Here is a 461,373-nt window from a genome sequence, read left to right as displayed (position 1 = left end):
AACGGGAAACTAGATTTGTCGCAAGCTGAGGCTGTAGCCGATTTGATTTCGTCTGACAATGAAGCTTCACACCAAATTGCGATGCAACAAATGCGCGGCGGTTTTTCTAACGAAATTGCCAAACTGCGAGAGGAACTTCTAAATTTTGCTTCACTTATTGAACTTGAACTGGATTTTGCAGAAGAAGACGTAGAATTTGCAGACAGAACTCAATTTCATGAATTATTGAATAGAATAGAATTTGTCCTGAAACGTTTAATTGATTCATTTGCTGTGGGGAATGTTATCAAAAACGGAATTCCGGTGGCAATTGTGGGAGAACCGAATGTGGGAAAATCTACTTTATTGAATGCTCTTTTGAACGAAGAACGAGCCATTGTTTCGGAAATTGCAGGAACAACCCGCGATACCATTGAAGATGAATTAGTGATTGGTGGAATTGGTTTCAGATTCATCGATACTGCAGGTATTCGTGAAACGGCTGATGTCGTGGAAAGCATAGGAATTAAGAAAACCTTCGAAAAAATAGAACAAGCACAAGTGGTTATCTTTCTATTTGATGGTTTAAAATTTCAAGTCTCAAGTTTTGAATTTGTTTCTGAGATTGAACAAATCAAAAATAAATATCCACTAAAACCTTTGATAATTGTAGTAAATAAAAAAGATATATTGTCTGCTGATGAAGTTTCAAACATCACATCAAAGCTTGAAAATCTGAATGCAAAACTGCTATTGATTTCAGCTAAAGAGAAAATTGGTGTTGATGATTTAAAGAATGAATTACTTTCTTTTGTTAACACAGGAGCGCTTCGAAATAATGAAACAATCGTAACTAACACAAGACATTATGACTCTTTATTAAAAGCTTTGGATGAAATACAAAAGGTAAAATTCGGATTGGAAACCAACTTATCTAGTGATTTAATGGCATTGGATATCCGAGAAGCTTTGTACCAATTTGGAATGATCACAGGCCAAGTCACAAATGACGAACTGTTGGGTAATATTTTTGCTAACTTCTGCATCGGAAAGTAACCACCATTATTCAACAGATACCAAAACACAACAAATAACAACAAACCGCTGTTTATCAGCGGTTTTTTTTATACCTTTAATATTGTTTGTTAATATTTATTAAGTGTTAATTAAGTATTTATTTGTACCTTATTTGTACCTTTGACATATTGAGGTACAAATTTAGCATCAAAATATTTTTATTAGTTTACAAAGTTTACACTTTTGAACAACTTATTACACAAACAGACAAAATGAGTTCAAATATCCAAGTACAAAGAATTTGCGAACATTGCAAAAATGAATTTACAGCAAAGACTACTGTAACACGTTTTTGTTCCATGAAATGCACTAAAGCATCAAGCAAACAAAAAATCAGAAATACCAAAATTGAAATAAGTAATCAAGAGACTAAAAAAATAAAAAATGAACCAATTGAAAAATTAAAAGAAAAAGAGTTTTTAAGTGTTACTGAGGTCTCTAAATTAATTGGATGTTCCCGCCAGAATGTTTACAAACTTATAAATCACGGAAAATTAGATGCTACAAATATTTTAGAGAAGAAAACTATTGTTAAGCGTTCAGATCTTGATAAACTATTTGAAAAACCTCAACATATTCCTGTAGAAGCAGAACCAATAGAATACGATCTTTCAGAATGCTACAACCTTACAGAAATTAAATTAAAATTCCGAATTTCTGAAAGTGGAATTTACGGTTTGATTAAAAAACACAATATCCCAAAAATAAAGGATTGGCGATATGTGTATGTCCCCAAAAACATCATTGATAAGCTATTAACCTAAATTCGATTTATTTTCTTTTATACAACTACATTTTCACACTTTCTAGATTAATTTAATTAAAACTATGGCAACTAAAGTAACATTAAGGCAAAAACCTATAAGTAAAGGGCGTAAAAGTTTGTATTTAGATTTTTACCCACCTATTACCGTAGCCGGATTAGACAAACCAACACGAAGAGAGTTTTTAGGTCTTTACATTATAGATAACCCGAAAAATCCATTGGAAAAACTTGGTAATAAGGAAACGTTATTAGTTGCAGAACAGATTAGGCAAAAGCGTGAGAATGAACTAACAAAACCCGAGGTTTATAACGCCTTTGAAATAGAGCAACTAAAAGCTAAAGAAAAAGGAGAACTCTCTTTTATCGCTTATTTTGAGCAACTAATGGAAAAAAGAATTGGCAAAAATTATGATGTGTGGTTTTCATCTTTATTCTATCTAAAAGAATTTACTAAAGGCAGTTTAAAATTTATAGATCTCAACGAAAAATTTTGTAATGATTATAGAGAGTATCTATTAAAAACAAAGAGCCGAAGAACCGGAACTACAAATCTTTCACAAAACACCGCCCACAGTTATTTTAATAAATTCAAAGCAACTGTGAAACAAGCGTTCAAAGACAGTTTAATTCCTATCGATTTAAACGGTAAAATTGAACCTATAAAAGAAGCCGATTCCAATAGATTGTTTTTATCTATGGAAGAACTCAATCAACTGGCAAAAACAGATTGCCCCAACCCTATTCTAAAACAAGCTTCTTTATTTTCAGCACTGACAGGCTTAAGATTTTCTGATATTGAAAAATTAACATGGAGCGAAGTGGTATATAAAAACGGGCAAGGCTATTTTATATATTTCCAACAAAAGAAAACGAAAAGCAATGAGTATTTACCAATTTCCGAACAGGCATACACATTACTTGGAACTCGTAAAGAAGCAAACCATCAAGTTTTTGAGGGATTAGTTTATTCAGCACATCAAAATACTGTATTGTTAAAATGGGCAATGACCGCTGGAATACAAAAGCATTTAACCTTCCATAGCTTCAGACACACCTATGCCGTATTACAGCTTCAAGCAGGTACAGATATTTACACAATTTCAAAAATGTTAGGACACCGGGAGCTAAAAACGACCCAGGTTTATGCCAAAATAGTTGACGAAACCAAACGAAAAGCAACGGATAAAATAATTTTAAATTTTAATCAAAATGAATATTAACGATTTAAGAGAACTTGACTACTCAAATGCCATTTCATTACCCAATGCAATACGGAAGGAACTTGAAAAAGGAGGATATGGATTTACCGTTGAACTTGATGGGACATACTATTCTCATAACGTTTTCAATAATCTAAATGCAGATATTTCTTTAGCCTCAGACGAAGCTAAATTAAAATTATATGTTGATTTCAATAAAAATTTATCCTTAACAAATGCTCAATACGTAGCTGGATTTAGTGATGGATACCGCGATCGAAAATTTCTTAAAGGATATCCAGAAAATGAAAACAAAATATTTCAAATATTTTTTGGGGTTTACAATAAAGGCAATCACATTCATAACCCAAACATATTGAGATTCAAAAAAAATGCTCATACCTATAACGACTTAAAATTCCTACAAAAACAATTCTATGATTACGGATATGAAGTAGGCTGCTTCATTAGAAACTGGACAATTATTTTCAATAATGTTAACCTATTTGAAAGCATTTTTAACACTCATTATTCGGTGAAAAATGACCTACTAGGAAATCAGGAACTTGAGAATATTGAACAAAGCAAAACAAAAAAGATTAGATCAAAACCGATCGAAAAAATAGATATTAAAAAATAAAAGACATAATAAAACCCCTAAGCGGTTACTGGAACAAAAAACTAATTTTGAATGAAAATGACTTTCTTAGATTAACTAATTACATTTTTTTTATCATAGAAAAGCACTGTTTACCTGAAGAAACACTCCAATTTAACTTTACACCTGCATCTATTGAATTTATAAGAAAGACCGTCCATCTTGTTTATATTGAAATAGGAAAGAGAGATAAAGAAGTGTTTGTTTTATTGATTCACCTATTCAAACAGTTAGAAAATACAAATTCGGAGACAACTAAAACCAAGTTTTCAGTGTATTCAGGTGAGTATCAAAATGACATAAAAAACATGATTACTTATTGATTAGTAATTTTGGTAATCGCCAAATTACCAATTGATTACCAATAAATTACCATTTTTATTTGCGGTATTAATTTTCAAAAATATCGCCATGGAATTACTAAAATTCGAGCAATTACCATATGTAATCGCAGAACTAAAAACCGAGGTTAAAGAAATGAAAAACCTTTTACTCCAAAAGGTAGAACCTCAACCCGAAGCTGATGATCCGAAAAACATCAATGAAATTTCGAAACTAACCGGATTTAAAAAAAACACTCTCTACGATTATTGCAAACGCAATGAAATTCCTTATCACAAAAAAGGAAACAAATTGTTTTTTTTCAAATCTGAAATACTTGATTGGATCCGAACTGGTAAACAAAAAACAATTAAGGAGATCCAGGAAGATGCTAATGCTTATCTATTAAACAATAAAAAAGGCTTAAACTATGGAAAATAATATTTTACCTCAGCTAAGCCCCTTCCATATTTGTAATAGACAAGACAAATATACAGGTAAAACCAAACAATATCAAGTATTTACAATACAAATAAGTATTGATACTTTAGACCAACCACGCGTTTATAATATCTGGGCTGATATAATTCTACTGCCATTAACTAATCAATTATTTTTTTAGACAATGGAAAGGGATAATTTAAAAAAGCTAATTACAAACGATATTGTAAAGCTTGAAAACAGCATTGAGCCAATTCAAAAGACAACTGATGACATTTTACAGGAACTTTTAAAGTGTATCGGAAAAATAGACTTTCAAACATTGGCTTTTCCTGAAAGTGAAGATATTCAAAAGCAATATAGCATTTTGGAATCAATTCTTTTAAATAAAGGCGTATTATCCGAAAGTCAGCAAACTGAATTTGAGAAACTTGCTAAAAAGTTAAAAACATTCAAACTTGCTAAAAAACATTACTTAATTCTTTGTATTGAGCAACTCATAGCAATTGCCGAAGCAAATCAATGGGGATTATGCAAGAATAACGGCTTTATTTATTTGTTTAATGCTTGTTATTGGGTTGAAATAGACAAAGAATGTTTTCAATTTTTTTTGGGAAATGTGGCTTTGAAAATGGGAGTTGAAAAATTCGAAGGCAAAATTCACACGTTCAAAGAAGACCTTTATAAACAATTTATGGCAGATGTATATTTGCCTACACCTAAAGGAAAATTAAACTGTACCCTAATTAATTTTTTAAATGGTACACTTGAAATAACACCAAAAGGTAGGATCTTTAGAGAATTTAGACAGGAAGATTTTATAACATACCAGTTACCGTTTGAGTATGATCCTGAAGCCACCGCCCCACTATTTCAAAAGTTTTTAGATGAAGTTTTACCCGACAAAGACAAGCAAAAAGTACTTGCTGAATATTGCGGTTACATTTTCATTAAACAGAGTGTTTTAAAACTTGAAAAAATGTTACTCCTTTTCGGAACTGGCGCCAATGGAAAAAGTGTATGTTTTGAAATAGTTACTGCATTGTTTGGACGTGAAAATGTAAGCAATTATTCATTGCAAAGTTTAACAGAAGAAAAGGGATTTTACCGAGCAAAGATTGCCAACAAGTTAGTAAACTATGCAACGGAAATAAACGGAAAATTGGAAACAAGTTTATTTAAAGCGTTGGTTTCAGGCGAACCCGTTGAAGCCTGTGCAAAGTATGGGCAACCCTTCACAATGGTCGACTACGCAAAGTTTATTTTCAATTGTAATGAACTACCGAAAGATGTAGAACATACAAACGCCTACTTCAGACGGTTTTTGATTATCAATTTTGATGTAACCATTCCCGAAGACAAACAGGATAAACAGCTTTCACAAAAGATAATTCAAAATGAACTCCCTGGTGTGTTTAACTGGACATTGCAAGGACTTGACAGAGTATTGGAGCAAAAGAATTTTAGTAAATGTGAATCGGTGGACAACGCCCGCAGCGATTATGAAAAGCAAAGTGATAGCGTTCAGTTATTCATTAGCGAAATGGAATATAAGGTCTCAGCTACTGATTATATTTTAATTTCCGAATTATTCCCGAAGTATAAAGCATTTTGCATTGAAGACAATTACAGACCAGTTGGGAAATCAAATTTTATCAAACGATTGAAGCATTATAAGATTGAGGTTAAAAAGATTAACAAGGGTAATGTAGCTTATTTAACTCATGATAATTATTGAAAAAAAAGATTGTTTTTAGAAGCGCACTTTTTGCACCTTTTGCACCAGTCCAATTTCTTAAAGTGCAAAAGGTGCAAAAAGTGCACGCAAAACAAAACATTTATTATTATGGAAAATTTAAGATACAACCTCGATAAAAGCAGTAAAAAATTTATTTGTCCTAAATGTAACCATCGAACTTTTGTTTTGTATGTGGACATCGAAACTGGCAACTATTTACCTGATGCTTTTGGATGGTGCGACCGCGCAACAAACTGTCACTATCACAATGCACCTCCAAATGGCAAAAAGGCTTTTTGCATTCCTTTCTTGTCCTTAAAAAGTATTTCAGAAAAGGCATATAAATTGACCGATTCAAATGGTATTATTTCAATAATTCCAAAATCGCAAATACTGGAGCAAGCGAAAAATAATTGTTGGATTACAGAATGGTTTTTAAAAAACAGTATAATTCTATATCTATCAAACGAAAGCAAATATTTTATTACTGATGAAATTGGTTTTATAAATGTAGTCACACCGACAGAACAACCTCCAAAACTTCCTCCTAGTTTTCACAGTTTGCAACAATTGGACGAAATGTATATTAAAAATGCACAGATCGATAATTTAACCGAGTTCCTCCTAACTAAATTTTCTAAAGAAGAAGTTTTTACAGTAATGCAAAAATTCTTCATCACCGGAACTAATCATTTTTGGAAAAATGCAACGGCTTTTTTTCAAATTGATGATAAAGTGGAAAAAACGGTCAAATTGACCACCTCTTTCCAGTATAAATTGACCACCAGTTCCAGAGCAAACTGACCACCCCATTCCAGTTCAAATTGACCACCTAATTTTGGGGTAAATTAATTATTAAAAACTACAGACTTTTTCATGTCGTTAGAACCATACATTCGCAAAAAAAAAGCGGATTATGGCAAACAAAATAACAGACATGAGTAAAATTAGAAAAGTAATTAAATTCTATTGTGATGGAAAAAGTAAGTTATTTATAAGTAGCTACTTATCCCTTTCTAGGAATACGGTAAAGAAGTATATTTCTTTATTTGAAGTTCTCGGATTAAACTTTGAATTTATTGATAAAAAAACAGATGCTGAACTAGAACTTTTGTTTTCACAGACTACTGTGGAATCAATTAGTCCCAAATTACAAACACTCCATAATTATTTTCCTAAAATGGAGCGTGAGCTAAAAAAAGTTGGCGTTACCATACAACATATGTGGGAACAATATGCTGCCATAAACCCTGATGGTTACAGGAGTTCTCAATTTGCTCATTATTACAAAGTATGGAGTAAACAAGTCAATCCAGTGATGCATATGAATCATAAATCCGGTGATAAAATGTATGTTGATTATGCTGGAAAAACACTATCCATTATTGATAGCGACACTGGAGAAATCAAAGAAGTACAATTCTTTGTGGCTATATTAGGGGCTAGTCAATACACCTATGCTGAAGCTTCTATGAGCCAGCAAAAGGAAGATTTTGTTACTTCTGTAGAAAATGCCATGCGCTTTTTTGAAGGCACTCCTGCAGCAATTGTTCCAGATAATTTAAAATCTGCAGTAATAAAAAGCAGTCGTTTTGAGCCAACAATTAATGAAACTTTAGCCGACTTAGCGGAACATTACGAAACTACAATCTTGCCAACTAGAGCTTATAAACCTAGAGATAAGTCATTAGTTGAAGGGGCTGTAAAGATATTATACAGAAGAATTTATGTAACACTAAAAGAAACCAAATTCTTTTCTCTAGAAGAATTAAACCAACAGATATGGGATTTATTAGACATTCATAATAATCGAAAACTAACAGGTCGTCCTTACTCACGAAAAGAATTGTTTGTAGAAGATGAGAAACAAAAACTGCGTCCACTACCACAAGAACGCTTTGAAATCAAATATCAATCCTTTGCAACGGTAATGCAAAATGGTCATGTCCAATTAAGTCAAGACAAAAATTATTACAGCGTTCCGTATCAATATGTAAAGAAAAAAACGAAACTCTTGTACACAAGATCAACCGTAGAGATCTATTATAAATACAATCGAATAGCGGTTCATCAGCGAAATTACAAACCTTATGTCTATACCACAACTCCAGAACATTTAGCCAGTTCACATCAGTTTGTAGCTCAGTGGAGTGCTGCTCGATTCATTGATTGGGCAGGTAGTATTGATGAGTCAGTAGGAGAATATATTATGCAGATAATCGAAAGCAGAAACCATCCTGAACAGGCTTATAAAAGTTGTTTAGGAATACTAAACTTTGAAAAAAAGGTTGGTAAGCAGCGATTAATAAATGCCTGTAAACGAGCGCTTGACTTTAGAATTTACAATTTTAAGACCATCCAAAATATTTTAGAAAACAACTTAGATCGTATTGATTTAGAACAGGAACCTGAGCATGAACTTCCGAACCACGGAAACATAAGAGGCAAACAGTATTATAATTAAATTAAATCTTAAAAACATGAATGAATCCACAGTAACAAAAATGAGACAAATGAAACTTTACGGAATGTTTAATGCTTTTAAAACAGCGATTGAAAGCGGAAGAACAGACCACTACACACTCGATCAATTTGTATCGATGATTATTGATGCTGAATGGGACGAAAGGCACAATCGTCGTATAGAACGCAGTATAAAGAATGCTAAATTCCATTACAAATCAAATATTGAAAATGTCAATTTTGATGTATCCCGCAATCTTGACCGGAATACAGTTCTTCGTCTGGCAGAATGCGAATTTGTTGAAAAAAATGAAAACATCTTAATCACAGGAAGTACAGGTGTAGGCAAAAGTTATTTAGGTACCGCATTGGGTTACCAAGCCTGTATTCATGGCTATAAAGTAAGCTATTTTAATACTTCGAAGCTGTTTGCTAAATTAAAAATGGCCAAAGCAGATGGTTCTTACCTAAGAGAACTTGCCAAAATTGAAAGGCAAGACGTTATCATACTTGACGATTTTGGACTCCAGGCATTAGATAGTCAAAACCGAATTACACTTTTGGAGATTATTGAAGACAGGCATAATAACGGTTCTATAATTGTTACATCGCAAATTCCTGTACAAGGTTGGTATGATATAATTGGCGAAAAAACTATAGCTGACGCAATTTTGGATAGACTTATACATCAAGCCCACAGACTCGAATTGCATGGGGAATCTATGAGAAAGAAAAGAGGAATAAACAAGGAATAATATTTTAAGTATATTTGAGTACTAATTAGCGCATGAAAAAAAGTAGTTTTTTATGAAAACGGGGTGGTCACTTTGCTCCGGAATTAGGTGGTCATTTTGAATTGGAATCAGGTGGTCACTTTAAATTGGAATTGGGTGGTCAATATCACTGGAATTTACACTTATTACATTACCGATGAAGATTTAAACTTATCATCATCACCCCCACCGCTAGATAATACAACTAAATTTGTTTATCATTCTTTTGGCAAGAGCTCTACAATTGATAAATTACTTACACTTGATGAAATTCTATCAATAATAAAAAATGGAGATAAGAATCTATCTGACTTACTTTTTATAAGAAAACTTGGAAAAAATCATCCAAAATATATAGATTTAAAAATTACACTACCAACAGTTAGATTTAATTTTTCATTCAAACATAAAGTTTCTAATGAAAATATTATTGGTTCAACAGGTTATATTTATATCGATGTTGATAATAATGATAATATTAATTTATCCAATCCATTGATAGTAGCCGCATGGAAATCTCTATCTAATACTGGATATGGAATACTTGTTAGAGTGAATGGATTAACTACTGATAACTTTTACGATTCCTATGATGCTATTTCTAAAGAATTAGGTTTATCTAGTGACGTAGGTGCTAGAAAACCTACTCAACCTAATATATTATCATATGACCCAAATATTTATATTAATTATGACTATATAGTATTTGAAGCTATAGAAAAGGTATCATCTGTCTTATATAAAGAAGATTTTAATAAAAAAGTATCATCTGTCTTATATAATGAAAATATCAATAAAAAAGTATCATCTGTCCCTATACAGTATGATATGGAAAAGGTATCATCTATCTTATATAATGAAAATATTAATAAAAAAGTATCATCTGCCTTATATAATGAAACTATTATTAATAATGAATTATTATCTTTTGATAATAATATTAATAGTGTTTTAGCCCCGCAGGGTTTAGAGAGAGAAAAGACTTATCAGACAAATGATACTTTTTTAAAATCAAGTAAAATAAGATTTTCCAATATTGATGAATATTTTGTTGGAGAAAATTATAATAAGAAATATATTGTTTTTGACACCAAAGAATTAATATGTAATCCATTTATTCCAAGAAGAATACCAGCAGGTAAAAGAAATATAATTATGTATTATAATTTATCTATGTATGCATTACTTAATCCAAATTGTGATTCCAAATTATTAATAGCTTGTGGTAATTCAATCAATAAAAATTTCATTGAAAAATATACACTAGAAAAAATTATAAGCATAGTAAATGCTATACTTAAAAAAAGAGAAAATAATACACTTGAAATGTTTAAAAACCAAGAACGATTAATTCTATTCAACCCAAAATATAAATTAACTAGAGAAGAAAAATATAAAATAATTGGTGGAGTAATGGGAAAAAGAAAAATAGATAAAACTCAATCAGAATTATATATAATAATAGAACAATGGGATTTTGTGAATAATGGAAAAATTAGTCAAATTAAAGTTGCAGAAGAATTAAAGAAAACTATAATTACAGTTAAAAGACATTGGCACGTAGTAAAAGACTTAGTGAAACAAATGAATGCGGATTTCAAAAATGGAGTAAAATATTATGATTTAAAGAACGAAATATTCAATGACAAAACAATATCTATTCAACATGGAATAATCCAACCTGAACCAGCTATTGAAGTGGTAAAGGAAATTAAAATTGAAGTTGCGAATGAGTTAAAAGAAGTAGAGAAGAATAAACTTATATTTGAATTTGAAATGGCTAATGAATCCACATATGAAGAATTTTATAATTCTTCAAATACAAATAAGTATTCAAAGATAGAGTTTGAATTATTGAATGGATGTATAGTTTATGTTCCAACTATATTTACTGAAGAATGGGGTAAAATAGCACCTAATTCAATTCGTATGAATGGTTTTAGAAAAAATGAGAATCAGCACCAGTTTGATAAAAATTTGTTTAGTTGGCAATTATTATATAAAATAATTTAAATTAGATTGGTTTCCAGAATCTAATATATTGAAGATGGATGAACAATTCATGAGATAATTTATGTTTTTAGGGCACTGAGGATGTGAATTTCCTCAGTACTTTAATCATTCACCTATCATTTACTTTACATAATTATATTATTCCATTCCAAGGTTTCTATGCATTTCTGCCCATTGCTTTCCAAATTCAATAGCTTCTAAAGCTGATTTTCGCCTAACATCAGGCAAACATTGAATACAGGTTGGATACTGAATACCTTTGTAATGTGTTTTACACTTGGGACATAATTCCAAATTGTATAAATCAGCGTAAGATGCACATTTTTTGCAAGCAGTAATTGTATCTTCAAAGGATAGATATTTTATATTATCGTCTAAATAAAGTAACATTGCTTCTTTTTCGATGCTATCAATGTCTTTATTTGTTGTCTTTTCTCTTTGAAACCAATACTTTAAACTTGATAAGTGAAACTGATTTTGCCATTTTTTAGATACAAAACATTTATCACGAACCTCAATAGCTTCATCATTTTTATAAAAAGTTTCCACCAGCTCCGTTTCTGTTTTATAGTTAGGTTTATCAAACTCGTGCTTACATTCTGTACATCTATATTGAGGTTTTTTTCTTACTCTATGGCTAGGATTTCTACCCTCACAATTTGGACACAAAAGGATTGGATAATAATCATAATCACTATTTATAAATTTCATAAATTCAATTTTATCAATGCTATCATCTGATTCTTTGTAGATTTGAACATATTTTTTAGTTACCTCACTTTTATATTCATTGAATTTTTTGGGATGAGATAAGTGCTGTATTGTTAGTGTATCAGTACTGTCACATAGTTCACATTTATCTTTTAAAAAATCTACTCTTCTGTCTTTCCAATCTTTCGTATGCCATGAACGTTGACCCTCAGTTTTATCTTTCCAAAGTAATTCTTTAGCGGCTGCTAATGTAATCTCATCATTAGCCAACTTTTCCCTTAATTCTATATGTTCATTATATGTTAACATAATCAATTTAATTTTATAAGATGATGCTGGTTTCTAACTTGTTCCTACTTTATTTATTTGAGTAACAAACAACACAAAGCTAATTAAACCAAGATAAATTATATTTAAATTTAATCAATAAATAACATATTTTACAACCACATATTAAATTAGTGTAACATTTGTTATATAAAAATGCGGCTGAAAAACCAATAAAGAAAAAGCTTCCAACCCCCTCACACTAAAATATTTTCGAAATAATTTAACCAAATTAAAAAGATTACAAAACTAACTCTACTATTGCCTCTAAGATATTGTTGATAACAATATTACAACTTCTTAGTAAGCATTGTCTTATTTATACTATTTTTTCATAAAATTGTAAATAAAATTGAATATTTACAAATTTTTATGAACGTAACCAATATAAATAGTACTTCCGAAATAGACAAAAGATTACTAAAAGCTTTTTCGGTGGAGTCATTAAAAGTAATTTTTAATCTAACGGATAGTAAAGAAAGACAAGCTGGATTACTAAAAAGTATTATTAATTCTAATAGTAAGAAAATAATCTACAAGACAGTTTTTAAACATTTTTCATTATTAAAACAGCACGTTTATTTATATGAATTTAAAGGAGCTTTAGCAGATAATTGGTTGAACAATCATCCTGCTTTTATTAATACCGAAAAAGTAACAAATTCTCATTCAATTTTTAATTTATTAATCCCAGTTAAGTATGAAGGATTTAATAAAACAAAAGGTATAATTGAAACATTTGATTTTCTAGTTCCAGTTCAAATTCACAAAAAGAAAACAATACTTATTATACATATTAATATTCTTGAGAGAGATATATCAACAATTACACCTGATAAAATTCTAAGTCCAACACGTGATATAAATGATGAAAAAATTTTAGAAGGAATATTTCCTTTTGCCAATCCAGTTCATTTATTCAAATATGATTTAAATAAAGGAATAAAAGAATTATGGCACAATGATGAAATTGATGCTTTAAAAGTTCAATTTAAAAAAGCAAAATCTACATCACTAGAAGTGATGGATGAAGACAACTTAATAAAAAAAGATATGTTGCTTGTATATAATGAATTAATTAAAACTCAATTACGTAGCACGACATTTAAAATATTGAAAAAAAAGAATTTAGTTAATTTTTTCATTGTTAATCCGTCATCAGGAATTTTTAGTTTTTCTATTTTCCCCCAATATCTTAATGGCATAAATGATTTAATTGATTTAGTACTTACAAACAATTAATATGTTTAAAAGTTTTAGAGAGAAACAGGCACAAATTATTGAAAATACTGACCCTGATAGAATCTATATTGAAAATATCAGAAGTTTTTTCAATATACCTACACGTTGGGCAAAATTCCTATGTAAGCTAGCTGTTAGACAAGGAATATTTCGTAAAAAATTCGCAGTTGAATGTAAAAATGAAAATTGTAACAGAATTATCAAAGTTTACGATAATGAAGAAGAAATTCCAACTGACTTATCTTGTTTAACTTGTGAACTTGAAGGTCAAACCGATTTTTCATTTAAAACAAAAGACTTAAATATTGTAGAATATTACCAATATATAGAAAATGGCAACACAAAAACAAGTTGATTTATATCGAGAACTTAATGATATAAAGCTAAAAGCAACAATCACAATAGTGGTATTATTATGTTTTGTGATTGGTTTTCTATTTGTTATTTATTTAATTTGTTCAAAGCACCCTTGGCAAAATACAGCATTAGTTGGTACATTAGATGGATTAATAGCGATGTCATTTCCTTATATATTAAAACATCATTTCCCTAACAGAACCACATCTTAGTAATTAACTAATTTTAAAATAATTATAATTTATTTCATCTACCACACATTTTATATAAGAGCAACATTGTAGCACCTAGTGTGAGATACTAAAGCCCCTACTTTCAATGACTAACACCTCCACACATTCATTAACTTTGAGATTAATAATATAAGAACGGAAATTTTAAAGCTAATTCTTCTTTAAATTTTATTCTTAATGAAATTGTTGGAAACTCAATAGAAAAAACTAATCCGTCTTTAGTTGGAGTTTCTTCAAAATAACATTGATATGAAATAACAAGTCTTTTTATTTCAGAATTATATTTTTCTTTTGAATCTGGTATTGTAAACATAAAAATATCCATTTGTAATTATTTTAATTAATTAATTCCCCTATTTTTTTTTATAAAGATAATATAATTGAACCATTATTATTATCGTTCCAACCGTCATTATTATTCGATACATTAATCTTGATTGTTTGTTCATATTCCTATTTTATTGAGATTTACACATCCACACATTATATAAGTGTTACATTCGAAATAGTGTGATGCGGACTACGAAATGGCCTCTGATTCATCAATCCTACTTCCTTCAGTTTTCCAGCCACGCTGTGAATCTTTGTTGTTTCCAATGCTTCACGCAACGTCATTGGAGGCAAAATACTCGGTAATCGCTTGGCAAGCATTGTTTTTCCGGCGCCAGGTGGACCGATGAGAATTATATTATGACCACCAGCTGCCGCAATTTCCATGCATCGTTTAATACTTTCCTGTCCTTTTACGTCACTAAAATCGAATTCGGGGAAATCAAGTGTTTTATAAAATTCGGCTCTAGTGTCAATAATTGTGGGTTCCAAAGTTCCTTTTCCTTCAAGAAAATCAATCACTTCCTGCACATTAGAAATGCCATAAACATCAAGCCCCGATACGATTGCCGCTTCATTTACATTTGCCAAAGGAAGAAAGAAACCTTTAAAACCCTCTTCTTTGGCTTTTATCGCTATCGGCAAAGCACCACGTATGGGTTGCAAACTCCCATCAAGTGACAATTCGCCCATGATAACATATTGTTCGTAGATATCCGTTTTTATTTGTCCCGAAGCCACCAAAACCCCAACCGCCAATGTTAAATCATAGGCTGAACCTTCCTTACGCAAATCGGCTGGCGCCATGTTGATGATTATTTTTTTACCGGGCATTTCGTAGCCGTTATTCTTAAGTGCGGCTGCAATTCGGTAACTGCTTTCCTTTATGGCATTATCTGGCAACCCGACCAAATGATAGCCTATTCCCTTGTCCATATTTACCTCGACAGTAATCGTGGTTGCTTCTACTCCAAAAACGGCACTTCCGTAAACTTTGATTAACATATAAAATAGTTTTGAATAAATGTAAATACTATTTTACAGTAAACCAAAAATATTTAATCAAATTCTTACTTATCAGTGGTTAATTATGACCTTTTGAAGAATAATTATTTCTGTTTATTAACACTAAGGTTTGTCTCTCCCGATAAACCGTTCCTTTCCTAGCAAAAATTTTACGGCTCTCAAAACATTTTTATCAATGGATTCTTCTGTTTTTAAAAAAGAAATATACCGAACGATTTCCAATTGTAACGAAGGCCTCAAACTGTCGAATATATTTTGTGCTTCTGGATTTTCCTTTAAAGCTTTGCTTAATTTGGGATGCATGGGAATCACTCTTTCTTCTGGGTCAAAAGCGATTTCAAAGTTGGCTGTGTCTCCAACTTCTTTTTTAGCCATTTTTCTCATGGGAGTGTTTAGGTACAATCGCCAATGTCCGCTATATTTTATCAAGGTTTGGATAAATTCGTGCCCTTCAATTTTTATTTTGACAGGGATTTTTCCTTTGTTTTTATTCGCATCACGAAAAATGGACTCCAAAACAACATCAGGCAAAAAAACAAACGGATTCACACCTATTATGAATATTTCTGCCGAAAATGTATAAGTCTTACTGTTATTCATTTTTAAATTTTATCCCGAACGAAAATACGAATTTATAACTGAAATTATTTTGATTTAAAGTGAATGAAAAATATTTTATAAGTATTATTCTCTATATTTGAAAGAAAGAATATATAACAGTTATCATATTTACCTTAAATTTGAGGGATTTGTTATGATTATGACATATATTAAATAAGTTGGCAAACATTATAAAAAACACACTTCAATGACAATCACTAAGATTATTTTGATTTTTTTATGTCTTTTTTTCTTTGAGTATTCAGTAGAAGCTCAAAAATTAAATATTTTTTCATCATTTAAAGATACAATGTTACTTAAAACAGAAAAGATAAAAGGTTTTGGAATGATGGGTTATGGAGCACTGCCCCTCGAATTTTCAGATATCTCTAAATTTAATGATTTTTCGATAATGTATCCTAAAAACATTAATAAAATAAGAATTGCATATGAATTAATTGATTTTAAGCCTTCTCAGTATAGTCGTTTAAAAAAGAATAAATCAGAATATCTTACTTCTTTTTTGAAAAGCTATGTTCCTCAAAAAATTGATACTTCAAATATTCCAAAACTTAAAGACAATACATTTGTAGTATTGACAGGTGAACAAAATGGGCATCAAATTTTTATTGTCGATGAAAATAACAACAAAGATTTAAGAGATGACTCAATTAGGTCGTATAAAAATCTTAAAAAAATAGCTATTCAGAATAAGCCAATAAAAGTTAAGTACAACATATATAATGGGGCAAAATTGGTTGAGGATTTTGGTTGGGTAATTGTTGCTGAAAATAAGACAAATACGTTATCTCTCATAATTTCACGCCATTTAGAGTCAAGCTTTACTATTGGCAAAAACACTTACAAAGTCCAAGTTATTAACGGATTGCCTTTTTATCGTTTTTGTTTTGAGAATCCCATAATTGCATTGGTTGGTCAAAATGGAGTTTATAAAGACTCCATTATGGAAGGTGAAAAAATAAATCAAGGGGAATATCTAAAATTGGAAAACAAATATTATCGTTTTGATGATGTTTCTAATGATGGTCGCTTTATTAAATTGGTAATTGAAAATAATGTGGGAAGTAAAGTTGGTACTCAGGTAGGTTTTATTGCACCCACGTTTAATTGCCGTACTATTGACAATGATTCAATTTTGTCAAGCAATTATAAAAGGAAATATATGTTGCTTGCAAATGTATCGCCTTGTTGGTCAGAGAAATCTAGTTATGAGTATTTTAAAGAATTAAGTGAAGCTTATGGTTCGCAAATTAGTATTCTTGGAATTGACAACTCTCCAAATATTTTAGAACAAAACATTAAAAATCTTAAACTAAATGGGCCGTTTGTTATAGCTGACAATAATCCTACAATTAAGAATAGTTATAGAAAAGATTTTTGTTCAAGGACTTGCTTTTTAATAAATCCAGAAGGTCGAATTATAGATAAATTTGAAATAGATGATTGGAAAACAAGATTAAAAGAAACAATTGGAGATAAACAATAACGCCTGACAACATCTTCTACAACTCATTTTATGAAATAGGCTTAATCGAAAGATGGTTTTGCATTTGGAATGATTCTGTTAATCTCAATTTCACACATTATCATCAACAACAAACCATACACTTCAAAAAATTACAAACATGAAAAAAACTCAACAAATTATACTTTTATCAGCGATTTTTTTTGTTTTGAGTTTAAACGTGAGTGCTCAAAATTTGAAAAATTATTTTTCGATTCCTGAGATTTCGTTATCCAATACCGTTTATAAACTGGCGTGGAGTTCACATCCAAACGCTATTTATTATAAACACGAATATTTATCGGCAGGAGAAAAACCTGAAAGTTTTAAAACAATGGTAATGATGGAAGCAATAACTAAGGATTTGCCAATTGAAAAAGTTGTTGGATTAAAAGAATCAGAACTGCAGGAAAGAAAAAAAACAGATAAAGTTTGCAACTACCAAATTACGACTAATTCGAAAACAGGCGAATATATGATCGATTTCTTAATGAGTTCTGGTGATATTGTGGAATGGAATGCTTACAGATATAAAAAGATTTCAGACGCAAAAGGGAATCCAACGATTCTACTATTTGCCTTGACCAAAAGAGGTTATGGCAACGATATAACAAATTTCTTAAATGGATTAAAAACTAATCGAATAGATTGGATAAATTTGACATGGAACTATAAGTTGCCAACAATTAACCTGAAAGATTAAAAAAAATTTGCTTCCTAATCGCAACGCTTATGAAATCATTTAACAGTGCCTCAAAATCATTTTATGCATTGTGTCGAGTTCTACTCTTCTATGTCCTAAGTATTGCGATCTTCGCCGCTGTTTCTGGTTTTTGCAAAAAATTACATTTGGACGATTATTTGTCTATTTCGATTACATCAATTCTCACCTTCGTTTTAATCCTACTTTTTGCAAAAAGGGACAAACTGACTTTAAGTGATATTGGTCTAAAAATTAAAAGCACCCACTTTCCAAGATTTCTAAGCGGTTTCGGACTTGGATTTATTTTGGTACTAATTCAGGCGCTAATTGCGAGTAACTTTGCTGAAATAAAATTTAATTTATCAGGAAACATATCGGTTTTAAGCATTATTTCGTCTTTGGGACTTTACTTTGTCATTGCGTTACGGGAAGAATTGGTCTTTCGCTCTTACGCAATGCGAAATCTAGCCAATTCAATAAATCCTGTTTTTGCTTTAGTTTTTATAACCATAATTTTCATATTGGAACATGTCATTTCTGGAATGTCTTGGAAAATGTCAATAATTGGATCCGGGCTTGGCGGAATTTTATTTGGTTTGTCAGCACTTAAAACAAAAGGCATTGCGTTACCACTGGGAATACATTTTGCGTGGAATTTTACACAATGTCTGTTGGGTTTTAAGAGTAACAGCGGTATTTGGAAAGAAGTGGTTGAAAAAGGTCACGAAGCTCATGCCGAAAATGTTGCTTTAATCGGTTTTGTTATTGCCATGACCATTGGTATTTCCTTCATTCTTTTATTTTATAAAAAGGAAAAAATATAACCGAGTAAATACGGTCCAATCTTCGATTTTGACCCAAATTGTAATGCCAAAACAAGTAATTTCTTTAAATTTGACTCCAAATAATATATTAAAAAAATACCATGGGACTATTTAATGCCATTTTGGGCAACGCATCAGAAGTGAATCTTGAAAATCTTTCAAAGGAATATGAACCTTTATTGATTGAAGGTGAAAAAATCGAAAAAGGATTCAAAGTAATTAAGGATATGTTTGTTTTTACGAATAAAAGAATGATTTTGGTCGAAAAACAATTAGTGGGAAGCAAGGTGGATTATCTTTCGATTCCATATTCATCGATCAAAAAATTCTCCAAGGAAAGTGCCGGAATTCTAGATATGGATGCCGAATTAAAAATTTGGCTGACTGGCGAAGCCGCTCCTATTTCGAAACAATTTGGCAAAAGTGGCAACAATATCAATGAAGTGTATCAAATTTTGAGTAAACATATTTTGAAATGATTTTAATCAATTGTTGGTTTTAAGCCAACATTCCTTAATTGGTCTAAAAAAGCCAATTATATTTTTGCTTTATAATTATATTTCAAATATACCATAACCCGTTGGGTGAAATTCAGTTTAAATAAAAAATGAAACACATAGATACATAGATTTAATAGCAAATCATTAAAGATTGAATAGAAATAGAACTATTTTTCACATAGATTAGCTATGTGAGAAGTAAAACGACTATCAAATCCTTTTTTAAAAACAATAAATTCTATGTATCTATGTGTTAAAAAATAATTACACCCAACGAGTTACCATAGTAGTCAATTACAAAATTGGTCAAAAAATAGCAATTTGCAAAAAATGGCTTTTTTTGACCAATTTTTGTATATTTGTGTAAATTCAAAAAAACATGGTAGCAGTAATTACAGGAGATATAATAAATTCCCGAAATGTGAATTCTGAAATTTGGCTTCCAAAGCTGAAAGAATATTTTTCGGAAATTACATTAACCACAAAAAAATGGGAAATATATAGAGGTGATAGTTTTCAGATAGAAGTTACTCCCGAAAATGCCTTAGAAATTGCAATCGGCATAAAAGCTTTGATAAAATCAAACAGCAAATTAGACGTTAGAATGTCGATAGGCATAGGAGAAAAAAGTTTTGAAGGAGAAAAAATCACTGAATCAAATGGTTCTGCCTATATAAATTCAGGCGAAAGTTTCGAAAAGATTAAAAATAATACATTAATTCTAAAGAGCCCTTTTCAAGAATTTGATGACTACTTAAATCCAATATTACGATTATTGAGTTTTATTGGCAACAACTGGAAACCTGTTACCTCCGAAACAATATTCTATACTTTAAAAAATAAAGAACTGCTCCAAAAGGAAATAGCTGAAAAATTATCAAAAGATAAAACAACAATAAATAAAGCATTGAAACGAGGAGGATATGACGAAATAACAGAAATCTTAGATTTATATTCAAAAAAGATAAAGCAATGTTTGAATTAATATTAAAAATTACATTAGCCCATTTAATTGGAGACTTTGTTTTTCAAACCAATAAAATGGTGGAGAGTATTGCAAATAAGAAACTTAAATCAACCTTTTTATACCTCCATATTTTAATACATTTAGTACTGATTCTATCTATTACTAAATTTGAAAAGCAATACATTTTACCTGCAATTGTTTTGGCAATCTCACATTTAGTAATAGATATAATAACCAAAATAGTAATCAAAAATAAAATTAGTACCGTTGGTAATTTGGCACTCGACCAGGCATTACACGCAATCACAATCGGTCTATTTATCAATCACTTCTATGAATATAAAATAGATTTTGACATTATATTTAATTCTAAAAATTATTTATTATTTATAGCATTAGTATGTATCACATTTGTTTCGGCAATTGTAATAAAAAAGATAATGGAAATGTTCAATTTTCCTTTTCCAAATAACGGAATAAAAGACGCCGGTAAATACATCGGAATGTTGGAACGCTTATTTATTTTTGTCTTTGTGACCACTTCATTTTGGGAAGGAATTGGATTTTTATTGGCTGCCAAATCAATTTTTAGATTTGGCGATTTAAAAGAAAATAAAGAAATTAAATTAACCGAGTATATATTAATTGGAACTTTAATCAGTTTTGGCATTGCAATATTAATTGGTGAAGTTTATTTAAAATTAAAAAATTTCACCTAACTGTAATTTTCTTAGAGATTAAAGCAATAAATTAGTTATCAAATAAAATCTATTGTCTATGAAAATAATCATTCGCACTTTTAAACTCCAGTTAAGGCACACTTTCACAATTTCGAGAGAGTCACACGACATACAGCCTACTTTGATTGTAGAATTGCAAAGTGATGGATTTTCGGGTTTTGGTGAGGCAACTTCAAATCCATATTATAACATCACAGTGGATAGTATGAGAGCCAATCTGGAATCTATCATTCCGTTCATAGAAGCGCATAATGACGAAACTCCCGAGGAATTTTGGGATAGTGCTTCGGCTTTATTAAAACACGATATGTTTGCTTTATGTGCGTTGGATATGGCTTACAATGATTTGTATGCCAAGAAAAAAGGCAAAAAACTATACGAACTTTGGGGCAATTCGCCTTTGCACAACCCAAAAACCGATTATACTATTGGTATTGATAAAATCGATAAAATGGTGATGAAGCTGAAAGAAATGCCTTGGCCAATTTATAAAATCAAATTGGGCACCAAAGACGATATCGCCATTGTTACCGAATTACGCAAACACACCAATGCGCGTTTCCGAATCGATGCCAATTGTGGTTGGACGGTAACCGAGACAATTAATAATGCAATTGCATTGAAAAAACTAGGAGTTGAATTCCTTGAACAACCAATGAAAGCAGACCAATGGGCGGCACACAAAGAGGTTTTCAAACATTCTGTTTTACCAATCATTGCCGATGAAAGCTGTATTATTGAAGAAGATGTTGCCAAATGCCACAATCATTTTCATGGAGTAAACATAAAGCTCGTAAAATGTGGTGGCCTCACCCCTGCCCGAAGAATGATTGCCGAGGCCAAACAATATGGCATGAAAACTATGGTGGGTTGTATGACAGAATCTTCTATCGGAATATCTGCCATAGCCCATTTATTACCGGAGTTAGATTATGTAGATATGGATGGTGCTTTATTATTATCCAATGATATCGCGATTGGTGTTACCATTACAGACGGTATCGTTCACTATGCAGAAGGAAACGGAATAGGCGCAGCATTACTAAAACACTAAACCAATGCAGGTAAACGAGATTCCTAACAGAGTGTTTTACAAAGACGGGGAAGAATTCCTGTACTTTGGCGGAACCAATTATCTTGGAGTCACAACACTTCCCGAGTTTCAAAATATGCTGTTGGCCGCTTTCCAAAAATGGGGAACGAGCTACGGTAGTTCCCGTTCGGCAAATATACAATTGGATATTTACGATATTGCCGAAAATTTACTTGCCCAACAAATGCAAACCGAAGCTGCCGTTACGGTTTCATCCGGAATGCTGGCAGGAAAACTGGCATTGGAACAATTACATCATACCACCGACCTGGTTTTTCATTTCCCAAATACACATCCAGCCTTATTGCATCCTTTTTCGCTGCCGCTGATTCAAAATGGAAAGCTAAACCCCTTTATTTTTGACCCTACCGTTTCAAAAATAGGAATAGTTGCCGATGCCATTCCGTCTCTGGAAGTTACCCCTATTAATTTGGATATTTTAAAAAGTATTCCAAGTGACAAAGAAATCACTTTACTACTTGACGAATCACACAGTATAGGAATTCTCGGAAATCAAGGACAAGGTGTTTTGAATCAATATGAACTTCCAAATGTTTATTGTAAAATAAGTATTGCATCTCTTGGAAAAGCCATGGGTCTTTCGGGCGGAATAATTTCTGGAAATTCCCAATTTGTAAACCAAATAAAGAAACAGCAAAATTTTATTGGAGCCTCAGGAATGAATCCTGCTTTTCTGGAAACCTTTGTAAATGCACAAACTATTTACCAAACTCAAAGACAACAACTTAAAAACAATTTAAATTATGTTTCCACTAATTTAATTCCCAATACTTGTTTTACGTTTACCAATAGCTATCCTGCAATTTATTTTGACAATGACGAACTGCTCCAACTGCTCTTGGATAACAATATTATACCAACTTCTTTTCCGTATCCTACGGCATCCGGAAAATTGAGCAGAATTGTCATCAGTGCTCATCATTCTGAAACCGACTTGGAAAAAATGGTGCAACAACTGAATATTTTTACACAAATGAATAGCGGATTGGACGGAGACATGCGATTTAATTTGTAATTTAAAATCATATCGGCGGAAACAAGAATCAAAATATTTTTTTTTATATGCTTGTCCGCTATGTTGCCTAAAAGCCGAAGATAAGCCATAGATTGAACGGATTAAACGGATTGTCACAGATTTTTTTGATGCTTACATTTTTTAAATTTGCGCTAATTCGTGTAATTTTTGGCAAAAAAACTTATTAGATACGATTACGGACAAGCATATTTTTTTATAACAAAAGGAAATAAACTTATTAAATTTATAACTCTATTTTAATAATATCAATAAAATCAAGACAAATAGTTGCAATTCATAAAAAACATGTTCTATTTACAGCCTAAAAAACTGCCTTAAATTAAATTATTATTATTTTTTAATACCTTTTACATTACCCCCTAAAATTATAGTGGGTACAAAATAAAAAATCAATAAAAATCATCATCAAACACTCCAATAAGAAGGGTAATCGAAATGATTTTATATTTTTGCACAAAAAAAATAAAAATACAGTCAAAAATGCGGAAAATAGTTTTAAGTTTGATTCTCATCACGGTTTTGGTACTATCTTATACCTCACATTACTTTTTAACAAAAAATCCAACAAACCTCGCTGAAATTTCAAAATTCGATACCGGAGACATTGCATGGATGATAGTCGCTTCGGCACTAGTCCTATTAATGACTCCTGGATTAGGTTTCTTTTATGGTGGTATGGTCGGCAAAAAAAACGTTATTAGCACCATGCTTCAAAGCTTCATGGCCATGATTATAGTAACTGTTTTATGGGTACTTATCGCCTTTGGACTATCCTTTGGACCATCAATTGGAGGCGTAATAGGAAATCCAATACCTAATATCTTTTTTCAGGGAGTAGGTACTGGCACTTCATGGAAATTGGCCCCAACAATCCCTTTTTTACTTTTTGCATTATTTCAGGCAAAATTTGCCATCATAACTCCCGCCATAGTAACAGGAGCCTTCGCAGAACGTATCCGTTTTTGGGCTTACCTATTATTTATGGTATTGTTTATTTTATTCGTTTACACTCCATTAGCTCATATGACCTGGCATCCAGACGGTTTGCTATATAATTTAGGAGTACTGGATTTTGCCGGAGGAACAGTCGTACACATGAGCGCAGGATGGGCAGCCCTTGCTGGTGCAATGTTTCTTGGAAAACGAAAAGTTCCGAGAGAAAATCCTGCCCGCATCACTTATGTATTATTAGGAACCGGATTATTATGGTTTGGATGGTTTGGATTCAATGCAGGATCCGCTATGGGAGCCAACGGACTTGCCGCACAAGCATTAGGAACCACAACTGTAGCAGCCGCATCTGCCTCTATGGCCTGGGTATTTATAGACAAAATTATGGGACACAAACTTTCGGCAATGGGAGCTTGTATAGGAGCTGTAGTGGGATTAGTAACCATTACCCCTGCCGCAGGATTTGTCAGTATGCCACACGCAATCACAATAGGAATTATAGGAAGCCTTATCAGTAATGTAATGGTTAGTAAATTTCCAAAAGGAAAAATCGATGACGCATTAGATGTTTTTGCCTGTCACGGTGTTGGCGGAATGGTAGGAATGATGCTGACCGGAGTTTTTGCCTCCAAAGATATTAATCCTGCAGTTGTCAACCAGGGACTTGCCTATGGCGAAACCAAATTATTCATCCATCAATCGATTGGATTAATAGGTGTTTCAATATTTGCGTTCACAATGTCCTATTTCCTTTTTTATATAGTTAACAAAATAACACCTTTAAGAGTTTCTGAAGAAAAAGAACAACTCGGTCTTGACATTACTCAGCACGGAGAGTATTTATAAAATTCGCATTTCAACAATAAACCAAAACACCCTTTTACGGGTGTTTTTTTTGTTTCATTTTTCACAAAAGCAACACTTAAAAAAAAACACAAACAGCTAAAAGTCAAAACTAAATAAACAACAGTCAAGAAAATACACTATTCCAAACTGAATTACCGATTAGTAATCCAGACAAAATCAGCAATCAATAAATCTTCAATATTTTTTTTAAATATTAACATATTTTTAATAAATTTAACAAAATTAACACCGATTGCAAAAACCACCGATTCGTTCCAAAAATTCACAAAAGATAAAAAACCATCTTAAAGAACAAATCACAGTTCTATCTAAAAAAAGCCAACTGTGATCAATATTTTATATTATCATTAACAAAAAAGCCGTTCAGCTACCAAAATATCCGATAATTCTGCAAATTTCACATTAATTAAGAAATAAAACTAAAAGAAAACTTAAAATCATATTGACACATTCTGTTTTTTAGCTTTAAAAATTAAATACCCCATAAAATTGACAGGGGTCAAATTAAAAATTCATAAAAATAACAATACTAACCCCTTATTTTTTGGAGGGTATAAAATCATTTGATACTTTTATAAAAAATTAAAACCAAAAAACTATGCGAAAAATTATTTTATGTGTGATACTTATCACAATCTTGGTACTATCCATTTTTTCAATTTATTTAATTGCTGAATCGCCAACATTAGGAGCTCATGTTGTTCAATTAAAATTAGACACGGGAGACACAGCTTGGATGATTGTAGCTACAGCCCTTGTTTTATTAATGACTCCTGGCCTTGGATTCTTCTATGGTGGAATGGTAGGCAAAAAGAACGTCATCAGTACTATGCTACAAAGTTATATGGCTATGGTAATCGTAACAGTATTATGGGTTCTTATAGGTTTTGGACTTTGTTTTGGACCTACAATTGGAGGTTTTATAGGTAATCCAACTTCGAATTTACTTTTTAATGGAGTAAACGCTAGCACAGCATGGGAATTGGCACCAACTATTCCTTTCATTTTATTTGCCCTGTTTCAAGCAAAATTTGCTATCATCACACCCGCTTTGGTAACTGGAGCTTTTGCAGAAAGAGTACGTTTTTGGGCATACTTATTATTTATGGTATTGTTCATATTATTTGTATATGCGCCATTATGCCACATGACTTGGCATCCTGACGGAATGTTCTTTAAATGGGGAGTATTGGATTTTGCCGGTGGAACAGTAGTACACATGAGTGCTGGTTGGGCTGCATTGGCAGGAGCAATTTTCCTTGGAAAAAGAAAAGTTCAAAAAACAAATCCAGCTCGTATTACTTATGTATTATTAGGAACTGGTTTATTATGGTTTGGATGGTTTGGATTCAACGCCGGATCTGCTGTAGGAGCAGGAAGCCTTGCTGCACAAGCATTGGGAACAACCACTGTAGCCGCTGCAGCTGCCGCAATGGGATGGGTATTCCTTGATAAGATTATGGGACACAAACTTTCGGCAATGGGAGCTTCAATCGGTGCAGTAGTAGGGTTGGTTGCCATTACCCCAGCTGCTGGATTCGTAAGTATTCCGCATGCAATTGCAATTGGTATTATTGCTAGTATCGTTAGTAACCTTGTGGTAAGCAAATTCCCTAAAGGAAAAATTGACGATGCCTTAGACGTATTTGCCTGTCACGGTGTTGGTGGTATGGTTGGAATGCTTTTGACTGGTGTTTTTGCATCAAAAGCAATAAATCCAATTGTAGGTGATAACCAAGGTTTAATTTTTGGTGACCCAACTCTATTTTTAATTCAATTGAAAGCATTGGTTCTCGTTTCCATATTCGCTTTCACAATGTCTTATGTTTTATTTTTCATCGTAAACAAAATTACTCCTTTGAGAGTTACTGAAGAAAGAGAAGAACTAGGATTGGATATTTCTCAACACGGAGAATACTTGTAAAACTCGATTAATAATAAAAATACCCCCCTTAACCAAAAACAGGTTGTCTCAAAATAGAGACAACCTGTTTTCTTTTATATAACCACCCTCTTATTGTAAAATATATGATGACTTTAACAGAGACAGAATCATAATATTCTTAAATTTAATATCCCCTTTCGCAACCATAAATTAAAGCCCTTTATTATCATCTAAAACACATTATCAAGAATAAATAAATTATACGATTATGGAATTAGAAATAGAACAAATCAGGGATCAACAAAAAGAAACATGGAATAAGTTTTCTCCCGGTTGGAAAAAATGGGATGAACTCACCATGGATTTCCTAAAACCCATGGGAGACGAAATTATTAAGTTAATAAGTCCAAAAAATGACGCAATAGTTCTGGATGTAGCCGCCGGAACCGGAGAACCAGGACTGACTATTGCTTCGCATTTAAACGGTGGTAAAGTAATCTCCACAGATCTGGCCGAAGGAATGCTCGAAGTGGCTCAGGAAAATGCAAAAAAGAGAGGGATCAAAAATTTTGAAACCATAGTTTGCGATGTTTGCGAACTTCCCTTTGCAGATAATACTTTCGATGCGATTAGTTGTCGCTTTGGATTCATGTTTTTTCCTGACATGCAATTGGCGATAAAAGAAATGACGCGAGTTCTTAAACCCGGAGGCAAAATTGCAACCGCAGTTTGGAACGTACCAGAAAAAAACTTCTGGATAACCGCCACCATGGGAACTATCGGTAAAAACATGGAAATTTCCCCTCCTCCACCTGGAGCCCCTGGAATGTTTCGCTGCGCAAAAGAAGGATTCATGTCGGATTTATTTTCGCAGGCAGGCCTAAAAAACATTTCTGTAAATGAAGTTACGGGAAAATTAAACTGTAAAACAACCGATGTATATTGGAGTATGATAAACGATGTTGCAGCACCTGTAGTTGCAGCCCTAAGCAAAGCAGACGATACTTTGAAAGAAAAAATTAAAAATGAAGTATATTTATTAGTGAATCAAAAATATCCTGACAACAATGTCATTATTGACTCGAGTGCACTTGTTATTTACGGAGAAAAATAAAACACTCCTTTGATTGAAATCAAGCAACAAATCAAAAATAAACTCCGATTTGCGACAATACAAAACCAGCAATAAAACCTATGGAAACACAAATTGTAAAAGTACTAAAGGCATTTTACATCAACCATGACGTAAAATGTTTTGTAACCGAAAAACCTTCTGGATACGATTTCATTCCAGGACAGGCTACAGATGTTTCCATAAATCTTCCCGAATGGAAGGATAAATTGAGACCTTTTACTTTTACCAATTTAAGGGAACAGAATTATCTCGAATTCATGATTAAAATTTACAAGGATCATGAAGGTGTGACCAACAAGTTAGGAAGCATCAATGCCGGAGCCGAATTAATTCTGCATGATGTTTTCGGGGCAATTCAGTACAAAGGAAAAGGAACTTTTATTGCGGGAGGCGCTGGAATTACACCCTTTATTTCAATCTTTCGAGATTTATACAAAAAACAGCAAATACAGGGAAACAAACTCATTTTCAGCAATAAAACAGCCGAAGATGTAATTGTGCCCGAAGAATTGCAAAAAATGCTAAAAAAAGACTTTTTAAACGTATTTACCCGAGAAAATGTGGTAGGTTTTCAAGAAAAAAGAATCGATCGAAATTTCTTGATTGACACCATTGCAGACTTCAGCCAAAACTTTTATGTCTGCGGCCCTTCAGAATTTGTAAAAAACATCACTAATCACCTATTGGATCTTGGAGCAACAGCAAATACAGTAGTTTTTGAGAAGTGATTTTTTTATAATCTTAGTTCAATTAATTAATTTTTGGAGCAGAAAAATTAGGCATTTTCAACAGGCATAAGTCCCGCTATCCGTTTCAATCTTTTGTACCGAACCCCGGCACAAAAGGATTTTCACTACTATCGGGGCTAAAGAGAGAGAGATTTGCTTCGCCTGTTCGCTATCGCTCGGGTTGCTTTTTTTTGTAATCATCTCCAAAAGAAAAAAAGGGCTGCCCATATTTGGACAGCCCTCAACAAAAGTTATATTTATTTATTTCTTAATTACGTTTACTGCTTTTTGATTTTCTCCCTGACGAATCAGAACAAGATATTCACCAGCAGGCAAATCCTCACCAAACAGAATAGTTTTTTCATTGCTTTTTTCTATTCTTTTTACCAATCTAGCAGACATATTATACACCAAAACTTCCACTTTTTCATTACTATCACTTGTTACAGCCAATGAAAACTGATAATTGGATGGATTAGGGTAAGCAATGACTTTGAATTGCAGAATTTCTGGTGTTGCGATACTTTCTTTTTCAGCAATTTTACTTGTGTTTTTCTTAACTTCATGTATTACAATGGAACCACCTCCAAGTACAGTAGATGCCTCTACATTATCCGCTTGACCAATCTGATTATCATAAACAACACCTCCTGTATTCCAAATTTTAATTCTAAATTTATCCAAAACACTTGTTGATTTCTTATCTCCATCGACAACTGAAACCATAAAACTATATCCTGCAATACCATTTATAGTCCCTTTCCCTTTGTAAATAGCTTGTGCTCCAGCAATTACTAATGACATGTCATCATGCGAACTGCTTTTGAAGTTAAGATTCCCGGTCTGAAATTGAAACTCCGTATTTCCATCCACCTCATTATTTCCTTTTTTGTATTTAGCATTAAAACCGAAATTGGCTTTACCTGTTAAATATTTGTCTGCTACATATGCACCAGCTGGAGAGTTAATCCAACCACCACCAGTTACAAAGCCACCATTTGGATCGTATACTGCAAGATAAGCTGTGGAGCTTTGACAATTATTCTCAGGGACTGCCCTTACGAGATAAACTTCTGTTGGTAGCCCTCCTGTTACTGTACAAGTTGCTATTCCGTCAGGAGAAGTAGTAATACCTGTCCCAATTGGAGTAGAGCTATCGTCAAGATAGAAATTCACAGTTATGCCTGCAGCAGGTGGTGTTATTTTTGCACTTAATGCAAAGGTGGTAGATACTGCTACGGTTTTATTACTTGCGCCTGCATCGATAGATAAGCAATCAATTGTTAGAATTCCGTTATTAAAGGTAATCGCATAATTGTTTGAAGTCAATCCTCCGGGGGTAATCACGTATGACCCAACATTGATCGCTCCTTGTGATGTTCCTGAGTAGGCCAATGTGCCTCCTAGTACGGATGCCGTTTCATTGTTGACAAAACCTGAGTAAGCAACTCCGTTACCTCCGCTGTAAGCCAAACCATCATAAGTTTTGCCGGCTGCATTTGCCGTTACGCTTAAAGGTGCAGTTCCTACTGTTAGAATTCCGTTATTAAAGGTAATCGCATAATTGTTTGAAGTCAATCCTCCGGGGGTAATCACGTATGGCCCAACATTGATCGCTCCTTGTGATGTTCCTGAGTAGGCCAATGTGCCTCCTAGTACGGATGCCGTTTCATTGTTGACAAAACCTGAGTAAGCAACTCCGTTACCTCCGCTGTAAGCCAAACCATCATAAGTTTTGCCAGCTGCATTTGCCGTTACGCTTAAAGGTGCAGTTCCTACTGTTAGAATTCCGTTATTAAAGGTAATCGCATAATTGTTTGAAGTCAATCCTCCGGGGGTAATCACGTATGGCCCAACATTGATCGCTCCTTGTGATGTTCCTGAGTAGGCCAATGTGCCTCCTAGTACGGATGCCGTTTCATTGTTGACAAAACCTGAGTAAGCAACTCCGTTACCTCCGCTGTAAGCCAAACCATCATAAGTTTTGCCAGCTGCATTTGCCGTTACGCTTAAAGGTGCAGTTCCTACTGTTAGAATTCCGTTATTAAAGGTAATCGCATAATTGTTTGAAGTCAATCCTCCGGGGGTAATCACGTATGGCCCAACATTGATCGCTCCTTGTGATGTTCCTGAGTAGGCCAATGTGCCTCCTAGTACGGATGCCGTTTCATTGTTGACAAAACCTGAGTAAGCAACTCCGTTACCTCCGCTGTAAGCCAAACCATCATAAGTTTTGCCAGCTGCATTTGCCGTTACGCTTAAAGGTGCAGTTCCTACTGTTAGAATTCCGTTATTAAAGGTAATCGCATAATTGTTTGAAGTCAATCCTCCGGGGGTAATCACGTATGGCCCAACATTGATCGCTCCTTGTGATGTTCCTGAGTAGGCCAATGTGCCTCCTAGTACGGATGCCGTTTCATTGTTGACAAAACCTGAGTAAGCAACTCCGTTACCTCCGCTGTAAGCCAAACCATCATAAGTTTTGCCGGCTGCATTTGCCGTTACGCTTAAAGGTGCAGTTCCTACTGTTAGAATTCCGTTATTAAAGGTAATCGCATAATTGTTTGAAGTCAATCCTCCGGGGGTAATCACGTATGGCCCAACATTGATCGCTCCTTGTGATGTTCCTGAGTAGGCCAATGTGCCTCCTAGTACGGATGCCGTTTCATTGTTGACAAAACCTGAGTAAGCAACTCCGTTACCTCCGCTGTAAGCCAAACCATCATAAGTTTTGCCAGCTGCATTTGCCGTTACGCTTAAAGGTGCAGTTCCTACTGTTAGAATTCCGTTATTAAAGGTAATCGCATAATTGTTTGAAGTCAATCCTCCGGGGGTAATCACGTATGGCCCAACATTGATCGCTCCTTGTGATGTTCCTGAGTAGGCCAATGTGCCTCCTAGTACGGATGCCGTTTCATTGTTGACAAAACCTGAGTAAGCAACTCCGTTACCTCCGCTGTAAGCCAAACCATCATAAGTTTTGCCGGCTGCATTTGCCGTTACGCTTAAAGGTGCAGTTCCTACTGTTAGAATTCCGTTATTAAAGGTAATCGCATAATTGTTTGAAGTCAATCCTCCGGGGGTAATCACGTATGGCCCAACATTGATCGCTCCTTGTGATGTTCCTGAGTAGGCCAATGTGCCTCCTAGTACGGATGCCGTTTCATTGTTGACAAAACCTGAGTAAGCAACTCCGTTACCTCCGCTGTAAGCCAAACCATCATAAGTTTTGCCGGCTGCATTTGCCGTTACGCTTAAAGGTGCAGTTCCTACTGTTAGAATTCCGTTATTAAAGGTAATCGCATAATTGTTTGAAGTCAATCCTCCGGGGGTAATCACGTATGGCCCAACATTGATCGCTCCTTGTGATGTTCCTGAGTAGGCCAATGTGCCTCCTAGTACGGATGCCGTTTCATTGTTGACAAAACCTGAGTAAGCAACTCCGTTACCTCCGCTGTAAGCCAAACCATCATAAGTTTTGCCAGCTGCATTTGCCGTTACGCTTAAAGGTGTTTTGGTTACAATAAGCGTTCCGGTGGATTCTACAAATGTTGTTTTATTACCTTGAGTATTTGAAGCTTTTACTGTAAAAGTATATGAGCCAGCATTTAGGTTACTCGTAGTCGTAATTGTAAGTGTTGTAGTCGGATTTGGTGTAGTATCACTTGCGCTTAATGGGCTAACTGGAGAAAAAGTAGGTATCGCACCGACAGGCAATCCAGTAATTGAAAGAGAAATAGGTCCTAAATTACTTGTTCCACCACCACTAGCAGTAGTAAAAACTGTGACAAGAAATGTAGGTGATCCAGCTGTTCCATAAGTTGCTGTACCCGCCTGGGAACCAACAGTAAGCGAATTAAAATCTCTTTGCCCATCCGTAAAAAACACCTTATAAGTATACCCAGACAATAACCCATCAGCATTAAGCAAAAGGTTAGCCCCCAATTCATATTCCGTAACAACCCACGAAGCAGTAAAATTTCCAGAGCTATCCGCTTCAACAGTCCAAGGAAGATGAGGATCGGGCGTTCCATGATCAGGAATAGGTTGACTAAGATGATCAACCTGCAAATTAATTATTTCATTAGAATGCCAGCCAGTTCCAGTAATATAAACTGTTTCTCCTGGGGCGTAATCCAAATCAGCCTGATCAAGTGATACAGTCTGCCCGAAACTTACAGTTGCAAAAAACAAATTTGCAATCAGAAAAATAAACGTTAAAAATGGTGATTTAGGTAGAAGTTGTTTCATAATCTATTCGGTTTTAAATATTATAATAAAGAATATGGATATGCCAATTATAAAATATCAACCAATAGATGGGGCTATCTATTTCTGGTTTGTAAAGAAAAAAGTGTTTTTGAAGAAAAATATTTCAACACGTAAAATCAAATTCAACGACCTACTTTCCAAACACTTAAGCACTAATTTATAGAATTAAGAATACATTAATCTACTTTTTATTACATTTTCGATTAAATGAATAAAAAAAACTACTAACTGCATCTTTTCATATTTTGAAAGAAAACCAATATCTACAAAATTTAGATTCAAACAAAAAATAAAAAAACAGTAACAGAATTTCGAAAAAATTGGACATAAAAAAACCTGTCCATTTTGTAATGAACAGGTTTCATGGTTTAACTTAATCCCTAAGCTTATTTCTTAAAATTCGAGATTCCTTCTTTCAGCCAAGCTTCGTATTCTTCGACACTCACATAGCTTATGGTAGGCTTTTTTTCGTTGAGATTATTTCCATCCAAGTCGGTTAAAACGTATAAAGGCTGTGTGTTTGTATTGTACTTGGAAATCATAAAATCGGTCCATTTATCGCCAATTGTTTCAATTTCAGAACCTGTAAGTTTTGATGTAAACTGCTCGCTTTTTGGCAATGGTCTTTTGTCATCCACATATAATGAAATGACCACAACCTCTTTTTTTAGGATTGGAAGTACACTTGCATCAGACCAGACGTTGTTCTCCATTTTACGGCAATTTACACAGGCATGACCTGTAAAATCAAGCATTATAGGTTTGTTTACCGTTTTGGCGTAAGCCAATCCTTTATCATAATCATTAAAAACAACGATTTGATTTGGCCCTAAAACTGCTCCTTCCGGCAAAGTTACGGCTGAAGCGTTTCCATTATTCAAATTTCCTAAACCCAGCGGACTTTCGCTGTATTCCATTGGGGGAGGAAACGCACTGATCAATTTTAGAGGTGCACCCCAAAGTCCCGGTATTAAATAGATGGTAAAAGACAAAACTAATAATCCCAAAGACAATCTTCCAACCGAAATATGTGTTAGCGGACTATCATGAGGCAGCGTAATTTTTCCGAATAAATAGAAAGCCAAGGTTCCAAAAATGGCAATCCAAATTACCAAAAACACTTCTCTTTCCAATAAATGCAATTGTAAAACCAAATCGGCGTTGGACAAAAATTTGAATGCCAAAGCCAATTCCAAAAATCCCAAAACTACTTTAACCGTATTCAGCCATCCTCCTGATTTTGGCAACGAATGCAACCATCCCGGGAACATTGCAAACAACATAAAAGGTAAGGCTAGCGCCAATGAAAACCCAAACATACCAATTACTGGAGCGATTCCCCCTTTGGAAGCAGCGTCTACCAAAAGCGTTCCAACAATAGGCCCTGTGCAGGAAAACGAAACAATCGCCAAAGCCAAAGCCATAAACAATATCCCAACTATTCCTCCTCTATCCGCTTGGCTATCTACTTTATTTGCCCAAGAATTTGGCAACATGATTTCAAAAGCACCAAGAAACGAAACGGCAAATACCACCAATAATATAAAAAACAAAATATTAAACCAAACATCTGTGGATAAAGCATTCAGCGCATCGGCACCAAAAATCCAAGTCACAAACAATCCCAGCAACACATAAATCAGTATAATCGAAATTCCGTAAATAATTGCATTGCGAATTCCGGCTGCTTTATTTTTACTTTGTTTGGTAAAAAAACTAACCGTCATTGGGATCATTGGAAACACACAAGGTGTTAGCAAAGCTGCAAAACCGGAGAAAAAAGCAATGAAAAAAATAGACCATAACCCAATTTCGGCAACTGGTTTTGACTGTTCTGTAGCTTTGTTTTCGACTTTTTCTACTGTCGCAGTTTTTTTGGTAACAACTGTAAATGTGCTTGCCGTGTCTATTTTGGCAGTATCTTTCTTTTCTGTAGAAACTGGCGTTGTTACAGCTGCTGCAGGTTCTGTAGTTGGAATTTTGAAAGTGAATTTCTTTTCCTGATTGATGCAAACTTCTTTACAAACCTGATAACTCAATTCGGCTTGAATGGAAGCAGTTTTAGGGTTTACCAAAGTAATTTCCTGCTGAATCTGCGCCTTATCATGGAAGAAAATTTCATCAACACCAAAAACATCATTGAAAGCCTTTGTCGTTTTACTTTCTTTGGCTTTGCCAACCAAATTAAAATTCCCTTTTTGATCCTTGAAAACTACCTCCAATGGAAGCGGTCCTCCATCTGGAGTGAATTGGGAATACATATGCCAATCTTTTTCAATAACGGCACTGAATGTCAAAATATAATTGGTTTCTGATTTCTTCTCGATTGATGTTGTCCATTTCACTGGATCCAAAACTTGTGCATTTACTTTGGCAAAAGCCAAAAAAGCAAAAAGTATAAAAAATATTTTCTTCATTATTGGGATCTAAATTAATTCAATTTTAAGTATATTTTTGGTTGCATTTAAGGTTTTAAAACGATGATCGGCTCTTAAACCAATGACCCAAACAATTTGATTATTGGAGCATAAAAGCCATGTATTTTCTTTTTCGATCAAAGATAATTTTTCGTCTTTAAAAAATTTACTCAGCTTTTTGGATTTCCCATCCATTCCAAGTGGGTGAAAAACATCACCAGTTTTCCACTTGCGAATTACCAACGGAAATTCCAATTGATTTTCGTCTACAAATATAGCTTTATTTGAAGCTTCACTGATGGTTGATGCTTTAGAAAAAATCATGTTTAAGGGAATCTTAACTTCTGTATTATCTTTATCAACTTTAAATTCCAAATTTTCCTCGAAATTTGAAATAGACGATAAAATAAGAGAATCTCGGTCTTTCAACAATCTATAATCCGCTGCAAAAACTTGTTTACCAGATTGGCTGGCTACCAAATCGTAAATATCATCCCAAGCGGTAAAACCATACTCTTTCAGCCATTGGTACAAATACGCCTGATAATTGGGCAATTGCAACAGTTGTTTTAATTTAAACCGAATTTGGTCTCCCTCTTCAATAGCGACTTGCTGATAAACCATCGATGCGGCATCCTCGACCATTGCCAATGATTCTTGCAAATAGCCTTCGGTTTTCAAAAATGAACTCATAAAATGGGGATTCAACTCCTTCAAAACGGGAATTAAATGATGTCGTATTTTGTTCCGAACATATTTATCCGATGCGTTGCTACTGTCCTCCCGCCACTGAATATCATTTGCCTTAGCATAATTTTCGATTTCTTGTCGAGACAAAAAAAGCAAGGGACGAATCACCCTGTCATTTTGCACCGGAATCCCAGTCAATCCTTCCAATCCTGTTCCTCGTGTAAGGTTAATCAAAAAAGTTTCAAGATTGTCATCGGCGTGATGAGCGGTGAGTATATAATCAAAATTTTCGGTTTCCAATAACTCGTAAAACCAATTGTATCGTAATTCCCTAGCAGCAACCTGAGTCGAAAATTTATAATCTTTGGCGAAAGCCTCGGTATCAAACTGGGTTACAAAAATGGGAATTTCATTGGCTTCGGCATAATCCTGCACAAATTTTTGGTCACCAAAACTCTCCATTCCCCGGAGCTGAAAATTGCAATGTGCAATGGCAATATCACATTTCATTTCCTGAAATAAATGCAATAAAACCATACTGTCCAAACCACCACTTACTGCGAGAAGCAGTTTTTTTTGCTTCAAATAAGGAATTTCTTTGTCAATATGATTTTGAATTATGTTTTTCATGCACCAAATTTAATTATTTTTTCACACAACTTTAATTTTGAAAAAACATGGACTTTATTTTGAATTTACACAATTAAAATCACATCAAAACTTCATGCATTGCTTTGGCTTTCAGCAAACATTCATCATATTCTTTTTCGGGGATAGACAGTGAAGTTATGGCGCTTCCTACAGAAAAAGACACGTATTTATTTTCCTGATTGTAGAGAATGCTACGAATAACCACATTAAAATCAAAATCTCCAGAGGGCGAAAAATAACCCACTGCCCCACTATACAATCCGCGCTTGGTTTCTTCGAGCTCCTCAATGATTTTCATTGCAGCATACTTTGGAGCTCCCGTCATGCTTCCCATAGGGAATGTGGTTTTGAGCGCATCAACTGCCGCATATTGAGAATCGATTTTAGAAGTTATGGTCGAAATCATTTGATGTACCTGCAGGAAAGAGTAAATTTCGCAAAGTTCTTTCACTTCAACAGTCGATTTTTGTGCCGTTCTCGACAAATCATTTCGAACCAAATCGGTTATCATAATATTCTCGGCTCTTTCTTTGGGGTCATTAGCCAAATTATTTTTGGATATTTCATCTTCAACAGGATCCGAAAATCGTTTGGAAGTTCCTTTTATCGGTTGCGAAATGAGATTATCACCTACTTTTTTCAAATACCTTTCCGGTGATGCCGAAAGTAAAAATTGTTTATTATTTTTAAAAAAAAAAGTAAACGGAGCTTTTGAAATTTCATTAAGCCTAAAGAATTTTTCCAGTGGATTGATTATTGCATTTTTAGAAAAAAACTCCATACAAAAATTGGCTTCATACAAATCGCCACGATGAATATGTTCTAGTAATTTATTTACTTTCTCAATATAATGTTGCTTCGAAATACGCTGCTCGATAGTGATTTTTTCATGACCTTCAACTTTCGACTTTTGACTTTCGATTATATCGTTAAAATCCTCTTCAACTTCATCATCACACATATTGAGATATTGAATTTCGAGCTGATTTCCTTTCAACAAAAATATTTTTTTAGGCTGATAAAAAAACAAATCAGGAAAATCCAATCCATCAAAATTATTGGAATCCAAATGCTCTATATCATTTTTTAAATCATAGGATAAATAACCAAACAGCCAGTCTTTTGTAGCCTGTTGGTATTGTTTTAAATCTTCAAAAGCATTGTAGTAGTCTGTTTTTATAGATGTAAAAGCATCTACAGCCAATACACAGTCAAAACTAGAATATTTGTCGGAAAATGAATTACTGTCCAGAAAAGTTATCTCTCGAAATTGTTGTCCCCAAATAATAAGCTGCTGCTTAAAGTGTAATGGTTCCTCAATAATTTTATGAATAGAAGTTCTCAAAAAAATAGCTGTTTTTTATGAACTTCAAAATTACAATAAAAAAAACCGCTTCTCAATAGGAAATTTCACAAAACCGAGTCTTAGTTAAATAAACCAATTTAACATAAATCCATATATTTTGTTGGCAAACTGAAAATAGGTAAGGTTACTTCGCCTATTTATCAGACACGAATTGTCACTAATTAATTTGTTCAAATTGGTATAATTTGCGGTTAAATATCTTTCGAAACTAAAAACCTTTTTATTTTTCCTGACTTCCCATTTACTATCCAAAATCCCTATTCAACCAAAAAAAACTCACACAAACAACTCAATTCCAAAGAAATATACCCAAGAAAATAATGAAAAAACGAATAAATAAGAAAAAAATTAACTAAATTTGTTAATGAAAGGGACTTAGTTTTTTTGCCTCCGAAAGCTATCAATGTAAGTAAATGGATGAAGGTTGATTAACCACATAATCACGCATTATCACTTAAACATTTAACTTCTTAAATACTCAAAATATGAAAACTGCAACTTTCTTTATTCGCACAATAATTGGGTTATTATTAATTTCTATGTCAATAGCCTATTTTTTCAACTTAATGCCTGAGCTTGAAAGTACAGAAAATTTCAAAGCTTTCCATGTTGGATTGATTTCTTCTGTTTATCTGATGCCATTGATTAAAACAATAGTGCTATTGTGCGGGGTTTCATACCTGTTTGGCCAATACGTAGTTTTAACCAACATTGTTATTTTACCGGTAAGCACAAATATTTTATTCATAGATTTCTTTTTAAACCCAAATGGATTACCGCTTGCCATATTTATTTTTTTAGGAAATTTATTTCTAATATATGCTCACTGGAAAAGCTATAAAAGTCTATTTACCAGAAAATCTGTTATGCATTTTGATTAATAAATACGCATTATAAACAACTACCCCTAAAAACAAAAACCTACAAAACATGAGAATTGCAACTATCATCATTCGTTCATTAATTGGACTGCTATTACTATTTGCATCCATAAGCTATTTTCTCCATCTGTTTCCAGAACCGCCCTTGACAGGAAACATGAAAACATTCAATGAAGGAATAAAAGCTTCGGGGTATTTAATGCCTTTGGTAAAAACAATTGAGCTAACCTGTGGTCTTTCATTTATCACCGGAAAATCCAACCGACTGACTTATATTCTTTTAGTGCCGATTTCTGTGAATATCATTTGCACACATATATTTCTAGCTCCAGAAGGAATTCCGGTAGCGTCCTTTTTATTACTGGGAAATATTTTTCTGCTTTACAGCAAATGGGACAACTACAAAGGATTATTTATACCATAAATCTGCGTACAGACGCGATTTATCGCGTCTCTATTCCCCATTGGCACATCTTTTTATCATAAACACAAACCCCGCCTTGTTTTGAACAAGGCGGGGTTTTATATTTTTTGAAACGCAGTACAGACGCGATTAATCGCGTCTCTACGCTTTATCGCAAATTACACGTGCAAAGCTCTATTTTCAGTAGCTGCCAAAGCCGCTTCTTTTATAGCTTCCGCAAATGTAGGATGCGCGTGTGACATTCTTGAAATATCTTCAGCAGAAGCTTTAAACTCCATTGCGGTAACCGCTTCGGCAATCAAATCGGCAGTTCTTGCTCCAATCATGTGAATTCCTAAAACTTCATCCGTTTTTTCATCAGCAAGGATTTTCACAAAACCATCAAGATCACCACTTGCACGAGCACGACCCAAAGCTTTGAAAGGAAAACTTCCCACTTTATACTCAGCTCCAGACGCTTTCAATTGCTCCTCAGTTTGCCCAACAGCAGCAACTTCAGGCCAAGTGTAAACAACACCTGGAATCAAGTTATAATCAATATGTGGTTTTTGACCCGCAAGAATTTCGGCAACCATAGTTCCTTCTTCTTCCGCTTTGTGCGCCAACATCGCTCCACGAACCACATCTCCGATAGCATAAATATTTGGAACCGAAGTTTGCAAATGATCATTTACTTCCACTTGTCCTCTATCCGAAATTTTTACTCCGGCTTTATCAGCATTCAATCCATCAGTATAAGGACGACGACCAACAGAAACCAATGAATAATCTCCTTCAAGGGTAATAATTTCACCTTTGGCATTTTCAGCTTTCACAGTAACTACATCTCCTGCTCTTTCAACCGACTGAACTTTGTGCGAAGTATAGAATTTCATTCCTTGTTTTTTCAACACTTTAGTCAATTCTTTAGACAAAGCACCGTCCATTCCTGGAATAATTCTGTCCATATATTCCACAACCGAAACTTCTGCTCCCAATCGCAAATACACTTGACCTAATTCAATTCCGATTACTCCACCACCAATAATAACAAGGTGTTTTGGAACTTCTTTAAGTGCCAAAGCCTCTGTCGAAGTAATGATTCTTTCTTTATCAATTTTGATAAAAGGCAAAGAAGACGGTTTTGAACCTGTGGCAATGATAATATTTTTAGCTTCAATTGTTTCCGAAGTTCCGTCGGCTTTTGCAATGGCAACGTGAGTCGCATCCACAAAAGAACCCAAACCATTAAAAACAGTTACTTTATTTTTATCCATTAGGAAATTAATACCACCCGATGTTTGATCCACCACACTTTGTTTGCGGGCGATCATTTTCTCCAAATTCACTTTTACCTCACCGGAAAGTTCAATTCCGTGGTCGGCAAAATGCTTAATTTCAGCATAATGGTGAGATGAAGACAACAACGCTTTCGATGGAATACAACCAACATTTAAGCAAGTTCCACCCAAAGTTGAATATTTTTCGATAATTGCAGTTTTGAAACCCAATTGCGCACAACGAATAGCCGAAACATATCCGCCAGGCCCAGAACCTATAATGACTACGTCAAATGAACTCATAGTATGTGTTTTATAATTTTAGCGAAGCAAAAGTAAGGAATAAAGTTTTGTTTAAAGTTTAAAATTTAAGCTTTTTTGTTCGAATTATAACGATTTCTTCAAGGATTACAGACAAACCCTTTTAATAACTCAAGCAAATTCAACAAACTAATTAATTGATTTTTTGGAGCAGAAATTTTGGTACTTATAAGACGATTTCTCCCGCTGTCCGTTTCAATTCCCGATTTAGAAAACTGCGGCAAAAAAGCCTTGTTTTCTAAATCGGGGATTTCCACTTCCATCGGGGCTATTTTACAAGTTTTGTTTTTCATAAGGACAGGAATATGCAATAAAAAAACACTATGAGCTAAATACAAAAGGTTACGACTATAAAAAGTTCTTTTGCCGATTTGCAATCTTTTTTAATTATTTTTGAAAAACAACAAAACGATACAAACCTTCGTCAATAACTATTGTAATAGAAGGACAAAAGAAGGTTTGTTTCCCATATAAACTAGTTACCAGCAATAAACAACCACAATCATCAATGGAATATCCTATTATAGAAGCCTTAAAAAAATACAAAACGCATTTTAATGCAAATCAATTCATAAGTTTAAATCCTAATAGTGATTTTGGAAATCTTAATTTAGTGTGGTCACAAATTATTATACGTATAGAATGCGTTAATATGCAAATCGTAGACTTGTATGAGAAATTTTATGAGCAAAAAAAACATGTCGAAATGGGGTTTTATATGTCTAATTTAGACGATTCATATTTAGATATAATGATTACTGAACAGATTTTTTATTGGTTAAGAAAAACAGCAGACGAAATAATTTCTTTAATTTCTATATGTTCAGATTATCAAAGAACTGGTAAATATCCTAAAAAGATAAACGTAAGCTCAATTGGAGAATTCATAAAATTAAAAACGCCTTTTAATAATACTATTGAAAAATATCGATACTTATTACAACAACTAAATGAAACATCTAATGCTTACAAACACTCATTTATAAATCCACAAATTATTGCATATAAAGGCTCTGAATATCCAGTAGTTTTTGCGTATAACTTACACTTTAATGACAGAGCAAACCAGCCAAAATTTATTAATCTTGACTTTAGAGTTTTTTTGAATAATTATAATGATTTTCTTTCTGATGTTAAAAACCACATTTCCGAAAGTTATAGTGTTAAATAAATTTTACTGCTGGTAACAGCTACCCCGCTAGCGCGAGCGTCACGCTCGTGACCGCAATCCTTAACAAAATTTATTTTTCATTTGTATAATAAAAAATATTAGTTTGTCGACACGAGCGTGACGCTCGCGCTAGCACGGGGAAAAACAACAAAACGATACATACCGTAGTCAATCACTCCTGTAATAGATGGACAAACGAGGGTTTGTTCCCATACAAACTAGTTGGTAGCAATTATAGCACTCAGCGGTTGTAACAAACTATTTTTTTAAAGACTAGTTAAAGAAAAAGAAAATATGGAAACGAACAGAAGACTTTGGCTGAAAAAAATTGGAATTGGAGTAGCTGGTATTGGACTTACAAACATAAATTCATTTGCTTCTCCTCTTGTATCAGAAAATTTAATTAATAGTTTTGAGAATGATGCTAACTTAATTTTTTTACGCTCAAATGAAAACCCCTATGGTCCGTCTCCATTAGCAAGGAAAGCATTTGTAGACAATGCGAATATTAGTAACAGATATAATTGGGATGTTGCGACACAACTGATTTCTGACCTTGCAAAAAGAAATAGTGTTAAAGACGAAAATATATTGCTAGGAGCTGGTTCAACTGAAATTTTAGATTTGGTTGCAAAATTTGTATCACTAGACAAAGGAAATTATGTGATCGCAGACCCCAGCTATGATTATTGGACAGTAACATTAGATAATTTAGGTTTAACGAAAAATAAAGTACCTCTTACAACCGACAAGAAAATTAATTTGCAAGCTATGTTGGAAGCTGTAAACCAAGATACAAAACTTGTTTATATCTGTAATCCAAATAACCCAACAGGGACAATTTGTGAAAGAGAAGCATTGGTAGAATTTGTAACCAAGATTTCACAAAATACAATTGTATTAATTGATGAGGCCTATTTGGAATTTACTAAACAGCAATCCCTTAGCAATATCGTTAATGACCACAAAAATATTATTATCGCCAAAACATTTTCCAAAATATATGGTTTGGCTGGAGCACGTATTGGGTATGCAATTGCGAACAAAACAATAATTGATAATTTGGCAAATTTGCAATCCAATACAAATAATAGTGTTAGTGTATTATCAAAACTTGCTGCTATAGCTTCGTTGAAAGATGATAAATTTGTTTCAAATTGCTTCTTGCTAAATGAAAATGTAAGACAATATACAATCAGCGAACTCAAAAAATTAAATTGTGAATGCATTTCTTCTAATACAAATTTTATCTATTTTTCACTTGAAAAATACAACAAGGACTATTTCAAGCAATTAGAAAACAACAATATTCAAGGGGGAAGAATATATGAAGAACAAGGTAAATGGACAAGAATTACAGTGGGTAAAATGGATGAAATGAAAGAATTTATTAAAGCAATACAATAAAAAACTGCCACCAAAAGCAAATTGCTCTAGCCTAAAAAAACCAGATAGTACGGATTAATTTAGTCCAAACCTGATGTAGTACAAGAACTTTCTAGGCAAGCTCTAAAAAAAAACAAACTATAAACGAACGAATATGAGAATCCCATTTTTATTGACATTATTATTTTTATTAACAGCAAGTAATTATGACAAGAGTGATAGTGAAAGCATTTCTGACGAATCGAACTATTTAAGTGATGCAAAGAAAGAGCTCATAAAAGAATGGCCGAATAACCGGACTATTAATCTGGTATTTCACGGGCATAGTGTGCCAGCAGGCTATTTCAAGACACCTAATGTTAACACATTTGACTCATACCCATTTCAGGTACTTAAACGATTAAAAGAAAAATATCCATTTGCTGTAATTAATATCATTATTACCTCAATAGGCGGAGAAACTTCAGTGGGTGGTCAAAAAAGATTTGAAACAGAAGTTCTAAATCATCAACCCGATATTTTGTTTATCGACTATGCATTAAACGATAGAAAGGTTGGACTTGAAGACTCAAGGAAAGCATGGGAAAAAATGATTACAAGAGCTAAACAAAAAGGAATAAAAATAATTTTACTAACACCATCGCCTGACTTAAAAGTTAATTTATCCGAGAATGGCAATGAACTAGAGCAACATTCCAATCAAATAACTGCATTAGCTAAGAAATACAACATCGGTCTTGCTGACAGCTATTCCAGATTTAAAAAAATAAAGGCAGATTGTGAATGCTTAGACGATTATATGTCACAAAGTAATCACCCCAATGCACTGGGTCATTCAATCATTGCAGAAGAAATCATCAAATGGTTTTAAATGAGTAAAAGTAGATTTAAAAATTGATTGTTTTCAAATTCGTACGAGCAATTAAAACTGAAAATTGGTTGTCTGATACACCATAAGTATTTAGAATCATGAAATTCAATTGCCTCCAGCTTTAGCTGGAGTTACTTAAGTTCAAAGGCAAATTGGCTTTAGCCTAAAAAATCAACAACTTTATTTGGCTAAAGCCAATTATTCCTCCCAAAATACTAATCCTCCAGCTGAAGCTGGAGTCAAAACAATAATAACAAACTCAGGTTTCCCCGCTAGCGCGAGCGTCCCGCTCGTGCCCAAAATCAAACAGAAGTTTTTTTCACAGACTACCGTTTGCAGAAATGCTAAATAAATTTTGAGAAAATAAAAATCTATTTTTTTTGTGTAACTTTGAAATTATAATTAATTCAAATGAACTTAATAGAAAGCCATAATAAAGACATCCTGAACTTGTGCAAAACGCATAAAGTAAAATCTTTGTATGCTTTTGGTTCCGTTTTAACTGATAAATTCAACAATGAAAGTGACATAGACTTAATTGTAGATTTTGAACAATTAGATGTTCTTGATTATGGAGATAATTATTACAATCTTAAATTTTCATTGGAAAATATTTTCAAAAGAACTGTTGATTTATTAGAAGAAAAAGCAATAAAAAATCCTTACTTTAGAAAAACTCTAAATCAAAATAAAAAATTGATTTATGGATAACAATATTAAAACATGGCTATTTGACATTTTAAGTTCAATAAACGAAATTGAAAGTTATTTTATCGAAACTCCAAAAATGTTTGAAATCTATCAAAATGATTTAAGAACAAAAAGGGCCGTTGAAAGAAACATCGAAATTATTGGCGAAGCAATGAGCCGAATTTTAAAACAGGAAAACAGAATCGAAATTTCAAATTCCAGAAAAATTGTTGATGTCAGAAATAGAATAATTCATGGATATGATTCTGTTTCTGATGATGTAATTTGGGGAATTGTGATTCGAAACTTACCCATTTTACAAAAAGAAGTTGAAACTTTATTAGAAGAATAAAAACTGACTCCTATGACTATTACCAACTCTTCCCTAAATTTTAAATCAAACAAAAAAATATAAAAACCAACCTCGTTTAAGGCAATTAAAGCGATCTTAATTTTCAATAAGATTAGAAAAAAAATGCCCTGCATTTTAAAACACAGGACATTATATATTCTAAGTCATTAGAACTATTCTCTCTCCAAATTCAGCTTACTGTTTTTTCGGCTGTAGGTAAAGTAGATAATCAATCCTATTAGTAACCAAATCGTAAAATAAATCCAATTCCAAACGCTCAATTCTGCCATCATATACAAACAGCAAACCAAACCTAAAAGCGGAATCAAAGACAAATTTTCTTTGTAAGCCCAAAAAGCCAATCCAACTACTACAAACAAGAAAATCCACATCGGAATTTTGTGTTTAAACAAATCAAAACCACTTTCGTATTTAACTGTATCCGATATTGGTAATCCTGCCACAACACTGGCATATTTCGTTTCATCTTCCTGATATTTACTCAACAAATCCTCAGCATCCAATTTTTCGCTCACACTTATTTTCCCTTCAATACTCAAAAGGTAATCATATACTTTTTGGGTTTCTTCTTTATTTAAAGAAGTAATAATGGCCTCCGAATCATTAATTTTAGTTTCATTAGTAATAAAACCCATTGTTGCTTTTTCATTATATTTAAATGAAACTACCAAAGCAATTACAATCAATAATGGGAAAATATATTTGGAATTGATGTAAGGCGTTTTGAATTTTCCTCTTGGAATATCGGTTCTATTTTGCAACGCCAAAACTCCCGCACAAACCAAAACAAAGGCAAATAAAGTTCCGATGCTGCATAAATCGGTAACCATCGTCAAATTCATAAACAATGCAGGAATCGCCACAACAAAACCAACTACAACAGTTGCAAATGAAGGCGTTTTGAACTTTGGATGCACATTAGAGAATTTCTTTGGCAACAAACCGTCACGGCTCATACTCATCCAAATACGCGGTTGCCCTAATTGAAAAACCAACAATACGCTCGCCATAGCAACAACGGCACTCACAGCAACAATACCCGACATCCATTTTAAATGTAACTCATCAAAAACAAATGCCAAAGGATCTCCAACATCCAAGGACTTATAACTCACCATTCCGGTCAAAACCAAAGTAATGGCGATATAAAGAAGTGTACAAATAATAATTGCCCACATCATACCACGAGGCAAATCACGCTGTGGATTTTTACATTCCTCGGCAGTCGTAGAAATAGCATCAAATCCGATATAGGCAAAGAAAACTGCCGATACTCCTTTTAAAACTCCAGAAACTCCATTTGGAGCAAAAGGACTCCAATTATCTGTATCCACATAAAATATCCCGACAGCAATTACCAAAAGAACGATACATAATTTGACTACTACCATTAGATTACTAGCGTTACGAGATTCTTTCATCCCTCTATAAATCAACGCGGTAATAAAAACAATAATTAACAAAGCAGGCAAATCGGCAACAACATGAAAAGAACCTATCACAGGCGAAGTAGTCCAGGCTGTATAAGCATCTTGCAATCCGGCGCTCAAATTCTCAAAAGATTTCCCGCCTTCCATCAAGGCCGTAGCATCCCTAAAACCATTAGAAGCTGTAAGATAATCCATTTGTACCCATTGCGGCAAATGTATTCCCCCGCTGGAGAGTAGCCCTGTGAAATAATCACTCCACGATATGGCGACCGTTATGTTTCCGACCGAATACTCCATAATCAGCGCCCAGCCAATAATCCAGGCAATCAATTCTCCAAAAGCAACATACGAATAAGTATAAGCACTCCCAGAAACCGGAACCATCGAAGCAAATTCTGCATAAGCAAAGGCAGCAAAACTACAGGCTATGGCAGTAAACAAAAACAGGAAAATTACAGCTGGTCCTCCGTCAAAACTTGCTTTTCCGATGGTACTAAAAATACCGGCACCAACAATAGCGGCAATTCCAAAAGCAGTTAAATCCCTAGTCGTCAAATGCTTTCCCAACGATTCATGCCCTTCCAATTCGTTTTTTTCGACCTGCTTTAAAATATCCTGAACTGTTTTTTTTCTAAAAAGATCTTTAAATGCCATATTGTATATTTTATATTAGAAACAATTAAAAAGTATTTTATTCGTTGTTTTTTTAAGTGAATAAAAAAAGTACATTATCAAATATAACCAAATTCAATCTTTAAAATCGTGATTGCCTTTTTTCTATATTTTTGAGTTAAAAACAATATTTTCTATTTTTTTATTAAAAAAATCAAATATACATTCAAAAAGTACATATCAAAAAAATATTATTTAACATTATTACAATTTTAAAATTTAACAGAAATTTCAAAAAAATAATCCCAATTTATTCCAAATGACTTATCTAAAACAATGCCAAATAATTAAAGATTTTGTTTTTTATGTTTTTTTTAAAAATAAAGAACCAAAAAAATATCAAAATTTAAGGCTGGCAATCCAATCCATTTATCGCTTTTTTCAATCAAATTTTATTACTAATTAATTGAATAAACTTCACTAAAAAAACTACTTTTGAATCCTGCATAAAAACATCAAAAATGAATTTAAAAAAGTCGCTACTATTCTCTATCATATATCTTTTATTTTCAACGATTATTGGGTATTCCCAAAAGAGAGAAATGAATCCAAAAAACGAATTTCGTGCTGTTTGGATTGCTACAGTTGTCAATATCGACTGGCCAAAAATCAATACTGACCCAGTTGAAAAGCAAAAAGCCGATTATCTGGAGATTCTGGATACTTATCAAAAACTCAATTACAATGCTGTCATTGTTCAAATACGCTCCGTGGGTGATGCTTTGTATCCAAGTATGTTGGCACCGTGGTCACGTTATCTGACTGGAAAAGAAGGCAAAGCACCAAATCCTAATTTTGATTATCTCGAGTGGATGATTACCGAAGCTCATGATCGTGGCTTTGAATTTCACGCCTGGCTCAACCCCTATCGTGCCACTTTTGACTTAAAAACCGAAACTTTAAGTCCCAACCACGATTATTTCAAGCATCCCGAATGGATGATTGAATATGGCGGTAAATATTATTACAATCCTGGATTGCCAGAAGTGCAACAACATCTTACATCGGTAGTTGAAGAAGTGGTAATGAAATATGATGTTGATGCGATTCATTTTGATGATTATTTTTATCCTTATAAGATAAATGGAATAGCATTTAATGACACGGATTCTTATCAAAAATACGGAAACGGACTTTCACTTGCTGATTGGAGACGTTCTAATGTGACTACTTTTGTCAAAAACATTTCTTTTACAATAAAAAAAATAAAACCTTGGGTACAATTTGGCATCAGTCCTTTTGGAGTTTGGCGCAACAAATCGGTAGACCCAAAAGGCTCCGACACACAGTCTGGACAAACCAATTATGACGATTTATTTGCCGATCCAATGGACTGGATGAATAACAACTGGATCGATTATATTCTTCCGCAACTCTACTGGAGTATTGACCACAGAACAGCTTCGTATGCCAAACTGATGAAATGGTGGTCTGAAAACACGCCAAGCAATACGGCACTTTATGTAGGAAACGGTATTTACAAAATCAAATCCGACTCTGATAAAAAATGGAACAACAAATTTGAAATTCCGAATCAGATTGACCTTACCCGTTCTTATGCGAATGTACAGGGAAATGGTTTTTATAGTGCCAAATGGTTTGTTGGCAAAAATCAGGATGTTGTAAAACTGCTTCAAGAAAACGAGTATAAATATCCTGCTCTGCCGTTGCCTGTCCCTAATTTCAAAAAAACACTTACAGAAAGTCTGTTGATTAATTCCATCACAAAAGATACAGCCAATTATTACATTTCTTTTCAGAAGCCAAAGCAATTAGCCAAAGTGAGATACATAGTCGTGTATGGTGCCAAAGATGTTTCAAAAATAAACATAAAAGATGCTTCGCAAATTCTGGATAAAATTGCCGTTGTAGAAGAGAATAATGCGTTCGAAATCGAAGTTCCTACTTATAAAATGATAGGCAAAACAGCTTTTGCCTTTACTTTTGTCGATTATTACGCCAACGAAAGCCCCGAAACAGTAATCGATTTACAGGTAGAAACGCAAACAAAATAAAGGTAAGATTGTTTATGGTTTGTTGTTTATCGTTAAAATTGTCAAAGTTTAATAAAAAAACTGAAAACATTAGGCACAAACAACAAACCACAAACCACAAACCACAAACCATAAACCATAAACCATAAACATAAGCAAATGAGAGAAAACAAGCCTTGGTATTGGATTCCGTTTTTGAATTTCGCATCGGGATTTCCGTATGCCATCATCATTTCGGTTTCAGTAATTATGTACAAAGATTTGGGTATTAACAATGATGACATTGGTTTTTACACCAGTTTACTGTATCTGCCTTGGGTTATAAAACCGTTATGGAGCCCTTTCATTGACTTGTATGCCACCAAAAGAAAATGGTTTTTGGCGATGCAGCTTGTGATTTCGATAGTATTCCTAATCGTGGGATTATCCATTAGTACAAATCAATTTTTCATGATGAGTTTGGCGCTATTTTGGGTAGCGACTTTTGCTTCGGCGTCCAATGATGTTGCCAGTGACGGATTTTATATGATTGCTTTAGCCAAAGAAGAGCAATCCTTTTTCCTCGGAATCAGAAGCACTTTCTATAGACTTTCAATGCTTACCGCCAATGGTTTGATGGTAATTTTGGCGGGGTTTTTGGAAGACAAATTTGGGGACAAGACAAAAGCCTGGTCCTACACAATGGTTTTTGTAGCGATAATAATGATTTTGCTTACCGTATATAACTTTTTCATCACCCCAACGGTCGAAGAGAATTCTGAAGCCGAAGTAGCACATAAACATAGTTTTCAAGAGATTTTCACCTCTTTTTTCCAAAAAAAACAAATTGGTATCATTGTAGCTTTCGTTTTGCTTTTCAGATTGGGTGAATCCCAATTATTAAAAATGCTGACTCCTTTTATGATAGACCCTAAAGGATATGAGCTAGTAGAAAAACCAAATGATGTACAACAATTAAACGCATTAAATATATTTAACACAAAAGTTAAAAAAGGAATTTATCTATCCATTCCCGAAAAAAATCTATTGTATTATTATTTACCTATTACGTCTGTAATGCGAAATGAAAATATTCCATTTGACACAAAACCGGTAAATAAAAATGATATTCACAAATTTGATAAAGATGTTAAACCGAAAAGAGCAATACTAATCGATATTTTAATAAAATCCAAAGGCGATCTCAATGCGATAAAAAAAAATGGTATGGGATTAGCAACCGAAGATGTCGGAATTATATATGGAACATTTGGCGTTTTTGCTCTTGTTATTGGAGGAATATTAGGCGGAATCATAATTTCCAGAGGCGGCTTACGTAAATGGATGCTGCCAATGTTCCTGGCGATGCATCTTCCTATCATTGGATTTATCTTATTGGCACACTTTCATCCAACCTCAATTTACTATATTTATGCAACAGTTGTTGCAGAGCAATTTGGATATGGCTTGGGCTTTTCGGCCTTTATGATGTATTTAATTTATGTAGCCGAAGGCGAATCAAAAACAGCTCACTATGCAATCGCAACCGGTTTTATGGCTTTGGGAATGATGCTTCCCGGTATGGCGAGTGGGTTTATACAGGAATATTTAGGATATGGAAATTTCTTTATTTGGGTATTTTTGGCAACATTTCCAGGATTAATTTTATCCCGCTATTTAATTTTCCCGAAAGACTACGGAAAAAAAATAGATTCTTAATTTTTTTTAAATAATGACACTAGAACAAAAAATAGGGCAATTCTTTTTTCCTGCAGTCTTTATCAACGACACAGAAGAAAATATTCAGGAAACGGAAAGTTTAATCAAAGAACACAATATTGGTGGGTTGACTTTTTTTCATAGCCGAGCCAGTGCGGCAACAAACTATGAGTCTAAGAAAAAAGTAGTATTTAATGATGAAAGCTTTCAGCGTTTAAAAGATTTGATAGTTCGTTATCAAAAATGCGCTCCTACTCCTTTATTAATGTGTATTGATGCCGAATGGGGTTTGGCCATGCGAGTTGAGAAAACACCTCAATACCCCTACGCCATCACCCTTGGCGCATTGCCCGAAAGAAAAATCAATCTGGTATATGAAGTTGGGAAACAAATTGCATTAGACTTAAAATCGGCTGGAATTCATTACAATCTGGCTCCATTGGCAGACATTAATAATAATCCAAACAATCCGGTGATTGGGTATCGTTCTTTTGGTTCTAATAAAGAAAAGGTCGCCCAATACGCTTTGGAATACCTTCGCGGAATGTCGGATGCTGGAATTTTGGGCTGTCTGAAACACTTCCCAGGACACGGAAACACAAGCGTGGATTCCCATTTGGGACTTCCCGTTTTACATGAAAATTTGGAGCAATTATTAGAAAACGAATTGGTTCCGTTTATAAAAGGGATCGAAAATCAGGTCGATTCCATCATGATTGGACATTTGGCCGTTCCGTCACTGAATGAAGGGAAAGAAACTTCGGCCACTTTATCCAAAAATATCATTGAAAAACTTTTAAGAGAACGATTGGGTTATGATGGTTTGGTGATTTCGGATGCTTTAAATATGCATAGTGTCTCCAAATTATACGAAACTAAAGGCCAACTGGAATGGGAAGCTTTCAATGCCGGAAACGACGTTCTCTGCTTTGCCGAAAACGTAGCCGAAGGAATCCAGGAAATTCTTAAAAATGCAACACCAGAACGAATAGAAGCCAGTTTAAACCGCATCTTGAAATGCAAACAAAAGGCAGGACTTTTTGATCCAAATCCAAGTTTCGCAGCTGATTTTGACTTTAAAACTACTTCAGAATTAAACAGAAAGATTGCCGACTATTGCATTACCGAAATCAAGGACAAAAATAGTTCAATCCTTCTTTTTGATGCCAAAAACAGGGAGCGACTTGCCAAATTATGCGTTTACAAAACTATCGAAAACCCTTTCTTTACAAACTTGGCAACCGTTTTGCCTTCTCCCGAATATGCTATCGAAAATGCCGATGATTTAAGTGAAACCTCAATAAAAGAGGATCTTCAACCATTTGACACTATTCTCGTTTCTTTATTTGTTCCAAAAGCAAAACCTTTGAACAAATTTGATTTGGAAGATTCGGTTTTGGAATTTCTAGGGCAATTATTTGAAACAAAAAAATGCATTCTTTATGTTTTTGGAAATCCATACGCTTTACAGGTGATTCCAAACATCGAAAAAACATGCGGAATCGTTATGATGTATCAAGATTTTAAAGAATTTCAAGAAAGTGCGGCCCAACAATTATTGGAAGACAAAAAAGGAAAAGGAAGTCTACCAGTTTCATTAACAACAATCTAACCCAAAACCATAAAACAACACTATCGCTTTATAAATAATAATAATAAAAATTTATTTATAAGCTCTTTTTAGATGCTTTATATTTGCACCAATAAAAACAACAAATAATAATAAATCAATTTAATATGTCATTAGTAGGTAAAAAATTCCCAAGTATTGCAGTAGACGCTATCTCAGAAATGGGTGATAATTTAAAAATCAACATCTTCGAAGAAGCTACAAATAACAACAAAAAAGTACTTTTGTTTTGGTACCCAAAAGATTTCACTTTTGTATGTCCAACAGAATTACATGCTTTCCAAGCTGCTTTACCAGAATTTGAACAAAGAAATACAATCGTAATCGGAGCTTCTTGCGACACAAATGAAGTTCACTTTGCTTGGTTGAACACTCCAAAAAACAATGGAGGAATTGAAGGTGTTACTTACCCAATCCTTGCAGACACCAACAGAAACTTGGCAAACATTTTAGGAATTCTTGATGTTGAATCTACAAGCTACAGCGAAGAAACAGATTCAGTTATCATCGAAGGTTCAAACGTACCTTACAGAGCTACTTACTTAATTGATGAGACTGGAAAAATCTTCCACGAAAGCGTAAACGATATGCCATTAGGACGTAACGTAAACGAGTATTTACGTTTGGTTGATGCTTACACTCACATCCAAACCAAAGGTGAAGTTTGTCCTGCAAACTGGGAAGCTGGTAAAGAAGCAATGACTGCCGACAGAAAAAGTACTGCAGAATATTTAAGCTTAAACTAATAAAAAAGTTACTAAGATTCTAAGTTTCTGAGTCGCTAAGACTTTCTGAAACTTAGAATCTCAGAAACTAAAAAAATCTCAAATCTTATTAATAAATTGAAGTTGCTAAGTTTCTAAAAAACTTAGAATCTCAGAATCTTAGTAACTTAGAATCTCAGAAAATTATGTTAATCGAATTAAACGAAGACACGTTAGCCGCTTTAATAGCGCAAAACGAAAAAGTAGTGGTACAATACTCCGCTACATGGTGTGGTAATTGCCGAATCATGAAGCCAAAATTCAAAAAACTGGCTTTGGACAACGACGGAATTTCATTTGTATTGGTTGATGCTGAAAGCTCACCAGAATCAAGAAAACTGGCCAACGTAAGCAACCTGCCTACATTTGCCACTTTCGTAAACGGAAAATTGGTAAACGAAACCCAAACCAACAAACAGGAAGTTTTGATCGAATTGGTTAATGAAATTGCTTAACAGTTTATAGTTTAGAGTTAGTGGTTTATTGTTGAATCCCTAACAACAAACAATAAACTCAAAACAACAAACACGTAAATAAATGAAATTACCCGTAATAAAACACCTGACGCAATTCATTGAAGATAACGACCAGGATTACATCATCGAAACGCTTGAAGTACTGGAAGCCATGACCGAAATTCCTTCCCTGAAAGATGAAGAATTAGATGTCATTGGAGAATTGATATCAAATATGTACGGCGCCCTTGAAGTACACAAAATGACCCAACAGGGAACCGACAAAAAAGAAGCCTTGAATACTTTTATGAAAAGAGTTCTCGGATCAATAGACAAATAACCAACTACTATATATCCCCAAACGCAATCTGTAATAGATTGCGTTTTTTTTTGTTTTAAACCATTTGGGCGAGCCACCATCCCGAAAAAAGGGCAAAATTCTCTTTACGGTTATACGCCCTTTTTCCGGGATGCTGTCAGGCTATCCGCGCTACTTTGGTAGCTTGCTCCTATCCTTCTCGCGGAAAAGAAAAAGCAGAAAACAGAAAGCAGAAAACAGAAAGCAGAAAACAGAAAACAGAAAACAGAAAGCAGAAAACAGAAAACAGAAAACAGAAAGCAGAAAGCAGAAAACAGAAAGCAGAAAGCAGAAAGCAGAAAGCAGAAAGCAGAAAGCAGAAAGCAGAAAGCAGAAAACAGAAAACAGAAAACAGAAAACAGAAAACTGAAAACTGAAAACAGAAAACAGAAAACAGAAAACTGAAAAAAACAAATTCTTTTAGATTCAAATATTAATCCTTACTTTTGAACCTCACAAAAAAACAAACATTTATGGCTACAATAACATTAGGAGGAAACCCAATAAACACTTCAGGTGATTTACCAAAAGTAGGATCAAAACTAGCTGATTTCAAATTGGTTCAAAGCGATTTATCAATAGCAGATTTAAGCACTTTTGCGGGTAAAAAATTAGTTTTAAATATTTTCCCAAGTATCGATACAGGAACTTGCGCAACATCAGTTAGAAAATTCAACGAAACTGCAAGCAAATTAGAGAACACAAGCGTTTTGTGCATTTCAAGAGATTTACCATTTGCTCAAAAACGTTTCTGTGGAGCTGAAGGTTTAGAAAATGTGATTAACCTATCTGATTTTCAAGAAGGAAGTTTCGGAAAAAGCAATGGTTTAAACATCGTTGATGGTCCATTAAGTGGTTTACATTCACGTGTAATCATCGTTGTTGATGAAAACGGAGTTGTAAAACACACTGAACAAGTTGCGGAAATTGCAAACGAACCTAATTACGAAGAGGCTTTAGCAGCACTTTAATAATAATGACTATCGGTTAATAATACCAATCCAAAATGTTGGTGGTTTATTAAAAAATAAAGTTGTTTTTCTTTTAAAACCATTAAAATATTAAGGTTCATTAAGCCCAAAAACTTAATTTTCTTAATCTCTTAATGGTAAAAAAACAACATTCCTTTTTTTGGTCTGATTAGCAGATAGTCATAATTAATAATTTATAATGGAATTTCAAAAAGACAATACATTACTTACCGGCCGATTGAAAAGCGTAAAATACGCTTTTCTGGGCGCCGTAAAATTAATTACCACCGAGCACAGCATTATGGTTCAGTTTTCAATTGGAATCTTAATGACAATTGCCGGTTTTTATTTTCATATCACTTCCACCGAATGGCTTATTCAAACTATGGCCATCGGTTTAGTCATGAGTATTGAGGGGCTAAATACGGCTGTAGAAAAAATTGCCGATTTTATTCACCCAAATTATCATGAAAGAATTGGTTTCATAAAAGATATTGCAGCTGGTGCAGTATTTTTTGCCGCATTAACTGCGATTGCAATTGGTCTAATTATTTATGTCCCAAAATTTTTATAGGTTCAATTAATTTCTAGAATGGCAAAATCAACAAAAAAAGAATCTTCAGATAAAAAAAGCACAACCGAAACTGCAGCACCAAAATCTTGGGGAATCTCCAAACAACATAAAATTGTTTTGGGATTTCTTTTGGTATTGTTCTCTGTAGCTTTATTGGTCGCATTTGTTTCCTTTTTCATTTATGGACAAATTGATCAAAGTGCACTTTCTGAATTAACAAACCGTAAAGAAGAAGTTCAGAACTGGCTGGGTAAATTTGGCGCTTATCTTGCCGATTTATTTGTTTATCGTGGCTTTGGTATCGCATCCTTTTTATTTGTTCGCTTATTTTTCCTGACTGGAATGTACCTGATTTTGAATCTTTCGATTAAAAAACTAAAAAGTGTTTGGTTTTGGGATTTATTCGCCATCATCATTTTATCCGTTTTGTGTGGTTTCTTTGCCACTTCGTTACCTGAATTGGGAGGGACAATAGGTTACGAATTGAATTTATTTGCACAAGACTATGTTGGCAAAACCGGAACGCTTCTATTACTAATTTTTGGGTTGATTATTTATTTGATTTTCAAATTGCAGGTATCACCAGAAAAAGTGCAATCCTTTTTTGAAAAAACAAAAAAAGAAATTAGTGAAGACTTGGCTGTTACACCATTATCAGCACCTGAACCTAATGAAAGTGCCTATAATTTAGAAGAATTTGCCGTTGAAGAAAAAGAGGAGGAATGGGATAATATCCATTTAAAGAATGCTGGAACTCAATTTGAAATCAATAAAGAAGCCTTGAAACCAACTATTTCAACTGCTTCTGAAATCAATTTGGAGCCTACACTAAAACCACTGCCTATACAACCCGAACCAATCGCTGAACCTGAAAAAAACGAAGCTTTTGTGATTGAAAAAGCCATAGAAGAAGACATTATCGAAGACAATTTGGCGTCGAGATTGGTATCAGATTTTGGATTGTTTGATCCAACTTTGGATTTGTCTAATTACAAATTCCCAACCATCGATTTGTTAAAAGAATATTCTACTGGCGGAATTACCATCAACCAAGAAGAACTCGAAGAAAATAAAAATAAAATTGTCGATACCCTTCGCAATTACAAAATAGAAATCGCACAAATTAAAGCGACAGTAGGCCCATCGGTAACTTTGTATGAAATTGTTCCCGAAGCTGGAATCCGCATTTCCAAGATCAAGAGCCTAGAAGATGATATCGCTTTGTCATTATCGGCATTGGGAATTCGTATCATTGCTCCTATTCCTGGAAAAGGAACCATTGGTATCGAGGTACCAAATAAAACTCCAACAATGGTTTCCATGAAAAGTGCCATTGGCTCGGCTAAATTTCAGGAAGCCGAAATGGAACTACCAATTGCACTTGGTAAAACCATTTCGAATGAAACTTTTGTTGTCGATTTGGCCAAAATGCCTCACTTATTGATGGCGGGAGCGACCGGACAAGGAAAATCGGTTGGATTGAATGCGGTTTTAACTTCGCTTTTATACAAAAAACATCCTGCCGAAGTAAAATTCGTTTTGGTTGACCCGAAAAAAGTTGAACTTACGCTTTTCAACAAAATAGAAAGACATTATCTCGCCAAACTGCCGGATACCGAAGATGCCATTATTACTGATAACGCCAAGGTAGTCACCACTTTGAATTCGCTTTGTGTGGAGATGGACAACCGTTATTCCCTGTTGAAAGATGCGATGGTGCGAAACATCAAGGAATACAACGAGAAATTCAAAAACCGCAAACTGAATCCGGAAAACGGACACCGTTTTTTACCTTATATTATATTGGTTGTTGATGAGTTTGCCGATTTGATTATGACCGCCGGAAAAGAAGTTGAAGTACCTATTGCCCGTTTGGCGCAATTGGCTCGTGCCATTGGTATTCACTTAATTATTGCCACGCAAAGACCTTCGGTGAATGTAATTACGGGGTTAATCAAAGCCAACTTTCCTGCGAGAATCGCTTTTAGAGTAACTTCCAAAATTGATTCCAGAACCATTTTGGATACTCAGGGAGCTGACCAATTAATAGGACGAGGTGATTTATTGTATTCGAACGGAAATGATGTTGTACGTGTACAATGTGCCTTTGTGGATACTCCTGAAGTAGAAAAAATTGTTGATTTTATAGGTTCTCAAAAAGCGTATGCCACCGCTTATCTGCTTCCAGAATTTATTGGGGAAGACAGTGGTATTAATCTGGAAATGGACATTTCTGAAAGAGATAGTTTGTTTAGAGAAGCGGCCGAAGTTATTGTAAACGCACAACAGGGATCGGCTTCGTTATTGCAGCGAAAACTGAAACTAGGCTACAACAGAGCGGGTCGATTGATTGACCAACTCGAAGCTGCCGGAATCGTTGGCCCTTTTGAAGGAAGTAAAGCCCGAAGCGTAAACATACAAGACATGACAGGATTGGATCAATTTTTTGAAAATGAAAGTTAGTTAATTAGAAAATCTGACAATTTGATAATTAGATAATTTTGGATTTGAAATTTGAAATTTAGATATTGAATTTTAGCTTTTTATTAAATAATACTTAAGATCTTACTTTTGCACCAAACTAAATTATTGCACGGAACCGCGTGAGGGATAGAAGCTAGCTACCAAAGTAGCGCGGATAGCCCGACCTCGATTAACAAAGGGGCCGAATAAGCGGTTTCAGAATAAGGCCCCTTTGTTAATCGAGGGCACGCCCAAATGTAAAACACCAAACTCAAACACATTTATTAAGCATACAACAACAAAAATGACACTACAAAACAAAATAGGAATGAGAACTATAATAGGAATTTTGGCCGTAATTTTAATTGGATTTTCGGCACAAGCGCAACAAGATGCACAAGCAAAAGCTTTACTAGACAAAGTAACTGCCAAAGTAAAGAGTTATGATAATATTACAATCGATTTTAAATATTCGCTGAATAATGCCAAAGAAAACATCAATCAGGACAGCAAGGGAACTGTGGTGATGAAGGGAAATCAATTTGTGCTTAATTTCATGGGAATCACTAAGATTTTTGACGGTAAAAAAACATACACAATTGTTCCGGAAGATGAAGAAGTTACGGTTTCGACTGTAAATGAGAAGGACGATGCGGCTATAACTCCTTCAAAAATGTTAACTTTTTTTAATACTGGTTATAAATTTTCGATGGATATCATTCAAAATGTTGGTGGCAAAAAAATACAATACGTGAAACTGGTTCCAACTAATGCTAAGGATCAAAGAAAAGAAATTTTGGTAGGTATCGACACGAAAATGAACAATATCTACAATGTGATTGAAATTGCCAAAAAAGGTACTAAAACAACATTGACAGTTAATTCTTTTAAAACAAACCAAACATTGCCAAAAAATCAGTTTACCTTTGTTGCAAGCAAATATCCTAATTATTCCATCAACAAATTAGACTAATTATCTAGGTGAAAATTATAGACCGATATTTATTAAAGACATTTCTGGGTACATTTGCCACGGTATTTGTTATCCTTTTTTTCGTGTTTATTCTTCAGACCGTTTGGCTATTTATTGCCGAATTGGCCGGTAAGGATTTGGACTTTGTGATGGTTATCAAATTCTTGGCTTTTTCGATGCCTCGAATTGTGCCTTTGGTACTTCCACTTTCTATATTGCTGGCTTCGATTATGTCTTTTGGAAACTTGTCTGAGCATTATGAATTTGCAGCCATGAAATCATCAGGGATTTCTTTGCAACGAACCATGAGAAGCTTGACGGTTGCAATTACAATATTGAGTATTATTGCTTTTTTCTTTGCCAATAATGTGATTCCGTATGCCGAATTTAAGTTCATCAATTTCCGAAAAAACATTGCTCAGGCTAAGCCGGCTCTTGCTATTACGGAGGGTCAATTTAGCGATGTAGGCGCATACAATATTAAGGTAAACAAAAAATGGGGGGAAAACGGCAATCATCTTACTGGAGTTACCATTCACCAAAAAGCCACAAACGGAGACGGAAGCAAAACGGTAATTCGAGCTAAAACCGGAGAATTAATCAGCAGTGATAAATCCAGTATTCTGCAATTGGTGTTGAATGACGGTAATTACTATCAGGATATTGTTCCAAAAAAATACGAAGACCGCGGCAAATTGCCTTTTGCCAAAAGCTCCTTCAAGAAATACCGCATTAATATTGATTTGTCTGAATTGAATAAAGTGGACACCAAAGACGAATCGGTTTCCAATACAAGTACGATGCTAAATGTGAATGATTTGAAATACACATTGGATTCGCTTACCAAAAACCGAAATACGGAAATCATATCATTCTCAGAAAACAGTGTCTCCAGACTGGGTACATTTACGAACAATAATGCTCCTGTAGTAACAAAGAAAAAAAGACATATCAAAGATTTACTGTCCATCTACGATAACAAAAAAAAGTTAGAAATCCTTACTTCAGCCAGCAGTACTACTGAAAGCATGCTCTTCTCTATTGATGCGACCAAATCTGAACTGGACTTTAAAAAGAAAAATATAAACAGCCACATCATATCACTCAATGAAAAATTTGTGATTGTTTACGCCTGTTTTCTAATGTTTTTTATTGGGGCACCATTGGGAGCTATCATCCGAAAAGGAGGTCTTGGTTTGCCAATCGTATTTGCAGTAATGATTTTTATTTCATTCCATTTTATCAATACTTTCGGGAAAAGGATTTCTCAGGAAGACGGTTTACCCCCTTTCCTTGGAGCTTGGATGGCGTCAATGATTCTTACACCTCTAGCTATTTTATTGACCTATCGCGCCACCAATGATATTGGTTTAATCAACATGGACGTAATACTAGCTCCGATTCAAAAAGTATTTCAAAAAATAGTACACAAAATATTTCCATCTCTAAATAAAGAATAAGATGTCTACCACAAAAATACAGCTCAACACCATAGAAGAAGCCATAGAAGACATTCGTCAAGGCAAAATAATCATTGTTGTTGATGATGAAGACCGTGAAAATGAAGGTGATTTTTTGGCTGCAGCAGAAAAGGTTACTCCAGAAATGATCAACTTTATGGCTACTCACGGACGCGGTTTGATATGTACACCACTTACAGAAAGCCGTTGTAAGGAACTCGACTTACGCGCGATGGTAACTAACAATACAGACCATATGGAAACTGCTTTTACAGTTTCGGTCGATTTAAAAGGAAATGGAGTTACCACCGGAATATCAGCAGCTGATCGTTCTAAAACGGTACACGCATTGGTTGATGCTAATACAAAACCACACGATTTAGCCCGTCCTGGACATATTTTTCCCCTTATTGCCAAGCAAGGTGGTGTTCTGCGAAGAACGGGGCATACAGAAGCTGCAATTGATTTTGCAAGATTGGCAGGTTTTAAACCCGCTGGTGTTATCTGCGAAATTTTGAATGAAGACGGTACAATGTCGCGACTTCCTGAATTGCTAAAAGTAGCTAGAAAATTTAATTTGAAATTGGTTTCTATCGAAGATCTGGTTGCTTACAGAATGCAACATGACAGTTTGATTGTGAAGAAAGAAGATTTTGATATAGAAACTCGTTTTGGTACTTTTAGGCTTAGAGCTTACGAACAAACTACAAACAAACAGATTCATATTGCTTTGACCAAAGGAACTTGGAATCTTGGAGAACCTATATTAACCCGAATTCACTCTTCACAAGTGAATAATGACTTGTTGGGCACTCTAACCAATAATGCGGATCAACAATTGGATGATATGTTTAAAATCATTAATCAAGATGGAAAAGGTGCAGTGATTTTTATCAATCAGGATATGACGGCCGTTAACCTATTAAACCGAATTTCCGAATTAAAATCACTACAATCAGAGGGTACTATGAAAGCACCCAAAGTTGTTATTGACACCAAAGATTATGGAATTGGGGCTCAAATTCTTCATGATATTGATATTTCTAAAATTCGCCTTGTGTCAAATACACAACAAACCAAACGTGTAGGGATGATAGGATACGGCTTGGAAATAACCGAATATGTAAATTATTAAATATTATTGAAAATTTTTTCTATTCTAAAACAAAGTAAATGAAACAATTAAAAAAAACCTTTAAAAATAAAGGGGATTTTTCTAAAAATACATTTGCATAACCAAAAAAGGTTCTTATATTTGCACTCGCAATCAGGAAATGAGAGCAACATACTGGAGAAATGGCAGAGTGGTCGATTGCGGCAGTCTTGAAAACTGTTGACTGTAACAGGTCCGGGGGTTCGAATCCCTCTTTCTCCGCTGAAAGCGAAACCCCTAGTAAACACTAGGGGTTTCGTCGTTTTTAGCCGGAGCCCAAAACTCCGCAACCCTCCTTTTCAAAAAATACTCTTTCACCAAAAAACCAGCAAATACAGGACTTCACGAAACTCCCCTTGATTTCGGTTTATCATATCTCCCCAAAAAACCAAAAGCTGAGTGTACCTATCAGTGTACCTTTTTTTTGTTAATACCGTAAGGTTTTTACCTTAAAAAAACACTCGTTTTTTGTTCATTTTTAGGGATTCCCAGGGAATTCCCTAAAAAATAACAATTATTCTGTTGATTCTAAATTAATTTTACGTATTAACCTAAAAAAAAAAAATGAGTTATGCTAAAAATTTATTTTTATTTGAAACCAGGAAAAGCTGCAACAGGAAAAGAATCACCGATCTATGCGCGTCTGCGATACAAACAGCAATCATTAGCAATATCAACGGGAAAATACATTTCAAAAGAGCGATGGGATTTTACCCAAAAACTGCGAAATGTACTTAAACTGGAGAAAGAGAAAGTTATTCGTCACAGCTTGGATACGCAACAACTTTGCATCGAGAAAAAATTCATAGAAATGTTTAAAAAAGATGGCGACATTTCATTAGTAAATCTCAGAGACGAACTAAGGGGTAAAAACACGAGCAAACCGAATGAAATTTCAATTAATGAAATTTTGGAAATCCACATCAAACACTTCAGCAAGAAAGTTTCGACAGCCGAAAGATCCAAGGCATCGCTCCAAAAATACGAGCGTTCCAAAGAACTGCTCACATCCTTTATCCAAAAAGAATATCATGAGTCAAATATTCCATGGAACAAAATCACCACCTCTTTCGTATATAAATTAGAATCTTTTTTAAAACACGAAAGCCCTTTTAAGAGCAAAACAGGTATTAAAAATAATTCCGTGGTAAAATACATGAGAATGTATAAAACAGCCTGTAATTACGCTTTAAAAATGGAATTGATAAACAAAAATCCCTTTGGTCTCTACGATGGAAAAATAATCAATAAAAACGTCATGTATCTTTCGCAAAAAGAATTAAGCCTTATTGAATCCAAAAGAATCACGCTGGAGCGGCTGGAAAAAGTCAGGGACATTTTTATTTTTTGCTGCTATACGGGATATGCTCCCATTGACGCATCAGCTCTAACCACCAATAATCTAACTACCGACAATAACAATAAGCTTTGGATTCAAACCACCAGAGCAAAAACGGCAATCAGTTCCAACGTACCAATTCTTTCACCGGTGAGAAAAATAATCGATAAATATAACGGCCAACAAATTGGTTTGATACCGCCTATATCCAATCAAAAAATGAACGAATACCTTAAAGAACTTGCAATCTTATGCAAAATCAACAAGAATCTTACTTGGTATACTGCCAGACATACCTTTGCGACAACGGTTACTTTAGGAAATGGCGTACGAATAGAAAATGTTTCGGCAATGATGGGACACACCAATATTTTACAGACCCAGCATTATGCAAAAGTTTTAGACTCAAATATCATGGAAGATATGGAGAAACTAAATGAGAAAATGGAAAATTCAAAATTGTAAAAGAAAAAAGCGGAAGGATTTTTAAAAATCATTCCTCTTTTTTTATTAAATCCTTTTTGGATATGCAAACAAAAAGTAGAGAGTTAGTTGAGGGAAAACTATCTTATCTTTAACTCTTCTTTTTGTTTGCATATCCAGCTCTAATGTGATTCTAGGACTTCCATACCGTTGCTTGGACTCAAAATAAATCAACTTTATTAGTTCTTTTATGTCGATTTTTAGTTGCATCCTAGCAGTAATTCTTTGTTTTTTCCATCGGTAATAACTTCCACTGCTTACTTGTAGAACTTTGCACATTTTTTCAATCGGAAATAGTTGCTCATTGTTTTTTATGAAGCTATAAATCATCGACCGCTCATGGAAAAAATGCCGATTGCTTTTTTTAATATATCACGCTCTAACTCGGCATCTTTGAGTTTTTTCTCTAACTCATGATTTTTTTCTTGTTCGGGAGTTAGCTTTAAATTTCCTTTTCCAGGAAAACTTCCAGCACCAAACTCCTCGTATTCTCTACGCCATTTATATAACTGTGGTGCTGTTACTCCTAACTCTCTGGCGAGTTCTGATATATTGGTTCTATCATAACTCAATTGGACAGCTTTTTCTTTAAAAGCTTTGTCAAAGATTTTGCGGACTTGTTTCATAGGTTAAAATTAAGATTTTATTCTTAACTCTCTGTGAAGGCTAAGTTAGCATGTCCATAAATCAGACAATTTTGTTTTAAAGGTTTGGAATAGAAATTTTCAGGTTTTGTTGATTTTCGTAATTCTGAAAGAATTAATTCATAACTTTCTTTCAAGTTGCTCTTTTTTGTAATTAACTGGCAATCATTACAATTTAACACATTTTGGTGATTTAAGCAACTTTTTTTATAATGCACTACGGGTTAAATAACTAATTTTTAAAAATTTCAAATCAATATTTATTTTAATAGTTAACCCGTAGAGCGTATTCATTATTTCTAAAAAAAACTTTTTTTTCTTCCCTTTAAAATTTCAAATCTATCTGCTTATTAGGTTTCAGATTGATCTTTTGCATCTTAGAATCATATAATAATTGGGCCACCCCTCCCTTTTTGGAATAAATAGTAGCCTTGATCAGATGTTTATTTTTCCAAACCATACTTACTTCAAAACCCCCACGAGCACAAAGTCCTTTTACCTCTCCATCTTTCCACGCCTCAGGTAATGCCGGTAAAAGGCGAATTATCCCATTATGCGATTGCAATAACATTTCAGCAATACCGGCTGCACCACCAAAATTCCCATCGATCTGAAATGGTGGACATGAATCAAACAAATTATTTTGGGTTGATTTTGATAAAAGTTTCAATATATTTTCATACGCTTTTTCGCTATTTTGAAGTCGTGCATAAAAATTAATTATCCAAGCCGTACTCCATCCCGTATGTCCTCCACCCTTCGCTAAGCGCCCTTCGATGGAATTGCTGGCGGCCTTGAATAAGTCCGGTGTTTCTGGCGTGAATTGTGATAGCGGAAACAAACCCAGCAGGTGTGACATGTGCCTGTGACCAGGCTCCGGTTCTTCAAAATCTCGAATCCATTCTTGTATGCGGCCTTTTGAATTAATTGCTATGGGAGGAAACTGTTTTTGGGCAACTTTCAATTTCTTAATAAAATCGGCGTCAACTTTTAATATTTCAGCTGCTTGAGAACAATAATCAAAAAGAGCATTGGCAATTTCAATATCAATTGTTGCTCCATAAGTAAGTTTCGACTGGGTTTTAGCAATCGGATCATAGAAAGTGTTTTCGGGTGAATTAGAGGGATTGGTAACAAGATATCCTTCGGGTGATTTAACCAGAAAGTCAAGAACAAATTCTGCCGAACCTTTGAGCAAAGGGTAAGCCGTTTTACGTAAAAAAGTGGTATCTCGGGTAAACAGGAAATGCTCGTAAATAGGAAATGTCATCCAAGGACCATTCATCGGGGTGATTCCCCAAACACCGTCAGCAACTCCTGTTCTTCCAAAAACATCAGTTAAATGATGTAAAGTCCATCCTCTAGCACCATACATCTCTTTTGCTGTAACAGCACCTGGTTCGGATATTTTTGTCATAAAACGAGAAAGAACAGCAGTGGTTTCCGATAAATTACAATTCTCGGCTAACCAATAATTCATTTGCAAGTTGATGTTGGTATGAAAATCTGAATTCCAAGAGGCATTCATCTCTTTATTCCAAATTCCCTGAAGATTGGCAGGCAATACTCCCGGTTTTCGGGATGAGCCCATGAGTAGATACCTTCCATATTGAAAGTACAAAGCAATCAGCCCATTGTCAGAACCTCCGCTTTTCACCAAGTTCAATCGCTCATCAGTAGGGAGCTTGCTTAATAAATCTGTTCCAAAATTAAGTTTCACTCTGCTAAACATCGGTTGATATTCATTCAAATGCCTTTTTTCCAGAGCACTGGATGAAAATTTAACCGCTTTGTCCAGAATAATTTCACAGTTAGTCTCCGGGTTGATTGCTCTATCAAAATCTAACTTTTCAATATTGTAATCAGTAGCAGCAGTCAGTATAATTGTAACACTTTTTGCATTACTGATTATTAATTTATCCTTCTCCGCTTTTACGGTTCCATTAATTGTTTTTAACCGCAATTCTTCATTAAACTTCATATGGGCACCACCAGGACCGCTTTTAGCGTCATCAACATCTATAATTTGACCTTTTAATTTTATAGTACCATTTGCAAATGCAGTACATACTGCATCTATATCTCTTTGTAAACCAATCGTTGCGTTAATTTCTCCCTGATTTTCTGCATCCAGTTGAACTACAATTATATTATCTGGCGCTGATACATATACTTTTTGAGAAAATCTATTACCATGAACATCAAAACTTGTTGTGACAACACCTTTATCCAAATCAAGATTACGATTGTAGTCTGTAGGTTCTATGTCCCATTTATAATCAATTAGTAAATTACCAAGAGTTTGGTAGCTTCGAACTCTTGGGGGGGTCCCAACAAAATAAGTACTACCAATGGCTAGAGCTTCTTTGTATTTGCTTTCAAAAATAGTTTGTTGAAAATCTTTTAAATGTTTAAGTGCCTCAGTATTATTATTATTTATTTTGCTGCCCGCCCAAATAGATTCTTCATTTAGCTGAATTATTTCGTTGGTCGTGTTACCAAACACCATTGCACCAAGTCGGCCATTACCCACTGGTAAAGCTTCGTTCCATGTTTTGGCAGGTTGTTTGTACCATAATTTGTTGTAATTGGTTTGCGATTGGACGCTAAAGCAATAAAAAAGCACTATTATTCGGAATAATAAACCTTTCCTTAATCTTTTTGTTTTTTGATAAATACTATTCATATAAAAATTCATTTTTTTATAACTCGATTATATTATCCCTGCCCCCTGAGAGTCCTTGAAAACTCTCTCTGCCAAAGTCATTTTCGAAATCAAATCATTTATATTTTCCTCATAAGAAGGATTTGTTGATTTTTTTGTGCCTGTAAATATCCCATAAGCAATTAACGGCAGAAAATACACAAGCTAATAAATATGCACTCAGCATCAAAAATAATACTGAGCGTTTGTATCGATTGGTTAATGAATTATTAGATTTTAGGAAAGCAGATTCTGGAAACCTACATCCTCATTTCTTCCAAGAGGATATTGTAAGTGCCTTAAAAGAAATTTTTAATCATTTTCAAACAATTGCCGAAGCAAAAAATATTCAGTACACTTTTGAAAGCAGCGATTCCTCTATTTTGGTTTATTTTGATAGAAACCAAATGGAAAAAGTGTTTTTTAATTTATTGTCAAACGCTTTCAAATTCACACAAAATGATGGCTCTATAAGTCTGAAAATTGCCTCAAACGATCAACAAGTGGAAATTACAGTAACTGATAACGGTAAAGGTATCGCTATTGATACAATCGATGATATTTTCAAAAACTTTTTTCAGGTTGGGCAAAATATTGGAACAGGTATTGGTTTAGCACTTTCAAAAAGCTTAGTCGAACTTCATAAAGGTAAAATCAGCGTTACAAGTAAACCTGAAACAGCAAACGAAGCAGGAAAAACTACTTTTACGGTAGTATTACAGTTAGGTAAAAATCATTTGAACGAGAGTGATATTTCTCCAATCCCTACTATCGAAAAAACAATTTATCAAGAGATTGATGATTATGATGCAGAAGTTTTTATCGAAAACCCGATTATAGATGATAAAGATAAAAAAGCGCATATTCTAATCGTAGAAGATAACGATGATGTAAGAGAATTTATCAAACAATCTTTAGAAAATCAATATCATGTTTATGAAAGCAAAAATGGCATGGAAGGTTGGGAAAACGCTATTCAAACCCTTCCTGATTTGATTATTAGTGATGTTATGATGCCGATTATGGATGGTTTGGAACTTTGTAAAAAGTTAAAAACTGATGTTCGCACTTCTCACATTCCTGTAATAATGCTAACAGCCAAGTCTGCCCAAATACACCAAATACACGGTTTGCAACATGGTGCCGATGCTTATATCACCAAACCATTTAGCGATCAAATTTTACAACTTAATATTCGCAATCTTTTATCGTTAAAAGCTGCATTGCAAAAAAAATATAGCGAACAATTATCAAAACTGCCAATTATAACCAATGCAGATTCATCACAAGACGAAATATTCCTACAAAAACTACAACAAATTATTGAAAACAATATTTCCAATTTAGATTTGGATCTCAGCTTTATCACTTCAAAAATTGGAATGAGTAAAACTGTTTTGTACAAGAAATTTAGTGCACTTACCAATCAATCTTTGAGTGAATATATTAGAGCTCAACGTTTGAAACGTGCAGTTGAAATTTTCCAAAAAGGAGAAAGTTCTGTCACATCTGTTTCTTTACAAGTTGGTTTCAATGATCCCCAATATTTTAGTCGCGAATTCAAAAAAACATACGGCATTACCCCTACTAATTATATTAGGAATAAAAAACAGTAGCAAATGAAACCTTAACTACTATTTTTTATTTTTGCTAATCCTTTACATCTTTTCGGGACTAGACAGTTTGCCCCAAAAAAAGTCGAGAAATTTTTATTTTTTTTTATCTTTAATTATTAATTTTAACGTTAAATTTATTCACAAATAGTTGTCGTTCAAACAATGATTACAAATTTACTTTGATAAAGAATTACGAATGAGGATATTTATCCCTTTTAACATAAAAACCCTCTTCTTTTTTTTTAATTTATGAAACAACTCTTCCAATTATTTTATAACCTCTAAACTATAAATTGTTTAGGAAGCATTTTTTACAGGATTTAAAAGAAGGTAAGCAATCTATAAAATCAAATTAATCGGATTCAAACCCACACCTTGTCCAATTGAGTTCTTTTTATAAATGTCTTGTAAAGATATATCTTTGCTTGGAACAAAGATGTTATTCATCAGAAAAACCACATAAAAATATAATTATAACAAAAAAAGCATCAATTTTATTGTAAATTTTTAATTCTAAAAGATTATGAGAACCAAATTACTTTTATTCTTTCTAATTGCTAATAGTATGGTAGCGAATGCTTCCCAAGTAGATACGCTCAAAATAAATAGTACAGCTATGAAAAAGATAATCCCAAATTTAGTAATCACCCCTAACAGTTACTCAACCTCAGGTAAAAAATTTCCAGTTTTATACTTACTTCATGGTGCTGGCAATACATACAAAGATTGGGCAACAAGAATTCCTAAAATCAAAGATTATGCAGACCAATACAATATCATCATCGTATGTCCTGATGGAAAGACCAGCTGGTACTTTGACAGCCCGATTGACAAGGAAATGCAATATGAAACCTATATCACTAAAGAACTTGTTAGTACTATAGACAAAGAATACAATACCGTAGCACAAAAAAGTGGAAGAGCAATTACAGGCCAGAGTATGGGCGGACATGGTTCCTTTTATTTAGCATTCAAACATCAAGACATTTGGGGAGCGGCAGGAAGTTTGAGCGGAGGTGTGGATATACGACCATTTCCAAACAATTGGGATATTTCCAAAAGATTGGGTAGTTATTCCCAAAACCCTGACATTTGGGAGAAAAACACTATAATTAATATGCTATATTTATTGAATGCGACGGATTTAAAACTAATTTTTGAATGTGGCACAGGTGATTTCTTCTATGATGCCAATAAGAGACTCCATTTAGCAATGATCGAAAAAAACATACCCCATGACTATACTGAACGTCCTGGTGGACATAATTGGGATTATTGGACAAATGCCATAAAATATCAATTGATTTTTTTTGATACTTTCTTTCAACAGAATAAATAAATTTCACAATTGTAAATTTCAATTTAATGGGTTAACTCCTAGAAAAGACATCCATTGAGGTGGAAAACCATTCAAACTGACCATCCCTTTCCAGTTTAAATTGACAAAGTGGAAAAAAGGTCAAATTGACCTCCTCTTTCCATATAAAAATTTAAAAAATATTATTTTAATTTAGAATTCCCTATCCTTGTTTAATTTCTTCAAATCATCCATAAAATGGTTCGAGAATTCTACCGTTAGGGCTACAAAAGGTAAGCCCTAACTAATCAAATAGTTAGGTTTTTTTGGTTTTAATGGATCCATCATTCTTCGGATTCCGCTTAGGATCTACATTAACCTTACTGGCATCCGAAACGGAGGTATATTCGTAACTATACCAACCCGCATCAAAATGGATATACTTCAAATGTCTTTTTACGGCAAAATCGATCAGTTCCTTAGAGCCAGCTCTCGATAAAGTTGTTTCGCGCATTACTTTGCCTGGTTTTATCCAAGAAATATTTTCAATAGCACAAGGTGGATTTAAGTTCAAAATAATATCGTTGTTTTCTAGAAGTTGTCCTGGCTTCTCAGCAATAATAATCACTCTCCATGGCGTACTGAAAGGGGAAGCCATTTTTTTTCAAACTTTTCTTAAAAATACATTTTAATCTTTAAGTCTCCTTTCTCATAAACAAACCAAGCATTCCTTCTGAAACTTTACCTAAAAAACTACACTTTACCAAGTCGCAAAAAAACCATGCTAGACCAGCAGTTTTGATTTTTAAATCGCTTAACATATCTACTCCAATCATCCTGCTTTACAACGTCTTTTATCGTCGAATCATCAATTAAAGAAATTAGCTGTATGCAAACAGATTTAGTCGAAAATATCTATTTTTGCTCAACTCTTTTTTAATATTACAAAAGTACATTTAACAACAGGCGATGAAAATGTAACACAAATTATTTCCAATGAAATTCCAATAGTTCTCTCGTTAGACAACTTTTGCACATTATTCTAAGTTCAATCACAATACTATGAAAACAGAATTAACAAGTCTTCTCTACCATTACATATCAGCATATTCCCGAGAGAAATCTTTAATTAGACTATCCTTATTCCTAATATTCAGTTTTTTTTCTGTAACCGTTTTTGCTCAAGGCAACCGGTCAATACAAACGCTAAACGCCGGATGGAAATTTCATAAAAGTAATACCTCAGAACTGCAGGCTGTACTTCGTGAAAAGGAAGATTGGGAACAAGTAAATCTTCCACACTGTTTTAATGCCGAAGATGGTGAAGATGAAAAATATGGTTATTACAGAGGCGGTGCCTGGTATTTTAAAGAAATTTCTATTGACTCTTCTTACCAAAACCAGCGAGTATTCATGTATTTTGAAGCAGCCAATCAGGTTTGTGAATTATTTGTAAATGGTGTTTCAGCTGGAAAACATATAGGCGGATACACTTCATTTTGTTTCGAAATTACTTCACTTCTAAAATTAGGTGCAAAAAATGTCATAACTGTGCGGGTAGATAATAGTCATAATGAGAATATTCCTCCTTTAGATGCTGATTTCTCATTTATGGGAGGCCTCTACCGGGATGTTTACCTGATTACAACTAATAACGTTCATTTCGACTTGCTCAATAATGGCTCTAATGGAGTTTTCATCGAAACACCGACAGTGACAGAACAAACCGCAACAGTGCGGCTTCGTGCTACAATAAAAAACGACGGAAAAGCCAAACAAAAAATACTCCAGTATACCCGCATTACTGATGCTGGCGGCAAAATGGTAACGACAAAATCGACTGCAGTTACAATTTTACCAGGTCAAATATATCAGACTGAGCAAAATGGATTTTCGATTCCTAATCCCCATTTATGGAGCCCCGATTCGCCTTATTTGTATACTGTCACGACAGAAATTAGGGATTCGAAAGGACATCTTATTGACCAGATTTCCAATCCACTTGGCTTACGCTGGTATACATTTGATGCGAACAAGGGATTTATCCTGAACGGGAAGCCACTGAAATTAATTGGTGTAAACCGTCATCAATATTATTCACACCAGGGCTTCGCTTTGAGCAACGAACAACATGTTCATGATATTGAACTACTGAAACAAATGGGAGGCAATTGTTTACGGATAGCCCATTACCCACATGACCCTGCGATACTGGAAGCATGCGACCGTTTAGGTATCATTGCAACAGAGGAAATTCCCATTGTCAATTACATCAATGAAAACAGTAATGATTTCCGTTCTAACTGCTTGAACATGGCCGTAGAGTTGGTACGCAGGGACTACAATCATCCCAGCGTATTTGTTTGGGCCTACATGAACGAAATGCTGAACAATAACAAACCGAAGAAGCCTGAAAATTTGAGACATTTAAACAAATTGGCCATTTCAATTGACAGTATACTGCACAAAGAAGACAAAAACCGTTTTACGATGATTCCGAATGCTGAATGGTTCGAAGGATATCGTGATGCTGGCCTGATTGATTTACCTCAAATCTGTGGATGGAATATTTATGAAGGCTGGTATGGCGAAAAGCTCAGTGACTTTGAACAATTCATGGATACATTTCATAAAAAATACCCAAACAAGCCAGTAATGATCACAGAATATGGTGCAGGCGCCGACCCTCGGGTACGCAGCTTCGCACCTGAGCGATTCGACTTCTCAATGGAGTATCAGAATGCCTATCACGAGCATTATCTCAAAGCTATAATGGAGCGGCCATATATTGCTGGTGCGTTTGCATGGGCATTTGTCGATTTTTTTGCGGAACCGAGAGTGGATGCCACACCACATGTAAATAATAAAGGCCTAATAACCTTAGACCGTGAGCTCAAAGATTCTTACTTTTTATACCAAGCTTATTTACAAAAATCTCCTATGGTATCGATTGCTTCCAAGGGCTGGGAGCAACGGGAGGGCAGTGCTGCCAGCATGGAAGAAGATTTCTGTAAACAGCCTGTAACCATCTATTCGAATCAACTGGAAATTGAGTTGTTTCTGCAAGGAAAGTCATTGGGTAAAAAAACAGTTGTTAATAATAAAGCTGTTTTTGAAGTGCCATTTGCGAATGGTAGCAACCTGCTTGAGGCGGTTTGTAAAATCGGTAGCAATGTGATAAAAGATGTAGCAACCATTCAATTCAGACTTTGGGATTTTCCGTTGAACAAACATCCGGAATCGTTTCCTTTCATACATGTAAATGCCGGCTCAAATTATTCCTATTACGATAAAAAGAATCATTGCACATGGATGGTTGACCAGCCATACAGCAGAGGAAGCTGGGGTTATACTTCGGGCAAAAGATACCGTGCAGGCAGTCGGCCGGCATCCCAGCGTGAAATCAGCTGTACAAAGGATGAGCCTTTATATCAAACGCAACAAATAGATCCCGGCTCCTACCGTTTTGATGTTCCAGATGGTACATATGAAGTGAGCCTTTATTTTGCAGAACTCTTATCGGAGGCCCAAATGCAGAAATCATTATACAACCTGACAGCAGATGCAACCGTTGATAAAGCAGTGAAAAGAATTTTTAACGTAGATATCAATGGCTATCCCTTTCTTCGAAATTTAAATCTGAAAGAACAATATGGCGAAGCAGTGGCAGTACCCTTTAAGTACATCATTGACGTAAGAGATAGCAAAGGGATTGAAATTAAATTCAGTGCTTTGGCTGGTGTACCTGTGATCAATGCTTTATCAGTTGTAAGAATAAAATAGAGGCATTCAGAATAAAATAAGTTATTACTTATCGACAACATACATTCAAAAACAACATAAACAAACCCCAAAATAGTCCCTTTTAGGTCAATTTTGTGGTTTTCTATTATTTTGAATTAGCAATAAATTTGGAATGAGTGCTTTTTTATTTGAAATATCGACTTATGGAATGGATAGATCAACTAAAAAGACTCCTTACTTGGGGCAAAATCCCTATAAAGAGTTACTGAATGGCTTGGACAAAAAACACACCATTATTTTAGATCTCTTTGGGGAGTCTAATGCGGATCTGGGTTAAAAAAAAATTCCCAATCAAAATTTAAAAAACAATTTTGATTGGGAATATACTTAAAACATTGTAATTAATTATTGTTTGACAATCGTACTCCTAAAAGTCTCGACACCATTCTGAACAACGATAATATAGTTTCCGGAAGGCAAATCACCAACGATAACATTTTGAGGTACAGCAGTAAAGCGAACCTGACGAATCTTGTTACCAAGTATATTGTAGATACCGATTGTTGCATTCGGGTCTAGCTTTGATGCTATGCTAACACTAAAGTTGTCCTGTACAGGATTCGGATAGACAGTAAAATTGGAAGAATTTGTTGCTTCCTCTTTAGTTGCCATTTTTGCCGTACCATTGCAAGAACCAAGGTTATCTCCATGATTCAAATGATTTTGAACTGCAGATTGTGCCACACAAATAACATTATTATTATGGCAAATCATCACTTTGTCATTGTTCATACCACATCTTACATCAAGCGTATTGATAGTAATGGAAGACGTAGATTGACATCCTCCCGCATACGAAGCCGTAACAGTATAGGTACCCGCCTCTGAAACTGAAATCGATGGCGTATGTGCCCCAGTGCTCCAAGTATAAGTGTAATCTTGATCGTCTTGTACCAATGAATTAAGAGTAAGCGATGTAGGACCGTATCCTAGGTAAATGGTATTTACATCATCAATGGCAGGATTCATTGCATACACATCCGGAATGGATAACTGTACGGTTGGACAAACTACATTTATAGAAACAACTGTAGAAGTTGCTACAGCACCATTATTATCGGTAACTTTTGCGGTTAATGCATACCAATCTGAAGCAACGTTATTCCAATCAAAGCTGTACGGCGCAATTGAATCCTCACCCAACTTAGTTGCCCCATTGAAGAATTCAACTTTGCTCACGCTACCGTCAGTATCTGCTGCTTCAGCAGTAATTGTAATAGTTTCAGCGGTATTATAACTTCCATTTGCTAAAGGCGAAGTAACTGATACTACAGGCAAAGCATTTACGGTAACATTCACAATTTCAGAAGTGGTTACTGCGCCATCATTATCGGTAGCTTTTGCTGTTAAATCATAAGAACCAGCAGCTACTTCATTCCAATCAAAGCTGTAAGGAGCTGCAGTGGCTTCTCCCAATTTAGTTACTCCTTGGAAGAATTCTACTTTCCTTACTGAACCGTCAACATCTGTAGCATCTGCAATGATTGTGATATTTGCAAGTGCGTCATAGCTTGCATTTGCCAATGGCGAAGAAATTAATACAGTTGGTTCTGTATTAACCCTTAGTATTTGTTCTACCACTGTGGCAACATCATAAATACTATTTCCTTCTTGAAAAGCTTCAATAATTGCGGTACCTTTCCCTACGATTGTTACAGTGCTTCCACTAATGGTAGCCACATCAGTATTGGAACTAATATAACTAACCGGTAAATTTGATGAAGTCGTAGCCGTCAAATCAAATGCAGGATCACTGATTGCTTTTGTAGGTATCGCGTCAAAAGTAATGGTTTGTGTCACAGGATTAACGGTTAGTGTTTGTTCTACCGCTTCGGCAGCTCCATAAATATCATCACCGTCCTGTTTGGCCGTAATAGTACTCGTCCCTTTTCCAACAATAGTCACGGTGCTGCCGCTTACTGTAGCCACTTCAGAATTGGAACTGGTGTAACTAACCGGTAAACCTGATGAAGCCGTAGCCGTCAAATCAAATGCCGCATCATTGGTTGTTTTTGCAGGCAATGCCTCAAAGGTAATTGTTTGTGGAGTCAAAATACGGCTCAACACAATTTCAACCGGTAATCCATCCACGGTAGTAAACTGAATAGTAGTTTCTCCGTTTGCCGTGCCAGTTATACTTGCATTAGCATTGGGCTGGGAAATTTGCCAATTTGTTCCTTTTATGGTTATGTTTATTATTCTGGTTATTGATGGGTTATTTGCCCTTAAAACGAATCCAAGATCCGGATTATTAACCGCCAGTTTAAGGTTTTTCTGTGCTGCATCATACTGTGACATCACCAAACATGGATAATCTGCACCGGTCAATTGCCCTGTATTATTTATTCCTGAAAGTGCACTGAAAAAAGCATATCCAAAAATGGAATTTGACGTTGCAGTAGGTTTGTATTCCACGATGTGCGCCATTTCATCTTTACGATGTACCGTATAAGGTTTGTTTCCAGCATCAATTTGACTGCTAAAAATAGTCATGTCAGAGGCAGAGGATTTTGGCATACAAACATATTCATATCCTTTGTTTGTAGGAGCTGTTCCATGATCTATATAACCAATTGCGTAATTCCCTACTGGATTTGCCGAAACATTAGTTGGAGTATTTTGGCTGTGCTGAGGAACTTGTTGGTCAACTCTGGTTAACTTGACGTCACCACTGCCGGTGAACACATAAAAACCGGTACCATAATTATCCACAATCCAATGGTTGCCACTACCTGAATAATTGTTGTCATAAGTCCCTTCTTGTAACAAATTACCGTCAACGTTTACTACATCTTTACCTACCGCTGTCGTTTTACGTTGATACAAGGTAGTCAATGTCGTATTGGTAGCATCATTATTACCAATCCCTGAACCAAGACAAATCAGCATATTGTCGAATGTAAATACGGATTTCTTGAAAACAAAGCTTGGATTATGGTTTTCAGGAAATATAGTGCCAGAAAATCCTTTGCCTGTCGCTTCTTGAAAATCCATGGCAAACATACCATAAGTACCGTGAATCGCTTTTAAAAAATTACTATTCTTATTTTCAAAACTTAAGGAACCAACAAATCTTTTTTGCTGTATTTCATCTAACCTCCCCATTTCGGCAGCAAGCTTATCCCATGGAAGACGGATAACGGTAGTACCCGGGTAGTAATTCCAGTTCCATGTTGCAAGATCGAAACCATTTCCTGTAGGGCTGTCTCCCGGGTAAATAATATCAACCGCTCCATAACTTTGATAACGACCGTAACGATTCTGACCACTATATGCCTCCGTACCAAACATATTATTGCTAAACCCCTTACATACCGCTATCCAGTTATCTTTGCGATAAACACCCGCCATGCTGTGGTTAAACTGAAAATATCCCTCATTAAAAGAAGCTATAGTACTATTTTCTAATGATTCGTCACTCCCCCAAATACGATTGTGATAGGTCGCTAAAACCGGATCGGATGCACCAGTCCCCATAATACTGCCTCCAGCTATCGCCAGATTGCGGAAAGCGTTTCTGGAAACAGCCATGTATAATGCATCAGGGCGGCGACCAGACATTGATAAGGAATGTAATAGATTCTCACTATGAAACATAGCTTGTGCCATAAAAGCATCCCTATAACGAAGATAAGCCTCACTGCTAACCTGAAAAGAGGTTTCTCTCAAATAATAAACAATATCACATGAAGAGTTAAAATCATACGCATAGGCCGGATAAGCCATTTGGTGATGAAACCCTGAACCATCCGGTTTAATCCCATCTGAAGTTCCACTTGTATGACTCATGAATCTTTCCATAAAGCGTTTAAAACCTTTCATGTAACGGTAACGCTCATCTGCAGAATCGATCCATTTTACATAACACATATTAGTCCACACAGTGTTTCCTATATGATCTATATTAATACCGTAGTCATAGGTTGTACCCCATAAATAATCAAAATTATGATGCTTATATAGCACATTTTCGAATAAACTCTTTACATAAAAGTTATCCTTGATACTGGGGATTAATATGGCATTATTTGCAAATGCTTGGTAATCATATTGATTGAGATCTACGGCTATCTGGTTGTCGCAAAAACGTTCTGATACAAGCCATACCGCATTAAGAGCCTTTGTGTAGGTATCCGTATCGTCAGGATTGAACTTCAATTGTTGAGCAAAGGTTCTCAAAAAACCCATCTGGGAATAGCTGGTAAGAGGAGTCCCGCTAGCAGAAATACTATTGCCGATTGCTGTAATACCAAGTGCATTATAACTGTTTACTGCAGTGGCAAGTGCTTCGGCAGTTGGAGCAGTAGTTCCCAAATACGAGTCGGAGAAACGTTGTATAATTGTATTAATCTGTGCATCTATCTCCGGTGTAGAGGCTTCCAGGGGTATATCAGGGTTCAAATCAGGCAATGAACAAGCCGGAGGCGGTGGAGGAAGTTGTGGCCCAGCTAACTCGCACACCACTGAATTGGAAGGATAAGTAAGTATACCCGTAAAATTTACCCGAGGTACTACTGTAGCAAAACTCCCGGTAAGAGTGCCTGCCGTTGATTTCACGAAAGCAATCTGTGCAGTTGGATAGGAGTACGTACTAATTGGGTTAAACTTAAATGTTGTTGAACTGCCTATCGTAATATTTCCGGTCACACTTAATAGGTCGTAACTTCCTGCCGTTGCACCCTTCGCCTGTACGTATAAAGTACCATTGTCTCCCAATGAAAAATTACCGTTAACCTGCAGTGTTCTTGTGTTTATAGCGGTGGGAACGCCAAAATCCAACAATGAGTTTACCGTAAGATCCGTACCTATAGTAACGCCAGATGTACCTGGCCACAATCCATTGTTAATGATAAAGCTATTCAATATCTTGCCCGAAGGGTCAAAAGCTATCGTAGAAGCCCTAGTTGTTCCAATGGTAAGATTCGAGGAGGCATTCCCTTTTATCATTCTGCTTCCAGCCACCCCTCCTTGAATACTGGATACCTCCAAATTGTAGCCGGCAAGGTCCAATGTTGCACTCGTATTATAATACAAAGCATCATGCCACTTACAATTACCAGCTAATGCATGGTTAGTCACTAATTGAAAACCGTTAAAATTTGTATTAACGACACCGGCGGCCTGAGTAAGATTAATGGTTTTGTTAGTTCCTCCCAAATAAATTCCTTTGGGACTGCCAGCATCATGAATGGCCGTGGTTCCAATAATATCACCGTTTACGTTAAAAAAAGTTCCCCCAGATTTTATGCTTCCATTCCAGGTAAGCAGTCCGTAAATGTTGAAGGCTCCAGCGTTGTGGATAATCGCTCCTCCCTGGTTAATAGTCAATGCGACAATATTCATTGCTGCCGTAATGGTGGCAGTACCGCCACTCAAAATAACAAGGTTATCAGCTCCTGTAATAGCGACTGTGCCTAAGTTGGTAATTCCATCTGGATTAAGGGTCCAGTTGGCGTTGACCGCCCCACTGTTTCCAGCGAGCGTTGCATTGGGTGATGCCGTGTAATAAGTACCCGTAGTAGTAGTTAAGGTAACTCCTTTGCTGTTCGGATAAGTGAGGGTTCCAGCGTACGCTATTGACGGCTGCAGACTTGCAAATGTGCCGGTTATGCTTCCGCTTGAAGCTGCAAAATTGAACTGCGATCCTTTTATAGGAACAAATGAATTAACTGAATCTACCTTTAAGGCTGTCCCTGTTCCTATACTGATGTTTCCTGCTACATTTAATTGATCGTAGTCAGTTCCAGCTGTCATCCCTCCCGCTCGTACGTGCATAGTTCCATTGCTGGCTAATGCAAAATTACCGTTTACCTGCAGGATTCTCATACTAGTTGTAGTAGGAACGCCAAAATCCAACAATGAATTTACAGTAAGATCCGTGCCTATAGTAACAGCCGATGTACCTGGCCACAATAGATTGTTTATGCTAAAACTGTTCAGCGTCTTTGCTGTAGGATCAAAAAAGATGGTAGAATCCACAGTCGATCCAATGGTAAGATTGGAGATTGTATTCCCTTTTATCAGCCTGGAAGTAGTTCCCCCTTGAATACTGGATACCTCCAAATTGTAGCCGGCAAGATCCAATGTTGCATTCGCATTATAATTCAAGGCATCATGCCACTTACAATTACCAGCCAATGCATGGTTAGTTACTAATTGCAGACCGTTCAAAGATGTATTAACTACACCTGAACTCTGAATCAAACTAATGGTTTTGTTAGTTCCTCCCAAGTAAATTCCTCTGGTACTGTTACCATCATGAACGGCGGTGGTTCCAGTTACATTTCCATTTGCATTAAAAAAACCTCCATTTGTTGTTTTTATAGTTCCATTCCAAGTCAGTGTTCCACCAATGTTTAAATCACAATTAGCACCGCTGAGGTGATTAAGTGTCCCTCCTTGATTGATAGTTATATCATTAGCACTTGTAGTGGCAGTAACTGCAACTGCTCCTCCATCTAAAATAACAAGATTATCGCCAGCCCCAATAGTGATTGAAGTTAAGCCAGTAGTCCCATCCGGATTGGTAGTCCAGTTATTTGAACCTGTCCCATTTCCTGCAAGAGTTGCATCGGGTGAAGCCGTATAATAAGCATTAACTGGTGGCACAGTAGCAGTTAATCTGACTGTGTTGGAAGGATATGTCAGGGTTCCTGTATATGAGGTGGGCAATACAAGATTTGAAAATGTGCCGCTTAACCCAGTTGATGTTGCAAAATTGAACTGTGATCCTGCTGAAGGAGTAAAATTAACATAATCAACCTTTAATGTTGTCGCAGCTCCTAGACTGACAGTTCCGGTCACACTCAATAAGTCGTAATTACCTGCTGTTGTTCCCTTTGCCTGTACGTGTAAAGTACCATTGTCTCCCAATGCAAAATTACCGTTTACCTGCAGGGTTCTGGTGCTTGCAACAGTGGGAACGCCAAAATCCAACAATGAATTTACTGTAAGATCAGTGCCTATAGTAACGGCAGATGCACCCGGCCACAATAGATTGTTTATGCTAAAGGTGTTCAATATCTTGGCTGAAGGGTCAAAAACTATCGTAGAAGCCCTCGTTGTTCCAACGGTAAGATTCGAGGCAGAATTCCCTTTTATCATTCTGCTTCCAGCTACCCCTCCTTGAATACTGGATACCTCCAAATTGTAACCGGCAAGATCCAATGTTGCAGTCGTATTGTAATTAAGGGCATCCTGCCACTTACAATTACCTGCCAATGCATGGCTTGTTACTAATAGCAAGCCTGTCAAAGATGTATTAACTACACCGGAGGCCTGAGTAAGATTAATAGTTTTGTTACTTCCTCCCAAATAAATTCCTTTGGGACTGCCAGCATCATGAATGGCCGTAGTTCCAACAATATCCCCGTTTACGTTAAAAAAAGTTCCCCCTGATTTTATGCGTCCATTCCAGGTAAGCAGTCCGTAAATGTTGAAAGCCCCGACGTTGTGGATAATCGCTCCTCCCTCGTTAATAGTCAATGCGCTAATACTCATTGCTGCCGTAATGGTGGCAGTACCACCGCTCAAAATAATAAGGTTATCAGCTCCTGTAATAACGACTGTACCTAAGTTGGTAGTTCCATCAGGATTAGTGGTCCAGTTGGCGTTGACGGCCCCACTGTTTCCTGCGAGCGTTGCATTAGCAGATGCTGTGTAATAATTGGCAGCAAAAGCATGAGGCATGAAGCTACAAAATAACAGCAACACAAAAAAGATGCGTAATTTTTTTTTCATGGTTTTTTAATTTAGTTAATAGTTAGGTATGATTACAATTTCGAATTTCCAGTTCTCTTTTAAATAGTCTGTAGCTAATACGCAGAAAAGATTCAAGTCATCTTCACGAATAAATCGCACTGCAATATGAATACGAATACTGAAGGCTTAATTTCCAAAGCTTTTACTCTTTGAACTTTAGTGGTAATTTCAGATATTTCTATCAAGACAACATTATCAGTCACCGCAAAAAGTTAAATTCTAAATTTTACCTATAAAATCTCTTTGATAGTATTTCACTTCAACATCTTTTCGTTCAAGATAGCATGGAGTTCCTTACAACAAACATTCTATTCCCTGTAATTCAGCAATATTTGCAGTTCCTATTATAAGTACTGCCCCATTTTTATAAGCATCACCATTAGCTACTTCCTTATCACTCGGAATTACTGGTCTTTAATTTTAATTTTTCAAATGTATTTTTAGGGATTATGTTAAGTCAAATTTAGATTATCAAATAGACTATAAAGGAAAAAAACGTCTCTTTTGGGACAACAAACGTCTCTATTTTTTATTGAAAAACAGAAACCACTAATCTGATTATTAAAGAATTAATAAATTCAATTTGATCAACAATTATTTCAAAAATATTATAAAAACATAAATAAGAATCGAAATTCAATGGTCAATGAAAATTGGAATTAGGTGGTCAACATTATTGATATTTACTCCTACCTAACAAATCCCGCACTTTTACAAAACACACAAAACCGATATTTAAAAACCCTCCATCTAAAAGAATCTGCGTCGGAATCGAAAATAGAAACGTAAAACACCAAACTTTATCATCAGAAATATGAAAGATGAAACCCTATAACACACATTTACAATATCTTGTACTAAACCCCGTACACATAAACTCCATTTAAAAAAAATCAAACATTAAAAGCATTTAACAATAATAATAAAACAATTGATTATCAGACATGTTACATAAAATATTGTAATTTTGACTTTCATTTTTTCTCCCCGAATATTCACATTTCAGTATATTGTACCAACTAGAAATATATTTTAGATTTTTAGTTTAACCGCAGCCCCAACACTCTCCTTTGGAGACGAAGTACGATTGGATTATTTTTTGTTTCTAATTGGCATTAAAAACAATTTAATTTTTTTTAGCCATGGAGAATTCGTTTAGATTGTCCCAAAAAAACATTGTTTTAGATTTACTTTTTTGCTTTTTTTCTTATAATCAGGGTGAAATGATTGATAGTAATTTACTAATTGATGCGCCACAATCCCTTACTGCTAAAATTAATCCAAACAAGGTTGTCAACCTATTTAAAGGATCTAACGTTGCCATAGAAAATGACAGTATCCGTTCTTGGATTAATGTAAAAAAAGAAACTGGAATGCCTGTTGAAATTGGCATTGCAATAACACCTAAAACATTAGAGAGACCTCCTGAAAATAGTCATAGCTCAACGATTATTACCCCATTGTATCTTAAAGCAAAACAAATCATTCCTTTTGATTACATAGGATTGAATTGGAATCCTCGTAACCGCCCACCTCCAGGTGCTCAAGTACCAATGCACTATTTAATGACTACCATTCTTCTAGTTATTTGCCCGAAGATTATATGACACCTCCTGGTTCAGTTACCTCAGAACCTATAAATGGGAAAAACACTGGTCACCTGTAAATATCGATTTCTTCCTGCCATTCTTCAAAATCATGATTTATGGATTTTATAATTGGAAACTCATTTTTGTTGAGCCAATGATCACTTAAGATTATTTACTTTCAAAACCTGTATTTAGTGATACTTATTCCCAACCATATTTAAAATAAAAACTGGAAGTTACTCAACTAAATAGAATAATTTCTATAACTGGCTTCTGGAAATACATAAATAATAAAAGCGATTTTGTACATGGTACACCTTCGCCTATCCTATAAATAATGCATTTCAATTTTAAAATAAACAATCATGAAAAATCACATAAAACAAGTAACAACGTACTTTATTCTTTTTTTGTTGGTTACTTCCTGTGCAAAAGAAGATTTACCTATTAACAATGACGAAATAAATACTTCCAATTTAACTAAAAAAGTCGTTAAGGAACACGGTTTTGTAGACAACAAGATGGTCTTGTATTGGAACAAAATAACAGAAACTGTCCTTAGCAATCCAATACAGCAACCCACTCGTACTCGTCTTTTTGCCATAATTGAAATTTCCGTACACGATGCGCTGAATAGTATTAAGCCAAAGTATGAACGCTTTGCCATGAATGAAAAAGAACAATTTGCTGACCCTGATGCAACAGTTGCCAGCGCAGCCTATTGGGCCATTACATTATTGGGTCGGGGAAGTTCTCAAGTCGATTCATGGTACTCTGAAAGTCTAGCGACCATCCCCGATGGAGAAAGTAAAAATTTAGGTATAGCTCTTGGTAAAAAATCAGCCCAAGCTATCATTGCCAACCGTGCCGATGATGGATTTACAAAAATTATTCTTGCTTCGCCCATACCAGCCAATGGCATCAATCCTGGCGAATATCGTTCAACGGTTACTGCCTTGAATTATGTACCCACAACAGCGCTGTCACCTTTTAGAATACTTTATAACTGGGGTACAGTAAATAAACCTTATGTTATTGAAAGCAATTCGCAGTTTAGACCCGGAGGTCCTTATGCCGTCAATTCAAATGAATACACAACTGATTTCAATGAAGTGAAAACAAAGGGAGCCAGAGTAGGTGGCATCCGTACTGCTGAGGAAGAAAAAATGGGAAAATTCTGGAGTGAGAACAGGCCGTCAATCCTTTGGAACATTATAGCAACAAATGCCATTGCAACTAAAAAACTCGATGCGTGGAAAACGGCTCGCTTGTTTGCTCTTATACATGTGTGCATAGCGGAAAGTATCAATTCACAATTTAATGCCAGCTATTACTACTATTCATGGAGACCAGAGACTGCTGTTCGCCTAGCTGCAACCGATGGCAATGACAATACTCAGGCAGATCCCAGCTGGCTGCCAGTTTATTCAGAAAGCCCTACTTCTGCTACACCGCCGGTACCGGGTTATCCTAATGGCTTTGCAGCTTTTGGTGGCGCAACAGCCGAAATATTGCGGTTATTCCTCGGTACTGATGAAACTTCTATTGATATTACAACTACCAGTATAAACCCAGCTGTAACACTACCCAAACCCTCTTTTCATTATTCAAGCTTTTCACAGGCGGCTAGAGCCAATTCGCTCAGCACAGTCTATAATGGTTGGGATTTTAGAAAATCGGTTTTGGATGGAGAAGAAATGGGAAAACAAATTGCCAACTATGTATTCAATCATCAATTCAGGGAAAACAAAGAGTGACTATTTTAATAGCATTTTATACAGGAAAATAATTAAACTAAAAATCCATAAACTATTTTCCTCTTTATTTTCCCCCCTGAATCTTTACTGATTTACATTAAAAAAAACATTTAAAACTTTTAATTATGGAAAATTTGTACAAAATCCCCAAAAAAAATATTATTTTCGGTTTAGTGTTTTTATTTTTTTCTTGCTCACAAGTTGAGCCACTAAATAATGATTCACTGACAAACAACTCCCAATCCCTGACCGGAAAAATTGGTCCTCAGACATTGGCGCACACAAAAGAATACCCTTCTGATGTTGCGACAGCCTGGTTCAACTTGTTAACAGATATTACAAGAACAAAACCTTATTTCGTTGGACAAGCAAACCGTATTTTTACTTATAGCGGCATTGCACTTTATGAATCGGTAGTTCCAGGCATGCCCTCTTACCAATCTATGTATAGCTATTTAACCGGTAAAATTATTGAATCCGGAAAGAAAAAAGATTACTACTGGCCTGCCTGTGCCAATGCCGCTATTGCCCGTATCTCATCAAAAATAATGCAAACCTATCCTACTCCAAACCTGGCACAGGTTCAAGCTCTTGAAGCCTCTTTTAATAGCTCCTTTCAATCACAAGTAACGCCAGAACAATTACAGGCCTCCAATGATTTTGGGAAATATGTGGCAGATATTATTTTTGAATGGAGTAAAACGGATGGCGTTTTTAATCCTGATGGAACACCTGTATTCTGCCCCCCCTATGTTCCTCTTGGCGGATTGGGTAATTGGGTTCCAACACCTCCGGCTTTTCTATCTGCAGTGGGACAATGCCCTCCCAAAACATTTGTCCCCAATATTGGAAATACTGTTTTAGCATCGCCACATCCTGCTTACAGTACTGATCCATCTTCTGTTTTTTATCAAGCAGCTAACCAAGTGTACCAACGCAGGAATAATATTACTTCACAAGAAATGAAGTCATTTAGTAACTGGAGAGATTTATCTCCCAATTACAATCCAATTGCCCATATGTTAAAAATCACTACGCAGATATTTATAAAAGAGAAATTGAATCTTGAAGATGCATCCGTATTATATGCCAAACAGACAATAGCGGCATATGATGCCGTTTCCGCTGTATTTCAATCAAAATTTCATTATGCGTTACTACGGCCCGTTACTTATATCAGGGGCGTGATGGGACAAAATAACTGGTCTTCTTTTGGTACTACACCTCAAACTCCATCTTACCCCGATGAATTGTCTGTAACTGCATCCACCGTGGAAATCCTTGAAAACCGTTTTGGTACTAATTATGCAGTTACAGACAGTGTTCATAAATCCACTCATGGAATTTTTTCTTATCCTTCATTAAATGCTCTTGTGTTAGACGAGGTCGAGGCAAGAGTGAGTGGCGGAACCATTTTCAGATTTTGTGGAGAAGAAGGAGTGGTACAAGGCCGTAAAGTTGGGCAAATGGTAAATGCCTTACCTTTCAAAAAACCTTAACTTTGTGAACACGGATTACAAATCATAAGGATTCGAAACCTGAGTATATTATTATTGGCTTGTCTCCAGTTTCAACTGGAGGATTTTAGTTTTGAGGCAATAAAAGGCTTTAGTCAAATAAAATTGTTAATTTTTTAGGCTAAAGCCACTTTATATTATTGGATCCACTTCAAAAACTGCTATTGATATAACAGATTCAATCTAAACGATTCAATAAATACAAATCTAGCACCTAATTTATTTTGTACAACACTAATTTTTTTCTATCGCTTCAAAGCAAAATGTCCTTTAAAAACTCTTCCATCTTGTAACTGAATTGAATACCAATAATCCGTGGCCGGCATTTGATGTCCCATGTAGGTTCCGTCCCAGCCATCACCCATTGAATCAGTTTCTTTTATCAATTTTCCGTAACGGTCAAAAATTCGAACTGATGTTTTTGAATTGAAAACATTATTTACCCCTTTTATATTCCATGTATCATTGTATCCATCTTGATTGGGAGTGAAATAATTCGGAATACCTAAAATGGCCACTTCTTGAGGCACAATGCCACAGCCATTCAAATCTTTGACAAAAATGGTATGAATACCTGCTGGAACATTCGTAAAAATATTGCTGCTTTGATAATCACTATTTTCACTATCAAGCGAAAAAACATAGTCACCGGTTCCGGTAGCAAAAACAGTTATGCTATTTTCCGAAGACAAATCAACAATATCCACTTTTACAGTCGCTTTGTCGGATGCATTTACGGTGATGGTCCTTGTTGCAGAACAACCTGCACTGCTGGTTGATTTTACCTTGTAAATCCCTTTTTCATTGACGGTCAAATCATAATTTGTTTCGTTTGCTATTGAATTTCCGTCCATAGTCCAGACATAAGTGAAATTGGCTTTTTGGGTCTCGTCCACTAATCCAGCATTGATTGTTTTGGTAAAAGTTGGTAAATTACTGCATACCAGTTCATTCCCAGTTAATTGAATTTTTGGAATAGGTTCAACTGTTAATGTAATATGGCTTCCCAATCCCAAGCAATCATTATTTAACCGGCTATCGACTCGAACGTAAATATTTTGGGTGTTTGGATATCCTATGTTTCTATAATTTGAAACATCAATGATAGCATTTTTCTCTGCCAGAGCATCGGCGACATTCCTATAATAAGTTATGTCCAATTGTTGTCCAGCAGGAAATATATTCTGAATTTGATTGGTTACCCGACTAAAATCAAATGAGGCAATTCCATCCGTATTGGTTCCGGAAATTTCATCATCACATTGCGTAAAATTTCTTTTAAAAGTCAACGGAATTTGGGTGGTTGAAACAATGAGATTCAGTTGTCCAACTCTGAAACAGCCAGTGCCATTGGTTACCCGTATAAATACTTTGTCAATACTGACACTTTGATTGGTATAGTTTGTTGGATTTAGAATGGGATTGGTGTTGTTTTGTGCTTCCAAAGCCGTTTTAAAAAAAGTAATGTTTTCAACAGACGCATTTGCAGTTATTTTGTTAATCGCTTCTTCCAAATTAAAAACACTGAATCCGTCAATATCGTCATCACATTGCTTTAGGTTAACCTCATTTGCTATAATAGGTAAAGCCAAAACTTCAATTTTGAAGGAAGTGGTGGCAGTACAATTTAGATTGTCTTTGTTAACCTCTTTTACATATATGGTTTCGATTGGATTGGTATTTTGATAAGCTGCTGGAGTCAAAATAGGCTGAGTTAGACCCGCATCTTTGTAATACGAAATCAAAAATTGGGTAGCTGATTGACCATTAAGAATATTAGTTGCTTTTTGAGTTAAATCGAAAGCAACTTTACCATCATTATCTGTTCCAACACTGCTATTATCACAAATCGTTAAATTGGAAATACTTGTATTTGGTTTTGGTGTATCAAAGACATCAATAGAAAATGTTGTTGTGCTTTTGCACTCCCCATTAACTTTGTTGAAAACTTCGGCAATGATCGTTTCTTGTTGATAGGGAACTTTATTGATGTAATTGTTTGGAGATAGAACAGCTACTTTATTCGCATAGTCCGTAACATTGGCAAAATACTTTATGGTGTAAATATTAGGATCTTGTCCGTTAAGTATAGCCATGTTTTGTGTGGTTAAATCGAAGTTATAAAGTCCATCATTATTGGCATCACAAGACAAAATATCCTGTGGTTTTGTTGCTATGGGAGTTGGAGAAATAGTAATATCTCTATTTTTTGTATTTGTGCCGGAAGCACTCGTTGCCAAAACGGATACAGTATAAGTCCCGGTGTTTGCGTAAGTATGTGTTGGGTTTATATCATTGGATGTACTCCCGTCACCAAAATTCCAAACGGTAGATGTTACGGTTTGACCCGTATTTAGGGTAAATTCTGTAGTTTGGGAAAGACACAAATTTTTACATCCTATTTCAAAATTGAAGATTAAAGATGATACAAAAGTGGGTAAACTTCCCCAGTTATAACGTCCCCCTAAATCAACAGCATCCCAATTAAGGTCACATGTCGCACCTAAAAGATTTGGATTGTTAATGACACCTATTTTTAGATCATTAAATTGAGCTATATAAATTTTTCCATTGGAACCAAGCTGCAAACTACCCGGTATTATTGAATTTGGAACTATTGTTGTATAAGCAGTCCCAACAATATCCATTGTATTTAAATCATACTGAATTACTTTATGATCTTGATTACCACCAATTATTGAATGATACAAAACTTCACTATTAGGTGAAAATTCAGCCGAACCACCGTTGGGACCATTCCATAAAACTTTGTCATTTGAAATCAATCCTGTTCTAGTATCGAAATTACATAATTCCAAATTGAGGTTGCCACAAATTGCTAATTTAGAACCATCAGGAGAAATTTTCATATTTAATATTCTATTATCGATAGTACCTGCATTGGATTGTACAGGAATCGAACTCAAACCCGAAGAAGTCAGCAAATAGCTATAAAAAACATTACTATTCTTATCATGCATAACCACCCAATAATCAGTATTATTAGCATGTTTTACTACAGCCATAGCATGATCATAAGGAGTATTAACCAATATATCTTTTTCGGAAGTAACTGCTCCAAGACCTCCATTAAGACTCATATCAACAACAGAATACCTAAAATCATTTACACTTCCTGCAAACGCTGAACTACCTGCTACAAAAATATAAAATAAGTTTGTGGTTCCGGGTTTTGGCACTATAGTTACAGCATCTACTCCAAACCAATTAGCAAATAAATCTGTTCCGTTTTGCATCACTTGATGGTTTTTATTCCAGACAGTAACACCATCAGTATAAAACAAAAAATTACCGTCTTTGTCTGCCAAAACTGCAGAAACCCCCTCTGTAATCATTTGACCATCTGTTAGGGCGACAACGCTACCGTCAGGTTTAAACTTTAGTCCAGCCTTATTCCCAAAATACCAAACACTAGCTTCTTGTTGCGAGAATGTAAGTGTCGTAAATAATAATAGCAAAAAAAATAATTTATGTTTCATATAAACCTGAATTGCATTAATAATTTAGGTTGAAAACAGTTCAGGAAAAAGGGAATATTTAAAATATTTTAAATATTTATCAATTTAGTATTTAAGCAGATACTACATTGAAATACAGCACTATAAATTTACGGATGTTTTTCTATTGTTAATGAATTTTGTAAGGATATTTACAAAGCTACGTCACCATTGAAAGCTTTCGGAGCCGAAACTTTAAAACTGGCTTTCAATCCCTTAAAACAGATGGCCTTTACTGTAAATCCTTTGTGAATCCATTTGATTTAAACTTTATTTCAATGCGAAACGGATCAAAAGGGCAGCTAAGATAGTCGCCGGGTGCTGCATGCGCATAATGGCTCCGCTGCCGCTCCACCACCCTTCGGGACTTATAGCACTCCGCATCCGCTAATCGGACACTGAATTCTTGCTTTCTTTTTTTCGTTTTTCGTTTTGAAAAATAATTTGCAAAGCGAAGTGGAGCAAGCCACTACAGAAGCGGAAAACGGGAATATCACTAAATGTCAACCTTAAATTTTAATCATTATGAACATCATCGGACTATTGACCAAAAATGCACAAGTGCGCACAACAGCACAAAACAAACAAGTGGTCTCTCTCCTGTCGTTCACTTTGTTCCGTTGGGCTCTTCCAGTCGGTCGTCGGCAGAAAAAGCCTCTTCCCTCCATTCCACAGTCCACTCGTCAGCATAGCGTCTGCCAGCCCCAAAAAAAAGCAGGCCACCACAACGCTTCCTCGACCTCATCTTCACACGCTCTCTTCCTGCGTTCGACGAGGCTACTACATCCACAATACAGCTTCATTTCGTTACGTTCCGCGGGCTACACTCTCCTACATTTACGAGCATTTATGCCTGTCTCCCTAGTAGTTTTGGCGGTTGTAATATCACTTAAATTTACAATTTTATCTCGAAAAGAAAGAAATAGTAATCAATCAAAATCTTCCCAATCGCTCTGACAAAAGCCTTAGATACTTTTCTTTCATCTCATCGGATAAAAAAGAAATTTCGATTAACTCGTTCCATTTTTCAACATTTTCAAACATTTTTTTTAATGTCTGATCGATAACTTTATCACTTAACCCTAACCTTTCTTTCCCAAAATAATCAATCAAATCACCTGCTTTGAAATTACTTTTCTTTCCTTTTAATGATAAAGCCATTTCTTCCTGAGGATTTTTTATTGCAATCGAAGAATTCAGAAAATCATAAACAGGTGTTAAGGTCGTTTTTCCAGATTTTGTTATCAAAGAAAAGTTTTTCAGGTGCATGTCTTCGTTGCCTGTGATAAAGCAGAATAATGTTCTCTTAAAAAATTCCGCTTTCTCGATTGAGGGAAATGTACAGAAATCATCAATAACCTTTACAATCTTTTCCATTGTAAAATTATATTTGGTATCCCTTGAGCTTCCTGTTAGCTGCGCAAAATCTTCCGTAGCATATTTTTTTCCTTTCCCGTATCGGTCAAACCTTTTTATAAAATAGGATTTAGAATTGTCTTTGGAATAAACCAGCCCATGAAACGGAACATCGATACCGTAAACTTTTGCCATGCGCATGGTCAGATCTTCATTCTCGGGCAATTCCGGAAATATGTCACTTTGGGGTTTGATTATAAAATTCCCAAACTGATCTACGATTTCAAATTGCTGGTTTTTAACAGACAAGATAGCACTTAACTTAGGCTGAACGCCCTGAATAGATAATCTAGTCGCTCTATTAGCCGCTTCTTGCCGCTGCTCTGAAGCTGAAAAAGGAAGATTTTCAAAAGATGTCAATTTGGGAGACAGTAGCTTCAATCCCTCGCTGCTGTATAAATCTTCCCCACAAGGTTGGTAAGTAATAGGACATCTATTCATGACTTGAAGCTTTAACCGTTACAGCTCCCACTAAATCATTTCCTGCGGCAACAAGCTGCGAAAAGTAATCTTTCTTATCTATCTTATTTATCTTTAAAAGCCCCTCCAACATTATTCCTTCCGGGAGCAGTCCTTCAAAAAATGGAGGAAAAGTCAAAAAAGAATAATTTCTTTGGGTAACGGGCATAGTAAGCGAAACAGGTTCCAAAGAATATTCTTCATCATATGCAAATACATATCCTCCGTTTTCTTCCTCCATGAGCTCCCCTGCCCTGACATCATGGACATAAATAACTGCTTTTCTCATCACCTATTTTTTTAATGGACTTATAAATTGAACCTCTATATTCAAAACATTTAGGATTGCCTTTAGACTATCCCATCTAACGGATTCCTTATTTTTTTCAATATCAAATACGGTCGTTTTGCCTATACCCGCTAAATCCGCTAATTCGAGCTGAGTAAGTCCGGTAGCTTTACGATGCTCTTTAATAAATTGACCTAAATTAAAACCACTCATAATTACTGTTTAAGCGGTAAATATAATCATTTTTAATTACTATTTACTCAAAAACAAAATTTTATATCAATTTTACTGCTTAGACGGTAAAAAATAAAAAAAAGAATTGAAAATAAAGAAAATTATAAATAATCAACACAAATTACCGCCAAAACAGTAATTCATAAAATATTGAAGTCTTACGATCATAATGCGGTAAATAAACAACGATAGTACCGCAAAATTGCGGCGATTAATATCTCTAGAAAAATTTTTCTTAGAAAGAAACAACATTACTGAATTATTTTTTTCTATATTTACTTAATATATATATTTCATTTTAAAAATTTGAGTTACCCTATTGGTGTACCTGTTCTTATAAAAACGTGTCAAACCCTATGTATACTGGGCTTAAAATTCAGGTAAAGGAGCCTCTTTCTCCGCTGAATTAAAACCCTAACAACTGAACATCAGTGAGTTAGGGTTTTTCTTTTTAAATTCTAGTCCACATTTAGTCCACAATCTGTTTTTTTCGGGATCAGGTGCAAAAGTTGGGGATTAAGCAAAAAGAATTAGGGATCAATCCCAAAACCTGTGGGGAAGTAAAATTTATGCATAGATATTGGTTAGCCTGAAAAGGAAGAATCCAATGTTTCTAACCCCTCTAAATTGAGATCTAAACGCTTTTATTTTTGCATTAAAAGATTCAGCTGAAGCATTGGTACTTCTGTTATCAAAATAATTCAAGATTGTTTGATAGTGATTCTCTATTGATCGTGAGATTGTGTTAAAGGATTTAAATCCGGATTGATTTACTTTCTCGTGCCATTTAGCCAATCTTGAGAGTCCAATAATTTTATTCTGTGTATTCTCGAAGATGTTTCTTAAGTCTTGAGCTAATTCATATGCTTTTTGGATTTCAGGATATAAATCGAACAATATTATAGCTCTAATTATTTGGCTTTTTGACCATTTAGACTTGTTTTTGTTGAGAAAGTGCCGGCTTCTGGCTAATAATTGCTTATTGGTATCTCCATTTGATAACATTTGAGATTCGTACTTAATTTTACTGCTTTTAGCCTTCTCAATAGCTTCGTTTTCTAGGTCTATCGCTTGCCAACGGTATTTTACTCTGATTTCTTGTAAAGCGTCTAGTGCTAGTTTTTGAACATGGAAACGGTCGGTGACTTGAATTGCATTTGGAAAACATTTCTTGGCTATTAATCCCATATTTGCTGCCATATCCAAAGTAATTTCTTTGACTTGCTTGCGCTGTTTGATTGGGATTTGTTCAATGAAAGATATTACCGTTTCCGCTTTAGTTCCAGCAATCATAGCAACTATGGTTCCTTTTCTTCCTTTAGCCGCTTTGTTGGTTACAACGGTATATAGTTCGCCATTGGAGAGGGAAGTTTCATCTATTGACAAGCGTTTGCCTATATTTTGGGGAAAGAGAAGCCATTTTTCCGCATGTTTGAGTTGATCCCAAGCTTTGAAATTACTTAAAAACTCTTTGTATTGATATTGTAAATTTCTACCTGAAACTCCATAGAAAGAGGCAATGGCATTACAATCATTTGGTTTGGAATCTATTGATCTCTTTTAAAAAAGACGCAAACTCTTGTGTTACTCGAGTGCCGTCCGCTACTAAACTCCAATCTCTAAACGCCACTTTTCCAGTGTCTTGGTTAAGCCATCTTCTGCGAGTGATATGCAAATACACTTGGTGTCCTCGGATAGGAAAATCCTGCACCGTTATCTCATCAAAGAATCCTTTTGAACTTAATTTAGACGCCCTGTATTCTTTAGGAACTGAATTAATCTCTCTAAGGTACAGATGAAGTATCTCATCTCCTTTTTCATAAGAAGTAAGTTCAAAATAATCTACAATTATTTCAGGTAATAACAATTTAAGTAAGTCGATAAAGGAATCTTGCATTGGCATATAATATGAAATGACAAATGTCTAGATTTTTAAATTTCTCCACAACTTTTCGTCTTGATCCAGAATTAGGGAAAAACTAAAAAATTTAGAAGACTTCATTCATGCCGAAGATACTATAGATCCATTAGTAAAAATGGCTATCATTCATTATCAGTTTGAAGCCATTCACCCACTCTTTGATGGAAATGGGCGTACTGGAAGAATCATCTTATTACTATACCTCAAAATGACAGGCTTATTGGATCTGCCGGCATTGTTTTTAAGTAATTACATCATCCAACATAAAGCCGAGTATTATACCAATTTAAGAAAAGTAACCGAAGCAGGAAATTGGCAGGATTGGATTATGTACATACTTGATATGGTGGAGAAAACTGCTTTAAAAGGCAGAACCCAAATATCTGAAATAGAAAATTTGATGAATACTATGGCCTCAGAAATACAGCAAAAATTGCCAAAAATATATTCAAAAGATTTATTGGAAGAACTTTTTCGATTGCCGTATACAAAAAGAAACCAATTAGAAAAAGCAGGTCTGGGAAATATAAAAACAGTGGGGAATTACCTCAAAGAATTAGAAAATCAAGGTTTCATAAAAAGCGAACAACTAGGCAAAGAAAAACTATATCTCAATTTCAGATTATTAGAAATTTTAAAAGAGAAAATCTAACACATAAAATTGAAAAGATAAAGCATCACGATCCTGTAATTATAAAAAACAGGCTTTTACAGCCTGTTTTTTTTAGAAACCTATTTTAAATTTACAATTATTACACTAAAATCAAAACTTTGAGATTAAATTAATACTCATAAGGAGAATTGGATTTCAATGATATTATCAATTGGAATTTGATGACAAAACCTGATAGGCCAAATGCATCACAATTTTTACCTGCCTCTATTAAAATATACTCCTAGGAAAAAAACTATAAAACGTTTATTAATCCTTCTTCAAAATGGTAGTCTCACCAGTTTTTATATCAATTTTCCATGGTGTTGGCGCTGGCAACCAAAGCTTTCCATCTTCAATTTGCAATGGCATCCATAAATAGCGGGAATCCCATTGAGTATCCGGTTTCCAAATATCACCTGTAAATAATACTGTTGTTTTCTTGGAACCAACCACTTTTATCAGCATGGACGATTGAGAGCCGTAGGTTTTTGTTTCTAGAGTGGCAATATCTTTAAATTCTGTCCAAGGCCCTTCCAGCGAAGTAGCAGTTGCATATTTATTGGGATTAGGTTTCCATCCCGTAAGACCTGAGCCCAAGCAATAATACAACCCTTTGTAATTTACAATAGCCCCTCCTTCTATACGGGCTTTGATAAGTGACATATTCTTTTCAACATCCATATAATCATCTGAAAGTCGGGCGATACGAAAACCTCCACTCGGACGATCCTCAAAAATGATGTAGGCTGTACCATCGTCGTCAATAAATTGACCAATATCACGACTTTCAAAACCCAAAGGTTTAAAACGTTTCACATACGTGAAAGGCCCGGTTGGATTATCACTCACGGCTATACCCATATTTGCCAGTTTGTAGTTGACATCAATGTGCAAATACATAACGTATTTATTCGTTTTTTTGTTAAAGTAGACTTTTGGTCTTTCCAATACCCAATTGGAAGCAAGAGAGTCGGGAGCAGTCATTTTCAAAACATTCCCTTTAAATTTCCAGTTTGTTAAATCTTTGGATGCATAACAACTTACATAGCGATATTGAGGATCAAGATCCTTTGCTCTACTTTCACCATACCAGTAATAGATATCTTTAATTTTAGTAATTCCGCCACCATGCGCCTGTATATGATTGCCATCTGTATCTGGCCAAATTTCCCCCGGATGAATACCCTTTTGCTTTTGTGCCGACACACTTGTGCATACAGTCGCTAAAAAAAGCGTAAGAAAGATATGTGTGTTTTTTAATAAAATATTCTTCATGTTTTATTTTTTGTATAATTGCAAAATATTTTTTGTTACGACTATTCTTATTTAGCTCGATATTAAAAAGATACTCATCAAAAAACGGGTATATTATCCGACACATAGTACCCTTTTCCAAAAACTGGAAAAACTAAATTACGTTGTCGCAATATTTTATAAGCTTTTCCAACAGTATCTTTAGATATAGAACAAGAGTTACTAAGTTCTGTAATGGAAGGTATTCGTTGCCCTTTTTTTATTTTTCCATTTATAATATCATTCGAAATACATTGTTCAATCTGGTTGTATTTAGGAACACTTGAATCATTGTCAATATTAACAATAATATTTGTGACGCTTTTTGTCATTTTTTTTATCATTATCTTTTTATTACTATTTTCAAGACTATATTTATTACTTCTGTAAAATAAAATATTGCTAATAAAATACAACGTCTACTTTATTCGCTGTACAATCAACACTTTATCCATGATACCCGAAGGAACTAAACGATCTTTAGCAGATGCAATTTCAGGATAAGCATAGGTAAAACGTTCCGATTGAGGTAGGGAAGCATCTCCAACCATTCGATTATTTAATGAATTTACAACTTGAATTTCAAGTGTGTTTTCTCCTTTTTGTATATAAGATGTTATATCAGCTTCCCATGGACTGCACCATACGGTCGAGACTTCTTTGCCATTTATCAATACACGGGCAATAGAACCCAATTGAGGGAAACGAAGCAAAACTTGTTCTCCTGATTCAGCTTTATCTAACTGAATTATTTTTCGATATACTGCTGTTCCGGAATAGTACTTGATTCGCTTATCAGTATTCTCAATCCAGTCTGTTAAATCAGCAAAAGTAACTTCGCCGGGGCCGCCCCATTTTGGATCAAAAAAGACTTTCCATTCCCCTTCTATCGAAGCCACTTTTTCTTTTGTTCCATCCAATCTTGGTGGAAGAGCTTCCGAAGTTCCGCTGGAAGTAACAATAAATCCAGATTCGTTAGGTTGCAAGACAACATTTAGCAAAAGTCCCTCTTTTCCAGATGAGATAACAGGCAGATCATATTGCTTTCCGGTTACAGGATCCCAATATTCAGCTTTAGTGGCAGTGGCGCGAAAACGAATCTTGTCATCAAAAACATTTTTGCTGTGATTATTTAAAAAGTAAATATCTGTATCACCTAAGTTGCGATGTGCAAAATAAATCTTGTCTGTGGGTATGTTTCCACTTTTAAAACCAGCATCGGGCATGATGTTTTGTTTTGATAATGCTTCCGAAAGAGGCATTCCCCAATACACTTTACCTTTTCCATATGTTTTTGTTCCTGATTGCCCTGTCCCCCAAAGTTGATTGACTAAATCCTGATACTCCTTTGCGAAAGTGGCATCATTTAAAGAGGCTGAAAAACTAGGACGTGAACCATAAACAGGCACTCCATCTTTCACTAATTTTGTAATCTGGCGCAAAGCAGCCAATGAAATATCCGCCTTTGTTTCAAGAATCAGTATTTGATAACTCACCCCATCAGGAAGTACAATATGACCATCTTTTGCTGACATCCTATTAAGTAATCCATCTTCTGTAGTTACATCAAAATCAAAACCTTCCGGAATTTCCGGCAAGCGGTAAGCCAATAGTTTCAGTGGCGCATTTTCTCCCATGTAAATACAAAGATCAGCCACCGATTTTCCATTTCTCATCAATCCCGCACATCTTGCCTGATAATCCCAAAATGGACGGCTGTAATTCCAATAGGTATTATTTCTGTTCAGTACATATTGTCTGCCTCCTCCTGTACTTCCCGGTATTTTGTCCAGCCATGGCTGATAGGCCGAAGCACAAACAACAAATTCCTGTGAACCAAAAGCATAAGCATAATCTGCCACATTCTTAGCATCGGCCAATGATTGGCTAAATCGCAGATCCGTGAAAGCTTCTGCCGATGCAATTGGCTTTCCGTAAATATGGGCTGCAGAAGAAGCTTCCTTCACATCATAACCTCCATGCGTTTGATAGGCCCAAAATTCACCCTGAGGTTTCTCTACACGCCCTTTGGCCTTGAAGTTATCTGCTGCAATAGTAATTCCACAGCCAACTGCTTGAGCTGTGAAAGCAACACCTGCTTGTCTGCATAAACTATCTAATGTGCCAAAATATTCATCAGAAACCAGATCAGAAAGGGTAAGTCGCATATCATATAGGAATCCACTGGTTTCTTCTTTTGAGCCAACGATGTAGCCTGCTAACGCGGGAAGATATTTGTGTATATCGTAACCGCGATACTTTTTGAATTTTGTTTCATATCCTGCCGTCCAGTTTTGAGAACCGGCTTCGTGACTGTCCATATGAAGACCTGTTAACGGGATTCCAACTTTCTTTAGAGAATCGGACATTACTTTAAAGTAACTGTTCCATTGCACTTTGGTGGCTTCGGCCGAAAGTTTATCACTCTCTAATCCAATCAAATTAGGACGCCCATGCTTTGTTTTCACTCCTATAGGAACACGGGCGAATCGCATAATTACCCATTTTCCGGAAGGTACATTCCAGTCCAACTTGCCATTTTTATCCATTTTGGCTGTCAAATCCACTATTTTTTTTGGGTCAATGATGGCAGATTTGGAATAATTGGGAGTCAAATCTTTTTCAATATACTCCGAATTTAACGCTGCCTTTTCTTCCCATTGATCCATTTTTGCCTGCGATGAAAGAACTACATTACCAAATGGCATGTCCTGTCCTCTATCTTTTGGGTTGTTCCAGTCGTGCAGATTCAATCTAAAATATTTCCCTTTAACGGCCGGAAAAGAGATTGTTCTTTGATTCCAGGATGGAGACTCGTACATGGGCTTCAAGTCGCAAACTTTGGTATAATTAATCCCGTCATTTGAAACTTCCAACTGCCCTAAGTCAGGTAGTTTTACGTAACCATAGCCATAGAAATCTTCCGACGGTGGCCCTGGCATATTCATCGCCCCTGTTCTTGATTTACCTCTTGCCCGAACACGATAGGTGATGCTTCGTGCCGTAAAAGAACTATTGAATTCTAGATTGATAAATACTGACGCTCCTTGTTTTTGAGTCGGGATACTGATAAGGTTATTATCCTTTGGAAAAACTATTGCCTTAGCATTCAATTCGGTTATATTGCTGGACACCTTGGGAAGTTGATTCAGACTTGTTTCCCAATTTCCTTCCGGAACTGGAAAGGCCATAACGGCCACATCGCGCACAATCCCCGATTTGCTTTTCCCAACAGGAAAAGGAAGTTTAGCATTAAAACGCTGACCTCCATTAACCACGGTATCGGCGGCATCAAGGCGCTGCATACTCAAATCTTCTGTAATCCATGGGCCACCGGAAACATATCCGTTAGATAGGTGCGTTTCAAATGTTAATCCCAAGCGTTTTGCTTCGGAAGCGGCAAAGCGGAACATATCCCACCATTCTTTTGAGAATGCTGCCAAAGCATGTTCTCCCTTGCCATGTTGTTGATCGTAATAAACCACTCCGCCAACACCCTCACGTTTAAATGCTTCTAAGTCGGCGGTGATGCCTTCACGTGTAGTTTCTGTTTCGCCATGAAACCACCAAAGTTTGGTACGGGCATTATCCCACCCCTTCGAAAAATCATCCCTGATTTGTTTTAAAGGGGTTTTATCTGTTTGGGCGAAACCAGCTAAAGAATAAAAAGCGGTCATGCAGCTTAACCCAATAGTATAAAATTGTTTTTTCATTTATTTATTTTTTTTAATAACTTGTATTTTTTAATAGCTGTTTTTTGCATAGATCTAAATAGTACTGGTAACTCATCATGGAAGTTTATTCTAGCTCAATAAATTCAGGCTCAAAAGGAGCGATGGTAAATTTTCCATTATATTTTTGGTCATATAAGATACTGCGAGCATACCCCTTTATATTAATGCTTTGGACTTCATTAGTTAGGTTTAGATACAAAATGTGCTTGTTGTCAATATAGCGAGCCATAACATTTTTCGGTACCTCAGGGCCTTTTTTGATACCTAATGTAGCAATGAGATCATCAGCAATGGGACTTAAGACGGCTTGCCTTGCAGGAAGACCAATATAAATAGCGCGTCCTTTTCCATATTGATTAGAAGTAATAATTGGGTAATCTTTATCAATACTGGTAATATTGCCTAAAATTTCAGCACCTTTGATTTGGATGACGTCAAAACGTTCTGACTCGGTATCAATTATCTTATCCTTATAGTTTAAACGAATTGCTTTACCTTTGAGACCTATTCGAGACAACTCATTCATGCTTTCTGTCTCTTCATAACTTGCTCTCCTGATACCAAAAACATCACTTAGCAATCCAGGTTGTGTCTCAGAAAACACTTGATTGGTACTGTCAACAACGGCAGAATAAGCCGTCATAATTACAGTCCCTCCATTCTTTACAAAGTCACGAATCTTTTTAGCTTTTACAGGTTCCATAACCGCTACACCCGGCACCATCAAAATTTTGTATTTTAAATCACTATTCGCAATATCCAAAACCCTTGTGTCCATATTGTAGTCAAAAAAAAGATTAAAACAAGTCTCCAGTTGGGCTTCGTGTTTTTCAGGATATGCGCTACTCACCATCTGACTGGCAAAGTCAAAGGCCATACCAATTTCTGCTTTTGGCTTGTACGGAAATCCATATTTTTCTATTTTTTTAAATTCAGTTGCGATTTTTTTGTATTCGTCGTACTTACGATTTGTCTCGCCATCCCAATCTACAAGTCCCTGAAGATATTGCTCTTCGCCGGCATGCATACTCTGCCAAGTCCAAGCACAAACTAACTGGTTCCCTAGCATCAAAGTCGCATAAGCTGATTTACGAATTGAGTTGGGTATAGATGTCATTGATGTAAATTCGTTGCACCAAAAAGGTGTTGTAGCTTCGTACTGTATGCGGGAAATACCAAAGAGTGCTTCTTTGAGTCCGGCGTTGTTAACCAATGAATTGCCTGGGTAGAAACCGCAACCCTCACGTGTCATTGTACCTGAGTATGCAATGTTAGCATAATCGAAATGTTTTCCCGGAGCATAATACCATGCGTTTGTATTTGTCAATGCTTTTGGTGCATTTTCATGTACTTTATTGAGCACTTTAGTTAGACAAATATTAACCTCATCAGAAACAAAACATCTAAAATCGAGCATACGTTCAGGCGCGGCAGTAACCGAAAGACCAATTTGATCAAAGTTGCTAACCTTTCGAGACCAACGTTGTCCTGCCCAAGCCTTATTCAATGCTTCGAGGGTTTTATACTTTTTTTGTAGCCAGACAATAAACCTTTGACGTACAGTTTCGGAATAGGAAATTGGCCCGGAGCCAGATTCATTATCAATGCCAAAAGCCACCAGTGCTGGATGTTTGGCGTAGCGCTTAGTAATAACATCAGTAAATCGAACTGCATATTCCTGATAATTAGGGTCGCCAACGTCTTCCATATATCTCCTGTAAGGATATAATACATTACCGGAAGCGTCACTAATGTTAATGGAAGGAAATTTTTGGCGCAGCCATAATGGGGCGGGTCGAATTGCGATATCCAGGATTACCTTAATACCAGCCTTATTCATCTCATCCATTACACCATCGAACCATAAAAAATCAAATTTTCCTTCCGTCGGCTCATAACTGTCCCAAGCCAAATGCCCCAGACGTACCAACTTGAAGCCTGCGGCCTTCATGAGGGCGATGTCCTTCTTGATTTTTTCAGGATTTTTGTCATCGTGCGGGTGATAATTTGTCCCTACAAATAATTCCTGAGAGTACGAAAATTGGTTTAAAAAAACCAAGAAAAAAATCAATGTTAAAATGCTGTGATGTCTCATAATTATTATGTTAATGTCCCTAAAGGACGACTTATTCAAAATTCTACAGTAAAGACAAAAGTGCTAATAGTAGTCTGTGCGCTATCAACAACCTTCTATTAATATGATAATCAATTGAATATATTCGATCTACAGACAACCTTTCACCCTTTTTTGAATTTATTTGGTTGTAAATATTTTATCTACCCCTTTCAATCCCGGTACTGAAACTTTCAATTTCACGGTTCCGGCTTTTTGACCTGAGCGCAAAATAGCCATAGCAAAACCTTTGTAAAGATTCTTTTTATTGCCGTCAAATAAATCATCACTTAAATGATCGCCATTATCCACTGCAATTATACTTGCTGCACCATTTAGATCAAAAGTTACTTCCCCAGTAGCAGTTGGTACTTTACGCCCTTTGCTGTCAACGGCATATACTTTTACATATTGAAGATCCATACCATCGCCTTTCCAGTTTACATTTTCAGTTTCTAGTACTAGTGCAACCGCTTTTCCGGTTGTTTCTAGTTCGTGACGGGCTACTTCTTTACCTCCTTTTCGAGCGATAGCCGTAATTTTACCGGCCGAATAAGGAACATCTTTCCAATAAATAGTATTGCGTTTTGTTACCTCAGTACTATTTTGTTGCACACCAATAGATTTTCCATTCACTAATAATTCAACCTCATCGGCATTAGTATAAGTGTATAAATTGTATTTGCTGCCCTCAGTTCGATTCCAATGCGCCGAAATAACTTTTTGTCCCACAATTTGATCATTCCACATCTTCGATTCTCCTTCGCTATCTACCACACCTATATAAACCAACGGTTCGTCTGTAAAAATGCTTTTTGTCAGCCATGCTTGTGGAAAGGGCTCCATCGAATGATTGAAAAATGAATAGTTCCAACCTTTTCGAGGCCAACCTTGAGATTCACCCCAATATTCGATACCGCCCCAATAAGCAAGTCCTACCATTTTGTCTCTATCCATTCCAAAGTATGGCGCAGCCAACTCATTGGTTACAGCTTCACTTTGATAAATAATCATATTGGGTGCGTGCTTTAGATATTCTTGGTAATCCTCCCAAGTATAGTTGAAACTGGCAATTTCGGTCACTGTTGACAATTCAGGTGGGACGATGTTCTCTTTGATACGGAAATCTGGGTTGGCTCTGATGATACCTCCGGCACGGGCGGGATACATGGCAACGGTAGTTTTACGGGTAGGATCATAACGTTTTGCCACGACATCCATCAGACGATAGGTTGTTACCCCCCAATCAGATGTTGGGAAATTCCAACGTTCTTCCTGAAACTGTAATTCATTTCCGAAACTCCACATAATAACCGAAGGATGATTTCTGTCTCGCTTAATCCATTCCTTTATATTATTATACCATATGTCATTCCACGGTGCACTTCCTGCCCAAGCAACTGTGCTACCCCATTTATCATATAATTCATCTACTACCAGAATTCCTTTTTCGTCGGCAAGGTCAAAAAATGATTCGGAATAAGGATTGTGTGAAGTTCGTATATGATTAAAACCAAAGGCTTTCAGCTTATCCATCATTCTGGCAATTGAAGTTTTATGGGCAGCTACTCCAACAGCTCCCAAATCATCATGATTGGCGACACCTTTAAGAAAGACTTTTTTCCCATTTAATTTTAGTCCAAATTCTTTCGAGAATTCAATAGTACGAATCCCAAACTTTTTAGTAAGTTTATCAACCACTTTACCGTTTAAAACCAATACAACTTCGGCAGAGTAAAGATTCGGAGTTTCACAAGACCATAGTTGTGGATTAGGTATATTAACTTTAGGTAATGGAACTTCTACTGCAACAAGATTCGATTTTTTTGGAGCCAATGTTTTTGTCTCGGCCACTTGCTTTCCTTCTGGAGAAAAGATTTTTGTATTAATCTCCAGCTCGTATTCTTTGTTTTTAATTCCGGCCACTTCAACTTGTACGCTGACCTCGGCATTCTCATTAGAAATTTTTGGAGTAGTTATAAAAATACCATGACGGGCAATAGAGACACTGTCTTTTACCTGCAAATGGACATCACGGAAAAGTCCACCACCTGTGTACCAACGGGAATTACCTTCTGTAGTTGCTCGAACGGCAACCACATTATCGGCATCATATTTAATAACAGGTGCTATATCTGCTTCAAAGCCAAGATAACCATATCCTGTTCCTCCGATTTTAGTTCCGTTTACCCAAACTTCTCCGGATAGCATGATGCCTTCAAAATCAAGTAATACTCGTTTCCCAATCCATTTAGGATCTGCTTTGAATGTTTTACGGTACCAGCCTGCACCCAAGGTTTTAAATCCACGTCCTTTATTAGCTGTTTTATCCCAAGGCTGCTCAAACTGAAAATCGTGTGGTAAATCCAGCTTGCGCCAGCCACTGTCATCGAAAGTCAGATCCTGTGCATTAGTGATTTCACCCGCTTTGAATTTCCAACCAAAATTAAAAAGTTGGTTTATTCTAACATTTTCATTGCTGTTTTGGGCAAAAAGAAATGTTGTGCAAAAAAAGGAGATAATAATTGATAAAATTCTCTTATTTTTCATTGTGTGTATTATTAAATATTCAGTTTTAAATTATGACAAGAACTTTGTCTAAAGGAAAGTTATTATCGCAAAAGCGTAACCGCCATTAATCCTATCACTACATCATTAGCAATTGTTTTAAGGGTAATATTCTTTAGTGTTTTTGATGGGTTCAACGGCATATCGAGCACCGTTGCGGCACCACCCTCAATACCTTTTCCATTATATTTTTCTTTGGATTCCTGCCCGGAAACAATAGTTCCAGTTTTCAAGTGAATACGGGTAGAACGAGGTCTTTTTAATGCAAAGGCAAAACCATCTGTATAATAATCCTGTTCCATAGGACACCAAGTTTCAGGATTGCGTAATACGAGTGAATCGGTTGTACCATCGGTATATTCAACAATTATAATACCGTTATCAAACTGGCTTTGCATCGGATTGGTAGAACCAGCCATTAAAAACCACGCATGAGATGCACTGCCCGCAAGCGGAATTGACTTCTCTTTTGGATAATTATCCCATTGCGAAGTGTACAGAATATTGTTAGTCCCTGCAGTTCCAGAGGTAGAAAAAGTGATGCCCTGTGGCAGTGTTATTGCATTTTTTTCACCTGCCAGTTTGCGTAAACCGCTATCGTCCACGTCAAATGTTCTTAAAGCATGCGGCCAGTCGCCTATTCCCTGCCATGGAAGCTGTAAGGTTGTAACCTGTGGTCTCGGTGAAAGATATTTGTTCTTGAAGATTTGGGTTACCTTATCGTTAAAATATCCTGTAATGTTCACGGTTTCTAATTTGCCTTTTGTAGTTGCTTTCCAATTGTACAATGACTCTGTAACAGTATCACCGTTAGAAAGCGTAATAGTTACCTGATTTGTTCCAGTTATCAGGTTATTTTCTGGAACTACTATCTCAGTACTAGTTTTACCTGAAGGAATGTTAAGTGATGTACTAAATTCATTAACACTTACAATTGCTTCTACAGAACTACTTGTATTATTCTGCAATGCAAAACTGTTGCTGTTTTCTTCCGAATCTCTTCCTGTAACTAGCTTAACCGTTTTTTCTACGTTAAAACAAATTGGCATCCACCACGATAACTGCCCCTGACTTAACTGGATAAAAACAGTATAATTTCCAGCTGATGCGTTTACTTTAGCTGAAAATCCCGATGATTTGATCGTACTATTTACCAAAATATTTTGCGGATCATTTATTTTTAAAACAGTTACACCGTTAAAATTTTCGGTTATCAAACCACCATTTGCATATGTTTTTTCAGCAGTTGGCAGTACTGGTAAGGCTCCTTGCCAAGTAATATTGACAACATATTTTTCAGCTGCTGCAGCAGTGATTTCGATTACCGGTTTTCCTACAGCCGAATCAATATTTTTCCAGCTAACAGATTTGCCGTTTATGGTAATATTTTTTACCTGACCTCTTGCAATAGCTTGGAATTTCAAATTAAGGCTTTGCGGTAATTTAGGAACCAATGTATAGACATCGGTTTGGCCGTTACGTTTAAAATCAAACGAAATGTCCGGTGTTGAGAAGGAAGCATAATTCCATGAAGAAGGCAATCCGGGACGAATACTAAGTGTATTACTCAAAGCATTCGGCACAATACCAAAAAGACCTTCTACCAAAGCTCTTGAAAACATACCGATTGGATCACCAAAATCGCGATAAGCTTCGTTACGTGCAGCATCATAATGCGATATTTGAACAAAGTTTCCTGGGCTTCCACCAAGGTACATTGAGGCCAATACTTCGCTTTTAAATAATTTATAGGCTTCATCAGCACGACCTCCCTGCCAGTTTGCAAGTGCCGTATGCATAGATTCTGCTAAAGCCGAATTGTTTAATGACCATTCATAGGGCATCCATTTGGTTGTTGAGAGCGTGTAATAACCGTCATCTTCAAGACCTTTTGCTTTTATAGGGATATGCGGTATTTCATTATCTATATAACGCAAACTTTGATAAGCCTGAAATGGATTCAACGTTTCGGAATCCATACTGTGATAGACAGTCCATAACGCAGGTGCGGGATGCAATAATCGGTTGCCCATCGCATCTTTATATTCGGCATAAGAACCTTTGTCTTTCATCCACAAATCGGCATTCATCGCTTTCAAAATTTTATCAGCCTCTTTACGGTAAGGACTTGGATCTTCTCCTAGTATAGTTGCTATTTGAGCCGCTTTTGAAAATGAATAATAGTTATAGGCAGATGAATGTGCTACGCCACCCCCACTGTATTGCAAAGCATCGCTCGCCCAAATCACTGCATAGGCATCATACAAACCATCTCTGTCAGAATCAAAATTACGGGTCTCCCATTCCAAATGGCGTTTTAATACCGGCCAGGTTTCTTTTAAAAATTCTCTGTCGCCAGTCCATTCGTAGTGTCGCAACATAATGTCGATAAATACCAGATTCATGTCGTAATGGTGAGCTTGAATTTTTTCGCCATTAGGAAGTCTGCTGATATAACCGCTGGTAAACATTCCTACCCCTAATTTTTCTTGGCTTCGCGACAAATTGGTTAATGTATCTGCAACAATAGGCCCGCTAGCTGGGCTAGTCACCTGGGATTTAGCATAGCTTTCCAAATGCATTTTGGCACGGTCATGCCAACCCAATGCATCAGCTGTATAAGCACCACGCCATCCATTCAATCGGTTGCGCCATCCAATAGAACCGTGTAAATAGGAAGGTGCTTCCCATGTCGCATCCGATGCTATAGCCAATGTTCCTCCAATAGTGTTGATATAAGGGTCAGGTGTATTGATGGTAATGCGGTCTGCAATTGATTTTCTGGCTGTCTCTGCCTGTGCAAACAATCGAGGTGCCTCACTATTCTTAAATGCAGGCTTAGTAGCAGGATTGTGGATGGAGAAATAATAATCGGTATTGGTTTTAGCATTTACTTTCCCAACTATTGCTGGGGCACTTTCCATTTTAGAATTAAAAAAATCTTGTGGAGTGGATAGTTTAGTGGCATCACCAATTTTTAATACTGTTCCAGCTGGGAAGCTTCCAACCAATATACGCTCTTTAGATTTTACGGATGGTTGCTTCAAATCTTCCACATAATAACGTCCATCTTGACCTATTTCCACACCTGAACCGTACTTCAAAGTAAAAGCATCTTTTTCGATAGCGTAGGTATTATCCTTGCAGTTTTCGGGTTTTAGATAAAAATTAGATTCAGGATCGGGTCCCATATCGCCCTCGCGACTAAAACTTTTACCCGTTGCACCACCGAAAGCCGAAAATAAAGCAATCGACGTTTTTACATTCTCAAAGCGCGCTTTTACAATAAATCCCTCGGCATCTGACATTGCCAGTACTTCCAATAAAAGTTTTCCATTCCCAAGGATTGGGTCTTGAATTGTATAATACATAGAGCCAGCTCTATATCTTGCCGTTATGGTCTGTGCTTTTGTCAACCATTTACCATTAGTGTCATTACTGGATATTCCTAATTTAAAATTACCTCCCATTCCAGGCATATATAAAGCAAATTCAGGTCGGTCACCGGTTTCTACCCTGAACAGTGTATGGGTTCCATAGAGGGCACGGGTAAAAAGCCTGTTTCCGTTTGTGATGACAAAATCGGTTCCATCGGGTTTGTAGCGCAGTTCCTGTTGCTCGTTGTGCCACAAGCGATCCGATTTTTTTAAAGGATAAAGTTCTTGCGCAAAAGTTTGCAATGAAGTAACAAGCAATGTTGCTGTTACAAGCTGGGTTACAATGTTTTTTTTATTTGCAAATGTTATCATAGTATTAAGTGTTTATTCGAAGATGCGATTTTGTCAATTATAACTATTTGGTACTATGTTTAAAGGTTAAAATGACTATTGGTTTGACTATTCGTTTAATTCGGCAATAGTTAAAAAATTTCCGAATCATTAAGGGTTATTCCACTCAATAATTCATTTACAAATCTATCTCTAAAGACAACAAAAGGACTATTCAAAACAAATCAAAACAATTCATTTTGGAGCATAATATCAATAATGATGGCTGTTAGTAAAATTTTAAGTCAAAAAAAACAGTTGCTACCCGAGTTTCTCGAATAGCAACTGTTTTTAATTTACGACAAATTAGGTTTTCTCTTTTATTTCCTGATTGACTCTATATATTTGGATGGACTTACTCCAAAATGACGGGTGAACGTTCTAGTAAAATTACTGGACATACTATAACCAACTTTATAGGCAGTTTCAGAAATATTATAGTCTCCGCTCATTAAATACTCCAAGGCTTTGTTCATACGGATAGTAGTTACAAAATCAAGCAATGATTGATTGGTAAGTGCTTTTATCTTGCGATAGAACTGTGAACGGCTCATGTTAAGCAGTTCGGAAAGCACATTAATATTAAACTCTTCATCTTCCAAATTCTCATGAATATGCAGTATTACTTTATTCAGAAAAGCTTCGTCGGTAACGTTTATTGCAATTTTCTTTATTTCAATGTCAGAACCCTGCGAAAATAGTTCACGTAAGCGTTGCCTTTGATTAAGAAGATTCCGTATTTGAGCCAGAAGTACATTTGAATTGAAAGGTTTGGTAACATAAGCATCAGCACCTGTTTCGTAGCCTTCCGTTTTGGACTCGTCCGATTGCCGTGAAGTGAGTAAAATTACCGGAATGTGACTTGTGCGTTCGTCTGATTTAAGTTCACGACACAATTCAAATCCATTCATGACAGGCATCATTACATCGCTAACCACAATATCCGGAATCGTCTCAGTGGCCTTCAGAAAACCTTCTGAACCATTGGTGGCAATAATAATTCGATATTCATTGCTAAAGTTCTGCGCTATATAATTACGAATATCGGCATTGTCATCTACAATTAACAACAGGGGCAATTCAGCAGACGAATCAAGCAGTTGGGCTGACTCCGTAAGTACACTTTCCTCCTGAACAGGTAACACTTCCGGAGAGAATCCAATTTTTGGCACTTCTTGATCACCAGAAACAGGAAGAAAAACAGTAAAAGTCGTGCCAAGCCCCACTTTGCTTTCCAATACAATTTCCCCATCATGTAGCTGGATCAGTTCTTTTGTCAAAGCCAATCCAACTCCTGAACCTTCCTGTTGTGAAGTCGAATGCTCCGATTGATAAAAAAGATTAAAAACTTTTTCCTGCTCTTCGTCTGAGATACCGACTCCTGTGTCGTGTACCTTTATCACGACCATCTGATTTTCTGCATTCAGAATATCAATATTGATAACAATTTCGCCTTGATCAGGCGTGAATTTAAAAGCATTTGATAAGAGATTATTTAACACCATATTCATTTTGGCTGTGTCAAAACGGGTAATCAAGCTACTTACGGTTGATTCTATCAAAAAGTGAATTTCTCTGTCTTTTGCTTTTGACTCAAATGATGCGGCCGCAGTTTTTACAAAAGCAATAATATCCGATTGTTGCATATTTAAAGTAAGATGTCCTGATTCCAGTTTTCTAAAATCCAGCAATTGGTTAATCAGTAGAAGCAACTGTTTGGCATTGCGGTGCATCATGGTGTGGTACTGCTTTACTGTATCATTATCCAGTTTTCCAGAAATGAGTTTTTCCAGTGGATCAATAATCAGTGTAAGGGGAGTACGGAATTCATGTGAAATCCCTGTGAAAAATTCAAGCTTGGATTTATGTATTGCTTCGTTTTTGCTAAATTCAATTCGTGCGGAAATGTATTTATAAACAAATAGAACAACAAAGCCTCCAATTGCGATGTATAGTGCAATCGCCCACCAAGAAAGCCACCATGGAGGTAGTATTATAATACGGAGAGTAGCTGGTTTATCGCTCCAAACACCGTCACCGTTGGAACCATAAACTTTAAAGGTATAGGTTCCGGATGGAAGATGAGAATAGGAGGCAGTTCGCATAGAGGCATCCGTAAAAATCCATTGGTTGTTGATCCCCTCAAGTTTGTATTTGTATTTATTGCCTTGCGGATTGGCATAATGTAAAGCAGCAAATTCTATACTGAACGTTCTGTCCCACCAGCTAAGAATAATTTCTTTGGTGGAAAGCAGTGATTTTTCAAGAATAACTCGGTCGTTAACTTTTGTCCCGACGTGCAGCTCTTGGTTCATCACATTTAACTGGGTGAATACAATTTGTGGTTTGTTTTTGTCAACATGAATATTATTTGGAAAAAATGAATTGAGTCCATTTTGACCTCCAAAAAACATTTCACCTGTTCCGTCTTTAAAACAAGCATTTTGATTGAACTCATTACTCTGTAATCCATCGTTTATATTAAAGTTTTGGAGTTCAAATGTTCTTGTATTCATTCGGGTTAATCCTTTTTTATGACTTATCCATATAGATTCTTTTCCATCAAATAAAAGTCCCATTATAATTTCATCTGGCAGACCATCTTTAATGAAAAAATTCTTTACTGTATTGTCTTTGGGATTTATGCGGCTTAGACCCAAATTTGTGGCTATCCATATCATCCCTGCATTATCTTCAGCAAGTGAGTAAAGCCTATTGGAGATGAGTGAATCATCCTTTCCGGCAATATGCATATATCGCACGGATTTAAATTCACCTGGTTTATCAGCTGTTCGTGTCAATTTAGTCAAACCTTTGTCTTCTGTTGCTATCCAAAGATTTTTTTGACGGTCTTCCATTATAACCCGGATTTGGACACCCCCGGTTATAGGTTGAGGTACATATACGAACTTGTCATTTGTCCTGTCGTATTTTGCCAAACCGCTGTAGGTTCCAATCCACAATATGCCATAACTGTCTTCTAGTATGCTAAAGATAATTGGACTTGTAATACTTCCGGATTTTTGTTTATCGGCAGCATAGTGCTTGAAAGTTTTGGTGTGTGGGTCGTACTTGTCAAGACCACCTTTGGTTCCGATCCACATAAATCCAAGCTTATCACAATAAAGGGAACGGACTCTTCTGTTATCTATGAAAGTTTTGTTATTGAAATAGGAATATTTATTTCCTTGCGAGGTATTTTCAATAATTGTTCCTCCCATTTCTTCCGAACCAATCCACATCCGACCATTTTTATCTTTACAGATTGCTCTTACTTCATTACTGATTAACCCATTTCCCGGACTGTCTGCGTGATAATAATTAAAAGGCTTGATATTTAGGTTAGCCTGATTTACGCCGCCTTTTCGAGTCCCGATCCAAAGGTTGTCGGCATCATCTATATAACTCATAAAAATAGATGAATCAGAGATTGAAAACGGATCATTGTAATTGACTTGATAGAGTGTTTCTTTACCAGTAATTTTGTTCAATTGCTTTAGTCCGGATCCACTAAAAGTAAATTTATATTTGTTGTTTTCTGCTGCTTTTGGCTTTGTAATGAGATTAAGTATATATGGAGCAACATTTTTTGTGGAAAAACGTTTAAAATTCTCATTTTCATAACTGTACCTGTATAAACAATCAGGTTCTCCTGTTTTTATCCAGATATTTTTCAATTTATCTGTGACTATAGCCTCTATCATATTATCTGCAAAAGCAGTTGGGTCATTATCATTTGCCCTAAAGACTTTAAATGAATAACCGTCGTATCTGCAAGCGCCTCCCCATGTTCCAAACCATATGAAACCGTACTTATCTTTGGCTATTGCGTGTACTGAATTTTGAGGTAATCCATTATTTACGGTTAAATGGTTGAATTTTAAAATATTTTCCTGAGCTTCCAGTTGAAATACTGAAAGCTGGAGTAATAAAAAGAATGCTATTATAGTTGTGTTTTTTGTATTTGAAATAGACATTGGGTTATTTAATTCTTAGTTCAAAATTTTAATTAATCTAAACAGCTAAAGCATGAACAATGAAGATTAATTATCATTATTTGGAACCAAAGATACAAAACAAGCTAAAAATTAAATCAGTTATAACTTTTCCATTTTATTTTTAAATTTCATTTTGTCTTTTAAGTAGAAAAACCGGTCTAATTGCCCCCCCCTTTCCCAGTTTCAACAGACCAGTACATATCAGTAGTCATTCCTTTTTTAAAAGTACATTTATTGCTTTTAAAATCAAACATTGCGATTGAATCATTAACTACAATCTAAATTTAATGGTCATTGGAAATTGGAATTGGGTGGTTAATATTATTGATATTTACTCCTACCTAACAAATCCCGCACTTTTACAAAACACACAAAACCGATATTTAAAAACCCTCCATCTAAAAGAATCTGCGTCGGAATCGAAAATAGAAACGTAAAACACCAAACTTTATCATCAGAAATATGAAAGATGAAACCCTATAACACACATTTACAATATCTTGTACTAAACCCCGTACACATAAACTCCATTTAAAAAAAATCAAACATTAAAAGCATTTAACAATAATAATAAAACAATTGATTATCAGACATGTTACATAAAATATTGTAATTTTGACTTTCATTTTTTCTCCCCGAATATTCACATTTCAGTATATTGTACCAACTAGAAATATATTTTAGATTTTTAGTTTAACCGCAGCCCCAACACTCTCCTTTGGAGACGAAGTACGATTGGATTATTTTTTGTTTCTAATTGGCATTAAAAACAATTTAATTTTTTTTAGCCATGGAGAATTCGTTTAGATTGTCCCAAAAAAACATTGTTTTAGATTTACTTTTTTGCTTTTTTTCTTATAATCAGGGTGAAATGATTGATAGTAATTTACTAATTGATGCGCCACAATCCCTTACTGCTAAAATTAATCCAAACAAGGTTGTCAACCTATTTAAAGGATCTAACGTTGCCATAGAAAATGACAGTATCCGTTCTTGGATTAATGTAAAAAAAGAAACTGGAATGCCTGTTGAAATTGGCATTGCAATAACACCTAAAACATTAGAGAGACCTCCTGAAAATAGTCATAGCTCAACGATTATTACCCCATTGTATCTTAAAGCAAAACAAATCATTCCTTTTGATTACATAGGATTGAATTGGAATCCTCGTAACCGCCCACCTCCAGGTGCTCAAGTACCAATGCACTATTTAATGACTACCATTCTTCTAGTTATTTGCCCGAAGATTATATGACACCTCCTGGTTCAGTTACCTCAGAACCTATAAATGGGAAAAACACTGGTCACCTGTAAATATCGATTTCTTCCTGCCATTCTTCAAAATCATGATTTATGGATTTTATAATTGGAAACTCATTTTTGTTGAGCCAATGATCACTTAAGATTATTTACTTTCAAAACCTGTATTTAGTGATACTTATTCCCAACCATATTTAAAATAAAAACTGGAAGTTACTCAACTAAATAGAATAATTTCTATAACTGGCTTCTGGAAATACATAAATAATAAAAGCGATTTTGTACATGGTACACCTTCGCCTATCCTATAAATAATGCATTTCAATTTTAAAATAAACAATCATGAAAAATCACATAAAACAAGTAACAACGTACTTTATTCTTTTTTTGTTGGTTACTTCCTGTGCAAAAGAAGATTTACCTATTAACAATGACGAAATAAATACTTCCAATTTAACTAAAAAAGTCGTTAAGGAACACGGTTTTGTAGACAACAAGATGGTCTTGTATTGGAACAAAATAACAGAAACTGTCCTTAGCAATCCAATACAGCAACCCACTCGTACTCGTCTTTTTGCCATAATTGAAATTTCCGTACACGATGCGCTGAATAGTATTAAGCCAAAGTATGAACGCTTTGCCATGAATGAAAAAGAACAATTTGCTGACCCTGATGCAACAGTTGCCAGCGCAGCCTATTGGGCCATTACATTATTGGGTCGGGGAAGTTCTCAAGTCGATTCATGGTACTCTGAAAGTCTAGCGACCATCCCCGATGGAGAAAGTAAAAATTTAGGTATAGCTCTTGGTAAAAAATCAGCCCAAGCTATCATTGCCAACCGTGCCGATGATGGATTTACAAAAATTATTCTTGCTTCGCCCATACCAGCCAATGGCATCAATCCTGGCGAATATCGTTCAACGGTTACTGCCTTGAATTATGTACCCACAACAGCGCTGTCACCTTTTAGAATACTTTATAACTGGGGTACAGTAAATAAACCTTATGTTATTGAAAGCAATTCGCAGTTTAGACCCGGAGGTCCTTATGCCGTCAATTCAAATGAATACACAACTGATTTCAATGAAGTGAAAACAAAGGGAGCCAGAGTAGGTGGCATCCGTACTGCTGAGGAAGAAAAAATGGGAAAATTCTGGAGTGAGAACAGGCCGTCAATCCTTTGGAACATTATAGCAACAAATGCCATTGCAACTAAAAAACTCGATGCGTGGAAAACGGCTCGCTTGTTTGCTCTTATACATGTGTGCATAGCGGAAAGTATCAATTCACAATTTAATGCCAGCTATTACTACTATTCATGGAGACCGGAGACTGCTGTTCGCTGGGCTGACACCGATGGCAATCCCAATACACAAGGAGACGCCAACTGGCTGCCAGTATATTCGGAAAGCCCTACTTCTGCTACACCGCCAGTACCTGGTTATCCAAATGGCTTTGCAGCTTTTGGCGGCACAACAGCCGAAATATTGCGGTTATTCCTCGGCACTGATGAAACTTCTATTGATATTACATCTACCAGTATAAACCCAGGTGTAACAGAACCCAAACCCTCTTTTCATTATTCAAGCTTTTCACAGGCGGCTAGAGCCAATTCGCTCAGTACAGTCTATAATGGTTGGGATTTTAGAAAATCCGTTTCGGATGGAGAAGAAATGGGAAAACAAATTGCCAACTATGTATTCAATCATCAATTCAGGGAAAACAAAGAGTGACTATTTTAATTGTGTTAGACGAGGTCGAGGCAAGAGTGAGTGGTGGAACCATTTTCATATTTTGTGGAGAAGAAGGAGTGATACAAGGCCGTAAAGTTGGGCAAATGGTAAATGCCTTACCTTTCAAAAAACCTTAACTTTGTGAACGCGGATTGCAAATCATAAGGTTCACCTTATGGGACAAAGAAGAAATATCCTTCTTTGTCCCATTTTTATTTGGATCTAATTTCTTCTTAATTAAATAATATTCACAACTTCATTTATTCTAGTGGTTCGAAAATCATTTCCTTGAATTGCAAAATTTTCAAGAAAAATCGAACCAATCAACCCTCTAGACTTCGTCAAATCTTCCGTATCCAAACATTTATCAAGCTTTAACAAGTTTTTGATTCCAACATTAAGCAAATCTTTTAAATCTACTTGATCTTCGTTTAAAGCTGATAATTTTAAGTTCAATCTATTTATTCTAATATCATAATCCTCTTTCATTTCATTATAATCTTTTACACCCAATTGTTGAGAGGCCAAGAGATCTCTAATATAGGATAGACGTTTTTCACATTCCTTTAGTTCTGAAATAACCCTCTGCTTTTCCCCTTGGCTTTCTTTTGTGTTTTCTTTGATAATGTTTGCAATTACTAGCCTATCGAATAATTTTTCTTCAAAATATCTACATTGGTTTGATTTTTTCCCAGTTTCAATATCTTCAAGCTGTGTCGAATACCGAAGTGAAGCAATTCAAGGATTGGATTTACAACTTTTGAGTTTCCAGCGGAGACCTAACAGATTTTAAAACCTGTTAAGTCTAATCACCAGCTATCGCATTTCTACGACGCATCAAAAGACTTGTTAATCCTAATTTATCCAGAGCTATATTCACATATAAATTCATTACAACCCACTTGTCGGTAATTTGATTGCAAAGTCTTTTTCTAAAACAATCTTTTTGTTAACCCTAATATCACGGGAAGATGATCCTACTTTAATTTCATAATTTCCAAAATCATATTTCCAATCATGTGCTGTTTCGCTCCAATAAGAAAAATCTTTTGCGGTTAAATACAACACCACTTCTTTAGTTTCATTTGCAGCTATTTGTACTTTCTGAAAGCCCTTCAATTCTTGATTCGGTCTTAAAACTGAAGGAGTATTTTCATGGATATATAACTGTACTACTTCTGCGCCCGCTCTGTTACTTATGTTTTTAACAGGAATAATAACTTTAATAGTGTTACCTTTTTTTAATTGCGTAATTTTAATTTTCCCATATTGAAATTTAGCATACGACAAACCATGCCCAAAAGCAAAAAGAGGATCAATATTTTGCTTGTCATACCAACGATAACCTACCAAAATGTCTTCTTTATAATTTTCGCTTACGGCCTTATAAGCATCTAATGAGTGACAGGCAACATCAGACAGCTGTTTTGGGAAAGTACTGCTTAATTTTCCTGATGGATTCACATCTCCGAAAATAACTCGAGCTAGCGCATTTCCATTTTCTTGGCCGTTAAACCAATTTTGCACGATTGCTTTTGCTTGATTTGACCATGGCATAGCTACCGGAGCACCACTCTGATTGATAATAACTGCCTTAGGTTGTATTGCAAGAACAGCTTTCACCATTTCATCCTGTCCCTCAGGGAGGGTAATGTCTTTTCGATCCTGACCTTCTTGTTCTTCAGCATGGGTATTTCCTGTAAAAGCGATAACAACATCGGCTGTTTTTACTTTTTGTATAAAACTTGCATCACTATAGTTGGCCGACTCTATATACTCTACATTTGCAGAAGTAGATAGGTAACGTTTAATTCCTTCTAAAGGTGTTATTTCATATAATGGTTTTGCTTCGCCACTACCACCACCGGTTAAAAGATCGCAAGGTCCTTTTGTATTAACATCTATCGTCAATCTAGCATTAGCTATTTTTCCAACAATGAGGAGTTTTGAAATTTTATTTTTGTCTAACGGTAGAATTTGTTCGTCGTTCTTCAATAGAACAATCGATTCTTCTGCAATTTTTCTGGCCACCATTTTGTGGCTCTCAGTACGCAATTTCCCCTTTTCTCTTTGCTCAGAACCTGGACCAACCATACGGATTTTGGCAAACACCCATAACAGCCTTCTTGTTTTCTCATCTACATCCGAAACGGACAATTTACCTTCATTTATAGCCTTTTCAATGTGGCCATAATGACTTGAGTTACCTGATTCATAATCACACCCTGCCTGAACTGCCTTTATCAATGAATGAACAGCTCCCCAATCGCTTATTACTACACCTTTATAGCCCCAATCCTGCTTTAGGGTTTTGTTTAAAAGGAAGTCACTTTCACAACACCAATCACCATTGATCTTATTGTATGCTCCCATCAAGCCCAATGTTCCTCCCTTTTTAACAGCTGCCTCAAAGGCTGGGAAATAAATTTCATGTAGTGCCCGCTCGCTGGCTACTACATTCACAGAGAATCGCTCCAACTCCTGGTTATTTAAGGCAAAATGCTTAATACAAGCCGACACATTATTTTTCTGCACACCCTTAACTAGAGGAACTGCCATAGACGAAGTCAGGAAAGGATCTTCTCCCATGTATTCGAAATTGCGACCACATATAGGAGTTCGCATAATATTCACTCCCGGCCCAAGGTACATATCCTTTCCTCGAGCTCTGAGTTCGCTGGATATTGCATCACCAAACTGATTTGCCAGTTGAGGATTCCAAGTTGCAGATAATGCAGACAATGTAGGAAATGCCGTTGCACAATCTATCGTATCTCCGGCATGAAGATATTCTCCTTTGTCCGTTAATTCAGGTCGTATTGAACAAGGACCATCACTAGGGTAAAATCGTGGAATACCCAATCTTTCTAATCCGGGAGAACTGTATATATGATCACCGTGAATCAATAATACTTTTTCAGACAACGTCATTTTTGACAATAAATCATTTGCTATTTGTAAAGCTTCTTTGTCACTCCTATTTTGACCATAAAAATTATTTATACCTAATAGGAATAAAATAAATAAAGTGCTTTTTTTCATTGTATTTTGTCTTTAATTAAATATATTAGTTTGTGTTTTTAAAATTTCTATCATTAAGCTTTTAATAAAGGCCTTGATGAATAACTGTCGTTGTTTTTGACTGCTATAACAACGTTACTTTACCGTTTTTAGCAACCAATACGCTTATATTTCCCCCAGCTTTCACTTCAAGCTTTGGCCAATTCAGAAAACTTGTATAGTCCATTACTCTACTTGCATCTTTACTGGTTTCAGCAAATAATGTAACCGAAGCATCATAAATGGTTTTATTGGATATAGCCAACACAACACCTGCAGCAGAGGACTTAACGATCTTTGCTTCCACATGATCAAATATTTGTAATTTTCTAGTATCTGTTTGCAAATAAATACCAGGCAACTCCATAGCCATCAAAATACCATTCGTCTCCGTCCACGTGTTTCTTGTATTAATAAAATTGCCTATACTTCCTCTTCCTTCTGCATCAGAAGGTTGGATGCGTTCCATTGAAGAACCTATAAGATTGTTTGTTGTAATATGATTGGGCATGTTAGTTGCTTCAGCGCTAGCATGCTGAATATCGTTAATCAAATCAGCATAAAGCTTATTACCCGTTGCTCTATAAAGTTTGAATAAATAATCGCCCGATGCGGTACAAATACCTGGAGCGGCATGCTTATTTTGAATACTAGCCCATACAGCGCCAGCCATGTGACAACCAAGTTTGGCTATCGCAGAGTTTTTAGGAAAAATTGGATCATAAGATAAGGTCCATGTAGAACAAAGAGCAGCTTGAACTTCAGCTTTCTTTAACCATTGAACATCATTAGTAGTATAATATAACGCCATTAATGATTCCAAAAAGCCAAAAGCAGATTCGGAGTCCGCATCCTGGGAAATGTCCTCACAATGACCTCCAGTAAGTCCTTGCTTCACAACATCCCTTTGATAATAATAATCGGCTGAAGCTTTTGCAACGTTTAAAAAAGAAGGTTCATTAAAATATTTTGCAGCCAATGCAAGTCCACCCGGCGCAATAGCGCCGCCTGTTGAGTTAAAAACAGCAATTTCCCCTGTTTCGGGCACGATGTATTGTCCAAACTCGCCATATTTATTCCAGGTAACGACAAATGCTTGTGCTAATTTCTTTGCTGCATTTTCCCATTCGGGTTTAATAAAAGAGGATTTACCCTGAGCCTTTAACAGCATAAAGTGCTTCATGAACCAAAGCAATACATCACTATTTACCCTTACCATTGCCTGAATAGCCGGATAATCTTTACTCATCTTGTCAGGAATAATTTTTCCACCTCCGGTGATTCCTCCATAAAAGAATCCACTTTTTCCTTGCAGTTTATTCACAACAAAATCAAGTTCTTTTTCAACCCTATTCGTTTCTTTTTCCTCATTTAAAACAAGCATCGGATAGGTATTCATCATGCCAGCCACCCAACCTAATCGAAAATCATTACTGTTCCCCGTTCTATAAAAATTCACAGTGGAATTCTCATACCAATTATTGCGAGCAATGGCAGTACTTACCTCAAACTGTTTACTCATTGGGAGTTGATTACGTGGTTCATTAGAACCAGTAAAACTTTTACGAACTTCAATGAATTTTTTAAGCAAATCCGGAATATCGTTAGCAGGGAATACGTACACACGAAACTGTAATGACAATTCATCCCCGGCCTTCCAGTCAGGAGCACGATCCCCGCTTGCATGAAAATCGCCAAAGCCGGTAGCCATCTTGCGCATGGAAGGAGCCGAAATTTGAAAGGAACAACTATCCTGCTTCGCATTTTCTACGATTGATAATCCGTTGTTACCAAACCTTGTCTGTTGATTCGTTAGTACAATAAACCCTTTCTTTTCCTTTGGAGAGAAAAAACACATGGCAGGGGTGCTAGCATTGGTTGTTTGTAATTCAATCAATGATGCCTTCCCCTTATCTACATTAAGGCGAGGATCATTCGAGATAGTTAACGGAACCTTGGGATTATAATACATATCCTTTGGATAATCGGGCATATAACCATTCCCAATGGCTCGATAGCGATTACCATTGTAAACACTAGCCGGTACCAATACGTAATTATTACTACTCCATTGGCTAAAGTCGAACGATACTGACACCGCCGAAGCTGAGGCCGTTCCCTCCTTGAGCTGAAATACTGCATTTACATCGATTGCATTAGGACTCTTTGCAACAGGAGAACTTTGCATTTGCAATGTCCAGCGTCCTGAAGTAGTATTTAATTCTTTACTTGAGAATACACTTTTTTGTAAAACATTAGTATCCTGATAAGATGTAATATTACAGCGTAAAACTCCCTTCACTTCTCTTAACAGTGGTAGTATAGATGGGTCTGTTTGAGCTGATGCATTGCTATTAACAATGCCCACCAAAGCCAATAACAGTATAACATTTCGCAACTTACTTTTACCAATCTTTAAACCATTTTTATTTTCTACCATAACTAGCTAATTATATTAATTCATTGAAAAATTATTGTTCGAGATATTATTTACTCTGTCACGATTACTGTTTGATTTTGCATAGGAGCAGTTGCTGGCCAAATCAGTTTTTGATCATTAGCACCATTAGCAATAATATGATATTCAAAATCCTCAGTTGCTGTGGGTAACTTAACAGTCCATACAGAACGCCCCACATTAACAGCGCTGGATTGCTGCCAGTTTTTTTCCCCCAGTTTACGCCATTTGACTATTACAGAACTTGACTGTTCTGCACTTAGTACTACAGGACGCAATTCTAAGACTTCTCCACGATGCAAGGAAGACCGTACCGTAAACACTTTAATCGTTGCTGGCCCAGTATAATTCATCGATGGTGCACAATCAGCAGGCATTGGCTTGCCAGTCACTTTCTCAATTGTTGTATCAAAGCGATTTAACCAATTATCCCAAATACGGCTATTGCGTTCCAAATTGGCAATAAGACCAAGATCACCGGGAGTGCTGGCGGATATAATTTCCAACTGCATAATTTTATCCCATGCGCGAACCACTTCGGCTCGTATTATTATGGCCTTGCTTGCTAAATCTTTCTTCTTTACCGGATCATTTTCTTTTTCCATCTCAGCCACAATTACACGCAATTTTCCATGCACAGCACCTGCCTCATACATCGCTGTTTGGATGCGTAGCATAGTCAGCCAATAATCAAAACGTTCTAGATTACCTGCACCTTTGATATTCTGACGGAGCTTAGCAAATCTTTCGGCTAATTCGCCGTTCTTCTGTGCGTAAGCATGCATTTCCGGATCCGATTGTAAAGCACCTTGCGCCCCCCAGAATGTCCCCCAACCGGTTGGGTCTGGGCGGTGGGCTGTACCTTTCAGCGATGTCTGCATTTTTTCGGATTCAGCCAAAATACCTCCAGTTTCTTTCGCTTTATTTGAACCGAAATTCGCCTTCGCAAAATCCTCATAATAATCGTCAATGGGCATCATACGGGTTTCCTTCAATACATTTAATCCTTTCCCCGAAGAAACAGGTACAATATTAAAATTCTTTGCAACGTATGATTGATCCCAACCAGCCTGAGCTAGTGCAGCAATATTGTTCATCATAGATTTAACATGCCAGTGAAGCCCCATCAATCCGTTTGCTCCAAATCTGCGTGCATCAACAGCATCCTGTCGAAGACGCCCAACCCAAGGCTGATAGCCTGCCAAATTCACATCGTTTTCAAACCATGGGATTGCCCATTTGGGACGTCCTTGAATGTCAGCAAGCGCTGGCGAAAGGCTATAATGTCCAAATTCTGCACTGATACCACTCATTGGGCTATCTTTAGGCAAAAAGGCATCGTAAGCCGGGTTAAAACCCCAGCCACAAGTTGCCAAAGGCACGGATGGACTGATTTTTTTCAAAGCATTGTAAGCAATTAACAGGTCGCGCTTTACTCCCTCTGGATTTTTATGCAAATCCCCTTCACTTGTCCAGAGCCAGTAATAATCTGCCGGCATTACTTTTGCTATTCGTTGAAATGCGCCTTCGTAGACCTCCGCTATAGTTTCTGGTGCTTTCGGATCTTTGCCTAACTGTTTTAAGTGTTCTGCAAGAGCAGGTGGCATGATAAAAGGGGTTTCCGAACCTATGCACGTTTTTACTCCAACCTTTTTTGCTTCCGCAAATACAATCCCCATCTGTTTACCTACACGGTTGAACAATTCATTGGATTCCTCCGCTGTTTTAGGCAAAGGCATCATCCCCTCCATAACATCTGGGCCGTATATATCCGTAGGGAACAATTGAGCAGAACCGTTAGTAAATTCAGAAGTCTTGAGCGAACCATATGGCCAGCCGCTATCCCGTGCGGTATTATCCCACCATGTTGGATAGCTTGATTTTACCGTTCCGTCAGGGTTAATATCTTGTGGAAGTCCGAACCACACCAATGGCTCGGGTCCAATCATCATGTCTCCTTTTTTTGGAACATTATCCTTACGATACGGGTAACAATGTAATCCGATGAAATTCATTCTCATTTTGGCAAGCTGCCCAATATAAGCTAAGTAATCATCCTGATTCCACCAATCGGGCCCGTCTGGAAAGTCATGAAAAGGTTGAATACCACGCAATTCAAAGAATGGTTTTTGGGTTTCATTGAGTTGCGGAATATGCAATGAAATTTTCCCATCGGGAACAACATCGCCATGAAGATAAAACCGCACACCCAATTTTTCTACAAATCCATATGCTCCATAAAGCACGGCCACGCCCGATCCGCCAGAAATCACCAATGATTCTCCGGTAGACTTTAGACTGTATTCCTGTGTTTGAAGTTTGGAATCTATTATCAAAGTGATGGATTGTGTCGCTTTTTTAGATGAAATTCGCAAGAGTTTGCCAGTTCGCAAATAAATGTAACGACGTAGTTCCTTCGCTGCGAGCTTTAGCTGCGGTGAAGAATTATCAGGACAGACAATTACCAATGTATTATCTGTTTTGGGGTCTTTTGTATTCGTGAGAAATCCTTTTTCGTTAACCGAAATCGAAGATAATTTGTTCTTCAAAGTAATATCATTTGAATATCCACTTTGACATAGAACAAAAGCTATTAGTATTAATTTTTTTTTCAATTATATAAGTTTCTTTTGTTAATTATTTTTTTACTCCTTGAACTGTTGGAATAACAGATTTCACAGTTCCGTCACTATTGAAGTTAACGATTACTTTTTGACCTGCTTTTACTTCTACTTTTGGCCATTTTGTAAAAGCAACATAACTCATAGGTGTTTGAGCTTGTTTTGAAGTTTCGGCAAAAACAGCCACTTTGGCATCATGGGTTGTTTTATTTTCCAATATTATGACTTTACTATCTTTCAGCCATTTCGCTTCAACATGGTCAAATACAAATAATTTATTTGTATCTGTTTGTACATAAACACCCGGAAGTTCTAATGCCATAAAAACCCCGTTGGTTTCGCACCAAGAGTTTCGCGTATTATAAAAATTCCCAATCGCTCCTTTGCCTTCGGCATCCGAAAGTTGGATACGTTCCATTTCTGTTCCAAAACCGTGATTTGTAGTTCTGTGGTCTGGCATATCCATGGCTTCAACATTGGCGTGTTGAATATCTCTGATTAATTCTGCATATTTTGAATCTCCAGTTGCACGATACAATTTAAAAAGATAATCTCCAGAAGATGTACAAATTCCAGGTGCGGCATGTTTATTTTGTGTACTAGCCCAAATAGCTCCTGCCATATTCGATTTGTTTTTCCCTATTTGACTTTGAGCCGGAAAAATTGGGTCGTATGAAAATGCCCAAGAAGAACACAAAGCAGCCTGAACTTTGGCTTTCTCCAACCATTGCACATCTTCGGTTACATTGTACAAAGCCATTAGAGATTCCAAAAAACCAAAGCCAGAATCTGCATCAGCATCTTGCGATATATCGCCACTATGACCCGTTGTCAACCCTTGCTTTTCAACATCTCTTTTATAATAATACGCTGCGGATGCTTTGGCAACTTCCAAAAATTCTTTATTCCCAAAATAGACCGAAGCTACAGCTAAACCAGCTGGCGCAATCGCCCCTGCAGTTGAGTTAAAAACTGCAACTTCTCCTGTTTCCGGAACAATATATTGACCAAATTGACCGTCTTTTTTCCAAGTGTTTACAAAAGCCTGAGCTAATTTTTTGGTCGCTTCTTCCCATTTCGGTTTAATTTCCTTCCCGTAACCCAATTCTTTATACAACATCAAATGTTTCGTCATCCAAAGCAAAGCATCACAGTTTTTGCGCACCATAGCCTGCACTTTTGGAAAATCTGCGTGTTGTCTTTCAGGGCGTATTTTTCCGGCGGCCGTAATTCCTCCATAGAAATATCCACTCTTTCCTTGCAGTTTATCGATGATGAAATCAAATTCGATTCCTACTCTTTCTCTTTCTTTTGCGTCATTCAACATCAGCATCGGGAACGTATTCATCATACCGCTCACCCAACCCAACTGAAAATCGTTTCCGTTTTCGGGAGCATAATATTTCCCAACGGGAACTTCAACCCAACGTGTTGATGCAATTCCGGTTCCCAATTCGAATTGTTTACTCATAGGCACCAGATTTCTCGGATTGTTTGCTCCTGTCAAAGCTTTTCTAACTTCCATGAATTTTTTCAACAAATCCGGAATCGAATTTGCTGGAAAAGAATACAATTTAAAATTCAAAATCACCTCGTCCCCCTTTTTCCAATCGGCCGCTTTGTCTCCGCTTGGTGCAAAATCACCAAATCCGGTACGCAATTTTCTTACCGAAGGTGCACTTACCTGAATCGAAGCAACCGAACGATCCGCATTTTCACGAACCGAAATTCCCGAATTTCCAAAGCGGGTTTGTTGTTCGGTAAGTAAAATGAATCCTTTTTTCAAGGTGGGTGAATAAAAACAAACAGCCGGTGTTGCCATGTTTCCTGTTTGCAAATCAATCAATGATGGTTTTGATGGATCTGGCGACAATTGCGGGTCATTCGAAAAAGTCAAAGGAGCATCGGGATTGTAATACATATCCTTTGGATATTCTGGCATATAGCCATTCCCAATTGTTCTATAGCGATTCCCATTGTAAATAATCCCTGGAATCATTACATAATTCTTGGTGTCCCATTGACTGAAATCAAAATTTGCCACAACTGCTGTTTCTTTGGCTGATTCGCTTTGCAATTGAAAAGTAACTTTCAAATCAATCACTTCAGGTTTCGCATTTGAAGTCATTACTTTACATTTCCAATCGCTACCGTTCAGTTTCAAAATCCCCTTTTCAATAGATTGAGACGATTGTAAATCAGTTCCTTTATATTCATTTAAAACTGGTTTAAATGAACCTTTCAAATCTTTTAAAAAATCATTGACTTGATTGGTTTGATTTTGAGCCGATAATTGTACTACAACTAACGATAGCATCAGGAATAATAAACTAACTTTTCTTTTCATGTTTTTTTATCATATATTTTTATTTAGAATTTAAACAAAAAACTCCATTTAGTGAATTTATTATTTGATTCCTAATCTCTCAGGAATAACACAATAGCATTTTATTTTTTTTGAATAATTAATAGCCCAATGTAATTAATTATTAGGATAATTATAGAGTTCTGTATAATCAACTTTAGGTATATTTTTGCCTAAAGCTTCTAACTCTTTATCTCCATCAAATAAAAGTGGAAAAAAATTGCTGTCAAGTACTTTATCCTGTTCCATAGTTGGAAAACTTTTTAAGGCTTCTAATCTACTGTAGCCTGCTGTATTTCCTAATGTATTATAGTTCATAGCATTTAGAACAATCGCTCTTCTCGAACGATCTGAGGTATTTGCATAGGATCCGTGCATTGTAAGTGGATGATGAAAGCTAGCATATCCTTTTGGTAATTCATTGGCAATGCTATTATCAAATTGCTCTAATTGTTTTTTATTCAAAATTTCTCTTACTGCATCCATATCTCCCGTTAATCCCGTAATAGGTAACAACCCCCATTTATGACTTCCTGGAACAAAATAGAGACAACCATTTTCTACATTTGCATCATCTAAGCCTATCCAGCAAGTGAGATGGTGCATTGGTTTAGTAAATGTCCAATATGAAAAATCCTGATGCCATGCCACTACTCCTCCATGCTTAGCTGGTTTGCAAAACAATTGGTCATGAAAAAGCCTAAAGGATTGTCCCAATAATTGATAGGCTGCCATGCGGTACGCAGGTGCCCAAAACAAATCATGAAATCCTGGAGTTACACGCCAACCGCCAATTGCATGAAAGAGCACTTTGCTTGGGTCTACTGATTCATTGCTTTCATAATGATAAAATAATTTTTTCTCTGCTTCGTTTACAGATTGTAATTTTACAAGTTCTTGGTTAAGTATATCAACTTGTTCTTCTGTCAGGATTTTTATTCCCTTGACAAATCCGTTTTCTTTAAAGAAAGAAACTTGTTCTTCAGACAACATATATTGCTCCCACTCTTTTGCTGTCTTTGGTTGTACAAACATGTTACTTATCGAATGGCAATAATCTGCCAAATCATTTGATAAATTTAAATTTCCCATAATCATTTTTTTTTTGAGCTTATAAAAAGTATTTTTTTGTGACAAACAATTTATTACAATACCATTCTTTAAAATTCCTGTGTTACCACCAACGGATCAAAATAGTATAAGCTTTAATTAACGAATTTGTATTTTTCGGTTGCTAATAAAATTATCTTTGAAAAAACTTTAGTAAAAGCAATGTTTCAAAAATCTGGTTTATAATGTAATCCAAGTGTGAAAAAGCAGTAATAAATGCAATTAATAAAGATATAATTCGTTTAAATATTTTATCTTAAAAGTCTGAAAATCAAAATATTTAAAACACACTCGATGCACTTTTAAACTTGAAATTATTCAGTCTAAAGCCGTAAAAGGTGAATGTCAAGAAATTAGAAATAGAGATAAAGTGTCAATCGATTCTTTTTTTAACAGGTTTATTGAAAAAATATTCAAAAAAGATATAAAATTAAATCCACAAAAGAATTCTTACCACATCTGTTTGGAAAGATAGTAGCTGCCTTTATAAACTTAAATACTTTAACTCTTGATTTGCATAACTAATACAAAAATATTAATTCAAGAATTAGGGAGGTTATTATTGATCCTCCCTAATCTGAATTTAAATAATTAATGTTAACGTATTATTTATTGAAGCGGATTAAAGTCACCACCCCAGTTATTATTTTGTCTAAGCGAAGGATTTCGCTGTAAGAAAGCATAGGGTAAACCGTAAATATAATACTGATCAGGAATAACTAGATTACCACGATCACCATCGGTTTTGATGTAGTCAAACCTATTCCACACAGTATTAATGTCATCCATTGGTGCAACTGCAGGTTTTGGAACACTTGATTTTCTAACTACAAGCAGGCCGTGTCTTCTTGACTGACTTCTTAAATTTCCAAACAACTTCCAACGTCTTAAATCATCCCATCGTCTTCCTTCAAAAGCAAATTCTACGAAGCGCTCGTTTTGATAGGCAACACGAATCTCAGATTGAGAAGATGCTGTAATTCCATATTTCCCATTCGTGTTAGTAATCCCTGCTCTCTGCCTAATCTTATAAAGTACATCTAATGCATCATTAGTCATACCCATTTCATTGGCTGCTTCTCCAAAATTCATTAAAACTTCGGCATACCTGATTTCTGGCCAATCCAATCCAGAATGTTCAACATCAGATGCAGATCGGTCTACCGCTTTTAATCGAAGGAAGCAAGAGGTAACCCCTATCCCCTCTCCATAAGTCCATGATGGAGTAACACCATTATTATTAGCAGACGCCAATACCGCTCCTGTTGTCGGTTCTGTCCCAATAATATCGTCAATATAAGTCCAAAAATATTCTTTATTTGTTGCCATTTTTGGCGTAAATTGAATCGGTGCTCCGTTATAATAAACAGTAGCATAGAATCGGTCATCACGGTTCTTAAATAAAGTTGCGTAAGACATAGTTGCTGGATTCCATTTCGAACCATCTTTCATAGGAAATGCATCAAGTAATTCTAATGATGGGCTATCTACACCCCAATCATCCGCAGAATATCTTAATGGGGCGAAACCCGGTGCAGGATAGGTGGCATCTGGAGTATTGAACCTTCTTACCATGATTCCCTCATTATTTCCTTCGTCAGACCAAATTTTATTGTAATCAGGATACAAACCTTTTCCCTTGGAATTTAAAAAATTGACGGCAGCCAAATTGGCATCATAGGCTTTTTGCCATGAAGCAACTCCTCCCAGCCCATTAAATAAGGGACTTGCAAAAAAGAGGAGAACTCTACCCTTAAATGCCATCGCGGCCCCTTTATCAATTCGCCCTAAATTAGCACCAGACCATGTATCCGGCAAAAGACTAATTGCTTGATCAAGATCCTTTAAAATTTGAGCCACACATTCCGAAGTTTTGTTTCTTGGTACCTGTAATTTGGTAAGATCTGCTTCTACTGCTTGAGCAGTAAGAATAAGGGGAACTCCACCGACATCCTTCACTAACTTATTGTAACACCACGCTCTCCAGAACAATGCTTGTCCTTTGATATTATTTTTGGAAGTTTCATCAAAAGTAGCTTTATCAATATTATCTAACATCTGATTGACCGTTCTAATGTCACTATATACTTTAACTGCCCAACTATTTGATATTCCAGGAGAATCATAATTTTCGAGCCAGTCATAGGTTGCCTGACCTAACAGGAATTTATCCGTCAAACGTCCTACAGGAACTGCTTCGTCGGTACCATTTCCATTTCCATAATTCAGATAATCGGTATTTGCTACCCATCCACCTGTTCCACCCCACCACCAGTTAAATACAGTTGGCATACATCCTCCCGGTTGCCCCGTTCCATATGCTACTCCAGGCATTTCGTTATTATAAACCTTATCCAAAAAGGCTGTCGCTGCTGTCGAACTGCTCCATAATTGATCATTGGTAAGAGCAGTTGTAGGTTCCACATCTAAAAAGTCTGATGAACAACCTGTGAACAATAAACTTGAAAGTAGGATTATATATAATGATTGAATATTTCTTTTCATCTTTTGATAGATTTAAAATTAAAATTGAATGTTAAGCCCCAATATTACTGAAGTATTGGCAGGATATGTTCCAAATCCATATGCTTCAGGATCATAGAATTTAAATTTTGTCCAACAAAACAAATTAGAAGCTCCAGCAAATATTTGTGCCGAACCAATCCCTACTTTATTTACTATCCCTGTAGGTAGGTCATAAGACAGATTAATATTTTTCAGTCTCAAGAAACTTCCATCATAAAGATTATAAGTAGATGTCACAACATATCCATTTGCACGTTGATCCCCATTTTTGAAAAGCTTAGGTGCTGTCCCATTTGGGTTGGTATCTGACCATGCATTACCTAAATAGGCTGGAAGCATCATTCCTCCTGCATTTCTACCAAAAGGATCGTTATAACTTATTTTATAACCGGCTAATCCTCCTAACAATACATCCAATGAAAATCTTTGGTATTTAAAATTCATTGACAATCCATAGGACATAGGCGCATTATTACCTACTCCCATTTGCCCAGTTGAAGCATGTTTGGCGATTACCACTTGATCATATGAATCAATAACGCCATCAGGTTTACCATCTAAACCACTTACATCCTGAAAATTCATCATCCCCAATTCTGGAGTAGCCCCAAATATTTTATAACCAGCTGGTAATTTATTCAAGTCCTCTTGTGTACGGATAATACCCGTATCTTGATATCCTACCAAGTAATTTAATGGTTTTCCGTTTGGATTTTGAGCTGGCAATGAATTTGCTGCATAATCTTTTTTCACCACATTAGTCTCTGCCAAACCAAAATTTGCATGTACATTATACGTAAAATCTTTACCAATTGTACCATTTACATAGCCTAATTCAAATTCAATTCCATGTGCATCAACAATTCCATAATTTTCAGCCGGATAATTTGTTCCAAATTCAACTGGTAGCGCAAGGATACGCTCACCTAAAATATTATATGAATGTTTTTTCCATGCCTCTACAGTAAAATTCCAATTCTTGAAGAATGTCAAATCAAGACCAATATTATACGCTTCAGATGTTTCCCAAGTAAGATTAGGGTTAGCAATACCTCCATATTGCAATATGGATGATTGCGACCCAGGGTTCCCAACATAAAAAGTATTACTAGTCACAGGATTACCTGAAGGATAAGTGGCAGCATTATATAAATCTTTCCACTGCCATCCACCAACGGAATCATTTCCTGTAGCTCCGTAAGAAAAACGAAGTTTCATAAAATCTATAACAGATCCTATTTTTGATTCTGCAAAGAAATTCTCTTTGGAAACTACCCACCCTAGAGAAGTAGAAGGAAACGTACCCCATCTTTTGTTTGGTGCGAACTTCATTGATCCATCTACACGAACTGATGATGATAACAAATACTTATCTGCATAATCGTAATTAAGCCTACCCACATACGATAAACGGGCTTCTTCAGTTTCAAAACCAGAACCTTGTGTATTGGTAGAGGCTGGACTGGCAAATAAAAACTGATCAGAAGTATAATATGGAAAATCGTATTTATATAATTTTGAGAACGTATAATTAGACCCATACTTTTCAAAAACTCCAACAATATTGAAATGATGATCCTTAAAACGAGTATCATAAGTTATTATTCCATTTATCTGATACGATTTAAGTTTCCCATTTTCATTTCCAATATAGGGCTGCGATGGGGATCCTCCCGGTTCGCTACTCACTAATTCATTTGTTAAAACAGAACCTGTAGCACTCAATGGATCTGGCTTAAAATGATAATTTATAAGTTTTTTCTCAAAAGTTTTAATAAAAGTATTATCTGTATTAGAACTGTAAGACCCCTTCAATGACAATCCTTTGATGAAAGAAGGTTTATACTCTAGTGAAAGAAGCACATCATTCTTCTGATCTTCTTTTTTCCAATATCCCCCATTTCTCATAACATCAATAGCATTACCTCCCAACCAACCTGGGGAAACAGGTTTGCCGTCAATATAAGGGGGAGTAAATCCGCCTCCCATATATCTCAATATTCCATAATACTGTCCAACATCAAGAGGATCCGCATTCGAATTAGAAAGAGCTAAGCCAAATCTATGATTAAGTCCATTACTCCCATTTATATTTATTCCCGCCGTCAGATCTTTAGCTATTTTGACTTGAACATTTGATCTCAAATTATATTTTTTATAACCTACTTGTGGCAAAAATCCATTTTCATTATAATATGATCCTCCAAAGAAGTAGGTAATATATTCATTACCTCCTGAAATATTCAAACCAATTTTTTGATTTGTTGGATTCTCATAAGCTTCGTTATACCACAACCTCCCATCGGGATTATTCTTGTTAACCCAAGCTCTATCATAATCATTCACTGAGCCTGGTTTTATAGCATTCATAACATCCATTCCATAATTTGGATCCATATATAAATCGTCAATCTCTGGATGACTATATACACCAAAAGCAGAATTGAATTGGACAACTGGTTTACCTATTTTACCAACTTTTGTTCTGACCAATAAAACACCATCTGCAGAACGTGATCCATATATAGCAGCTGATGCTGCATCTTTTAAAATAGTGATATCTTCAATTTGACTAGGGTCCAAGAGATCAAAACTTGCTTGATCCCGGATTACACCATCTATTACAAATAAAGGAGTTCCACCATTCCATGAGGAAGAGGCCCTAATTTTGACAATAGATGCTCGACCAGGTATTCCAGAAGCTGTCTGAACGAAAACTCCAGAAGCTCTGTTAGCTAACAAAGTAGAAAGGTTTGAAGCTGGAATATTGTTTAATTCTTGGGTTTTTATTTTTGTAATGGCTCCAGTTTGGGATATTTTTTTTTGCGTACCATATCCAATAACAACCACGTCATCTAATTTTTGTCCTTGATCTTTTAAAACAATTTTAAGCGGACTATTCCCAATGGCAACTTCTTGTGATTCCATACCTATATAAGAAATAACCAACTTGGATGATTTATCAGGTACATTAATCGAGAAATTACCATCTAAATCTGTTTCTGTGGCAACATTAGTCCCTTTTACTAGGACATTGGCTCCAGATACAGGAAGTCCTTTAGAATCTAAGACTGTCCCTTTTACAACTATAGGAGGCAGATCAACAGGATTGGGCAAACTGACAATTTCTGTCTTGTTTTTTTTTGTTTTAGTTAGTAAAATCTTTCGATCATCAATTTCGTATGAAGTATCAGACCCTTTAAAAAGAAGATCGAGTATAACATTTACTGACACTTTTTGGACTTTGACAGAAACCCTTCGGTTTAAATCAACAGCCTTGGTATTAAATAAAAACTTAAATTCTGTAGTAGTTTCAATTTCATCGATTATTTCCTTTACTGTAGTGTTTTCTCTATTTAAAGAAATTTTTGTTTTTTGGGAATACGATTCATTTGCTTGTATAACAAAGCTTGCAGTGACAAAAAATAATAGTGATAACTTCATTTTTAAATCAAATTTTAAGCACGCCGGAAATAATCCATTGGCCTTTGGTGGTTTTTTCATAATTTTGGAGTGTTAATTGGTGATTAGTCATTGCGATTTAATCACTTTACCTAATCGGGAGATGTTCGAGCATTTTCCGATTTTTTTTTTATCAAATGATTTTGATTTGGAAAGGCTATAAAGTGATCGTTAGTCTAAATTGTTTGTGAAACGCTAATTCATAGGCATTGTATTGATTTAATTGATTATAATTTTGTTTTCTACAATAGTGTAGTCAATCTGATAAACTTTTTTAAAGTAATTGAATACCTGTTCAATGGTTTCATGATCAGTTTCAATTGTGGCATTAAAAGTTTCGTTTGCCAAATTTTTGTTATTATTGATAATTTGCACGTTGTAGTGCAGTTCTAATTTTTTAACAATCTTTGCAAAAGATTCATTTCTAAAAACAAGATTACCGGTCATCCATGACGTATATAATGAAGTATTTACCTTTTCGTTAGAAATTTTCTTGTCCTCTTTGTTGAAAGTTCCTTTATATCCGGGAGTTAAAAAGAATTCGTTTTCAGCCTTTTGAGGGAGTCCCGCCTGTGACATACCTACGGAGCCTTCAACAAGCACTACATCAGTGGCCTGATCTTCCGGATAATTACTGACATTGAATTTTGTCCCGTAAACCTGTACATCTAGTTTGCTGGCATTGACAATAAATGGATGTTTTTTATCGTGAGTGACATCAAAATAAGCTTCACCTGTTAAGAATATCTTTCGATTTTTGTTTTTAATAAACTGAACTGGATAAGTCATAGAACTTCCGGCATTTAAATACACTACTGTTCCATCGGAAAGGGTAATATTAAAACGTCTTCCTCTAGGAATTGTTAGAGTATTATATACTAATTTAGTTGCTTTGCCATTATTTGTATATACCAGCTCTTTGCCATTCTGTTCGCCGACAACCTTTCCGTTGGCATCATATACTTTTGAAGTTCCATCAGCAGAAATAATTTTGACATTTCCATCTCCTAATTTTAATGTAATTACATCTTTTCTAGGTACAATTATTTCTTTAGTAATGTTATTGCCAAAGATATTCTTCTGCATTAAAATACCTATCCCTAAAAATACAACAGCTATTGCGGCGTATTTCATTATTGCACGGAGTCGATAGATACGAACTCTCTTCTTTTCTTTTCTAATCTCTTTCAGCAATATCTCTTTAACAGATTCTATATCCGGATCACTCATAGCTAATGTGACTGCAAAATGCGTTTTTACATATTCCAGGAAAATCAATTGGTTTTCTGGAACTTCTATCCATTGGTTTAAAATATCCAAATCAGACATATTTGCCGACTGGGAAAAATACTTAATGATTATAATTTCAATTTCTTTAAAATCCATTTTTGTGGGGGTTTTTATATATGATACAAGACAGAATTACAATACCCTAATTTTTTTATCGTTTTTATTTTATATTCATATTTTTTTTTTCTTATTATTGCTGAATAAATACCTTTTTATGAGTTTTGATGACAATACGTTTTTAATGCAAAGCCTTACAAATGGAGAAGAAAAGGCCTATGAATTTCTGCTAAATAAGTTTCATAAAAAACTTCATACCTATGCATTGACACTTGTCAACGATTATTCAATGGCGCAAGATATTGTTCAAAATGTATTTTTAAAAACATGGAAAAACAGAAATAAACTTAATCCTGAATTTTCAATTCAAAGTTTTTTGTATAAATCTGTTTACAATGAATTCATAAACAATTATCAGCAGAATAAAGCGATGATGCTTCTACAGAAAAAATATATTGAATCGATACAGCACGTAGTTGAAACAACAGATGAAAGTTCAATTGAACGTATGCTGGTAATTATCAATAAAGAAATTCAAAATCTGCCAACTAAGTGTCAGCAGGTATTTATTCTGAGCAAAAAGGAGGGACTTACTAATATTGAAATTGCTGAACACTTGGATGTTTCGATTAAGACAGTTGAAGCCCAAATAAGCAAAGCGTATAAAATATTAAAGGAAAAATTAAAAGACAAAAAAAATATGGTATTGCTTTTGCTTTTCCATCCAGCTAATAGAGATTCTATTTCAGAATAAGGGAATGATTTTTAAACCATTCTGTTATTTATTTATCAAAATTTGATTGGTTTTTTTACTCCGGAATTAGATGGTCTTTTTAAAACTTTTATAAAGTAATTACGATGTTACCGCAAAATTGCGGCAATCTGTTCTCTGGAAAATCTTTCTTGGAAAAAGAACATTACTGAATTATTTTTTTCTATAATAACTTGATATTTATATTTCATTTTAAAAATTTAGAGTTACCCTATTGGTGTACCTGTTCTTATAAAAACGTGTCAAACCTTATGTATACTGGCTCAAAATTCAGGCGAAGGGGCTCCTTTCCCCGCCAAAACAAGTTTCAAAAAAAACTTTAAAAGTCAAAAGCCTTTAAACATTGCTATTTAAAGGCCTTTTCTTTTTTTGCTTAATAATCAAAAAAAGTTAGAATCAAATCAATTCTTTCGACACATATTCCCAACTTGTTTTAATAGAATCTGACGGTGTTGGAATGTAATTCGTTTCCTGCTCTACAAAAAAGTGCTGCATTCCCGAAAGTCTCGCTTCCGCAAAAATAGCTTTAAAATTGATGCTCCCTTTACCAACTTCTGTGTTCCATTCCTCTTTGGATTTATCCATATCTTTTATATGCCACATCTTAAATCGGCCGGGATTGGCTTTAAAAAATTTCAAAGGATCATTTCCTGAGCGAATCATCCAATACAAATCCATTTCAAAATCGACTAATTTTTTATCAGTTTCCTGTAATAAAATATCATAACCCGTTTGATTTTCGTACTTCGTGAACTCAAAATCATGGTTATGATAAGCCAATTTTAATCCTAATTGTTTACATAAAACCGCCGCTTCGTTTAGTTTTTTCGCAATTTTTTTATAATCGTCTAGATTGCTTCTTATTTCTTTGTCCAAATGAGGAACAACCACATATTCGCTTCCTAATTGATTAGCACATTCGATGGAAGCTTTGAGGAAATCGGTTGAATTGCTTTTCATAAATTCACTAAATTCATAATGACCGCTTGGTGCTTTTAGTCCATTATCCATCAGTATTTTTTTGAATTCTTTTGGCGAAGTCCCGAAAAAACCTTTTTCACGTGAGTAACCATACGGTTCTACCTCTTTATATCCAGACTTAGCTACTAGTTCTAAAACCCCTTTTACGTCTTTCGAAAATGACTCTCTTAAAGTATATAATTGAATACCAATATTTTTTGGTTTAGAGGAAAAGGCAAAAGAAGGAGCAACTGCTATTACTCCTAATGCCAAACCGCTGTTAATTATAAAATCTCTTCTTTTCATTATTTCTTATTGATTAGATATCACAAATGGCAATTGCTTTTTTCAAAGAAGCTATTTTATCTTTTTGTTTTGGAATAAACTCTTGCGCCACAAAACCTGTAAAACCAGTATCAGCAATGGCTTTCATTATGGCACCGTAATTAAGTTCCTGAGTTTCATCAATTTCAGCACGCCCCGGAACACCGCCGGTATGGTAGTGCGCAAAATATTTATGATTCTCTTGGATTGTTCTGATGACATCACCTTCGTCAATTTGCATATGGTAAATATCATATAGCAGTTTAAAATTTTCGGAATTAAGTCGTTTTGCCAATTCTACACCCCAAGAAGTCTTATCACATTGATAGTCTTTGTGATTGATTTTACTATTAAGCAATTCCATAACCAAGATAACTCCATGCTTTTCGGCCAATGGAATCAATTTTTGCAACCCAAGCACACAATTATTCCAACCCTCTTCATCTGTTTTTCCTCTTCTATTTCCGCTAAAACAGATTAAGTTTTTATAACCGGCTTCGGCAACCAGCGGAATCATTTCTGTATAATTCTTAATCAGTTGTTCATGAAATTTGGTGTCATTAAATCCGTCTACCAGATTTATTTCGGCACCATTACACATAGCCGAAACAAGATTGTGTTTCTTTAATACAGGCCAATCTTTGGGACCTACTAAATCAATAGCTGTAATTCCTATTTTTTTTGCTTCTATACAAAGGGTTTCGATATCAAAACTATTGAAACACCAGCGAGCAACCGAATGATTAATTTTTCCTTTCAATTTATTAGATTTTAATTGTAATTCTTCTTCCGAAAGTATCGCAGCAGATAAACCAGTTGGAATCGCCAAAGACACTGTTCCTGCAAGAATGCCTTTTAGAGCAGTTCTTCTATCAAATGTTGTACTCATTTTATATTTTTAAAATGTTTAAATTTCGTTTACCAATTTGTTTCTGTCCTGAAATAAAAGGATAAAAAACAAGAATACCGCAAAGGCAATTCCGGCAGGAATTATCCATACCATTTGCCAATTGATTGCTCCTTCGATAGTTTTGTAATTATCTGTTATCCAACCTGCGACTGCAAAACCTATTAACATCCCAATACCATAAGTCGCCAATGTTATCAATCCCTGAGCCGCACTTTTGTATTTTTCACCCGCTTTTGAATTGGTATAAATTTGTCCAGAAACAAAGAAAAAATCATAACATATTCCGTGCAAAGCGATTCCGAGAATAAGCATAAAACTCAATTCACCACCATCGCCATATGCAAATAAAACATAACGAATTGCCCAAGCAATCATTCCTACCAGAATTGTTTTCTTGAATCCAAAACGTGAAAAAAACAAGGGAATGGATAACAAGAATAATGCTTCAGATATTTGCCCTATTGCCATTTTCCCTGTTGGATTTTCAACTCCAGAAGCAGTCAGGAAAGGATGTGCATTTTGATAATAAAAAGCCAACGGAATACAAATCAGAATCGATGCAATAAAAAATATCAGGAAATTTTTATCCTTCAAAAGTTTTAAAGCGTCAAGACCAATAATATCGGCAATTTTAATTTTTCCTTCACTCACTTTCGGTGGCGTTTTAGGCAATGTAAAGCTTAACAATCCTAAAACCAAAGCGGCGATGCCAGCTAAAAGAAATGTGTTTTTAAGCAATCCTTGAGCAATAGCTTCGGTAGAATCCCAATGAAATAGGAAACTAATAGCCAAACCAGCCAAAATCCAGCCTATCGTTCCCCAGACTCTGATATTTGCAAACTCTTTCTCTGGATCTTTCATTTGGTTGAATGCCACAGAATTTACCAAAGCCAATGTTGGCATATACAAAATCATATAACTTAACACATAGATATAAAACATTCCAACATCTGGTGACTGGTACATTTGATACATCAAAAATGCACCTGCAAGATGTAAAATGCCCAATATTTTTTCGGCGTTAAAATAACGGTCTGCAATCAAGCCAATAATAAAAGGAGCGATAATAGCACCCCACGATTGCGTAGAAAATATTGCCGCCGTTTCTGAACCGGAAGCTTTTAAATTGTTTCCCAAAAATGTACCCAAAGTGACAAACCATGCCCCCCAGATAAAAAATTCCAGAAACATCATCAGTGATAATTTAATTCGGATTGAAGTATTCATAAAAATAGATTGGTTTATTTGGTTAGGTCATTTTGGAACAACCATTCAGATAGTTTCAACTTCCAATATTTTATTCTTTAATCATAATGTTGCGATACCACACATTATTGCCGTGATCCTGCAAAGCAATTTTACCTTTTTTGAATGTTCCAAAACCTGGCCAGGTGGCAAATTTGCTCCCTGCAATTAATTTTTTAAAATGATCATCCCAAAGCACCGTTTCAACTACCACAACACCGTTTAAAATAAGTGTAAGTTTTCCTTTTTTACTAATAATTTCGGCTGTGTTCCATTCTCCAACTGGTTTAACAGGTTCTGATTTGCTCTGAATCAAATCATAAAGATCTCCTGCACGGTGTTTGATGATTTTCCCATCACTATGTCCATTATTATCCAAAACCTGCATTTCTAGTCCGGTATCGTAGGTGTTTTTATATTTTTCAGGATTTTCATTAACATAAAAAATGATTCCGCTGTTGGCATTTGGCGCCACTTTCCAATCTAGTTTTAAATGAAAATTTTCATACTCAGCATCAGTTACCAAATCTCCTCCTTGACCATTTTTGGCTGCCTCGGGATCAAAATGCAAAACGCCTTCTTCGACTTTCCATCCGGCACTAGCCGATGTTTTTCCATATGAATGCCAACCTGCTGTGGTTTTTCCGTCAAAAAGAGGCTTAAATCCTTTTTGAGCCTGTAGCGTTTGCAATGCCGTAAACAGCACGCAACCAATGAATAACCTTGATACAAAACCTTTTTCCATAAATTGATTACGCTTTTTTATTGTTTAGTGACAAAATATATTTGGCTACTTTTTTTGCATCATCTTTTTTTAATGCAGCATGCGGAGCCATTGGGATAGCCCCCCAAACTCCAGAACCTCCTTTGATAATTTTATCCGATAAATAACCAATGCTTTTATCATTCAGTGGATATTTTTTTGCAATATCCAAATACGATGGTCCGATGACTTTTTTATCAATTTTATGACAAGTGGCACAGTCTAGTTTTGCCATTATTTTTTCTCCCTCAGAAAGTTCGGTTTCATCACTACTATTTTTATATTCCTTTAAATTTGTTTCAAAACCCGAGAAAGAACTTAATCCTCCAAAAGCTATTACTGCAACTAAAATTTTAATTTTCATATTATAATATTCCTTTAATAAATTTGTTTTATAACCCTAGATTTTTTCTATTAAGTTGGGTATCGGTTTCGACCGCTGCAAAATCATCAAAAGCCTTATCAGTCACTTTAATGATGTGTTTTTTAATAAATTCGGCTCCTTCACGAGCACCATCTTCTTGGTTTTTCAAACAGCATTCCCATTCCATCACAGCCCATCCTTTATAATCATATTGTGCCAATTTGCTGAAAATGGTTTTAAAATCTACCTGACCATCACCCGGCGAACGATAACGTCCCGCACGATTCAGCCAACTTTGATACCCCCCAAAAGTTCCTTGTTTTCCTGTTGGATTAAACTCCGCATCCTTCACATGAAAAGCTTTGATTCGCTCATGATAAAAATCGATGTATTGAATATAATCCAATTGTTGAAGAACAAAATGGGAAGGATCATACAAAATACAGGCGCGCTGATGATTGTTGACCGCTTTTAGAAACATTTCGTAAGTTTCCCCATCAAATAAATCCTCGCCAGGGTGGATTTCGTAACAAACATCCACACCGTTTCTATCAAATTCATTGAGGATTGGCAACCAGCGATTGGCAAGTTCTTTGAATCCTTCTTCAATTAATCCAGGTGGTCGTTGCGGCCAGGGATGAAAAAATTGCCACAATAAGGAACCGCTAAAAGTCGCATGCGCATTAAGCCCTAAATTTTGAGAAGCTTGTGCCGCATAATGCATTTGTTGTACAGCCCATTCTTGTCTTGCTTTTGGGTTGCCTCGAAACTCTTGTGGTGCAAAACCGTCAAAAAAATCATCGTACGTGGGATGAACAGCAACTAGTTGACCTTGTAAATGAGTAGAAAGTTCGGATATTTTCAATCCATGCGAAGCAGCAATTCCTGTTATTTCTTCGGCATAAGTTTTACTATCGGCCGCTTTTTTCAAATCAATAAAACGGGAATCCCAAGTTGGTATCTGAATCCCCTTAAAATTAAGATTCTTTGCCCATTGACACATTCCTTCTAAGGAATTAAAAGGAGCTTCATCAGAAATAAATTGTGCTATAAAAACCGCAGGTCCTTGCATTGTTGTCATTTGTTGTGATTTAAAATTAATTAAGAAACTAAGTTACTGAGATTCTGAGATTCTAAGAATCTTAGTTTCTTAGCAACTCAAAAAATCTGTCCATTTTTGAGATGATTTTCCCGAAGAAATTACATTTTCTATAAAAGCCATTCCACGAACACCATCTACTACATTTGGAAAATCTAGCATACTTGTTGTTGGTTCTTTACCTTCCTGTTTTGATTGTAAAGTCAAAGCAAAATTTTTGTATAAATTCCCAAAAGCTTCCATATATCCTTCTGGATGTCCGCTTGGAACTCGTGTATTAAAAGCTGCTATTGGTGACACATACCCATTTCCGGTTCGATACACTTGAGCAGGCGCGTTCAGCCATTTTACAATCAAAGTATTTGGTTCCATTTGATGCCATTCCAAGCCTCCTTTTTCACCATAAATTTTTATTTTCAAACTATTCTCTTCACCGGCGGCAATTTGGCTTGCAACCAAAATTCCATTGGCCCCATTATCAAATTTAAGCAACACATTCCCGTCATCATCCAGTCTTCTGTTGGCAACGACAGTATTAATATCTGCACAAAGTTGTGTGATTTTTAATCCCGAAATATATTCGGCCAAGTGGGCAGCATGAGTACCAATATCTCCCATACAACCACTGATACCACTTTTGGATGGATCTGTTCTCCAGGCCGCCTGTTTATTTCCTTCATTTTCAAAAGGTGTACTCAACCAGCCTTGAGGATATTCTACCATAATTTTCCGAATGGCTCCAAATTGATTTTCAGCAACCATATTTCTGGCTTGTTTCACCATTGGATAACCGGAATACGTATGCGTCACGCATAAATAAAGTCCTGTTTCTTTGACTTTTTGTTCCAATAATTTGGCTTCCGCCAAAGTCAAAGTCATTGGCTTATCCAAAACAACATGGAAACCATTTTCCAAAGCCAACATTGCAGGTGCAAAATGAGCATGATTCGGAGTTACAATTGAAACAAAATCCATTCTTTCTTCAGAAGGTAATTTTGCTTCGGTCTCAATCATTTGGGCATAAGATTCATAACATTTATCTTTTGGCAACCCTAATTCTTTACCGGATTCAAGGGATAAATCAGGATTCGAACTAAAAGCACCGCAATGCAATTCGATTAATCCATCCATATTGGCAGCAATGCGATGAACAGCTCCTATAAAAGCGTTTTTGCCACCGCCAATCATTCCCATTTTTAATTTTCTCATAAAATCAGAAATATACTAAGTCTAAATATTTTTTTTCTTTAATTCTTTTACAGCATAATCACATGCTCTGGCGGTTAAGGCCATGAATGTCAAGGATGGATTTTGACAACCACCCGAAGGCATACTGGCACCATCAGTAACAAATACATTGTTCACTTCATGCATTTGATTCCACTTGTTTAACACCGATTCTTTTGGATCATTCCCCATACGTGCAGTTCCCATTTCGTGAATCGCCATTCCCGGTGCAGAGCCATTATCGTATGTTTTTACGTTTTTCATACCCGCCGCTTCGAGCATTTCGGCGGCGTCATTCATCATATCTTTACGCATTTTAGCTTCATTTTCTCTGTGTTCACAGTCAATAGCCAATACGGATTGTCCCCATTTGTCTTTTTTGGAATGGTCGATGTAAACTCTATTTTCGTAGTAAGGCAACATTTCGCCAAATCCTCCTAATCCCATTCTCCATGTATCGGCAGGTTTTGATAAATTATCTTTGAAATCCCCACCAAACGACAATTCGGCAACGTTATCATACCAAGTTCCTCTGCTGGCGCCCCCTTGGTATCCAAAACCGCGCACATAATCTCGTTTGTCATTATTAAAATTTTGATACCTAGGAACATAAATACCATTGGCTCTTCGTCCGTAAGTATATTTATCTTCAAATCCTTCTGCATCTCCACTTGCTCCACATCTGAAGTGATGATCCATTAAGTTATGTCCTAAATGTCCGCTGGCATTACCCAAACCATTTGGATGCGCTTCGGAAGTTGAATTTAATAAGATGAAAGTTGTTCCTAGAGTTGATCCATTTACAAAAACGATTTTGGCATAAAACTCCATCGTTTCATTAGTCTGAGCATCAATAACCATTACACCTTTGGCTTTTTTGGTTTCTTTGTCATAAATAATATGATTAACAATTGAATAAGGACGAACAGTTAGCCTTTTTGTAGCCATAGCTGCTGGCAAGGTTGAAGCTTGCGTACTAAAATAGGCTCCAAACGGACAGCCTCTACTGCATAAACTTCTGTATTGACAATTGCCTCGGCCTAAATGTGGTACTGTTAAATTTGCAGTACGACCAATTGTCATAATTCTGGATTTATTGTAATGTTTCTCGATACGTTCTTTTACCGATTTTTCAACGCAATTCATATCCATTGGTGGCAAAAAATGACCATCTGGCAAAGAAGGCCAGTTTTCATTTTGTCCACTTATTCCGGCAAATTTTTCAACATGATCATACCAAGGGGCTAAATCTTTATATCGAATTGGCCAGTCATTTCCGTGACCATCCTTGGCATTATCTTCAAAATTAATATCGCTTAAACGATAACTTTGGCGCCCCCACATCAAGGACTTTCCACCAACATGAAATCCTCTGTACCAATCAAAACGTTTGATTTCGGTATAAGGGCAATCTAAATCATTTACTGACCAATTTGGAGTAGCCTGACTATATACGTAATCTCTGGTTTGTACGGGATGGGTTCTTTTTTGCTCTTCGGTTAATTTTCCGCAATAGGCAATTTCCCAAGGAGCTTTCATGGCCGAATCATAATCTTTGATGTGTTCTATATCCATTCCTCGTTCCAGCATAAGAACCTTAAGCCCTTTTTCTGTTAATTCTTTGGCTGCCCATCCACCACTTATTCCTGAACCAATGACAATGGCGTCATACGTATTTTGCTTCTTTAAATCAGTATTGATATTCACTATATTTTTAATTTTAGAATTGAAAAAAAAATTACAAACAGCCAATTATTTTAGGTTGCCCAAGCTTTTTGCCCTTCTTTGTAGTCGGCATTGCCATCATATCTACCAGGTATTGGCAAATATTCCCTGGCGATTGTACATCCAATTTCAGAGGAGAAATAACCTAAAAGGGTTAAATCTCTGGCAATTATAAAAAAAGAAGGTTTCTTTTGATTATTAAGCGCTTCCTGTCTTAGCTCATTCATGAGTAGATTTTTATCTTCATTGGAAAGACTCATAAATTCTTTGTTGAATTTACTTTTACATTTAGTCAACATTTCTTGAAATCCATTCTTGAAAACTTCTTGTAATTTTGGAGGATAGCAATCTTGAATAATCTGTGGTATTAAAGCACCAACACCAGCAGCTTTTGCCCCAGGCGATTTTGCAGTTGTAGGCAAAATAATTTCTGAAAATTCACCCAAAACTTCTTCATCATTTAGAGAATAGAAATAGGTGCTTTGTTCGGGGTCATATACAGTAAAACTTTCAAATAAAACCCCCATTGTTGTAGCAGAAATTGCTCCACCCATCAAAAAAGCTATTTTTTTCAATGCTTCTCGTCTTTCCATTTTAAGAAATATTAAATTAATTACAAAAATCGTTTTAGTAAAAACGATTTCTCCAACAGTATGTTTATATATTATTTTAGAAGGCACACAATCTTGCACTTTTATACTAAAATATTTCTTTTTCCTTATTTTATAGATTTAAAAACATTTTTAAATTATAAACAAAAAATTATCAATTGAAATAATTTTAAGCATATTACTTTATATATGCGCTATAAAACTTTTACATATATTTTTTTATTGTTAATATTTTACAAAATAAATATTTTACAAGTATATAATTTTTTTATCAAATAATTACAAATAAAAAAATATTCAGGATAACTGAGGAAAAATTAAAAAAGAAGATTGAAAAGATTTTTTTTCGTGTAAAAAACAATTAAGAAAGAATTAATACCAATTGGAAATCTACAATAGTTTTTTAGCATAGCACAGCTCCAACCCTTACCAAAAGAAAGGAAGTAAAGACTGGATTATTTCCAAATAATAAAAACAGCAATTGAATGCTTAAAAACAGTCAAATAATCCACTCTAAGCTATAAAAATACAGAGTGGTTTATTCAAATTATTTTACAAAATCACAACTTCGCCAAATCATCTATAGTATAAAATTTAAGGCCTTTGTTTTTGGCATATTTGCAAAGTTCTTCTAAAGCAGAAAGTGGTGTTTCTAGCTTTTCATCGGCATCAGGAACCGTTTTATGACCATAAAATATCACTATTTTATTGTGCTTTTTGGCGTAATCCATCAGGCTTTTATAATAAGGAATATTAAACTGTTTGTAGTCATCATCTATACCGAGGCCGTAGACAACTCTTTTTCCTTCATAATAGCAATATTGTGATTGTGGCGGAATCTCCTCATAAGTAGTCCCTCTTATTATAGAAAAATAATTAAGCAATTCATTATCTAGGGTCGAATCGCGTGCTCCATCTGGATAAGCAAAGGAATGAACATCAAAACCATCTTTTGCCATTGCCGATTTCAATGTCAAAATATCGTCTTTGATATACTTCTTCATTCCAAATTGCTTATAATATTTTAATGCATTCAAATGATTGTAACCATGCGCAGCTATATCATGACCATTATCTTTTAAATAATGAAGTTTTGTTTTTTGCTCTGGTGTCAAACTACCATACCAGGTAACAAAAAAAGTAGCTTTCCAACCGTAAGGATGCAAAAGCAAATCGGCAACGTACCAATCTTCGATATAATTGTCATCAAAAGTAAAAACTACACCTGCTTTATAGCTCTTTTTCAAAGGTTTTACCACAATAGCTTTTTCTTCCGGGTACATTTTAACAGCCAATAATACGGTTGCAATAGCTACAATAATTACAAAAACTATGCTTTTTATCGATACAGATTTCATTATAAAGAAGTTTTAATTAATCAACTACAATATTGTTTGTTATTCATGACACCAATCCTAAGCTTTCAAACTTTTAAAAATAAAAACTTTTTCTTTTACTTAAAATAGTCCAGATATTGAAAAGCAAGGCATTATATTATTTCATAAATTTATACACATCAAAAAGGTAAATTCTTTTTTTTTAATATTCAACACGAAGTTAAAACCAAAAAACAATCATGGAAACTAAATATTACGTATTGCATTTATTGCCATCAAGACCTGATTTTGCACAAACGATGACTGATGAAGAACGTTCTATCATGATGGAACACATTGCTTATTGGACATCACTTATGAATAAGGGTAAAGTTTTGGCTTTTGGACCGGTTCTTGACCCAAAATCCATTTACGGACTTGGTATAATCGCTGTTGAAAACGAAGATGAAGTCAAAGAGTTTATCGCAAATGATCCTGCCGGAAAAATAAACAGATATGAATATTATCCCATGAAAGCTATAGTTCCCGAAAAATAGTTATTCCCCCATGGCATAAGTGATTCCGCCAAGCAAATGTTGCAAAAATAAAGGATCACTATAGCTTTCGTTCGTATGTCCCAAAGCAGTGTAAAACATCCTGCCACCTCCATAATTTTGATACCATGCCATAGGATGATTGTCTCCATTTTTTCCACCGGTATATGATGATTCATCAATTTTGAGGAGCACATTTACATCAGGATTTAGATCCTTAAAGTTATACCATTCGTCTTTTCGTTCCCAAATTGCTGGCAAGTGTTTCGTAGCGATGTGTTCTTTGTTTACAACCACCAGTTTTGCGGTTTGCTGAGCAGGATGGGAAACAAAATAACCTCCAATCATTTTTCCATACCAAGGCCAGTCGAATTCGCAATCAGAAGCAGAATGCACACCTACAAACCCCTTCCCTTTCTTCATGAATTCCTGCAAGGCCAATTCCCCTTCCTTCCCTAAAATGGTTCCGGTTGTATTCAAAAAAATGATGACTTGATATTGCTTCAGATTTTTAGAGTTAATTGCAAGTGAATCTTCGGTGGCATCAACCAAAAAATTATTTTCTTCTCCCAATTTCTTTATCGCATTGATGCCAACCGAAATACTTCCGTGTCTAAAGCCATTCGTTTTGGAAAAAATCAGAACTTTTTTCGGTTTTACAAAAATTGCTTCGTCTTTATTTACCTGACAAAAAGATACTAAAACAAAGCTGATTACAGCAATTGCTGAAACAATACAAAAATTCATTAGTTTGAAACGCATATTTATATCTAAAAAAAATTAACGCGGTAAGATAATAAATTTGTAATACAACAATTAATAAAAGTTTCAGAATCTGAAATAAATATTTTTTGAGTTTCAAAACAATATTTTTAAATCAATATTTTAGCTAATTTTGACAACCTCAAGATTATTTAACTTATTTACTTTCAAGACTTTTTAAATTCATTTTCTGATATAAAGTTTAATACCAATGAATCCTATTTTGACAAAAAAAGAAATGACATTGCAAGATTTACCCGGAAGTTACTCTATTCAGGGAAGCAATCAGAATGAAATAAACACAATGACTTACCAGGGAATTTTGACTTTATCTCTTGATGAAAATAACCGTATTTTGGCCCATTGGATTATTAATAATGAACAGGAACAAGTTGGTTATGGCTTTTTCAAAGATGCTATTCTGGTTATTAATTTTAAATACAAAGGAGAAAACAACAAGACATATAAAGGAGTCGCTGTTTACCGTTGCTTAACCAACAATGTTTTGGATGGATTTTGGTCCGAAAAACACGGAAACCCTCTTTATTTGGGAACCGAAAGAGGAATGCGAATCGAAAGCAACGAGCTTTTACATTAAAAACGACAGCTCATCACAATTATTTTGTTATTGATACAATTTAAAACAAACCTCGGTTAAGATTTTGAAATTAACTCTCCAAAATAGTATTTTTATATTGAGAAGGTACATAGCCAGTGTTTTTTTTAAATGCTCTATTAAAATAGGAAAGCGTCTCAAAACCACATTTAATACTAAGCTGCGAAATACTTATATCTTCCATCATCAATAATTTGCAGGCGTAACCAATCCGCATATCTATAATGTAGTTTTTAAAAGATTTGCCTGTTTTGCTTTTAAAATAACGACAGAAAGCAGAAGGATTCATAGCTGCAAAAGACGCAATTTCATCAAGGGTGACATTTCTTGTGTAATTCTTATTGAGATAGGAAATTATTTTATCGATTCTTGTCGTGTCATATATGGTTTCATTGACAAAATCAGAAGTAGAAATCCTTTGTCTGCTCTCAATTTCTGACATTTCTTTTAGAATTTCCAAAAAAGAAAACAATTGATTTAACCCGTTTTCCAATGATATTTTTTCCAATAAATTCTTTAGTTTCTTACTACAGTCTTTTGCAAAAAAAATTCCTCTTTCAGACTCCTGAAACAGGTTTTTTATTTTAATAAAATGGGGATAATTATTTATGGCATAATACATAAATTCCTTTTCAAACTGAATTATCGTGCCTTTCACCCTCAAAACACTTTCAGCTGAATGGTATATATCGTCACTTTTCAAAAAATGAGGCAAATTTGAGCCAATAAGCAAAACATCACCCGCCTCGTATTTTGATATATTGTTCCCCACAAATCGGGTTCCTGTGCTTTCCTTTATATAAATAATTTCATATTCTGTGTGAAAATGCAAGGGATAAGTAAAATGTTTATAATCGTAAAAACGTACGCTGAGCGGAGATGACTTCGAAATAAGAAGCCTTTCATTCATTATTGCTTTCATTTCTTGTATTGTAAGTTGCAAAAATAGAATCAGTATGTGCAAATTTAGGATAAATAAGTGATTTTACATATAACTAAATTTGTAAGTATCAAAAAAAAAAAAAAAATGAACGAGACATTTAGCATAAAAGATAAAGTAGCAATAATAACCGGAGCCGGTGGTGTTCTAGGCAGTAGTATCGCAAAAAGTTTTATCCAGGCTGGCGCCAAAGTGGTTGCTATAGATATTCATGAAGAAAACCTCAATAAGCGTGTGGCAGAACTTGCCGCTTACGGCAAGGACGTAATAGGCGTTGTTGGTAACGTATTGGATATTGAGAGTTTGGAAAATGTAGCAAATGAGGTATTGGCCAAATGGGGAAAAATAGATATCCTATTGAATATTGCAGGAGGAAACCTTCCGGGAGCCACGCTATTACCAGACCAAGAGTTTTTTGACATGAAAATTAGCGACTGGGACAAAGTGACAAGCCTAAACTTAAACGGAACAGTATTCCCTAGCATGGTATTTGGACGAATAATGTCTAAACAAAAAAGCGGAAACATCATCAATATGTCCTCAATGGCCGCCTATTCCGCGATTACGCGTGTGCCAGGCTATTCGGTTGCCAAAACAGGAATCAGTAATTTCACCCAATGGCTAGCAATGGAAATGGCGATGAAATATGGTGATGGAATTCGTGTAAACGCACTTGCACCAGGATTCTTCATTGGTGACCAAAACCGCGCTGTACTTATCAATCCTGACGGCTCGCTTACAGACAGAAGTAAAAAAGTTTTAGCAAAAACTCCTATGGGACGATTTGGTGACATTTCGGAATTAAATGGTGCTGTTCAATTTTTGTGCAGCGATGCAGCGAGTTTTATCACAGGTGTTGTATTGCCGGTAGACGGTGGTTTTAGTGCATTTAGCGGCGTATAATTATGGAAAAAACTTGGAGATGGTTTGGCAAAAAGGATAAAATAACGTTATCCATGCTTAGACAAATTGGTGTTGAAGGCATAGTCTCGGCATTGCATGATATCCCGAATGGAGAAATATGGACACTGGAGGCAATTCTTGATTTAAAAAAATATATTGAAGACGCAGGTTTACGATGGTCTGTTGTGGAAAGCCTTCCGGTGAGTGAAGGTATAAAACACAACGCTCCCAATAGAAACAAACTCATTGACAACTATATTGTAAGTCTCGAGAATTTGGGAAAAGCAGGAGTTAAAACAATCTGTTATAATTTTATGCCGGTGATTGACTGGATTCGAACGGATCTGGATTATAAGCTGGAAGACGGTACCTCAACGCTTTATTTTGACAAAATCAAATTTGCTTATTTTGATATTCTAATTCTTAACAGAAAAAATGCCGAAAAAGAATATACCAGTGAAGAACTTAAAAAAGTTTATGCCTTAGACAAAACGATTACTGAAGCAGAAAAAGAACAATTGATTGACACAATTATTGTAAAGACTCAGGGGTTTATCAACGGAAACATTAAGGCGGGCGATCAAAATCCCGTGGCAATATTCAACAGGTTGCTTAGCGTTTACGACAGAATAGACAAAAATGAATTGCGTGAAAATTTACGCTACTTCTTAAATCGCATCATGCCAGTTTGTGAACAATACGGAATCAATATGTGTATTCATCCTGATGATCCTCCGTTTCAAATGTTGGGTTTACCTCGGATTGTAACCAATGAAGAAGATATTCAGTGGATATTGGATGCTGTGGATAATCCCCATAACGGTCTGACTTTTTGTGCTGGCTCATTAAGTACCGGAATCAATAATAATGTTCCAGAACTGGCACGAAAATTTGCCTCGCGAACTCATTTTGTACATCTAAGAAGTACTGACACTCTGGAAGGCGGCAATTTTATTGAAGCATCCCATCTCGAAGGGCGCGGCCATCTAATTGAAGTGGCTGCCCTATTTGAATCCCTGAACCCAAATTTACCGATGCGTATCGATCATGGGCGATTGATGCTTGACGATGCAGACAAAGGGTACAATCCTGGATATTCGTTTCATGGTAGAATGCTGGCTTTGGCACAAATAGAGGGAGCTATGGCTGCTATTAAACTTTTGCAGAAATAACATTAGCCCACAGATCAAACAGATTTACACGGATTTTTTAATTGTTTTTAAAACATAAAATCTGCTGAATCTGCGTAAAAAAAAACTAATATAGGTTTGAGTTAAATAGAAAAAAATAGGGCTTCGATTTTATAGTCGAAGCCCTTTTCTATTATTATGAGTTGTTATAAACTCATTCTTAGCAATTAATTAGAACTGCAAAGAATTCCGTATTCAAGTCCTCTCAACTCTGCCAATCCTCTCAATCGCCCAATAGCTGAATAACCCGGATTGGTTTTTTTATTCAAATCATCAAGCATTTGGTGCCCGTGGTCTGGTCGCATTGGAATAGCTGCATCAATCATACCTGCAGCTTGTCTTCTTCTTTCTTCTTTTACGACTTCGTTTACGATATCGAACATGTTTACGTCACCTTCCAAATGGTTTGCCTCAAAGAAATTTCCTTTTTCGTCGCGTAGCGTACTTCTCAAATGTAAAAAGTGAACACGGTCAGCAAAACGTTTGAAAATTGCCACTAAATCATTATCGGCTCTAACGCCCAATGATCCCGTACAAAAAGTTATTCCGTTGGAACGGCTTGGCACTTCCGAAAATAAATAAGCATAATCTTCCTCTGTGCTTACCACTCGTGGCAATCCCAAAATCGGGTAAGGTGGATCGTCTGGGTGAATACACATCAACACCCCATTTTGCTCTGCAACAGGAACGATTTCCTTTAAGAAAGATGCTAGATTTTCACGCAAAGTCTGAGCATCAATTTCAGAATAAGTGTTCAAGATTGTTTGAAATTGTTCAAGAGTATATCCTTCTTCAGCTCCTGGAAGCCCTGCGATAATGTTTCTTACCAACTCTGATTTTTCATCATCCGAAAGTTTATCAATATATAATTTTGCCTCTTTCTTCATTTCTTCAGAATATTCTGCTTCTGCTCCCGGACGTTTCAACAAATACAATTCGAATGCAGCAAAAGCTGTCACGTCAAAACGAAGCGCTTTGGATCCATCCTCAACTTCGTATTTCAAATCAGTTCTTGTCCAGTCCAAAACCGGCATAAAATTGTAGCACACGATGTTGATACCGCAGCTTGCCAAATTTTGAATACTGGCTTTATAATTCTCGATATATTTTGCAAAATCACCAGAACGGGTTTTGATATTTTCATGAACCGGAATACTTTCTACAACATCCCAAATAAGTCCCTTTTCCTCAATGATTGCTTTTCTTTTTTTAATCTCCTCAACGGTCCAAACATTCCCGTTTGGAACATGATGTAAAGCCGATACAATTCCTGTTGCTCCTGCTTGTTTAATATCTGATAGTGACACCGGATCGTTTGGCCCATACCATCTCCATGTTTGTTTCATTATATTATTTATTTAAAAATTCTGCTAAATGTACTAAAATTTCCTCACCTGAAATTTTGCTAAAAGTATTAAAAAAATATTAATTATTCCCACTGTAGTATCCCGTATTGTCACTGTTTGGTATATAGATTAAAAGAAAACTTTTTGTTCCTCTATTCAATCTCTTTAAAAAAAACCTATCAGGGTAATGCTAAGTCCTGATAGGTTACTGACTAAAATAACAAACCAAATTAATCTATATTTTTATTTACCTTTCTTAGGTTTTTTGTACCAAAATCACTAACGAATTGATTCATAAAATTCTATTTCAACTATCGGTAATTGTGGGGTTTTGCTGTTTGTTTTTTTCAAAAGACCATCATCCACTTTCCCAGTAATTTCAACCAAATTGATATCATTACTGTTTTTAGAATTCTCCATCAATTCAATCTGAACCGTTTTTCCTTTCGTAGGTTTAACATCAAGGGTCACATAGCCCAAACTGGTAGGCGTAATCCCGTCGAATAACTGTTTCCCGTCTATTGAAATTCGAAGCGGGTATTTTTTGCTTCTCCATCCGGATAGTTTCAAAACTACCTGATTGATGGTTGCTTTTCGTTCCAATTCGTATTCAATTTTTGCAATCCCATCTCCGTTAGACCATTCTGTCAACTCATTATCATCGTAACTTTTGGCCACATCCTCTTGATTTGAATCTGTTTTGACTCCAATAATAGCGATAGCATTTCTGGTTTTCTTAAACGATGGTGTTTTTGGTGTAGGTCCTTTTGCAATGTAAGATGGCAAATTTTCACTCGTCATCGTCGTCGATAATTTTGAGGTATCCGCTTTAATGGTTTTCACAGTAACAGCATCCCCTTTCAAAGATTCGGAAGTTGCTTTTATTAAAATCTCCCCTGCTTTATCATTGGCTTTAACCAAAATTCGGTTCACGCCACACTCCACCGGAAGACTTGTTTTGCCAATGAAATTATCCGATCCTTGCGCAATTCCGCCTAAATAAGTTCCCTCTCCTTCTACCTTAAAGTCAATCATATTTAATGCAGTTGGGCAACGGTTTCCTTTTTCGTCCACCACTTCAACCTGTATGATTGCCAAATCATTTGCATTGGCAAGCGTACCACCTGGTCTTTCGATAGTACTTAATTTGAGCGCATAAGGTTTTCCAGCAGTTCTAATTTCATTTTCACAAACTTTTTTACCCGATTTGTCGTAACCAATTGCTTTGATAGTTCCCGGTTTAAATTGTACATTTTTAAACTTAAACAAGAATCTTTTGTCCTGAGTTCCTTTTCCAATACTTACATTATTTACGAATAACTCCACCACATCAGCTGTTGAAACTACGGTAATATCTTTGGTTACACCATTTTCGTAGTTCCAATGACCTATTATATGAGCATTTGGAGTATCGGTATCTACCCATCCGTCCCAAATTACCTGATGCGCAAAATAATTGTCTTTCGGGATTCGCATAGCATCCACCTCCCCGCTTCTACGGTAATTTTCCTGACCTCGGTAATGCGTATTAGAATCACTGAAAATAATATTAACCCCACCAGAACTTACTCGTTCTCCTGTACCGGGACGCATTTCCCAATAGTCGTACCAGCGCACCACATCTTCTATTGCGTGTGTATCCTGATTGTGGTTGTAAGGGCTTGCATCGGCAACTTTGCTTCCGTTCACATTTTTATGTGCCGTTCCTCCAGTTCCTTCCTTATGGAAAGGAGGTGTAAACTCGTCCCAAAATTTACGCAAACCTTCATCCCTGCTGTATTCTGTCGCCCAAAACGGAATGTGAGCACTTTTGTTAATATACAACATTTCCCCACCGTATTCGGCTACTTTGCTGTCCAACATTTCACGACTTCCTATTGCCCTTCCTCCAAAAGGATCATAAGTATTTTTGATAGTTAACATTTCCTGCATGTGCTCCTCAGAAATACTTTCGTTCCCCGACTCATAAAAAATAATACTAGGATTGTTTCGGTTGTAAATAATGGCGTCGCGCATCACCTCTGTGCGTTGTCCCCATCGACGGTCATTTACATCTTTTTCAGAATCTCCTGCCGGCATAGCCTGAATAAGACCTACTCTGTCACAGGATTCTATATCTTGTTTCCAAGGCGTAATATGCATCCATCGTACCAAATTGGCATTGCTCTTAACCATAAGACTATTGCTGTAATCGCTCATCCAGGAAGGAACCGACATTCCGACAGAAGGCCATTCGTTGCTCGTGCGCTGTGCATATCCGTGCATCATAATGACACGATCGTTTAGATAAATCATTCCTTTTTCGAACTTAGTTTTACGGAAACCTGTACGAATCACAACTTTTTCAGCAGAAGCATTATCAACTAATAATTCACTAGAAACTTTGTACAAATAACCGTATCCCCAACTCCAAAAATTCAAATTATTTAAGGATTTTGACGCTTTCAAATCCTTTGTTTCATTTGGTGCCAAAGTATAGGTGTCACTCAAGAATGAAGCAACTTCTTTTCCATCCATATCTGCAACACTTACTTTCAACTGTGCTTTAATTGGTTTTGCAAATTCATTTTTTACCTGAGAAGAAATATTTACAACGGCCTTTTTTTGTGGAATATCAAAATCGGTCGCATAGACATAAGTACCTGTTGTACCCAAAGTAGAATACAACGGAAGTGTCTGATACGCCTTTGATTTTACATACAAATAAACATTCTTGGGAATACCACCATAATTGGCGTTAAAATTTTTATCATTCCATTGGTATCCAGATCCGGTGCTTTTCTCTTTGTATTTCCAGTCATTATCTGTTTTTACGGCGATGATATTCTCTTGCGGATAAGGTTTTACAAAAGGAGTCAGATCAAAACCAAAAGCCATAACACCATTTTCATGCCTGCCCACAAAAGTACCGTTGACATAAATTTCCCCCATTTGGCGAACGCCTTCAAATTCTATAAAAATCTTTTTATCATTCGAATCTTTTGGCAATTGAAATGATTTTCTATACCAAGCTATTCCGGTGGATAATTCGGCTATATCCATTTTAAAAGCTTCAGCCTGATTCCATGCATAAGGAAGACTTACTTGTGTCCATACCTTGTCGTCAAACTCTGTTTTTGATGCTTCTTCAACATCGCCAACATGCAATTTCCAACCGTAATCAAAGTTGTACTTTGTTCTGTCTGACACATTATTCTGTGCACCCGAAAAATTTGCAAATAACATTGCAAAACTTAATGCGTAAAAAATACTTTTAAAATTCATTATTCCATTATTTGGTTAGGGGTTAATTAAGATTCACAAATATAAATCCTCTCATAAACCCTGAGTTATCAATACTTGCCAAAGCTTGTCAAAATCGGACATTTGGCAAATAATGATATATAATGACCGGGGTTGATATGGAAAAATGTGATTATCCTTTTTCCTTTTTACGGTAATCGCTCGGGGAACTTCCCATGGTCTTGCCAAATAATCGCGTAAAATAAAAAGGGTCATCAAAACCTACAAGCATGCTGATTTGGTTGATTTTCATATCCGAAAAATCGAGATAATGACAAGCTTCCTGAATCTTTAGATGTATATGGTAATTCAACGGAGAATAACCGGTTTTTTCTTGAAATTTTGCCGAAAAATGAGAAGTAGAAAAGCCTACATAATCAGCAACTTGTTTTAAAGTAATACGTTTGCGAACATTTTCTCGCATATAATGTATGGCATTGTCCACCATATCCAATTGTTGTTCTTCCTCATTCACCGATGTACCAGCACGGAAAGTCCCTAAATATTTAAGCGAACCGAGAAAATAAAAAAAGGCAGTAATACTAAATTCCAAATTCTCTTTGTTGAATCCGTTTTTTAAGGTCGAAAATATCTCCTCAAATAACTTAAATTGATATTCAATCCTTGAATCTTTTTCTGCTGGAATAAGCAATGGCTTTTGGAGTCCCTCGGCAAAAAAAGCAGCTTTTCCTCCATCAAAGTGGCACCAATAAATAGTCCATGGATTATTCAAATCACTTCCATAACTGTGTGCTTTTTCCTTTGGTAAAACAAAAACTTGGCTTGCGCTTACTTTTTGCCTTTGATTTTCTAATTCAAACCACCCCTCTCCTTCAATAACATAAATCAAAATATATTGGGAAGCCTCTTCCTTTTTTCTTTTCCTAAAATGGAACGAAGCTTTTGGATAAAACCCAATATCCGTGATGTATAACAATGACCCCAAGTCGGTTTTTCTGAAATCTTCAATGATGGGGATTGGTAAAACGACGGCTCGTTCACCCATAAATCCATCTCTAATTTTAGCCATAGCGTTGCTTTTTTTAAAAATCAAATTCAAATTTCATAAATAATTACTACACAAACTACACAAATCGTAAAATAATCCAGTAATAAAGTAATATATTCCATACTTCCCTAATTTTTTTTAGAATATATTGCATTCATAATTATAAACCTATCTCGATGAAGAAATTCAACAATTCCTATTTATTATCCATTTCTATGGTTTCGGCAATGGGTGGATTGCTTTTTGGTTATGACTGGGTCGTAATCGGCGGTGCAAAACCTTTTTACGAACGTTTTTTCGAAATCACTTCATCTGCCAATTTGCAGGCTTGGGCCATGAGTTGCGCTTTAATTGGTTGCATTCTTGGTGCAGTTGTATCTGGTGTAATTAGTGATAAATTTGGACGAAAATGGCCGTTGTTACTTTCTGCTTTCTTATTTACGGTCGCCTCTTTGGGCACAGGATTAGCTACAAGTTACCTTTCATTTGTTATTTTCAGAATCATAGGCGGGGTGGGAATTGGACTTGCATCGGCGCTTTCGCCAATATATATCGCCGAGGTTGCTCCTTCACATTTAAGAGGACGTTTTGTGGCGCTTAATCAAATGACACTCGTTATAGGAATTCTAGCCGCCCAAATTGTAAACCTCATTATTGCCGACAAAGTTCCTGCAGAGGTTAGCGATGAATTCATTCGTTCTTCATGGAATGGACAAATAGGCTGGCGATGGATGTTTTATGCTTGTGGAGTCCCTTCAATTGTGTTTTTTATACTAGTTTTCACCCTTCCCGAAAGTCCGCGTTGGCTGATAAAAGCAGGCAAAAAAGAAAAGGCTTTCCCAACATTGCAAAAAATTGGCGGTGAAGAATATGCCCATGAGGAAATGTCCAACATACAGGCGACATTGGATGATGTGAGTGAAAAAATTGATTTCAAATCACTTTTCAATCCCAAATATAGAAACGTATTGCTTCTAGGAATTGTTATCGCCGTTTTCCAGCAATGGTGCGGAATCAACACGGTTTTTAATTATGCCGAAGAAATTTTTACAGCCGCTGGTTATGGCGTAAGCGATACCCTTTTCAACATCGTAATTACTGGAACGGTTAACCTCGTATTTACAATTGTCGCAATGTCTACGGTTGATAAATGGGGACGTAAAAAACTGATGATATTTGGAGCATCGGGATTAGCGGTTACCTATTTGCTTTTGGGCACGGCTTTTTATTTTCAGTTAAAAGGCGTTGTAGTTCTTTCGCTGGTGGTTTTGGCCATAGCGATTTATGCAATGTCATTGGCTCCAATAACTTGGGTAATTCTCTCCGAAATTTTCCCAAACCGTGTTCGTGGAGCTGCCATGGCTCTAGCGACTTTTGCCCTTTGGATAGCCTGTTTTATCCTGACCTATACCTTCCCTTTGCTCAATAAAACCTTGGGAGCTGCAGGAACATTTTGGGTTTATGCAGGAATATGTATCTTCGGATTTTTATTTATTCTCAAAAATCTAATCGAAACCAAAGGAAAAACTTTAGAGGAAATCGAAAAAGAATTGGTTGAGTAATTCTTTATCAACATAATTTGACTTTTTTTTCTTTTAGTTTAACTAAAAACATAAAATATGTAAACCCGAACGAACGAGAACGCAATGTCATCAGTTAAGCATATTTTTTTCTCGCAAAGGCGCGAAGACGCAAAGAAATAGATTCCAAACTTTGCGTCTCTGCGTCTTTGCGAGGACTAGATTTAAAAATATTGAGAGGAAATATCAGCTTAATAACATTGAATAAAATGCTAATTCTGAATTAAAAAAAAATATCAATAAAAAACATAAAGCAATGAGTGTAAAAGCTTGGCAAGAAGAAGTAAACATCCCAACCTACGAAATTGGGAAAGCCGAAAAGAACCCAATATTTCTCGAAAAAAGAGTCTATCAGGGAAGCAGCGGGGTCGTTTATCCCTATCCCGTAGTAGAAAAAATTGAAGACGAAAAACAGGATAAGATATACCAAGCCGTTTTTCTGGAGAACGAATACATCAAAGTAATGATTCTCCCAGAATTGGGCGGACGCGTTCAAATGGCTTATGACAAAATAAAACAACGTCATTTTATTTATTATAATCAGGTAATTAAACCTGCATTAGTAGGACTTACAGGACCGTGGATTTCGGGCGGAATCGAATTCAACTGGCCACAGCACCACCGCCCAAGTACCTTTTTGCCAGTTGATTTTACCATCGAAAACAATGCTGACGGAAGCATTACGGTTTGGGTAAGCGAAAACGAAAAAATGTTTCATCAAAAAGGAATGGCAGGATTTACTTTGCATCCCGGAAAAGCTTATCTCGAAATAAAAGGGAAACTGTACAACCCAACTCCTGTTCCCCAAACATTCTTATGGTGGGCAAATCCTGCTGTGGCAGTAAACGAACATTATCAGTCGGTTTTTCCTCCGGATGTTCACGCAGTCTTTGACCATGGAAAAAGAGATGTTTCTACTTTCCCGATTGCTACGGGAACCTATTACAAAGTCGATTATTCTGCCGGTGTTGACATTTCGAATTATAAAAACATCCCCGTTCCTACTTCGTATATGGCGATAAATTCGGAGTTCAATTTTGTTGGAGGATATGAAAACGACACTCAGGCTGGTGTGCTTCACGTGGCTAATCATCATATTTCACCAGGAAAAAAACAATGGACGTGGGGCAATGGTGATTTTGGAAAAGCTTGGGATAGAAATCTAACAGATGAGGACGGACCTTATATCGAATTGATGGCGGGTGTCTATACAGACAATCAGCCTGATTTCAGTTGGATGCAACCCTATGAAGAAAAAACATTTACGCAATATTTTCTCCCTTATCGCGAACTCGGCGTAGTGAAAAATGCTTCGCAGGATTTACTGATGAATCTCGACATTGAAGGAGACAAAGCTATTGTAAAGATTTTTGCAACTTCATTACAAAAAGAAGCCACAATAGAACTCGAAGGCTATTTTAAGGAAACTTTAGACCTGAGTCCTGAGCAGGTTTTTGAACGTGAAATTATTGTAGGTAATGTTACTATATCCGACTTAAAACTGTCTGTTTATTCAAAAAGCGGAAGGGAATTATTGAGTATCAAATCTGAAAAACAAGATGCAAAACCAACTCCCGAAGCGGCCAAACCAGCATTTTCTCCGGAAGAAACATCAACTTGCGAGCAATTGTACCTTACAGGACTGCATTTGGAACAATACCGCCACGCCACTTACAAAGCCACCGATTATTATCAAGAAGCTTTAAAACGCGACCCTTCGGACGTTCGTAACAACAACGCCATGGGACTTTGGCTGCTTCGCCGTGGGAAATTTGCCGAATCAGAAAGTTATTTCCAAACGGCAATCAACACACAATTACAGCGAAATCCGAATCCGTATGATGGAGAACCTCACTACAATCTGGGACTTGCACTGCAATACCAAGGCAAAAATAAAGAAGCCTATACTGCTTTTTATAAATCGTGTTGGAATGCCGCCATGCAAGATGCAGGATATTTTGGCTGCGCTCAGATTTCATGTATTAATGATAATCTAACCGAAGCGCTTTATGAAATTGACAAATCATTAATCCGTAATTGGCACAACCATAAAGCCCGAACATTAAAAGTAGCTATTCTGCGAAAATTAGGCAAACAAAACGAAGCCTTGTCGTTAATCGTGGAATCGTTGAAGATTGACTTATTCAATTTTGGGTGTTACTTCGAAGAATATCTGATATTGAATACTCCTTCGGTTCTTGAAAAAATGCACTCGCTTATGCGTGGAGAAATCCATAATTATGAAATTGTGGCATTGGATTATATTGCTGCCGGAATGTATAACGAGGCAGTATTGCTACTTGAAAGTGGTGCCAAAGTTTGCAAAACAACCCCGATGACCTTTTACTATATGGGATGGGCATTAAGTCTGGCAAAGAAAGACAGTAAAGAATCCTTTGAAAAAGCAGCCTCCCATTCGCCTGAATATTGTTTTCCTAACCGATTGGAAGCCATTCTTGCATTGGAAACTGCCCAAAAAATGAATTCAAAAGATTCAAAAGCAGCTTATTATTTAGGAAATTTATGGTACGACAAACGCCAATATCCCGAAGCCATTGCCTGTTGGGAAAAATCAGTGGCAATAAGCGATAATTTTCCAACGGTACTCAGAAATCTATCGTTGGCGTATTTCAACAAGCTTCAACTTGAAGAAAAAGCTGTTCAATATCTTGAAAAAGCATTCGCACTAGACACAAAGGATTCCCGTATATTGATGGAGTTGGATCAGTTGTACAAGCGTCTTTGCAGACCTCATGAAGAACGATTGGCATTTTTGGAAAAACACATCAATCTGGTTCAGCAACGTGATGATGTTTATCTCGAATATGCAACCTTATGCAACCAATTAAAGAATTTCAGCAAAGCAATTACGTTAATCGATAATCGTATTTTTCATCCTTGGGAAGGTGGAGAAGGAAAAGTTCCGGCACAATATCAATTGGCACGAGTAGAATTGGCGAAGCAGTTTTTGGTTGAAAAAAAATTCGAAAAAGCCATTCAGTTATTGCAAGAATGTTTGGTTTATCCGGACAATCTGGGCGAAGGCAAACTTTCCGGTGCCCAGGAAAATGATTTCCATTATTGGTTAGGGTGTGCCTACGAAGGTTTGGGACAAATTGATGAAGCCAAAAAATTCTGGGAACTAGCTAAAGAAGGTAATACAGAACCTGCGGCCGCCATTTTTTATAATGACCAAAAACCTGATAAAATATATTACCAAGGTTTGGCTCTGCTAAAATTAGGTCGCAAAGAAGAAGCCAAACAAAGATTTGATTCCTTGATTGCTTTTGGAGAAAAACATTTGGACGAAACCATAAAACTCGATTATTTTGCGGTATCTCTGCCTGATTTATTGATTTGGGATGATGATTTAACTTTCCGCAACAAAATCCATTGCCATTATATGATTGGGTTAGGCAATTATGGACTGGGCGATACCGCCAAAGCAAAAAAACATTTGCTTGAAGCTGCCAAAATGGATGTCAACCATCAGGGAGTTCAGGTGCATTTGGCAATGCTAAACTCATTAGAATAAAAATTATCGATTTGATTTTTTTTTAAAGGCTAAGTGATTCTTCGGAAGAATCACTTAGCTTATTTCTTTTAAACAATATCAAAAAGAAAATCCTTCCCAACTTTTCTATCACAAAAAAAATTAAAAGTTAAAAAAATTAATCTGCCAATAATTTCGATAGAATATAAAGTAAATGTAGATTTGACACTTAACTAATCGCAACCAGAATTAAACATGAAAATATCAAAATTCATTCTTACCCTAGTTTTTTTTATATCCTTGAGTGTCGGGGCACAAACTGGACAAAAGGGAACTTTTGTTCAAGGTGAAAAAACCTTCCTGCTCAATGGCAAACCATTTATCGTACGTGCCGGCGAAATTCATTTCCCTAGAATTCCTCGCGAATACTGGGAACACCGTATTCAAATGTGCAAAGCCATGGGAATGAATACGATTTGTATTTACCTTTTTTGGAATTTTCACGAACAACAACCTGATAAATTCGATTTTACAGGACAAAAAGATGTAGCTGAGTTTGTGCGTCTGGTTCAAAAAAACGGAATGTACTGCATTGTGCGTCCCGGGCCTTACGCTTGTGCCGAATGGGATATGGGTGGTTTGCCTTGGTGGCTTCTAAAGAAAAAAGATATTCAGGTGAGAACTAATGCAGATCCTTATTTTATGGAACGTGCCATCAAATATTTACAGCATGTAGGCAAAGAATTGGCGCCACTTCAAATTCAAAATGGTGGAAATATCATCATGGTTCAGGTAGAAAACGAATACGGTTCTTTTGGAAAGGATGCCAGCTATATGACGCAAGTGAGAGATGCTATTCGTTCTGCCGGATTCGACAAAGTACAGCTTTTCCGTTGTGATTGGAATTCTAATTTCTTCAATTATGAGTTGGATGACGTTTATACTGCATTAAACTTTGGTGCTGGTTCAAATATCGAGCAACAGTTCAAAAAATACTCAGAAGTACATCCTAACGCTCCGCAAATGTGTAGTGAATACTGGACTGGCTGGTTCGACCATTGGGGACGCGCGCACGAAACCCGTTCTATAGACAGTTTTATCGGTAGTTTAAAAGACATGTTAGATCGCAAAATTTCGTTCAGCCTTTACATGGCGCATGGCGGAACATCATTTGGGCAATGGGGCGGTGCCAATTCGCCTCCGTATAGTTCCATGGTCGCTTCCTATGATTACAATGCTCCAATAAACGAGGCAGGACAACCTACAGACAAATTCTATGCGGTACGTGAACTGTTGAAAAATTACCTGAATCCAGGTGAAACGATTCCAGAACCACCGGTAAATTATCCGGTAATTTCAATTCCTAAAATTACTTTTAAAGAATCGGCACCTCTTTTTGAAAACCTACCAAAAGCGATTTCATCATCGAATATAAAACCAATGGAAGACTTCGACCAAGGTTGGGGACGAATTTTGTATCGAACAAATTTGCCTGAATGTTCAACTCCTTTTAAATTAAAAATTACCAATGTACATGACTGGGCCAACATTTATGTAAATGGAAAACTTATAGGAAATCTTGATCGCCGAAAAGATGAAAACACCATCAATATGCCTGCGGTAAAAAAAGGAGATGTCCTCGATATTTTGGTTGATGCAAATGGCCGTGTAAATTATGGTAAAGAAATTATTGACCGAAAAGGAATTACTGAAAAAGTTGAAATACAATTAGCATCCAATTCAGTCAATCTGACCAATTGGAACGTTTATAATTTCCCTGTTGAATATGATTTTCAGAAAAAACTAAAATTCAAAACAGGAAAAGCAAACGGCCCGGCTTGGCACAGGGCTACATTCAATCTTAACAAAGTTGGCGATACTTATATTGACATGAGTACTTGGGGCAAAGGAATGGTTTGGGTAAACGGTTATAATATTGGTAGATATTGGAAAATTGGACCGCAACAAACACTCTTTATGCCTGGATGTTGGCTAAAAAAAGGACAAAACGAAATTATAATTCTGGATTTGGAAACACCAAAAGAAGCTCAAATCTCGGGTGTGACCGTTCCTGTTTTGGACAAAATTATGGTTGATGAATCACTTTTGCATCGCAAAAAAGGAGAAACTCTTGATCTTTCGTCAGAGGTTCCATCTGCTACTGGTTCCTTTGCGGCTGGACAAGGCTGGAAAGAAGTGATTTTTTCAAAAACACTGGAAGGGCAATATTTTTGTCTTGAAGCAGTAACTCCCCAAAATCCAAAAGACAATGGCGCAACCGTAGCCGAAATAGAATTAATCGGTAGCGATGGCCAGTTAATTCCTCGTACACAATGGAAAATGGTTTATGCCGACAGCGAAGAAGTAATGTCTGGAAATCATTCTGCCGAAAAGATCTACGACCAGCAGGAGTCCACTATTTGGTCAACAAGCAGAAGCGGTGATAAAATTTCTTATCCGCATCAGGTGGTTGTTGATATGGGGCAGAACTATAAAATTAAAGGATTTAAGTACCTTCCGAGAACTGATAAAAGCAGTACCGGAAATATTAAATTGTATAATTTTTATATCAAAACAAATTCCTTTTTGATTAAAAAATAAATGGATAGTGATTAGCAGTTAGCTTACAATTATTAATACTAAATACTTTCAAAAAAACGGAAAGCCTTTTATAACACATTGGGTTCGATTCTTTTTAAATAAAAAACGAACCACATAGAAACATAGATTTAATAGCAAATCATTAAAGAAATAATAGAAATAGATCTATTTTTCACATAGTCTGTCTATGTGACAAGTAAAACGACTATCAAAGTCTTTTTAAACACTATAAATTCTATGTTTCTATGTGGTAAAAAATAATTTCACCCAATGGGTTAAAAAAAACACTGATATCCCAAAGAATAATCACTAAGGACTAATCACTAAGAACTAATAGTTAAACAATACCACAATGAAAAAATACATCTATGCCTGTCTCCTTTTGGCATCATTTTTTGCTTTAAGCAGTTTTAAAAAAGACGAAATAAATCTGGAAGGAGATTGGCATTTTGAAATAGACCGACAAGATGTGGGCGTCACAGAAAAATGGTACAACAGGAATCTTGCAGATAACATTAAACTGCCTGGTTCCATGGCTCAGTTTTTAAAGGGTGACGATATCACTCTGAAAACAAAATGGACGGGTTCTATTTATGACAGTTCTTTTTATTTTGTTCCAAGACTGAAAAAATTTCGTCAACCCGGTAATATACACATCCCTTTCTGGCTGACTCCTGCAAAGCATTATGTGGGCGTGGCTTGGTACCAAAAAGAAGTAAATATTCCGGCAAACTGGAAAGGAAAAAGCATTTTGCTTCATCTGGAAAGAGCGCATATCGAAACCCGAGTTTGGATTAATAACAAGGAAGTAGGTCTTCAAAATTCGCTCGTAGCACCTCATGTTTATGATTTAAGCACTTTTCTGACTCCAGGAAAACAACGCATCAGCATACGCATCGACAATCGCATCAAGGAGATTAATGTTGGCCCTGATTCGCATAGCGTCACCGATCATACACAAGGAAACTGGAACGGAATAATAGGGAAAATCGCCTTGGAATCCTCTTCTCCGGTTTACATAAACGATGTTCAGATTTATCCTGATGTAAAAAACCGAAAAGCCCGAGTAAAAATCACGATTAATAACACTTCGAAAAAGGATTTTGAGGGAAAACTGAGCATTGTTGCCAAAAGTTTCAACAGCCCGAAAATCGACCAAACTAAAGAAATTACAGAAAAAACAACCGTAACCAAGCAAACCGAAAACACAATTGAACTCGAACTTCCTTTTGGAAAAGGAATGCAAACTTGGGACGAATTCGACCCTGCTTTGTATCATTTGGAAGCAAAACTGACTGACAAAGAAATCATTTCTGAGAAGGAAATTCAGTTTGGAATGCGAGAATTCAGAATTGAAGGAAATCGGTTTATGATAAATGATATTCCGGTAGTTCTTCGCGGAACGGTACACAATTGCGAATTTCCGCTGACGGGTTATCCCGCAACAACGGTTGAGGCTTGGGAGATAATTTTCCAGAAAATCAAATCGTTTGGATTAAATCACGTACGTTTTCATTCCTGGTGTCCTCCTGAAGCCGCATTTATTGCCGCCGATAAAATTGGCCTTTATTTACAGCCTGAAGGCCCGAGTTGGCCAAATCATGGGCCGAAAATTGGTTTAGGACAGCCTGTAGATAAATTTATATACGATGAAACCCAACGCATGACAAAAGAATACGGCAATTATGCCTCGTTCACAATGCTGTCTGCGGGGAATGAACCGGCAGGAAATCAGGTAAAATACCTTAACGAATTTGTTAATTTCTGGAAAGAAAAAGACAACAGACGCGTTTACACCGGAATGTCCGTGGGCGGAAGCTGGCCGATTGTCCCAAATGCGGAATACCAGGTTCGTGGCGGTGTGAGAGGATTAAAATGGGAAAAAATACCCGAAACCGAATCGGATTTCAGTGAGGGAATTGCCAAGTTCAAAGTGCCTTTTGTAGCTCACGAAATAGGTCAATACTGCGTTTTCCCTAATTTTGATGAAATCAAAAAATACACCGGTGTTTACAGAGCCAAAAACTTTGAAATGTTCCGCGAAGATTTGAGCGATCACCACATGGAAGACCAGGCAGCAGCCTTTTTGAATGCCTCGGGAAAACTGCAAGTTTTGTGTTATAAAAACGAAATAGAAAAAATGCTGAGAACGCCCAACTATGGTGGATTCCAGATGTTGGGATTACAGGATTTCCCTGGACAGGGAACGGCACTCGTAGGCGTTTTGGATGCTTTTTTTGAAGAAAAAGGATATGTTACCGCCAAAGAATACAGTCGTTTTTGTAATGAAACCGTTCCATTGGCCGAGATTCCAAAATTTGTTTACACCAACAATGAAACCTTCAAGGCCGAAATTGCTCTTTTTCATTCAGGGAAAACACCTTTGCAGAATGCCGTTTTGAGTTGGACGATCAAAAACGAAAAAGGAAATTTAATGGCTTCTGGCAGTTTTGAACCCAAAACTTTCGAGAACGGAAACGGACTATTTGCAGGAAATATTTCTTTTGCTTTAAGCGAAATAAAAGAAGCCTCAAAATTAAACCTTGAGGTAAAAGTAAACGCTACAACTTTTGCCAACGATTGGAATTTCTGGGTGTATCCCGAAAAAAATCCGGTTGCTGCATCCTCTATTTATTACACAACGGTCTTAGATGACAAAGCCAAAGAAGTATTGAATAAAGGCGGAAAAGTATTCCTGAACGCCGCCGGAAAAGTGGTAAAAGGAAAGGAAGTAGAAATGCATTTTCTGCCTGTATTCTGGAATACTTCGTGGTTCAAAATGCGTCCGCCCCATATTACCGGAATGTTGATTCAGGAAAAAAGTCCTGCTTTTGCCGATTTCCCGACAAGTTTTCATAGTGATTTACAATGGTGGGATATTCAAAACCGCTCGCAGGTGATGAATCTTGAGGATTTTCCGGTCGATTTTCGTCCGTTAATACAGCCGATTGACACTTGGTTTATGAACCGTAGATTGGCTTTGGTTTTTGAGGCACAGGTTGGAAACGGAAAAATCATTGTTAGCAGTGCCGATATCGGCCCAGATGTACAAAACAAGCCTTCATCGAAACAATTGTTTTATTCGCTTCAAAAGTATATGAATTCCAATAAATTCAACCCGAAAAACAAACTGGATTTTGAGTTGATTAAAGATATTTTTGTAAGTCCGTCACGTGAAGTTTTTAACACCTACACAAAAGACAGTCCTGATGAATTAAAACCCAATTCGAACCAGAATAAGATGAAGTAGTATTTATACTTTATAGTTAAAACAAACCTCGTTTAAATCTGATTTTATGGGAAAAACGAGGTTTGTTGTTATATGCTAATTGTGGAAACGAGCGGGACGCTCGCACTAGCGGGGTTTATTCTACACTTTCAAACTTTTATATTTGGCTTTGCCACCCGAGCAAAAGCGAACAGGCGAAGCAAATCATCCCAAATACAAAACCAACTTTTCATTAAGCTAATTGCCCAAATCGGTTGTAGCTGTTATGAGCTGGCATTATTTTTCCCAATGATCTATCCAAATATTAGTTAAAGTTGAATCCGCACTAAAATTTACAATCAAAGTTTTTGTTTCTATTGGGTCGATATCACTTCCATAATATGTGTAAATTTCATATTGAAGTTGAATCGAATCCTTTTCGTTACTCAATTGATTTTTTCCTAGTAACTTTTCAGTATCAGCGAATTTCATTCCACGCTTTAAGTAATTTTTTGAAAGGTCTTCAATCATTAATTCTCTATGATTATAATCTATGTCATCTGGAGTATTCCATTGGCTTTGATTAAATTTTATTTGTTCTTGCTTACAAGAAGTAAACAATAGAATTATGACAAAGAAAGATAAGTATAGATTATTTCTCATTAGCTGTTATAGCCTGTATTTTTTATTGTTTAATGTCATAACCTTCGGGTAAATTTAGCGCAAAATTTTTCATTTTTTTGCGACTAATTTTGTCGGTAATTTTAAAATTTTCTTTTTCGAGAAACTGGACTAATATTGGGTAGTCATATTTGTTATTCACGTTAATGAGTTTTCCTTTCATTAAATTAAAAAGGTTAAAATTCCAATAACTGTGATTTTGATAACTGGATAACTTCATTGTTATGATTTCGTAATTTCCATCGCCGTCAAAATCTCTTTCGTTACGATTATCACTTTGTTTATCGTCAAAAGAAACTTTCAAAAAGCGTTGGTTAGTCTGCTGAAAAAGATAGATTACTTTAACGTTCATTGATGCGATTCCATTTCCCATATATGGAACAATAATTTTTAAATCACTCAATCCGTCCCCATTAAAGTCGGCAATTCTAACACTATTTAAAGCAAGAGGAGTGAAGCCTATGTTTTCTGTGAAATTTTGAGTTTCTATATTGTTTTTGAAAATTTTTATATCAGAATTTTCAAACCAATGTTCTTGGAATGAATTCAGTTGAATTGTTAAAGATTCTCCATTTTTAAAAAAGTTAGAAATAGATATTGAGTTTTCTACTTTCTCCTCTGTTTCATTAGTTTTCCAATCGTCATAAACTTTATATTTTATAGATGGGTATTTTTCAAAGTCATATTGTCCGCTAGCAATTAACGGAAAAAAAATAAAAAATGTAAATTTTAATACTTTGGTCATAAATATAGGCTATAAGGTTTTGGCATTACAGCGGGTTTGGGACTAAATTAAGCTCATTATTCGGATTTGCCAATCCCGATAGCTATCGAGACCCAAATCCAAAAACATCTTTCTATTAAGCCTATTGCCCAAATCCGTTGGAGTGGCTGTTGGTGGCAGGTGTTCTTTTATACGTTCTAATTATCGTCATCACTTTCTTCTTCTATGCCTAAATAACCACCTTCAGTTTCGGCTTCATTCAGTTTGATTGTTGACAAAAGCTCATTAACGAAGTTATTCTCTAATTTATAATATTCACAAGTTATGGCTTGGTTAGAGTTGCATTTTATTTTTAGAAATTTACAAAAAATTGGAATCCCTGAGGTGTCTTCAAAATATTGCCAAGAGTTATTTTCAGCGTGATAACGACAAATAAAACAGTTTTTCACTTTTAAATTTTGTTGAGCATAAGTAGCTACACTTTTTTTGAAAATATCTGAGTAATTGTATCCATTGTCCTTTGTAATTTCATATTTGACAATCTTCTCTTTATCCGCGGATAACTGATTTTTTATTTGTTTAAGGTTTCTCTGTTTGAGTAAACACCGTCCTTCAACATCAAGCGTAAAGAAGTTATGCCCATTTTGGCAATTACCATTACAAAGCGAAGTAATTACTTGGCCTGTCTTAAAATTTTCAAACTTGATCTTTGAGTCTTTTATGCTTAGATATTTTCTTTTTATTGGCATAAAGTCTTCTTCACTCTCAATTTCTATTTCTATAATTCTGTAATTTGATTTTAATTTTTGCTCAGTTGATAGGTGTGTAACTGCAATCTCTATAAATACCTTGTCTTTGCCATTTTTGCTGGTGAGCAATATATCTGCAATAAAAGAATCTTCTCTTGTTTCTACTGAAATTTTATCAAAATATTTAGTCAAGTCAAACTGTGTTGTAATCTTAGAAAGTTTACATTTCAGTCCAAGTTCTTTCTCATAGTGATTACAAGTTCTCTTTTGGTTTAGCTCAATTATAAATGGTTTTCGGTTTTGTAAGCAATCAGTATAGTTGTCAAAAAATAATTGTTTTCCGAGTAAATGAAGATAAGTTTCTCCTGAGCAAGTAACGACCTTTTTGTGAGCAAAGTGATGAATTTTAATTTTTCCAAGTCGGGCAATTAATTCGTTCCCACAACTAATGCAAAAGAACTTGAACTTATTTCTGTTCAATCCGTTCAAGCTATCAATATTAATTAGCTTTTCATTCTCGTCTTTTGCATATTGATACTTAATCATCATCCATGCCTGTTTGCTCGGTTACACTTGCCACCAACTTACATATACTCGCTATAAAGTAGCTACAATACACCCAAAACGGAATGATTGTCTCTATTGAGTAGCAGATTTTTCTCAAATATATAAATAATATTTTTAGCACAAATTACCAATCCTATTTTTTGGTAACAAACAAAAAATTACCTCACAAACTGCGAAGGACTACAACCAAAATACTTAGAAAAAGTCCGTGAGAAATTCGATGGTTCAGAAAAACCAAGTTGATATGCGATTTGGGATACGTTAAGATCTGAGTTTTTTAACAATTCCTCGGCTTGATTCATCTTGACTTTGATGATGAATTCATGAACTGTATTGCCACTTATCGCTTTTAATTTACGGTACAATTGTCTTTGGCTAATGTCTAAAACCTTTGCCAATTCTTCAGAATTAAATTCGGGGTCTTCGATGTGGAGTCTGATTTTTTCAATCACTTTTTGAAGAAATTGATTGTCCGAATCAGGAATTTCCTGTTGCAACTGCTGAATTTCTTTTATTCCCGCTAATCGGCTTTGCAATAGTTTTCTGTTTTCAAGAACACTTTTGATTTGGGCGTTCAAAACATCCACATTAAACGGCTTCATGACATAGGCTTCGGCGCCCAGATTGTAACCTTCTATTTGATCGGAATCGGAACTTTTTGCTGTCAAAAAAATCAAAGGAATATGTGACGTATTCACATTGTTTTTTAGCTCTTTACCCAAAAGTGTTCCCTCCATTTCCGGCATCATAATATCGGAAACTATAATATCCGGAATGTGTTTTATGGCAGATTCAAGTCCTTGTTTTCCATCAAATTCTTGTATCAAAAAGTAATGCTTGTCTAATTCTTTTCGCAAATACATTTGAACATCTGTATTGTCTTCAACAATAAGTAAAGTAGGTTTTATTTTTTCAGAATTTATCTGACCAAAATCCTCCATTTCCTCTTTTTTATCTTCATTTTTCAAAGGAATTATAGTTACTCCAATCGGGAAAACAGTCTCAACTTCAGCCATCTGATAAGGCAAATCGATTGAAGCTTTGGTTCCTTTATTAGGAGTACTTTCAATTGAAATTGTCCCCTTCAAAAAAGTGATAAGATTTCGTGTCAACGACAATCCTATTCCCGATGAATATCCGTAAAACGGACTTGGCCCAACGGTATTGAACGGTTCAAATATTTTTTCCAGTTCTGGCGCTTCTATCCCTACTCCATTGTCTTCAACTATAATTTCAATCGCTGATTTTTCTTCATTCAGCCCTACAGAAAACATAATTTTTCCGCCATCAGGGGTGTATTGAAAAGCATTAGATAATAAGTTAACGATAACTTGTTCCGCTTTTTCAAAATCAAGATTACAATACAATTGTTCCTCAGGCATCTGAAGATTAAATTTGATATTTCGCTTTTCGGCTATAAATTCAAACGTGGCGTAACACTCTTTTGCGAAAGCGTTAAAATCACGGGAACTCAGATTCAATTTTAATTTACCAGTTTCTGATTTTCGGAAATCCAATATCTGGTGAATCAACTTCGTTAAATTCTTAATATTTCTGTCAATCATCGAAAAATAAAGTGCTTTATCTTCGGGGGCTACTTTGTTCTCCTGAAGGCGTTTTAGAGGATCCGAAATCAACGTAAGTGGCGTTTTTAAATCGTGTGAAATATTGGTGAAAAATTCGATTTTTTCCCTGTTCAAAACCTCACGTCTTTCGGCATTCAGGCGTTCTTGTTCGATTTCATTTTTCAAACGGTCACGGTATAAAATTTCCCTGAAAACCCAATACACCGCTCCTACTATCAGAATCAAAAATATAGTTCGAAACCACCAGCTTCCATACCAAGGCGCACCAATACTAATTTTAAGTTCCACCGCAAGAACTTTGTCGGAATTTGAAACCACCCGCACCCTGAAAGTGTAATCGCCCGGAGGAACTTTGTTAAACGAAATCTTGTTGCTCGTGGTTTTAATCCAATTATCTTCGTAACCTTCCAACAGATATTCATACACTTCCTTACGAGAATCGCGATAATTGAAAGAAGCCAACTCGATGGTAAAACTTCGGTTTTCATAATCTAGGTCTATGGATTTGGTTTGGGACAAAATTTTGGTCAAAATGGGTTTCCCAAAAACAGTATCCATCGGGACAACCTCCTGATTGGACAAATACAAAGATTTCAAAATCAGTTTATCCGATTTTGAAATTGTTTTAATATTCTTCGGATTAAAAGCTACATAACCATTTTTGGCACCAAAATAAATTGTATTGTCCTTTGGATCTTTATAAAGTGCCCTTTCCAGAAAACGCCATGAACTGTACTGATCTTTTTTCTGGTAATTGGAAATTTCACCCGAACGTCCATTAATCTTAGCAATCCCTTCTTTATGAGCCACCCAAATATTTCCTTCATTATCATCGATAATGGCAGAAATATAAGCGTTTGGCATTTCAGATTGCAACGGAACACTTTCTGCTAGCATCGCATTCGAATTCGTTTTTATTTTATACAAACCTTCACTGCTTCCCACCCAAACCATATTGGTTTTGTCTTTGAAAAGCGCATAAATAATGCTTCCCGAAATTTTTTTATTTAGAACAGAACCCGCGCGAAAAGTTGCAAATGTTGCATCACTAACGACATCCAACTGCTTATTTATTTTCAATTGAATTAGCCCATTACCTTCGGTTGCTAGCCAAAGTTTGTTTTTTTCAATAGCCAAAATATCCATAACGCTGTGATTCTTGATTTCCTTGGCCAAATCATAAAACACAATGCTGTTATTTACCAAATTAATTCGGGCAATTCCGTTATATAAACCGACCCACACAAAATTATTCCCATAAGATTCCATTGCAAACACCGACAAAGTTTCCATTTTTGGGTACAATTCTTTGTCGATAATTGTTTTCTTTTGGTTGGTTCTTGGGTTGTAATATTCCAAACCATTAACGCCGCCAATCCAGATGCCGCCTAAATTGTCCTTAAACAACGTACGCACCTGATTAATTTTACTTTTCGAATGATAAAAAGGATGATTGTAATTTACACCGTCATCATTATAGATAAGAACGCCTTCATCTGTTCCCAGCCAAATCTCATTTTCGCCTTTCAGAACAGCCCTAACACTGGCTAATTTTGTTTTTCCAGCTTTGGAAATATAACTATAATTCAGCTCAAATGGATTACGGTTTAAATTCGCTTTATAAATATCGCCACTCCTTGTACCTAGCCAAATTATACTTTCGTCGTCTATAAAATAGGTCGTGATATAATCATCAAACAAACTTCCAGGTTGGCTTATATTGGCAGTATATTGAATTTTTTTTCCAGAATTAATATCCAATTGGGTAAACTGATGGGAAGTCAGAAAATAACTTTTTCCGCTAATGACTTTATTTTTATTTAGAGTATTAGAATCACTGTTCAAGCGAGACACGATGTTTTTTGGAACAACTTTTACATCAATAACCCGAAAAGTATTGAGCTGATAATTAAATCGTGCATACTTATGATCGAATGTCAAAAACCAGAGTCCTAACTTATTGTCTGAAACAATATTTCGAATTCTGTTATTAGGTAATGAACCTGTATCTGTGGGATTATGATAATAATAATTGAATGTTTTGCCATCGTATCTATAAGCGCCATTCCAGCTTCCGAACCAAATATATCCTATTGAGTCTTTGGCAATTCCATGAATAGAGGTACTGGGATCAATATCTTGTCCCGAAATTTTTTCGAAAAAAAGCTCCTGACCAAAACAATTGAATCCAAACAAATTGCCTAGCAGAAAATAAATTAAAATAAACCCTTTTTTGTACATCCTTTTTTAAATAAAATAAAACCGCTTTTGGAAGTCTGGCGTAAAATTATATTAATATTTAAATTATGATGAGAAAAATCATTTATAAGTGTTCTTTTTACAATACTATTTTATTCGATGATTATTTTTTTTATTTAATCATGAAAAAAATCTTACCAAAAAATCAATATTTTACTTTTTTACTCATTCATTGAGACACTCCTTAATTTGCATTTTTACATAAATCTCAAAAGTTTACTAAAATAATTATTAACAAATAATTAGTGCAGTTTAACTCCATAAAAAAGAAATCAAATTGACCTAAAAGCAGTAATATCAAGGTTTCTACATTTAAAAAATATCATAATTTAAATACGATATCTACATTAAATTAGGCTTTTTTTTAAACACATCATAAAAAAAATAAAATTTCACAGGATACTGCAGGATAGAAGTAGGATTGAAAACTTATAGGTTTGAAAAAGTTAATTATTCATTAATTAAGGTTAAATAAGAGTTAAAAAAAGTATAAATATTTTGTTCCCAATTTTAATTAGTTAAGCAATCAATGAAGAAAAAATTACACCGCTATTTATTTGTTTTTTCGTTCCTGGCACTTTTATCCAGTTGCAGTAAAGACACATTTGATGAATACTATGGCCGTCCTGAAAATTTGGAAGATCCTATTTTCCAGCAATTAGAGGCAAGAGGCAATTTCAAAAACCTAACGGCTCTAATTGACAAAGCAGGCTACAAAGACATTTTGAGTAAATCTGGGTATTGGACCATGATGGCGCCCAATGATGAAGCGTTTACAAAATTTTTCCAGGAAAAAGGATTTTCTGATGTAAGTAAAGTTGATGCAGAAACAGCTGGAAAAATTGTGAGATATGCGCTTGTCTACAATGCATTTCGTGAGGACCAACTTGCAGACTACCAGTCAGCTTTGGGATGGGTACCTGATAATGCATATAGAAGGAGAACTGCTTTTTATGACGGATTCATAACTAAGACAATCGATGGGAAAGCAACAGTTACTGTTGATTCCAACCGAAATAATCGTGCAGGGACAGGAATCAACTATTTTGTTACTGGAGACAGTAATAATAAATACATCACCTATTTTGAAAAAGATTATTTTGCTGCACAAAAATTAAGTGCTTATGACTATAATTTTTTCTATCCAAACAAACAATATACCGGCTCAAATGTATTGGATGGCACTATAAAGGAAGCCAATATTATTGCCGAAAACGGTATCATTCATGAGGTTACCCAAGTTTCACTTCCTTTGGTTAATCTAGACCAATATCTTGAGCAAAATAGTCAATACAGCCTTTTCCATGATGTGATGGAAAAGAACCTGGTTACTTATGTTTTCAACCAAGATGCGACCAATACTTACCATAATTATACAGGTAAATCAGATAATGTTTCTGTTAAAGTTTGGGATCCTGCTTTACCATTTTCACCCAACAATGAAAACTTTTTAAAAGATTCTGATAATGATGGGCAAAATGGTGCATATACCATGTTTGTTCCAGATAATGCATCGTTTCAGGCATTTATTAATACTGTTTTGCTAAAAAATTATCCATCACTTGATAAACTTCCTAAATATGTTTTTCAAGATTTATTCAAAGCTCATGTGGTAGCCAATACAGTATGGCCATCTAAAGTAGCCACGAGTAATAATGCCCTTGATGAAGATGTCCGATTCAATATGAGCACTGATATAAAAGAAGCCAAAGTGTTGAGTAACGGTTTCTTTTACGGTACCAACAAAGTACAGGCATCTGATTTATTTTTCAGCGTTTATACCTCGGCTTATCTTGATCCAAAATTTACTTTGGCCACACGTTTATTTAATGATGGATCTGGTTTTAAGCAAATGATCAGCAACATAGATCAAAAATATACATTGTTTCTTCCATCCGATGCTGTATTGAGAGGACTGGGATTTGATTATGACATCAATCGTTCTGAATGGAAATATACCAACCCAACAACCGGACTGGTTGAAGCTAATGGTCCATCCAGATTCCGTTTATTACGTGTTCTTTATAACGGAATAATACCAACTCCTAACGGAGAACTAAATAATTTATCTGGCTCTGGAATCATTCGTTCCGGTGATAATATCATTCCGGGAGAATATATAAAATGGAGCAACAACAAAGTTTTTGCAGCAGGAAATGAAGTTGCAGGAAATACGGTTTCAATTCTTGGCTACGAAGACAAACAAAACGGAAGAACTTATTACATAAATGGTATTCTTAATTACAGTGAAGAATATGCCGGACTGAAAATAAAACGTTTGGGAACGGCAACCGGCTCCAATTCCTCCTTCTTTTATAATTACCTTCTTAATTCTGCTTTGTTCGATGTAACTACTGGAAAAATTCAAGGGGTTGATGTAGGGAGTTTCTACACTTTTATCATCCCAAGTAATGCGGCAATTACCCAGGCGGTAAAAAACGGAGTACTTCCTGGAACACCCGCAACCGGTGTGCCTAATTACAACCCGACTCTCCCACAGGACAAGGAATTAATCACCGAATTTATCCGCTATCATATTTTGGCATTACAGACTGCTTCAAACGATGGACTTACAACAGGACTGGTTGAAACATTACATAGAGATAAACTTAGTGAAAAGACATACATTACAGTTTCGAGTGTCCCTGGCACATTATCATTCACGGATAACAATAAAGGAACATCAACAACACCACCTGTAAACAGAACTGCTAATTTCATACCAGCTTCCAGTAACAATCTAGCCGACAGATCTTTAATTCACATAGTTGACAACTACCTTTTATACAAAGAATAAAATGAGACTAAAAATAACCAATATACTTTACTGTTTTTCATTTGCCTTGATTCTCTTGACAGCACTACCATCTTGGGCACAAGAGTCAAAAGCAACCGTAGTGCGTGGTCAGGTAGTCGATGCTGCCGATAATCTGCCTATTCCAGGTGCCACAGTTATCGAACAAGATGCAGAGAATCGTACCATAACCGGTGCAATGACCGATGTTGATGGGAATTTTGCCATTCACTTCAAAAACCCAAACAATAAATTACTTATTTCAAACATTGGATACAAATCCAAAGTAGTTCCAATTAACGGAAGAGCATCTGTCAAAGTTTCCCTAGTATCAACTGTGGAAGATTTGAAAGAGATTGTCGTGAAATCTGCTGCAAAAAAACCGGAAAGTGGTTTATTGAACATCGAAGAAAGAAATAAAACAACGAGTTCAGTTACGATAAAAGCAGCTGATTTGGCAAATTCACAAGCAGCATCTATTGATGAGCAATTACAGGGACGTATCGCTGGGGTCGATATCATTGCTACCAGTGGTGATCCGGGAGCAGGAATGCAAATCAAGATCAGGGGAGCATCTTCTATCTCTGGTTCATCTGCCCCATTAATCGTTGTTGACGGAATGATTTATGAAACATCTGTGCCTTCTGATTTTAATTTTGGTACTGCCGATGAAGAAGGATATGCTGCTTTATTGAATATTGCTCCATCGGATATTGAAACCATTACAATTGATAAAGATGCTGCAGCAACCGCCATGTGGGGTGCCAAAGCAGCTGGAGGGGTTATCTCCATTAATACCAAACGTGGGGGAATCAGTGCTCCAAAAATTAATTATTCCTTTGTTGGAACCTATGCACAACTTCCAAAAACCATTCCTATGTTAAGCGGGGATCAATACTCGCAATTAATTCCGGAAGAATACATGAACCGAAATGGGGTTCCTTTGAATACACAGACCATAAAAGAATTTCAATACGATCCATTGGATGTTTATAACTACAAAAACTACAGTAACAACACCAATTGGACTGACGAAATATCCCAGCCTGCCTATACTATGGATCATAACCTGTCATTACAAGGAGGTGGACAAAGAGCTAGATATTTTGCTTCTGCAGGTTATTATGATTCCAATGGAGTTACCATTGGGACAGGATTTCAAAGGATTAGTACCCGTTTGAACCTAGATTATATCGTTTCGGATCGTATTAAGTTCAAAACAGATATCTCCTACACCCATTCGGAAACGCAACGTAATTACGTAAATAATTTTTCTTCGTCATCAGACAAAGATTTAATGCGTAGTATTTCGTATGGTAAAATGCCTAATATGGGGGTTTTCGAATATGATGAAATGGGTGTACTTACACCAAACTATTTCTCTCCTGCCCAAAACATTCAGGGTAAATACCCAACTACTTACAATCCAGTAGCGATGGGTGAAAACGCAACCAATGATCAGGTAACGGAGAAAATTGTACCTCATTTCAATGTAAATGTGGATATCTTACCAAAACAATTGTGGACTACATTCGATTTGCAGTTTGACTTTACCAACTCCAAAGCCAAGGCGTTTTTACCACAAAATGCCACAGGTCGCCCAATGACAGAAACGGTGGTTAACCGTGCTTCGGATGTTGATGCTGACGCATCCAGTATATCGACAAAAACCAATATTTTTTATACGCCAAATATTGGTGTGAACCACAATTTGCAATTGCTTTTGTCAATGCAGTCCAATGATAATCGTTCTGAAACACATCAGGCGTTAACATCAAACACTGCCTCTTCTTTACTGACCGATCCATCAAATCCGTCCAGAACACAAAACACGGAGTTAAGTTTATTAACCGGTAATTCGCAATCAAGAACAGTGGCAGCTTTCGTAAATGCTCAATACAGTTTACTGGATCGCTATATATTGAACCTTGGTGTACGTACTGACGGTAATTCAAAATTCAGCTCTGAAAACAGATACGGAGTTTTCCCTACGGTATCCGGTCGTTGGAGAGTATCTGGAGAACCTTTTATGCAAAAAGTAACTTCAATAGATGAATTGAGTTTCAGATTCAGTTATGGAAAATCAGGAAATGTGCCAAACACCATAAAAAACTATTCCTATTTCAACAAATATGCAAACTACGGTTCAGAATATTTAGGAATGACTGGTGTTTTTCCTCAAAATATAGAGTTGACCAATTTGAGTCCAGAAACACTGACAGGAAAAAACCTAGGACTTAACCTTGCAATGTTCAAAAGAAGACTTACCATCGATGCGGAATTATACCGTAATAGAACCGAAAATATGTTTTTTCCTGGTCTTGATGTAACTACAATTTCCGGCTACGCCAAAGTAGACCAAAATGTAGGAACTATGGACAATCAAGGTTGGGAAGTTGGGATTTTTACAACTCCTTTTAAATCTCAAAAATGGAAAGTAGAATTCAATTTCAACATTGCCAGCAATGAAAACATGATTCGTGAAATTTCTGAATATTATCCAAATCAAAGTGGAAATACGGATCGTAATGGAGAATACAAAAGTTTTCTTCAAAAAGACAATCCTTTTGGTTCCTTCTACGGTTACCGTTTCAAAGGAGTTTATACAGACAAAGATGCTACTTTGGCAAGAGATGCCAATGGAAATGTGATTACTGGTCCTAACGGACAAACGGTTTATATGCGTTTCAACTATCCAAATACAGACTACACGTTTCAGCCTGGAGATGCGATTTATGAAGACATTAACCATGACGGTAACATCGACAGCCGTGACGTGGTTTATTTAGGAAACAGTAACCCAAAATTTAATGGTGGATTTGGTCCGAATATCATTTTCAATAACCAATTCAAATTATTGCTTTATTTCAACTACCGTGTGGGTTATGATATTGTAAACGGAACAGATATGGAAACAACCAATATGTACGGTTATAACAATCAAAGCACAGCAACTCTGGCAAGATGGCGTAATCCCGGAGACGTAACCGATATGCCAAGAGCAGTTTACCAAACGGGTTACAACTGGCTAGGTTCTGACCGTTATGTAGAAGATGCTTCTTTCCTCCGTCTTCGCTCTGTTACCTTCAGCTACAGTTTTGGACAAAAAATCCTAAAACAGCTAAAAATGGACGAATTGAGAGCTTACATAACAGCAGACAACTTGTACACATGGACAAACTATCGTGGCCAGAATCCTGATGTAACCATGAAAGCTTCGGATGGTCCTTTTGCAATGGCAATGGACTATTCCCGTACGCCTCCTACCTCACGTCTTTCATTAGGTATTACAACACGCTTTTAATAAAAAATATTTGATTTATGCAAACTAAAATAAAATCTATACTCGCAATCCTATTAATTTTCGCTACGACAATTTCGTGCGACAATTATTTAGATTTACGCCCAGAGGACGGAATCGTACGTGCGGAATTCTGGAGAACCAAAGAAGACGTTCAGTCTGCCGTTATCGGTATCTATTCGTCTTTATTAAAATCACCTCCTAAAGCACTTATCCCTACAGGCGGGACAGATTACACCATAAGCGAATACTTGTTCATGTTTGGAGAAATGAGAGGTGATATGGTGATTCCAGGTCCCAATGTTACCGCAGATCAAAGAGATATTTCAAATTCAAATATCCTGCCTTCAAACGATTTAACGAGTTGGCACGCATTCTACAGAGTAATCAACTTCTGTAATACTGTTATAGATTTGGCTCCGGGTGTACTTGAAAAAGACCCTACTTTAACCAAAGCACAGTTAAACAATTACCTGTCTGAAGCTTTGGCAATCAGAGCGTATATGTACTTTACGCTGGCTCGTACTTTTAGAGATGTGCCCCTAAAATTGACGGCAACACTAAGTGACACCGATAATTTTCAGATTCCAAGTTCATCTCAGGATGAAGTTTTTGCCCAGGTTATAAAAGACCTTGCTTTGGCCGAAGAATATGCTGTAAAAGACTACGGAATTAATGCTTCAAACAAAGGGCGCATCACTGTTTATACGATTAATGCAATGCAGGCCGATGTATATCTTTGGATGGAAAAATACTCTGAAGCCATCGTTGCAGCAAATAAAGTTATCGATTCGGGCAAATTCAAATTAATTCCGGCATCAAACACATGGTATTCTACTGTTTATGCAAAAGGAAATTCTTCTGAAAGCATCTTTGAATTCCAATTTACAACTGCAAACCTTAATCCGTTTTATGATATGTTGTCCGCCAGACCGGAATTTACTGCATCATCCAAAGTTTTGGAAGAAATATTTGGAATTGATTTTAATGATGCTCTAAATAAAGATATTCGAGGAGAAAGAGCTTCTTTGATTCCGGGAACCAACGAAATATACAAATTCACAGGACTGAACAATGATGATCGTAAATCCTTACAGGAATCAGACACACACTGGTTTGTTTATCGTTACGCAGATGTTCTACTCCTAAAAGCGGAAGCCTTGGCCGAAACAGGAAAAGGTGACGAAGCGTTGGCAATAATCCAGGAAATCCGTACAGCAAGAAAAGCAATCAGTCTGACTGTCCAAAATCCAAATCCAACCACCAAAAGTTTAGTAATCGATTATATTTTGGCAGAGCGCGCACGTGAATTTGCCTTTGAAGGAAAACGCTGGTTTGATGTTTTGCGAAATGCCAAAAGAAATAAGTATGCCAGATTAGACATATTACTCAATATGGCTTTGTCTAATGCCCCTGCAGACCAACAGCAATCTATCTTGGCCAAATTAAAAGATCCGAATAGCCATTATCTGCCTATTAATATATATGATTTATATACGAATAAAACACTAGTACAAAACCCATTTTATAAATAATAAATATTGAAGTTATGAAAAGATACCTTGCACAAAAGAGATTGATGAAAATTGCTTTAGTTTATTTTATAACGCTGGCGTTTCTAAATTGTACTCCGGATAAATTAAAGGAGACCACAGACGATACGGTAAATATTACCCAATATTTAAAGGATCATGAAAACTATTCATTATTCCTGGAAGCTCTTGAAATTACGAACTATGCGTCATTTATGAATACGTATGGTACATATACCCTGTTTCTTCCCACAAATGAAGCGATGAAACAATATATAAAAGATGCTGGTGTAGCTTCATTAAAAGAAATTCCGCTAAAGGACTTACAAGACTTTGTTAAACTACACATTCTTGATCAAAAAGTAATCAGTACTTCATTTACAGATGGAAAAATTGCTACTCCAAGTATGTATGGTCAATATTTGGTAACATTGGCTGCCAATAGTAATGGAACTTCAAAATACACGGTTAATAAAACGTCCAACATTATCGCTTCTAATCTAGTGGTAGGGAACGGAGTTATTCATGTTATTGATAAAGTTTTGCGCGTTGCGAATAAAACCTTGGCTCAGACTATTGAAGCAGATGCAAACCTTTCCTTATTTACAGAGGCCTTAAAAGCAACAGGATGGTACGAAAAATTGAATCAGCCACTTACAATAGACCAAAACAATATAGCCAGTTTCTTAACTGTACTTACGCAAACGAATGACGAATTCAAAGCTGTGGGAATCAACAGCCTGACTGATTTAAAAGCAAAATACAGCCACCTGAAAGACCCTATGAATCCAAATGACAGTTTGAATCTTTTTGTGAGCTACCGTGTTTTACCAAAACTACAATATCTAGCGGATTTGGCTGTAAGCGCAACCCTTGAAACAAAAGCACCGATGGAAGTTATCAGTGTTAAATTAGACAAGGAAAACTTATTGTTGAACGAAGAAATTTTCAATGGAGTACTTGAAAAAGGAGTTTCGGTAAATCGTACCAAAAGTGATGTTACTACTTCCAATGGTGTATTGCATTTTGTAAATGCCAATTTCTTTATCAAAAAACGTTTACCGGCTCCTGTTTATTTTGACTTGGCAGACCAACCAGAATTTAGAAGTAATACAGCTATTTTCAGAAAACACGCTGGTGGATCAATAGTTTTAACACACGATCAGATAAGTGGTATAACCTGGGAAGGAACTGAAAGCATAAAATACCTTGATGGTAAAGCAGGAACCTCAACCGGTGGTGGATGGCACGGAGATTTATTAGAATTGAATCGTTTTAAAACAGGTTTAACACAAAATCTTGTTCTTAAAACCCCAGTAATCATTAAAGGAAAATACAAAGTTTGGATAGATTACAGACCTCAATCTTCTAAAATGCCAACGCTTAAAGTTTATTTTAATGGTTTAGAGCTTCCAAAACTGGTTAACTGTAATGAATATACGAGTACTTCTGCAACAGATAATGCAACTGAAAGGGTTCTTGAATCACAAGGATACAAACATCCTGTTCATCCTTACGACGGTAACTTAAATTCAAGACTTGTTGGGGTTATCGATGTACCAACAACGGGGCGTCATACCATAAAATTTGAATCAATTACTGCCAGTCCTGGAAATGTTACATGGCTTGATGTTGTTGAATTCCGTCCGATTGATATGGATCAGATTTGGCCAAAATTGGAAAAAGGAGGCGATCGTTTTGTGAGCAGCAACCTTACCTACTATTAATCAAATATTTAAAATTAAAAAGTAATCCAATAACAAACTTCAATCACATAAAAATGATTTTATCAAATATAAATTATAAAAGATTCTTTGCCGGCATTATGACAATTGCCCTGGTTTCTTGTTCAAACCCTTGGGACGACCGTAAGGATAGCAGTGACCCAAATCTGGATGCCAACCTCAGCGAAGCGATAGCCAATACTGCTGAATTGTCCCAGTTTAAAGAAATACTAGCAAAAACAGGTTATGACAAAGTCTTGTCGGAATCAAAAACATATACTGTTTTTGCTCCAACCAATGAAGCATTGGCACAGGTAGATGCTTCGCTTCTTGATACTCCGGAAGAACAAGCCTTTTTTGTGCAAAACCATATTGCGTTAACCGCTTATTCTTCGGTAAGAAATTCGGATGTTAAAATAAAAATGTTAAGTGAAAAATATTTATTGTTCAAAGGAAGTACTATTATTGATGATGCCACCATCATTAATGCAGATAAATATGCCTCCAATGGTGTGTTTCACATTGTAAACAAAGCACTTTCCCCAAAACAAAATATTTGGCAGTACGTAAATAGCCAAGTTTCGACATCTGAGATGAGTAAATATCTGTTGAGCCTAAAAGATTTAAACATTTATGCATCTGATGCAACAGCCAAGGCAAATACAGCTCCTGGTGTTTTTGCTGATTCGCTTTCAAATTCCTTTCTGAAAAATGTATATAATGTTAATAACGAGAAAAACTCTTATACATTATTCCTTATTGATGATGCGGGTTATGCTTCTGAGGTTACTAAACTTATTCCATATTTTGCAAAAACAACCGCTGATTTAACGGCCACTTATGCACGTTATTTTACGGTTAGGGATATGGTTTTCCCAAAAGCTTATAAACTAAATGAATTGCCAAGTGAATTAACTACCCGTTTTGGTGTAAAAGTACCTATAGACAAAACACAAATTGTGGGACAGCCCATCGTTTTGAGTAATGGTATCATTTACCGTATGAAAAAGATGGTTGTTCCATTAGATAAACGTTTGGTAACAACCATAATAGAAGGGGAAGATAATACAGCAACCAATCCTTATGGTTCAGGTCCTCGCAGCAAAGTTTTTTATCGCGAGAAAAAAGACCCTTCTGGTCTCATATTTCCAATCGGTACCGTATTTAAGGACATTGCAGAATATGCCGGAGGCGGACAATTTATGATTAGCTATACCGCCAAAGATTTATACAGTACCACTTACAAAGTATATTGGAGAGCTGTTAACATCGATTTACCACTATCTGTTGATTTCCAACAAAGTCTTAATATAGGCTCATCATCAACAGCTCTTGGAAATGTATTTGTTGAGAATGCGAATATCAAAATATTCCCTCCTAAAAATGTAGGAATTGCCAATTATAACGAAGTTTATTTAGGCACTTTCGATTTAACAAGTTTACAAGATATCTATTTTTCTCTAGTGTCAACCAATACAACTACCGCAGGAAATAATTCGCTTGTCCTAGACTATTTAAAATTTGTTCCTGTCATTAAATAATATATTTTATAAACAATTAGTTATGTTAAAAAAATTACAACTAACCTGTCTGATGAGCATATTCTTAGCTGGAGGATTTAATGTAGCAGTGCATGCTCAGACAGTTCAGGATTCAACCGTGACTGCAACACCAATCTCTACTCCTAAAATCAAAAAAGGAATCTTAGTTAAGGGTGTGGTCAAAAGTGCAAAAACAAATGCAGGACTGTCTGGAATAAACGTGGCCGTAAAGGGATTTTCGGCTGCCATTACCAATGACGACGGTAGTTTCGAAATAAATGTCCCAGATTTACAAGCCGTTCTTACCTTGAGCGGTCCCGATTTGCAATCCAAAGTGTACCCGCTTAAAAACAGGAAATCAGGTTTGGAAATCTTTTTATACGAAGAATATTATTCCCCTTTCTTTCAAACAGCCAATTTACCTTCGGGTGAAGAGCTGCAATACAACAATAGCGCTGCTGCAAATGTGGTCAATTTCAAAAGAGACCAATGGAGCAGTCCTATAAAAGAATCTATTGGAGATTTCATCCAAGGAAAATCAGCGGGACTAAACAGCGTACGAAAATCAGGGGCACCTAGTTCTGGTGCGTACTTAACGTTACGTGGTTTCAATTCATTATATGCAACAAACAAACCTCTTATTATTGTAGATGGAATGATTTACGACGATGAAGACTACGGTTCTGGAATTATAAAAAACGTAAACTCTTCTCCGCTGGAAAATATCGATGTTAAAGATATTGAGAACATAACCGTTCTTAAAGATAACACTACCATGTACGGAACCAAAGGTGCCAATGGAGTCCTTATCATAAATACCACGCGTCCGGTAGATTTATCGACCAAAATCGACTTCACGATGTATGGCAGTTATAATGAAGAGCCCAATCATTTACCAGTAATGGGTGCCGATGCTTACCGCACTCACCTATCACAACTGGAAGCAACTCGTGGTCTTTCGCAGGATCAGATTGCCAATCTTCCTTATATGAATGACAATCCTCAAGTTTCAGGATATTACAAATATCATAATGATACCAACTGGCAAGATCAGGTTTTTGAACCAAGCTTTAGCCAAAACTATTTCCTAAAAGTTCGTGGAGGTGACGATATTGCAAAATATGGTTTATCTGTAGGATATCTTAAAAATGAAGGAATTGTTGAAGGAACCGAATCAAATCGCTACAGCACGCGTTTGAATGCAGCTTTGCGTTTGACCGAAAAATTATACATGGATGCCAACATGTCCTTTATCAGTAACGTCAGCGATCAATTAGATCACGGTTTTGCATTCAAAACAAGTCCAATTTATTTGTCGCTTACAAAATCGCCTTTTTTATCAACTAATGTAATTGACGATAATGGACAAAAATCACCAAATCTTGCCGATGTAGATGATTTTAATGTAACCAATCCAAACGCAATTCTAGCAAATGCTATCGGAGTTAATAAAAATTACCGTTTCTTCGGAAACATGGATTTCAAATATGTATTTAATAATTCATGGAACGTACACTCGCTTTTTGGATTGACATTCAACAAAGAAAGAGAAAGTTTCTTCATTCCGGACAAAGGAGTTTCAGACATTATTCTTCCTACGGCTGTAGCCAAAAATCGTTCTGGTAGCGATGTACAGCAGTTGAATAGTTTTTTTACAGATACTTATGCTAATTATCTAACGAAATTTAGAGAAGACCACCACTTGGATGTTCGTTTTGGATTCAGAACCCAAAGCAACAAATCTGAAGACGATTTTGGTTTAGGATACAACTCCCCAACTGATGATTTTGTGAGCGTGGGTTCAGGATCAACTTTGTTGCGTCAGGTAGGAGGATCTTTGGGTGAATGGCACTGGTTGAATATTTATGCTAATGCTGATTACAATTACAACAACAAATATTTCTTGACAGCAAGTTATGCTCTAGACGGATCAAGCCGTTTTGGAGACGAAAACGGAACTGGCAAAGATCAATATGCACTTATGACTGCTATTTCAGGTTCTTGGGTAATTTCTTCAGAAAATTTCATGAAGGATCTGAAAAATATCGATTATCTGAAAGTAAGAGCTACTGTTGGAACTAGCGGAAATGACGATATCGGAAATTTTGCAGCCCAAAGATATTATGTTTCCCAAAATTTATTGGGAATGCAAGGATTAGTGAGAGGCAACATTGGTAATCCTGATTTGAAATGGGAAACTGTTCAGAAATTTAATTTTGGCGCTGATTTTGGTTTATTCAACGAACGCTTAAATCTTTCGATAGATTATTTTTCGAACAAAACAAAAGACATGCTTATTTACGAATCAATAAGCGTAGACAACGGATTTGATTTTGTCGCTTCAAACAGCGGTAGTATGAGAACTTTTGGTACCGAATTTTCTTTGAACAGCCGAATTGTAAACACCAAAGACATCACTTTTGACCTTGGGTTAAATGTAGCAAGATATTCTAACAAAGTGGCTAGTTTGCCAAACGGAAGCATCTTAACGCAATTTGGCAATGCTACCTATATCACTGAAGTAGGAAACGATGCTAATTTATTCTACGGATTAAAAAGTAATGGTGTTTATTCTACTACTGCAGAAGCTAAAGCTGATGGATTGTCAAGACGTTTGACAAATGGTGACCTTGTTCCATTTGCAGGTGGTGACATGAAATTTACAGATAAAAACGGAGACAAAGTTATTGATAACAATGACCGCATGGTTATTGGTAATCCAAACCCTGACTTTACAGGAAGTATCACAGGAAATTTAACTTACAAACGTTTCAGTTTACAAGGATTATTTACTTTCTCTGTAGGAAACGACCTTTACAACGGTGTGCGCTACAATATGGAAAAAATGAGCGGATATGAAAACCAAAGTGTTGCTGTAGAAAATCGTTGGAGAGCCGAGGGACAACAAACCAGTATTCCAAAAGCAGTATGGGGTGACCCAATGGGGAACGCTGAATTTTCGGATAGATGGATTGAAGACGGTTCTTATTTAAGACTTAAAACTTTGGTGTTGGGTTACGACTTCAATGTGGACAAAATGAAATATATCAAAGCAATAAAACTTTATGCCACAGCCAATAACCTATTTACCCTAACCGATTATTTAGGATATGATCCTGAATTCAGTGCTACTTCGTCCATTTTCGGTCAGGGAGCAGATGTAGGTTTAACACCTCAGTTCAGAACATTCCAATTGGGATTAAGACTAGGTCTTTAATAATTTTCAAACTATAGAGAATATACAGATGATAACAACAATTAGTACAAAAACAAAAAAAATCACCGTATTAGGTTTGGCAGCACTCACACTTAGTCTGGGTTCTTGCTCAGACTATCTGGATGTAGAGCCACAAGACAAACTCTCTGGTGAACAAGTATATCGTAACGTTTATGATGCCGATGCTGCTGTGATTGGAATATATGGAAAATTCATGGCACTTGCAGAAAAAGACGTTATTCTGAATGAAATGCGTGCCGACTTGATGACCACAACCCGTAATTCAAGCCCTTATTTAAAAGAAATTTCAGAACATAACGTTTCAGCTGACAACCCTTATGCAAACCCGAAAGAGTTTTTTGTGGTGATACAAAACTGTAATGATGCGCTTAAAAATTTCGATATTATGCTTTCGCAAAAGAAATTCACTCAGAGTGAATACAATCAGCGATATGCAGATATTGGTTCCATTCGTTCATGGGTTTACCTGCAATTGGGAATTCATTACGGTAATGTTCCGTATATAACAGAACCTATCGAAACTTTGGAAGATGTAAAAGACGTTTCAAAACACCCTCGAATTCCGTTCAATCAGCTGTTAGACAAACTTGTTTCGTTTACCGAAGCTTTAACTTACAAAGCACCGTATGCTACAGGAAGTTCATTGGTAATCGATGTTGATGGTTACAACACTGCCAAATTCTTCATCAACAAAGAATGCTTGTTGGGTGATCTTCAGCTTTGGAAAGGTAATTACCAAGAAGCTGCAAAACATTACAAAACAGTTATGGAAACCTCTAGTAATAGTGGTAATGATTCTGACCGTTTTGACATGTACCGCATAAAATGGGCCGAAGTAAGTACCCACGAGGATTTAGCAGTTTATTATTTAAGAAATTCTGAACAAGATGCTACTACATTAATAAATTCAAACACTCAAGGTTGGCGTTCCATTTTTGGAAGAGACAGAGATCGTTTATGGAATACCGAATGGATTTGGTCATTGCCTTTTGAAAACAATTTTGCACCAAAAAATCCATTTATTGCTTTCTTTTCCAAACAAAAAGGACAATATTTAGCACAGCCTTCCAAAAGTGCTATCAGTTTATGGAAAAACCAAACACAGGTTAATGGTATTCCTTATGACGCACGTGGAGAAAAATTCTCTTACAACGTGATTGGTGGTGACCCTGTGATTATGAAGTATCTTTATCCAAGTGAAGCACTTGCAACAGGTTTGGTAGAAAACACAAAAGGTCAGTGGTTTTTGTACCGCGCTGCCAAATTACACTTGCGTTATGCCGAAGCGGCCAACAGAGACAACAAATATAAAATTGCCGATGCAATTATAAACGGAGGAATAAGAGCCGCTTATACTCCAGATCCTGCCCCTACTGATGTTACCAATGTACAGCAAACCAAACTAGCATTCCCTTATGATTTTGATGCCCGTAATGGTGACTTTCCATATTACAGAGGAAACTGGCATCGTGGTACAGGTGTGCGTGGCCGTGCCTATGTAACTCGTGCCAATGTAGTTGGTAAGGATAGTTTAACAGCTATTGAAAACAACATTATCGATGAGGATGCATTAGAGTTGGCTTACGAAGGAAACCGTTGGGAAGATTTGGTTCGTGTAGCTTTACGCAGAAACAATCCTGCTTTCCTTGCAGACAAAGTAGCGGCTAAACTAAAAGCAGAAGGAAATCCTAAAGCAGAAGAAGTTCGTGCCAAACTGATGAATGTTAATAACTGGTACTTACCATTTAATTGGCAATAATTCAAAGCCAATACTATCTTAATTTTCTATAACAAAAAAACCTTAGTCGTAATTTCTTACTTCTAAGGTTTTTTTCATCATTAAACTTAATTAAATCAAATTAATTAAGTCCAAACATTTCCATCGAATACGATTAAACGTATTGGTTAATTATGTTTTCGAAAAGTTCTTGTTTACCACTTTGCAAATTCAATTCGCCATTTTCTTGGGCAATTTTATACAACTCAGTCAAACCTAATTTTCCTTCTTCAAACGCTTTTCCGTTTCCAGAATCAAAAGAACTATAACGTTGTGTTCTTAATTTTTCATAAGGAGAAGAAGTTATGATTTTGTCGGCAGTCAACAAAGCTCTTGCAAATGTATCAGCACCTCCAATGTGAGCTAGGAATACATCTTCCATATCAGTTGAGTTTCTTCTGATTTTGGCATCAAAGTTAACTCCACCACCTTGCAATCCACCAGCTTTTAGGAAAACCAACATCGCTTCTGTAACTTCCTGAATATTATTTGGGAATTGGTCAGTATCCCATCCGTTTTGATAATCACCTCTATTAGCATCCAAGCTTCCTAACATTCCAGCTTTTGCAGCTACTTCCATTTCGTGTTGGAAAGTGTGTTGTGCCAATGTAGCGTGGTTCACCTCGATATTCATTTTGAAATCTTTCTCTAAGCCATACTGATGCAAAAATCCGATTGCAGTAGCACAGTCAAAATCGTATTGGTGTTTTGATGGCTCCATTGGTTTTGGCTCGATGAAGAAATTTCCTTTGAAACCTTGCGCTCTTGCATAATCTCTGGCTTTTGCCAAAAATTGCCCCATGTGGTCTAATTCTCTTCCCATATCAGTATTCAACAAAGTCATATAACCTTCACGACCTCCCCAGAATACATAGTTTTCACCACCTAATGCAATCGTAGCGTCCAAAGCCAGTTTTACCTGCCCTCCTGCTCTAGCCACAACATTAAAATCTGGATTGGTAGCCGCACCATTCATATAACGTGGGTTTGAGAAACAGTTTGCAGTTCCCCAAAGTAATTTTACTCCAGAAGCTGCTTGTTTTTCTTTCAAATAGTCGGTAATGGTAGCCAATCTGCTTTCTGATTCTGCAAAAGTAGCTCCTTCACGAACCAAGTCATAATCGTGAAAACAGTAGTAACCAAATCCCATTTTGGTAATAAATTCGAATGCTGCATCTGCTTTTTCTTTTGCGGCAGCGATAGCATCAGTTGGGTGATCCCAAGGGAAATTTTGTGTTCCAGGCCCGAATGGATCAGAACCTTGACCGCAGAAAGTATGCCAGTAAGCAACTGCAAATTTAAAATGCTCACGCATAGTTTTTCCTGCTACGATTTGATCTGGATTATAATATTTGAATGCTAACGGATTATCCGATTCTTTTCCTTCAAACTTGATTTCTCCAATTCCTTTGTAATATTCTTTGTTTCCTAAAATTGCCATCTTCTTTTTTGTTTAGTTGTTTTTTAATATCGTTTCTAATTCTTTTTTCCAATTATTGTATGCTTCGAGGTAATGCGCTGCATTATTCAATGGCTTGTACGTCATTACATGGTCATTTTTTGTAATATTCTCACCGAATTTATCAAAATCACCATCCAAAAGTCCGGCAGCTCTTGCCGCTCCAACCGAACCAGTCGTGTTGTATATTTCTATTTCGTGACCAATTAATGTTGCGACTGTATTCGAAAAAATTTCGGAACGGAATAAATTGTCATTTCCAGCTCGGATTACCTTGATTTCGGTATTGTCATTTTTCATGATTTCCATACCGTAAACAAAAGAAAATGCAATTCCTTCCAATGCCGCTCTGTACAAATGTCCGTGAGTGTGTTTGTTTAAATTCAAATTCAAAAAGTGAGTTCCCACGTTCTTATTATTAAGCATACGTTCTGCTCCATTTCCAAAAGGAATTACCAACAATCCGTCTGATCCCACAGGAACTTCACTAGCTTTGGCGTTCATACTTTCATACGAATCAAGCCCAGTATGATTGCGCAGCCATCTGTATTGAATTCCAGCTCCGTTGATGCACAACAACTTTCCAACGATAGGATTTTCATTGGTATAATTAACATGTACAAAACTATTTACTCTTGAAGTCTCTTTTGATTTCAACTTATCGGTAACGGCATACAAAACTCCTGATGTTCCGCCAGTTGCAGCTACTTCACCTGGTTTGAAAATATTCAAAGACAATGCATTATTAGCCTGGTCTCCTGCACGATACGCAACAGGTATCCCCACCGGAAGTCCTGTTTCTTTGGATGCTTTATCATTTAATTCTCCTTGATTGGTAAAATTATCCACCAAATCAGGCGTTAATGAACGATCTATTCCGTAGTGATCCAATAGAAAATCAGCAACCTTATTTTCTTTATAATCCCAAAGAATTCCTTCAGATAAACTATTTCGGGTAGATGCTATTTTGCCAGTAAGTTTAAAGGCAATGAAATCACCCGGCAACATATATTTATAGATGTTTTTATAAATTTCGGGTTCATTGTCTTTTACCCATTTCAATTTGGAAGCAGTGAAATTCCCCGGAGAATTCAATAAATGAGTAGCACATTTTTCGGCTCCAATTTCCTCAAAAGCTTTGTCACCAATAGCAACTGCTCTACTGTCACACCAAATTATGGCATTCCGCAAAGCGGTACCTTCTTTGTCAACCACGACCAAACCATGCATTTGATACGAAATTCCGATACCCGAAATTTTAGAAGCATCAATATTGGCTTCTTTGATTGCGCGCTTAGTGGCGGTGCAAACGTATTCCCACCAAACTTCTGGATCCTGCTCTGCCCAATCTTTATGAAAAGCAATTATTTCCATTTCATCGGCTGGTTCGTGCAAGGCTATAATTTTTTCTCCCGTGGCGGCATCAACCAAAGCGACTTTGACCGATGAACTTCCGATATCATATCCTATATAATACATTGTTTACTTTTAAAATTTAATAGGCTAAAATTATATTATTCTTGATAATTTGGATAAAATTTGTCAAAACATTCACTTTTTGATCTTTGACATTGACACAAAACAAAATTCCGAAACACAATCATTAAACCCAACAAAATCAACATATTATTTAATTATTATTCCAAAAAAAAGCAACTATTACGTTTACTTAAAGGTTTAAGTAACTTTTTTAAATTAACAGTTTGGATGTAATTCTGTTTGAATAAAAATTAGGACATTTTTCACATCCATTGTCTATGCAAAAAAATTACGCAGAGCCCAACAGAGAATTCACGGAGATGCGCAAAGAAAAAAATTCGTTGAGAAAAAAACTCTGTGAATCTTTGTGCTTCCTTTGCGAATCTCTGCGAAAATTTACTAAATCTATTTAATAGGACATTTTTTCACATCCATTGCCTATCCAAAAAAAATTACGCAGACCCAACAGAGAATTCACAGAGATGCGCAAAGAAAAAAATTCGTTGAGAAAAAAAACTCTGCGAATCTTTGTGCTTCCTTTGCGAATCTCTGCGAAAATTTACTAAATCTACTTAAAAAAATCAACTCAAGATACTTTCAATTTTAGACTCAAAATCAAAAATATTTCGGAAATTAACTTAAATTAGCCCTTTACTTCAAAACGCAAAACCTATCATAATAATGAACAATAGAATTACATTAAAAAAAATTGCTGCCGAGTTTAATGTAACTATTGCGACCGTTTCAAAGGCTTTGAATGACAGCCATGAAATAAGCGTTAAAACCAAAGAAAAAATACAGGCATTTGCAAAAAAACACAACTACAAACCCAATAAAATAGCACTTAGCTTACTGAACAAAAAAACCAAAACTTTGGGGGTGATTATTCCCAATATCATGAATAGTTTTTTTACCGAAGTTTTTGTCGGTATTGAAGAAAAAGCAACCGAATTGGGTTACAATTTGATTTCCTGTATTTCTAATGAATCCTTTGACAAAGAAGTAAATACGGTAGAATTATTAAAAAACGGCACCATAGATGGATTTCTCGTTTCCTTAGCCGAAGAAACTCAAATCAACAAAAACTTCAATCATTTTAAAGAGGCTATAAACGAAGGGGTACCTCTAGTGTTATTCGACAGAGTTACCGATGAAATCAAATGTGACAAAGTAATTGTAAACGACTTTGAAGGTGCCCGTCACGCTACGGAACACCTCATCAAAACGGGTTGCAAAAAAATTGCATTAGTCTCTGTTATCGACAATTTAAGCGTTGGAAAATTACGCGTTGAAGGTTACAAACAGGCCCTTCTTGACCACGAAATGCCCATCAACGAAAAAATCATCGTTCGCTTAAACAAAAAAGAAGACTTGGAAACTTCGATGAAAATTGTCTTGTCCGACAAAGCCATAGATGGTTTATTATGTTTGGAAGAAAGTTCGGCGATTCAATCTTTGGAACTGATTAAATCAATGAATTATAAAATTCCCGAGGAAATGTCCATTATTTGTTTTACCAATGGAAAATTACCTCAACATGTGACTCCCACTATAACAACCATCAGCCAACACGGCAAATATATTGGGGAAATAGCAACAAAAATGCTCGTAGATCGCTTGGAAAGTAAATCGGAATTAGAATTCACGACCAAAGTCATAAAAACAAGTCTGATAGAACGAGGAACTACAATTCCCTTAAAATAGTTTCTTATCTTGCAGTATCAAAATCCATCAAGATGAAACAACAAAATAGCACCACTAATAAGACAAAAGCTGCAATTGTTTTTCTAATTGTTATGATTATTATTTTATTAAGCAATTTTTACAGACTGCAGAATTCAAAAAAAGCAAACGAAGATATTAATACCCTATTCAATGACCGGCTGATAGTCACAGATTATATCTTTCAATATGCCAATGATCTGCATAATATAAAAGCATTGGCAATTCAAAATAGTCTTAATGATGCCCAAAAAAAAGCTGCAATTGCAACTTTGGTAAATCATATTCACACAATTGATAAATTATATCTGAAAACATCTTTGACTCCAAAGGAAAAAAATTTCTTTGTCTCATTTTTGGCTTCTTCCACGACTATCGAAATCAATTCAAAAAACTTTAATTGGCCACAAGTAACGCAGTCCAGCGATCAGGCAATTAAAACACTCAAACTGCTATCTCGAATCCAGATTAATGAAGGAAAAATAAAACTGGATCATTCAAATTCCATTCATAGGGAGAATACAACTTGGGGCGAACTTCAAACCGCACTGTTGGTTGTTTTGGGTGCGGCTGCTTTATATTTGCTAATCGCCAAAAGAAAAAAGATAAAAGTTAAAATTCCGGAATCCCCAAGTATGAATTAATGCCAACTGTTATACCACAATTTCATGGATAACGACCAATTTATTTTCTGCCTCGAAGCAGTTCCCGATGTAGAAACTCACGCCATTACCGAAGTGGTAAAAAATCTCGAGCGACTGGCGTTTGAACAGGGTATTGCGAGCATATACAAAACTTGTGATACTATCGAAGGCCTTGAAGATAGCTTGAATGCACTTCTCTATGACGATCACAATTTTAAGGATTACGAAATAATCTATCTGGTTATGCCAGGCAAAAAAAACAACATTTGCCTTAACAATTATTATTACAGCCTGGAAGAAATAGCCGAACTTTTTGAAGGGAAAATGAAAGGGAAAATATTGCATTTTTCGAATGCCAAAATACTGGATTTAAGTGAGGAAGAAGCCCAATATTTTCTGGATATAACTGGCGCTCGTGCTATTTCTGGATATGGTTTAGAAAAAAGTACTTTAAGCAGTAATTCTATTGATAAAGCTTTTTTTAGTTTGTGCCAAGAATATGACGATCTCATCGAAATTGTAGAAGAATTGCATCAAAAACATTATGCACTATGCAAAATGCTTGATTTCAGGTTGTATTATTAGAAATAGTATTCAGTGTTCAGAAAAAAAGCAATCAGTTATCAAATGGACTTCTACCTAAATGCAACCTAATTTAACACTAACTACTCAATGCTGCAAATCACTAATTACTATTCACTAATCACTATTCATTAAAAAATGATTCTTTATATCAAAAATATGGTTTGCAATCGCTGCAAAATGGTTGTTAAAGCCGAATTGGAAAAACTCGGAATAAATCCTTTACATGTCGAATTGGGCGAAGTAACCATCGATAATGATTTGGACACGCAGCAAAAAGAGCAATTAGAAGTTGTTCTCAACGATTTGGGTTTTGAATTAATTGATGACAAAAAAAGTCGGTACATCGAAAAAATAAAATCTTTAATCATCGAATTAATCCACGAAAAAAATAATGACTTAAAAATTACTCTATCCGATTATTTGAGTCAAAACGTGTATCACGACTATTTTTACCTTTCCAATATCTTCTCTGAAATTGAAGGCACAACTATCGAAAAATATTTTATTGCCCAAAAAATTGAAAGGGTAAAAGAATTATTGGCTTACAATGAACTCTCTTTGGGCGAAATTGCGTTCCAACTCAATTACTCGAGTGTGGCTCACCTAAGCAATCAGTTTAAAAAGGTGACAGGGCTATCGCCAAGCCATTTCAAAAACTTACGTTTGGGAGGACGAAAACCGTTGGATGAAGTATAAATTGATTTTTTTTTACGCTGACTAATGCAGATTATCGCAGATTTTATTCTTTAAAACAATTAAAAATCCGTATGACCCGAGTGAAGCGAACAGACGAAGTAATCCGTTTAATCTGTGTCATCTGTGTCCCATACGTAATTTGGGATTAAAACACCAAAGTCATGTAACTCTTTTACAAAAAGCTGTAACTAATTTAGAAATTAACTGCAGAACTTTGTATTGTAAATTAAAACAATCCAAAGATGAATTCTCCTAATAACACATTTTATATTCCGCTGGAAAATGTCGAGAGCGAACATTGCGCGCTTATAGTCGATAAAGGTTTGGAGAAATTAAAGAATATCATTTCTCATAAAGTCGAACTCAATAATAATAGAACCGTGATTACGGTTTCAAAACCCGAAACTTTGACAGATGCCATTCTTGCAATTCGGGATTTGGGTTATGGCGTGACAACAGTTAAGAAAACAATTCCAGTTCTGGATATGAGTTGTGCTTCGTGTGCAATTGGTGCCGAAACAGCGATACAAAACCAACCCGGAATCGTCAGCGCATCGGTCAATTTTGCAACAGCAACTGTAGCCCTGGAATATTTACCGAACATGATTACAGTGTCCGAAATCAAAAATGCGGTTCAAATGGCGGGCTATGATTTGCTCATCGACGAAGACAAGAATGAGTCTGAAACATTGGAAGAAATACACGAAAAAAAATTCAGTGAACTGAAACTAAAAACGGTTTGGGCAGGATTGCTCACGATTCCGGTTGTTATTATTGGAATGTTTTTTATGGATATTCCATACGCCAATCAAATAATGTGGATTCTATCGACACCGGTTATTGTTTGGTTTGGCAAAAATTTCTTTATCAACGCTTGGAAACAAGCCAAACACCGCTCCGCAAATATGGATACACTGGTGGCTTTGGGAACGGGAGTTGCGTATATTTTTAGTGTATTCAATACTTTGTTTCCGCATTTTTGGCATGATAGAGGATTGCATGCACATGTCTATTTTGAAGCTGCAGCGGTAATCATCACTTTTATTTTATTGGGTAGATTATTAGAAGAAAAAGCAAAAGGAAACACCTCGACAGCCATCAAAAAACTGATGGGATTACAGCCCAAAACAGTCACAATTATTACTGCCGATGAACAACAAACTACAACTTCTATTGACAAAGTAAAACACGGCGACATTATTCTTGTAAAACCCGGAGAACAAATTGCCGTGGACGGAGTTGTAACCAAAGGAAACTCTTATGTAGACGAAAGTATGCTGAGCGGCGAACCTGTACCACTTCTAAAAAAAGAAAACGAAAAAGTTTTTGCCGGAACAATCAACCAAAAAGGAAGCTTTCAATTCCGAGCCGAAAAAGTAGGTTCGGAAACGATGTTGGCAAACATCATCAAGATGGTTCAGGAAGCGCAGGGAAGCAAAGCTCCTGTGCAAAAACTAGTTGACAAAATAGCGGGGATTTTTGTCCCAATCGTGATTGTAATTGCCATTATTGCTTTTATTACGTGGTTTATTTTGGGAGGCGAAAACGGATTTTCTCAAGGATTGATTGCTTTTGCCACCGTTTTGGTGATTGCTTGTCCATGCGCTTTGGGATTGGCAACCCCCACCGCGATTATGGTTGGTATTGGTAAAGGTGCCGAAAAAGGAATTTTGATTAAAGATGCAATAAGTCTGGAAATCACCAAAAACGTGAATGCCGTGGTTCTCGACAAAACTGGAACAATCACTGAAGGTAAACCGGTTGTGACCGATTCGCTTTGGATCGAAGAAAATCAAACGTTAAAACAAATTTTGACTGCCATCGAAAAACAATCCGAACATCCTTTGGCGGAAGCCGTAATCAAACATTTTGATGAAAATAACAACATTGTCTTGGATCATTTTGAAAGCATCACCGGAAAAGGAATTACGGCAACGATAGCTGGTGAAAATTATTTGGTTGGAAACAAAAAACTGTTACTCGAAAAGAACATAACTCTATCGGAAAAACTCGTTGAAAAAGCGAATAATTGGAATTCCGAATCAAAAACGGTCATCTGGTTTTCTGATGATAAACAAGCCTTTGCAGTAATTGCCATAGCCGATAAAATCAAAGAAACTGCTATTATGGCCATTAAACAATTGCAGGATTCCGGAATTGAAGTTTATATGCTAACCGGCGATAATGAAGCTACTGCGGCAAACATTGCCCAAAAAACAGGAATTACCAACTACAAAGCCGAAGTCTTACCGGAACAAAAAGCAGAATTTATAAAGCAATTACAAAGCGAAGGAAAAATTGTAGCCATGGTTGGCGACGGAATCAACGACAGTACTGCATTGGCGCAAGCCGATATAAGTATTGCAATGGGAAAAGGAAGCGACATTGCAATGGATGTCGCCAAAATGACAATTATCTCGTCTGACCTCAGCAAAATTCCAGAGGCCATAAAACTATCTAAACAAACTGTTGCAACTATCAAACAAAACCTCTTTTGGGCGTTGTTTTATAATGTCATCGGCATTCCGATAGCGGCGGGAATTTTGTATCCCATCAACGGTTTTCTACTAAATCCGATGCTCGCCGGATTAGCAATGGCTATGAGCAGTGTAAGTGTGGTAAGCAACAGCCTTAGATTAAAAGTTCTTAGTAATTAGTCCTTAGCAATTAAATACAACTTCGATACAATCAATTAAACAATTAAACCCTAAAACAATGAACAACAAAGAAACTTTTATTTTCAAAACAAACATCAACTGCGGTGGCTGTGTGGAAAAAGTAAGTCCGTTTCTGGATAATGCAAAAGGCATTGAAAAATGGAGCGTAGATACAACCAATAAAGACAAAATACTATTGGTAATTTCCAATGGAATTTTGCAAAGCGAAATCATAAATACCGTCCAAAAAGCGGGATTCAAAATCGAAGTTTTGAAATAAATAAAAAATAAAAAAACACAAACAACCCTAAAACTCACATTTTTAAAGAATTAAAACAAATATTCAGTTGTTGTGCAGACTTTTTTTTCTAACTTTATGATTATAAACAACTTTATAAACAACTACATTATGAAAAAGAAACTATTGATTACAGCTGTTCTACTGGGAACCTTTTCATTTTCCAATGCACAAAGCATCGGAGACATAACAAAAGCCGCCAATACTGCAACAAGTGCAGCAAATGCAGCAAATACAGTCGCAAAATCCTTTAATGTAGCAACTATAGCAAATGAAGTAATGGCGTTATTAGGCCCAAAATTAAAATTATCCCAAGCTCAAATCCCGGCTGTGACAGCATTGGTAAACGAAACGCTTAACAAAAAGAAAAATATTTTACCTACATTGACAACCGATAAAGCGGGATATACTGCCAAAATGACTACCAACAGACAATCTTTCCTTACTAAAATGAAAAACACAATCAGCAAGGAACAATTTACGGCACTTACCGCATTATTGCCAAAATCGGCTGCCGCAGTAGCAAATCCGTTGGTACAATTGTTATACTAAAATAATTGCAAATGATTCACTTTAGAAAAAAGCAAAATTTAACCGATTTTGCTTTTTTTATATTATTAATTCAAAAACCCCACTATCATGAACTTTTTTCAAACCAAAATGAGCTGGTCAAACACCGAATTTATTCCATTCAAACTTTGTGTGGCTTCCTTCTATCTTTTCGTTGGGTCATACTTCCACGATTTTATTAAAGATTATTACGTTCCGGTACTTATCATTTTTGGAATCACAGTAATATGGACGCTTTCACTTTGGCTAAAAAAAATGAAAGAAAGCACGAAAGAATAAAATCTCAATTTCAAAAAAAAACAACACAACCATTTGTTTTTCAATTCATTAAATACAAAATAATCGTATTAATTCATAACTTTATAGGAGAAAAACCATTTTGTTTAACTCCTAATTTTTAACTCATGTATATCGTTCGTGAAATTTTTTATCTGCAATTTGGCCGTTATAAAGATGCCAAAGTTTTGATTGATGAAGCCATGAAGGGCGGATTGATGCCACAAACAACCGGAAACCGGGTTTTGACCGACTTTACCGGTGAAAGTTACCGACTGATTTTCGAATCATCTTATGCCACACTTGCCGATTTTGAAAAAGAACTCGCCAAAGATATGGGCGCAGCAAATTGGAAAGAATGGTATGAAAAATTTAAAGCCTTAGTACGCCATTCCGAAAGGGAAATCCTCAAACAAATTTCCTGAAATAATTTTATTTAAATGCCACAGATTAAAGGGATTCAAAAGATTAATCTGTGAAAATCCGTCTAATCTGTGGCATAAAATAAAAGGCAATCAGTCATTTAGTTATTTTCCTCCAAATAAGCTGGATCAAATTCCATCGTATCCTCAACCTCAGCAATTACTGGTTTGGAAGCTTTCAATACATTGAATCTTTCAAATTTTTCAGACTCCTCTTCATCTCCACTAAAATAAGGAAAAACATCCATAATAGGAGATTCAGAAATTGCAGGAATCGTATATTCCCCCATCGTATTTTTCATAACATGAACCGTGTTGTCAAAAGCCTCTCTAACATCATTGCCCTGTACCAACAAATACATATTCGACTTTCTTTCCTTCCCACTCTCTTCATCATAAGCCATCAAAGAAACCTTTGATTTAAACCAACGATCGGCATTCTCAAAAGGATGAATCTCAGCAAAATTGGCCACTTTTATATTCGTGATTTTAAATTCCTCATTAATATAAGCCGACATCTCTTCATTGATTCTGCTTTCTGCCTCCGTGTAGGACATCGCATCAACCAAATAAGGCTCTGTAACAACCTTTTGTCCTCCGGTTTCATCCGTTTTTCTATATTTTACTTTACATTCAAACCAAATTGTACTCATCTTTTTACTTTTTTAAGGATGCCAAAGATAGATTTTAAAGAAAAAAAAATCCACATTTCACAAAATAGATATTCACAATTTAGGTTACATTTCCATCTTTCCTTTTTTGGAGCAGAAACATTGGCTTTTTCAGGAAAGATAGTTCCCGCTTTTCGTTGCAATCTTTTTATTTTTAAAGAAAAAATAAAAAGGATTTCCACTGCAATCGGGGCTAAAGAGAAACATTTTGCTTTTTAATAATTTTTTTTTTTACCGCAACGTTCGCAATGAATTACGCAATGAACGCAAAGCTTTGTGAACTTTGCGTTTCCTTTGCGAACCTTGCTGTTAAATTCTATCCAATTTTTCACGACTTAAAAAAAAACAATAAACTATACTACAACAATTTAACTACTTATTTTCCTTATCTTAGTTACCCTAAATCAAAAAACTGAAGGAATCTTTCACTAAAAAAAACATCCTAATGGCAAATGATATTTACCCTTGCTTGTGGTTTGACGGACAAGCCAAAGCAGCAGCCGAGCACTATTGCTCCATTTTCAAAAACTCAAAAATCACTTTCGAGAATTCATTTGTCGTTATCTTCGAATTGAACGGAACCCGATTTATGAGCATGAATGGAGGTCCGATGTTTAAATTTTCCCCAGCCAATTCCTATGTCGTTGAATGCGAAACACAAGACGAAATTGACTATTATTGGGACAAATTAGGAGAAGGTGGCGTCCATAACAAATGTGGTTGGCTCGATGATAAATTTGGTGTTTCATGGCAAATTGTACCAAGAATTTTGGGCGAACTTATGGCCAATCCCGAAAAAGCGCCAAAAGTAGTTGAAGCATTCATGCAAATGACCAAATTTGACATTCAAAAACTCCTTGACGCATAATTTTTTAAACCATTAAGATAGTAAGAAAATTAAGTCGCAATCTTCTTAATGAAACTTAATATCTTAATGGTTCATTTTTATATGCATTTATGTTTAAAAAATCTGTGGGAATCCGTTTAATCTGTGGTCAATCTCTTAAAGCTTACGCCTCGAACTTTGTCAATGTAAAAATCCAAGTTATCTTTGCGTGAAAAGCATTTAAAACAAAACCTATGGCTACATTTAGCAAACAATGTAGCTATCTTATAATTAGTCATTTCACAACAGCAATATTATCAAATAGTTACAAAACACCACATCACAACCAACTAATAACTAAAGCATTAATATTAAATAAAGCTAACCCCTGATTTTATTAGCATAACAAGGGATTCTTAATGGTGGTGGTGTTAGTCGATACGTGCTAGTAGGGTTTTCTAAAAATTGAATTTTTATATGATACTCCCTATAATAAGTGTCTATATTTTTTTTATCGATTAAATAAGAAAGTTTACATAAATTCTGGTTATTATTTTGATTTTTTAGGCGGGGGTAGCCCTCTACAAAATAAGGGGGTGGGGAGGTCATTTATTAATGATTTGATTTTTAAATCTATCCTCATAGACATTAAAATTTCTATTTGATATATCAGTATCACTTTATGCTAATTGCGGTGTATATGTATAAATAATGATATTCTAGAGGATGTTTTTTTAATTAAATGATAGATTAATCAAAACATATAAATAGCCGAACCACCTAACAACAAATTAAAAGCCCCTTTGATGATTTATAATGAAAAAAGAATATATTTGAAAATAAATATTATGTATTCCAATTACATATATCTACCCTGAAATGGATGGCTTTGTGTTTTTGTCACACAGTCACACAGATATTCAAGTTGGTGGCTAGCATAAAGAAAAACGACTTATATAAAAAAGAAAAAAATGATAAAAAAAATTGAATTTTTCAGACCTATAAGATATGAATATGATAGTCACGGATATCCAAGAAGGGTTTGTACCAATCAACAACATTTACGCTTTCAGTTACTTATTAAAACCATTTCCGAAGAGTTTTTGATATACATTTTTGCAACTCCCGCATATTGTGATTTTGAATCTGAATTAGAACAAGATTTTGAAGAATCTAATGAATATGATTTAGAATTTGTAAATCCCGAAGCGTTTGATAATATAGAAAATTACATTATGGTGTTTGAAGACAAACAATTACCTGAACACCCTACCTCCTCTCTTGTTTCAATGAAAAATATTTTGGAACACTCAATTGAATTTATGAAGACTAAAATGAAACATCAAATTAAAAAATTTGATATTGAGTATGTTTCAGAAGTAGATTACGATGAGGAATATTACACAGAAGAAATGTATGACTATGACAAAAAAATGAAATTGGAAGAAATATTATCCCCTTCAATTAACATAAAAGAAAAAATAGAATTTTGTCAAAAAATGTTAAACAAACAAATTGTTTTTAATCAAGAATATAAAAGTGAAAGTGAAAAACGTCTAAACAATTTATATAAAAAATATGATTTATGATTTATTGAAAATTAATAAACATGCTGTAAAAAATAATTAAAAGCCATAAAAAAAATATCTTATTTTTTTTCTTTAACAGAAATATTTTATTCAATAATCCAAAATCTAACATAGAACAATAATATTAGATAAAGTATCAATACAAAATTAAATAAAAATGAAAAACATAGTTAAAGTGCTCTGGATACTTGGTCTGCTCTTTGTTGTAGTTAGAGGATTTCAATATAAAGAAAGAGCTAAATTAGCTAAGGAAAGGATTACAGAGTCAATAACTAATAATACTGAAGTAGTAGATGACGAAAATGTAACAACTGAAACAATAGACACCTTAACAGAAGAATCTAATGCTCAAAATAAAATACAATATTATCTGACAAACAAAAATTCATATGAAAATCAAGAATTAAAAGCAATTATTAACAAAAAGACATTTACTTTGATAAACAAGAAAGTTGGTCTTTGTTTCGAAATTATGAAAATAAAGGATTTCGATAAAGATGGTTTTGAAGATGTCTTATTAGAAATAATAAATGGATGTGGTGGAAATTGTTGTGGCAATAGTTATCAAATTTTTAGTTACAACGGTACATCATTTAAAAAATCTAAAACAGTAGGATATGACTGGGATGGTATTGATATTTTACCATCACCTGAAGGATTCAAATTCATTATACAAACCGTTAATGAAGGTGCGGGAAATACAGAAATGTGTAATGATAAAATTGAAACATATCAATTTAAGAATTATGACTTTGAATTAATAAATGTTGTTACAGATAAAAAACTGGATGCAATTACGGAAATAAAGGCAAGCGATTTTGAAGGTAAAGAGGATAAAGAATTATTTCTTTTTTATGATTTAGATGGAGATGGAAAAAAAGATAAATTTACTTGTAAGTATTGGGCAAGATGGGGGCGAATATCTGAATGGAAAATTAATTTTGGAAACGGCAATTGGTACGAAGGAACTTCATCTCCAAAAAGAATAGGAATAATTAATTCTAAAACCAATAATGTTAATGACTTGGTTTTGGACTGTGATGAAATACTGAAATGGGAGGGTAAAAAATATAAGTAGAGTTCTCTAAATCTAAATAGATATACCGTCTAAACCAAAAAAAGCTATCAATTACGATAGCCTTTTTTTATGACACTATCCCATAAAGTGTGTAAGTTGAAAAGTTAAGGCTTGGATTTTATAATCTGAGCCTTTTTTCAAATATAAGGGTAAATTGGTTTAAAACAATTCCCCAATTTTGAATAGGCATTGACCATTTTTTGGTTGCCTCTCTAAGAGCCAAAAATACTGATTTTAATACAGCATCATCTGTTGGAAAAGACATTTTGTTTTTAGTGTATTTTCGGATTTTACCATTTAGATTTTCAATTAAATTAGTTGTGTAAATAATTTTTCTGATTTCGATTGGGAAGTCAAAAAACACGGTCAGTTCGTCCCAGTTATCTCGCCAGGATTTGATTGCATAAGAATATTTAGCTTCCCATTTATCGGCAAAATCGTATAAAGCCAGTCCTGCGGCTTGTTTAGTTGGAGCATTATAAATATGTTTCATGTCGGCAGTGAACTGTTTTCTGTCCTTCCAAACGACGTATTTACATGCATTTCTAATTTGATGAACCACGCAGATTTGTGTTTGAGATTCAGGAAAAACACTTCTGATTGTTTGGGTAAATCCGTTTAAATTATCGGTAGCTGTAATAAGTATATCTTCAACGCCTCGTGCTTTTAAATCAGTCAAAACACTCATCCAGAAGCTACTACTTTCGGTTTTACCTAACCACATTCCCAAAACTTCTTTTTTACCTTCTCTATTTAGACCTACAGCCAAATAAATGGTTTTATTGATGACTTTGGAGCCTTCCCTGACTTTAAAAACAATACCGTCCATCCAAACAATCAAATAAAGGTCTTCCAAGGGTCTGTTTTGCCAAGTAACGACTTCGTTGCTAATTGTATTGGTAATGCGAGATATAGTTGAAGAGGATACTTCAAAATCATATACTTCTTTGATTTGTTCTTCAATATCACTTACACTCATTCCTTTGGCATAAAGTGAGATAATCACATTTTCAATGCCTTGGGCTATGTTTTCTCTTTTGGGAACTAGCATAGGATTAAAAGAAGAGTCTCTGTCACGGGGAACTTTGATTTGTTGCTCACCAAAAGAGGTCTTTATTTTTTTAGTCCCGTGCCCGTTGCGATAATTACCATTACTGGTTTTGTCGTGCTTTTCGTTGTCTAAATGAGCATCAAGTTCGGCATCGAGCATGTGTTCAACCGCTCGTTTGTGCATTGTTTGAAAGAATGAGGTTAAATCTTCTGCATTCTTGAAGGATTTATAGAAATCCTTGTTGTTTAATAGGTCGTCTTTGTCAATCATAACTATGTAATGTTAAAAATAGGAAAAAGTTATTTCCAAAAAATATTTTTGAGCTTTTTGAATTAGCTCAAATATTTTTCAGAATAACTTTTCAACTTACACAGTTAGTGAGACACTACCTTTTTTATTATTCTTTGTTTAGAATTTTGATTACTTTTTGAACTGTTGCTAGGCTCACAGATGAAATACTAGCTATTTTTCTATAACTTAAATCGGGGTGTTGATTAATAGCTTTAACCGTTTGTTTATACTTGTTTAATACTTCATCATCACTAGCACTAGAACCTTTAACCCTACCTTTATATTTACCTTGAGCAACTGCAATTGCAATACCTTGTTTTTGTCTTTCTTTGGATGCTTCTCTTTCCATCATCGCCACATTGGCTAGTACATCCGTTATCATTTTAAACGTTAGATTTGGTTTTCCATTTACTAAAGATTCAATTCCTAAATTATCAACTTTAAGCACTACATTTTTTGTGTTTAAGTATTCAATTGTACTTTGAATATCAAATGTATTACGCCCTAGTCGGTCAATTGCTTCTACCGTAATATAATTGATTGTACCAGCTTCTATTGCTTGTGTTAATTTACTAGCTTCAGGGCGTTGTTTAAATGGAATCGCACCACTAATAACATCGATAAATACTATTTCATCACTATGTTGTTTTATTGTTTGTCTGATAGTGTTTTGTGTTGATGTACTTACTCGAATGTATCTAGCCTTTTTCATTGGAATTGTGTTATTAAGTTTAACACTTCAAAAGTAATACATTCTATTGTTGTACGCAAATAAACTATACTCTTTTTGCATACATAAATTTTAATTTATTTAATACAATTCCATAACCCATGAGTGTATTTTTATCCACACCCTAAATACATACATTTGAAGTTTTATATTAAATGATACACACTCCAAATAACGATATAACAAATTATATTTTTTTTAAAACCTATGTGTTAGAATATTTTTTTTATTTACTAACCAATACTAATTAATAATAAAAAAATTAAATAAGTTTATGATTCATAATTAATATAATTATTCAAAGATTATTTAACCCCGAACCATGTTCAATAAATTTATATACCAGGTAACAAATTTCTTAGGCTAGGTTTATATTAAGTATTTATTCATTTTATATAACCACCATAATTATTAAATATTTGTGATGAGTTGGTTCTGTTTTGCGATGTAGTTAACAAATTGTGTTAAGTTGCGTATCTTTGATACATTAGTATTGGGGTTGTTAAGTATTGTTATATTTGTCTTTGATTCAATCTCTTTTATTCGTTTTATTATAATGTGGTGCGGTGCTGTTGTACCCATATGTAAATGATAAGTATTGCTAATCTTTGGCGATGGTTCTACGCTAAATATGGTATGAGAGCCTTTTAATATTTTTGCAATGGTAGTGCCTAAAAATTGATAAAACGCTACATTGTAGTTGTATTCTAAATTTATAGTTATTTCATTTTTGTAGTTAATGGCTCGGGGTTTGGTTTTGTCGTGAACTCGTTTAGCTGCAAATAAATCAACTACGCTATAATGTATAAACCACACATTACTTTTTTTGTATATTAATGTGCCTATATGTTTGTTATTAGTATTAATTAACTCTTTGATTCTATTCTTTAGTTGTCGATACTTTAATTCTGTAAGATTTTTTGTTTCTAACGCTTGTAATGTATAGTATATGTTTGTTTCATTTGTCTTGGTAGTCATTAGTTAATATTAATTTACCCTCTTATTATTGTAATCCTATTACTACATAGACGTTACTTTTTATAATATTGCTTTGACGTAATAGGTAGCATACATGTTAATTGTAATTCTATTTTTTTTAAAAGTCAACTGGAGTAAAAGCGGTAAAGCTTGTTTGCAGTATTATATTCTCAACTTAACTATATGAATACTAATTCATTAAAAAAAACAATCTGCTTTCAAAAAGAACCTCCATCGTTGTTTTTTGCATTTTTAGCGTTGTTTTTTTATTAAGTTAATTATTTACCCATTTTTATTTTGATGAATTTTACCCCCTCTTATTGCCCTTTCTATTGTGTAGAAAATTATTTCTTTACAATTGGATAAGTATCTTCAATAAGAATTAAATTATGCTTTGGTATATCAATTAAACCAGTTTCAATTGTATATGGCATAACAAAATTTTCATCATTTAAAAAATTATCATAAGCTTGGTATGTTCCCACCTGATAAGAAGAGCTATATTGATATTTAATCGGCACATTTTTAAGCCCTCTAGTATTCAAAAATAGATTAAGTGGTGTTGCCATTTCAACACCATTTAATTTCAAAAATAAACTAGCTAAAACGGTCTTATTATCCACTTTTGATATAACTATCTTTGATATTATTTGATTATAAATTTCTCTTAATTCAACTCTATTATCTTTTGCATTAATAAGCATTGATTTTGAAAAATCAGAATCATTTTGATTATCAAGTATTTTATTATAATTAAATAATTCTGATTTTATTAAATTAATTTTATTTGATAAAACCAATTCAGTTTTAGTTAATTCATTTTCGCTAGCATCAAACATTGCTATTTTAATTCTATCATTAAGATACAAGTCCAATAATCTTTTTCTTTGAGATTCTATATTATTGAAGTCTTTTTGATTAATACTTAATTCAACTTCAAGTGATTCAATTTTTGCTGGAACATCTTCTTTGATGCTGGTATCTTTTAGATACCTCAACATATCATCAGATGATAATAATGAATCAAATATTGCTGATTCCAAAAGACTAATATTAATCCCAGCATTACCACAACTACCAGCTTTTATTAACCTTGAAGAACATATATAAATTTTATGTCCATTTTCAACAGGTTTATAAATTCCAAAATAATTCCTACCACAACAACCACATGTTAGCAAATCCTTTAATAAGTAGTTATAGGTTGTTAAATAATTTCTATTTGTTTTAGTTAGTCTAATTTCTTCACATTCTAAAAATAGTTGTTCAGTTATAATTGCTGGTGCATCAAGGTATATTGTTTTATATCTTACCCCCTTTTCTTTTGTTTTTGTAATTTCACCATCATATACTTCATCATCTTTCAATTTTTCCCCTTTGTATCTTCTTTTTCCCATATTCAAAGGATTTTTAATTATTTCCAATATGGTTTTATCCGTCCATTTAAACCCATCTGTTTGAGGTTTTATATTTTCATCAATACTTATTTTTGTTGTTCTTGTTGGTATTTCTTTATTATTTAAAATACCAGCGATTACCTTAACACCGTTACCAGCTTTATATAGGTTATAAATTAATTTTATCACTTCTGATTCCGTTTCATCAACAACCAATTTTTTACTCTCATTCTTCCGATAACCATAAGGATAATAATTACTACCACCAGCATTACCATTTCTTGCCGATTGAAATAATCCTGATTTGGTTCTTTTTTTTAATGTATCGGCTTCCAAATCGCCAATTTCCATAAGCATTTGGAAAACAAGTATAAGATGTTTATTTGGTTCTCTATTTTCATCGAGCATTTTGTGTCCGTTGGTGGTCACACAAATTTGTATTTTTTTTGCAATTAAATCTTCAACAATTTGGCGGGTATGTAATGGGTTTCTTCCAAGTCTTGTTAATTCTGTTATATATAGTGTATCATAGTATTTTGGGTTATTTTTAATTATATCCAAAAATTTTGACAATTCAGGTCTTTGTTTGGCTTCCTTATACCCTGAAACTTTTTCATTATAAATATCAATTTCATAATCGATAGTATTATCTTTTTGAATGTAGGTTTTAATGTCCGAAATTTGTCTTTGGTAATCTTGGTCTTCAGTGCTTACCCTAACGTATATTGCAAATCTTTTCATAACCCTAAATATTTTAAAATGAATACAAAGATAATAAAAACCATCAACGACCAATTACAATTCAGCAAACAACTATCTCTTCGCTGGTCAGATTTGGATCCCAATTTTCACTTACGCCACAGCGCTTACTACGATTTTGGAGCGCAACATCGTGTCGAAATTTTAAATCAATTGGGATTGACATTAAAAGTGATGCAAAAAGAACACATTGGTCCAATATTATTCAGAGAAGAATGTGTTTTCAGAAGAGAAATTAACATCTCGGACGAAATTATTATGCAAACCAAAATGGCAAAAATGAAATCCGATGCTTCACGCTGGTCTATTGTCCATGAGTTTTACAGAGAGGACACCCTATGTGCCGTGATAACTGTTGAAGGTGCTTGGATGGATACCAAACTCCGCAAACTAGCCACACCTACTCCACAAGTTGTTGTAGATGCACTCAATATTTTTCCAAAAACAGCCGATTTTATCGAGCTATAATAAATAAAAAAAAATCAAAATATGTTCACAATTACCCAAATAAAAGAAGCGCACTCGAGAGTAAAATCGGGAGCTGATTTTCCAGCTTACATTCAGGAATTAATTGCGTTGGGCGTACAAGGTTATGATACATTTGTACACGATGGTCATGTAGAATATTTTGGAGCCGACAATCATAGAGCGACAGCAAATGAAACATACGAAACCATCGCTGTAGCACCATTTGCAAACAAAGAACGCTTCATCGAATTCCTGGTTATTCACCAAGACGGCCAAACCGATTACCTTACTTTTTGTAATCATGCCGGACAATGCGGAATCGCAAAATGGGCGGTTGACATCATAGAAATGACCTGCACTTATTTTGATATTTCTGGCGCAGCAATTCTAATCGAAAAAATTCCAAGCTAGTTTATTGTTTGTGTTCATTTATTTACCGCAAAGAGCGCAAAGATTTTAATAACTTTATCAATATACCGCAAGGTTCGCAAAGCTTTGCGAACCTTGCGGTTTTCAAAAAAGCTAAACTCTTTGCGCTCTTTGCGGTTAAAAACTATTCTATTGTAAAAAAAATTCAATTCAGGTAAAAAAGATTTCTGCAATTTGAATTAATTAATATAAAAAAGGTGGCCTATTTTTAGACCACCTTTCACAATTATAAAATTAGACTTTAACCTGAATAGTGTAAACCCGTTTAATCAGTGGCATCCGTGGCAAACTGCTTAAACCAAATCAAAACGATCTAAGTTCATCACTTTGGTCCACGCAGCCACAAAATCATTTACAAACTGATCTTGAGAATCCGAACAACCATACACTTCAGCAAGAGCACGAAGTTCTGAATTTGAACCAAAAATTAAATCTACACGAGTTCCTGTCCATTTCAATGCTCCGGTTTTACGGTCATGCCCTTCAAACACCTCTTGAGAACCTGAAGACGCTTTCCATGTTGTACTAAAATCAAGTAAATTAACAAAGAAATCATTAGTCAATGTCTCTGGGCTTGAAGTAAACACACCATTTTTGGATTGATCAAAATTAATATTCAATACACGCAAACCACCAACAAGAACAGTCATTTCTGGTGCTGTCAGTGTCAATAATTGTGCTTTATCAATTAACATTTCTTCTGGCGAAATCGTGAATTGCGTCTTCATATAGTTTCGGAAACCGTCAGCTTCCGGCTCAAGCACGGCAAACGATTCTACATCAGTATGATTTTGAGAAGCATCTGTTCTTCCCGGTGAAAAAGGAACAGTTACTTTTTTACCTGCTTGTTGGGCAGCTTTCTCAATTCCTACACCACCGGCAAGTACGATTAAATCTGCCAATGACACTTGTTTTCCGTCAGATTGTGCGCTATTGAACGTTGATTTTATCCCTTCCAGTGTTCCTAATACTTTTTCCAGTTGTGGAGGATTATTCACTTTCCAATTTTTTTGCGGAGCGAGACGAATACGTCCACCATTTGCACCACCTCTTTTATCAGAACCTCGGAAAGTAGAGGCCGAAGCCCATGCTGTAGAAACCAATTGCGATACAGACAATCCAGATGTTGCAATTTTATCTTTTAATGCATCAACATCATTGGCATCAATTAATTTATGAGTTACAGCTGGAATAGGATCTTGCCAAATAAGTTCTTCTTTTGGTACTTCTGGTCCCAAATAACGGGCAATTGGTCCCATATCACGATGCGTCAGTTTGAACCAGGCACGAGCAAAAGCATCGGCAAAAGCGTCTGGATTTTCATGAAATCTTCTTGCAATAGGCTCATAAATAGGATCCATTCTCAGGGCGAGATCCGATGTAAGCATCGTTGGTGCATGCCTTTTGGACGAATTGTGGGCGTCTGGAACAGAATCGGCTCCCATACCATGTTTAGGCTTCCATTGGTGTGCTCCAGCAGGACTTTTACTTAATTCCCATTCATACCCAAATAAATTCCAGAAAAAGTTATTACTCCATTTTGTTGGAGTCGTAGTCCAAGCACCTTCTAGACCACTACTAATTGTATATTCTCCGCTTCCTGTACCAAATGAATTTTTCCAACCAAGACCTTGTTCTTCAATACCAGCAGCAGCAGGTTCAACACCAACATATTCGTTAGGATCTGCAGCACCATGAGTTTTACCAAAAGTGTGTCCACCAGCGATAAGCGCAACAGTTTCTTCATCATTCATCGCCATACGACCAAAAGTTTCTCTAATATCACGAGCCGAAGCTAATGGATCGGGATTTCCGTTTGGTCCCTCTGGATTCACATAAATCAATCCCATCTGAACGGCTGCCAACGGGTTTTCCAATTCGCGTTCACCTGAATAACGTTTGTCATCAAGCCATTTTCCTTCGGAACCCCAATAAATATCTTCATTTGGTTCCCAAACATCGGCACGTCCTCCCGCAAAACCAAAAGTTTTGAACCCCATAGATTCCAAAGCGCAATTTCCTGCAAGAATCATCAAATCGGCCCAAGAAATTTTTTTGCCATATTTCTGTTTTATTGGCCATAACAATAAGCGCGCCTTGTCAAGATTCACATTGTCTGGCCAACTGTTAAGCGGTGCAAATCGTTGTGTCCCTGCTCCACCACCACCACGACCATCGGCAATACGGTAGGTTCCCGCGCTGTGCCACGCCATTCGGATAAAGAATGGTCCATAATGACCATAATCTGCAGGCCACCAATCTTGAGAGTCCGTCATCAAATCAAAAAGATCTTTCTTTACTGCATTCAAATCAAGACTGTTAAAAGCCTCGGCATAATCAAAATTTTCACCCATCGGATTTGAAAGCGATGAGTGCTGACGAAGAATATTTAATTTTAACTGATTAGGCCACCAATCGTTGTTTCTGGTTCCTGATCCTGCACTTTGTTTTGGAGCTCCTCCAGAGAAAGGACATTTGCCTTCCCCGCTAATTTTTCCATTGTGGTTGTTTTCCATCGTATATTGTTTTTAAAAAGTTTCTCAACGAATTTACCAATTTTAATTTTATTAAAATTAGAAATTCAATAGATAAAAACTATAACGGTAATCCAAAACTGCATTTTAGAACAATTCTAAATTTGAACTAACTACTTTTAATTAGTAATTTTACATGATAGAAAATTATTTCTGTAAATGCCTGTAATACAAATAAAATGAACCACCAAAATCAATTTTAAAATTCGTAAATTGTGATTGTTTATTTTTACCCCATCAAAACTTATTGTCATTGGTTTAAAAATTTGTCTACGATATTAACTCATAATATAGTTATACGATAGAATTAAAACATTATAGTCAATTTTGGCCAATTTCTCATAATAATCCGATGTTTTTGTCTCTTATTTTTGAAGATTCAATACTATTTAACGCTTTGCTTAGACCGCTCACAAATAATTTTTATATTTTATGAAAACTGATTATACTTCTGTCGACGAATACATTCAGACTTTCCCAAAAGAAACACAATCAATTTTGAAAAAAATTCGTGTTCTCATCACAAAAAATGCTCCAGAAGCCGTCGAAAGTATCTCTTACGGAATGCCTTCCTACAAGACCTATGGAAGACCTCTGGTTTATTTTGCTGCCTATAAAAAACATATTGGATTTTATGCAACTCCCACAGGTCATACTGAGTTTACCGAAGAACTCGCAAATTACAAGCGCGGAAAAGGTTCTGTTCAATTTCCGTTGGACCGTCCTATTCCATACTGGCTGATAGAACAAATTGTTATCTTTAGGGTGAAAGAAAATAAGGATAAAGTCGCTAAGATTCTAAGATACTAAGATTCTGAGTTTTGACCCTCAACTTAAAATCTTAGTAACTTAGAATCTATGAAACTTAGCAACTCAAAAAAAAATGAACCACAAAGCCAAATCAATCAGACCTTTTATAGGTTCCAAAGATTTTCAGATTTCGAGACAATTTTATCAGGACTTGGGATTCAAGGAAATCGTTTTGGCTCCTAATTTCTCCTATTTCGAAACCAAAGGAATTGGATTTTATCTGCAAGATGCCAACGTCAAAGACTGGATAGATAATACCATGCTTTTTTTGGAAGTCGAAGATGTGAACCAATTTTGGACAGCACTTTTAAGTTTGGATCTTCCTTCAAAATATGAAAACGTAAGATTGGTACCCATCCGGGAAATGCCTTGGGGCAAAGAATGTTTTATTCATGACCCTTCGGGGATTTTGTGGCATGTTGGAGAGTTTTATAAATGATTTGGAGCTGTTTACTTAGTCCGTTCGCTTCGCTCGTTCTTTACTGTTCGCTAATTCCCGATTAATAAAAACTTCCGAAAAAGCCTTGTTTTTCTAAATCGAGAGATACCACTTCTATCAGAGCCAGGGCATTGTTTTCATAAGAGTAGTTGATTTCTAAATTAGACTAATCGTAATTTCAAATGAAAACAAACCTATTGTTACCTCCACTCCCACACACCCATAAGAACGAAAATATTCAATAAACATAAAACACCTTGAATAATTTGTAAGTATTAATATGTATATTTGGTTTTGAGAAAAATATGCATTTCATCACGTCTATAAATCCAATTTGGATTAAATAGACATGAAAGAGTCACACATACTTAAATGTTAGCAACAATTTTAGAAAACACTACATCACATATGAAACATATTGCTCCAACATTAAAACAAAAATCTTTTCATTGTCCAAATTGTGGAGTCTTTGCTGAACAAACTTGGACAAGAACTGTTTCTGGAAATTACATAAGAACTCAACCAAACGGACAACAGATGAGTGAAAATTTTTCATTAACAAACTATAGTGTGGCAAAATGTACTCATTGTGAAAACTTCTCTATATGGTTAGTTAACAAAATGGTTTATCCACTTTCAGGAAGTGTTGAAATGGCAAATCCAGATTTACCAGAAGATATAAAAAATGATTATAATGAAGCCAAAGACATTGTAAATATTTCACCTCGTGGCGCAGCAGCACTTTTACGACTTGCTGTTCAAAAACTTTGTATTCATTTAGGCGAAAAAGGAACAAACATAAATGATGACATAAAAAGTTTAGTACGGAAAGGATTGCCAGAGGCAATGCAACAAGCTCTCGATAGCGTCCGTGTTGTTGGTAATAATGCAGTTCATCCAGGGACAATTGACTTGAATGATAATATTGAAATTGCATATGCACTATTTGGTTTCGTAAATATTATATGTGAAATGCTTATAAGTCAACCGAAAAAAGTAAAAGAATATTATGAAAAACACATACCTGAAGGAATTAGAATTGGAATTGAAAAACGAGATACTAAATAAAAACTGCTGCTAACAGACAAGGTTTTGTTGCGTGTAATATTACCCAAAATGAATATAAAATTAACAGTTGAAGATTTAATAAACTATCTAAATTCAGGTTTTGAAATAATTATGGAATCTGATTTAGTCAGTTTATTATTTCATTGTTTTTTAACTAATAATTCCGAAGTTATAAACAAAATTCATTCCGAAACTCGAGTTTTAAATTCAGATGGATTACATATAGATTTAGTAATTGGAGAAATAACTTTAGAAAGTAAAAGACCTTCTGTTATACCTGAATTACTAATTGAATGTAAAATATTTGGTAATGGTTTTACAAATAGTCAATTGTCCAAAAGATTCACATATCTAAAGGAAGACATTTCTAAACTGAATGAAATAAGACATGAAGTACCTAAATACTTAATCGTCTATGATTATTGCGATTATTTGAATGACTTAAGAAGAACGGAACTACTTCAATTAAAAAATAATATAAATAAAGATATTTCTATTTTCTTAATCTACAAAAAAGACAAATTCAATTATAAAATTCTGTAAAATGGCAATTAGAAAAAGTAAACAAGAATCATTTGAAATTAATGGGAAAATAGAAGAAATTAGACAAAGAGTTGAAAGAGCTTTAAGCAATGGAAATTTTACTTCCATAATCACTAACAATCTATTAAATCATATAACTGGAAACTACAAAAAGTTTTCAGTATGGGGAGAGATAAAAATAACATTGAGTGAAAACCACGAAAAAACTAAAATTGATATAGTATCAACAGCAAATTCAGATAATATTTTTGCACTATTTAGTTCACCAAACGACAAGATTTTGAGTGCTTTTAAGGATAACTTTAAATAAACACTAGAAATAGTTTCACTGGATACGTAGTACCTACAATGAAACTCCCGTTGAACAAATCAGTTGTGATTCTGTAGCTATGGAGTTATCATAAAGTTTTTAGAAATATTTTCAAGAGGATTTTACATCCTCTTTTTTTTTAGCAAAAGAAAGTAGCTTTACCTTATTCTCCTCTCAATCACCCAATTTACAACTCCTACAATTCAAAGCCAAACACTCTTTCCCCTACGTATTTCTTCATACGTACTTCCTTCTAATCAATACTCAAATCACCTTTTTAGCGGTAAACCGCGTGAAGGCAATGTCATTAAGTTAAGCTTTTTTTATGTCATTTCGACGGAGGAGAAATCACATAACGTGAGTCTCTAGTGAGATTCCTCGTGCCTCGGAATGACAAAACGATGGTTTTTATCCTTAACTTAATGACATTGCGCGTGAAGGATAGAAGCAAGCTACCAAAGTAGCGCGGATAGCCTGACGCCGTAAAGGAAAGGGGCGTATAAGCGTAACTATAAATAGCCCCTTTTCTTTACGGGGGCACGCCCAAATCTAAGTACGTATTTACGTATAATTCGGACTACTTAATTCAAAATCATTCTATTTTAGAAAAAAAAATAAAAATTAAGTATTAAAATTAAGTATTTATACGTAAGTTTGCGTAGTAATACTTAATTAACAGATTATGATTAATGTGATAGTAGTCGGAAACGGCATGGTAGGTTATAAATTTTGCGAGAAATTCATCGCGAAATCTGGACAAGAAAATTATCAAATTACAGTATTTGGAGAAGAACCGAGACGCGCTTATGACCGAGTTCACTTGAGTGAATACTTTGCCGGTAAAAGCGCTGAAGACTTGTCTCTTTCGACTAAAACATGGTATGAAGAGCACAATATTATATTAAACACTTCGGAGTTAATTACAGATATTAACAGGGAACAAAAAACAGTACATACTCACTTAGAAAAAACGTATGCGTATGACTACTTAGTTTTGGCTACGGGTTCTGCGGCATTTGTTCCGCCAATTGAAGGGGTGGAAAAAGAAGGGGTTTTTGTGTACAGAACCATAGAAGACCTTGACGCCATTATGGCTTACGCAAAAAAAATAAAAGCCAATGGCTCAACCGAAGCGGCTGTCTTGGGCGGTGGTTTATTGGGACTTGAAGCTGCTAAAGCGGTTCGTGACCTAGGATTAAACGCACACGTGGTTGAATTTGCCCCACGATTGATGCCAAGACAATTGGATAAAGGTGCAAGCGATATGCTTCAATCCAAAATAGAAGAATTAAACATAGGTATTCATCTCAATAAATCGACACAATATATAGACGGTGAAGAGAGCATTAAGGGAATGATGTTTGAAAATGATGATTTGCTAAAAGTGGATATGCTGGTTATATCGGCCGGGATAAAACCTCGCGACGAACTAGGAAGAGTTTCTGGCCTCGAAGTAGGCGTAAGAGGCGGTATTATGGTAAACAATAAAATGCAAACATCAGATCCTAATATTTACGCCATTGGCGAGGTTGCCTTATATAACCACATGATTTACGGACTTGTGGCTCCCGGTTATGAAATGGCCGATGTTGCCGCCGAGCAAATCCTTAAAAAGGACAAAACGATGAGAGAAACCATCGATATGTCAACTCAATTGAAATTGATTGGAGTTGAAGTTGCGAGTTTTGGTGATCCTTTTATCGAAAACGAAAATGTTACTGCGATTGTTTATGAAAACAAATTCAGTGGTATTTATAAAAGAATCAATGTCACCAAAGACGGAAAAACATTGTTGGGAGGAATCCTTGTAGGAGATTCGTCAGATTATAATGGTTTGTTCCAAATTTACGCTAACGCTTTACCGTTACCAGCAAATCCCGAAGATTTGATTTTAGGCTCTCGTGGCGGTGAAGGTTCGACTCTAGGAAGCGCTTCGGACCTGCCGGACACAGCGGTAATCTGTTCTTGTGAGAATGTAACCAAAGGCGCTCTTTGTTGTTCTCTTATTGACGGAACTGCCGAAACCTTTAACGATGTGGTGAAATTAACCAAAGCAACTACTGGTTGCGGCGGTTGTAAACCAATGGTTTCGGATATCGTAAAAGCTACCCAAAAATCACTCGGAAAAGAAGTTAAAGAATCCGTTTGCGAACACTTTAAATACACAAGACAAGAACTTTTTGATATCGTAAAAATCAACAAATACATTAATTTCTACGAAGTAATCGACCATCACGGAAATGGAGATGGCTGCGAAATTTGTAAACCGGTTGTGGCTTCCATTTTCTCAAGTATTTACAACGATACGGCAAACAAACACGTAACAACCCAAGATACCAATGACCGATTCCTTGCCAATATTCAAAGAAACGGAACCTACTCTGTTGTACCAAGAGTTGCCGGCGGTGAAATCACTCCCGAGAAACTAATTGTAATTGGTGAAGTTGCCAAACAATTTGATTTGTATACCAAAATAACTGGAGCACAACGTGTGGATTTATTCGGAGCTCATTTGGATGACTTACCAAAAATTTGGAAAAAATTAATCGAAAACGGTTTTGAAAGCGGTCACGCCTACGGAAAATCACTAAGAGCCGTAAAAAGCTGTGTGGGTAACACCTGGTGTCGTTACGGAATGGATGACAGTGCCGGTTTTGCCATCGAACTAGAAAACCGCTACAAAGGTATTCGTGCACCACACAAAATAAAAGGTGGAGTTTCGGCTTGTATCCGAGAATGTGCCGAAGCCAGAGGGAAAGATTTTGGTTTAATCGCCGTTGAAGGGGGTTGGAATCTTTACATCTGCGGAAACGGTGGTGCCAATCCAAAACACGCCGTTTTATTGGCCGAACAAATTGACAAAGAGACGGTTATTAAATATATGGACCGCTTCCTGATGTACTACATCCGTACTGCCGGACCACTTATCCGAACATCTACTTGGCTGGAAAAACTGGAGGGTGGATTGGATTACCTAAAAGAAGTAATCATTTTTGACCGCCTTGGCATCTGCGAAACGCTGGAAGCCGAAATGGAAAAACTGGTTGGAACTTTTGAATGTGAGTGGAAACAAGTATTGGACAAACCAAGATTATTGAAACGTTTCAGCCACTTTGTTAATACAGATGAAAAAGATGATAATATCGAATTTGTTCAGTTAAGAGATCAAAAAATGCCAAGACCTTGGTAAAACACAAACCTATCGATAGCGAACAGGCGAAGCAATTGCACGAATTGGCACGAATTAAAAAAATATTACACAGAGATTAACGAAGGAAACACAGAGAATCGCAAAGGATCTAAAATTAAAACACTACAATTCTTAAAATTTATCTTTGAGTGTCTTTGCGTTTACTCTGCGAATCTTAGCGAAATAACTAATCAAAAATAACTTTTCCGCTCTCGGCTCTGCAAATCCTCATTGCGGGGCTGGGAACTGAAAACAAAACGAAATCCCATGGAAGAACTATTAAGCCAATACAAAACGGTAAACTCAAGCGAAGTGAAAATTTGGTTCAAAGCTGGAAACGTCAAAGATTTTCCAAGTAATAGAGGTGGTTGTATCAAGTACAAAAACAAACAAATCGCGGTTTTTAACTTCGAAAGAAGAAACGCATGGTATGCTTGTCAAAATGCCTGCCCGCATAAAATGGAAATGGTTTTATCCCGCGGAATGACAGGTTCTACCGATGGCATCCCGAAAATTGCTTGTCCCATGCACAAAAAAACATTTTCATTAATTGATGGCTCAAATTTGAATGGTGAAGAGTACTCAATCGCCACTTATCCTGTAAAAGTGGAAGGCGATGAAGTATTCGTTGGGTTTTTAGAATAATGTATTTGCGTAAATGTTTCAAAATAAACCATAGAACTTCGTTAAATTTTTCCATGCTTTATTTTAAAACCTTTACTATCTTTGAATATATACTATTCCAAATGAAAACTATCCCCTTTTTGAACGCCAGCGCGTGGATTGATTCCGAAAACGAGGCCGATCCAAACAGCGAAATTTATCAAGATGTAACCTATCCAAAAGAGTTATTATATTCCGAAAGAATGTATGAAAGGCTGATGGCCTTTAAGCCAGACGCATCCGAAGCCGTTCAGATTGCGGCTAAAGCACAGCACATTTGTCGATGGAAAATTGCAAGAGAGTCTTATCCCATGGATCGTGTGGGATACTTAAAATGGCGAGAGGATTTAAAAAAATTTCATGCCAAACTCACTTCCGAAATATTGAAAAAAGCCGGTTACGAAGATGCATTTATTGACCGCGTTTCTTTTTTGATCGAAAAAAAATTACTTAAAAAAGACGAAGAAACGCAACTATTAGAAGATGTTGTCTGTTTGGTTTTTCTTGAATTTTACCTCGATCCGTTCGTTCATAAACACGACACCGAAAAACTAAAAAACATCATCCTGAAAACCTGGAACAAAATGTCTGAAAAAGGACATGAGGAAGCGTTAAAAATAAATTATACACCAGAAAACCTTCAATTGATAAAAGAATCTTTAGGATTGTAGATTGATTATAAAAGCAAAATACAAGAGTTAGTTTGTCATTCCGACGAACGAGGAATCGCACAGATTCTTAATGTTATGTGATTCCTCGTTCCTCGGAATGACAAAATTGACCACAAATTCATTAAAAATTAATTTGTGAAAATTTGTGTAATTTGTGGTGAAAAAAAGTAGTTTCCGAAAAAAAAGTTACGGTCTTTTATATGAAAAAAAAATCAAAAGTCTCTTTAGATAAAATTTCATTTACAAAATTAAGGCGAATGTATTTATTCGCCTTAATTACTATTGCCGTGACGGTTCTTTTGAGCCAACTCCTCATTCAGTACAACCTCAACAAGCAGCTCAGCGATTCTAGGATAATAAACATTTCGGGAAAGCAGAGAATGCTCAGTCAGAAATTGACCAAAGAAATTTTGATACTCAATTTCATTACTGATTCCTTGCAAAAGAAAGAAAAAATCAACCAGATTTCTAAAACGATATCCGAGTGGAAATTCAACCATTATTCTCTGATAAACGGAAATGATAGCCTCGGATTTCCAAAAGACAAAAATCAAATCCTGATTCAATATTTTGAAGATATAAAACCCAACTTCGAAGCATTGCTCAAGGCCAGCAATACTTTTCTGGAGAACAAAAAAAGCAATCAAAACGAATCAGAAAACAAAAAACTGGTTCAGACTATTCTTGACAATGGAGCAGTTTTTCTTTCGAAAATGAACCGAATTGTGGGCGAATACGACAAAGAAGCCCTAGAAAAGGTAACCCTTCAAACCAAAACCGAATACGCCATTCTTGCTTTTACGCTTTTGGTTTTATTATTGGAATTTATTTTCATTTTCAAACCCACCAACAAAAAAGTCGAGTTATTGATTTCAAATCTTTTGTCATCCGAAAGGAAAGCCATAAAACTGGCGCAAGACACCGAAATCATCAGCGAAGCCAAAGAAAACTCCGTAAAAGAATTAAAATCACTCAATTATGCAATGGAGAACACCTTACTCTATTGCAGAATTGCCACCGACGGAACCATTATTCACATTGGTGAAAAATTTTCAAAATTAATTCAGTACAATCCTTTCCTTTCCAACAAAAAACTGGGTGAAGTACTAACTCCAATCGAAAAAGAACAACTCTTCATTGACCGCATCGTACTCGAAAACCATCGCAGGGGCTGGCAAGGCGAACTAAACATCACCAACCGCAATGAACAATCACTTTGGCTGGATTTATCGATGGTTCCGGTAACAATAAAAAAAGACGAATCAGAACTCTTAATTATCTGTTTCGATATTACCGATCGCAAAAAAGCAGTACAGGAAGTCGAACGGTTAAACGCAGCCAACATTGCTGATAAACTAAGTCAGCAAAAAGTAATTTCGAGCAAAATTGTAGAAAATCAGGAAAACGAACAAAACCGAATCGCAAGAGAAATTCACGACGGAATTGGGCAAATGCTTACAGGCTTAAAATTCAGCCTCGAAAGCATTAATCTGGATGACAAAGAAAAATCAACAGTAAAAATAGAATACCTAAAAAAACTCACGCTCGACATCATCAAGGGTGTTCGTACCGCCACTTTCAACCTGATGCCACCCGAGTTGAGCGACCACGGAATAAACTCGGCTCTAGCCAAACTCACATTGGAACTTTCTAAACTTACCGGAAAGAATATTCTTTTTTACAACAAAACCGATTTCAACAGCCGATTGGATTCCTTAATCGAAATAAACATTTACAGATTAACTCAGGAGGCCATCAACAATGCCATCAAATACGCAGATTCCACCCATATCATAGTGCAACTATCACACAGTGCTTCCCTGCTGAGCATCACCATCGACGATAACGGAAAAGGATTTGATATCAATGCCGTTGAAAAAAAGAGAAACTCCGAATCCGGAATGGGACTGCTTTTCATGAAAGAAAGAATCCAATATATAAACGGTCGTGTTTTCTTCAATTCAATTCCAAATGAAGGAACAAGAATTACATTTAATATACCTATTTAAATTTCAATAACGATGGGAATTTCAATGATAACAGACTATCAAAATGAAGACCAAAACCCAATTAAGCCGTTACGAATTCACAGCAATAACACTCGGGGATAATATTTCAAATTTTAAAACAAAAACGTTGAGAATAACTTTTTAACTACCTAGAGCAAACCGGTTTTCTCGCTCAGACAATGATTAAAATAACATCATTAAATCTTACGCAGTTTTGTTTTCAAATCAATTAATGAAATTTTTATCTATTTGAAGAAATAGAAATAAAAATAAAAATGCAAGAAAAAAACCAAGACTAAACCACAAAAGTCTTGTAACTCTATTATCTCTTATAACTTCCTCTATTTCAATATTTTTTGCATTCATAATAAATATGGATTAACGATTTTAAGTCAAAATTCAATGGAGATTTAATCTTTGCTATAAACTTTCACCCCCATTACCTAAGAACTTTTAAAAAAATAAAATTAAATAAAATTCGTTTAAACAACAAATAAAATCGTTAAAATACATAATATTTAAAAATTATAAAGTAAAATACTACTTAATAACTAATCAAAAACAAGCTTATATAGAAGTAAAACCTTTACATTTACTATTAATTCCAGAAAGTGATTGTTGTAATTAGTTTAAAAGACAATTAGGGCGTGCCCCCGTTGAGAAAAGTGGCCTACTTATAGAACCGCTTACACGGCCACTTTCCTCAACGCGGTCAGGCTATCCGCGTTACTTCGGTAACTTGCTCCTATCCTTCACGCGCAATGTCATTAAGTTAAGGATTTTTTTATGTCATTTCGACGGAGGAGACTCGAGCGACAGCGAACAGGCGAAGCAAATCACATAACGTGAGTCTCTAGTGAGATTCCTCGTGCTTCGGAATGACAAAACGATGGTTTTTATCCTTAACTTAATGGCATTGTGCTATCGTCCGTGTGCGCAATTTGTAACTTTCTGTTAATCTAGATTTAATTTTGCCCTTGAAGTTGAAATTGAATTTTAAAATTACGTATCTTAGCCACTAAATTAGATGAATATACTTAAAGAACTATAAGTAGATTATGAGTGACAAAATTCGAGTAATTCTTGCAGATGACCACGTATTTGTAAGAGACGGTATAAAATCGTTATTAGAAAACGAAGCAAACATCACTGTAGTGGGTGAAGCCACAGACGGTCTAGAAGCCTTGTCTTTAATAGACAGCCTTCAGCCCGATTTAATGATTCTTGATATACGTATGCCAAATATGACCGGAATTGAAGTTGTAGAACAACTTAGAGGCAAAAACAATTTCGTAAAAATCGTAATGCTTTCAATGCACGAATCCGAGGAATACGTATTGAAATCAATCCAAGCCGGTGCCGACGGATACTTACTAAAAGGTTCCAGCAAAGAAGAATTCCTGAAAGCACTTCATACTGTTTCTAATGGAGGTAAATATTTCAGCGGTGACATTTCGTCTATATTAATTGGTCAATTAACCAATCCAGGCTTGACACCTGAACCCAAACAACCTTTGGGAGAAGAACAATTAATCACCAAAAGGGAAAAAGAAATTCTAAAACTCTTGCTTAGCGGAAAAGGAAACAAGGAAATTGCCGAAGCTTTGGACATCAGCAAAAGAACCGCCGAAGTTCACCGTTTCAATCTGATGAAAAAACTGAAAGTTAAGAATCTAATGGAGCTTTCCAATAAAGCGTCTGAGTATTCTCTTCTATAAAGATTCTAAGTTCCTGAGATGCTAAGTTACTAAGATTTTTTACATAACGGGAAAGACTCAGAAACTTAGAATCTTAGAATCTCTCAAAACAAAAATAAGTATAAATACTTAATTATTTTTCAAAAACTGCGTTTTCGCAGTTTTTTTATACGACATACTACTTAGATTTGTATAAAAATAACAAGTATTATGTCAACAACAAATTCCCTTTCAGTATCACACCGAATTTTATTTCTAAACACTTTAGCATTTACGGTGTGTTTCGCTTGTTGGACTCTTAATGGAGTTCTGGTGACCTTTTTAGTAGATAACGGAATTTTCAAATGGGACGTTGTCCAAGTAGGATGGCTCTTAGGAATTCCGATTTTAACCGGTTCTATTATGCGCCTGCCAATAGGAATATTAACCGATAAATTTGGTGGGAAATACGTATTCTCTTTATTACTCCTTCTCTGCTCTATTCCCTTGTTTCTTTTACCGTTTGCAGACAGTTTTTTCATGTTTGCCTTACTAAGCTTTCTCTTTGGAATGGTCGGAACAAGTTTTGCTGTTGGCATCGGATTTACATCTATCTGGTATCCAAAAGAATGGCAAGGAAGAGCATTGGGAATCTTTGGAATGGGAAATGCCGGTGCGGCAATCACGACATTTTTGGCTCCATCACTGTTAAACCAATTCTCAATCGATGATCCTCAAAACGGCTGGAAACTCCTTCCTGTTCTATACGGAGCAACATTAGTAATAATTGGTATCATCTTTTTGATTTTTACAAAAAATAAGAAAAACGAAAACCAAACCAAGAGCGTTCCTCAAATGTTGCAATCCTTAAAATGTGCAAGAGTTTGGCGTTTTGGAGCTTACTATTTCTTGGTATTTGGATGCTTTGTCGCTTATTCACAATGGTTGTTACCAAACTTTATGAATGTATATCAAACGAGTTTGGTAATGGGCGGACTGTTTGCAACAATGTTCAGTTTACCATCTGGAGTAATTCGCGCCTTTGGTGGATTTTTATCCGATAAATTTGGAGCCCGAAAAGTAATGTATTGGGTTTTGAGTTCATCTGTAATTCTAAGTGCTTTGTTAATGGTTCCAAAAATGGATATCTCCACCTCCGGGCCTGGCGTTATGGCAACCAAAAAAGGTATCATCACAGCAGTGTCTAGCACTCTTGTAAAAGTGGGCGAAAAAGAATTCCCGATTATAACCAAAGTAAACAAACCTATCGAAAATACCATATTCCCAACCCGAAATTCTTGGCAACAAGTAGTAGTCTCCGAAAATCAAGAAGTGAAGAAAAAAGAGCTTATCGCCAAAGGAATAACCGACATCCATTTTAGTGCCAATATGTGGGTGTATCTTGTATTAGTTATTCTTATCGGGATTTCTTGGGGAATAGGAAAAGCGGCGGTTTACAAACACATTCCTGAATATTTTCCGACTGAAGTGGGTGTTGTAGGCGGAATGGTTGGAATGATTGGAGGTCTTGGCGGTTTCTTTGGTCCAATTATCTTTGGCTATCTACTGACCGCAACCGGGGTTTGGTCAAGTTCTTGGATTTTCATATTACTTTTATCAGCCGCCTGTTTGATTTGGATGCACATAACTGTTACCAAAATCATGAACGAAAAACAGCCCATTCTTTCCAAAGAAATGGATCGAAAATAAGCTTTTTCATTTTTAATAAATTATCTATGAATGCTCTCAAAAATTTGCCATTTTTTTGGGAGCATTATTTTTTGGTACAAAATTGTTAAGCACATATATCAAAAAAATGCTCTTGGTGCTTTGCCAAAAATTTACTGACTCAATCTGCGAAAATCTGCGTGCAAAAGTGTCACGCAGATTTCGCAGATTTCTCTAAATTAAAAAAAATTAAATAAGTAAAATTTAATTATACGATTAAACTTCAATTGTATTGATAACATCTTCTTGTCGCGTGAGTGATGGCAGTGGAGCTCTTTTTATTGGTGGCTCTTTTTGCCACCAATAAAAAAGCGGGAACGTACAGCACGACCCGAAGTTTTTCACGTAGGGGCACGCCCAAATAATGATTGCAGAATTAAGATTTTTGATTACAGATTGCTGATTCAAGATTGTAGATTTCTCCTATATCTACAACCTTCTATTATTCATTCTCTTTACTCTTTACTCTCTAACTTTCAAAATCTCAATAATGAATCGACAATACTTTCAATAATTCAAAAAAGGCTATCGATTTTTAACATTCTAATTTTATTTAACAAAACATCCAAATAAAATCAATTTTATACGTATTAATACGTAATTATTACTTACTTTTGTTTATGTAATAACATCGATAACGATCCTCAAAGGACTACATTATAAACGAAGACTTACCTAATGCAAAATACAGAAATCAAAACTACGTGTTCCTATTGTGGAGTAGGATGCGGAATTATTGTAAAAAATGATTCTAAAAATGGAGTGACGGTTACAGGTGACAAAAATCATCCCGTAAACAGAGGAATGCTTTGTTCCAAAGGGATGAACTTGCATTATGTAGTCAACGACACATCCGACAGGATACTGTACCCCGAAATGAGATGGAGTAGATCGCACCCAAAAGAAAGAGTCAGTTGGGATGCCGCATTAGACCGCGCTGCTGCAGTTTTTTCTTCTATTATAAAAAAACACGGGCCTGACAGTGTTGGTTTTTATATCTCCGGACAATGTTTGACCGAAGAATATTATTTAGTCAACAAACTCGTAAAAGGTTTTCTGAAAACCAATAATATAGACACAAATTCGAGACTTTGCATGAGTTCGGCGGTGGCGGGTTACAAAAAAACCTTTGGAGAAGATTCTGTGCCGATTGCTTATGCCGATATTGAATTGGCAGACACTTTCCTGATTACAGGAGCAAATCCTGCTTTTTGTCACCCAATTCTGTTTAGAAGACTGGAACAACACAAAGAAAAAAATCCAAAAACAAAAATTATCGTTGTCGATCCAAGACGTACAGATTCGGCCATGGCTGCCGATTTGCACTTACAGATATTTCCAGGAACAGACATCATTTTGTACCATGCCATAGGAAGACGCCTTATCGAAAAAGGCTTCGTTGATTTTGATTTTATAGGAAACCATACCGAGAATTTTAGTGCATACAAAGACCTCGTAATGGGAAGTTCTTATGAAAAAGCATCCAAATTATGTGGCGTTTCGGTAGATGACATTCATACCGCCGCCGATATTATTGGCAAAGCCAAAGGTTTCATATCCATGTGGGCAATGGGATTGAACCAAAGCGCCATTGGAGTGGATAAAAATACTGCTTTGCTCAACCTTTCACTTATAACCGGACAGATTGGGAAACCGGGTTCAGGTCCTTTTTCACTAACGGGACAACCCAACGCAATGGGTGGCCGTGAAGTGGGTGGAATGGCAAATTTACTTGCCGTTCACAAAGAGCTAAACAACCCGGAGCACCGAAAGGAAGTGGCTGATTTTTGGGGAATCGATGCCATTTCCGAAAAGCCGGGATTGACTGCAACCGAAATGTTCGACGCTTTGGAATCAGGAAAAATGAAAGCCATTTGGATCATCTGTACCAACCCGATGGTGAGTTTACCTGATGCCCGAAGAGCCGAAAAAGCATTGCAAAATGCCAAATTTGTTGTCGTTCAAGACATCTCTCATAATGCCGATACGGCCAAGTTTGCCGATGTATTGCTGCCTGCCGCCGGATGGCTCGAAAAAGAAGGAACAATGACCAACTCGGAACGACGCATTTCCTATTTGCCAAAAGGAATTAATGCTCCGGGAGAAGCTTTGTCTGATGTGGAAATTCTATTGGCTTTCGCCAAAAAAATGAAATTCTCCGGTTTCAATTTCAATAATACCGAGGCCGTTTACAAAGAATATTGCCTAATGACGAAAGGCACAAACATTGACGTTTCATACCTTAATTATTCCCGACTCAAAAACGAAGGCACTTTTCAATGGCCTGTCCCCGATTATGGACATCCAGGTACTCCCCGATTATTTGCCGACAGAAAATTCTTTACGCCTTCGCAAAAAGCAATTTTCAATATCCCGACCAGTATCGAAAACACCTCGGAACCGCCGTCTGACCAATATCCGTTTATATTGACCACAGGACGTATCCGTGACCAATGGCACACGATGACCAAAACCGGCAAAGTGTCCCGATTGATGACGCACACTCCTAGCCCCGTTCTGGAAATAAATCCCATAGATGCTTACAAAAGCAAAATAAAAAATGGAGACATCGTTGTTGTGAGCAGTAAAAACGGTGAAGTTCGTGTCAAAGCCAAAGTAACCGACACGATCAAGGAGGGTGTTTTGTTTCTGCCAATGCATTGGGGAAAACAATTGGATAACGACCTGAACAGAACCAACAACCTAACAAACACAATTGTTGATCCAATTTCCAAAGAACCTGATTTTAAATACACTACGGTAGCGGTTACCAAATACGTAAAACCGTTCCAAAAAATCGCTGTTGTAGGCGCGGGAGCCGCGGCTTTTCGTTTTATTCAAAATTACAGGGAAATCAATACTTCTGACGAAATTATTGTTTTCTCCAATGAAGAAAATCCTTTCTACAACCGTGTTTTACTACCGGAATATATGACAGGAGAATTTACTTGGGAAAGCCTTTTGAAAATAAAAAGCGATGGCATGAGTCAATTGAATATCACAATGAAATCGGGTGTTGCCATCGAAAACATAAATTCAACCGACAAAACAATAACCGACAGCAAAGGAACCATTCATCAATTTGACACTTTGATTATGGCTACCGGAAGCCGTCCTTTTGTTCCTGAAAATGCTCAGTTGCACCTGCCGGGACGTTTTACCATCCGAAAAAAGAATGATGCCGACCGATTAAAAAATTATCTTGACGAAACCAATCTACCAACCGAAGAACAACACGTAGTAATTGTAGGTGGCGGATTATTGGGACTTGAATTAGCTGCAGCATTAAAACACAAAAAAGTAAAAATAACAATCATACAAAGAGCGTCCCGATTGATGGAACGCCAACTGGATCGAATTTCCAGTAAATTATTGGCCGAAGAAGTGCAACAACGCGACATTCAAATCTATTTTGATAACGAAGTCAGCACCGTGTTTGAAACCGATAATGCCAACGAACTAGAAATTGCCCTGAAAAGCGGACGAATACTTACTGCCAATGCCATTGTGTACACCATTGGAACTATTCCGAATATTGAATTGGCCAAAGAAACTGGTCTGGCTTGCGGGCGTGGCGTAAAAGTTAACCAATACCTACAAACCTCCCACCCTGACATTTTTGCCATTGGAGAAATAGCCGAATTCAACAGCCAATTGTTCGGAATCACCTCAGCCGCCGAAGAACAGGCCGATATTTTAGCAAACTTTATTGCCGGGGATATCAGCAGTTTTTACAAAGGATCGATTTTGATGAATATCCTAAAATTGGAAGACATCAATCTATGTTCTATTGGCCAAATCGAAGTGCCTGAAAACGACGATTCCTACGAAGAAATTGTTTTTGCCGACTTAGGGAAACGCTATTATAAAAAATGTATCGTCAAGAACGACCTCCTCATTGGTGCCATCCTTATGGGAGACAAAAATGAGTTTGCCGAATTCAAAACAATGATTGAAAGCAAAATCGAATTGGCCGACAAACGAAACACCTTATTAAGAGGAAGCGGTTCTGAAGCCAAACCCGTAATTGGAAAACTCGTTTGTTCCTGCAGTCAGGTAGGAAGTGGCAACATCGAGGATTGCATCAAAAGCGGCGTCACCAATTTCACCGAACTTTGCAAAACCACCGGAGCGGGACTCGGCTGCGGAAGCTGCAAAACAGAAGTAAAGGAGATATTAGCGAAGGTGAAGTAGTCAATTTGATAATTAGATAATGTGAGAATATGATAATTAGTTAATTAGATAATATACTGAAAACAAAAACTCATAATTTATAATTCATAATTCAAAAAAAATGGAATTAACAAGACTCATAGTAAAAGGCGGAGTAATATCTCCGGGAGAATTACGGGAAATTGTAAATATGGCACTGGAACAGGGTCTTGAAGCCATTTCTTTTGGTTCGAGACAAGACATTATATTCCCAAAAGGATTCAAAAATAACACACTCGAAAAAATCGGGAAACACCATTTTGTTTTGCCCAACGAAAAAAGTGGCAATAACATTGTTTCTTCCTATGTATCGACAGATATTTTCCCGAATACACCTTGGCTCACAGGGAACAAATTCCTTTACATATTGGAACAATTCAAGGAACAGCCTAAACTCAAAGTCAACATAACCGACCCAAAACAACAACTCGTTCCGCTGTTCACAGGCCATATTAACTTTATCGCTTCGCACCACGAAGACTACTGGTTTCTGTATGTTCGTTTGCCAAAATGGGACAAAATGGAGCTTTTCCCCGTATTGATTTACAGTTGGGACATTGGCAAAATCTACTACGAAATCGAAAAAACATTACAGGAAGAACCCAATACGGTCGACATGATTTTTCAACTCATGGGCGATTTGGACACCAATAACAGAACCATCGACCAACCGCTGAACATTCCGTTTTACCCTTTCCCTTATTACGAAGGCATGAACAAACTCGGAATTGATCAATACTGGCTCGGACTCTACTGGCGCAACAATCTTTACGACCTGGAATTTCTCAAAGAAATGTGTGATTTGTGTTTCGACTGCAAAATCGGAAAAATATGTATCACCCCCTGGAAATCCTTCATCGTAAAAGGAATCCCAAAAGACCGCAAACTCGATTGGGAAAAATTCTTGGGCAAAAAAGGAATCAACGTCCGTCACTCTTTATTAGAACTCAACTGGCATTTACCGGTGGCAACAGAATGGGCTTTGAACCTCAAAACCTTCCTCGTGCGCACCCTCGACCAGTTCGACATCAGTACGTATGGGCTTACCTTCGGCCTATCCGATTATAACCGTGACGGCCATTATTTCACTTCGGTGGTAATCGAAAAAAACGAATCACCAAAAGACCTCGAATCCATCAAAATAAGGGATACATTCAACATTTTGCACGCCAAAAATTTTGACCCAAACACTCGCGAATACATCGTACATGCACAAGATGTCGACAAACTCGAACTGCCCAATATCCTGATAGAACTCAGTAAAAAATACTTTGGCGAACTAGGCAACAGCGTACTCGAATTCCAAAACACAAGTACCAAAAAAGAAACCAAAGCTCAGGACATTCATCAATGTCCGGACTGCTTAACGGTCTATAACTCAGAATACGGCGATGTCACACAGGGGATCGAGAAAGGAACACTTTTCGAGCATCTCCCCAAAGATTATTGCTGTCCGCTCTGCGAAACCTCAAAAAATAATTTCATTACATTAACCGAAACGACGGTATAAAACATTCTCTTCATCGGTCTGGTAAAGATTATTTGGGCGAGCCACCATAAAGGAAATGGGCCAACTCATCATTACGGTGATTCGGCCCATTTCCTTTATGCTGTCAGGCTGTCCGCGTTACTTCGGTAACTTGCTCCCATCCTTCTCGCTCAATGTCATTAAGTTAAGCGTTTTTTATGTCATTTCGACGAAGGAGAAATCACATAACGTGAGTCACTAGTGAGATTCCTCGTACCTCGGAATGACAAAACGATGGTTTTATATCCTTAACTTAATGACATTGACTTCTCGCGGGCATACTGCTTTTAAGAGTAATTTTTAAATTTAAAAGAAATTTGAGAATTATTTAAGTAATATCTGTTGTAAAGCAACCAAAACATTTATTGATATAAGTCAGAAAAATATCTCACAAATTAATTCTCATTTGATAATTTTTAAATAATTAATTATATATTTGATTTTAGATAAAATACAATCACTTATTATATATATCCATCTTAAATGAGGTGGCTTTGTATGATTCTGTCATACATATAACCGAGTTGGTGGCAATTCTACCGAAAAAGATATTTGATATAATACTAAACAGTTAAAATTTTAATGGAAGAAAAGAATTTTTTAGTCAAATTATTTGACAATTACGCTTCAAAAGCATTGTTAACATTTTTTGGTCTAATTGGAACAATAATAACAATATATGCATTTTTTGAAGATCAAACTGTTGATTTGAGATATGAAATAATAGCCAATACTAATGTACTAGATTTTAATGCTGATTTGAATAAATTAGAGGTTACTTATGATAGTACAAACCTTAAACAGACAAAGGAAAATTTAAGAATATTTACAATTAGAGTAATAAACAATGGTAATAAAGCTATAATTAAAGAGTTCTATGACAATAATGATCCAGTCGGACTAAAAATAAGTACAGGTACTTTGGTTGAAAAACCCGAAATCATCAAAGCTAGTAATGCTTATATAAAGAGAACCTTAAAAGTTGTAAATTATGATAGTAAAAAAATCTCGTTTACTCCAATAATAATTGAACCCGACGAATATTTTATCATCAAACTATTAATACTACATAAGAAAGGTAGTACACCACAAATTTCATCATTAGGTAAAGTTGCAGGGCAAAAAGAAATTAAAGTTGTGAATTCCGTTGATGTTAAGGAACAGCCTAATTTTTTTAAGACAACTTATTATGGAAATATTTGGATTCAATTATTAAGATTAATTTCATATTTCGTTGTTGCATTAATAATTATAATCATTGCAGTCTTTACAACTCAAAAGTTTGACGAGGCACGAGAGAATAAAAGAAAAAAAAGAATGATTAAGGGATTTAAGCTAACAAAATCTTATTCGTATACTCGCATGGATGATGCCATTTTTGATAGATATTTAAATGATGGATTTTATAATTTAAATAGCATCCTAAATTTAATAAAAAATGAAGATGAATTAAATGAAATATATAATAAGCTCTCAGAAGAAATGAAATCTAAAGAATTTAAAAGATTTAGAAGAACTGATGAGAATGGCAAATATCGTTACTATGATTACCGTACATGGAAAACTATTAAAAGTATGATTAGTGATGGTATTGTAATACAAGATAATAATACTATAAATATTAACCCATCAATGAAAGAAGCATTAAGCAAATTTCTTGAATACACGTTAGAGAATGGGGAGTTTAAAAATCGTAAAAAAATATTAAGTCTAAATGATTTTAATAATGAAGAAGTTGAAGATGAGGAGGATGAAATGGAAAATGAAGAATAAAAATACTGCCACCAAAAGCTACTACAACGGATTTGGGCAATAGACTTAATGGAATGATGGTTTTGTACTTGGGATGATTTGGCAAATCCGAAGAATGGGCTTAATTTAATCCCAAACCCTCTGTAGTACCAAGACGGCACAAACCGCACGTCATGAACCCCAATAAAATAAGAAAATTTAATCATTGATATAATATTTCATTCATTTAAGGTATTTTTGTAATAGACTTAAATTGGAGCTAAATCTATATGAAAAATATTGACAAAAATAGTTTAGAAAATGCATATCGATTGTTTGAATCAAACGACATTGAAAAAATAGAAATCGGCACCACAAAAGGCCTCAAACAAATACACCACTATCTATTTCATGGTTTATATGATTTCGCTGGAGAAATAAGAAAACTCAATATTTCTAAAGGCGGTTTTAGATTTGCAACCGCTTTATATCTCAGTGAAATTTTAGTAAAGATCGAGCAAATGCCAGAAAATAATTTTAATGAAATTATTGCTAAATATGTCGAGATGAATATAGCTCATCCTTTTATGGAAGGTAACGGAAGATCTATGAGAATTTGGCTGGATATGATTTTAAAAAATAGACTTAAGAAAGTCGTAAATTGGCAACTCGTTGACAAAACTCTTTATTTACAATCAATGGAGAGAAGTCCTATTAATGATTTGGAATTACGGATTTTATTACAAGAAAATCTAACTAACGATGTTAATAATAGGGAAATTATCTTCAAAGGAATTGAACAGTCATATTATTATGAAGGCTACGAAAAAGATGAAGAGTAAAATCTTTAGGAAAAGCACCTTCTGGTAACAGCTACAACGGATTTGGGCAATTGGCTTAATGGAAATATGGTTTTGTATTTGGAATGATTTGCTTCGCCTGTTCGCTTTTGCTCGGGTGGCAAATCTGCACTATTAACGATTGAAAATAAGCAATAGTCACCATTTTTTGCGGCATTGCGTTTTTGCAAGAATTAAATTAAAACAAATCTTACTTCGAACACATTAATCACTACTTGCTTAACATCACAAAAACACCTATCATTTTAACATTCAAGTATTTTAATTCGTAATTTTAGTTTCTGCAATTTTAAATTTAAAACCATGAAACCAAGAATGATTTGGGCAAATTTGGCCTCAGCGGATTTAAAAAGAACAACCGAATTCTATACCAAATTAGAATTCATGGAAAATGACAATAATAATTCTGAGGAATTGACGAGTTTGGTATTTGGCGAAAATAAATTTGTTATCAATTTCTTTAAAAAGGAAAGATTGGAATTCTTTACGAACGGTAAAATTGTTAGTCCAGAAATGGGTAACGAAATCATTTTTTCGTTGTCTGCCAAAAACAGAGATGAAGTCGATCAATGGTCTGAAAATGTAAAAAAAGCGGGCGGAAAAATAATTTCAGAACCACAAAACTACGAACTGGGTTATACTTTTGTTTTTTCAGACCCCGACGGACATAAATTTAATGTTTTGTATTGGCCCGGTATGTAGGCAAACTTCGTCAAACAATTATTTCTATCAAATCCATACAATTCGTCGTCTATTTTTTATTTTAAATACAAAAAAAAACTAGACTCGCCTCCAAAAAAACAACCACAAACCATTAATTACCAGCAAATTAAAATCAAATAATAATTTAAAAATCTCCTGCTCATAAAAATATTTTGTAAATTCATATTCTTAAAAAAATATGGATTATGCGAAACACTTTCTATGTTATTTGTTTGATTTTAATTTGCTGTTCATGCTCAAAGAATAAGACCGCTAACGAAGGAATACCTGTGACCAGCAACTTCAATTGCAGCACACCCGAAGTAACCGACAAAAATTGGTATTCTTCAAACAAAAAAGCACCATTTTTCAAAGGATTAGATGGTCTTCATTTTCCTATTTCAACAAAAAAAACAGAAGCCCAAAAATATTTCGATCAGGGACTGATGCTTTCCTTCGGGTTTAATCATGCCGAGGCTGCCCGCTCCTTTTTTGAAATTACAAAACAAGATTCTACTTGTGCCATGGGCTGGTGGGGTTTTGCCTATGTCCTTGGTCCAAATTACAATGCTGGTATGGAAAAGGATAATTTCATAAGAGCGTTTGAAGCAGTAAAAAAAGCAAAAAAACATTCGGCTTCCTGCACAGAAAAAGAGAAAGATTTGATTAATGCCTTAACGTATCGCTATTCCAACGACACCACTATTGTGCGTTCCGTACTCGATTCTTCTTACGCCGTCGCGATGCGCAAAGTCTATAAAAAATACCCAAGTGATGTAACCATAGGTGCCCTGTTTACAGAATCATTAATGAATCTACATCCATGGAATTTATGGAAAAAAGACGGAACATCACAGCCTTGGACACCCGAAATAATAAAGGTGCTTAAAAATTGTTTGCAATTGGAACCAAAACATGCTGGTGCAAATCATTTTTACATACATGCTGAAGAAATGTCTCAAAATCCAGAAAAAGCAGAAGCAAGCGCAGATTTACTTCGCGATTTGGTTCCGGGTTCGGGACATTTAGTACATATGCCATCACATATTTATATAAGAAACGGGCGTTATCACGATGGAGTTACAACCAATCAAAAAGCAGTCGAAACTGACAGCTCCTATATGGATGCCTGCCATGCTCAAGGTGCGTATCCCCTTGCCTATTATCCTCATAATTACCACTTCATTGCAGCTTGTGCCACACTTAGTGGAGAAAGTAAAGCGGCCTTAAAAGGCGCACTTGCAACGGCAGACCACGCCCACAAAAAATTACTGCTTGATCCGACTTGGTCCACACTCCAACACTATTATTCCATCCCGTGGTATGTGGAGATAAAATTGGGTTTATGGAAAGAAATTCTGAATGCTCCTGCACCAAAAAAAGAGTTAAAATACCCATTGCTGATTTGGCATTATGCACAAGGAATGGCAATGCTTTCCAAAAATCAACCAGCCGAAGCCAAAAAGCATCTTGCTTTGATGAAAAAAATAATGACTGATCCCAAAATAAAAGATTTGACTATTTGGGGTATTAACAGCATGATAGATTTATGCGAAATAGCGTCGAAAACATTGGAAGGAGAAATTAATGCCAACGAGAAAAATTATAATAAAGCGATTCCTCTTTTAAAAGAAGCTGTCGCAAAAGAAGACGCACTGAATTATAACGAGCCTCCCGATTGGTTTTTTTCTGTTCGTCATCATTTAGGTGCTGTATTGATTGATGCTAAAAAATATAAAGAAGCTATAACCATTTACGAAGAAGACTTAAAGAATTTCCGAAATAACGGTTGGGCTTTGAAAGGATTAATGAATGCCTACGAAAAACTTGCGAATAAAAAGAAATATGAGGAAACAAAAAATCGCTTTGATGAAGCCTGGAAATATGCAGATATTCAAATTACTTCGTCAAGAATATTGTGATTTAATAGCCTAAAAAAAATAATTCTAAAATAAAAAAAATGGCAACAACAGAAATTTTTCTAAAAATGACATTCGACAGATGGAACGGATCTATTGCAAATTGGGATAAAATCCTCAATGACTTAACTGACGAAACCTTACAAAAGGAAATTGCGCCTGGCAAAAACCGGGGAATTTATTTATTAGGTCATCTTATAGCTGTGCACGACGAGATGCTTATACTATTAGACATGGGCGAAAAATTGTATCCTCAACTTTACGAACCATTCATTAAATCTCCTGACAAAACAGTAAACCAATTACCCCCAGCTTCAGAATTGAGAAGTTTTTGGGCCAAACAGTGCGAAGTCTTAAAGCAAAAATTTGACAGTTTGAAACCCGAAGAATGGTTTGAAAAACATACAGCGGTTTCAGCCGAAGACTTTGCCAAAGAACCGCATCGTAATAAGCTGAATATCATTATCACCAGAACATCTCATTTGCAATACCATTCAGGTCAATTAGTATTGCTTAAATAATTTTTCAAACCAAATAAAAAATGGAGACAACAAATTTTACAACAACAATAGTAGTTGACAATTCCCTAAAAGAAGCATTTGATGCCATCAACAATGTTCGCGGCTGGTGGCAGGGAGAAATAGAAGGAAACTCCGAAAAATTGAACGATGAATTCGCCTATACCATGGCAACTATTCATTATTCGAAACAAAAACTAATAGAATCTGTTCCCAACGAAAAAATAGTCTGGCTGGTGACTGACAGTAATTTGAGTTCCTTCAAAGACAAAAGTGAATGGACCGGGACAAAAATCATTTTTGAAATATCTGAAATAAATAATAAAACACAAGTCCGTTTTACCCACATTGGTTTGACTCCAAAATTTGAATGTTACGGTGATTGTTCGTGGCTTGGGGAGCACTTATCGAGCAAAGCCTTTTCAGCCTGATTACAACTGGAAAAGGCAAAAATGTTTTTGATTAAAAAAATATATCCCACAGATGACACGGATAAAACTGATTAGACGGATTTTTATTTTTTTTTAAGCTAAATAAAATCTGTGCAAAATCAGTTTTATCCGTATCATCCGTGGCTAATTGCGTTTGTTATTTCAAAAGAGACTACAATTCCTTTCTGTACTTTTAGTATCTTAGCCCTCCAATTAAACTTATTAGCAAATACCCAACATTTGCAACACTTTTACAAAAAAATACGAAATAATAAAATGACAAAAATTGCTTTAATAACAGGTGCAACTTCAGGAATTGGAAAAGCAACAGCAATCAAATTGGCCGAAAACGGATATGATTTAATCATCTGCGGGCGCCGCGCAGAAAAACTCGAAGAACTGAAAAACTTAGTATCAAAAACGGTTAAAATTCACACTTTGCAATTTGATGTTCGAAATAGAAATGAGGTTGAAACCCAAATAAATTCGTTACCAAATGAATGGAAAAACATAGACGTTCTTGTAAATAGTGCCGGAAATGCTCACGGACTATCGACTATTGATACTGGTGATATTGAAGATTGGGATGCCATGATAGACGGAAACGTAAAAGGATTATTATATGTATCCAAAGCCATAATTCCGCAGATGGTGGAAAGGAAAAAAGGGCATATCATCAATTTAAGTTCGGTTGCAGGAAAACAAACGTATGCCAACGGAGCTGTTTATTGCGCGTCCAAAAAAGCCGTAGAAGCCATAAGCGAAGGAATGCGTCTTGACCTTACGCAACACGGAATTAAAATAACCAACATCGCTCCTGGAGCTGTTGCAACCGAATTTTCGGAAGTTCGATTTAAAGGCGATAAAGAAAGAGCGCAAAAAGTCTACGAAGGTTTCGACCCATTATTGGCAGAAGATATAGCCGATTTTATTTCCTATGCCGTAAACGCTCCCAACAGAGTAACCATTGCCGACGTGACAATTTATGCCAAAGCACAATCGGCACCGTCAATAATTTATAAAAAATAAAAAAAATGCTATTTTGTCATTCCGACAGAGGAGGAATCACATCGTATATTTGCATAATGTGATTTCTCGTTCCTCGAAATGACAAAATTGATAAATTGTATCTTTTCTATTTTTAAATAATCACACACAACAGCTTATTTTTAGTCTATAAAGCCTTTTAAACCCAGCAATCGTTGTAGTAGAATTATATTAAAATTAGCAAGTTATTTTACTATTCTCTTTTCAATTTTCGTATTTTTGATGTTATACAAAATCAGAAGAAATGTTTCATTTTTTAACCTTCAATATTTCTTTCTGCTGTATAATTTACTTGTTAGAAAAAAATAATAGGATGAAAAATGGATAACAGCAAATCATTTCAAAAGATTCTAAATGATAGAAATTTCATCATTGATTGCTATGAGGAAATGCTTTCAAGAATAAATGAAGACGAAGTAATCGAGCTCATTAAAACAAAAGGCTTTTTAGACAACCAAAAACTTTCAAGCGACAAAATCATTCAGTCACTAAGTATTTATTTTCAACTGATGACTTTGGTTGAAGAAAATGCGGCTACTCAGTACCGAAGAAAAATGGAAAATGAAGAAAATCTTTATTCCATTAGAGGTTCCTGGGGAGAAGCTTTTCATTATTGGAAACAACAGGGAATTAGTGAAGATGAAATGCTACAGACAATTTCGGACACAAATGTTATCCCTGTTTTGACAGCCCATCCCACCGAAGCGAAACGTATAACGGTAATCGAAATTCACAGGGAGTTGTATTTGCTTTTGGTAAAAAAAGAAAATACTTCATTAAGCAGTCTCGAACAAACCGAAATCAGGGAAAAAATCATTAATCTTCTGGAAAGATGGTGGAGAACAGGCGAAATATATCTTGAGAAACCAGACATCAAGGACGAAAGAGCAAACATTATCTATTACCTGAGTAAAATTTTGCCGACGGTTTTGGAAAAAAGTGATGAACACTTAAAAGGTTCTTGGATAAAAACTGGTCTGAATGCCAATAAAATTAAAAATCCGGATGTATTTCCTAAAATTAATTTCGGAAGCTGGGTAGGTGGCGACAGAGACGGACACCCGTTTGTAACTCCTACTATCACTCAGGAAACATTAGAATTACACCGAAAAAACGCTCTAGCCATAATAAAAAATTTATTGGTTAATGCCACCATAAAATTTTCGGTTTCAGCGATAAACAATCCTATTCCATTTAATTTATTGGAAGCTATCGAAGAAAAATCGAAAGCATTGGGAGTTCAGGGTGAAAACGCAGTAAAAAGAAATCCGTATGAACCTTGGAGGCAATACCTGAGCTTATTGGTTGCAAAACTCGACAACACCATCTCGAATCATTTTACCGATTCTAATTCTTATTACAAATCAAGCAAAGATTTAAGCTATGACCTTAAATTTTTTAGAGAAATTCTTGTCGAAACTGGAATGAAAGGTCTGGCAGATGACATTCTTTTCCCATTGGAAAGAGCCGTGAGTTGTTTTGGTTTTCATTTGGCTAAACTGGACATTAGACAAAACAGTACATTTCATGACAAAGCTTTTTCGCAAATATTAAAAGCCAATGGCGAAAAAGATTTCGATTTTGAACAATGGAATGAAGAAAAAAAGGTTGACTATCTAAGTAAACTTTTGGAAAACAATGCGCCAATTACCGATATTACAATTTCCTATGGTTCCGAAGCGGATAATGTTTTGGATTGTTATCGAGTGGTTCGCAATCATATCAATCAATATGGTTCGGAGGGTATTGGTGCGTTTATAATCAGTATGACTAGAAACCTAAGTGATTTGCTGTTGGTTTATTTTTTAATGAAAGAAACACAATTACTTACAACTTCCATAAAAGTTGTTCCGCTACTAGAAACCATTGAAGACCTTGACAATGGTCCTGAGATATTGGAAAAGTTTTTACAACATCCCGCAACCCAACAAAGAGCTTCAAAAACAGATTACAAACAAGAAGTAATGCTTGGTTACAGCGACAGTAATAAAGACGGAGGAACTATTGCAAGTAAGTGGAATTTGCACAAAGCAGAACAAAAACTTTCTAAAATAGGCGAAAAAACCGGTTTTAATATTTATTTCTTCCACGGTACGGGCGGAACAATCAGCCGAGGTGGTGGAAAATACCACCGATTCTTGGAAAGTATGCCTGCAAACACTGTAAACGGAACAGTAAAAATTACAGTTCAGGGAGAAACGGTTGCCCAATTGTTTGGAAACCCGCTTACAGCTACATACAATCTCAATGCGTTGGCTTCGGGTGTGGCAAAACATTCGTTGGAATCAAAAAACAATCTGAATTCTACAAATTATCCGTTTGAGATAATGGAATATTTATCTCAAAAATCATTTGAAAATTATCGAGATTTAATTGAAACTCCCGGTTTTATTAATTTCTACGGCAAAGTCACATGTATCGATGTCTTGGAAAGAAGTAAAATTGGTTCAAGACCAGCAAGACGTACCGGAACAAGAACACTAAATGATTTAAGAGCCATTCCATGGGTATTTAGCTGGAATCTTTCGCGCATCACCATAACGGGTTGGTACGGACTTGGAAATGCTTTAAAAACATTGAAAACTGAGAAACCAGAATCTTTTCAATCTTTAAAAAAATGCATAAATGATTGGCCGTTCCTTAAGTTTTTGATGATTCAGACAGAAACCAACTTAATTCTTTCCGACAAAGAAATTATGGAACTCTATGCTGATTTAGATGAAAATAATGCCGAAAGAGAAATATTCATGTCCAAAATAAAAACAGATTACGAAAATAGTCTTCAATTAATCCAAGAACTTTTTGACGAAACAGTTTCTGATCGAAGACATGGACAACTCGATAATCTAAAATGGCGAACAGACAAATTAAATGTTTTACATCAATTGCACGCTAAATACATCAAACAATGGAGGGAAATATCAGATGATAATAAAGTTGAAAAAGAGAAATTATTAACCAAACTGTTAGGTGTTATCAATTCACTTTCAAGCGGATTGAAAAATACAGGTTGATTTTTTATCTTTTTGAATAAAAACAAAAAAGGGTTACGCGGCTTAAACGTAACCCTTTATTTTTTTTTTTGAAATAAATTTTGCCCACGAATCAGCACGCTGACTACACAGACTTTTGAAATATTTTTGAAATATTTTTGAATAAAAAATTAGTAAAAATTTACTTTGTTTTTTTGCTATCGCTCGAGTGTGAAATCATAAGAATTCAAAACCTGAGTTTGTTATTATTGGTTTGCCTCCAGCTTTAGCTGGGGGATTAGGATTTTGCGAAAATAATTGGCTTTAGCCAAATAAAAATTGTTGATTTTTTAGGCTAAAGCCAATTTGCTTTTGAACTTAACTAACTCCAGCTAAAGTTGGAGGCAATTGAATTTTATTTTTCAAACACTTATGGTGTGAAATTCGTTTAACTAATAATCTAAGTTTATCGCAATTCTTTGGTATTTACTCTTGTCGGCGTGTCTTTTCCACTAATTATTGAGGACGAACTCAACGCAATAGCCTTGATAATTTCGGTCATATTAGGAATATCTAGAGATTCAAATTCATCATCGGCAGTATGATAAGTAGGTTCACTGTCCATTTTTGAAGTCGAAATAGTATGTGCCGGAACTCCCAATTTGGCCAAAGTCGCATTATCCGAACGGTAAAACAATTGTTCCTGCGGATACGGATCTGGATAAAATTTAAAATTAGTTTTCTCCAAATTTTTCTGCAATATTTCACCAAAATTAGATTTTTCAAATCCCGTAATATAAGCGGAGTTCTTTCCCCATTTGGATTCGGTTCCAATCATTTCAAGATTGAACATAGCAATCACCTTGTCGGCAGGCAGCTGTTTCGAAAAATATTTGGCTCCAAAACCTCCCAATTCTTCAGCCACAAAAGTGGTAAAAATGATGGTTCGCTCGTTGTTGTTTTGTTTTTTAAAATAATTGGCCAGCATAATAACCGCAGTACTTCCCGCGGCATCATCATTGGCTCCATTATAAATAGAGTCCGTTGCCACATGCGGAGCACCTCCTTCTGGAGAACCTATACCCAAATGATCGTAATGGGCAGAAAAAATAACATACTCATTTGGCTTGCTCTTTCCTGGCAAAACACCAACCACATTATTCAGTGCCTTTTTAGAAATCGTATTGGTCAATTCAATTGAAAAAGTTGTCGCTTCAGGAACTCCAAAAACAAACAAAATAGTATTATTTCCGGGATTGGATTTGATTCTGTCAATATTCTGAATATTAGGCAAGACCTTATTAAAAGAAGCATCAACCAAAACCAAATAACTTTTATCGCTATTGAAATACTCATTAAATTTTTGTCCCAAATTATCGCCTTTACTGATTTTTACAATAGTAATATCGCTTTTCTCCGTCAAAGAAACTTGGGGTTGGTAGGAGAAAGTAACCACTTTTAAATTATTGATTTCTTTCCCTTCAATAGTAATTTTTGAAGTTTTGGGTTTAGACTCCGTCATGAAAAATTCCTGTCTGAAATTTGTCGCTCCTGCAAAAGGTTTCAATCCGGCTTTTTTAAATTCCGATTCTATAAAGGCGGATGCTTTATCGATTCCGGGAGTAAAAGTTCTTCTCCCCTGCATATCATCGGCAGAAAGGATTTTTTCAATTCGGGTAACTTCTTTGGAGGTAATAAGTTTATCAATTGTCTGTCCTTGCAAATGAATACAAAGACTTAAAACAAATGCGCTTACTAAAATTTTTCTCATATTTTACTTTTACAAAAGGGGGTTAATACCAAAATCACCATTAGGAATTATTTCACAGAGATTCGCGAAGAATTCGCAGAGACTCGCAAAGAAAAATATCTTTTTTGAGATTGAAACTAAAATACTCCGTGTAACTCTGTTTGTTCTTCGCGAATCTCTGTGAAATAATTTCTAATGCTGAACCTCGGTTAATGAAACCAAAAATATGGTATTTATTTGTAAAAAAGAGAAACTAATCCGCTATTTAATCAAAAAGGCGCCAATAAAGCACCTCATTTTATTTTTCACTCAAAAAATTAATCAACAATTATCCTCCCGCAAAAGGAGGCAATAAAGCCACAACATCATTATTTTTCAGAATTTGATTATTGACTTTATCAATAATTTCTTGATTCACGGCCACACTAAAAGGGTATTGCCCAAAATGATATTTATTGTCTAATTCGGTCAACAATTTACTCAACGGCAAGTCCGAAAAATCAAATTTTTCGTCACGGCATCGGGTGCGTTCAACGATACCTCCAAAATATTTTATTACTATCATCCCACAAGATCTAAATTTTGCAAAATAAATTCCTCATCCATAAATGCATCCGAAAACTGTTCTTTTTTTATAAAAGAAGTTAATTCAGAAGCGTTTTTCACCACTTCGCCAATTACTATAATCGCCGGCGAAGCAATTTCATTTTTTTTCACCAAATCGGTAATTGTATTAATTGTACCAATGACTTTCTTTTGAGATTTTTGTGTTCCGTTTTGAATAATGGCAATCGGTAAATCATCGGTTCTGTTGTTTTGGTACAAAGCCACAATCTCTTCCAATTTGTTCATTCCCATCAAAATAACAACCGTTGCCGAAGATTGCGAAGCCAAAGCAACATCCCTTGACAATTTATGGTCTGAAGTTGTACCTGTAATTACCCAAAAACTTTCAGCTACTTTTCTTTGTGTCAAACTAATTCCGTTAGAAGCCGGAACTCCCAATGCTGATGATATTCCGGGAACGACGGCTGTTTCAATTCCGAATTGTCGTGCAAAATCAATTTCTTCGCTTCCTCTTCCAAAAACAAATGGATCTCCACCTTTTAATCGAACAACATGACCGTATTTTTTTGCCATGGATACAATCAAATCGTTAATTTGGTCCTGACTGTAGGCATGACAACCAAAACGTTTCCCAACAAAAATAATTTCAGCATCCTTTTTAGCATACTGCAATAACTCTTCGTTGACAAGGGCATCATACAAAACAACATCGGCATCTTCTAGAGCTTTTATTGCTTTTAATGTAATCAATTCAACATCACCGGGTCCAGCTCCCACTATTGTCAATTTTGGTCTATTGATTTGTATCATGATAAAAGTATTAGGAATTAAACTTTTGAATAAAACTAAGTAATAATACTTATACAAATGTACGTATTCAAACCAATATTAAAACATCAATTGTTTATTATTTTTTGAAAAAAAATTACTTTTATTTATTTGACAAAAAAGGACTTCAAAAAAGAGAATCCTTTTTTCAAAACATCGCAGAATTGAAAATTTCATCAAATTTGACCAATAAAAAAGAGGTTAGCCGTTCTCGGTAACCTCTTAGCTGATTTGTCATTCCGAGGAACGAGGAATCACATAATAAATTCAAACAATGAGATTCCTTGTTCCTCGGAATGACAAAATTGATAAGCTTAAATTATACAAATTACAAGACTTAACTACCAAATTTAATCACATCCAAAAATTCTAATTTATTATCTAAAGTCATTCAATGCCTTTTCAATAATTGCAAGACATTCCTGAATTTGAGTTTCTGTGATTACCAAAGGAGGTGCGAAACGTATTTTATTTCCGTGAGTAGGTTTTGCCAATAAACCATAATCCCTGAAACGAAGGCAAATGTCCCAAGCCAAATCAGATTCCTCATCACTATTGATCACAATAGCATTCAGCAAACCTTTACCGCGAACTAATGAAATCAACGGATTTCGTTCTGCAATTTCGTTAAGGCCTTTTCTCAAAATGATTCCTAATTTTTCGGCATTTTCAGATAATTTTTCTTCACGCACCACTTCCAGAGCGGCAACCGCAACCGCAGCCGCAACAGGATTTCCTCCAAAAGTAGAACCGTGTTGACCCGGCTTGATAACATCCATAATTCCGTTATTCGCCAAAACCGCCGAAACTGGATAAACACCCCCGGAAATGGCTTTGCCTAAAATCAAGATATCAGGTTGCACATTTTCATGATGCACTGCCAATAATTTACCTGTTCTTGCAATTCCGGTTTGTACCTCATCGGCAATAAACAATACATTATGTGCTTCGCAAAGTGCTTTGGCTTTCGCCAAAAAACCTTCACTTGGAACATAAACTCCCGCTTCTCCCTGAATAGGTTCTACCAAAAACCCTGCTATATTCTTTGATGATTTCAAAGCATTTTCCAAAGCTTCGGTATCATCGTAAGGAATTTTTATAAAACCTTCGGTAAAAGGACCAAAACTCTGACGCGCGCTTTCATCATTAGAAAAAGAAATTATAGTTGTGGTTCTACCATGAAAATTGTTCTCACAAACAATAATCTGCGCTTTGTTTTCGGGAATTCCTTTTACTTCATACGCCCATTTTCGACATAATTTCAAAGCTGTTTCTACCGCCTCAGCACCTGTATTCATAGGAAGTACTTTATCAAAACCAAAATAATTGGTGACATATTCCTCATAAACCCCGAGTTGGTCATTATAAAAAGCACGTGAAGTCAATGTCAATTTTTGAGCTTGCTCTACCATTGCGCCAACAATTTTTGGATGACAATGCCCTTGGTTCACTGCTGAATAAGCCGACAAGAAATCAAAATATTTTTTTCCGTCAACATCCCATACATAAACACCTTCCCCTTTTTCCAAAACAACTGGCAGCGGATGGTAATTATGGGCTCCATATTTATTTTCTTTTTCAATTAAATTTTCTGATTTTGAAGAAAATCCTTGTGTTATATGAGTCATGATTAGGCTTTTTTTATAATTCAGAAATCAAAAGTAATTATAATTTTTATTTTTTAACATAAAAACAATGTTTTTGACTCAATTATAACATTTTAAGTTAAAATTAATTTTTATAAAACAAATATTAAGTCATTTTATTAATTTAACATTTCTATTCAATATTGCAAAAAAATATAAACAAATAAAGAATTACTTTTATCGCCCTAAAAAAAGTGATTTTAACTTTTAAAAAACAAAAAAATGGACATATTAGATGAATTTGACATTAACATAATCAAAGAATTAGAAAAAGACGGAAGAATGGCTTTTTCATCAATTGCTGCCAATTTAAAAATATCCAATACAATGGTACACCAACGTGTAAATCGATTATTGGAAAACGGAATCATAACCGGAATCAAACCTGTTATCAATGAAAAAAAAATTGGCTTTGACTGGGGAGCTTTTACAGGAATTTATTTAAAAAAAGACCATGACTCGGCTAGAGTTATTGAAGAATTAAAAAAAATCCCCGAAATCACAGAATGTTATTTCATTGCTGGTTCTTTCACCCTATATATAAAAATGATTGCCAAAGATCATGAACACATGCGAAAACTTCTTTATGAACAAATCGACAGTATTCCCGGCATCGCAAAAACAGAATCTCTAATCGAATTAGGCTGTGCTTTCAAACGAAATATTGATTTATAAAATAATAAAGTATTTAGTACATAAACAGGAATAAAAACCTTGAAAGGTGAAACTTTCAGGGTTTTTTTATATCTTTATTATTCTCATATTTGTAAAAAAAGAAATTATGAAAAATTTTAAAATCCCATTTTTAATCATGATACTATCTACTATTCAGGGATTTGCACAATTAAAACCTGTACAATACAAAGACGATAATCAGGTTCTAAATGGTTTTAAAATTGCTCCCGAAAAGAGCAACACCCAAAAACCGGGAATATTAATTCTGCCTGCCTGGCGAGGTATCGACAAACTCTCGAAAGATACCGCCGACAAACTTTCAAAAATGGGTTATTTTGCCTTTATAGCCGATATCTACGGCGAGGGAAATTACCCAAAAGACAACAACGAAGCTGGGAAAATAGCGGGTTATTACAAAAAGAACTTCGATGCTTATCAAAAACGTATTTCATTGGCCTTACAACAATTAATTGCAGCCGGAGCAAATCCTGATAATATTGTTATCATTGGATATTGTTTTGGAGGTTCCGGAGCACTTGAAGCTGCGCGCGGCCATCTAAATGTAAAAGGAGTCGTATCTTTTCATGGAGGTTTAGGCAAAGACAGTTCAAGACCAACAGAACCAATCACTGCAAAAGTTTTGGTATGTCACGGTGCCGATGACCCTTACGAATCCAAAGAAGAAATCGCCGCTTTTCAACAAGAAATGAGAGACACAAAAGCCGATTGGCAAATGATTTATTATGCTAATGCTGTCCATTCCTTTACTAATCCCGAGTCTGGAAACGACAATTCAAAAGGTGCTGCTTACAATGAAAAAGCCGACAAACGCTCTTTTGAACATTTTAAACTATTCTTAAACGAAGTTTTGAAGAAATAAAAAAAGTAATTACTAATCACTAAAATTCTTAAATGAAAAAAAACTTAACTCTCTTATTGTTTGTAGCAACGCTTTCCTGTTTTGCCCAAAAAAATGATGTCAATAAAGAGGACCCAACGAGGTTCATGAACACCATAACGGCAGAAAAACTAAAAACCAAACTTTATATCGTTGCTTCTGATGAGATGGAAGGTCGCGACACGGGTTCCAAAGGACAAAAGAAAGCCGGAAATTATCTTATCGAACAATACAAAAAAAGCAAAATCCCTTTTCCAAAAGGAGCTACGAGCTATTATCAGCCTGTTCCAGCATCTTACCTGAATGCTAAACGCAATGAAAACCTGCCTGATTCTGAAAACATTTGGGCGTACATTGAAGGCTCTGAAAAACCCGAAGAAGTTTTGGTAATTTCTGCTCATTATGACCACGTAGGAATCAAGAATGGCGAAATCTATAATGGAGCCGATGATGATGGTTCTGGAACGGTTGCAATTCTACAAATAGCAGAAGCTTTTCAAAAAGCAAAAAAAGAAGGTCACGGGCCCAAACGTTCTATTTTGTTCCTTCACGTAACCGGAGAAGAACATGGTTTGCACGGATCGCGCTACTATTCTGAGCACCCATTGTTCCCAATTGCCAACACGGTGGCCGATATCAACATTGATATGATAGGCCGTCGCGATATCGATCACTCTGATACCAACAAATATGTTTATGTAATTGGAGCTGATAGATTATCAACCGATTTACACAACATCACCGTTGAACAAAATAAGAAATACACTCAGTTGGATCTGGATTTTAAATTCAATGACCCAAAAGATCCAAATCACTTTTACGAACGTTCAGACCATTATAATTTTGCAAAATTTGGCATTCCTGCCGTATTCCTTTTCAACGGAGTTCATGAAGATTATCACCAAAAAACAGATGAACCCAATAAAATAGAATATGACGCCTTGGCAAAAAGAGCTCAATTGGCTTTTGTAATAGCGTGGGAGTTGGCAAACAGACCTGAAAGAATTGTGGTGGATAAACCAATAAAATAAATTCAGTAATAAAATAAAAAAACAACGAGCTTTGAATTGCTTCAAAGCTCGTTGTTTTTTTTAAGCTGCCTTCTGTTTAAATTTTCATTTATTTTTTAGAACCAATAAACTTTAAAAATTAATACCCAATCCTTTTAAACCTTTTTATCTATAATATATTCTAACGATTAATAAATTTGGAGTTCAATTAAACGATATGTAAATTAGCCCGCTAGACACTTAAAAACCCCAACAAACGAATCAAAGGGAAAATAGACTTTGCTATTACTCCTTTTCTATTATTGACAAAAAATGAGATAATGGCAGAAAAACAAAATCCAATTCCAAACAGCAATTATATTTTTGAGCATTTTTTTGAACTATCCGCAGATTTGTTATGCATAGCAGGATTTGATGGTTTTTTTAAAAAAATAAATCCTGCTGTTTCTCAATTATTAGGTTATACAAACGAAGAATTATTTTCTAGACCAATCAATGATTTTGTTTACCATGAAGACAAGGATATCACTGCAAAAGTCAGAAATCAACTTCATAATAACAAACCTCTATTCCACTTTGAAAATCGTTACGTAACAAAAAATGGTGAAATCGTTTGGCTTTCATGGACATCAATGCCTGTAGAGGACGAAAAATTGGTTTATGCAATAGCAAAAAACATTACACACACCAAAAAAATAGAGGAAGAACGAAATCAACTTCTAAAAAAAATCACTACCATAAATTCAGACCTCAAAAAATTAAGTTTCACCAGCTCCCATGATTTAAGATCACCGGTAAACAATCTGCTGTCAATTTTTGATCTATTGGATATTTCAAAAATTGAAGATTCAGAAACATTAGAATTCATCGAAATGATGAAAATCGCATGTGAAACTTTAAAACAAACTCTGAATGACTATGTTGACGTTTTAATTATGGAAGACAGAACCATTGCTCAAATTGAAGAACTAGATTTGAATGAATGTCTCAACACAGTGACACGTTCCATTAATTCATTAATACAAAACTCAAAAACAGTGATTAATGTTGATTTCTCCGAAATTGAAAAAATTAATTTCAACAAAGCGTATTTAGAAAGCATATACCTCAATTTGATAACCAATTCCATCAAGTATGCGCAACCGGGTCATTCTCCGGTTATTTCAATTTCTTCAAGAGATAACGATGGAATTAATCAATTGATTTTTTCAGACAATGGCAGCGGTTTTGACATGAAAATGGTAAAAGACAAAATATTTGGGTTGCACCAAAAATTCCACAACCACATCGACAGCAAAGGCATTGGTCTATATTTGGTAAACAGTCATATAACAAGTTTAGGAGGTAAAATTGATGTAGAAAGCACTATAAACAAAGGGACAACCTTTACCATATCATTCAAAAAAGAATTGAATTAATTCTATAAAAAAAGAGTTTTGAAACAATTCAAAACTCTTTTTTTATATACAAATTGTAGAACCAACTACAAATCTTCTTTCACATCGGCATCAGGAGCATTTTTCTTTACCGATTCAATTCCATTATCACGTGCCGCAACCGATTCGTACATTTCACTATTGCCAATTATTTGTCCGTTTGAAGCTTTAAGATTGAAATAAGGTTTTCCGTTTTTGGCTTCCAATCTATCAAATCGTGCATCGTCTTGAGAATTTTTCCTCACAGATTCTATTCCGTTTTCACAGGCAGCTTTGGTTGTATATCCTTCGCTCGCAAGAATAACTTGTCCGTTTCCTGCTTTTAATACAAACTGAAATTCATCATTTTTTCTTTTGCTTACTAAAAATGTTCCCATAGATATTATTTTTTAAATTATTTATTTGAAAGTTTAGAATAAGCAATTTAAGAAAAACTAATCTATTTTGAATCAATAAACTAATATTTATTTTGAAAGAAAATATACCACACAAAAAAAGCCTTGAATTTCTTCAAGGCTTTATATTCTGGGTGGCTGACCGGGTTCGAACCGGCGACCCGCGGCACCACAAACCGCTACTCTAACCAGCTGAGCTACAACCACCATTTCTGGTTATCGGTTGCAAATATAGAACAAATGTTTGCTTCTGCAAACAAAAAATCAAAAAAAAATTGGCAATTTTACTTCAAATCACCTAAGCTATTGACTGCCAAATATCTTTCGACTGTAAAACCTTCGGCATACTCGACACCAGTAAGCCTTCCTAAATCCCTGGAACGGTAATTAAGACTTTCCAGAAAGTTTTTGCTCGAAATCGGCGACTCTGGTTCTTTGGAATTTGGATCATAAAACTGAGAACGATACGCCAAAATAGATTCTATTTTCTTATCGGTAAATCCGGTGATGTCAACAACAAAATCAGGTTCTATATTTTTCCATTGTATATAATGATACACCACTTTGGGTCTCCAAGCTTTTTGGATTTTGCCATCCAAAACCGTTTCTATTTTCACCAAACCAGACAAAAAACAAGCATCCGAAACTAATTTACTTCCTTTTCCGTGATCGATATGTCTGTCGTCTATCGCATTGCACAATACAATTTCAGGTTGATACTTTCGAATCATCTTTATAATTTCGAGTTGGTGCTTTTCGTTATTGACAAAAAAACCATCTCTCATATTCAGATTCTCGCGAACAGAAACACCTAAAATTTCTGCAGCGGCATTCGCTTCTTCATCTCTAATTTCGGCAGAACCACGGGTTCCGAGTTCCCCGCGTGTCAAATCGACAATTCCAACCTTTTTCCCCAAAGAAATCTCTTTTAAAATTGTTCCGGAACAACCCAATTCCACATCATCTGGGTGCGCTCCAAAAGCGAGTATATCTAATTTCATATCTTTTTGTAATTTGTTCCTTTTGTTTAAAGTTTAAGGTTAATGTTTGAAACTTTAAACCTTAAACTTGAAACAATTTTAAAACTATTTTAATACTTTTTTCATCGTCATTGACTTGTTCACACTTTCCTCCCACTCTTTTTCAGGAATACTGTCTTTTGTGATACCACAACCCATGAACAAATTAGCTTTAGCGGTATGCTGCTCCGCATCAATTTCAATTTCCATACAACGCAAATTAACAAACAAACTTGAACTAACCGAATCTACTGCAAAACTACTGTTCAATTCCCCTAAAAATCCAGTGTAAAATGTTCGGTCGTAATTTTCATTTTCCAAAATAAACCTTTTCGAAGCTTCTTTTGGCAATCCGCAAACTGCAGGAGTTGGATGCAACAATTGAACCACTTGCTTCAAACTGAAACCTGCATTCAAAACTCCCCAAATATCGCTTTTCAAATGCCAAATACTCCCCGCTTTAAGACTATACGGTTCTGTAACGGATACCTCCAAAGCAACTTCATTCAGTTGTTCTACGATATAATCTGTAACAAATTGCTGTTCTTCTTTTTCTTTCTGTCCCCAAACAATTTCCTCCGAACCATAATCTTTTTGTGTCCCCGCCAAAGCCATTGTTTCAAATACATTGACATTGGCTTTCACCAATTGTTCTGGAGTGGCGCCCATCCAGATTCCAACTTTTGGGTGATAGAAACAATACACACAAGCCGTAGGATACAATTGTATTAATTTTTTGAAAGTCACAACCAAATCAAAATTTTCCAATTCAATTGTTTCTTTGCGGGAAAGAACCACCTTTTTGAATTCATTATTTTCTATGGCTTGAATTCCTTTGGCTACAATACTTTCAAAATTATTTTTATTCGATACATTAGGAATTTGCTTTATGTATTCAGAAAATTCAAATTCTTCTTTCTCCCAAACAACTCCAAGAATTTTGGATTCATTTTCGGGGATTAAAAAAGTTTTATTTCCGTCAAAAGAAGAAAAAACAAACCCTTTTTCGGTAAAATCAACTGCCTCATACAAATTATCGTTTTGTTGAAACATCCCGATTATGGTATCCGAATTGGGTTTACAATACAACACAAAAGGCAAGTTTTGCTGTTGTTGCAGTATTACTTTTTCAAAAAAAACACTCATATTATTTTTTCTCTTTCGTCAAAACTATGTTTGTCAATTTACAAAGCGAAATCAAATTTCCTTCTTCATCGGTGATTTTAATTTCCCAAAGATGCAAACTTCTTCCTTTGTGAATAATTCGGGCTGTACCGAAAACAACGCCTTCGCGAATACTTTTCAAATGATTTGCCGAAATTTCGATTCCGCGCACTTCCTGTTCTTTTGCATCAATAAAAAAATGCGAAGCGGCACTACCCACACTTTCCGCCAATGCCACCGAAGCACCTCCGTGCAACAATCCCATTGGCTGATGGACAGAAGGATTCACGGGCATTTTGGCAACAAGAAAACCTTCGCCGGCATCTATAAACTCGATATTCAGAGTTTCCATCAAAGTGTTTTTGGAAAACTGTTTGCAATATTCGAGTATTTTATCTTTGTCTATTGTCATATCATTATTTTACAGGTTGTAAAAATACGCTAAATTGACAATTCAAAAAAGAAATAAATGACTGTCCGCTAAGCACACTAAAAAAAAAGATTGTCTTTTCTAACCATTAAGATATTAAGAAAATTAAGTTTTAGCCTTAATGAACCTTAATTTCTTAATGGTTTTAAGAGAAAAAAACTTTAGTTTATAATATTTTGGATTGGTATTATTAACGGTTAGTCATTAAAAAATAAAAAGCTTGCTAAAAGCAAAAGCTCTCAATAAATCCCTAAAACTTTTTTATTACTATTTTTACAAAAAATAAAGAACGAAATGCAACGCATCACCCTACTGTTTTTAATCGGATTGACTCTTTTGTTTTGCTCTTGCCGAAGCGATTTTGAAACCGTAGCCAGTAACGGTGAATTGGGATTTTCGACTGACACCGTTTATTTGGATACGATTTTCACCAATTTGAGTTCGAGTACTTATGCCCTGAAAGTCTACAATCATTCCAAAAACGACATCAATATTCCTGTCATTAAATTTGCCAAAGGCTTAAATTCTAAATACCGAATGAGCGTTGACGGCTCACAGGGAAATCAAGGAAAATTATTCGAAAATGTGACATTATTAGCCAAAGACAGTTTGTACATTTTCATAGAAACAACCGTGAAAAGCGACAATTCTACACCAACCGAATTTTTATATACCGACCAAATTGAATTTGACAGCGGAGCCAATCTTCAAAAAGTGGAATTGGTAACTTTGGTTCAAGACGCTATTTTATTGTATCCTAACCGCAATGCCGATGGAACCACTGAAACTCTCCCGATTGGCAATGAAAAAATATATGGTTTTTATTTGGATAAAAATGACCCAATTCACGGAAACGAACTGCTTTTTACCAACAAAAAACCCTATGTGATTTACGGATACGCCGCCGTTCCCGAGGGAGAAACCGTAACTTTTGAACCCGGAGCAAGAGTATATTTTCATGCCAATTCGGGATTTATTGTATCCAAAAATTCGTCGATACATATTAACGGAACGAAATCAACGACTGATAAATTAGAAAACGAAGTGATTTTCAGCGGTAATCGTCAGCAACCTGATTTTAATTATGTTCCGGGACAATGGGGAACCGTTTGGCTACAAAAAGGAAGTACCAATAGTACGATTCAAAACCTAACACTGAAAAACGCCACCGTTGGCTTATTGATTGAAGACAATGACGGAAAGGCAACTCCAATAAAAAATACGCAGATTTACAATTGTACCCATTTTGGCATTCAAGCCAAAAATGCTATGATTGAAGCCGAAAACATTGTCATCAACTACGCAGGTGAAGCCAGTTTGGCTTGTACTTACGGAGGAAATTACAAATTCTCACACTCCACTTTCAATAACAATTGGTCGAGTCCAGAACAGCTTGCAGTTTATATTAGTAATTATTTGGATGGCGCCACGCCGGAAACTAAAGATTTAACAGCAGCCACGTTTAACAATTGCATCATTTATGGTTCGTATTCTAATGAAATGCTTTTGGGCAAAAAATCAGGAGCTGCTTTTGTATACCAATTCAATAATTGTTTGATAAAATCCAATAAAACAAACAATTCGGATTATCAATTCGATACCGATCCGGTGCATTACAACGGTATTGTCCTCAACAAAGACCCAAAATTCTTTAACCCAAATATCAATAATTTCAATATTGACAATACTTCTCCCGCTTTCGCAAAAGGGAATTCGGCTTATTTAATTCCGCTTGATATTTTGGGAATCACAAGAACTTTACCACCCGATTTGGGCGCTTATCAAAGCAAACCGTTTCCGAAGTAAGATTGAAATTCTTATTGTTCGAACTTGAATTTCATATTAGTTTTTTCAAGATTTACTTTAGTGTCAATTTCATATAAAAAATGTATCAATTTTCCTAAAATCATAGGTTCAAACATTGTTTTGACATAATTTCTTTTTCCATTATGATAAGTTATTATCGTTTTAATCGCACCATCACAACACAATTCTTTATCATTAATATTATGAGTAGTTAATCTAGACTGAATGATTAACTTTTTTAATTCTTCAAACGTTTCATTGTCTAGTTGTCCGACAAAACTTCCGGAGCGAACATCGTCTTTTAACAGTTCAGCTTTATAGAAAAGACTTTTAATTTTTATCTTTTCGTCAGCATTAATTTCCAAGTTTATTTCTGGGCAAGTTCCAAAGCAAGTTGAAGCATGGAAAATAATTTTTTCAAATTTAAAATCCTTGTCCTTTATATATTCTTACCTGATGAATTTAAGAGGCTTATCTTTTCCAAAAAAAGAAATTGAATTTTTGCTTGAAGGCTTAATAATTAGAATACTGTCATTTAATTTCAAAATTTTTAAATCATACCTGTTTGTATACATTTTTTCCATGTTATCAGAAAAATAGTATCTTGATTGAAAACTAATAATGTCATTTTTTAAACTTAAATAAAAATTTTCATTTCTTAAATGCGAATTTGTAATCCAATTTTCAGATTTCAGAGTGTCTTTTATTGAAATAAATTCGTTAATATCAGATACCCAATTTCCTTTAAGTTTTTCTATTTGACTAAAACTAATATTAATTGTTATAAGTAAAAATATTGTCAAGACAGTTTTCATAGGCAAAATTTACAGTTAATAGACAAACCGGTAGCTCAGATCTGCAATCATAAGTATTCGAAATCTCAAAGTTCTTATTTTTAACATTATTAATCCCGCATATTACATCTTTCAAAGATACACAACGTAAATCATTTTCAACAAATAGGCATTGTCCTAATTTTCTAAATGACTAAAATCTGCGAATCTGCGGTGAACATTCAATTCTATAATTTTCACAAAATACTTTCCTTTTGACATTTGTTCTTACTATTTATTTAAACTAAATTTGCACCGTTAAATAAAAACAACAAACCGCACAACAATGATTCATTTCTTTGAAAACCAAAGCAACACCGTTTTTGCAGTACAAACTCAAAACGAAATTTCGGCTCAAGACATTTCAAAACTCAACTGGCTTTTTGCCGACGCAAATAAAATAGAGAAATCCGCATTGTCGGATTTTTTTGTTGGTCCTCGCGCCACAATGATTACGCCTTGGAGCACCAATGCTGTAGAAATCACTCAAAACATGGGAATTTTGGGAATCATTCGCATTGAAGAATTTCAGAAAGTATCAGCCGATTTCAATGATTTCGACCCGATGCTTTCGCAAAAATACACCGAATTGAATCAGAATATTTTCACGATTCATATTCAACCCGAAGCTATTTTAAATATTGAAGATATAGCAGCTTATAACCAATCCGAAGGTTTGGCTTTAAGTCCGGAAGAAGTAGAATATTTAGATAATCTTTCAACCAAATTAGGTAGAAAATTAACGGATTCAGAAATTTTTGCTTTTTCACAAGCCAATTCAGAACACTGTCGCCACAAGATTTTCAACGGAACTTTTGTTATTGACGGAGAAGAAAAAGAAACCTCTCTTTTTAAATTAATCAAGAAAACATCTCAGGAAAATCCAAACGATATCGTTTCGGCATACAAAGACAATGTCGCTTTTCTAAAAGGGCCAAGAGTACAGCAATTTGCACCAAAAACTGCCGACAAACCTGATTTTTACGAAATAAAAGAATTTGATTCGGTTATCTCTTTAAAAGCAGAAACACATAATTTCCCAACCACCGTAGAGCCTTTCAATGGAGCTGCAACCGGATCGGGAGGAGAAATTCGTGACCGTTTGGCTGGAGGACAAGGTTCGTTGCCAATGGCAGGAACTGCAGTTTATATGACTTCCTATTCCCGTTTGGAACAAGATAGACCTTGGGAAAATGCAGTAACCGAAAGAAAATGGTTGTACCAAACTCCAATGGATATCTTAATTAAAGCTTCAAACGGAGCTTCAGATTTTGGAAATAAATTTGGTCAACCGCTTATCACGGGTTCTGTTTTAACTTTCGAACACGAAGAAAACAACCGCAAAATTGGTTACGACAAAGTAATCATGCAAGCGGGTGGAATTGGTTACGGAAAATTAGACCAAGCCATTAAACAAAAACCGCAAGAAGGAGACAAAATCGTTATCCTTGGCGGAGAAAATTATAGAATCGGGATGGGTGGAGCTGCGGTTTCCTCAGCAGATACAGGAGCTTTTGGTTCTGGAATTGAATTAAACGCAATCCAACGTTCGAATCCTGAAATGCAAAAACGCGCTGCCAACGCCATTCGTGGTTTGGTAGAAAGTGACAATAACCCAATCGTTTCTATACACGATCACGGTGCGGGCGGACACTTAAACTGTCTATCGGAATTGGTGGAAGAAACTGGAGGTTTGATTGATTTGGACAAATTGCCTGTGGGCGACCCAACGCTTTCCGCAAAAGAAATCATTGGTAACGAATCCCAAGAAAGAATGGGATTGGTTATTGGTAAAAAAGACATTGACACCTTACAAAGAATTGCCGACAGAGAGCGTTCTCCAATGTATCAAGTTGGTGACGTAACTGGCGACCACCGTTTTACTTTCGAATCTAAAAAAACAGGTTTAAAACCTATGGATTATGCTTTGGAAGATTTCTTTGGAAGTTCTCCAAAAACAGTAATGACGGACAATACTGTTACTTACAATTATGCAGGATTAGAATACAACGTAAAAAACATCGCTACATATTTAGAGCAAGTTTTACAATTGGAAGCCGTAGCTTCTAAAGACTGGCTAACCAATAAAGTGGATCGTTGTGTAGGCGGAAAAGTAGCCAAACAACAATGTGCGGGACCATTACAATTGCCTTTGAACAATTGTGGTGTTATGGCTTTGGATTACCAAGGAAAAGAAGGAATTGCAACCTCAATTGGGCACTCTCCTATTGCCTCTTTGATTGACCCTGTTGCTGGAACAAGAACAGCAATTGCAGAATCATTATCCAATATTGTTTGGGCTCCGATTAAAGACGGATTGAAAGGAATTTCATTGTCCGCCAACTGGATGTGGGCTTGTAAAAACGAAGGTGAAGACGCACGTTTGTATGCTGCTGTAAAAAGTTGTTCGGATTTTGCAATCGAATTAGGAATCAATATTCCGACTGGAAAGGATTCGCTTTCGATGAAACAAAAATATCCAAACGACGAAGTAATTGCCCCAGGAACGGTTATTATTTCGGCTGGAGGAAATTGTATTGATATTAGAAAAGTTGTTGAGCCAGTTTTACAAAAAGACGGCGGTTCTATCTATTATATTAACTTATCCCAAGATGACTTCAAATTGGGAGGTTCTTCATTCGCACAAACACTGAATGTTATCGGAAACGATGTGCCAACAATCAAAGACACAGCTTTTTTTAAGAATGCTTTCAACACGCTTCAAGAATTGATTTTAGACAATCAAATTTTGGCAGGACATGATATCGGAAGCGGTGGTTTGATTACTACTTTATTGGAAATGTGTTTCGCCGATGTGAATTTGGGAGCCAAAATTGATTTCTCTGTTTTTGAAGAAAAAGACATTATCAAATATCTTTTTTCCGAAAACATAGCTGTCGTTTTCCAAGCGGATTCAGATGAAATTGTTGAAGCTAAATTAAATGCAAATGGAATTTCTTTCTATAAATTAGGAAATGCAACTAGCGAACCGACTTTGGACTTTGGCCCATGCAAATTGGATATCAACAAATACAGAGATATTTGGTTCAAGACTTCATTCCTTTTAGACCAAAAACAATCCAAAAATGGAACAGCTCAGGCTCGTTTTGACAATTATAAAAATCAAGTATTAAACTATAATTTCCCAACTCATTTTACAGGAAAAAAACCTGTAATTGACAGTTCAAAACCAAGACCAAAAGCAGCAATTATACGTGAAAAAGGAAGTAATTCTGAGCGTGAAATGGCAAATGCGATGTTCTTGGCAGGATTTGATGTAAAAGACGTTCACATGACCGATTTGATTTCGGGACGCGAAACGTTGGAAGATATTCAGTTCATCGGAGCTGTTGGAGGATTCTCCAATTCGGATGTTTTGGGTTCAGCAAAAGGTTGGGCCGGAGCGTTCAAATACAACGAAAAAGCGAATACCGCTTTGAAAAACTTCTTCAAAAGAGAAGACACTTTATCTGTTGGAATTTGCAACGGTTGTCAGTTATTCATGGAATTGGAAGTAATTAACCCTGAGCATGAAGTTCACGGAAAAATGCTTCATAACGACAGTCACAAGCACGAAAGTATTTTCACTTCCGTAAAAATTCAGGAAAACAAATCGGTAATGTTATCGACTTTGGCAGGAAGTACTCTTGGAGTTTGGGTTTCGCATGGTGAAGGAAAATTCAATTTGCCATACGCAGAAGACCAATACAATATCGTTGGAAAATATGGTTATGAAGGATATCCTGCAAATCCAAATGGATCGGCTTACAACACAGCGATGATGTGTGACAAAACAGGTCGTCACTTGGTTATGATGCCACATATCGAGCGTTCTACTTTCCAATGGAACTGGGCAAATTATCCAAAAGACAGAAATGACGAGGTAACGCCTTGGCATGAAGCTTTTGTTAATGCAAAAAAATGGATTGACAATACTAATAAATAAGACTTTAGCAATTAAAGTTCTATTTTCAATTACAACCCGTCTCTTATTTTTGGAGACGGGTTTTTTTATTTGTTTTTTTTAAAAGGATTTTAATTTTATACAAATAACCATTTGTAGTTTTATTTCCGAATTCCCGTTAGTATATTCGCCTAAAAAATAAAACCCCTAGTCCAAAAAGCGCCCCCTTACTTTTTCGACTTTTAATTAAACCTACATCCATGAAAAAAATTACTTTCCTGATTGCAGCACTTGCAGTAAGTGCAACACATTCCTATGCTCAATTAAAAATTACCAAGATCAAAGACAACGACAAAGACCATTATATTGCAAACGTTATTGGCTATCCCATTACAGGTATTTATAACTACGTAAATAAAACCGAACCTCTGACAATCCTGAATTCTGACGGAACAGGAATGATGCAAAACGAAGATCTTGTCAAAGAAAACATCGTTTGGGGTATCGAATGCTCACAATCTGGAGTACCTATTTTCAAAGAAGGTTTTAATAGTGCCTCGTATTCCTTATGGTACAGAGTAACTGGTTCTGCCAAATCAAAAGCCGATGATGGAAACAATTGGATAGTACAATCCTTTTCAATTCATTATAATAAAAGAAAAATGTTCATTGCCGGCGAACGTGTAAAAGAGTATATTGAGGATTAATTTTTGTTTGGCAATAAGTTAATAACCAACATTAAAAGAAATCGATTTCATTGATTATCACCTTAATAATTATAAGGGATTCAATTAATCATTGCAAAATAAAATTTATTATTAATTTTTATTTAATTTGCGATAAAAATTAAATCATCATTACAATGATAACGATTACCCGTCTCTTTGATTTCCCATACTATCAGCTGGAAAAATTCAACAAACCGGATGCTTTGGTAACAAAGCAGAATGGTGTTTGGGAGAAAACCTCAACTCAGGAATATATTGACAAAGCCAATGCGATTTCGAGAGCATTGCTTAGAATGGGCATACAAAAAGATGATAAAATTGCTATCATTTCCAGCAACAACAGAACCGAATGGAATATTATGGATATCGGGATTTTGCAAACCGGTGCACAAAACGTTCCAATATATCCAACTATCGCGCAGGAAGATTATGAATACATTCTAAATCATTCTGAATCTATTTATGTATTTGTTTCGGATATTGAAGTGCTGGCAAAAGTAAACAACATCAAGTCCAATGTCCCTTCCCTAAAAGAGGTTTTTTCATTCAATGAAATAGAAGGATGCAAAAATTGGAAGGAGCTACTGAAACTGGGAGAAGACAAAAGCAACCAGAATGATGTTGAAGAAAGAAAAAACAATGTAAAAGCAGAAGATTTAGCCACTATCATTTATACATCTGGGACTACGGGAAGACCAAAAGGCGTCATGCTATCGCATAAAAATGTGGTTTCAAACGTAATTAATAGTGCGCCCAGAATTCCTTTTGAAGCTGGAAAAAGCGTTGCATTGAGTTTTCTTCCTATCTGCCATATTTTCGAAAGAATGATTTTGTATTTGTACCAATATTATGGCGTTTCCGTCTATTTTGGTGAATCTATAGACAAAATCAGCGTTAACACAAAAGAAGTAAAACCAACTGTTATCACTGCCGTACCAAGACTTCTAGAAAAAGTATACGATAGTATTTTTGCAAAAGGAAGCGAACTAAAAGGAATTAAAAAAATGCTTTTCTTTTGGGCTATTAATTTAGGACTTCGCTATGAACCCTACGGAGCCAATGGAGCTTGGTATGAGTTCCAATTAAAAATTGCCCGTAAATTGATTTTCAGCAAATGGAAAGAAGGTTTGGGAGGCAATTTAGACCTTATGGTTTCCGGGAGTGCCGCTTTACAAAAAAGATTGGCACGTGTTTTTGCTGCAGCCGAAATCCCTGTTATTGAAGGTTACGGATTAAGCGAAACTTCTCCGGTTATCTCGGTAAACGACATGAGAAACAGAGGCTTTAAAGTAGGAACCGTTGGAAAAGTAATCGATAATGTCGAAGTAAAAATAGCCGAAGACGGAGAAATTCTCTGCAAAGGTTCCAATGTTATGATGGGCTATTATAAAGATCCAGAAAAAACAGCCGAAGCTATCATCGACGGCTATTTTCATACCGGAGACATTGGTAATATCGATAATGAAGGATTCCTGACCATTACCGACCGCAAAAAAGAAATGTTTAAAACCTCAGGAGGAAAATATATTGCGCCACAAATCATCGAAAACACCATGAAACAGTCTCGCTTTATTGAGCAAATAATGGTTATTGGTGATGGAGAAAAAATGCCTGGTGCCTTTATCCAGCCCAATTTTGATTTTGTAAAAGAATGGGCAAAATTACATTCCATACAATTAGGAGCAACTAATCAAGAGATTGTTTCCAACCCGAAAGTGATTGAAAGAATCAAACTGGAGGTGGAAACTTTGAATAAAAAATTTGGAAATTGGGAACAAGTAAAGCGTTTCGAATTAACACCAGATGTATGGTCAATAAACGGCGGGCATCTTACCCCAACTCTGAAACTACGCCGAAAAATCATATTGGGAATATACAAAAATCTTTATGAAGAAATTTACGGACATTCGCTGTAATATTTCCTTGGAATTCACACCAAAGTCCTGACAACCATGTCGGGACTTTTTTTTTGTATTTAAAATTCTCTTAAACCTTTTGAATTATCTTAATAGTCTTTTGGGACGAGATATATTCATTTATTCAAAATTTTATTGGACTATTTTGAAAAAACAAACGGTATTAACTTCACTTGATTCAACGTTTAAAGCAAAAAATTTATCTGAATCATTCTCTCGCTAGAGGCGCAAAGGAAAAGGATATTTCCTGTTTTGCTTCAAACAAATTTTTAAACCTAAAAAAAACTTCCTCCTAAAAACAAAAATATATTACGCATGCATAATAGTAATCAAACTCCTTATTTTGAAGGAGTTTTTTATTTATATTTATAAAATGAATTAAAAAAATTCATTTTATTATGCATGCATAATAAAATTTTTAATACTTTTGAAATCGATATAGTAGCTTATGAAAGACAAAACAATTGATTATATCCTAAGGGCAACCTGGCAGGCCGTGTCCAGAATGTACAATGAAGAGGCCAACAAATATGACGCCACAATGGCTACTGGATTTGCCTTATTGAGCATTGACAGAGAAGAAGGAACACCTTCGACAGCATTGGGGCCAAGAATGGGAATGGAAGCCACCAGTTTGACGAGAACCTTAAAATCAATGGAGGAAAAAGGCCTGATTATTCGGAAGAAAAATCCTGAAGACGGTAGAGGAGTTTTGATTTACCTGACCGATTTTGGCAAGGAAAAAAGAGAACTTTCCAAGAATACGGTTTTAAAGTTTAACGAATCCGTTAGAAAAAATATTTCGGAAGAAAAAATAAACCATTTCATTGAAGTAGCTGAAGTCATCAACGAGCTAATTCTGAATAAAAACATTTTTACTCAATCTGATAATAATAATGATGAAGATCGCTAAGATTCAAAATCATTAAAAACTAATAAAGAAAGGCGACCCGAGCGAAAGCGAACTGGCGAAGCATAGCATATTCAATAAAAAAATAGCACCTAAGTATGAAACGCACCATTAAAAAAGTAGCAGTAATAGGATCCGGAATTATGGGTTCGGGAATTGCTTGTCATTTTGCCAATATTGGAGTCGAAGTTTTGCTTTTGGATATTATTCCGAACGAACTTTCTGAGGCTGAAACCCAAAAAGGACTTACGCTCGAAAGCAAAGTTGTTCGCAACCGCTTAGTAAACGAGCATTTGACCAACTCTCTAAAATCGAAGCCCTCTCCTATTTACAGTCAAAAATTTGCAAGCCGAATCACCACTGGAAACACTACAGATGATATGGCAAAAATTGCCAATGTCGATTGGATTATCGAGGTGGTTGTGGAGCGTTTGGATATCAAAAAACTGGTTTTTGAGCAAATTGAGAAATTCCGCAAACCGGGAACTTTGGTTACTTCAAACACTTCTGGTATTCCGATTCATTTTATGAGCGAAGGACGCAGCGAAGATTTCCAAATGCATTTCTGCGGAACACACTTTTTTAATCCGGCGCGTTACTTAAAATTATTCGAAATTATTCCAGGTCCGAAAACTTCAACTGACGTTTTGGATTTCTTAACTACATACGGTGAAAAATTTTTAGGCAAAACTTCGGTTGTTGCCAAAGACACTCCTGCATTTATCGGAAACCGTATTGGAATTTACGGAATTCAGAGTTTATTCCACTTGGTGAAGGAATTGGACTTGACTGTTGAAGAAGTTGATAAATTAACGGGACCGGTTATTGGTCGACCAAAATCTGCTACTTTCAGAACTGTGGATGTAGTTGGGTTGGATACTTTGGTACACGTTGCCAACGGAATCTACGAAAACTGCCCAAATGACGAGCAACACGAATTGTTCAAACTTCCTGATTTTATCAGTAAAATGGTTGAAAACAAATGGTTGGGAAGCAAAACCAAACAAGGTTTTTATAAAAAAGTGGAGAACGAAATTTTGAGCCTTGATTTAAACACTTTGGAATATCGCTCCGCAAAAAAAGCCTCGTTTGCAACATTAGAATTGACTAAAACCATAGACAAACCTATTAACAGATTTAAGGTTTTGGTTAAAGGAAAAGACAAAGCAGGCGAATTTTACCGCAAGAGTTTTGCTGGAATGTTTGCTTATGTTTCCAACCGTATTCCTGAAATCTCGGACGAATTATACAAAATAGACGATGCCATGAAAGCTGGTTTTGGATGGGAAAATGGTCCTTTCGAAATCTGGGATGCCATTGGTGTTACCAACGGAATCGAAATTATGAAAGCTGAAGGTTTGGAGCCTGCTGCTTGGGTAAACGAAATGCTAGCTTCTGGAAGCGACAGTTTTTATACTGTAAAAGAAGGAGCTACATATTTCTACAATATTCCAACTAAATCACAGACTAAAGTTCCGGGACAAGATGCATTCATTATTCTGAACAACATTCGCGAAAGCAAAAAAGTTTGGAGCAACAGCGGTGCAATTATCCAAGATTTAGGAGACGGAATTTTGAATTTAGAGTTCCAATCCAAAATGAATACGATTGGTGGCGACGTTCTTCAAGCCATCAATAAAGCTATTGATTTATCCGAAAAAGAATATCAAGGTTTGGTCATTGGAAACCAAGCGGCGAACTTCTCTGTTGGTGCCAATATCGGAATGATTTTCATGATGGCGGTTGAGCAAGAATACGACGAATTGAATATGGCCATCAAAATGTTCCAAGACACGATGATGCGCGTTCGTTATTCTTCAATTCCAGTTGTGGTTGCGCCTCACGGAATGACTTTTGGAGGTGGATGCGAAATGAGTTTGCACGCCGACAAAATTGTTGCTGCTGCAGAAACCTATATGGGATTGGTTGAGTTTGGCGTTGGGGTAATTCCTGGCGGTGGTGGTTCTAAAGAAATGACTTTAAGAGCTTCGGATTTATTCCGTAAAAACGATGTGGAGTTAAATGTGCTTCAAGAATATTTCCTAACAATCGCAATGGCAAAAGTATCGACTTCGGGTTACGAAGCTTTTGATTCCGGACTTCTTCAACATGGCAAAGATATTATCGTTGTGAATAAAGACCGCCAAATTGCCGAAGCCAAAAAACATGCTTTATTAATGGCCGAAGCAGGTTATACACAACCTATTAGAAGGAATGATATAAAAGTTTTAGGGAAACAGGCTTTGGGAATGTTCTTAGTTGGAACCGACCAAATGCAAGCCGGAAAATACATCTCCGAACACGACAAAAAAATCGCCAACAAACTCGCTTACGTAATGGCTGGAGGCGATTTATCCGAATCAACATTAGTGTCTGAACAATATTTGTTGGATATTGAAAGGGAGGCGTTTTTATCTCTTTGTACCGAAAGAAAAACTCTGGAACGTATTCAATATATGTTGACTAAAGGGAAACCTTTGAGAAATTAGAATCCCCCTAACCCCCGAAGGAGAAAATTATCAGTATGAATACAAGAGACAATACCTACTAAATCAAAATTAGATAAATTACATACAAATATGAAACTTAAACATTTTTACATCCTAATTCTAGGAATATTAATTTATTTTTTTGGTTTTTTATTTTCAGATAAATCTAGTGGAGGAGTTAATAGTTCAAATTTGTTCGGTTTTTTTGTAAATCTTACAGGAGCATTCATAATAATAATTGGAATTTTAATAATCATAATAAATCTATTAATTTATTTATCGAATAGTTTAAAAAAATAAAAAATCAAATCGAATATGATGGTTTTTTAACAACTGAATGACAGCCTCGTAGAGGCCGACTGTTTGTAGAAAAATAAGATGATTTTGGTTTTAGCTCCGTAGGAGCGACCTGTTTAAAAACAAATTTATGGCAAATACCTATTCTCAAATTTATATTCAAATTGTCTTCACTGTAAAAGGAAGAGAAAATCTCATTAAAAAAGAAAATCGTGAAGAATTACATAAATTTATTACAGGTATCGTTTCAAACAGAGATCAAAAGCTATTAGCCATTTTTGCTATGCCCGATCACATTCATATTTTGGTTGGAATGAAACCCAATATTGCATTGTCCGATTTAGTAAGAGATATAAAATCAGGTTCATCAAAATTTATTAATGACAGCAAATGGATTAATGGAAAATTTAATTGGCAGGAAGGATATGGAGCATTCTCCTATTCAAAAAGTCATTTAAACAATGTAATAAAATACATTTTAAACCAAGAAGAACATCATAAAAAACAAACATTTAAAGAAGAATATCATTCCTTTTTAGAAAAATTTGAAATTGAATATGATGAAAAATATTTGTTTGAATGGATAGAATAACAAACAGGTCGCTCCTATGGAGCTGCTGAAAATAACCAAAAAATTAATGCTACAAACAGTTAGCCTCTACGAGGCTGCTGAAGAAAATTAAAAAATAAAATCAAAGATACAATTGGAAAATCTTAATACTTAATTCTCCAATCTTAATACTTTATGACAATGAAAACAGCATATATAGTTAAAGCATTCAGAACAGCCGTTGGGAAAGCACCAAAAGGCGTTTTTAGATTCAAAAGACCTGATGAATTGGCGGCAGAAACAATTCAGTTTATGATGAATGAATTGCCTGATTTTGACAAAACACGTATTGACGATGTTATGGTTGGAAACGCAATGCCAGAGGCAGAACAAGGTCTGAATGTGGGACGTTTAATCTCTTTGATGGGATTAAAAGTAACAGATGTTCCAGGTGTAACTGTAAACCGTTATTGCGCTTCGGGACTGGAAACTATCGGAATTGCGACTGCCAAAATCCAATCAGGAATGGCTGATTGTATCATTGCGGGTGGCGCCGAAAGTATGAGTTACATTCCGATGGGAGGATACAAACCAACTCCTGATTATGCTATCGCAAAAGAAGGACACGAAGATTACTACTGGGGAATGGGACTTACTGCCGAAGCGGTTGCCAACCAATTCAAAATTTCGAGGGAAGATCAGGATGAGTTTGCTTATAATTCCCACATGAAAGCACTGAAAGCACAAGCTGAAGGCAAATTCGATAAACAAATTGTTCCGATTACAGTCGAACAAACTTTCATCAACGAAAATGGCAAAAAAGAAACCAAATCATATGTTGTCAATAAAGACGAAGGCCCAAGAGCAGGAACTTCAAAAGAGGCTTTGGCAGGTTTGAAAGCCGTTTTTGCCGCTGACGGAAGTGTCACAGCAGGAAACTCATCGCAAATGAGTGACGGTGCCGCTTTTGTTTTAATCATGAGCGAAGAAATGGTCAAAGAATTAAATCTGGAACCAATCGCCCGTTTAGTGAGCTATGCTTCGGCGGGAGTTGAACCACGAATTATGGGAATTGGTCCTGTAAAAGCAATTCCGAAAGCCTTAAAACAAGCCGGATTGGAACTGAAAAATATTGATTTGGTAGAATTAAATGAAGCTTTTGCTTCACAAGCATTGGCCGTTACTCGTGAATTGGGAATAAACCCTGATATCGTAAACGTAAACGGAGGCGCGATTGCTCTTGGACATCCTTTGGGCTGTACTGGTGCAAAACTTTCCGTTCAATTATTCGATGAAATGAAACGCAGAGGCAACAAATACGGAATCGTGAGTATGTGTGTGGGAACAGGACAAGGAAGTGCGGGGATTTATGAGGTATTGTAACTATCTTCCTTTTGTCATTCCGACGAAGGAGGAAACACATAACGTTTAGAGAACGAAATAGCATAATGAGATTCCTCCTTCGTCGGAATGACAAGATTGTGGAAACTGATCGAAATTAAAAATATAAAAGTCTATTACTAAAAAACAAAAACCATGAGCGACAAAACAAGAGGTGGTCAATTCATCGTAAAAGAGACAAAATGCGAAGATGTCTTCACTCCTGAGGATTTCAACGAAGAGCAATTAATGATGCGCGACTCTGTGAAAGAGTTTGTAGACAAAGAAATTTGGCCTAACAAAAACCGTTTCGAAAATAAAGATTATGCTTTTACCGAGGAATCCATGCGCAAAGCCGGAGATCTTGGTTTTTTGAGCGTAGCTGTGCCCGAAGCTTATGGCGGAATGGGAATGGGGTTTGTAAATACTGTTTTGGTTTGTGATTATATTTCGGGGGCAACGGGATCTTTTTCTACCGCTTTTGGAGCGCATACCGGAATCGGAACCATGCCAATCACATTATATGGAACCGAAGAACAAAAACAAAAATACGTTCCAAAATTGGCAACTGGTGAGTGGTTTGGCGCTTATTGCTTGACCGAACCGGGCGCTGGATCAGATGCAAATTCAGGAAAAACAAAGGCAGTTTTATCAGATGATGGAACTCATTATAAAATCACAGGACAAAAAATGTGGATTTCAAATGCCGGATTTTGTTCCTTATTCATCGTTTTTGCAAGAATTGAAGACGATAAAAACATCACCGGATTCATTTTGGAAAACACAAAAGACAACGGAATTTCTTTTGGAGAAGAAGAGCACAAATTAGGAATTCGTGCCTCCTCTACCCGTCAGGTTTTCTTCAATGAAACCAAAGTTCCTGTAGAAAATATGTTGGCAGGCCGTGGTGAAGGTTTTAAAATCGCCATGAATGCGCTAAACATAGGTCGTATCAAACTGGCTGCAGCCTGTTTGGATGCGCAGCGCAGAGTAACCACAGGATCTATTCATTATGCCAATGAAAGAATTCAGTTTAATACCGCTATTTCTCATTTCGGTGCTATTCGCTCAAAATTGGCGGAAATGGCAACTTCATGTTATGTGGGAGAAAGTGCTACGTATCGCGCCACCAAAGACATCGAAGACAGAATCGCAGCTCGCGAAGCCGAAGGCGCTTCTCACCAGGAATCGGAATTGAAAGGTGTGGAAGAATATGCTATCGAATGTTCGATTCTGAAAGTGGCCGTTTCCGAAGATATTCAGAATTGTGCCGACGAGGGAATTCAAATCTTCGGCGGGATGGGATTCTCTGAAGACACACCTATGGAAAGTGCCTGGAGAGACGCCCGTATTGCCCGAATCTACGAAGGAACCAATGAAATCAACCGAATGCTTTCCATTGGTATGTTGATTAAAAAAGCTATGAAAGGACACGTTGACTTGCTTGGGCCCGCTTCCAAAGTACAGGAAGAATTAATGGGAATTCCGTCATTTGACACCCCTGATTATTCGGAATTGTTTGCCGAAGAAAAAGAAATGATTGGCAAATTAAAAAAAGCGTTCCTAATGGTTGCCGGTGGTGCCGTTCAAAAATACGGTCCGGATCTTGAAGGACACCAACAATTGCTGATGGCGGCTTCGGATATTTTAATCGAAATCTATATGGCCGAAAGTGCTATTTTGAGAACCGAAAAATTAGCAAAAGCAAAAGGTGCCGATAAAGCTAAAGAACAAATTGCCATGGCGCAATTGTATTTATACAAAGCCGTTGATATTGTTACCCAAAAAGGAAAAGAAGGTATTATTTCTTTTGCCGAAGGCGATGAACAACGCATGATGCTGATGGGATTAAGCCGTTATACAAAATACACCAACATGCCAAATGTGGTGGGTTTGAGGGAAACAATCGCCTCAAAATTGATTACCGAAAATGCTTACTGCTTCTAAATATTAACAACCTTTTTAGTTTTTATTTGTTTAAAAAGCCGCTATTGTCCCTGAATGACAAAGCGGCTTTTTTATTTTAGAATACCGCAAATTACATTAAACCCAGATTAAGCAATTAGAATAAATTTCACGAAGATACTCAGAGCTAACACAAAGATTCGCAAAGAAAAAGTATCTCCTTGAAAATGGCTTTAAAAATTTCGCGGCCCTTTGCGGATTCTTTGTGTTTCTTTGTGAAATAAAATCTAATGCAGATTTTGGGTTAAATATCACTAATTAATTTATGTAAATTTACTTTGTCAGTTTGTACCGATAATTATCGGGACTCGGGCAAGTAATTTGTGGCTTATCTTTTTTTTAAAGCTAAAGCAAAATGCACTAAAGTACGTAGTTTTAAACTATATCAGAGACTAATAAAATGAAACAATATCTACTCACTTCCCTATTTTTCATCGTCAGTTTGACTTGTTGGAGTCAGGTCACTATCGATGATTGTCAAAATAAGGCAAAAGCAAATTATCCGCTTATCAAAGAATACGACCTTATTTCAAAATCACTTGATTATACAATTTCCAATGCCAACAAAGCTTGGCTTCCACAAATGAGCGTCACGGGCATCGGCGGCTATCTTATCAAAGGATTGCCAACGGTAACAATGCCTAACGGTCAGACATCTGAAAAAAATGACGGTATTTTTATCGGAATTGCTCAAATCAATCAAAATATTTGGGATGGTGGCGCTACAAAAACTCAAAAAAATATTGCCAAAGCTAATGCCGAAGTCGATAAAGCAAGTACAGATGTTGCTTTTCACACTATAAAAGAACGCGTAAACCAGTTGTATTTTGGGATTTTGGTTGTTGATGAGCAGTTGAATCAACTTCAGATATTAAACGAAAATCTTAATCGTAACCTAAAAAGCGTACAACTTTCAAAAGACAACGGATTAGGCTATCAGTCGGATGTTGACGAAATTAAGGCCGAAATTTTATCGCTTGAGCAAAAGAAAATCGAATTCAGCTTTACCCGAAAAGGATATGTCGAAATGCTTTCCTATATGATTGGAGAACCACTCAAAGAAGATGTTCAATTACAAAAACCGATAGCCGTAGAAAATTACGCTTCATTGACAAACAACAGACCGGAACTTAGTTTATTTGCCAATCAAACAAAACTTGCGGAAACGGCTTCGTCTATAGATAAAGTTTCGCTTATGCCTAAAATTGGCCTTCTTGGTGCCGGAATCTTTGTAACTCCTGGTATGAGTTTGGGTTCGTCCGAAGTAAACTCGCTCGCCGTTGCCGGATTGAGTATGTCTTGGAACACTTCGGGTTTATATAAATGGAATAACAATAAGGAATTGGAAAAAATTAAAAAGGAACGTATCAACAATCAACAGGATGCTTTTTTGTTTACCAATAATTTGCAATTGGAACAAGCGGCAAACGAGATTGAAAAACAAAAAACAATCCTTCTTAAAGACGACGAAATTGTAGCACTAAAAGAAAAAATCAAAAAAGCCTACCAACTGAAAAAAGATAATGGTATGTGTTCTATGAACGATTTGATTACCGCCATAAACAAGGAAAGCGAGGCTCGCAGCAATAAAGCACTTCACAATGTTCAACTGCTGATGAGCTTGTATAATTATAAAACGATAAAAGGAAATTAGAGATAATTATGAATTATGAGTTATGAATTATGAATTATGAGTTGAACTTGCATAAATCGACCCAGTTTGTCATTCCGAGGAACGAGGACACGAGCGATAGCGAACTGGCGAAGCAATCTAAACAAATAACTCCTCAATCAAAGTCTATAATCTTTGTCGATTTTGCACCGGAGATTCCTCCTACGTCGGAATGACAATATTGTGAAAAAAGACCTTGCAGGAACAGAAAATGACAAGATTTTTGGGAATGATTGCAAAAATGCAAAAATCTCTCACTTTAGCCCCGATTGCAGTGGAAATCCTTGTGTGCCGGGGTTCGGCACACAAGATTGTAACGAAAAGCGGGACCAATGATTACTGAAAATGCCTAATCTTTCTGCTCCAAAAAAAGAATGAACTTTAAAATATTGAACTTTAAATTTTTAAAATAATGAAATATAAAATAGCACCATTTGCCGTCATACTATTCTTTTTCTTTTCGTGTAAAGACACAAAAAATGAATATGATGCCTCGGGGACTTTTGAAGCGACAGAGGTAATCGTTTCTGCCGAAGCCAACGGTCAGATTCTTGAGCTGAATGTTAACGAGGGCGATTTATTGAAAGAAAACCAACAAATTGGGGTTATTGACAGCACGCAATTGTATTTGAGCAAGATGCAGTTGTCGCAAAATAAAAAGGCGATTTTATCGGGAAGACCTGACATTTCGACTCAAATTGCGTCTTTGGAGAAGGAACTCGAAAATGCCATTACGGACAAAAAACGTATTGCCAATTTGGTTGCCGGAGATGTCGCTTCAAAAAAACAATTGGATGATGCCACTACAAGAATTGCCGTTTTGCAATCAAAAATTACGGCCCAAAAAAGCAGTCTGAACACGACCACCTCATCGCTTAATGAACAAGGAAATGGCGTTAATGTGCAATTGGCACAAATAGAAGATCAACTGAAAAAATGCAAAATCATTAATCCGATAAACGGTACTGTTTTGGTCAAATATTCGAATGCTTTTGAGATGACAACAATTGGGCATCCACTTTATAAAATTGCGGATGTCAAAAATATGATTTTGAGAGCTTATGTGACTTCGAGTCAGCTTTCTCAAATTAAATTAAGTCAAAAGGTTACCGTTTTTGTTGATTTTGGCAAAGACGAACGAAAAGAATATTCGGGAACAATTAGTTGGATTTCTGACAAATCGGAATTTACGCCCAAAACGATTCAGACAAAAGATGAAAGAGCGAACTCGGTTTACGCCGTAAAAATTGCTGTTCCAAACGATGGGTACCTGAAAATTGGAATGTACGGCGATATTAAAATTAAAAATTAAAATAAAGTTTTTTTTTCTATTGAACCATTAAGATATTAAGGTTATTAAGACTAAAACTTAATTTTCTTAATGGTAAAAAAAATAAAGTTTTTTTCTCTTAAAACCATTAAGATATTAACGTTCATTAAGGGTAAAACTTAATTTTCTTAATGGTAAAAAAAAAATAAAGTTTTTTTCTCTTAAAACCATTAAGATATTAACGTTCATTAAGGGTAAAACTTAATTTTCTTAATGGTAAAAAAAAAATAAAGTTTTTTTCTCTTAAAACCATTAAGATATTAACGTTCATTAAGGGTAAAACTTAATTTTCTTAATGGTAAAAAAAAAATAAAGTTTTTTTCTCTTAAAACCATTAAGATATTAAGGTTATTAAGACTAAAACTTAATTTTCTTAATGGTAAAAAAAATAAAGTTTTTTTCTCTTAAAACCATTAAGATATTAACGTTCATTAAGGGTAAAACTTAATTTTCTTAATATCTTAATGGTAAAAAAAAAATGGTAAAAAAATGGTAAAAAAAAATGAAAGCCGTTTCTGTACAGAATATTAATAAAAGTTATGCCAAACATAAAGCGTTGGATTCTATTTCGTTTGAAGTAGCATCTGGTGAAATATTTGGTATAATAGGTCCTGATGGAGCGGGAAAAACAACCTTATTTCGTATTCTGACCACGCTTTTAAAACCCGACAGCGGAAGCGCTTCGGTTGTTGACTTGGATGTTGTAAAAGACTTTAAGGAAATAAGAAACCACGTTGGTTATATGCCAGGGCGATTTTCATTGTATCAGGATTTAACTGTCGAGGAAAATCTTAATTTTTTTGCGACGGTTTTTAATACCACGATTGAAGAAAATTACCATCTGATAAAAGATATTTACGAGCAAATTGAGCCTTTTAAAGACAGACGTTCCGGCGCTTTATCCGGCGGAATGAAACAAAAATTGGCGTTGAGTTGCGCTTTGATTCACAAACCTTCGGTTTTATTTTTGGACGAACCAACCACTGGAGTTGATCCGGTTTCGAGAAAAGAATTTTGGGAAATGCTCAAGAGATTGCAAAAACAAGGTATTGCCATTTTGGTTTCTACTCCATATATGGACGAAGCCACGCTGTGCGATAGAATTGCGCTGATTACCGAGGGTAAAATCCTAAAAATTGACACTCCAAAAAACATTATCAAGCAGTTTGATAAAATTTTGTGGGCGGTTCAAAGCACTAATATGCATACACTCCTGAATGATGTGAGACTAAACGAAAACATACTTAGCTGTTTTGCTTTTGGGGAAAATCTTCATGTAACAATTGCAAATGAGAACTATTCTATGCAAGAATTGACAAACTTTCTAGCAGAAAAAGGACACAAAGCAATTCATATCGAACCAATTGAAGCTAATATAGAAGACTGTTTTATGGACTTGGGTAATGTTTTAAAACCGAGACAGTATGAAAGTTATTGAAGTAAATAATCTTGTGAAACGGTTTGGAAATTTTACAGCCGTTGACCATATCTCTTTTGAGGTAGAACAAGGCGAAATATTTGGTTTTCTAGGAGCAAATGGAGCAGGAAAAACAACGGCTATGCGGATGTTGTGCGGGTTGAGCATACCAACTTCGGGCACTGGAATTGTTGCCGGTTTTGATATTAACAAAAAGCCTGAACTGATTAAAAAAAATATTGGTTATATGAGTCAGAAGTTTTCGCTGTACAACGATTTGAAAGTGTGGGAAAACATTCGATTATTTGCCGGTATTTATGGTATGGACAAAAAAAGTATTGCAGACAAAACCGACACATTGTTACACACATTGAATTTTGAAAGCGAACGCAATACGCTTGTAAAAGATTTGCCTTTGGGTTGGAAACAGAAATTAGCTTTTTCGGTGTCGATTTTTCATAATCCAAAAATTGTGTTTCTAGATGAACCAACGGGAGGCGTTGATCCTTTTACACGGCGACAATTTTGGGAACTTATTTATAAGGCTGCAGCCGATGGAATAACGGTTTTTGTGACCACACATTATATGGATGAAGCCGAATATTGTGACCGGGTTTCTATCATGGTTGATGGAAAAATTGAAGCGCTAGACACTCCAAAAAATTTAAAAAAACAATTTAATGCTATGAATATGGACGGCGTTTTTCAACAATTGGCGAGAAAAGCAACACGTAATGGTGATTGATTATAATAAAAAAATGGGATTAAAGTTGCTAAGTATTTAACCGCAAAGGGCACAAAGTTTTACGCAAAGTTCACAAAGCTTTGCGCTCATAGCGTTTTTAGAAATAAAGTAAAATCTTTCCTTGCGTTCCTTGCGGTTAAAAAAATTCAAAATAATTCATTGTAAATGAAGCAGTTTATAACATTTGTTAAAAAAGAATTCTATCACATTTTTCGCGATGTCCGAACGATGATGATACTCTTATTAATGCCTATCATTCAGATAATTCTTTTTGGATTTGCCATTACAACGGAAGTTAAGAATTCCAAAATTGCGATTTATGACCCCTCCAAAGACATTGCAACACAACAAATAATTGAGCGGTTAAAAGCTAGTGATTACTTCGAAATAACTAGATATTTAGACAATTCCTCACAATTGGACGACGTTTTTAAGGATGGAAAAGTCGGTTTGGTTGTTGTATTTAGTGAACGTTTCAACGAAACACTGATGCACACCGGAAAAGCACAAGTACAAATATTGGCAGATGCCACCGACCCAAATACTGCAACGACGTTGACCAATTATGCTTCGGCAATTATTAGCAGTTATCAAAGGGATTTACTATCGCAAACTACGATTCCTTTCCAAATTGTACCCGAAGTGAAATTACTTTACAACCCGCAGATGAAAGGAGCTTATAATTTTGTTCCGGGCGTTTTGGGTATGATATTGATGCTGATTTGTGCGATGATGACTTCCATTTCGATTGTACGTGAAAAAGAGTTGGGAACGATGGAAATTTTACTCGTTTCCCCAATGAAACCCATCTATATCATTTTAGCGAAAGCGGTACCTTATTTCTTCATTTCCTGCGTGAATCTCGCAACGGTATTGCTATTATCTGTTTTTGTTTTGAATGTACCAATCGTTGGAAGTTTGCTTTTGTTAATCTTGGTTTGTCTGATTTTCATCATTGTTTCGCTTTCTTTGGGACTATTGGTTTCAACCATAACAGACACTCAATTGTCAGCGATGTTGGTTTCGGGAATGGTTTTTCTGATGCCGGTAATGTTGCTTTCCGGTATGATATTCCCAACCGAAAATATGCCGATTGCGCTGCAATATGTATCCAATATTATTCCTGCCAAATGGTTTATTGTTATTGTAAAAGATATCATGATAAAAGGCACAGGAATTGGCTCGGTGTGGAAAGAAGTTTTGGTACTTTGCGGTATGGCATTGGTATTAATAATAGTTAGTTTGAAAAAGTTTAAAATAAGACTCGAATAATTATGCTGAAGTTTTTATTAGAAAAAGAATTCAAACAGATTCTGCGCAATTCATTTCTGCCGAGATTGATTGTGGCCTACCCATTGATGGCAATTTTGGTCTTTCCATTAGCCACCAATTTTGAAGTCAAGAATATTAATCTTTGCGTGATTGACAACGACCACAGCAGTTATTCGCGACAGTTAATTCAAAAAGTAGCTTCGGGCGGTTACTTCCGATTGACCGAAATAGCACCGAATTACAATCAAGCATTAAAAAGCATTGAAACCGATAAATCAGATATTATTTTAGAAATTCCTCCCTATTTTGAAAGGGATTTGGTTCGAAATCAAAATGCCAAACTGATGATTTCTGCCAATGCCGTAAATGGCACCAAAGGAGGTTTGGGAAGTGCTTACTTGTCTAGCGTTATTTCGGATTTTTCCAATCAAATAAGAAGTCAATGGATTGACGCATCAAAATTGGCTAACGCAAAAATCATCGAAATTGTCCCAAAAAATAAATTCAATCCGCATCTTCAGTATACTATTTTTATTGTTCCGGCATTAATGGTAATGATACTCACAATGCTTTGCGGTTTCCTTCCCGCACTGAACATTGTAGGGGAAAAAGAAAGCGGCACTATGGAGCAAATAAATGTTACTCCTGTGTCCAAAAAGATTTTTATTATTTCCAAATTGATTCCGTACTGGATTATCGGATTTACGGTTTTAACTATCAGTTTTGGCGTTGCTTATTTGGCTTACGGATTGGTGCCTGCGGGCAATTTGGCAACCATTTACTTCTTTGCCACCATATACATTTTGGGAGTTTCTGGTTTTGGATTGGTGATTTCCAATTACTCCAATACGATGCAACAGGCTATGTTTGTGATATTCTTTTTTATGCTGATTCTGATATTACTTAGCGGATTATTTACCCCAATAGAAAGCATGCCACAATGGGCACAATACGTCACGCAACTGAATCCGTTGAAATACTTTATGCAGGTAATGCGACTCGTTTACTTAAAAGGCAGCGGAATATCTGAATTAGGCACACAACTTACAGCATTGATTACTTTTGCTATTATTTTTAATACGATGGCAATTTTGAGTTATAAAAAAAGTAGTTGATGACTTTATAAAAATTCAAAAACTTATCCTTTCTAAAGGAATGACTTGTTGTTTCAGTTCTTTTTTCAATTTCCTTTTTTGATTCGAAAGCATCTGTTTTCTTTTCGTTTTTCTTACGTTGAATCTTCAATTAGGTGTATTTCTTCAAAAATACAATAACAAATACTACATTTTCAAAGGAGATTATACTACAGGCAAACGTTATCAGCCTGGATATATTTGTATAATCTAAAGTCTACATTCTGTAAAGTCTCCTGACTTCGCAACGATAACGGTAAGAAAGACGTTGTAAAATATTTGCTTGACAACAAAGCCGATGCCTCAATTGTAAACATAAAAGAGCAAAAAGCAATTGACTATTCGAATGTGAAAGGTTTTAATGAAATTACAGAATTAATCTTGAAATACGCTCCTTCCGGAACGGTTGTAACACCTATTCAGACTTCTCCTAGTCAAGAAGCTGTAAAATCGGGTACTGCAAATTCGATGGAGGGCAAGAAAAAGGCTCTACTGGATTTAAAGGAACTTTTGGATGCCGGGATTTTGACGGTAGAAGAATTTGAAGTTGAGAAAAATAAAATATTAAAAGGATAAACAATAAACAAATGAAAAAAATCTTAAAAACTACAAGCCTGTTTGTATTCGTAATTATCGGAAGTTTGGTTTCTACATCTTGTACCGACCTTTCGCCGGAAAAAATATTTGATATAGCCGCTTTAAATTCGAACACACTGTCGAGTTTTGGCAGTAAAGAAATCAATTATAAGTTGGAATCAGAACCACAAGTTTATGATGAAAATCAAAAAAAGATGGTTGCTTCTTCTTATTATGATTTTTTTAATTTTAGCATAACCAATTTAGAAACTCGATTGCAAACTCTTAAGGATATACCGGAAGATGATGACAACAAAGAACTTATTCAGTCATCAAAAGACTTGTTTTCTTATGCAATTGAGAAGCAAAAAGAAGGTTATTTGCCAATTGCTAAAATGAAAGACGAAAAAGCTTCACCTGAACAAATCCAAAAAGCAATTACAGAATTTGACGCTTCAACTCAAGAAGAAATAGATTCAAAGTTCACAAGATTGATGACTGCTGCAAAAGCGTATGCTGCAAAGCATAATATTAATGCTAAATTCGGTTTTTAATCTTTAGGACTAAAGAAAGAAAAAACTTAATTGTCTCTACAAAGTCAGGAGACTTTGTAGAGCTAAGTTGGCGGAAAGTGTATCAGAAACATTCCTAAACAAATAACAGACAAAAAAGATGAATAATCTATATAACCAAGCGGACACAAACGGAATACTTAAAAGGTTGGACAATCTTCAACCAAATGCAGAAAGACAATGGGGAAAAATGGACGTAGCTCAAATGTTAGCTCACGTAAATATTTCGATTGAAACAGCAATGGGACTAAATTTTCCCAAGAGAATGTTTATTGGAAAAATCATAGGGGGATTTCTCAAAAAGAAATTTTTAAATGACAAACCTATGGACAAAAATTCTCCGACAGACAAAAACTATATTTTTATAGACAAAAAAGAATTTGAAAAAGAAAAAGGAAAAGCTATTCAGCTTGTTGGACAATTTTATGAAAACGGATCTGAAAAATGCACAAAACATCCCCATTCATTTTTCGGAAATTTAACACCAGAGGAATGGGCAATTTTACAATGGAAACATTTTGACCATCATTTAAGACAATTTGGAACATAAAAAACCCGATAGCGCGAATTTTCAATCCGTGCCCACAAAGTAGATAGAGAAATAAGAATAGAATTAAAAAAAATAGAAAATACTCAGACTTAACAATCGGAATGGGCACGGATTGCAAATCCGCGCTATCGAATTGAATAGTAAGCAAAAATTTATAAGGAATACCAATCAGTTACAAATTGACATGACTAAAGATGAACTAATAAATGAAATACAAATAGCATTTAAAGATGTTATACTAGAAGATGGCATTGGTCTTTGGGAAGGACAAGGTATTGATGATTATGCAGATAATAAAACAATATTGCAACTAAGAAAAAAAGACGAAAGGAATAACTGGCAAAATATTGCTTATCAAGACCTCGCTGATTGCGCAAGTTCCCTATCGTTTTTTGATGCCAAAGGAATGCGTTTCCACTTGCCTAAATTTATAATGTTTGACATTTTAGAAGAGGAACTACGCATAAAGCAAAACCTCTTTTCGCCTGATGTACTGTTTACGTTGAGTTATAATTTGGATGAAGAATATCAGCAGAATAGGTTTTCTCTTTTAAACAACCCACAAATACAAAGCATTATACATTATTTGAAATACAAACAGCAGGAAATTATACAAGAGTACCAAGAATATGCAATTGAATGCAACACTTCAATAGAGGCTATATATGAAGATACAAAATATATAGAGCTGAACATAACGATAGAAAAATGGAAACAAAATTTTTTTGAGTAATAACATAATTAGAAAAATAACGATTCCGCTTCCGTACGAAATGAAATTCAACAAAACCAAGATGTAAAACAAACTCAATAAACGACTAAACCATGTCACAACCCGTTGGCATCACCGCCAAAATACAACTACCTCAAGACAACTATAAAAAATACATTCGCAAAATAGCGGGTACTATAGTAGCGCAAAACATTTTTGATGTATTAACGGCAAGAGATAACCGTGATTTTTTTGTATTCAAATACATAAAGAAAGAAGCTGCACTCTATGCCTTCTTTTATTTTAATTATGGAGAAGGTCAATATATATTAGAACACCCATTGTTGGCTATGTTGAGACAATCAGAACCTTACCTTGAAGAAAATGCCAATGGTTATCTTATAGCAACCCGCGACAGTTTAAATTTTTCTTCAGATGATTTTGTATATTCGGCCAATGTCCAAAACGGAAAATTCACAGACCATACATTCACCGAAAAGGAATTGAAAGACTTCGGAAAAGATGCAGATAAACATTTTTTCAAAGTTGCCGATACCAGCTATGCATTGACATTCCCAAAAGTAGTAGACACTGCTATAGTAAAAAAGGTAAAAGCCTTGCAGGAAACACATCGTGTCCAAATGCTAAAAGGCAACCTGCATACAGCAACTTTAGAAAAACCAATCGAAATTTTTGCTGGCTATTTCTACAACGGACAACATTTTTATAGTGCTGCTAAGGATGAAGTATGTATATATGACAACATCAACCTGCAAGAGTTGCGCCAAACTCCTTACGGCGTTTGTGATGATAAAAAAGTAATTGTAGGGAACGCCTGCATAACTACAGATCCTGCAAAATTTAAAATGCACCGCAAAGGAGAACAAACTTATTTTTCCGCCGCCGAAGCTGTATATAATGACACACTGCAAGCATACCCAAACTCCGACGGGCTTAGTTTTAGAATGCTGAGTGAATATGTGAGCGAAGATAAAAATCATATCTACTATACGGGCATACAACTCGCTAAGCAAGAAACAGGAGCTTACGAGTTAAACACAAGCGGCTATTTTCATCAGAATATTTTGTTGTTCAGCAAAACGCAGGTGAGGGCACATGATGCAATATTGGAAAATATAGATGCACCTACATTTGAAATACTATCAAAAGATGCACAGCAATTTAGAAAGACACATGAATTACCGAACCCTTCTGGTGCGTTTGCAGGCTGTTTTGTATTGCATTGTCGCGATAAGAGTGGCGAATTTATCATACATAATTACGATATAAATACCACAAAACTTACTGTAGAACGCATTTCATCTTTAGAAGAATATCTTGCAAAAGCAAGAACTTTGCTAATTGAAATGGAAGCCACGAAGGGTAAAAACAATTATCCTGATTATAATGAAAAGGATGAAGCAGGCTACTTTGCCAACATGAACAAATGGCTTGCTAATGACTTTGAAGAAAAATATACAAAGTGGAGGTACAACGATAGTTTCCTCAGAGCATTAAATAATTACTTCTTCAGTTGTTTTCAGCTATACAAAAGCACCAACGATAAGCAATATCTTGAAGCGACAGCACAACTTTATTCAAAAGTGAAAGCTGATTGTTTTCTTAATCCATACATCTTTCACAACACAGCATGCATCTTTGCTGCACTAGGCAATACAGAAGAGGCTCTTAGCAGCATCAGCGGCGCATTGCATTTCGGCTACGATCAGATAGAATTGATTTGGAAAGATAAAGACCTGCAAATGTTATTTAATCATCCACAATTTGTTGCGCTAAAAAATTATTACCAACAAATAAAACAATTCTATCCACTAGTAACGCTGCAGTTGCTAGAAAAGGTAGAAATGGTAACAGATGGGTATTACAAAAAAAGCGCAGAAGTGAAGATATTGAGCTGTTTTATTTTACCACCGCCCGAAGCATTTAATAATGAAGTACTTTTTACTGAAGAGCAAAAATTGTATGCAAAAGTCTTTCTGCCCAAGCTCACGGATTTTGTAAACAATGGCCTGCAACATGGAAGCTTCTATTATAAAAAGAGCTACGAACGGCTAAGGGATTATCCATTGGTCAATGCCTCTACGCATTTTGTAGCGTTGAACTATTTCTTTGCACAGGCACATACTAAATATACCCGTGGCAAAGTAGCAGCCTGTATGCCCATCATTCAAAAAATAAAAACATGCATTGCCGCACATGTGCAGGAAGCCGAAACACAACAAATGGTGCGACAGATAAAAGCATCAGCCATCAACAGGATATTTGGTATAGTATAACTTCACAATGAAAGGAATGGCTTCTCGAAAACATATAGGAATGAAAAACCTCTCCACAGAAAAAATAAAATGGACAACAATCTAATCCGCTGGGGAAGTTCCTGCGTTAAGAATATCCTAATAATAATTCAAAAAATAGCTAAAGAATGATAATTACATATAATATACAGACAAGACCATTAAAAGAGGAAAATATCAAATTGCCTACTGCATGCAAGGCTTGTGGAACGAATGAAGGAAAACTTTTTACTTCTTATGTCAAAGTAAGTAGTATCCTTTGGATGTCATCCACTGTATGCAAAGTAGTTGTTGAGTGCGCAAATTGTGGCAAAGCATATCCAAAATCCAATTACGGAGTTGAAATCAGTGAGATTGTCAAAAAAAGGAAAATGGAATACAAACCTTCCTTTCTGAAAACATATGGAATTATTGTATTTGCATTAACCGTATTATTTGCATTAGCAATCGGTTTATTGGTGAGTGTTTACAATTCAAAAAAAGAAAGCGAAAAAGCTAATGAAAATTATGCTACAACTTATACTCAGACAGACAGAACAAAATGGCTGCATAACCTTCAGCCGGGTGATGTAGTTCTAGCAAGGCGCAATAGTGCTCCTTATAACTCTCCAGCAACAGTTTTCAAACTGAAATCAGTGGAAGAGAACACCATTACTTTTGACGCCTATTACAATGATTCCATTCCTTATGATGATTACAAAGATCTGTCAAAAATGAAAGTTCATTCATTTGGAACAGGAACATCTGAACTTTGGGTTGCCAATAAGAATGTGTTCTATAAAACAGAACAGTTGGTATCGGCTAAGACAGATGATTACCTCAATTCTTATATCGTAACACAAGTAGTAAAAAAGTAAAAACTTAATTTTAAATCAATGAAAACTATATATTATTTCTTCTTCGTTTTATTTATAGCTTTTTTATCAGGCAGTTGCCAGAATAATCAAAAAGCCATAGTCGAAAAAAAGTTCCGTATAGATAATCCAACCGCCAACACTATTTCGTTACAAATTGACAACAGCACTTACCAATTGCCTGCCAATTCTGGAAAAGATGTTATGCTCAAATACGGTTCTCACACGCTTACTTACAATAACCAGTCCGTAAAATTTGTCGCCATACCCTGTGATGAAGATGTTATACTCAATCCTACATTGAGCAATTATGTATTCTATTACGAATTGTTCAAGATAAGGGGCAAAGAAATTAATATGAAGGAGGTAAATAGGATGGCTCCTGCATATTTATTCCCTTTCACTCTTGCTTCTGGAGAAGTTGTAAAAGTACCTTTTAAACTGGTAAACAGCCTTTTTATTGAGCGTTATGAATATAATTGGAATCTTGGATTAGGTGAACAACTGAGAAATGGGTTAACTGTTGCAGGCATAACAACAGAGATGACGACTGTAATTAGAAGCAAAATATTCCGGGAAAAAGAGTTTTTTACCTACATGGGAAGTGATTATTTTCCGGAGAACTTCAGTTTCCCAAAGAATACTGCTACACTTAATAATCTACCTGCACTGAAACTGTATGATGGATTGAGTTGCGATTGTGAGCCTGCCCAAAAAATCGTCTCATTGAAACAACGTCAATTTGACTCTCTAAAAACAGCTACTGATCCCGCAGAAGTGAAAAAAATTTATGATAGGATAAGAACAGGTATTTACAAGGAAATAACCCCAAAGTTGGATCAAGCGTGTTCTCCCAGATACAACAAAAACTTGAAAAATAATTATGACAGTATAAGTGTTAAGCTTTTACAAGCCGAAGGTCTTAAAGAAAAAAACGCATTTGTCTACAAATGATTATCAGTAAAAAATTAAACCATCACGTTTTGTTAAGCAAAAAATATTCGTTTAGGGAATTCCCATCACCTCAAAGTGCCGGGGCAACAAATTCAAAAAAGAGGAAATAATTGAACTTAAAATTATGAAAATTCAAATGGATTTATCCGCTCAAACGATTAAAAATGAAGACAATTACCACACAAAAAGATTTGTACAAAATTAGGGATACTAAAACTTTGAGTTAAATGGAAACAACAAGAAAATGAACATAGACAAAACTGAAATTCTGAATAACATTTGTTACACAAAGCTCGTTTACGACAGAATTAATAAAAAACTGAAAAGCAATTACTCGAAAACTGAAATTGAAACACTGCTTTTTGCAATCCTGAAGGAAACACATGAACAGGATTTTCAGAAAATCGGAAAAAATTTTTATGTTTCAAATGTCAGGAATAATATCAAAATCACCATAAATTCAAACACATATAGAATAATAACTGTCGACAGACTAATAAAAACCAAAAAATAAAATGACAAACGGATTTAAGATAATTGGGATTTCAACCCGAACAACAAATAAAGACAATAAGGCTCAACAAGACCTAGGAAACCTGTGGGGACAATTTTTTTCTGAAAATTTGGCAGAGATAATTCCAAACAAATGCTCAAATGAAATTTTGGCAATTTATACCGATTACAAAAGTGACTTTACAGAAGACTATACAACCATAATAGGCATTCCCGTTTCCACACTTGACAAAATCCCGGACGGACTAATAGGACGTGAATTCCAACCAGAGAACTTTCAAAAATTTATTGCAAAAGGAGAAATGCCAATTGCCATTGTAACTACTTGGATTGATATTTGGAAAAGGCATAAAGAATTAAACAGAAAATATAGTTACGACTTTGAAGTTTACGGAGAAAAGTCTCAAAATGGAGAAAATTCAGAAGTCAAAATCTATATTGCAACAAAATAAGACTCATGCCTGTGGAGAAAATATAATGCTTAGGCAGACATTTTTTACTGCAACTTCCCTACCATTTCAATCAATAATAAAGACTACTTTGTATTTTCAAAGTAGTCTTTTTTTATGCGTCCTGTGTTTTTGCGTGAGGGATAGAAGCGGCATCCTCGTAGTGCAACAGAGAGATACAGCGGATAGCCCGACCCGAAGTCTCGTCTTTTTGGACGAGACGAAGGGGCACGCCCACATATTATCTTTTGCTAACTAATGACGTAAATTATTCTTGAGAATCTACTTGAACTGCTTGATTTTCGGGTTTGTCATCCATCCAGGCGGCAAATAATTTATAACCAATAGAGAATACGATTGGTCCTACAAACAAACCAACAAATCCCGACATCATGAATCCGCCGATCACTCCCAAAAAGATGACCAACATAGGAACCATAGCACCTTTTCCTAACAATAAAGGTTTTAAAACGTTGTCTGATAATCCGCTTAGAATAAAAAAGATTGTCCATCCTATTGCTGCAGTGGTATTATCTAGTGAAAAAAGATAGGCAATAACCCCTATATTAATTATAATTGGTCCTACCTGAATGATGGAAAGCATTAAACAAATGACTGTTAGTACTCCTGCAAATGGAATTCCGGCTCCAAAAAGTCCAACAGCCTGAATCAGTGTTTGGATGATTGCCACACCCAAAATTCCTTTTACAACCTGAAATACCGTTGATACAGTAATTTCTAGAAATTCATCTCCGGAATTACCTGCAATTCTCTTAATGAAATTAGTCGCTAAATTTTGTGCACTCACCGAAACCATTAGTACACCCGCAATAATCACCGAAAGTATTACCTGCAATAAAGCCGCGGTGGAACTAAGAACGCTACCCAATAATTTTTTGGACAAAGCCGCAATTTGTTCTTTGTATTCAAGTACTCCCGCCTTCAAATCGGTGGAAAGTGTATAAAGAAAATCGTAGGCTTTATCACCTATCACAGGCCAATCTTTGATGTTTTGTCCCGGTGTTGCCACTTTCAAAGTACCGTTCTCTACACCCGTTTTTATCTCAGTAATGCTAGATGTCACCGAGTTTACAAATATCACTGTGGGCGAAATGATGATTATCAATATAACTGCAGTGATTATGAATGAAGCAAGGCTTTTGCGTCCTCCTAATTTCTTTTGCAGAAAATCATAGCCGGGATATAGCACAATTGCCAATATGATTGCCCAAAGAATTGGCATCATAAATGGCAATAAAAGTTTTATACAGAAGCCCAAAATAAGGAAAACAAGGCCTAATTGTAAAATGACTTCGAAAAGTTGTTTGCTTTTGTATGGGTTTGAATTTTCCATAAGAATTGGTTTAAAGATTAGTTAATATCTGTTGATTGTTCTTGTTTCTTTTTTGATTTATTTTCATTGGCATCCGAAACCAAACGGCCAATAAGGATCACGGGATACAAAACCCCAATTATTGCTTCTATTTGCACTAAGGCTCTCGCAGCAGGATGCAATGGAAAAATGTCTCCATAACCCGTCGTGGTAATTGTTATATAACTAAAATACAAAAAATTAGCCTGCAATGTATTGCTTTCAAAAGGTGGTAAAGTAATCTGAAACGCACCCGGAATGTGTTCGTAAATGAACAAATAAATGACAGACCATAAATTGGCCAAAATCATGTACACCACTATCGAACCTATTACTCTATACTCGGTGATTGGTCCCGGTTCAAAAACTTTGAGTAATACCAGATAGATTAATAATGCAAAGGTAAGAACCGTAAAAACGATATCTCCCAAATGAACAAATGGAGTCTGTATGAAAACAGAAAGCCATCTGAAAAGGACAAACAATAATAGAATGATTATGAACAGAAGGGTATGTTTTCTGGATTTGGATAAGGAAATAATACCGGCAATCAGAAACAACATCCAAAAAACATTGATGATAACCATAAAGGAAGAATAGCTCCCAAATATCGGAATCAGAATAAAATGCATAATAAAAAGCAAGACCAGCATTCCGCTAAGACCACTTTCTTTGTCCCATAAATGATTTAAAAAAAGATATTTTTTCTGTTTTATCATAGTTTTTATTTTTTAGATGCTAAGATGCTGAGTTTCTAAGATGCTAAGTTTTTTTTATTTAGATGCCAAGATTCTTAGAAACTTAGAAACTTTCTAAAACGGTATTGGCTCTACTTCTACACTTCCTATTGGTCTACGTCCTAACCGGAACAACAGGAGGATCAAAATCGGAAAAAAACACAGCGCTGCCATTACCAGATAAATATCTTTGTAGGCAAGCATCATTGCCGATTTTGATGTTTCATTTGAAAGGCTCTTTTCAGCTTTTTTTTGTGCTTCCCAAGCCGATAATCCCTTTAGCATAAATAGTTTTTTGTTTTTATCCAATTGTTCTTTGGCCATCGAATTTACTTCTGATAATTGTTGGCTAAGACCAGTTTTATGCTGCACATTAATATTAGAAATAAAAGTTCCCAAAATTGCCCCTCCCAATAACGACGCAAAAACAGCACGCGAAATCACACCGCTCATCATTCGGGAATCGCCCAAAGGTTTTGGAACTTTTTCTGAAATATAAAGTGAGGCAGCGGGATACAAAAAACCAATTGCAAGCCCTTTGAAAATAAATGGACCAAAAAAATCACTGGAATCTATTTCGGGATAAAACCTGAAATAGAGAATGATGTGATACATTCCATAACAGGCAAAACCAGTTATCCAAAGTGTAGCCAAATAAATTCGCTTGAACAAAAGATAAGTCGATAATGGAATCGCTATAAAAAGCCCTATCAGGATAGCCAAATGCGTTCTGGCTACATAAATACTGTCAAACCCCAAAATATTTGTCATAAATCCAGTCACAACGCTTCCGGTGCCGTTCATCATTCCGGTGTAAAAAAAGAGAAACGAACCCAAAACAACGTTTTTGTACTTGTACACATCAGGATTTATTAAGGGATTGTCGCTGAATCGAACATGCAACAAATATCCACCAATAATAAGCAACAGAAAAGCGGTTGCCAAAGCAACTTTTGGGTCGGAAAGCCAATTGCGGGTTTGTCCCTCGGCACAAAGAAAAAGAATCACCATCAAAAAAATCAGTAAAATAATCCAACCTCGCCAATCAAACTGAAAAGTAGATTTCATTGGAGCTACATCTTTTCTATAAAAAATCCAGGCCAAGAGTATTGCCAACAAAAAATTGACATTCAGAAAATAAATTCCAAATGTCCAATTGTGTACGCTAGTCATTTGTGTTCCAAAATATTGATACAATTGCTTACTTCCCTGAAGAATAAACTGAACAATCCCGTACAAAATAGGCATATTAAAAGTGGGATTGTATTTTAAAAGGATTGGAATTATGGTTGCAAAAATTCCGATGATTGACAAAATAGCCAATAGTGATCGCCAGATGGTAAACCACACTATAGTTTCTGCAAATAGGGATGCTGTATTAAAAATGATGGACAAAAAACTAACTGACAAAATCATTGTTCGCATCGGAATTTGTTTCCCGATTTTCAAGCCCAAAGGCAAAAAACCCAACATTGCAAAAAATGGAATATAGGTCGAATAGGTAAACTCGGTTGTAGACGCTCCAAAATGTCCTAATATCTGCGAATTGTCATAAGAGGTAACATTCAGAGCGTTAAAAAAAGGAATTGTAAGGAGATAAAGTCCTACGAGGGTAAACACACTTCCTTTTTTGATTAAAGCCATTTTTATTTATTTTTTACAGTAACTACTTAACCGCAAGGTTCGCAAAGTGAACGCTATGAACGCAAAGCTTTGCGAACTTTGCGGTATTCCTTGTGCACTTTGCGGTTAAATCTCTGAGCCAATTCAAACTCATTTATTGATTTCAACAGTGACATTCATTCCGGGTTTTACTTCAGCCAATTCTTTTCCAGACGCTTCAAAGTCAATTTTCACTGGAATACGTTGTGTGATTTTCACGAAATTCCCTGTGGAATTATCTGGTTCTACCATAGAGAATTTGGCTCCTGTTGCCGGTGAAAAACCTACTACTTTTCCTTTGAATTCCTTTCCATCGAGCGCATCAATTACAATAGTAGCTTCTTGTCCCAATTTAATTTTCTCAATTTGAGTTTCTTTAAAATTGGCATTTACCCAAAGTTTTTGGTTCAAAACCATTGTTGCAATTACTTGATTGGCGTTTATCAATTCACCAACTGATATGGTTCTTTCGCCCACATAACCATCGGCCTGAGCAATGATGTAGGTGTAAGACAGTTGCAATAAAGCATTTTCCAAATCGGCTTTTTTTCTAGCAACAGTTGCATTTGAAGCCTCAAGATTTGTGTGGCTTTGTTTTGTAACCGATCGGCTCGCCATTAATTCTTTTTCACCCGCATTGAGATACGCTTTGGTAGATTGCAGCTTCGAAACCACCTGATCGTATTGGTTTCGTGTTACGGCAGAATCGGCGTACATATTTCTGAAACGTTCATAATCTTTTTGGGCTTTTTCAAGGTCGGCCATATCACCTGACAATTTATCCTTGGAAGCAGCTTCGTTTGAAATAGCCGTAATCACAGATTGTTCCAATGAATGGAGGTTTCCTTCGGCGACAGCCAAATCGGCTTCGGCTTGTCTAACTTTTATTTTGTATTCCTCATCTTCAAGAACAACCAGCGTATCTCCTTTATGAATAAACTGATGAGAATCAAAATTAATGACTGACACGTGCCCTGTTGCCCTGGCAGTTATGCTGTTGATATAGGATTCTACCTGGGCATTATTGGTTGTTTCATACCGATGAAAATCAAAAAACAAACTTAATATCCAAATGCCCCCACCTATGATGAAAACAAAAGATAAAACAGTCAATATCGTGTTTCTCATTTTCTCGCTTTTTACGGCAACTTCGCTGGATGTATTCGCTTCGCTCATAAAATAATTTTAAAGTTTACCCATAGCATACTGTAAAGAATAATATTGAATAATGGCTTCTATATTGGCATTATTCAATGAAATTTTGGCTTCGTTCAACTGCAATTCTGCATCAACGATATCACTGATTAGGGCAAAATCATTATCATAACGGCTTTTTACAATTTTATAATTGCTCAACGCCAAATCAACGTCTTTTTTAAAAGTTGTAATATTTCTAACACTTTCCATAAAACGAACATACGCCGCTTTTACATCCTGATTAATTACATCTTTGGTTGCTTCAAGCGCAATATTACTTTTATCAATTTGTAGTTGGTCTGCATTGGTTCTGTGTTTTAAATTATAAAAACTAGAAATATCCCATCCAAGTGATACTCCAGCAGCCCAATAATTCAGAATATTATCAGTATAGTTTGGCCATTGAGCCGGATATTGTGTATTAAAAAGCAAATTAGCATTGATATACGGTTTAAATCCGCTTCGGGTTATGTCCAAAGACGATTCGGCAATTTTTACATTGATTTCCGATCTTTTAATTTCGTATCGGTTTTCATAGGCATCCGCCAAACTTTCCTCGAGACTCACCTCTGCTTTTGGAATCAAAATTCCATCCAAAACAGGTTTCAGTTTGGTATTGGTTGGCAATCCGGTCAATATATCCAGATAATTACTGATTAATTCAATAGAATTGGAACTACGAAAAACAGCCACTTCAAAATTCGACTTTTGTAATTCTGTTCGTAACAAATCACTTTTAAGATTCTGACCATTGGCAACCCTAGATTGCAATTGTTTAATACGCAAATCGGTATTGAGTATATTTTGCTTTGTAACTTCTATTTGTTTGTATAATTTTTCGAGGGTAAAAAATTGCGTTGTAATAGTTTGTTTTATCTCGGCTTCGGTCATTTTGGCGACTGATTCCTGCATATTAACAATCAGTTGTTGTTTTTCAATTTGATTATTGATTGCTCCTCCATAATACAAAGGCATGGAACCGAAAATACCTGCCGAACCTTGATGATGATAATAATCAATGGTCGTGTTTTTTTCATAAAACCCTTCAAAAACTTTAGGATTGCCAATATAATTATAAGCCATATTCAAACCTATTACAGGTGCTTTGGCTATATGGGATTGGCTTAAATTTTCATTGGCCGTTGCAACATCTGTATTGGCCATTTTAAGCTGATTATTGTTCTGAATTCCCAATTGTATGACTTCGTCCAATTTTACTAGTCTGACCCCATCAGTATTTTGAGAAAATCCAACTTCATAGAAAAGGCAAGCTATTGTTACAATAACTGATACCTTTTTTATTTTTATAAAATTTGAATAATTCATTAACCTATTTATTGATAATTCGAAAGAAAAAAAACACCACTCAAAAAAATACATATTGATAAGTAAGCATAACCGAATCATAGTTCAAGCCAATGCTCTTAAACATCCCTGTATTGAACTGCAATTTAACAGACTGACTTCTGGATAATGGTACAGACCAGGTTGCCCCAATTCTGGAAGCATTGATAACACTTCCTGCAGGTAAATCATCAACCGTGGTTTTCCCACCGCTAAACCAGTTGGCATTAATACCAAGCCACATTTGGTTTTTGAAATAATAACAGGCATGCCCCTGAAAAGCAACGACTGGTTCTTGATTTAATTCCTGATTTCCAAGGAACTCATCATTTTTAGTATAAAACCAGACTCCGGAATACAACTCTGCATAAACATGTTCAAACCGTTTGGAAATCCCTACCTCTGGTTTAAATCCCCAACGGTTGGTTCCTATATTTACCCTTTTATCAGAATAATAAAGACCTGTGGGAATCGAAGTAACTAAACTTACCCCAAAAATTGTTTTTTGCTGATATTGTCTAAATTCCTTTATACCCAAAGCCGGAGATCCCAATAAATTGACTCCCAACCTGATGCGCATATCCCCAAAACCCGTTCTGTTTCCTGTTATTTTTGCACCATTTACTTTAGCTTCTCCATCCATTAAAACATAAGGAAGAACAACCTGAACTCTGGCCAATTTATCAGCCAATCCAAAAGTGTGCATATATCCTGCGGCAAAATTATTACTCTTAATAAGGAAATCTTCAACAGGTAAATTGGGTTCTGTTACCACATCTCCTTTCATGTAACCATAGCTGGCAACTATTACATTGCCTCCTTTGGGCATATTGGCATAAGCGCGAGGTTCAAGATCCTGAGAAAATGACTTATTGAAAACAAACAAAAAAAAAGCTAAAAAAAACCAATTTTTCTTTCCACAAATAAAGTCTTGAACAATCATATACTGAATTTTACAAAGAAATTAAAAACACTTTCAATAATACATGTAAAAACATTTTTTGACAAAGTCATTGAAAAATTAATATCCTTATCAAAAAACTAAAAAACCTCAAATAAAATGAGGTTCTTAGCATTTCTTATCCAATTTTAAAATCTGTAACCAATACTGATATTGTATCTAAATCCAACAGCAGTAATAGATTGAACGCCTTTTTTTTCGACTCCTTCATCACCTGTTATTCCTTCAACTCCTGGGAATCTGTCTTTTATTGCTTCAATAACTTTTTGATACAATTCATTGTCATCAAGACCAGGAATATTATTGTCCAGTTTTGTGTTAAATTTATATCTGGTTATTGATGGTCCAAACAAAACACAATCGATAACAAATCTATCCCACAAAACAAATTGATACCCTAATTCCCCTCCAATATTGGTTAAATTAAATTTTGAAGAAAGATTAGAAGTGCTCACAACTCCATTATTTGGATTTCTATAAGACAAATTTCTATCTGTATCAAATTGAAAAAAACTTAAAAATGGAGCCAAATAAACTCCTCGCGGCCCTTTGAATTTATTGATACTTCCCAAATAAAAACGATAATCGGCACCTACCGAATAACCTTTTCTATTACTATCTTTCGAAAAATCAACATTGGTAACATTAAGCGTTATTAATGGGAATTCCTGATATCCTGCAAAAACATTCAAACTTTGATTTTCCTTAATCATTCTTTCGTATGAAAATTGAATTGAATTATCATAAAGTAACGTATTTGACACATTAAATTTAATCGAATTCTTAAAATCTCTTGGTGCAGTTTGCGAAAAAACATTAACAGAAAAAATCGATAAGGCGAATAGAAAAATGAAAACAATTTTAGCCGGGGTTGAGAAAATTTTCATGGTTTATTTTTTTAAAATTACATTGAAAATCAGGAAGTACTTTAACAAATTTAACTTATTTTTCTAAGATAATAAAACTTAAATTAACATTTTTTATGACAGAAGAACTTTTCATTAGTTAAAATCGAAAGAATATTCTATTTATTGTAAAAAGGGTAAAAAAAACAATAAATCTTGGTTAAAAAAAAGAGCACAACCCTAAGATTATGCTCTTTAAACTTATTATTGAAATCAAATTTACTGCTTCAATTTTGTCATTTCCAATTCTCCTACAAAAGGAATTGCATTTTGTAATGTACTTCTAATTTCTGTTTGCAAATAAATTTCGAGTTGAATAAATTTTGCAGCATTAATTCCCCCGATTGCTTTCTTTAATCTTCCATAATAAGAACTGTATAATTTATCATAAGCTGCATTATTTTTCATAATCCCTTTGACTATAACATCTGCTTTTTCATCTGTCAAAGCAGCATAATCTGTGGCATATAAATTTATCAAATGTACCTTTTCCTCCCCCAGTTTTTTTCTTTCGGATTCGTAGGCAGCATAGATTGTTTTGAATTCAGCAGCCTGAGAACCAGATAATCCCATATATTGATTTACCAATTCTGATTTGGATTTTCCATAAACAGATTGTACAACATCAATATCATCTTTCAAATCTGATTGGGCAAATGTTACAGATGTGATTGCTACAGCAAATAACAAAAATATTTTTTTCATGTTTTCCGTTTTTTATTTAGTTAATTATCTCAAATATAAGTTTATTTCCTCAAAATATCATGAAAAAACCAAATTAAACTGTTATTTATCAACGACTAAAAGAGTTTAGAAAGTTTCTCCCGCATTAAGATAAAAACCTTTTGAATGGTTTCCTACCGCATAATCAAAAACAAGGTTTGTTCGAGTTGCTTTGTCTATTAACAATCTTAGCCCTACCCCAACTGCGGGCTGGACATATTGAAAAAGATGTACATGGTCATCATTATTGCTTGTTGTTATAAAATTTGTGAAAACGGTACCGCTAAGAAGCTGGTTACAAGTTATAGGAAATCTTAATTCGGCCTGCATATAAGCCAAATTATTTCCCCGAAACAAACCTTGGGTATAGCCCTCCCCGCTTCGGCTCCGTTGATCCCAACCAATGGCTGGCAGATTCAGATAAGGCACAACACCTTTGGTAACAAACTGCCCCAATGCCCAGAATCCGAGAACAAATTGTTCCCTCCTTGGATCCATAGGAAGAAAATATCTAACCTCTGTATTCAGTACATTACTGGCTCTTTGGTCATTAAATAAATCTCCGTTAAATCTGTAATTAATATTTGCAAACCAGCCTTTTCGTGTATTAATCTGATTATCTCTCGAATCATATATAAAATTCACACTCAACCCGTTTACAAAATATTCATTTTCATTAAACCCGTTTTGCTTGCTGTAGTTGTAATGATGTGTGAATATTCCGTTTTGTATATCAAGATTTTTATCATTAATCGTTGAATACCAATCAATTTCCACACCGCCTCCTACGTAAAAATTATTTCTAATTTCCCATGAAGCAGACTGATGAAATTTGAAATAGTTATAATCCATCGGCTCTTCAATAGATTCGATACTAAAATCAGGGTTCTCCCTATTTGTTGGTATAATATTAGTTCCGAGGCCGTAATTGGGCTGTGTAAAAATATACAGCCGATAATCTCCTCTAAGATATATTCTGTTATTTTTAAGCAAAATATTGTTTTTGACATTAATCAATAATTGCTTTTGAGTAGTTAAAGTCACTCCGAGGTTTGCAGAAGAATATTTATCGGTAAGCTCTTTGCCCTTAAAAGTATATTGGGCCGTCGCGCCATAACTGAATCCTGTTGCCGGATTTACCCCAATTATGGGAATCACAAGCAAAAAGTTGTTTTTAACGGGCTTTACAATCAAAATAGAATCTTTCTTTTTGAACAATTCAAAAACTGTCTTGGGCAGACAAGGATTGTTTCCATCAACATTGGATTGGGCTTGTACAAAAGTTTGGTTTCCAAATAAAACTATAAAAAAAGCAATCAAATATTTTATCATATCAGTTATTTACTTTTCGACTAATCTTATAATTAGTTTTACCAGAGACCAAACCCTGTATTATTTGTCCCTTATATGTAATATTTTAAATCAAAAGCCACAGAATATACAACGCAGATTCTGAGGCATTATTTCGTTTTAATTTCAGCAACATTTCCTCTATAATTAATTGAAGCCCTATTGTTGGAATTGATACTTAATGAAGCTCCTCCGTCAAAATAGATTATCAAAATAATAGAATAATTATCCGATTGTCCTTTTACCTCTGTTTTGATAGTGAAATCTTTCTTGTTTTTTTCAAGAATGTAATTTCTCATTTCACCTTTGAAGTCCAAACCTCCGCCGTTACTACTATAAGCAACTCCGCTATAGGCTCTCCCGAAAAAAGGCATTTCACTGTGAACAGAATCTTTTTTAATTCGAAAATAATTTGGATTAGAAGTCATATTAATGCTTCTGCCACCTTGCGGATAAGCCCAATCTGCAACAAATTCATAATTTTTGGCTTCAATTAGGGCTTCCATTTTTTTTTGTTTTGCCAAATTTTGTTCTTCTTTTATTTGCTTTTTGGTTTTTTCCTGAGCAAAACCCATTAGCATAGAAAAAGAAAGAAAAAGAGATAATACAACTGTTTTCATGATATCTTAATTTTATAAAAACGGATGATCAAAAAAAATTATTTTTGGTGCGTAAATCGCATCATAACGACCTTACCTATCAAAAGATTTAAGGTATTGCCATTATCTGTAATTGTATAGGATTCAATTTTATTGAGAGCTTCCATGTAAACTGAATCACCATTTCCATTACATGCCATCATAGTCATTCCTATTTTGGCAGCTGCAAAATTAATTTTGGCACCATCCGTAATCAAAGTTCCAAAATATTTGTTACAACTATTGTGCCCAACTATCTTATTGTCTTTTAAATTAAATGAAATTGTTGGTTTTTTTTCAGGAAACAAGCCATCAAAAGCTATCTTAGGCCCCGTTATATAATTTAATTCCCAAGACCCTTCTAGTGAAAATTCTTTTGTAGCAGTTTTGGATGTCCCACAGGATGCAAAACTCATACAAACAAAAACTACTAATAACGTTATTTTATTCATGTACAGCAATTTAAAAATCATATAATGTAAAAATAAGAAAAATTAATAAGAAAAAAGGAGCTTCACATTTCAAATTAAAGCAAACTCATAAGTTTTTAAAATAACCGCAAATTCGCAGATTTATTACTTACAAACTTGAATTTTGTAATTTTGAAAAAACTAATTTGCCAAAATTCCGCTGAAAGCGACAGATTTGTGATCAAAATTTTTAGAGAAATTTGCGAATCTGCGGTAAAAACAACTCATAAGTTTGCCCTGATTTCAAATTTGCTTTTTATGAAAGGTATGGTTATTTTTGGTAAAAAAGAAAAAACGATATGACACTATTAGGAATAGGTTCCAGAATTGAACACCCAGAATATGGAAAAGGAGTAATAACCAATGTATCTTCCAAAGAATATTGGGTAACGTTTATAGAAAATGGTCTGGAAACCATTCCATTAAACGACGAGTTTAAAGTAATTGAAGCTACTGTGGACGAAGTAGATACTGTAAGTTTTTCTGAAGTGGAACAAACCTTACGAGACCTTCTGAAAAAATGGTCGGATGTATCCGAAATTGTACCAATTGGTGATAAATGGAAAGGTGGAAAATTGATTTTGGAACCAGGTCAGCCTGGATTGGCATCCAAAGAAATTCCAATTGACACTTTTTTCCATAAAATCATAATGGTTCGTGACCGCCTGCGTGTAATGGAACAAAAAATTAACAGCAGCAAAATAGAAGAAATTGAAAAAATAGAATTACAGCAATACATCACCCGTATTTATGGCAGCTTAACTTCATTCAACATATTGTTTAAGTCGCCAACAAACCATTTTGTGGGAGAAAAGTCAAAATAGATTTTAGAGAAATTGATTATTCCCCTTTTTTATAACTAATTTTATGTCCCAATTAATCTTTTTTTAAACCATGAAAAAAATAATCTTTTCTACCGCGGTAATTGTCGCCTTAATCATTGGCTGCAAATCCAGCAACAAATCAAGCGATTCAAAAAAACTAGACCTTACTTTTGAAGCCAAAAGTAATAGCAAAGTAACAGGAACAGCCTCTTTTACAGAAAAAAACGGCAAAGTGACTTTTGTTGCAAAAATTGCCGGATTGCAACCTGGAATTCACGCTATCCACATTCATGAAAAATCAGATTGTTCTGCTGCCGATGGAAGTTCTGCCGGAGGACACTGGAACCCAACTTTCAAAAAACACGGAAAATGGGGCGAAGGTGAATACCACAAAGGAGATATTGGCAATTTTACCGCTGATGCAAAAGGAAACGGAACCATCACTTTGACTACAGATCAATGGTGTATTGGTTGCGGAGATGCTACAAAAGACATTATGGGCAAAGGACTTATAGTTCATCAAGGTGCCGATGATTTTGTATCACAACCTGCCGGAAATGCTGGAGCAAGAGTAGCTTGTTCTGCAATAATAAAATAACAGGACTGGACTATCCATAACTAATACCAAACAGTTTAAATTAGCCACAGATTAAAAAGATTATCACAGATTTTTTGATAGTTGCTATAAAATCTGTGATAATCTTTTTAATCTGTGGCAAAAATATTCTGGCACAATTTACGGACATTCATGAAAAATAATATGGAAAATCTTTTGAAAAAAGAAAAAGAACATCTCTATTTCAAAAACGCATCAGATTGGCGAGAATGGCTTCACGAGAACCATCACTTGTCAACTGGTGTTTATTTGATTTTCTATAAAGTAGGTAGTCCTTTTGAAAGTATGCGTTGGGAAGAAGCCGTACAGGTGGCGATTTGCTACGGATGGATTGATTCTACCGTCAAAAATATTGACGAACATAGTCGAAAACAGACTTTTTCTCCTAGAAAAAACAAAAGTGTCTGGAGCAAACTCAACAAAACTTATATCGAAAAACTTATCGCCGAAAATCTAATGCACGAAAGTGGCTTGGCAAAAATTGAAATTGCCAAACAAAATGGCTCTTGGAATTCATTAGATGCTGTTGAAGATTTAATACTTCCAGAAGATTTGGCTCAGGCATTCGAACAAAACAATATTGCTTTTGAAAACTACAAAAACTTTAGCCCTTCGTACCGAAAAGGATATTTATATTGGCTCAATCAAGCCAAAAGACCCGAAACGAGAAGCAATAGAATTACCACAATCGTTAATCTTTGCCAACTAAATAAAAAATCAAGGGACTGATTCCCAAAACTTAATTCTGAGGAAAAGAAAAATCAAAATTTCACAAAAATTGACAAAGAACTCGTTTTATAAATCTAAGACTTAACCTTTGCTAAATAAAAAAACATAGCTTTGCAAAATCAAAACTAAGCAATGATTAACCCTTCGGCATCTGGTTGGATAGATAAATTCTTTACAAAACTAAAGTTCTCAGAACACCCTGTTTCTGAAACGGAAGACCTATATTACCAAAAACTAAGAGATACCGGTTTTATCTACGGTCATATCATTTCTTTTGATACCCCTTTTGAAATAAAAACCAAAGGCTGGTTCAAAGAAGAAATTTCCAAAATTGCCTTATTAAATGCATTATACGGTATTTTTTCATTAACAAATAAAGAAAAAAAGCCTTCACTATTTATTGAAAAAGCCTATGCTTTCTATCGAGAAATGCATCCGGAAGGTTTCAGCCTATTCAAAAAAATATTATCCAAAAGCAATACTTCTTTAACCTTAGAAGAAATAATCGGGCAACGCGTGCAGACAAATGAAAGTATAATCAATAAAAACTTTTCTCATTTGGTTACCAATGCGCTGCTTTTTATTGATGTTTTGGCTTTTCGCCAATATTTGATTCATGGAAAAATTCCCGAAAAATATTTTAAAAGAATTGAAGAAACCATTGTCAATATCGTGACTCTGGCTTTAAAAATAAAAACAAACAAATCTCAATACGACGATTTGTTAATTAAATTATTTGAAGCTTCTATCCGATACAGCAAGTTTTCCAAAAAGGAAAATATTACCTTGGAAAATTTGGATTTAGATTACTTCAATGCCGAATTGGAGAAAAAATACCTGATTGATATTGCAGGAATGGCGTTGTGGAGCGATGGTGTTATCGAAAATAACGAAGCTTACTTTTTGCACAAACTATCTCAAAGCTTGGCGATTGAAAATGAATTTGTCTCTCAAAGCATTATCAGCACTGACGGATTTATTGCCCAACACAAAAAAGAAATTCCGTATTTTAATTATTCGAATCCGGTAAAACATTTTTACGACCAAACCACAAATAGTGTCATTAAACTTATTACCCGAAATAAAAATAGACTACTGAAGGAAATCATTGAAAGCAAGGAATTAATGGTTCTTTTGGCTTATTCTACCCGCAGGGATCTAAACGAAAAAGAGAAGAAAAAAATAAAAAAACAATTGCTGGACATCTGTAAAACGATTCCGTCACTAACGATTTTTTTACTTCCGGGTGGCAGTTTATTACTCCCGCTTATGATTAAATTTATTCCTACCCTTTTACCTTCAGCATTTAATGAGAACTTAGAACATGAAGATGAAGCATAAAAAAAGCTATCTAAATTGAATTTAGACAGCTTTTTTAACTTTGAATCTGAATTTACCTTAAATTACTTACTGAAATTAAGCTGATACACTTCGTCCAAATCTTTATCTGAACTAAAGTTAACGCCCAAATCGGTAACATATCCAGAATTTAGTCCGTAAACCCAGCCGTGAATACTCACCTCTGAACCGTTTTTCCAAGCCGATTGGATAATGGAAGTTTTGGCTAAATCGAATACTTGTTCTTTTACATTGATTTCTACAAAAGCATTAAAACGCTCTTTCTCATCGGCAATTGAATTCAAATATTTATCATGCAAACGATAAACATCCTTGATGTGTCGAATCCAGTTATCAATAATTCCAATCGAAGCATTTCCCATAGCGGCTTTTACACCACCACAACCATAATGACCGCAAACAATAACATGTTTAACTTTCAAAACATTTACAGCATAATCCAATACGCTTAACATGTTCATATCCGAATGGATAACCATATTGGCAATGTTTCTGTGAACAAAAACTTCACCTGGTTTCGCGCCAATAATTTCGTTGGCGGGAACTCGACTATCAGAACAACCAATCCACAACAAAGGTGGTTGTTGACTTTTGGCTAAATCCTTAAAAAAATCCGGATCGATTTCCAATTGATCAATAACCCATTGTTTATTGTTATCCAATATTTTTTTATAGAAATCACTCATTTTTTTGTCTTTATATTTAGTTATTATTTTAGTTTAAAATTACTATTTAGAACCATATAAATGGCCTTATTTTTTCAAAATCACAAATTACTCTGCAAACACTTCTTTTACAACCTCTTTTTTTACAATTTCTCTTTTAACAAAATCATAATGATGTTCAATGGTTACGTGATTTTGAATTTCTTTGCTATTCTCCAAAGCGTATTCTTGTTTAAATCCTTTCAGTTTTACCATAATATTGCCATCTACGGCTCTTGTTGTTTTGAATTCGTGTATTAAATCCAAAATATCGTGGGCAATATAAACCGTATCTTCGGCATTAATAACCACTTTTGAATTCTCTGGAATATTTGCAAGGGTTAATTTTATTGCCGCTTTATTTAAAAAAGAAACTTCCTGTGCCAAATCAATGTTGATTATATCTCCATCAACATATTCATCTTTTCTAAAACTATAGGCTCTTTTAAGATTACCTCTCAAAATAAACGCGATGCTTATTACAATTCCCAATACAACTCCTTTTAGCAAATCCATAAAAACAACACCCAAAAAAGTGGCTATAAAAGGTAAAAACTGATATTTTCCATAGTCCCAAAAATGCTTAAAAGTTGCTGGTTTAGCCAATTTATAACCAACTAAAATCAGCACAGCTGCCAATGTAGCCAAAGGTATTTTATTCAAAAGAACAGGAATTGAAAGTGCACAAACCAATAATAATACACCATGAATTATGGCCGATAATTTTGATTTTGCACCCGCTGCGTTATTGGCAGATGTACGAACCACTACCGAAGTCATAGGCAATCCGCCCAAAAGTGAACTCACTATGTTTCCTATTCCCTGAGCTCTTAATTCCACATTTGTATTCGTAAAACGTTTGTGAACATCCATTCTGTCTGCAGCTTCAATACATAATAAAGTTTCAATTGAGGCTACAATTGCAATGGTCAAACCTACAACCCAAACTTTTGGATTTGTAATTCCTGCAAAATTTGGCGTAACGATAATTGCTTTAAATTCTTCTACGGTTGTTGGAATTGGCAAAGAAACCAAGTGTTTATTACCGATTGCCAAAGAACTATCGGAAGAAATGAAAAACTCATTTAATAAAACACTAACGATAACTGCAACCAATGCACCGGGAATTAATTTCAACTTTTTCAAAGCAGGCACTTTGTCCCACATAATTAAAATGGCTATCGAAACTAAAGCAATCAAGATAGCTCCCAACTGAACATGATTTAATACTTCAAACAATCCTGAAAACGAAGAAGTTTCATTTCCTTCAAAATCAGAATCATATCCAAAAGCGTGAGGCAATTGTTTCATGATAATGATAACACCAATACCAGCCAACATTCCTTCAATTACATTAGTTGGAAAGTAATTGGAAATACTTCCTGCTCTAATAAAACCCAATGCCAACTGAATCAAACCTGCAATAAAAACAGCGGTTAAGAAAACATCAAAAGCGCCCAAATCCGTTATTGCAGTCAATATGATTGCTGTTAAACCAGCTGCCGGTCCTGAAACACTTAGTTGAGACTGGCTCAGATATCCAACTACTATACCTCCTACAATTCCGGTAATAATTCCAGAAAATAAAGGCGCTCCCGATGCCATGGCAATTCCTAAACAAAGCGGTAACGCTACTAAAAAGACAACCAAACCAGAAGCAAAGTCTGATTTGAAATATGCGAATAAATTATTTTTTTTTGTCATGATATATTTTTTAAAGTTTAAATTCATTTTTTTCCTCAATGCAAGACTGCACTAAAGTGGTAGGAAGACAGTCAATGTCTAAACATTGCTATCCGAAAAAAGAATACCATTTATCATTACAACTATTTTTCTTTATCAAAAAACTCAGTCGATAAAACACTCCAAGAATTGTGAAAAGAAAATAACTACTCTCTAATTTTACTAATAAAATTGGAGTAATTCTGCTATTTAGAAACAATAAAATACAAATATGTCTTTTATTTCAAAACAAAATCGCAGATAACAACAAGTGGTAAAAAATTAAACTTTGTTGGGAGGAGGTAAAAATATGGTGGCAGAAATTAAATCATGTCTGGATAAGTTCTCAAAAATTATACGTCCGGAACCTTCTTCTTTATCAAAAAAAGACATCTCCAAAAAAGGATTGTAAGTATAATATTTTATATCATGTTTGATTTCTTCTGCAGAAGAAGAAGTTGAAGTACTGCAATTATCACACAGGCTCGTAGTATCCTTTTCTCTTTCCAGACAAGCCACGATTGTTGGCGCTGCCAAAAACAGAACAAAAAAGATTAATACTATACTTGCAAGACTTCTCATATTTGCAAAAATAGCTGATACAAGTTGAATTAAAAAATTAGTTCTATAAAAAAAAATTATTTTGCATAAAAAAAAACAATAGTCTAACAAATTCGAGGGTTTATTAGACTATTGTTACAATTAAATTATTTTTTTCACAAAGTTTCCTCTAACCATGCATTCATCATCCAAATCGTTTTTTCCTGCTCTACAATAAAATCACTCATCATTGAATTGGTTCCTTCATCATTTATTTCTGATGCTTTGGCAAGAATTTCTCTTTCGATTACCAATAATTTTGAAAGTGAATTAACAATTAACTCAATACTTGCTACGTCATTTGAAATATTTTTCCCAACAGGCAATTGATTGAATTTAATGTAATCTTCAAAAGTATGTAATGGTCTTCCTCCCAGAGTCAAAACTCTTTCGGCAATTAAATCAATTTTCAATTGAGAGTCATTATACAATTCCTCGAATTTAACGTGTAAATCAAAAAATCGTCTTCCTCTGATATTCCAATGCAATCCTCTTAAACTTTGATAATAGATTTGATAATTTGACAAAAGTACATTCAGTTCAACGATTATAACTTCAGTTTCTTCTACAGGTAATCCAATTGTGTTTAGTTTCATAATTTCAGTTTTTTATTAATCTCATTTGGGGCTATTTTATCCAATCTGATAAAGTCATAAAATTACAACAAAGCCCCATATTTTCTAAGCGTTAAATCAAAATTAACTAATAAGCTCGCAAAACAACTATAAAATAAATTGATTGTTTTTATATTTGCATAAAAAATCACTATTCGATGACAATCACACAACTCAAATACGTATTGGCTGTAGCCGAACACAAAAATTTCACTTTGGCTGCCGAAAAATGTTTTGTGACTCAACCTACCTTGAGTATGCAAATTCAAAAAATTGAAGAAGAACTTAATATTCAGATTTTTGATCGTACCAAAAAACCAATTCAACTTACTGATATTGGTCAAAAAATTGTAAGTCAGGCAAAAAACATCGTTAATGAAGCTGACCGCATACAAGACATTGTAGAACAACAAAAAGGTTTCATCGGTGGTGAATTCAGACTCGGAATTATCCCAACCATTATGCCAACTTTGCTCCCTATGTTTTTGAATAATTTTATCAAAAAATACCCAAAAGTAAAGTTAATCATTGAGGAGTTGAATACCGAAGAGATTATTACAAAATTAAAAAATGGGAATCTGGATGCCGCTATTGCAGCCACGCCGCTAGAGGACGAAAAAATCAAAGAAGTTGTTCTGTACTTTGAGCCTTTTGTTGCTTACATACCGGAAAGTAATGCCATTTTTCAAAAGGAAGAAATCGAAATTGACGATCTTAACATCAATGAAATTCTGTTACTTCAGGATGGACATTGTTTTAGGGATGGGATTTTGAATTTATGTAAAAACAGAAATGAAACCGGCTTAAAATCTTTTCAAATCGAAAGTGGTAGTTTTGAAACCTTAATCAAACTTGCCGATGAAGGATTGGGAACAACTTTACTTCCTTATTTACATACCTTGGATCTAAAAGAATCTGACAAATTTAAACTCAGACATTTTAAAGAACCTAAACCAGCTCGAGAAGTGAGTTTAATTTACCCAAAAAGCGAATTAAAGATTCAAATCATCGATGCTCTAAGAAGTAGCATTTCGGGAGTAGTAAAAGGAGCAATTGTTTTTCAAAATGTCCAAATTGTAAGTCCGCTCTTGAAAAAATAATTTATTCATGAAAATTTAAAAATAAATCTCATAGAAATGCATCGTAGAGACGCACTGCAGCGTCTCTACAATGTAATTTAAAAAACAATTCCCCAACAGTCAATAAATTGCAAAAAAAAAGAACCAATTTCTTGGTTCCTTCTATTATAACTTTATGGATTTACAATTATTAAACACTGTTTTAGTTCTGGCTTTTCGATTGTAAAGTTAAACAACCACTCTCTTAATTGATCCAACTCGAAAGGTAAAAGTGTTCTTATTGCTTTTTCTAATTCTTTGCAAAAAAGTACAGGATCAAAACTTACTCTTTCTAACACAGACTTTGTGTAATCAAACATTACTTTAGACATAAATTAAGATTTTATTGGGGTTATATCTTCATTTTAACGTGATGTAAAAGTACATTATTTTCACATACAACATTCTTTTTTAACATAGAAATATAAAAATTATAACGTTTTCGATGTAGTTTTATATTAAAATATGGAGGTGAAAAAAATCACTTCCTTGCCCTGAACATCTCCCTTTTTCCGGGTGGTCCGGCTAGTTTTTCGACTGTAAAACCTACTTCCTGCATGCTCCTTTTTACAACACCGCGTGCGGCATAAGTAACTAATACAGAATTTGGTTTAAGCGCTTTATACATTTTTTCAAATATTGCAGTACTCCATAATTCGGGTTGGACACGATAACCGAAAGCATCGAAATAAATCAAATCAAATTGTTCTATATCGTCTATGTTTTCAAAAAACTGTTTTCTTTTTGTCAAAGAAAAAGTTTCGGTCAATTTATTTTTCTCCTCCCAATTTACCGAATGTATTTTTGCAAAAACATCCTTAGAATCCTCTGCATCCAATTCTTCTAAATAATTCATCGCCTGAAGTTCATGCTCCGAAACCGGATACGCTTCTACTCCAACATAATCAATAGTTTGCCCAAATCCTTTTGCTTCCAAATAAGTTATAAAAGTATTCAAACCAGTTCCGAATCCAATTTCGAGAATTGAAACTTTTTGATTTGGAAATAATGCCAATCCATTTTTGATAAATACATGTTTAGCTTCCTGAATAGCACCATGTTTCGAATGGTAACATTCATTCCAATCTTTTATTTGAATAGTCGTTGAACCATCCTGAGTACGAATAATTTCTCTTTCCAAAATATGTTTTTTGAGTTAATATAGTATTACCGAACACTATAATGTTTTCAAAATTAAATAAAAGAATTTCTTATCATTACCCAAAAGCTAAATTTTTTTATATAATCCATATAATTTTACTACATTTTTCTAATAAAATTATATAATAATTAAATCACAGTCAAACTCCATAATTAATGATTTTTTCACAAGTTTTTCTCTGATTTTTATTTAATTTTGCAATCGATATTACCGCCAACAAAAACTTTTTTTCGTTGAAACCGTTTTATTAGCCAAAGAATATTTTTTTAAAACAATATAAGTAAATAATTATGAGTACCCCTCAAACAAACACAATCGAAATAATAAAAGCAACTACTACAAAAATAAATGAAGTTGATTTTGATCATTTAAGCTTTGGAGCAGTATTCACGGACCATTTATTTGAATGTGATTACGTTAATGGAGAATGGCAACAACCTGTTATTAAGCCGTATGCACCTTTCTTACTTGATCCATCTGCAAAAGTTTTTCATTATGGACAAGCCATTTTTGAAGGCATGAAAGCTTATAAAGACACCAATGATGATATTTGGCTTTTTAGACCTGATGAAAATTACAAACGTTTTAATTCTTCGGCAGTAAGAATGGCTATGCCAGAAGTTCCAGAATTTATTTTCATGGAAGGATTGAAACAATTATTAAAATTGGATGAGGCTTGGGTAAAAAAAGGAAATGGAAGCACGATGTACATCAGACCATTTATGATTGCTACAGGACCAGGCGTTGTTGCCAACCCGTCAGACGATTATAAATTCATGATATTACTTTCTCCTGCAAAAGCATATTACTCAGGTGAAGTAAAAGTATTAATTGCCGAGCATTATAGTAGAGCAGCAAACGGTGGTATTGGTGCTGCAAAAGCTGCAGGAAACTACGCTGCTCAGTTCTACCCTACTACTTTGGCGAATAAAGAAGGATTCCAACAAGTTATCTGGACAGACGATGCTACACATACAAAACTGGAAGAAGCCGGTACAATGAACGTGTTCTTTAGAATAAATGATACTTTGTTGACGGCTCCGGTAAGTGAACGTATCTTGGACGGTATTACTAGAAAAAGTCTTATTGACATGGCCAAAAAAGAAGGAATTTCGGTAGAGGTTCGTCCTGTTTTGGTTTCTGAATTGGTTGAAGCTTCAAAAAACGGAACTTTAAAAGAGATTTTTGGTGCGGGTACTGCTGCCGTTGTTAATCCAATTGCCGGTTACTCTTATAAAGAAGTATATTATGAATTGCCAAAACTTGAAAATTCATTTGCTTCATTATTGAAAGAAAAGCTAACAAATCTTCAAAATAAACTTAGCGAAGATACTTTTGGTTGGACAGTTAAGGTTTAGATTTCAGATTGCAGAATTTAGATTTTAGATATAAAAAAAGCGATTTTCAATATGAAAATCGCTTTTTTTATGGTTGATTATATTTTTGGAATTAAATTTCATCCCAAACAACAAACTAAAAACCAAAAACAATAAACATAAATATCAAATGAGTTTTGAAAAATCAGGTTTAAAATAATTAGGGCCTTTCATCACTTTTCCGTCTTCTCTATAAATTGGATTTCCATCTTCACCCAATTTACTCATATTCGATCTTTGAATTTCATCAAAAACAGCTTCAATTTTATGCTGTAAACCGTGCTCAATAATTGTCCCGCAAAGAATATACATCATATCTCCAAGAGCATCGGCAATTTCTACCAAATCGTTATTCTGAACAGCTTCCAGATATTCTTCATTTTCTTCTTTCATCAAATTATAGCGAAGCCTGTTTTTTTCTTCGCCCAAACTAGCAATTGGTGTTTCGCTATGCCCTATCCTAAATGCCGTATGAAATTCTTTAACAGCGTTGATTTGTTTTTGCATCCTATTTAATTATTGATTTGAAATGGAAAAATAACAACTTTTTCTAAACTATTGCCTAAATTTGCCGAAAATTATTCAAACATGTTCAGTCAAGGTCAATTACTATTTGCGCTCTGTTTTTTTATAGCTTTCGTTATTGCAATGGTCTTTGCTTATCGAAAAGATGCAAACCTTCACAAAGTATTTTACAAAGGAAATTATAAAATATTAATTGGATTCCTGTTATTCATTGGTCTTTTATTTATTATCAAAATTTACTTTAAGCATTAAAAAAAGATGCTAAGTTACTAAGTATCTAAGATGCTAAGATGTTTTTAAATCTTAGAATCCCAAAAACTTAGAGACTTAGCAACTTAGAATCTTAGCCTCTTTAAACCTTAATTCTCCAAAGGCAAATAACCGTAGTCTTTAGAATACTTCAGCATTTGTTCAGCAAATGATTTTGGTTGTTGTACGGATATCGAAATAATCTCTCCTTTGGCGTTATATTTTGGAACCAAAATCGGATTTACAAAACCACTATAAGGAGCGTCAGGAAATTGTTTGTTGCGTTCCAATATTTCGGCATGCAATTTTTGATCCACTTTCACACCATAGTTTTCCACCAATGCTTTCCCTGCCTCAAAATCACCTTCTGATTTAATTCGTTGCACTTCTTTTAACAATTGCCCGAATAATTCGTGCAATTTATCATAATCATTGATATTAAAGTAGGTTTTGCCATTACGGGTAACCTTTTCTATAACATTGTCTTTTTTACCTTTTTCAAAAACCCAAGCGCTTACCATTTGACGGTTTCTCATGTGAGATTCCTCTATATTGTCGCCCAACTTTAAACGAATCAATTGGGTCATCAAACCGTTTCTGATATAATTATCGTAACTCTGCATCCCTAGTTCTTTCCAATTGTCTACCAAGCCAATTTCCTGTATTTTAGGGCTATATAAATAATACAATCCCACTAAATCGGCTCTTCCTTCTTCCAATGCTGAAGCATAATTTTTCAAAGTTTGCTTTGGAGTTCCAACACCAGGATTAAGTTGACCAGAGGCATGGCCTACCACTTCATGCAAAGAAGTAAGCAATTTGCTCCCCAATTCACCATATTTTTCAGCGAGTCTGATTTCTTCAGCATCATTTGCAAATTCCTGCAACCTTCCTTTACCTCCAGCTTTAGAATTAGCATCAATAATATTCCCGAGAGAAACCGATTTGGAACCGTGAGCTGCACGAATCCAATCTGCATTTGGCAAATTCACACCAATTGGCGTACTTGGTGATGTAGACCCAGACTCACCAGCTACCACAACCGTTTTATAGGAAACTCCAACTACATTTTTCTTTTTATGTTCAGGTGCCAATGGAGAATGGTCCTCAAACCATTGCGCATTTTTGGATACGACTTCCATTTTTTTAGACATATCAAAATCCTTGATTTGAACAATCGATTCATACGAAGCTCTGTATCCCAGCGGATCTTTATACACTTCGATAAAACTGTTGATGTAATCAATATTACCTTCGGTCGCTTGCGACCAGGCAATATTATAATCATCCCAAGTTTTAAGATCTCCCGTTTTATAATATTGAATTAAAAGTCCGATGGCATCTCCTTGCTTTTTATTTTCAGCCACTTTTTGGGCTTTTTGAAGCCAATAAATAATTTTATCAATCGCTGCCCCATACATTCCGCCACTTTTCCAAACTTTTTCTTCTAATTGGCCATTTGCATTGCGAACCAATTTTGAATTCAAACCAAAAGAATAAGGTTCCTTTGGATTCGGACTTTTCTTAGTAGCATAAAATGCCTCTACATCCTTTTGCGTGATTCCTTTATCGTAGAAATTCACGGCAGAACCTTCCAACAATCCTTTTGAGGCATCAAGATTTACTCTTTTCGAATCAACATCATTAAATAAAATAGCAACAATTTCGGGTGCCAAATTGGTTTTTGTAGCTTTCAACAGCGTATTAAAATAATCTATTGAAAAATCCGGTTTAATTTTATCGCTTGAATAATGATGATGAATCCCGTTTGAAAACCAAACCCGTTTTAGATAAACTTCAAAATTTTTCCAATCGGCAGTGTTTTTATCTCCTTTATAGTTTTGATAAATATTCTCTAAAGCTTTTCGGATTTTCAAATTGTATCGATAGTGCTGATCCCACATTATGTCACGACCAGAATATCCCGCCTGTGTTAGATAATAAACCAATTCCTGCTCTTTTAAGCTAAGATTTTCCCAACCCGGAATTTGATAATGTAAAACTTTAATGTCCGAAAACTGCTCTACAGTAAAATCAAAAGAAGCTTTCTCATTCGATTTTACAACTGCTTTCTTATCAGATTGCGCACTAGCACTGACAGAAATAGCAAAAAAAACAAATAGACCAGCTATTTTAAATAATTTCATTTATATTTTCTTTAAATGTTAAACAAACAAATGCTCAACAAATATACTGATTATGTAAACAAACAATAAAAACACAAACAATAATAATTCCGATTTTAACAATTCATCAATAACAGCCATTCTACTATTCATAAATAAAAAACAAGAAAAACACATTATACATTGTAAAAACAAATCGATTTTTAGGCCAAATTCATTTCAGCGAATAGAAAATGAGCAAAAAACAAAATGGTTTTCGCATTTTATTTCTTGTTTTAATAGTATAATTAATTAAATTTTTAACTTTACAACAGAAAAACAATTACCCCATCATGAGAATTATCAAATACCTTTTTCTTTTATTTCTATTAAGCCTTGTGGCTCTCACCATATATATTGCAACACAAAAAGGAAATTACACCGTAAAAAGCAGCAAACTGATTAATTCTCCAAAAGCTACCGTTTTTGGTTATGTAAATGATTATAAAAACTGGCAAAAATTTAATTCATGGATTTCTGATGATAAGGATATAAAATTGTCTTATTCGCCAGCAACTTCTGGCAATGGAAGCACATTAACCTGGGAAGGGAGCGACAATACTGGAAACATCCAGACTTTGTACACAAAAGGAAATGATAGTATTGTGCAAAAAATGGAATTTAACGGTTCACCATCAGGTGTTTTTTGGGCTTTTAAAGACACTGTGGGCGGAACGAAAGTAACATGGAAATCTGTCGGGAAAATGGATTTTTTATCAAAAGTAAATGCCTTCTTTTATGGAAAACCTCAAAAAAAATTAACCACAGTTTACGACAAATGCCTTGTCGATTTAAACAAAAGCCTTGATATAGACAACACCACTTATGATATAAAAATCGATGGTATTGTAAAAAAACTGCAAACATTCTATTTGAGACAATCCTTCACAAGCAAAATATCAGATATCACCCGAAATGCAAATGCTGTTTTCTATAAAATAACAACATTTTGTAACCAAAATAACATCCCCCTTAACGGAAGACCTTTTATTATTTATCACGATTACGACACCATCAAAAACGTAACGAGGGTTTCATTTTGCATCCCCATAAAAGAGCAGATTTTTACGAGTCAAGGAAGTGATATCCTATCTGGAAAACTTGACGCTTTTGTAGCATTAAAAACAAGACTTAACGGAAATTACTCATACAAAAACGAGGCTTTAAAAAAGACTATCGAATATACAACTAACAAAAAAATAGTTACCGGGATTCCTTTTTCGCATTTGGAGATATTCACTATTGGCAAAAATGAAAACATGAACCCTTCAAAATGGCAAACCGATATTTATTTCCCACTGGCACCAAAAACTGTTGCCGCTCCTGTTTATAAAAGAGTAATAAATGACAGTATTGCGACTGCAAATAGACGTACAACGATAAATACAGAGGAACCAAAAACACCAGTTTACAAAGCTCCTGTTACTAAAGTTCCCGTTTACAAAGCGCCAGTTAACAAGACTCCTGTTAATAAAGCACCAGTAGAAAAAGAACCCGCAAATAAAAAAAATCAGGAAGATTTCGAATTTTAGTTTCAAATCGGATTAAACCTTTTTGATTCATTTGTATCTAAGTTTAAAAGCAGGACAAATTGCAGGACGAAAAGGAATTTATCGATAGTTTATTGAACGCTAAAACGCAAAATCAAGCGTTTCAAAAGCTCTTGCATGATTATCAAAAACCGCTGTACAATCACATTCGGAATATTGTTTTGAGCCACGATGATGCAGATGATGTTTTACAAAACACATTTGTAAAAGTTTTTCAAAACCTAAAAAACTTTAAAGGCGAAAGCAAACTATTTTCTTGGATGTATCGTATTGCAACCAATGAAGCACTGACTTTTCTAAATCAAAAAGCTAGGAAATCCGGAATTTCATCGGTTGAATTACAAAACAAAACAATTGACAACTTAAAAGCCGACATTTATTTTGACGGCAACGAAATTCAGCTCAAATTGCAAAAAGCAATAGCAGAATTACCAGAAAAACAACAACTAGTCTTCAAGATGAAATATTTTGAAGATTTAAAATACGAAGAAATATCAGAAATACTAGGAACATCTGTGGGCGCATTAAAAGCTTCTTATCATCATGCCGTGAAAAAAATTGAAGCTTTTGTATCCTACAATTAAACCTTTTAGCTTCTAATTAGTCGAATATATATTATGAAAACATTTAACTTAGAAAACGGACCAAAAATAGATTCAGGGTTCAAAACCCCTGACAACTACTTTGAAAATTTCTCGGCGAATCTGATTCAAAAATTACCAACAGAAACATTACCCGAAGAAACGAAAGTAATATCTATTTTCAGAAAAAGAAAAAACATATTTATGGCCGTAGCAGCAGTTTTGGTACTTGCGCTCATGATTCCTATAGCTTATCGTGCTAACACAACAAACAAAGAAGTTGACTCAGCAACATTGGAAAATTATTTAACCCAAGAAACCAATCTGAGTCAATACGAACTAATTGGGGAAATTGAACCTGAAAACAGTAACCTTATTTCTCCTCAAAAGAAAATAAAACACGAAACCATTGAAGATGTTTTGGCTACAAATCCAAATATCGAAAATTTGATTATTGAAAATTAAAACTCAAAATTCCACATAAATGAATACCATAAACAAAACAAATACCATGTGCCTAAAAAAACTGTTTCCGATACTTTTTTTGCTTCTAACTTTTAATTTTTATGGACAAAACGACAAATCCAAAGACGATAATTTTAAAGAAAAGAGAGAGCAAATAAAAGCAATGAAGGTAGCCTTTTTGACAACTGAGCTTGACCTTACCTCAAGCGAAGCTGAAAAATTCTGGCCAATCTACAATACTTTTGATGACAAACAATTTGAATTAAGACATCAAAAAATGAAAGGCATTTTTAAAAGAATGCAAGATAGTGAACTTGATAAAATGTCTGAAAAAGAAGCCGCAGCCCTTTTGAATCAAATTCAAGATAACGAAGAAGACCTTTTCAATCTAAGAAAGAAATTCATCAGTAACCTCAAAGGAATTCTGCCTTCGGTAAAAATCATCAAATTTAAAAAAGCAGAAGAAGATTTTGGTAGAAAACTGCTTCAACAGTATAAAGACAAAGGAGCTAAAAAATAGTTTCCAATTAATTTGATCCAATTCCCGTTTTAGAAATAAAGCGGGATTTTTTTATTTAAACCGAATCCTAATCATTTTATTTCGTCCAGCTGCAATAGCCGTAGTTTCATCAACAAATCGAATGGTGTATAAACCTGGATCTTTACTAAACTGTACCCAATTCGCACCGCCATCTGCGGAATAATATATCCCCGAAGCACCAACGGTAACAATCCCTTTTCCGCCACTCTTAGGAACATATTGAACACAGGAAGTATAACCAAAAGCTTTTTTATCGGCGATAAGTTTCCAAGTTTTCCCTCCATCATTGGTTACTGCTTTATTATCTGAATTTTGATTTGGTAACTCATAATCACCTCCAGAAATAAATCCTTTTTTAGAATCATAAAAATCGGCAGTAAAAACCCCAGTCATTTGTTTCCCCTGCACGATTGGCGTATCATAAACACTCCATGAATTTCCTTTGTCCGGAGAATAAAAAACTCTCGATTTCTTTCCACCCGAAACAATCCACGCATTATTTCCTTTCACAATTATATTTGTATTGCTTGCCGCAAAATGCGCTTCTCCTTCAAAAATTTTTGGAAGTTTGTTATCCGGCAATTTGGTCCATGTTTTTCCTCCATCAATTGTTTTTATTATTGATAGGCAATCTGTAATTGGATCACCAATTGCTATTCCTTCCTTTTCGTTCCAAAACTGCATACTATCATAAAACACCTTTTCATTATTTTCTTGATAAACCAATTGGGATTTCTTTCCATCTTTTGTAATTTGATACAACAAAGCAGGATTGGCGACACTCAATATATAGATATAATCTAGGGTTTTGGCTATACTTCTGAATTCAATTTTTGAAGCACCTTCAGCAATACTATTTTCAAATTTTTTATTGGATTTTAAATCATAAAAGCCGTAACGATTCTTATCAGCTGCATACCAAATCTTATTTTGATCCAGCACTATTGCCCTGATACTAATCTCATCCTGAAAGAGTGTATCTATCTGGGTAGAGATAAAACGAATTGATTTTGTTTTAACACTATTCGAGTTCTGAGCACCCACAAAACACAAACCACTCAGAAACAGCATAATCACAAGAGAAATCCTCATCATAACTTCTTTATTTTTTTCAAATATATAATTTTAACAGAAATACATTGCCGATATTATTCATTTCTGGCACAATTGTTGTAGATATCCTAACACAAACAATAACCTATTAAGCCATGAAAACTAAATTTAACATTACCGCCATAATCGCAATCTTTTTTTCCTTTACCTCTTGTGCTCAAAACAGAACTCTAGTTAGTGCTACAAGCTCTGAAATAAGTGACAACTTAGACTTAACCGCTGTGTCTTCCATCTTTGGAGAATCAGAAAACTTAAGCGATTTTGAAAGAAGACTTAACGACCCAAAATTACAAATCTCAAATTTAGACTTAAATAACGATAATCGTGTTGATTATTTAAGAGTAATTGAATCTGTAGAAAACAGCACACACGTAGTAGTTATTCAATCTGTTATCGGACGCGATTTATACCAAGATGTTGCTACTATCGAAATCGAAAAAGACAGATCAAACAAAGTTTCGATTCAAATAGTTGGGAACGCTTATATTTATGGACAAAACTACATTTATGAACCCGTATATTATACTGCTCCTAGAATTTACGCCTCTTTTTGGGTTAACTTTTACAAACCATATTATTCATGTTGGAATTGGAATTATTACCCAACCTATTATTATGCCTGGAATCCTTACCCAGTGTACAGATACAGACAAAATGTATATGGTTGCGTAAATTACCACAACACTTATAACTATGTAAGCTATAGAAGATGTTATAGAGCTCCGGTAATCTACAACACATACAGCTGCAACAGCTACGAAAGACAATACCCTCAATATGCTTTTTCAAGAAGAAACAGCAACTATTCTAATCGATATGAATTAGACCAAAGAAGATACAGCAACAGAAATGAAGGAAATTATTCTAAATATGATTCAAACTATTCAAGAAACAATTCAAATCAAAATTACAACTCACAAAGAGAGTATTCTCAAAACAGAGTAGTAAATCAAAGAGAAGTTTATGCTCCAAGAACAGAATCAGGAAGAGATTACAATCAAAACAGAAACGAATCTCCAAGAGCATACAACCCTCAAAGAAATGAGCAACAAAGAGAATATACTCAAACCAGAACTGAAACTCCAAGAGAATACAACTCTCAAAGAAATGAGCAACAAAGAGAATATGCTCAAAACAGAACCGAATCTCCAAGAGTGTTTACCGCTCAAAGAAGTGAAGAACAAAGAGACAATTCTCAAAACAGAAATGAATCACCAAGAGGTTTTAACGCTCAAAGAAACGAACAACAAAGAGACTATTCTCAAAACAGAAATGAATCCCCAAGAGGTTTAAACTCTCAAAGAAACGAACAACAAAGAGACTATTCTCAAAATAGAAACAATTCATCAAACGAAAGAAATATTCAAAGATCAGAATCTCCAAGAGGTGATTATGCCAGCAGAGGTAGCAACCGAAGAATCTAAAAAATTCAAAAAAACTCAGAAGAGGCTTAATAATAACATATTAAGCCTCTTTTATTATTTTAAGGAATAAGTCATTTTATTTTGTTTAAAAATAGTAAATTTGACGAGTTTTTATAAAAATATTAGATGAGCGCAACGCACAAAGACCTCCATTCAAAATTAACTTTAGGGGGGCTACTAGTTTCTTTGGGAATCATTTATGGAGACATTGGAACCTCTCCATTATACGTAATGAAAGCCATACTTGGTGATTACATAATAAATGCCGATGTAGTTTTAGGGGGTGTATCCTGCGTATTTTGGACACTTACATTACAAACTACAATCAAATATGTCCTTATCACATTAAGTGCAGATAACCACGGGGAAGGAGGGATTTTTGCCTTATATGCCTTGGTTAAAAAAACAAAAATTAAGTGGCTTATTTTCCCCGCAATTATTGGGGGTAGTGCCTTGTTGGCAGACGGAATCATCACCCCTCCCATCTCGGTATCCTCTGCTGTTGAAGGAATGCGAAGTTATTTTCCCCAAATTAATACAGTACCAATAGTAATAGGTATTTTGGTTGTATTGTTTACGATACAACAATTTGGAACCAAACTGGTTGGGCGCTTTTTTGCACCAATGATGCTTTTATGGTTTGGTATGCTCGCGGTTTTGGGGATTAATCAAATTTATATACATCCCGAAGTTTTTAAAGCCATCAACCCATATTACGCTTACCACTTATTAAGTATTCATCCCGAAGGTTTCTTTGTATTAGGTTTTGTATTCCTATGTACAACAGGAGCCGAAGCCTTATACTCAGACATGGGACATTGCGGAAGAAAAAACATTAGAATAAGCTGGATTTTTGTAAAAACAGCTTTAGTTTTGAATTACTTTGGACAAGCTGCTTATTTAATACACCGAGAAGGAACAACACTGAAGGCACTTGGAGGTGATTTTGCTAATCCTTTTTACCTGATAATGCCTGAATGGTTTAAAGGAATAGGAATTGTAATTGCAACGATAGCTACTGTAATTGCATCTCAAGCCCTTATTTCTGGTTCTTTTACTTTGATTAACGAGGCAATGCGACTAAGTTTTTGGCCAAAAGTTAAAATCAAATATCCAACAGAACTTAAAGGTCAATTATATATTCCTTCCATAAACTGGCTATTACTGATTGGCTGTGTAGGTATCGTGCTACATTTTGAAGAGTCTAGCAATATGGAACACGCTTATGGTTTGGCCATTATCTTATGTATGATAATGACGACCGCATTATTGAATTTTTATTTAATAATGAAAAGAGTAAAATGGTACTTTTTTGTACCGTTGATTACCATTTATATGTGTATTGAGTTGAGCTTTTTGGCAGCAAATATCACAAAATTTGCCGAAGGTGGTTACGTAACACTTTTTATCGCCTTAATCCTTATTGGGGTAATGACCATTTGGTACAGAGCTAAACAAATTAATAAAAGCTATACCAAAGTTGTAAAAATTGACGATTACAAAAAAGTATTAAGTGAATTAAGTGCCGATTTATCTATTCCAAAATACGCAACCCATTTGGTTTACATGACAAATGCCAATCGCAGTGATGAAATAGAAGAAAAAGTAATGTTTTCTATTTTGCAAAAAAGACCAAAAAGAGCAGATATCTACTGGTTTGTTCACGTAAACATTCTGTCAGAACCTTATAAAACTGAATATAAAGTACGTGAAATACTTAAAGACGATTTATATAGAGTAGATTTCAATCTTGGATTTAGAGAACCTACCAAAATAAACCTGATGTTCAGGGAAGTAATCAAAGATATGGTAAAAAATGGCGAAGTAGATATTACCAGCCGATACGAATCATTAAATAAAAACAATATCATTGGTGACTTCAAGTTTGTTCTATCCGAGAAATTCCTTTCCCCGGACAGTGATTTATTGTGGCACGAAAAACTAATCATGAACTCTTACTTCCTGATTAAAAAACTGAGTTTATCCGAAGAAAGCGCATTTGGACTTGACAGTAGCTCTGTAAAAATCGAAAAATTCCCAATGGTATTACATCCTCCGGAAAATATAGAACTAACAAGAGTTTTTGTCAAAAGCTAAAACATACACCCAAAAAACACTGTTTAAATAGCAGTGTTTTTTTTTGCTTAAAATATAAAACTAAGTTTTAATCAATAAATAGTACCTTTGCACTTCAATTATTCAAAATGAGATTACATAGAAATTTAGTTTATACTACCATCGACGCACTCAACGCTATTTTCAACGAAGGAGAATATGCGGACAAAGTGGTAGCAAGATCCCTAAAAAAAGACAAACGTTGGGGAAGTTCTGACAGAAAATTTGTTGCCGAAACCATCTACGAAATCGTACGCTGGAAAAGATTATACGCAGAAATTGCCGAAGTAAAAGAACCTTATGACAGAGACAATCTCTGGAGAATGTTCTCTGTATGGGCAGTACTAAGAGGTTACCCTATTCCGGACTGGAGACAATTAGAAGGAACTCCAGAGCGAAAAATAAAAGGACGTTTTGACGAACTTTCAAAAACAAGAGTATTCAAAGAATCTATTCCTGACTGGATGGATGAATTGGGAGCAAAAGAATTAGGCGAAAAAATTTGGTCCAAAGAAATTGCTGCACAAAATCAGCCAGCCAAAGTTATTCTGAGAGTCAACACCCTAAAAACAACAAAAGAAAAATTAAGAGCCATTTTGATGGATTTAAACATCGAAACAGAGTTCCTGAAAGAGCAACCTGATGCATTGGTACTCAAAGAAAGAGCAAATGTTTTCCTCACTGATGCTTTCAAAGAAGGCCTTTTTGAGGTTCAGGACGCCAATTCTCAATTGGTAGCCCATTTTCTAGATGTAAAACCCGGAATGAGAGTTGTAGACACTTGCGCCGGTGCTGGAGGAAAAACATTGCATATTGCCGCTTTAATGGAAAACAAGGGACAATTAATCGCAATGGATTTATACGAAAGTAAACTAAAACAATTAAAACTCAGAGCAAAACGTGACGGTGCTTTCAATATTGAATACCGTATTATTGATTCGACCAAAGTCATCAAAAAACTCCACGAAAGAGCTGACAGAGTATTAATTGACGCTCCTTGCAGCGGACTGGGTGTATTGAAAAGAAATCCAGATTCTAAATGGAAACTCCAACCAGAATTTATTGATAACATCCGAAAAGTACAATCCGAAGTTTTGGAAAGTTATTCTAAAATTGTAAAACCAGGCGGTAAATTAGTTTATGCAACCTGTTCTGTTTTACCATCCGAAAATCAAGAACAAATTGCCCGTTTCTTAAAAACTGAAATTGGTAAACAGTTCAATTTCATAAAAGACCAAAAATTATTAGCCTCAGAATCTGGGTTTGACGGTTTTTATATGGCTTTATTGGAAAGAAAAGAGAACAAAGAATAAAGAGAATAATAGAAGAAAGATAAAAAAACCTCGATATATCGAGGTTTTTTTGTGCGGTTATATTTGACTTGAATCTTCGTTCTTTATTCTATTCTCTTTATTAATCATTCATAGAAATCAAAAATTCATCGTTATTTTTGGTTTTCTTGAAACGGTCATTGATAAAATCCATTGCTTCAACTGGATTCATATCAGATAGATATTTACGCATAATCCACATTCTCTGCAATGTTTTTTGATCCAATAACAAATCATCACGTCTAGTACTTGATGATGTCAAATCGATAGCTGGAAATATACGTTTGTTGGCTATTTTTCTATCCAATTGCAATTCCATATTACCGGTTCCTTTGAATTCCTCAAAGATAACCTCATCCATTTTTGAACCAGTTTCTGTCAAAGCAGTAGCGATAATACTCAAAGACCCTCCATTTTCGACATTACGTGCCGCACCAAAGAAACGTTTTGGTTTTTGCAAAGCATTGGCATCAACACCCCCACTCAAAACCTTTCCAGAAGCGGGTTGTACTGTATTATAAGCACGAGCCAAACGTGTAATCGAATCCAATAAAACAACAACATCGTGACCACATTCTACCAATCTTTTGGCTTTTTCCAAAACGATATTAGCAATTTTAACGTGTTCTTGCGGTTCTCTATCAAATGTAGAAGCAATTACCTCTCCACGAACACTTCGCTGCATATCCGTAACCTCCTCTGGACGCTCGTCGATAAGAAGAACTATCAAATAAATTTCGGGATGATTGGCAGCAATAGCATTTGCTATTTCTTTCAAAAGCATTGTTTTACCTGTTTTTGGCTGCGCCACAATCATACCACGTTGCCCTTTCCCGATAGGAGAAAACAAGTCGATAATTCGTGTCGAAATAGTGCTTTGCTTTTCGGCCAATCTGAATTTTTCTGAAGGAAAAACTGGGGTTAAATGTTCAAAAGAAACACGATCACGAACTACTTGCGGATCATGTCCATTAATCTTCAAAACACGCACAAGAGGAAAGAATTTTTCTCCTTCTTTTGGCGGGCGTACCACTCCTTTTACCGTGTCTCCTGTTTTTAAACCAAACAAACGCACTTGTGAAGTCGATAAATAAATATCATCTGGTGAGGCTAAATAATTGTAATCCGAAGAACGTAAAAAACCATATCCATCCGGCATCATCTCAAGAACCCCCTCACTTTCTATAATACCGTCAAACTCAAAATCGGCATCTTTAAAATTGCTCTTTTTGTTTTTGAAATTCGGATTCTGGTTTTGATTCTGGTTTTGATTTTGATTAGAATTCTGGTTGGAATTTCCATTTTGATTGGAGTTTCCATTCTGATTTGGATTGGACTTAATATTTGGTTTTTGTCCTTTCTTATTTGGTTGGGTTACATCGTCTGCACGATTGCGTTCCTGTGGATTTATTTTTTTCTCAAGAACAGGATTTTCTCCTTTTTCATGAACCGCTTCCGAATTGGATTCTGATAGCGTTTCTTCGGCAACTGCAACTTCTTTCAAAGCTTCTTTTTCTCTTTGCAAAGCCATCTTTTTCTCATAAGCAGACTTGCTAAACTTAACAGCTTTACCCTCTTTTTTTACTGAAGTTTCGGCCTCTTTGACCAAATTATCTTCAGAAGAAACAACCGTTTCTTTCTCTTGAACAATTACAGCCTCCACAATTTCCTTTTTCTCTTCACTATCAAACAAAAGAGGAATTTCATTTTTAGGAACTACTGCTTTTTTTTCTGGCACAATACGTGCTCTTTTAGGCTTCTTTTCTTCTGTTGTCTTCTCTGTTACAGATTCAACAACAACTGTAGCTGCCTGATGATCTAAAATAAGATTAATCAGAGTATCTTTTTTTACACCGTTGAATTTTATGGTTTTAGCCGTTTTAGCTATTTCTTGAAGCTCAGCAAGCTTCATTTCTTTTAATACAGAAATATCAAACATGAATATTCTATTGTTTAATTAATTTTAGGAAATAATGCAAAAAGATTTCTTTAGGTAGTATCTTATTTTTAATGAACCGCAGTATGAAGTGCTTACGGTAATGTTATGCAATAATACAAATAAAATTTATCATACAATAGTATTTATTAAAAAGAAAATATATTTTTGTGCGACAATACAAAGAATATGATACAACGCATTCAAACCATATATTTATTTCTTGCCTTTTTGATGGTAGGCGTTTTGCCGTTTATTTTCCCACTTTGGACATTGAACAATGGCAAAGAGTACTTTTTCATTCAAAATCAGTTTTATGTAATATTGTTTGGCTTAAGCGCCGCGGTAACTATTTACAGTATAATTTCATTCAAAAAAAGACAAACTCAATTTGTTGCCAACAGATTGAATATGATATTAAATTTGATTTTATTAGGATTGTTTGTTTATCATTCACTAAATTTATCTGGAGAAACACCCGCTGTTTCTGAGAAAGGTATTGGGATGTTTCTTCCTGTTTTGACAATCGTTTTATTGGTTTTAGCCAATAAAGGGATCAAAAAGGATGAAGATCTTGTAAAATCTGTGGATCGATTGAGATAAACCTATAAAATTTAATTTATTAATGTGCGAAGAAAACCCGAATGTAACTGTTCGGGTTTTTTTATCGACAAAATTCTGTTTTTTATCTAAAAAATAAAAAATAGAAGATATTCAAATCCTTTTTTTCATAAATTTGAATACAGTAATACATACCATGACAAAGAATATAAGAATCCATCTAGCAGATGATCATCAAATAATTATCCACGGAATTCAGACCCTGCTTAACACCGTACCTCATTTTGAAGTCGTAGGTTTTTCACTCAACGGGAAGACAATTTTTGAAGATTTACAAAAAAACCATGCAGATATTCTCGTTTTAGACATCAGTATGCCCGAAAAAGATGGAATTGAAGTAGTCAAAGAATTTGCTGAAAAAGGTTTCCCTTGCAAAGTAATCATCCTATCGAGTTATGACGATTTAAAATTAATTAAAGAAATCATGGACTTAGGCGTAAGCGGATATTTAACCAAACAATGTGCCGGTGACAATATCATTGAAGCTGTACAGGCTGTTGCCAATGGCGAAGAATATTTTAGCGAATCCATTCGAGAAAAAATTTTCAATCACGCAACGAAAAACAACCCAAAACTAAACACATACAAACCCAAAGTCAATCCATTACTAACTGAACGCGAGATAGAAATCATCATATTAATCGCATTGGAATATAGTGGAAAAGAAATAAGCGAACAGCTTTTTATAAGTACCAATACTGTTGAAACACACAGAAAAAATATTATGAAAAAACTAAAAGCCAAAAACACTATCGGTATCGTTAAATATGCCATGAATAATCATTTAATTATATCTTAGCTAAGATTTCCTAATCATTCGATGCTATTATTTATCGCTTATCCTCAGTATGCAAAAAAACAAGTTTCGACTACTATTCTTCTTTTTACTTCTAATCAGTTTTAGTCAAAACTCATTTGCCCAAAACAAAATACTTTCTCAAAAAGAAATCATTTTATTGCTGAAAGATGCCAGAGCAAACAGAATAAATGGTGATTATGAGAAATCTTTAATCAAATCAAGGATTGCGCTAGAACAATCAATCAAAAACAAAAACAACACTTTAATAGCCAACTCTTACCTTGTCATAGCTTCCAACTTTGACGAACTGACAGAACCTTTAAAAGCACTGCATTATTACAACCTTGGTCTTTATTACGTTAACAAAACAAATAACAACACGCTAAAAAACCAATACTACAACAATCTTGGAAATATTTATTGTTTTGACAAAAAACAATACGACAAAGGAATATATTACTACAAAAAATCGCTGGAACACAGTAAAAAAATTCTGGATAGAAAACAAATATTCCTTACAAATCTCAATATTACGTGGGCCTATTTTGACGTTGAAAAATTTAACGAAGGATACCCTTATTTAAGATACATCGACAAATACCAATCTATTGATGGCGACGATTCATCTATTGTAGCGTTGAATATGCTGAACGGTATGTTCTACAGCTTTATCAATAACAACGAAAAGGCAACAGAAGCATTCGAAAAAGCCATAAAACTGGGAACTCTTGGAAATGAAAAATCTGATTTATCCTTTTCTTATCTTGAATATTCCAAATTTTTAAACAAAACCAACCAACCCAAAAAAGCGTACGACAACCTGTTGCTTTATTATAAAATCACCAATGAACTCAACATTGAAGAAAAATTAACAAAAGCCAATGTGATAGGTGTAAATCTTGAAATCGACCATTACAAAAGAGAAATCGACAAGATTGAAACGACTTATAAAATTAAACAAGACAAACTCATTGAAGAACAATCCAAGAATAAAAAAATCGCCATAATCGTAATTTTCCTTTTGATATGCATGATTATTTTCTTCTATTTTTTTGTTCAAAACATTCATTTGAAACAAAAAAATAAACTCAAAGACATTCGAAGCAAAATTCAGGAAAATATCATCAATGCGTCTATCAATGGCCAGGAATTGGAACGAAAAAAAATCGCCTTGTTTTTGCATGACAACATTAGTTCACTACTTTCGTCGGCGGGATTACATCTCAATGTTTTCACATCAATCAATAAAGCGCAACCCGAGGAAATCAACAAAACGAAAGAAATCCTGGAAGAGGCTCACAACCAAATCCGAAACCTTTCGCACGAACTGATGCCTACTCTACTGGTTCGATTTGGACTACTATACGCATTGGAAGACTTATGCGAAAAAACATCAAACTCAAGAATTAAAATTCTTTTTAACACAGATATCGCAATCAAGAAAAGATACAATGAGGATTTTGAGATGAAACTCTACTTCATCATTGCAGAATTACTCAACAATATCATAAAACACAGCGGAGCAAATAACGCCGAAATTATCATCAAAGAAATTGAAAACAAACTTTCGATTGTTGTATCCGATGACGGAACAGGTTTTATGGACACTCAACTGGAAGCAACCGAAGGTTTTGGAATCAACCAAATCAGAGCCCGAATAAACAATATGAAAGGGGAATTCAATATTAATTCGGTACTAAATAAAGGAACAACTGTAAGCCTTATAATCCCGATTATCAATTAGGAATCACACTTTTTTATCTATTTCGATAATTTCCAAATCTTTAATTGCCACTCCGTCTATCACAAAACGAAGCATCGTACGCACCTGATGAAAACCACTCTTTCCCGCAGCTCCCGGATTCATATGCAATAGATTATTCTTTTTATCAAAAATCACTTTCAAAATATGCGAATGGCCACAAATGAACAATTTTGGGGGATTCGATGCCATTTCAGCCTTCAGAGCCGGATTGTATTTCCCGGGATAGCCACCAATATGCGTTATCCAAACATCAACTCCTTCGCAAAAAAAACGATTGTGCAACGGAAATTCCAACCTCGCTTGAGTATCATCAATATTGCCATACACACAGCGCAGCGGTTTTAGCTTTTTTATCGTATCGGTAACCACCAAATCCCCAATATCACCCGCATGCCAAACCTCATCGGCCTGAGCGACATATTTTAAAATTGTGTCATCAATATGACTGTGCGTATCCGAAAGGAGGAGAATTTTTTTCATGTTTATTTAAAGAAACTAAGATTCTAAGTTGCTAAGATACTAAGCTTATCTTTGTTTCTTCGAAAATAAACTCAATCATTTAGCAACTTATAATCTTAGCAACTTCAAAATAAATCTTTGTACCTTTGAACCTCAAAACTTTTGAACTTATACCTTGAGATATTTTATAAAACTGGCATACAACGGGACCAAATATAACGGCTGGCAAATTCAACCGAATGCTCCTTCTGTGCAAGAAACCATGAACAAAGCATTTTCGGTTATTCTCAGAACCGAGATTAATCTTATGGGAGCGGGAAGAACAGACACAGGAGTTCATGCCAAAGAAATGTATGCCCATTTTGATTATGATTCGGTTTTGGAGATTCCAAGTTTAATACACAAACTCAATTCTTTTCTACCAAAAGACATTGTGATTTATGATATTTTTGAAGTTTCAGATGAAGCACATACTCGTTTTGATGCCACCAAAAGAACTTATGAATACCATATAAATACTTTTAAGGATGCATTTCTTCAGGATCAAAGCTGTTATTTTCATCAAAAACTGGATTTAGATTTAATGAATGAAGCCGCAAAAACATTATTAAATCATACCGATTTTCAATGTTTTTCTAAAGTAAATACCGATGTAAACACTTTTGATTGCACTATATTTGAAGCGTATTGGACACAGGAAAACGGAAAATTAATTTTTACCATTTCGGCCAATCGTTTTCTACGAAACATGGTTCGGTCTATTGTGGGAACTTTAATCAACATAGGATTGCATAAAATCACTTTGAATGATTTTGAAACCATTATCAAAGGCAAAAACAGGGAAAAAGCAGGATTTTCGGTTCCGGCACATGGTTTATATTTAACCAAAATAGAATATGATTTTGAGAAAATTAGACAATTGGGTAATTAGATAATTAGATAATTGGATAATAAATTACAGAAGGCCGAAAACTCATAACTCATAACTCATAACTCATAACTCATAACTTATAACTTATAATTAACAATTCATAATTCATAAAGTCAATTTTGAAAGCAAAAGCATTTGATACCCGATTATTCAAGAGAATTTTAACTTACACCAAACCCTATAAATGGCGTTTTAATGGGGTGATTATTTTTGCCATTTCATTATCGGTATTTGCGGCGCTTCGCCCTTATTTGCTCAAGCAAACCGTTGACAGTTATATTCAGCCCAAAGACCAAAACGGTTTATTGATTTATATTTCTTTAATGGGTTTTGTGCTGTTACTTGAGGTTTTGTCTCAATTTTTCTTTGTGTATTGGGCCAACTGGCTTGGTCAGGATATCGTGAAAGATATTCGGATTAAACTATTCAAACACATTTTGAGTTTCCGAATGAAATATTTTGACTTGGTTCCAGTGGGTCAGCTTGTAACCCGTTCCGTATCTGATATTGAAGCGATTGCACGCATTTTCAGCCAAGGATTATTTATGATTATTAGCGACTTGATGAAGATGGTCGTGGTACTTCTTTTTATGTTTTACATGAACTGGAAACTCACTTGGATTGTGATTGTTGCGATGCCTATATTAGTTTTCATTACCCGAATTTTCCAAAAAAAGATGCAAGTTGCCTTTGAAGAAGTACGAACCCAAATAGCCAATATGAACTCTTTTGTCCAAGAAAGAGTAACCGGAATGAAAATCGTTCAGCTTTTTCATCGCGAAGACATTGAAGCCGAAAAATTCAGAATTATCAACGAAAAACACAATAGAGCTTGGATAAAAACCATTTTGTACAACTCCATTTTCTTTCCAATTGCAGATATTATTTCGTCACTAACACTTGGTTTTGTTGTTTTATACGGAGGATTCAACATTTTGCATGGAGACAACACCACCACATTTGGGGATTTATTTTCATACACGATGTTTATCAGTATGTTGTTTAATCCGTTGCGCCAAATTGCGGATAAATTCAACGAAATGCAACTGGGAATGATTGCCGCCAACCGTGTTTTTGACATCTTGGACACCCAAGACCAAATACAAGATACAGGAACTATCGAAGCTCCGTTATTTGATGGAGACATCCGTTTTGAGGATGTTCGTTTTGGCTACATTCCAGACGAAGAAGTAATAAAAGGAATCAACCTTGATGTCAAAGCGAGTCAGACGATTGCGATTGTTGGTTCTACCGGAGCCGGAAAATCGACTATCATTAATTTACTGAATCGTTTCTACGAAATCAATAGCGGTTCCATTTTCATAGACGATCATAATATTGAAAATTACACTTTAAGTTCGTTGCGCAAGCAAATTGCTGTTGTTTTGCAGGACGTGTTTCTTTTTGCCGATACTATCTACAACAACATAACACTCAACAATCCCGAAATCACGAGAGAAAAAGTACTTGACGCAGCCAAGAAAATAGGCGTGCATGATTTCATTATGAGTTTGCCGGACAATTATGATTTTGATGTAAAAGAGCGTGGCGTAATGCTTTCGTCAGGGCAACGACAACTTATTGCATTTTTGAGGGCATATGTGAGTAATCCGAGTATCTTGATTCTTGACGAAGCAACTTCGTCTATCGATACCTATTCGGAGGAATTAATTCAGAGAGCGACCGAAACGATTACCAAAGGAAGGACTTCGATTGTAATTGCCCACCGATTGGCAACAATTGTAAATGCTGATAAAATTGTCGTGATGGACAAAGGTCATATCGTAGAACAAGGAACTCATCAGGAATTAATAAATCAGGAAAAAGGACATTATAAAAACTTGTACGATTCGCAGTTTAGCACTTCCAATTCGGATAGTTTTTTATAACACAAGAGGCTATTTTTTTTTGATAATCCTTATATCGATGGAGATTTAATTTCTAAAAATCTTCGCAAAAAAAACGCCAACAAAAACTAATTGAGTGAGAATGATTAGTAAAAGTGTCGCAAGACAGATGTAAGTTAAATACATTTGGGCTTGCATTGAATTCAGAAATTCCTCAGCATTTAAAGAAGAATAATCATTAAGTTTTCGATTTAAAAACCAAACTAATACAAAGCCGCCGATTGAAATAATGACATGTGAATAAATAATAAAGTTACTGATTGGAATTTCTCTTTTCTGAATGTACAAGTGAATAATTCCTAAAAACATGTAAAGTATAAAGAATAAAATTCCTAAATGTAAATTTTTTATAACAAAATAAGTGTCATGAATACTTATGTCAAATGATTCTTTTGGGTTTCTATATGATAGAAAAAATATAATCAGAGCGAACAAAAAAAAGTAAAAATATGTTTTGTTAAAAATACTATCCATTTCTTTTTCAGTATTTATTATAATTTTACTACAATACGATATTATAGTTTGTTGTTAAGCTAGGTAAAAATGACACCAATCAAATTTTTAAGAGTTTTGTTTTCCTAAAATTAGTTTTTTTTATAAGAATAGCAAAAAAACTGAAAGGGTTTTAAATTGATTGCAAAAATGCAAAATGTTAATCTTTAGCCCCGATGGAAGTGGAAATCCTTGTGGGTCTCGTTTTTTTTTTAACGAGACCCACAAGATTGTAACGGACAGCGGGACCAATGTTTACTGAAAATGCCAAATTTTTCTGCTCCAAAAAATAATTTTTAAAACATTTTCCTAACAAAATGTAACTAAACTTTATCTAAACTAAATTTTCCAATAATTAAATAAATCCTTAAATTCGCACTCTCAATTTATTGATATTAAATGTGAATAATTACAATGAATTTTTACTGATTCATTTTTACAATAATTTAAACAAAAAAGAAAGAAAATGACAAGAGCGTTAGCAATTGCATTTCACATTAAAAAACAAATAAAAAAAAATTGAAATGAAATACGATATTATAGTTTTAGGAAGTGGTCCTGGAGGATATGTTACAGCAATTAGAGCCTCTCAATTAGGATTTAAAGTGGCTGTGGTTGAAAAAGAAAACCTTGGTGGTGTTTGCTTGAACTGGGGATGTATCCCAACGAAAGCATTATTGAAATCGGCTCAGGTTTTTGATTATTTGAAACATGCTTCGGATTACGGATTGACTGTAAAAGAATTTGACAAAGACTTCTCAGCTGTTGTAAACAGAAGTAGAGGTGTTGCTGAAGGAATGAGCAAAGGTGTTCAATTCTTGATGAAAAAAAATAAAATCGACGTTATTGAAGGTTTTGGAAAACTAAAACCAGGAAAAAAACTTGACGTTACCGATAAAGACGGAAAAGTTACTGAATATAGTGCAGATCACATTATTATTGCTACTGGAGCTCGTTCTCGTGAGTTGCCAAACTTGCCGCAAGATGGTGTAAAAGTTATTGGTTACCGTCAAGCAATGACATTACCAACGCAACCAAAATCGATGATTATTGTAGGTTCTGGAGCTATTGGAGTGGAGTTTGCACATTTCTACAACTCAATGGGAACAGAGGTTACCATCGTAGAATTTATGCCAAACGTTGTTCCTGTTGAAGACGAAGATATCTCTAAGCAATTTGAGCGTTCTTTGAAAAAATCTGGAATCAATGTAATGACCAACTCTTCTGTTGAGAAAATTGACACTAGCGGAAATGGCGTTAAAGCATTCGTTAAAACCGCAAAAGGAGAAGTAGTTCTAGAAGCTGATATTTTATTGTCTGCTGTTGGAATCAAAACTAACATCGAAAACATTGGATTGGAAGAAGTTGGTATTGCTGTTGACCGTGATAAAATATTGGTAAACGCATACAACGCTACTAACATTCCGGGATATTACGCAATTGGTGACGTAACTCCAGGACAAGCGTTGGCACACGTTGCTTCTGCTGAAGGAATTAACTGTGTTGAAAAAATCAAAGGGTTACACGTTGAACCAATCGATTACGGAAACGTTCCAGGTTGTACTTATGCTACTCCAGAAATCGCTTCTGTTGGTTTAACCGAAAAAGCGGCTAAAGAAAAAGGATACGAATTGAAAATTGGTAAATTCCCATTCTCTGCTTCTGGGAAAGCAAAAGCTGCCGGAAACGCTGATGGTTTTGTAAAAGTAATTTTTGATGCCAAATATGGCGAATGGTTAGGATGCCACATGATTGGTGCCGGTGTTACCGATATGATTGCTGAGGCTGTTGTAGCTCGTAAACTGGAAACTACTGGTCACGAAATCCTAAAAGCCATCCACCCTCACCCAACAATGAGCGAGGCAGTTATGGAAGCGGTTGCTGATGCTTACGGTGAAGTAATTCACTTGTAATAGAATATCTCCCGTACAGACGCGATTTATCGCGTCTCTGATTAATCGCATCTCTACAGATGACATTATAAAAATCCGTTTTTGTGAAAACAAAACGGATTTTTTTTTGGATTCTTTTCAAAAATGGGCTTACACTTTTAAAAAAATACTTTTTTAGCAATTCAGTATCCCTGAGTTCAATTAATGTCTTATCCCACTACGATTATATGTATTTTTGCAAAATTAAATTTAAGACCGACTGTCTTTTTAAAGAAATATAAAAAACAATTTAAAATATAATTTTTTAGCATGAGAAGTGATGAAGTAAAAAAAGGGTACCAAAGAGCGCCCCATAGATCATTGTTTAGAGCAACAGGATTAGTAGACGAGGATTTTGACAAACCATTTATCGGTGTTGCCAATTCATTTATAGAAATAATTCCGGGACACTTTTTTCTAGATAGAGTTTCCCGAATCATAAAAGAAGAAATAAAGGCCAATGGATGCGTTCCGTTCGAATTCAACACTATTGGTGTTGATGACGGTATCGCTATGGGACATGACGGTATGCTTTTTTCATTGCCTTCAAGAGAACTCATCGCCAATTCCATCGAAACAGTTATGAATGCACACAAACTGGACGCCATGATAGCCATTCCAAACTGCGACAAAATTGTTCCAGGAATGATTATGGGTGCTTTACGTGTGGATGTTCCAACTATATTTGTGAGTGGTGGTCCAATGAAAAAAGGACATACTAAAGATGGTGTGCCAATTGACCTAGCCACAGCTTTTGAAGCCGTTGGAAAATTCGAAGCCGGCGAAATGAACGAGGAAGAACTTAAAGATATTGAATGCAACGCTTGTCCTAGCGGCGGAAGTTGTTCGGGGATGTTTACAGCAAACTCCATGAATACACTTATGGAAGCCATGGGAATTGCATTGCCTGGAAATGGAACTATTTTGGCTTTGACAAAAGAACGTGAAGAACTTTACAGAAGCGCTGCCAGAAGAATTTGCGAAATTGCCAAAGACAAAGCGCTTACCGAAAAGTTCAAACTTAGAAATATCCTTAACGAAAATGCTGTAAAAAATGCATTTGCCGTTGATATGGCGATGGGCGGTAGTTCTAATACCGTTTTACACATGTTGGCAATTGCCAAAGAAGCTAATGTTAACTTCAATCTTGAAGACATCAACAGCATCTCAAAAAGAGTTTCGCATATTGCAAAAATTTCTCCAAGTTTGTCAACTGTTCACATGGAAGACATCAACAAAGCAGGTGGTGTAAATGCAGTAATGAAAGAAATGACCAAAAGAGGTGATGATATTTTATTGGAAAACCTTACCATAAGTGGCGAAACTGTAATGGAAAAAATTAAAGACGCCTATATAAAAGACACCAACATTATTCACACCATTGACAACCCTTATTCTAAAGTAGGTGGTTTGGCTGTTTTATACGGTAATTTGGCCGAGCAAGGTGCCGTGATTAAAACCGCAGGAATCACTGGAGACCGAGTTTTCACAGGTACTGCAGTTTGTTTTGACGGTCAACTAGAAGCCGTTGCCGGAATTACAGGTGGTAAAGTAAAAGCCGGAAACGTAGTCGTTATTCGATACGAAGGTCCAAAAGGTGGTCCAGGAATGCAGGAAATGCTAGCCCCAACTTCCTTGATTATGGGAATGGGCTTGGGAGCCAAAGTTGCATTAATAACAGATGGTAGATTTAGTGGTGCAACTCGTGGAGCCAGTATCGGTCACGTTAGTCCAGAAGCTGCCGAAGGTGGTATGATCGGATTGCTTAAAGATGGTGACGAAATTCATATTGATGTGGATCAATATATTTTGTCTGTGAATTTGAGTGATGAAGAAATTGCCAAAAGAAGAGCAGAATTTGTTCCTGTGAAAAAAGAATTGACTTCAAGATGGTTAGGCCAATACAGAAGCTTGGTTACCAATGCAAGCAGCGGAGCCGTTTTGAAATCAGATTTGTTTTAAAAACCAGATAGACTTCGATCAAAATACAATCCAACCCCGTTTAAAATTTTAAACGGGGTTTTGTTTTGATAGCAATTCACGGTAGAGACGCGATTAATCGCATCTCTACTATGATTAATAGCGTCTCTGCAAAAACGACAAAAAAGAATAGAACATTAGCCTCGATTCCATTTTGCAAATCCTTAAAAGTGAAGTATATTTACTATCAAATAAAAAATATAAAAAAAATGATACACAACAACATATTAGAAACGATTGGTAATACCCCACATGTAAAAATCAATAAATTGTTCGGTCCAGATACAAATGTTTGGGTAAAACTCGAAAAAACAAATCCTGGAGCCAGCATCAAAGACAGAATTGCTTTGTCGATGATAGAAGATGCAGAGCAAAAAGGATTACTGCAAAAAGGCAGCACTATAATAGAAGCCACTTCTGGAAATACAGGAATTGGACTTGCAATGGTTGCAGCCGTAAAAGGATACAGATTAATTCTGGTAATGCCAGATTCCATGTCGATAGAAAGACGTAGACTGATGAGTATTTATGGAGCCGAATTTGTACTGACTCCACGCGAAAAAGGAATGAAAGGATCTCTGGAAAAAGCTAATGAATTAATCAAAGAAATTCCAAATTCATGGTCTCCTTTACAATTTGACAACCCTTCGAATATCGAAATTCATAAAACAACCACTGCTCAGGAAATATTAAAAGCTTTTCCAAATGGATTGGATTATTTGATTACGGGAGTTGGAACCGGCGGACATCTTACTGGCTGCGCCGAAGTGCTTAAACAACATTATCCAAATCTAAAAATATTTGCTGTAGAACCCGAATTATCCCCTGTTATAAGTGGAGGAGCACCTTCACCCCACCCTATTCAAGGTATTGGAGCTGGTTTTATCCCAACCAATTTACACACAGAAATCCTTGACGGGACCATACAAGTAAGTAAAGATGAAGCCTATGAATATGCACAGAGAGCTGCCAAAGAAGAGGGTATTCTTCTAGGAATTTCTTCGGGGGCAGCTTTGGCCGCTGTCGCAAAAAAACTAAAAGAGATTCCATCAGATTCCAAAGTACTTACCTTTTGCTATGACACCGGAGAACGCTATTTAAGCATCGAAGGTTTATTCGAATAAAAAAATCCTCATAATCAAACCGATTTGTTTTCTCAAATCGGTTTTTTTATGTCTAATATTCTTTTAAAAAATGACCATCAATACATAAATAACTCATTTTCAATTCATTTAAAACAAAAAACTTTAGATTTAAAAATTTTAACACCATATTTTTTTGTAAATTAGTAGTCCTCAAAAAATTGCTGGGCAAAAAAGTTTTTAAACAAAAGGTTTAAAAAGGCTGATCACAATCACGAACTGCTGGAACACCCACTAACCTCACTAGACTGTCCTTGTCAATTCGACCAATAAAATATTCTCAATAAAAAAACTGCTCTACAGAACAAAAGAGTAGGCAAATTCAATTCAAAAAAGTTTGATTTAAATTTATAAGAGATGAAAGCAATTAAAATATTTTTAATGAATGCCCTTTTTCTTGGTGTGCTCCTGATTCAAAGTACCAGTTTACATGCCCAAGATCCTATGAAAGTAGCACACAATGTGTATAAAAAAGTGCTGCTTGACAATGAAAGAGTGAGAGTTATGGAAGTTGTATTTCCTCCAGGCGTGGCAACAGCTTGGCACAGCCATCCTGACCATACTGTTTATGCTGAAACTGCTGGTAGAATTCAAATAACAGACAAAGGCAAACCTGCTGCCACCATCGATGTTAAAGCAGGTACAGCCATGTTTCTGCCTGCTGTAACTCATATGGCAAAAAATGTCGGGAATACTACTTTAAAATTAATAGTAACAGAAATAAAGCCTCAAAAAAAATAAAACAGCTATTCATTCGTTCTCTTTTTTGACAGCAATTTAAAAATATCAAAATCTGATTTCTTTTTAACGAATCAGATTTTTTTTTATGTTTTCCTTCCCCTTTTTTTATACCAAAAATTCACCTATTCTAGTCCATACTAATCACTAATAAGCCTTACTTTTGATTTTTATTAACAGCAATAAAAATATGGATTGGCCTTATTTAAATAAATACAAAACAGAAAACAAACAGATTTCTAATCCTATTTCAGGAGAAAAGCGGATTGTATTTTTTGGAGATTCCATAACCGAAGGCTGGAAAACCATTAATCCTGATTTTTTCATTGGAAAATCATATATTAACAGAGGTATTAATGGTCAAACGACATCACAAATGCTCTTGCGTTTTCGATCGGATGTTATTGAACTAAAACCCAAAATTGTAGTTATTTTGGCAGGGACAAATGATATCGCTGGAAATACAGGCCCAACAGAGCCCAAAACCACCATTGGAAATATTGTTTCGATGTGCGAATTGGCAAAAGCAAACAAAATCAAAGTTGTTCTTTGTTCCATACTTCCTGCCCATGATTATCCGTGGCGACGAGGAATGAAACCCGCCGAAAAAATAGAAGCATTGAACGAAATAATTCTAAAATATGCTAAAGCAAATGATATTCTGTATGTCGACTATTATTCGGCGATGGTGAATGAAGAAAAAGGTTTAAAACCCATTTATTCCGAAGATGGTGTTCATCCAAATAAAAAGGGATATTCTTTGATGGAGCCAATCGTAGAAGCCTCCCTTAGTATTTTGTAATTAATGAATGGTATAATTTGAAAAAAAAAAACAACATTCTGTTATATCTTTTAAAGCAATCACTTCCAACAGTAATCAAGCTAATTCTTTGACCAAAACTTGTTATTTTTTCTGAAAAAGGCCTTACTTTTATCCATTCAAAAATAACATTCAATTTAATAATCATGACCAAAGATCTGATTGTCCAAAATATTAGCGCTTCAAAAAGTCATTTTTCTATAAATTATAGCATAAAAACAAAAACAGAAGCCTTCACCGAAAAACTGTTTTACACTTTATTTGATTCGAATGCGCCGATGAATGAAAGCATCGATGAATTGGAAAAACAATTTAAGGAAATAGCCTCTTTGGCCTGCAAAAAAAAACAGGATTCCTGCGAAAGTGCCTGGGATAAATTTTTACATAAATTGCCCTCTGTACTTGAAGACCTGAACAAAGATGCTTCTTACATTTTAGAAAATGACCCTGCATCCAATAGTCTGGAAGAAATTTATCTTGCCTATCCCGGATTTTATGCCATTGCCATTTATCGATTGAGCCATGAATTATATCTTTTGGATTTAATGCTTTTTTCGAGACTAATGAGCGAATATGCCCATCGTATTACAGGAACTGATATTCATGCCGGTGCAACAATCGCATCACCTTTCTTTATCGATCATGCTACCGGAATTGTAATTGGTGAAACCTCAGTCATCGAAAAAAATGTAAAAATATACCAAGGGGTGACTTTGGGAGCATTGAGCGTAAGCAAAGACATGAAAAACACCAAAAGGCATCCTACCGTGGAAAAAAACGTTTGTTTATATGCCAATGCAACCATTTTGGGAGGCACAACAGTTATTGGTAAAAACAGTATTGTGGGCGGAAACTCATGGATAACCAAATCGATTCCTGCAGACTCAATCGTAATGAACACCACCACAACCGAAGTTAAAATAAAAGAGAAAAAATAAAAATGAAAACCTATAAATTAGTTGAACTAATCGGGAACACCCCCTTGGTAGAAACAACCCGTTTAGTTGAAAATAAAAATGTAAAACTGTTATTGAAACTTGAAGGCGACAATCCTGGCGGAAGCGTAAAAGACCGTGCTGCATACAATATGATTGCCTCAGCCATCGAAAGAGGAGATATAAAAAAAGGAGATAAATTAATTGAGGCGACCAGCGGTAACACTGGAATTGCCCTTGCCATGATTGCTCAATTATTCAACATCGAAATAGAATTGGTTTTACCCGAAGATTCTACGAAAGAACGCACTCAAACCATGTTGGCTTATGGCGCAACGGTTATCCAGACACCAGCCAGTCAAGGAATAATTGGTTCCAGAGATTATGCCGACAAAAAAGTTGCCGAAGGCGGATATGTAATGCTCAATCAGTTTGCCAATGATGACAACTGGAAAGCCCATTACAAAACCACGGGTCCCGAAATCTGGAATGATACCGATGGAACTGTTACCCATTTTGTATCGGCAATGGGGACGACAGGAACCATTATTGGTACCTCAACATATCTGAAAGAAAAAAATTCAAATATCCAAATTATTGGGGCACAACCTAGTGAAGGCTCGCAGATTCCTGGTATTCGAAAATGGCCACAGGAATATTTACCCAAAATTTTTGATGCCTCAAAAGTGGATTTAACTGTTGATGTCAGCGAAAAAGAAGCCCGTGAAATGACCAAAAGATTGGCAAAAGAAGAAGGAATTTTTGCGGGTATGAGCAGCGGAGGATCTGTGTCTGTGGCTGTAAAAATTGCCAATCAACTAGAGTCCGGCGTGGTGGTTGCTGTTATCTGTGACCGTGGCGATCGCTATTTGTCTTCGGATTTATTTGACTAAAAGAGACTCTAAGTTTCTGAGTTGCTAAGATACTGAGTTTTCTTAGCCACTCAGAACCTTAGCATCTTAGAAACTTAAAAAAAACTTAGGAACTCAGAATCTTAGTATCTTAGAAACTTTAAAAAAAACTTAGGAACTCAGAATCTTAACATCTTAGAAACTTTAAAAAAAACTCAGGAACTCAGAATCTTAGTATCTTAAAAACTTAAAAGAAAAAAATGAATTACCGCAAACTAGGAAAAACCAATTTTAATATATCAGAAATAGCGCTTGGCACATGGCAGGTGGGCGGAAAATGGGGTTCTCCTTTCAATGATAAAACGGCAGATGAATTAATCAATACTGCCATTGATAAAGGCGTAAATTTTATAGACACTGCCGACGTTTATGAAAATGGTCTGAGCGAAACCGCTGTTGGGAGAGTGGTAAAATCCCGTTCCGAACGTGTCTATATCGCAACAAAATGTGGAAGACATATCAATCCGCACGTAAATGAAGGCTATCAACCTAAAGTATTACAAAAATATATAGAAGACAGTTTGAAAAGAATGGGATTGGAAACAATCGATCTTATTCAGTTACACTGTCCACCAACCCAAGTATTTTACCGTCCGGAAATTTTTGAACTTTTTGACCGTTTGAAAGAACAGGGAAAAATTCAAAATTTGGGTGTAAGTGTAGAAAAAGTCGAAGAAGGTCTAAAAGCCATCGAATACTCCAATGTAACGACTGTTCAGATTATCTTTAATCTTTTCCGTCAGCGCCCTTCCGAATTATTTTTCAAAGAAGCACAGAAAAAAGACATCGGAATCATTGCCAGAGTACCACTTGCCAGTGGATTACTGACTGGATTATTCGATTCTAAAACTACTTTTGGAGAACAAGATCATAGAAATTTCAATCGTGAAGGAGCTGCATTTGACAAAGGAGAAACCTTTTCGGGAATTAATTATGAACTGGGATTAAAAGCAGTTGATGCTTTAAAAGAACTTTTCCCGAAAGCGACTAATTTGGCACCAATTGCCTTGCAATGGATTTTGAGTTTTAACGAAGTTAGCTGTATTATTCCCGGAGCATCAAAGGAAAGTCACGTTTTGTCGAATCTGTCAGTATATGATTTTCCACAATTAACTCCTGAAAAAATCAAAGCCATGAACTCCATTTACGAGCAATACATCAAGCCGCAAGTGCATCAGCTTTGGTAAAAAAGGTGGTAAATGTTCAAAAAAGCAAATTTCAAAGAGTGGTTTGACCGCTATAAATATTCGGAATTGGCAGCGACAACCTCTGCATTGCTCGCTTCCCAATTCAGCAGAATTTATAGTAGCCTGACTACTGCCTATCTGATTACGTTTGCCGAATATTTTACTTTTTATGGCGTTATCATTTACAGGTCTTACAAAGCTTTATCAGCAGAGAAGAAACTGAAAAACCAAGACGTCACTTTAAACGAAATTGCTGTTTTAATTAGGAATCTCTTGTTTGAATTTGGTTATCCCGCCGTTTTGGATTTCTTTTTTATTCGTCCGTTCTGCATGTATTGGATGCCGATACTAACTGGGAATTATTTCATCGGAATCATTTTAGGAAAAATAATAGCCGACAGTTTTTTCTACTTTTTGTCCATTGTGAATTATGAATGGATTAAGAAGAAAAATTAATTGTGTTTACATTTAAGCGCTAAGTTCGCAAAGTATTACGCAATGAACACAAAGCTTTGTGTTCATTGCGTTTTAAACAAAAACATTTTATTTGCGCTCCTTGCGCTTAAATCAAAGTAGCTGTACTCGTAATTTCAGTATTAAATAATTTTGAAATCGGACAATTATTTTCTGCTTTCGTAACCAATTCCTGAAACGTTTCATCTGAAATTCCTTTTATTTTCGCATTTACCGTCAAATGCGAACCTATAATAGTTCCCTCGACCAAATTAATCTCGCATTTCGTTTCTATACTTTCGATTACGGCTGTGGTTTCACCAATAAAAGCGGTAAGCTGCATGGTAAAACATCCCGCGTGTGCCGCCGCGACAAGTTCTTCTGGATTGGTTCCCACGCCTTCGGCAAATCGGGATTTGAATGAATATTGTGTGTTTACCAAAGTTGTACTTTGGGTAGTCAATTTACCGGCTCCTTCCATCAGGGAACCATTCCAAACTGCGGTGGCATTTCTTTTCATATCTTTTTTGAATTTATTGGTTTACCCAAATTTAAGTTTTTAATAAAAAAAAGTCTTTTGGAATCATTTTATTTAACTAAAAATTAATAATCCCAGACCGCTAAGAATCTACTCTCAAAAATATTTTGTAACTTGTAAATCAATTATTTACCAAATTACCATTTCATTGAATTAACACAATCAAAGTTAAAATCCAATTGATATGACTCCTACTCCATCCGATTTTTACAAAAAAACTACACCCTTGGAAATTTTCCAATATCTGTTCGTTGTATTGGTAATTTTGTATTTTGGAAAATCATTATTCATCCCGTTAAGCTTTGCCTTACTAATTAGTTTTTTGCTTTACCCTATATGCAGATGGCTGGAACAAAAAGGAATTTATCGAAGCTTTGCAATCGGACTTTCCTTGATAAGCATTGTATTTATCTTTACTGCCATTTTATATCTGTTACTTGCCCAAATAATAGAATTTTCTAATGAATGGGAAAGTTTGGAAGTAAAGTTTGAAGAAACCTTAAATCAGTTGAGTTTGTTTTTAACGAATCAGTTTGGGATAAATGAAGAAAAACAGTTGAATTACATTAAAACAATTTTAAACAACTCAAGTTCCCAAGCTTTTTTACTGCTGAAAAACACCGTCTATTCTTTCTCCGAATCGCTATTTCATCTTTTAATAATACCAATTTTCACTGCACTGATATTGTATTACCGTCAATTGTTGGTTCAAGCATTGTATCACTTTTTTTCATTGGACAAAAAAGAAATGATTCACGAAATTATCGTTGAAACCATTCAGGAATATTACAAATTTATAAAAGGAATGTTGGCAGTTTACCTGATTGTTGGGATTTTGAACAGTATTGGGCTAGCAATAATTGGCATTCCTTATCCTTTCCTTTTTGGATTTACCGCTTCAATATTGACCTTCATACCCTATATTGGCATTATGGTTTCGTCATTATTGCCTATAACGGTGGCCTGGATTACCTTCAACTCCATTTGGTATCCCATAGGAGTCGTCGCCGTCTTTTCATTTGTACAGCTATTGGAAGCTTATATTATATTCCCATACGCCGTTGGAAAACGCTTAAAAATCAATACACTTGCAATTCTTATAATGGTCATTGCAGGCGGCATATTATGGGGTGCGGCAGGTATGATTCTTTTTGTTCCTTTTATAAGCATTGTAAAGCTTTTGGCTAATCGAACAGAAAGCCTCAAATCATTATCTTTGTTATTGAGTGATGGAAAGTCCAATAAAATGTAATTTTAATTCGAAAGCACAAACATCTTAATGAAACAACGAAAAATAAAAACACTGAGATTGATTTGGATTGCTATTGGTATCTGTTTCTTTCTCTGGATTGTATTTTCATATCAAACTAAAGGAGTTGACGAATCAATTTTTCGAAGCAATTCCACGATTCAAGTTGAGAATACAAACGATTTTATTTCTTTTATTCCCAAAAAAGGCTATCAAAAAGTTTTTATTTTTTTTCCAGGTGCCATGGTTGGATTTGATGCTTATGCTCCGCTCTGCAGGAAAATTGCCGAAAACGGTTATAAAAGCATTATTATTAAAATGCCTTGGCGACTTCCTTCCTACGGTTACAATAAACCAAAAGAAATGAACTTTTTTCAAGACAGCTCCAAAGAATATATTCTTGCGGGACATTCTAAAGGCGGAATGATGGCAGCACAATTTGTTTATGAAAATCCAATATTGATAGATAAATTGATTTTATTGGGAACTACACATCCTAGAGATTTTGACCTTTCCAAATCATTGATTCCAATAATGAAAATATCTGGTTCCAATGACGGTGTTGCCGACACAAAATCGATAAACCAAAACAAACCAAAATTACCTGCAAACACTAAATATGTTTTGATACAAGGGGGAAACCATTCGCAATTTGGTTACTACGGTTCACAACTTGGCGACAACGAAGCGAGCATCAGCAGGGAAGAACAGCAAAAAATAATTTTGAATTCTATTTTATCTTTTATTAAATAGTTTTAAAAAATCTTTTGTTTGCAGAAAAGGCCACTTCATTCCGAATTACCATGCCCCCGATTACAGCGAAAAGCCCGGACTGCTGGAAGCCAAATAACACTTGCCCAGAAAGAGCGACCAGCGGAAGCTCCTTTCTGGGCTTAGTGTTATGGCTTGCAGCAGGAGGACTTGTAGCGGAAAGCGGGATAAGGCTTTAAAAACCAATAAAATAAGGCAGATTTTTACAGTTAATTTTCTTAACTTTATCTTTTACAGGAAAATAAGTTTTTTGATAATAAAAAACTGTGCTTCTGTACTATTATTTTTTATCAAATAGTGTCATAAAAATCTATAAATACCACAAACAATGAAAAAAGTAATTATACTCTGCTGCCTATTGGCATTAATGGGATGTAAAACAAAACAAGTACATTCGAAATCTACAGAAAAAAGTGTTCCCGCAGCGGAAATCACCAAAGAGGAAGTACCACAAGAAAAAAAGGCCTACGAGCTTGGAAAAAGGATTTTGATGACTTGCAATAATTCAAAATTTACGCCTTTTACAAGGAGTGAAGCCACAGATAAAGTTATCGCCAACTCTACGATAGAAAATATCAATAAAATCTGCGCGAAGTATAACTTGAAATATGGTCTTTTCAAAGATCTAGAATTTGTCGAAAAAATCCATATTAAAGATAATAATTCAAATGTTTACAGGTTTAAAGCATTGTTTGAATACGAAAAAGCAAACAAAGAACTTCGTGTAACGATGGACGCCGACAATAAAGCTTCGGCAATTTCTACCAAGGACTGGAAAGATGAATTTGAGTAGGTTCAGGTTTCAGGCCAAGAAAATCTGTTTTTAAAATCACTATTATTAAAGTAACGAATATAAAAAAGGGCTCTTTGTCAAAAGTAGCCCTTTCATTTGAATATCAATCAATTAGTAATGGTTTTTATTGAACTCAATAAATATAAAAGCAGTTTTTCTTTAAATTATTCTAGAGAAAATTACTCAATTGGTGCAAAATTGCTTCTGTCTGGTATCTTTACTTCTGCTATTTTTATTCTAGAATGACAGAAATTATCATGATCTATAATATATAATTTCTTTTTCTTTAAAAGAAGTAGCTCACTTTGACCATATCCTAATTTTTTTAGAAAACCATAATCGACAATAATGTCCTTTTTTTTCTTTAAAAATGATTTTTTCTCCCACCTTACTTCAGGGGATATTAGATAATGATTTACCAACATATAATATTGCTTTGCTGTTGTTGATTCAACAGAAAAATAGAAATAATAATCGTAATTATCTTTATTGATAATATTATTTAAACCCTTAATTTGATTACCATTATCTTTCTTAAAATAAATATATAAGGTGTCTGAATTTTGAATTTTTTCAAAATTTTGAGCGGATGTATTAATTTGGAAGCATAAAATGACAGCAAACAAATAATATTTTTTAATTTTTACTAAGATAAATTTCTGCATAAGATTTATATTGATTATAATAATTTAACTTGACTTGATCTTTTATATTTATACTTTCATATACTCCTGTTAGTGGATTTTTAACGAATGTAGCTATTTCGTTTTTAAAGAAATTACAATCTTGCAATCCTCCCAAGGCAAAGTTTTGATAAAAATCACCCCAGCTAAATGCAACATCTACTGCTGGAGACACGGGATGGAACGATAAACTTAGGAGCGATTGACTTTCTGCTGACGACACCAAGCTATCTTTTACTTGAGACAATACCGTTTTCAAAGTTGGCAATGATTCCTATTTATTGAACACCTTTAAATTTAAATGTTTCTGATTTTCTTTTATCATAAAAACCGTGTTCAATTGTAATCGAGAATTCAGGGAATTTACCCTCCTTGATTTCCGTTATTTTTGGGTTATTAATCCCTTCAATCTTGTAAAGTTTACTTTTTGTATAATAATCCCCATCGGGAGTTGCTGAAATTATCAAACTCGACAAAACTTCGTCTGTTCCTTCAAAAAGACCTTTAGGAGTGGCCTTTGAATCAGATATTGTAAAAATTTTTATGAACTGACTTCTATCCCAGAGTTCTTTTTGAACTGTATTGTCAATCTGAAGATTTGCTATTACATAATTGAGTTCAACTTTTTTTTCTAAATTCTTTACTTTTAAATTTTGTGATTTACAGTTCAAAAAAAAAAAAGATAGCACGAATAAAGTTATTGTTTTTTTCATAGCTGATAATTTAGTATCTAACAGATTTGTCCACGAGGTTTTAGTTAAACTATTATTTTAAAAGCTGTTTTAGAAGTATTCTAAAACAGCTTTTGCATTTCTTTTTTTTAAAGTTATTTACTTATAGTTATAGTTATCATTTGTTTATAGGAATGTCAAATAAAAATCAATTTAATAACAAAGGATATCTTTGATTTTATGGTTATGATATTCCATTAACAAAAATCTTAAATATACTAACCTTGCATTAAGAAAACATCTTTACATCTCTAATGTTTTATCTTCAAAAAATTTAAAAAGTTGGATGCTCCCATTCTACCTCGTATTTTAGCAGTCTGTTGTCTTTTGTTTTTTCTAAGATATATACCTTGAAATACGAAGAAAAATCAGTCACTGGATACAAAATGTGAATTTTATTATTTGTTTTCCTTTCTACTTCTTGCTTTTTCTGTTTAAAATATTTGAACGCGTTCTGTTGAAAATCTTTGGGATTATCTAGTTTTACTTTTTGTAAAAAATCGATTGAACAAGTATCTACTTTATGATTTTTTTTATGAACAAAGCTTTCTCCCTCTATATGAAAATAAATTTTTTGTTTGTCTATTTTTTTTTCAGCATTACTAGAATCATAATCGAAAAGTACAAATTTAATCGGTTTTAAATATTTCTCCCCTCCTTTATAAAAACTATAGTAATCACTTTCTTTTATTTGAGCATTTACAATAGTCGAAACGATCAAGGGTAATGTATAAATAATGTTTTTCATAATTAATTACAAGTTGAAGGTCCTCTATAAAAATTTTCCTGAATTAAAGTATTGATAGATTCATGTCGAGTATTAGTTTATTTATTAGAGCCTATCAAATCAAATTCAACCTCTAATTTTCCTTCTTTACCTTTGTAAGGGTTAAATATAAAAATCACATCTCCTTCTCCATAATAATCTGGATTAAAAATGGTATCAATCTCTTTGGATAAATAGTAACCTTCATATTTATTCCCAAAAGAAACAAATATAGAATCGTCAACATATCCTTTAACTCTAATCATTTTAGCGGCATAATTAAAGCCTTTTTTAGGTTTAATGGTGTCACAAATAATTTTGTCAAACTTTGTTATGGTATATTTTTTACCGTCACCTTCTTGTTTGCAACCAATGAAAAAACAGCAAATGGGAATTAATAAAAGTAGTTTCATAATTTACGTTATTTATTATTGATTGGTAGGAACTAATATTGAATCATTAGTCGCCAATGAAGTATTTTTTTTTACATAAAATATTAATTATCAGGTTAATAAAAAATAATTTACAAGGATTTTATTTACAACAATTTACTTTAAAAATGTTATATATTTATCAAATATAATTAATCATCAAACACAAAACGGTTTTTTCTTATTTTTTCATTAAATAAATTAAAAAAATAACTACAATTTATAAGTTAATCCATGTAAATACTGACTTAAATTCTTTTTAAAAAAATACATCAACATAATTACTTTTGAAGTTTAAAATCTGAAACTAAAAAACTCTGTATGCAAACCTGAAACTTTAAACTTCTTTGCTATTTCTCAAAAAAAATCAGAATTAAAATCCATAAATAAATCCAAAGCCTTATTTTTGCGCTATGGCAAGAAAAAATACAGACAAAGTTGTCTTTCATCAAATAAAAGTCCTTGATGCTGGCGCAAAAGGCGTTTCGGTGGCAAAAGCTCCCGACGGAAAAGTAATTTTTATCCCAAATGTAGTACCGGGAGATGTGGTTGATGTGCAAACTTTCAAAAAGCGTAAAGCGTATTATGAAGGCAAAGCGGTTCATTTTCATCAATTATCAGAACATCGCGTTGATCCAATTTGCGAACATTTTGGTGTTTGCGGTGGTTGCAAATGGCAAAATATGAATTACGACCAACAGTTGTTTTTCAAACACAATGAAGTAAAAAATCATTTGCAACGCATAGGAAAAATTGAACTTCCTGAATTTGAACCTATTTTGGGTTCCGAGAAAAAGTTTTTTTACAGAAACAAAATGGAATTTTCGTTTTCGAACAGCCGTTGGTTGACCGAAGCTGAAATTGGAAGTGAAGAAAATTTAGGCAACAGAAATGCTCTTGGTTTCCATATTCCAAAAATGTGGGATAAAATCTTGGACATCAACAAATGTCATTTGCAGGAAGATCCATCCAATGCGATTCGTAATGAAGTGCGTGCATTTGCCAACCAAAATAGTTTGACTTTTTTCAATCCAAGAGCTCATGAAGGTTTATTGCGAACGTTGATGCTGAGAACGGCTTCGACTGGAGAAATCATGGTTTTGATTCAGTTTTTTGAAGATGACAAAGCCAACAGAGAATTGTTGCTTGATCACCTTTACGAGAAATTCCCTCAAATTACATCGCTTCAATATGTGGTAAACAATAAAGCAAATGACACTTTATATGATACTGACATAAAATTATACAAAGGAAGAGACTACATTCTGGAAGAAATGGAAGGTTTGAAATTTAGCATCAATGCAAAATCTTTTTACCAAACCAATTCAGAACAGGCTTATGAATTATACAAAATAACACGTGATTTTGCAGGACTTACCGGAAATGAAATCGTTTATGATTTATACACCGGAACAGGAACTATCGCGCAATTTGTTTCAAAAAAAGCCAAAAAAGTTATTGGTGTAGAAAGTGTTCCAGATGCGATCAAAGATGCAAAGGCTAATGCGGAACGCAATAACATTGACAATTGTGAGTTCTTTGTAGGTGATATGAAAGTGGTTTTCAACGACAGTTTTATAGCGCAACACGGTCATCCCGAAGTAATTATTACCGACCCGCCAAGAGACGGAATGCACAAAGATGTAATTGAACAAATTATGAAAATTGCACCCGAAAAGGTAGTTTATGTAAGTTGCAACTCGGCTACACAGGCTCGAGATTTGGCCTTAATGGACGAAAAATACAAAGTTACACGAGTGCGTCCTGTGGATATGTTCCCGCAAACGCATCATGTGGAAAATGTTGTACTTTTGGAAAGAAGATAAGCACTTTAGATAAATGAAAAAAATAATTGCGTTTATTATTATTCTGGGTTTCGCTTCTTCAAGTTGCGAACCTGATGATATTTGTGATCCAAATACGCCTACGACGCCCAGAATGCTAATTCAATTTTACGATATTTCGAATCCATCCGTTCAAAAAAATGTTACGAATCTGAAAGTTATAGGAGATGGAATGTCTGAGGGAGTGGTTTTTAATCCATCTGCAGTTGATGATTCCAAATATCTAACCAATAGCAATAATGTTTTGCTTCCATTAAAAACAGATGCCGATGTGGTAAAATACCAATTTATTCTAAATTACGGGAACAAAAATCCACTTTTGGTAAATACAGATAACTTGGAATTTAGGTATACAAGGGAAAATTTATACGTATCCAGAGCCTGTGGTTTCAAGACAATTTTTACTTTAGACCCAAGCAATCCTTTTACCTTGACAGACAAAGTGCCTGCCGATAATTTATGGATCCAATATATGATAGTCGTACAAAATAACATAACATACGAAAATGAGACAATTATTAAAATATTCTTTTAGTATTTGCTTTTTGTTGTCACTGTTTTTTGTACAGGCACAAGAAAAAAAGACTACCACCAAAATCGAAGATGTCAAAATAACAGACTCTAAAACTGCTACAGCAACAAAAAAGAACACGCAAAGCAAACTCGATACTGTAAAAACCGAAACCGAAAAACCCAAAACAGATCGCTACGGTTTGATTGTTGGTGTTGATATCAATAAAGTTGCGCGTTCCTTTTATGATTCCAATTATAAAGGAATTGCATTTACAGGAGACTATAGATTTTCCAAAAAAAACTATATATACGCTGAATTAGGAAGCGAGGACATCACTGTCGAAGATCCATTATTGACCACCAATACCAAAGGAACCTATATTAAATTTGGTCTAAATCGTAATCTCTACACGAATTGGCTAGATATGGAAAACCTTATTACAGTAGGTGTACGAGGCGGTTTCAGTACATTTAATGAGAAGCTGAACAACTATCTTATCTATAATCCGCATCCTTATTTTGGGTCGTCAGAAATTATCGATTCTGGAATAACACACGATGGACTTACAGCAAGTTGGATGGAAGTTTCCACAGGTCTAAACGTAAAAGTATTCAATAACGTTTATGTTGGTTTTGCTTTACAATTAAAAGTATTGATAACTAATTCGGAACCAAGTGATTTTGAAAACCTTTATATTCCGGGATTCAACAGGACTTACGATGGTAATTTTGGAGCAGGTTTTAATTATACGGTAGCCTATTTTATTCCAATCTACAAGAAAAAAGTTGTTCCTGTAAAAACGGAAGCAACTCCGAAAGAGAAACCTAATACGCCTGTCAAAAAAGCACAAAGGAATTAGTAAATCCGAAGTTGATTTAAAAAAAAGAATGAAATTGAACAGATAATTCAGTTTCACTCTTTTTTTTTGAGGTTAAATTTAGGTCTATCCTATTTCTTTGATTCCTTTTACAAACAACCAGGACATAAATAATTTTTCTCCGTTTTTGGTTTTTGCTGCCTGAAATTTTGGTGCCAAAAAAGTCCCCAAAACGAAAGCACTCATCGGAATCCAAAATCCGGAAAGACCGGTGTATTGTTCTATCAAATAACGAAATAATATAAACAATACAGCGAAACATCCCAAATTATAAAGAAACGCTCTTACTTGTAATTTTGTCATTTTATTCAATTTAAAAATCTTTGCCAAAATTAGCTCAAAACATAGCTATTTATCAGAAAAGAATAACTTTTATTTTTAGACTTAGCTAATCTCAAAATAAAAAAGCAATCAGCAAATTATTCATTACTAATTTGATCCGAGCCTTCAGGGCGAACAGCCGAAGAAAACTTGGTTCTTTTACTGCCTTCATACATTTCGTATTTAACCAATCGAGCTTCAATACTTGCATTGAAAAGTTTGATTTTTCTCGAAGGTTTTAGTCCCACAAATTTCAATGCTTCCAAATTTCCGGTGATGAACCAGGCATTTGTTCCCGGGTAATTTTTCTTTAATGTATCACCAATATTTTTATAAAATTCTTCAGTACGAATATCCAATCGCTCATCATACGGCGGATTGAAGACAATATGCAATTTGCCTTGTGAAGTTTTTTCAGTGTCAAAAAAGTTTCTTTCCTCAATTTTAACGTATTCGTCCAAATTGGCATTTCTTAGATTGTCTTTTGCTTTTTGAACCGCAGATGGCGCTTTATCGTAGCCTTTTATGGTATAATGAAACTCACGAACTTTTTTCATCAGGGAATCCATAATTTGGTCAAACAAAGCATTATCCCAATCGTTCCATTTTTCGAAAGCAAATTCTTTTCGATTGATATTGGCTGGAATATTACAGGCAATCATAGCGGCTTCGGCTAAGAAAGTCCCGGAACCACACATTGGATCCAAGAAATCGCCTTGACCATCCCATCCCGAAAGTAACAAAATACCTGCTGCCAAAACCTCATTTATTGGGGCAATATTAGTGGCTGTACGGTATCCGCGTTGGTGCAATGAATTTCCCGAAGTATCCAATGCTACCGAAACCTGATCTTTATCAATATGAATATTTATTCTTAAATCTGGAAAAGCCTTATCAATACTAGGGCGTTGCCCTGTTCTTTCCCGAAACTGATCTACAATTGCATCTTTACATTTCTGAGAAACAAACTCCGTGTGATTAAAATAAGTGGAATGCACTGTTGCATCAATCACAAATGTTTGATTGGCATTAATATATTTTGACCAATTCACCCCGCGAATTCCTCGATATAACTCTTTTTCGTCCTTGGCTTTAAAAGAATAAATTGGTTTCAAAATTTTCAAAGCGGTACGCAAAGATAAATTTGCTTTGTACATAAATCCCTTATCTCCCTTAAAGCTCACCATTCTCACCCCTTGCTCCAAGTCCTGCGCTCCCAACATTTGCAACTCTTTTGCCAATATTTCTTCAAAACCAAAAAAGGTTTTGGCAATCATCTTAAAATTCTCCATCTCTCTTTTAAATTCCAATAATTAAATTTCAAATTCCAAACGGTCTGAAATAGTATATTTTCAGCAAAAATACACTAATTTTGTCGGACTCAAATTAAATGAAAAAGAATAAATGTCTGATTCCGTATATAACAAAACAAAACCGAAAAATTCAAGTCCCGAAAACTGGTTTGCCTCCTGGTTTGACAGTCCTTATTATCATATACTTTACAAAGAAAGAAATTACAGAGAAGCGCAGTTGTTTATGGACAACCTCACGCATTATCTCAATCTGCCCGAAAAAGCAAAAGTCCTTGATCTAGCCTGTGGCAAAGGCCGTCATGCCATCTATTTAAATCAATTAGGATTCAATGTCATTGGAGCCGATTTGTCTGAAAACAGTATTTTGGAAGCTCAAAAAAACAGCAACGAAAACCTGCACTTTCAGGTTCATGATATGCGTGAAAAATTTGATGATAAATTTGATGCAATTTTCAATTTATTTACCAGTTTTGGCTATTTCGAAAATGACGATGATAATCTTATCACTCTAAAAGCAATCAAAGAAAGCTTAACCGAATATGGTTTTGCTGTAATTGATTTTATGAATGTGACCAATGTCATTAACAACTTGGTTCCCGAAGATGTAAAACACGTAGATGGAATTGATTTTCATATCAAGCGTTACTTAAAAGACGGACATATTTTTAAAGAAATTGATTTTGAAGACCAAGGCAACGCTTATCATTTTACCGAAAAAGTAAAAGCCCTTACGCTTAAAGATTTTGAAGAAATGATGGAAGAAGCCGGAATCTTTTTATTGGATATTTTTGGTGATTATAAACTAAAAAAATTCCACAAAACTGAAAGTGAAAGATTGATTATGATATTCAAATAGTTTATTCGTTTAATCGTTGAACTGTTTAATCGATTAAACGAATAAACTATTAAACAGTTAAACAACAAGAAAAAAAACATGAATTACTTACTACCCCTTCTTTCAGTATTTCTTGGTTATTTCATAGCTTTATTTTTAAAGCCAAAAAACAAAACCAACCTTAAACTTCTATTGGCGTTTAGTGGTTCGTTCCTACTTTCCCTTACGGTAATGCACTTGCTACCGGAAGTTTATGAAAGCAAAAACCATAACATTGGAATTTTTATAATGATTGGAATTCTGTTCCAAATCATTTTGGAATTTTTCTCCAAAGGGGCCGAACACGGACACGTTCATGGGCATTCCAAAATGTATCAAATTCCGTGGTTATTATTTGTCAGCCTTTGCATCCACGCTTTTTTGGAAGGATTTCCGGTAAGCCATCATAGCGATTTAGCATTAGGAATAGCAATTCACCATTTTCCAATTGCTATTATTTTGACTTCATTTTTCGTAAGCTCCAGTCTCAATAAGAATGCAATATTTTTATTCATGGCGACTTTTGCGATTATGACACCATTGGGAACTGTAGTTTCAGACATTTTGCCTCAATTGAATGATTATTATTCCGAAATTACAGCTGTGGTTATCGGTATTCTATTCCATATTTCATCAACTATTATTTTTGAAACTAGCGAAGGACACAAATTCAATATAGCCAAAGTTTCGATGATTGTAGTAGGTATTCTATTAGCATTTTTGCTGTAAAAAATCAAACAGTTTTCAGACAAAAAAAGCTCCGTATTTCTATTTCAAAAAAAATTACACTTTAGGATTATTTATTCGTTTAATGATGCATAATTAACGTACGAATAATCCAAAATAACTTGCTTTATTAGAAACATTACTGTTAATTTGCTTTAGATAAAAACAATATGAACTTCTGTCTTTTACAATAATTAATCAACCTACAAAATAAAAAAAAGAAAAAAAAGAAAAAAGCACCCCAAACACTAATCTAAATCTAGTTGTATGTTTAATTTTTTTTTCAAAAATCAACCTAAGAAGTACACCAAAATAGAAAATCATCTTTTTGGAATAGTTACTCAATTATTAAAAATTAGCACTACAGAAATCGATTGTGATGAACAAGAGAGAAAGTATTATTTGACAAACAAAAAACAGTATTTTAGTGTTGCCATTTTCAGCAAACATTCTGTAATACGAATGACAAACAATCGTGATTCTATTGCTGAGAAATACGATGAAATTTTCATTGAAGATGTTTTAAAAACAGTCAAAGAAGAACAACGTCGGCGGATGGAATTACCCTATAATCCTACAACCAATAATATCTAAAAGAAAAACCAAAGTTCTTGAACAATTCCCTAATTGATAAGGGAAATTTAGGGAAACCAAATTGAAACCACCGCAAAATCAATCCGGAAACAGCGTCATAAAACTTCCTGTTCATTTCTTATTCGTTCCAAATTATCACAAATCTCGCTGATTTGGGAACAATTATATTCATCACATTTTTTTTAGTCTTACTAAGAATAGTAAGTTTTAAAATTCCCTAACTTTACCAACCCAGAAAAGGGATCAATTTTAAAACAAAACCATGAGCTTTACCAAGACCACTGAACAATCTTCCAAATACGAACATTTAGAAAAAATGTCGGTTACAGAATTACTGACCAACATTAATAACGAAGACAAAACCGTACCGCTCGCCGTCGAAAAAGCCATGCCACAAATAGAGTCGTTAGTAACTGAAATAGTTGCCAAAATGAAATTGGGTGGGCGATTATTCTACATCGGGGCAGGAACCTCAGGGAGATTAGGAGTTGTCGATGCATCTGAATGTCCTCCTACTTTTGGAGTTCCGTTTGATTTGGTCGTTGGAATTATTGCAGGCGGAGACAAAGCTATTCGCAGAGCCGTGGAAAACGCCGAAGACAATCCTACTCAGGCTTGGATTGATTTAAAAGAATTCAATATTAATGAAAATGATGTGGTTATAGGTATCGCAGCTTCGGGTACAACTCCGTATGTTATTGGTGGATTACAAGCCTGCAACGAAAAAAACATCAGCACCGGGAGCATTTCCTGCAATGCGGGAAGTCCGCTTTCGCAAACGGCAAAAATTCCCATCGAAGTGGTTGTAGGTCCAGAATTTGTAACCGGAAGCTCAAGAATGAAAGCTGGGACTGCCCAAAAATTAGTCCTGAATATGATTTCGACCGCCACCATGATTCAGCTTGGAAAAGTAAAAGGAAACAAAATGGTTGATATGCAATTAAGCAATAACAAACTTGTTGATCGCGGCATAAAAATGATTATGAGCGAAATTCCCGTTACCTATGAAGAAGGAGCCGAATTGCTCAAAACACACGGAAGCGTGAGAAAAGCAGTTGATTTTTACAATAAGAAATAATCACGTTTTAGTTAAAAATTTAAAAATCAAAAAAATGGCAGATAAAGTTCTTATGGCAAAAGGCGTAAAATACGTTACAGGAGCCATTCCGCTTATGTTTATAGGTCCCACCATAATTTACAATGCATTTATGAATCAGCACACCAATTGGCATTATTTGGTTTTGATTGTGGGAATAATTCTTTGTGCCGTATCGATGTATCTATTGTTCATTGGTTTGAAAATAATTATGAAAGGCATTTTTAACGACTAATGGAAGATCTAATACATATTCAAAAAACATTTGAAAAAGTAACCTATATAGGTAAAAGAATTAACAATCGTGAATTTGAAGATTGCGTTTTCAAGAACTGTGATTTCTCGAATAGTGATTTTTCAAACAATAGTTTTATGGATTGCGAATTCATAGAATGTAATTTATCGATGACTCAATTGGGAGGCACTAGTCTAAAAACAGTGACCTTCAAGAACTGTAAACTGATGGGAATTCAATTTCAATCGTGTCAGGATTTTTTATTCAATGTGCAATTTCAGGATTGCATTTTGGATTATAGTTCTTTTGCAAATAAAAAAATGCCCAAAACCAAATTCAATTCGTGTTCGATGAAAGAAGTTTCCTTTATTGGAACCAATTTGACACAATCCGTTTTTGGAAACTGTAATCTGGACAATGCTATTTTTAACGATACGATTCTAGCTTCCGCTGATTTTACAACGGCCTATAATTATAAAATTGACCCAGAATTCAACCCGATGAAAAAAGCCAAATTTTCAAGCCAGGGAATAGCGGGGCTTTTGGATAAATATGATATAAAAATTGAGTAATCATGGATGCAACTACTTCTTACATTGAGAGCGTAAAAAAGCAGTTTCTCTACTATAAAATGTTGGGAGAAAAAGCAATGGAACAATTGGAACCGGATCAACTTTTTGTATCTACAAATGAAGACACAAACAGCATTGCCGTAATTGTAAAACATCTTTCTGGAAATATGATTTCTCGCTGGACAGATTTCCTTACCACTGATGGCGAAAAAAAAACAAGAAACAGGGATGGTGAATTTGAAAATGATTTGCAAAGCAAAGAACAGGTATTCACTGTTTGGAATGACGGGTGGAATTGCTTTTTTGGAGCTTTGGACAGTTTACAACCAGAACAACTTTCGGAGATTATTTATATCAGGAATGAAGGACATACAGTTATCGAGGCCATCAACAGACAGTTGGCACATTATCCGTATCATGTTGGACAAATTGTTTTTTATGCCAAACAACTAAAAAACAGTGAATGGAGTAGCCTTTCAATTCCAAAAAATAAATCGGCGAGTTACAATGACGATAAATTTGCAAAAGAAAAAGAAATTAAAAATTTTACCGAAGAGGAATTTAGACGAATGAAATGATTTTGCAATGACAATGACAATGACAATGACAATTCTTAAATCTAAATCTAAATTCTGAAACCTGTAATCTGTAATCTGTAATCTAAAAACTGCCCCAGATGGAAGTGAAAACCCCGCAGTCTTGTTGACTTAAATTTTTTGGGTTTGCAAAGCGACTGAAAGAAGCTCTTGCAAACACATAAAAATTTTGTCAACAAGATGAGGAGTTGTAACGGACAGCTGGATTAGGCCCAAATAAAAATTAAAACATCAATAATGAAAAAAGCAATCTTTATTCTCCCAATCCTATTACTAATGTCGTGTTATAGTGCCGACCGTAATTGCAAAGACTTCAAAACTGGAAAATTCAAATTTGATTATGAAATCAACGGTGTTAAAAAAACGACGGTTTTTGAGCGCAATGACAGTATTGAGATTGAGACTTTTGAAGGAAAAACAGATACTTCGACTATTCGTTGGGTGAATGATTGCGAATATGTTTTGCAGAAAAAACACCCGAAAAATAAGGCGGAAGAGAAAGCGATTGATATGAAAATTTTGACAACTTCGAAAAATTCCTATACCTTTGAATTTGGAATGGTTGGCGTTAGTTCCAAACAAAAAGGAACGGTTGTTAAGATTTCAGATTAAAGATTTTTGCTTTTAGATTATCAGATTACAGATAACTCATAATTCATAACTCATAATTCATAACTTTTTCTAACCCCTATTCATACTTAAAATGGAAGTATTTTTGAACCCAGATGCCTGGATTGCTCTATTAACATTGACTTTTTTGGAAATTGTTTTAGGAATAGACAATATTATCTTTATCTCTATTGCAACTGGAAAATTACCAATTGAAGCCCGAAAAAAAGCCACAAAAATTGGAATGTTTTTGGCAATGTTCATGCGGATTGCGCTTTTGTTTGGAATTAATTTTTTAATTCAGATGAAAAAACCTTGGTTCACGATTGAATGGAGTTGGCTAAATGCCGGAGTTACGGGACAAAGTGTAATATTATTGCTTGGCGGATTATTCCTGATTTATAAAAGCACGAACGAGATTCGCGAAAAAGTAGATGAGAAAGGCCATGAGGAAATGGAATTAGGCAAAGCTGCCGCTAAATCCTTCAGCAGTGTTATTCTGCAAATTATAATGATTGATTTGGTTTTCTCGTTTGACAGCATACTAACTGCCGTGGGAATGACTAACGGAATTCAAGGAGCTTTAGTCATTATGGTTACAGCAGTTATTATTTCTGTATTAATAATGATGCAGTTTGCGGTTCCTGTTGGGAATTTTGTGAACAAACATCCTTCGATTCAAATTCTGGGATTGTCCTTCCTAATCTTGATAGGATTCATGCTATTGACAGAAAGCGCCCATTTGGCAAACGCTCTGATTTTTGGCAGCCATGTAACTCCTGTTCCAAAAGGATATTTATACTTTGCCATTTCGTTTTCCTTATTTGTGGAAATAATTAATATGAAAGTAACTAAATCCAAAAAATAAATCCTGAACACAGCTCCCAAAAAGAAGCTGTGTTTTTTTTTGTGAATACGTTTTAAAATAATACCCATGAAAAATACTATTTCGCATAGAGTTGCCGATTTTTTGAAGAACTTCCCTCCTTTTACTTTTTTAAATCAAAAAGACATTGAAATTCTGTCTGAACAGATATCGATTATCTACAAAGAAAAAGACAGCGTGATTTTTGCCGAAAATGAAGAAACCCACAGCTCTTTCTACATAGTTCACAAAGGGGCAGTAGCTCTTAAAAAAGGACCTAAAAATGAAATCCTAGACATGTGTGATGAAGGGGATATTTTTGGTTTGAGACCGCTTATCGCCAATGAAAACTACAAAATGGAAGCCAGAGCATATGAAGAAACTATTCTTTATGCCATTCCGATAGCTATTTTCAGGCCTTATGCTCTGGAAAATGAAGCAGTAGGTAACTTCTTAATACAAAGTTTTGCCGCAAATACTCAAAATCCGTATTCCAAAAGTCACAGAGGAAAACTATATGGAGAGAATTTAAACGGTGATATCTTGGACACTGATTCTAAATTATTTGATATTCAGCCCGTAAAATATTCAAAAAAAATAGTAACCTGTTCTGCCACAACCACGGCACAGGAAATGGCCGAGAAAATGATTAAAAAAAAGGTGGGAGCCATACTTGTAGTCGAAGATAAACTACCAATTGGAATCATAACTGATAAAGATTTAAGGAATAAAATCGTAACCGGAGAATATCCCATCACCACAGAAGCATCAGTAATAATGGCAAGTCCTGTTATCACTTATCCCAAAAAACTGACTATAACCCAAGCACAAATCGCCTTAATAAAAAGTAATATTAGCCATTTATGCATCACCAAAGACGGAACCCCAAACAGCAAAGCAGTTGGAATCCTTTCCAAACATGATGTTATGGTTTCATTGGGAAACAATCCTTCGGTACTGATAAAAGCAATAAAAAGAGCCAAAAAATACAAGGACATAAAACCCATTCGCATTAGTATTATGCAATTATTGAGCGGCTATTTGGAACAAAATATCCCTATTGCACTGACTTCAAAAATTATCACAGAATTGAATGATGTCTGCATCCAGCAAGTGATTGAAATTTCATTAAAAAAAATGCTGACTCCACCCCCTGTAAAATTTGCGTGGCTGGCAATGGGGAGTCAGGGTCGAAGCGAACAATTGCTGCAAACCGACCAAGACAATGCTTTGCTGTACGAAAATGTTCCTGACGAGTTAAAAGAAAAGACCAAAAAATATTTTCTGGAATTGGCTACACATGTCAACAAAGGTTTGTTTGAAATTGGATACGATTATTGCCCTGCCGAGATGATGGCATCCAATCCAAAATGGTGTTTAAGTCTTGACGAATGGAAAAGTCTCGTTCATCAATGGATTACCAACACCGGAAAAGACGAAGTATTATTGTCCTTTATCTTTTTTGATTACAGCCTTTCGTACGGTGATACTGAACTCACAAATGAATTATCCGATTATATTCTTAATGATATAAAGGAGAACCCCGTATTTTATATCCATTTGGTAAGCGGTGCATTGCAAAGTCCTTCTCCAACAGGATTTTTTAGGGGATTTTTATTGGAACAAGACGGCGCAAACAAAGATTTTTTTGATATAAAAAGAAGAGCGCTGATGCCTTTGAGCGATGCCGCCAGAGTATTGATATTGTCGCATGCCGTAAAATCAATAAGCAACACTCCCGAACGCTTTGATAAATTAGCTGAATTGGAACCACACAACAGGGAATTATACCTGGCCTGCTCCTATTCCTATAGAGCGTTGTTAAAATTCAGAACAAAACAAGGGCTTTTACATAATGATTCCGGGCAATATATTGCATTGGGAGACCTTTCAAAACAAGAAAAAATAAAACTTAAAAGTACCTTTAAAACCATTAAAGAACTACAAGAGATTATCAGCATACGTTTTAATTCATCAAATATTTTGTAATGAATAATTTTTTTAAAGAAAGCAAAACAAGAATATTTGATTTTTTTAAAATTTTTGAAAAATCAACAGATCCAACACTTTTAAACCGTGTTGACAATACACGTTTTGTAGTTTTAGATACGGAAACAACTGGTTTTGATTTTGATAATGACCGAATACTTTGCATTGGAGCCGTCAGCTTACTGAACGGTGTAATTTCGATTCCAGACAGTTTCGAAATTTATATCCACCAAGAATATTACGATAAAAATAGTGCTCAAATTCACGGAATTTTGAAGGATTGGGTTATGGACAAACCATCAGAACTTGAAGCATTGCAACAGTTTTTGGCATTTGTGAGCGATTCTGTTATCGTTGCCCATCATACGATATTCGATATCACAATGATAAATAAAGCCTTGGAGCGTAATGGATTGCCACAATTGACCAACAAAACATTGGATACCGCTTTTCTTTATAAAAAGACACTTATCATGTCCAATCTTTTGGAACGAAAGGATAAATATGCCTTAGACGATTTGGCTGACAAATTTGATATCTCCAAAAAAGATCGCCATACCGCAATGGGAGACGCCTACATTACAGCGATAGCTTTTTTGAAAATTGTAAAAAAATTAAAAGGATTAAAAGGTAAATCAGAATTTACGCTGGGAGATTTATTCAAATACTAAAAAAGGAAATCCAAAAACACTACTCATTATTCTACCATTTTGGCTTCAACTAACTAATTTTAGTTGTCATTTGTTATGCAACAAACAAAAAAACTTAGTTAACCGATTTTTTTAAGAAATTATAAATAGATAAAAAAGATTAATTAATTATTTTTACGAGCCAAATTTTGATAAAACCCCACCAAATGGTCAATTATTACTTATTAAGCAATAATTGACGGCTAAAAATCACAGTAACTAAAAAAAAACGGTTAAAAAATAGGAATTAAAAAAATTAATCCTATTTTTGTGTAATCGATTACATTGTAATTTGAATATAAAATACCCTATTTTTACAAAAAAAAAAATTAACCAAACACACTTAAATAATAAAACATTTAAATTAAAATTTATGGAACATCAACTTGAGGGAAAAAAGACAAATTACCGTTGGACAATCGCTTCACTTTTACTTTTTGCAACAACTATAAATTACATGGACAGAAATGTAATTGGTTATCTTAAAGATTACTTCTGTTCAACCGACGGATTTGGCTGGTCCGCTACAGATTTTTCACTTTTAACAGCCGTTTTTACCGCGTTCTACGCAGGTTTCACCCTTTTTGCAGGTTTCATTATTGACAAAATCGGAACAAAAATAGGATTGGCCGCTTCTTTAGTTGGCTGGTCAACTTTTGGAATTTTAAGTGCCTTTATGGGCAAAGGTTTAACTAACCACATGATTGCCAGAGGACTTTTTGGAGCTGGAGAAGCAGGAAACTTTCCGGCATCTATCAAAACTGTTGCCGAATGGTTTCCGAAAAAAGAACGTGCATTAGCAACAGGAATTTTCAACTCTGGTTCCAATGTTGGGGCAATGATTTGTGCCTTAATCATACCGATTATTCTTGCTGCCTGGAATCCAACTGAAGGAAATGGTCTTTTCTTGGGGATTTTTCACGGTTGGCAAATGGCATTCATTATCACTGGTATAGTTGGTTTTCTTTGGCTGCTTTTCTGGAGCAAATTATACGCTTCTCCAAAACACATGCTGGAAAAAGGTAAAATTAATCAGGAAGAATATGATTACATCCATAGTGATGACGAAGAAGTAGTTGCTACTACAACCGAAGAAGTTAAAGTTCCTTGGTACAAAATGCTTACCTACAGACAAACATGGTCATTTGTTGTGGGTAAATTTATGACTGACGGTATATGGTGGTTCCTTTTATTCTGGCTACCAACTTATATCAAACAACAATTTTGCGTTGGAATGGACGCTATTGAAACCAAACACACCGTAATGATATCAACATTTATCGTGTATGGAATTGCAATAATTGGTTCTATATATGGTGGTTCTATCCCAATGTCTTTTATGAACAAAGGATGGGAAACCTATAGAGCACGTATGACGGCTCTTTTGATTATTGCATTTTTACCTTTGGCATTAATCAGCACACAATATGTTGCTGCTACTTGGGGAATTGTTGCCGCAATTGCTATCATTAGCATTGGAGGCGCCTCACACCAAGCATGGTCTGCTAATTTATTTACTACTGTTTCGGATATGTTCCCTAAAAAAGCAGTTGGTTCGGTTACAGGAATTGGTGCTGCCGCTGGAGGATTGGGTGGCGTTTTAATCCAATTATTAGCTGGAGGTCTTGAAGATCATTTCCGTATCAAAGGGGTTATGGAAGCTAGTAAAGCAGGATTAATCAAAGCGACAAATGACATTCCTCTTGAAACAGTAAAATTAGACAACCTAAAAGAAGTATTAGTTGACCCAAATATGGCAGAACAAGCTTCACATTTTATTTCATCAAACATTTCCAGTGCTTATGGAATCATGTTCACGGTTTGTGCTTTCTCCTACTTAATTGCATGGGGAGTAATGAAACTTTTAGTTCCAAAACACAGTCCGATAACTACAATATAAGTCTGAAATAAAGTTTATCAAAAAAATAGCAATTCTATATTGCTAATTTAAAAAAATAAAAATTACTTTTGTGCAATCGATTACATTAATATCTATATTATGACAAATTACAGTTCAAGATACGCTTCAAGCCCACAGGCAGTAAAACAATACGACACTAAACAATTAAGAGAGGAATTCTTAATTGACAACTTAATGCAGGAAGGAGAAATCACTCTAACTTACTCACATTACGACCGATATATTGCAGGATCGGCTACACCAGTAACTCCATTGACACTAGAAACTATTGACCCTTTGAAATCTTCTTATTTCTTAGAAAGAAGAGAAATGGGGATTATCAATGTTGGAGGAAACGGTTCTGTTGTAGTTGATGGAACTGAATACCAATTAGGTTTCAAAGATGCACTATATATAGGAAGTGGAAATAAAGAAGTTATTTTTAAAAGTGACGACTCAAAAAATCCGGCAAAATTCTATATCAATTCTGCACCAGCTCACAAAAGTTTTCCAAACCAAAAAGTAAGTTTGGCTGAAGCCAATAAACTGCAATTGGGAACAATGGAAACTGCAAACCACCGTACCGTAAACCAAATGATTATTGGTGGAATTGTTACCACTTGTCAATTGCAAATGGGAATGACAGAGTTAAAACCGGGAAGCGTTTGGAATACAATGCCAGCACACGTTCATGACCGCAGAATGGAAGTTTATTTTTACCTAGATATTCCAGAAAATCAGGCCGTATGCCACTTTATGGGTGAGCCACAAGAAACAAGACATATCTGGATGAATAACCACCAGGCTGTTATTTCTCCACCATGGTCTATCCACTCAGGAGCCGGAACCAGTAATTATACTTTTATTTGGGGAATGGCTGGTGAAAATCTAGATTACGCAGACATGGATGTATGTAAAATAACAGATTTAAGATAATTAGTAACAAACTATAAAAATAAAAATTATGTCAATTAACCTTTTTGATTTAACGGGAAAAACTGCTCTTATTACAGGAGGAGTACATGGTTTGGGAATGTCTATGGCTAAAGGTCTTGGTCACGCCGGAGCAAAAATTGTAGTAAATGATCTTTCACAAGAAAACATAGATAAAGCTGTAGCAGAGTACAAATCTGTTGGAATAGAAGCTTATGGATATGTATTTAATGTATGCGATGAAAAAGCAGTAATTGCCAACATTAAACAAATAGAAGCAGAAGTTGGTCCTATCGATATTTTAGTTAACAACGCTGGAATCATCAAAAGAACTCCAATTATTGACATGGAAGTTGAAGATTTTACGGCAGTAATCAATGTAGATTTAATTAGTCCTTTTATCGTTTCAAAAAATGTTGCAAAAGGAATGATTCAACGTGGAGGTGGAAAAATCATCAACATTTGTTCAATGATGAGCGAATTGGGAAGACAAGACGTAAGTGCTTACGCTGCCGCAAAAGGTGGTTTGAAAATGTTGACCAAAAACATGGCGACAGAATGGGCAAAATTTAATATTCAAACAAATGGTATTGGTCCTGGTTACTTTGCAACGAGTCAAACGGCTCCAATTAGAGTTGACGGACATCCATTCAACGAATTCATTATCAGCAGAACTCCTGCAAATCGTTGGGGAGATCCTGAAGATTTACAAGGAGCTGCCATCTTCTTGTCTTCAAAAGCAAGTGACTTTGTAAATGGACACATCCTTTATGTAGATGGTGGAATCCTTGCCACTATCGGAAAACCATCAAACGAATAATAACATTTTAAGAAAATTATAATGAGCACAAAATTCATACACGATAATTTCTTATTAGAAAATAAATACGCTGAAGAATTATACCACAATTATTCTAAAAATCAGCCAATTATCGATTACCACAATCACCTAAATCCTCAATTTATTGCCGAGGATAAAATTTTTGACAATATCACAAATGTGTGGATTAACGGAGACCACTACAAATGGCGTGCAATGCGTACTTTGGGGGTAAACGAACAATTTATCACAGGAAATGGTTCTGATAAAGACAAATTCCTAAACTGGGCAAAAACAGTTCCTTACACAATGCGTAACCCTTTGTACCACTGGACACATTTGGAATTGGCTCGCTATTTTGACATTTACGATTTATTAAACGAAAAATCGGCTGAGAAAATTTATCAGGAAGCTTCTGCTAAAGTAAATTCTCCAGAATACAGCACTCAAAATTTGCTTCGTAAAGTAAATGCAGAATTTGTTTGCACAACTGAAGATCCAATTGATAATTTGGAATTCCACCAAAAATTGGCAAAAAGCAGCTACGAAGTAAAAGTAGGTACCGCTTTCAGACCTGATAAAGCAATCCTTATTTCAAATGACGGTTACAACGCTTATCTTGACACATTGGGTCAGGTGGCTGGCGTTACCATCAACACTTATACTGATTTATGTACTGCTTTAAGAAATAGAATTGACTATTTTGACAAAAACGGATGCAAACTTTGCGACCACGGTTTGGACCAAGTTTACTTCGAAAACTATACAGAAAGCGAAATCAACGCTATCTTCAAAAAGAAAAGAGAAAACAAAGAATTGAGCAATGAAGAAGCTTTGAAATTCCAAAGTGCTGTATTGTTCTTCTTGTTTGAAACTTACCACGAATTTGGATGGGTGCAACAACTTCACTTAGGTGCGTTGAGAAACAACAATGCACGTATGCACCGTATCCTTGGTCCAGATACCGGATGGGATTCTATTGGAGATTATCCACAAGCACAAAAATTGTCTGGTTTCTTAAACGCTTTGGACAGCAAAGATAAATTAGCCAAAACAATCATTTATAACTTAAACCCTGCAGACAACGAAGTGATGGCTACCATGATTGGTAACTTTAACGACGGAAGTGTAAAAGGCAAAGTTCAATTTGGATCAGGATGGTGGTTTTTGGATCAAAAAGACGGAATGACCAAACAATTGAACGCCCTTTCAAACATGGGATTAATCAGTTGTTTTATCGGAATGTTGACCGATTCAAGAAGCTTTTTATCTTTCCCAAGACACGAATACTTCAGACGTATTCTTTGTAATCTTTTGGGAGACGAAATCAAAAGAGGAGAACTTCCAAATGATATGGAATGGATCGGAAAAATGGTTTCTGACATCAGTTATAACAATGCTAAAGAATATTTTAAATTCTAAATAGTTATAAATAAAACAAACTAGCAATCATTTAAAGTTTTTGGTTTGAAAAAAGTTGTTACTTTTGGCGAAATATTACTAAGACTTTCCCCACCAAGTCATTTAAGGCTTACTCAAGCCACGTCATTCGATTTGTATTTTGGCTGTGCTGAGGCAAATGTTGCTGCTTCCTTGTCAAAATTTGGATTACCTGTTAAATTCATAACGGCAGTCCCTTCAAATGAACTTGGTGAATCATCGTTGAGTATGCTACGTTCTTTTGCAGTAGAACCTATTGCCTTGACTCAAGGCAAAAGACTCGGAATCTATTATTTTGAACAAGGCGCATCCGAAAGACCAGGGAAAGTAGTTTACGACAGAGAAGATTCTTCGTTTTCAACCCTACGAAAAGGAATGATTGATTGGGAAACAATATTCAAAGATGCCGAATGGTTTCATTGGTCAGGAATTACTCCTTCCCTATCGCTTGAACTCGCAGAGTTATGTGAAGAAGCATTACTTGTCGCCTCTCGAATGGGATTGACAATTTCTGCCGATTTAAATTACAGACCCACTTTGTGGAGATACGGGAAAAAAGCCAATGAAATAATGCCTAATTTAGTAAAACATTGCGATTTACTATTGGGTGGTATCGATGAATCCGAAAAAGTTTTGGGTGTTCCAAAAAATGATTCAGATGGTGAAGATATTGTTTTTGCCAACTGGATGAAAGCTTTTCCTAAACTGAAAAACATAGTATCCACTCATCGAATGGATGCTAATGCTTCTTCAAACGGAATAAGTGCTTCCTTATGGAATGGAAAAAATTTATTGAATTCAAGAAGATACAATATCTCTCATATTATTGACAGAATTGGAGCCGGCGATGCATTTATGGCCGGAATCATTTACGGATTGATTACTTGGCCGGAAGACCATCAAACTGCCCTCGAATTTGCAGTTGCGGCCACCTGTTTAAAACACTCCATATCGGGGGATATAAACTTGGCCACCGTAAATGAAATTAAGGCGCTGATGGGAGGCGCTGGAGGCGGAAGAGTTTCTAGATAAGTAAAAAATAAAAATAAATTAACTATTAAAATCAGAATAAAAAATGGGAAAAAGAGTAGTAACGTTTGGTGAGATAATGTTAAGATTAGCACCACAAGGATTTTTAAGATTTTCACAAGCTGACAATTTTGATGTTGTATATGGTGGTGGTGAATCTAACGTAGCTGTATCATTGGCTAACTTTGGTATTCCAGTTGATTTTGTGACACGTTTACCTAAAAATGATATTGGAGAATGTGCCATGATGGAAATGCGCAAAAGAGGTGTTGGTGTAGATAATATTGTTTGGGGCGGAGAGCGCTTAGGGATTTATTTCCTTGAAACTGGAGCTGTAAGCCGTGGAAGTAAAGTTGTATATGACAGATCTCACTCTTCAATGTCTGAAATCCAACCAGGAATGATTAACTGGGAAAAAGTTTTTGAAGGAGTTGAATGGTTCCACTGGACAGGTATTACTCCAGCAATTTCTCAAAGCTCTGCAGATGCTTGCTTGGAAGCTGTTAAAGCTGCAAGTAAATTAGGCATCACTATTTCTACAGACTTAAATTACCGTGCTAAACTTTGGAAATACGGTGGAGATCGTGAGAAAATCATGACTGAATTAACATCCTACTGTGATGTAATTTTAGGAAACGAAGAAGATGCTGAAATGCACTTTGGTATTAAACCAGAAGGAGCTGCAGTTCAAACTCATGGACATGATGTTAAAGCAGAAGCTTTCTTATCTGTTTGTCAACAAATGATGGAAAAATTCCCAAGAGCTAAAAAAGTAATCACTACTTTGAGAGGTTCTATCTCTGCATCTCACAACACATGGGCTGGAGTTTTATACGATGGAAAACAAATGTTGCAAACTCGTCAATATCAAATTACCGATATCGTTGATAGAGTTGGTGGTGGAGACTCATTCATGGGAGGTTTAATCTACGGATTATTGACTTATCCAAATGATGATCAAAATGCTTTGAATTTTGCTGTTGCTGCTTCTTGCTTGAAACACACTATCAAAGGTGATGCTAACTTGGTTACTGTAGATGAAGTATCAAAACTTATGGGTGGTGATGCTTCTGGTAGAGTTGCTAGATAATTAGAAAAATATGATCGTAGATACACTAAAAAACGGATCACAATATACTAGCTTACATCCATTGTTTGCAACTGCTTTTGATTTTATTAATCAAAATGATCTTGCAACACTTGCTGACGGAACGATTCAAATCACCGACGGTCTAAAAGTAATTGTAAGCACCGCAAACGGAAAAACTAGAGAAACTAGTTTGGCTAAATTTGAATGCCATGATAAAAATATCGACATTCAGGTTTGTGTAAAAGGATTGGAAACCATAGCTTGGAAACCAAGAGAAAAATGTGTTACACCTAATGGAGATTATAATCCAGAAAAAGATGTACGTTTTTTTAATGATACTCCTGATATGGATTTTCAATTGACAGACGGACAGTTTGTGATATTTTATCCAGGAGATGTTCACGCTCCAATGATTGGTGAAGGTGAAATCAAAAAATTGGTATTTAAAGTTAAAATCTAAAAAAATGAGTAAAATTCAAAATGTAACAGATGCAATTGTAAAACAAGGGATGCTTCCTTTGTATTTCAATGCAGATGAAAACGTAACAATTGAAGTGCTAAGAGCTATTTATAGAGCCGGAATCAAAGCGGTAGAATATACAAGCCGTGGAGAAACTGCTTTATCAAACTTCACTAAAATGGTGAAAGTTCGTAATGCTGAAATGCCTGATTTATTGTTAGGTATTGGAACTATCAAAAACAAAAAACAAGCTGAAGACTATTTAGCCGTTGGTGCTGATTTCTTCATCAGTCCAGGATTTGTTCCTGAAGTAGCTGAATTACTAATCAGTAAGGGAGTTTTGTACAGCCCTGGTTGTATGACTCCAACTGAAATTATTGCTGCAGAAAATGCAGGAGTAAAATTCATCAAGCTTTTCCCTGGAAATATGTTAGGGCCTGAGTTCTTGAGTGGAATCAAAGATATTTTCCCTAATCTTATCTTTATGCCAACAGGTGGTGTAGATACAACAGCCGAAAACATCGGTGGTTGGTTCAAAGCTGGAGTTTCGGCAGTAGGAATGGGAAGCAAATTGATCAGCAAACAATTGATGGCAGACAAAGATTATGCTAAAATTGAAGCTGATACAAAAACTGTTTTGAACTTGATTCATACTATAAAATAATTTTATTGCCGGCTTTTGGTTTGTTCAATTTACAAACTAAAAGTCGGCTTTATAAAACAGTCAGACCATAGTTTTTTTTCTGACTTTAAGAATCTTTTCAGATCATCTAAACTATTTCCTGTTCTAAAACACATCCATTTAACACAAAAAATAAAGCTAAGCAGATAAATTTATTTACTCAAAATCAATTCTCTCCTCAATTGAAAAGCAGCTATTTTTAATGTTAAAATCTACATATCATTTTTTGGTTTTTACCCTATTCTAAATCCGAAAAAAAAACATATAGCCATAACACAAATTTAAAAATATTTATTTTTACGATAATTGGCTGCACAAAATTCCATTTTTTCTATTTTTAACAAAAATAGACATGCTAATTACCCCATTCTCGCATTTTATTTTTAATTATTTATTTTTTTGTATCCATTTATTTTTTTTAATCAAAATTAATTTTTACGTTTGTGTAATCGATTACATTAATTGTCTAAAAAACACTTATTAAAGGTAATTAGCAGAATATAAAAGAATTAATATCAAAAAACAACAGAGGCTTTAAAGGCAAAATATATCCGTAAAATATGGAGAATTTAGAATCCTAAGCTCTCAATGATAAAAAATATCTGATAATTTAAATATCATAAACATAAATGGACTATGATAGGCGGCTCGAGCAATTAAGGATTAAGAATTCATACCCTATCCTCATTAAGGTCTGAAAACAAACATTCTTAAAATATCGGTCGCTTATTATAATCCAAAACAAAATAAGGAATCCGTCCTTAAGTTTAAAAAAACAGTAAATAAAACATCTTTATAAAAGAATTAAAATGAAAACATTAAATAGAAAAAATACAGGACTTGAAAAATTAAACCCTATCAAAGTAGTTCAATTTGGAGAGGGTAACTTCTTGAGAGCTTTTGTTGATTACGCTTTTCAAAGACTAAACAAAGAAGTTGATTTCAATGCCGGAATTGCAATGGTTCAGCCATTGAAAGATGGCATGGTAAACATGATTAATGACCAAGATGGTCTTTATACTTTGTTTATGAACGGAATCAAAAAAGGCGAAAAAATACAGGATATTCAGTTAATTGACAATGTTGTAAAAGCCATCAATCCATATACTGATTTTGCTGATTATTTAGCCTTAGCCAAAGAAGAAGAATTACAATTTATTGTTTCAAACACTACTGAAGCTGGAATTGAGTTTATCGGAACAGATACTCCAGATATGCAACCACCAACAGCATTCCCTGCAAAACTGACTGTTTTATTATACGAAAGATTCAAACACTTCAACGGAGATGCTTCTAAAGCGGTAACTATCATTCCTTGCGAACTTATTGATTACAACTCAGAAACTTTGAAAAAAATCATTTTGCAATATTGTGATTTGTGGAAATTAGAGGATGCATTTAAAACTTGGGTGTCAGATGCATGTACCTATCACAGTACTTTGGTTGACAGAATTGTACCTGGATATCCAAGAGCAAATATTGAAGAATACAATAGCAAATTGGATTATCAAGATAATTTAATTGTTGCTGCTGAACCCTTTTTCCTTTGGGCTATCGAAGGTGGCGAAGATTTGAAAGCAAAATTACCATTCCATAAAACGGATTTGAACGTGAAGATTGTTGACGATATTCGTCCTTTTAAAATGATCAAAGTTCGTATTTTGAACGGTGCACATACTTCTATGGTGCCAATTTCACTTTTGTATGGTAACAAATTGGTAATGGAAACAGTTAACGGTGATTTTACTGGAAAATTCGTTGACAACGTTATTGCTGAAATCAGCGAAACCCTCGCTATGGACAAAAATGAAATCACTGCATACTGTGAAGAGGTAATGGACCGTTTTAGAAATCCATTTATCAAACACGCACTTGCTGATATTGCTTTAAACTCTATCTCTAAATTCAAAGTAAGAGTATTGCCAAGTTTGTTAGGATACTACAACAACACTAAAAAATTACCTGTTAGCTTAACTTATTCATTAGCTTGTTTGATCCAATTCTACAAAGGAACTTGGAATAACGAAGCATTGCCTGTAAAAGATACTCCAGAATTAGTTGAAGCATTTAATAACATTTGGAAAGCAGGATCTCTAGATTCAGTTGTTAAACAAACACTTGAAAACACTGATTTCTGGGGTGAAGATTTAACAAAAATTAACGGTTTGTCTGAGGCTTTAGTGGTAGCTTTGAGTGAAATTGAGGCTAATGGAATCGAAAATGGTTTCGCTAATTTTAGCAAAAAATTTTAGTCAAAAGATAAAAAAATAATATCATGCAAAAAAAATTAATAAAAGTAAATCCAGCAGATAACGTAATTGTCGCTTTAACTGATTTGGTACAAAACGAACAAATTACGTTTGAAGGAACTACAGTCATACCAACAACAGATGTTAAAGCGAAACATAAAATCGCAGAGAAAGATTTTGCAATTGGTGATGAAATTATAATGTATGGCGTTTTGGTGGGAAAAGCTGTAGAACCCGTAAAAAAAGGAGAAGTAATTACCACCGAAAATGTAAAACATCAAAGTGAAAAGGTTTTTGGTAAAACCGGAAATTTAGGTTGGACTCCACCAAATATAGAGCGTTGGAAAGACAAAACTTTCAACGGATACCACCGTGCTGATGGACAAGTTGGAACCAAAAACGTTTGGTTATTTATTCCATTGGTTTTTTGTGAAAACAAAAATATCGAAAAACTGAAAGATATTTTCGAAAACGAATTACTGCCAAAAAAAGAAGTTTCTTATAAAAATTTATTACGCTCTTTAATTGAAGAAAAAAGCGTGGAAGAAGTTGCTGAGAAAAATTCAAATGAAAATCTTTTAGATAATATCGAAGTAAAATTCATCAACCACCAAGGTGGTTGTGGTGGAATTCGACAAGATTCGGACTTGTTGGCAAAACTGCTTGCAGGATATGTGAACAATCCAAATGTTGCTGGAGCAACTGTTTTAAGTTTGGGTTGCCAAAATTTGCAAGTAAATATTTTTAAAGACGCATTGAAAGCAATTAGTCCAAATTGTGATAAAGAAATTTTGATCTATGAGCAACAGCAAATCGGTACTACCGATCAAATGTTTCAAATGGTGATTAAAGATTCTTATGAAGCTATTAAAAGAGCAAACAAAATCGAACGTAAACCGGCTCCTCTTACTAAACTAAGTATTGGTTTGGAATGTGGTGGATCTGACGGATTTTCAGGAATATCCGCAAATCCAGCATTAGGAGTTGTTTCAGATATTTTTGCAGCTTTGGGAGCGAAAAGTATTTTGGCAGAGTTCCCGGAATTATGTGGCGTTGAGCAAGAATTGATGAATCGATGTGTGGACGAAGAAAAAGCAGATAAGTTTTTAGCGTTGATGAAAGCTTTTGAAAAATCAGTTGTAGATGCAGGTTCAGGCTTTGATATGAACCCATCTCCGGGAAATATTAAAGATGGACTAATTACCGACGCTATGAAATCTGCTGGTGCTTCTAAAAAAGGTGGAACTGCACCTATTGTAGACGTTTTAGATTACGGCGAATATATTTCAAAACCAGGTTTAAATCTTCTAAATACACCAGGAAATGACGCCGAATGTACCACCGGATTGGTTGGGTCAGGAGCAACAATAGTTTTATTTACCACAGGTTTAGGAAATCCGATGGGAAATCCAATTGCACCTGTTGTGAAAATTTCTTCAAACACGGCGTTAGTTAATAGAATGTCGGATATTATCGATGTAAATGCTGGAACTGTGATTACTGGTGAAAAAACCATTACCGAAGTTGGAGCAGAAATCGTAGATTATATTATAGAATTGGCGAGCGGAAACGTGGAAACAAAAGCAGATCAGTTGAAACAAGATGTATTTATTCCTTGGAAAAGAGGAGTATCATTATAAGAGTTTTTTGTTTTGAGTTTTTTAGATTTCAAAAGAAAGCCGTTAGAAGTAATTTCTAGCGGCTTTTGAATTTATATAGTTATCCATTCAATATTTACTTTTGAGAAGGATTCCAACCATTTAATATCTTCTCAACAGTATAATCCTTTGCATCGGTCAAAGTATGCGACCATTTCACGCGTGAAGAAGTTTCAGCTCCTTTTCCCGTACATTGATATTCGGCATAAAAAGTTGTCGCTTCTGCTTCCAGTTTATTCCAATTGAACCATCCCAAAGGATTGATATGCTCTCCCATTTTACATTTTATAAAAACAGTTTTGGCATTGGGGCGCCAAGGTCTTCCCAGATAAACAGTTTCTTTCTCGGCATCACCTGTTAATTTACAATCAATAAAGACGTATCCGTAGGCTTTATTCAACGTTGTTGACGCCGCTGTTATATAATGGCCTCCTTTCTTAGAAAATATCTCACAGCCTTCAAACAAAGCAGTAGAAGCGCCAAAAATAAAATCAGTTGCTCCTTCGATATAACAATTTTTATAATATTGTCTACTGGTATCTGCACGAGTATAAATCGTGTCCTGAAAACCAATAAAATTGCAATTATCAAAAAACACTTTGTCTCCATCAATTCTAACAGCCACCGCCTGCCCTACAGCCCCAGCTGAGTTTTCAAAAGTAATATTTTCCGCTTTGAAATTATCTCCATTAACAGCAAAACTATACGACCCTGAAGTACCAATAGCTTTGCCTTCGGTATTCATCTTAGAAGCATAATCGTCATAAGTAAGAATGGTTTTGGACTTGTCCTCCCCTATCAAAGTGATATTTATTTTGCTTTGGGGTACTTCAATTTTTTCTTTGTAAACACCCTTTTTGATAAAAATTGTGGTCTCCATCTGTTTTAAATCGGAAACCGAATTAATTGCTTCCTGAACTGTCAAAAAATTTCCAGAACCTTTTGAATCAACAATGATGTCATATTTTTTTGAGCGATCATTAATACTTCTATTATTTGCTGCTGTACAATTCATTAACAACAGACAAAAGAGAAACAAATACAAATTTTTCACTTTCATTTTTATAAATATGTTTTAGTTTTTAATAATGATTAGAAACAATTTTTACCTAAAAAAATTTAAAAAAAAACCTGAGTTTGACGAATCGAACTCAGGTTTTTGGTTTAAAATATTTTGGCTTATTTTATCCAACGTGGATCTCCAACATTTTTATCTTTTAATGCTTGATTTGTAATTGTAAAATCACCATTGGTAGCATTTGCGAATTTAGGATCTAAAATACCATAGGTACCTGAAGCGTCAATAGTATTGGCTGCAGTTCCCGTAGCATACAACAAAGGTGCATTGAAATAATTATTATTTGAAAACGTAGGTGGCGTTGTAGGCGTTGCAGTACCGTTTTGATTGGAATAAATTCCTAAAGGCATATCTGTAATTAAAGTGTTTTTCACCGTAGAACTGTTATTGGCAAAACGAACATACAACAAACGTTTGCCTGACACTGTAGTCGAAACTTTGTATAAGGTACAACTACTAATCAACACACTTGAGGTCAAACCTGTACCACTCAAACCACTAGATTGATCCAGACGGATAAATTCACGAGAGTCAGAACAAGTATCAAACGTACTGTTTTGCAGCACAACACTCTTTACATAAGCAGTTCTAACATCAATAAATTCAGCCCCTGCATTAGTATTAACGTTTTTAACGATACAGTTGTCTATTGTTAATGAATTAATTCTTGCAGCACCAGCTGTATTCGCAAACATCGAACGAGTATAATCATGGATATAACAATTACTGATCAAAATATCAGTAATGGTAGCTGCAGTAGAAACGGTAATTACACTTGCATTAGTAACACCAGATCCTGTTAAATCCAAATCAATCAAACTGAAATTGGCAACACCTGAATTTAGTGTAAAGTTGAGTTTTACTTTAGGTTTATCATAACTTCTAAGTCCTCTTAAAGTAAGTGTCTTAGCTAAAGTTATAGTCCCGGATTGAGCTGTATAATCCCCAGGCTCTAAATATAAAGCAGCTCCAGGCGCAGCATTATTAATCACTTGCAATAAATCATCTGTAGGCTTAACAAGAATACCATTACCAATATCTACAGCAGTAGTAAAGGTTTGAACACCTCTCTTTTTTGTACCGTTATATAAAGTCGCTGTATAAGCAGTTTCAGCTGTTAATCCGGTAACTATAGCAATTCCACTAGTTTTTTCGGCAGCAGTAATAACACGTGTAATATTACCAGGTGTAAGAACTATTTGAGTTACATCACTATTAGGTATCCATCTAAGAGTTGCTTGTTTTGCCTGTATATCTCCTGGAACTATTGGCAAGAAAATTTGCTCTGGTTGCGTAGTAGCCGTTGTAACAGACCACTTAGAATCATCCAATCCAGAAGTTTTTGCTTTTACTCTAATAGAATAAGTTGTTTCACCTTGTAATTGTACAGTCACCGGCAATTGTGCAGCGGTAACTTCAACACTTTTGTAAATAGTACCAAAGTTTGGATCCTCACTGAATTCTACAACATAACTATTTACACCTTCTTTCACTGTCCAATTCAACTCAACGCTAGTCTTGTTTCTTACAAATGCCTTAAGGTCAATTGGAGAAAACTCTCTTGTATTTCCTATCCCATCTAACAGTGGTTCATTAAAAGTCTCACAGCTAGAGAAGGTTAAGGATAATAACAGTATAGCTATTAATCCTTTTAATATATATTTTATATTCATATACATAAATATTTATAATTTATAATTCAATTTTTTTTGAAAGATTTCTAATAACCATAATCGTTTTTCAACAAACCATTATTTGCATCAATAAACACTTGCCAGATAGGCCAAAATTGTCTGTTATCTGGATTAGAACCAGCTTTATAAAGAGAATTGATTTTAGCATCATCTAAGGCTACCCATGTCCAAGCAGTATAATCAGCACCCGGATTTACATTTTCTCCACGGTTTAATCCGTAAATAATAAGTTTTGTAGCATCAGTTGCGTCATATTTATAATACAAAGTATTAGGCACATCAGCATATCTTCCGGTACGCCCTTGTAATTCTTTCATTTTAACTTTAGCAACATCTAAATTTGCTTTAAGCAAATTCCAACGGATAAGTGATTGTTTACGCTCCATTTCTCCAGTAAATTCGTATTGATTTTCATCTACGATTTTATTGAACATCTCTTGCTTAGTGGTAATAGCATTTACATAAGCATCAACTTTTTGAGCTCTGTCAGCAGGAGCAAAAGCTCTATTACGAATTTCTTTCAGATAAGGTGCAGCAGCAGAAACACCTTCTAATTCATTAGCAGCTTCAGCAGCTATTAAAAGAACTTCAGCATAACGCATATAGATTTTATTCACACCATCATCATTAGTAGAAGTAACGTAACGTGTCATCCACTCGTATCGGTATTTACCAAAATACCATGTATTTAATGAACCTAACTCTTGTTTCGCAATATTATTAACTGCTGTACCATATTTATAAGGAACGCAGGTAACATCTCTACGTGTGTCTTTTAGGTCATAATCATAAAAAACGAAAGGCAGTGGTCCGGCAATACCTCCTTTATTGGCACCATTAGCTTGAAATTGGTCAACGCTAGTGTGACGTACCGCAAACGAGAACAACATTCTTCCTCTACCGGCAGCAAAAGGAATTTCCCAAAGTGATTCTCCTCCTGCAGTTAAAACTTCTTTATTGTAATTTCTCCAGAATGTTTCGAATGAAGGCTCCAAACGCGCTTTCCCACTTGAAATAACATCTCTACACTCATTTAGTGCTAATCTGTACATATTTGCTACCGAAAGCTCAGGATCAGTACTTCTGTGAATACCATCAGGATATTGTTGATAACCACTAGCTGCCATTGCTAAACGAGCACGGAAACCTTTTACAAATGCTTTATTAATTCTCTCAACGTTACTTGTAGCAGTAGTCTCATTTGGCCATGGTACCAATGTTTCAGCTTCAGCCAAATCCTGAAGAAGTTGTTTGTAAATTAAGTCACGGCTAACTTTTGCTACATATATAGTTTGATTATTCATTGGTTCAAAACGGTAAGGAACATCTCCCCATGCTTTTACTAAATCTGCATAATAAATAGCACGCAGGGTAAGAGATTCTCCAAGTAAATATCCAAGCTCAGAACCTGGTTGTGGGTTACCATATTTTCTAAGACCTCTCACGCAAATATTAGCACGTTCAATTCCTTGGAACATCATTGCCCATGCATTATCTACTGTATTCATCACAGTATTTGACGCAGTAACACCGTAATTTTGTAGATCAGCAGTATCTCCGGCAGTTGTAGAAGAATTGTTCCATTCCAAATCTGTATTCAACCCATAATATGGAAGGAATCGACCTCTGTAAGAATTGGTTTCTCCAAATGATAATTTGATCCCATCTACTGCTCCTTTTGCTAAGGATGCACTGGAAAAAATCACTGATTCATCTAGTGTTGATTGAGCTGGAGTATCTAGATAATCCTCCTGACAAGATGTAAAAAGGCTAGCTAAAACTATTCCTGCCATTATTATTGTATGTTTCATCTTTAAATAGTTTTAAATTAAAAATTAAGGTTTAGACCAAAAACAAATTGTCTGCTGCGAGGATATGCTGAATAATCAACTCCAGGCGTAAGAGGCGTATTTCTTCTTGTATTAACCTCTGGATCAGGACCTGAATAATTTGTCCAAAGAAAAACGTTAGATACTGTTCCGTAAAATCTCAATTTACTAATTCCCATTCTTGAATTAAAGAATTCTGGAGCTGTATAACCTAATGTCAATGTGTTCAGTCTTAAGAAAGAACCATCTTCTACAGCCCAGTCACTAAATACAAAGTTTTTCATGTATGGAGACCACATTGTAGTATTAGCATTTAATGCTGTCAAAGCCGTAGGATCAGTAACTAATTGACCAGTATTTGGGTCTAAATTTGTCCATCTTTGTCCATCCGCCATATCGGATTGTAAATTTCTATATTGACCATTTTGATTTGAAGTAGTGAACTCAACTTTATTAGCGTTGTAAACATCATTACCAATAGAATAGTTAAAAGCAGCTGAAAAATCAAATCCGTAAGCATTCCCATTAATTGTGAAACCTCCTGTACTTTTTGGATTAGAATTACCTATAATTGTTTGATCTGCAGCTGTTATTTTATTGTCTCCATCAAGATCCACCAATTTCATATATCCTGGTTGTACAGTTCCTACAACACCTGTAGCATCAGTAACACCCGCTTTTAGCGTGTATTTTGTTCCGTCATAATCAAAGTCAGATACTTCGTAACGACCAGCATTTTTATATCCGAACATCATACCAATTGGGGAACCAACCTGTACTAAATAATCATTACCAATTTGTGAAGAAGCCCAATTAGTTGCTTGTCCAAAATTACCCATATTTCCAAGTGAGTTAATACGGTTTTGGTTAACACCGATGTTGAAAGAAAAATTCAAACCATATTTTTCTTGTTGTATTGCAGCAATATTTAAGGTAGCTTCAAATCCAGTATTTTGTGTTTCTGCAACATTACGGTATTGATTGGTGTATCCTACTCCAGAAACTGGGAATAAAATTAACAAATCTTTAGTTATATTTTTATAAGTTTCAACAGATCCACTGATACGGCCTTTGAAAAAATCAAAATCCAAACCAAAGTTTTGTGTCACTGTTGTCTCCCATTTTAAGTCAGGATTTGCCATAGTTTTAGAAGGTGTCCATTGGCTATTACTTCCATCTATCCAAGTAGAATTTCCTGAATTAAAACTTTGAAATGTTTGTCCGGTTGGGATATTATTATTACCAGCCTCACCATAACTAGCTCTTAATTTAAGCGAGTTAATCCAGTTAACGTTTTTAAGAAACTCTTCTTCAGAAATTTTCCATGCTAATGCTGCTGCTGGGAAATATCCCCATTGATTTCCTTGTGTAAATTTACTTGATCCATCTGCACGGAATGTTGCAGTAAATAAATATTTGCTTTTATAATCATAAAGTGCACGTCCAAAAAATGAAAGCAACTTATCATCAGGGCTGTAGAAATTATCTACTGATTGCGCTTTACCTTGAGTTGTAAGCTTTTGTGCTCTTTCAAAATCAAAATCATCTGGAAAATCATGAATTGTAGATGTAACAGTGTTTGATTGAGTGTTTATTGTTTCCTCACCTGCAAGAAGGTTCAAATGATGATTGGCTCCCAATATTTTTTTGAAATCATAATTAAGAGTGTTTGCATTTCTGAAAGTAGTATTCTTTTGGTCAGTTATTACAAGAGCCGGGCTACCTTGATTTTCTGCAGCTGGAATATTATCAACATAATACGTAGAACGACCATAGAAACGATAATCCTGATTGTTACGGTTATCAAGTCCAAATTCTGACTTAAATGTCATATTAGGAATGATTTTATAAGCAAAACTACCAAGCATATTGAAGTTTTTTCTAAGCTGCTGACGATCTGTATCTGCTGTAGCCACAAATGGGTTTACAAGATAACTAGAAATTGCTTCATCAGTATTATCTGTTGTCAAACCTGGCAATGGTATAGGAGAGTAACCAACAGCATGACGTAAACGAGCATCATTTGATGATACTTCTTTTTGTTCATTAGTTCCTCCTCCATTTATTTCTGTATCAGCATAACGCACATTAAACGTAAGATCAATCTTATCAGTAGCTTTACTATTTAATGCTAACGATACGTTATTTCTGTTAAAATCAGAACCAATCATAATTGATTTTTCATCATAATGAGCATAATTAAAATTGTAGTTGATTTTGTCTGAACCTCCACGAATTCCTAAGTCACGGCTTTGTACTTCACCAGTACGACCGTAAATTTGTTTCTGCCAATCATCCCCTTTTACACCTTTGTATAAATCATAATCCTGCCATGATCCAAAATATTTTTCATAAGTGCTTACATCTTTTTTAAGTAAGGCGTATTCATATTGCCACTTTACGAAATCTTCTGGAGCAAGTACATCAATAGTATTTGCAATGTATTTTTGACCATAGAACATATTGAAGTTTACAGCCATTTTTCCGTCTTTACCTTTTTTGGTAGTATACAAAATAACTCCATTTGCTCCTCTTGAACCATAAATAGCTGTAGCAGATGCGTCTTTCAAAACCGTCTGAGTTTCAATATCAGAAGGAGAAATATCATTAATACTGTTTACTGGGAAACCATCAACAATGATCAATGGTGAAGCATCCTGAGTAAGTGATCCTCCTCCACGAATTCTAATTTTAATTTCTGAATCAGGTGATCCTTCTGAAGATGTTACTGAAACTCCGGCAATTTTACCAGTTAAAGCTTCACCAATATTTGCAACAGGATTTTTTCTAAGTTCAGCCCCAGAAAGAGTAGAAACTGCCCCAGTCAAATCAGATTTTTTAACTGATCCATATCCTACCACAACAATCTCATTCAATTTATTGGTAGAACTTTGAAGGGATACATTCATTACTTTATTTCCAGAAAAAGTAACAGTTTTGGTATCGAAGCCAATAAAACTATAGGTTAATACAGCTTTATCGCTTGATATTTTGATGGAATATTTCCCATCGAAGTCGGAACTTGCAGAGCTTTTAGTTCCTTTTTCAATAACATTAACTCCCGGGAGTGGCAACCCTGTTTCGTCCTTAATAACTCCACTAACAGTAATCCCGTTTTGGGCACTTGTCAAGTTACTTGTTAATAAGGCCATCAAAAGCATAAAGACAAAATTTAATCTTTTGCCTTTTTTAAATACACATTTAATCATAGCATTACATTTACTGGTTAATTTGGTTTGGTTTATTGTTTATTATTATTAGAGAGGTATGCTTTTGGGTTAAGCAAAAAAAATTGAGTTTATTATTATTTTTTAGTTTGACATTCTAATTAAGAATATTCTGTAATTCCTTTTTTTAAGCTTTAGTATTCAGAAAGATTATTACGCCATCAGACTATCATTTGTTAAAAATATCATAACAGATGTAATCGATTGCACAAACATAAAAATTAATTTTGATTAAAAAAAATAAAAAACGACAAAAAAATAAATTCAATAAAAAAAATAAATAATATTTACACATGTCTTATAAATAGTGCACTAATATTGGTATTATCTCAAAAAACAGGTGTAAAACAACAATCTATTAACACCTCTTCAAGCAATTCCACACTCTTTTTGAGTCCAAAAAAAACCAATTTATTAGCCACATCTCTAGCTAAATCTTAAAAAAATACTAAACAACCAAAATTCCTACATATAGTTTCATAAAAAAAACTGCCAGAAACAATTCCTGGCAGTTTTTAAAATATGATTTTCGACAAAAAAACTTACTTAATTCGGGTAGAAGATTTTCGAATATGCAGCTCTGGAGTAAGCACAACCTTTTTTTCAATTTTTACATTATCAGTATTATTAATTTGTTCCAAAAAAACCTTGGCAGCCATTCTACCCATTTCTAAAGGAGATTGATCTACCGACGAAATAGTTAATTCCATAAATCTGGTAAACGGCTCATTACCAAAACCAAACACACAAAATTCTTCAGGAACTTTTATCCCTCTCTCCTGCAACTCCTGTATAACACCCAGGGCAGCAAAATCACTCGAGGAAAAAATCCCATCAGGTGGCGGATCCAGACTTAACAATCTGTCAATTGCTTGCCTTCCGGCTTCAACATTACTTTTGGTTTGAAAAACATAATCCGGATTTAACTTCAAATCATTATCCAATAAAGCTTTTTTAAATCCATCATACCTATTTACATAAATCTCCAATGTTTGATCACCGGTCAAATGGGCAATTCGCTTACAGCCTTGTTCAATTAAATTTTTTGTCGCCAAATAGCCTGCTTCAAAGTCATTGATAGTCACCGAACTCACACCATCCATATTTTTTTTTCGGTCAAAAAACACTAAAGGAACATTTTTATTGATAACATTTCTAATAACAGGATCGTTTTCTTTTGAAAGATGAGAAATAGACATCAAAATCCCATCAACTTGAGCATTTAATAAAGTAGTAATATTTTCAGCCTGCCTGTTTTCATCCTCAAGGGTCTGACAAATAATAACATGATATCCTTCGGGACGCAATTCCTCTTCTATACCCCGAATTGCAGATGCAAAAAAGTTACTATCGATACGCGGGACTATAACTCCTACATTATTACTTTTCCCACTTCGAAGCGATTGTGCCAACCTATTTTGCTTGTAATTCATTTTGGCAGCAGTTTCCAAAACCAGTTTACGAGTAACTTCACTGATTTTTGGATTATTATTTAAAGCTCTCGATACGGTAGCTGCAGTAATATCGAGTTTTTTAGCTATATCGTAAATTGTAGTTTTTTGATCCATAACGGAAATTAAAATATAAAAATTTGTCGGTAAAAGTAAACAAAAAAAATATTAAAAAACGAACAATGTTATCGATTACATAAAAGCAAAAGCTTTTCTTACATTTCAAAACTTAAAGAGAAAAAAACACTTGAAAAAATTCATATAAAGTAACATTAAACATTTAATACCGCAAAAATACAAGCATTTTTTTTTATTTATATTTTTTTTTAAACCTTTTATTTGTTTTTCTAAAAATAATATCTAGGTTTGCGTAATCGATTGCATGAGTTTGTGTTATTTTAAAATAAAATCAGATGAATCAAACACTTAACATTTCTGTTCAAAAAAAATTATTTTTTTTAGTTTTTTCCTGTCTTTTTACCTGTCAATTTATTTTTTCACAGACAAATGACCTAAGCAAAAAAGCTTGGAATGATATGCAAAAGATACTAAAAGAGGTTGCACCTCCTACTTTTAAAAAACAAACATTTAACATTGTAAAATTCGGTGCAAAAGCTGACGGAATAACAGACAACACAAATTTTTTCAAAAAAGCCATCCAAGAATGTTCAAAAAGTGGAGGCGGAACAGTATTAGTTCCTAAAGGAAAATATAAATCAAGCGCTATCCATCTAGAAGACAATGTAAACCTTCATCTGGAAGAAGGTGCCGAAATCCTTTTCAGTACCAACCCAAAAGACTATTATCCCTTAGTCCACACCTCTTTTGAAGGCACAGAGTACATGAACTACTCCCCACTTGTATATGCTTACAAAAAAAAGAATGTTGCCGTTACCGGAAAAGGAACTCTAAATGGCCAAGCCAATAGCGAGAACTGGTGGCCTTGGTGTGGGAGCGAAAGATATGGCTGGAAAAAAGGAAATCCCTCTCAATCAGACCCTCTAAATCGGGAACGCTTAGTGGATATGGCAGAAAAAAACGTTCCTGTTGAAGAAAGAATTTTTGGAGAAGGCCACTATTTGAGACCCAATTTTTTAGAATTTTTTGAATGTACCAATGTACTTATCCAAAATATTACTATAATAAATTCTCCTTTTTGGGAAATTCATCCAATAAAATCAAAAAACATAATAGTTGACGGTGTTACCATCAATAGTCATGGTCCAAACAATGATGGTTGCGACCCTGAATATTCAAAAAATGTGATTATAAAAAATTGCACTTTCAACACTGGAGATGACTGCATTGCCATAAAATCGGGGCGTGATGCTGATGGAAGAAGAGTTGCTATGAAGAGCGAAAATATCATTGTCCAAAACTGCACCATGTTTGATGGACATGGAGGGGTTACCATAGGAAGTGAAATATCAGGTGGCGTAAGCAATGTATATGTCGAAAATTGCATCATGAGCAGTCCAAATCTAGACGTAGCCATCCGATTGAAAACCAATTCAAGAAGAGGAGCTTTAATTGAAAATTTCTACGTGAGAAACATAGAAATTGGACAAGTTAAAGAAGCTGTATTAAAAGCAGACATGTTCTACAACGTACACGGCAATCAAAACGGAGACTTTATTCCGCGCATTGAAAACATTTATCTGGAAAATGTGAAAGTGAAAAACGGCGGTAAATATTCTATTCTAGCCAAAGGATACAAAGAATCTCCTGTAAAAAATATAACTTTCAAAAATGTAACAATCGAAAAGGTAGATCAACCTTACGCTATTGAAAATGTCGAAAACCTAAAATTTATAGAAACTCACATTAATGGAAAACTAATTAATAACTAAAAAACCACTTTTTTAAGCATTAAAATTTTCCATCAAAGACCTATATATCAACAAAATAGACCTGCAATTGCACTATTTTAAATAATTGAAATTTAGGAGTATGATATATTTTATCCAACTCCTTTTTTACAAAAAAAATCACTTTTACAAAAAAAATGAGAAAAATAGCCGTAATACTATTATTGATTTCGACAGCTATTCAAGCTCAACCCAAGTATGTTATCGACACAACATACACACCGAAAAGTGTTTATAATAAAGAGAAAAAGAGCTATCCGTTTATTAGCCTCGTACAGCCTAAAAAACATTCTAACATAACAGAAAAAAAAGAGGTTGTATATTCAGAAATAAGTGATCGAAAATTACATTTTGACGCTTATTTTTGTGATAACAAAAAAACAAATCCGGCAATAGTGATACTACACGGCGGTGGCTGGAAGTCCGGAAATAAGTCCCAAATGGAAATCTTTGCGCAGGAAGTCGCTTCAAAAGGGTTTTCGTGTTTCACAGTAGAATACCGATTATCACAGGAAGCAAAATATCCAACGGCAATTTTTGATGTAAAAAAAGCAATTCGATATATCCGAAAAAATGCTGTTCAATTCAATACCAATCCTGCTAAAATAGCAATCTTGGGCTGCTCATCTGGAGGACAGATGGCTGCATTAATTGGCACAACAAACAACAACAAACTTTTTGAAGAAAAAGAAAAAAACAATAAAGTCACATCAGCTGTCCAAGCTATCATAGATATTGATGGCATTTTATCCTTCAAACACCCCGAATCCAAAGAAGGAGAAATTGCAGGTTTATGGTTGGGCGGAAATTATGAAACGGTTCCTGAAAACTGGAAAGAGGCATCAGCATTAACGCACACCAATAAAAACACCCCTCCTATCCTGTTTATAAACAGCAGCAAAGAACGTTTTCATGCCGGAAGAGATGATATGATTACCATTTTAAATCAACACAAAATATATAACGAAGTCAAAACGATTGAAAATTCTCCCCATTCTTTTTGGTTTCTGAATCCCTGGTTTGACGAAACTGTAACTTATACAACGACATTTTTAAATAAAGTCTTTGAATAAAAAAAGTAACAACCTAGTTTTCAAAAGATCAGCATAAACAAAGGAAAATGGTACAATATTTGAGCGATTTGGCAGACTAATGAACAAATTTAAAAACATCTCCGCTGTAAAATAGAGTCCAAATTGGGACAAATAAAAAATATTAAATATAAAAACACATCATTATGGTAAATTGTAAACAATACTTTTTTAAGGCAACTCTACTTTTCATTTCGGTTACATTTCTCAGTTGTAAAACTGTTGCGCAACAACCTGCACAGAATGTAGAATCTCAAAATCAAATTAAAGTTTCATCAAACATGAAATGGTCAGATAAAATGGCTCTGACATTGATGAAACGCCATCCTCAAGCCTTCATGATTGATGATGCCAAAGCCCCAAAATGGGACTATGTTCACGGTTTGGTCTTACATTCTTTTGAAGAATTATATAAAAAAAATCCTGACCCGAGATACACTGCATATGTAAAAGGTTATGCCGATGCTTTGGTCAATGCAGACGGTACAATCAAAACCTATGAATTAGAAAACTACAATATTGATATGGTCGTAGCCGGTCGTTTACTGTTTGATATTTACAAAAAAACAAACGACAATCACTATTTGACAGCAATGCAAACGCTAAAAAAACAATTGGAAAGCCACCCAAGAACGAAAAGTGGCGGATTTTGGCACAAAAAAGTGTATCCAAACCAAATGTGGCTAGACGGTTTATACATGGGTGAACCTTTTTATGCCCAATATACTGTCACTTTCGAAAACGGAAAAAATCTTGATGATGTAGCCAAACAATTCGAACAAATTCAGATGCACGCCACCGACCCAAAAACTGGATTATTATATCATGGTTGGGACGAAAGCAAACAAATGCCTTGGGCAAATAAAGAAACCGGAAACTCACCAAATTTCTGGTCAAGAGCTCTCGGATGGTATGTAATGGCGCTGGTAGACGTTTTGGATTACTTCCCGAAAAATCATCCAAAACAAAAAGAATTAGTTGGCTACCTGAATAATGCCTGCGAAAGCTTAGCCAAATATCAAGATAAATCAGGTTTATGGTATCAGGTAACTGACAAAGGTGGCGAAAAAGGAAATTATCTGGAAGCATCCGGTTCATCCATGTTTGCTTATGCTTTTGCAAAAGGTGCTAATAAAGGCTATTTACCAGCAAAATTTAAAAAATTAGCCAATAAAGCTTTTGATGGTTTAACAAAACAATTGATAAAAGTTGATGCTGACGGAACAATAACCCTGACTCAAGCCTGTCAAGTAGCTGGTTTAGGAGGTACTCCATACAGAGATGGTTCTTATGAATATTATGTGAATGAAAAGAAAAAAGACAATGATCCTAAAGCTACAGGACCATTTATTCTTGCTGCTTTGGAATTGAACAGATAAACAATATTCATAAAATGAAACTTTCAAAAATAACTCCTATACTTTTACTGAGCATTGTCATGCAAATGGCAACTGCTCAGGAAAAGAACGATAAACAATATTCACAAGTCTGGGTAGCCGACAATGGAGATGGCACCTACAAAAATCCAATCCTCTATGCCGACTATTCAGATCCGGATGCAATTCGGGTTGGTGATGATTATTACATGACGGCTTCATCTTTTAATTGCATTCCGGGGCTGCCAATTCTTCACTCCAAAGATTTGGTCAACTGGAAACTAATCGGATACGCCCTTTCTGTACAAAAACCTTTGAATGTTTATAACAAAGTCCAACACGGAAATGGTGTTTGGGCACCCTGCATCCGCTACCACAACAACGAATTTCACATTTATTATCCTGATCCTGATTTTGGTATTTATATGGTTAAAGCCAAAAAAGCCGAAGGGCCTTGGTCTGAACCTGTAATGGTTAAAGAAGGAAAAGGACTCATTGACCCTACTCCACTTTGGGATGAAAACGGAAAAACGTATTTGGCCTATGCTTTTGCAGGAAGCCGAGCCGGAATAAAAAGTGCGTTGGCCGTTTGTACAATGAATACCGAAGGTTCCCACGCCAACAATGATGATATTATGATTCTCGATGGTCATCCCGATGAACCAACTGTTGAAGGCCCTAAATTTCACAAACGAAACGGTTATTACTACCTATTTGCTCCATCCGGCGGAGTGGCCACAGGATGGCAGATTGTTATGAGATCCAAAAACGTTTTTGGCCCTTATGAAAAAAGAAAAGTTATGGATCAGGGAAAATCTTCCATAAATGGACCACATCAGGGAGCTTGGGTACAAACACAAACCAGAGAAGATTGGTTTATCCATTTTCAGGATCAATTTGCTTATGGAAGAGTTGTTCACCTACAACCAATGAAATGGGAAAATGACTGGCCAGTTATTGGCACAGATGAAGACAAAAACGGCATAGGCGAACCGGTTATGACGTATAAAAAGCCTAACGTTGGAAAAAAATCTTTCCCTATTGAAACACCTCCGGAAAGTGACGAATTCAATACACCAAAATTAGGTTTGCAATGGCAATGGCACGCAAATCCACAGATTGTTTGGGGGTTGCCAACGGCAATGGGATATTATAGTTTGAACTGTATTCCTGTACCAAAAGATGCCACAAGTTTATACGATGTTCCAAACTTATTATTGCAAAAACTACCTGCCAATACCTTTACCGCTACTACAAAAATCACTTTCAACTCAAGATTTGACGGAGAATATACTGGATTGGTAATTATGGGATTGGACTATAGTTTTTTATGCTTGAAACAAGTTGATGGTAAATTATTTCTTTCGCAAAAAACGGCCAAAAAAGTCGATAGAAAAGGAACTGAAACCGAAGGAAAAGCAGTTCAGATAACAAACAAAACAATTTATCTGCAAGCAAAAGTAAAACCTGGCGGAATTTGCGACTTTTTCTACAGTGAAGATGGAAAAAATTTCACCCCGATTGGTGAAAGTTTTACAGCAAGAGAAGGTAAATGGATAGGAGCAAAAATAGGCTTTGTTGCACTTAGGGAAGGTATAATCAATGATGCCGGAAATGTCGCCATTGATTGGTTCAGAATAACAAAATAAACATTTTTATAAATGAAAAAAATAAAAATAATAATTCTGTTTACACTATTAATTACATGGCATACAAAAACGTTTTCTCAACTCAGCAATCAAAAAGAGAGTTCTGCCACAAATGAAAATAAAACAGAAAAACTAGTTTCTCAAAAAAAAAGACTGAAGTTGCTCTAAAAGATGAATTCAACATCACTGTGGATCAAAAAGGTACTGGTGATTTCACAACCATTCAGGAAGCGGTAAATTCTGCCAAATCATATCCAGCAAAAAGAATCACCATATTCATAAAAGATGGCACTTATTATGAAAAAGTAAAAGTACACGCCTGGAATACCCAAATTTCATTTATTGGCGAAAGCCGTGAAAAAACAATACTTACTTATGATGATTATTTCGGAAAAATAAATTTGGGGCGAAACAGTACTTTTTATACGCCAACACTCTTGGTCGATGGAAATGATTTTTTTGCAAAAAATATAACCATAAAAAACACTTCGGGTCCCGTCGGGCAGGCGGTTGCTGTGAGCGTTAATGCAAACAGAGTGCAATTTAGCAACTGTTCATTCCTAGGAAACCAGGACACGCTTTACACTTCGGGTGAAGGAAATAAAAACTATTTTAAAGATTGCTATATCGAAGGTACCACCGATTTTATATTTGGCGATGCCACTGCCTTATTCGAAAATTGCACAATTCATAGTAAAAGTGACTCGTATGCCACCGCTGCATCTACACAAAGCGGAATTGCCTACGGATATGTTTTTAAAAACTGTAAACTTACCGCAGACGAAAAAGTGACCAAAGCCTATCTTGGAAGACCTTGGAGACCTTTTGCCAAAACTGTTTATATAAGCTGTGAAATAGGTAAACATATTCTTCCTGAAGGATGGAGCGCTTGGTCAAAATCTGATACTACAACAAGTTGTTTTTACGCTGAATACAAATGCACTGGCGAAGGCTATCAACCTCAAAAAAGAGTTTCATGGTCGTATCAATTAAAAGATGCTGAAGCCAAAAAATATACTATCGAAAACATATTGGATTCGGATATACCAAATGCGACAAAGAAATGGTATTTGAAAACTAACTAAGACTAGACGCTATGAAATATAAATTCGTCGTTATATTCCTTTTTTCGCTGGGTTGTTTTGCCCAAAACAACATCTTTCCTTCAGACAGTGTCAACGCAATCGTCAAACGAATTCAATTGCCTATTGTTCCTTCGTACAAAATTGAAGTAACAAAACTAGGCGCCAAAGGAGATTCCATCAGCAATGCCAAACCTGCTTTTGACAAAGCAATGGCACTTTGTAAAAAAAACAACGGAGGCACAATCATTGTTCCAAAAGGAATTTATACCCTAAACGGCCCAATTCATTTTGTGAGTAACGTAAAATTGCATTTGGAAGATGGTGCCAAAATTAGATTTGGTTCCAATCCAAAAGATTATCCATTGGTTCTAACCAGCTGGGAAGGGACGATGCTTTACAATTACAGTCCTATGATATACGGTAACAACGTTCAGAATGTCGCCATCACCGGAAACGGAATTATTGACGGCGAAGCCAAAAACACTTGGAATAAATGGAAAGAACTCGAAAAGAAAGATCAAATGCTGACCCGAGAAATGAACCATAAAAACACTCCTGTCAAGGAGCGAATTTTTGGCGAAGGCCATTACCTAAGACCACAACTGATTCAGTTTGTTAATTCAAAAAATCTTCTTTTCGAAAATATCCAAATCGAGGATGCTCCTTTTTGGTGCATTCATTTGCTAAAAAGCAAAAGCATAACATTGCGCGGACTGAAATACAATGCCCACAATTACAATAATGACGGTATCGACCCTGAATATTCGAGTGATATTTTAATTGAAAATATTCAATTTGACAATGCCGATGATAACGTTGCCATCAAATCGGGAAGAGATGATGAAGGACGCAGTAATTCCAAAACACCTTCTGAAAATATCGTAATCCGAAATTGTGAATTCAAAGGACTTCATGCAATAGTTATTGGAAGCGAAATGTCGGCAGGAGTTCGCAATGTATATGTTGAAAACAGCAAATTCCGTGGTTATTTAAAAAGAGGCATTTTCATAAAAACAAATTCAGATCGAGGCGGTTCCATCAAAAACATTTATTTCAATAATCTGGCTTTTGGAAAAGTGGAAGACTGTATTTTCATAACCGCAAATTATCACGGGGAAGGCAGCGGTTTGAATCCTTCAAAAATTTCGGATATTTCTTTTTCAAATATCAGCTGCAACGAAGTTACCAATACAGGAATCGTGATAGAAGGCTATCCGAATAAAAAAGTCGAAAACATCAAATTGGACAACATTACTATCGCTTCCGCAAAAAACGGAATGACCGTCACCAATTCTGAAAATGTATCTATAAACGAAGTCATAATTGGCGAAAAAGCCACAACACCATCAGCCGCTAAATAATAATTTTCAATCCCTATAAAAATGAAACATTTTATACTAATTCTGAGCCTATTATCAATTAATTGTTTTGCACAAAAGAAAACAATCTATTCCATTGGCGATTCTACAATGGCCAATAAACCAATCGAAAACGGAAATCCCGAGCGTGGCTGGGGACAAATGCTTCCACAATTCTTTACTGATAATATAACCATAGACAACCGAGCGGTAAATGGACGAAGCACCAAAAGTTTTATCAATGAAAAACGTTGGGATGCTGTTTATAAATCACTAAAACCTGGAGACTATGTTTTTATTCAATTTGGACACAATGACCAAAAAGACAAAGATTCTACCCGTTACACAAATCCGCATACTGCCTATCGTCATAATTTGATTCGTTTTGTGCAGGAAAGCCGAGCAAAAGGAGCTATTCCAGTTTTATTTTCTTCTATTGTTCGTAGAAATTTTAATGAAAATGGAGTCTTAATTGACACACACGGAGATTATCCGCTAGAAGCCCGATTAGTGGCTCAGGAATACAAAGTCCCATTTATCGACTTACAATATTATACCGAATTACTGGAACAATCATTCGGCCCGGAAAAATCCAAAGAACTACACTTACATTATAAACCCGGAGAATTGTCTATATACCCTGATGGAAAAGCAGATGATACTCATCTTTCTCCAAAAGGAGCAACTGCCATCGCAAAAATTGTTGTCGACGAACTGAAAAAAACCAATTTGGACATCGTAAAGTATATCAAAAAATAACGTAACTTAAACCAAGACAAAAAACAACTACAACATGCAGGAAAACAACAAAACATTAGGAGAATTCATAATCGAAAATCAGAAAGATTTCCCTTATTCATCTGGTGAATTGTCTCGAATTTTCAATTCGATAAAATTGGCTGCCAAAGTAGTCAGCCATAAAGTAAATAAAGCTGGATTGGTAGATATCATCGGTGGTGTTGGCGAAAAAAACGTTCAGGGAGAAGACCAGCAAAAACTAGATGTTTATGCCAATGAAATATTCATACAAACTCTTATAAACAGGGAAATTGTATGTGGTATTGCTTCTGAGGAAAATGACGATTTCATCACGGTTGAAGGCAGTGACAAAAGCCATAACAATAAATATGTTCTTTTGATGGATCCTTTGGACGGTTCTTCCAATATCGATGTGAATGTATCTGTTGGTACCATTTTTTCGGTTTACAGAAGAATAACTCCAATAGGAACTCCTGTTACTTTAGAAGATTTTTTGCAGCCAGGAATCAATCAGGTTGCCGCCGGATATGTAATTTACGGAACCTCAACCATGCTGGTTTACACCACGGGCTGCGGCGTAAACGGATTCACTTTAAATCCTGCTATCGGTTCTTTTTATCTGTCCCACCCAAAGATGACAATTCCTGCTGACGGATCTATTTATTCGGTCAACGAGGGGAATTATGTACATTTTCCGCAAGGCGTAAAAGACTACATTAAATATTGCCAATTGGAAGAAGAAGACAGGCCTTATACGTCAAGATATATTGGCAGTCTGGCTTCTGATATTCACAGAAACATAATAAAAGGCGGAATCTATTTATATCCTACCAGTTCCAAAGCTGTAAAAGGAAAACTAAGACTTTTGTACGAATGCAACCCGATGGCATTTATAGTTGAACAAGCCGGAGGAAAAGCTTCTGATGGTTTCGACAGGGTTATGGAAATTGTACCGACTTCATTGCATGAAAGATCCGCTTTCTTTTGCGGAAGCACCAATATGGTTAACAAAATTGAAGATTGTATGCTAAAAGCAAAGCTTAGTAAATACTAAGAGATTTTTGATTTCAGATATTTTAAAAAACTAAAAAAGCTCCATCTGGAGCTACCGTGTGGACACAAAAAGTATCGATTAGATTTGAATAGCCGTTGGCTGAAGCCAACGGAATAAAATAGTGTTAAGCATCTGGCTTTAGCCAAAATCTAAATAATCTTTTGCCTAAAGCCGGAAAACGATTAATTCTAATGAGTTGGCTAAAGCCAACTCCTATTCAAAAAAACGATGCGTCGGATTTGTGTCCACATGACAGCCATCTGGAGCTTTTTTTAATCTAAACTTAAAGTAATCTGACCGTCATCTTCCAGTTGGATTTCACCTTCCTCAATTTCGGTATCACCATCTACTTCGTGCACTTCCGGAACAATTTCCTCTGGTTCTTCATAAGGCAGAGATTCAAGCAAATTAACTTGTTTCAATTTATCGGTCGTCAACTGGTTACCAAGTGCTTTAAATCCTTTTACAGTTATAAAAGACTCGATATCCACAGTCATATTTTCTTTTTGAACTCCTTTTACTTTATTGAAAACCAATTCGGCTACAGGGCGGTAATCGGTGGCCACAATTTCCAGTCTGGAATTGGCATGCTCTGATATAAAACAATCTTCTTTATTTTCAGTTTCCACCAAGAAACGTTTGATATAATATCTTTCTTTTTCACCATCATAATAAATGGCGGAAATTGGTTTTTTAGGAATCCATTTTTCCAAAACGATCATATCCTCATCAAAATGAGTCGTCAATTCAGGCGTGATAACTTTTAATTTTCCTGCTTGTGAAATCACCAAGATTTTATCGCTCGGTCTAAATTCACCCAAAAGTTCTCCCCTTGCATCGACATTCAGCCTTTGAACAGTATCATCAAACCAGATTTTTCTTGGCAATAAAGTTGAAATACCTTTCTCTTTTAATTCGATTTTCTTGATTGGGTATTTGGTAACCAAATTACCTTTGGAAGCTCTTCCTTTGATTGCTAAAGAAGCAAAATCAATATCAAATTTCAATTTTTTAATACTTCCAATCTGGCGTAACAAAATCGTAATTACTTCTGCTTCACCATTCGGGTTGCACGAAAAATACAGCGTTTGCGAACCATTAGTTTCATTGGTCAAATCATAGGTTTTGTCTCTGGTAACTCCCGAAACGTTGAACCTCTTTATATACGATGGTCCGGATTTTCCATCACGGTAAATCATATTGTAAATGGTACGTTTATCGCTTTTGTCAAAAATAGCAACATGGATAATGTCCTTTCCGACAAAGGTTTTTGAATCGACTTTGGTAACAATCATTTTTCCATCGCGCAAAAACACAATTACATCATCAATATCGGAACAATCGGTAACATACTCGTCTTTTTTCAAACTGGTTCCCACGAAACCTTCTTCCCTGTTTACGTACAATTTAGTATTTCTCAAAACTACTTTTGTGGCTTCGATATTATCAAAACTACGCAACTCGGTCTGGCGCTCTCTTCCTTTTCCGTATTTCTCTTTTAATTTTGTAAAATAAGCAATCGCAAAGTCTATAATGTGTTCCAAATTGTATTCCACCTCTTTCATTTCGTCTTCCAATTTTGCGATAAGATCATCCGCTTTATCAGAGTCAAAACGGGTAATACGAATCATCGGAATCTGAGTCAATCGGTGTAAATCATCATCATTAATTTCTCTGACAAATGATTTCTTGAAAGGCTCAAATCGGTCATACAAATAGGTGTAAAGCGATTCTCTGTCTCCGTACAATTTGAAATCGATGTACATTTCTTCACGAATGAAGATTTTCTCCAAAGTAGAAAAATGCCATTTGTTTTTTAGTTCTTCTAAATGAATTTCGAGTTCTTGTCTGAGCAAATCAACCGTTCTGTGTGTTGAGATTTTCAACATTTCAGAAACACCTATAAACAACGGTTTATTATCCTCGATAACGCATCCTAATGGTGCTATCGAAGTTTCACAAGCCGTAAAAGCAAACAACGCATCTATAGTTTTGTCTGGTGAAACACCCGGAAAAAGATGAATCAGAATCTCAACATCGGCAGCGGTGTTGTCTTCAATTTTCTTGATTTTTATTTTACCTTTTTCATTTGCCTTCAAAATACTATCAATTAAACTTGAAGTATTAGTCGAAAACGGAATTTGTGTAATCACCAAAGTATTTTTGTCCAATTGCGAAATTTTGGCACGCACACGTACACGTCCGCCACGCAATCCGTCATTATAATTGGAAACATCGGCAATACCGGCAGTCATAAAATCGGGATAAAGCGTAAATGACTTACCTTTTAAAATTTTAATCGAAGCTTCAATTAATTCATTGAAGTTATGAGGCAATACTTTTGTCGAAAGACCAACAGCAATTCCTTCAGCTCCCTGTGCCAAAAGCAACGGAAACTTTACCGGAAGATTAATTGGCTCTGCTTTTCTACCGTCATAAGAAACTCCCCAATCGGTAATTTTTGGAGAATACAAAACCTCCAAAGCAAATTTTGATAAACGTGCCTCAATATAACGAGAAGCAGCTGCACCATCTCCTGTTAGAATATTTCCCCAGTTTCCCTGGCAGTCTATTAGCAATTCTTTTTGGCCAATTTGCACCATTGCATCTCCAATACTCGCATCTCCGTGTGGGTGATACTGCATGGTGTGCCCAACTACATTGGCAACTTTATTGTAACGACCATCATCCAACTCTTTAAGCGAGTGCATAATACGACGCTGAACCGGTTTAAAACCGTCTTCGATAGCAGGAACGGCGCGCTCTAGAATTACGTATGAAGCATAATCCAAAAACCAGTCTTTGTACATTCCGGTTACTTTGGTAATGACATCTTCGCCTTCTTCTTCCTGGTTTTCGTAAAAATGCTGCCCTTCAAAATGTTTGGCATCTACGTTGATAATATCGTCATCTCCATCCTGATTGTCTTCAATCGGATTTTCATCTGAATTATTATCTTCGTCAGCCGGGATTATGTTGTCGTCGTCTTCGTCTTTCATTTATTTTGATTCCGAAATTAATTTTATTAAATCTTCACTGCTTGGCAGAATTGTTTTGTATTTGCTGGCAAATATTTGCTCGTTATTCTCGGGTAAAGTATATTTTACAACCAAATCGCTTTTGTTTTGACAAAGCACGATTCCAATTGTTTTGTTTTCATCTTCCAATCGCATCTCTCTGTCGTAATAATTGACATACATTTGCATCTGTCCTAAATCCTGATGTTTTAATTCTCCTATTTTCAAATCAATTAAAACAAAACATTTCAATACTCGATTATAAAAAACCAAATCGATTCGAAAATGTTTATCATCAAAAGTTATCCTTTTTTGTCGGGCAACAAAAGTAAAACCATGTCCCAATTCCAATAAAAAATGCTCTAATTTATTGATTATTTCTTCTTCTAATTGTGATTCAGAATATTGGTGTAATTCTGACAATCCTAAAAATTCCAAAATATAAGGGTCTTTGATAATGTCTTTCGGCTTTTCTATAATCTGACCTTGCTCCGAAAGTTTTAAAATCCCTTCTTTGTCCCGACTCAAAGCCAATCGTGTATAAAGTGCAGAATCGTACTGGCGTTTTAACTCGCGAACGCTCCAATTGTGTTTTTCAGATTCTATTTCGTAGAAACGTCTTTCTTTTTCATCATCGATTCGCATTAAAAAAACATAGTGTGTCCAAGTCAATTTGAAAAACGAAATCAGCGGCTTCGATTTTTGATTATCAAAAACCCCAGTCAGTGACTGAGAAATCTTAGCATCCAATTCCCCAGTCACTGACTGGGATTTCTGAATTTGAAAAATCCGAGACACTGTCTCGGAAATTGAGTAAGCTAAATAAAACTTCCTCATGTTTTCTAAATTAACAACAGAAAACCCCTTCCCAAACTCATTAGTCAACTGTTCAGAAAGGCCTTTTAATAATTGTTTCCCATATTCGGCTCTGTCTTTTCCGTTTTGTTCTTCTTCTACAATCATTCTTCCTATTTCAAAATAGGCATAAACCATTGTTGAATTTACGGTACGCAAAACCTGTTGTCGAGCATTTTGCAATAATTCGGCTACTTGAGAAAACAAAGCTTTATTTTGAAGATTGTCTGACAATATGTTCTAAATTAAATTTTAAACCTCCTCTTCAATCACATCCAATTCCACCTTCAGATTCCTGATAATAAACTCTTGTCTGTCCGGTGTATTTTTTCCCATATAAAAAGACAACAGTTGCTCAATCGAAGTATGTTTGTCCATCATGACCGGATCAAGTCGGATGGTGTCTCCAATAAAGTTTTTGAACTCATCTGGCGAAATCTCTCCCAAACCTTTAAATCGGGTGATTTCCGGTTTTGGTTTTAGTTTCTCTATGGCTTCTTTTCTTTCGTCCTCAGAATAGCAATAAATCGTTTCTTTCTTATTTCGGACCCTGAAAAGTGGTGTCTGCAAAATATACAAATGTCCTTCTTTGATTAACTCGGGGAAAAACTGCAGGAAAAAAGTAATCAACAATAACCGAATGTGCATACCATCGACATCGGCATCAGTAGCGATTACGATATTATTGTAACGCAATTTTTCCAATCCGTCCTCAATATCGAGAGCCGCCTGCAATAAATTGAACTCTTCATTTTCATACACAATTTTTTTGCTCATTCCGTATGAATTCAAAGGTTTACCACGCAAACTGAAAACCGCCTGCGTATTCACATCACGCGATTTTGTAATCGAGCCGGAAGCCGAATCCCCCTCGGTAATAAAAAGTGTACTTTCTAGATTTCGAGGGTTTTTGGTATCAGGAAGATGCGCACGGCAGTCTCTTAATTTTTTATTATGAAGATTGGCTTTCTTGGCTCTGTCTGTCGCTAATTTTCTAATTCCTGACAACTCTTTTCGCTCACGCTCTGCCTGCAGAATTTTACGCAATAAAGCTTCGGCAGTTGGTGGATTTTTATGTAAATAATTATCTAATTTGGTTTTGATAAAATCATTTACGAAAGTACGGACTGAAACCGGCGGCGTACCGTCATCCGAACCCATATCTGTAGAACCCAATTTAGTTTTTGTCTGTGATTCAAAAACAGGTTCCATCACTTTGATACTAATAGCACTTACTATCGATTTCCTAACATCCGAAGCTTCGAAATTTTTATTATAAAACTCTCGAATTGTTTTTACAAGTGCTTCTCTGTAAGCCGCTAAATGCGTTCCTCCCTGTGTCGTATTCTGACCGTTGACAAAAGAGTGGTATTCCTCACTATATTGTGTCTTGCTGTGTGTTAACGCAATCTCAATATCATGATCTTTCAAATGAATAATAGGATATTCTAAATCTTCTTCATTGATAGTTTCTTCCAATAAATCGCGAAGACCATTTTCTGAATAATATTTTTCTCCATTAAAAATAATCGTCAAACCATTGTTTAAGTAACAATAGTTTTTGACCATTTTTATCACATATTCCAAACGGAATTTGTAGTTTTTGAAAATAGTTTCATCCGGCGTAAAAGTAACTTTTGTCCCTTTGCGCTTTGTAGTTTCGGTTATATCTTCTTCTGAGACTAAATTCCCTGCAGAAAACTCGGCTACTTTTTGCTTGTCTTCACGCACCGATTCAACACGGAAAAAATTTGAAAGCGCATTAACCGCTTTTGTCCCGACACCATTCAAACCAACCGATTTCTGGAAAGCTTTCGAATCGTATTTTCCTCCCGTATTCATTTTAGAAACGACATCAACAACTTTTCCCAATGGAATTCCACGTCCATAATCACGAACACTAACTGTTCTATCCTTGATGCTTACCTCAATGGTTTTACCAGAGCCCATTACAAACTCATCGATACAGTTGTCGAGAACCTCTTTTAATAAAATATAAATACCATCATCTGGCGAAGACCCATCACCAAGTTTTCCTATGTACATCCCGGGTCGCATACGGATATGTTCTTTCCAATCGAGAGAACGGATATTATCTTCGGTGTATTGATTTTGATCTGACATTTTGGGATTTTAGCGAATTTAACTGCGTTCTGTTTAATCTTTTGCTTCTCGCAAAGACCTCGAGTCCGCTAATATAGTGCAATTCGACAAGATTAAAAAGAGGAAAACAGCAAAGTTATTAAAAATAATATTGACAGAATGCATTGGTACTGCAGATGAACGCAGTAAAAAAATTATTCTTTAAACAGGAATCCTAATCCCATCCCTTTGAGCATTTTTTTTTCAAAAGCCCAAAAGAATTTGAATTGCCCAAAAAGAAAACCAATTGCCACCAACAAGACCTGATAGATTGGGAAAATTAAAATCAATCGAATTGGTGTGTACCAATGACCTAAGTCAGCTTTGGCAATTCCCAACCACAAACAAACCGGCTTGGACAACCAGGCAGATGCCGATCCCGTAATGGCAAAAACAACAAATATAACGGCCAATTGCCAATTGGATGTAAGTCCCCATCGTTGTTTTAATCCTTTCATTTTTAATTTTATACTTTTTGCAAATATAGCTGATTTTGATAGTTGAAATTATGACAATTCGCATTTTGTTTGAAAAAAATGAATGCTTTTTTTGACTGAATGATGACAAAAAAATCCTAAAGAAATTCAAAGAAAAAAGACATTTGCAAACTGGTAAATGTCTTTTTAAAAATAAATTCTAGATTGTTTCTTCTATCTTGGTGGAACACGCCCGTACAAACTTTGATTGTATTTGTTTTGAAAGAAAATCATATAATTGTAAATCAAATAATTTACTTCGTAACCGTAATTAATGTGGGGACTGTAATCTATTGTCATTTCGTATAAATTGGGAGAATAGATTTGCGGCTGACGAACGCGATTATTCCACTCCAAAACATATTGGTAATTTTTGGTTTCCATATAACTTTGTGAAAGATAACCTCTGGGATATGCCGTTGAAGCTAACCAAAAATCAAAACCTGGCTCAATGATAATCACTTCATATTCCAATTCTTCATTGACAATTTTGATGGTGTCATTACCTCCTGTTTTTGGTTTTTCAGCAGTTGCAACATTAGGTTTAGAAGTACTGCACCCGATAATTATCAAAAAAACAATCAATATGCCAATTAAATTTTTCATTTCAAGACTGTTTTTAAGTAAATAAATAAACGATTTTAAGAATAAACTCTAATCAAATTCCACTCTTAAACCCTATCAAAGTTACGACATTTTCAAACTGTTTTAATACGTTTTACAACCAAATCCATCTAGAAACAATCGCTTTAAAAAGTCATTTCTCTCTGATTAAATACCTTGACCATAAAACCGTAGAGACGTTGCAGTGCAACGTCTCTACCACCCTATAACAAAAAAAAAAGACATTTACACGTATGCAAATGTCTTTTCAAATATTTCTAAAGTTTTTGGTTATTTCCCAAATAACTTACCTAATAAACCTCCAATACCACCACTGTTTTTTGATAGTGAAGCAGCATCGCTAATATCTACTTTTCCATCGCCATTTTGATCAAGTCCGAATTGTGTTCCGTATTTTGAAATGGCGTCCATAATTCCTGATGTTTGAGCACCACCGCCTGAAATAGCCCCTATCAAATCGGTTATTTGGAAACTATCATTTGGATCATTGGCTTTGCCCACCAATCCTCCTAGTATTTTTGGAATCAGGCTTCCTGCAACTCCAGACGCTGCACTACTACTCAAACCAAATTTCTCTCCCAAACTTCCTGTAAGCTGTTGCGTAATTTGCTGAACCGCCGGATTCGAAGGATCCTGAGCATTATTGCCTTGTAGTAATCCGGCAAGTTTCTCAATTCCCCCTTCGGAAGCCATTTGTTCCAAACTCGAAAATATAGAATTTCCCGCTTCACTCATAACCGCTTCATTATGTTCATTTGGAACTGCATCGTTGTTTACTACTGCATCTTGACCAAATTGCTGTACTAATTGTGTTAATTGCTCAAACATAGGTTTTTTGATTAAAGTTAAACATCAAATTTAGTCAAAAAAAAAATGGCAATCTGTTAATTAAAACCAACAAATTACCACTTATAAAATTAAAAATCTGAAGACTATTATTTCACCACCGATTTTTTAACCAAATTAATTATTTGATGTGCGAGTTCAACCCCTATCCTATCCTGAGCTTCTTCGGTAGATGCACCGATATGAGGTGTCAATGAAATTTTAGGATTCATCAGAATAGCAATTTCCGGATTAGGTTCGCTTTCAAAAACATCCAATCCTGCAAATGACACTTTACCACTATCCAATGCACTTACCAATGCCACTTCATCAATAGCTCCACCTCTTGCACAGTTAACGATTCCTACTCCATCTTTCATCATTTCTAATTCTTTTTCCCCTATTACATAATCGTCTTGCGCCGGTACATGCAACGAAATAAAATCAGATTCCTCAAATAAAGACTCCAAAGATTGTGAAGAAAGCGAAATCGAAATGGACTGCCCATCAAAAAAAGACACTTTTATATCTTTTGTCGGAACATCTGTATCACTGTAAATCACTTTCATTCCAAGTCCGATAGCTATTTTTGCGGCAGCCTTACCAATACGTCCCATACCGATAATTCCAAGTGTTTTTCCTCTTAGTTCAATACCATTTGCGTAGGCTTTTTTCAGGCCGTTAAAATTAGTATCTCCTTCCAAAGGCATATTTCTGTTGGAATCGTGCAAGAATCGCACACCTGTCAATAAATGGGCAAAAACCAACTCAGCAACCGATTCAGACGAGGAAGCCGGAGTATTTATAACCTGTATTCCTTTGCTTTTGGCATATTCCACATCAATATTATCCATTCCTACACCACCACGTCCAATAATTTTAAGACCGGGACAAGCATCAATAATAGCTGCACGAACCTTTGTGGCGCTGCGAACCAAAAGAACGCTGATATCATTTTTGTTCACATAATTGGCTACTTGCTCTTGCGCCACTTTTGTTGTGATAACTTCAAAACCAGCTTCTTCTAAAGTTGCAATACCGTTTTTTGAAATTCCGTCGTTTGCTAATATTTTCATTCAAATTTTATTTAAAGATTGAATCATTTAAAATTGAAAGATTCAATAATGTTTTGTAATAATGAGACTAATATGATTTAAAATTTTTAAACTATTTAATCCTTAAATTACTTAATTTCAGTTTCCAAAGCTTTCATCACATCAACAAGAACCTGCACACTTTCTAACGGAAGTGCATTGTACATTGACGCTCTGTAACCTCCTACTGAACGATGTCCAGGCAATCCCGAAATTCCGGCAGCTTTCCATAATTCATCAAATTTTGCAGTATGAGCTTCGTCGTTTAATAAGAAAGTAACATTCATATTAGATCGATCTTCTACAGCCGCAGTTCCTCTGAACAATGGATTTCTGTCTATTTCAGTATAAAGCAAAGCCGCTTTGGCATCATTTATTTTTTCGATAGCCTCAATTCCACCTAAGTTTTTCAACCATTTCAAAGTCAACAAGGAAGCGTAAACCGAGAAAACAGGTGGCGTATTATACATACTTTCTGCTTTGATATGTTTGGCATAATCCAGCATACTTGGGATTTCGCGACCTGTTTTACCAAGAATTTCTTCTTTGATAACGATTAAAGTCGCTCCCGCAGGTCCCATATTTTTTTGTGCTCCTGCGTAAATAATATCGAATTTTGAAAAATCCAATTTTCTTGAAAAAATATCCGAACTCATATCACAAACAATTGGCAAATCGGTTTCTGGAAATTCTTTCATTTGAGTCCCAAAAATAGTGTTGTTGCTTGTGCAGTGAAAATAATCAGCATCGGCAGGTATAGTGTATCCTTTTGGGATATTATTATAATTTTGATCTTTTGATGAAGCCACAACAACAGTTTCTCCTAAGAATTTTGCTTCTTTGATAGCCGCCGAAGCCCAAGTTCCTGTATCCAAATAAGCCGCTTTTCCATTTACTTTCATCATATTGTAAGGAATCATCAAAAATTCCAAACTTGCTCCTCCTCCAAGGAATATAGCTTGATATCCTTTTCCTTTTAAATCCAAAAGCTCCAAAACCAAAGCTCTTGCTTCTTCCATTACGGCAACAAAATCTTTACTACGGTGCGAAATTTCCAAAAGCGATAACCCAGAATCATTAAAATTTAAAATTGCCTGAGCTGATTTTTCAAAAACTTCTTGTGGTAAAATACAAGGTCCTGCGCTGTAGTTGTGTTTTTTCATGATCTAGTAAGTATTTGTTTTTTTATTAGTCTAAAAAATATTTATTAAATGAAAACCCGTTTTTATTCGGTTATGTGATTTTGTTTCCGAACAATTTAAGCAGTGTTTTTCGTTAAACTCAGATTACGTATCAAACACAAATTATCTCAAATTTTTTCTTTTTACCATAAAAAAATCTGCCGAAATCTGCGTGAAAAAAACCTATAAAATCTTAATCCAAGTTCTTTGTTAAAATTTTCAAAGTGCAAATTTCGGGAATAAGAGCCAAAAAAGCATTGAATTTTTCGTAATAATATAAAAAAACATTGCCTTATATTGTTGACAAAAACGATATCGTGTCAACATTATCTGCGTAATCCCATAGATTTGGTTTTTGTGTAGTTCCAAATCCAATACTGTTTTTTACTAAATTATTACTCACAAGACACTGAATTTGATCGTTTTCACTTTCCAATTTACTTTCCAATGTTCCCAAATCATCATAATATTCATAAAATACGCTAGAAATAGGCGAACCGTAACTTGAATCTTCTTTTATGGTAAGGAATCCATTATCGAGCAGTTTAAAATTACTCATCAAGAAAACGGCTTTGTTGTAATCGTAATTATTGGCGTATTTCTCATAATGAATCACATCCTGATATTCGAAAACAGCTTCAAAAAAGGAATCAAAAGAATATCCTTTTGGAACAAAAAGTTTGGAGACATTTCGGCATCCTAAACCAAAATATCTAAAAATATCTTCACCCAGCGCCACTAATTCTTCTTTGGTTTCGTTACCATTCAAAACTGCAACCGAATTTCTATTTTTCCTGATGATAGACGGTTTTTCTTTGAAATAATATTCAAAATAACGGGCTGTATTATTACTTCCTGTGGCAATTACAGCATCAAAACCTTCCATTTTCCCTTCTACAAATGTGATTTTGTTTTTAAATCCCGATTCAATCGCGATAAGATAATTGACCAAGAAAGGCAAAAGATGTTGATCATTTGAAGATGTCTTTACAAGAACATCATGCCCCGTTATCAAAACCGATAAAAAATCATGAAATCCAACCAAAGGAATATTACCTGCCAATATAAGAGCCACTTTTTTTGGTGCTACCTTACTGAGGTCATAACCGGAAAGCCATTTATCCAAATTTTCTTCGGTCAAAGCTTCTGCCCAAGATTGTATCGAAAAAAACACTTGATCTGGAGTGTACCAGCCGTTATGCGATTGTGAAAGTTGAATTAAATCGATAAATTTTTCAAAAAACAAATCATTACCCAATACAGTTTCATCCTTTATGCAATTCCCTTCTTTGAATTGACATAAGAATTTGCCTAATTTAACAAATGCGTTTTTTTTTGTATCTAATGTCATAATGTTTGTTTATGAAAAGTTTTGATTGTAATTTTGCGCAAAAATAAGGATAAATAAGTCGAAAGTCAAAAGTCATCAGGTCAAAGTACTGTGAATGTCTTTTTTTGATTTCTTTAGCTTTAGAACTTTAAGACTTTTAACTTTAAGACTAAAAAGAAAATGGCAATTATTATAACTGACGAATGCATAAACTGCGGGGCTTGTGAACCAGAATGCCCAAACACAGCTATATATGAGGGTGCAGATGATTGGAGATATAAAGATGGGACAAAACTAAAAGGTAAAGTTGTTTTACCTGATGGAACGGAAGTAGATTCAGATGAGGCACAAACGCCAATCTCTGACGAAATATATTATATTGTACCTGGAAAATGTACAGAATGTAAAGGATTCCATGATGAGCCTCAATGTGCTGCCGTGTGTCCAGTTGACTGCTGTATCCCAGACGAAAACCATGTTGAAGACGAAGAAACTTTATTGAACAGACAAGCTTTCTTGCACAATGAATAGTGTTTGTCTTTTCAAATTATATAAAACCTGTGTTTTTGCACAGGTTTTTTTATGCCTTTCTTTTTAATAAAAAATGATACTTAATTTATTTTTTCTATTTTTAGAACTAAATATTTAATCAAATTAATTAGATTCAAAAGCATGAAAAAAATACTTGTTTTATTTCATTTTCTTTTGAGCATTTATGTTTTTTCACAAAACAATGAAAGAACATTAATCCTAATGGAAAAAGGGTCCAATCTGCCAATAGAAGGCGCAGTAGTATTGGTTTTAAAAACAAAACAAGTTTTGATGTCCAACAGTGAAGGGAAAGTTGTTTTTGAGCTAAAAGGCGGTTCAAATGTAAAAGTGACACATTCTTCGTATTTACCAGTTATCTTAAAATGGACTTCTTTAAATCAACCCCAAAACATCGTTTATTTAAACAGTAAAGAAAACACCCTTGATGATATTGTTGTAACCAAACAACATCCACAAGAAATAATAAAGAGCTTAGTAGAAAATTCCATTAAAAAACTGACTGTACCGGCAAGACTGAAATCCTATTCCAGAGAGTTTTTTAAACTAAACGGAGAATACGCTTATTATAATGACGGACTCATTAACTTTCAATTGTATAAAGACCAAAAAAAGGTAAAATCGGTTTTATTGGTAGAACAAAATCGTTCTTTTGGTTTAATTGATGACGAAATCAGTTCGAATCTTTTAGGATACAATCTGAATAATATGATGGAAAAGTATTATCTTTTTACAGTGCTCCGACCGTTAATGGACGATAAACTAAATAAAAAATTCAATTTTGTAATTAAAGTATCCCCTCAAGGTGAAGAGTTCAATGAAATAACAGCTGTTCCTCTCGAAGGAACAAACGAAATATTTGATGATTTTAAAATTGTTTATGACGTAAAAAAGAAATTAATAGTTGAGATAAATGCCGTCGTTTCTCCAACCACATTGGCGGAAGCCAAAGAAGAAACTGGAAAAGGTTCCAAAAACATAACAAGATCTGTTTTTAAAACCAATTACAGAATTGATATGGAAAATTATTATTTGGTTAGCTCAAAAGAAGAAATTAATTTCAACATAAACACCGGTAATGATGTAAAGAACATCGAAGTACTAAACAATTTGGTGACAACCAATTTTAATATTCAAAATTACACCTATAAAGAAAGTGATGTTTTCAAAGACAAAACCCTTTTCAATATAAAGAATTCCATATTGACAGAATATTGGAATGTTTCGGGATTGACCCCGACAGTCAAAGAGTTGGAAATAATTACCAATATCACGAAATCTTTTTAGCCTGAATCACATTGACTCGAAAATCACCACCAAAAGAGAATTAAAAGTATAAAAAAATAAAGGCAAACTCATGAGTTTTTAAAATGACCGCAAATTCGCAAATTTAATTCTTACAAACCTGAATTTTAATTTTTTTGAGAAGCTGATTTGTTTAATTCGCTAAATAGCTAATTTATAATTGACCTTTTTATTGAAATTTGCGAATTTGCGGTAAAAACAGCTCATGCGTTTTTCTAAGAAATAATGAAAATTTGCTTTACAAGCATTATTAAATCTTATATTTGCAAACTTTTAAAAGATTATCACCAAAAATAAGTAACAGCAAATCTGTTATTTGTAAACAAACATAACATGAAAGCAGGAATTGTAGGATTACCAAATGTTGGAAAATCAACATTATTCAATTGTTTATCAAATGCAAAAGCGCAAAGTGCCAACTTTCCGTTTTGTACCATCGAACCTAATATTGGGGTAGTAAATGTACCTGACCCAAGAATTAACAAACTCGAAGAATTAGTAAAACCGGAGCGCGTACAAATGGCAACGGTTGATATCGTGGATATTGCAGGATTGGTAAAAGGAGCTAGCAAAGGCGAAGGATTGGGAAATCAATTTTTGGGAAACATCAGAGAGTGTAATGCGATCATTCACGTTTTGCGTTGTTTTGACAACGACAATATCGTTCACGTTGACGGAAATGTAAATCCTATCCGCGACAAAGAAACCATCGATATCGAATTGCAGTTAAAAGACCTTGAAACAGTTGAAAAACGTTTGGAAAAAGTAAATCGTGCCGCCAAAACCGGAAACAAAGAAGCTCAGGTTGAAAAAGCACTTTTGGACCGAATTAGAGAAGCTCTTTTGCAAGCAAAATCGGCTAGAACGGTTATTCCACAAAACAATGACGAAGAAGTTTTGATGGAAACTTTCCAATTAATCACTACAAAACCGGTTTTGTATGTTTGCAATGTTGATGAAAGTTCGGCTGTTAGCGGAAACAAATATGTAGATCAGGTTCGTGAATTGGTAAAAGACGAAGAAGCCGAAGTAATCATACTTTCGGTAGGTGCTGAAGCCGATATCACCGAATTAGAAAGCTACGAAGAGCGTCAAGTTTTCCTTGAAGATATGGGATTAACAGAACCTGGATCATCTGTCTTGATTCGTGCTGCTTACAAATTATTGAAACAACAAACGTATTTCACTGCCGGTGTAAAAGAAGTTCGTGCCTGGACAATCAATATTGGAGCCACCGCGCCACAAGCCGCAGGGGTTATCCACACCGATTTTGAAAAAGGATTCATCCGCGCCGAAGTGATTTCGTATGAGGATTATGTTCAGTATGGTTCTGAAGCAAAAGCAAAAGAAGCCGGAAAATTCAAAGTAGAAGGAAAAGAATACGTTGTAAAAGATGGAGATGTAATGCACTTTAGATTTAACGTGTAACTTTTTTAGAACATAGAATATAGCATATAGAGAATAGAACTGCTGGAGAAATTCAGCAGTTTTTTTTATTGCTATACAGATTTTAACTACTTTTATTAAAAACAAATCTATATGAAAATTATCGCTTTTGCAGGAAGTCCAAGTAAAAAATCCATCAACAAAAAACTGGCAACTTATGCCGCCGGTTTATTCGAAAATACAGATACTGAAATATTAGATTTAAACGATTATGAAATGCCTTTATTCAGTGTTGATAAGGAAGAAATAATAGGACAGCACCCTTTAGCGAAAGCTTTTTTGGAGAAAATTGCATCGGCAGATCTTTTGGTTGTTTCCCTTGCTGAAAACAACGGAAATTACAGTGCAGCTTTCAAAAACACAGTAGATTGGTGTTCTCGAATAAATGGTAAAATTTTTCAGGGAAAACCAATGCTTTTAATGGCGACTTCTCCCGGAGCAAGAGGCGGAGCAAGTGTTTTGGAAATTGCCAAAAACAACTTTCCACGGTTCAATACCGACATAAAAGCAGTGTTTTCATTACCGAGTTTCAACGATAATTTTGATGTCGAAAACGGTAAAATTTCAAATACTGAATTGGATAGTCAGTTGAAGGAAATTATCAGAGATTTTCAATTTTAGACACTATTTCTCTTGATTTATCTTTTTCACATCGGCATCTTTTTTAATCCAATACATATATATCCAAGTCAGGGTAAAAGAAGGAACTACGTCTGTAAAGGGCAATATTTCTTCCGCAAAAGTTAAAATTGAGGCTACTTTCCCTACTCTACCTTCGTACATTTTGGCCATCAAAAAACCCGCCAATGGCGCCCAAACAACATCACCAAACTCGCCTACGTACGGAATGGTAAAAGACAACATACCGATAGCATCAAAGAGAATTCCTAAAACCAGCTTTTTGGTTTTAATATTATTTATTGTAGCAGCATTATTAGCTTCCATTTCCTGAAATTAAATTGAATATAAATATACGAATCAAACCGCTACTTTTTTGGATTTTATATTTTAACCGAAAATCCGCATTAGATTTCATTTCGCAAAGAAACGCAAAGAATTCGCAAAGTTCCACGAAATTTTTAAAGCCATTTTCAACAAGATACTTTTTCTTTGCGAATCTTCGTGTATTCTTTGCGTTTCTTCGTGAAATTTATTCTTATTGCTTAATCTGAGTTTAATAAAAAGCTTAATTCCTTTTCAAAAAAATTTAACCGCAAGGTTAGCAAAGAATTACGCGAAGTTCGCTAAGCTTTGTGTTCATAGCGCATCCTTTGCGAACCTTGCGGTTAAATAAAAAAACAACAAACGAGTTAAGATTAATTACCAAATACTTTGTTTCTTTGTAAAAACAGTTTGAAATGATACACGCAAAAAATATACATAAATATTACGATCAGCTTGAAGTTTTAAAAGGAGTGGATTTGCATATAAAAAAAGGCGAAATTGTTTCTATTGTTGGTGCATCAGGCGCAGGAAAAACTACGCTGCTGCAAATTTTGGGAACTTTGGACAAACCCAGTAGCCCGCAAACCACAGAAGGAGGAATACAAACCAATACGAATGAAGTTTCTTTGACTATTAATGGAGAGAACATCTTGGAGATGAACGATAAAGCTTTATCAAAATTCAGAAATCTGAATTTGGGGTTTATTTTTCAATTTCATCAATTACTGCCTGAATTTACGGCTTTGGAAAATGTTTGCATTCCGTCATATATTGCCAATAAATCAAAAAATGAAGTCGAAAAAGAAGCTAAAAAACTACTTGACTATTTGGGTTTATCACACAGAATTGACCACAAACCAAACGAACTTTCTGGTGGAGAACAACAACGTGTTGCAGTGGCAAGAGCCTTAATCAATAAACCTGATGTGATTTTTGCCGATGAGCCTTCGGGAAATCTCGATACACATTCTGCTGAAAATTTACATCAGTTATTTTTTCAATTACGGGATGAATTTGGACAGACGTTTGTAATTGTTACTCACAATGAAGAATTGGCGAGCATGGCAGATAGAAAACTCGTAATGTCTGACGGACAAATAATAGCTTAGAAAATGGTCTTGATTTTTTTGAGCTGGATTTATGTCTTTTTTTCAACAATAAATCTCGGTTTTATCACTGACAAATTCCTAAAGTTAAAAAATCAAAACTTTGTAATCTATTCTGTTTTAGGTCTTTTTACAACCACCATTTTCACAAGTATTTGGGCAATTTTTGGAAGAATTAATATTGAATTTCATATTGTTCTCTTTCTTTCCAACCTTTCTATTTTCATCAACTATCAAAAAGAAATTCGGCTTCTTTACCAATCCTTTTTCGATGAAATACTTTCACTGACAAACTCTTTGAAAATTGCTTTGGCCATAATCACAATTTTAATTCTGGCACAATGCGCTTCGATTCCCTATATTCTAGACAACGAATCCTACTATATCCAAACCATAAAATGGATTAACGAATACGGTTTTGTAAAAGGTCTGGCCAACCTGCACTTTTTTTTGGCACAAACGAGTGGCTGGCATATTCTGCAAAGTGCTTATAACTTTTCATTTTTATATGATAAATTTAATGACATAAGTGGATTTTGTCTTTTACTCGGAACTATTTTTTCGATTACAAAATTGAATGAATATCTTAAAAATAAGAATCTGAATTGTCTCATCATTGGATTATTTCCATTGGCAAACCTCTTTTTCTTTCAATTCATCAGCAGTCCATCACCAGATATTCCCATTTATGTCTTTTCATTCCTGATCTTCTTTTATTTCTTGGAAAATTTCAAGACTTTGGAAACAGAAAAATTTACACTCATAGTTATTTTGGTTCTCTTTTGTTTATTTATCAAAACAACATCAATCGCATTAGTTCTCATTCCGATTCTTTTATTCTTCATACATTTCAAAAAATTAGTTTCAGAAATTCACAAATCAGCTTTACCTGGAACGCTTATTTTGGTACTTTTTGTAATTAAAAACACAATTATTAGCGGTCATCCTTTATTTCCAATAATCAATTTCCATTTCCTTGAACTCGAGTATAGAATTCCGGAAACAATAGCACAATTGTATTATCAGGAAACAAAATTGTATGGTTATTTTTTAACTTATGAACAATACACCAAAATGTCCTTTTATGAATTATTCATAAGATGGATAAGTTTACCCAAATTGCACGGTTTATTCAATAAATTAAGCCTAATTCTGATTTTATTATGTCCAATATTCATTTACAAATATTTACATAAAAAAGCGATTTGGTCACTTTACTTTATAATGTGTCTACAGCTTTTATTATTGTTTTACACTTCGCCACAATATCGATTCTTTATGAATTTTGTATTGTTTTTTTCTTTTTTCATGATGGCTTTATTCATCAACCAAAAAAGAATTATCCTTTTATTGCTATACTTTTCACTCTTTATAACCGGATTTATTTTATTAATTCCAATAAATTTAAATGATTTTACCAACAATAAATTTGTTTTGACAATAAGTAATTTTTCAGTCAAAAATGTTGTTTTTCCATACAAAAACACAAAATCCAACACTGTTTTTGAATATATTCAAGATGGCAATCTTCATTTTTATTCACCTGTCGAAAATAATTTTTTCTGGAGCACTGGAGATGGAAAACTTCCTTGCGTCAATAAAGACCAAATCGAATATTTTGATTACTATTACCATGTAAAACCACAAATGCGGACTGCCGATTTAAAAGATGGTTTTTACGCCAAAAAAACTTCGAAAGAATAAAACAATGAACCAAACAGAACTCAAATCTTTTCTAGACGAAAAAGTAATTCAATACAACACACTCGATTTCATCGAAAGCGACCCTGTGCAAATCCCTCATTTATTTACCCAAAAAGAAGATATTGAAATTGCTGCTTTTCTGGCATCAACAATAGCTTGGGGAAATAGAAAAATGATTATCAAAAATGCCCATAAAATGATAAATTTGATGGGTAATTCACCGTATGATTTTGTGATGTCGCATCAGGAAGCCGACTTGGAACGATTGGAATCCTTTGTTCACAGGACTTTCAACGGTCATGATTTTATTGGTTTTATCAAAGGATTACAGCATATTTATAAAAATCACGGCGGATTGGAAACTGTTTTTGCTAAGTATCAAGAAACGGATTCGATACAAAAAAGTATTTCTGAGTTCAAGAAACTGTTTTTTGAAATTCCGCATCAAAACCGAACCCAAAAACACATCTCCGACCCAATGAACGGTTCAGCTGCAAAAAGGATAAATATGTTGAAACATACAATTAAGGACGCTGAAATCAATTAACATTTATTAATTCTTCCTTTGTAAAAATAATTTTTTCATTCATAGACGTTGAAATCTCATTTCCAATAAAATTTTTACTCCAAGGATTTTCCTCATCTTTTAATTCTAAACTATTTTCTTTCAAATAGTTTAAATAATCCTCTTCTGAATTAATCTTAAATTTATAAGATAAAATTCCTTTTTCCATTTCTCTGTCTTCTTCTAAATCTTCAGGGGTAATACTTTGTGTTCTATTATAGCCAATCCAGAAATATTCGTATAACGTTGATTTTGACATAAACAAAGAAGATTCTTCAAAGTTTTTATACTTGATTTTAAATTGAAAAACACCGCCATGAGAGCTAGGTTTACGGTCATAATCTATTTCTATTCTTTCAATTAGTGAATTAACTAGTTTTTTCAATATACCAAAATCAATATCTTTTGTATAACTTTCAATTAGGGTCTTTGTTAAATCATTTCTCTTCAAATTTCCAACTTCAGCTATTTTTTGAGACAATTCATTAATTTCATCAGTTAGCTTACCCAGTTTATTTTTTGATTTTGTATAATCATTTATTAGCTGGTCATCATATTCTAAATCAGGATTTGACAATAGTTTATAGAGTTTGTTTTTATTTTTTATTTCAGCATCCTTCTTTTTAGTTAAATCAGCTAAATTTTGTCTTAAAACAGACAGCTCACCTTCATTTTTAGGAGCATTAATTAGCAATTCTTTTAAAGATTTATTTTCAAATAAATGCTTTATAACAAACGTATCCATTTTTTCAATGTTAACACCTCTGTTATCACGACATACATGATTAGCAAACTTAACCATTCCTCTACATCTATATGAAGAATCAGTGCTTTGGACTCGTTTTTTACCAAAATATTTCTGTCCACACTTTCCACAATACAGTATGTCATCTAGTAAATAGTTGAATTGTTGTTTTTTACCAACATTCTTTATATTCTCTTTATATACTTTATTTACCTTGTCCCAAAGTTCTGGGTCAATAATATATTTATCTAGATTTACTTCAAAATAATTTTCTAAATCATCCTTATTCCACTCCCTTATACCCTTGTATATCTTGTTTTTTATAATACCATCAACCGTAACTCCACGCCAATTAGAATTTTGACGTGTTGGAACTTTAGACTCAATTAATTTTTTTGCAATTATATAATTACCAAGCCCTTCTAATTTCCATTGAAATATTTTTCTAACATGTTCTGCTTCATCCTCATTGGAAAAAACGGTCAAATTGACCACCTCTTTCCAGTATAAATTGACCACCAGTTCCAGAGCAAACTGACCACCCCATTCCAGTTCAAATTGACCACCTAATTTTGGGGTAAATTAATTATTAAAAACTACAGACTTTTTCATGTCGTTAGAACCATACATTCGCAAAAAAAAAGCGGATTATGGCAAACAAAATAACAGACATGAGTAAAATTAGAAAAGTAATTAAATTCTATTGTGATGGAAAAAGTAAGTTATTTATAAGTAGCTACTTATCCCTTTCTAGGAATACGGTAAAGAAGTATATTTCTTTATTTGAAGTTCTCGGATTAAACTTTGAATTTATTGATAAAAAAACAGATGCTGAACTAGAACTTTTGTTTTCACAGACTACTGTGGAATCAATTAGTCCCAAATTACAAACACTCCATAATTATTTTCCTAAAATGGAGCGTGAGCTAAAAAAAGTTGGCGTTACCATACAACATATGTGGGAACAATATGCTGCCATAAACCCTGATGGTTACAGGAGTTCTCAATTTGCTCATTATTACAAAGTATGGAGTAAACAAGTCAATCCAGTGATGCATATGAATCATAAATCCGGTGATAAAATGTATGTTGATTATGCTGGAAAAACACTATCCATTATTGATAGCGACACTGGAGAAATCAAAGAAGTACAATTCTTTGTGGCTATATTAGGGGCTAGTCAATACACCTATGCTGAAGCTTCTATGAGCCAGCAAAAGGAAGATTTTGTTACTTCTGTAGAAAATGCCATGCGCTTTTTTGAAGGCACTCCTGCAGCAATTGTTCCAGATAATTTAAAATCTGCAGTAATAAAAAGCAGTCGTTTTGAGCCAACAATTAATGAAACTTTAGCCGACTTAGCGGAACATTACGAAACTACAATCTTGCCAACTAGAGCTTATAAACCTAGAGATAAGTCATTAGTTGAAGGGGCTGTAAAGATATTATACAGAAGAATTTATGTAACACTAAAAGAAACCAAATTCTTTTCTCTAGAAGAATTAAACCAACAGATATGGGATTTATTAGACATTCATAATAATCGAAAACTAACAGGTCGTCCTTACTCACGAAAAGAATTGTTTGTAGAAGATGAGAAACAAAAACTGCGTCCACTACCACAAGAACGCTTTGAAATCAAATATCAATCCTTTGCAACGGTAATGCAAAATGGTCATGTCCAATTAAGTCAAGACAAAAATTATTACAGCGTTCCGTATCAATATGTAAAGAAAAAAACGAAACTCTTGTACACAAGATCAACCGTAGAGATCTATTATAAATACAATCGAATAGCGGTTCATCAGCGAAATTACAAACCTTATGTCTATACCACAACTCCAGAACATTTAGCCAGTTCACATCAGTTTGTAGCTCAGTGGAGTGCTGCTCGATTCATTGATTGGGCAGGTAGTATTGATGAGTCAGTAGGAGAATATATTATGCAGATAATCGAAAGCAGAAACCATCCTGAACAGGCTTATAAAAGTTGTTTAGGAATACTAAACTTTGAAAAAAAGGTTGGTAAGCAGCGATTAATAAATGCCTGTAAACGAGCGCTTGACTTTAGAATTTACAATTTTAAGACCATCCAAAATATTTTAGAAAACAACTTAGATCGTATTGATTTAGAACAGGAACCTGAGCATGAACTTCCGAACCACGGAAACATAAGAGGCAAACAGTATTATAATTAAATTAAATCTTAAAAACATGAATGAATCCACAGTAACAAAAATGAGACAAATGAAACTTTACGGAATGTTTAATGCTTTTAAAACAGCGATTGAAAGCGGAAGAACAGACCACTACACACTCGATCAATTTGTATCGATGATTATTGATGCTGAATGGGACGAAAGGCACAATCGTCGTATAGAACGCAGTATAAAGAATGCTAAATTCCATTACAAATCAAATATTGAAAATGTCAATTTTGATGTATCCCGCAATCTTGACCGGAATACAGTTCTTCGTCTGGCAGAATGCGAATTTGTTGAAAAAAATGAAAACATCTTAATCACAGGAAGTACAGGTGTAGGCAAAAGTTATTTAGGTACCGCATTGGGTTACCAAGCCTGTATTCATGGCTATAAAGTAAGCTATTTTAATACTTCGAAGCTGTTTGCTAAATTAAAAATGGCCAAAGCAGATGGTTCTTACCTAAGAGAACTTGCCAAAATTGAAAGGCAAGACGTTATCATACTTGACGATTTTGGACTCCAGGCATTAGATAGTCAAAACCGAATTACACTTTTGGAGATTATTGAAGACAGGCATAATAACGGTTCTATAATTGTTACATCGCAAATTCCTGTACAAGGTTGGTATGATATAATTGGCGAAAAAACTATAGCTGACGCAATTTTGGATAGACTTATACATCAAGCCCACAGACTCGAATTGCATGGGGAATCTATGAGAAAGAAAAGAGGAATAAACAAGGAATAATATTTTAAGTATATTTGAGTACTAATTAGCGCATGAAAAAAAGTAGTTTTTTATGAAAACGGGGTGGTCACTTTGCTCCGGAATTAGGTGGTCATTTTGAATTGGAATCAGGTGGTCACTTTAAATTGGAATTGGGTGGTCAATATCACTGGAATTTACACTTCAAAAGCAATTGGAAGGAGTTAAAGGAAAGTTGAAGGAACTATCTGATGTTGTTATCAAAGATAAAGATAGAGAAATATTTCAGTTAGAATCAGATATAAAAAGTGTTGGTTCTGAATTAAATGATAACAAAAAACTACTCGAAACTTTTGGGCATATTGATTCAACAGAGTTTGAAAGTCAAAACCCACAATTAGAAAAAGTAGAATATTCTAGCTTAAAAACAACACAAACAGAATTTCAAAAAGAGCTTTCAAGGAAGATTTCTGTATTAGATAATGATAAACGAGCAAATGAGGATGAAGTAAAACTAAAAATAAATTCCTTTAAACAACCATCTCAAGAAATCATTGATAAATTCAAAGACTGGCGTTCAGATGTTAGTCGTCTTCCTGAATCAACACATTTGGAATTCATCAGTGAATACCAGACGTTACTGAAACAATTGGTAAATGACAATTTACCAAAGTTTGAAAAGAAATTCAACGAGTATTTGCAAGAAACCATAACCAACAAAGTTGGTGACTTTAGAATGTTCTTTGAAAATTGGTCTGATTCCATAAAAGAGAATATCCGTCTTTTGAATGATTCATTAAGGGAAATTGATTTTAGAGATAAGGATTTTAAAACTTACATTCAAATTGTAGCTCCAAACCGAATTAGTGATGAGGTAAAAGAATTTAGAACCTTGCTGAATAATGCAATTCCAAATATTAGAGAAATAGATGCTTCAATAGATGGTCGTAAGAATCATTTCTATAACAATATTGAACCTCTAATCACAAAATTAGATAAAGAGGATTGGCGAAAGAAAGTAATGGAAGTTCGTTCTTGGTTTAGTTATAAGGCAGAAGAATTTTATAAAGAAACTAATGCGAAGTTCAAGACATATGAAAACATGGGGCAACTTTCGGGTGGAGAAAAAGCACAATTAACTTATACAATATTAGGTTCGGCTATTGCTTATCAATTTGGTTTAACAAAAGAAGGTCTACAAAGCAACTCTTTCCGATTTATTGCTATTGATGAAGCATTTAAGGCACAAGACGAAGATAAAGCAAGATATTTGATTACTCTTTGTAAACAACTCCATCTTCAACTATTGGTAGTTACTCCAAGTGACAATATTCACATTGTAGAAAATGACATTTCATTTGTTCATTTTGTTGAACGAAAAGAAGAAAAGTATTCTTGGCTATATGATATGCCAATTGAACAGTTCAAGAAAGAAAAATCAAATTTTGTTAGTCAATGATAAGTCCAAACGAAATAAAAGTTAAAGCAGGTAGAAAGTATCTTTCGTTACTTCAATCAATAGTTGATGAAAAACCTTTCACTCAGCTTGTCATTCGTGGTGATAAAGGTTATAACAAATCATCATTACCCGAATTTGAAAAGGAGATTCTTCTATTAATTAGCCACTCAAAAGAAAAAAAAAGCTTCGGTTACACAATAGATTTTCAAAAAGTAAAAACAAAACATTTAGGTACTCAAGACCTACCAACCACCATCTATTTCGACACGGAGATGGACTTGCTAAAATATTTAAGCAAAGAGAAGGAAGTGGAACTTTTCAAAGTAAATTATGAAAAGATTATTTCCATCTTTCCAGAGTTAAAGGAGTGGGTTATTCAAAATCCTTCAAGGATAATTCAAAATCAAAATGAATGGGAAGGTATTTTAAAGGTTTGTAGTTTTTTCAAAGAAAATCCTGCACCTAATCTTTATATAAGAGAATTGCCAATTAACGTTCACACAAAGTTTGTTGAAAGAAATCAAGCAATCATAAGAGATATACTTGATGTACTCATAACAGAGTTTGTGAATATTCAAGAAAAAAACTTTGAGAAAAGATTCAACCTGAAATTCAGTGAGCCATTAGTTCGATTTATAATACTTGACAAGGAAATAAGTCTCAATTTCTTTACTGGCCTAGACGACATTGCAATTCCCGTAAGTCAATTTGAAAAACTTAATATACCACTACAAAAAGTGATAGTTGTTGAAAATAAAACGACACTTTATACCACCTTGACACTTCCAAGAATGGATAAAACAATTGCAATATTTGGAAGTGGTTTCAGTGTTTCCAATATTAAAAATGTAGACTGGTTTACAAATCTTGAATTACTTTATTGGGGTGATATTGATGTTCAGGGATTTGAAATTTTATCGCAATTTAGAGGCTATTTTCCCCAGACAAAAAGTGTTCTAATGGATAAAAAAACTTTTGACAAATTCTTTGAAAACGACAACGGTACATTAACTAATAAAACAGGACAACTTTATCTAACTGATGATGAACAAGCACTATATACAATTTTAAAAGCAAACAATTGGCGTCTTGAACAAGAAAAGATTCCATTTGACTATGTAAACAAATACTTTGAAAATGAAATAACCAGCCCCTCACAGCCATTGGCTTATCAAAACAACAAAATGGAGTGACTTTAAGAATAAAATGTCTAAAGCATATTTAAAATTAATAGTTTAGGCAGGATGTGGATTACAAATCTACGATTCATGTTCCTAGTGTCTATATGTCATTTGATTTAATAAAACTAAAATCCTTCAAAAATACCAAGTCCAAATAAGGCAAAATCATATTTTACTGGGTCAATTGGGTCTAAAAATCTTAAACTAGTATCTAATTCGGCTAATGCTTTTCCATCATTTTGTTTTCTATCTAATAGCCCAAGTTTTCGTGCTACATTTCCAGAATGTACATCAAGAGGGCATGATAGTTTTGATGGCGAGATGTTCTTCCAAATGCCTAAATCAACACCAGTATTATCATTTCTAACGAACCACCGAAGGCACATATTAATTCGTTTTGCAACTGAACCTTTAGAAGGGTCAGCAACATGTTTTTTGGTTCTTTCTCGATGAGGTATTTCAAAAAATATTTTATTAAACTCATGAATCGCTAGTTGCAATGAATCTTCTGTTTGATAAATATTGAAAATGTTTTCTAAACCGCCATGATTTGTATAAATGTGATTTAATGCTTTTATGAAATATTTAAAATCTTCTGAATTAAAAGTCCTATGCACAAAGCCTTCTAATCTTTCCAATTGATACTCATCGTGACTCATGACAAAATCATACGGTGAATTACCTAGTAAGTCCATCATCCGATGACCATTTTTAGTAATCATTTTTCGATTACCCCATGCTATTGTTGAAGCTAAAAAACCTGCAATTTCAACATCTTCTTTTAATGAATATCGATGAGGTACGCTTATTGGGTCTGGTTCAACAAAGTCAATTGTATTATATTGGAGGACTTTCGAATCTAGGAAATCTTTTAGCTCATTTTCAGAGATAGCCATGTTTTATCGATTTTAAGGCTTTATATCTATGCAAATATAGTTTTTATCATTTTAAATTTAAGCATCCTTAATTATACTCATCAACATGATGTTAAGGTGGCTTTGCCGCCAAGACAACAAAGGCGTTGATTTAGGGATCTGGAAAAACATTCCACCTTCAATCCTGTCCTGCCCTCTCGATGTGCATTCTGGAAATGTGGCTCGAAAACTAGGCTTGTTGACCCGAAAACAAAACGACGGAAAAGCTTTGGCTGAATTGGATTCAAAACTTAGAGAATTGGATCCTATTGACCCTGTAAAATATGATTTTGCACTATTTGGATTAGGCGTTTTTGAAGGTTTTTAATGTTAAAAAAGGAATTGCCCCTTTCCTTAAATTTCAATTTTAATAAACAATTAACATAAAAAAAAACAGTTTTATATTTTCTTCTGAAAAACACAACATAAAAAACTCACAATGAACGAGTTTAGAAATATCTTACTTCACACCGCAGAATAATCATTACATTTGCTAAAGTTTTTAGTATCAAAAAAAACTAAAAAATACACCCCCAAAAATAAGCCTAGTTTTACGAAAGTATTACTTACTAATTTCTTATTTATGGATGTATTAGTTTATTATTTTGTCCTCCATGTTTTACCCATATTAATTTGTGGTTTTCTTATATTGATAACTGTTTTAGTCATCAATAGATTCAGATATGATATATTCAAACCCAAGTGGGAAGCTGCCAAAAGTGAAATAGACAGTTTCCTGACTAATATGATTTTTTCCCCTTTTGATGAACAATCTTTTTTTAACGAAATAGAACAGTTCAAAAAAACAATCCCTTTTGAAAAAAGATGGTGCAAAAATTTAATTTTAAGCGAAATTATTTTTTTAAAATTAAATTTAAAAGGAGAAGTAACCAACACCTTCCATTTTTTATATGAACAATTTGACCTGTTCGAATACACCAAAAAGCTTTTAAAAAGTCGACGATTCTATTTTAAGTGCTTAGGAATATCCCAATTGGAGTCTTTGGAATACAAAAAAGGAATCACATTTATCAAACCATTATTGCATCACAAGAACAGAAATGTAAAATCTAGTGCATTTCTTGCGTTAATATCATTGGAACCTGAAAATTTAGAAACACTTCTTGATTCTTCGCATCAAATTACTATCGCAGAAGAAATAAATATCATGGATATTCTGCATCAGAAAAAAACAAAAATACCTACCAATCTGGATAAATGGATTGTTTCTGAGAATGACACCATCATAAAGTTAGGCCTTAAACTGATGATGTTTTACAATTACAATAACGAGCATGAAATTATTGTAAAATTGCTAAGGCACCCCAATAAGTTAGTACGTTTTGAAGCAATTCATGCTGTCCAGTTTTTATTTATTTCCGAAGCTGAACAAGAACTGATTGAACAATTTTGTCATGAAGACATTAAAAATAAATTGGAAATTTTCAATACGCTTTCCACCATTGGAATGACAGATTCTGAGAATTTCATTGCTCAATTATTGATTGACAAAACAGACGAAGACATTAAACTTGATGCCGTGTATTGTCTCAATAAAATAAACCCCCATTATTTTGAAGATCACTTTTTGGATAATGAAGATGTCCAAAAAATGGTTAAGCATGTCAAGACTCGTTATTTGTAATAGTATAAAATATCTAAAACACAAAGAACAGCCTTAGTAAAATACTCTGGAATCAAATACAATCTTAAAATTAAAACCAAACATAAAAGATTACTATCATGATGAAAATTCTATTAGATATATATGAAATATTCGTGGGATTATTTTCCATAACCTACATCCTGTTATATCTAACATTGGCGTTCTTATCGTATTATGGAATAAAACAATACCTCAACACAAAGCATTTTATTACAAATAATGTATTGGTAAAATCCAATCATATTCCTGGCGTATCTGTGATTGCACCCGCCTTCAATGAAGGTGCGACTGTAGTTTATAATATAAAATCATTATTATCACTTAACTACCCTAAATACGAAGTGGTTTTAATCAACGATGGAAGTACAGACGATACTCTCGAAAAACTGATACGAGAGTTTGAATTGGTCAAAGTCGATTTTTATTATGAAGCCAAAATACCAACAGGCCCTGTAAGAGGCCATTACAAATCGACAAATCCTATATATTCCAAACTTTTGGTTGTTGATAAAGAAAACCGAAAAAGCAAAGCAGATGCTTCCAACACAGGTATTAATTCTACAAAATACCCATTAATTTTATGTACAGACGTTGATTGTATTCTGAAAAGTGACGCTATTATAAAACTGGCAAAACCCTTTATAGAAAATAAAAAAAGAATAATTGCTACCGGAGCCGGTATCCGAAGCTCCAATTCGTGTGAGGTAAAAGACGGATTCCTTGTCAAAATTCATTTCCCAACCGGATGGTACGCCCGTTTTCAGGAATTAGAATATGTAAGAGCTTTTCTTATGGGCCGAATGGCTTTGAGTCAAATTAACAGTTTGTTATTAGTTTCGGGTGCGTTGGGTCTATTCGATAAAGAAATCGTAATTAAAGCAGGTGGTTATTGGCACAAATCATTGGGTGAAGACATGGAACTCGTTATGCGAATGCGAAAATACATGTATGAAAACAAACTTCCTTTCGCAATAAAATACATACCTGAATCCTTGTGCTGGACAGAGGTTCCGGGAAATAAAACCATTTTGATACGACAACGAATGCGATGGGCAAGAGGGTTGATTCAAACCTTGTTTTTGCATAAAAATTTATTATTTAAGCCAAAATATCAAAGAACCGCTTTTTTCATTCTTCCATACTTTTTCATTTTCGAATTTATGATACCCGTTATCGAAGTAGTTGGAATGATTGCTACTATATTATTTCTAATATTTTTTGAAGTGAATTACCTGTTCTTTTTTTACATCTCGGTAGTGGTTTATTTTTTCTATTTAATTATTACGATTACATCAATCTTTTTGGACGATGTCATTTATAAAAATTATGCCAATGCAAGGGAATTAATGATTCTGATTCTCATGGCAGTTATTGAACCCTTTGTTTATCATCCTGTAAACTTATATGCTTCATTAAAAGGATATTATCATTTTATAAGGCAAAAAGAACAAAATTGGGGAAATATGCAACGACAAGGCTTTAGCACAAAACCTGAATAAGTTCCCAAATTTTAGAATAAAAAAATAATCGTAAAGCATAAGCTCAACAAATGAACCTTTTATTTTATTCAAAATGAATAATTTCAAACCAATAACGTTTTTCAACAATACTATAAAAAATAGTATCGACTATATATATTCACTATTTTCATTGATAACTGTTTTTTGTATTCTCAGTTACGTTGACATTTATAAGAATTTTGATTTAACTGTATTTTCTCATAAAATCGGAAATGATTTTGTTGTCGGTTTACAAATTGGGTTACTCTTTTTGCCATTATATTTAATATTGAAATGGATAAAACAGTCTTTGGCAACGGTAATTATTAAAATCCTTTTTAGCCTAATTGTTATCATCCAATTGGCAATGACAGGATACAGCCTTACCACTCACATCAACCTTGGTTCGGATCTTTTGGGATATTCATTAAGTGACATGTACACAACCGTCACTTCTTCATTATCCATATCTTTTGTGATGTTTTTGCCTTTTATAATAGTTCCGGCACTTTATTTAGGACTTATCCGGGTATTTCAGTTTATTGGTACAAAAATCAACCCGATTGTACCATTTCTGATTGTTTTAGCCATAGGAGGATTCAATTTTGTTTTTGCCAATAATACCGAACCTGTTTATCAAAACAAATTACATTTTTTAGTCAGTGACATTATCCGTTCAAAAAAAGAAGAAAGCCTTTCTGCTCAAAGAGTTTTTTCTTTCAAAAAAGAATATCCTTTAGAAAAAGCTGCGGAAGATGCCAAAGATGTGCTGTCACCTTTTTTCAATATTCATCAGGAAAAGCCTAACATTGTGTTTATCATTATGGAAGGACTTGGACGTGATTTTACCGATGATGGCGAATACAGCGGCTTCACGCCTTATCTTGATTCATTGACTACAAAATCATTGTATTGGAAAAATTTTGTCAGCAATGCTGGCCGTACTTTTGGTGCTTTGCCCGCCCTAATAGGTTCTGCACCATTTGGGAAAAATGGTTTTATGGAATTAAATCCGTTACCCAAACACAATTCACTTATAAGTATTCTGAAATCAAATGGTTACACGACTTCTTATTATTGTGGCGACGATATTAATTTTGACAAAAAAAGTACTTTTTTAGAATACAATGGCATTAATACTATTACTGATGTCAATAAATTTGGCCCAGGATATACTATGTCTAAAAAAAATTCTGGAGGTTTTTCTTGGGGATATCCTGATGCTGAAATTTACCGCAAAACCTTATCTGAATTAAACCAAAAAAGCCAACCGCGACTGGACATCATAATGACACTTTCCAATCACGAACCATTTGAGTTTCCTTCAAAAGAGAATTATCTTAAAAAAGTAGATGCCATTTTGAATTCAAAATCATATTTGGAAAGAAATAAATTAAAGGAATATAAGGACATTTTTGCCGCCCTGCTTTATACCGATAATTCGTTGCAAAAATTCATGGCAGCTTATTCCAAAAGGCCGGATTATGGAAACACAATCTTTATAATTACGGGCGATCATAGATTAATTCCAGTTCCACAAAAAGACAATCTTTCGCGATTCCATGTGCCGTTTTACATTTATAGTCCAATGCTGAAAAAAACAGCCGAATTCAAATCAATATCATCGCATAATGATGTTACGCCTACTTTGGTTTCGTTTTTGACCAACAACCAAAAAATTAAAAAACTAGAAAAAACATATTGGATGGGTCAGGGAATAGATACGGCCAGACAATTTAGAAACGTTCATACAATTCCTTTAATGAGATACAAAGGGAGTCTGATTGATTATATTTATAAAGACTACTTTTATACAGATGGAAATTTGTACAAAATTGATTCCAATTTCAATATCACAGAATCCAACGACGGATTACAAGATACTGTAAAAGAATCATTTAATAAATATAAATATCTAAATACCTATCTAACATCAAAAGATAAAATCACTCCCGTCGCTTCCAAATTCAAAAGCACTTTGTACACGTTTACGCCCCAAGAAATAGCTTATATTAAAAAAGTTTCCAAAGGCTTAAATTCTGATCAGATTTTCTTTAAGGCACGTGAATTGGCATTTAACAAAGAACGTGAAAAAGCCCGTTTATTATGCAATTATATGCTAAACGACAAACCAAATTATATAGATTTCAAGATTTTAAAAGGACGAACACTCGCTTGGGACGGAGATTATAAAAATGCTGAAATGGAATTACTAGCATCTATAAACCAAAAGCCGTTTTATGAAGATGGTTACAGCGCCCTCATGGATGTTTATTTTTGGTCTGACCAAAATAAAAAGGCTGTAAAAATTGGGAAACAGGCACACTCCAATAAAATTTACGCCCCCGAAATCAGCTTTAAATTAGCCAAATCCTATCAAAAAATCAAAAATATCACTGAAGCCAGAAAACAAATTGACAGTCTTTTGACTGTTTACCCTGAAAATCAAGAATACCACAAATTTAAAAAATCTTTAAAATAACATTTTGCCACGATGATACAGAGAACAGTTAACAAATTAAGTCTTATTTTATTGATTTTGTGCTTTGCTCAAATCTATGGACAACAAAAAGAATTCAAAGGAGACCCCGATGTTTCATTTGCAACAGCACGAAACATGGCGTTCAACAATCAACGCAAACAAGCCCAGGATACTTTACAATTTATTTTGACCAAATATCCAGATTATCATGATGTACGATCTTTCCTGGCAACAACCTATTCCTGGGATGGTGATTATAAAAAGGCCAAAAAAGAGTTTGATTATATCCTAAAAAAAGAAGAAACAAACAAAAGCGCATGGTTGGGCACCATTCAAAACGAATTGTGGGCATCATCACCTTATATTGCTTTGGATTTAAGCGAAAAAGCATTGAAATACTACCCAAATGATTCCGAAATATTATTACTAAAAGCCTCAGCTCTTGAAAAAACCAATAATCCAACAGAGGCAGACAAAACAGTTTTGCAGGTATTATCCAAAGAACCTAATAATCAGAAAGCCATCGAGTACAAAAATGCTTTAAACAAAAAATTAAATCTAAATAATATTGGTATTAACTTAGCCACAGACCTTTATTCCTCAATTTACGACCCGATGTATTATTCCACCATAAAATATGGCAGAGAAACAAAATACGGTTCTATCACGGCAAAAGTTAACTTAAACAGAAGGTTTGAAGAAAATGGAGTTCAATATGAAGTAGACTTATACCCAAAAATCACAAAGGGACTTTATGGTTACTTAAATGCTGGATTTTCGAACTCTTCGCTTTTTCCCGAATCAAAATATGGTGCAGAATTGTTCAAATCATTACCGAAAGGACTCGAGGTTTCCTTGGGATTTCGAAGCCTGATGTATAGCACAACGACAAATATTTTTACCGGATCCCTTACCTGGTACACTGGGAACAATTATTGGTCTTTGCGCTCGTATGTTACACCAAGCGACACAGGAACCAGTCTTTCGGGCGCATTAACCTATCGCTTGTACCGCAAAGATGCTGATAATTATTTTAGCGCCGCAATTGGAGCCGGTTACTCCCCCGAGATAAATCAATTCAGCAATAATGGAGATCAAGTAGCTATTTTTAATTTAAAATCCCAAAAAGCAAATATTGGATATAATTTCACTACCACAAATAATAAAAATGTCATTGGGTTGCAATCAGGAATTACCCATCAGGAAATAGTTTTCGATCCCGGTAACTACGTTATGATTTATTTCTTGGCTGTTTCTTGGGAGTTACGATTCAAGTAGTTTTTTTGAAAGTATAAACTTATCTTTTTTAAATAAATAGGTATTTTATCGAATTAAATTGCATTTTGTCTGAAACTGAAATTTTATTTAATTAACTTTGCATCACAAATATATCTGTACAGTTGTTTATTCTACATAAGAAACGTTTTACAATTGTTATTTTGATAAAAAGCAGAAAATGAATAATTCAGATTTAAAAATATTAATTGCAGAGGATGATGTTTTGATGATTAAAATCCTCGAGTTTATTCTAAAAAAAGAAGGTTATCAAGTAATTTCATGTAAGGATGGCTTGACCGCAATAGAAAAAATTCCGACACTTATCCCTGACCTGATTATTACAGATATTATGCTTCCTTACCGTTCTGGACTGGAGATTATAGGTTTTTCAAAAGACAATTATGAAAATATTCCAATAATTGTGGTTTCGGCATTAGGAGAGGAAGAAGGAACTGTTATTGAAGCCTTTAATCTTGGCGCTGATGATTTTGTTTCCAAACCTTTTAACCCAAACGAATTGTTGCTTAGAGTAAGACGACTATTCTCAAAAAAAAATCGTTTCGCGAAGCAAAACAAAATTGAAGAAGGCGTTCCCGCTTAAAATAAAAAATTCAAAAACAAATTTAAATACCGCAATGAACCTCTGTGTACTATCACAAAAAGTGTACAGAGGTTTTTCTTTTTTCACACAAATAGCATAATGTTTCCAAAAATTTCCAATGATGGCTCTTTAGCCCGATGGAAGTAAAAATTCCTGTGAGTCTCGACTTTTAGTACAAGATTCATAAATTTCATATTTGGTGTGGCTAAACAGCATATTCACTATTTTACTAGGTTTTTTTCTTCTAAAATCAAAAATCGTTAGTCAAAAATCAGCAATCTTATTATTTAATCCTCAACCCAATGCCATAAGCTTTCTATCCTTAGTTTCAAAAAACCTATCTTTGCACAAAATTTAAATACAATGAGCACTTTCGAACAATTCAATCTTCCTAAATCAGTACAAAAAGCTATTGATGATTTAGGCTTTACGACCCCAACTCCTATTCAGGAAAAAACTTTTTCTGTGATAATGTCTGGGCGTGATATGATGGGAATTGCACAAACAGGTACAGGTAAAACATTTGCCTATTTATTGCCTTTATTAAAATTATACAAATTTACTCCTGGACATACGCCTAAAATAGTAATCTTGGTTCCAACACGCGAACTTGTAGTACAGGTTGTGGAAGAAGTGGAGAAACTAACCAAATATATGTCGGTTCGAACAATTGGGATTTTTGGAGGAGTAAATATTAACACTCAAAAAACGACTGTTTATCAAGGTTGCGATATCCTTGTTGGAACGCCAGGACGTGTTATGGATTTGACATTGGACAATGTAATCCGTTTTGAAGAAATGCAAAAACTGGTCATCGATGAGTTTGACGAAATGCTGAATTTGGGTTTCCGTACCCAATTAACGGCTATTTTGGCAATGATGCCCAAAAAGCGTCAAAACATACTATTCTCTGCAACAATGACGGATGATGTTGACACCGTTTTGAATGATTATTTTGATTATCCTGAAGAAGTTACACTTGCACCATCGGGAACGCCTTTGGAAAACATTACGCAATTCACGTATCAGGTTCCGAATTTCAATACCAAAATTAATCTTTTAAAACATTTATTGGAAACCGATGAGGACATGAGTCGTGTATTGGTTTTTGTGAACAACAAAAAGATTTCGGATATGGTTCACGAGCGTATCGAAGAAGATTTTGAAGGTCAGTTTGGTGTAATCCATTCCAATAAATCACAGAATTATCGTTTAAGTACCATGGCCGAATTTCAGGAAGGAAATCTGCGTGGTTTGATCACCACCGATATTATGGCGAGAGGTTTGGATATTTCGAATATCACGCACGTTATCAACTTTGAAATGCCTGAATTGCCAGAATTGTACATGCACCGTATTGGGCGAACTGGTCGTGCCGATGCTACAGGAACAGCTCTTAGTTTTGTGACTCCAAGAGAAGAAGAATCAAAAATAGCCATTGAGATTTTGATGGATATGGAGCTGAATTATGAACCTTTTCCAGAAGATGTTGAAGTCTCCATAAAATTAATAGGCCCCGAAAAAGACAGACAGCCTTTTAAGCTTTTAATAAAACCTAAAAAAATAGAAGGAGATGGTGCTTTTCATGAAAAAAGCAAAAAGAACCAAAAAGTCAATTTGGGTGGCCCTGGTGTAACCAAGAAAAAAACTCATGGTTCAGTAAATAGAAATATGCTGAAAAACCAAGCCAAGAAACGTAAGAACAAGAAGTAAGTAGGCAGTTTTCAGTTTTTTAGTATTCAGTTATATTTTTTATAAATACGCCAGCCCGCAGTTTAAACTGCGGGCTGGTTGCTTTTAAGGAGTTTCTCCACACCGATCACTAAAAAACAGAATACTGAACACTTACTTCGCAAACACCAAACAAACCGGCGAACACAAATCAATTCTTTTCTTGGTATCTGTCAATGTGCCTCTTTTTTTATTTATTTTAAAAATGACAATATCATTAGTATATTGATGTGCCACCAGAAGAAACTTTCCGGTTGGGTCAATTACAAAATTCCTTGGCCCCTTGCCTAATGTACTCACTTGTCCTTTTGACCTTAATTTCCCTTTTCCTGAAATTTTAAAAATGGTAATATTATTGGCGTCTCCCCTATTCGAAGCATACAAAAACTTGCCATTTGGAGAAATATGAATATCAGCCGAGCTAAAAGTTCCTTTATAATCTTTGGCTAAAATCGAGGTTTCATTGATTTTGGTCAGCTTCCCGTCTGCATAACTGAATGTAGTCAACGAACCATCTAATTCTTGTAACAGATATACAAATTTTCCATTTTTGCTAAAAGTCAAATGTCTTGGTCCACTTCCCGCTTTTACAGAAACACTGTCTTTTAAACTTAAAACATCAGCTATTGCCGTTGGATTATAATTATAAACATACACTTTATCGGTTCCTAAATCATTGCTCAAAACGTATTTTTTGTCAGGTGAAAAATAAACCATGTGAACATGTGGTTTTTGTTGTTGAACTTTCACACCTTTCCCGTAATGCTGAATAACCTGTTTGGCATCAGTTAAACTACCATCTTCTTTTTTCCCAAAAACAGAAATATTCCCGCCCGAATAATTAGCAACTATTACATTCGAATCATCATTAATAATATAACAAGGATCATCGCCCTTTGAACTTACACTATTTAGTAAACTGGGTTTCCCGCTTACAGCATCAAATGAAAGGGAACTTACAGTGCTTTGTTTACCGTTTTCATTCACAGCATAAATAAATTTTTCATCGTTGGACAACGCTAAATAACTTGGACTGACAATACTGTCAGACGATTTTTTTAGTCTGATTTGAGCATTATTAGTATCAAATTCATATACATAAATCCCTCTGCTATTGCAAGAATTGGTGTAGGTTCCAACGAGAAGATTGACTTTGTTTTTTTGGGCGTATATTACTACCGAAGAAGAAATTAATAAAAGAAATAGGTAAATTTTTTTCATATTTTAAAATTTTCAGAAAAGCTAAAATACTTATTATCTTTCAGAATTACCCTATTTATTTTCTCTTTTAAAAAATAGATGACAACATCAAGTAAAACTGTCTACAAATTTGTATTTTTGACTCACAAAATGCAATGAACTCCATTGTTTTATAAACTTTTGAAGCAAACAAATTCTAAGAATGCACTTTAAACAACCCGAAATTATATACTTTCTATTCCTACTGATTGTTCCAATTTTGGTGCATTTGTTTCAATTAAGACGATTCAAAAAAGAATATTTTACCAATGTTCGATTCCTGAAAATACTTTCTATTCAAACCCGAAAAAGTTCCAAAATCAAGAAATGGTTGCTTTTGGTTTGCAGAATGCTTTTGCTTGCCTGTATTATTCTTGCTTTTGCTCAGCCTTTTTTTGAATCCAAAGACAGTAAAAACGCGAGCAACGAAATGTATATTGTTCTCGACAATTCCTTCAGTATGCAGGCCAAAGGAAAAAAAGGAGAACTCTTAAAACGTGCCATTCAGGAACTGTTGGAAGAAACTCCGGAAAATGCCAATTTTTCTTTGCTAACCAATACCGAAAGTTATTGGAACACCGACATCAAAACCATCCGAAGTGAACTGCAAAACCTGAAATACAGTGCATCTCCCTTTCAATTGGATAATAGTATTGCTAAAATAAAAGCACATAAATCGGCTTTCAAAAAAGATATTATTATCATTACCGATGCTGTGGGAATAACCCAAAATCAATTAAAAAACATTGGCACCGACAACGTTCCGTATTTTATTATCCCAAAAGCCGAACAAAAAAACAATGTTTCTATCGATAGTGTTTTTATTCGTCAGACTCTGGATGATTTTTACGAATTAAGCATTAACACCACAAACTACAGCGACGATTTAAAACCCATTCCTGTGGCGTTGTACAATCAAAACAAACTGATTGCCAAAACCATTATTAATTATAAAAACAAAAAAGAAACCACAAATTTCACCATTCCAAAACAGGCTTTTCATGGCTATGTTTCCATCGAAGACAATGATTTGGCGTATGACAACAAACTGTTTTTTAGTATTTCAAAAATCAAAAAAACAAACATCATCAGCATCGGAGTACCCGAAAAAAACAATTTCCTGAGCCGAATTTTTACTAATGATGAATTCAATTACAGTTCTTTTGCAATCAACTCTCTGGATTACAACAGTATTGACAAGCAAGATGCCATTATATTAAACGAATTAGATGAAATTCCGCAAGCCTTGCAAACCACTTTAAAAACTTTTGTAAACAAAGGCGGAAATCTGATTGTAATTCCATCGGAAACCGCTTCGATTTCCAATTTAAACGCTTTATTAAATCAATTTGGTAGCACTCAATTCCAATCATTAGATTCGAATGAAAAGCTCATTACAAAAATCAACTTTAATCATCCTTTGTTTTCGGGTGTTTTCGAAAGCAAAACTAATAATTTTCAATATCCAAAAACCAAAAAAAGTTTTGCTGTTTCAACAACAAGTCCTGCTGTTTTAAATTTTGAGGATCAATCACCATTTTTAATAGGAATACAAAATCCCGTTTCATCTGTATATATTTTTTCGGCTCCGATAAACACTTTGAACTCTAATTTCCAACAGTCGCCTTTGATTGTTCCTGTGTTTTACAAAATGGCTTTGAGCAGACAAAACAACGGCATTAATTCTAATACAATTGGTAACAGCAACTCGTACCTTGTTTCAGTTTTATTGTCCAAAGACGAAATCCTGACAGTAAAAAATCAGGACGAACAATTTATTCCTGTGCAAAAAATGCTCAACAACAAAGTACAGCTATTCTTTAATGATTATCCTGAAAAAGCGGGGAATTACACGATATACGATTCTCAAAAACCGATAGAAAACATCAGTTTTAATTACCCAAGAACAGAAAGTAATCTGGATCAAATCAGCGAAAACATCTTATCCGATTATAAAACAGGTGATTCCATTTCGACCATTTTTGATACATTACAAACCAACAGAACCGACAATCAAATTTGGAAATGGTTTATTATCTTTGCACTGCTATTTTTAGCATTGGAAATGGCAATTATCAAATTTGTGAAATAATTTTTTTTCCCATTAAGCTATTAAGAATATTAAGTTTTCTCTTTATTCACTTAACAACTTAATGGTTCAAGAAAATTAAGTTTGAATGTTATAAACATAATTTTTATTGTTTCAATTAAGTAAATATCTACACATGAAAATAATCATCCGAAGTGCCAAAATTATCGATTCAAAAAGTCCTTTTCACAATCAGACTGTAGATCTTTTAATTGTTGATGGTTTAATTAAGAAAATAGGAACGGCACTTCCAAATACTGATAATGCCGAAGAATTAAAATTAGATAATCTTCATATATCGCAAGGATGGTTTGACAGCAGCATTTCGTTCGGTGAACCTGGTTTTGAAGACAGGGAAACTATTACAAACGGACTCGAGGTTGCAGCCAAAAGCGGTTTTACGGCCATCGCGTTACAACCCAATTCTTTTCCGGTAATTGACAATCAGTCGCAGGTGAATTTTGTAAAAAGCAAAGCCAATGGTTTTGCCACACAACTCTTTCCGATTGGCGCTTTGACCAAAGGAAGCGAAGGCAAAGACATGGCTGAATTATTTGATATGAAAAATTCGGGAGCGGTTGCGTTCGGAGATTATACGAAGAGTCTGGACAATGCCAATTTGCTAAAAATAGCCTTGCAATACGTACAAGATTTTGATGGATTGGTAATTGCTTTTGCACAAGATGACAAAATAAAAGGAAATGGAGTTGCCAATGAAGGAATAGTTTCTACGCGATTGGGACTAAAAGGAATTCCCGATTTAGCCGAAGAATTACAAATAGCCCGAAACCTATTTTTACTGGAATATACGGGTGGAAAAATGCATATCCCAACTGTTTCTTCAGCAAAATCGGTTCAATTAATTAAAGACGCCAAAGCAAAAGGTCTAAATGTTACCTGCAGCGTTAGCGTTCATCATTTGGTATTAACCGATGAAAAACTGGAAACTTTTGATACTCGATATAAAGTAACTCCTCCATTAAAAACCGAAAGTGACAGACAGGCCTTAATTAAAGGAGTTTTGGACGGAACTATCGATATAATTACAACCGATCACAACCCGATTGATATTGAACACAAAAAAATGGAATTTGATTTGGCCAAAAACGGAACTATTGGTCTCGAAAGTGCTTTTGGAGCATTGATGACCGTTCTTCCATTGGAAACCATAATTGAAAAATTCACAGCCGGAAATTCTATTTTCAGCATTCCGCAACAGAGTATCAATGAAGGTGAAATTGCAAATATCACGTTTTTTACACCGGAAGGTGATAGCATTTTCACAAAAGAGAACATTCTTTCAAAATCCAAAAATTCAGCATTTCTGGGCACTGCCTTAAAAGGGAAAGCGTATGGAATTTTGAACCAAGGAAAATTAATCTTAGGATAACAAATAATAATGAACAACACAGTCGAAGCTGGAAAAACAGCGGCCATTACAAGCTACATTTTGGGAATTGGCGTATTTATAGCCATGTCAATGAATAGCGGAGAAGACAAAAATGAATTCGCTTCTTTTCATATCCGTCAAGGACTCGGACTTACAATCACTTTTTTTTCTTTGGGATTAATCATTAGCAATTTTGACAGCCTGATGATTTCTGCCCCTATGTGGATTTTCGTTTCTATTTTATGGGCTTACGGAATATTCAGTGCCATAAAAGGAGAAACAAAACCGGTTCCGCTACTTGGAGAGTATTTCCAAAAATGGCTTAAAAGTATCTCCTGATTTTTGATTTCTGATTAACGATTTTTGATTTCAGATGTCAATACTAAAAAAAACCAAACACTTACTATGAATCTTTCATTAGAATATAAAATAAGAGAACCCAAAGTGATTCTCGATAAAAATCCATTATTGCTATTACTTCACGGTTATGGAAGTAACGAAGCCGATTTATTTTCGTTTGCATCCGAATTGCCGGGTGAGTATTATATAATCTCTGCACGTGCTCCTTACGATTTGCAATATGGAAGCTACGCTTGGTATGCCATTAATTTTGATGCCGATCAAAACAAATTTTCTGACAACAACCAAGCACGAATTTCGAGAGATGTAATTGCTGATTTCATAGACGAATTGGTCGCCAATTATCCTATAGACGCCAATGATGTAAATTTAATTGGTTTCAGCCAAGGGTCGATTTTAAGCTATTCCGTCGCGCTTTCTTATCCTGAAAAAGTGAATAAAGTAGTCGCTATGAGCGGATATCTTAATTTGGAAATCGTAACCGAAGATTATTTAAAAAACAACTTAAGTAAACTGAAAATCTTTGCTTCCCACGGAACAGTCGATCAGGTAATCCCTGTAGATTGGGCAAGAAAAACACCTGGAATTTTAGAAAAATTAGGGGTTAACACTACTTACAAAGAATACCCTGTTGGGCACGGTGTTGCACCACAAAACTTCTATGATTTCAAAAATTGGCTAGTTGAGAATTAATTATCCGCGTAGAGACGTTGCAATGCAACGTCTCCAGCAATGAATAATTTTCCGTTACAAAAAAATATGAGACGTTGCAATGCAACGTCTCTACTTTTGGTAAATAACAGACTGTATTATTTCAAAAGAAACGCTTTCATCGTCGTTGATGAAATATTTCAACAATACTTCACCCCAATATTCTCCGTCGCTGTAATCAGCAATTATCCAACGGTGATTCAACACTTTTACTTTATTGATTGAGAATTTATTCGCGCCCAATTGCACCTGACCAGTATAAGGATTTCCTTTTGGATTGGCATTCAAATCCATTAATTTTTCGGTCACATAAGGAACCAAAGCCACATAATTCCTGATTTTTTCAGACTTGGCCGATACAAAATAATTTTGAGCATTCTCATTTTTTTCTAATGAAAAATAATCCGCATCGGACAGTTTATTAGTAACCAACTGTAAACTGTCTCTTAATTTGGTTGCTGTTTTTTTATTTTTTTCCTGTTCAAAAGTCACTTCCTTGCTCAAGTACATATACGTGTAAACATTAAAAACCAAGGAAAGAATTAAGGCGTAAAGAAGTAAAGATTTTTTCATGCGTATATAATATTTGAATTTTTAAAGGAACATGGTATCGCCATTCTTTCTGATTATTTTTATTTTGGAATCATGGCGATTTCATTTATTAAATAAAATTATAGTGTAATTTCTAAATTATCATAGGCCAGAAAAACATTATCTGGGAGCTTTTTTTGAACCACTTCATGAAAACCGAGCATATGGCTAATATGAGTAAGATAAGCTTTCTCAGGCTTCAGCAAAGCTATAAAATCAAGAGCTTCCTGCAAATTAAAATGAGTATCATGAAGTTCTTCCCTCAAGGCGTTTACAACCAACACTTTGAGCCCTTTTAGTTTTTCCATTTCACTTTCTGCAATTGTTTTCACATCAGTCAGATAAGCAAAATCATCTATTCTAAATCCAAAAACCTGAAGTTTCCCGTGCATTACCGTTATCGGAATAGCCATTTTATTTCCTACTGAAAAAGGAACATTGTCAAATATCTCAATAGCTTTTACCGAAGGGGAACCGGGATATTTATTTTCGGTTTCAAATATGTATTCAAATCGTTTTTTTATATCGACAAGTACCCTTTTATGTGCATAAATAGGAATATCACCCTGCCTGTAATTGAAAGGACGAATATCGTCCAAACCAGCAGTATGATCGGCATGTTCGTGGGTAAAAAGTATGCCGTCTATCTTCCTGCAATTGGAAGCCAGCATTTGCTGTCTGAAATCAGGTCCGCAATCGATAACGTACGAGTAACCTTCCCAAGTGATCCAAGCCGAAACCCGAAGCCTTTTATCCTTAAAATCAATGCTTTTGCATACTTCATGATCGCTCCCAATAATTGGAATTCCCTGTGACGTTCCTGTACCTAAAAAATATACTTTCAATTGCTTTCTTTTTTTACAAAAATAGGATTAATTTCTCTTTCATTAAATGCCTAAATAGTTAACTTTGTAACATAATCGCCCAATATAAACCCAAAAAAATGGAACCTAAAAAGATAAAATTAAAAGGAGACAAAGTCATTGAACAAATTCCTTCTCTAAAGGACAAGGCACTTCGCATTAATTTAAATGAAAATATTTACGGAACTTTTGCTGAAATTGGGGCTGGTCAAGAAACAGTGAGACATTTTTTTAGATCAGGTGGATCATCCGGAACTATCGCAAAAGCTATGTCAGCATACGACAAAGACTTTAGTGATGCCGTTTATGGAATTGAGTCAGACGGCCGTTATGTAACCGAAAGCCGACTCAAAAAAATGCTCGCTTTTGAAGTCGAATTGATAGAAGAGCGATTGAGCAGAACAAAACATCCCAACAAAATGTTTTTTAGTTACGCCAATACAGTCGCAACGATAGATTTTGCCAAACAATTTAAAGGGCATGGCTGGGTAGGAATTCGATACCAACTCGATCCATCCGAAGATTACAACGAAATCATAATCCACATCCGTTTCAAAGAAACCGATTCCAGATTACAACAAGAAACATTAGGAGTATTGGGAGTAAACCTAATTTATAGCGCTTTCTATAAATACAATGACCCAAAAAAATTGCTTCGTTATTTATATGATCACCTAGACAAAGACCAACTAGAGATCGACACCATCAATTTCTCCGGCCCTAGATTTGCCGAAGTCGACAACCGATTAATGAGTTTACAATTGGTTAAAAACGGAATGACAGATGCGGTGATGTTCAATCCTCAAGGCAAAAACATCCTTCCGGCAGCCGTACTTTACAAAAAAAACATTCTCGCTTTTAGAGGAAGTTTCCGCCCGGTTACCAAGGTAAATATGGATATGTACAAAGAGTCTTTAAAAATGTTTTTGGAAGAAAACAAAGTAGAAAAAGACAACACCTTGGTCGTTTTTGAAATCACATTATCCAATTTACGTTCTGATGGTGAAATTGACGAAAGAGATTTTATGGATCGTGCCGAATTACTTTGTTCTCTGGGACAAACAGTAATGATATCCAATTTTCAAGAATATTACAAAGTGGTAGAATATTTCTCCAATTATACCAAAGCCAGAATGGGACTCGCCATGGGAGTTAACAACTTAGTAGATATTTTTGACGAGAAATACTACCGACATTTAAGCGGTGGAATTCTCGAAGCCTTTGGAAAACTATTCTATCGCGACATGAAAGTATTCCTATATCCAATGCTGGGCGAAGACGGAGAAATCATAAATTCCAAAAATCTGAAAGTACATCCAAGAATGAAAGAATTGTATAAATTCTTCAAATTCAACGGAAAAGTGGTCGATATTGAAAACTACAACCCCGAAATATTAGAAGTATTCTCCCGCGAAGTATTAAAAATGATTGGTGCAGGAAAACCAGGCTGGGAACAAATGCTACCTCCAGGAGTACCCGAAATCATTAAGGAAAAACATCTTTTTGGCTATCATACCGATACGATTTTGGAAACAAAAAATTAAGTTATAAAGTTTCAAATTTTATAAAAAATCCAGGAAAGATATACTGTTTTTCCTGGATTTTTCTATTAAAAAAACCGATTCCATTTATCCATCATTTGGGCGTGCCCCCGTTGCACAAAGGGGCCAATCAACTGTTGAATATATACGCCCCTTTGCACAACGGGGTCGTGCTGTCCGCGTTACTTCGGTAACTTACTCCCATCACTCACGCGACCTATTCAAGCTCAGTAAACACAAGAATATTTTCATTCATAAAAACATTACACCTACTTACTCCCTAATATTTGCTCTGCATGTACTTTGGTCTTTACGGCAGTAATAACATCCTCGATAATTCCGTTTTCGTCAATCACAAAAGTAGTTCTGTGAATTCCGTCGTATTCCCTTCCCATAAACTTTTTTGGCCCCCAAACACCAAAGACATTAATAACAGACTTATCTTCATCGGCCAATAAAGGAAAAGGCAAATCGTATTTATCACTAAACTTTGCCTGCGCTTTGGCACTGTCGGCACTTACACCCAATAGCGCATAATTATTAGCCCGAAAACGTTCAAAATTATCCCTTAAATCACAGGCTTCAGTTGTACAGCCCGGTGTAGAGGCTTTTGGATAAAAGAAAACCACCAGTTTTTCACCTTTATAATCAGCCAATTGATGCGTTTTTCCGTTTTGATCAACACCAGAAAATTGAGGTGCTTTATCTCCAATTTTTATTGTAGTCATTTTTTTAAAGTTACCAAGTTACTAAGTCGCTAAGTTACTAAGTTTCTTAGATTTTTAGATTATTAGATTATTAGATATGACGTAACTTAGGAACTCAAAAACTTAGAGTCTCAAAAAAAACTTAGTAACTTTGCAACTCTGCAACTTTGTAACTTAGTAACTCAGCAACTCAAAAAAAAATGACCAAACAGGAACGCGTAACATTTGTTATCAACACGTTGAACGAATTGTACCCTACTATCCCTATTCCCTTAGACCATAAAGACCCGTATACTTTACTGATTGCAGTTCTGCTTTCGGCGCAATGTACAGATGTCCGTGTGAATCAAATCACACCTTTGCTTTTTGCAAAAGCGGATAATCCGTATGATATGATAAAAATGTCGGTGGAAGAAATTAAGGAAATCATTCGTCCTTGTGGTTTGTCGCCTATGAAATCAAAAGGGATTCATGGATTATCCAAAATTTTGATTGAAAAACACAATGGAATAGTGCCTCAAAGTTTTGAAGCCCTAGAAGAATTACCTGCTGTAGGACATAAAACGGCCAGTGTGGTGATGTCTCAAGCGTTTGGAGTTCCCGCTTTCCCTGTCGACACTCATATTCATAGATTAATGTATCGATGGAATCTGACCAACGGCAAAAATGTAGTGCAAACCGAAAAAGACGCCAAACGTATTTTTCCAGAAGAATTATGGAATGATTTGCATCTTCAGATTATTTGGTATGGACGTGAATATTCGCCGGCCCGAGGTTGGAATTTGGAAAAAGATATCATCACCAGAACCATTGGCAGAAAATCTGTCTTGAGCGAATTTTCAAAAAAGTAAAACACCAATAAATAACAAATTTCACTACTATTCTAAAATACAGTAGTGAAATTTGTCATTTGATTTATATAAAAAAAGTAAAAAATCTTCTAAAAAGATCTGATTAATTGGCTATAACTTCGAAAAGTCTACCATCTATTTTTACAATTTTCAAAGCTTTAGAGTAATTCAACAATAAAGACACTACTTCTTTATCAGGTTTCATCCTTTTAGAAGTTTTCAATGATTTAGAGTAATTCTTTTCCATATGAAGTATAAATTTTATTTAATACTATAACGGAAGAATTATCCCTTTATTGTCAATTTGTTAATACGATTTGATGTTTTTCAATAATTTTTCTCAAATTCAATATAGCATAACGCATTCTTCCCAATGCCGTATTAATACTCACGCCAGTAGTTTCGGAGATTTCTTTGAAACTCATGTCTTGGTACATGCGCATAATCAAAACCTCTTTTTGATCTGTTGGAAGTTCCTCTACCAATCTACGAATATCAACTTCGACTTGATCGGCAATAATTCTGTTTTCAATAGTAAGAGAATCATCGGACATTATAGAAAAAATAGAAAAATCTTCGGTTTCTCTAAAGAGTGGCATCTTTTTGGATTTTCTATAAAAATCGATAATTAAATTGTGAGCAATTCTCATTATCCAAGGCAAAAATTTACCTTCTTCATTATAAGAATTCGTTTTTAAAGTTTTGATAACTTTAATAAATGTGTCCTGAAAGATATCATTTGAAATCTCTCTATCGGCCACTTTAGAGTAAATGAATCCATAAACCTTGGATTCGTGCCTTTTTATTAGCACAGCCAAAGCGCTTTCGTCTCCAGACATATAGTCCTTCACCAATAAAGCATCTGATTTTTGTAAACTTACCATAGCAACGTCTTTTTAGATTTAGTTAGTTTTTGGGGATATGTTCTAAAAAGTAATTCTTTGCTATAGGCTTATGGGAGTATTAAGTTAATTATTTGCCAAACTTAACAAATAATTATTAAAAGTAGCAAAAAAAAATATGATAATTATCATTTTTTTTAGTTTTTTTCAATAATTAAAAATTTTTTTTTAACAAAAAACCAAAACACAACATACTGTAATACAAAATAATACATGCTAATTGCTTAAAATAATTCGATATAAAATTCAATTAACATAATTAAGTGCAAAACAAGTAAAAATCTGAAAAAAGTGTCCCAAAAAACAAGTTTTGGTTATAATTCTTTCCACAATCTCACATTAAAATTGAGTACTTTTGTGGAAATTCATTTTCAGTATGCCGATTGATATTTCTAAACTCGACCCAAAGAAAAACATAATCATAAAAGGTGCGCAGGTTCACAACTTAAAAAATGTAGACGTTGCAATTCCAAGAAACAAACTTGTTGTAATCACAGGACTTTCAGGCTCTGGTAAATCCAGTTTGGCTTTTGACACTTTGTATGCCGAAGGACAGCGTCGTTATGTAGAAAGTTTATCTTCCTATGCCAGACAATTCCTGGGGAGATTGGATAAACCAAAAGTAGAATATATCAAAGGAATTGCCCCGGCCATTGCAATTGAGCAAAAAGTAAACACCACCAATGCCCGTTCAACTGTAGGAACTTCTACAGAAATATACGATTACATCAAATTATTGTATGCGAGAATTGGAAGAACGTATTCCCCTATTTCCGGAAGGGAAGTAAAAAAACAAACTGTTACTGATGTTGTCAATGAAGTCAAAAATTTTGAACCAAACAGCAAATGGTTACTCCTTGCTCCTATTCATCTAGAAGAAGGAAGACAGCTGGAAGAAAAACTAAAAGTACTTTTGCAACAAGGATTTGCAAGGATTTTGGTAAATAATGAAATGGTTCGTCTCGATGATTTTACACCAGCCGAACAACATTCGTTAGACCATAAAGATATTTTACTCATCATAGACCGAATCGTGGTAAAAGACGAAGAGGAATTTTACAACCGATTATCTGATGCTGTGCAAACCGCTTTTTTTGAAGGAAAAGGAATTTGTTATTTGCAGGAACTAAACTCGGATACCAAGCTTTCGTTTTCGAATAATTTCGAATTGGACGACATCACTTTTCTGGAACCCAATGTTCACTTATTCAGTTTCAACAACCCTTATGGCGCTTGTCCGGTTTGTGAAGGTTACGGAAATACCATAGGAATTGATGCCGATTTGGTCGTTCCCAATACCTCTCTTTCTGTTTTTGAAAATGCGATATTTCCTTGGCGCGGTGAAAGCATGAGTTGGTTTCGGGACGAATTGGTAAATCATGCCTATAAATTTGATTTCCCGATTCACAAGCCTTTTTTTCAACTGACAGATGAACAAAAAGACCTGATTTGGACCGGAAATAAATATTTTCAGGGGTTGAATGACTTTTTCAAAGAACTAGAAGAAAAAAATTACAAGATTCAGAACAGAGTAATGCTTTCCCGTTACAGAGGCAAAACCAAATGCCATGTCTGCAAAGGGAAACGATTACGAATTGAAGCCTCGTATGTAAAAATCAATGGTAAAACAGTATCAGATTTGGTGGATTTGCCCATCAAACATTTAGTTGATTTTTTCAAAAACATTGACCTGAACGAATACGAAAAACAAATCGCCAAACGATTATTAATCGAAATTAACAATAGACTTTCTTTCCTTACCGAAGTTGGTTTAAATTATTTGACTCTAAACCGAAATTCGTCAACGCTTTCGGGTGGAGAATCACAACGTATTAATTTGGCTACCTCATTAGGAAGTAGCCTTGTGGGGTCTATGTACATTCTGGATGAACCTAGCATTGGTTTGCACCCAAAAGACACAGAACGCCTGATAAATGTTTTATTATCTCTCCGTGACCTAGGCAATACTGTAATCGTTGTAGAACACGACGAAGACATTATGAAAGCTGCCGATATGATTATCGACATAGGGCCAGAAGCAGGAACCTTTGGAGGGAATTTGGTGGCTCAGGGCACTTATGACGAAATCCTTCGTTCGACTTCGCTCACGGCTCAATATCTCAATGGTGATTTAGAAATTTCTGTTCCAAAAAAACGACGCCCTTTTAAAAATTTTATCGAAATAAAAGGAGCTAGAGAAAACAATTTACAAAATATCGATGTTACTTTCCCATTAGATGTTTTAACCGTTATCACAGGAGTTTCCGGTAGTGGAAAAAGTACGCTTGTCAAAAAAATCCTCTTCCCTGCCATGCAGAAAAAACTGGATAATGCAGGAGAAAAAGCGGGACAATTCAGTGAGCTTTCAGGTTCTTTTTCACAAATAAAACACATCGAATATGTAGATCAAAACCCTATTGGTAGAAGTTCCCGTTCCAATCCAGTAACTTACATCAAAGCTTATGATGATATTCGAGAGTTGTATGCCAAAGAAAAACTTTCTAAAGTAAGAGGTTACCAAGCCAAGCATTTCTCTTTTAATGTTGATGGTGGAAGATGCGAAACCTGCAAAGGCGAAGGATCGATAAATGTCGAAATGGTTTTCATGGCCGATGTGCAACTGCCTTGCGAAACCTGTAACGGAAAGCGTTTCAAGAAAGAAATACTGGAAGTAACTTTTGACGGAAAGAACATTAATGACATCCTAACAATGACGATCGATGATTCTATTGCTTTCTTTGAAAAAAACAAACAAACTAAAGTTATCCAAAAACTGCAACCTTTACAAGATGTAGGCTTAGGTTATGTACAATTGGGACAATCCTCATCAACACTTTCCGGAGGGGAAGCGCAACGTATCAAACTGGCTTCATTTTTGGTAAAAGGAACCATTAAAGAAAAAGCTCTTTTTGTTTTTGACGAGCCTACAACAGGATTGCATTTTCATGACATCAAAAAACTAATGGCTTCCTTTGATGCTTTAATCGAAAAAGGACATTCGATTCTTGTTATAGAACACAATCTTGATTTAATAAAATGTGCAGATTGGGTTATCGATTTGGGTCCCGAAGGAGGCGAAAATGGAGGTCTGTTACTTGCTGTAGGAACTCCCGAAGATATCGTGAAAAATAAAAAATCAATCACGGCAAAATACCTGAAAGAAAAGCTATAGATATTCAAATTTTTCTTAACAATAAAAAAGCCATCACAATTAATCTGTGATAGCTTTTTTTTATGTCCGTCTGTAAAAGTACCAAATTGATACAGAATCAAAATTCTTAAAAATTTGCCACAGATTTACAGATTATTTACTAATTCAATCTATTTTTTGAAACTAAGTTCCGTCAAGCCAATCTGTGGCAATCTATTGTAATAGTATTTGCATAACAAAATTGTGATTTAACCTAAATAACAGTTTTCTTCAAAAATATTTCCATCTTCATCAATTGCAATCATCACCTTCTTGTCTTTGGCAACAACCCTTGTCAGGTATAACCAAGGCAAAGACCACATTCCGAGTGTAGCACAAAAAGCAAAAAAATTGAGACCGTGATTTATTTTTCTTCCTTCCTTGTATAAAATGGTAAAAGGTAATTTATCATTACGTTCTACAACTACAAATCCGTTATTAATTTTTTTTGAAATAATTTTTGTAAACAGATTTAATTTTTCCTGATTAATTAAATGGCTTTTCATCTTTTGTATATTAATTCAGATAAGCATTAGACAGATCTTTGAGAATACACAAAATTAACCGACAAATAAGAAACCTACAATACCCACTTTTAGTGATATTTAAAAGCAACTAGGCTAAGTTATTTATTATCAATCAATTAACAACAAACATAACAGGAAAAAGTAAAAATAGTCGTTGAAATGATTTTTAAACAAAGAAAATATAGCAATTTTCTTTCGAAAACGATTCAATCCTAAATAACGTTGCGATAAAATTAAAGTTTTTTGAATCGTTTTTGGAAAGAAAATACTATTACAAAGACTCCCATAAGAACCAAGAATAGGATTCCTAAACTTTTTATCCAATTGGTTACCAAATTATTTTCTTTATGAAAAAGTACTGCCTTCTGAATAATAGCAAGATTTTTTTGGGCCAACTCAAAATTAGTATTTCCCATTTTTTTTCCATCAGAATCAGTAACTGACATGACAACAAAATCAGTGTTATAAACAATTTCTAAACCAAAATCTGATTTGCATATTCGCAAAGAATCTTTTCTAAAAAGAGGATCTTTAGAAAGCATTTCAATTCTTTTTGTTATGGCTTGAGCACGACTTTCGGCACTAAAGACACCAATTCTATTATAAACAAGGAACAAAGTATCATCAAACGGATCTACAGGATATCCTTTTGAATTATCATTTTTTTGATAAAAAACCCCGCTTTCAGCTTGATTTTCTCCAACATTGGCATTTCCATTCGTTTGGGACTTTGAAAACACTAAAAAAGAACATCCTAGAAACAGCTGTAATAATAGAGTTTTAAATTTTATCATGTTCGAATGTTTTTCCATTAATTCATTAAAAATGCCTGCAATATTCATACCTCATTAAAACCATACTCCTCAAATATAAAAAAACTAACTCGAAAATTTGAAAATTTATTTTAAGAAAAAAACTCAAGTCTCTGATCAACAGAACCAAAACTATTTACTACTCTTTAACTTAAAAAGAACTTTATCCAAAGTTTGATTAATTTCAGGAGAAACGACAAACTTATAATTAACAATTACATAAACAATAGTAACTAAAATTGATTTTAGACAAATACCGATAATAGGATTCACTGGAAATTTCCAAAAATAAAACATTAAAAACACAACAAAAGTAATCGCAATAGAATGCAACGTTTCTTTTGTAAATGGGTACAAATGCATGCGTTTTACAACAAAAAGCAATTTGGCTATACTATAACAAGTAATTGACAATAAAGTGGCAATTGCAGAACCAATTATCCCCAATAAAGGAATAAAAATCATATTCAGAATCACTGTCAAAATCACTAAACCAACTCCAAGGAACAAAACGGCACGATAATATTTTGAGTTAAAAATAATAGCGTTATTATTGCCCAATATTAAATCAAAGTATTTGGACAACCCGATCATAAAAACCACCACAATTCCCCCACGATATTCAGCAGGCATCATTTCGTATAACTGGTCGATATTAACGAAAATACAAAGCATCACAAACCCACCAACTATCTGCAAATTAATTGACGTTTTTTTATACAAATCATTTAACTCATCGTGTTTATTATCATGCATCAATTTTGCTGTGATTGGATAAACAATTTGGTGCATCGCACGGCTTGGCACCGAAATCACCAATGCGATGTAGGTCGCAACAGAATAAAATGCAATGTTCTCAATCTTCATATACTGATTCAGCATTATTTTATCTCCATCCAAAAGCAAATTTGCGACACTGCCCGACAAAATAATATAGGATGTATACTCCAAAATTGACTTAACATTATGAGGTATTGTAAACTGGAAAACTGGTTTTTTGATTCGAAAGGCATAAAACATTGTTACCAAAAATGCAACAAGGTAAATTCCAGCAGTCAAATAAATAAAATCAACTGCCGTAATCCATTTAAAGTAAATCCCAAAAAGAGCAATTAACGAAAACAACCGCAACCCTACTTCTTTAATGAAATTACCAAATACTGAATACATGTGAACTCTGGCCCAGGCATAAAAAATTTCAAAATAAGCCATACAGATTCCAATGACAGGAATAAGCCAGATAAAATCTTTTACAATAGGATTCTTTTTGGTTACAAAAAAGGAAATCTCATCATAAAAACACAAACCAATCAAGATAATCAGAACGATTAATAAAATAGGAAATAATACTGTAAAGGATAAAAACTCATTTCGCTCTTTCTCTGATTTACACTGGGAATAAAACTTTACCAGAGTGTTTTGCATGCCAATGGCAAACAAAGGCATTATCACATTGGCACAAGACAAAATATAATTAGACAATCCATAAAATGTTTTCCCTAAAATAGGAGGAAATAAAAATAGTGTACTTATTCCTCCAATTCCAAAACCGATATAGGTAATTATTGTGTTTTTAAACGACTGGTTTAATACTATGCCCATTAATAAAGTTTAAGGTTTAAAAAGTTTAAAGTGAAATACCTTAAATTTTTGAATTAATTAAATGTGCCAAATCTTTGGTCAGATTCCTTCTAGAATATTTTTGCAAACCTACTGCATAAGATTGTAATTTCCCTTCCAAAAACTGATTATAATACGATAAGATGGTGTTTTTTAATTTTTCTTTCTCCGAATATTCAAAAAATACACCTGTATTCGTTTCAGTAATGATTTCGGAAAAATCAGAGTTTTTTGGGCCAATGGCAATTATTGGGCGATTAGAAACCATATATTCAAATAATTTTCCAGGAATTATACTTTTTGTTTCTTCCGAATTTATTTCGATGAGCAACAAAACCTGAGAATTTCGTTGATGCGCCACCGCTTCAGAATGAGAAACATAGCCAAGATTATTAAGATAAGAATCCAAACTAAACTTCGAAATAGCATCCAAAACTTCCTGACTGACAGCACCAATTAATTTTAGTTCCAAATGAGACTTAAAATCAGGAATTTCATTTAAAAGTTCCGATAAAGATTCCCATAATATAGCCGGATTTCTTTCAGAAAGGAACGAACCGATATGGGCGAGACTGAATTTGGAATCCAAAGCAATTTTTGTTGCCGGTTCCATATCATAACCATTGGTAATAACGGTTATTGGTCTATTCGTGATTTCCTCAAATTCAGTCTTGGTGGTTTTACTGGTAACAATAACTTGATCGGCAGTGTTCAAAACACGATATTCAAGTGATTTATGTTTTCTTTCAGCTCTGGTAGATAACCGTAATGATTTATGATAACCTATTGTTGTCCAAGGATCACGAAAATCAGCAAACCAAGTTACTTTCAATTTTTGTTTTAAAACCAACCCAATCAAATGCAAACTATGTGGCGGCCCGGAAGTGATTATCGTATCAATATTATTTTCTTTTATGTATTTTTCCAAATAAGCGACAGATGGTTTTACCCAATAAACTCTGGCATCTGGAATAAACAAGTTACCACGAATCCATAATAATACTTTTTCCAGAAAGGTTTGTTTCTTTTTATTTGGAATAATCCCCGAACTGATTTTTTTGGTTTTATTTTTAGAAAAAACAGAAGCCAGTTGATAGGGTTCGAATATTTTATTTTTTAAAATAATTGCCTTATCCGAAACTTCCTCTACTAAATTTGCATCAACTATCGGATAGGTTGGATTCTCAGGAATATAAACTATTGGCTGAATATCAAAATCCGGTAAATATTTGACAAACTTCAGCCAACGCTGAACACCTGGTCCTCCTGCCGGCGGCCAATAATAAGTTATGATTAGGATTTTTTTTGTATTCAAAACTATTTTATGAATTAGGATTGTTTAAAAATGTTACTACCAAAGGCATTCAAATTAATTTTTTTTCTACAAAAAACAATTTCAAAACCTACAATCCTAAATTCATTTTTAAAATTATGTATTTTCATTATTCAATCTTTCGAGTTCTTCGATGTCCAAAATATCCTTTGGTCTGTTTGTCGCTCTCTTTGCAATAATCAAATTATCGTAATCAATAAATTTTACAGGAACATCACCAACCATAACAATTTTAGCAGCATCGAATAACTCCTGAAATGGTTTGTCTTCCAAACCTTTCACACTAGACATAATATCTAATCTCAACCCATAATCCAAAGTAAAATCCGTCCACCCGGGAATAAATTGCATTGTTTCAATAGATTCAAAATCTCCTAAACCAATTTCAACAAAAGCATTCCTGAGATTAATTCTATTTTCGGCACTATCTTCAATATAAATATCAATATCTCCTGTATTTCTATTATATCCGTATAAATTTACTGCAAAACCACCAACTGTAATGTATTTGACATTATATTGAAAAAAATATTTCCAAATATCAATTATTTGCTGGTTCATTTTTTATTGTTTTGAGTTTTGGCAACATTTCTCATCATATAGGAAACCTCAATAATTGCGAATAATCGCTCTAATCTCTCAACATAAGAAAGTGACTTAATTTCGGCTATTCTTTTCGCTTCTAAAACTTCAGGAGAACCGTGATTTAAAATACTTTTTTTCATTACTTTCTCTTTATATTTACAAAAAAACATAAACAAAGTTACAAAATAATACTTCCAAAACTTATCGTTTGTCACCCACTTGTTTCTTTCTCTCAAAGTAAATTCCCCCTACCAATAAAAACAACATCCCAACACAACTAACAAGCGTGATGGTGCTTCCCGTTTTTACAACCTGAGGCTCAAATTTGAATTCTATTGAATGTTTTCCTGGTGGAACCGCTATTGCTCTCAAAGCATAATCGGCTCTTATGATTGAAGTTTCTCTTCCGTCTATTAAAGCTTTCCAACCTTTTTCGTAATACATCTCAGAGAAAACTGCCAAACCTTCTTTTGAATTATTTGATGTGTATTTCAAATCATTTGGCAAGTAGGAATCCAAAGTTATTGTGGCAGAACTGTCTTTGGCGAAAGCCTTATTCTTAATTTCAGAAAAATCATTAACATTGATTACAGCCACTTTTTTGGAATTGAATTTATCCAATGCTTTCATCTCACCATCAGAATTATTCACAGGCAAAACCTGATCCACAAACCAAGCATTTCCATTATGATCAGGATTGATAATTGGGTATTCTTTACCTTCTTTATCGGTTTGAATCACATATTTAACATTCAGCATATTCAGAATTTCCAAATTATTTTTGGCAATCTGATAATCAAACAACTGTTGCATTCTTTGCGGTTTTACAGCGCTATAACCACCAATCGCTTTATGGAAATAAGATGTTCTGGCCTGCATCAATCCCTGAATGTCAAACACACGGTAATTAGTTGGATCTTCAAGAATTTTGGCATCCGCAGGTGTTTCCTGAAAAGGCACTTCAACTTCTCTGGCGCTTATAAAATCTTTGTTGGATACATAATTTTTATCAACAAAAAACAAATCGGAAACCATAAATAAACCAACCAGAATAATAGCAGTATTTTGGGCAATTCTATTTTTGATAAACAACCACAAAGTCCCAGCTGAAATAAGAATAAAAAATCCAGAACGCAATAAATCGGCACTGTACAATGATTTTCTATCAGCTTTAAGCGCATCAACAAAACTTGGCCCGTAACTTTGTATCAGATAACTGTCACTCGCTCCCGAAAAATTGAACATACTTTTGCATAAAAACAAAACGATAATCAATCCTAAACCTACAGCTCCCGATTGCAACAATGGTTTTAATTGTTTTTCTTTTTCCAATTTGAAAAAAGATTGCAAGCCCATAATTGCCAACACAGGAAAACACAATTCCAAAATAACCTGAATAGAGGAAACCGCTCTAAACTTATTGTACATTGGGATATGGTCAATGCAAAAATTAGTCAGCGCCGGAAAGTTTTTCCCCCAAGACAACATTAATGTCAGAATTGCTCCCCCAAGGAATGCGTATTTTATTTTTCTCTCATCAATAAATAAAGCCAAAATTCCCAAAAAGAAAACTACAGCTCCTATATAAGCAGGTGCCGACACGATAGGCTGATCTCCCCAATAGGTTGGCATTGCAGTCACAGAATCAGCAGCTTGCGATTCTGGCACACCTTGTGATATCATGAACTCATACATACTACTGTCTGTTCCAATTTTTTCATTATTGGAACCACCAAATAATCGAGGCGCAATAAGATTGAAACTTTCGGCGATACCATAACTATATTCCGTTATATAATCATAGGTCATTCCTAAATTGGTTGTTTTTTTAGACCCATCGGGATTAAAACTCAAATCGCTCGTACCACGAGTACTGTATTTAGCATACTCCACTGTTGCCAACAAATTGGTCGCATTAGTACCAATAGCAATAATTCCTACCCCAACGAGTGTCCCGATGGAACATAATAAAGCTTTGTATTCTTTGGATTTTATTCCTTCATAAATAAAATAACCGGAAAGAATCAAGAGCAATATCAATAAATAAAAGGTCATCTGAAAGTGATTTGCATTGACCTCCAATGCCACGGCAAACATCGTGAGCAAACCACCCACAATATATCTCCGCTGAAAAACCATTATAAAACCGGCAACAACCATTGGCATATAAGCAATAGCATGCGCCTTGGCATTATGTCCAACTCCTAATATTATAATTAAATAGGTTGAAAAACCAAAGGCCACAGCTCCAAAAAAGGCTTTAAGCGGATCGGTTTTTAAAACCAGCATCAAAACATAAAAACTTAGAAAATATAGGAATAGATAATCCGCCGGACGTGGTAAAAAACGTAAAACATCATCGATGGCACCAACATAATCGTGTGGATACTTTGCTCCTAACTGATAGGTTGGCATTCCTCCAAAAGCCGAATTTGTCCAATATGGCTCCTCGTGGTGAGTTGCTCTAAAATCATTTTGCTCTTTGGCCATTCCCGTATATTGGGCAATATCCGATTGAAAAATTTGTTTTCCCTGCAAAACTGGAAAGAAATAAAGTGTAGAAACAAGGACAAATCCAAGTATAGCCAATGCGTGCGGAAAGAACTTTTGAAGTTGCTTCATCAATATTTTTGATTTTTGATTAATGTTTTATGATTTCAGACTAAAACTCTAAATAATAATGATTTTAGATTTTTGATTAACGATTTTAGATTTCAGATTTGAGCACCGAATGTTCGACAGTGATTTTTAATAAACAATATTAATGATTTTAGATTAAGCAATAGCATTAATTTTTTCTTTTGAAACACAAAATCAAAAATCAGAAATCTAAAATCGTTAATCACAAATCAAAAATCTTAAATATTATTCAATCTCTTCATAATCTACATAGTCTCCCACTTTTTTGGTTTCGCGGGGATTTTTACTATTTGCGGTATCAATTATGATTTCGTCATTACTGGTTGTTTTTCTCCAAGAGGTTTGCTGTTGGTATTGTTGCTGCTGTTGCTGAAAATTTTGCCCAGCTTTTTCCACTACCTTTTTTACTAATAAAGGCAAAAACAATCGAGCCAAAAATTTAAAAATATAATAGAAGGCTATCATAAAGAATACCATTTCTATAAAACCCGAAAAAGAGGCTGCTTGCATAATCTTAATAATTTTTAAGCAAAATTAATAAATCAATATCGAATCTTGGGAGCATTTTGCAAATATCATTCTTAAATAAATGATAAAATAAAGACAAAATGGTCCAAAAAAGAGATGAAAAACATTTTCAGCAACTTAAAATTATTTTCAACTAAAATCTATCCAACTTAAACACAGTTTTTAAGACCTGTTTTTTAACAAAAACTTCTCAAACTCGCCATAATTTCACATAAAATACCAAAAATAAAATTAAAAAAGTTAAAATTGTTTTGTAATAAACTGATTTTCAAAACATAATAAAAACCTAATTCTTAAAATAGCATTAGTTTTTATGAATTATAAAGAGTAATTTTGCACCAAATTTTAAAAACATATATGAATAAATTTGAACAATTAGGATTGAATGAATCGTTACTGAAGGCGATTTTAGATCTAGGATTTGAAAATCCGTCAGAGGTACAGGAAAAGGCGATTCCCCTATTATTGGAAAAAGACACAGATATGGTTGCGTTGGCTCAGACAGGGACAGGGAAAACGGCAGCTTTCGGTTTTCCACTTATCCAAAAAATTGATGCCGACAACAGGAATACACAAGCATTAGTTTTATCGCCAACACGCGAACTTTGTTTACAGATTACCAACGAACTTAAAAACTACTCTAAATACGAAAAAGGTATTAATGTGGTAGCAGTTTACGGCGGGGCTAGTATAACAGAACAGGCTAGAGAAATAAAGAGAGGAGCACAAATTATTGTGGCTACTCCGGGGAGAATGCAAGACATGATTAACAGAGGATTGGTAAACATTAAAAACATAGATTATTGTGTTCTTGATGAGGCTGACGAAATGTTGAATATGGGATTTTATGAAGATATCTGCTCTATTTTATCAGATACTCCAGACGAAAAAAGCACATGGTTGTTCTCAGCTACAATGCCTGCTGAAGTTGCCAGAATTGCAAAACAATTCATGTCAGAACCATTAGAAATTACCGTTGGAACTAAAAACTCAGGATCGGCGACGGTTTCTCACGAGTTTTATTTAGTAAATGCACGTGATCGTTACGAAGCATTGAAACGTTTAGCCGATGCCAATCCGGATATTTTCTCAGTAGTTTTTTGTAGAACAAAACGTGATACTCAGGCAATTGCCGAAAAATTAATTGAAGACGGATACAACGCTGCTGCCTTACACGGAGATTTGTCCCAAGCGCAACGTGACGGGGTTATGAAATCTTTTAGAGGTCGTCAAATCCAAATGCTTGTTGCTACAGATGTTGCCGCTCGTGGAATCGACGTTGACAATGTAACTCACGTAGTAAACTACCAATTACCAGACGAAATCGAAACGTACAATCACCGTTCTGGACGTACAGGACGTGCTGGGAAACTAGGTACTTCTATCGTTATTGTAACCAAAAGTGAATTGCGCAAGATTTCTTCTATCGAAAGAATCATCAAACAAAAATTCGAAGAAAAAACAATTCCATCTGGAATCGAAATCTGCGAAATCCAATTATTGCACTTAGCCAATAAAATTAAAGATACCGAAGTAGATCACGAAATTGACAACTACTTACCGGCGATCAATGATGTATTGGAAGGTTTGTCAAAAGAAGAATTGATCAAGAAAATGGTATCGGTAGAATTCAACCGTTTTATTGCTTACTACAAGAAAAACAGAGACCTTTCTTCTCAATCTTCTGGTTCAGACAGACGCGAAAGAGGCGACAGAGAACCTAGAGAAAACAACAACGGTGGCGCTACAAGATACTTTGTAAACATTGGTTCAAGAGACAATTTTGACTGGATGACATTAAAAGATTATCTAAAAGAAACCTTAGACCTTGGTCGTGACGATGTATTCAAAGTAGATGTAAAAGAAGGTTTCTCTTTCTTCAACACAGATGCAGAACACACTGACAAAGTAATGGATATATTGAACAACGTACAATTAGAAGGACGTCGTATCAATGTTGAAATCTCCAAAAATGACGGTGGTGGAAGACGCGACCATAACGGAAGAAATTCTGGTGGTGGTTTTGGCGGAAGAAGTTCAGCTCCAAGAAGAGAAGGAAGCTTTGCTCCAAGACGCGAAGGTGGACGTGAAGGTGGTTTCAGAAGTGAAAGAGGTCCAAGAGAAAACTCTTCTAGTTCAAGAGGTGAAAGAAGTTCTGCTCCAAGAAGAGAAGGTTCTTCTGATAGAGCTCCAAGACGTTCTGAAGGCTTTGGTGATTCATCAAGACCAAGAAGACCAAGAAGAGATTAAGAAAGATTTCAGACTTTAGATTTTAGACTGCAGATTTTTGAATTTTGATCTGAATTTTTATATCTACTGTTAATTTTCTTATAATTATAAAAGAACTACAAAATATTTAATCCCGTTTTACTACTTTTAAAGTTTTAAACCTGTTTATGAAATATTTTGTAGTTTTTTTATTTATAATTACCTCAATAAGTACAGTAGCCCAAACTGCCGAAACCCCAACAAAAATCTCTGGTACCATTATCAGCGACAACACCGGCTCCCCATTGGCTAACGTAAATATCATCAACATCAATCAAGTTACGGGAACCACTACCGACGACAAAGGTAATTTTGAACTCGCCGTTACCCAAAGCGACACCTTACACATAACCCTTCTTGGTTACGAATCTTTGCGTGTACGCGTTACCAATGACTGGGTCAAAAACAAAAAAACAACCATACAACTTACCCAAAAAGCAATCTCACTAAAAGAAGTAGTTGTAAGTCCTTACTATCTAACAGGTTACCTAGAAATCGATTCGAAATTGATTCCGATAAAAGAAGATTTCCGTTATAATATTTCAGGTTTAGGACAAGGATACGAAGCGGGACAATACGCCCCGGAAGCCTTCGGAAAAGTATTGGGTTCCATATTCAACCCCGCCGACTTGCTTTATAATGTCTTTAGCAAAAAAACCCAGCAACTCAAGAAACTCAGGGAAATGCGAAAGGATGACACCGTAAGAAACCTTTTGGAAACCAAATACGACAGAGAAACCATTTCGTTATTATTAGGAGTTTCCCAAGACGAAATTGGAGAAATATTAGGACGCTGTAGCTATTCCGAAGCCTTTATCAAAACAGCGAATGACCTTCAGATCATGGATGCATTAAGTAGCTGTTACGAACAATACAAAATTTTGAAGAAGAAATAACTTCCAAAATCACTTGGGCGTGCCACCATAAAGAAAAGGAGCCAAATCATCGCACTGGTGATTCGGCTCCTTTCCTTTATGCTGTCAGGCTATCCGCGTTACTTCGGTAACTTGCTCCTATCCTTCACGCGGCGTTTCTGCATTACAACAGCTTTAGTAAAAACTACTCAACACCACTATAATACCGTTCTTCTATCCTCTTAATATCTTTAATCGATTTCTTTGCCCAATCCAGTCGCTTCTCCAAAATCTCTTCTTCCGTCAACTGCCAAGCGGCATTCGAATTACGCAAACGATTGGTCAAGTTCTGAATAACAATAGCCGCCGAAACAGAGATATTCAAACTCTCAGTAAAACCCACCATCGGAATTTTAAGAAAACCATCTGCTTTCTCGATAATCTCTTCAGACAATCCCTCTCTTTCCGTACCAAAAAACAAAGCACTTGGTTTCGAAATATCAAAATCTTCAAGCAAACAATCATCTGTATGAGGTGTTGTTGCTATAATTTGGTATCCTCTACTTTTTAATGTATCAATACAATTGGACGCAGAATCGTAGGCAGAAATATCAACCCATTTCTGAGCGCCCATTGCAATTTCCTTATCAATTCTTTTTCCAAATCGTTCCTCGATAACATGCAATTCCTGAATACCAAAAACCTCGCAACTGCGCATCACCGCACTCGCATTATGCATCTGAAAAACATCTTCAACAGCAACCGTAAAATGTTTGGTTCTGGTTTTTAATACTTTCAAAAAATTTTCTTTTCTGCTTTCTGTCAAAAAACCTTCAAGATAATCGAGGTAATCCAAATCAATCATTTCATTTTTTTTTGCAAAAATACTAAACTTAGAATAAAATCTTCTTCGAATACTTACTCCTACAGATTTTATATTTAACCGCAAGGTTCGCAAAGAATTACGCTAAGTTCGCAAAGCTTTGTGTGCCTTGCGTTAGCTTTGCGAACCTTGCGATTAAATTCCTTTTACCCTAATTTTCACAAATCACCCAGTAAAATATGTGAAAATTTATGTAATTTGTCGTTTACTTTTTAAAACAAGTAAAAAAAATGAAAAAGAAATTAGTAGTTCTTACCGGTGCCGGGATTAGTGCCGAAAGTGGCATCAAAACATTTCGCGACAGCGACGGTTTATGGGAAGGACATAATGTAATGGATGTCGCCACTCCAGACGGTTGGCGCAAAAATCCCGAATTGGTTCTTGATTTTTACAACCAAAAACGCAAACAATTAAAAGAAGTACAACCCAATTTAGGTCATCAGATTTTGGCCGAATTGGAAAATTATTTTGACGTTTACATTATCACTCAAAATGTGGATGATTTGCATGAAAGAGCCGGAAGTACCAATATCACCCATTTGCACGGAGAACTGCTAAAGGTTCGAAGCACCAAAAATGAAAACCAAATTTTAGACTGGCAAGACGATTTACTCATTGGTGATAAAGACCAAAACGGTCATCAACTTCGCCCCCACATTGTTTGGTTTGGCGAGCAAGTTCCCGCTCTGGAAGATGCCATCACCATAACCGAACAAGCTGATTTTTTTGCCGTAATTGGTACATCATTACAAGTGTATCCGGCAGCCGGATTAATTGATTTTACAAAAAAAGGAACACCAATATATTATATCGATCCAAAACCTATAAAAATTCCAAATCTAAAAAATCCGTTAGAAGTCATTCCGAATGTAGCTTCGGAAGGAGTGCAAATTATGAAAGATAAACTACTGACTAATCTATAGCTATTTTATCAAAAGCATTCAGCAAACCCATATCGAGAACCGTACTTTGGTTATTTTCACTTTTGGAATACATCGGTTTAAATTTGGCTCCATAAACGACTTCTACAAAAGTATAAGAAGTTCGCGTCGCAACCGTGGTGCTGAACATATCATCAAAAGTTTTGACAACCACAATAATTTCACCCGTAATCGAATCATAATCCGAAGCTTTCAAATCATACAAAGGACTTTCGCTTGTAATAGGATGTACCAATGTCCAGCTTAGCGCGAGCGAATTAATTTTTTGGTACTCCAAATCCAGTGTGAAAAAATTATTCGTCGTGACTCCATTTTCTTCGATTTGCATTCCAAGCGTTACATTGACTTCGGCGTCAATATAATTGGTGTTTTTATAAGGTGCCAATCTAAACATCAATGCTTTTCCATTATTAAACGGCGCAATAATAGCATTTTCGGAAAACTTCAAAAAGATGGAAGGCTTACTGAATCTCCCAAAAAACAAACCTGTAGCAATCGCAAAACTCAATAATCCCATCAAAGCTTCGGCAGAAGATAAAGCACTGGTATAAAAACCCGTCGGACTAATATGTCCATAACCTACCGTGGTAAAGGTTTGGGCACTAAAAAAATAGGCTTGACCAAATTGCACCAACACATCATCTGTAGCGTGAATCCCATTGAGATGTTCAATTCCGATTCCGAAATACAGTAAGGCAAAAACAAAATTAATACAGATGTAAAACAAAAAAAGAATCGAAAGAAATTTCCAAGAAGGCATATCGAGCATTGTATGATACCAACTGATTCTGTCCAAAACACCAATTCCTTTTTTCACAGCATTTGCCGAACCATCTTTATTAATAAAACGACCTCCATAACTGGAAGCGCTGGCTCCAAATCCGGTATTGATAAGTGATTTTGCTTTTAAATTTAATCGATTAAAAATTGCCATAACATAATTACTATTTAACTGCAAATTAGTCAATAAAATCAACATTTTAACACTTTGGATTTCAATTTAATTATAACCCATTGGGTGTAATCTTGTTAAAATAAAAAATTAAACACATAGATTCATAGATTTCATAGCTAATCTGTAAAGACTAAATAGAAATAGTACTATTTTCTATGTGAGAAGTGAAACGGTTATCTAACTCTTTTAAAAAACTACAAATTCTATGTCTCTATGTGGTAAAAAAACAATTACATCTAACGCTTTTATTTTTGGTTGAAAAATTCGAGAATATACTATAAAAACAATTTCAAAAAAATTTAGAAAATAATTCGAAACCTAAATTCTTTTGCAGTAAAAATAAATTATGTTTGTAATCTAAAACTTAACCATTATGCAACTTTTACTTACCAATTGGTGGATATTCTTAATAGTTCTATCCCTACTTTTTTACAAATTTGTTTTACGTGTTTTCTTTGGAATGGTAATCGTCCCTGAAGACAGAATTGGTTTGGTGACCAAAAAATTTGTACTCTTTGGAGCGGCAAAATCATTACCCGATGGCAGAATCATCGCTACAAAAGGGGAAGCCGGTTTTCAGGCACAAACGCTCGCACCCGGATTGTATTGGGGTATGTGGCCTTGGCAATATTCGGTAAACATGACTCCATTTACAATTATTCCAGAAGGAAATATTGGATTGGTACTGAGTAAAGACGGAGCCGAAATCCCTACCGGACGCATTCTTGCCCAAAAAGTAAACTCGGATAATTTTCAGGACGCCACTATGTTTTTGGACAACGGAGGACAAAAAGGACGTCAATCTGCTTTTATAACAACGGGGTCTTACCGTATCAACACCTATTTATTTGAAGTAGCAATATCTCCACAAATCGTAATTTCCGAAAATATGGTTGGGATTGTAACCGCAATGGATGGTGAACCAATTCCTATTGGTCAAATTGCTGGTAAATTTGTAGACGAACACAACAACTTTCAAGATTTTGACCAATTCCTAAAAAACGGAGGAAATCGTGGTTTGCAGCCACAAGTAATCCTTGCCGGTTCTTATTATATTAATTCATGGGCTATTCAAATCGAGCAAACTCCTATGACCGATGTGCCTATTGGATATGTTGGCGTTGTGATTTCCTATATTGGTGAAGACGGAAAAGATGTAACCGGAGATAGTTTCAAACATGGAAATATTGTTTCAAAAGGACAACGAGGCGTTTGGATGGAGCCTTTTGGTCCGGGAAAATACGCTCTTAACAAATACACAACCAAATTAGAACCTGTTCCAACAACCAACTTGGTATTGAACTGGGCCGATGCAAGAAGTGAATCTCATAATCTGGATAAAAACCTTTCTACCATAACGGTTCGTTCCAAAGACGGTTTCCCTTTCAACCTTGATGTTTCGCAAATTATTCACGTTCCTGCCAATGAGGCTCCAAAAGTTATTGCCCGTTTTGGAAGCATGAATAATTTGGTTTCTCAGGTTTTGGAACCAACTATTGGAAACTATTTTAGAAACTCGGCTCAGGAAAGTGACGTAATCTCATTCCTTTCTACCCGAAAAGAGCGTCAGGAATCTGCTAAAAATCACATCAAAATAGTTTTGGACGAATACAATGTTAACGCTGTTGATACTTTAATCGGAGACATTGTTCCACCTGAATCATTAATGAAAACATTGACAGACAGAAAGATTGCCGAGGAAGAACAAAAAACGTATCAGACTCAAAGAATGGCCCAAGAACAACGTCAGGGAGTAGAAAAAGAAACAGCTATTGCCGATATGCAAAAGGAAATTGTAAAAGCTTCCCAAAGTGTTGAAATCGCACAACGTACCGCCGATGCAACCGTTAAAAAAGCAGAAGGAGATGCAACAAGTTTAAAACTGAATGTAAACGCCGAAGCCGAAGCAACCAAAATGCGCGCTAACGCTGAAGCTGAAGCAACAAAAGCAAGAGCAGGCGCACAAGCGGAAGCAACCAAACTTACCGCTAGTGCCGAAGCAGAAAGAATATCCAAAACAGGTCTTGCCGAAGCCGAAAAAATTATGGCTATAGGTAAATCTACTGCTGAAGCTTACCAACTCCAAGTTTCGGCAATGGGTGGCGATAACTTTACGAAATACAAAATCACCGAAGAAATTGGTAAAGGAAAAATTAAAGTCATACCAGATGTTCTTATTTCTGGAAACAATGGCACTGACGGATCCATGAGCGGGTTATTGGGACTAAAACTTATGGAAATGATGGATTCTGACAAAAACACAACCATTCCTAAAAAAGGAGAATAAACAATATTGCCACTTTCTGAAAATCTACCGTACAGGCTACTATATAAACACTGAAAATTGAACACAGATGACACAGATTTAACGGATTTAAACAGATAAAATTTGTTAATCTAATTCCATCCATAAATATTATGACTATTTCACTTTTTTTATTTTAAAGAATCAGTGATAATCTGTCTAATCTGTGTCATCTGTGTTCCATTTTACGCACAATACATTTGTGTCCTGAATTAGCCAGTTATGGCAGATTTTTTTATTTGCACAGACCGCAATAACACAACTAAAATCAATATTCTCTTTTTTAAAAATGATTATATTTGCTCAAAAATAAATTCCATGCAACATATAATTGACCGCTTTGTAAGCTATGTAACCATCGACACTGAGTCGGATCCAAGTTCAAATACTACACCCAGTACCTCCAAACAATGGGACTTAGCCAATAAACTGGTAGAAGAATTAAAAACAATAGGATTACAAGATGTTACCATAGATGATAAAGCGTATATCATGGCAACACTTCCTAGCAATGTGAATCACGAAGTGCCTACGATTGGGTTTATCTCTCATTTTGACACCTCACCTGATTTTAAGGGAGCCAATGTAAAACCTCAAATTGTACCCGATTATGACGGTAAAGACATTATCCTGAATGCCGAACAAAATATCATCCTCTCCCCTTCTTATTTCAAAGATTTATTGCAATATAAGGGACAAACATTAATCACCACCGACGGAACAACTTTACTAGGTGCCGATGACAAAGCGGGAATTACAGAAATTGTAACCGCAATGGAATTCCTGATTAATAATCCAGAAATTAAACACGGGAAAATCAGAATTGCATTTACTCCCGATGAAGAAATAGGACGTGGTGCGCATCATTTTGACGTAGAAAAATTTGGAGCAGAATGGGCTTATACAATGGATGGAAGTCAGGTAGGAGAATTGGAATATGAAAATTTCAATGCTGCCGGTGCCAAAATTATTTTCAAAGGAAAAAGCGTGCATCCTGGATATGCCAAAGGAAAAATGATTAATTCACTGCTTATCGCAAATGATTTCATAAACGAATTGCCAAAAGACGAAACACCGCAGGAAACAAAAGGCTACCAAGGATTTTTCCACATACACCATCTTTCGGGAAGTATTGAAGAAACGATATTAGAATTAATTATTCGTGATCATAATAAATTCAAATTTGAAAAACGCAAAAACTTAATTGCCAAAATTGCCAAAAAAATCAACAAACAGTTTGCGAAACAATTTGGAGAAGACATCGTTGTTGCAGAAATAAAAGATCAATATTACAACATGAAAGAAAAGGTATTACCTGTAAAACATATTGTATTTATTGCCGAAAAAGCAATGAGAGAAATCGGCATTAAACCGATTATAAAACCAATTAGAGGCGGAACCGACGGATGTCAATTATCCTATAAAGGATTGCCTTGTCCAAATATTTTTGCAGGAGGACATAATTTTCACGGAAAATATGAATACGTTCCGGTAGAAAGTATGCAAAAAGCCGTAAATGTAATTGTAAAAATAGCTGAATTGACCGCAGACGGAGCTTATCAACAAACAGAAACCAAGTCTAAAAAAAGTTAAATTCTTTTTTCAATTATGAAAAACGAACAATGGGATATCGAAGTTGAGATTTTAAAAGAAATCATTGCCAAAACAGAATTAGTCGAAACCAATAAATGGGGCGGTTGTGTTTATGTGTACAACAACAAAAACGTGGTTGGCGTTGGTGGATTTAAAAATTTCTTTACCCTTTGGTTTTTCAATGGGGCATTTTTAAAAGACGAAAAAAAACATTTAATCAATGCCAATGAAGGAGTAACCAAATCATTGAGACAATGGCGCTTTACATCGAAAGATGATATCAACGAAAAAGAAATCTTGTCCTATATTCAGGAAGCGATAGAAAATAAAAAACAAGGAAAAATAAACAAACCCGAAAAAATAAGAACAGAAGTTATTATTCCTGATTTGTTGCAAAAAGAATTGGATACCGACAGTATTTTAAACGAAGCCTTCTTAAAATTCAGCCCTTATAAGCAAAAAGAATTTATAGAATACATAGAAACTGCAAAACGAGAAGAAACCAAAATCTCAAGAATCGAGAAAATAAAGCCAATGATTTTGGATAATATTGGCTTAAACGACAAATACAGGTAATTCAGAAACCATAAAATAACTTTCAGTATAATCCCAAATTCCACATCATCGGAATTTGGGATTTTTTATTTAAAAAAGCCAAGTCATTTAATCACTAAACCAAAGTAATCACTTGAAAATCAGCAAAAAGTTAACATTTTAACTTAGATATATTTACTATATTTGTTAATACAAATCCAATATTTTAGTTACTATTAATATTTCACGAGAGCACCTCTCCTTGTTCTTTATTTACTTCAAAGCAATTAATAACCGTTAATACTATTCTATTATGATTGAAAAAAAGGTTACTCCTGAAAAAACAACTCCTACAGAGTCCCCAAAAGATGCAACTCCTGAAGTTATAAAACCAGTCGTAGCAAAACCATCAACGACTCCTAAAACCCCCGGAACAACAAATGCTAAACCAGTAGCTACAAAATCGGTTGCAGCTAAACCAAGTAATTCAGGCACATCTGCTACAAAAGCGACTGTAACTACAAAAACAACAATAGCAAAACCGGCAGTACCAAAAACCACAGCTTCCAGAACAACTGCAAAGCCTAGTGCAGCTAAGGTTCCCGCTCCTCCAACAGCAATCGCAAAAAGTGAAGTAAAAACAGACCCGGAAACAAAACCGGAGAAAATTGCTGTAACACCTCAAAATGAGGAAAAAAAAGAGAAAAAATCAAAAGACAAAAAAATGAACAAAGACAAAGAAAAAGAGAAAGACAAAAAGAAAGCCAAAAAAGCCAAGGCTAAAGAAAAAGCTAAGAAAAAAGAAAAGAAAGCTAAAAAGGCGAAAAAAGAAAAAGCCAAAAAAGCTAAGAAAAAAGCAAAACTGAAAGAAAAAAGGCAAAAGCCAAAGCTAAAAAAACCAAAAAAAGCAAAAAGAAATAATTCTTAAAAATTCCAATTCTGAAATTACTAATTCCAAATTGGTTCAAACAGAAAAATAGTATTCTTTATTAGCATAAAAAAATCCAAATCCCAAATTCCAATTATAAAATTGGTTTTTGGAATTTGGATCTTCAATTTATTTTCTATCTAAAAAACTACTCTTTTTTACTCAAAGTTGCAGTCAATTCCATTGAAATAGAAGAACGCTCCATTTTCAATTTTCCAGCCATCGTTTCGATAACTAAAGTCGAATCAGAAAGTTCAACGATTTTACCGTGAATTCCACTTTTAGTAATTATTTTATCTCCAACTTTTAATCCGCCTTCAAATTCCCTTTCATTCTTAGCTCTCTTTTGTTGCGGTCTTATCATAAAGAAATAAAGAACAACAAACATCAACAAAAGTGGCAGTATATTACCTAATTGTCCCATAATTTAAAATTTAATTTTTTATTTAATTGTTTATAATCTTCAGAAAATCGGAATTAATTATTACATCAAACCTCTTCCTATTTTTACTATTTTTTTCTTGGTTTCCAATTCTTTTACCAAATTATCCAATATTCCGTTAATGAAAATACTACTCTTTGGAGTAGAATATTCTTTGGCCAATTCCAAATACTCATTCAAAGTTACTTTTACCGGAATTGAAGGAAATTTCAAAAATTCACAAATAGCCATTTTTAGGATAATTGTGTCAATTTCGGCAATACGTTCACTAT

Annotated in this window: 367 protein-coding genes, 2 tRNA genes and 3 pseudogenes (2 of these 372 only partly in view); 231 read left to right on the top strand and 141 right to left on the bottom strand. The window is 35.0% G+C overall.

Annotation, left to right across the window (positions count from 1 at the left end):
- The 10 genes from mnmE to EM308_RS11230 form a co-directional block, all read left to right on the top strand.
- A protein-coding gene (mnmE, locus tag EM308_RS11285; protein WP_035638145.1) for a tRNA uridine-5-carboxymethylaminomethyl(34) synthesis GTPase MnmE crosses the window boundary here: on the top strand, positions 1-1,035 show its 3' portion. 366 nt of this gene lie to the left of the window's left edge; only the last 1,035 of its 1,401 coding nucleotides appear in the window; the start codon falls outside the window, past its left edge; it ends in the stop codon at positions 1,033-1,035.
- A gap of 320 nt (positions 1,036-1,355) precedes the next feature.
- Positions 1,356-1,820 (top strand): helix-turn-helix domain-containing protein, encoded by a 465-nt coding sequence (locus tag EM308_RS11280; protein ID WP_231926268.1) that lies wholly within the window; start codon positions 1,356-1,358, stop codon positions 1,818-1,820.
- Positions 1,821-1,884: 64 nt separating this feature from the next.
- Positions 1,885-3,042, top strand: coding sequence for a site-specific integrase (locus EM308_RS11275; protein ID WP_035638142.1), 1,158 nt, complete (start codon positions 1,885-1,887; stop codon positions 3,040-3,042).
- The gene (locus tag EM308_RS11270; RefSeq protein WP_070261840.1) at positions 3,032-3,661 is read left to right on the top strand and encodes a hypothetical protein; all 630 of its coding nucleotides are present in this window, start codon (positions 3,032-3,034) and stop codon (positions 3,659-3,661) included. Before EM308_RS11275 ends, EM308_RS11270 begins: the two co-directional genes overlap by 11 nt.
- A 429-nt stretch (positions 3,662-4,090) precedes the next feature.
- Complete coding sequence (locus EM308_RS11260) at positions 4,091-4,441, top strand: helix-turn-helix domain-containing protein (RefSeq protein WP_035638138.1); 351 nt, start codon at positions 4,091-4,093, stop codon at positions 4,439-4,441.
- Between the two features lie 184 nt (positions 4,442-4,625).
- A complete protein-coding gene (locus tag EM308_RS11250; protein ID WP_081907311.1) occupies positions 4,626-6,179 on the top strand; it encodes a DNA primase family protein in 1,554 nt (517 codons plus the stop codon).
- Positions 6,180-6,287: 108 nt separating this feature from the next.
- Positions 6,288-6,983 (top strand): PG0870-related protein, encoded by a 696-nt coding sequence (locus tag EM308_RS11245; protein ID WP_070261838.1) that lies wholly within the window; start codon positions 6,288-6,290, stop codon positions 6,981-6,983.
- 112 nt (positions 6,984-7,095) lie between these two features.
- On the top strand, positions 7,096-8,643 hold the full coding sequence (gene istA / locus EM308_RS11240) for an IS21 family transposase (protein WP_035634844.1): 1,548 nt from the start codon (positions 7,096-7,098) through the stop codon (positions 8,641-8,643).
- 16 nt (positions 8,644-8,659) lie between these two features.
- Positions 8,660-9,397, top strand: coding sequence for an IS21-like element helper ATPase IstB (istB, locus tag EM308_RS11235; RefSeq protein WP_035634847.1), 738 nt, complete (start codon positions 8,660-8,662; stop codon positions 9,395-9,397).
- A 135-nt stretch (positions 9,398-9,532) separates the two neighbouring features.
- Entirely contained in the window at positions 9,533-11,428 is a 1,896-nt protein-coding gene (locus EM308_RS11230) for a hypothetical protein (protein WP_157503409.1), read from the top strand.
- 138 nt (positions 11,429-11,566) lie between these two features.
- Here EM308_RS11230 and EM308_RS11225 read toward each other — a convergent pair whose 3' ends face one another.
- Positions 11,567-12,448, bottom strand: a complete 882-nt coding sequence (locus tag EM308_RS11225) for a hypothetical protein (protein WP_035634725.1) — start codon at positions 12,446-12,448, stop codon at positions 11,567-11,569.
- Positions 12,449-12,838: 390 nt separating this feature from the next.
- Here EM308_RS11225 and EM308_RS11220 point away from each other — a divergent pair, with 390 nt between their 5' ends.
- The 3 genes from EM308_RS11220 to EM308_RS11210 are packed head-to-tail and all read left to right on the top strand — an operon-like array spanning position 12,839 to position 14,277.
- Positions 12,839-13,708, top strand: a complete 870-nt coding sequence (locus EM308_RS11220) for a hypothetical protein (RefSeq protein WP_035634724.1) — start codon at positions 12,839-12,841, stop codon at positions 13,706-13,708.
- 1 nt (position 13,709) lies between these two features.
- Positions 13,710-14,063: a hypothetical protein gene (locus EM308_RS11215; RefSeq protein ID WP_035634722.1), complete on the top strand. Its 354-nt coding sequence runs from the start codon at positions 13,710-13,712 to the stop codon at positions 14,061-14,063.
- Positions 14,041-14,277 (top strand): hypothetical protein, encoded by a 237-nt coding sequence (locus EM308_RS11210; protein WP_035634720.1) that lies wholly within the window; start codon positions 14,041-14,043, stop codon positions 14,275-14,277. Before EM308_RS11215 ends, EM308_RS11210 begins: the two co-directional genes overlap by 23 nt.
- 142 nt (positions 14,278-14,419) lie before the next feature.
- On the opposite strand, the gene EM308_RS11205 is transcribed toward EM308_RS11210, so the two are convergent.
- The 3 genes and pseudogenes from EM308_RS11205 to EM308_RS11195 all read right to left on the bottom strand — a co-directional run bounded on the left by EM308_RS11205 (position 14,420) and on the right by EM308_RS11195 (position 16,254).
- A complete protein-coding gene (locus EM308_RS11205) occupies positions 14,420-14,623 on the bottom strand; it encodes a hypothetical protein (RefSeq protein WP_035634718.1) in 204 nt (67 codons plus the stop codon).
- A gap of 161 nt (positions 14,624-14,784) precedes the next feature.
- Positions 14,785-15,633, bottom strand: a pseudogene (locus EM308_RS11200) (YifB family Mg chelatase-like AAA ATPase); the annotation flags it as partial.
- A 123-nt stretch (positions 15,634-15,756) separates the two neighbouring features.
- Positions 15,757-16,254, bottom strand: coding sequence for a DUF1905 domain-containing protein (locus EM308_RS11195; protein WP_035634715.1), 498 nt, complete (start codon positions 16,252-16,254; stop codon positions 15,757-15,759).
- A 208-nt stretch (positions 16,255-16,462) separates the two neighbouring features.
- Between EM308_RS11195 and EM308_RS11190 the strand changes: the two genes are divergently transcribed.
- The 12 genes from EM308_RS11190 (at position 16,463) to EM308_RS11135 (ending at position 29,229) form a co-directional block, all read left to right on the top strand.
- On the top strand, positions 16,463-17,761 hold the full coding sequence (locus EM308_RS11190; RefSeq protein ID WP_035634713.1) for a TlpA family protein disulfide reductase: 1,299 nt from the start codon (positions 16,463-16,465) through the stop codon (positions 17,759-17,761).
- A gap of 139 nt (positions 17,762-17,900) precedes the next feature.
- Positions 17,901-18,482, top strand: coding sequence for a hypothetical protein (locus EM308_RS11185; protein WP_035634711.1), 582 nt, complete (start codon positions 17,901-17,903; stop codon positions 18,480-18,482).
- 29 nt (positions 18,483-18,511) lie between these two features.
- Positions 18,512-19,306: a CPBP family intramembrane glutamic endopeptidase gene (locus EM308_RS11180; protein ID WP_035634709.1), complete on the top strand. Its 795-nt coding sequence runs from the start codon at positions 18,512-18,514 to the stop codon at positions 19,304-19,306.
- A gap of 101 nt (positions 19,307-19,407) precedes the next feature.
- Positions 19,408-19,785 (top strand): PH domain-containing protein, encoded by a 378-nt coding sequence (locus EM308_RS11175; RefSeq protein ID WP_035634708.1) that lies wholly within the window; start codon positions 19,408-19,410, stop codon positions 19,783-19,785.
- A gap of 400 nt (positions 19,786-20,185) precedes the next feature.
- Positions 20,186-20,791, top strand: coding sequence for a SatD family protein (locus tag EM308_RS11170; RefSeq protein WP_035634706.1), 606 nt, complete (start codon positions 20,186-20,188; stop codon positions 20,789-20,791).
- Positions 20,779-21,492, top strand: a complete 714-nt coding sequence (locus EM308_RS11165; protein WP_035634703.1) for a DUF3307 domain-containing protein — start codon at positions 20,779-20,781, stop codon at positions 21,490-21,492. The genes EM308_RS11170 and EM308_RS11165 overlap by 13 nt, the downstream gene beginning before the upstream one ends.
- A 58-nt stretch (positions 21,493-21,550) precedes the next feature.
- Positions 21,551-22,567: a dipeptide epimerase gene (locus tag EM308_RS11160; RefSeq protein WP_035634701.1), complete on the top strand. Its 1,017-nt coding sequence runs from the start codon at positions 21,551-21,553 to the stop codon at positions 22,565-22,567.
- A gap of 4 nt (positions 22,568-22,571) precedes the next feature.
- Positions 22,572-23,642, top strand: coding sequence for an aminotransferase class I/II-fold pyridoxal phosphate-dependent enzyme (locus tag EM308_RS11155; protein WP_051877659.1), 1,071 nt, complete (start codon positions 22,572-22,574; stop codon positions 23,640-23,642).
- 501 nt (positions 23,643-24,143) lie between these two features.
- On the top strand, positions 24,144-25,460 hold the full coding sequence (locus EM308_RS11150; protein ID WP_035634699.1) for an ammonium transporter: 1,317 nt from the start codon (positions 24,144-24,146) through the stop codon (positions 25,458-25,460).
- Between the two features lie 619 nt (positions 25,461-26,079).
- Positions 26,080-27,405 (top strand): ammonium transporter, encoded by a 1,326-nt coding sequence (locus tag EM308_RS11145; protein WP_035634697.1) that lies wholly within the window; start codon positions 26,080-26,082, stop codon positions 27,403-27,405.
- A 229-nt stretch (positions 27,406-27,634) separates the two neighbouring features.
- Positions 27,635-28,480: a class I SAM-dependent methyltransferase gene (locus tag EM308_RS11140; RefSeq protein ID WP_035634695.1), complete on the top strand. Its 846-nt coding sequence runs from the start codon at positions 27,635-27,637 to the stop codon at positions 28,478-28,480.
- Between the two features lie 80 nt (positions 28,481-28,560).
- Positions 28,561-29,229, top strand: a complete 669-nt coding sequence (locus EM308_RS11135) for an FAD-binding oxidoreductase (RefSeq protein WP_035634692.1) — start codon at positions 28,561-28,563, stop codon at positions 29,227-29,229.
- 261 nt (positions 29,230-29,490) lie between these two features.
- Here the strand turns inward: EM308_RS11135 and EM308_RS11130 are convergent, their stop codons facing one another.
- The 4 genes from EM308_RS11130 to EM308_RS11115 form a co-directional block, all read right to left on the bottom strand.
- On the bottom strand, positions 29,491-33,480 hold the full coding sequence (locus EM308_RS11130; RefSeq protein WP_070261835.1) for an MBG domain-containing protein: 3,990 nt from the start codon (positions 33,478-33,480) through the stop codon (positions 29,491-29,493).
- A 407-nt stretch (positions 33,481-33,887) separates the two neighbouring features.
- A complete protein-coding gene (locus EM308_RS11125; RefSeq protein ID WP_035634688.1) occupies positions 33,888-35,918 on the bottom strand; it encodes a protein-disulfide reductase DsbD family protein in 2,031 nt (676 codons plus the stop codon).
- A 9-nt stretch (positions 35,919-35,927) separates the two neighbouring features.
- Positions 35,928-37,238, bottom strand: a complete 1,311-nt coding sequence (gene tilS / locus EM308_RS11120; RefSeq protein WP_035634686.1) for a tRNA lysidine(34) synthetase TilS — start codon at positions 37,236-37,238, stop codon at positions 35,928-35,930.
- Between the two features lie 79 nt (positions 37,239-37,317).
- Positions 37,318-38,604 carry an anthranilate synthase component I family protein gene (locus EM308_RS11115; protein WP_035634685.1) on the bottom strand — a complete coding sequence of 429 codons (1,287 nt, stop codon included), beginning with the start codon at positions 38,602-38,604 and terminating at the stop codon, positions 37,318-37,320.
- 506 nt (positions 38,605-39,110) lie between these two features.
- Here EM308_RS11115 and EM308_RS11110 point away from each other — a divergent pair.
- Both EM308_RS11110 and EM308_RS11105 read left to right on the top strand, forming a co-directional pair.
- On the top strand, positions 39,111-39,506 hold the full coding sequence (locus tag EM308_RS11110) for a hypothetical protein (RefSeq protein WP_035634683.1): 396 nt from the start codon (positions 39,111-39,113) through the stop codon (positions 39,504-39,506).
- Between the two features lie 49 nt (positions 39,507-39,555).
- Entirely contained in the window at positions 39,556-39,930 is a 375-nt protein-coding gene (locus tag EM308_RS11105) for a hypothetical protein (RefSeq protein WP_035634681.1), read from the top strand.
- A 158-nt stretch (positions 39,931-40,088) separates the two neighbouring features.
- On the opposite strand, the gene lpdA (EM308_RS11100) is transcribed toward EM308_RS11105, so the two are convergent.
- Positions 40,089-41,492, bottom strand: coding sequence for a dihydrolipoyl dehydrogenase (gene lpdA, locus EM308_RS11100; RefSeq protein ID WP_035634679.1), 1,404 nt, complete (start codon positions 41,490-41,492; stop codon positions 40,089-40,091).
- A gap of 98 nt (positions 41,493-41,590) precedes the next feature.
- On the bottom strand, positions 41,591-41,803 hold the full coding sequence (locus tag EM308_RS11095) for a hypothetical protein (RefSeq protein ID WP_035634677.1): 213 nt from the start codon (positions 41,801-41,803) through the stop codon (positions 41,591-41,593).
- A gap of 215 nt (positions 41,804-42,018) precedes the next feature.
- Between EM308_RS11095 and EM308_RS11090 the strand changes: the two genes are divergently transcribed.
- The 5 genes from EM308_RS11090 (at position 42,019) to EM308_RS11070 (ending at position 45,980) form a co-directional block, all read left to right on the top strand.
- A complete protein-coding gene (locus EM308_RS11090) occupies positions 42,019-42,681 on the top strand; it encodes a hypothetical protein (protein ID WP_070261834.1) in 663 nt (220 codons plus the stop codon).
- Positions 42,682-42,975: 294 nt separating this feature from the next.
- On the top strand, positions 42,976-44,088 hold the full coding sequence (locus EM308_RS11085; protein ID WP_035634676.1) for a pyridoxal phosphate-dependent aminotransferase: 1,113 nt from the start codon (positions 42,976-42,978) through the stop codon (positions 44,086-44,088).
- 133 nt (positions 44,089-44,221) lie between these two features.
- Positions 44,222-44,938 carry an SGNH/GDSL hydrolase family protein gene (locus tag EM308_RS11080; protein WP_035634674.1) on the top strand — a complete coding sequence of 239 codons (717 nt, stop codon included), beginning with the start codon at positions 44,222-44,224 and terminating at the stop codon, positions 44,936-44,938.
- Positions 44,939-45,349: 411 nt separating this feature from the next.
- Positions 45,350-45,649, top strand: coding sequence for a nucleotidyltransferase family protein (locus EM308_RS11075; RefSeq protein ID WP_035634672.1), 300 nt, complete (start codon positions 45,350-45,352; stop codon positions 45,647-45,649).
- Positions 45,642-45,980, top strand: coding sequence for a HepT-like ribonuclease domain-containing protein (locus EM308_RS11070; protein WP_035634669.1), 339 nt, complete (start codon positions 45,642-45,644; stop codon positions 45,978-45,980). Before EM308_RS11075 ends, EM308_RS11070 begins: the two co-directional genes overlap by 8 nt.
- 173 nt (positions 45,981-46,153) lie before the next feature.
- Here EM308_RS11070 and EM308_RS11065 read toward each other — a convergent pair whose 3' ends face one another.
- Positions 46,154-48,085: an amino acid permease gene (locus EM308_RS11065; protein ID WP_070261833.1), complete on the bottom strand. Its 1,932-nt coding sequence runs from the start codon at positions 48,083-48,085 to the stop codon at positions 46,154-46,156.
- 479 nt (positions 48,086-48,564) lie between these two features.
- On the opposite strand from EM308_RS11065, the gene EM308_RS11060 reads away from it, so the two are divergent.
- From EM308_RS11060 to EM308_RS10990, 15 genes are all read left to right on the top strand, one after another.
- Positions 48,565-50,118: a glycoside hydrolase family 10 protein gene (locus tag EM308_RS11060; protein ID WP_035640744.1), complete on the top strand. Its 1,554-nt coding sequence runs from the start codon at positions 48,565-48,567 to the stop codon at positions 50,116-50,118.
- 138 nt (positions 50,119-50,256) lie between these two features.
- On the top strand, positions 50,257-51,795 hold the full coding sequence (locus tag EM308_RS11055; RefSeq protein ID WP_035640746.1) for an MFS transporter: 1,539 nt from the start codon (positions 50,257-50,259) through the stop codon (positions 51,793-51,795).
- Between the two features lie 13 nt (positions 51,796-51,808).
- A complete protein-coding gene (locus EM308_RS11050) occupies positions 51,809-53,407 on the top strand; it encodes a glycoside hydrolase family 3 protein (protein ID WP_035640749.1) in 1,599 nt (532 codons plus the stop codon).
- A gap of 125 nt (positions 53,408-53,532) precedes the next feature.
- Positions 53,533-54,171, top strand: a complete 639-nt coding sequence (locus EM308_RS11045; protein WP_035640751.1) for a peroxiredoxin — start codon at positions 53,533-53,535, stop codon at positions 54,169-54,171.
- A gap of 164 nt (positions 54,172-54,335) precedes the next feature.
- Positions 54,336-54,644 (top strand): thioredoxin family protein, encoded by a 309-nt coding sequence (locus EM308_RS11040; protein WP_035640753.1) that lies wholly within the window; start codon positions 54,336-54,338, stop codon positions 54,642-54,644.
- Positions 54,645-54,726: 82 nt separating this feature from the next.
- On the top strand, positions 54,727-54,984 hold the full coding sequence (locus tag EM308_RS11035; RefSeq protein ID WP_035640755.1) for a DUF6952 family protein: 258 nt from the start codon (positions 54,727-54,729) through the stop codon (positions 54,982-54,984).
- Between the two features lie 64 nt (positions 54,985-55,048).
- The gene (locus tag EM308_RS11030; protein ID WP_157503407.1) at positions 55,049-55,372 is read left to right on the top strand and encodes a hypothetical protein; all 324 of its coding nucleotides are present in this window, start codon (positions 55,049-55,051) and stop codon (positions 55,370-55,372) included.
- Positions 55,373-55,475: 103 nt separating this feature from the next.
- Positions 55,476-55,973 (top strand): thiol peroxidase, encoded by a 498-nt coding sequence (tpx, locus tag EM308_RS11025; protein ID WP_035640759.1) that lies wholly within the window; start codon positions 55,476-55,478, stop codon positions 55,971-55,973.
- A 199-nt stretch (positions 55,974-56,172) separates the two neighbouring features.
- The gene (locus EM308_RS11020; RefSeq protein WP_035640762.1) at positions 56,173-56,547 is read left to right on the top strand and encodes a diacylglycerol kinase family protein; all 375 of its coding nucleotides are present in this window, start codon (positions 56,173-56,175) and stop codon (positions 56,545-56,547) included.
- 18 nt (positions 56,548-56,565) lie between these two features.
- Complete coding sequence (locus EM308_RS11015) at positions 56,566-59,010, top strand: DNA translocase FtsK (RefSeq protein WP_035640764.1); 2,445 nt, start codon at positions 56,566-56,568, stop codon at positions 59,008-59,010.
- Between the two features lie 328 nt (positions 59,011-59,338).
- Positions 59,339-59,983: a LolA family protein gene (locus EM308_RS11010; RefSeq protein ID WP_035640785.1), complete on the top strand. Its 645-nt coding sequence runs from the start codon at positions 59,339-59,341 to the stop codon at positions 59,981-59,983.
- Positions 59,984-59,991: 8 nt separating this feature from the next.
- Positions 59,992-61,443, top strand: coding sequence for an LptF/LptG family permease (locus EM308_RS11005; protein WP_035640767.1), 1,452 nt, complete (start codon positions 59,992-59,994; stop codon positions 61,441-61,443).
- A gap of 1 nt (position 61,444) precedes the next feature.
- The gene (gene ribB / locus EM308_RS11000; protein ID WP_035640769.1) at positions 61,445-62,578 is read left to right on the top strand and encodes a 3,4-dihydroxy-2-butanone-4-phosphate synthase; all 1,134 of its coding nucleotides are present in this window, start codon (positions 61,445-61,447) and stop codon (positions 62,576-62,578) included.
- Between the two features lie 155 nt (positions 62,579-62,733).
- Positions 62,734-62,818 (top strand) — tRNA-Ser (locus tag EM308_RS10995).
- Positions 62,819-63,167: 349 nt separating this feature from the next.
- Entirely contained in the window at positions 63,168-64,400 is a 1,233-nt protein-coding gene (locus tag EM308_RS10990; protein ID WP_035640771.1) for a site-specific integrase, read from the top strand.
- 344 nt (positions 64,401-64,744) lie between these two features.
- Here EM308_RS10990 and EM308_RS10980 read toward each other — a convergent pair whose 3' ends face one another.
- Both EM308_RS10980 and EM308_RS10975 read right to left on the bottom strand, forming a co-directional pair.
- Positions 64,745-65,044, bottom strand: a complete 300-nt coding sequence (locus EM308_RS10980; RefSeq protein ID WP_035640777.1) for an IS3 family transposase — start codon at positions 65,042-65,044, stop codon at positions 64,745-64,747.
- A gap of 343 nt (positions 65,045-65,387) precedes the next feature.
- Entirely contained in the window at positions 65,388-67,748 is a 2,361-nt protein-coding gene (locus EM308_RS10975) for a glycoside hydrolase family 95 protein (RefSeq protein WP_197056154.1), read from the bottom strand.
- A gap of 425 nt (positions 67,749-68,173) precedes the next feature.
- On the opposite strand from EM308_RS10975, the gene EM308_RS10970 reads away from it, so the two are divergent.
- Complete coding sequence (locus tag EM308_RS10970) at positions 68,174-69,382, top strand: response regulator (protein WP_156101392.1); 1,209 nt, start codon at positions 68,174-68,176, stop codon at positions 69,380-69,382.
- 523 nt (positions 69,383-69,905) lie between these two features.
- Positions 69,906-70,721 (top strand): alpha/beta hydrolase, encoded by an 816-nt coding sequence (locus EM308_RS10965; RefSeq protein ID WP_035640779.1) that lies wholly within the window; start codon positions 69,906-69,908, stop codon positions 70,719-70,721.
- 274 nt (positions 70,722-70,995) lie between these two features.
- Here EM308_RS10965 and EM308_RS10960 read toward each other — a convergent pair whose 3' ends face one another.
- Together EM308_RS10960 and EM308_RS18405 are read right to left on the bottom strand one after the other, a co-directional pair.
- On the bottom strand, positions 70,996-71,337 hold the full coding sequence (locus tag EM308_RS10960) for a glycoside hydrolase family 97 N-terminal domain-containing protein (RefSeq protein WP_035640782.1): 342 nt from the start codon (positions 71,335-71,337) through the stop codon (positions 70,996-70,998).
- A 95-nt stretch (positions 71,338-71,432) separates the two neighbouring features.
- Positions 71,433-71,570, bottom strand: a complete 138-nt coding sequence (locus EM308_RS18405) for a hypothetical protein (protein WP_394332833.1) — start codon at positions 71,568-71,570, stop codon at positions 71,433-71,435.
- Between the two features lie 171 nt (positions 71,571-71,741).
- Here EM308_RS18405 and EM308_RS10955 point away from each other — a divergent pair, with 171 nt between their 5' ends.
- The gene (locus EM308_RS10955) at positions 71,742-74,462 is read left to right on the top strand and encodes a glycoside hydrolase family 2 TIM barrel-domain containing protein (protein WP_083273908.1); all 2,721 of its coding nucleotides are present in this window, start codon (positions 71,742-71,744) and stop codon (positions 74,460-74,462) included.
- 366 nt (positions 74,463-74,828) lie between these two features.
- Here EM308_RS10955 and EM308_RS10950 read toward each other — a convergent pair whose 3' ends face one another.
- Complete coding sequence (locus EM308_RS10950) at positions 74,829-82,223, bottom strand: polysaccharide lyase family 8 super-sandwich domain-containing protein (protein WP_081907273.1); 7,395 nt, start codon at positions 82,221-82,223, stop codon at positions 74,829-74,831.
- A gap of 1,163 nt (positions 82,224-83,386) precedes the next feature.
- Between EM308_RS10950 and EM308_RS10945 the strand changes: the two genes are divergently transcribed.
- From EM308_RS10945 to EM308_RS10935, 3 genes are all read left to right on the top strand, one after another.
- Entirely contained in the window at positions 83,387-83,851 is a 465-nt protein-coding gene (locus EM308_RS10945; RefSeq protein ID WP_035637171.1) for a hypothetical protein, read from the top strand.
- Between the two features lie 347 nt (positions 83,852-84,198).
- Positions 84,199-85,590 (top strand): vanadium-dependent haloperoxidase, encoded by a 1,392-nt coding sequence (locus EM308_RS10940; protein WP_070261831.1) that lies wholly within the window; start codon positions 84,199-84,201, stop codon positions 85,588-85,590.
- A gap of 125 nt (positions 85,591-85,715) precedes the next feature.
- Entirely contained in the window at positions 85,716-87,089 is a 1,374-nt protein-coding gene (locus tag EM308_RS10935; RefSeq protein ID WP_035640249.1) for a phosphatase PAP2 family protein, read from the top strand.
- Between the two features lie 263 nt (positions 87,090-87,352).
- On the opposite strand, the gene EM308_RS18365 is transcribed toward EM308_RS10935, so the two are convergent.
- From EM308_RS18365 to EM308_RS10905, 6 genes are all read right to left on the bottom strand, one after another.
- Positions 87,353-90,607, bottom strand: a complete 3,255-nt coding sequence (locus tag EM308_RS18365; RefSeq protein ID WP_051877894.1) for a T9SS type B sorting domain-containing protein — start codon at positions 90,605-90,607, stop codon at positions 87,353-87,355.
- Positions 90,608-91,558: 951 nt separating this feature from the next.
- Complete coding sequence (locus tag EM308_RS10925; protein WP_035640250.1) at positions 91,559-92,482, bottom strand: HipA domain-containing protein; 924 nt, start codon at positions 92,480-92,482, stop codon at positions 91,559-91,561.
- Positions 92,475-92,789, bottom strand: coding sequence for a HipA N-terminal domain-containing protein (locus EM308_RS10920; RefSeq protein WP_035640251.1), 315 nt, complete (start codon positions 92,787-92,789; stop codon positions 92,475-92,477). The genes EM308_RS10925 and EM308_RS10920 overlap by 8 nt, the downstream gene beginning before the upstream one ends.
- A gap of 3 nt (positions 92,790-92,792) precedes the next feature.
- Positions 92,793-93,002, bottom strand: a complete 210-nt coding sequence (locus tag EM308_RS10915; RefSeq protein WP_051877895.1) for a helix-turn-helix domain-containing protein — start codon at positions 93,000-93,002, stop codon at positions 92,793-92,795.
- Between the two features lie 588 nt (positions 93,003-93,590).
- Entirely contained in the window at positions 93,591-94,544 is a 954-nt protein-coding gene (locus tag EM308_RS10910) for an ISAon1 family transposase (RefSeq protein ID WP_197516509.1), read from the bottom strand.
- Between the two features lie 10 nt (positions 94,545-94,554).
- The gene (locus tag EM308_RS10905) at positions 94,555-94,920 is read right to left on the bottom strand and encodes an ISAon1 family transposase N-terminal region protein (RefSeq protein WP_070261923.1); all 366 of its coding nucleotides are present in this window, start codon (positions 94,918-94,920) and stop codon (positions 94,555-94,557) included.
- A 70-nt stretch (positions 94,921-94,990) separates the two neighbouring features.
- Between EM308_RS10905 and EM308_RS10900 the strand changes: the two genes are divergently transcribed.
- The gene (locus EM308_RS10900) at positions 94,991-95,596 is read left to right on the top strand and encodes a Fic family protein (RefSeq protein ID WP_083273907.1); all 606 of its coding nucleotides are present in this window, start codon (positions 94,991-94,993) and stop codon (positions 95,594-95,596) included.
- 270 nt (positions 95,597-95,866) lie between these two features.
- On the opposite strand, the gene EM308_RS10895 is transcribed toward EM308_RS10900, so the two are convergent.
- The 7 genes from EM308_RS10895 to EM308_RS10865 form a co-directional block, all read right to left on the bottom strand.
- Positions 95,867-96,874 (bottom strand): family 43 glycosylhydrolase, encoded by a 1,008-nt coding sequence (locus EM308_RS10895; protein WP_083273906.1) that lies wholly within the window; start codon positions 96,872-96,874, stop codon positions 95,867-95,869.
- Between the two features lie 77 nt (positions 96,875-96,951).
- The gene (locus EM308_RS10890; RefSeq protein ID WP_197056142.1) at positions 96,952-97,224 is read right to left on the bottom strand and encodes a GntR family transcriptional regulator; all 273 of its coding nucleotides are present in this window, start codon (positions 97,222-97,224) and stop codon (positions 96,952-96,954) included.
- A gap of 87 nt (positions 97,225-97,311) precedes the next feature.
- Positions 97,312-100,605 (bottom strand): glycosyl hydrolase, encoded by a 3,294-nt coding sequence (locus EM308_RS10885; protein ID WP_035639047.1) that lies wholly within the window; start codon positions 100,603-100,605, stop codon positions 97,312-97,314.
- Between the two features lie 85 nt (positions 100,606-100,690).
- Positions 100,691-102,721 (bottom strand): beta-galactosidase, encoded by a 2,031-nt coding sequence (locus EM308_RS10880; RefSeq protein WP_035639049.1) that lies wholly within the window; start codon positions 102,719-102,721, stop codon positions 100,691-100,693.
- A 159-nt stretch (positions 102,722-102,880) separates the two neighbouring features.
- Positions 102,881-105,289, bottom strand: coding sequence for a glycoside hydrolase family 2 TIM barrel-domain containing protein (locus EM308_RS10875; protein WP_035639052.1), 2,409 nt, complete (start codon positions 105,287-105,289; stop codon positions 102,881-102,883).
- Between the two features lie 62 nt (positions 105,290-105,351).
- Positions 105,352-109,056: a DUF4450 domain-containing protein gene (locus tag EM308_RS10870; protein WP_051877851.1), complete on the bottom strand. Its 3,705-nt coding sequence runs from the start codon at positions 109,054-109,056 to the stop codon at positions 105,352-105,354.
- Between the two features lie 338 nt (positions 109,057-109,394).
- On the bottom strand, positions 109,395-113,051 hold the full coding sequence (locus EM308_RS10865) for a hybrid sensor histidine kinase/response regulator transcription factor (protein ID WP_035639055.1): 3,657 nt from the start codon (positions 113,049-113,051) through the stop codon (positions 109,395-109,397).
- An 811-nt stretch (positions 113,052-113,862) separates the two neighbouring features.
- Here EM308_RS10865 and EM308_RS10860 point away from each other — a divergent pair.
- From EM308_RS10860 to EM308_RS18085, 3 genes are all read left to right on the top strand, one after another.
- Positions 113,863-114,327, top strand: coding sequence for a hypothetical protein (locus EM308_RS10860; RefSeq protein ID WP_035637171.1), 465 nt, complete (start codon positions 113,863-113,865; stop codon positions 114,325-114,327).
- A gap of 347 nt (positions 114,328-114,674) precedes the next feature.
- On the top strand, positions 114,675-116,066 hold the full coding sequence (locus EM308_RS10855) for a vanadium-dependent haloperoxidase (RefSeq protein ID WP_070261830.1): 1,392 nt from the start codon (positions 114,675-114,677) through the stop codon (positions 116,064-116,066).
- Positions 116,063-116,203, top strand: a complete 141-nt coding sequence (locus EM308_RS18085) for a hypothetical protein (RefSeq protein WP_156101359.1) — start codon at positions 116,063-116,065, stop codon at positions 116,201-116,203. The genes EM308_RS10855 and EM308_RS18085 overlap by 4 nt, the downstream gene beginning before the upstream one ends.
- A gap of 100 nt (positions 116,204-116,303) precedes the next feature.
- Here EM308_RS18085 and EM308_RS10850 read toward each other — a convergent pair whose 3' ends face one another.
- The 9 genes from EM308_RS10850 to EM308_RS10810 form a co-directional block, all read right to left on the bottom strand.
- The gene (locus EM308_RS10850; protein ID WP_231926267.1) at positions 116,304-116,579 is read right to left on the bottom strand and encodes a hypothetical protein; all 276 of its coding nucleotides are present in this window, start codon (positions 116,577-116,579) and stop codon (positions 116,304-116,306) included.
- 378 nt (positions 116,580-116,957) lie between these two features.
- Complete coding sequence (locus EM308_RS10845) at positions 116,958-119,108, bottom strand: beta-glucosidase family protein (protein WP_051877810.1); 2,151 nt, start codon at positions 119,106-119,108, stop codon at positions 116,958-116,960.
- Between the two features lie 103 nt (positions 119,109-119,211).
- Positions 119,212-121,566, bottom strand: a complete 2,355-nt coding sequence (locus EM308_RS10840) for a hypothetical protein (RefSeq protein ID WP_051877809.1) — start codon at positions 121,564-121,566, stop codon at positions 119,212-119,214.
- 50 nt (positions 121,567-121,616) lie between these two features.
- Positions 121,617-124,133, bottom strand: coding sequence for a hypothetical protein (locus tag EM308_RS10835; RefSeq protein ID WP_035637898.1), 2,517 nt, complete (start codon positions 124,131-124,133; stop codon positions 121,617-121,619).
- Positions 124,134-124,221: 88 nt separating this feature from the next.
- Complete coding sequence (locus EM308_RS10830) at positions 124,222-126,552, bottom strand: hypothetical protein (RefSeq protein ID WP_051877808.1); 2,331 nt, start codon at positions 126,550-126,552, stop codon at positions 124,222-124,224.
- A gap of 135 nt (positions 126,553-126,687) precedes the next feature.
- Entirely contained in the window at positions 126,688-127,605 is a 918-nt protein-coding gene (locus EM308_RS10825; RefSeq protein ID WP_231926266.1) for a phytanoyl-CoA dioxygenase family protein, read from the bottom strand.
- Positions 127,606-128,289: 684 nt separating this feature from the next.
- A complete protein-coding gene (locus EM308_RS10820; protein ID WP_051877807.1) occupies positions 128,290-130,185 on the bottom strand; it encodes a RagB/SusD family nutrient uptake outer membrane protein in 1,896 nt (631 codons plus the stop codon).
- A gap of 18 nt (positions 130,186-130,203) precedes the next feature.
- Positions 130,204-133,650 carry a SusC/RagA family TonB-linked outer membrane protein gene (locus tag EM308_RS10815; protein WP_231926265.1) on the bottom strand — a complete coding sequence of 1,149 codons (3,447 nt, stop codon included), beginning with the start codon at positions 133,648-133,650 and terminating at the stop codon, positions 130,204-130,206.
- A 237-nt stretch (positions 133,651-133,887) separates the two neighbouring features.
- The gene (locus EM308_RS10810) at positions 133,888-135,054 is read right to left on the bottom strand and encodes a FecR family protein (protein WP_051877806.1); all 1,167 of its coding nucleotides are present in this window, start codon (positions 135,052-135,054) and stop codon (positions 133,888-133,890) included.
- 118 nt (positions 135,055-135,172) lie between these two features.
- Here EM308_RS10810 and EM308_RS10805 point away from each other — a divergent pair, with 118 nt between their 5' ends.
- Positions 135,173-135,769, top strand: a complete 597-nt coding sequence (locus tag EM308_RS10805) for an RNA polymerase sigma factor (RefSeq protein ID WP_035637906.1) — start codon at positions 135,173-135,175, stop codon at positions 135,767-135,769.
- 414 nt (positions 135,770-136,183) lie between these two features.
- On the opposite strand, the gene EM308_RS10800 is transcribed toward EM308_RS10805, so the two are convergent.
- The 10 genes from EM308_RS10800 to EM308_RS10755 all read right to left on the bottom strand — a co-directional run bounded on the left by EM308_RS10800 (position 136,184) and on the right by EM308_RS10755 (position 146,373).
- Positions 136,184-137,053 (bottom strand): sugar phosphate isomerase/epimerase family protein, encoded by an 870-nt coding sequence (locus EM308_RS10800; RefSeq protein ID WP_035637894.1) that lies wholly within the window; start codon positions 137,051-137,053, stop codon positions 136,184-136,186.
- Positions 137,054-137,066: 13 nt separating this feature from the next.
- Complete coding sequence (locus tag EM308_RS10795) at positions 137,067-137,960, bottom strand: hydroxypyruvate isomerase family protein (protein WP_035637892.1); 894 nt, start codon at positions 137,958-137,960, stop codon at positions 137,067-137,069.
- Positions 137,961-137,978: 18 nt separating this feature from the next.
- Positions 137,979-139,208, bottom strand: coding sequence for a nucleoside permease (locus EM308_RS10790; protein ID WP_035637890.1), 1,230 nt, complete (start codon positions 139,206-139,208; stop codon positions 137,979-137,981).
- Positions 139,209-139,278: 70 nt separating this feature from the next.
- Positions 139,279-139,971, bottom strand: coding sequence for a 3-keto-disaccharide hydrolase (locus EM308_RS10785; RefSeq protein WP_035637888.1), 693 nt, complete (start codon positions 139,969-139,971; stop codon positions 139,279-139,281).
- Between the two features lie 7 nt (positions 139,972-139,978).
- Positions 139,979-140,353 carry a c-type cytochrome gene (locus tag EM308_RS10780; RefSeq protein ID WP_035637886.1) on the bottom strand — a complete coding sequence of 125 codons (375 nt, stop codon included), beginning with the start codon at positions 140,351-140,353 and terminating at the stop codon, positions 139,979-139,981.
- Positions 140,354-140,381: 28 nt separating this feature from the next.
- Entirely contained in the window at positions 140,382-141,434 is a 1,053-nt protein-coding gene (locus tag EM308_RS10775) for a sugar phosphate isomerase/epimerase family protein (RefSeq protein ID WP_035637883.1), read from the bottom strand.
- Positions 141,435-141,503: 69 nt separating this feature from the next.
- Positions 141,504-142,661: a Gfo/Idh/MocA family protein gene (locus tag EM308_RS10770; protein WP_035637881.1), complete on the bottom strand. Its 1,158-nt coding sequence runs from the start codon at positions 142,659-142,661 to the stop codon at positions 141,504-141,506.
- Positions 142,662-142,682: 21 nt separating this feature from the next.
- The gene (locus EM308_RS10765) at positions 142,683-144,389 is read right to left on the bottom strand and encodes a GMC oxidoreductase (RefSeq protein WP_035637904.1); all 1,707 of its coding nucleotides are present in this window, start codon (positions 144,387-144,389) and stop codon (positions 142,683-142,685) included.
- Positions 144,390-144,436: 47 nt separating this feature from the next.
- Positions 144,437-144,997: a gluconate 2-dehydrogenase subunit 3 family protein gene (locus tag EM308_RS10760; protein ID WP_035637878.1), complete on the bottom strand. Its 561-nt coding sequence runs from the start codon at positions 144,995-144,997 to the stop codon at positions 144,437-144,439.
- Positions 144,998-145,575: 578 nt separating this feature from the next.
- Positions 145,576-146,373: a polysaccharide deacetylase family protein gene (locus EM308_RS10755; protein WP_070261828.1), complete on the bottom strand. Its 798-nt coding sequence runs from the start codon at positions 146,371-146,373 to the stop codon at positions 145,576-145,578.
- 218 nt (positions 146,374-146,591) lie between these two features.
- Here EM308_RS10755 and EM308_RS10750 point away from each other — a divergent pair, with 218 nt between their 5' ends.
- Positions 146,592-146,888, top strand: a complete 297-nt coding sequence (locus tag EM308_RS10750) for a YciI family protein (RefSeq protein ID WP_051877904.1) — start codon at positions 146,592-146,594, stop codon at positions 146,886-146,888.
- Here the strand turns inward: EM308_RS10750 and EM308_RS10745 are convergent, their stop codons facing one another.
- Positions 146,889-147,632 (bottom strand): ThuA domain-containing protein, encoded by a 744-nt coding sequence (locus EM308_RS10745; RefSeq protein ID WP_231560046.1) that lies wholly within the window; start codon positions 147,630-147,632, stop codon positions 146,889-146,891.
- Between the two features lie 253 nt (positions 147,633-147,885).
- Here EM308_RS10745 and EM308_RS10740 point away from each other — a divergent pair, with 253 nt between their 5' ends.
- The gene (locus tag EM308_RS10740) at positions 147,886-148,245 is read left to right on the top strand and encodes a hypothetical protein (RefSeq protein WP_035640490.1); all 360 of its coding nucleotides are present in this window, start codon (positions 147,886-147,888) and stop codon (positions 148,243-148,245) included.
- A 70-nt stretch (positions 148,246-148,315) separates the two neighbouring features.
- On the opposite strand, the gene EM308_RS10735 is transcribed toward EM308_RS10740, so the two are convergent.
- Positions 148,316-149,185, bottom strand: a complete 870-nt coding sequence (locus EM308_RS10735; RefSeq protein WP_035640473.1) for an AraC family transcriptional regulator — start codon at positions 149,183-149,185, stop codon at positions 148,316-148,318.
- A gap of 105 nt (positions 149,186-149,290) precedes the next feature.
- Here EM308_RS10735 and EM308_RS10730 point away from each other — a divergent pair, with 105 nt between their 5' ends.
- Both EM308_RS10730 and uxuA (EM308_RS10725) read left to right on the top strand, forming a co-directional pair.
- Positions 149,291-150,106, top strand: coding sequence for an SDR family oxidoreductase (locus tag EM308_RS10730; protein WP_035640476.1), 816 nt, complete (start codon positions 149,291-149,293; stop codon positions 150,104-150,106).
- Between the two features lie 2 nt (positions 150,107-150,108).
- Entirely contained in the window at positions 150,109-151,278 is a 1,170-nt protein-coding gene (gene uxuA, locus EM308_RS10725) for a mannonate dehydratase (RefSeq protein ID WP_035640478.1), read from the top strand.
- A gap of 185 nt (positions 151,279-151,463) precedes the next feature.
- Here uxuA (EM308_RS10725) and uxuA (EM308_RS10720) read toward each other — a convergent pair whose 3' ends face one another.
- The 3 genes from uxuA (EM308_RS10720) to EM308_RS10710 form a co-directional block, all read right to left on the bottom strand.
- Positions 151,464-152,642 carry a mannonate dehydratase gene (uxuA, locus tag EM308_RS10720; RefSeq protein WP_035640480.1) on the bottom strand — a complete coding sequence of 393 codons (1,179 nt, stop codon included), beginning with the start codon at positions 152,640-152,642 and terminating at the stop codon, positions 151,464-151,466.
- 279 nt (positions 152,643-152,921) lie between these two features.
- Positions 152,922-155,906, bottom strand: a complete 2,985-nt coding sequence (locus EM308_RS10715; RefSeq protein ID WP_035640482.1) for a glycoside hydrolase family 2 protein — start codon at positions 155,904-155,906, stop codon at positions 152,922-152,924.
- 151 nt (positions 155,907-156,057) lie between these two features.
- On the bottom strand, positions 156,058-156,954 hold the full coding sequence (locus EM308_RS10710) for an AraC family transcriptional regulator (protein WP_035640493.1): 897 nt from the start codon (positions 156,952-156,954) through the stop codon (positions 156,058-156,060).
- Positions 156,955-157,109: 155 nt separating this feature from the next.
- Here EM308_RS10710 and EM308_RS10705 point away from each other — a divergent pair, with 155 nt between their 5' ends.
- From EM308_RS10705 to EM308_RS10690, 4 genes are all read left to right on the top strand, one after another.
- On the top strand, positions 157,110-158,495 hold the full coding sequence (locus tag EM308_RS10705) for a sugar porter family MFS transporter (protein ID WP_035640485.1): 1,386 nt from the start codon (positions 157,110-157,112) through the stop codon (positions 158,493-158,495).
- Positions 158,496-158,769: 274 nt separating this feature from the next.
- Complete coding sequence (locus EM308_RS10700; protein WP_035640487.1) at positions 158,770-162,048, top strand: DUF5107 domain-containing protein; 3,279 nt, start codon at positions 158,770-158,772, stop codon at positions 162,046-162,048.
- A gap of 213 nt (positions 162,049-162,261) precedes the next feature.
- On the top strand, positions 162,262-164,607 hold the full coding sequence (locus tag EM308_RS10695) for a beta-galactosidase (RefSeq protein ID WP_035640489.1): 2,346 nt from the start codon (positions 162,262-162,264) through the stop codon (positions 164,605-164,607).
- 352 nt (positions 164,608-164,959) lie between these two features.
- On the top strand, positions 164,960-167,857 hold the full coding sequence (locus EM308_RS10690) for an exo-beta-1,4-galactosidase (RefSeq protein ID WP_035636590.1): 2,898 nt from the start codon (positions 164,960-164,962) through the stop codon (positions 167,855-167,857).
- 255 nt (positions 167,858-168,112) lie between these two features.
- On the opposite strand, the gene EM308_RS10685 is transcribed toward EM308_RS10690, so the two are convergent.
- From EM308_RS10685 to EM308_RS10670, 4 genes are all read right to left on the bottom strand, one after another.
- Positions 168,113-168,478: a hypothetical protein gene (locus EM308_RS10685; protein WP_156101340.1), complete on the bottom strand. Its 366-nt coding sequence runs from the start codon at positions 168,476-168,478 to the stop codon at positions 168,113-168,115.
- Between the two features lie 22 nt (positions 168,479-168,500).
- A complete protein-coding gene (locus EM308_RS10680) occupies positions 168,501-169,241 on the bottom strand; it encodes a hypothetical protein (protein WP_035636594.1) in 741 nt (246 codons plus the stop codon).
- 176 nt (positions 169,242-169,417) lie between these two features.
- Positions 169,418-170,518 carry a competence protein CoiA family protein gene (locus EM308_RS10675; protein ID WP_051877749.1) on the bottom strand — a complete coding sequence of 367 codons (1,101 nt, stop codon included), beginning with the start codon at positions 170,516-170,518 and terminating at the stop codon, positions 169,418-169,420.
- Positions 170,519-170,694: 176 nt separating this feature from the next.
- On the bottom strand, positions 170,695-174,363 hold the full coding sequence (locus tag EM308_RS10670) for a hybrid sensor histidine kinase/response regulator transcription factor (protein ID WP_035636596.1): 3,669 nt from the start codon (positions 174,361-174,363) through the stop codon (positions 170,695-170,697).
- Between the two features lie 547 nt (positions 174,364-174,910).
- On the opposite strand from EM308_RS10670, the gene EM308_RS10665 reads away from it, so the two are divergent.
- The 7 genes from EM308_RS10665 to EM308_RS10635 are packed head-to-tail and all read left to right on the top strand — an operon-like array spanning position 174,911 to position 190,270.
- Positions 174,911-177,178, top strand: coding sequence for a fasciclin domain-containing protein (locus EM308_RS10665; RefSeq protein WP_035636599.1), 2,268 nt, complete (start codon positions 174,911-174,913; stop codon positions 177,176-177,178).
- 1 nt (position 177,179) lies between these two features.
- The gene (locus tag EM308_RS10660; RefSeq protein ID WP_035636601.1) at positions 177,180-180,479 is read left to right on the top strand and encodes a SusC/RagA family TonB-linked outer membrane protein; all 3,300 of its coding nucleotides are present in this window, start codon (positions 177,180-177,182) and stop codon (positions 180,477-180,479) included.
- A gap of 17 nt (positions 180,480-180,496) precedes the next feature.
- On the top strand, positions 180,497-182,011 hold the full coding sequence (locus EM308_RS10655; protein ID WP_035636603.1) for a RagB/SusD family nutrient uptake outer membrane protein: 1,515 nt from the start codon (positions 180,497-180,499) through the stop codon (positions 182,009-182,011).
- A gap of 14 nt (positions 182,012-182,025) precedes the next feature.
- On the top strand, positions 182,026-183,735 hold the full coding sequence (locus EM308_RS10650) for a fasciclin domain-containing protein (protein WP_035636605.1): 1,710 nt from the start codon (positions 182,026-182,028) through the stop codon (positions 183,733-183,735).
- A gap of 53 nt (positions 183,736-183,788) precedes the next feature.
- Positions 183,789-185,273, top strand: coding sequence for a fasciclin domain-containing protein (locus EM308_RS10645; RefSeq protein ID WP_081907251.1), 1,485 nt, complete (start codon positions 183,789-183,791; stop codon positions 185,271-185,273).
- 52 nt (positions 185,274-185,325) lie between these two features.
- The gene (locus EM308_RS10640) at positions 185,326-188,490 is read left to right on the top strand and encodes a SusC/RagA family TonB-linked outer membrane protein (RefSeq protein WP_231560005.1); all 3,165 of its coding nucleotides are present in this window, start codon (positions 185,326-185,328) and stop codon (positions 188,488-188,490) included.
- Positions 188,491-188,518: 28 nt separating this feature from the next.
- Positions 188,519-190,270, top strand: coding sequence for a RagB/SusD family nutrient uptake outer membrane protein (locus EM308_RS10635; RefSeq protein WP_051877750.1), 1,752 nt, complete (start codon positions 188,519-188,521; stop codon positions 190,268-190,270).
- Positions 190,271-190,403: 133 nt separating this feature from the next.
- Here EM308_RS10635 and xylA read toward each other — a convergent pair whose 3' ends face one another.
- Together xylA and EM308_RS10625 are read right to left on the bottom strand one after the other, a co-directional pair.
- A complete protein-coding gene (gene xylA / locus EM308_RS10630; protein ID WP_035636614.1) occupies positions 190,404-191,729 on the bottom strand; it encodes a xylose isomerase in 1,326 nt (441 codons plus the stop codon).
- Positions 191,730-191,741: 12 nt separating this feature from the next.
- The gene (locus EM308_RS10625) at positions 191,742-193,226 is read right to left on the bottom strand and encodes a xylulokinase (protein ID WP_035636616.1); all 1,485 of its coding nucleotides are present in this window, start codon (positions 193,224-193,226) and stop codon (positions 191,742-191,744) included.
- Positions 193,227-193,907: 681 nt separating this feature from the next.
- On the opposite strand from EM308_RS10625, the gene EM308_RS10620 reads away from it, so the two are divergent.
- The 9 genes from EM308_RS10620 (at position 193,908) to EM308_RS10585 (ending at position 201,099) form a co-directional block, all read left to right on the top strand.
- A complete protein-coding gene (locus EM308_RS10620; RefSeq protein WP_035636617.1) occupies positions 193,908-194,930 on the top strand; it encodes a LacI family DNA-binding transcriptional regulator in 1,023 nt (340 codons plus the stop codon).
- Positions 194,931-194,962: 32 nt separating this feature from the next.
- On the top strand, positions 194,963-195,592 hold the full coding sequence (locus EM308_RS10615) for an MCP four helix bundle domain-containing protein (protein WP_035636619.1): 630 nt from the start codon (positions 194,963-194,965) through the stop codon (positions 195,590-195,592).
- Between the two features lie 24 nt (positions 195,593-195,616).
- A complete protein-coding gene (locus EM308_RS10610) occupies positions 195,617-196,177 on the top strand; it encodes a DUF6642 family protein (RefSeq protein ID WP_035636621.1) in 561 nt (186 codons plus the stop codon).
- A gap of 135 nt (positions 196,178-196,312) precedes the next feature.
- Entirely contained in the window at positions 196,313-196,873 is a 561-nt protein-coding gene (locus EM308_RS10605) for an AraC family transcriptional regulator (protein ID WP_035636623.1), read from the top strand.
- A 242-nt stretch (positions 196,874-197,115) separates the two neighbouring features.
- The gene (locus EM308_RS10600; protein ID WP_035636624.1) at positions 197,116-199,530 is read left to right on the top strand and encodes a heavy metal translocating P-type ATPase; all 2,415 of its coding nucleotides are present in this window, start codon (positions 197,116-197,118) and stop codon (positions 199,528-199,530) included.
- Positions 199,531-199,588: 58 nt separating this feature from the next.
- A complete protein-coding gene (locus EM308_RS10595; RefSeq protein WP_035636626.1) occupies positions 199,589-199,810 on the top strand; it encodes a heavy-metal-associated domain-containing protein in 222 nt (73 codons plus the stop codon).
- A gap of 129 nt (positions 199,811-199,939) precedes the next feature.
- Positions 199,940-200,380 (top strand): hypothetical protein, encoded by a 441-nt coding sequence (locus tag EM308_RS10590; RefSeq protein WP_035636628.1) that lies wholly within the window; start codon positions 199,940-199,942, stop codon positions 200,378-200,380.
- Positions 200,381-200,467: 87 nt separating this feature from the next.
- Complete coding sequence (locus tag EM308_RS17885; RefSeq protein ID WP_081907252.1) at positions 200,468-200,677, top strand: hypothetical protein; 210 nt, start codon at positions 200,468-200,470, stop codon at positions 200,675-200,677.
- Between the two features lie 125 nt (positions 200,678-200,802).
- Positions 200,803-201,099 (top strand): hypothetical protein, encoded by a 297-nt coding sequence (locus EM308_RS10585; RefSeq protein ID WP_035636631.1) that lies wholly within the window; start codon positions 200,803-200,805, stop codon positions 201,097-201,099.
- Between the two features lie 98 nt (positions 201,100-201,197).
- On the opposite strand, the gene EM308_RS10580 is transcribed toward EM308_RS10585, so the two are convergent.
- Positions 201,198-201,749 (bottom strand): DUF4494 domain-containing protein, encoded by a 552-nt coding sequence (locus EM308_RS10580; RefSeq protein ID WP_035636634.1) that lies wholly within the window; start codon positions 201,747-201,749, stop codon positions 201,198-201,200.
- 18 nt (positions 201,750-201,767) lie between these two features.
- Here EM308_RS10580 and EM308_RS10575 point away from each other — a divergent pair, with 18 nt between their 5' ends.
- From EM308_RS10575 to EM308_RS10560, 4 genes are all read left to right on the top strand, one after another.
- Positions 201,768-201,986, top strand: coding sequence for a hypothetical protein (locus EM308_RS10575; RefSeq protein WP_035636637.1), 219 nt, complete (start codon positions 201,768-201,770; stop codon positions 201,984-201,986).
- A 226-nt stretch (positions 201,987-202,212) separates the two neighbouring features.
- Positions 202,213-202,635 (top strand): VOC family protein, encoded by a 423-nt coding sequence (locus EM308_RS10570; RefSeq protein ID WP_035636641.1) that lies wholly within the window; start codon positions 202,213-202,215, stop codon positions 202,633-202,635.
- Between the two features lie 929 nt (positions 202,636-203,564).
- Positions 203,565-204,182, top strand: a complete 618-nt coding sequence (locus tag EM308_RS10565) for a hypothetical protein (protein ID WP_035636644.1) — start codon at positions 203,565-203,567, stop codon at positions 204,180-204,182.
- 157 nt (positions 204,183-204,339) lie between these two features.
- Positions 204,340-205,260 (top strand): hypothetical protein, encoded by a 921-nt coding sequence (locus tag EM308_RS10560; RefSeq protein ID WP_035639581.1) that lies wholly within the window; start codon positions 204,340-204,342, stop codon positions 205,258-205,260.
- A 118-nt stretch (positions 205,261-205,378) separates the two neighbouring features.
- On the opposite strand, the gene EM308_RS10555 is transcribed toward EM308_RS10560, so the two are convergent.
- The 4 genes from EM308_RS10555 to EM308_RS10540 form a co-directional block, all read right to left on the bottom strand.
- Positions 205,379-206,581: an IS256 family transposase gene (locus tag EM308_RS10555; protein WP_035639584.1), complete on the bottom strand. Its 1,203-nt coding sequence runs from the start codon at positions 206,579-206,581 to the stop codon at positions 205,379-205,381.
- 127 nt (positions 206,582-206,708) lie between these two features.
- Positions 206,709-207,314, bottom strand: a complete 606-nt coding sequence (locus tag EM308_RS10550; protein WP_035639588.1) for a recombinase family protein — start codon at positions 207,312-207,314, stop codon at positions 206,709-206,711.
- Between the two features lie 429 nt (positions 207,315-207,743).
- Complete coding sequence (locus tag EM308_RS10545; RefSeq protein ID WP_035639592.1) at positions 207,744-208,310, bottom strand: hypothetical protein; 567 nt, start codon at positions 208,308-208,310, stop codon at positions 207,744-207,746.
- 344 nt (positions 208,311-208,654) lie between these two features.
- Positions 208,655-210,448: a recombinase family protein gene (locus EM308_RS10540; protein WP_035639596.1), complete on the bottom strand. Its 1,794-nt coding sequence runs from the start codon at positions 210,446-210,448 to the stop codon at positions 208,655-208,657.
- Positions 210,449-210,466: 18 nt separating this feature from the next.
- Here EM308_RS10540 and EM308_RS10535 point away from each other — a divergent pair, with 18 nt between their 5' ends.
- Both EM308_RS10535 and EM308_RS10530 read left to right on the top strand, forming a co-directional pair.
- Positions 210,467-210,934 (top strand): acyl-CoA thioesterase, encoded by a 468-nt coding sequence (locus EM308_RS10535; protein ID WP_051877869.1) that lies wholly within the window; start codon positions 210,467-210,469, stop codon positions 210,932-210,934.
- Positions 210,935-210,955: 21 nt separating this feature from the next.
- On the top strand, positions 210,956-211,345 hold the full coding sequence (locus tag EM308_RS10530; RefSeq protein ID WP_035639598.1) for a DUF1398 domain-containing protein: 390 nt from the start codon (positions 210,956-210,958) through the stop codon (positions 211,343-211,345).
- Positions 211,346-211,656: 311 nt separating this feature from the next.
- On the opposite strand, the gene katG is transcribed toward EM308_RS10530, so the two are convergent.
- Positions 211,657-213,879, bottom strand: coding sequence for a catalase/peroxidase HPI (gene katG / locus EM308_RS10525; protein WP_035639600.1), 2,223 nt, complete (start codon positions 213,877-213,879; stop codon positions 211,657-211,659).
- A 450-nt stretch (positions 213,880-214,329) separates the two neighbouring features.
- Between katG and EM308_RS10520 the strand changes: the two genes are divergently transcribed.
- From EM308_RS10520 to EM308_RS10415, 21 genes are all read left to right on the top strand, one after another.
- Positions 214,330-214,707: an iron chaperone gene (locus EM308_RS10520; RefSeq protein WP_035641451.1), complete on the top strand. Its 378-nt coding sequence runs from the start codon at positions 214,330-214,332 to the stop codon at positions 214,705-214,707.
- Between the two features lie 73 nt (positions 214,708-214,780).
- Positions 214,781-215,146: a VOC family protein gene (locus EM308_RS10515; protein WP_035641450.1), complete on the top strand. Its 366-nt coding sequence runs from the start codon at positions 214,781-214,783 to the stop codon at positions 215,144-215,146.
- Positions 215,147-215,518: 372 nt separating this feature from the next.
- Positions 215,519-216,214, top strand: a complete 696-nt coding sequence (locus EM308_RS10510) for a DUF4145 domain-containing protein (protein ID WP_231560057.1) — start codon at positions 215,519-215,521, stop codon at positions 216,212-216,214.
- Positions 216,215-216,262: 48 nt separating this feature from the next.
- On the top strand, positions 216,263-216,757 hold the full coding sequence (locus EM308_RS10505) for a hypothetical protein (protein WP_070261827.1): 495 nt from the start codon (positions 216,263-216,265) through the stop codon (positions 216,755-216,757).
- Between the two features lies 1 nt (position 216,758).
- Entirely contained in the window at positions 216,759-217,067 is a 309-nt protein-coding gene (locus EM308_RS10500) for a hypothetical protein (RefSeq protein WP_035641455.1), read from the top strand.
- Between the two features lie 682 nt (positions 217,068-217,749).
- Positions 217,750-220,257: a nitrite reductase large subunit NirB gene (gene nirB / locus EM308_RS10495; RefSeq protein WP_035639391.1), complete on the top strand. Its 2,508-nt coding sequence runs from the start codon at positions 217,750-217,752 to the stop codon at positions 220,255-220,257.
- Between the two features lie 267 nt (positions 220,258-220,524).
- Complete coding sequence (gene nirD, locus EM308_RS10490) at positions 220,525-220,902, top strand: nitrite reductase small subunit NirD (RefSeq protein WP_035639394.1); 378 nt, start codon at positions 220,525-220,527, stop codon at positions 220,900-220,902.
- A 101-nt stretch (positions 220,903-221,003) separates the two neighbouring features.
- Positions 221,004-221,591 carry a DUF4202 domain-containing protein gene (locus EM308_RS10485; protein WP_035639409.1) on the top strand — a complete coding sequence of 196 codons (588 nt, stop codon included), beginning with the start codon at positions 221,004-221,006 and terminating at the stop codon, positions 221,589-221,591.
- Between the two features lie 257 nt (positions 221,592-221,848).
- Entirely contained in the window at positions 221,849-223,600 is a 1,752-nt protein-coding gene (locus EM308_RS10480) for a sensor histidine kinase (protein WP_231560034.1), read from the top strand.
- A 1,058-nt stretch (positions 223,601-224,658) separates the two neighbouring features.
- Positions 224,659-225,318, top strand: coding sequence for a response regulator (locus EM308_RS10475; protein WP_035639397.1), 660 nt, complete (start codon positions 224,659-224,661; stop codon positions 225,316-225,318).
- Positions 225,319-225,507: 189 nt separating this feature from the next.
- Positions 225,508-226,986 (top strand): MFS transporter, encoded by a 1,479-nt coding sequence (locus EM308_RS10470; RefSeq protein ID WP_035639398.1) that lies wholly within the window; start codon positions 225,508-225,510, stop codon positions 226,984-226,986.
- A gap of 696 nt (positions 226,987-227,682) precedes the next feature.
- Positions 227,683-231,198: a nitrate reductase gene (locus EM308_RS10465; protein ID WP_035639399.1), complete on the top strand. Its 3,516-nt coding sequence runs from the start codon at positions 227,683-227,685 to the stop codon at positions 231,196-231,198.
- Between the two features lie 100 nt (positions 231,199-231,298).
- The gene (locus EM308_RS10460; RefSeq protein ID WP_035639400.1) at positions 231,299-232,726 is read left to right on the top strand and encodes a rubredoxin; all 1,428 of its coding nucleotides are present in this window, start codon (positions 231,299-231,301) and stop codon (positions 232,724-232,726) included.
- A gap of 600 nt (positions 232,727-233,326) precedes the next feature.
- Entirely contained in the window at positions 233,327-234,517 is a 1,191-nt protein-coding gene (locus EM308_RS10455) for a hypothetical protein (RefSeq protein ID WP_070261826.1), read from the top strand.
- A gap of 248 nt (positions 234,518-234,765) precedes the next feature.
- A complete protein-coding gene (gene fic, locus EM308_RS10450; protein WP_035641522.1) occupies positions 234,766-235,317 on the top strand; it encodes a protein adenylyltransferase Fic in 552 nt (183 codons plus the stop codon).
- Positions 235,318-235,638: 321 nt separating this feature from the next.
- The gene (locus EM308_RS10440) at positions 235,639-236,037 is read left to right on the top strand and encodes a VOC family protein (RefSeq protein WP_035641311.1); all 399 of its coding nucleotides are present in this window, start codon (positions 235,639-235,641) and stop codon (positions 236,035-236,037) included.
- Positions 236,038-236,243: 206 nt separating this feature from the next.
- Positions 236,244-237,959, top strand: coding sequence for a tetratricopeptide repeat protein (locus EM308_RS10435; protein WP_035640214.1), 1,716 nt, complete (start codon positions 236,244-236,246; stop codon positions 237,957-237,959).
- Positions 237,960-237,997: 38 nt separating this feature from the next.
- Positions 237,998-238,477 (top strand): DinB family protein, encoded by a 480-nt coding sequence (locus tag EM308_RS10430; protein ID WP_035640212.1) that lies wholly within the window; start codon positions 237,998-238,000, stop codon positions 238,475-238,477.
- A gap of 20 nt (positions 238,478-238,497) precedes the next feature.
- Positions 238,498-238,905 (top strand): SRPBCC family protein, encoded by a 408-nt coding sequence (locus EM308_RS10425; protein WP_231560041.1) that lies wholly within the window; start codon positions 238,498-238,500, stop codon positions 238,903-238,905.
- A 276-nt stretch (positions 238,906-239,181) separates the two neighbouring features.
- Positions 239,182-239,934: an SDR family NAD(P)-dependent oxidoreductase gene (locus tag EM308_RS10420; RefSeq protein ID WP_035640210.1), complete on the top strand. Its 753-nt coding sequence runs from the start codon at positions 239,182-239,184 to the stop codon at positions 239,932-239,934.
- Positions 239,935-240,272: 338 nt separating this feature from the next.
- On the top strand, positions 240,273-242,966 hold the full coding sequence (locus EM308_RS10415) for a phosphoenolpyruvate carboxylase (protein ID WP_035640208.1): 2,694 nt from the start codon (positions 240,273-240,275) through the stop codon (positions 242,964-242,966).
- A gap of 424 nt (positions 242,967-243,390) precedes the next feature.
- Here the strand turns inward: EM308_RS10415 and EM308_RS10410 are convergent, their stop codons facing one another.
- From EM308_RS10410 to rocD, 4 genes are all read right to left on the bottom strand, one after another.
- On the bottom strand, positions 243,391-244,695 hold the full coding sequence (locus tag EM308_RS10410; protein WP_035640207.1) for a M20/M25/M40 family metallo-hydrolase: 1,305 nt from the start codon (positions 244,693-244,695) through the stop codon (positions 243,391-243,393).
- Positions 244,696-245,002: 307 nt separating this feature from the next.
- On the bottom strand, positions 245,003-245,239 hold the full coding sequence (locus EM308_RS10405; RefSeq protein WP_035640206.1) for a MoaD/ThiS family protein: 237 nt from the start codon (positions 245,237-245,239) through the stop codon (positions 245,003-245,005).
- Positions 245,236-246,051, bottom strand: coding sequence for a uroporphyrinogen-III C-methyltransferase (cobA, locus tag EM308_RS10400; protein WP_035640205.1), 816 nt, complete (start codon positions 246,049-246,051; stop codon positions 245,236-245,238). The genes EM308_RS10405 and cobA overlap by 4 nt, the downstream gene beginning before the upstream one ends.
- Before the next feature lie 395 nt (positions 246,052-246,446).
- On the bottom strand, positions 246,447-247,697 hold the full coding sequence (gene rocD / locus EM308_RS10395; protein ID WP_035640204.1) for an ornithine--oxo-acid transaminase: 1,251 nt from the start codon (positions 247,695-247,697) through the stop codon (positions 246,447-246,449).
- A gap of 240 nt (positions 247,698-247,937) precedes the next feature.
- Between rocD and EM308_RS10390 the strand changes: the two genes are divergently transcribed.
- From EM308_RS10390 to EM308_RS10375, 4 genes are all read left to right on the top strand, one after another.
- Positions 247,938-248,390 (top strand): Lrp/AsnC family transcriptional regulator, encoded by a 453-nt coding sequence (locus EM308_RS10390; protein WP_035638894.1) that lies wholly within the window; start codon positions 247,938-247,940, stop codon positions 248,388-248,390.
- Between the two features lie 106 nt (positions 248,391-248,496).
- A complete protein-coding gene (locus EM308_RS10385; RefSeq protein WP_035638896.1) occupies positions 248,497-249,270 on the top strand; it encodes a dienelactone hydrolase family protein in 774 nt (257 codons plus the stop codon).
- Between the two features lie 32 nt (positions 249,271-249,302).
- Positions 249,303-250,319 carry a M28 family metallopeptidase gene (locus EM308_RS10380; RefSeq protein WP_035638899.1) on the top strand — a complete coding sequence of 339 codons (1,017 nt, stop codon included), beginning with the start codon at positions 249,303-249,305 and terminating at the stop codon, positions 250,317-250,319.
- Positions 250,320-250,618: 299 nt separating this feature from the next.
- Positions 250,619-251,716: a PAS domain-containing sensor histidine kinase gene (locus tag EM308_RS10375; protein ID WP_051877847.1), complete on the top strand. Its 1,098-nt coding sequence runs from the start codon at positions 250,619-250,621 to the stop codon at positions 251,714-251,716.
- Positions 251,717-251,781: 65 nt separating this feature from the next.
- Here the strand turns inward: EM308_RS10375 and EM308_RS10370 are convergent, their stop codons facing one another.
- The 5 genes from EM308_RS10370 to EM308_RS10350 form a co-directional block, all read right to left on the bottom strand.
- Positions 251,782-252,111 carry a YegP family protein gene (locus EM308_RS10370; protein ID WP_035638902.1) on the bottom strand — a complete coding sequence of 110 codons (330 nt, stop codon included), beginning with the start codon at positions 252,109-252,111 and terminating at the stop codon, positions 251,782-251,784.
- A gap of 151 nt (positions 252,112-252,262) precedes the next feature.
- Positions 252,263-252,336, bottom strand: a tRNA-His gene (locus tag EM308_RS10365).
- Positions 252,337-252,413: 77 nt separating this feature from the next.
- Entirely contained in the window at positions 252,414-253,130 is a 717-nt protein-coding gene (gene bshB1, locus EM308_RS10360) for a bacillithiol biosynthesis deacetylase BshB1 (protein WP_035638905.1), read from the bottom strand.
- An 84-nt stretch (positions 253,131-253,214) separates the two neighbouring features.
- Positions 253,215-254,294: an isochorismate synthase gene (locus EM308_RS10355; RefSeq protein WP_035638909.1), complete on the bottom strand. Its 1,080-nt coding sequence runs from the start codon at positions 254,292-254,294 to the stop codon at positions 253,215-253,217.
- Between the two features lies 1 nt (position 254,295).
- Positions 254,296-254,724, bottom strand: a complete 429-nt coding sequence (locus EM308_RS10350) for a PaaI family thioesterase (protein WP_035638912.1) — start codon at positions 254,722-254,724, stop codon at positions 254,296-254,298.
- Between the two features lie 312 nt (positions 254,725-255,036).
- On the opposite strand from EM308_RS10350, the gene EM308_RS10345 reads away from it, so the two are divergent.
- Positions 255,037-256,548 (top strand): hypothetical protein, encoded by a 1,512-nt coding sequence (locus EM308_RS10345; protein ID WP_035638914.1) that lies wholly within the window; start codon positions 255,037-255,039, stop codon positions 256,546-256,548.
- Positions 256,549-256,559: 11 nt separating this feature from the next.
- On the opposite strand, the gene EM308_RS10340 is transcribed toward EM308_RS10345, so the two are convergent.
- Positions 256,560-256,958, bottom strand: a complete 399-nt coding sequence (locus EM308_RS10340) for a DUF6438 domain-containing protein (protein WP_262488072.1) — start codon at positions 256,956-256,958, stop codon at positions 256,560-256,562.
- A gap of 39 nt (positions 256,959-256,997) precedes the next feature.
- On the bottom strand, positions 256,998-257,363 hold the full coding sequence (locus EM308_RS10335) for a hypothetical protein (protein ID WP_035638916.1): 366 nt from the start codon (positions 257,361-257,363) through the stop codon (positions 256,998-257,000).
- 304 nt (positions 257,364-257,667) lie between these two features.
- Here EM308_RS10335 and purL point away from each other — a divergent pair, with 304 nt between their 5' ends.
- The 23 genes from purL to EM308_RS10220 all read left to right on the top strand — a co-directional run bounded on the left by purL (position 257,668) and on the right by EM308_RS10220 (position 286,587).
- Entirely contained in the window at positions 257,668-261,327 is a 3,660-nt protein-coding gene (gene purL / locus EM308_RS10330; protein ID WP_035638918.1) for a phosphoribosylformylglycinamidine synthase, read from the top strand.
- A 218-nt stretch (positions 261,328-261,545) separates the two neighbouring features.
- Positions 261,546-261,992 carry a hypothetical protein gene (locus EM308_RS10325; protein WP_035638920.1) on the top strand — a complete coding sequence of 149 codons (447 nt, stop codon included), beginning with the start codon at positions 261,546-261,548 and terminating at the stop codon, positions 261,990-261,992.
- 155 nt (positions 261,993-262,147) lie between these two features.
- Positions 262,148-263,929 carry an AMP-dependent synthetase/ligase gene (locus EM308_RS10320; protein WP_035638922.1) on the top strand — a complete coding sequence of 594 codons (1,782 nt, stop codon included), beginning with the start codon at positions 262,148-262,150 and terminating at the stop codon, positions 263,927-263,929.
- A gap of 448 nt (positions 263,930-264,377) precedes the next feature.
- On the top strand, positions 264,378-264,842 hold the full coding sequence (locus EM308_RS10315) for a MarR family winged helix-turn-helix transcriptional regulator (protein ID WP_035638924.1): 465 nt from the start codon (positions 264,378-264,380) through the stop codon (positions 264,840-264,842).
- A 95-nt stretch (positions 264,843-264,937) separates the two neighbouring features.
- A complete protein-coding gene (locus EM308_RS10310; protein WP_035638926.1) occupies positions 264,938-267,328 on the top strand; it encodes a 3-hydroxyacyl-CoA dehydrogenase/enoyl-CoA hydratase family protein in 2,391 nt (796 codons plus the stop codon).
- Between the two features lie 427 nt (positions 267,329-267,755).
- Positions 267,756-268,217, top strand: a complete 462-nt coding sequence (gene tnpA, locus EM308_RS10305; protein ID WP_035638927.1) for an IS200/IS605 family transposase — start codon at positions 267,756-267,758, stop codon at positions 268,215-268,217.
- 159 nt (positions 268,218-268,376) lie between these two features.
- On the top strand, positions 268,377-269,558 hold the full coding sequence (locus EM308_RS10300) for an acetyl-CoA C-acyltransferase (RefSeq protein ID WP_035638931.1): 1,182 nt from the start codon (positions 268,377-268,379) through the stop codon (positions 269,556-269,558).
- A 153-nt stretch (positions 269,559-269,711) separates the two neighbouring features.
- The gene (locus EM308_RS10295) at positions 269,712-271,502 is read left to right on the top strand and encodes an acyl-CoA dehydrogenase family protein (RefSeq protein WP_035638933.1); all 1,791 of its coding nucleotides are present in this window, start codon (positions 269,712-269,714) and stop codon (positions 271,500-271,502) included.
- 418 nt (positions 271,503-271,920) lie between these two features.
- Positions 271,921-273,174 (top strand): TolC family protein, encoded by a 1,254-nt coding sequence (locus EM308_RS10290; RefSeq protein ID WP_035638935.1) that lies wholly within the window; start codon positions 271,921-271,923, stop codon positions 273,172-273,174.
- Between the two features lie 430 nt (positions 273,175-273,604).
- Entirely contained in the window at positions 273,605-274,504 is a 900-nt protein-coding gene (locus tag EM308_RS10285) for an HlyD family secretion protein (protein WP_035640952.1), read from the top strand.
- 520 nt (positions 274,505-275,024) lie between these two features.
- Positions 275,025-275,960, top strand: a complete 936-nt coding sequence (locus tag EM308_RS10280; RefSeq protein WP_035640091.1) for an ABC transporter ATP-binding protein — start codon at positions 275,025-275,027, stop codon at positions 275,958-275,960.
- Positions 275,947-276,684: an ABC transporter ATP-binding protein gene (locus tag EM308_RS10275; RefSeq protein WP_081907359.1), complete on the top strand. Its 738-nt coding sequence runs from the start codon at positions 275,947-275,949 to the stop codon at positions 276,682-276,684. Before EM308_RS10280 ends, EM308_RS10275 begins: the two co-directional genes overlap by 14 nt.
- 165 nt (positions 276,685-276,849) lie before the next feature.
- Entirely contained in the window at positions 276,850-277,956 is a 1,107-nt protein-coding gene (locus tag EM308_RS10270; RefSeq protein ID WP_035640093.1) for an ABC transporter permease, read from the top strand.
- 2 nt (positions 277,957-277,958) lie between these two features.
- Positions 277,959-279,071, top strand: coding sequence for an ABC transporter permease (locus EM308_RS10265; RefSeq protein ID WP_035640095.1), 1,113 nt, complete (start codon positions 277,959-277,961; stop codon positions 279,069-279,071).
- Between the two features lie 297 nt (positions 279,072-279,368).
- Entirely contained in the window at positions 279,369-279,665 is a 297-nt protein-coding gene (locus EM308_RS10260) for an SHOCT domain-containing protein (protein WP_035640097.1), read from the top strand.
- A gap of 11 nt (positions 279,666-279,676) precedes the next feature.
- Positions 279,677-280,219 (top strand): hypothetical protein, encoded by a 543-nt coding sequence (locus tag EM308_RS10255; protein WP_035640099.1) that lies wholly within the window; start codon positions 279,677-279,679, stop codon positions 280,217-280,219.
- Between the two features lie 118 nt (positions 280,220-280,337).
- Positions 280,338-280,787 carry a DUF1569 domain-containing protein gene (locus tag EM308_RS10250; RefSeq protein ID WP_035640102.1) on the top strand — a complete coding sequence of 150 codons (450 nt, stop codon included), beginning with the start codon at positions 280,338-280,340 and terminating at the stop codon, positions 280,785-280,787.
- A 184-nt stretch (positions 280,788-280,971) separates the two neighbouring features.
- A complete protein-coding gene (locus EM308_RS10245) occupies positions 280,972-281,520 on the top strand; it encodes a DUF6714 family protein (protein ID WP_051877884.1) in 549 nt (182 codons plus the stop codon).
- A 92-nt stretch (positions 281,521-281,612) separates the two neighbouring features.
- Positions 281,613-283,796 (top strand): TPR end-of-group domain-containing protein, encoded by a 2,184-nt coding sequence (locus tag EM308_RS10240; protein WP_035640105.1) that lies wholly within the window; start codon positions 281,613-281,615, stop codon positions 283,794-283,796.
- 146 nt (positions 283,797-283,942) lie between these two features.
- Positions 283,943-284,671 carry a hypothetical protein gene (locus EM308_RS10235; RefSeq protein WP_035640107.1) on the top strand — a complete coding sequence of 243 codons (729 nt, stop codon included), beginning with the start codon at positions 283,943-283,945 and terminating at the stop codon, positions 284,669-284,671.
- Between the two features lie 18 nt (positions 284,672-284,689).
- Positions 284,690-285,622, top strand: coding sequence for a hypothetical protein (locus EM308_RS10230; protein WP_035640109.1), 933 nt, complete (start codon positions 284,690-284,692; stop codon positions 285,620-285,622).
- Positions 285,623-285,866: 244 nt separating this feature from the next.
- Positions 285,867-286,136 carry a DUF3781 domain-containing protein gene (locus EM308_RS18400; protein WP_051877885.1) on the top strand — a complete coding sequence of 90 codons (270 nt, stop codon included), beginning with the start codon at positions 285,867-285,869 and terminating at the stop codon, positions 286,134-286,136.
- Position 286,137: 1 nt separating this feature from the next.
- Positions 286,138-286,587, top strand: a complete 450-nt coding sequence (locus EM308_RS10220) for a GyrI-like domain-containing protein (protein WP_035640110.1) — start codon at positions 286,138-286,140, stop codon at positions 286,585-286,587.
- Between the two features lie 265 nt (positions 286,588-286,852).
- On the opposite strand, the gene EM308_RS10215 is transcribed toward EM308_RS10220, so the two are convergent.
- The 11 genes from EM308_RS10215 to EM308_RS10165 all read right to left on the bottom strand — a co-directional run bounded on the left by EM308_RS10215 (position 286,853) and on the right by EM308_RS10165 (position 297,925).
- Positions 286,853-287,938, bottom strand: coding sequence for an AI-2E family transporter (locus tag EM308_RS10215; RefSeq protein ID WP_051877886.1), 1,086 nt, complete (start codon positions 287,936-287,938; stop codon positions 286,853-286,855).
- 17 nt (positions 287,939-287,955) lie between these two features.
- Complete coding sequence (locus tag EM308_RS10210; protein ID WP_051877887.1) at positions 287,956-288,675, bottom strand: potassium channel family protein; 720 nt, start codon at positions 288,673-288,675, stop codon at positions 287,956-287,958.
- Positions 288,676-288,768: 93 nt separating this feature from the next.
- Positions 288,769-290,337: an efflux MFS transporter permease gene (locus EM308_RS10205; RefSeq protein WP_035640111.1), complete on the bottom strand. Its 1,569-nt coding sequence runs from the start codon at positions 290,335-290,337 to the stop codon at positions 288,769-288,771.
- A gap of 129 nt (positions 290,338-290,466) precedes the next feature.
- Complete coding sequence (locus EM308_RS10200) at positions 290,467-291,531, bottom strand: HlyD family secretion protein (RefSeq protein WP_035640112.1); 1,065 nt, start codon at positions 291,529-291,531, stop codon at positions 290,467-290,469.
- A gap of 9 nt (positions 291,532-291,540) precedes the next feature.
- Positions 291,541-292,878, bottom strand: a complete 1,338-nt coding sequence (locus EM308_RS10195; RefSeq protein WP_035640113.1) for a TolC family protein — start codon at positions 292,876-292,878, stop codon at positions 291,541-291,543.
- Positions 292,879-292,918: 40 nt separating this feature from the next.
- Positions 292,919-293,839, bottom strand: coding sequence for a transporter (locus tag EM308_RS10190; RefSeq protein ID WP_035640114.1), 921 nt, complete (start codon positions 293,837-293,839; stop codon positions 292,919-292,921).
- A 146-nt stretch (positions 293,840-293,985) separates the two neighbouring features.
- Positions 293,986-294,744, bottom strand: coding sequence for a hypothetical protein (locus EM308_RS10185; RefSeq protein WP_035640115.1), 759 nt, complete (start codon positions 294,742-294,744; stop codon positions 293,986-293,988).
- A gap of 237 nt (positions 294,745-294,981) precedes the next feature.
- A complete protein-coding gene (locus tag EM308_RS10180) occupies positions 294,982-295,467 on the bottom strand; it encodes a hypothetical protein (protein WP_035640117.1) in 486 nt (161 codons plus the stop codon).
- A gap of 105 nt (positions 295,468-295,572) precedes the next feature.
- Positions 295,573-296,817, bottom strand: coding sequence for a BamA/TamA family outer membrane protein (locus EM308_RS10175; RefSeq protein ID WP_051877888.1), 1,245 nt, complete (start codon positions 296,815-296,817; stop codon positions 295,573-295,575).
- Between the two features lie 128 nt (positions 296,818-296,945).
- A complete protein-coding gene (locus tag EM308_RS10170; RefSeq protein ID WP_035640120.1) occupies positions 296,946-297,455 on the bottom strand; it encodes a DUF4251 domain-containing protein in 510 nt (169 codons plus the stop codon).
- 38 nt (positions 297,456-297,493) lie between these two features.
- Positions 297,494-297,925, bottom strand: a complete 432-nt coding sequence (locus tag EM308_RS10165; RefSeq protein WP_035640189.1) for an META domain-containing protein — start codon at positions 297,923-297,925, stop codon at positions 297,494-297,496.
- A 317-nt stretch (positions 297,926-298,242) separates the two neighbouring features.
- Here EM308_RS10165 and EM308_RS10155 point away from each other — a divergent pair, with 317 nt between their 5' ends.
- The 4 genes from EM308_RS10155 to EM308_RS10140 all read left to right on the top strand — a co-directional run bounded on the left by EM308_RS10155 (position 298,243) and on the right by EM308_RS10140 (position 301,453).
- Complete coding sequence (locus EM308_RS10155) at positions 298,243-298,767, top strand: hypothetical protein (protein ID WP_035640123.1); 525 nt, start codon at positions 298,243-298,245, stop codon at positions 298,765-298,767.
- Positions 298,768-298,837: 70 nt separating this feature from the next.
- On the top strand, positions 298,838-299,365 hold the full coding sequence (locus EM308_RS10150; protein WP_035640125.1) for a superoxide dismutase family protein: 528 nt from the start codon (positions 298,838-298,840) through the stop codon (positions 299,363-299,365).
- 150 nt (positions 299,366-299,515) lie between these two features.
- On the top strand, positions 299,516-300,112 hold the full coding sequence (locus EM308_RS10145) for a YdeI/OmpD-associated family protein (protein ID WP_231560040.1): 597 nt from the start codon (positions 299,516-299,518) through the stop codon (positions 300,110-300,112).
- 132 nt (positions 300,113-300,244) lie between these two features.
- Entirely contained in the window at positions 300,245-301,453 is a 1,209-nt protein-coding gene (locus EM308_RS10140) for an LETM1-related biofilm-associated protein (RefSeq protein WP_035640126.1), read from the top strand.
- 62 nt (positions 301,454-301,515) lie between these two features.
- On the opposite strand, the gene can is transcribed toward EM308_RS10140, so the two are convergent.
- The 4 genes from can to EM308_RS10120 all read right to left on the bottom strand — a co-directional run bounded on the left by can (position 301,516) and on the right by EM308_RS10120 (position 305,093).
- Positions 301,516-302,157 carry a carbonate dehydratase gene (gene can, locus EM308_RS10135; protein ID WP_035640127.1) on the bottom strand — a complete coding sequence of 214 codons (642 nt, stop codon included), beginning with the start codon at positions 302,155-302,157 and terminating at the stop codon, positions 301,516-301,518.
- Positions 302,158-302,244: 87 nt separating this feature from the next.
- Positions 302,245-303,879 (bottom strand): SulP family inorganic anion transporter, encoded by a 1,635-nt coding sequence (locus EM308_RS10130; protein WP_035640191.1) that lies wholly within the window; start codon positions 303,877-303,879, stop codon positions 302,245-302,247.
- A gap of 300 nt (positions 303,880-304,179) precedes the next feature.
- Positions 304,180-304,479 (bottom strand): hypothetical protein, encoded by a 300-nt coding sequence (locus EM308_RS10125; RefSeq protein WP_035640128.1) that lies wholly within the window; start codon positions 304,477-304,479, stop codon positions 304,180-304,182.
- A 134-nt stretch (positions 304,480-304,613) separates the two neighbouring features.
- Positions 304,614-305,093 (bottom strand): Dps family protein, encoded by a 480-nt coding sequence (locus tag EM308_RS10120; RefSeq protein WP_035640129.1) that lies wholly within the window; start codon positions 305,091-305,093, stop codon positions 304,614-304,616.
- Positions 305,094-305,269: 176 nt separating this feature from the next.
- Here EM308_RS10120 and EM308_RS10115 point away from each other — a divergent pair, with 176 nt between their 5' ends.
- Positions 305,270-306,211, top strand: a complete 942-nt coding sequence (locus EM308_RS10115; RefSeq protein ID WP_035640130.1) for a LysR substrate-binding domain-containing protein — start codon at positions 305,270-305,272, stop codon at positions 306,209-306,211.
- 152 nt (positions 306,212-306,363) lie between these two features.
- Here the strand turns inward: EM308_RS10115 and EM308_RS10110 are convergent, their stop codons facing one another.
- On the bottom strand, positions 306,364-306,561 hold the full coding sequence (locus tag EM308_RS10110; protein ID WP_035640132.1) for a hypothetical protein: 198 nt from the start codon (positions 306,559-306,561) through the stop codon (positions 306,364-306,366).
- Positions 306,562-306,710: 149 nt separating this feature from the next.
- Positions 306,711-307,370, bottom strand: coding sequence for a tRNA (5-methylaminomethyl-2-thiouridine)(34)-methyltransferase MnmD (mnmD, locus tag EM308_RS10105; protein ID WP_035640134.1), 660 nt, complete (start codon positions 307,368-307,370; stop codon positions 306,711-306,713).
- Between the two features lie 311 nt (positions 307,371-307,681).
- On the opposite strand from mnmD, the gene EM308_RS10100 reads away from it, so the two are divergent.
- Complete coding sequence (locus tag EM308_RS10100) at positions 307,682-308,749, top strand: branched-chain amino acid aminotransferase (RefSeq protein ID WP_035640136.1); 1,068 nt, start codon at positions 307,682-307,684, stop codon at positions 308,747-308,749.
- 144 nt (positions 308,750-308,893) lie between these two features.
- Here the strand turns inward: EM308_RS10100 and EM308_RS10095 are convergent, their stop codons facing one another.
- Together EM308_RS10095 and EM308_RS10085 are read right to left on the bottom strand one after the other, a co-directional pair.
- Positions 308,894-309,274 carry a pyrophosphohydrolase domain-containing protein gene (locus EM308_RS10095; protein ID WP_035640137.1) on the bottom strand — a complete coding sequence of 127 codons (381 nt, stop codon included), beginning with the start codon at positions 309,272-309,274 and terminating at the stop codon, positions 308,894-308,896.
- Positions 309,275-309,651: 377 nt separating this feature from the next.
- Positions 309,652-311,688, bottom strand: a complete 2,037-nt coding sequence (locus EM308_RS10085) for a dipeptidyl-peptidase 3 family protein (protein ID WP_035640139.1) — start codon at positions 311,686-311,688, stop codon at positions 309,652-309,654.
- Between the two features lie 311 nt (positions 311,689-311,999).
- Here EM308_RS10085 and EM308_RS10080 point away from each other — a divergent pair, with 311 nt between their 5' ends.
- The 4 genes from EM308_RS10080 to EM308_RS10065 are packed head-to-tail and all read left to right on the top strand — an operon-like array spanning position 312,000 to position 314,822.
- Entirely contained in the window at positions 312,000-313,238 is a 1,239-nt protein-coding gene (locus EM308_RS10080) for an SRPBCC family protein (protein WP_051877889.1), read from the top strand.
- Between the two features lie 59 nt (positions 313,239-313,297).
- On the top strand, positions 313,298-313,840 hold the full coding sequence (locus tag EM308_RS10075; protein WP_035640142.1) for an RNA polymerase sigma factor: 543 nt from the start codon (positions 313,298-313,300) through the stop codon (positions 313,838-313,840).
- Between the two features lie 33 nt (positions 313,841-313,873).
- Positions 313,874-314,302 (top strand): hypothetical protein, encoded by a 429-nt coding sequence (locus EM308_RS10070; RefSeq protein ID WP_035640143.1) that lies wholly within the window; start codon positions 313,874-313,876, stop codon positions 314,300-314,302.
- A 19-nt stretch (positions 314,303-314,321) separates the two neighbouring features.
- Complete coding sequence (locus EM308_RS10065; RefSeq protein WP_231926264.1) at positions 314,322-314,822, top strand: sensor of ECF-type sigma factor; 501 nt, start codon at positions 314,322-314,324, stop codon at positions 314,820-314,822.
- A 51-nt stretch (positions 314,823-314,873) separates the two neighbouring features.
- Here the strand turns inward: EM308_RS10065 and EM308_RS10060 are convergent, their stop codons facing one another.
- Entirely contained in the window at positions 314,874-315,938 is a 1,065-nt protein-coding gene (locus EM308_RS10060; protein ID WP_035640144.1) for a WD40/YVTN/BNR-like repeat-containing protein, read from the bottom strand.
- Between the two features lie 113 nt (positions 315,939-316,051).
- Between EM308_RS10060 and EM308_RS10055 the strand changes: the two genes are divergently transcribed.
- The 3 genes from EM308_RS10055 (at position 316,052) to EM308_RS10045 (ending at position 320,808) form a co-directional block, all read left to right on the top strand.
- A complete protein-coding gene (locus EM308_RS10055; RefSeq protein ID WP_035640145.1) occupies positions 316,052-317,380 on the top strand; it encodes a hypothetical protein in 1,329 nt (442 codons plus the stop codon).
- A 126-nt stretch (positions 317,381-317,506) separates the two neighbouring features.
- Positions 317,507-319,477, top strand: a complete 1,971-nt coding sequence (locus EM308_RS10050; protein WP_035640147.1) for a KUP/HAK/KT family potassium transporter — start codon at positions 317,507-317,509, stop codon at positions 319,475-319,477.
- 107 nt (positions 319,478-319,584) lie between these two features.
- Positions 319,585-320,808 (top strand): RsmB/NOP family class I SAM-dependent RNA methyltransferase, encoded by a 1,224-nt coding sequence (locus tag EM308_RS10045; protein ID WP_035640149.1) that lies wholly within the window; start codon positions 319,585-319,587, stop codon positions 320,806-320,808.
- A 100-nt stretch (positions 320,809-320,908) separates the two neighbouring features.
- Here EM308_RS10045 and rho read toward each other — a convergent pair whose 3' ends face one another.
- Positions 320,909-322,765 carry a transcription termination factor Rho gene (gene rho / locus EM308_RS10040; RefSeq protein WP_035640151.1) on the bottom strand — a complete coding sequence of 619 codons (1,857 nt, stop codon included), beginning with the start codon at positions 322,763-322,765 and terminating at the stop codon, positions 320,909-320,911.
- A gap of 186 nt (positions 322,766-322,951) precedes the next feature.
- Between rho and EM308_RS10035 the strand changes: the two genes are divergently transcribed.
- The 3 genes from EM308_RS10035 (at position 322,952) to EM308_RS10025 (ending at position 325,926) form a co-directional block, all read left to right on the top strand.
- Positions 322,952-323,365 carry a DUF4293 domain-containing protein gene (locus tag EM308_RS10035; protein WP_035640153.1) on the top strand — a complete coding sequence of 138 codons (414 nt, stop codon included), beginning with the start codon at positions 322,952-322,954 and terminating at the stop codon, positions 323,363-323,365.
- Between the two features lie 154 nt (positions 323,366-323,519).
- Entirely contained in the window at positions 323,520-324,182 is a 663-nt protein-coding gene (locus EM308_RS10030; RefSeq protein ID WP_035640155.1) for a response regulator transcription factor, read from the top strand.
- A 49-nt stretch (positions 324,183-324,231) separates the two neighbouring features.
- Positions 324,232-325,926: a tetratricopeptide repeat-containing sensor histidine kinase gene (locus tag EM308_RS10025; protein ID WP_035640157.1), complete on the top strand. Its 1,695-nt coding sequence runs from the start codon at positions 324,232-324,234 to the stop codon at positions 325,924-325,926.
- A 3-nt stretch (positions 325,927-325,929) separates the two neighbouring features.
- Here EM308_RS10025 and EM308_RS10020 read toward each other — a convergent pair whose 3' ends face one another.
- Positions 325,930-326,427 carry a metallophosphoesterase family protein gene (locus EM308_RS10020; RefSeq protein ID WP_035640159.1) on the bottom strand — a complete coding sequence of 166 codons (498 nt, stop codon included), beginning with the start codon at positions 326,425-326,427 and terminating at the stop codon, positions 325,930-325,932.
- A 154-nt stretch (positions 326,428-326,581) separates the two neighbouring features.
- Here EM308_RS10020 and truA point away from each other — a divergent pair, with 154 nt between their 5' ends.
- From truA to EM308_RS09955, 11 genes are all read left to right on the top strand, one after another.
- The gene (gene truA / locus EM308_RS10015; protein WP_035640160.1) at positions 326,582-327,337 is read left to right on the top strand and encodes a tRNA pseudouridine(38-40) synthase TruA; all 756 of its coding nucleotides are present in this window, start codon (positions 326,582-326,584) and stop codon (positions 327,335-327,337) included.
- A gap of 119 nt (positions 327,338-327,456) precedes the next feature.
- Positions 327,457-329,226: an ABC transporter ATP-binding protein gene (locus tag EM308_RS10010; protein WP_035640162.1), complete on the top strand. Its 1,770-nt coding sequence runs from the start codon at positions 327,457-327,459 to the stop codon at positions 329,224-329,226.
- A gap of 1,034 nt (positions 329,227-330,260) precedes the next feature.
- On the top strand, positions 330,261-331,649 hold the full coding sequence (gene lpdA / locus EM308_RS10000; RefSeq protein ID WP_035640164.1) for a dihydrolipoyl dehydrogenase: 1,389 nt from the start codon (positions 330,261-330,263) through the stop codon (positions 331,647-331,649).
- Between the two features lie 288 nt (positions 331,650-331,937).
- Positions 331,938-333,629, top strand: coding sequence for a dihydroxy-acid dehydratase (gene ilvD / locus EM308_RS09995; protein ID WP_035640166.1), 1,692 nt, complete (start codon positions 331,938-331,940; stop codon positions 333,627-333,629).
- A gap of 227 nt (positions 333,630-333,856) precedes the next feature.
- Entirely contained in the window at positions 333,857-334,771 is a 915-nt protein-coding gene (gene cysK / locus EM308_RS09990; protein ID WP_035640195.1) for a cysteine synthase A, read from the top strand.
- A gap of 399 nt (positions 334,772-335,170) precedes the next feature.
- Entirely contained in the window at positions 335,171-335,530 is a 360-nt protein-coding gene (locus EM308_RS09985) for a cupin domain-containing protein (protein ID WP_197056151.1), read from the top strand.
- A gap of 187 nt (positions 335,531-335,717) precedes the next feature.
- Positions 335,718-336,329, top strand: coding sequence for an SGNH/GDSL hydrolase family protein (locus EM308_RS09980; RefSeq protein ID WP_035640167.1), 612 nt, complete (start codon positions 335,718-335,720; stop codon positions 336,327-336,329).
- A 164-nt stretch (positions 336,330-336,493) separates the two neighbouring features.
- Positions 336,494-337,285 (top strand): serine O-acetyltransferase EpsC, encoded by a 792-nt coding sequence (gene epsC / locus EM308_RS09970; RefSeq protein WP_035640170.1) that lies wholly within the window; start codon positions 336,494-336,496, stop codon positions 337,283-337,285.
- Positions 337,286-337,287: 2 nt separating this feature from the next.
- Positions 337,288-338,175 (top strand): cysteine synthase CysM, encoded by an 888-nt coding sequence (cysM, locus tag EM308_RS09965; protein ID WP_035640172.1) that lies wholly within the window; start codon positions 337,288-337,290, stop codon positions 338,173-338,175.
- Positions 338,176-338,393: 218 nt separating this feature from the next.
- Positions 338,394-339,380, top strand: a complete 987-nt coding sequence (locus EM308_RS09960) for an aldo/keto reductase (protein WP_035640174.1) — start codon at positions 338,394-338,396, stop codon at positions 339,378-339,380.
- A 12-nt stretch (positions 339,381-339,392) separates the two neighbouring features.
- The gene (locus tag EM308_RS09955) at positions 339,393-339,836 is read left to right on the top strand and encodes a hypothetical protein (protein WP_035640176.1); all 444 of its coding nucleotides are present in this window, start codon (positions 339,393-339,395) and stop codon (positions 339,834-339,836) included.
- Between the two features lie 106 nt (positions 339,837-339,942).
- Here the strand turns inward: EM308_RS09955 and EM308_RS09950 are convergent, their stop codons facing one another.
- Complete coding sequence (locus tag EM308_RS09950) at positions 339,943-340,353, bottom strand: OsmC family peroxiredoxin (RefSeq protein ID WP_035640178.1); 411 nt, start codon at positions 340,351-340,353, stop codon at positions 339,943-339,945.
- A gap of 202 nt (positions 340,354-340,555) precedes the next feature.
- Here EM308_RS09950 and EM308_RS09945 point away from each other — a divergent pair, with 202 nt between their 5' ends.
- The 3 genes from EM308_RS09945 (at position 340,556) to EM308_RS09935 (ending at position 343,184) form a co-directional block, all read left to right on the top strand.
- Positions 340,556-341,623 (top strand): AI-2E family transporter, encoded by a 1,068-nt coding sequence (locus EM308_RS09945; protein ID WP_051877891.1) that lies wholly within the window; start codon positions 340,556-340,558, stop codon positions 341,621-341,623.
- A 27-nt stretch (positions 341,624-341,650) separates the two neighbouring features.
- Positions 341,651-342,373 (top strand): alpha/beta hydrolase, encoded by a 723-nt coding sequence (locus EM308_RS09940; RefSeq protein ID WP_051877892.1) that lies wholly within the window; start codon positions 341,651-341,653, stop codon positions 342,371-342,373.
- 346 nt (positions 342,374-342,719) lie between these two features.
- Positions 342,720-343,184, top strand: a complete 465-nt coding sequence (locus EM308_RS09935; RefSeq protein WP_035640179.1) for a hypothetical protein — start codon at positions 342,720-342,722, stop codon at positions 343,182-343,184.
- A gap of 179 nt (positions 343,185-343,363) precedes the next feature.
- On the opposite strand, the gene EM308_RS09930 is transcribed toward EM308_RS09935, so the two are convergent.
- The 5 genes from EM308_RS09930 to EM308_RS09910 form a co-directional block, all read right to left on the bottom strand.
- Positions 343,364-343,849, bottom strand: coding sequence for a hypothetical protein (locus EM308_RS09930; RefSeq protein WP_070261823.1), 486 nt, complete (start codon positions 343,847-343,849; stop codon positions 343,364-343,366).
- Positions 343,821-344,135 (bottom strand): hypothetical protein, encoded by a 315-nt coding sequence (locus tag EM308_RS09925; RefSeq protein WP_035634738.1) that lies wholly within the window; start codon positions 344,133-344,135, stop codon positions 343,821-343,823. Before EM308_RS09925 ends, EM308_RS09930 begins: the two co-directional genes overlap by 29 nt.
- A 10-nt stretch (positions 344,136-344,145) precedes the next feature.
- Positions 344,146-344,580 carry a hypothetical protein gene (locus EM308_RS09920; RefSeq protein ID WP_035634740.1) on the bottom strand — a complete coding sequence of 145 codons (435 nt, stop codon included), beginning with the start codon at positions 344,578-344,580 and terminating at the stop codon, positions 344,146-344,148.
- A 292-nt stretch (positions 344,581-344,872) separates the two neighbouring features.
- Positions 344,873-345,346: a hypothetical protein gene (locus tag EM308_RS09915; RefSeq protein ID WP_035634743.1), complete on the bottom strand. Its 474-nt coding sequence runs from the start codon at positions 345,344-345,346 to the stop codon at positions 344,873-344,875.
- A gap of 77 nt (positions 345,347-345,423) precedes the next feature.
- On the bottom strand, positions 345,424-345,777 hold the full coding sequence (locus tag EM308_RS09910) for a hypothetical protein (protein WP_035634745.1): 354 nt from the start codon (positions 345,775-345,777) through the stop codon (positions 345,424-345,426).
- Positions 345,778-346,208: 431 nt separating this feature from the next.
- Between EM308_RS09910 and rlmD the strand changes: the two genes are divergently transcribed.
- The 3 genes from rlmD to EM308_RS18260 are packed head-to-tail and all read left to right on the top strand — an operon-like array spanning position 346,209 to position 349,012.
- On the top strand, positions 346,209-347,621 hold the full coding sequence (rlmD, locus tag EM308_RS09905; protein WP_035634746.1) for a 23S rRNA (uracil(1939)-C(5))-methyltransferase RlmD: 1,413 nt from the start codon (positions 346,209-346,211) through the stop codon (positions 347,619-347,621).
- A gap of 13 nt (positions 347,622-347,634) precedes the next feature.
- Positions 347,635-348,174, top strand: a complete 540-nt coding sequence (locus EM308_RS09900) for a DUF6452 family protein (RefSeq protein WP_035634749.1) — start codon at positions 347,635-347,637, stop codon at positions 348,172-348,174.
- The gene (locus EM308_RS18260; protein WP_035634752.1) at positions 348,146-349,012 is read left to right on the top strand and encodes a DUF6048 family protein; all 867 of its coding nucleotides are present in this window, start codon (positions 348,146-348,148) and stop codon (positions 349,010-349,012) included. Before EM308_RS09900 ends, EM308_RS18260 begins: the two co-directional genes overlap by 29 nt.
- Positions 349,013-349,096: 84 nt before the next feature.
- Here the strand turns inward: EM308_RS18260 and EM308_RS09890 are convergent, their stop codons facing one another.
- The gene (locus tag EM308_RS09890) at positions 349,097-349,333 is read right to left on the bottom strand and encodes a hypothetical protein (RefSeq protein ID WP_035634754.1); all 237 of its coding nucleotides are present in this window, start codon (positions 349,331-349,333) and stop codon (positions 349,097-349,099) included.
- A 116-nt stretch (positions 349,334-349,449) separates the two neighbouring features.
- Positions 349,450-350,643 carry a THUMP domain-containing class I SAM-dependent RNA methyltransferase gene (locus tag EM308_RS09885; RefSeq protein ID WP_035634757.1) on the bottom strand — a complete coding sequence of 398 codons (1,194 nt, stop codon included), beginning with the start codon at positions 350,641-350,643 and terminating at the stop codon, positions 349,450-349,452.
- A 112-nt stretch (positions 350,644-350,755) separates the two neighbouring features.
- Between EM308_RS09885 and EM308_RS09880 the strand changes: the two genes are divergently transcribed.
- From EM308_RS09880 to EM308_RS09780, 21 genes are all read left to right on the top strand, one after another.
- A complete protein-coding gene (locus EM308_RS09880; RefSeq protein ID WP_035634759.1) occupies positions 350,756-351,520 on the top strand; it encodes a class I SAM-dependent methyltransferase in 765 nt (254 codons plus the stop codon).
- A gap of 78 nt (positions 351,521-351,598) precedes the next feature.
- Positions 351,599-352,267 carry a ZIP family metal transporter gene (locus EM308_RS09875; RefSeq protein WP_035634761.1) on the top strand — a complete coding sequence of 223 codons (669 nt, stop codon included), beginning with the start codon at positions 351,599-351,601 and terminating at the stop codon, positions 352,265-352,267.
- A 264-nt stretch (positions 352,268-352,531) separates the two neighbouring features.
- Positions 352,532-352,858 (top strand): hypothetical protein, encoded by a 327-nt coding sequence (locus EM308_RS09870; RefSeq protein ID WP_035634850.1) that lies wholly within the window; start codon positions 352,532-352,534, stop codon positions 352,856-352,858.
- 262 nt (positions 352,859-353,120) lie between these two features.
- The gene (murQ, locus tag EM308_RS09865) at positions 353,121-353,936 is read left to right on the top strand and encodes an N-acetylmuramic acid 6-phosphate etherase (protein WP_035634763.1); all 816 of its coding nucleotides are present in this window, start codon (positions 353,121-353,123) and stop codon (positions 353,934-353,936) included.
- A gap of 34 nt (positions 353,937-353,970) precedes the next feature.
- Positions 353,971-354,189 (top strand): DUF6095 family protein, encoded by a 219-nt coding sequence (locus EM308_RS09860; protein WP_035634853.1) that lies wholly within the window; start codon positions 353,971-353,973, stop codon positions 354,187-354,189.
- The gene (locus EM308_RS09855) at positions 354,189-354,761 is read left to right on the top strand and encodes a pentapeptide repeat-containing protein (protein WP_035634765.1); all 573 of its coding nucleotides are present in this window, start codon (positions 354,189-354,191) and stop codon (positions 354,759-354,761) included. Before EM308_RS09860 ends, EM308_RS09855 begins: the two co-directional genes overlap by 1 nt.
- Before the next feature lie 2 nt (positions 354,762-354,763).
- On the top strand, positions 354,764-355,339 hold the full coding sequence (locus EM308_RS09850; protein ID WP_035634767.1) for a DUF1572 family protein: 576 nt from the start codon (positions 354,764-354,766) through the stop codon (positions 355,337-355,339).
- A 255-nt stretch (positions 355,340-355,594) separates the two neighbouring features.
- Positions 355,595-355,969, top strand: a complete 375-nt coding sequence (locus EM308_RS09845; protein WP_035634769.1) for a hypothetical protein — start codon at positions 355,595-355,597, stop codon at positions 355,967-355,969.
- 91 nt (positions 355,970-356,060) lie between these two features.
- A complete protein-coding gene (locus tag EM308_RS09840) occupies positions 356,061-356,834 on the top strand; it encodes a TerC family protein (protein WP_035634771.1) in 774 nt (257 codons plus the stop codon).
- 66 nt (positions 356,835-356,900) lie between these two features.
- Positions 356,901-358,820: a DUF294 nucleotidyltransferase-like domain-containing protein gene (locus tag EM308_RS09835; protein WP_035634772.1), complete on the top strand. Its 1,920-nt coding sequence runs from the start codon at positions 356,901-356,903 to the stop codon at positions 358,818-358,820.
- A complete protein-coding gene (locus EM308_RS09830; RefSeq protein WP_035634774.1) occupies positions 358,820-359,491 on the top strand; it encodes a 3'-5' exonuclease in 672 nt (223 codons plus the stop codon). Before EM308_RS09835 ends, EM308_RS09830 begins: the two co-directional genes overlap by 1 nt.
- Before the next feature lie 391 nt (positions 359,492-359,882).
- Positions 359,883-361,409: an MFS transporter gene (locus EM308_RS09825; protein WP_035634856.1), complete on the top strand. Its 1,527-nt coding sequence runs from the start codon at positions 359,883-359,885 to the stop codon at positions 361,407-361,409.
- A 99-nt stretch (positions 361,410-361,508) separates the two neighbouring features.
- Positions 361,509-362,345, top strand: a complete 837-nt coding sequence (gene kduI / locus EM308_RS09820; protein ID WP_081907229.1) for a 5-dehydro-4-deoxy-D-glucuronate isomerase — start codon at positions 361,509-361,511, stop codon at positions 362,343-362,345.
- A 28-nt stretch (positions 362,346-362,373) separates the two neighbouring features.
- Positions 362,374-363,162, top strand: coding sequence for a gluconate 5-dehydrogenase (locus tag EM308_RS09815; RefSeq protein ID WP_035634778.1), 789 nt, complete (start codon positions 362,374-362,376; stop codon positions 363,160-363,162).
- A gap of 21 nt (positions 363,163-363,183) precedes the next feature.
- Positions 363,184-364,584, top strand: coding sequence for a glucuronate isomerase (gene uxaC / locus EM308_RS09810; RefSeq protein ID WP_035634779.1), 1,401 nt, complete (start codon positions 363,184-363,186; stop codon positions 364,582-364,584).
- Between the two features lie 45 nt (positions 364,585-364,629).
- Complete coding sequence (locus tag EM308_RS09805) at positions 364,630-365,634, top strand: sugar kinase (RefSeq protein ID WP_035634780.1); 1,005 nt, start codon at positions 364,630-364,632, stop codon at positions 365,632-365,634.
- A 43-nt stretch (positions 365,635-365,677) separates the two neighbouring features.
- Positions 365,678-366,721, top strand: a complete 1,044-nt coding sequence (locus tag EM308_RS09800; RefSeq protein WP_035634781.1) for a sugar kinase — start codon at positions 365,678-365,680, stop codon at positions 366,719-366,721.
- Between the two features lie 10 nt (positions 366,722-366,731).
- Positions 366,732-367,181: a YhcH/YjgK/YiaL family protein gene (locus EM308_RS09795; protein WP_035634782.1), complete on the top strand. Its 450-nt coding sequence runs from the start codon at positions 366,732-366,734 to the stop codon at positions 367,179-367,181.
- 4 nt (positions 367,182-367,185) lie between these two features.
- Positions 367,186-367,845 carry a beta/alpha barrel domain-containing protein gene (locus EM308_RS09790; RefSeq protein WP_035634859.1) on the top strand — a complete coding sequence of 220 codons (660 nt, stop codon included), beginning with the start codon at positions 367,186-367,188 and terminating at the stop codon, positions 367,843-367,845.
- An 827-nt stretch (positions 367,846-368,672) separates the two neighbouring features.
- Positions 368,673-370,115 carry a tagaturonate reductase gene (locus tag EM308_RS09785; RefSeq protein WP_035634783.1) on the top strand — a complete coding sequence of 481 codons (1,443 nt, stop codon included), beginning with the start codon at positions 368,673-368,675 and terminating at the stop codon, positions 370,113-370,115.
- A gap of 23 nt (positions 370,116-370,138) precedes the next feature.
- Positions 370,139-371,752: a UxaA family hydrolase gene (locus EM308_RS09780; RefSeq protein ID WP_035634784.1), complete on the top strand. Its 1,614-nt coding sequence runs from the start codon at positions 370,139-370,141 to the stop codon at positions 371,750-371,752.
- 94 nt (positions 371,753-371,846) lie between these two features.
- Here the strand turns inward: EM308_RS09780 and EM308_RS09775 are convergent, their stop codons facing one another.
- The 5 genes from EM308_RS09775 to EM308_RS09755 all read right to left on the bottom strand — a co-directional run bounded on the left by EM308_RS09775 (position 371,847) and on the right by EM308_RS09755 (position 381,166).
- A complete protein-coding gene (locus EM308_RS09775) occupies positions 371,847-372,830 on the bottom strand; it encodes a pectinesterase family protein (protein ID WP_035634785.1) in 984 nt (327 codons plus the stop codon).
- Between the two features lie 119 nt (positions 372,831-372,949).
- The gene (locus tag EM308_RS09770) at positions 372,950-374,521 is read right to left on the bottom strand and encodes a DUF5123 domain-containing protein (RefSeq protein WP_035634787.1); all 1,572 of its coding nucleotides are present in this window, start codon (positions 374,519-374,521) and stop codon (positions 372,950-372,952) included.
- Positions 374,522-374,568: 47 nt separating this feature from the next.
- Positions 374,569-376,353 (bottom strand): RagB/SusD family nutrient uptake outer membrane protein, encoded by a 1,785-nt coding sequence (locus EM308_RS09765; protein ID WP_035634789.1) that lies wholly within the window; start codon positions 376,351-376,353, stop codon positions 374,569-374,571.
- Positions 376,354-376,370: 17 nt separating this feature from the next.
- On the bottom strand, positions 376,371-379,532 hold the full coding sequence (locus tag EM308_RS09760) for a SusC/RagA family TonB-linked outer membrane protein (RefSeq protein WP_231559983.1): 3,162 nt from the start codon (positions 379,530-379,532) through the stop codon (positions 376,371-376,373).
- Between the two features lie 608 nt (positions 379,533-380,140).
- On the bottom strand, positions 380,141-381,166 hold the full coding sequence (locus EM308_RS09755) for a LacI family DNA-binding transcriptional regulator (protein ID WP_035634793.1): 1,026 nt from the start codon (positions 381,164-381,166) through the stop codon (positions 380,141-380,143).
- Positions 381,167-381,585: 419 nt separating this feature from the next.
- On the opposite strand from EM308_RS09755, the gene EM308_RS09750 reads away from it, so the two are divergent.
- The 8 genes from EM308_RS09750 (at position 381,586) to fbp (ending at position 391,289) form a co-directional block, all read left to right on the top strand.
- Entirely contained in the window at positions 381,586-382,899 is a 1,314-nt protein-coding gene (locus tag EM308_RS09750; protein ID WP_316930224.1) for a glycoside hydrolase family 28 protein, read from the top strand.
- 155 nt (positions 382,900-383,054) lie between these two features.
- Entirely contained in the window at positions 383,055-383,990 is a 936-nt protein-coding gene (locus EM308_RS09745) for an alpha/beta hydrolase (protein WP_035634797.1), read from the top strand.
- Between the two features lie 164 nt (positions 383,991-384,154).
- Positions 384,155-385,387 (top strand): glycoside hydrolase family 88/105 protein, encoded by a 1,233-nt coding sequence (locus EM308_RS09740; protein ID WP_035634799.1) that lies wholly within the window; start codon positions 384,155-384,157, stop codon positions 385,385-385,387.
- Positions 385,388-385,401: 14 nt separating this feature from the next.
- Entirely contained in the window at positions 385,402-387,033 is a 1,632-nt protein-coding gene (locus tag EM308_RS09735) for a glycoside hydrolase family 43 protein (protein ID WP_035634801.1), read from the top strand.
- A 188-nt stretch (positions 387,034-387,221) separates the two neighbouring features.
- Complete coding sequence (locus tag EM308_RS09730) at positions 387,222-388,118, top strand: pectinesterase family protein (RefSeq protein WP_231926263.1); 897 nt, start codon at positions 387,222-387,224, stop codon at positions 388,116-388,118.
- 11 nt (positions 388,119-388,129) lie between these two features.
- Positions 388,130-389,479 carry a glycoside hydrolase family 28 protein gene (locus EM308_RS09725; protein WP_035634802.1) on the top strand — a complete coding sequence of 450 codons (1,350 nt, stop codon included), beginning with the start codon at positions 388,130-388,132 and terminating at the stop codon, positions 389,477-389,479.
- 21 nt (positions 389,480-389,500) lie between these two features.
- A complete protein-coding gene (locus EM308_RS09720) occupies positions 389,501-390,235 on the top strand; it encodes a rhamnogalacturonan acetylesterase (RefSeq protein WP_035634804.1) in 735 nt (244 codons plus the stop codon).
- A 34-nt stretch (positions 390,236-390,269) separates the two neighbouring features.
- Entirely contained in the window at positions 390,270-391,289 is a 1,020-nt protein-coding gene (fbp, locus tag EM308_RS09715) for a class 1 fructose-bisphosphatase (RefSeq protein ID WP_035634806.1), read from the top strand.
- Positions 391,290-391,561: 272 nt separating this feature from the next.
- On the opposite strand, the gene EM308_RS09710 is transcribed toward fbp, so the two are convergent.
- The 9 genes from EM308_RS09710 to EM308_RS09670 form a co-directional block, all read right to left on the bottom strand.
- A complete protein-coding gene (locus EM308_RS09710) occupies positions 391,562-394,288 on the bottom strand; it encodes a DNA gyrase/topoisomerase IV subunit A (RefSeq protein WP_035634808.1) in 2,727 nt (908 codons plus the stop codon).
- Positions 394,289-395,395 carry a PDDEXK nuclease domain-containing protein gene (locus EM308_RS09705; protein ID WP_035634810.1) on the bottom strand — a complete coding sequence of 369 codons (1,107 nt, stop codon included), beginning with the start codon at positions 395,393-395,395 and terminating at the stop codon, positions 394,289-394,291. It lies immediately after the preceding gene.
- A gap of 18 nt (positions 395,396-395,413) precedes the next feature.
- Complete coding sequence (locus tag EM308_RS09700; RefSeq protein WP_035634812.1) at positions 395,414-397,285, bottom strand: DNA topoisomerase IV subunit B; 1,872 nt, start codon at positions 397,283-397,285, stop codon at positions 395,414-395,416.
- A 173-nt stretch (positions 397,286-397,458) separates the two neighbouring features.
- Positions 397,459-397,761 carry a DUF6787 family protein gene (locus tag EM308_RS09695; protein WP_035634814.1) on the bottom strand — a complete coding sequence of 101 codons (303 nt, stop codon included), beginning with the start codon at positions 397,759-397,761 and terminating at the stop codon, positions 397,459-397,461.
- A gap of 192 nt (positions 397,762-397,953) precedes the next feature.
- Complete coding sequence (locus EM308_RS09690) at positions 397,954-398,385, bottom strand: DUF6146 family protein (protein WP_035634816.1); 432 nt, start codon at positions 398,383-398,385, stop codon at positions 397,954-397,956.
- 288 nt (positions 398,386-398,673) lie between these two features.
- Positions 398,674-399,231 (bottom strand): DUF937 domain-containing protein, encoded by a 558-nt coding sequence (locus EM308_RS09685; protein ID WP_035634818.1) that lies wholly within the window; start codon positions 399,229-399,231, stop codon positions 398,674-398,676.
- Positions 399,232-399,338: 107 nt separating this feature from the next.
- Positions 399,339-400,304, bottom strand: a complete 966-nt coding sequence (locus EM308_RS09680; RefSeq protein ID WP_035634820.1) for a D-2-hydroxyacid dehydrogenase — start codon at positions 400,302-400,304, stop codon at positions 399,339-399,341.
- Positions 400,305-400,411: 107 nt separating this feature from the next.
- Positions 400,412-401,485, bottom strand: a complete 1,074-nt coding sequence (gene serC, locus EM308_RS09675; RefSeq protein WP_035634823.1) for a 3-phosphoserine/phosphohydroxythreonine transaminase — start codon at positions 401,483-401,485, stop codon at positions 400,412-400,414.
- A 310-nt stretch (positions 401,486-401,795) separates the two neighbouring features.
- Positions 401,796-402,854 carry an acyl-CoA reductase gene (locus EM308_RS09670; RefSeq protein ID WP_035634825.1) on the bottom strand — a complete coding sequence of 353 codons (1,059 nt, stop codon included), beginning with the start codon at positions 402,852-402,854 and terminating at the stop codon, positions 401,796-401,798.
- A 159-nt stretch (positions 402,855-403,013) separates the two neighbouring features.
- Here EM308_RS09670 and EM308_RS09665 point away from each other — a divergent pair, with 159 nt between their 5' ends.
- The 4 genes from EM308_RS09665 (at position 403,014) to EM308_RS09650 (ending at position 406,754) form a co-directional block, all read left to right on the top strand.
- Positions 403,014-403,364 carry a 4Fe-4S dicluster domain-containing protein gene (locus EM308_RS09665; RefSeq protein WP_035634827.1) on the top strand — a complete coding sequence of 117 codons (351 nt, stop codon included), beginning with the start codon at positions 403,014-403,016 and terminating at the stop codon, positions 403,362-403,364.
- A gap of 141 nt (positions 403,365-403,505) precedes the next feature.
- Complete coding sequence (locus tag EM308_RS09660; protein ID WP_035634829.1) at positions 403,506-404,669, top strand: hypothetical protein; 1,164 nt, start codon at positions 403,506-403,508, stop codon at positions 404,667-404,669.
- A 351-nt stretch (positions 404,670-405,020) separates the two neighbouring features.
- Positions 405,021-406,115, top strand: a complete 1,095-nt coding sequence (ychF, locus tag EM308_RS09655; RefSeq protein WP_035634831.1) for a redox-regulated ATPase YchF — start codon at positions 405,021-405,023, stop codon at positions 406,113-406,115.
- A 111-nt stretch (positions 406,116-406,226) separates the two neighbouring features.
- Complete coding sequence (locus tag EM308_RS09650; protein WP_035634833.1) at positions 406,227-406,754, top strand: NADPH-dependent FMN reductase; 528 nt, start codon at positions 406,227-406,229, stop codon at positions 406,752-406,754.
- 3 nt (positions 406,755-406,757) lie between these two features.
- Here EM308_RS09650 and EM308_RS09645 read toward each other — a convergent pair whose 3' ends face one another.
- The gene (locus EM308_RS09645; protein ID WP_035634835.1) at positions 406,758-407,078 is read right to left on the bottom strand and encodes a hypothetical protein; all 321 of its coding nucleotides are present in this window, start codon (positions 407,076-407,078) and stop codon (positions 406,758-406,760) included.
- 413 nt (positions 407,079-407,491) lie between these two features.
- On the opposite strand from EM308_RS09645, the gene EM308_RS09640 reads away from it, so the two are divergent.
- The 3 genes and pseudogenes from EM308_RS09640 to EM308_RS09630 form a co-directional block, all read left to right on the top strand.
- Positions 407,492-408,187, top strand: coding sequence for an ABC transporter ATP-binding protein (locus EM308_RS09640; RefSeq protein WP_035634837.1), 696 nt, complete (start codon positions 407,492-407,494; stop codon positions 408,185-408,187).
- Positions 408,188-408,190: 3 nt separating this feature from the next.
- Positions 408,191-409,888, top strand: a complete 1,698-nt coding sequence (locus tag EM308_RS09635; RefSeq protein WP_035634840.1) for an LIC_10190 family membrane protein — start codon at positions 408,191-408,193, stop codon at positions 409,886-409,888.
- Between the two features lie 4 nt (positions 409,889-409,892).
- Positions 409,893-410,399: pseudogene (locus tag EM308_RS09630) on the top strand (DUF2400 domain-containing protein); the annotation flags it as partial.
- A gap of 28 nt (positions 410,400-410,427) precedes the next feature.
- Here EM308_RS09630 and EM308_RS09625 read toward each other — a convergent pair.
- The gene (locus EM308_RS09625) at positions 410,428-411,684 is read right to left on the bottom strand and encodes a recombinase family protein (RefSeq protein ID WP_156101307.1); all 1,257 of its coding nucleotides are present in this window, start codon (positions 411,682-411,684) and stop codon (positions 410,428-410,430) included.
- A 164-nt stretch (positions 411,685-411,848) separates the two neighbouring features.
- Between EM308_RS09625 and istA (EM308_RS09620) the strand changes: the two genes are divergently transcribed.
- From istA (EM308_RS09620) to EM308_RS09605, 4 genes are all read left to right on the top strand, one after another.
- Entirely contained in the window at positions 411,849-413,396 is a 1,548-nt protein-coding gene (istA, locus tag EM308_RS09620) for an IS21 family transposase (protein ID WP_035634844.1), read from the top strand.
- A gap of 16 nt (positions 413,397-413,412) precedes the next feature.
- Positions 413,413-414,150 (top strand): IS21-like element helper ATPase IstB, encoded by a 738-nt coding sequence (gene istB / locus EM308_RS09615; RefSeq protein WP_035634847.1) that lies wholly within the window; start codon positions 413,413-413,415, stop codon positions 414,148-414,150.
- Between the two features lie 172 nt (positions 414,151-414,322).
- Entirely contained in the window at positions 414,323-415,567 is a 1,245-nt protein-coding gene (locus tag EM308_RS09610; RefSeq protein WP_070261822.1) for an SbcC/MukB-like Walker B domain-containing protein, read from the top strand.
- On the top strand, positions 415,564-416,760 hold the full coding sequence (locus EM308_RS09605; protein ID WP_070261821.1) for a Wadjet anti-phage system protein JetD domain-containing protein: 1,197 nt from the start codon (positions 415,564-415,566) through the stop codon (positions 416,758-416,760). Before EM308_RS09610 ends, EM308_RS09605 begins: the two co-directional genes overlap by 4 nt.
- Positions 416,761-416,873: 113 nt before the next feature.
- Here the strand turns inward: EM308_RS09605 and EM308_RS09600 are convergent, their stop codons facing one another.
- On the bottom strand, positions 416,874-417,638 hold the full coding sequence (locus tag EM308_RS09600; RefSeq protein WP_035641102.1) for a TIGR02757 family protein: 765 nt from the start codon (positions 417,636-417,638) through the stop codon (positions 416,874-416,876).
- A gap of 85 nt (positions 417,639-417,723) precedes the next feature.
- On the opposite strand from EM308_RS09600, the pseudogene EM308_RS09595 reads away from it, so the two are divergent.
- The 7 genes and pseudogenes from EM308_RS09595 to EM308_RS09565 all read left to right on the top strand — a co-directional run.
- Positions 417,724-417,990: pseudogene (locus EM308_RS09595) on the top strand (DUF2400 family protein); the annotation flags it as partial.
- Positions 417,991-418,245: 255 nt separating this feature from the next.
- Positions 418,246-419,307 (top strand): HEAT repeat domain-containing protein, encoded by a 1,062-nt coding sequence (locus tag EM308_RS09590; protein WP_035641047.1) that lies wholly within the window; start codon positions 418,246-418,248, stop codon positions 419,305-419,307.
- A 98-nt stretch (positions 419,308-419,405) separates the two neighbouring features.
- Positions 419,406-420,827 (top strand): glycosyltransferase family 2 protein, encoded by a 1,422-nt coding sequence (locus EM308_RS09585; RefSeq protein ID WP_035641048.1) that lies wholly within the window; start codon positions 419,406-419,408, stop codon positions 420,825-420,827.
- A gap of 289 nt (positions 420,828-421,116) precedes the next feature.
- Positions 421,117-423,309, top strand: coding sequence for a sulfatase-like hydrolase/transferase (locus EM308_RS09580; protein ID WP_231926262.1), 2,193 nt, complete (start codon positions 421,117-421,119; stop codon positions 423,307-423,309).
- A 12-nt stretch (positions 423,310-423,321) separates the two neighbouring features.
- On the top strand, positions 423,322-424,587 hold the full coding sequence (locus EM308_RS09575) for a YaiO family outer membrane beta-barrel protein (protein ID WP_035641049.1): 1,266 nt from the start codon (positions 423,322-423,324) through the stop codon (positions 424,585-424,587).
- A gap of 178 nt (positions 424,588-424,765) precedes the next feature.
- Positions 424,766-425,188, top strand: a complete 423-nt coding sequence (locus EM308_RS09570; protein WP_051877926.1) for a response regulator transcription factor — start codon at positions 424,766-424,768, stop codon at positions 425,186-425,188.
- Positions 425,189-425,551: 363 nt separating this feature from the next.
- Entirely contained in the window at positions 425,552-426,901 is a 1,350-nt protein-coding gene (locus EM308_RS09565; RefSeq protein ID WP_035641050.1) for a DEAD/DEAH box helicase, read from the top strand.
- A 132-nt stretch (positions 426,902-427,033) separates the two neighbouring features.
- Here the strand turns inward: EM308_RS09565 and EM308_RS09560 are convergent, their stop codons facing one another.
- Complete coding sequence (locus EM308_RS09560) at positions 427,034-428,140, bottom strand: lactonase family protein (protein ID WP_035641053.1); 1,107 nt, start codon at positions 428,138-428,140, stop codon at positions 427,034-427,036.
- Positions 428,141-428,321: 181 nt separating this feature from the next.
- On the opposite strand from EM308_RS09560, the gene EM308_RS09555 reads away from it, so the two are divergent.
- The 4 genes from EM308_RS09555 (at position 428,322) to EM308_RS09540 (ending at position 432,690) form a co-directional block, all read left to right on the top strand.
- Complete coding sequence (locus EM308_RS09555) at positions 428,322-430,250, top strand: vWA domain-containing protein (protein WP_035641055.1); 1,929 nt, start codon at positions 428,322-428,324, stop codon at positions 430,248-430,250.
- 133 nt (positions 430,251-430,383) lie between these two features.
- Positions 430,384-431,637 (top strand): dihydroorotase, encoded by a 1,254-nt coding sequence (locus tag EM308_RS09550; RefSeq protein ID WP_035641057.1) that lies wholly within the window; start codon positions 430,384-430,386, stop codon positions 431,635-431,637.
- A gap of 9 nt (positions 431,638-431,646) precedes the next feature.
- Positions 431,647-431,976 carry a hypothetical protein gene (locus EM308_RS09545; RefSeq protein ID WP_035641060.1) on the top strand — a complete coding sequence of 110 codons (330 nt, stop codon included), beginning with the start codon at positions 431,647-431,649 and terminating at the stop codon, positions 431,974-431,976.
- 66 nt (positions 431,977-432,042) lie between these two features.
- Positions 432,043-432,690: an alpha/beta hydrolase gene (locus EM308_RS09540; RefSeq protein ID WP_035641108.1), complete on the top strand. Its 648-nt coding sequence runs from the start codon at positions 432,043-432,045 to the stop codon at positions 432,688-432,690.
- Positions 432,691-432,780: 90 nt separating this feature from the next.
- On the opposite strand, the gene EM308_RS09535 is transcribed toward EM308_RS09540, so the two are convergent.
- Positions 432,781-433,281: a hypothetical protein gene (locus EM308_RS09535; RefSeq protein WP_035641062.1), complete on the bottom strand. Its 501-nt coding sequence runs from the start codon at positions 433,279-433,281 to the stop codon at positions 432,781-432,783.
- Positions 433,282-433,379: 98 nt separating this feature from the next.
- Entirely contained in the window at positions 433,380-434,144 is a 765-nt protein-coding gene (locus EM308_RS09530; protein WP_035641065.1) for an MBL fold metallo-hydrolase, read from the bottom strand.
- A 98-nt stretch (positions 434,145-434,242) separates the two neighbouring features.
- On the opposite strand from EM308_RS09530, the gene EM308_RS09525 reads away from it, so the two are divergent.
- Positions 434,243-435,706, top strand: coding sequence for a nicotinate-nucleotide adenylyltransferase (locus tag EM308_RS09525; RefSeq protein ID WP_035641068.1), 1,464 nt, complete (start codon positions 434,243-434,245; stop codon positions 435,704-435,706).
- A gap of 266 nt (positions 435,707-435,972) precedes the next feature.
- On the opposite strand, the gene bcp is transcribed toward EM308_RS09525, so the two are convergent.
- Entirely contained in the window at positions 435,973-436,431 is a 459-nt protein-coding gene (gene bcp, locus EM308_RS09520; RefSeq protein ID WP_035641071.1) for a thioredoxin-dependent thiol peroxidase, read from the bottom strand.
- A gap of 179 nt (positions 436,432-436,610) precedes the next feature.
- Here bcp and EM308_RS09515 point away from each other — a divergent pair, with 179 nt between their 5' ends.
- Positions 436,611-437,261, top strand: a complete 651-nt coding sequence (locus tag EM308_RS09515) for an endonuclease III domain-containing protein (RefSeq protein ID WP_035641073.1) — start codon at positions 436,611-436,613, stop codon at positions 437,259-437,261.
- Between the two features lie 103 nt (positions 437,262-437,364).
- Here EM308_RS09515 and EM308_RS18165 read toward each other — a convergent pair whose 3' ends face one another.
- On the bottom strand, positions 437,365-437,508 hold the full coding sequence (locus EM308_RS18165) for a hypothetical protein (protein ID WP_197056158.1): 144 nt from the start codon (positions 437,506-437,508) through the stop codon (positions 437,365-437,367).
- 52 nt (positions 437,509-437,560) lie between these two features.
- On the bottom strand, positions 437,561-438,145 hold the full coding sequence (locus EM308_RS09510; protein ID WP_035641076.1) for an RNA polymerase sigma factor: 585 nt from the start codon (positions 438,143-438,145) through the stop codon (positions 437,561-437,563).
- A gap of 394 nt (positions 438,146-438,539) precedes the next feature.
- On the opposite strand from EM308_RS09510, the gene uvrA reads away from it, so the two are divergent.
- Complete coding sequence (gene uvrA, locus EM308_RS09505) at positions 438,540-441,335, top strand: excinuclease ABC subunit UvrA (protein ID WP_035641078.1); 2,796 nt, start codon at positions 438,540-438,542, stop codon at positions 441,333-441,335.
- Between the two features lie 227 nt (positions 441,336-441,562).
- Here the strand turns inward: uvrA and EM308_RS09500 are convergent, their stop codons facing one another.
- The 8 genes from EM308_RS09500 to EM308_RS09465 all read right to left on the bottom strand — a co-directional run bounded on the left by EM308_RS09500 (position 441,563) and on the right by EM308_RS09465 (position 449,380).
- Positions 441,563-441,859: a hypothetical protein gene (locus EM308_RS09500; RefSeq protein WP_035641081.1), complete on the bottom strand. Its 297-nt coding sequence runs from the start codon at positions 441,857-441,859 to the stop codon at positions 441,563-441,565.
- Between the two features lie 254 nt (positions 441,860-442,113).
- Entirely contained in the window at positions 442,114-442,674 is a 561-nt protein-coding gene (locus EM308_RS09495; RefSeq protein WP_156101396.1) for a hypothetical protein, read from the bottom strand.
- Positions 442,675-442,824: 150 nt separating this feature from the next.
- Positions 442,825-444,294 (bottom strand): oligosaccharide flippase family protein, encoded by a 1,470-nt coding sequence (locus EM308_RS09490; RefSeq protein WP_035641087.1) that lies wholly within the window; start codon positions 444,292-444,294, stop codon positions 442,825-442,827.
- Positions 444,295-444,334: 40 nt separating this feature from the next.
- The gene (locus EM308_RS09485; RefSeq protein ID WP_035641089.1) at positions 444,335-445,627 is read right to left on the bottom strand and encodes a glycosyltransferase family 4 protein; all 1,293 of its coding nucleotides are present in this window, start codon (positions 445,625-445,627) and stop codon (positions 444,335-444,337) included.
- A gap of 114 nt (positions 445,628-445,741) precedes the next feature.
- A complete protein-coding gene (locus tag EM308_RS09480; protein ID WP_035641092.1) occupies positions 445,742-446,206 on the bottom strand; it encodes a nucleotidyltransferase in 465 nt (154 codons plus the stop codon).
- Positions 446,203-446,370 (bottom strand): hypothetical protein, encoded by a 168-nt coding sequence (locus tag EM308_RS18160; RefSeq protein ID WP_197056159.1) that lies wholly within the window; start codon positions 446,368-446,370, stop codon positions 446,203-446,205. Before EM308_RS18160 ends, EM308_RS09480 begins: the two co-directional genes overlap by 4 nt.
- Before the next feature lie 61 nt (positions 446,371-446,431).
- On the bottom strand, positions 446,432-448,852 hold the full coding sequence (locus EM308_RS09470; protein WP_035641099.1) for a YfhO family protein: 2,421 nt from the start codon (positions 448,850-448,852) through the stop codon (positions 446,432-446,434).
- 243 nt (positions 448,853-449,095) lie between these two features.
- Positions 449,096-449,380 (bottom strand): DUF4834 family protein, encoded by a 285-nt coding sequence (locus EM308_RS09465; protein ID WP_070261820.1) that lies wholly within the window; start codon positions 449,378-449,380, stop codon positions 449,096-449,098.
- Positions 449,381-449,755: 375 nt separating this feature from the next.
- Here EM308_RS09465 and EM308_RS09460 point away from each other — a divergent pair, with 375 nt between their 5' ends.
- Together EM308_RS09460 and EM308_RS09455 are read left to right on the top strand one after the other, a co-directional pair.
- A complete protein-coding gene (locus tag EM308_RS09460; protein WP_035637709.1) occupies positions 449,756-451,648 on the top strand; it encodes a DEAD/DEAH box helicase in 1,893 nt (630 codons plus the stop codon).
- 146 nt (positions 451,649-451,794) lie between these two features.
- A complete protein-coding gene (locus tag EM308_RS09455) occupies positions 451,795-452,562 on the top strand; it encodes a carboxypeptidase-like regulatory domain-containing protein (RefSeq protein ID WP_035637707.1) in 768 nt (255 codons plus the stop codon).
- Between the two features lie 163 nt (positions 452,563-452,725).
- Here the strand turns inward: EM308_RS09455 and EM308_RS09450 are convergent, their stop codons facing one another.
- Entirely contained in the window at positions 452,726-453,385 is a 660-nt protein-coding gene (locus EM308_RS09450) for a TrmH family RNA methyltransferase (protein WP_035637705.1), read from the bottom strand.
- A 248-nt stretch (positions 453,386-453,633) separates the two neighbouring features.
- Here EM308_RS09450 and EM308_RS09445 point away from each other — a divergent pair, with 248 nt between their 5' ends.
- Positions 453,634-454,326, top strand: coding sequence for an SIR2 family NAD-dependent protein deacylase (locus EM308_RS09445; RefSeq protein WP_035637703.1), 693 nt, complete (start codon positions 453,634-453,636; stop codon positions 454,324-454,326).
- Here EM308_RS09445 and EM308_RS09440 read toward each other — a convergent pair.
- Entirely contained in the window at positions 454,316-455,278 is a 963-nt protein-coding gene (locus EM308_RS09440) for an ion channel (protein WP_035637701.1), read from the bottom strand. The genes EM308_RS09445 and EM308_RS09440 overlap by 11 nt on opposite strands.
- A gap of 394 nt (positions 455,279-455,672) precedes the next feature.
- Between EM308_RS09440 and EM308_RS09435 the strand changes: the two genes are divergently transcribed.
- The 4 genes from EM308_RS09435 (at position 455,673) to EM308_RS18080 (ending at position 460,659) form a co-directional block, all read left to right on the top strand.
- Positions 455,673-457,586, top strand: coding sequence for an SPFH domain-containing protein (locus EM308_RS09435; protein ID WP_035637699.1), 1,914 nt, complete (start codon positions 455,673-455,675; stop codon positions 457,584-457,586).
- Between the two features lie 336 nt (positions 457,587-457,922).
- The gene (gene pepT, locus EM308_RS09430) at positions 457,923-459,197 is read left to right on the top strand and encodes a peptidase T (RefSeq protein ID WP_035637715.1); all 1,275 of its coding nucleotides are present in this window, start codon (positions 457,923-457,925) and stop codon (positions 459,195-459,197) included.
- A 15-nt stretch (positions 459,198-459,212) separates the two neighbouring features.
- Positions 459,213-459,773, top strand: coding sequence for a YdeI/OmpD-associated family protein (locus tag EM308_RS09425; protein ID WP_035637697.1), 561 nt, complete (start codon positions 459,213-459,215; stop codon positions 459,771-459,773).
- Positions 459,774-460,044: 271 nt separating this feature from the next.
- Positions 460,045-460,659, top strand: a complete 615-nt coding sequence (locus EM308_RS18080; protein WP_157503403.1) for a hypothetical protein — start codon at positions 460,045-460,047, stop codon at positions 460,657-460,659.
- Positions 460,660-460,807: 148 nt separating this feature from the next.
- Here the strand turns inward: EM308_RS18080 and yajC are convergent, their stop codons facing one another.
- Positions 460,808-461,083, bottom strand: coding sequence for a preprotein translocase subunit YajC (gene yajC, locus EM308_RS09415; protein WP_035637695.1), 276 nt, complete (start codon positions 461,081-461,083; stop codon positions 460,808-460,810).
- A 60-nt stretch (positions 461,084-461,143) separates the two neighbouring features.
- Positions 461,144-461,373 carry the end of a transcription antitermination factor NusB gene (nusB, locus tag EM308_RS09410; RefSeq protein WP_035637711.1) on the bottom strand. The gene runs 682 nt beyond the window's last position, so only the last 230 of its 912 coding nucleotides appear in the window; the start codon falls outside the window, past its right edge — the gene reads right to left on this strand; it ends in the stop codon at positions 461,144-461,146.

Origin of the sequence: Flavobacterium gilvum, from assembly GCF_001761465.1 — a bacterium.
GTDB lineage: Bacteria > Bacteroidota > Bacteroidia > Flavobacteriales > Flavobacteriaceae > Flavobacterium > Flavobacterium gilvum.
Note: the sequence above shows the minus strand (reverse complement) of the source record. Positions and strands in the feature narration are given on the sequence as shown.

Coding starts and splice junctions, on each gene's coding strand:
- EM308_RS18260 (WP_035634752.1), top strand. CDS start 348,146: ATGAGACAATTATTAAAATATTCTTTTAGTATTTGCTTTTTGTTGTCA.
- EM308_RS10300 (WP_035638931.1), top strand. CDS start 268,377: ATGAAAACAGCATATATAGTTAAAGCATTCAGAACAGCCGTTGGGAAA.
- EM308_RS10370 (WP_035638902.1), bottom strand. CDS start 252,111: ATGGGAACATTTTTAGTAAGCAAAAGAAAAAATGATGAATTTCAGTTT.
- EM308_RS10070 (WP_035640143.1), top strand. CDS start 313,874: ATGAAAACATTTAACTTAGAAAACGGACCAAAAATAGATTCAGGGTTC.
- EM308_RS09735 (WP_035634801.1), top strand. CDS start 385,402: ATGAAACTTTCAAAAATAACTCCTATACTTTTACTGAGCATTGTCATG.
- EM308_RS10755 (WP_070261828.1), bottom strand. CDS start 146,373: ATGAAATCTGTATCGATAAAAAGCATAGTTTTTGTAATTATTGTAGCT.
- EM308_RS11125 (WP_035634688.1), bottom strand. CDS start 35,918: ATGAAGAAAATATTTTTTATACTTTTTGCTTTTTTGGCTTTTGCCAAA.
- EM308_RS10710 (WP_035640493.1), bottom strand. CDS start 156,954: ATGGCTAAAATTAGAGATGGATTTATGGGTGAACGAGCCGTCGTTTTA.
- EM308_RS10145 (WP_231560040.1), top strand. CDS start 299,516: ATGAAAAATAATATGGAAAATCTTTTGAAAAAAGAAAAAGAACATCTC.
- EM308_RS09885 (WP_035634757.1), bottom strand. CDS start 350,643: ATGGAGAATTTTAAGATGATTGCCAAAACCTTTTTTGGTTTTGAAGAA.
- EM308_RS10750 (WP_051877904.1), top strand. CDS start 146,592: ATGGAAACTAAATATTACGTATTGCATTTATTGCCATCAAGACCTGAT.
- EM308_RS10205 (WP_035640111.1), bottom strand. CDS start 290,337: ATGGCTTTAATCAAAAAAGGAAGTGTGTTTACCCTCGTAGGACTTTAT.
- EM308_RS09935 (WP_035640179.1), top strand. CDS start 342,720: ATGAAAAAAGTAATTATACTCTGCTGCCTATTGGCATTAATGGGATGT.
- EM308_RS10265 (WP_035640095.1), top strand. CDS start 277,959: ATGCTGAAGTTTTTATTAGAAAAAGAATTCAAACAGATTCTGCGCAAT.
- EM308_RS09720 (WP_035634804.1), top strand. CDS start 389,501: ATGAAACATTTTATACTAATTCTGAGCCTATTATCAATTAATTGTTTT.
- EM308_RS09850 (WP_035634767.1), top strand. CDS start 354,764: ATGGATGCAACTACTTCTTACATTGAGAGCGTAAAAAAGCAGTTTCTC.
- EM308_RS09870 (WP_035634850.1), top strand. CDS start 352,532: ATGTTTAATTTTTTTTTCAAAAATCAACCTAAGAAGTACACCAAAATA.
- EM308_RS10380 (WP_035638899.1), top strand. CDS start 249,303: ATGAAAAAAAACTTAACTCTCTTATTGTTTGTAGCAACGCTTTCCTGT.
- EM308_RS10540 (WP_035639596.1), bottom strand. CDS start 210,448: ATGAAAAGATTTGCAATATACGTTAGGGTAAGCACTGAAGACCAAGAT.
- EM308_RS11055 (WP_035640746.1), top strand. CDS start 50,257: ATGAGAGAAAACAAGCCTTGGTATTGGATTCCGTTTTTGAATTTCGCA.
- EM308_RS10240 (WP_035640105.1), top strand. CDS start 281,613: ATGTCACAACCCGTTGGCATCACCGCCAAAATACAACTACCTCAAGAC.
- EM308_RS18165 (WP_197056158.1), bottom strand. CDS start 437,508: ATGGAAAAGAATTACTCTAAATCATTGAAAACTTCTAAAAGGATGAAA.
- EM308_RS09930 (WP_070261823.1), bottom strand. CDS start 343,849: ATGCAGAAATTTATCTTAGTAAAAATTAAAAAATATTATTTGTTTGCT.
- EM308_RS09700 (WP_035634812.1), bottom strand. CDS start 397,285: ATGTCAGATCAAAATCAATACACCGAAGATAATATCCGTTCTCTCGAT.
- uxuA (WP_035640478.1), top strand. CDS start 150,109: ATGGAAAAAACTTGGAGATGGTTTGGCAAAAAGGATAAAATAACGTTA.
- EM308_RS11175 (WP_035634708.1), top strand. CDS start 19,408: ATGGGACTATTTAATGCCATTTTGGGCAACGCATCAGAAGTGAATCTT.
- EM308_RS09790 (WP_035634859.1), top strand. CDS start 367,186: ATGAGTAAAATTCAAAATGTAACAGATGCAATTGTAAAACAAGGGATG.
- EM308_RS09450 (WP_035637705.1), bottom strand. CDS start 453,385: ATGATTGATTTGGATTACCTCGATTATCTTGAAGGTTTTTTGACAGAA.
- EM308_RS09830 (WP_035634774.1), top strand. CDS start 358,820: ATGAATAATTTTTTTAAAGAAAGCAAAACAAGAATATTTGATTTTTTT.
- EM308_RS10920 (WP_035640251.1), bottom strand. CDS start 92,789: ATGAGAAAAGCAGTTATTTATGTCCATGATGTCAGGGCAGGGGAGCTC.
- EM308_RS11130 (WP_070261835.1), bottom strand. CDS start 33,480: ATGAAACAACTTCTACCTAAATCACCATTTTTAACGTTTATTTTTCTG.
- EM308_RS11035 (WP_035640755.1), top strand. CDS start 54,727: ATGAAATTACCCGTAATAAAACACCTGACGCAATTCATTGAAGATAAC.
- EM308_RS09470 (WP_035641099.1), bottom strand. CDS start 448,852: ATGAAGCAACTTCAAAAGTTCTTTCCGCACGCATTGGCTATACTTGGA.
- EM308_RS09760 (WP_231559983.1), bottom strand. CDS start 379,532: ATGCTTTTGATGGCCTTATTAACAAGTAACTTGACAAGTGCCCAAAAC.
- fic (WP_035641522.1), top strand. CDS start 234,766: ATGAAAAATATTGACAAAAATAGTTTAGAAAATGCATATCGATTGTTT.
- EM308_RS10610 (WP_035636621.1), top strand. CDS start 195,617: ATGGATAACGACCAATTTATTTTCTGCCTCGAAGCAGTTCCCGATGTA.
- EM308_RS10530 (WP_035639598.1), top strand. CDS start 210,956: ATGTTCACAATTACCCAAATAAAAGAAGCGCACTCGAGAGTAAAATCG.
- EM308_RS10045 (WP_035640149.1), top strand. CDS start 319,585: ATGAGATTACATAGAAATTTAGTTTATACTACCATCGACGCACTCAAC.
- EM308_RS10880 (WP_035639049.1), bottom strand. CDS start 102,721: ATGAGACATCACAGCATTTTAACATTGATTTTTTTCTTGGTTTTTTTA.
- EM308_RS10100 (WP_035640136.1), top strand. CDS start 307,682: ATGAGTACCCCTCAAACAAACACAATCGAAATAATAAAAGCAACTACT.
- EM308_RS10500 (WP_035641455.1), top strand. CDS start 216,759: ATGGCAATTAGAAAAAGTAAACAAGAATCATTTGAAATTAATGGGAAA.
- EM308_RS11250 (WP_081907311.1), top strand. CDS start 4,626: ATGGAAAGGGATAATTTAAAAAAGCTAATTACAAACGATATTGTAAAG.
- EM308_RS09680 (WP_035634820.1), bottom strand. CDS start 400,304: ATGAAAATATTAGCAAACGACGGAATTTCAAAAAACGGTATTGCAACT.
- EM308_RS10480 (WP_231560034.1), top strand. CDS start 221,849: ATGTATTTATTCGCCTTAATTACTATTGCCGTGACGGTTCTTTTGAGC.
- EM308_RS09500 (WP_035641081.1), bottom strand. CDS start 441,859: ATGAAAAGCCATTTAATTAATCAGGAAAAATTAAATCTGTTTACAAAA.
- EM308_RS10680 (WP_035636594.1), bottom strand. CDS start 169,241: ATGACCAAAGTATTAAAATTTACATTTTTTATTTTTTTTCCGTTAATT.
- EM308_RS11245 (WP_070261838.1), top strand. CDS start 6,288: ATGGAAAATTTAAGATACAACCTCGATAAAAGCAGTAAAAAATTTATT.
- EM308_RS10885 (WP_035639047.1), bottom strand. CDS start 100,605: ATGAAAAAACAATTTTATACTATTGGGTTAAGCTGCATGACCGCTTTT.
- EM308_RS10220 (WP_035640110.1), top strand. CDS start 286,138: ATGACAAACGGATTTAAGATAATTGGGATTTCAACCCGAACAACAAAT.
- EM308_RS09890 (WP_035634754.1), bottom strand. CDS start 349,333: ATGACAAAATTACAAGTAAGAGCGTTTCTTTATAATTTGGGATGTTTC.
- EM308_RS10940 (WP_070261831.1), top strand. CDS start 84,199: ATGAAAAATCACATAAAACAAGTAACAACGTACTTTATTCTTTTTTTG.
- EM308_RS11050 (WP_035640749.1), top strand. CDS start 51,809: ATGACACTAGAACAAAAAATAGGGCAATTCTTTTTTCCTGCAGTCTTT.
- EM308_RS10820 (WP_051877807.1), bottom strand. CDS start 130,185: ATGAAAAGAAATATTCAATCATTATATATAATCCTACTTTCAAGTTTA.
- EM308_RS09465 (WP_070261820.1), bottom strand. CDS start 449,380: ATGCAAGCAGCCTCTTTTTCGGGTTTTATAGAAATGGTATTCTTTATG.
- EM308_RS10155 (WP_035640123.1), top strand. CDS start 298,243: ATGACACTATTAGGAATAGGTTCCAGAATTGAACACCCAGAATATGGA.
- EM308_RS10770 (WP_035637881.1), bottom strand. CDS start 142,661: ATGAGAAAATTAAAAATGGGAATGATTGGCGGTGGCAAAAACGCTTTT.
- EM308_RS10605 (WP_035636623.1), top strand. CDS start 196,313: ATGATTCTTTATATCAAAAATATGGTTTGCAATCGCTGCAAAATGGTT.
- EM308_RS10315 (WP_035638924.1), top strand. CDS start 264,378: ATGAAAGACAAAACAATTGATTATATCCTAAGGGCAACCTGGCAGGCC.
- EM308_RS10345 (WP_035638914.1), top strand. CDS start 255,037: ATGCAACGCATCACCCTACTGTTTTTAATCGGATTGACTCTTTTGTTT.
- EM308_RS10690 (WP_035636590.1), top strand. CDS start 164,960: ATGAAAAAATACATCTATGCCTGTCTCCTTTTGGCATCATTTTTTGCT.
- EM308_RS10795 (WP_035637892.1), bottom strand. CDS start 137,960: ATGAGTACAACATTTGATAGAAGAACTGCTCTAAAAGGCATTCTTGCA.
- EM308_RS10130 (WP_035640191.1), bottom strand. CDS start 303,879: ATGACAAAAAAAAATAATTTATTCGCATATTTCAAATCAGACTTTGCT.
- EM308_RS10430 (WP_035640212.1), top strand. CDS start 237,998: ATGGCAACAACAGAAATTTTTCTAAAAATGACATTCGACAGATGGAAC.
- EM308_RS09825 (WP_035634856.1), top strand. CDS start 359,883: ATGGAACATCAACTTGAGGGAAAAAAGACAAATTACCGTTGGACAATC.
- EM308_RS10080 (WP_051877889.1), top strand. CDS start 312,000: ATGAGAATTATCAAATACCTTTTTCTTTTATTTCTATTAAGCCTTGTG.
- EM308_RS09815 (WP_035634778.1), top strand. CDS start 362,374: ATGTCAATTAACCTTTTTGATTTAACGGGAAAAACTGCTCTTATTACA.
- EM308_RS10590 (WP_035636628.1), top strand. CDS start 199,940: ATGAAAAAGAAACTATTGATTACAGCTGTTCTACTGGGAACCTTTTCA.
- EM308_RS10515 (WP_035641450.1), top strand. CDS start 214,781: ATGAACCACAAAGCCAAATCAATCAGACCTTTTATAGGTTCCAAAGAT.
- EM308_RS09710 (WP_035634808.1), bottom strand. CDS start 394,288: ATGAAAGACGAAGACGACGACAACATAATCCCGGCTGACGAAGATAAT.
- EM308_RS09645 (WP_035634835.1), bottom strand. CDS start 407,078: ATGGAAGCTAATAATGCTGCTACAATAAATAATATTAAAACCAAAAAG.
- EM308_RS11135 (WP_035634692.1), top strand. CDS start 28,561: ATGGAAACACAAATTGTAAAAGTACTAAAGGCATTTTACATCAACCAT.
- EM308_RS11160 (WP_035634701.1), top strand. CDS start 21,551: ATGAAAATAATCATTCGCACTTTTAAACTCCAGTTAAGGCACACTTTC.
- EM308_RS09940 (WP_051877892.1), top strand. CDS start 341,651: ATGAAACAACGAAAAATAAAAACACTGAGATTGATTTGGATTGCTATT.
- EM308_RS10505 (WP_070261827.1), top strand. CDS start 216,263: ATGAATATAAAATTAACAGTTGAAGATTTAATAAACTATCTAAATTCA.
- EM308_RS10615 (WP_035636619.1), top strand. CDS start 194,963: ATGAAACAACAAAATAGCACCACTAATAAGACAAAAGCTGCAATTGTT.
- EM308_RS10760 (WP_035637878.1), bottom strand. CDS start 144,997: ATGGAAAGACGAGAAGCATTGAAAAAAATAGCTTTTTTGATGGGTGGA.
- EM308_RS09550 (WP_035641057.1), top strand. CDS start 430,384: ATGAAAATAATCATCCGAAGTGCCAAAATTATCGATTCAAAAAGTCCT.
- EM308_RS09585 (WP_035641048.1), top strand. CDS start 419,406: ATGATGAAAATTCTATTAGATATATATGAAATATTCGTGGGATTATTT.
- EM308_RS09795 (WP_035634782.1), top strand. CDS start 366,732: ATGATCGTAGATACACTAAAAAACGGATCACAATATACTAGCTTACAT.
- EM308_RS10115 (WP_035640130.1), top strand. CDS start 305,270: ATGACAATCACACAACTCAAATACGTATTGGCTGTAGCCGAACACAAA.
- EM308_RS10845 (WP_051877810.1), bottom strand. CDS start 119,108: ATGAAAAAAAGCACTTTATTTATTTTATTCCTATTAGGTATAAATAAT.
- EM308_RS09855 (WP_035634765.1), top strand. CDS start 354,189: ATGGAAGATCTAATACATATTCAAAAAACATTTGAAAAAGTAACCTAT.
- EM308_RS11145 (WP_035634697.1), top strand. CDS start 26,080: ATGCGAAAAATTATTTTATGTGTGATACTTATCACAATCTTGGTACTA.
- EM308_RS11150 (WP_035634699.1), top strand. CDS start 24,144: ATGCGGAAAATAGTTTTAAGTTTGATTCTCATCACGGTTTTGGTACTA.
- EM308_RS10670 (WP_035636596.1), bottom strand. CDS start 174,363: ATGTACAAAAAAGGGTTTATTTTAATTTATTTTCTGCTAGGCAATTTG.
- EM308_RS10275 (WP_081907359.1), top strand. CDS start 275,947: ATGAAAGTTATTGAAGTAAATAATCTTGTGAAACGGTTTGGAAATTTT.
- EM308_RS10310 (WP_035638926.1), top strand. CDS start 264,938: ATGAAACGCACCATTAAAAAAGTAGCAGTAATAGGATCCGGAATTATG.
- EM308_RS10200 (WP_035640112.1), bottom strand. CDS start 291,531: ATGAGCGAAGCGAATACATCCAGCGAAGTTGCCGTAAAAAGCGAGAAA.
- EM308_RS09880 (WP_035634759.1), top strand. CDS start 350,756: ATGTCTGATTCCGTATATAACAAAACAAAACCGAAAAATTCAAGTCCC.
- EM308_RS10195 (WP_035640113.1), bottom strand. CDS start 292,878: ATGAATTATTCAAATTTTATAAAAATAAAAAAGGTATCAGTTATTGTA.
- EM308_RS10535 (WP_051877869.1), top strand. CDS start 210,467: ATGAATACAAAGATAATAAAAACCATCAACGACCAATTACAATTCAGC.
- EM308_RS10545 (WP_035639592.1), bottom strand. CDS start 208,310: ATGACTACCAAGACAAATGAAACAAACATATACTATACATTACAAGCG.
- EM308_RS10210 (WP_051877887.1), bottom strand. CDS start 288,675: ATGATAAAACAGAAAAAATATCTTTTTTTAAATCATTTATGGGACAAA.
- EM308_RS10715 (WP_035640482.1), bottom strand. CDS start 155,906: ATGAATTTTAAAAGTATTTTTTACGCATTAAGTTTTGCAATGTTATTT.
- EM308_RS11205 (WP_035634718.1), bottom strand. CDS start 14,623: ATGGATATTTTTATGTTTACAATACCAGATTCAAAAGAAAAATATAAT.
- EM308_RS10895 (WP_083273906.1), bottom strand. CDS start 96,874: ATGAAGAATATTTTATTAAAAAACACACATATCTTTCTTACGCTTTTT.
- EM308_RS10420 (WP_035640210.1), top strand. CDS start 239,182: ATGACAAAAATTGCTTTAATAACAGGTGCAACTTCAGGAATTGGAAAA.
- nirD (WP_035639394.1), top strand. CDS start 220,525: ATGGAAGAACTATTAAGCCAATACAAAACGGTAAACTCAAGCGAAGTG.
- EM308_RS10860 (WP_035637171.1), top strand. CDS start 113,863: ATGGAGAATTCGTTTAGATTGTCCCAAAAAAACATTGTTTTAGATTTA.
- EM308_RS10190 (WP_035640114.1), bottom strand. CDS start 293,839: ATGATTGTTCAAGACTTTATTTGTGGAAAGAAAAATTGGTTTTTTTTA.
- EM308_RS09670 (WP_035634825.1), bottom strand. CDS start 402,854: ATGACATTAGATACAAAAAAAAACGCATTTGTTAAATTAGGCAAATTC.
- EM308_RS11020 (WP_035640762.1), top strand. CDS start 56,173: ATGGAATTTCAAAAAGACAATACATTACTTACCGGCCGATTGAAAAGC.
- tilS (WP_035634686.1), bottom strand. CDS start 37,238: ATGAAAAACATAATTCAAAATCATATTGACAAAGAAATTCCTTATTTG.
- EM308_RS10295 (WP_035638933.1), top strand. CDS start 269,712: ATGAGCGACAAAACAAGAGGTGGTCAATTCATCGTAAAAGAGACAAAA.
- EM308_RS09840 (WP_035634771.1), top strand. CDS start 356,061: ATGGAAGTATTTTTGAACCCAGATGCCTGGATTGCTCTATTAACATTG.
- rlmD (WP_035634746.1), top strand. CDS start 346,209: ATGGCAAGAAAAAATACAGACAAAGTTGTCTTTCATCAAATAAAAGTC.
- EM308_RS09540 (WP_035641108.1), top strand. CDS start 432,043: ATGAATCTTTCATTAGAATATAAAATAAGAGAACCCAAAGTGATTCTC.
- EM308_RS09910 (WP_035634745.1), bottom strand. CDS start 345,777: ATGAAACTACTTTTATTAATTCCCATTTGCTGTTTTTTCATTGGTTGC.
- EM308_RS10735 (WP_035640473.1), bottom strand. CDS start 149,185: ATGAAAGCAATAATGAATGAAAGGCTTCTTATTTCGAAGTCATCTCCG.
- istA (WP_035634844.1), top strand. CDS start 411,849: ATGGCAAACAAAATAACAGACATGAGTAAAATTAGAAAAGTAATTAAA.
- EM308_RS09565 (WP_035641050.1), top strand. CDS start 425,552: ATGAGCACTTTCGAACAATTCAATCTTCCTAAATCAGTACAAAAAGCT.
- EM308_RS10280 (WP_035640091.1), top strand. CDS start 275,025: ATGAAAGCCGTTTCTGTACAGAATATTAATAAAAGTTATGCCAAACAT.
- EM308_RS11220 (WP_035634724.1), top strand. CDS start 12,839: ATGAACGTAACCAATATAAATAGTACTTCCGAAATAGACAAAAGATTA.
- EM308_RS10580 (WP_035636634.1), bottom strand. CDS start 201,749: ATGAGTACAATTTGGTTTGAATGTAAAGTAAAATATAGAAAAACGGAT.
- EM308_RS10390 (WP_035638894.1), top strand. CDS start 247,938: ATGGACATATTAGATGAATTTGACATTAACATAATCAAAGAATTAGAA.
- EM308_RS10970 (WP_156101392.1), top strand. CDS start 68,174: ATGGAAAAAGTGTTTTTTAATTTATTGTCAAACGCTTTCAAATTCACA.
- EM308_RS10385 (WP_035638896.1), top strand. CDS start 248,497: ATGAAAAATTTTAAAATCCCATTTTTAATCATGATACTATCTACTATT.
- EM308_RS10700 (WP_035640487.1), top strand. CDS start 158,770: ATGAGTGTAAAAGCTTGGCAAGAAGAAGTAAACATCCCAACCTACGAA.
- EM308_RS09460 (WP_035637709.1), top strand. CDS start 449,756: ATGAATAAATTTGAACAATTAGGATTGAATGAATCGTTACTGAAGGCG.
- kduI (WP_081907229.1), top strand. CDS start 361,509: ATGACAAATTACAGTTCAAGATACGCTTCAAGCCCACAGGCAGTAAAA.
- EM308_RS11225 (WP_035634725.1), bottom strand. CDS start 12,448: ATGTTAACATATAATGAACATATAGAATTAAGGGAAAAGTTGGCTAAT.
- EM308_RS10600 (WP_035636624.1), top strand. CDS start 197,116: ATGAATTCTCCTAATAACACATTTTATATTCCGCTGGAAAATGTCGAG.
- EM308_RS11010 (WP_035640785.1), top strand. CDS start 59,339: ATGAGAACTATAATAGGAATTTTGGCCGTAATTTTAATTGGATTTTCG.
- EM308_RS10635 (WP_051877750.1), top strand. CDS start 188,519: ATGATAACAACAATTAGTACAAAAACAAAAAAAATCACCGTATTAGGT.
- EM308_RS09770 (WP_035634787.1), bottom strand. CDS start 374,521: ATGAATATAAAATATATATTAAAAGGATTAATAGCTATACTGTTATTA.
- EM308_RS10675 (WP_051877749.1), bottom strand. CDS start 170,518: ATGATGATTAAGTATCAATATGCAAAAGACGAGAATGAAAAGCTAATT.
- EM308_RS10665 (WP_035636599.1), top strand. CDS start 174,911: ATGAAGAAAAAATTACACCGCTATTTATTTGTTTTTTCGTTCCTGGCA.
- EM308_RS10165 (WP_035640189.1), bottom strand. CDS start 297,925: ATGAATAAAATAACGTTATTAGTAGTTTTTGTTTGTATGAGTTTTGCA.
- EM308_RS09570 (WP_051877926.1), top strand. CDS start 424,766: ATGAATAATTCAGATTTAAAAATATTAATTGCAGAGGATGATGTTTTG.
- EM308_RS10645 (WP_081907251.1), top strand. CDS start 183,789: ATGATTTTATCAAATATAAATTATAAAAGATTCTTTGCCGGCATTATG.
- EM308_RS10800 (WP_035637894.1), bottom strand. CDS start 137,053: ATGAAAAGAAGAGATTTTATAATTAACAGCGGTTTGGCATTAGGAGTA.
- EM308_RS10595 (WP_035636626.1), top strand. CDS start 199,589: ATGAACAACAAAGAAACTTTTATTTTCAAAACAAACATCAACTGCGGT.
- EM308_RS10175 (WP_051877888.1), bottom strand. CDS start 296,817: ATGATAAAATATTTGATTGCTTTTTTTATAGTTTTATTTGGAAACCAA.
- yajC (WP_035637695.1), bottom strand. CDS start 461,083: ATGGGACAATTAGGTAATATACTGCCACTTTTGTTGATGTTTGTTGTT.
- EM308_RS10975 (WP_197056154.1), bottom strand. CDS start 67,748: ATGAATAGTATTTATCAAAAAACAAAAAGATTAAGGAAAGGTTTATTA.
- EM308_RS10780 (WP_035637886.1), bottom strand. CDS start 140,353: ATGAAAATTAAAATTTTAGTTGCAGTAATAGCTTTTGGAGGATTAAGT.
- cobA (WP_035640205.1), bottom strand. CDS start 246,051: ATGATACAAATCAATAGACCAAAATTGACAATAGTGGGAGCTGGACCC.
- EM308_RS10285 (WP_035640952.1), top strand. CDS start 273,605: ATGAAATATAAAATAGCACCATTTGCCGTCATACTATTCTTTTTCTTT.
- EM308_RS10355 (WP_035638909.1), bottom strand. CDS start 254,294: ATGAGTGTTTTTTTTGAAAAAGTAATACTGCAACAACAGCAAAACTTG.
- EM308_RS09575 (WP_035641049.1), top strand. CDS start 423,322: ATGATACAGAGAACAGTTAACAAATTAAGTCTTATTTTATTGATTTTG.
- istB (WP_035634847.1), top strand. CDS start 8,660: ATGAATGAATCCACAGTAACAAAAATGAGACAAATGAAACTTTACGGA.
- EM308_RS09745 (WP_035634797.1), top strand. CDS start 383,055: ATGAGAAAAATAGCCGTAATACTATTATTGATTTCGACAGCTATTCAA.
- lpdA (WP_035634679.1), bottom strand. CDS start 41,492: ATGAGTTCATTTGACGTAGTCATTATAGGTTCTGGGCCTGGCGGATAT.
- katG (WP_035639600.1), bottom strand. CDS start 213,879: ATGGAAAACAACCACAATGGAAAAATTAGCGGGGAAGGCAAATGTCCT.
- EM308_RS10855 (WP_070261830.1), top strand. CDS start 114,675: ATGAAAAATCACATAAAACAAGTAACAACGTACTTTATTCTTTTTTTG.
- EM308_RS10170 (WP_035640120.1), bottom strand. CDS start 297,455: ATGAAAACAGTTGTATTATCTCTTTTTCTTTCTTTTTCTATGCTAATG.
- EM308_RS10560 (WP_035639581.1), top strand. CDS start 204,340: ATGAAAAACATAGTTAAAGTGCTCTGGATACTTGGTCTGCTCTTTGTT.
- can (WP_035640127.1), bottom strand. CDS start 302,157: ATGAGTGATTTCTATAAAAAAATATTGGATAACAATAAACAATGGGTT.
- EM308_RS10790 (WP_035637890.1), bottom strand. CDS start 139,208: ATGAATACTTCAATCCGAATTAAATTATCACTGATGATGTTTCTGGAA.
- EM308_RS09740 (WP_035634799.1), top strand. CDS start 384,155: ATGGTAAATTGTAAACAATACTTTTTTAAGGCAACTCTACTTTTCATT.
- EM308_RS09545 (WP_035641060.1), top strand. CDS start 431,647: ATGAACAACACAGTCGAAGCTGGAAAAACAGCGGCCATTACAAGCTAC.
- EM308_RS09765 (WP_035634789.1), bottom strand. CDS start 376,353: ATGAAACATACAATAATAATGGCAGGAATAGTTTTAGCTAGCCTTTTT.
- EM308_RS11075 (WP_035634672.1), top strand. CDS start 45,350: ATGAACTTAATAGAAAGCCATAATAAAGACATCCTGAACTTGTGCAAA.
- EM308_RS11155 (WP_051877659.1), top strand. CDS start 22,572: ATGCAGGTAAACGAGATTCCTAACAGAGTGTTTTACAAAGACGGGGAA.
- EM308_RS10235 (WP_035640107.1), top strand. CDS start 283,943: ATGATAATTACATATAATATACAGACAAGACCATTAAAAGAGGAAAAT.
- EM308_RS10745 (WP_231560046.1), bottom strand. CDS start 147,632: ATGAATTTTTGTATTGTTTCAGCAATTGCTGTAATCAGCTTTGTTTTA.
- EM308_RS10470 (WP_035639398.1), top strand. CDS start 225,508: ATGTCAACAACAAATTCCCTTTCAGTATCACACCGAATTTTATTTCTA.
- ychF (WP_035634831.1), top strand. CDS start 405,021: ATGAAAGCAGGAATTGTAGGATTACCAAATGTTGGAAAATCAACATTA.
- EM308_RS10890 (WP_197056142.1), bottom strand. CDS start 97,224: ATGACAAAAAGCGTCACAAATATTATTGTTAATATTGACAATGATTCA.
- EM308_RS09445 (WP_035637703.1), top strand. CDS start 453,634: ATGAAAAAGAAATTAGTAGTTCTTACCGGTGCCGGGATTAGTGCCGAA.
- EM308_RS10095 (WP_035640137.1), bottom strand. CDS start 309,274: ATGCAAAAACAAATCAACGCTGTTAAAGAATTTCATACGGCATTTAGG.
- EM308_RS10035 (WP_035640153.1), top strand. CDS start 322,952: ATGATACAACGCATTCAAACCATATATTTATTTCTTGCCTTTTTGATG.
- EM308_RS10805 (WP_035637906.1), top strand. CDS start 135,173: ATGAGTTTTGATGACAATACGTTTTTAATGCAAAGCCTTACAAATGGA.
- EM308_RS09920 (WP_035634740.1), bottom strand. CDS start 344,580: ATGAAAAAAACAATAACTTTATTCGTGCTATCTTTTTTTTTTTTGAAC.
- EM308_RS10810 (WP_051877806.1), bottom strand. CDS start 135,054: ATGGATTTTAAAGAAATTGAAATTATAATCATTAAGTATTTTTCCCAG.
- murQ (WP_035634763.1), top strand. CDS start 353,121: ATGAGCTTTACCAAGACCACTGAACAATCTTCCAAATACGAACATTTA.
- EM308_RS11275 (WP_035638142.1), top strand. CDS start 1,885: ATGGCAACTAAAGTAACATTAAGGCAAAAACCTATAAGTAAAGGGCGT.
- EM308_RS10465 (WP_035639399.1), top strand. CDS start 227,683: ATGCAAAATACAGAAATCAAAACTACGTGTTCCTATTGTGGAGTAGGA.
- EM308_RS10955 (WP_083273908.1), top strand. CDS start 71,742: ATGAAAACAGAATTAACAAGTCTTCTCTACCATTACATATCAGCATAT.
- EM308_RS11045 (WP_035640751.1), top strand. CDS start 53,533: ATGTCATTAGTAGGTAAAAAATTCCCAAGTATTGCAGTAGACGCTATC.
- EM308_RS09985 (WP_197056151.1), top strand. CDS start 335,171: ATGAATGCCCTTTTTCTTGGTGTGCTCCTGATTCAAAGTACCAGTTTA.
- fbp (WP_035634806.1), top strand. CDS start 390,270: ATGCAGGAAAACAACAAAACATTAGGAGAATTCATAATCGAAAATCAG.
- tpx (WP_035640759.1), top strand. CDS start 55,476: ATGGCTACAATAACATTAGGAGGAAACCCAATAAACACTTCAGGTGAT.
- EM308_RS10150 (WP_035640125.1), top strand. CDS start 298,838: ATGAAAAAAATAATCTTTTCTACCGCGGTAATTGTCGCCTTAATCATT.
- EM308_RS10660 (WP_035636601.1), top strand. CDS start 177,180: ATGAGACTAAAAATAACCAATATACTTTACTGTTTTTCATTTGCCTTG.
- EM308_RS11280 (WP_231926268.1), top strand. CDS start 1,356: ATGAAATGCACTAAAGCATCAAGCAAACAAAAAATCAGAAATACCAAA.
- EM308_RS09835 (WP_035634772.1), top strand. CDS start 356,901: ATGAAAAATACTATTTCGCATAGAGTTGCCGATTTTTTGAAGAACTTC.
- EM308_RS11210 (WP_035634720.1), top strand. CDS start 14,041: ATGGCAACACAAAAACAAGTTGATTTATATCGAGAACTTAATGATATA.
- xylA (WP_035636614.1), bottom strand. CDS start 191,729: ATGGCAATTTTAGGAAACAAAGAATATTACAAAGGAATTGGAGAAATC.
- EM308_RS11190 (WP_035634713.1), top strand. CDS start 16,463: ATGACAATCACTAAGATTATTTTGATTTTTTTATGTCTTTTTTTCTTT.
- EM308_RS09490 (WP_035641087.1), bottom strand. CDS start 444,294: ATGGGCATAGTATTAAACCAGTCGTTTAAAAACACAATAATTACCTAT.
- EM308_RS10435 (WP_035640214.1), top strand. CDS start 236,244: ATGCGAAACACTTTCTATGTTATTTGTTTGATTTTAATTTGCTGTTCA.
- EM308_RS10585 (WP_035636631.1), top strand. CDS start 200,803: ATGTATATCGTTCGTGAAATTTTTTATCTGCAATTTGGCCGTTATAAA.
- pepT (WP_035637715.1), top strand. CDS start 457,923: ATGCAACATATAATTGACCGCTTTGTAAGCTATGTAACCATCGACACT.
- EM308_RS10695 (WP_035640489.1), top strand. CDS start 162,262: ATGAAAATATCAAAATTCATTCTTACCCTAGTTTTTTTTATATCCTTG.
- EM308_RS10875 (WP_035639052.1), bottom strand. CDS start 105,289: ATGAAAAATAAGAGAATTTTATCAATTATTATCTCCTTTTTTTGCACA.
- EM308_RS09960 (WP_035640174.1), top strand. CDS start 338,394: ATGAATTACCGCAAACTAGGAAAAACCAATTTTAATATATCAGAAATA.
- EM308_RS09515 (WP_035641073.1), top strand. CDS start 436,611: ATGACCAAACAGGAACGCGTAACATTTGTTATCAACACGTTGAACGAA.
- cysM (WP_035640172.1), top strand. CDS start 337,288: ATGAAAACCTATAAATTAGTTGAACTAATCGGGAACACCCCCTTGGTA.
- EM308_RS10375 (WP_051877847.1), top strand. CDS start 250,619: ATGGCAGAAAAACAAAATCCAATTCCAAACAGCAATTATATTTTTGAG.
- EM308_RS10685 (WP_156101340.1), bottom strand. CDS start 168,478: ATGAGAAATAATCTATACTTATCTTTCTTTGTCATAATTCTATTGTTT.
- EM308_RS09915 (WP_035634743.1), bottom strand. CDS start 345,346: ATGAAAAACATTATTTATACATTACCCTTGATCGTTTCGACTATTGTA.
- EM308_RS10050 (WP_035640147.1), top strand. CDS start 317,507: ATGAGCGCAACGCACAAAGACCTCCATTCAAAATTAACTTTAGGGGGG.
- EM308_RS10060 (WP_035640144.1), bottom strand. CDS start 315,938: ATGATGAGGATTTCTCTTGTGATTATGCTGTTTCTGAGTGGTTTGTGT.
- EM308_RS10935 (WP_035640249.1), top strand. CDS start 85,716: ATGGAAAATTTGTACAAAATCCCCAAAAAAAATATTATTTTCGGTTTA.
- EM308_RS11270 (WP_070261840.1), top strand. CDS start 3,032: ATGAATATTAACGATTTAAGAGAACTTGACTACTCAAATGCCATTTCA.
- istA (WP_035634844.1), top strand. CDS start 7,096: ATGGCAAACAAAATAACAGACATGAGTAAAATTAGAAAAGTAATTAAA.
- EM308_RS10730 (WP_035640476.1), top strand. CDS start 149,291: ATGAACGAGACATTTAGCATAAAAGATAAAGTAGCAATAATAACCGGA.
- EM308_RS10475 (WP_035639397.1), top strand. CDS start 224,659: ATGAGTGACAAAATTCGAGTAATTCTTGCAGATGACCACGTATTTGTA.
- EM308_RS10815 (WP_231926265.1), bottom strand. CDS start 133,650: ATGAAGTTATCACTATTATTTTTTGTCACTGCAAGCTTTGTTATACAA.
- EM308_RS11105 (WP_035634681.1), top strand. CDS start 39,556: ATGAGAATTGCAACTATCATCATTCGTTCATTAATTGGACTGCTATTA.
- EM308_RS10440 (WP_035641311.1), top strand. CDS start 235,639: ATGAAACCAAGAATGATTTGGGCAAATTTGGCCTCAGCGGATTTAAAA.
- EM308_RS11195 (WP_035634715.1), bottom strand. CDS start 16,254: ATGAATAACAGTAAGACTTATACATTTTCGGCAGAAATATTCATAATA.
- EM308_RS11090 (WP_070261834.1), top strand. CDS start 42,019: ATGGAATATCCTATTATAGAAGCCTTAAAAAAATACAAAACGCATTTT.
- rho (WP_035640151.1), bottom strand. CDS start 322,765: ATGTTTGATATTTCTGTATTAAAAGAAATGAAGCTTGCTGAGCTTCAA.
- serC (WP_035634823.1), bottom strand. CDS start 401,485: ATGAAAAAACACAACTACAGCGCAGGACCTTGTATTTTACCACAAGAA.
- uxaC (WP_035634779.1), top strand. CDS start 363,184: ATGAGCACAAAATTCATACACGATAATTTCTTATTAGAAAATAAATAC.
- EM308_RS10185 (WP_035640115.1), bottom strand. CDS start 294,744: ATGAAAATTTTCTCAACCCCGGCTAAAATTGTTTTCATTTTTCTATTC.
- epsC (WP_035640170.1), top strand. CDS start 336,494: ATGACCAAAGATCTGATTGTCCAAAATATTAGCGCTTCAAAAAGTCAT.
- EM308_RS09440 (WP_035637701.1), bottom strand. CDS start 455,278: ATGGCAATTTTTAATCGATTAAATTTAAAAGCAAAATCACTTATCAAT.
- EM308_RS10110 (WP_035640132.1), bottom strand. CDS start 306,561: ATGTCTAAAGTAATGTTTGATTACACAAAGTCTGTGTTAGAAAGAGTA.
- EM308_RS09755 (WP_035634793.1), bottom strand. CDS start 381,166: ATGGATCAAAAAACTACAATTTACGATATAGCTAAAAAACTCGATATT.
- EM308_RS09510 (WP_035641076.1), bottom strand. CDS start 438,145: ATGGTAAGTTTACAAAAATCAGATGCTTTATTGGTGAAGGACTATATG.
- EM308_RS10575 (WP_035636637.1), top strand. CDS start 201,768: ATGCCAAAGATAGATTTTAAAGAAAAAAAAATCCACATTTCACAAAAT.
- EM308_RS11080 (WP_035634674.1), top strand. CDS start 44,222: ATGAGAATCCCATTTTTATTGACATTATTATTTTTATTAACAGCAAGT.
- EM308_RS10320 (WP_035638922.1), top strand. CDS start 262,148: ATGATAACGATTACCCGTCTCTTTGATTTCCCATACTATCAGCTGGAA.
- EM308_RS09875 (WP_035634761.1), top strand. CDS start 351,599: ATGAATTACTTACTACCCCTTCTTTCAGTATTTCTTGGTTATTTCATA.
- EM308_RS09555 (WP_035641055.1), top strand. CDS start 428,322: ATGCACTTTAAACAACCCGAAATTATATACTTTCTATTCCTACTGATT.
- EM308_RS09650 (WP_035634833.1), top strand. CDS start 406,227: ATGAAAATTATCGCTTTTGCAGGAAGTCCAAGTAAAAAATCCATCAAC.
- EM308_RS09665 (WP_035634827.1), top strand. CDS start 403,014: ATGGCAATTATTATAACTGACGAATGCATAAACTGCGGGGCTTGTGAA.
- EM308_RS10085 (WP_035640139.1), bottom strand. CDS start 311,688: ATGAAATTATTTAAAATAGCTGGTCTATTTGTTTTTTTTGCTATTTCT.
- EM308_RS10140 (WP_035640126.1), top strand. CDS start 300,245: ATGATTAACCCTTCGGCATCTGGTTGGATAGATAAATTCTTTACAAAA.
- tnpA (WP_035638927.1), top strand. CDS start 267,756: ATGGCAAATACCTATTCTCAAATTTATATTCAAATTGTCTTCACTGTA.
- EM308_RS09605 (WP_070261821.1), top strand. CDS start 415,564: ATGATAAGTCCAAACGAAATAAAAGTTAAAGCAGGTAGAAAGTATCTT.
- bcp (WP_035641071.1), bottom strand. CDS start 436,431: ATGACTACAATAAAAATTGGAGATAAAGCACCTCAATTTTCTGGTGTT.
- EM308_RS10520 (WP_035641451.1), top strand. CDS start 214,330: ATGAAAACTGATTATACTTCTGTCGACGAATACATTCAGACTTTCCCA.
- EM308_RS11070 (WP_035634669.1), top strand. CDS start 45,642: ATGGATAACAATATTAAAACATGGCTATTTGACATTTTAAGTTCAATA.
- EM308_RS11170 (WP_035634706.1), top strand. CDS start 20,186: ATGGTAGCAGTAATTACAGGAGATATAATAAATTCCCGAAATGTGAAT.
- ribB (WP_035640769.1), top strand. CDS start 61,445: ATGTCTACCACAAAAATACAGCTCAACACCATAGAAGAAGCCATAGAA.
- EM308_RS09660 (WP_035634829.1), top strand. CDS start 403,506: ATGAAAAAAATACTTGTTTTATTTCATTTTCTTTTGAGCATTTATGTT.
- uvrA (WP_035641078.1), top strand. CDS start 438,540: ATGCCGATTGATATTTCTAAACTCGACCCAAAGAAAAACATAATCATA.
- EM308_RS09725 (WP_035634802.1), top strand. CDS start 388,130: ATGAAATATAAATTCGTCGTTATATTCCTTTTTTCGCTGGGTTGTTTT.
- EM308_RS10065 (WP_231926264.1), top strand. CDS start 314,322: ATGAATACCATAAACAAAACAAATACCATGTGCCTAAAAAAACTGTTT.
- EM308_RS10915 (WP_051877895.1), bottom strand. CDS start 93,002: ATGAGTGGTTTTAATTTAGGTCAATTTATTAAAGAGCATCGTAAAGCT.
- EM308_RS09635 (WP_035634840.1), top strand. CDS start 408,191: ATGGTCTTGATTTTTTTGAGCTGGATTTATGTCTTTTTTTCAACAATA.
- EM308_RS10925 (WP_035640250.1), bottom strand. CDS start 92,482: ATGAATAGATGTCCTATTACTTACCAACCTTGTGGGGAAGATTTATAC.
- EM308_RS10570 (WP_035636641.1), top strand. CDS start 202,213: ATGGCAAATGATATTTACCCTTGCTTGTGGTTTGACGGACAAGCCAAA.
- EM308_RS18080 (WP_157503403.1), top strand. CDS start 460,045: ATGATTGAAAAAAAGGTTACTCCTGAAAAAACAACTCCTACAGAGTCC.
- EM308_RS10230 (WP_035640109.1), top strand. CDS start 284,690: ATGAAAACTATATATTATTTCTTCTTCGTTTTATTTATAGCTTTTTTA.
- EM308_RS09525 (WP_035641068.1), top strand. CDS start 434,243: ATGGAACCTAAAAAGATAAAATTAAAAGGAGACAAAGTCATTGAACAA.
- EM308_RS10020 (WP_035640159.1), bottom strand. CDS start 326,427: ATGAAAAAAATTCTCCTCCTTTCGGATACGCACAGTCATATTGATGAC.
- EM308_RS10415 (WP_035640208.1), top strand. CDS start 240,273: ATGGATAACAGCAAATCATTTCAAAAGATTCTAAATGATAGAAATTTC.
- EM308_RS09695 (WP_035634814.1), bottom strand. CDS start 397,761: ATGAAAGGATTAAAACAACGATGGGGACTTACATCCAATTGGCAATTG.
- EM308_RS09955 (WP_035640176.1), top strand. CDS start 339,393: ATGTTCAAAAAAGCAAATTTCAAAGAGTGGTTTGACCGCTATAAATAT.
- EM308_RS09455 (WP_035637707.1), top strand. CDS start 451,795: ATGAAATATTTTGTAGTTTTTTTATTTATAATTACCTCAATAAGTACA.
- EM308_RS10740 (WP_035640490.1), top strand. CDS start 147,886: ATGACATTGCAAGATTTACCCGGAAGTTACTCTATTCAGGGAAGCAAT.
- EM308_RS09640 (WP_035634837.1), top strand. CDS start 407,492: ATGATACACGCAAAAAATATACATAAATATTACGATCAGCTTGAAGTT.
- EM308_RS10640 (WP_231560005.1), top strand. CDS start 185,326: ATGAGCATATTCTTAGCTGGAGGATTTAATGTAGCAGTGCATGCTCAG.
- EM308_RS09535 (WP_035641062.1), bottom strand. CDS start 433,281: ATGAAAAAATCTTTACTTCTTTACGCCTTAATTCTTTCCTTGGTTTTT.
- EM308_RS10555 (WP_035639584.1), bottom strand. CDS start 206,581: ATGATTGACAAAGACGACCTATTAAACAACAAGGATTTCTATAAATCC.
- EM308_RS10980 (WP_035640777.1), bottom strand. CDS start 65,044: ATGAAACAAGTCCGCAAAATCTTTGACAAAGCTTTTAAAGAAAAAGCT.
- EM308_RS09785 (WP_035634783.1), top strand. CDS start 368,673: ATGAAAACATTAAATAGAAAAAATACAGGACTTGAAAAATTAAACCCT.
- EM308_RS09845 (WP_035634769.1), top strand. CDS start 355,595: ATGAAAAAAGCAATCTTTATTCTCCCAATCCTATTACTAATGTCGTGT.
- EM308_RS10120 (WP_035640129.1), bottom strand. CDS start 305,093: ATGAAACTAAACACAATTGGATTACCTGTAGAAGAAACTGAAGTTATA.
- EM308_RS10550 (WP_035639588.1), bottom strand. CDS start 207,314: ATGAAAAAGGCTAGATACATTCGAGTAAGTACATCAACACAAAACACT.
- EM308_RS09750 (WP_316930224.1), top strand. CDS start 381,586: ATGCAAAAGATACTAAAAGAGGTTGCACCTCCTACTTTTAAAAAACAA.
- EM308_RS10650 (WP_035636605.1), top strand. CDS start 182,026: ATGAAAAGATACCTTGCACAAAAGAGATTGATGAAAATTGCTTTAGTT.
- EM308_RS09775 (WP_035634785.1), bottom strand. CDS start 372,830: ATGAAAGTGAAAAATTTGTATTTGTTTCTCTTTTGTCTGTTGTTAATG.
- EM308_RS10965 (WP_035640779.1), top strand. CDS start 69,906: ATGAGAACCAAATTACTTTTATTCTTTCTAATTGCTAATAGTATGGTA.
- EM308_RS10960 (WP_035640782.1), bottom strand. CDS start 71,337: ATGGCTTCCCCTTTCAGTACGCCATGGAGAGTGATTATTATTGCTGAG.
- EM308_RS10405 (WP_035640206.1), bottom strand. CDS start 245,239: ATGATAGTAATAAAATATTTTGGAGGTATCGTTGAACGCACCCGATGC.
- lpdA (WP_035640164.1), top strand. CDS start 330,261: ATGAAATACGATATTATAGTTTTAGGAAGTGGTCCTGGAGGATATGTT.
- EM308_RS11260 (WP_035638138.1), top strand. CDS start 4,091: ATGGAATTACTAAAATTCGAGCAATTACCATATGTAATCGCAGAACTA.
- EM308_RS11060 (WP_035640744.1), top strand. CDS start 48,565: ATGAATTTAAAAAAGTCGCTACTATTCTCTATCATATATCTTTTATTT.
- EM308_RS09685 (WP_035634818.1), bottom strand. CDS start 399,231: ATGTTTGAGCAATTAACACAATTAGTACAGCAATTTGGTCAAGATGCA.
- EM308_RS09900 (WP_035634749.1), top strand. CDS start 347,635: ATGAAAAAAATAATTGCGTTTATTATTATTCTGGGTTTCGCTTCTTCA.
- EM308_RS11015 (WP_035640764.1), top strand. CDS start 56,566: ATGGCAAAATCAACAAAAAAAGAATCTTCAGATAAAAAAAGCACAACC.
- EM308_RS10325 (WP_035638920.1), top strand. CDS start 261,546: ATGAAAAAAATTACTTTCCTGATTGCAGCACTTGCAGTAAGTGCAACA.
- EM308_RS09590 (WP_035641047.1), top strand. CDS start 418,246: ATGGATGTATTAGTTTATTATTTTGTCCTCCATGTTTTACCCATATTA.
- EM308_RS11040 (WP_035640753.1), top strand. CDS start 54,336: ATGTTAATCGAATTAAACGAAGACACGTTAGCCGCTTTAATAGCGCAA.
- EM308_RS10905 (WP_070261923.1), bottom strand. CDS start 94,920: ATGCAAGATTCCTTTATCGACTTACTTAAATTGTTATTACCTGAAATA.
- EM308_RS10865 (WP_035639055.1), bottom strand. CDS start 113,051: ATGTCTATTTCAAATACAAAAAACACAACTATAATAGCATTCTTTTTA.
- EM308_RS17885 (WP_081907252.1), top strand. CDS start 200,468: ATGAACTTTTTTCAAACCAAAATGAGCTGGTCAAACACCGAATTTATT.
- EM308_RS09860 (WP_035634853.1), top strand. CDS start 353,971: ATGGCAGATAAAGTTCTTATGGCAAAAGGCGTAAAATACGTTACAGGA.
- EM308_RS10825 (WP_231926266.1), bottom strand. CDS start 127,605: ATGTTTGTACAACCAAAGACAGCAAAAGAGTGGGAGCAATATATGTTG.
- EM308_RS09800 (WP_035634781.1), top strand. CDS start 365,678: ATGGGAAAAAGAGTAGTAACGTTTGGTGAGATAATGTTAAGATTAGCA.
- EM308_RS10870 (WP_051877851.1), bottom strand. CDS start 109,056: ATGATAACATTTGCAAATAAAAAAAACATTGTAACCCAGCTTGTAACA.
- EM308_RS11185 (WP_035634711.1), top strand. CDS start 17,901: ATGAAAAAAACTCAACAAATTATACTTTTATCAGCGATTTTTTTTGTT.
- EM308_RS10950 (WP_081907273.1), bottom strand. CDS start 82,223: ATGAAAAAAAAATTACGCATCTTTTTTGTGTTGCTGTTATTTTGTAGC.
- EM308_RS09495 (WP_156101396.1), bottom strand. CDS start 442,674: ATGATAAAATTTAAAACTCTATTATTACAGCTGTTTCTAGGATGTTCT.
- EM308_RS10335 (WP_035638916.1), bottom strand. CDS start 257,363: ATGAAAACTGTCTTGACAATATTTTTACTTATAACAATTAATATTAGT.
- EM308_RS10830 (WP_051877808.1), bottom strand. CDS start 126,552: ATGAAAAGAAAAGTTAGTTTATTATTCCTGATGCTATCGTTAGTTGTA.
- EM308_RS10215 (WP_051877886.1), bottom strand. CDS start 287,938: ATGGAAAATTCAAACCCATACAAAAGCAAACAACTTTTCGAAGTCATT.
- EM308_RS10030 (WP_035640155.1), top strand. CDS start 323,520: ATGACAAAGAATATAAGAATCCATCTAGCAGATGATCATCAAATAATT.
- EM308_RS09950 (WP_035640178.1), bottom strand. CDS start 340,353: ATGAAAAGAAATGCCACCGCAGTTTGGAATGGTTCCCTGATGGAAGGA.
- EM308_RS10455 (WP_070261826.1), top strand. CDS start 233,327: ATGGAAGAAAAGAATTTTTTAGTCAAATTATTTGACAATTACGCTTCA.
- EM308_RS10350 (WP_035638912.1), bottom strand. CDS start 254,724: ATGACAATAGACAAAGATAAAATACTCGAATATTGCAAACAGTTTTCC.
- EM308_RS11215 (WP_035634722.1), top strand. CDS start 13,710: ATGTTTAAAAGTTTTAGAGAGAAACAGGCACAAATTATTGAAAATACT.
- EM308_RS11085 (WP_035634676.1), top strand. CDS start 42,976: ATGGAAACGAACAGAAGACTTTGGCTGAAAAAAATTGGAATTGGAGTA.
- cysK (WP_035640195.1), top strand. CDS start 333,857: ATGATACACAACAACATATTAGAAACGATTGGTAATACCCCACATGTA.
- EM308_RS10250 (WP_035640102.1), top strand. CDS start 280,338: ATGAATAATCTATATAACCAAGCGGACACAAACGGAATACTTAAAAGG.
- EM308_RS10620 (WP_035636617.1), top strand. CDS start 193,908: ATGAACAATAGAATTACATTAAAAAAAATTGCTGCCGAGTTTAATGTA.
- EM308_RS10425 (WP_231560041.1), top strand. CDS start 238,498: ATGGAGACAACAAATTTTACAACAACAATAGTAGTTGACAATTCCCTA.
- EM308_RS09435 (WP_035637699.1), top strand. CDS start 455,673: ATGCAACTTTTACTTACCAATTGGTGGATATTCTTAATAGTTCTATCC.
- EM308_RS10840 (WP_051877809.1), bottom strand. CDS start 121,566: ATGGTAGAAAATAAAAATGGTTTAAAGATTGGTAAAAGTAAGTTGCGA.
- EM308_RS10290 (WP_035638935.1), top strand. CDS start 271,921: ATGAAACAATATCTACTCACTTCCCTATTTTTCATCGTCAGTTTGACT.
- EM308_RS10245 (WP_051877884.1), top strand. CDS start 280,972: ATGACTAAAGATGAACTAATAAATGAAATACAAATAGCATTTAAAGAT.
- EM308_RS10945 (WP_035637171.1), top strand. CDS start 83,387: ATGGAGAATTCGTTTAGATTGTCCCAAAAAAACATTGTTTTAGATTTA.
- EM308_RS10180 (WP_035640117.1), bottom strand. CDS start 295,467: ATGAAAAAAATATTTTTGTTATTTGCTGTAGCAATCACATCTGTAACA.
- EM308_RS09690 (WP_035634816.1), bottom strand. CDS start 398,385: ATGAAAAATTTAATTGGCATATTGATTGTTTTTTTGATAATTATCGGG.
- EM308_RS10125 (WP_035640128.1), bottom strand. CDS start 304,479: ATGAGAAGTCTTGCAAGTATAGTATTAATCTTTTTTGTTCTGTTTTTG.
- EM308_RS09480 (WP_035641092.1), bottom strand. CDS start 446,206: ATGAACCAGCAAATAATTGATATTTGGAAATATTTTTTTCAATATAAT.
- EM308_RS10055 (WP_035640145.1), top strand. CDS start 316,052: ATGAAAACTAAATTTAACATTACCGCCATAATCGCAATCTTTTTTTCC.
- EM308_RS09980 (WP_035640167.1), top strand. CDS start 335,718: ATGGATTGGCCTTATTTAAATAAATACAAAACAGAAAACAAACAGATT.
- EM308_RS11180 (WP_035634709.1), top strand. CDS start 18,512: ATGAAATCATTTAACAGTGCCTCAAAATCATTTTATGCATTGTGTCGA.
- uxuA (WP_035640480.1), bottom strand. CDS start 152,642: ATGAAACAAACATGGAGATGGTATGGGCCAAACGATCCGGTGTCACTA.
- EM308_RS10025 (WP_035640157.1), top strand. CDS start 324,232: ATGCAAAAAAACAAGTTTCGACTACTATTCTTCTTTTTACTTCTAATC.
- EM308_RS10410 (WP_035640207.1), bottom strand. CDS start 244,695: ATGAGAAAAATTTTAGTAAGCGCATTTGTTTTAAGTCTTTGTATTCAT.
- EM308_RS11065 (WP_070261833.1), bottom strand. CDS start 48,085: ATGGCATTTAAAGATCTTTTTAGAAAAAAAACAGTTCAGGATATTTTA.
- EM308_RS09425 (WP_035637697.1), top strand. CDS start 459,213: ATGAAAAACGAACAATGGGATATCGAAGTTGAGATTTTAAAAGAAATC.
- EM308_RS11140 (WP_035634695.1), top strand. CDS start 27,635: ATGGAATTAGAAATAGAACAAATCAGGGATCAACAAAAAGAAACATGG.
- EM308_RS11110 (WP_035634683.1), top strand. CDS start 39,111: ATGAAAACTGCAACTTTCTTTATTCGCACAATAATTGGGTTATTATTA.
- EM308_RS09560 (WP_035641053.1), bottom strand. CDS start 428,140: ATGAAAAAAATTTACCTATTTCTTTTATTAATTTCTTCTTCGGTAGTA.
- EM308_RS18400 (WP_051877885.1), top strand. CDS start 285,867: ATGAACATAGACAAAACTGAAATTCTGAATAACATTTGTTACACAAAG.
- EM308_RS10785 (WP_035637888.1), bottom strand. CDS start 139,971: ATGGAAAAAGGTTTTGTATCAAGGTTATTCATTGGTTGCGTGCTGTTT.
- EM308_RS09780 (WP_035634784.1), top strand. CDS start 370,139: ATGCAAAAAAAATTAATAAAAGTAAATCCAGCAGATAACGTAATTGTC.
- EM308_RS11165 (WP_035634703.1), top strand. CDS start 20,779: ATGTTTGAATTAATATTAAAAATTACATTAGCCCATTTAATTGGAGAC.
- EM308_RS09945 (WP_051877891.1), top strand. CDS start 340,556: ATGACTCCTACTCCATCCGATTTTTACAAAAAAACTACACCCTTGGAA.
- nirB (WP_035639391.1), top strand. CDS start 217,750: ATGATTAATGTGATAGTAGTCGGAAACGGCATGGTAGGTTATAAATTT.
- EM308_RS10270 (WP_035640093.1), top strand. CDS start 276,850: ATGAAGCAGTTTATAACATTTGTTAAAAAAGAATTCTATCACATTTTT.
- EM308_RS10510 (WP_231560057.1), top strand. CDS start 215,519: ATGTTAGCAACAATTTTAGAAAACACTACATCACATATGAAACATATT.
- EM308_RS10775 (WP_035637883.1), bottom strand. CDS start 141,434: ATGACAACAATGCAAGGACCTGCGGTTTTTATAGCACAATTTATTTCT.
- EM308_RS10705 (WP_035640485.1), top strand. CDS start 157,110: ATGAAGAAATTCAACAATTCCTATTTATTATCCATTTCTATGGTTTCG.
- EM308_RS18160 (WP_197056159.1), bottom strand. CDS start 446,370: ATGAAAAAAAGTATTTTAAATCACGGTTCTCCTGAAGTTTTAGAAGCG.
- EM308_RS10460 (WP_035639400.1), top strand. CDS start 231,299: ATGGAATTAACAAGACTCATAGTAAAAGGCGGAGTAATATCTCCGGGA.
- ilvD (WP_035640166.1), top strand. CDS start 331,938: ATGAGAAGTGATGAAGTAAAAAAAGGGTACCAAAGAGCGCCCCATAGA.
- EM308_RS10255 (WP_035640099.1), top strand. CDS start 279,677: ATGAAAAAAATCTTAAAAACTACAAGCCTGTTTGTATTCGTAATTATC.
- rocD (WP_035640204.1), bottom strand. CDS start 247,697: ATGACTCATATAACACAAGGATTTTCTTCAAAATCAGAAAATTTAATT.
- EM308_RS10485 (WP_035639409.1), top strand. CDS start 221,004: ATGAAAACTATCCCCTTTTTGAACGCCAGCGCGTGGATTGATTCCGAA.
- purL (WP_035638918.1), top strand. CDS start 257,668: ATGATTCATTTCTTTGAAAACCAAAGCAACACCGTTTTTGCAGTACAA.
- EM308_RS10565 (WP_035636644.1), top strand. CDS start 203,565: ATGATAAAAAAAATTGAATTTTTCAGACCTATAAGATATGAATATGAT.
- EM308_RS10655 (WP_035636603.1), top strand. CDS start 180,497: ATGCAAACTAAAATAAAATCTATACTCGCAATCCTATTAATTTTCGCT.
- istB (WP_035634847.1), top strand. CDS start 413,413: ATGAATGAATCCACAGTAACAAAAATGAGACAAATGAAACTTTACGGA.
- EM308_RS11095 (WP_035634677.1), bottom strand. CDS start 41,803: ATGAAAAACAAAACTTGTAAAATAGCCCCGATGGAAGTGGAAATCCCC.
- bshB1 (WP_035638905.1), bottom strand. CDS start 253,130: ATGAAATTAGATATACTCGCTTTTGGAGCGCACCCAGATGATGTGGAA.
- EM308_RS10625 (WP_035636616.1), bottom strand. CDS start 193,226: ATGTATTATATAGGATATGATATCGGAAGTTCATCGGTCAAAGTCGCT.
- EM308_RS10990 (WP_035640771.1), top strand. CDS start 63,168: ATGCTAAAAATTTATTTTTATTTGAAACCAGGAAAAGCTGCAACAGGA.
- EM308_RS18365 (WP_051877894.1), bottom strand. CDS start 90,607: ATGAAACATAAATTATTTTTTTTGCTATTATTATTTACGACACTTACA.